This is a genomic window from Aquabacterium sp. T101 (assembly GCF_057219775.1).
On the sequence record NZ_JBXVVZ010000001.1, the window covers coordinates 784347 to 1225738 of the forward strand.

Below are 441392 nucleotides of genomic sequence, written 5' to 3' on the forward strand. Positions count from 1 at the left end.
GTCATCCACGTGCTGTTCGCGATCGCGACCCGCCTCGTGGGTCAGGCGCGCATCCGGCGCTTCGGCACCGGTCAGCGCGCACTGTTCTTCGGCGGCGTGCCGCTGATCGGGGTGATGATCGGCTGGCCGCTGGGGTCCTGGCTGGTCGGAGCGCAGGGCTGGTACCCGTTCGACCGCCCCGTGACGGTGATGGCGTCGGTGGCGTTCTCGTTGCTGGTGTGCAGCCTCTTCTACGTGCACTTCGACGCCAAGGCGCGCCAGATCGACGCCGAGAAGCGCGCCACCGAGGCTCAGCTGCGCCTGCTGCAGGGCCAGATGGAGCCGCACTTCATGTTCAACACCCTGGGCACCGTGCTGAGCCTGATCGACGTCGACACCGCCCGGGCGCGGCAGATGCTGGAGGCGTTCATCGACTACCTGCGCAATTCGCTGGGCAAGCTGCGCACGTCCGACAGCACGCTCGGCGACGAACTGGATCTCGCGCAGGCCTACCTGTCGCTCATGCAGCACCGCATGGGCGACCGTCTGACCTTCTCCATCGACGTGTCGGACGCGGCGCTGCGCCAGACGACCTTGCCGCCGTTGCTGATCCAGCCCCTGGTCGAGAACGCCATCCAGCACGGGCTCGAGTGCAAGGTCGAGGGCGGCACGGTGCGGATCGCCGCGCGCCGCGAGGGCGGCTCGCTGGTGGTGGACGTGACCGACGACGGCCTCGGCCAGTGCACGGCCCCCGTGCGTCGCGCCGGCCCGCCGGGCAACGGCGTGGCGCTGAAGAACCTGCGCGAGCGCCTTGCCGCCCGCTACGGTGAAACGGCCGCGCTGGACCTGGACATCCGCCCCGACGCCGGTGCCCGCGTCACACTGCGGATCCCGATCGACGCCCTGCCCTGACGCGGCCCCGGGCCGCTTCCGACACGTTGCACATGAACTCCACCCCGACCCCCGTGCCCGCCACCGCCGTCATCGCCGACGACGAAGCCCCCCTGGCCCAGGCCCTGCAGCGGCAACTGGCCCGGTTGTGGCCCGAACTGCAGGTCGTCGCCGTGGCCCGCAACGGGATCGAGGCTGCCGACGCGATCCGGCAGCATGCGCCGGACGTGGCCTTCCTGGACATCCAGATGCCCGGGCTGACCGGCCTGGAGGTCGCGCAGGGCATCGAGAACGCGGCCACCAAGGTGGTGTTCGTCACCGCCTTCGACGCCTATGCGATCGAGGCCTTCGACCGGAGCGCGCTCGACTACCTGCTCAAGCCGGCCAAGGACGATCGGGTCGCCCGCACGCTGGACAAGATCAGGGCGTCGATCGCGCAGCGCGAGCCCGCGCCCGACAGCGCCGCCCTCGCCGACGCCCTGCAGCGCCTGCTCGCCTCGGGCAGACCGGCGGCTGCGGCCCCGTTGCGCTGGATCCGGGCCAGCGTGGGCGACCTGGTGCACCAGGTCGACGTGCGCGACGTGCTGTTCTTCGAATCGGACGAGAAGTACACGGTGGTGCACGCCGCCGGTGGCGTCGAGCACCTGATCCGCACGCCGATCGTCGAGCTGGCGTCGCAGCTCGACCCGGCGCAGTTCTGGCAGGTGCACCGCTCCACCCTCGTCAACGTGGAGCACCTCGCCGGCACGCGGCGCGACGAAGCGAGCCGCCTGTTCGTGCGCCTCAAGGGCGTGGACCGCGAACTGCCCGTCAGCCGCGCCTACGTCCACCTGTTCAAGGCGATGTAGCCGGTTCAGGCGGCGGGCACGTCCACCCAGCGCCCTTCGCGCCGGGACGTGAGGCAGGCCTCGATGAAGGCCATGGTATGGGCGCCGTCCTCGATGCGCGGATACGGACGCGACGTCACCGGCAGGCCGAGCAGGCGCTCGATGCGCTCCTGGGCCAGCTCGGCATACAGGTTGGCGAACGCCTCGCGCAGGCCCTCGGGATGCCCGCGCGGCGTGCGTCCCGCGGCCGCCACCTCGGCGGACAGGCCGGCATCGCCGCGCCCGACGATGCGCTGGGGCTCGCCCTGCAGGTTCAGCCGCAGATAGCCCGCCTCGCGGTGCCACCACTCCAGCAGGCCCTTCTCGCCGTAGACGCGCAGCCGGATGTCGTTCTCGCCACCCGCCGCGGCTTGGGTCGCGGTGAAGGTGCCGCGCGCGCCGTCGCCGAACTCGAGCAGGGCCGACACGTGGTCGATGACGCGGCGGCCCGGCACCAGCGCGCCGCAGTCGGCCGCGACGCGCGCCACCGGTTGCGCGGCGACGAAGCACGCGAGGTGCTGCGCATGGCAGCCGATGGCGCTCATCACCAGGGCCTGGCCGCTGCGCGCGGGGTCGAGCACCCAGCGCAGGCGCGGCGTCAGCGGGCCGTCCTCCAGGCGCGTGGCCATGCCGCTCTGGATGTACTCCACCTGCACGAGGCGCAGCGCGCCCAGCGCGCCCGACGCCACCAGCTCACGCGCGTGACGCACCATGGGGTAGGCCGAGTAGCCGTGCGCGATCGCCAGCAGCCGGCCGCCGTCGCGCACGCGCCGGGCCAGGTCGAGGGCCTGCGCATGGGTCTCGGTGACCGGCTTGTCGCACATCACGTCCAGCCCCGCGTCGAGCGCCGCGGCGGCGCAGGCGTAGTGGCTGTCGTTGGGCGTCATGATCGCCAGGGCCTCGATGCCGTCGTCGCGCGCGGCCTCGGCCGCGAGCAGCTCCTGCAGGCTGCCGTAGCTGCGGCCGGCGTCGACCCCGAGCAGCGGTCCGGCCGCGCGCGACCGTGCCGCGTCGGACGAGAACACGCCGGCCACGACGCGCCACCAGCCGTCGAACTCGGCAGCGCCGCGATGCATGCGGCCGATCCACGAGTCGGGGCCGCCGCCGACGACGCCGAGCCGCAGGGGACGACCGAAACGCTGGCGCAGGGAACTCATGGGCGGGCCTTCCAGAAGGGGCGTGGCGATGGTGGTGACGGCGGCATCCTCAGGTCCGAAAACGGCTACTGCGGCGGCCACCGGCACCTATCATGCCTTCATGCTGCTGCACGATCCGGCACTCGACGAGGACGGCGCCTACCGCGCGCTGGTGGCTCACGACGCGCGCTTCGACGGCCGGCTGTTCGTCGGCGTCACGTCCACCGGCGTGTACTGCCGACCGGTGTGCCGGGTGCGCACGCCGATGCGTCGCAACTGCCGCTTCTTCGCCAACGCGGCCAGCGCGGAATCGGCGGGCTTCCGTCCCTGCCTGCGCTGTCGCCCCGAGCAGGCGCCCGGCCTGGCCCTGGTGGACTCGCCCGACGTGCTGGCGCAGCACGCTGCGCGCATGCTCGATGCCGCCGCACGCGACGGGCTGGCCGTGTCGGTGCCCGACGTGGCCGGCCGCCTCGGCGTCACCGACCGCCACTTGCGCCGCATCTTCGTCGCCGCGCACGGCGTGGCGCCCTTGGACTACCTGACCACGCAGCGGCTGCTGCTGGCCAAGCAACTGCTGACCGACACGCGGCTGCCGGTGGCCGACGTGGCCCTGGCCTCGGGCTTCGGCAGCCAGCGCCGCTTCCACGCCGCCTTCCGGCAACGCTACCGGCTCGCACCCGGCGACCTGCGCCGGCAAAGGGACGACACGGCCGTGCCGGACCCGCAACGCGCGGGCCTCGGGCCGACCTTGCGGCTGGCCTACCGCCCGCCCTACGACAAGGCCGGCGTGGTGCGCTTCTTCGCGGCGCGGCAGGTGGCCGGGGTCGAGGCGGTGGACACGGCGGTGAACGGCCTGCGCCGCACCCTGGCCTGGGAGCATCAGGGGCGCCGCATCACGGGCTGGCTGGCGGGCCGGTTCCTGCCCGACCGCGACGAGGTGGAACTGGTCGTCTCGCCTTCGCTGGTGCCGGCGCTGGGCGCCGTGGTGCAGCGGCTGCGCCAGGGTCTGGATCTCGACGCCGACCCGATGGCGGTCGACGCCGCCCTGGCCTCGCTGCCCGGGCCGCCCGGCGTGCGCGTGCCCAACGGCATGGACGGCTGGGAGATCGCGGTGCGCGTGATCCTCGGCCAGCAGGTCAGCGTGGCCGCGGCGCGCACCCTGACCGCGCGCCTGGTCGACCGCTTCGGGGAACCGCTGGTGACCCCGTTCGCGGACCTGACGCGCCTGTTCCCGTCGCCGCAACGGCTGGCGCGGGCCGGCCTCGACGAGATCGGCGCGCTGGGCATCGTGCGACAGCGCGGCGCGGCGCTGCAGGCCCTGGCGCGCGAAGTCGCCAGCGGCCGCATCGAGCTGCATCGGGGCGCCCCGCTGGCCCGCACGCTGGACGCGCTGCGCGCGCTGCCGGGCATCGGCGAGTGGACGGTGCAGCTGGTGGCGATGCGCGCGCTGGCCTGGCCCGACGCCTTTCCGGCCACCGACATCGGCGTGATGAACGCGCTGGGCACGCGCGATGCGGCGCGCGTCGCCGCGCTGTCCGAGGCCTGGCGGCCCTGGCGCTCCTACGCGGTGATGCGGCTGTGGCAGTCGCTCGAAGCCGCGCCCTGAACCCGGAGGTGACCATGAACCCCACGACGACACGCCCCGCGGGGGCGACGCTCAGTTCCACGCGCACGCTGCAGCAGGCCTTCCAGGGCGTGCCGCTGCAGGCGCAGGCCCGGCTCGACAGCCCCGTCGGGCCGCTGCTCGCGCTGGCCACCGCGCGCGGCGTCGCCGGGCTGTGGTTCGACGACCCCGAGCGCGACGCGGCGCGGCCGGCGCTGCCGCAGCAGCCCGGCCATGCCGCGATCGAGTCGCTACGGCGCTGGCTCGACGCCTACTGGTCCGGCCACCCGCCCGCGCCCGGCGCAGTGCCGCTGGACCTGCACGGCACGCCGTTCCAGCGCGCGGTGTGGCAGGCGCTGCTGCGCATCCCCTTCGGCCGCACGCGCAGCTACGGCGAGGTGGCGGCCGCGGTCGGACCCACCGCCGTGCCGCGCGCCACCGGCACGGCCGTCGGCCGCAACCCGGTGTCCATCCTCGTGCCCTGCCATCGCGTGCTCGGCGCCGACGGGTCGCTCACCGGCTATGCCGGCGGCCTGCCGCGCAAGCAGCGGCTGCTGGTGCACGAAGGCGTGCTGCTCGCCTGACGCCGGGAAACATTGCCATGCGACCGATCGACCTGCTGGAGTTGCTGCTGCTGGCCGCGCTGTGGGGCGCGTCGTTCCTGTTCATGCGCCTGGGCGCGGCCGAGTTCGGCCCCATCGCGCTGACGCTGCTGCGGGTGGCCGGCGCGGCGCTGTGCCTGCTGCCGCTGCTGGCCTGGCAGCGGCAGCTGGACACGCTGCGCACGCACTGGCGCGGCATCGCGCTGGTGGGCGTCGTCAACTCGGCCCTGCCCTTCCTGCTGTACAGCGTGGCCGCGCTGGCCATCGAGTCGGGCTTGTCGGCGGTGCTCAATGCCACCGCGCCGCTGTGGGGCGCGCTGATCGCCGCGGCCTGGCTCGGCGAGCGCCTGACGGCGTCGCGAGTGGCGGGCCTTGCGCTGGGCTTCGCCGGGGTCGTGCTGCTGGCCTGGGACCAGGCCAGCCTGCGCCCGGGCGAGCACGGCGTCAGCGCCGGCGTGGCGATCGCGGCCTGCCTCGGAGCGACCCTGTGCTACGGCTTCGGCGCCAACTACGCGCGGGCGAGGCTGCGCGGCGTCGCGCCGATGGCCCTCGCGGCAGGCAGCCAACTCGCCGCCGCCGTGGTGCTGGCCCTGCCTGCCGCCTGGGCCTGGCCGGCGCAGATGCCCGGGCCGCGCAGCTGGGCTGCGGTGGCGGCGCTGGCGGCGCTGTGCACGGGCCTGGCCTACCTGCTGTACTTCCGCCTGATCGCGCGGCTGGGCGCGTCGCGCGCCATCAGCGTCACCTACCTGATCCCCGTGTTCGGCGTGGCCTGGGGCGCGCTGTTCCTCGGGGAGCGCATCACGCCGGCCATGCTCGCCGGCGGGGCGGTGGTGCTGGCCGGCACCGCGCTGGCCACCGGCCTCGTGGCGTGGCCCCGCGCCGGCGGCACGCCGCGCTGACCGCGCCCCGGGCAAACCCCGATCGCATCGGCCCCTGCCGCCCGCCGGGGGCAGGCAGAATCGGCGTTGTATACAGAAACGCCGACATGTCGACCTTCCCGCTCAACGCCTGGTACGCCGCCGCCTACGACACCGAGTGCGGCCGGCAACTGCTCGGGCGCACCGTCTGCGGCCACGCGATGGTCCTCTACCGCAGGGAAGACGGCCAGGCCGTGGCACTCGAGGACGCCTGCTGGCACCGCCTGCTGCCGCTGTCGCAGGGGCGCCTCGAAGGGGATCAGGTCGTCTGCGGCTACCACGGCCTTGTATACAACTCTGAAGGCCTGTGCACCCACATGCCGTCGCAGGAGACGATCAACCCGTCGGCCTGCGTGCGCGCCTATCCGGTGGTGGAACGGCACCGTTTCGTCTGGGTCTGGCCCGGCGATCCCGCGCTGGCCGACCCGGCCCGCGTGCCCGACCTGCACTGGAACCACGATCCGGCGTGGGCGGCCGACGGCCGACTGATCCACGTGAAGTGCGACTACCGCCTCGTGCTCGACAACCTGATGGACCTGACGCACGAGACCTTCGTGCACGGCGGGTCGATCGGCGACCGGGCCGTGGCCGAGGCCCCGTTCGTGGCCACGCACGGCGACCGCAGCGCCACCGTGACGCGCTGGATGGAGAACATCGCCTCGCCGCCGTTCTGGGCCGCGCAGATCCGCCAGGCGCGCGGCTGGACCGGCCGCGTCGACCGCTGGCAGATCATCCGCTTCGAGGCCCCCTGCACCATCGCGATCGACGTCGGCGTGGCCGAGGCCGGCAGCGGCGCCCGCGGCGGCGACCGCAGCCGCGGCGTCAACGGCATGGTGATCAACACCGTGACGCCCGAGACCGCGACCACCTGCCACTACTTCTGGGCCTTCGCGCGCAACTACATGACGCACGAGCAGCGGCTGACGCACGAGCTGCGCGAGGGCGTCGCGCGCATCTTTCGCGAGGACGAGCTGGTGCTGGAAGCCCAGCAGCGCGCCATCGACGCGCGGCCCGGCCGCGACTTCAACAACCTGAACATCGACGCCGGCTCGCTGTGGGCCCGGCGCCTGATCGACGGCCTGATCGCCGCCGAAGGCGGCACCCCCGGCCGCCCCGTGATCCCGCTGCGGCCCGCGGCCTGACCCGCCCGATGACCGCGCCCTGCCCGCACGGCCACCATGCCCGCCGCTGAATCCCTGGCGCCCACCGCGCCGAAGGCTCCGCGCGCCCGCACCGCAACGCCGCGGGGCGGTGACGACGGCGCCTCGCAGACCGCGCGTGCGCTGCTGCGCCTGCGCGAGCTGATCGTCGGCGGCGCGCTGCCGGCGGGCGAACGCATCGCCGAACTGGCCATGGTCGAGCGGCTGGCGGTGTCGCGCACGCCGATCCGTGCGGCACTGGCCCGTCTGCAGGAGGAAGGGCTGCTGGAGCCGCTGCCCAATGGCGGCTACGTGGTGCGCCACTTCACCGCGTCCGACATCCACGACGCGATCGAGCTGCGCGGCACCCTGGAAGGCATGGCCGCGCGGCTGGCGGCCGAGCGCGGCGTGGCGCCCGAGCTGCTGGCGCAGGCGCGGGACTGCATCGCCCGCATCGACGAGCTGCTGGCCGCGCCGCGCCTGACTCCGGCCAGCTTTGCCGCCTACGGCGAACACAACGCCCGCTTCCATGCGCTGCTGGCCGGGATGGCCGGCAGCCCGCTGGTGCGGCGTCAGGTCGAGCGCGTGGCCGCGCTGCCGTTCGCGTCGCCCAACGGCTTCGTGATGGCCGACTCGCAGGGCCCGCGGGCACGCGACCGGCTGCTGCTGGCGCACGACCAGCACCGCGCGCTGATCGACGCGATCGAGCGCGGCGAAGGCGCGCGCGCCGAGGCGCTGGCGCGCGAGCATGCGCGCAACGCGCAGCGCAACCTCGCCGACGCCCTGGAAAACCGGCGCGCCCTGCAGCGCGTGCCGGGGGCCAGCCTGATCCGGCCCGGGAAATGAGCCACGACGCCACGGTCTGCCAGCCGCCGGGGTTCGAGACCCGCGTGCTCGCGGTGCGCGACCTGTCGCCCACCGTGCGCGAGATCGCGATCGAGCCCGCCGGCCCCCAACGGTCATGGACCGTGGGCAGCCACCTGCGCGTGCAGGTGGTGCTGCAAGGCGGGCGCCGAGCCGAACGCCGCTATTCGCTCCTCGGCCTGCCCTCGCCCGACGCACCCTGGCGCATCGCGGTCAAGCGCGTGCCCGCCAGTCGCGGCGGCTCGGCGTTCATGTGGACGCTGGCCGCGGGCGACACGGTGCGGCTGCAGTCGCCCGCCAACCACTTCGAGCTGCCCGCCGCCACGCGCCCGACGCTGCTGGTGGCCGGCGGCATCGGCATCACGCCGCTGCTGGGCATGGCGCAGGTGCTGGCCGCGCGCGGCGCGGACGTGCGCATGGCCTATGCAGCGCATGCGGCGGCCGACCTCGTCTATGCCGACGCGCTGCGTACCGCACTCGGCGACCGGCTGCAGCTGCATGCCGGCGAACGCGGCGAGCGGATGGACCTGCCGGCACTCATCGCCGCGCTGCCTGCCGACGGCCAGTTGCTGGCCTGCGGCCCGGTACGCCTGCTGCATGCGCTGCAGGCGGCCTGGGCCGGGGCGCGCCGCCCCCCGCAGCGGCTGCGCTTCGAGACCTTCGGCACCAGCGGCGAGCGGCCCGCCGAGCCGTTCTGGGTCGAGGCGCCGCGCCATGGACTGCGCTTCACGGTGGGCGCCGACGAGAGCCTTCTGGAAGCCCTGGAGCGCCACGGCGTCGCCTGCCTGGCGGACTGCCTGCGGGGCGAGTGCGGCCTGTGCTGCGTCGACGTGCTCGACGTGCAGGGCCGCATCGACCACCGCGACGTGTTCATGACCCGCGACGAGCAGGCCGCCGACCGGCGCCTGTGCGCCTGCGTGTCGCGCGTGACCGGCGGCGGCATCGTCATCGACTCCGCCTGGCGGCCGGACGCGCCCCCCGATCCCCCCCGAGACAAGGAGACCGCTCGATGAGCCTGAACCCACCTTTTCGCGCCGACCATGTCGGCAGCTTCCTGCGCCCGCGGTACCTGCTCGAAGCCCGCGAGGCCCTGGCGCGCGGGCAGATCACCGCCCAACAACTGCGCGAGGTGGAGGACCGGGCGATCACCGAGATCGTCGCCTTCCAGCGCGACTGCGGGCTGCAGAGCATCACCGACGGCGAGTTCCGCCGCACCTACTTCCACATCGACTTCCTGGAACAGATCGGGGGCGTCAAGACCGACGTTCCAGTGACGATCAGGCGCCCCGACGGCACCGAGGAGCTGGCGCCCCCGGTGATGCGCGTGGTCGACAAGGTGCGCCACGTGAAGGACATCCAGCGCGCCGACTTCGAATACCTGAAGTCGCAGGTGGACCAGCTGGCCCCCGGCTGCACGCCCAAGGTCACGATCCCGTCGCCGACGATGCTGCACTTCCGCGGCGGCCGCGCCGGCATCAGCCGCGACGCCTACCCCGAGCTCGACCCGGTGTTCTACGACGACGTGGCCCGCGCCTACGGCGACGAGTTGAAGTCGCTGTACGACGCGGGCTGCCGCTACGTGCAGATGGACGACACCAACATGGCCTACCTGTGCGACGAGAAGATGCGCGAGGCGGCGCGCCAGCGCGGCGACGACCCCAACGAGCTGCCGCACCGCTACGCCCAGTTCATCAACAAGGTGGTGGCGCTCAAGCCGGCCGGCATGACCCTGGCCATGCACCTGTGCCGCGGCAACTTCAAGAGCACCCATGCCGCCAGCGGCAACTACGAGCCGGTGGCCGAGGCACTGCTGTCCGAGATGAACCTCGACGCCTACTTCATGGAGTACGACGACGACCGCTCGGGCGACTTCCGGCCGCTGCGCTTCCTGAAGCCGGGCAAGATCGTCGTGCTGGGGCTCGTGACCACCAAGTTCGGCGAAATGGAGACGAAGGACTCGCTCAAGCGCCGCATCGCCGAGGCGGCGCAGTACGCCCCGCTCGACCAGCTCTGCCTCAGCCCGCAGTGCGGGTTTTCCAGTACGGTCCACGGCAATAACATCGCCGTTGAAGCACAACGCAACAAGCTCCGGCTCGTGGTGGAAACCGCGGCCGAAGTCTGGGGCTGAATCCATCCCACCGGAGACCTCACATGACGATCAAGCGCTTCGCCCTTTCCCTCGTGGCCGCGGCCTTTGCCCTGCCCGCCGCAGCCCAGGAGATCACCCTCAAGTTCCACCACATCTGGAACCCGCAGGCCATGGCCTCGGTAAACGTCATCGCACCGTGGTGCGACAAGATCGCCAAGGAATCGAACAACCGCCTGAAGTGCCAGGTGCTGCCATCGATGAGCGGCGGCGGCACGCCGCCCCAGCTGGTGGACCGCGTCAAGGACGGCGTGGACGACATCGTCATCACGCTGCCGGGCTACACCGCCGGCCGCTTCCCGACGATGGAGGTCTTCGAGCTGCCCTTCATGACGAACTCGGCCGAGGTCGGCGCCCGCGCGGCCTGGGACTACCTGCAGAAGAACGCGCTGAAGGAGTTCCCCGGCACCAAGATCCTCGCCACCTGGGTCCATGACGAAGGCTATGTCCACACGCGCGAGAAGCCGGTGCGCACGATGGCCGACTTCAAGGGCCTGAAGATGCGCGCGCCGACCCGGCAGACCAACAAGCTGCTGGCCGCGCTGGGCGCCAGCCCGGTGGGCATGCCGCTGCCGGCGATCCCCGACGCGGTGAGCAAGGGCACGATCGACGGCTTCCTGCTGCCGTGGGAGGTGATGCCCTCGCTGAAGCTGCAGGAGCTGGTCAAGTTCACCAGCGAGACCGACCCGAGCCGCCCGGCCCTCTACAGCGCCGGCTTTATCTTCGCGATGAACCAGGCCAAGTACGACAGCCTGCCGGCCGACCTGAAGAAGGTGATCGACAACAACTCGGGCGCCGAGCTGTCGCGCCAGATCGGCAGGATCTGGGACAACAGCGCCGCCCCCGGCCGCAAGGCGGCGCAGGACCGTGGCAACACGCTGTACATGATCCCGGCCAGCGAACTGGACAACTGGATCAAGGCCACGGCGCCGCTGTACGACGAGTGGGTGGCCGACATGGACAAGCGCGGCGCCAACGGCAAGGCGCTGCTGTCCGAGGCGCGCGAGCTGCTCGTCAAGTACAAGAAGTAGCCCGCTAGAGGGCAAGGCTGCGGCCGCCGGCCGCAGCCCTGGAGGAGGTTCGATGCTGTCCTTGCTTCGGCGCGTGGCCGCCGCGTTCGCCCTGCTGGGCTCGGCCGTCGCGCTCGGGGCGGGCCTGATGGTGGTCACCAGCATCGTGCTGCGCACGGCCACGTCGCGGCCGATCCAGGGCGACGTGGAGCTGACCCAGTTCGCGGTCGCCCTCGCGATTTCGCTGGCGCTGCCGTGGTGCCAGCTGCGCGGCGGCAACATCATCGTGGACTTCTTCACCCAGCGCCTGCCGGCGCGGGCCAACCTGACGCTCGACGCGCTGGGCAGTCTGCTGGTGGCGGCGATGTGCGCGCTGCTCGCCTGGCGCACGACGGTCGGCGCGGTCGCGGTGCGCGAGGCGTCGGAAACATCGATGATCCTGAGCCTGCCGATGTGGTGGGTGTATGCGTCGCTCGCGCCCGGCCTGGCGCTGGCGGCGCTGGTGGCGCTGGTGCAGGCGTCGCTGCAGCTGCGCGGCCGCTCGCCCGACGAACTGATCGGCGCCGGCTCATGACCGCCACCACCATCGGCCTGTCGATGTTCGGCGGCATGCTGCTGCTGATGGCGCTGCGCATCCCGATCGCGGCGGCGATGTTCATCCCCGGAGCGCTCGGCTACTGGGTCATGACCAACGACATGGCCCTGCTGAACCAACTCAAGGGCTCGTCGGTGGCCCGGCTGACGGTGTACGACCTGAGCGTGATCCCGCTGTTCCTGCTGATGGGGCAGTTCGCCACCCAGGGTGGCCTGTCGCGAGCGCTGTTCCAGGCAGCGGCGGCGTTCGTGGGCCACATCCGCGGCGGCCTGGCGATGGCCTCGGTGCTGGCCGCCGGTGCGTTCGGCGCGGTGTGCGGATCGTCGGTGGCCACGTCGGCCACGATCACGCAGGTGGCCTATCCCGAGATGAAGGCCCATGGCTACCACGGGCGGCTGTCCACCGCCACGCTGGCGGCCGGTGGCACGCTGGGCATCCTGATCCCGCCGTCGGTGCCGCTGGTGGTGTACGCCATCCTCACCGAGCAGAACATCGCCAAGCTGTTCGCCGCGGCGATGGTGCCGGGCCTCCTCGCAATGCTGGGCTACATCGTGGTGGTGGGCCTGATCGCCCGCCGCAACCCCGACCTGGCGCCGCCGTCCGAACCGCTGCCGTGGGCCGCGCGCTGGAAGGCGCTGCTGGCGATCTGGCCGATCGTGGCGATCTTCCTCATCGTCTTCGGCGGCATCTACGGCGGCGTGTTCTCGCCCACCGAAGGCGCGGCCGTCGGCGCGGTGTCGACCTTCGTGGCCGGGCTGGCACAGCGCGAACTGGGCTGGGCCGGCATCCGCACCAGCTTCATCGGCACCGCCGAGACCAGCGCGATGGTGTTCATGATCTTCCTTGGGGCGGACATGATCAACGCGTCGCTGGCACTGACGCAGATGCCCACGGCGGTGGCCAACTGGGTCGGGCACCTGCCGGTATCGCCGCTGCTGATCGTCGGCGCGGTGCTGTTGCTGTACGTGCTGCTGGGCGCGGTGATGGACGAGCTGTCGATGATGCTGCTCACCATCCCGGTCATCTTCCCGGCCGTGATGCAGCTGCCGCTGATGGGCCTGGACCCGGAGTCCAAGGCGATCTGGTTCGGCATCCTGGTGCTGATGACGGTGAGCTTCGGCCTGATCGCGCCGCCGGTGGGCCTGAACGTCTACGTCGTCAACGGCGTGGCCAAGGACGTGCCGATGAACGAGACCTACAAGGGCGTGATGCCCTTCCTGGCCTGGGACGCGCTGCGCACCGTGCTGCTGCTCATGTTCCCGGTGATCAGCCTGGGCCTGGTGCAGTTGCTGTTCTCGCGCTGAGGCCCCGCACCGGGCCTATCATCGCCGCACCATGGCAGTCAGCGTCTTCGACCTGTTCAAGATCGGCATCGGGCCCAGCAGCTCGCATACCGTGGGGCCGATGCGCGCGGCGCGCATGTTCGCGCTGCGCCTGGCGGCCGACGGCCTGCTGCCCCGCACGGCGCGCGTGCAGGCACGGCTGTACGGGTCGCTCGGCGCCACCGGCAAGGGCCACGGCAGCGACAAGGCCGTACTGCTGGGCCTGGCCGGCCACGAACCCGACTCGGTGGACGTGGACGCAATCCCGACCCTGCTCGACGCCATCCGGGCCGACCGCCGCATCGTGCTGGCCGGCGGCGCGGACGTGGCCTTCGACGAGAAGGCCGACCTCGTCTTTCACCGCCGCGAGTCGCTGCCCTTCCATGCCAACGGCATGCGCTTCCTGGCCTTCGACGCCGCCGGGGCCGAGCTGTGCCAGCGCACCTACTACTCCGTGGGCGGCGGCTTCGTCGTCAGCGACGAGGTGGCCGCCGACGGCAGCCGGCAGAAGGCCATCGCCCCCGACACGACGGTGCTGCGGCATCCGTTCCGCAGCGGCGAGGAGCTGCTGCAGGCCACCGCGCGCGAGGGCCTGACGATCGCGCAGCTGATGCGGGCCAACGAGCGCCATTGGCGCACCGACGCCGAGATCGACGCCGGGCTCATGCGCATCTGGGGCGTGATGCAGGCCTGCGTGGCCCGCGGCTGCCGCACCGACGGCGTGCTGCCCGGGGGCTTCAAGGTCAAGCGGCGCGCGCCCGACCTGCTGCGCAGCCTGACCGCCAACCCGGAAGCCGCGCTGCGCGACCCGCTGCAGGTGCTGGACTGGGTGAACCTGTATGCGCTGGCGGTGAACGAGGAGAACGCCGCCGGCGGCCGCGTCGTCACCGCCCCCACCAACGGCGCGGCGGGCATCGTGCCGGCCGTGCTGCACTACTACCACCGCTTCGTGCCCGGCGCGAACGACGCCGGCGTGGTGGACTTCCTGCTCACTGCCGCCGCCATCGGCATCCTCTACAAGGAAAACGCCAGCATCAGCGGCGCCGAGGTCGGCTGCCAGGGCGAAGTGGGCGTGGCGTGCAGCATGGCCGCCGGCGCGCTGTGCGCCGTGCTGGGCGGCACCCCGGCGCAGGTGGAGAACGCGGCCGAGATCGGCATGGAGCACCACCTCGGCCTGACCTGCGACCCGGTGGGCGGGCTGGTCCAGATCCCCTGCATCGAGCGCAATGCGATCGCGAGCGTGAAGGCCATCAACGCGGCCCGCATGGCACTGCGCGGCGACGGCACCCACTTCGTCAGCCTGGACAAGGTGATCAAGACCATGCGCGAGACCGGCGCGGACATGATGACCAAGTACAAGGAAACGGCGCGCGGCGGCCTCGCGGTGAACATCGTCGAGTGCTGAACGACGCAGTGCCTCCGGATCCCGGCGCTGCGGCGCCCGCGCCGCTGTGGCGGCCTTCGCAGGACCGCGTGCGCCGCGCCCGCATCGCCGACTACCAGGCCTGGCTGTCGCGGTCGTACCGCCTGCGGCTGACCGGCTACGACGACCTGTGGGCCTGGTCGGTGCGCGAGCCCGACGCGTTCTGGCGCTCGATCTGGGCCTACTTCGACGTGCGCGGCCACGCTGGCGACGGCCCGGCCCTGGTCGAGCGGCGCATGCCCGGTGCCGTGTGGTTTCCGCAGGCGCGCCTGAACTACGTCGACCAGGTGTTCCGCCATGCCACCGACGTGCGGCCCGCCGTCCTGGCCGGCGACGAGCACGGCGCGCTGCAGGAGACGTCCTGGGCCGAGCTGGCACGCCAGGTGGGCGCCCTGGCGCGCACCCTGCGCGACGCCGGCGTCGAACGGGGCGACCGCGTGGTGGCCTGCCTGCCCAATCGCCTGGAGGCCGTCGTCGCCTTCCTGGCGACGGCCAGCCTGGGCGCGGTGTGGTCGCTGTGCTCGCCCGACATGGGCGTGGCCAGCGTGGTGGACCGCTTCCGGCAGATCGAGCCCAAGGTGCTGATCGCGTCCGACGGCTATCGCTTCGCGGGCAAGGTGCACGACAGGCGCGAGGTGGTCGCCGCGCTGCGCGCGGCGCTGCCGAGCGTGCGCACGTTCATCGCCGTGCCCTACCCGGAGGTGACGGCGTCGGCCCATGCCGATGCCATGGACTGGGTCGATGCCATCGCGGGCGACGCGCCGCTGCAGGTGGACTCGGTGCCGTTCGACCATCCGCTGTGGGTCGTCTATTCGTCCGGCACCACCGGTGCGCCCAAGGCCATCGTGCACGGGCACGGCGGCGTGGTGCTGGAGCATCTCAAGCTCGGCGCGCTGCACAACGACGTGGGCGCGCAGGACCGATTCCACTGGTACTCCAGCACCGGATGGATCATGTGGAACTGCCAGGTCGGCGCCCTGCTGGCCGGCGCCACGGTGTGCATCCTCGACGGCAGCCCCGGCTGGCCCGGGCCCGACGCGCTGTGGAACTTCGCCCACGCCGCGGGCGCCACCTTCGTCGGCGCCGGCGCGGCCTACCACGTGGCCTGCATGAAGGCGGGCGTGTCGCCGCGCGCGGGCGGTCGCCTGCCGCTGCTGCGCACGATCGGCTCCACGGGATCGCCACTGCCGACCCAGGCCTACGAGTGGCTGCAGCGCGCATGCGGCCCCGACATCTGGATCGCGCCCATTTCCGGCGGCACCGACATCGCCAGTGCCTTCGTGGCCGGCAACTGCACGCTGCCGGTGTACGCGGGGGAGATGCAGTGCCGCTGCCTCGGCGCCAGCGTCCACGCCTGGGACGAACATGGCGAGGCGGTCGCCACGGGCCGCGTGGGCGAGCTGGTCTGCACCGAGCCGATGCCGTCCATGCCGCTGCGCTTCTGGAACGACGCCGGCGACCGCCGCCTGCGCGAGAGCTACTTCGACATGTACCCCGGCGTCTGGCGCCATGGCGACTGGATCGAGTTCACGCCGCGCGGCGGCGCCATCATCTACGGCCGCTCGGACGCCACGATCAACCGCCACGGCATCCGCATGGGCACCGGCGAGCTCTACGGCGCCGTGGAGGCCCTGCCGGAGGTGGCCGACAGCCTGGTGGTCGACCTGGAGTACCTCGGCCGCGAGTCCTGGATGGCGCTGTTCGTGGTGCTTCGGCCGGGGGCGGAACTCGACGAGGCGCTGGTGGCGCGCCTGCGCGCCGCGATCCGCGTCGCGCTGTCGCCCAAGCACGTGCCCGACACGGTGGTCGCGATCCCCGAGGTGCCGCGCACGCTGACGGGCAAGAAGCTCGAGGTGCCGATCAAGCGGCTGCTGCTGGGCGAGCCCGTGCACCGCGTGGTGCAGCGCGACGCGATGGCCAACCCCGGCAGCCTGGCCTGGTTCGAGCGCTTCGCCGCGTCGCGCCAGGGCTGACCCGCCCGGCCCGCAACATCCCGACAGCCCAGGAAAAACGGGCTGGTTCTTGCGAACCAGCCCGTGCGGGGTATTTGGCGGAGCGGACGGGGCTCGAACCCGCGACCCCCGGCGTGACAGGCCGGTATTCTAACCAACTGAACTACCGCTCCGCGCGGTGGTCGCTTTCCGCATTGCTGCGCAAGCGCGACCGAACTTGGCGTCCCCTAGGGGATTCGAACCCCTGTTACAACCGTGAAAGGGTCGTGTCCTAGGCCTCTAGACGAAGGGGACTGATCCTTCATCGCCCTCGAACGACGCGCCTGCTTTCGTTGGTGGAGGTAAGCGGGATCGAACCGCTGACCTCTTGCATGCCATGCAAGCGCTCTCCCAGCTGAGCTATACCCCCAGTCGATTCGACCCGGAAGCGGCTACGCCGTTCAAGCGAGACCGCGATTATAGCCAGGGTTTTCAGACCCGTGACAGCCGCTCCAATACCCGGTCGCGTGGAAAGAGCGACAGCACCGCGTCGATCGACGGCGTCTGGGCCCGGCCGCACACCAGCACGCGCAGCGCAGGGGCCAATTGCGGCATCTTCAGGCCGTGAGCGGACAGCGCGCCCTTCATCGCCGCCGCGATCGACTCCTTGGTCCAGTCGAGCGTGGTGAACTGGTCGCGCAACGCGCGGATCGCCGGCACCGCGGCGGGCGACACGTGGGTCGCGACGTCGGCCTCGCTCGGATGCACCGGCACGAAGTACATCTGCAGCCAGTCGGCCAGCTCGATGATGGTGCTGCAGCGGTCCTTGAACAGCGCGCAGGCCCGCGCCAGGTGATCGAGATCGTCGGCCTGCACGCCGCGCGCCGCGAGCTGCCGCTGCACCAGCTTGGCCAGGCGCGCGTCGTCGGCCAGCTTGAGGTGATGCGCATTGACCCACGCCAGCTTGGCCGGGTCCCACTGCGCCGGGCTCTTCGCGAGGTGGCTGCCGTCGAACCACGACACCATCTGCTCGCGTGTGAAGAGCTCGTCGTCGCCATGGCTCCAGCCCAGCCGCGCCAGGTAGTTGAGCATCGCCTCGGGCAGGTAGCCCGCTTCCTCGTAGGCGGTGACGCTGACGGCGCCGCGGCGCTTGGACAGCTTCAGGCCGTCGTCGCCGAGGATGATCGGGTGGTGCCCGAAGCGCGGCAGCGGCGCACCCAGCGCGCGGAAGATGTTGATCTGCCAAGGCGTGTTGTTGATGTGCTCGTCGCCGCGGAAGACGTGGCTGATGCGCATGTCCCAGTCGTCGACCACGACGGCGAAGTTGTAGGTCGGCACGCCGGGTGATCCGGCGGGCGCATCGGCTGCCGGCGGGCGCACGATGATCAGGTCGTCGATCTCGGTGTTGGAGATCGTGATCGGCCCCTTGACCAGGTCGTCCCAGCTGACGTCGCCGCTGGACGGGTTGCGGAAGCGGATCACCGGCGGCACGCCGGCGGGCACCGGCGGCAGCGCCTTGCCCGGCTCGGGCCGCCAGCGGCCGTCGTAGCGCGTCTTCTCGCCGCGCGCGCGCTGCGCCTCGCGCATCGCGTCGAGCTCGTCGGGCGTGCAGTAGCAGCGATAGGCATGGCCCTGGGCGATCAGTTGCTCGGCCACCTGCGCGTAGCGGTCCAGGCGTTGCATCTGGTAGATCGGGCCCTCGTCGTAGTCAAGGCCGAGCCAGGTCATCGACGCGAGGATCTGCTCGACCGAGTCCTGCGTCGAGCGGGCCACGTCGGTGTCCTCGATGCGCAGGATGAACTGCCCGCCGTGGTGGCGGGCATAGGCCCAGGAGTAGAGCGCGGTGCGTGCGGTGCCGAGGTGGAGGAAGCCGGTCGGCGACGGCGCGATGCGGGTACGGACGGTCATGCGGTCAAAGTGGCGAGGCCGCGCAACAGGTCGGCCTTCAGGTCCTCGAGGTCGTCCAGCCCCACGCCGACGCGGATCATGCCCTGCACGATGCCCGCCGACTGGCGCTGCGCCTCGGTGAGGCGGCCGTGGGACGTGCTGGCCGGGTGCGTGATGGTGGTCTTGGTGTCGCCGAGATTGGCGGTGATGGAGCAGATGCGCGTCGAGTCGATGACGTGGAACGCCCCTTCCCGGCCACCCCGGGCCACGAAGGACACCACGGCGCCGCCCAGGCCCGACTGCTGCGCCATCGCCAGCCGGTGCTGCGGATGCGACGGCAGGCTCGGGTGATAGACGCGCTCCACCTGGGGCTGCTGCTCGAGCCACTGCGCCAGCGCGAAGGCGCGTTCGCTCTGCGCGCGCACGCGCAGCGACAGCGTCTCCATGCCCTTGAGCACCACCCACGCGTTGAACGGCGACAGGCTCATGCCCGCGCTGCGCATCACGGGCACCAGCTTCTCGTTGACCAGCGCCTCGGTGCCGCACAGCGCGCCGGCGACGACGCGCCCCTGGCCGTCGAGGAACTTGGTGCCCGAGTGCATCACCACGTCGGCGCCGAGCCGGATCGGCTGCTGCAGCGCCGGCGAGCAGAAGCAGTTGTCCACGCACAGCAGCGCGCCGGCCTTGTGCGCGATGTCGGCCAGCGCCGCGATGTCGCACACCTCGGTCAGCGGATTGCTCGGCGTCTCGGCGAACAGCAGCCGGGTGTTCGGTCGCACCGCGGCGCGCCAGGCGTCGACATCGGTCTGCGACACGAAGCTGGTCTCGATGCCGTACTTGCCGAAGTCCTGCAGCAGCCGGATCGTCGAGCCGAACACCGACTGCGAGCACACCACGTGGTCGCCGCCCTTGAGCGTGCCCATCACCAGCAGCAGGATCGCGGCCATGCCGCTGGACGTGCCGATGGCCGCCTGCGCGCCTTCCAGCGCGGCCAGGCGCCGCTCCATCATCGTGACGGTGGGGTTGGAGAAGCGGCTGTAGACGAAGGCCTCCTCCTCGTTGGCGAAGCGGGCGGCCGCGGTGGCGGCGTCCGGGTGCACGAAGGAGCTGGTCAGGAACAACGCCTCGGAGTTCTCGCCCCAGGGCGACGGCGGCAGGCCCTCGCGCACCGCCAGCGTGTCCAGGCGCGCGTCGGGCGGCAGGTCCACCCGCGGCAGCTTGCGGTCGACGCTCACGCTCCCTCCTCGGCGCCCTGCAGCGCCAGCCGGCTGCGCCCGCTGCCGTCGTCCTCGTCGAACTGCAGGCGGCGCTGCGCTTCCATCGCGGCGAAGTCGGTGTCGCTGACGTCGCCGGTGATGTACTGCCCGTCGAAGCAGCTCGCCTCGAAGCCGACGATGGCCGGGTTGAGCGCGCCGACCACGCGCTTCATCGCGTCCACGTCCTGGTAGATCAGCGCGTCGGCACCGATGAACTCGCGGATCTCCTCCACGCTGCGATCGGCCGCGATCAGCTCCTCGCGCGTGGGCATGTCGATGCCATACACGTTGGGGAAGCGCACCGGCGGCGCGGCGGAGGCCATGTACACCTTGAGCGCGCCGGCCTCGCGGGCCATCTGCACGATCTCCTTGCTGGTGTTGCCGCGCACGATGGAGTCGTCCACCAGCAGCACGTTGCGGCCGCGGAACTCCTGCACCATGGCGTTGAGCTTCTGGCGCACGCTCTTCTTGCGCACGGCCTGCCCCGGCATGATGAAGGTGCGGCCGACGTAGCGGTTCTTGACGAAGCCCTCGCGATAGGGCTTGCCCAGCTTCTGCGCCAGCTGCATCGCGCTGGGACGGCTCGACTCGGGGATCGGAATCACGACGTCGATCGCCGTCGGCGGCATGGTCGAGATGACGCGCTGCGCCAGCGTCTCGCCCATGTTCAGGCGCGCCTGGTAGACCGAGATGCCGTCCATCACGGAGTCCGGCCGCGCCAGGTACACGTACTCGAACATGCACGGATGCAGGGTCGGGTTCTGCGCGCACTGGCGCGTGTGCATGCGGCCCTGCAGGTCGATGAACAGGGCCTCGCCCGGCGCCACGTCGCGCACGAGCTGGTGCCCCGTGCCCTCGAGCGCGACGCTCTCGCTGGCCACCATCACCTCGCCGTCGGGCGAGGTGCCGTACACGAGCGGCCGGATGCCGAACGGGTCGCGGAAGGCCAGCAGCCCGTGGCCCGCGATCAGCGCCACCACCGCATAGGAGCCCTTCAGGCGCCGGTGCACGGCCGCCACCGCCTTGAACACCTCGTCGGGCGTGAGCGGCAGGTCGCGCGCGGCCATCTCCAGCTCGTGCGCCACGATGTTGATAAGCACCTCGGTGTCGCTCTCGGTGTTGATGTGGCGGCGGTCGATGTCGAACAGCTCGCTCTTGAGCGTGTGCGCGTTGGTGAGGTTGCCGTTGTGCACCAGCACGATGCCGAACGGCGCGTTCACGTAGAAGGGCTGCGCCTCCTCCTCGTTGTAGGCATTGCCGGCCGTCGGGTAGCGCACCTGCCCCAGGCCCACATTGCCCGGCAGGCCGCGCATGTTGCGCGTGCGGAACACGTCGCGCACCATGCCGCGCGCCTTGTGCATGAAGCACTTGGTGCCCTGCATCGTGACGATGCCCGCCGCGTCCTGGCCGCGGTGCTGCAGCAGCAGCAGCGCGTCGTAGATGAGCTGGTTGACGGGCGACTTCGAGATGACGCCGACGATGCCGCACACGGTGAAGGTCCTTTCAGGCCGGCAGGTGCTGCGCGATCGCGTCGGGCAGTACCGGCTTCAATCCATACAACAGGGTCGTGAGCCACGCAGCGCCTTGCGAGCGCTGCCAGGCGGGATCGGTCTGCGCCGGCGTCATCGACACGATGGTGGCCACGGCCAGCAGCAGCACGGCGCCGCGCAGCAAGCCGAAGCCGCCGCCCAGCACCCGGTCGGCCCATTGCAGCGGCGTGGCGTGGATCAGGAACCGCAGCAGCCGCGACGCCAGCGCCCAGATCAGCAGCGCCCCGATGAAGGTCAGCGCGAAGGCCGCGGCCTGGTTCAGCGCCCCGCCCGCGGTGCCCACCGGCACGAACGGCGCCACCGCAGGCGAGAACATCTGCGCCGCGATGTAGGCTGCCAGCCAGCCGACGAGCGACAGCACCTCGAAGACGAGGCCGCGCCACAGACCCACCGCCACCGACAGCCCCATCACCGCGAGCAGCACCCAGTCGACCCAGCCCAGACCCGATGCCGCCGCGTTCATCGCCGGCGCCCCTGCACGCCGCGGCCCGGGCCGACCGGAGGCCAGCGCTTGGGCGGGCTCATAGCGCCAGCACCGTGCCGGCGAGTCCCGCCGCCTTGGCCTTGGCGGCTGCCTTGTCGGCGTCCTCGCGCGTGGCAAAGGGCCCCAGGCGCACGCGGGTGCGCGATCCGCTGCTGGTCTCGACCACCTGCGTGTAGCTCGGCAGGCCCAGCTTCTCGAGCTTGCTGCGCGCCTCGCGAACCGCAGACGCCTCGGCAAACGCACCCACCTGCACGACGAAGCGCCCCGGCGCTTCGGCGCCGGCCCTGGGCGCCGGCTCCGGCACCTTGGGCGCGGGGGTGGCGGCCTTCGGCGGCGTGGCCTGCGCCTTGGGGGCTGCGGGCGCCTCCACCGGCGCCGGCGGCGTGGTACGGGTCGGCTCGACCCGGGGCTCGGCGGACGCCGCCGGCAGCGACGCCGGCGGCGTCGCCTTCGTCGCAGGCGCTGCGGGTACGGGGGCCGGCGTCGGCGTGGCCACGCCGGCAGATGCCGGTGCGGACGGCGGCGTGGCCGCCGGCGTGGCGGGCGCAGAGGGCTTGGCGGCCGGCATCGGCAGCGGCGCTGCACCGTCGCGGGCGGGAATCTGGATCGGGATGTCCACCGGGATCGGGCGCGGCTGCGTCTCGAACAGCAGCGGGAACGCGATCACGCCGATGCCCAGCAGCACCACGGCGCCGATCAGACGACGCCGGGCCCGCGCGCGCGCCACCTCGACCGGCTCGCCGGTGGCTGCCGCGGGGGCGGATTCCGCAGCGCCCTGGCGCCTGAAGAGGTCGAGCAGTCCCATGCGTGGAGAGTCTCTGGGGTGCGGCAAGCGCGGGCGCCCGTGGAAAGCGACAACCTACGCCGTGTGCGGTGCACCCAGCCTGGGCAGGCCCTCCTTGAGCACGCCACCCACCGTGAGGAACGAGCCGAAGACCAAAATTCTATCAGTGGGGTCTGCGGCGCCGATGGCCGCGGCCAGGGCCGCGGACGGGCTCGCATGGGCCGACACCGGGCGAGCCGCCCCCACGATGCCGCGCACCTGCTGCGCCAGTGCCTCGGCCTCGGCCGCACGCGGCAGCGGCAGGTCGGTGCAGTACCAGGCGTCGACGATCGGTGCCAGCCGCGCGATCACCGCGGCCAGGTCCTTGTCGCGCATCGCACCGAACACGGCGTGCGTGCGCGGATAGAACCCCATCGCGTCGAGATTGACCGCCAGGGCCGCCACCGAATGCGGGTTGTGGGCGACGTCGAGCACCAGCGTGGGCTGCCCCGGCACGATCTGGAAGCGCCCGGTCAGCTCGACCGTGGCCAGGCCCTGCCGCACGGCCTGCGCCGGTACCGGCAGCCGCTCGTGCAGCGCCTGCAGGGCCGCCAGCACGCCCGCGGCGTTGACGATCTGGTTGGCGCCCCTCAGGGCCGGGTAGGCCAGTCCGTGCAGCCGCTTGCCGCGCCCCGCCCAGCTCCACTGCTGGCGGTCGCCGCCGTGGTTGAAGTCGCGCCCGGCCAGCCACAGGTCCGCGCCGATGGCTCGCGCATGGGCCTCGACGGACGCCGGTGGCATCGGGTCGCTAACGATGGCCGGACGGCCCGGGCGCATCACGTGCGCCTTCTCGCGCCCGATGCTCTCGCGGTCGGGGCCGAGGTACTCGGTGTGGTCGAGATCGATGCTGGTGATCACCGCGCAGTCGGTGTCGATCGCGTTGACGGCGTCGAGCCGCCCGCCCAGGCCCACCTCAAGGATCACCACGTCCAGGCCGGCCATGGACAGGCAGCGCAGGATCGCCAGCGTGGTGAACTCGAAGTAGGTCAGCGTGATGTCGCCGCGCGCCGCCTCGACGGCCTCGAAGTGCGGCAGCAGCGCCGCCGCCTCCACGCTGGCGCCGCCGATGCGGCAGCGCTCCTCGAAGTGCACGAGGTGCGGCTTGATGTAGAGCCCGACGCGATAGCCGGCAGCCAGCAGCACCGACTCGAGCATCGCGCAGGTGGATCCCTTGCCGTTGGTGCCGGCCACGGTGAACACCGGGCAGGCGAAGGCCAGCCCGAGCCGGTCGCGCACGGCCAGCGTGCGCTCCAGCGTCATGTCGATCGTGCGTGGGTGCAGGCGCTCGCAGTGCGCGAGCCAGTCGTCGAGGGTGTGCGGCATGGAGCGCCGCATGATAGTCAGCGCGGCCAGGCCACCGGGCCGCGGGGGCGTGCGCCCCTCGCTGGCTCAGTCGCGGCGAGCGCGGCGGCGGGCCATGAAGCCCACGCCGGCCAGGCCGGCCAGCATCAGGGCGTAGGTGCTCGGCTCCGGCACCGGCGCGGCGAACACCACGTCCTGGTGCGTGCCGCTGGACAGCACGCTGACCGACATCGTGTGACGGTAGTCCGCCAGGCCGTTCAGGTAGGTCTGGGCCAGCGAGCGGGCATCGTCACCGGCGTCCGAGAAGCGCGCCGAACCGGTCATGGTGTTGAACGCGTTGCCCGGCGCCTCGTAGCGGATCTCCCACAGCGCGAGCTGGAACGCCGCCTGCTCGACCGCGGTGTCCACCTGGGCGAAGCGGCCGCTGAACAGGCGCTCCACTGCTTCCAGCCGCGAGCCGAAATAGCTGCTGGCATTGACCATCGTGTAGCTGTTGTTCACGCTGCCGAAGGACGGCAGCCACTGGTAGAAGTCGACGCAATAGCTGACGAAGGACGCACCCAGGTACTGGGTGTCGAAGCCACCGGCGCTGACCGTCAGGTCGCGCGTGACATTGGGGCTGCTCAGCACGCCGCGCACGACCTGCGAGCCGTCGGCAAAGCTGGTGAACGTGACCGACTGCGCCAGCGCCGCGGGGGCGGCGGCGGCAAGGGCCAGGGACAGGGCGGCGGTCTTCAGGGCGTTCATCGGTTCCTCTCGCCCTGCCGCCACCAGCCGGTCGGCCGTGCGGGAGTGGGCATGAGAATCTTCCGACAGCGCCCCCCGGCCGCACAGCCCCCACCCGGGGGGGTCGGCCGTGATAAAGCCTCAGGCGACGGCGTCGGCGCTCTGGCGCTGCAGCATGGCCAGCAGGCGGGCCACCGTGCCCCGGAGCTGGCGCCGGTCGACGATCATGTCGATGGCGCCCTTGCTCTGCAGGAACTCGCTGCGCTGGAAGCCTTCGGGCAGCTTCTCGCGCACGGTGTTCTCGATCACCCGCGGGCCGGCGAATCCGACCAGCGCCTTGGGCTCGCCGATCACCACGTCGCCCATGAAGGCGAAGCCTGCCGACACGCCGCCCATGGTGGGGTCGGTCAGCACGCTGATGTAGGGCAGGCGCGCCTTGGCCAGCCGGGTCAGCGCCGCGTTGGTCTTGGCCATCTGCATCAGGCTGAGCAGGCCCTCCTGCATGCGCGCGCCGCCGGTGGCGGTGAAGCACACGAAAGGCACCTTCTGCTCGATGGCCGTGTGCACGCCGCGCACGAAGCGCTCGCCGACCACCGAGCCCATCGAACCGCCCATGAAGTCGAACTCGAAGCAGGCCGTCACCAGCGGGATCGTGTGCACCGCGCCACCGACGACGACGAGGGCGTCGGTCTCGCCGGTGGCTTCCATCGCGTCGCGCAGGCGCTCTGGGTACTTCTTGCTGTCCTTGAACTTCAGCGCATCGACCGGCGTGACCTCCTGGCCAATCTCGTAGCGGCCTTCCGGGTCGAGGAAGGCGTCGAGCCGGGCCCGCGCGCCGATGCGGTGGTGATGGCCGCACTTGGGGCAGACGTTGACGTTCTGGTCGAGATCGGTCTTGTAGAGCACCGTCTCGCACGACGGGCACTTGATCCACAGGCCCTCGGGCACCGTGCGGCGCTCGCTCGGGTCCGTCGGCTGGATCTTCGGCGGAAGCAGCTTCTCGAGCCAACTCATGACGCTAACTCCTCGTTCAGGCCGCGTCGAGCGCGGCGCGGATCTCGGCGATGAACCCCGCGGCTGCGGGGGCGAGAGTATCGCGCGTTTGCCGCTCCAGCAGTTGCACCAGGCTGGAGCCGATGACCACCGCGTCGGCCACGCGCGCCACCGCCCGCGCCGAGGCGGCGTCGCGGATGCCGAAGCCCACGCCCACCGGCACGCTGACGTGCGCACGGATGCGCGGCAGCATCGCGGCCACCGCTTCGGTGTCCAGGTGCCCGGCCCCGGTCACGCCCTTGAGCGACACGTAGTAGACGTAGCCGCTGGCGATGCGCCCTACCTCGGCCATGCGCTCGTCGGTGGAGGTGGGCGCGAGCAGGAAGATCGGGTCGAGCGAGGCCGCACGCAGCTGCGCCGCGAAGGCCTGCGCCTCCTCGGGCGGGTAGTCCACCACGAGCACGCCGTCCACGCCCGCCGCCCTGGCGTCGGCAATGAAGCGCTCGACGCCGTAGCGCTCGATCGGGTTGGCGTAACCCATCAGCACCACCGGCGTGGCGCCGTTGCGCTGGCGGAAGTCGCGCACGTAGCCGAGCACCTGGGTCAGGCCGATGCCCTTGGCCAGCGCCCGCTCGGACGCCTTCTGGATCACCGGGCCGTCGGCCATCGGGTCGGAGAACGGCACGCCCAGCTCGATCACGTCGGCGCCGGCGTCGGCCATCGCGTGCATCACCTCGGGGGTGGCCTCGGGCACCGGGTCGCCGGCGCAGATGTAGGGGATCAGCGCCTTGCGCCTGTCGCGCCGCAGCGCGTCGAAGGTGGCGTGGATACGGCTCATCGCTTGACCCCCTGCCCCTTGCAGGACGGCCGGCAGTAGAACTCGGCGCCGGACAGGTCGGCCACGGTGCCGATGTCCTTGTCGCCGCGGCCCGACAGGTTGACCAGCAGGTGCTGGTCGGGACGCATCGTCGCGGCCAGCTTGATGGCGTAGGCCACGGCGTGGCTCGACTCCAGTGCCGGGATGATGCCCTCGGTGCGGCACAGGCGGTGGAAGGTGGCCAGCGCCTCGTCGTCGGTGATGCCGACGTACTCGGCGCGGCCGATGTCCTTCAGGTAAGCGTGCTCGGGGCCCACGCCGGGGTAGTCCAGGCCGGCCGAGATCGAGTGCGTCTCGGTGATCTGGCCGTTGGCGTCCTGCAGCAGGTAGGTGCGGTTGCCGTGCAGCACGCCGGGCGATCCGGCCGACAGCGACGCCGCGTGCCGGCCGGTGTCCAGCCCCTGCCCCGCGGCCTCCACGCCGATCAGGCGCACCGACTCGTGCGGGATGTAGGGGTAGAACATACCCATCGCGTTGCTGCCGCCGCCCACGCAGGCGATCACCGCGTCGGGCTGGCAGCCGATCATCTCGGGCATCTGCTCCAGGCACTCGTCGCCGATCACGCGCTGGAAGTCGCGCACCATCATCGGGTAAGGGTGCGGGCCGGCCACCGTGCCGATGATGTAGAACGTGTTCTCGACGTTGGTGACCCAGTCGCGCAGCGCCTCGTTGAGCGCGTCCTTGAGCGTGCGGCTGCCGGATTCCACCGGCACCACCTTGGCGCCCAGCAGGTGCATGCGGTAGACGTTGGGCGACTGGCGCTTGACGTCCTCGCTGCCCATGTAGACCACGCATTCCATGCCGTAGCGCGCGGCCACGGTGGCGCTGGCCACGCCGTGCTGGCCCGCGCCCGTCTCGGCGATCACGCGCGGCTTGCCCATGCGGCGCGCCAGCAGGGCCTGGCCGATGGTGTTGTTCACCTTGTGCGCGCCGGTGTGGTTGAGGTCCTCGCGCTTGAGGTGGATCTGCGCGCCGCCGACCTCGCGCGACAGCCGCGCCGCGTGGTAGACGGGGCTCGGCCGGCCGACGAAGTGCCTCAGTTCGCGCTTGAACTCGGCGACGAACTCGGGGTCCTTGCGGTAATGCTCGTAGGCGCCCTTCAGTTCGTCGAGCGCATGGATCAGGGTCTCGGCGACGAAGGTGCCGCCGTAAGGCCCGAAATGCCCGCGGGCGTCGGGCTGCTGGTAGTTCAACATGATGGTCCTAGGTGGCGAGGTCGGCGAGCCGGGCATCGGCTTCGCGGACCGCTTCACAGAACCGGCGCATCAGCGCGGCATCCTTGATGCCCTTGCTCGCCTCGACGCCGGAGCTCACGTCAACGGCATACGGCCGGACGGCGAGCACCCCATCGATCACGCTTGCAGGACTCAACCCACCAGACAAAACGAGCGGAGAGCGAACGCCGGGAGGAATGAGCGACCAATCGAACCTCTTGCCACCCCCGCCGTAGCCGTCGACATGGGCGTCGAGCAGCAGGGCGCAGGCTTCGGGAAAGCGACGCTCCCAGTCTAGCAAATCGGTCTGCGGCGCCATGCGCACGGCGCGCAGGTAGGGCCGACCGCCCGCCGCGCAGTCCGCGGGCGTCTCGTCGCCGTGGAACTGCAGCAGCGCCTGCGGCAGGGCCGCCGCCGCCGCCGTCACGTCGTGCGCCGCCGCGTTTACGAACAGCAGCACCGGCGTCACGAAAGGCGGCAGCCCCTGCGCCAGGGCCACGGCGCGCTCCAGGCTCACGTGGCGCGGGCTCTTCGGGTAGAGCACGAAGCCGACTGCGTCGGCGCCCGCGGACACCGCGGCAGCCACGTCCGCCTCGCGCGTCAGGCCGCAGATCTTGATCCGCGTGCGGGCGCTCATCGGCGGCGCTCAGGGCAGCCAGTCGGCTGCAGGCGTGGTGTCGGGCAGGGCATGGCCGGCATCGTAGTACGGCCCCAGGAAGTACAGACCGTCCGGGGCGAAGGTCGGTGCCGCCGCGTCGCGGCTGCGCGCCTGCAGCACGTCGGCCATCCAGCCCGGCGGGTGCTGCCCCTGCCCCACGGCCACGAGGCAGCCCATCAGGTTGCGCACCATGTGGTGCAGGAAGGCATTGCCGTCGAAGTCGAAGCGCCAGTAGGCCCCGCGACGCTCGATCGCCACGCGGTTCAGGCGCTTCACCGGCGACGGGGCCTGGCACTCGGCGCTGCGAAACGACGAGAAGTCGTGCTCGCCGATCAGGCACGCCGCCGCCCTGCGCATCGCATCGCCGTCCAGCGGGCGGAACACCCAGCCCGCGAGACCGGTCTCGAGCGACGGGCGCACCGGCGACTCCAGCAGCACATAGGCGTAGCGCCGTCCCCGCGCACTGTTGCGCGCGTGGAAGCCGGCGTCGACCGGCCGGCACCACTGCACCGCGATGTCGGCGGGCAGGTAGCGGTTGGTGCCGCGCACCCACGAGAACGGGTCGCGCTCGACCGGAGCGTCGAGGTGCACCACCTGGTTGACGGCATGCACGCCGGCATCGGTGCGCCCGGCGCACAGGCAGGCCACGCGCTGGTCGGCGAAGGCCGACAGCGCGGCCTCCACATGGTCCTGCACCGTGCGCCCGCCGGGCTGGCTCTGCCAGCCCTGATAGGCGCCGCCGCGATAGGCGATGCCGAGTGCCAGCCGGCCCCCGGCAGGCGCCGAGGTCACGCCAGGGCGTCGAGCAGGCTCTGGGCGCGCGACTTCAGCGGGCCGCTGGCCTTGGCCACGACCTCCTCGAGCAGGTCACGCGCACCTTCCATGTCGCCGATCTGGCGGAACTCCTCGGCCAGCTCGAGCTTGCGCGCGAGCGGGTCCGACGCGTCGATGGCGCCGCCCTCGTCGGGCGCGGCCTGGCCGAAGTCCAGCGACGGCTCGTTGCCCTTGTCGGCCGCCCCGGGCAGGTCGAGCGACAGGTCGCCGAGGTTGAAGTCCATCGCGCCACCGGCCGTGGCCGGTGCCGGCGCAGCCGCCACCTCGGGCAGGTCGGGCAGCGAGAAGTCGTCGGCCGGGGCCGGTGCCGCGGCGGCAGCAGCCTCGCCCTGCAGCGGCTGGGTCGAGTCGAGCGCGGGCGGCGCGGCCGGCGTGTCGAAGGCGATGTCCAGGTCCAGGTCGACCGGGCCGCCGGGCGGCGGCGGCGCGATGTCGGACGCGGCGAAGGCCGAAGTCTGCGGCGGCATCACCGACTGCGGCATCGTGCTCGCGCCGAGCTGCTCGATGGTCGCGGCAGCGCCAGCGGCCATCGACGGGCTGGGACGGCCACCCGGCTTGTACAGCGGGTTGTCCGAGTCGATCGACAGGCCCAGCTCCTGGGCCTTGTGCCATTCGTCGCCCTCGCCGCCGGTCAGGCCGAACAGCTGGGTGGCCAGCAGTTCGAAGCCCTTGGTGTCGCGCCGCTTGGCGTACACCTCGAGCAGCTTGGAGCGGATCGCGAGGCGCTCGGGGTTGCTGCGCATCGCCTCCTTGAGGATCTCCTCGGCCTGCAGGTCGCGACCATAGGCCAGGTACACGTCGGCCTCGGCCACCGGGTCCACGTCGCCGATGGCGTCGAGCTGCGACAGCGAATAGCTCATCGACGAGGACGCGCCGGACGCATCGCGCGTGTCGATGCGCTGTCCGCCGCTGGCGCCGAAGAACGAGTCCGGCTGCAGGCGGCTTTCCAGGAACGAGGTCTCGCCGCTTTCGTTGCGCGACCGGCTGCGCCAGCGGTACCAGCCCAGGCCGGCCAGCAGGGCCACCACGAGGCCGGCACCCGGCAGCATGTACGGGTTGTCCAGCAGGCCGGTGAGGAAGTCGGGCTCCTCGGCCGGCACGGCCGGCGGCTTGGCGGCCACGGCCGGCCGCGGCGCGGACGCCGGGGCCGCAGGCGCGGGGGCACTGGCCACCACGGCCGGCGCAGGCGCGGCAGCGGGCGCCGGGACAGACGCGGCCACCGGCGCCGCCGGGGCGGCGACCACGGGCGCCGGTGCAGGCGCGGCCGGCGCCGGGGCGGGAGCGGGTGTGGGCGCCGGAGCGGGCGCGGGGGCCGGCGCCGGCGTCGGCGTCGGCGCGGGGGCTGGCGCGGCTGCCGGCTTGGCGGCGGGGGCCGCCGGGGCGGCCGGCGGCGCGGCGGCCACCGTCACGCCGGGCGCGCCCGGCTTGGCGGCGGTGGCAGCGCCCGGTGCAGCGGCACCTTCCTTCAGCTTCTTGAGTTCGTCGACGGTGCGGGTGAGCTCCGCCTTGCGCTGGTCCTGGGCCTGCTTCTCGGTGTCGCGCGACAGCTTGGCCTCGGGCGCAGCGGCGCCGGCCTTCAGGCCGCCCTGCGACAGCGTCAGCCGGTCCGGCGAGGCGTTGGCCGGCGCCTTCTTGTCGTCGACCTGGGCCGTGACCTTGCCGGTGGCCTGGCGCGCGGGCTCGTTGGCGCGCACCGCCGGCACGCCGCTGGCGAGGCGCTGGCGGTAGGTGCCGAAGTCGGCGCTCTGGGCCTGGATCACCTGGCGCGCGTCGGCGGGCGAGGTCTGCCTGGCCTCGTCGGCCGACGGCACCTTGAGCTTGGAACCCGACTTCAGCAGGTTCATGTTCTCGTCGATGAACGCCTGCGGATTGGCGCGGAACAGCGCCACCAGCATCTGGTCGAGCGAGACGCCGTCGCGCAGCGTGCGCTGGGCCACGCGCGACAGCGTGTCGCCCTGCCGCACGGTGTAGTCGTCGACGGTGCCGCTGGCCCGCGGCGTGGCGGCCGAGGGCGCCGGGGCCGGCGCGGGCGCTGCCGCACGGGGGGCGGCCGGGGCGGCCGGGGCGGCCGCAGTGGCCGGTGCCGCCGCACGCGGCGCAGGCGCCGGGGCCGGCGCGGCCGGTGCCGGAGAGATGGCGGGCGCCACCGGCGCCGGGGCCGGGGCGGCGGCGGTGCGCGTGCTGCTCGGCGGGTCGAGCAGCAGGGTGTACTCGCGCACCAGGCGGCCACTGGACCACGTGATCTCCAGGATCACGTCGACGAAGGGCTCCTGCACCACGCGGTCGCTGGTCAGGCGCAGGTACGAACGGCCGTCGGCGCGACGCGCCACGGCCACCTGCGTGCTCTGCAGCACCGCGTTGTAGTCCACGCCCGCCGAGCGGTAGGCGTCGGCCGGGGCCACGCGCACGCGCAGCGACGACGCCTCTTCCGGCGTCAGGCTGGTGATCTCGATCTCGGCGCGCAGGTTCTCGCCGAGGGCGGACTGCACGGCCAGACGCCCGAGGCCCAACGCCCAGCTGCTCGACGCTGCCAGCGCGAGGGTGGCCGCCGCGACTGCCGACAGAGCGTGTCGCATGCGACGGGGAGTTTTGGGGTTGGTGTTCAAGGCGTCTCCCAATGACAAACGGCGGACTTCAGGGTCGTCCGCCGCAGACCGGTTCATCCACGCACCGCGCCGAAGGGGGTTCGCAACCACTCACAACACGCTGCATCAGCTGGAAACCACAATAGCATCAAGCATATAGGCAGACAAGCTCATGCAAAGTCTGACCAGTCTCGGCGTGGTGTTACGAATCGACGCGGCGCGTGAAGTTGTTGTCACTCGGCAACGTGGCGTTTTCGGCCTCAGTGCTGCAGCAGGATGCGCAGCATCCGGCGCAGCGGTTCCGCCGCCCCCCACAGCAGCTGGTCGCCGATGGTGAAGGCACCCAGGTACTCCGGGCCCATCGCCATCTTGCGCAGGCGGCCCACGGGGATGGACAGCGTGCCGGTCACCGCCACCGGGGTCAGGCCCGACATTGTGGCCTCGCGGGTGTTGGGCACCACCTTCACCCACTCGTTGTCGGCGGCGATCATCGCCTCGACGTCGGCCAGCGGCACGTCCTTCTTCAGCTTGAAGGTCAGCGCCTGGCTGTGGCAGCGCATCGCGCCGATGCGCACGCAGAAACCGTCCACCGGGATCGCCTTGGCGTGGCCGAGGATCTTGTTGGTCTCGGCGCCGCCCTTCCACTCCTCGCGGCTGACGCCGTTGCCGAGGTCCTTGTCGATCCAGGGGATCAGCGAGCCGCCCAGCGGCACGCCGAAGTTGGCCTTCTCGGCGTCGTCGAGCGCGCGCTGCTTGTCGATGACGCGGCGGTCGATGTCGAGGATGGCGCTCATCGGGTCGGCCAGCAGGTCGCGCACCTCGTGGTTGAGCGTGCCGAACTGCGTGAGCAGCTCGCGCATGTGCTGCGCACCGCCGCCGGAGGCCGCCTGGTAGGTCATGGTGCTCATCCACTCGACCAGGCCGGCCTTGTAGAGCGCGCCCACGCCCATCAGCATGCAGCTCACGGTGCAGTTGCCGCCGATCCAGTTGCGGCCGCCGCGGGCCAGCGCGTCCTGGATCACCGGCAGGTTCACCGGGTCGAGCACGATGACCGCGTCGTCCTTCATCCGCAGCGTGGACGCGGCGTCGATCCAGTGGCCCTTCCAGCCGGCGGCGCGCAGCTTCGGGAACACCTCGGTGGTGTAGTCGCCGCCCTGGCAGGTGATGATGATGTCGCAGCGGCGCAGCGCGTCGATGTCGCCGGCGTCCTGCAGCTTGGTCTCGTTCTTCGCCATCGCGGGGGCGGCGCCGCCCGCATTGGAGGTGGAGAAGAACACCGGCTCGATGAGCGCGAAGTCGCCCTCGGCGCGCATGCGGTCCATCAGCACGGAACCCACCATGCCGCGCCAGCCGACCAGTCCTACGAGTGCCATTTGAGTCGTCCTTTGTCCCGTACCCCTTGTGGTTCCCGGCTCGCGTCGCCGGGGTCCAGGAGGAAGGGGCGAGACGATCCGAGAGCCGCTAGCTCTTGGTAATGGTTTTGCCGGTGATCGCGGCGACGACGGCGTCGCCCATCGCCGTGGTGCCCACCTTGCGCGTGCCTTCGCTCCAGATGTCCGCGGTGCGCAGCCCTGCGGACAGCACGGACTGCACCGCCGACTCGATGCGGTCGGCGGCGGCGGGCTGGTCGAGGGAGAAGCGAAGCATCATGGCAGCGGACAGGATTGTAGCCAGCGGGTTTGCAAGATCCTTACCGGCGATGTCCGGCGCGCTGCCGTGGCTGGGCTCGTACAGGCCCTTGTTGTTGGCGTCCAACGACGCCGACGGCAGCATGCCGATCGAGCCGGTGAGCATGGCCGCCTCGTCCGACAGGATGTCGCCGAACATGTTGCCGGTGACGACCACGTCGAACTTCTTCGGCGCGCGCACCAGCTGCATGGCCGCGTTGTCCACGTACATGTGCTCCAGTTCCACGTCGGGGTACTGGGCATGCACCTCGGTCACCACGTCCTTCCAGAACTGGAAGGTCTCCAGCACGTTGGCCTTGTCCACGCTGGTCACCTTGCGCTGGCGCCGGCGCGCCGCCTGGAAGGCCACGTGGGCGATGCGCTCGATCTCGGGGCGCGAATAGCGCATCGTGTCGAACGCCTCCTCGGCGCCGGGGAAGTGCCCGTCCACCGCCTTGCGGCGGCCGCGCGGCTGGCCGAAGTAGATGTCGCCGGTCAGCTCGCGGATGATCAGGATGTCCAGCCCCGCCACCAGTTCGGGCTTGAGGCTCGACGCATGGGTGAGCTGCTCGTAGCACAGCGCCGGGCGGAAGTTGGCGAACAGCCCGAGGTTCTTGCGCAGGCCGAGGATGGCCTGCTCCGGGCGCAGCGCGCGCTCGAGCTTGTCGTACTTCCAGTCGCCCACGGCGCCAAACAGCACCGCGTCGGCGGCCTGGGCCAGCGCCAGCGTGGACTCCGGCAGCGGATGGCCGTGCGCCTCGTAGGCGGCGCCGCCCACCAGGGCGGTCTCCATCTCGAACTTCAGGTCCAGCGCGTGCAGCACGCGCACGGCCTGCGCAACGATTTCGGTGCCGATGCCGTCGCCCGGCAGGACTGCGATCTTCATGGGGAGTCTTTCAGAGGGGAACGCGCGCCAGCCACGGGCGACGCGCCAGGCGCTCGGCCTCGAAGGCGCGGATCTTGTCGGCGTGGCGCAGCGTCAGGCCGATGTCGTCCCAGCCGTTGACGAGGCACTGCTTGCGGAAGGGCTGCACGTCGAAGGGGATCTCGGTACCGTCGGGCTTGACGATCACCTGCCGCGGCAGGTCGACGATGAGCGAATACCCGGCAAAGGCCGCCACCTCGTCGAACAGCCGGTCCACCAGCGGCGCAGGCAGCACGATCGGCAGCAGGCCGTTCTTGAAGCAGTTGTTGAAGAAGATGTCGGCGTAGCTCGGAGCGATCAGTGCGCGGAAGCCGTACTGCTCGATGGCCCACGGCGCGTGCTCGCGGCTGGAGCCGCAGCCGAAGTTCTCGCGCGCCAGCAGCACCGACGCGCCCTGGTAGCGCGGCTGGTTGAGCACGAAGTCCGGGTTGGGCTTGCGCGAGGCTGGGTCCTTCCCGGGCTCGCCCGGGTCCAGGTAGCGCCACTCGTCGAACAGGTTGGGGCCGAAGCCCGAGCGCTGGATCGACTTCAGGAACTGCTTCGGGATGATCGCGTCGGTGTCGACGTTGGCGCGATCCATCGGGGCCACGAGCCCCTTGTGAACGGTGAACGGCTTCAAGGTCCCTACCCTACTTCTTCTTGGCGGCTTCTTCGATCTTGTCGCCGGCCTTGGAAATGTCCTTGCCCATGCCCTCGATCGTGTTGCAGCCAGTGGCGAACAGGGCCACGAGCACGATGGCAAACAGCTTCTTCATCGCTTCCACTCCTTGACTAGGCAATGCGGCGCACGTCGACGAAATGCCCCTCGATGGCGGCGGCGGCCGCCATGGCCGGGCTCACCAGGTGGGTGCGGCCGCCGGCGCCCTGGCGGCCTTCGAAATTGCGGTTGCTGGTGGAGGCGCAGCGTTCGCCGGGCTCCAGCCGGTCGGCGTTCATCGCCAGGCACATCGAGCAGCCGGGCTCGCGCCACTGGAAGCCCGCCGCCTTGAACACCTCGTGCAGGCCCTCGCGCTCGGCCTGGGCCTTCACCAGGCCCGAGCCCGGCACCACCATCGCCACGCGCACGTTGGACGCGACGCGGCGGCCCAGGCGGCGCACCACGGCCGCGGCCTCGCGAAGGTCCTCGATGCGGCTGTTGGTGCACGAGCCGATGAACACCTTGTCGAGGCGGATGTCCTCGATGGCGCGGTTGGGTTCCAGGCCCATGTAGGTTAGCGCGCGCTCGATGGCGCCGCGGCGGCCCGGGTCCTTCTCCTTTTCGGGGTCGGGCACGCGGTCGGCCACCGACACCACCATCTCGGGCGACGTGCCCCAGGTGACCTGCGGCGCGAGCTGCGACGCGTCGATCTCCACCACGCGATCAAAGGTGGCGCCGTCGTCGGAGCGCAGCGTGCGCCAGTAGGCCGCCGCCAGATCGAACTCGGGGCCGCTGGGGGCGAAGGGCCGGCCGCGCACGTACTCGATGGTCTTGTCGTCCACCGCCACCAGGCCGGCGCGCGCCCCGGCCTCGATGGCCATGTTGCACACCGTCATGCGGCCTTCCATCGACAGCGCGCGGATCGCCGCGCCGCCGAACTCGATGGTGTAGCCGGTGCCGCCGGCGGTGCCGATGCGGCCGATGATCGCCAGCACGATGTCCTTGGCGGTGCAGCCGCGCGGCAGTGCGCCTTCCACGCGCACCAGCATGTTCTTCGCCTTCTTGGCCAGCAGCGTCTGGGTGGCCAGCACGTGCTCGACCTCGCTGGTGCCGATGCCGTGCGCCAGCGCGCCGAAGGCGCCGTGGGTGCTGGTGTGGCTGTCGCCGCACACGACCGTCATGCCCGGCAGCGTGGCGCCCTGCTCCGGGCCGATCACGTGCACGATGCCCTGGCGCTTGTCCAGGAACGGGAAGTACGCCGCCGCGCCGAAGGCCTTGATGTTGGCGTCCAGCGTGACGATCTGCTGCTTGCTCACCGGGTCGGTGATGCCGTCGTAGCCCTGCTCCCAGTGCTCGGTGGGCGTGTTGTGGTCGGCCGTGGCGACGATGGAGCTGGTGCGCCAGGGCTTGCGGTCGGCCAGGCGCAGGCCCTCGAAGGCCTGCGGGCTGGTCACCTCGTGCACCAGGTGCCGGTCGATGTAGAGGACGGTCGTGCCGTCGTCCTCGGTGTGGACGGCGTGCTCGTCCCAGAGCTTGTCGTAGAGGGTGCGTGCGGGATTCATGTCGGGGTCGATTGTCCTGCAAACCGGCGGCCGGGCCGACCGGCCGCGTGTCCTACTGCAACTCGATGCCGGCCTTCTTCACCAGCTTGGCGTACTTGTCCTTCTCGCTGCGGAAATACTGCTGGGCGAACTCCGTCGTGCTGACCGAGATGGTGTTGCCCTGCCGGGCCATCGTCTCCTTGACGGCCGGGTCGGCAAAGGCCGCCACCACCGCGTCGTGCACCCGCTTCACGTCGGCGGCGCTCATGCCCTTGGGACCGAGCACGCCGAACCAGGCCTCGACCACGTAGCTGGGCAGGCCCTGCTCCGCGATGGTCGGGATCTCCGGGGCGGCGGGCGAGCGCTGCGCACCGCCCATGCCGATGGCACGCAGCGCGCCGGTCTTGATGTGCTGCTGCACGCTCGGCAGCGCCAGCGTCGCGAAGTCGATCTGGCCGCCGATCAGGTCGGTGACCATCGGGCCCACGCCCTTGTACGGGATGTGCCGCGCCTTGGCACCGATCTCGTCCACGTACTGCTCGCCGGTCAGGTGCAGGATGGTGCCGTTGCCGCCGGAGCCGAAGTTGAACTGGTCCGGCCGGCTCTTGAGCAGCGCGGCGAACTCCTTGTGGTCCTTGGCCGCCACCTTGTTCGGATTGACCACCAGCACGATCGGCGTGGCGCCCACCACCGCGATCGGCGTGAAGTCGCCCGGCATGTCGAACGGGATCGTCTTGTAGACGCTCGGGAAGATGACCACGTTGTTCGACACCACCGACAGCGTCATGCCGTCCGGCGCCGCCTTGGCCAGCGCCTGCAGGCCGACGATGCCGCCGGCGCCGGGCTGGTTGTCCACCACCACCGGGAAGCCCAGCGCCTTGGCCAGCGCCGGCTGCGCGGCGCGGGTGATCGCGTCCACGCCCGAGCCGGTGGCGTTGGGCAGGATGAAGCGCACGGACTTGTCGCCCACCTGCGCCAGAGCGGGCAGCGCGAGCAGTGCGGCGGCCCCGGCGACGAGCAGGCGGCGGGCAGGGTGCAGGGCAAGGGTCATGGCAGGTCTCCTGGGTTGACGGGGGTGGTCCTACGCCACCGCCCTGGATTCGATCAGCGCGTCCACCTCGGCGTCCGTGAGGCCCACGCCGCGCAGCACTTCGCGCGTGTGCTCGCCGGCGCGCGGCGGGTTGTGGCGCACGCCCGGGCGCTGCCCGTCGAGCGTGAACGGGAACAGCGTGGTCTTCACCGTCTGGCCCGCGCGCGCGCCGTCGGTCAGGCGGATGTCGGCCAGGCCACCGGTGGCCAGCAGGTGCGGGTCGTCGAGCAGCTGCTCGGGCTTCATGATCGGCGCGAAGGGCAGGCCCGCGTCCTCGAACCTCCGCGCCAGCTCGTCGGCGGTGTGGGCCTGCAGCCGGCGCGTGATCTCCGGCAGCAGCGTCGGCCGCGCGCGCACGCGGTCGTTGTTCAGGCGCAGCGCCGGGTCCGCCTTCAAGTCGGCAAAGCCCAGCGTGTCGCAGAACACCAGCCACTGCGCGTCGCTCACCGCGGCCAGGAAGATCTGCCCGCCGTCCTTCACGGTGAACACGTCGTAGATGGCCCAGGGGCTGATGCGCGCGGGCATCGGCGCGGCCGGCTGGCCGGTGATCGCGTACTGCAGCATGTGCTGCCCGACGAGGAAAATGTTGTTCTCGTACAGCGCCGACTGCACCTCCATGCCGCGCCCGGTGATGCCGCGCTGGATCAGCGCCCCCAGGATCGCGATGGCGCCGAACATGCCGCCCATGATGTCGTTGACCGACGAGCCGGCGCGCAGCGGGTCGCCCGGGCGGCCGGTCATGTAGGCCAGCCCGCCCATCATCTGCACCACCTCGTCGAGCGCGGTGCGGTGGTCGTAGGGCCCGGGCAGGAAGCCCTTCAGGCTGGCGTAGATCAGGCGCGGGTTGGCGGCCGACAGCGACGCATGGTCCAGCCCGTACTTCACCATCGTGCCGGGCTTGAAGTTCTCCGCCACCACGTCGGCCGCGCCACACAGGCGCCGCGCCGCCGCCGCGCCGTCCGGGTGGTGCAGGTCGATCCGGATGCTCTTCTTGTTGCGGTTGAACATCGGGAAGAAGCCGGCGCCGGCACCGAGCAGCGTGCGCGTGCGGTCGCCTTCGATCGGCTCCACCTTCACCACGTCAGCGCCCAGGTCGGCCAGCACCATGCCGCAGGTGGGGCCCATCACCATGTGGGTGAACTCCACCACCTTCAGGCCGGCCAGGGGTTGCGGCAGTGGCCGCGCGGTCGTGTCGGGAGCGTTCATGCGGCGATTGTCTTCGGCAGGCCGGCACGCCAGATGGCGCCGTGCAGCGGCTCGCCGTCGAGCCACTGCGCCACCTGCGCGCGCAGCGCCATCAGGCGCGCGAAGTCCAGGCCGGTGGGCACGCCCATGCTGGCGAAGAGATACGCCACGTCCTCGGTGGCCACGTTGCCGCTGGCGCCCGGCGCGTGCGGGCAGCCGCCGAGGCCGCCGGTGCAGGCGTCGAAGCGCCGCACGCCGGCCTGCCAGGCGGCGAACACGTTGGCGCAGCCCAGGCCGCGCGTGTCGTGGAAGTGGCCGCACGACAGGCGCTCGCCCGCGACGTCGAGGCATTGCTCGAACAGCGTCTTCACCTGCAGCGGGTCGGCGTAGCCCACGGTGTCGGCCAGGCCGATGCGGTCCACGCCGGCGTCCAGCGCGGCACGCACCAGGCGCAGCACCTCGGCCGGCTCCACCCGGCCCTGGATCGTGCAGCCGAAGGCGGTGGACAGGCCCACCTCCACCAGGCACCCGGAGCCGCGCGCATCGCGCAGGTCGACGATGCGGTGCAGGTCGGCCACCACGTCGTCGGGCGTGCGCTTCAGGTTGGCCAGGCTGTGCGCATGGCTGGCCGACAGCGGCAGCAGCATCGCGTGCGCGCCCGCGTCCAGCGCGCGCTCGGCGCCCTTCAGGTTGGGCACCAGCACCGACGGCCGGCAGCCCGGCAGCGTGTTGGCAAACGCCACCAGCTCGGCCGTGTCGGCCAGCTGCGGCATGAGGCGCGCCGGCACGAACGAGCCCACCTCGATCTCGCGCAGGCCGGCGTCGTGCGCGGCGCGCAGCCATGCCAGCTTGTGCGCCGTCGGCACCACGCGGGCCAGGATCTGCAGGCCGTCGCGCAGGCCCACCTCGCGCACGGTGACGGGCGGGTGCGGTCGGGGCGTCGGGGCAGTCATCGCCGCACTGTAGCCATGCCTTGCGGCATCATCCACGGTATTTCGGAACCACCACCGTTCCCGTTTGGCATGGCAGAACACAAGACCTTCGACCCCGTGACGCTGCGCCTGTTCATCGCCGTCTGCGAGGAACGCAACATCGCACGCGCCGCCGAGCGCGAGGCCATCGTGGCGTCGGCCGTGAGCAAGCGCATCGCCGCCATCGAGGCCGCGGTCGGCGCGCCGCTGCTGGTGCGCGGTCGGCGCGGCATCGAGCCCACGGCGGCCGGGCAGGCGTTGCTGCGCCAGGCGCGCGACGTGCTTTCCACCATGGCGCGCATGCACGCCGAGCTGTCCGACTTTGCCGCCGGCAAGCAGGGCAGCGTGCGCGTGCTGGCCGCGCCGTCGATCCTGGCCGAGGACCTGGCCGACGACATCGGCGCCTTTCTCCAGCGCCACCCGCAGGTGAGCGTGAGCCTGGACGAGCGCGTCAGCCCGGACATCGTGAAGGGCGTGCGCGAGGGCGCCGCCGACCTGGGCGTGCTGTGGGACCTGTCGGACCTGGGTGGACTGGCGAGCCTGCCGTACCGCAGCGACCGGCTGTGCCTGGCCGCGCCGCTGGGCCACCCGCTGGCGCGACGCAGGCGCGTGTCGTTCGCCGACGCGCTGGACCACGTGGTGGTGGCCGTGGCGCCGGGCGGCATGATGGACCGGCTGCTGCAGCGCGAGGCCGCCCGCATGGGGCGCCAGCTCGTCAACCGCATCCAGGTGTCCAGCATGGACGCCGCCGCGCGCATCGTGGCTGCGGGCCTGGGCCCGGCGATCCTGCCGCGCGAGGCGGTGCAGATGCACTCGGCGTCCGAGTCGCTGGCGATGGTGCCGCTGACCGACGCCTGGGCCGAGCGCCGCTTCGTGGTGTGCCTGCGCGGCGACGGCAGCGCGCCCGCCGCGGTGCGCCTGCTGGCCGACGCCCTGCGCGACGCGGCCGCCGGAGCCAGCGGCAGGGGTTGACGGCATTGTCCAATATGCTGGACACTTTCTCCAGCATGAGAGAACAACCGCCACCGCCCGAGACGGCTGCCTCCGACGTCAACGACCGCATCGCCCGGCGCGTGCGCGACCTGCGGGCCGGGCGGGGCCTGTCGCTGGACGCGCTGGCCCGCCAGTGCGGCGTGAGCCGATCGATGATCTCGCTCATCGAGCGCGGCGAGGCCAGCCCCACGGCGGTGGTGCTGGAGCGCCTGGCCACCGGCCTGGGCGTGCCGCTGGCGTCGCTTTTCGACGCACCCGGCGCCGCCGCCAGCCCGGTGGCACGCGCGGCCGACCAGCCGGTGTGGCGCGACCCGCACTCGGGCTACGTGCGGCGCAACGTGTCCCCCGCCGGCGACTCGCCGCTGCGCATCGTGGAGGTGTCGTTCCCGCCGCGTGCGCGCGTGGCCTATGACACCGCCGCGCGCGAGCCGGCGATGCACCAGCAGGTGTGGGTGCAGGCCGGCACGATCGAGGTGACCGTGGGGGACGACACGCACCGCCTCGCCGCCGGCGACTGCCTGGCCCACCGGCTGGACCGGCCCACCAGCTTCCACAACCCCGGCCGCACGACGGCGCGGTACGTGGTGGTGATCGCCACCACGCCGTCGGCAGCCCCACGGTGATCAACGCTGCCATGCACCTGCCTCCATCCGCCGCCCACCCCGCCGCCGCCCGACTCGTGACGCAGGTGGACGACACGCTCGCCCAGGCCCTGGCCACGCTGCTGATCGACTGCGTGGAAGGCGGCGCGTCGGTCAGCTTCATGCACCCGCTGCCCCCAGCGCGTGCGCTCGCGTTCTGGCGCGGCGTGGGCGACGGCGTGGCGCGCGGCGAGCGGCTGCTGCTGACGGTGGACGACGAGCACGGGCTGGCCGGCACGGTGCAGGTGGTGCTGGACCAGCCGGAGAACCAGCCGCACCGCGCCGACGTGTCCAAGATGCTGGTGCACCGCCGCGCCCGCCGCCGCGGCCTGGGCGCGCTGCTGATGCGCGCTGCGGAGGCCGCGGCGCAGCGCCACGGCCGCACCCTGCTGGTGCTGGACACCGCCAGCGACGACGCGCGCCGGCTGTACGAGCGCCTGGGATGGCAGCGCTGCGGCGACATCCCCGGCTACGCACTGCTGCCCGACGGGCAGCCGTGCAGCACCACCTACTACTACCGCGAGCTCCCGCGCTGACGCGCGGCGACCGCCCGATCAGCCGGCGCTGCGCGCCTTGGCCTCCAGGTCGGCCTTCAGCTCGGCCGGCAGTCGGAGCTGGCGCGCCAGCTCGTCCAGGTAGGCGCGCTCCATCGTGGTGGTGTCGTCCACCACCAGCACGCTGGCGAGGTACATCTCGGCGGCCATCTGCGGGCTGGTGCTGGCCGCGGCCACGTCGGCCGGCTCCACCGGGCGGCGCAGTTCGGCGTCGACCCAGCCGCGCACGGCGGGGTCGGCCTCCAGGCGCTGCAGCTCGCCTTCGAGCGCGGCGCGCTCGCGATCGTCCAGGTGCCCGTCGGACTTGGCCGCGGCGATCATCGCCTTGAGCATGGCGCGGGAATGGTCCTCCAGCTGCGGCGCGGGCAGCGCGGCGAAGCCCGGCACCGTGCCGGCGCCCTGCCCCTGCGGCGCGCCGGCCGCGGGCTGCGGCGCGGCGGCCTGCTGGCGCGCCTGCCAGTCGCTGTAGGCCTTCCAGGCCAGCGTGCCGAGCGCGGCCACGGTGCCGATCTTGAGCGCCTTGCCGCCGAGGCTGCGCCCGCGCTTGCTGCCCAGCAGCAGCGCCAGCGCCCCGCCCGCGGCCGCGCCGGTGGCGTACTTGCCCAGGTCGCCCGACTGGCGGGCGGTGTCGTAGCGCTCCATGCCGGACTTGAGCAACTGGTCCAGAAGGGTCTGCATGCTCATGCGAAGGCTCCGCGAAGGGATGGTGGCAACGCGCGCACTCTAGCGGCGCCGCCATACCCGCAAGGCGCGCAGGCGCATACTCGGCCACGAGCGTGGCCCTTTGCCCCCTGCGAGGCGCTCGCTCCGATGACCGGCTATCACACCCACCGCACCCGCATCGCCATCGACGGCGTGCCCGACCTGCTGATCCGCGCGCTGGCCGACCGCCAGCAGTTCCACGACCCGCACGACCACGCCGCCCGGCTGGGCATCTCGTCGGCCGCGTGGCCGCTGTTCGGCCTGGCCTGGCCCAGCGGCCTGGCCCTGGCCGAGCGCCTGGCGCAGCGGCCGGTGAGTGCCACCGAGCGCATCCTGGAGATCGGCTGCGGCCTCGCGCTGCCCAGCCTGGTGGCGCACCGCCGCGGCGCCCACATGACCGCCAGCGACTGCCACCCGCTGGCCGCGGGCTTCCTGCGCGCCAACCTGCGCCTCAATGGCCTGACGCCGATGAGCTACCGCCACGGCCAGTGGAACGTACCGGCGCGCGAGCCGGCACGCCAGGGCCGGCGCAGCGGCAGCATCGTGCGCGGCCGCTTCGACCTGATCGTGGGCAGCGACCTGCTGTACGAGCGCGACAGCCGCGGCGGCCTCGCCGCCTTCATCGCCCACCACGCCCTGCCCGACGCCACCGTGTGGATCGTGGACCCCGACCGCGGCAACCGCAGCGCGTTCCACCGCGAGATGGCGAGCGCCGGTTTCACGCGCGAGGAGGAGCGGCTGGACCGGGACGAGAGGCCCGGCAGGGCCGGGTATCGGGGGCGGCTGCTGACGTATCGGCGGGGCCAAGGACACGGGCCTGCCTGAGTACCCAGCAGAGTTCCTGAGTGAATCAGCGTTAGCCACATCGTCAAGCTTGACGAGTTGACCCTACGGCAAGCTGCCCATAGCCTGCTCTGGCCCAAAAGGAGGAGAGGACAGTGGAGCAGACTGAAACCGGTCGTCGACTGCTTAGCCTGGCAAAACGCGCTATGGCTACTTGGCTCAGTGTGACACTCGCGGTGTCACCGCTTGGCTTCTGGTCTCCTGCGGCGATTGCTCAGGATTGCTCCGTCCCTTCGACCCCAGTGGCGGCATGGTCATCGGATCCTGCCTCGTTCAACCAGGAGTACGGCGACGAATCAGACGACCTCAGCCCGGACGAAACCGCCTTCTATGAGCAGCACATGCCGGCGTCGTCCGACAGTGAACTCGTACAGAGCGTGCGCACGGGTGACGCCGGCGACCCTTCGAGCAACTGGTTTCGACAGGTCGACCCCTGGGGCCCGCGCAACACCGAGTGGGGACCCGTACGCCCGGCGCTGGGCGCCCAGCTCACCGAGTGGTTCGCGGTCCATCCCACGCAGGAGTACACCGTGGTCGCCGCCATGGACCTCGACTGGCTCAACAAGCGTGTCATCGAACTGGACTACGAGCATGCGGCCGTGGCGGCCCTGCGATGGGGGCGCACCTACAACAGCAACACCGCGACCTTGAATGCCCAAGTCACCATCCCGATGGGTGCAGGCTGGCGCAGCAACTGGGACAAGAGCGTGGAGATGCTGAATGCCGGCAACGTCTTCCTGCATCGTGCCAACGGCACCAAGCTGTCCTTCTGGTGGAACGGCACCAGCCAGGTGTGGTCCGACGCCAGCTATCCACCCGCAGGTGCGTTGACTCGCCTGCCGAGTGGGCAGTGGCAGTACGTCAACACGCAGGATCAGGTCGAGATCTACAGCGCCGCGGGTCGCCTGCTGAGCCAGAGCGATGGTGGTGTGGTCGTCACGCTGCAGTACGACGCGGCATCGCGGCTGGCTTCCGTGACAGACCCGTTCGGCCGCAGCCTGGTCGTCGGCTACGACGGTGCCTCGCGCGTCAGTACGGTGTCACTGCCGGGTGGTACCAACCTCGTCTACACCTACGACGCGGGCCACCGTCTGACTTCTGCCCGGATGCCCGATCTCAGCCAGCGCAGCTTCCTCTACGAGGACGCAGGCCTGCCGTTCCATCTGACCGGCGTGATCGATGAGTCCGGCAGACGCGTACTGCAGGTCGGCTACGACTCCGGGGGGCGGCCGGTTGCATCGAACAAGGGTAGCGGGGTCGACCCGGTGACGGTGTCGTACGCCGGAAACCAGGCCACCACGACCGATGTTCGAGGCAAGCAGGTCGTCCGCACATTTGCAACCGTCGGCGGCAGCAAGCGGGTAACAAACCTGGCGGTGCCCGCGACGCCGGACAGCCCGGCGTTGCAGACCTCGGTGTCGCTCGATGGCAGCGGCAACCCGGTATCGACCACGCTGCCCACAGGGGAAGTCTCCACCGCCGCCTACGACACCCGGGGGCTCCCGGTGTCGGTGACTCGCGCGCAAGGCACATCACAGCAGACCACGGCCACGATGTCGTGGCATCCCGTGTGGCGCAAGCGCACGCAGATCGTGGCGAACGGCGTGACGACGAACACGACCCTCGATGCGATGGGGCGGGTGACGCAGGTCAGCCAGACAGCCAACGGAGCGACACGCGTTCTCGCGCAGCGCGTCTACAACGCACAGAACCTGCTGCACTCGAAAACCGACGCTCGCGGGTCCACCTGGACGTACGGCTACGACGGGGCCGGACGCAGAACCACCGTGACCGACCCACAGGGGCGCATCAGCACCGCGTCCAACTTCAACGCGATGGGCCTGCCGCAACGCATCACGAGACCCAACGGACTGGTCGTGGACCTGACCTACGACACCCGAGGCAGACCGACCGCGCGCACGGTGGCCGGCCGCGTGACGGCGATCCAGTACGACGCTGCCGGCCGGGTGACGCGCCAGACACGCCCTGACGGCAGCTGGTCCAACAGGTCCTACACGACGGCCGGCTTGCTTGCGGCCATTGGCAACCATCGCTCCGAGACCACCATGATCTCGCGCGACGGAGCCGGCGCGGTGGTGGGTGAGCACACCTACAGTGCCGGCGGGGCGCTCGTGAGGGCGTCCACGCGCCAACTCGACACGCTCGGTCGTGTCAAGGCGGTGGTCGACTCGCGAAACCACGCGACGCAGATGCTCTATGGCGCCGATGGCCGCCCACGCGGCATCACGAACCCGGCGGGTCAGAGCTTCACGCGAACGCCCGATCTGCTGGGCCGCGTCATCGCGCGCACCCAACCCAACACCACCGCCATGCGCAACCTGGGCGGGCCCGCGACGACCACGTCCACGAGTGCCTTCGACGGGTTGAACCGCCACACCAGCACCACCGACCACAACGGCGTGGCCACCGGCTACGGACACGACCACTTCAACCGGGTCGTGTCGGAAGTCGGCAACGATCCCGGTGCGCAGACGGTGGCCCGCAACAACGCCGACGACATCACGTCGCACACGAACGCCGTGGGGGGCCTCAACGCACGGGCGCACGATGCCATGGGTCGACTCACCTCCATCGGCGCGGGCACGTGGCTGGCCCAGACCTACACCTACGTTCCGCATCGCGCTGAGCCGCTGCTGTCGCAGGTCACGGACTCCACCGGCAGCACGAGCTGGACCTACGACAGCGCCGGCCGCATGCTGACCAAGACACAGGTGACCAACGGGGTGTCACGCACATTGACGGTGACGCGCGACTCGCTGGGTCGGCCGTCGCGCATGACCTATCCCTCGGGCATGTACGTCGACATTGCCTACAGCAACGGAGCCGTCGCCTCGCTGGCCATCAACGGCTCCACGCTGTTGAACACCATCGCGTACCGTCCATTCACCCAGACGGCAAGCAGTTGGCGCTGGAGCAACAACAGCACCTACACCCGCGGCTTCGACAACGACGGCCGCGTGACGAGCGTCACCCTGGGACCCGTAACGCGCACCTACAGCTACGATGCCGTCGGGCGCGTGGCCAGCCACGCAGAGGGCGCAGTCACCTCCACTTATGGCTACGACGAGCTGGGCCAGGTCACAAGCTACACCGGACCGGCCGGGAACCGCAGCTGGACCTGGGATGGCAACGGGAACCGCCGAACCGAGAACGTGAGCGGATCGACACGAACCTACGCTTACGCGCCCAACAGCAACAGGCTGACCAGCGTGACCGGCCAACGCAGCTACACGTATGACGCCGGCGGCAGCCCGACAAACGAGGCCGTCAGCGGCTATGCCAGCTGGTACGACAACCACCGCCGGCTGATCCGCATGCAGCAGCTGGGCGCCATGATGAACCGCTCGCTGAGCTTTAGCTACAACGCCCTCGGCCAGCGGGTGAACAAGGTCGTGCGCTACTACATTCCTGAGTGGGGCGGCGGTGCGCTTCGGGCTTCGGGCAGCAATGTCAGGGCCGCGCCAAAGACGGTATCACCGCAGAGCCTGGCGGCCCAGTCGGTCAGCGCCACGTCGTCCACATGGGTCGACGACAGCACCTGGACGGTGGAGAGCAACCGGCTGTTCTTCCACGACGAGCAGGGCCGGCTGCTGGGCGAGTACGACAGCGTGTGGCCCGGCGACAACCAGGAGCATGTGTGGTTCAACGGCCAGCCGGTGGCGGTGGTGCGCGGCGGCATCGTCTACCACGTGCACGCCGACCACCTGGGCACGCCGCGCAGCATCACGCGCGGCAGCACTGGCGCGCAGGTGTGGCGCTGGGACAGCGAGCCCTTTGGCAGCACCTACCCCACGACCTTCACCGGCGGCTTCGACTACCACCTGCGGTTTGCGGGTCAATACTTCGACCTGTGGACCGGCCTGCACTACAACTGGCATCGGTACTACGATCCGGTGACGGGGCGGTATACGCAGTCTGATCCAATTGGGTTGGCGGGGGGACTGGCGCGGTATACGTACGTCGACGGCAGCCCGCTCAACGCGACGGATCCGGCTGGCCTTGCGCCGAACTACGACGAGAGGCTGATTGGGGGAGGTGCGGGCGGCGCGAGAGCACCTCTCCCTGCGAGATTCACCGCCCCGGCCGGGGCGCAGTGGGGAGGTGGCGGCCCGCAGACAGTGCCGTTCGGCACCGTCGGAGCAAGGGCCAGTTCTGGTGGTTCTATCAATGCAGACGGCATCGGCAACCCCGTAACTAGATTTGCACAGATTACGGACCCAGGGTCAATGAAGTCATTCACTACACCAGGCGGTGCACAAGGTATATCCGGGAACCTGGTTGGCGGTGGGCGAAGCAACATCCGATTCAATGCGGACGGGTCTGTCAGAGTTGATGCCCATCCATCCGGCGGATCAATGATCACAGAGCACTGGCTAAAGGCAGGGATGTGCGCACCATGAAGATTCTGATCTCTCCTCAGGCTGAAGAGTTGAGTGCACTTCGGAAGCTTCTAACAAGGGCGATCGACGTTGTAAAGGTCTGGCCATGTCAACTTGGAGAGCTGTCCGCTGAGTACGGGCGCCCCACCTCCTTGGTGCGAGTGCAATGCAGGGACGGATACTTCGTGGACCTGTTTATCGACGAGGCGAGGATGCTGCGGCTGCAGGACTTGCCTTGCATTGCAGCATCTACGGCCGACAAGTCGGGCGTCATGACAGAGGAACCCGCAGAGACGCCTTTTGCCGGGGTGCCTCAAGGCATCGCCTTGCTTTGGATGATCGAGCCTTACGCTGGAGATGAGGGCATGTACCAGGAAGGAGACGTGGTCGAGTACGTTGCCGGTCTCATGATCGTCAGTGAAGCGGGGACCATCGTGGTTGGCCGATCCAAGGCGGCAACGTGTCTCGACTTCTCCTTCTTTGGCTTTGGTACTTTGCCCAAGGTTCGAGAGTATGCGAAGGTGAACTATCTGCGGTGAACCCGGCAGGCCTCGGGCAGCAAGGCCAGGCCGGCGCTCAAGACGGTGTCGGCACAGCGCCTGGCGCGCCTAGTCGGTCAGCGCCACGTCGTCCACATGGGTCGACGACAGCACCTGGACGGTGGAAAGCAACCGGCAGTTCTTCCACGACGAGCAGGGCCGGCTGCTGGGCGAGTACGACAGCGTGTGGCCCGGCGACAACCAGGAGCATGTGTGGTTCAACGGCCAGCAGGTAGCGAGGCGACGTTGGGAAGGTCAGTAGTTCACGCGGAGACGGGTGCAGTTGGCCTTGGCAACCTTGGGGGCGCGATCGGCCGGTGGCTACGCGACAAGATCAATCCCTCCTCGAACATCGGCGGTCTGGTGTGCCCCATGTGACCATGACGACTCTCCGACGATTCCGACGCGCGTTCTGGTTGGTGGCACTCGTCCTGTTTGGTCTGGGCATGGCGACACTGTACGTTTGGCCTTGGCTCGGCGTTGCCATGCTTGTCGGCGTGGCCATTGGTGGGCAGTACCTGTCGTCGTTCGCCTGCCCGAAGTGCGGTGTGTCTTTGGCGTATGGTCGAGTCTCCAAGGATCTCAAGGGCCTGTTGCCCAGTGTCCCGTCTCTACCTCGACGATGTGCCAACTGCGACTGGGACCTTGATCAGGATCCCTAGCAAGCGATCGATCAACCTGCCCTCAATCTGGCGCACCCGCTGAAGGTTCGCAGATTCGAAGCTAGCGCCCCAACGCCTGCACAACCTCCGGCGGCGCCTGCACCAGCTCGATCAGCACGCCCTCGCCACCCAACGGGAACTCGTCGTTGCCCTTCGGGTGGATGAAGCAGATGTCGTGACCGGCCGCGCCGGGGCGGATGCCGCCGGGGGCGAAGCGCACGCCGTGCGCGCTCATCCATTCCACGGCCTTGCGCAGGTCGTCCACCCACAGGCCCACGTGGTTCAGCGGCGTGGCGTGCACGGCGGGCTTTTTGTCGGGGTCCAGCGGCTGCATCAGGTCCACCTCCACCGCGTGGGAGCCGTGGCCGAGGGCGCAGATGTCCTCGTCCACGTTCTCGCGTTCGCTCACGAACGTGGACTTCACCTGCAGCCCCAGCATGTCCACCCAAAGCGCCCTCAGGCGCTGCTTGTCGGGCCCGCCGATGGCCACCTGCTGGATGCCGAGGATGCGAAAGGGCTTCGCGTCTTGCGTCATGGCGTTGTGCTCCCGGGGTCGATGCGGTTCACTCGAAGCTGACGATGGCCTGGTCCACCGCCAGGCTCTCGCCCTTCTTCGCCAGCACCTCCTTCACCGTGCCGTCCTGCGCGGCGGTGAGGATGTTCTCCATCTTCATGGCCTCGATGACGGCCAGCTTCTCGCCGGCCGTGACCTTCTGGCCCGGCTGCACCGACACGTCCACCAGCAGGCCCGGCATCGGCGACAGCAAAAACCGCGAAAGGTCCGGCGGCGCCTTGTGCGGCATCAGGCGCAGCAGCTCGGCCGCCCGCGGCAACAGCGCCAGCGTGTCGACGGTGGTACCGTGATGCGACACGCGGATGGCCAGCGGGTTCTTCGCGCCGCCGCGCTCCACCTGCGCGGTGAAGGGCTTGCCGTTGCAGGTGCCGGTCATCAGCACTTCGCCCAGCTTGCTGTCGCTCTGGATCGCGAAGTGCCGGTCGCCCAGCACCACGTCGGCGCGGCCGGCCGTGGCGTCGAACTGGTCGATGTGCGCCGGATGGTGCTCGTGCGCGCCGTCGGGCCGCAGCACCACCACCACCAGGTCCGGCAGGTTGGTGGCGCCGTGGCCGGCCACCTGGCCGTTGATCTTCATCGCCCGCTCGCGCGCCTTGCGCCGCACGAAGGCGGCCAGCGCCACCAGGAACAGCGGGTCGTCGTGCACCACGTCGGCCGACGAGAAGCCCTTGGGGTAGTGCTCGGCGATGAAGCCGGTGTTGAAGCGCCCGGCCGCGAAGTCCGGGTGCGCCAGCAGCGCCGCCTGGAAGGGCACGTTGCTCGCGATGCCGCGGATCACGAACGCGTTGAGCGCGTCGCGCATGCGCGCGATGGCGTCGGCGCGGTCGTGGCCGTGCACGATCAGCTTGGCGATCATCGAGTCGTAGTGCATCGGGATCTCGCCGCCCTCGTACACGCCGGTGTCCACGCGCACGCCGCCGCCACCGGGCATGGGCTGCGCCGCGTGCAGCGTGGCGTCCGGGGTGCGATAGGCCACCAGCCGGCCAGTGGACGGCAGGAAGCCGCGGAACGGGTCCTCCGCGTTGATGCGGCATTCGATCGCCCAGCCCTTGCGCGGCACCTGCTCCTGCGTGAAGGGCAGCTTCTCGCCGGCGGCCACGCGGATCATCAGTTCCACCAGGTCCAGCCCGGTGATGCACTCGGTGACCGGGTGCTCCACCTGCAGCCGGGTGTTCATCTCCAGGAAGTAGAAGCTCTGGTCGGCGCCGACCACGAACTCCACCGTGCCGGCGCTCTGGTACTTCACCGCCCTGGCCAGCGCCACCGCCTGCTCGCCCATCGCCTTGCGCGTGGCCTCGCTGATGAAGGGCGACGGCGCCTCCTCGATCACCTTCTGGTGACGGCGCTGGATGCTGCACTCGCGCTCGTGCAGGTACACCGTGTTGCCGTGCGCGTCGCCCAGCACCTGGATCTCGATGTGCCGCGGCTGCTCGACGAACTTCTCGATGAAGACACGGTCGTCGCCGAAGCTGTTGCGCGCCTCGTTGCGGCACGACGCGAAGCCGTCGGACGCTTCCTTGTCGTTGAACGCCACGCGCAGGCCCTTGCCGCCCCCGCCGGCACTGGCCTTGATCATCACCGGGTAGCCGATGTCGCGCGCGATCTTCACCGCCTGCTCGGGCGTGTCGATGGCGTCGTTCCAGCCCGGGATGGTGTTGACGCGCGCTTCCTTGGCCAGCTTCTTGGACGCGATCTTGTCGCCCATGGCCGCGATGCTGTAGTGCTTGGGGCCGATGAAAACGAGGCCCTCTTCTTCCACCCGGCGCGCGAAGGCCTCGTTCTCGGACAGGAAGCCGTAGCCGGGGTGGATGGCCTGGGCACCGGTCTTCTTCGCGGCCTCGATGATGCGGTCGGCCACGAGGTAGCTCTCGCGGCTGGGCGCGGGGCCGATCGGCACCGCCTCGTCGGCCAGCGACACGTGCAGCGCGTCGCGGTCGGCGTCGGAGTACACCGCCACGGTGGCGATGCCCATGCGGCGCGCGGTCTTGATGACGCGGCAGGCGATCTCGCCGCGGTTGGCAATCAGGATCTTGGTGAACATGTGTGTCGTCCCCTTGTGGTGTGCGCTCAGAGCGGGATGTTTCCGTGCTTGCGCCAGGGGTTTTCGATCTTCTTGTCCTTCAGCATCGCCAGCGAGCGGCAGATGCGCTTGCGCGTCTCGTGCGGCTGGATCACGTCGTCGATGTAGCCTCGGGCGCCGGCCACGAAGGGGTTGGCGAAGCGGGCCTTGTACTCGGCCTCGCGCGCGGCCAGCTTGGCCGGGTCGCCCTTGTCCTCGCGGAAGATGATCTCCACCGCCCCCTTGGCGCCCATCACCGCCACCTCGGCGTTGGGCCAGGCGAAGTTGACGTCGCCGCGCAGGTGCTTGGAGCTCATCACCACGTAGGCGCCGCCGTAGGCCTTGCGCGTGATCACGGTCACCTTGGGCACGGTGCACTCGGCATAGGCGTACAGCAGCTTGGCGCCGTGCTTGATGATGCCGGCGTACTCCTGCGTGGTGCCGGGCAGGAAGCCGGGCACGTCCACGAAGGTGATCAGCGGGATGCTGAACGCGTCGCAGAAGCGCACGAAGCGCGCCGCCTTGATGCTGGACTTGATGTCCAGGCATCCCGCCAGCACCAGCGGGTTGTTGGCCACGATGCCCACGGTACGGCCTTCCATGCGCGCCAGGCCGATCACGATGTTCTTGGCGTAGTCGGGCTGCAGCTCGAAGAAGTCGCCGTCGTCCACCACCTTGAGGATCAGCTCCTTCATGTCGTAAGGCTTGTTCGGGTTGTCCGGCACCAGGGTGTCGAGCGACAGGTCGACGCGGTCGGCGCGGTCGGCGCTCGGGCGCACCGGCGGGCCGCTGCGGTTGTTCGACGGCAGGTAGTTGAAGAAGCGGCGCAGCATCAGCAGCGCCTCCACGTCGTTCTCGAACGCGCGGTCGGCCACGCCGCTGCGGCCGGTGTGCGTGCCGGCGCCGCCCAGCTCCTCGGCACTCACCTCCTCGTGGGTCACGGTCTTCACCACCTCGGGGCCGGTGACGAACATGTAGGAGCTGTCCTTCACCATGAAGATGAAGTCGGTCATGGCCGGCGAATACACCGCACCACCCGCGCACGGGCCCATGATCATGCTGATCTGCGGCACCACGCCGGAAGCCATCACATTGCGCTGGAACACCTCGGCATAGCCGCCAAGCGAAGCCACGCCTTCCTGGATGCGCGCGCCGCCGGAATCGTTCAGGCCGATCACCGGCGCGCCCACCTTCATGGCCTGGTCCATGATCTTGCAGATCTTCTCGGCATGCGACTCGGAGAGCGCGCCGCCGAAGACCGTGAAGTCCTGGCTGAACACGAACACCAGGCGGCCGTTGATCATGCCGTAGCCGGTGACCACGCCGTCGCCGGGCACCTTGTTGTCGTCCATGCCGAAGTCGACGCAGCGATGCTCGACGAACATGTCCCATTCCTCGAAGCTGCCCTCGTCGAGCAGCAGCTCGATGCGCTCGCGCGCGGTGAGCTTGCCGCGCGCGTGCTGCGCCGCGATGCGCTTGTCGCCGCCGCCCAGCCGCGCCGCGGCGCGCTTCTTCTCCAGCTGCTCGATGATGTCGTGCATGGTGTGTGTGTCCTCGGTCTCGGGTCGTTGTCGGGGGTGTCGGTAAAGGGTTCAGCCGCGCTCGAACAGGTCCAGCAGGCGGCGCGCGGCCACGGTGGGCGCGCTGAGCGACGCGGCCACGTCGGCCAGCGTCTGCGGCAGCGCGGCGCGCACCGCGGCATGGCGCCGGAAGTCGTCGGCCAGGCGGGCGTGGACGATGTCCCACAGCCAGGCCTCGCGCTGCGCGGCGCGGCGTGCGTCGAAGGCGCCGCTGGCGCGGCGCCGCTGCAGTTCGTCCTGCACCGCCTGCCACACGGCGTCGATGCCCAGGCCCTGCGTGGCGCTGGCCTTGAGCACCGGCGCGGCATGGTGCTCGCCGCGGCCGTGAAAGCCGAACACGCGCAGCGCGCTGGTGATCTGCGCCTGCGCGCGCGTGGCGGCGGCCTCGTCGATGTCGGCCTTGTTGATGACGATCAGGTCGGCCAGCTCCATCACGCCGCGCTTGATGGCCTGCAGGTCGTCGCCGGCGTTGGGCAGCTGCAGCAGCAGGAACAGGTCGGTCATGCCGGCCACGGTGGTCTCGCTCTGGCCCACGCCCACGGTCTCGACGATCACCACGTCGAAGCCCGCGGCCTCGCACAGCAGCAGCGCCTCGCGCGTGTGTTCGGCCACGCCGCCCAGCGCGCCGGACGTGGGGCTGGGCCGGATGAACGCCGCCGGCTGCACCGACAGCCGTTCCATGCGGGTCTTGTCGCCGAGGATCGAGCCGCCGGACACCGACGACGACGGGTCCACCGCGAGCACGGCCACGCGGTGGCCGCGGCCGAGCAGCGCCAGGCCGAGCGTCTCGATGAAGGTGCTCTTGCCCACGCCCGGCACGCCGGAGATGCCCAGCCGCACCGCGCCGCCGGTGCGCGGCATCAGCGCGTCGAGCAGCGCGTCGGCCTGCGCGCGGTGGTCGGCGCGGGTGCTTTCGACGAGCGTGATGGCCTTGGCCAGCGCGCGGCGGTCGCCGCGCGCCAGCGCCTCGGCCATCGGCGCCGGATTCACGCGCCGACCGCCTTGCGGATCTGCTCCAGCACGTCCTTGGCGCTGGCGGGGATCGGGGTGCCCGGGCCGTAGATGCCCTTGACGCCGGCGTCGTAGAGGAAGTCGTAGTCCTGGCGCGGAATGACGCCGCCGACGAAGACGATGATGTCGTCGGCGCCCTGCTTCTTCAGCTCCGCGATGATGGCCGGCACCAGGGTCTTGTGGCCGGCGGCCAGCGTGGACACGCCCACCGCGTGCACGTCGTTCTCGATCGCCTGGCGGGCGCACTCCTCGGGGGTCTGGAACAGCGGGCCGATGTCGACGTCGAAGCCGAGGTCGGCGAAGGCGGTGGCCACCACCTTGGCGCCGCGGTCGTGGCCGTCCTGGCCCAGCTTTGCGATCATCACGCGCGGGCGCCGGCCCTGCGCGTCGGCGAAGGCGGCGATCTCGCCCTTGAGCTTGTCCCAGCCCTCGGCACTGTCGTATGCGGCTGCGTACACCCCGGTCACCTTCTGCGTGTCGGCGCGGTGGCGCCCCCAGACCTTCTCCAGCGCGTCGCTCACCTCGCCCACCGTGGCGCGCACGCGCACCGCCTGGATGGCAAGGTCGAGCAGGTTGCCCTGCCCAGTTTCGGCGCAACGCGTCAGCGCGTCCAGCGCGGCCTGCACGCGGGCGCCGTCGCGCGCCTGGCGCAGCGCGGCCAGGCGGGCCACCTGGTTGTCGCGCACCATGTGGTTGTCCACCTCGAGGATCTCGATCGGGTCCTCCTTGGCGAGGCGGTACTTGTTGACGCCCACGATCACGTCGGCGCCGGAGTCGATGCGCGCCTGCTTGGCCGCGGCGCTGGCCTCGATCTTGAGCTTGGCCCAGCCCGAGTCCACCGCGCGGGTCATGCCGCCCTGCGCGTCCACCTCCTCGATGATCGCCCAGGCCTGGTCGGCCATCTCCTGCGTCAGCCGCTCCATCATGTAGCTACCGGCCCAGGGGTCGACCACGCTGGTGATGTGGGTTTCCTCCTGGATGATGAGCTGCGTGTTGCGCGCGATGCGGGCGCTGAACTCGGTGGGCAGCGCGATCGCCTCGTCGAAGCTGTTGGTGTGCAGGCTCTGCGTGCCGCCGAACACCGCGGCCATGGCCTCGATCGTGGTGCGCACGACGTTGTTGTACGGGTCCTGCTCGGTGAGGCTCCAGCCCGAGGTCTGGCAGTGGGTGCGCAGCATCAGGCTCTTCGGGTTCTTCGCGCCGAAGCCCTGCATGATCCGGCACCACAGCAGGCGCGCGGCGCGCATCTTGGCGATCTCGAGATAGAAGTTCATCCCGATCGCCCAGAAGAACGACAGGCGACCGGCGAACTCGTCGACGTCCAGGCCCTTGGCGATGGCGGTCCGCACGTACTCCTTGCCGTCGGCCAGCGTGAAGGCCAGTTCCAGCGCCTGGTTCGCGCCGGCTTCCTGCATGTGGTAGCCGGAGATGCTGATCGAGTTGAACTTCGGCATCTTCCGCGCCGTGTACTCGATGATGTCCGCCACCACCCGCATGCTCGGCTCCGGCGGGTAGATGTAGGTGTTGCGGACCATGAACTCCTTGAGGATGTCGTTCTGGATCGTCCCCGAGAGCTGGTCCTGCGCGACGCCCTGCTCCTCCGCGGCCACCACGTAGCCGGCCAGCACCGGCAGCACGGCGCCATTCATGGTCATGCTCACGCTCACCTTGTCGAGCGGGATGCCGTCGAACAGGATCTTCATGTCCTCGACGCTGTCGATGGCCACGCCGGCCTTGCCGACGTCGCCGGTGACGCGCGGATGGTCGCTGTCGTAGCCGCGGTGCGTGGCCAGGTCGAACGCCACGCTCACGCCCTGCGCGCCGGCGGCCAGCGCCTTGCGGTAGAAGTCGTTCGACGCCTCGGCGGTGGAGAAGCCCGCGTACTGGCGGATCGTCCACGGCCGCACCGCGTACATCGTGGCCTGAGGGCCGCGCACGAAGGGCGCGAAGCCCGGCAGCGTGTCGGCATGCGGCAGGCCCTGCAGGTCGGCCGCGGTGTAGAGCGGCTTGACCACCAGCCCCTCGGGCGTCGTCCAGTTCAGCGCGTCCACGTCGCCGCCGGGGGCGGACTTGCGGGCGGCCTTCTGCCAGTCGGCCAGGGTCGGGGCGGGATCGGTCATCGGTGTCTCCTCGGTCGGCCAGCACCACGGGGGCGCGGTCCGGGCTGGCGGCCGGACGGGGCCGCGGTGCTTGCATTATCCATAATTATGAATTCAAATCCAACACGTGCCTGACACCGCCGCCGCCCCAGCCGCCGCGCCTTCGCTCGCGCGCCGCGCCCTCTACGAGGACGTGGCCGACCGGCTGCGCGCGCAGATCTTCGCGCGCCAGCTCGAGCCCGGCGCATGGATCGACGAGCTGCGCCTGGCCACCGACTACGGCATCAGCCGCACCCCGCTGCGCGAGGCGCTGAAGGTGCTGGCCGCCGAGGGCCTGGTGACGATGAAGCCGCGCCGCGGCGCCTACGTGGCCGAGATGAGCCGCGACGACGTGGCCCAGGTCTACCACCTGCTGGGGCTGCTGGAAGCCGACGCCGCAGGCCAGGTGGCCGCGCAGGCGCACGCCGACCAGATCGCCGCGCTGCGGGCCCTGCACGAGCGCCTGGAGCGCAGCGTGCGCCAGCGCGACGCCTTCTTCGCGGTCAACGAGCAGTTCCACATGGCGCTGCTCGACGCGGCGGGCAACCGCTGGCTCGCCCACATCGTGGCCGACCTGCGCAAGGTGATGAAGCTCAACCGCCACCACTCGCTGTTCAAGCAGGGGCGGCTGGCCGAGTCGCTGGCCGAGCATCGCGCGCTGATGGCCGCCATCGAGTCGCGCAACCCCGAGCAGGCCACGCGGCTGATGCGGGAACATTTCGCGAACGGGCTGGAGGCCACTGCCTGACCCGCACGACCCGGGGGCGCCGCGGCCGGCAAGCCGGCGCGCAAGGCGGTAAGCTGCCTGCCATGCCGTCCGCGGCGACCCCATGAACTCAAAGGACCGCCATGCCCGGCCTGCTCCCCGACGTTGACCCCGACGGCCTGCTCGAATACTCGGTCGTCTATACCGACCGCGCGCTCAACCACATGGCGCGCCGCTTCCACGGCGTGATGCAGGACATCTCCGCCGTGCTGAAGGAGGTGTATGGCGCGCGCTCCGCGATCGTGGTGCCCGGCAGCGGCAGCTACGGCATGGAAGCCGTGGCGCGCCAGTTCGGCGGCGGCAAACGCGCGCTGATCGTGCGCAACGGCTGGTTCAGCTACCGCTGGACCCAGATCTTCGAGATGTCCGGCGTGGCCGCCGGCATCGAGGTGCTGAAGGCGCGCCGCACCGGCGACGGCCCGAAGGCGCCTTTCGCCCCCGCCCCGGTGGACGAGGTGGTGGCCGCGATCCGCGCGTCGCGCCCGGACGTGGTGTTCGCGCCGCACGTGGAAACCTCGGCCGGCATGATCCTGCCCGACGACTACCTCAAGGCCGTGACCGACGCGGTGCATGCGCACGGCGGCCTGTTCGTGCTGGACTGCGTGGCCTCGGGCGCGATGTGGGTCGACATGGCCGCCACCGGCGTGGACGTGCTGATCAGCGCGCCCCAGAAGGGCTGGAGCAGCACGCCCTGCGCCGGCCTGGTGATGCTGTCCGAGCGCGCGCGCGAGCGCATCGAAAGCACCACCAGCAGCAGCTTCTCGCTCGACCTGCGCAAGTGGCTGTCGATCATGGAAGCGCACGAGGCGGGCACGGTGGCCTATCACGCCACGCTGCCCACCGACGGCCTGGCCAAGCTGCGCGACGCCATGCTGGAGACGCGCGCCTTCGGCTTCGCCCGCGCCAAGCAGGTGCAGACCGAGATCGGCCAGCGCGTGCGCCGGCTGCTCGAGTCCAAGGGCGTGACCAGCGTGGCCGCGCCCGGCTTCCAGGCGCCCTGCGTGGTGGTGAGCTACACCGACCATGCCGACTGGCACAACACCAAGGCGTTCGCCGCCCAGGGCCTGCAGACGGCCGCGGGCGTGCCGCTGGCCTGCGACGAGGGCGCGGACTTCCGCACCTTCCGCGTCGGCCTGTTCGGTCTGGACAAGCTCGGCAACCCCGACCGCACGGTCGCCACGTTCGAGCGCGCGCTCGCCGCGCTGACCTGACGATCCCGGGCCGTACTTCACGGCCCTGTCATCGAACTCCTCAATAGTCGGTCGCGATGCGGCCCGGCTCGGGGCCGCGTGTTCGCCAACCACGGCCCGCCACCAGGAGTTCCAGATGAAGGGTTCATCCCATCCCGCCAACGACCTTGCCGTCAACCCGTCGACCCACGAGTCGATCCGCGACGTCATCGACCGCGTCGAGCCCGGCCGACGCCGCTTCCTGCAAAGCAGCCTCGGCGCCGCCACGCTCAGCGCCGCCGGCGGCCTGACGCTGGCCGGGCTGTCCGGCACCGTCGAGGCCGTGACGCCCTCCCAGGGCGCCGGCCTGCCCGGCATCGGCTTCGCGCCGGTGCCGGCGAGCCTGGCGCCGGTGGCCGACCGCGTCACCGTGCCCGCCGGCTACACCGCCGAACTGTTCGTGGCCTGGGGCGACCCGATCATGAAGGGCGCCCTGCCCTTCAACGGCACCGCCTCCGAGACGGCCGCCGATCAGGCGCGCCAGTTCGGCGCCCACAACGACGGCATGCACTTCTTCCCGTTCGCCAAGGGACATGACGAGGACGACGATGTGCGCGACGGCAAGCGCTGGCAGCGCGACCCCTGGCAGGCGCTGTCGAGCCGCCGCGGCCTGCTCGTGACCAACCACGAGTACACGCACGAGGAGATCCTCTACCCCGACGGCCAGGTCGGTGCCAGCGGCTACACGATCGCCAAGACCCGCAAGTCGCAGGCGGCGCACGGCATCGCGGTGCTGGAAGCCGTTCGCCAGAAGGGCCGCTGGACGGTGAACCGCCAGTCGCGCCATGCGCGCCGCATCACCGCCAACACGCCGATGCGGCTGTCGGGTCCGGCCGCAGGCCACCCGCTGCTGCAGGTCAACGCCTACGACGTGACCGACACCGGCAGCTTCGCCACCGGCAAGAAGACCGACGGCCGCACCGCGCTGGGCACCCTGAACAACTGCGGCCACGGCGTGACGCCCTGGGGCACCTACCTGTCCGGCGAGGAGAACTGGAACGGCTACTTCGGCAGCACCACCGGCACGGTCGACACCTCCGTCGCCACCGAATCAGGCAAGCTCAATCGCCGCTACGGGCTGTCGGCCACGGGCTTCGGCTATCGCTGGCACACCACGGACCCGCGCTTCGACCTGGCGGCCAACCCGAACGAGCCCAACCTGTTCGGCTGGGTCGTGGAAGTGGACCCCTACGACCCCCACAGCGTGCCGGTCAAGCGCACCGCGATGGGCCGCTTCAAGCACGAGGGCGCCTGGTCGGCGGTGGACGACGACAACCACGTCGCCTTCTACCAGGGCGACGACGAGCGCAACGAGTACATCTACAAGTTCGTCTGCGCCGGCAGGTTCAATCCGCACAAGCGCAGCGCCAACTTCGACCTGCTCGACCAGGGCACGCTGTACGTCGCGCGCTTCAACGCGGACCTCACCGGCACCTGGATCCCGCTGCTGCCGGGCACGCTGGGCACGGACGGCGTGGCGCTGCGCGACAACCCGAACTTCGCAGGCGCCAACGACGCCGAGGTGCTGGCAAAGATCCTGATCAAGACGCGCATGGCCGGCGACGCCGTCGGCGCGACGATGATGGACCGGCCGGAATGGACCGGCGTGCGTCCGCGCGTGGGCGGCTTCAAGGAGATCGAGGCCTACTGCACGCTGACCAACAACAACCGTCGCGGCGGCACGCCGGTGTCGGCCAACCTGGCCGACGGCTCCACCGCGGCCGGCAGCGCCCGGCCCGCGGTGGACGCGGCCAACCCGCGCCCCAACAACGTGTACGGCGGCGTGATCCGCTGGCGCGAGAACGGCCGCTCGGTGCGCGCCACGTCGTTCACCTGGGACCTGTTCATCCAGAACGGCGACACGCGCACCACCCGGGCCGCGGTGCCCGGCAACGACTTCCGCGGCAGCATCGTCGACACGCCGGACGGCAGCGCCGACTACGGCGCGCCCGACGGCATCTGGTTCGACCGCTATGGCCGGCTGTGGGTGCAGACCGACCAGCAGGGCGACGCCCAGGGCGACTGGGTCAACATCGGTGCCAACAGCATGGTGTGCGTGGACGCGAACACCGGGGCCACCCGCCGCTTCATGACCTCGCCGCCCAACTGCGAGGTGACCGGCGTGGTGCTCACGCCGGACGGCCGCACGATGTTCGTCGGCATCCAGCACCCGGGCGAGGACTCGACCGCGGCCAACCCGACGCAGTTCTCCAGCTGGCCCCAGGCGCAGTGGAGCGTGGCGTCGGACGGCGTGACTGCGCTGCCGCCGGGCCGCCCGCGCTCGGGCGTGGTCGTCATCCGCAAGGACGACGGCGGCATCATCGGCACCTGAGCGCCGACTGGCGGGGCCCTTCGGGGCCCCGCCCCCGCCTCGTCAGAGGCGCTCGAACACCGCGGCGATGCCCTGCCCGCCGCCGATGCACATCGTGACCAGCGCGTAGCGGCCGCCGCTGCGGTGCAGCTCGTACACCGCCTTGGTGGCCAGGAAGGCGCCGGAGCAGCCGATCGGGTGGCCCAGCGCGATCGCGCCGCCGTTCGGGTTGGTCTTGGCCATGTCGAGCTCCAGGCCGCGCGCCACGGCGATGGCCTGGGCCGCGAAGGCCTCGTTGCTCTCGATCACGTCGATCTGGTCCAGGCGCAGGCCGGCCTTCTTGAGCGCCAGCTTCGACGCCGGGATCGGGCCCTCGCCCATGATCTCGTTGGGCACGCCGGCCACCGCATAGCTCACCAGGCGCGCCAGCGGCTTGTGGCCGTCGGCGGCGGCGCGGGTGGCGTCGGCCAGCACGAAGAACGCGGCGCCGTCGTTGATGCCCGAGGCGTTGCCCGCGGTGACGCTGCCGTCCTTCTTGAACGCCGGCTTCATCTTGGCCAGCGTCTCCATCGTGGTGCCGGGCTTGACGTGCTCGTCGGTGTCGAACACGACCTCGCCCTTCTTCGTCTGCTTGACGATGGGCACGATCTGGCTCTGGAAGCGGCCCTCGGCGATGGCGGCGGCGGCACGGCGGTGCGATTCCACCGCCAGCGCGTCCTGCTGCTCGCGCGTGATGCCCCACTTGGCCACCAGGTTCTCGGCCGTGATGCCCATGTGGCCGACGCCGAACGGGTCGGTCAGCGTGGCCACCATGGCGTCGATCATCTTCACGTCGCCCATGCGGGCGCCCGAGCGCAGCTGCGGCGACAGGTAGGCGCCGCGGCTCATCACCTCGACACCGCCGCCGATGCCGTACTCGCAGTCGCCGAGCAGGATGTTCTGCGCCGTGGTGACGATGCCCTGCAGGCCCGACGAGCACAGCCGGTTCACCGCCATGGCCACGCTGTCCATCGGCAGCCCGGCCTGGATGCTGGCCACGCGCGCCACGTAGGCAAAGCGGCTTTCGGTGGGGATCACGTTGCCCACGGTCACGTAGTTGATCGCCTTCGGGTCGACGCCGGAGCGCTCGACCGCGGCCTTCATCACGGTGCCCGCCAGCTCGGCCGGCTCCATGTCGGCCAGGGCGCCGTTGAACGTGCCGATCGCCGACCGTGCGGCCCCCAGAACCACCACATCGCGCTTGCTCATCGTCTGCTCCTCGTCGGTGAATGCCTGCCGCCCCATGGCGGCGCCTGCCACGGATTGCACACCCGGGCGCTGGCAGCGAGCTTACGCCGGATCAAGCCGGAGGGCGGACGTCGACGAGCGCGGCGGTCAGGCGCCTGACCAGCGGCAGCACCACCAGCACGGCGGGAAAGGCGACCAGCCAGGACCACATCCAGGAGGCGAACCAGACGCCCAGGAAGGTCGGGCCCCAGCCCAGCACCCGCAGCGTGCTGATGCCCGACACGACGCAGGTCATGAACAGGCTGAGGAAAAGCGGCATCACCCACTGGGCGTGCCGCGCGGCGAGCTTGGTCATCGGGACGGATGTAGCGCGGCAGGCCGGCCCGCCGGGCCGGCCGCGCGGCTCAGCGCTGCTCGATCGGCTTGACGTCGCGGCGCGTGGAGCCCACGAACAGCTGGCGCGGACGGCCGATCTTGTACTCGGGGTCGCCGATCATCTCGTTGAGCTGGGCGATCCAGCCCACCGTGCGGGCCAGCGCGAAGATCGCGGTGAACAGGCTCACCGGGATGCCGAGCGCGCGCTGCACGATGCCGGAATAGAAGTCGACGTTCGGGTAGAGCTTGCGCGCGACGAAGTACTCGTCCTCGAGCGCGATCTTCTCCAGCGTCATCGCCAGCTTGAACAGCGGGTCGTTGCCCAGGCCGAGCGCGCCCAGCACTTCGTGGCAGGTCTCGCGCATCAGCTTGGCGCGCGGGTCGTAGTTCTTGTAGACGCGATGGCCGAAGCCCATCAGCTTGGTGCCGGAGTTCTTGTCCTTCACCTGCTTGATGAACTCGCCGATCTTGTCGACGCCGCCGTTGCGCTGGATGTCCTCCAGCATGGTCAGCGCGGCCTCGTTGGCGCCGCCGTGGGCCGGGCCCCACAGGCAGGCCACGCCGGCGGCGATGGCCGCAAACGGGTTGGTGCCCGAGCTGCCGCACAGGCGCACGGTGGAGGTGGAGGCGTTCTGCTCGTGGTCGGCGTGCAGGATGAAGATGCGGTCGATCGCGCGCACCAGCACGTCGTTGGGCTCGTAGTCCTCGCACGGCGTGGCGAACATCATGCGCATGAAGTTCCCGCTGTAGGACAGCGAGTTCTTCGGGTAGATGTAGGGCTGGCCGATGCCGTACTTGTAGGCCATCGCCACCAGCGTGGGCATCTTGGCGATCAGGCGGATCGCCGCGATGTCGCGGTGCGTCGGGTTGTTGATGTCGGTGCTGTCGTGATAGAAGGCCGACAGCGCGCCCACCAGGCCGGTCATCACCGCCATCGGGTGCGCGTCGCGGCGGAAGCCCCGCAGGAAGAACTGCATCTGCTCGTTGACCATCGTGTGGTTGGTCACGAGCTTCTTGAAGTCGCCCTGCTGCTGCACGTTCGGCAGCTCGCCGTAGAGCAGCAGGTAGCAGGTGTCGAGGAAGTCGCACTGGGTGGCGAGCTGCTCGATCGGGTAGCCGCGGTACAGCAGCTCGCCCTTGTCGCCGTCGATGTAGGTGATCGTGGAGTTGCAGCTCGCGGTCGACAGGAAGCCCGGGTCGTAGGTGAACTTGCCGGTCTGGCCGTAGAGCTTGCGGATGTCGATCACGTCGGGCCCGATCGAACCCTTGTAGATCGGCAGGTCCATGGCCGGCGAACCGTCGGAAAACGACAGGGTGGCCTTCACGTCGGAGGGGGTCATCATGGTCAATGCCTTTCGGAGGATGTCGGAGCCGCCCTGAGCATCGCCAGCACCTGGCGAACCTGCGGGCGGTCGAGATCGCCCTCGGGTTCGCGACGTGCAAGCAGCAGGTCCAGCAGGTCGTTGTCGGCCAGCGCCATCAGAAGGTTGAGCCCTTCCGCGTCGCCGTTCGTGAGCGTCTCCTCATGGCGCCTGAAGAAGCGCTCTATGAACAGGTCGTTTTCCAGCAGCCCGCGCCGGCAGCGCCACTTGAGCTTGTTCAGGACGGCCGGCTCGAGCATGGCGGTCAAACGGCGCGGCGCACCATCAGTTCCTTGATCTTGCCGATCGCCTTGGTGGGGTTCAGGCCCTTCGGGCAGACGTCCACGCAGTTCATGATCGTGTGGCAGCGGAACAGGCGATACGGGTCTTCGAGGTTGTCCAGGCGCTCGCCGGTGGCCTGGTCGCGGCTGTCGGCGATGAAGCGGTAGGCCTGCAGCAGGCCGGCCGGGCCGACGAACTTGTCCGGGTTCCACCAGAAGCTCGGGCACGACGTGGAGCACGACGCGCACAGGATGCACTCGTACAGGCCGTTGAGCTCGTCGCGCTCCTCCGGCGACTGCAGGCGCTCCTTCTCGGGCGGCGTGTCGTCGTTGACGAGATAGGGCTTGATCGAGTTGTACTGCTTGAAGAACTGGGTCATGTCCACGATCAGGTCGCGGATGACCGGCAGCCCGGGCAGCGGCTTGAGCACCACGGTGCCCGGCAGCGTGCGCATGTTGGTCAGGCAGGCCAGGCCGTTCTTGCCGTTGATGTTCATCGCGTCCGAGCCGCACACGCCCTCGCGGCAGCTGCGGCGGAAGGACAGCGACGGATCGATCGCCTTGAGCTTCATCAGCGCGTCGAGCAGCATGCGCTCGGAGCCGTCGAGCTCGACCTCGAGGGTCTGCATGCGCGGCTTGGCGTCGGTGTCGGGGTCGAACCGGTAGATCTGGAAGGTTCTCTTGGTCATGGCGTGCGTCAGAACGAGCGGACCTTGGGCGGGATCGACTCGGCGGTCAGCGGCTTGAGGTTCACCGGCTTGTAGTCGAGCCGGTTGCCCTCGCTGTACCACAGCGTGTGCTTCATCCACTCGGCGTCGTTGCGGCCGTTGGGATACTGCGGCGAGTCGGCGTAGTCGTTGACGGTGTGCGCGCCGCGGCTCTCGCGGCGGGCGGCGGCCGACACGATGGTGGCGCTCGCGCACTCGATCAGGTTCTCCACCTCGAGCGCCTCGATGCGCGCGGTGTTGAACACCTGGCTCTTGTCCTTGAGCTGGATCGCCTTCACGCGCTCGGCGATCTCGGCGATCTTGACCACGCCCTCGTTCAGGCTGGCCTGGGTGCGGAACACGCCGGCATGCTGCTGCATCGACTTGCGGATGTCGTTGGCGACGTCCTGCGCGTACTCGCCCGACACCGAGTTGTCCAGCCGCGACAGGCGCGCCAGCGAGCGGTCGGCGGCGTCCTTGGGCAGCGGCTTGTGCGCCTTGGGCGACGACTTGACCGCGTCGACGATGTGCAGCCCCGCGGCACGGCCGAACACCAGCAGGTCGAGCAGCGAGTTGGTGCCCAGGCGGTTGGCGCCGTGCACGCTGACGCAGGCGCATTCGCCCACGGCGTAGAAGCCGTTGACGATGCTGTTCGGGTTGCCGCCCTTGGGCGCCACCACCTGGCCGTGGATGTTGGTCGGGATGCCGCCCATCTGGTAGTGGATCGTGGGCACCACCGGGATCGGTTCCTTGGTGATGTCGACGTTGGCGAAGTTGTGGCCGATCTCGTAGACGCTGGGCAGGCGCTTCATGATCGTCTCGCTGCCCAGGTGGGTCATGTCGAGGACCACGTAGTCCTTGTTCGGGCCGCAGCCGCGCCCTTCCTTGATCTCCTGGTCCATGCAGCGCGAGACGAAGTCGCGCGGCGCCAGGTCCTTCAGGGTCGGCGCGTAGCGCTCCATGAAGCGCTCGCCGTCGCTGTTGCGCAGGATAGCGCCCTCGCCGCGGCAACCCTCGGTGAGCAGCACGCCCGCGCCGGCCACGCCGGTGGGGTGGAACTGCCAGAACTCCATGTCCTCGAGCGGCAAGCCGGCGCGCGCGGCCATGCCCAGGCCGTCGCCGGTGTTGATGAAGGCGTTGGTGGATGCAGCGTAGATGCGCCCGGCCCCGCCGGTGGCGAACAGCGTGACCTTGGCCTCGAGGATGTGGACCTCGCCGGTCTCCATCTCGAGCGCCGTGACGCCGAGCACGTCGCCGTCGGCGTCGCGGATCAGGTCCAGCGCCATCCACTCGACGAAGAAGGTGGTGCGGGCCTTCACGTTCTGCTGGTACAGCGTGTGCAGCATCGCGTGGCCGGTGCGGTCGGCCGCGGCGCAGGCGCGCTGCACCGGCTTCTCGCCGTAGTTGGCGGTGTGGCCGCCGAAGGGGCGCTGGTAGATGGTGCCGTCCGGATTGCGGTCGAACGGCATGCCCATGTGCTCGAGCTCGTACACCACCTTGGGCGCCTCGCGGCACATGAACTCGATCGCGTCCTGGTCGCCGAGCCAGTCGGAGCCCTTGACGGTGTCGAAGAAGTGGTAGTGCCAGTTGTCCTCGGACATGTTGCCCAGGCTGGCACCGATGCCGCCCTGCGCGGCCACCGTGTGCGACCGGGTCGGGAACACCTTGGACAGGCAGGCCACGTTCAGGCCGGCCTGGGACAGGCGCAGCGACGCCTGCATGCCGGAGCCGCCGGCCCCGACGATCACCACATCGAACTTGCGTTTGGCCAGCGCCACCATCAGAGTCTCCAGAGCACTTGCACCGCCCAGCCGCAGCAGCCCACCAGCCAGGCGATCGTCGCCACCTGCAGCACCAGGCGGACGCCCACCGGCTTGACGTAATCCATCCAGACGTCGCGCATGCCGACCCAGGCGTGCCAGGCCAGCGACACGATGGTCACGAAGGTGAGCACCTTCATCCACTGCGACGAAAAGATCTGCGACCAGCCCTCGTAGCCGAGCTTGGCGCCGAACACCACCTGCACCAGCAGCAGCAGCGTGAACACGGCCATCAGCGCGCCCGTGACGCGCTGGATCAGCCAGTCGCGCAGCCCGTAGTGGGCGCCGACGACCAGGCGCTTGGAACCGAAAGTCTTGTTGGAGTCTTGCATCGGCGCCTCAGAAGAACAGCTTGAAGCCCAGCACCAGGGTCAGCAGACCGCTGGCACCCAGGGTGACCAGTGCCGACTTGTGGCCGAACTCCTTGCTCACCGAGTGGGTGGCGTCCATCCACAGGTGGCGCAGGCCGGCGATGAAGTGGTGCAGGTAGGCCCAGATCAGGCCCAGCGTGACCAGTTTCACGAACCAGGCCGGCAGGAAGCCGGCGCCCGCCATGTAGACGGCGCTGAAGCGTTCGTAGCTCACCTCGGAGGTGAGGGTCACGTCGAACAGCCACACCACGAAGGGCAGCAGCAGGAACATCAACACGCCGCTGATGCGGTGGCCGATCGACACCATGCCGGCGGGCGGCAGGCGGTAGCTGACGATCTGGCTGACGTGGATGTTGCGATGGACGGGACGCGGTTTCTTTGTCGCGGTGTTGTCTGCCATGGTGTTTTTCCGGACCGTGATCGCAGGTAAGCCGGACGATTCTAGGGCAGCGCGGCACACACGAGGCTTACGCGTCCTTGCGTACTGCCGGCGGGGTGGAGCGGGCCCTCCAGGCCCCGTACAGGGCCAGCAGCCCGGGCACCAGGATCAGCGCCCAGATGATCTTGCTGAGGTTGTCCTGCACCCAGGGCAGGTTGCCGAACAGGTAGCCCGCCAGGGTCAGGCTGATCACCCAGATCAGCGCGCCCACCACGTTGTAGAGGGTGAACTTGACCCGGTCCATCTCCGCCACGCCGGCCACGAAGGGGGCGAAGGTGCGGATGAACGGCATGAAGCGCGCCAGGATGATGGTGATGCCGCCGTACTTCTCGTAGAAGGCGTGCGCCTGGTCGAAGGCCCGCCGGTTGAAGAAGCGGCTCTGCTCCCACTGGAACACCTTGGGGCCGAAGTAGCGGCCGATGGTGTAGTTGACCTGGTCGCCCAGGATCGCCGCGGTCACCAGCAGCACCATCGACAGCGGCAGGTTCATCAGCCCCGCACCGCACATCGCGCCGACGATGAACAGCAGCGAGTCGCCCGGCAGGAAGGGCATCACGACGACGCCCGTCTCGGTGAAGACGATCAGGAACAGCAGCGCGTAGACCCACACGCCATAGGTCTGCACGAACTGCTGCAGATGCACGTCGACGTGCAGGATGAAGTCGATCAGGAACAGCAGCGCGTCGGGCATGGGCGCGGATTATCGCGGCCGCGCGCGGGCCGCCGGCCCGGCCCCGGGGAAGACCGTTCAGGCCACGGGCTGAAGCTCGGGCGTGTTGGCCACTTCGCGCAGTTCGTCGAGCAGCGGCAGCGCCTCCAGCACGGCGTCGGCGTCGACCCCGAAGTCGATCAGGCAGGCCACCTCGTCGACCTCGATGGCCTTGAGCCGGTCGGTCACCTCGAGGCAGTGGTCGAAGGTGCCCATCAGCGAGCTGGTGGCGTAGTAGCGCTCGAACGAGAACTCCAGCGCGTCGGCCACGTCGTCCTTCGTCAGCTCGCCCGACGACACCGGGCAGCGCTGCTGGAAAAACGGCACCGACGCCGTGTAGCCGCCCACGAGGTTGGCCGAGCTGCCCAGGTAGTGCAGCATCGGCGCCTTGACGGTGCGGCGCACGGCGGCGTCGTCCTCGCCGACGAAGGTGTGCAGCATCAGGCTGACGGTGCCGCGGCCGGGGTGGCCGGCCTCGGCCCAGGCCTGGCGGTAGGCCGCGATCTTGTCGGCCAGCGCCTCCAGCGACTGCCCCAGCAGGTGGGTCAGGATGTTCAGGCCCTGGGCCCCGGCGCGGCGGAAGGTCTGCGGGTTGCCCGCGGCGGTGATCCACACCGGCAGCTCGCGCTGCACCGGCCGCGGCATCGTGCGCAGGCTGACCTTGTCGCCCAGCGGGTTGGTGCCCTCGAAGGGCTCGCCGGCCCACAGCCGGCGCAGCTCGGCGGCGCGCTCGAACACCAGGTCGCCGCGCTGCTCGTAGGCGCCCGGTGGCGCCAGCACGAAGTCATTCGGGAACCAGCCCGAGGCCAGGCCGAGGTCGACCCGGCCGCCGGACAGGAAGTCCACCACCGACCACTCCTCCACCACGCGCACCGGATGGTGCAGGGGCACGACCACGCTGCCCGAGCGGATGCGCACGTTCTTCGTCAGCGCCGCCAGCGCCCCGGCCATCACCGACGGATTGGGCGACAGGCCGCCGAAGGCGTGGAAGTGGCGTTCCGGCGCCCACACGGCGGAAAAGCCGTGCCGGTCGGCGAAGCGCGCGCTCTCGAACAGCAGCCGGCGCTGGGCGTCGGCCCGCGGGCCGCCCTCGTCGCTGGCGAAGTAGTACAGGCTGAAGGCCAGCGGCCGGTCGGCGTGGGCGTCGGTGGGGATCTGCATGGCCCATTGCAGCCCCCTGGGCGGGGCCGAACCTTGAACCAGATCAAACCCCTGCCCGTGGCGCGGTGACCCTCCCCTCGTTCGGGTGGAAAGGGTCACGCCGCCGGGCCGGCCGCCGCGCCCCCTTGATCCGGAGCAAGGCCGGCCCGGGGGGGCTTCCTACGATGCCCCGACACATCGATAGGGAGCCCCGCATGGAAACCGCCTCGCAACTGGCCACGCGCCTGTCGCGCGCATCGTGCAAGAAGTTCTACGACGTCTACAACGCCTTCGAGTGGCCGGACAAGCTCCAGGAAGGCGCCTGGTGCATGCCGCCCGAGCTGATCTCGATCCACGGCACCCCGGTCTGGGACGCGATGGACGAGGCACAGCGCAAGCGCCTGAGCCTGCACGAGATCTGCAACCTGTTCAGCCTGGTGCTGCAGGGCGAGCGGCTGCTGGTGCAGGGCCTGGCCCACCGGCTCTACCAGTCCAGCAACGACAAGCACATCACCGAGTACCTGCACCACTTCCTCGACGAGGAGAACAAGCACATGGTGATGTTCGGCGAGTTCTGCCACCGCTACATCGGCAAGGTGTACCCGGAGAAGAAGATCGCCCTGCCGCGCGAATTTGCCAAGGGCGAGGAGGAGGTGGTGTTCTTCTGCCTGGCCATGGTGGTGGAGGAGCTGGGCGACTACTACAACGTCGTGATCGAGAAGGACGAGCGCTGCGACCCGCTGGTGCGCGAGATCAACAAGGTGCACCACATCGACGAGGCGCGCCACCTCGCCTTCGGCCGCGTCTACGCCGCCGAGCTGTTCGACCGCTACAGCCCGCAGTGGTCGCCCGAGACGCTGGCCGGCTTCCGCCAGTGGCTGGCCGGCTACCTGAAGTCGTCCTGGGCCGACTACTACAACCCCACCGTCTACCGCGACGCGGGCCTGGCCGACGGCTACGAGATCCGTCAGGCGGCGCTGGCCCACCCGGCCTGCATCGCCCACCGCCAGCGGGCCGCCGCCAAGGTCGTGGACTACTTCCTTCGCACCGGGCTGCTGGCCGAGGCCCCCGCGCTCTGACGCCCACGCCACCCTGACCCCGGGCGCCTCGACGCGGTCCCGGGGCGCAAGGGCCCGCGCCGCGCTCGGCGCGGACGCGCTGCCACAATCCGCGGCGTGAACGCCGCCCTGCCCGCTTCCGACGCCGCCGCACTGCGCGCGGCGCCGCCGCGCCGGCCGATCCGCGAGCTGCCCGACGAGCTGGTGAGCCAGATCGCCGCCGGCGAGGTGGTGGAGCGGCCGGCCTCGGTGGTGCGCGAGCTGGTCGACAACGCGCTGGACGCCGGCGCCTCCCAGATCACGGTGCGCCTGGCCGGCGGCGGCGTGCGCTCGATCGTGGTCGAGGACGACGGCGCCGGCATCGAGCGCGACGAGCTGGCGCTGGCGCTGCGGCGCCACGCCACCAGCAAGATCGCCTCGCTCGACGACCTGGAGCACGTGGCCACGATGGGCTTCCGCGGCGAGGCGCTGGCCGCCATCGCGTCGGTGGCCGAGCTGTCGATCGCCAGCCGCACCGCGCGGGCGCCGCAGGCCACGCGGCTGGACGCCCGCAGCGGCGAGACCGGCCCCGTGGCACGCTCCACCGGCACCACCGTCGACGTTCGCGAGCTGTTCTTCGCCACCCCGGTGCGGCGCAAGTTCCTCAAGAGCGACGCCACCGAGCTGGCGCACTGCGTGGAAGCGGTGCGCCGCCACGCGCTGGCGCGGCCCGACGTGGGCTTCGCGGTCTGGCACGAGGGCCGGCTGGTGGCGCAGTGGCGCGCCGCCGCCGATGTGCAGGCCCGCGTGGCCGACGTGCTGGGAGCCGAGTTCTTCGCCGCCAGCCTGCCGCTGGCCGGCGGCGCCGGGCCGCTGGCGCTGGCCGGCCGCGTCGGCACGCCCGATGCGGCGCGCGCCCGCGCCGACTGGCAGTACGTGTACGTCAATGGCCGCTACGTGCGCGACCGCGGCATCGCCCACGGCGTGCGCAGCGCCTTCGACGACGTGCTGCACGGCGCACGCCAGCCGGCCTACGTGCTGTTCGTCGACATCGACCCCGAGCGGGTGGACGTCAACGTGCACCCGACCAAGATCGAGGTGCGCTTCCGCGACGCGCGCGAGGTGCACGAGGCGGTGCGGCGCGCGGTCGAGGCCGCGCTGGCCGCGCCGCGCGCCGCGTCGGCGGCCCTGGCGGCAGCGACCGCCGCGGCGGCCCTGGACACGGCGGCGGCGACCGGCACGGCCTCGATGGGCACGGCGGCGTCGACGCCGGCGCCCCGCGGCTTCGCGACCTTCGGGTCGGCCGCCGCGCCGGCCCCGCTGGCGACGCAGGGCTCGCTCGGCCTGGCGCCGCGCAGCGGCGGCGCGCCATCGTGGGCGGCCTGGGACGCCGCGGGCGTCGGCCCCGGCGCCGGCCGCGTCGTGCAGGAAGCGTCCGCACCGCCCTTCGGCGTCGCCGCGGTGGCCGCAGCGTCGGCCGCGGTGGCGGGCGACTGGCCGCTCGGCCGTGCGCTGGCGCAGCTCGGCGGCGTGTACATCCTGGCCGAGAACCCGCAGGGACTGGTCATCGTCGACATGCACGCCGCGCACGAGCGCATCGTCTACGAGCGCCTGAAGCGCCAGCTCGGCGCCGCCAGCCTGGAAGCGCAGGCGCTGCTGATCCCGGCCACGTTCGCCGCCACGCCGACCGAGCACGCCGCCGCCCAGGAGCACGCGGCCACGCTGGCCGCGCTGGGCCTGGACGTGGCGCCGCTGTCGGCGCACACGCTGGCCGTACGCTCGCGCCCGATGGCCCTGGCCGACGCCGACCCGGTGGCGCTGGCGCGGTCGGTGCTGGCCGACCTGGCCCAGCACGACGCCAGCCGCGTGGTCGAGCGCACGCGCGACGAGCTGCTGTCCACCATGGCCTGCCATGCCGCGGTGCGCGCGAACCGGCGCCTGACGCTGGAGGAGATGAACGCATTGCTGCGCGACATGGAAGCCACCGAGCGCAGCGACCAGTGCAACCACGGCCGTCCCACCTGGCGCCAGGTCACGCTGGCCGAGCTGGACAGCCTGTTCCTGCGCGGCCGGTGAGGTGCAGCCGATGAGGTGCCGTCGATGAAACGCCTGATCGCGGTCCTGGTGGCGACGCTGGCCCTGCTGGGCGGCTGCGCCACGCTCGACGAGCAGCAGCGCAAGTGGATCTTCCAGCCCACCGACCGCAGCTGGTGGGGCGGCGCGCAGGCCGCCGAGGGCATGCAGGACGTGTGGATCGAGTTCGACGCGCCCTCGTCGGGTCAGCGCGTGCGGCTGCACGGCCTGTGGCTCGACCAGCCGCGCGCCAACGCGCCGCTGCTGCTGTACCTGCACGGCGCGCGCTGGGACGTGCGCTCCTCGGCGCACCGCATGCGCCGCATGCACGACCTGGGCTTCGCCGTGCTGGGCATCGACTACCGCGGCTTCGGCAGGAGCACGGCCGAGCTGCCGTCGGAGGACATGGCGCACGAGGACGCGCTGGCCGCCTGGCGCTGGCTCGCCGCGCAGCACCCCGGCCGCCCGCGCTACCTGTTCGGCCACTCGCTCGGCGGCGCCATCGCGGTGCGCCTGGCCAGCGAGGTGGACGACACCGCCGGCCTGATGGTCGAGGGCAGCTTCACCTCCATCCCCGACGTGGTGTCGACGATGAAGTGGGGCTGGCTGCCGGTGCGCCCCCTGATCACGCAGCGCTTCGACGCCGCGTCGCGGGTGGACAAGGTGCGCGCGCCGGTGCTGGTGGTGCACGGCAGCGAGGACCGGCTGATCCAGCCCGACCTGGGCCGTGCGCTCTACGAGCGCGCCCGCGGCCCCAAGCGCTGGGTGCTCGTCGAGGGCGGCACGCACCACAACACCAATGCCGTCGGCCAGGACGACTACCGCCGCGCGGTGGCCGACCTGTTCGGCCTGCGCAGCGCCGCGCGATGAACGACCGCGACGACGCCGGCCCCGGCGGCGAGCGCCTGTCCAAGCGCATGGCCGCGCTCGGCCTGGCGTCGCGGCGCGAGGCCGACGAATGGATCGCCGCGGGCTGGGTGCGGGTGGACGGCAAGCCGGCCGTGCTGGGCCTGCGCGTCGGCCCCGACGCCCGCATCGAGATCGACCCGCGCGCGCGGCGCGAGCAGGCGCAGCGCATGACCGTGCTGCTGCACAAGCCGGTGGGCTACGTCAGCGGCCAGGCCGAGGACGGCTACGAGCCCGCGGTCGCGCTGATCCGGCGCGAGAACCGCTGGCCCGAGGACCGTCTGCATGTCAACGTGGCCACGCTGCGCGGCCTGGCGCCGGCCGGTCGGCTCGACATCGACTCCACCGGCCTGCTGGTGCTGACGCAGGACGGCCGCATCGCGCGCTGGCTGATCGGCGAGGACTCCAGCGTCGAGAAGGAGTACCTCGTGCGCGTGCGTCGCGCGCGGCCCGGCCCGGGCCCGATGCTGGCGCCCGAGGACCTCGCTCGCCTGCAGCACGGCCTGGAACTCGACGGCCGCGCGCTCAAGCCGGCCAAGGTGAGCTGGGCCAACGAGGACCAGCTGCGCTTCGTGCTGCGCGAAGGCCGCAAGCGCCAGATCCGCCGCATGTGCGAGCTGGTCGGCCTGGAGGTCACGGGCCTCAAGCGCGTGCGCATCGGCAGCGTGGTGCTGGGCAAGCTGCCGCTGGGGCAGTGGCGGTTCCTGCGGCCCGAAGAGAGGTTCTGATCCCCCCCCGTTGCCGCTTCGCGGCTCCCCCCCAGGGGGGCGGCGCTGGCGCGCCGGCGGAGCCGGACGCGCAGCGCCTGCTGGGGTGGCGCTGGCTTCGCGGCGCCTTGCAGTCTGCCGATGTGGCTTGCTTCTTCCCGCCGATCGGCGAGTTGGAGGAGCCGCGTGACGCGGCATTGAGCATGGACTACTTCAACTGCTCGACCAGCTTCCTGGCGGCGTCGCGCCATTGGGGGTCGGCGGACTCGGCGCGGGCCAGGGCGCGGCGGGCGGACTCGCGGGCGTCATTGCGGCGGCCGAGTTGCCATTGGGCCAGGGCGAGGTTGTGCCAGGCGGCAGCGCTGTCGTGGCGCTGGGCGGCGCGTTCGAAGGCCTGGGCGGCGCCGGGCCAGTCGCCCTGGGAAGCACGGGCGGTGCCCAGGCCGGTCAGGGCCACGAGGTTGTCGGGCCAGCGCGCCAGCACGCCCGCATGGGCACGCTCGCGCAGGGCCGGCGCGGGCTGGGCGCGCTCGAAGCCTGCCGCCGCGTCGGCGGCGTCGGCCTCGCGCGCGGTGACGGGCAGGCGGCCCGGCAGCACGGCCGCGAAGGCCCAGTGGCCGGCGCGGGACCAGGTGTGCTCGAAGGTCGACAGCGTCATCGCTTCGCGGCGCGTGGTGCCGCTGCGCAGCAGCACCTCGCGCTGCGGCAGGTCGTATCCCACCAGCACCGCGTAGTGCCAGCGCGGCACGAAGGACAGGCCGAGGTTGAGCAGCACCACCACCGGCAGGCCGGCGTGCACCTCGGTCAGCAGCGCGCCGAGTTCGCCGGGAAGGCGCACCGGCAATGCACCCGCGCGCCGCGTCGCGGCCAGCATCTCGACCTGCAGGCTGCCTTCGCGGCCGGGCAGGAACACCCGGTCGGCCAGCGCGTCCGGCGTGACCGCGAGCCCGGCGTCGACCAGCACGGTGGCCAGGGCCGCCGGGCCGCAGTGGTAGGGCGTCTGCGGAAAGAACGGCACGCGCTCCAGCTCGTGCCGCGCAGGCAGCCCCGCGGGGCGCGACGCCAGCAGCGCGGCGGTCTGCGCCGGAGGGCCCCAGACGGCACAGCCGCCCAGGGCCGGCGCGGCCGCCGCGCCGATGAGCAGGCCGCGGCGGCGCGGGTCGACGGTGCCGATCGGCAGGGCCTTACCGGATCGAGCGCGTGAACGGGAAGATCTTCGTGAAACCGAGGATGTCGGTCAGCAGCAGCAGCACGAAGATGAACACGATGGTGCCCAGCACGTCGCCGGCCCCGGCGGGTGCGGCGTCGATCTGCGCGGCCACGTGCGCGGCCTCGGCGTCGGTGAGCGAGGCCACGCGCTCGCGGGCGGCCTGCACGCTGACGCCGCGCGCTTCCAGGGCCGCGGCCACGTCGGCACGCTGCAGGGTGCGTTCCAGCAGGGCACGGCCGGCCGCGGCGTCGGCCACCTGCTCGGCGCCGATCAGCTGGGCCGCCGGGGCGATGCCGGCCGGTGCGGCGTGCACGAGGCCGGCGTAGTTCAGACTCACGGCCACGGAGATGGCCACCAGACGACGGATGCGAGAGCTCATGTCGGGTCTCCTCTGTTGGGAGCGTCGATCCTAACGCCGAAGAATCCCCCCACGGTGTCAGCGCGCAACGTGCTGGTACCCTTGCCGCGATGACCCTGGCCGACCTGACCGCGCCCGCCGCGAAGCGCCCGGCGCCCGGCATCGCGCAGGCCGCCGTGCTGCTCGCCTTGCTGCTCGGCCTGCAGCCGGTGCTGACCGACCTGTACCTGCCCTCGCTGCCGGCGATCGCGCAGCAGTTCGACGCACCGCTGTCGGCCACGCAGCTGACGATGTCGGCGCTGATCCTCGCCTTCGGCCCGATGCAGCTCGTGTGGGGCCCGGCGTCCGACCGCTGGGGACGCCGGCCGGTGCTGCTGCTGAGCCTGGCGCTGATGTCGGCCGCCAGCGTCGGGGCCGCGCTCGCGCCGACCATCGGCGCGCTGGTCGCGTGGCGCGCCGCCCAGGGCGCGGCACTGGCCGCGGTGGTGATGTGCGCGCGGGCCATCGTGCGCGACCTGTACCAGCCGCACGAGGGCGCACGCGTGATGTCGCTGGCGCTGTCGGGCCTGGGCGTGCTGGCGGTGGCCGCGCCGCTGGGCGGCGGCCTGGTGGCGGCGGCCTTCGGCTGGCGCGCCGCGCTCGGCACGGTGGCCGCCATCACCACGCTCGTGCTCGGCGTGATCGCGTGGCGCCTGCCCGAGACGCTGGCCACGCCCAACCCGCGCGCGCTGCACGTGGGCGAGCTGTCGCGCAACGCGCGCCGCGTGCTCGGCCATCCCACCTTCCTGGCCTGGGCGCTGCTGGTGGCGTTCACCTACGCCGGGCTGTTCATCCTGCTGTCGGGCACGTCCTACGCCTACACCCAGGTGCTCGGCCTGGGCACCGCCGCCTACGGCCTGACGATGGCGGGCGGCTCGCTCGTCTACATCGCCGGCACCTTCCTGTGCCGGCGCTGGCTGCGCCACCACGGCATGACCGGCACGGTGCGGCGCGGTGCGGTCTTCACGCTGGCCGGCGGGCTCGGCCTGGGCGCCTGCGCCCTGCTCGTGGCGGTGCCGCCGGTGCCGGCGGTGCTGCTGGCGCATGGCCTGTACCTTTTCGGCCATGGCCTGCTGCAGCCCTGCGGCCAGGCCGGCGCGGTGGGGCCGTTCCCGCGCATGGCCGGCCTGGCCTCGGCGCTTGCCGGCTGCCTGCTCGCGCTGGTGGCCTTCGCCACCGGCTCCTGGCTCGGTGCCGCGATGGACGGCACGCTGCGCCCGCTCGGCGTCGGCCTCGCGGTGGCGGCCGCCGCCACCGCGCTGGTGGCCTGGACCCTGGTGCAGCGCCACGGCGAACCGCAGCCGGACGAACGCTCCGGGGAGCCGCTGCAGTGAACGGGCCGCGGGCGTGGCCGGCGCTCGGGCTGGCCGGCCCCACCGCCAGCGGCAAGAGCACGCTGGCGCTGGAGATCGCGCGCCGCTGGCCGGTGGAAGTCGTCAGCGTGGACTCGGCGCTGGTCTACCGCGGCATGGACATCGGCAGCGCCAAGCCCGACGCCGCGGCGCGCGCGGCGGTGCCGCACCACCTGATCGACCTGCGCGAACCGGCACAGCCCTACTCGGCGGCGGCCTTCGTCGCCGACGCCACGCAGGCCATCGCGGACATCGCCGGCCGCGGCCGCGCGCCGCTGCTGGTGGGCGGCACGATGCTGTACTTCAAGGCGCTCGCCGAAGGCCTGGACGAGATTCCCGCGACGCCGCCCGAACTGCGCGCGCGCCTTCAGGCCCGGGCGCAGGCCGAGGGCTGGCCGGCGCTGCACGCGGAGCTGGCGCGGGTGGACCCGGCCACCGCCGCCCGCCTCGCCCCGCACGATGCGCAGCGCATCGGCCGCGCGCTGGAGGTATGGCAGGCCAGCGGCCGGCCGCTGTCGAGCTTTCATGCGCAGGCCCGGCCGCAGGCGGCGCCACTGCCCTTGCTGAGCCTGGAGCCCGCCTCGCGCGCGTGGCTGCACCGGCGCATCGCCGAGCGCTTCGACGCCATGCTCGAAGCCGGCTTCGTCGACGAGGTGCGGCGGCTGCGCGCGAAGCCGGGGCTGCATGCCGACCTGCCGGCGATGCGCGCGGTAGGCTACCGGCAGGCCTGGGAGGCGCTCGACGCCGGGCTTGCCGGCGACGCGCTCGTGGCGCAGTTGCGCGAGCGCGGCATCGCGGCCACGCGCCAGCTCGCCAAGCGCCAGCTCACCTGGCTGCGCTCGATGCCCGGCCGGCAGGTGCTGCCCTGCGACAGCCCCGACGTGCTGGCGCGCTGCATCGACGCCGTGGCGCAGCACTGGGGGCCGCCGACGTGACCACGGCCGCCACCCCCACCGCCGCGGCCCCGCCGCTGCTCGTCGTCGACAGCCTCGGCAAGCGCTACGGCGACAGCGCCATCTTCGACGGCGTGTCGTTCTCGCTCGCACGCGGCGAACTGGTGGCGGTGCTGGGCGAGTCGGGCGTGGGCAAGTCGACGCTGCTCAACGTGATCGCCGGGCTCGACCGGCCCGACCACGGCAGCGTGCGGCTCGACGGCGCCGCCCTGCCCTGGCACGACGAGACGGCGCTGGCGCTGTGGCGCCGCTCGCACCTGGGCTTCGTGTTCCAGGCCTTCCATGTGCTGCCGCACCTGTCGGTGGCGCAGAACGTCGCCCTGCCGCTGCTGCTGCTGCAGCGGCCCGACGCCGCACGCGTGGACGCCCTGCTGCACGCGGTGGGCCTGGCCGGGCTGGGTGCACGCGCGCCACGCACGCTGTCGGGCGGCCAGCTGCAGCGCGTGGCGATCGCGCGCGCGCTGGTGCACTCGCCGCCGCTGGTGCTGGCCGACGAGCCCACCGGCAACCTCGACCCGTCCACCGCCGAGAAGGTGATGGACCTGCTGGCGGCCCAGGTGCGCGACGCTGGCGCGGCCTGCCTGCTGGCCACCCACTCGGCCGCGGCCGCGGCCCGCGCCGACCGCGTGCTGCGCCTGACGGCGCGCGGCGTGGAGCCGGCCTGATGTGCCGCCGCTGCAGCGGCGGGCTGCGGCCCGCGCCGGCCGCCACGCCATGAGGCTGCCGCGCGCCGACCTGCTGCGCGCGCTGGTGCTGCCCGAGTGGCGGGCGCATCCGTGGCGCCAGGTGCTCGCGGTGCTGGCGGTGGCGCTCGGCGTGGCGCTGGCGTGGTCGGTGCACCTCATCAACCAGTCGGCACTGGCCGAGTTCGCCGGCGCGGTGCGATCGATCCAGGGCGAGCCCGACGCGTCGCTCGCGTGCGCGCAGCGCGACGGCTGCGACGACGCGCTGGCCGACACGCTGGCGGCCCGCCCCGGCGTGCAGCAGGTGGTGCCGGTGGTGGACGTGGAGACCTATGCCCTGTCGGCCGCGGGGCGCCGCGTGGCGCTGCGCGTGGTGGGCACCGACACCTTGTCCGCGGCGGTGCTGGCCCCGTCGCTGCGCCCGCTGCCGGCCGAGGGCGAGGCCCGCACCGCGACGCTCGACCCGGACGCGCTGTTCCTCAATCCGACGGCGCTGGAGCGGCTCGGCGTGGCAGCGGGCGACACGCTGCGGGTGCAGCACGGCAGCGCGACGGTGGGCCTGCGCGTGGCCGGCCGCGTGGCCGCCGGCGGCCCGCCGCTGGCGGTGCTGGACGTGGCTGGCGCACAGCACCACTTCGGCCTGACCGGCCGCCTGTCGCGGATCGACCTGCGGCTGGCCCCCGGCGTCGACGCCGCGTCCCTGCAGGCGCCCGCGGGCTGGCGCCTCGCCAGCGCGGACGACGCGAGCCGGCGCGTGTCCAACGTGTCGCGCGCCTATCGCGTCAACCTCACGGTGCTGGCGCTGGTGGCGCTGTTCGTCGGTGCCTTCCTGGTGTTCGCGGTGATGGCGCTGTCGGTGGCGCAGCGCGTGCCGTCGCTGGCGCTGCTGGGCGTGCTCGGCCTCGCGGCGCGCGAACGCGGCGCGCTGATCCGCAGCGAGTGCCTGCTGCTCGGCGCGGCCGGCAGCGTGCTGGGCCTCGGCGCGGGCACGGCGCTGGCCCAGGCGGCACTGGCCTGGCTGGCCGGCGATCTGGGCGGCGGCTACTTCCCCGGCGTCGCGCCGGTGCTGCGCTTCGACGCGCTGCAGGCCGTGCTGTTCGGCTTGCTGGGCATGGCCGCGGCCGCGGTCGGCGGCTGGTTGCCGGCGCGCCAGGCGCAGGCCCTGGCCCCTGCGCAGGCGCTCAAGGGCCTGGGCGGCCTGCCGCGCGGCGCCGCGCGGCGTCGCTGGATCGGGCCGCTGCTGCTGGCCGCCGGCGCGCTGCTGGCGCTGGCCCCGCCGGTGGCGGGCCTGCCGGTGGCCGCCTATGCGTCGGTGGCAGTGCTGCTGGTGGGCGGCATCGCCTGCGTGCCGTTGCTGGTGGACGCGCTGCTGGCGCGTCTGCCGCCGACCGACGCGGCCCTGCCGCTGCTGGCGCTGCGCCGCGCGCACCACGAGCGCGACGCCGCCGCGGTGGCCGTGGCCGGCGTGGTGGCGAGCCTGGCGCTGTCGGTCGCGCTCACGGTGATGGTGGCCAGCTTCCGCGACGGCGTCGCGCGCTGGCTCGACCAAGTGCTGCCCGCCGACCTGTACCTGCGCAGCGCCACCTCGGGCGCGGCCGCCGACCAGGCCTTCCTGCCACCGGACCTGCCCGCGCGCGCCGCCGCCCTGCCCGGCGTGACGCGCGTGGAGGCCGCGCGCGTGCGCGCGCTGGCGCTCGCGCCGGACCGGCCCTCGGTGACGCTGTTCGCGCGCCCCCTGGCCGACCCGGCGCGGTCGCTGCCGCTGCTGGGGGACCTGCTGCCGGCCGACCCGCAGCGGCCTGCGGTGTACGTGAGCGAGGCGATGGTCAGCCTGTACGGCGCCGTGCCCGGCAGCACGCTGCGCCTGCCGCTGGGCGCCACGGCGCTGGAGGTGCAGGTGCGCGGCGTGTGGCGCGACTACGCGCGGCAGTTCGGGTCGATCGTCATCGACGAGGCCGACTACCGGCGTGCCACCGGCGACCGGCGCGAGAACGACCTCGCGCTGTGGCTCGCGCCGGGCGCGTCGGCCGACGCGGTGCAGCGCGACCTGCGCGCGCTGCTCGGCGCCGACGCGGCGCTGTACGACATGGCCTCGGCGGCGCAGCTGCGCACGCTGTCGCTGGCGATCTTCGACCGCAGCTTCGCGGTCACGCGCTACCTGCAGGCGGTGGCGGTGGCGATCGGCCTGGCCGGCATCGCGGCCAGCTTCTCGGCCCAGGTGTGGGCGCGCCGGCGCGAGTTCGGGCTGCTCGCGCACCTGGGCTTCACTCGCGCGCAGGTGATCGGCCTGGTGGCCGGCGAAGGCGCCGCGTGGACCGCCGCCGGCGCGATCGCCGGGCTCGGCCTCGGCCTCGCGGTGGCCGTGGTGCTGGTGCACGTGGTGAACCCGCAGAGCTTCCACTGGACGATGGACCTGCTGCTGCCCTGGGGCCGGCTGGCGGTGCTGGCCGCCGGCGTGCTGGTGGCCGGCACGCTGACCGCGGCGCTGTCGGCGCGCGCCGTGGCGGGACGCCGCCTGGGCGACATGGTCGCCGCGGTGAAGGAGGACTGGTGAACGCGCGGCGCCGGGCCTGGCTGGCCGCCCTGGCCGCGCTGGCGGGCGGGCCGGGCACCGCCGCACCGGCGCGCGCGCAGGGCCCTGGGGCCGCGCCGGCAGCGTCGGACCAGGTGCGCCCGCGCGCGCTCGACTTCCCGCGCGACCACGGCGCGCACCCGTCCTTCGGCATCGAGTGGTGGTACGCCACCGGCTGGCTGGCCGGGGCGGACACGGCGCCGGCGGCGAGCCCGGCCTGGGGCTTCCAGATCACGTTCTTCCGCCACCGCACCGGGCTGGCCGAAGGCATCGACAGCCGCTTCGCGCCGCGCCAGCTGCTGTTCGCCCATGCCGCGCTGACCGACCTGCGCGGGCGCCGGCTGCGGCATGCGGAGCGCATCGTGCGCTGGAACGGCGACGAGGCGGCGCCGAGCGGCGCCGCCTCGCTGCGCGACACGCGGGTGCACATCGGCAACTGGCGCTTCGACCGCGCCGGCGACGGCCGCTACCGCTGCACGCTGCGCGACGAGGCCGCCGGCTTCGACTGGCGCCTCGATCTCGCGCCGACGCAGCCGCTGCTGCTGCAGGGCGACGCCGGCACCAGCCGCAAGGGCCCGCACCCCGACAACGCCAGCCACTACTACAGCCAGCCGCAGCTGGCCGTCGAGGGCGAGCTCGGCCGCGGACGCGACCGCAGTGGCGTGCGCGGCCGGGCCTGGCTCGACCACGAGTGGAGCGGCTCGCTGATGCCCGACCGCGCCGTGGGCTGGGACTGGATCGGCATCAACCTCGACGACGGCGGTGCGCTGATGGCGTTCCGCCTGCGCGACGCGCAGGGCCTGCCGGTGTGGGCCGGCGGCACGCTGCGCTCGCGCGACGGCACGCGGCGGACCTTCGGCCCGGACGAGGTGCGCTTCGAACCGCTGCATTGGTGGGATAGCGCCGCCACGCGCGCGCGCTACCCGGTGCGCTGGCGAATCGCCTGCCCGGCCGGCACCTTCGAGCTGGCCGCGCTGCTCGACGCCCAGGAACTCGACGGCCGCGCCACCACCGGCACGGTGTACTGGGAAGGCCTGTCCGAACTGCGCGACGCATCGGGCCAGCGCGTCGGGCTGGGCTACCTGGAGATGACGGGGTACGCCGGCAGGCTTCGTCTGTAGAAGCGCCCCGCGAAGAGGCATCCGGAGACGCGAGCGCAGCGAGCCAGGAGCTTTCAGCTCGCTCGCGTATCCCAGGGCCCGCCGGCTTCGCCGTCCTCGCGTGCGGAGGCTTCGGCGCCGCGGCGGCGGCGGTGCGGATGCGGCGTGGGCGGCGTGCGCACGCAGTTGCGGCCGGCTTCCTTGGCGGTGCACAGCGCCAGGTCGGCGTCTGCGATCAGCGCGCCGAGCGTCTCGTGCTCGGCGTCCAGCGGCACCACGCCCACGCTCACGGTCGTGCGCACCGGCTCGCCGGGCAGGTCCAGCGTGAGGCGCGCCACCGTGTCGCGGATGCGCTCGGCGGCGTCCAACGCGCCCAGGGTATCCGCATGCGGCAGGAAGGCGATGAACTCCTCGCCGCCGAAGCGCCCGAGAAGGTCGGCCTGGCGCAGCGTGCCGGCGATGGCCTGGGCCACCTCGTGCAGCATCTGGTCGCCGATGCCATGGCCATGCAGGTCGTTGACGCGCTTGAAGTGGTCGATGTCGATCATCAGCACCGCCGCCGGCATGTCGTAGCGACGGCAACGCGCCCATTCGCGGTCGGCCTGCACGAGGAAGTGGCGACGGTTGCTGACCCCGGTGAGTTCGTCGCGCGTGGACAGCACGTCCAGCCGCGCCCGCGCGGACTCGGCCTCGAGCCACAGGCGCACCGGCACCCAGGCCACCCATGGCGCCACCGCCAGCGTGACCAGCAGCACCAGCAGGGCCGAGCCGACGCCCGGTCCCGCCCCGGCCAGCAGCAGCGCCAGCTGGCTCAGTCCCAGGGCGGCCAGCGCCGCCAGCGCCGACAGCAGCATCGTGGCGCGCAGGGCACCGAGTTCGAGCAGTGCGCGCCGCAGGCGCGGCCAGTGGCGGGCAGTGGGGATCGTGGGATGCATGTCGGGAGAAGGCGTCGCGCCGCGACGACACAGCGCCCTCGCATTCGACCACAAGCGCGTGCGGCCGCCGTCGCGGCGAACCCGCAAGCCGACGCGCGAACCGGGGGGTTCCCACCCCGGCCGGGGGCCGGGGCACCCCCTTGACAGCCCGCCCGGCGGGCTACTAAAGTGATATCAATTTGCAAGCCCGGCACTCCGCCGGCGCCGGCAAGACCCATCGAGGAGGATCCGACATGCGCCACAACACCACCGAACGCGAGCTGCGTTCCATCGACGGCTACATCGCCGCGGCCCTGGGCATCCTGCTGATCGCCGGGCCGGTGATCAGCTTCGTGCTGGCACCGGTGCACGGGCCGGGGGCCGCGATCCTGCGCGTGCTGCCGATCCTGGCCGGCGTGTTCATCCTCGTCGGGCTGTACATGCTGCAGCCCAACGAGGCGGCGATCCTGACGCTGTTCGGCCGCTACGCCGGCACCGACCGCGCCGAGGGCCTGCGCTGGGCCAACCCGCTGTACATGAAGCGCAAGATCTCGCTGCGCGCGCGCAACCTGAACGCGCCCACGCTGAAGGTCAACGACAAGCGCGGCAACCCGGTGGAGATCAGCGCCGTGGTGGTCTGGCGCGTGGACGACACCGCGCAGGCCGTGTTCAACGTCGACGACTACGACAACTACGTGCGCGTGCAGGCCGAGGCCGCGCTTCGCCACCTGGCCACCCAGTTCGCCTACGACGAGGGCGAGGACCTGGCCCCGGGCGAGACCACGCTGCGCTCGGGCCAGGCGGCGGTGCTGGCGCTCAAGACCGAGCTGCAGGAGCGCTTCGACGATGCCGGCGTCGTGGTCGAGGACGCCAAGCTGTCGCACCTGGCCTACGCGCCGGAGATCGCCCAGGTGATGCTGCGCCGCCAGCAGGCCGAGGCGATCATCAGCGCGCGCCAGAAGATCGTGCACGGCGCGGTGAGCATGGTGGAGGCCGCGCTCAAGGGCCTGTCCGAGCGCGAGATCGTCACGCTCGACGACGAACGCAAGGCGGCCATGGTGAGCAACCTGCTGGTCGTGCTGTGCTCGGACAAGGACACCCAGCCCATCGTCAACACCGGCACGCTCTACGCCTGAGCGCGCACCCTGCCGATGGCCAGCCCGGGCAAGAAGAGCTTCCTGCTGCGCGTCGACCCGGCCCTGTGGGCCGAGGTCGAGCGGCTGGCCGCGCAGGAACTGCGCAGCGCCAACGCGCAGGTGGAGTACCTTCTGCGCGAGGCGCTGGCGCGGCGGGGCCGTCGCGTCGCCGAACCCGCCGACGAGCGGGCCCGCCCCGCCACCGAACGCAAGACCAAGGACGACTGATGCCCATGATCCGACGCCGCTTCATCGCCGCCACGATGGCGGGCCCGACGGCCCTGTCGGCGCTGCCCGCTGCCGCCCAGGCCGGCGCTCCCGCACCCGACGACACCCTGGCACGGCTGCTGCGCGGCCGCCTCGAGCACGAAGGCACCGGCCTCGTGGCGGCACGGGTCCAGGGCGAGTCCGTCGCCTGGGCCGGCGCCGGGCGCCGCGCCGCGGGCGAGGCGTCGGCACCCGACAAGGACACGCCGTTCGAACTGGGCTCGCTGACCAAGACCTTCACCGCGCTGATCCTGGCGGACATGGTCGTGCGCCGCGAGCTGGCGCTCGACGACCCGGTGCAGTCGGTGCTGCCGGGCGGGCTGGCGCTGCGCGACAGCCGGGGCGACCCGATCACCTTCGCCGACCTTGCCACGCACCGCTCGGGTCTGCCGCGGCTGCCGTCGAACATGCGCCGGCCCGACGGCGACGACCCCTACGACTACTCGCGCGACGACCTGTTCGCCTTCGTCGCCGGCTGGAAGCCGACCCGGGCGCGGCAGCAGCAATGGGAGTACTCGAACCTGGGCTACGGCCTGCTCGGCGAGGCCCTGGCCCTGCGCGCGGGCACGCGCTACGCCACGCTGCTGAGCGACCGCGTGCTGGTGCCGCTGCGGCTGACGGGCCTGCGCCTGGCGCTGCGCGACACCACCGTGCCGGGCCTGCGCCCGGGCCACGACGCGCAGGGCCGGCCCGTGCCGCTGTGGCGCTTCGATGCGATGGCCGCGGCGGGCGCGCTGACGGGCACCGTGCTGGACGTGGCCCGCTACGCCCAGGCCGCGCTCGGCGTGTTCGAGCATCCGCTGAAGGAGGCCTTCGCGCTGGCCCTCACGCCGCGAGGCGACGGCCCGTCGGCGATGAACCCGACCGCGCTGGGCTGGCTCGCAGGCCCGCTGTTCGAGCGCCGCGTGTTCGCCCACGACGGCGGCACGGCGGGCTACTCGAGTTCGGTGTTCCTCGACCCGGCGTCGCGGCGCGCCGCCGTGGTGCTGGCCAACGCCAGCGTGGTCGTCAACGACATCGCGCTGCACCTGATGGACCCACGTGCCCCGCTGCGCGACCTGGCCGCCGAGAAGCGCCAGACGCAGCGGCCCGCGGTCACGGTGGCGGCCGAGACGATGGCCGAACTGGCCGGCACCTACGCGCTGGCACCGACCTTCAAGATCACGGTGCGCGTGCGCGACGGCCGCCTGTTCGCGCAGGCCACGGGCCAGGGCGAATTCGAACTCTTCGCCAGCGAGGCGCGCCGCTGGTTCGCCCGCGTCACGCCGCTGGAAGTGCAGTTCGAGGGCGAACGCGGCGCGCCGCCGGCCTTCGTGCTGGCGCAGGGCGGGCAGCGGATGCGGTTCGTGCGGGAGTAGCCCCGGCCCTGGCCGATAGACTGCGGGCGTGCCTACCCCTGCCTCCGACGCGCGCGCCGCCGCCGCCACCCCCCGCTCCCTGTCCGGCCTGACCCCCTTCCTGCGCCCGTACCGGGTGCAGATCGGGCTGGCCATCGCGTTCCTGGTGCTGGCCGCGGCCAGCACGCTGGTGCTGCCGGTGGCGCTGAAGTCGCTGATCGACGCCGGCCTCGTCGCGGCCGACCCCGGCCAGCGCGTGATGGCGCTGCGCGACCACTTCGCGGCGCTGTTCGGCGTGGGCGCGGCGCTGGGCCTGTTCTCGGCCGCGCGCTTCTACATGGTGAGCTGGCTCGGCGAGCGCGTCACCGCCGACCTGCGCAACGCGGTCTATGCGCACGTGGTGCGGCAGAGTCCCGAGTTCTTCGAGACCACGCAGACCGGAGAGGTGCTGTCGCGCCTGACCACCGACACCACGCTGGTGCAGACGGTGGTGGGCTCGAGCCTCAGCATGGGCCTGCGCAACACCGTGATGGGCCTGGGCGCGCTTGGCATGCTGGTGGTGACCAACCCCTACGTGATGGGCCAGGTGCTCGGCATCCTGGTGCTGGTGGTGCTGCCCAGCCTGTACTTCGGCCGGCGCGTGCGCAAGCTCAGCCGCGCCAGCCAGGACCGCGTGGCCGACACCAGCGCGATCGCCGCCGAGGTGCTCAACGCCATCCCCGTGGTGCAGAGCTACAACCAGCAGGGCCGCGAGGCCGGGCGCTTCGCCACGGCCACCGAACAGGCCTTCGACACCGCGCGCAAGCGCACGCGGGTGCGCGCGATGCTGGTGGCCTTCATCATCACCGCCACCTTCGGCGCGCTGCTGTGGGGCCTGTACCAGGGCACACAGGCCGTGCTGCGCGGCGACATCACGGCCGGGCACCTGGGTCAGACCGTGGTCTACGTGCTGATCCTGGTGTCGTCGGTGGCGGTGCTGTCCGAGGTGTACGGCGACCTGCTGCGCGCCGCCGGCGCCACCGAGCGCCTGATGGAGCTGCTGTCCACGCGCTCGCCGGTGGCCGACCCGGCCACGCCGCGCGCGCTGCCCGCCGCGCAGGGCGGCTCGTCGGTCGCGCTTGACGGCGTCACCTTCTGCTACCCGTCGCGGCCGCAGCAGCCGTCGCTGCGCGACGTGACGCTGCACGTGAGGCCCGGCGAGACGGTGGCCCTGGTGGGCCCCAGCGGCGCGGGCAAGAGCACGGTGCTGCAGCTGCTGCTGCGCTACTACGACACGCAGCAGGGCACGGTGGCGCTGGACGGCGTGCCGGTGCGCGAGCTGGCGCTGGACGACCTGCGCTCGCGCGTGGGCATCGTGCCGCAGGACAGCGTGGTGTTCTCGGCCGACGCGATGGACAACATCCGCTACGGCCGCCCCGGCGCCACCGACGACGAGGTGGTCGCCGCGGCGAAGGCCGCGTTCGCGCACGACTTCATCGAGGCGCTGCCCGAGGGCTACCGCACCTTCCTGGGCGAGCGCGGCGTGCGCCTGTCGGGCGGCCAGCGCCAGCGCATCGCCATCGCGCGCGCGATGCTGAAGAACCCGCCGCTGCTGCTGCTGGACGAGGCCACCAGCGCGCTCGATGCCGAGAGCGAGCGCATGGTGCAGGCCGCGCTCGACGCCGCCATGCGCGGCCGCACCACGGTGGTGGTGGCGCACCGGCTGGCCACCGTGCTGCGCGCCGACCGCATCGTGGTGCTGGAGCGGGGCCGCGTCGTCGAGGTCGGCACCCATGCCGAGCTGGTGGCGCACGGCGGGCTGTACGCGCGCCTGGCGGCGATGCAGTTCGACGTGGAGCCGGCGGCGCGCCCGGCCGAGCCGTCGGCCGGCGCCGCCGGATAATCCGCGCCATGCAGCCGAGCCGACCGATCCGACACCAGTACGAGGACTTCATGCGCCATGTCGCCACGCACGGCGTGGCCAAGGGCGACCGCACCGGCACCGGCACGAAGAGCGTGTTCGGCCACCAGATGCGCTTCGACCTGCGCGAGGGCTTCCCGCTGGTGACGACGAAGAAGGTGCACCTCAAGTCGATCATCTACGAACTGCTGTGGTTCCTGCGCGGCGACGGCAATGCGAAGTGGCTGCAGGAGCGCGGCGTCAGCATCTGGGACGAGTGGGCCGCGCCCGACGGCGACCTCGGCCCGGTGTACGGCGTGCAGTGGCGGTCCTGGCCCACGCCGGACGGCGGCCACGTCGATCAGATCGCCGACGTGGTGAAGCAGCTGCGCGCCAACCCCGACTCGCGCCGCATCATCGTCAGCGCCTGGAACGTCGCCGACCTGCCGAAGATGGCGCTGATGCCCTGCCACGCCTTCTTCCAGTTCTACGTCGCCGAAGGCCGGCTGTCGTGCCAGCTCTACCAGCGCAGCGCCGACATCTTCCTGGGCGTGCCGTTCAACATCGCCAGCTACGCGCTGCTGACCCACATGCTGGCGCAGCAGTGCGACCTGGAGGTGGGCGACTTCATCTGGACCGGCGGCGACTGCCATATCTACAGCAACCACGCCGAGCAGGTGGCGCTGCAGCTGTCGCGCGAGCCGCGGCCCTACCCCACGCTGGTGATCCGGCGTCGGCCGGCGTCGATCTTCGACTACGAGTTCGAGGACTTCGCGGTCGAGGGCTACGACCCGCATCCCGCGATCAAGGCCCCGGTGGCGGTGTAGCCGCGCGCACCTGGGGATGGACGCTGCGCGCGGGCGCGGCTACCTTGGGGCCATTGCACCGACCACGGGCCTCGCCCGCCTGCCCATGTTCACCACGCCCTGGCTCTGGTTCTTCGCGCCGCAGCTGCACTTTCCCTGGAGCGGCAGCGTCGCCCAGCACATCGCGCCCGACACGCACTGGTTCTTCGGTGGCATCGCACCCGATTCGGGCGACGCCCGGGTCGAGGAGCAGGCCTTCGGCGTGGCCAGCTACGGGCGCCAGCTCGGGCTGATCACCGAAGCGCTGCTCGACCTGTCGGCGCAGTCGCCACCGTCCACCGCCGAGGGACGCCGGGCCGTGGAGCGCCTGCGCGAGATCCGCGACCGGATCGAGCGCATCAAGGGCGCCGAGCAGGAGCGCGGCGCGGCCGAGGTGGCCGCGCAGGTGCAGCGGGTGCTGGCCCGCGGCGGTCCGCAGGCGCGCGCGCTGCAGGCCCGACTGCGGCCGCTGCTGGAGCAGGCCCCCTAGGCGCACACGCTTCGCCGCGGGACGCATGGCCCGCGTCTTGCAGCCGCCGGGGGCATGACGGCTGCGCCGCCTCCCTCCCCCACCGCACCCCGGCGCCTGTCGGTGCTGATCGTCACCGACCCGCTGGACACCGAGCGCGAGCGCTCCGACGACGCGCATGCCATCGCGCAGGCCCTGGCCGACGCCGGCTCGCTGGTGCTGGGCGTGCGGGCCGGCGACGCCACGCTGCCCGAGGCGGTGGAGCAGTTGCGTCCCGACGTCGTGGTGGTGCGCAGCGACTCCGGCGTGCGCGACGTGCTGGAGCACATCGCCGTGGCCACGCAGCATGCGCGACGGCCGATCGCGCTGTTCACCGACAGCGAGGACCGCCCGACGATGCGCGAGGCCCTCGGCGCCGGCGTGTCGGCCTATGTGGTGCGCGGCCTGGCGCGCGAGCGCGTGCAATCGGTGATCGACGTGGCCGTGGAGCGTTTCGCCGCCGAGGAAGCACTGCGCACCGAACTGGCCAGCACGCGCAACGAGCTGGAGGACCGCAAGCTGATCGACCGTGCCAAACGGCTGCTGATGCGCAACCGCAAGCTCGACGAGCCGGCCGCCCATCGCGTGCTGCAGGACCTGGCGATGAAGAAGGGCATCCGCCTGCGCGACGCCGCCGAGCGCGTGATCGACCTGGAGTCGCTGCTGGGCTGATCGGGCCAGATTGGTGCGCTGCCGCACCCAATGCGGGACGCTGGCCGCGCCGGACCGGCGCCAACGCCGCACCGGAGGGGCCGAATGGCTGGCACGTCGATTGCATGCCGGGGTGGCGAGTGGCACGGCAATGGCGTCGTGGCACCAGGAGTCTAGAGCTGTCAGGGCAATGGGGCCCGTCGCACCACCGGTGCGACGGGCCCATTTTTTTTCAGGAGCCGATCATGACGAAGGGACCGAACATGACACGCCGCCGTGCGATCCGCAGCGCCGCCATCGCAGGCGCCGGGCTGGTGATCGACCCCGCGCTGCGCGCCGTGGCCTATGCCGCCGGCAGCGACAAGCCCGAGAAGGAAGAGGTGCGCATCGGCTTCATCCCGCTGACCGACTGCGCCAGCGTCGTGATGGCCAGCGTGCTCGGCTTCGACAAGAAGTACGGCGTGAAGATCGTGCCCACGAAGGAAGCTTCGTGGGCCGGTGTGCGCGACAAACTCGTCAACGGCGAGCTCGACATGGCGCATGTGCTGTGGGGCCTGGTGTACGGCGTGCACCAGGGCGTGGGCGGCCCCAAGAAGGACATGGCGGTGCTGATGAACCTGAACCACAACGGGCAGGCCATCACGCTGAGCAAGAAGCTGGCGGACAAGGGCGCCGTCGACGGGGCGTCGCTGGCCCGGCTGATGGCCGCCGAGAAGCGCGAGTACACCTTCGCGCAGACCTTCCCCACCGGCACCCATGCGATGTGGCTGTACTACTGGCTGGCCACCTTCGGCGTCAACCCGATGAAGGACGCCAAGGTCATCACCGTGCCGCCGCCGCAGATGGTGGCCAACATGCGCGTGGGCAACATGGACGGCTACTGCGTCGGCGAACCCTGGAACCACCGCGCCATCATCGACGGCATCGGCATCACGGCGGCCACCACCCAGGACATCTGGAAGGACCACCCCGAGAAGGCGCTGGGCACGACGTCGGAGTTCGTCAAGAAGCACCCGAACACCTGCCGCGCGGTGATCATGGCGATCCTGGAGGCGGGCCGCTGGATCGACGCCAGCCTGTCGAACAAGAACAAGATGGCGGAGACGGTGGCCGACAAGGCCTACGTCAACACCTCGGTGGACGCGATCAACCAGCGCATCCTGGGCCGCTACCAGAACGGCCTGGGCAAGACCTGGGACGACCCGAACCACATGAAGTTCTTCAACGACGGGCTGGTGAACTATCCCTACCTGTCCGACGGCATGTGGTTCCTGACCCAGCACAAGCGCTGGGGCCTGACCAAGGAGCACCCGAACTACCTGGCCGTGGCGCAGCAGGTCAACCAGACGGCGCTCTACAAGGAGGCGGCCGCCGCGCTCAAGGTGAGCCTGCCCAAGAGCGACCTGCGCAGCAGCAAGATGATCGACGGCGTCACCTGGGACGGCAAGGACCCGGCACGCTACGCCGACGGCTTCAAGGTGCGCGCGAGCGCGGCCTGAGGAGGACACGCCATGGTCAGCGCCGTGTTCCATTCGCCGCTGGACGCCGCCGCGCAGGCGCGCGCCGAGCGTGACGCCGCCGCCCCGCGCGGCATCGTCCCGGCGGCGCCCGCGCCAGCCGCCCCGCCACTGCCCCGGCCCGGCATCGACTGGCGCGAGTGGTGGCTGCGCGTGCTGCCGCCGGTGATCGGCTTCGGCCTGCTCGTGGGCGTGTGGGCGCTGCTCACCCAGGGCGGCAAGGGCTTTCCCACGCCCTGGGCCACCTTCGAGGCCGCCGCGAAGCTGTTCGCCGATCCGTTCTACCGCAACGGCCCCAACGACCAGGGCATCGGCTGGAACGTGCTGTTCTCGCTCGAGCGCGTGGGCCTGGGCTTCGGCCTCGCGGCGCTGGTGGGCATCCCACTGGGCTTCGTGATCGGGCGCTTCGCGTTCTTCAACCGCATGGTGCAGCCGCTGATCAGCCTGCTGCGGCCGGTCTCGCCGCTGGCCTGGCTGCCGATCGGCCTGCTGGTGTTCAAGAGCGCCAACCCGGCCGCGATCTGGACCATCTTCATCTGCTCGATCTGGCCGATGGTGATCAACACCGCGGTGGGCGTGCAGCGCGTGCCCGCCGACTACCTGAACGTGGCGCGCGTGCTGGCGCTGTCGGAGTGGAAGGTCATCACGCGCATCCTGCTGCCCGCGGTGCTGCCCTACATGCTCACCGGCGTGCGCCTGTCGGTGGGCACGGCCTGGCTGGTGATCGTGGCCGCCGAGATGCTGACCGGCGGCGTGGGCATCGGCTTCTGGGTCTGGGACGAGTGGAACAACCTGAACGTGAAGCACATCCTGGTGGCGATCTTCGTCATCGGCATCGTCGGCCTGCTGCTGGAGCAGGCGCTGATCGCGGTGGCCCGGAGGTTCAGCCATGAAGACTGAGTTCATCAAGGTCGAGTCCGCCGAGATGGTGTTCGACACCCGCAAGGGCCGCTTCCATGCGCTGCGCCAGATCGACCTCACGGTGGCCGAGGGCGAGTTCGTCGCGCTGATCGGCCATTCGGGCTGCGGCAAGAGCACGCTGCTGAACCTGGTGGCCGGCCTGCTGCGGCCCAGCGCCGGCGTGCTGCTGTGCGACGGCCGCGAGATCGCCGCGCCCGGGCCCGAGCGCGCGGTGGTGTTCCAGAACCACTCGCTGCTGCCCTGGCTCACCTGCTTCGACAACGTGCACCTCGCGGTGGAGCGCGTCTTCGGCGCCACCGAGGGCAAGGCGCAGTTGCGCCAGCGCACGCAGGCCGCGCTCGATCTGGTGGGCATGGGCCATGCCGCGAGCAAGCGGCCGCACGAGATCTCGGGCGGCATGAAGCAGCGCGTGGGCATCGCGCGCGCGCTGGCGATGGAGCCCAAGGTGCTGCTGATGGACGAACCCTTCGGCGCGCTCGACGCGCTGACGCGCGCCAATCTGCAGGACGAGCTGCTGAAGATCGTGGCGCGCACCGGCAGCACCGTGCTGATGGTCACGCACGACGTCGACGAGGCGGTGCTGCTGTCCGACCGCATCGTGATGATGACCAACGGCCCCGCGGCCACCATCGGCGAGATCGTCACCGTGCCGCTGGCGCGGCCGCGCGACCGCGTCGCGCTGGCCGGGGACCCGGCCTATGTCCAATGCCGCAAGCAGGTGCTGGAGTTCCTCTACACCCGCCACGGCCACCCCGACCGGGCCGCCGCATGAAGCGCGACGACAGGGCCGCCACGCGGCAGAAGCTGGTGGTGGTGGGCAACGGCATGGCCGGCATCCGCGCGGTGGAGGAGCTGCTGGCCATCGCGCCGGACCTCTACGACATCATCGTCTTCGGCGCCGAGCCGCACCCCAACTACAACCGCATCCTGCTCAGCCCCGTGCTGGCGGGCGAGCAGACGATCGACGAGATCGTGCTCAACCCGCTGTCCTGGTACGCCGAGCACGGCATCGTGCTGCACGCCGGCCGCCGCGTGGTCGGCGTGGACCGTGTGCGCCGTATGGTGGTGGCCGACGACGGCACCGAGGCGCCGTACGACCGGCTGCTGCTGGCCACCGGCTCGGACCCGTTCATCCTGCCGGTGCCGGGGCGCGACCTGGCCGGCGTGGTGGGCTACCGCGACATCGCCGACACGCAGGCCATGATCGACGCGGCGCAGGCCTACCGAAAGGCGGTGGTCATCGGCGGCGGCCTGCTCGGCCTGGAGGCCGCCAACGGGCTGATGCGACGCGGCATGGAGGTGACGGTCGTCCACATCATGCCGTGGCTGATGGAGCGCCAGCTCGACGAGACCGCGGCGCGCCTGCTGCAGCGCTCGCTGGAGGAGCGCGGCATCCGCTTCGAGATCGGCGCCCACACCGAGGCCCTGATCCCCGACCGCGACGGCCGCGTGATGGCGGTGCGCTTCAAGGACGGCCGCGAGATCCCGGCCGACCTGGTGGTGATGGCCGCCGGCATCCGGCCCAGCACGGCGCTGGCCGAGCGCATCGGGCTGCTGTGCCAGCGCGGCGTGGTCGTCACCGACACGCTGCAGACCGTGACCGACCCGCGCATCTACGCCGTGGGCGAGTGCGCCGCGCACCGCGGCGTGGCCTACGGCCTGGTGGCGCCGCTGTTCGAGCAGGCGAAGGTCTGCGCCACGCATCTGGCGCAGTTCGGCATCGGCCGCTACACCGGCAGCACCACCAGCACCAAGCTCAAGGTCACCGGCATCGACCTGTTCTCGGCCGGCAACTTCGCCGGCGGCCCGGGCACCGAGGAGATCGTGCTCAACGACCCCTGGGGCGGCGTCTACAAGAAGCTGGTGATCCAGGGGGACCGCCTCGTCGGCGCCTGCCTCTACGGCGACACCGCCGACGGCAGCTGGTACTTCAAGCTGATGCGCGAGGGCCGGCCGGTGGCCGACATCCGCGACCGGCTGATGTTCGGCGAGAACAACATCGGCGACACCGGCCACGAAGGACACGCGCGCGCCGCCGCCATGGCCGACAGCGACGAGGTCTGCGGCTGCAACGGCGTCACCAAGGGCGCCATCTGCAAGGCGATCAAGGACAAGGGCCTGTTCACGCTGGACGACATGCGCAAGCACACCAAGGCCAGCGCGTCCTGCGGCTCGTGCACCGGCCTGGTCGAGCAGCTGCTGATGGCCACCGCCGGCGGCGACTACTCCAAGCCGCCGACGAAGAAGGCGATGTGCGGCTGCACCGACGCCAGCCACGCCGAGGTCCGGCAGGCGATCCGCGACCAGCACTGGCTGACCATCGACGCGGTGCAGCGCGGCATGGGCTGGCGCACCCCCAATGGCTGCGCCTCGTGCCGCCCGGCGCTGAACTATTACCTGCTGTCGACCTGGCCCAAGGAGGCGGTCGACGACCCGCAGAGCCGCTACATCAACGAGCGCAGCCACGCCAACATCCAGAAGGACGGCACCTACTCGGTGATCCCGCGCATGTGGGGCGGCGAGACCACGGCCGACGAGCTGCGTCGCATCGCCGACGCGGTGGACATGTACCGCATCCCCACCGTCAAGGTCACCGGCGGACAGCGCCTGGACCTGCTGGGCGTGAAGAAGGAGGACCTGCCCGCGGTGTGGAAGGACATCGGCATGCCCAGCGGCCACGCCTACGCCAAGGCGCTGCGCACGGTGAAGACCTGCGTCGGCAGCCAGTGGTGCCGCTTCGGCACGCAGGACAGCACGCAGATGGGCAAGAACCTGGAGCGCGCGCTGTGGCGCATGTACGCGCCGCACAAGGTGAAGCTGGCGGTGTCGGGCTGCCCGCGCAACTGCGCCGAGGCCGGCATCAAGGACGTGGGCGTGATCGGCGTCGACTCGGGCTGGGAGATCTACGTCGCCGGCAACGGCGGCATCAAGACGGAGGTGGCGCAGTTCCTGTGCAAGCTGAAGACGGCCGACGAGGTGCTGGAGTACGCCGGGGCCTTCCTGCAGCTCTACCGCGAGGAGGGCTGGTACCTGGAACGCACGGTGCACTACGTGTCGCGTGTCGGCCTGGACCACGTGAAGAAGCGCGTGCTCGACGACGCCGAGGGCCGCCGCGCGCTGTGGGACCGGCTGCAGTTCAGCCTCGACGGCGAGCCCGACCCGTGGTTCGAGTTCGAGAAGGCCCGCGTCGACCTGCGCCAGTTCGAGCCCGTGCGGGCGGAAGGAGCCGTGTCATGAGCCAGTGGACCGTGGTCTGCCGCGTCGAGGACATCCCGGTGCTCGGCGCGCGCCGCGTGGCGCGCGACGGCGCAGTGCCGGTGGCGGTGTTCCGCACCGCGGACGACCGGGTGTTCGCCCTGCTCGACCGCTGCCCGCACAAGGGCGGGCCGCTGTCGCAGGGCATCGTGTTCGGCGACAGCGTGGCCTGCCCGCTGCACAACTGGACCATCGGCCTGGCCGACGGCTGCGCCCGCGCGCCCGACGAAGGCTGCACCACGCCCTTCGCCTGCAAGGTCGACGACGGCCGGGTGCTGCTCGACGCAGACGAGTTGCGCACACGGGCCGTCGATCCCCAGGCCGCCTGACGCCGACGCCGACCCAGCCCGCCGCGATGGCCGAGACCCGCTCCACCTGCCCCTACTGCGGCGTCGGCTGCGGCGTGATCATCGACAGCGACGGCGATCGCATCACCGGCGTGCGCGGCGACCCGCAGCACCCGGCCAACCACGGCCGCCTGTGCACCAAGGGCCAGACCCTGCACCTGACGGCCACGGTGGAGGTGACGCGCCAGGCGCGGCTGCTGCAGCCGATGCGCCGCGCCGCGCGCGGCCAGCCGCCGCAGCCGGTGTCGTGGGACAGCGCGCTCGACGAGGTGGCCGAGCGGCTGGACGCCGTGGTGAACGAGCACGGCGCCGACGCCATCGGCTTCTACGTGTCGGGCCAGCTGCTCACCGAGGACTACTACGTCTTCAACAAGCTGGCCAAGGGGCTGCTGGGCAGCAACCACATCGACACCAACTCGCGGCTGTGCATGTCCAGTGCCGTGGCCGGCTACAAGGCCACGCTCGGCGCCGACGCGCCGCCGTGCAGCTACGAGGACCTGGACCACGCAGCCACCGTGTTCATCGCCGGCAGCAACCTGGCGTGGGCGCATCCGGTGCTGATGCGGCGCCTGGAGGACGCACGCCGCGCGCGGCCGGACCAGAAGTGGATCGTCGTCGACCCGCGCCGCACCGAGACGGCCGAGGCTGCCGACCTGCACCTGCAGATCCTGCCCGGCACCGACGTGGCGCTGTTCAACGGCCTGGCGCACCTGCTGCTGTGGGAGGGCTTTGCCGACCGCCGCTTCGTCGACGCCCACACCACCGGCTTCGACGCGCTGCGCGACGCGGTGCGCAACTGCACGCCGGCGCTGACGGCGCAGCTGTGCGGCATCCGCGAGGACGCGCTGGTGCAGGCCGCGCGCTGGTTCGGCGGCCACACGCCGACGCTGTCGCTGTACTGCCAGGGCCTGAACCAGAGTTCCAGCGGCACCGACAAGAACGCCGCGCTGATCAACCTGCACCTGCTCACCGGCCAGATCGGTCGCCCGGGCGCGGGGCCGTTCTCGCTGACCGGCCAGCCCAATGCCATGGGCGGGCGCGAAGTGGGCGGCCTGGCCAACCTGCTGTCCGCGCACCGCGACCTCGCCAACCCCGCTCACCGCGCCGAGGTGGCCGCGCTGTGGGGGCTGGACCCGGCGGACATCCCGGCGCAGCCCGGCCGCACCGCGGTGGAGATGTTTCAGGCCGCGGCCGACGGCGCGGTGAAGGCGCTGTGGATCGTCTGCACCAACCCCGCGCAGTCGCTGCCCGACCAGGCCATGGTGCGGCGTGCGCTCGAGCGCTGCCCCTTCGTCGTCGTGCAGGAAGCGTTTGCCACCACCGCCACCGCGCGTCATGCGGACCTGCTGCTGCCGGCCGCCACCTGGGGCGAGAAGGAGGGCACGGTCACCAACAGCGAGCGCCGCATCAGCCGCGTGCGCGCGGCCGTGCCGCCGCCGGGACAGGCGCGCGCCGACTGGCAGATCGCGGTGCAGGTGGCGCGCCGCCTCGAGGCGCTGCGGCCGGCGCGGCGTGCCGACGGCCGCACGCTGTTCCCCTACGACAGCGCCGAGTCGGTGTGGAACGAGCACCGCGCCACCACGCGCGGGCGCGACCTCGACATCACCGGCCTGTCGTGGCCGATGCTCGAACGCGACGGGCCTCAGCAGTGGCCCTGCCCGGAAGGCGCTGCCACCGGCCGCGCCCGGCTCTACGAGGACGGCCGCTTCGCCACGCCCGACGGTCGAGCGCGCTTTTCCGCGGTGCAGGCGCGACCCACGGCCGAGAAGCGCGACGCGCACTACCCGTTCGCGCTCACCACCGGCCGGCTGCGCGACCAGTGGCATGGCGCCAGCCGCACCGGCACGCTGGGCCGGCTGTTCGGCCATGTCGCCGAGCCGGGCGTCGAGCTGCATCCGAGCGACCTGGCCCGCCTGCGCCTGGCCCCTGGCGACCTGGTGACGTTGAAGTCGCGCCGCGGCAGCCTCGTGCTGCCGGTGATCGCCACCGACACCGTGGCGCCGGCGCAGGCCTTCGTCGCGATGCACTGGGGCGACGAGTTCCTGGCCGGGGCCGGCGGCGTCAACGCGCTGACCTCGCCTGCCCTGTGCCCGCACAGCCGCCAGCCCGAGCTCAAGCACGCCGCCGTGCGCCTGACCCGGGCCGAGCTGCCGTGGCAGGTGGTGGCCCGCACCTGGCTGCCGGCCGGCGTGGCGCTGGCCCGCCGCGCCGAGCTGATGTCGCTGCTGGCGCCGCTGCCGTTCGCGGCCTGCGTGCCCTTCGGCCGCGAGCCCGACGCCGAGGTTGGGCTGTGGCTGCGCGCGGCCAGCGCAGGCGCCCTGCCCGACGCGCTGCTGGCCCGCCTAGCCGCACTGCTGGCACTCGACGGTCCGGACGTGCTGCGCTACGACGACCCGTCGCTGGGCCAGTCGCGCCGCATCCGCGCCGTGCGCGGCGCGACGGGCACGCGCGTGGGTGCGTTCCTGCTCGCCGGCGACACCCGCGCCGCCGGCTGGATCGGCGAGCTGCTGGTGGAGCGGCTGCCCGCCGACGCCTTCGGCCGCGCGCTGCTGGCCGGCAGCGCCCAGCCGCCCGCGGCCGTGCCGGCGCGCGGCACCCAGGTCTGCAGTTGCTTCGACGTGACCGAGCCGCAGATCGACGCCGCGCTGGCGCATTGCAGCGGCACCCCCGACGCCCAGCTCGCGCAATTGCAGCAGCGGCTGCGCTGCGGCACGAACTGCGGCTCCTGCCTGCCGCGGCTGCGCACGCTGGTGCGGCGGCAGCTGGCAGCCGCATGACGGCGATGGACCGTCCGCACGACGCACCGCGCCCCGGCCGCGTGACGCTGGTCGGCGCCGGCCCGGGGGACCCCGAACTGCTGACGATCCAGGCCGTGCGCGCCCTGCGCGCCGCCACCGTGCTGCTGGTGGACGACCTCGTCGGCGACGGCGTGCTGCGCTACGCGCGCCGCAGCGCACGCGTGGTCCACGTGGGCAAGCGCGGCGGCTGCGCGAGCACGCCGCAGGCCTTCATCCACCGCCTGATGGTGGCGCAGGCACAGCGCGGCGAGCGCGTGGTGCGGCTCAAGGGCGGCGATCCCTTTGTGTTCGGTCGCGGCGGCGAGGAGGCCGAGCACCTGCGCGCCGCCGGCATCGAGGTGCAGGTGGTCAACGGCATCACCTCGGGCCTGGCCGCGGCCACCGCGCTGGGCGTGCCGTGGACCCACCGCGACCATGCACGCGGCGTGATGCTGGTGACCGGCCATGCCCGCGACGGCGGCAGCGCGCCGCACTGGCCCACGCTGGGTGCGGCCGCGGCCCAGGGCCTGACGCTGGTGGTGTACATGGGCGTGAGCCAGCTGCCGTCGATCTGCACCGGGCTGTGCGGCGCCCTGCCCGCCGACACGCCGGCCGCGCTGGTGCAGGGCGCCACCACGGCGACCGAGCGACGGCTCGTGTCCACGCTGGCCGCGCTGGCCGACGACGCCCGCCGCGCCGGCATCGGCAGCCCGGCGGTGCTGATCGTCGGCGACGTGCTGCGCGGCGTCGCCGCGCTGGCGGCCGCCGGCCCGGACGCCGTCGCCGCCACGCCGCGCCGCTGACCGGCCCGAGCGCGCTGCTCCCCCCCAGATCGAAGCCCGGCGCCCTGTTGCGGCTTCCGGCGACCCCGGCGCAACATCGTTGCTGCGGTTCTTTCGGGAGCAGGGCATGAAGCTCAACGGGTGGGGATGGGTCGCGCTCGGCGTGGCCACGGTCGCGGCGGCACAAACCGCGCCGCTGACGCTGCGCGACATCGCGGACAAGAAGCCGCGCAAGCTGTCCAAGGAGGAGGTCACGGCGCTGATCCCCGGCGCCAAGATGTCGCGCATCAGCCAGCGCGGCAACCAGCACTTCTGGACCAACGGGGCCGGCGGCCGCTTCATCGCGTCGTCGGACAACCAGGGGGCGGGCATGGACGCGCGGGTGGCCGGCCGGCCCACCACGGCGCCGGGCAAGTGGCACATCTCGGACGACGGCCGCTACTGCATCCTGATCGAGTGGCGCGGCGTGCCCACCGAGGAGTGGTGCCGCTTCGTGTTCGAAGCCAGCGACGGCTACTACGTGGCCCGCTCCGACAGCGTGGCCACCGAGCGGGTCGAGAAGTTCGAGATCAGGAAGTAGCCGCCGGGCTCAGTGCTGCAGGATCTTCGACAGGAAGTCCTTGGCCCGCGGCGAGCGTGCGTCGGGATTGCCGAAGAAGTCGTCCTTGGTGCAGTCCTCGACGATGCGGCCGGCGTCCATGAAGATGACGCGATGGCTGACCTTGCGCGCAAAGCCCATCTCGTGGGTGACGCACATCATGGTCATGCCTTCCTGGGCCAGCTGCACCATCACGTCGAGCACTTCGCCCACCATCTCGGGGTCGAGCGCGGAGGTCGGCTCGTCGAACAGCATCACGATCGGGTCCATGCTCAGCGCGCGGGCGATCGCCACGCGCTGCTGCTGGCCGCCGGAGAGCTGACCCGGGAACTTGTCCTTGTGCGCGCTCAGGCCCACGCGGTCGAGCATCTTCAGGCCGCGCGCCTTGGCGTCGTCGGGCGTGCGCCCCAGCACCTTGATCTGCGCGATGGTGAGGTTCTCGGTGACCGACAGGTGCGGGAACAGCTCGAAGTGCTGGAACACCATGCCCACGCGGCTGCGCAGCTTGGGCAGGTCGGTCTTGGGGTCGGAGATGCTGATGCCGTCGACGACGATGTCGCCCTTCTGGATCGGCTCCAGCGCATTGACGGTCTTGATCAGCGTGGACTTGCCGCTGCCCGACGGGCCGCACACCACGACCACCTCGCCCTTCTTGATGGTGGTGGTGCAGTCGGTCAGCACCTGGAAGCTGCCGTACCACTTGCTGACGTTCTTGATGTCGATCATGGGCCCCCACGCTCCCTTCGGTCGCTGCCCCCCGGGGGGGCGCAGGCGACGGACCGGCGGAGCCGGGTCCGTGCCTGGGCTTGGTTGAACACAGTCATCGGATGATGGCGATCCTGCTCTGCAGCCTGCGCACCAGGTACGACAGCGAGAAGCAGATGGCGAAATACAGCGCCGCGGCGACGAGGTAGGTCTCGACCGGGCGATTGAAGTTGCGGCCCACGGTCTCGAAGCCCTTGAGCAGGTCGTAGGCGCCGATGGCATACACCAGCGACGTGTCCTGGAACAGGATGATCGTCTGCGTCAGCAGCACCGGCAGCATGTTTCGGAACGCCTGCGGCAGCACGATCAGCTGGGTGGTCTGCGAATAGGTCATGCCCATCGCATAGCCGGCGTACACCTGCCCCTTGGGCACGCTCTGGATGCCCGCGCGCATGATCTCGGAGTAGTACGCCGCCTCGAACAGCGTGAACGTGATCATGGCCGACACCTCGGCGCCGATCGGCTTGCCGATCAGGAACGGGATCAGCAGGAAGAACCACATGATCACCATGACCAGCGGGATCGAGCGCAGCGTGTCCACGTACAGCGTGGCGGGCACCTCGAGCCACTTCCTGCCCGACAGGCGCATCAGCGCCAGCACCGTGCCCAGCGCGATGCCGCCGAACATGGCCACCAGCGTGAGCTGGATCGAGAACACGAAGCCGCTGGCGACGTAGCTGCGGATGACCTCCCAGCTCAGGAAGGAGAAGTCGAGATTCATCGCGTCGCCTTCACTTGCCGCCGATCATGCCCGGCACGCGGACACGGGCCTCGACCCACTTCATCAGCCGGTTCACGGCGAAGGCCGACACGAAGTACAGCAGCGTCACCGCCAGGAACATCAGCACCGGCTGCGAGGTCTCCTCGCCGGCCTGGCGCGCGAACATCGTCAGCTCGGACACGCTCACCGCGAAGGCGACCGACGAGTTCTTGATGATGTTCATGCTCTCGCTGGTCAGCGGCGGGATCACGATGCGGAAGGCCATCGGCAGCAGCACGTAGCGGTAGGTCTGCGGCAGCGTCAGGCCCATGGCCAGCCCGGCGTAGCGCTGGCCGCGCGGCAGCGCGAGGATGCCGGCCTTGATCTGCTCGGAGATGCGCGCCGACGTGAACAGGCCCAGGCCGATGAAGGCCAGCACGAAGCCCGGCAGCGCCTTGAGCGGCGGCACCAGCTCCGGCATCACGAAGTACCAGAGGAACAGCTGCACGATCAGCGGCACGTTGCGGAACAGCTCGGTCCACACGTCGCCCAGCAGCACCAGCACCTTGCTCGGCGTGGTGCGCAGGATGCCCATCAGCACGCCGAAGGCCATGGCCACCACCAGCGCCAGCAACGCCAGCGCCACCGCGGTGCCCCAGCCCTGCAGCAGCCAGTGCAGGTAGGTGGTGTCGCCTTCTGCCGACTTCAGGCAGTTAGCGACCAGTTCCTTGTCGATGGTGTCTCGACAAAAGGTGTCGATGCCGAATAGCGCCACGCAACCCTCCTCCCGGAAGAACCGGGCCCGCGATTCGCGGGCCCGGGATTCTTGTTCGCTCTTACTTCTTCAGGTAGTCCTCGAGCGGCTTGTCGTTCGGGTTCGCCCAGGCGTTCTTGGTCGCCTCGGACAGCGCCAGGCCGACCCGGGTGTTGGTCGGCGGGATCGGCTGCATGAACCACTTGTCGTACAGCTTCGCGATGTCGCCGGACTTCATCATCGCCTTGATGCTGTCGTCCACCGCCTTCTTGAAGGCCGGGTCGTCCTTGCGCATCATGATCGCGATCGGCTCCACCGACAGCACTTCGCCGACGATCCGGAAGTCGGCCGGGTTCTTGGCCTTGGCGATGTTGCCGGCCAGGATCTGGCCGTCCATCACGAAGGCGTCGGCGCGGCCGGTCTCGAGCAGCAGGAAGCTGTCGGCGTGGTCCTTGCCGAACACCTCGTCGAAGTTCACGCCGGCGCCGCGCTCATGCTTGCGCAGGTGCTGCACCGAGGTGGTGCCGGTGGTGGTGGCGACCTTCTTGCCGTTGAGCTGGGCGATCGAGGTGATGCCGGAATTGGCCTTGACGGCGATGCGCACTTCCTCGACGTAGGTGGTGACGGCGAAGGCGACGTCCTTCTGGCGCGTGGCGTTGTTGGTGGTCGAGCCGCACTCGATGTCCACGGTGCCGTTCTGCACCAGCGGGATGCGGTTCTGCGACGTGACGGGCTGGAACTTGATGTCGAGCTTGGCCAGGCCGAGCTGCTTCTGCACGTCGGCCAGCACCTTCTGGCAGACCTCGATGTGGAAGCCGGCGAACTTGCCGTCGCCCAGCGTGTAGGACAGCGCGCCGGAGGACTCGCGCACGCCCATCGTGGCGGTGCCGGTGTCCTTGATCTTCTTGAGCGTGTCGGTGGTTTGGGCCTGCGCCGCGAACGCGGCGAGCGTGGCCAGGACGAAAAGCGACTTCTTCATGGACAGGACACTCCTGAGGTGCTTGGGACGAATGGAACGCGGATTGTAGGAAGGGGGCCGTCAGCGGTTCCCCGTACTCACCCGCAAGAAACGCACCCGGTGGCCGAGGGGCCGGGCCGGATCTGCCGTCCGCCAGGACCGGCATGGGCGCGCAATGTACCCATGCACGGCGCCCGTGTGCCAATGCCTTTTGCCGGAAGGGCCATGCATGCGCCGCATGACCGCCACGGGTTAACCCGCAATCAGCGTCGCGGCGCGACCTGGCGCTCGAGGTGCTCCCACAGCGCCGCCGCACCGGGCTTGACCAGGCGCCCCGAGCCGGGGCGCTCGCGCACGATGCGCACGTCCATCACCAGTTCCCAGGCGCCGGCGTCGCCGGCCGGCGCCAGGCGCCGGGCGCGCAGGTCCTTGCGCACCGAACTGGCCGGCAGGAACGCCAGGCCGTGGCCTTCCAGCGCCATCGCCTTCAGGCTCTCGGCCATGTCGGTCTCGTAGACCAGGTTCAGGTAGGCCGGCTGCGGCGCCGACTTGACGATGTGCTCCACCAGCCGCGCCATGTAGGCGCCCGAGGCGTAGCTCAGGAACGGCAGGCGCGACGAGGCCGCGCCCGGCAGGCGCCAGATCGGCCGGCCCTCGCTGTCGGCGCGGGCAAAGGGCGCCAGCGTCTCCTGGCCCAGCGTGAGCATCTCGTAGCGGTCGGGCGACAGCTGCAGCGGCTGCGACGGATGGTCGTAGGCCAGCAGCAGGTCGCAGTGGCCCTCGGTCAGGCGCAGCACCGCGTCGTGAACGTTGAGCGCGATCAGCCGCGTCTTGAGCTGGGGGAAGGTCTGGCGCAGCTCCAGCAGCCATTGCGGGAAGAAGGCGAAGGCCAGGGTGTGCGGCAGCGCGAAGTCGATCATGTCGCTGCCGCTGGCCTGGTGGCTGCGCATCAGGTTGCGCGTGGCCTGCAGGCTGGCGAGCATCTCGTGCGCCTGCGCGAGGAAGGTCTCGCCCGCGGGCGTGAGCCGGGTCGGATAGATGGAGCGGTCGACGAGGTCCACCCCGGCCCAGGCCTCCAGCGCCTGGATGCGGCGCGAGAAGGCCGGCTGCGTCACGTGGCGCAGCTGGGCCGAGCGGGAGAAGCTGCGGGTCTGCGCGAGGCTGACGAAGTCCTCGAGCCACTTGGTGTCCATGGGTCGCTCTGCGTCTAGGTGTCGTCGCTGCCGGACTGCTGCAGCTGCCACATGCGAGCGTAGCGCCCGCCCCGCGCCAGCAGCACCGGGTGCGACCCTCGCTCCACCACGCGACCCTGGTCCAGCACCACGATCTCGTGCGCGTCCACCACGGTGGACAGCCGGTGCGCGATCACCAGCGCCGTCTTGCCCTGGGCGGCGCTGCGCAGCTCGGCCTGGATGGCGCGCTCGTTGGCCGAGTCCAGCGCCGAGGTGGCCTCGTCGAAGATCAGGATCGGTGGGTTCTTCAGCAGCGTGCGCGCGATGGCCACGCGCTGCTTCTCGCCGCCCGACAGCTTGAGGCCGCGCTCGCCCACCATGGTGTCGTAGCCGGCCGGCGTGGACACGATGAAGTCGTGGATGTGCGCCGCCTTCGCCGCCGCCTCCACCTCGGCCCGGCCGGCGCCGGGGCGGCCGTAGGCGATGTTGTACTCCACCGTGTCGTTGAACAGCACCGTGTCCTGCGGCACGATGCCGATGGCCGCGCGCAGCGTGCCCTGCGTCACCGAGCGCAGGTCCTGGCCGTCGATGCTGATCGATCCGCCCTGCACGTCGTAGAAGCGGTAGAGCAGGCGCGCCAGCGTGCTCTTGCCGGCGCCGGACGCGCCGACCACGGCCACCGTCGCGCCGGCCGGCACCTCGAAGCTCACGTCCTGCAGGATCGGCCGTGCCGGGTCGTAGGCGAAGCTCACGCGGTCGAAGCGCACGGCGCCATGGGTCACCTGCAGCGGTGCCGCGTCGGGCGCGTCGGCGATCTCGCGGTTCTGGCCGAGCAGCGCGAACATCTTCTCCATGTCCACCGTGGACTGCTTGATCTCGCGATAGATCACGCCGAGGAAGTTCAGCGGCACGTAGAGCTGGATCATCAGCGCATTGACCAGCACCAGGTCGCCCAGCGTCAGACGGCCGTCCACCACGCCCAGCGTGGCGCGCCACACCAGCAGCGTCACGGCCACCGAGATGATCAGGCTCTGCCCGAGGTTGAGCACCGACAGCGAGGTCTGGCTCTTGACCGAGGCCTTCTCCAGGCGCTGCAGGTTCTCGTCGTAGCGCGTTTCCTCGAAGCGCTCGTTGTTGAAGTACTTGACCGTCTCGTAGTTGATCAGCGCGTCGACCGCGCGCGTGTTGGCACGGCTGTCCTGCTCGTTCATCGCGCGCCGGAAGTGCGTGCGCCACTCGGTCACGGTCACCGTGTAGCCGATGTAGGCCACCAGCGCACCCAGCGTGATGCCGGCGAACCAGCCGTCGAAGGTGGCGGCCAGCAGCACGATCACCATGCCGATCTCCACCAGCGTGGGCAGGATGTTGTAGATGAAGTAGTTCAGCAGCGAGTGGATCGCGCGCGAGCCGCGCTCGATGTCGCGCGACACGCCGCCGGTCTGGCGCTCGAGGTGGAAACGCAGCGACAGCGCCAGCAGGTGCTCGAAGGTCTGCAGCGCCACGCGTCGCGCCACCCGCGCGGCCACCGGATAGAACAGGTATTCGCGCAGCTCGGTGAACAGGGTCACCGACACGCGCAGCGCGCCGTAGGCCAGCAGCAGCGCCACCGGCACCACCAGCAGCGCGCGCGGGTCGCCCGGCTTGAGGTCGAGGGCGTCCACCAGCGCCTTGAGCACCAGCGGCACGCCCACGTTGGCGAGCTTGGCCGCCACCAGGCAGGCCAACGCGAACAGCACCCGCCACTTCCACTGCCAGACATAGGGCAGCAGCCTGCGCACCGGGGCGAAGCCCACGGCCGGGGGCGTGGGCGCGGCGGACGCGGGCAGGGGGATCGCGGGACTGGGCATCGACGTTCGGCGCATGCCTCAAGTGTCGTGGAAGAATCGGGGCCACGCCCGACGCCCCGCCATGACCGCCGCCCCCTCCACCCTGCTCGCCCCGCCCGTGCTGCCCGACGGGGCCGAACTCGTGATGCGCGTGATGCCGCTGCCGGCCGACACCAACAGCAACGGCGACATCTTCGGCGGCTGGCTGATGGCCCAGGTCGACCTGGCCGGCGCCGTGCTGCCGGCCCGCGTGGCCCGGGGCCGCCTGGCCACCGTGGCGGTGAACCAGTTCCTGTTCAAGCAGCCGGTGTCGGTGGGCGACCTGCTGTCCTTCTACGCCCGCATCGAGCGCGTGGGCAACACCTCGATCACGGTCCACGTGGAAGTGCTGGCCGAGCGCAACCCGGCCCACCCGGAGGTGGTGAAGGTGACCGAGGCCAATCTCACCTACGTCGCCATCGACAGCCAGGGCCGGCCCAGGCCCGTGCCGAAGGACTGAGCGTCTCGCCGGGTGATACCCGTCGCCGCGCGGTTGACGCGGCCGGGCCGCGTGGAATCATCGGCCCGCGTCGAAAGAACGGGAGGCCCCGATGTTCAAGTTCCTGCGTGTGCCCGAGAAGCTGTTCGCCCTGGTCATGTGGCTGGTGTCGCTGGCCTTCGCCACGTTCCTGATCGGCCTGGGCGGCCGCGTCGTGGCCGACCTGCCGCGGCTCGAGCAGCCGCTGTCGGTGGACGACTTCGTCCAGCCGCGCGGCGCCGTCGCCGCCCTGGAGGGCGAGCTGGAGGCCCTGGAGCCGCGCGTGCGCGAGGCGGCCGCGCAGTCCCAGCAGGCCGCGCTGGCGCTGGAGTCGGCGCGCAACGCCTACAACGCCGCCCGCGCCACGCACCAGAACTGGCTGGCCACCCGCACCGCGACCACCGACCCGCAGCAGGACCCGGAGCTGCTGCGCCGCACGCGCGAACTCGACACGCTCAAGACCGCCGAGCGCGACGCGCAGAAGGCCACCGAGGCGCTGCGCCAGACGCAGCTCGACCTGGCGCAGCGCGCCGACGCGCTTCGCGAACGCCAGGCCGGCCTGCGCGAACAGGCCCAGAGCGCCTGGCAGCGCGCCCTGTTCACGCAGGAGCTGCGCGTGTTCGGCTGGCGCCTGGCGCTGACGCTGCCGCTGCTGGGCGTGGCCGGCTGGCTGTGGCTGCGGCAGCGCGGCAGCGACTACTGGCCGCTGTTCCGGGGCTTCGTGTTGTTCGCCGGCTTCGCCTTCTTCGTCGAGCTGGTGCCCTACCTGCCGAGCTGGGGCGGCTACGTGCGCCATGCGGTGGGCGTGGTGCTGACCGCCGTGGTGGGCCACTACGTCATCAAGGCGATGCGGCGCTACCTCGCGCGGCGCCAGGCCGTGGCGCAGCAGTCCGAGGCCGAGCGGCGCCAGGGGCTCGCCGCCGACGACGCGGTGAAGAAGCTCGCGGCCAACGTGTGCCCGGCCTGCGAGCGCCCGGTGCTGACCACCGGCAGCGCACCGGCCAACTTCTGCGTGCATTGCGGGCTGAAGCTGTTCGACCCCTGCGGCACCTGCCAGACACGCAAGAACGCGTTCTTCCACTACTGCCCGAGCTGCGGCAGCGGTGCCGAGGCCGCCGCCGGCGCCTGACGCACGCTGTGGTGCCCGCGCCGACTCAGCCGCGCAGGCGCGGCCAGACCGAGTCGGCGATGTGCTCGGCCAGCGCCGTGCCGCAGACGCGGTAGACCACCTCGCCGGGGTGGAAGCCGTCGGGCGCCATCAGGGCCGGGTTCAGCGGCAGCTCGATCGGCACATGGCTCACGTCGTCGCGCGTGGCCGCCCACTGCGCCACGGCGTCGTCGTGGCGCCGCGCGTCGCGGCCGGCCACCCAGCGCAGCGGCTGCGGCAGGCCCGGGAAGCGATGCACCGGCGGCAGCGGCGCGAACACCACGTGCGCCACGGCGTGGGCGTTGCGCAGACGGTTGGCGATGGACTCGCGCGCCGCCACCGCCTGGTGCGACGGCTTCTGCTCGACGACGTCGTTGACGCCGAGCACGGCCACCGCGACGTCGGCCTCGAACGGCGGCTCGGCGGCCAGCATCTCGAGGCACTGCTCGCTCGTGGCACCGGACCGCGCCACCAGGCGCCACTGCACCCGCACCCCGGCGCGCTCGGCCAGCGCCGCCGGCAGCACGCCGGCCAGGGCCTGTTGTTGGTCGGCCACGCCCACGCCCGCGGCGGACGAGTCGCCCAGCATCAGCAGCCGCAGCCGCGGTCCGCGGCCGACCGTGCCCTCGCGGGCGCCGGACGCTTCCGGCAGCCTGGGCAGGCGGGCCCGCGTGGCCAGGGCCTGGGCCACCAGCAGCGGGGACAGCACGAGCTTGGCGGTCAGGCTCATGGCTCGCCTCAGAACTTCGAGAAGTCGGGCCGGCGCTTCTCGAAGAAGGCCTGGAAGGCCTCGCGCGCCTCCGGGCTGGTCAGGCGCCGGCCGAAGGTCTCGCCTTCGGTACGGATCTGCGCCAGCACCGCGTCGCGCGACGGCGCGCGCAGCAGTCGCTTGGACTCGCGCACCGCGCCCGGCGGCAGCGCGTTGAAGCGCTCGGCCACGCGGCGAGCATGCGCCATCACCTCGCCGGCGGGCAGCACCGCGCTGGCGATGCCGCAGTCCACCGCCGCCTCGGCCGTGAACGGGTCGCCCAGCAGCAGCTTCTCGGCGGCGCGGCGATGGCCCATCAGCTGCGGCACGAGCAGGCTGGACGCGAACTCCGGCACGAGGCCGAGGCCGACGAAGGGCATCGCCAGGCGGGCGTCGTCGGCCACGTAGACGAAGTCGCAGTGCAGCAGCATCGTGGTGCCGATGCCGATGGCCGCGCCGGTGACCGCGGCCACGACGGGCTTGTCGCAGTCCACCAGCGCGCGCATGAACTGGAACACCGGGGAGTCCTCGCCGCCGCGCGGACGGCGCATGAAGTCCTCGAGGTCGTTGCCGCTGGTGAAGATCCCCGGCTGGCCGGTGATCAGCAGCGCGCGCACGGCCGCGTCGTCGGTGGCGGCGTGGATCGCGTCGGCCATGGCCTGGTACATCTCGACCGTCAGCGCGTTCTTCTTCTCGGGCCGCGCGATCTCGATGGTGGCCACGCCGTCGACGGTGCCGGTGCGGATGCTCATGCAGGGGCTCCCTGGGAGAAACGTTGGAACAGGCCGGTCACCCGGGCCCACAGCGTGGCCTCGAACTGGGGCCGGAAGAAGCCGAAGTGGCCGATGCGCCGCGCCCCGCCGTCCTGCGGCGCGATGCGGTGCAGCTCGCGGGGCGCATTCTCGTAGCAGTCGATCAGCACCCGCGTGCTGCGCTCGGTCATCAGCTCGTCGTCGGTCATCGACAGCGCCACCACGGGGAAGCGCGCCTGGGCGAACTGGTGCCGCAGGGCCTCGCCCTCGGCGCCGACGTGGTAGCGCGGATGCATGCACCAGCGGCGCCACTGCAGGATCACGCCGCGCGGCACGTCGCCCACCTTGCGCAGCCGGGCGCCGGGGAAGTAGCCGCAGACCCAGGTTGCCAGCGGCACCAGCACATGCCAGAAGTACAGCACGACGCGGCGCGTGGGCCACGCGTTGTGGCGCCAGTAGCCGCTGCCGGCGGCCACCGACACCAGACCGGCGATGCGGTCGCGGTGGCGCAGCATGCCCGCCAGCTGCGCGCCCAGGCTGTGCCCCACCACGTACAGCGGCACGCCGGGCGCACGCGCCGTCAGCGCGTCGATCGCGGCGTCGGTGTCGGCCGCCCAGTCGAACAGGTCGGCGTCGACCTCGCGCAGCGAGCGCAGGCCGGACGGGCGCGACCGGCCGACGCCGCGGTAGTCGAAGGTGAGCGCCGCGAACCCCTGGCCGGCGAGCCATTGCGCGAAGCCGGCATAGAACTCCTGCTTCACGCCCATGGCCGGCGCGATCAGCACCGCGGCGCGGGGCGCGCCGCCGGGCGCGAAGTGCGTGCCGGCCAGGCGCAGGCCCGGCGCGGCATCGATCTCGATCGTCTGCATGGGGGCTCGGCTCCTAGGTGCGGACCTTCTCGGTCCAGTGGTTGGCCAGGTGCATCAGGTGGGCGCGCGTGTACTGCGCCTTGTCCAGTTCGCCATAGGCGAAGTGCGGCGCCAGCACCCCGGCATGGGCCTCGAAGCGCAGCAGCGCGGACGCCAGCCGCTGCCGGGCACTGTCCAGCGCCTGCGCCGGGTCGAGCGCTGGCGCACCGGGGATCGGCTCGGACAGCGAATGGCCCATCGCGCCGCGCGACTCGAACACCGCGAACGCCACCCGGCCCACCGCGGCACGGAACAGGGCCGACTTCAGCTCGGGGTAGCCATCCATCGAGTACTCGACGCTCTGCGCCAGGTGCACCAGCACCTGCGGCAGCGACCACGCGCCATCGGTGCGGTCGCGGCTGTCCAGCGCCGCCAGCGCAGCCTGCGCCGACGCCAGCGTCGGGAAGGTCTGCACCGGCGCCGTGCCGCAGCCGGCCAGCGGCACCAGGGCGCCGGCAGCGGCCGCGAGGGCGAGACGACGGCGTCGCATGGCGCGCCCGGGGGCCTGGGTCAGACGCGCTCGAAGATGCCGGCCGCGCCCTGCCCCATGCCGACGCACATGGTGACCATGCCGTACTTCAGGTTGCGCCGCTGCAGCGCGTGCACCACGGTGGCGGCGCGGATGGCACCGGTGGCGCCCAGCGGATGGCCGAGCGCGATCGCGCCGCCCATCGGGTTGACGCGCGCCGGGTCCAGGCCGCAGGTCTCGATCACCGCCAGCGCCTGCGCGGCGAAGGCCTCGTTCAGCTCGAACCAGCCGATGTCGTCGAGCTTGAGCCCGCCGGCCTTGAGCGCGGCGGGAATGGCCTCGATCGGGCCGATGCCCATGATCTCCGGCGGCACGCCGCGCACCGCGAACGACACGAAGCGCGCCAGCGGCTTGAGATCGAACTGCTTGACCGCGCGCTCGCTGGCCAGGATCAGCGCGCCGGCGCCGTCGCTGGTCTGCGAACTGTTGCCCGCGGTGACACTGCCCTTGGCGGCGAACACCGGGCGCAGCTTGCCCAGCGCTTCCAGCGTGGTGTCGGCGCGCGGGCCCTCGTCCAGCGCCACGGTGCGCGTGCGGGTGGACACCTCACCGGTGGCCAGGTTCGGGAAGCGGTCGACGATGTCCACCGGCGTCATCTCGGCGCCGAACTCGCCGGCGGCGATGGCGGCCAGCGCCTTCTGGTGCGACGCCAGCGCGAAGGCGTCCTGCTTCTCGCGGCTGACCTTCCACTGCGCGGCCACCTTCTCGGCGGTCAGGCCCATGCCGTAGGCGATGCCCACGTTCTCGTCGCGCGTGAAGACCTCGGGGTTGAAGCTCGGCTTGTTGCCGCCCATCGGCACCATGCTCATGCTCTCGGCGCCGCCGGCGATCATCACGTCGGCCTCGCCGACGCGGATGCGGTCGGCCGCCATCTGGATCGCGGTGATGCCGCTGGCGCAGAAGCGGTTGACGGTGACCCCGCCCACCGAGTGCGGCAGGCCGGCGATCACCATCGCCGCACGCGCCATGTTGATGCCCTGCTCCGCCTCCGGGAACGAGCAGCCGACGATGGCGTCCTCGATCGCCTTCGGGTCCAGCCCCGGCACCTGGGCCAGCGCGTTGCGCACCGCCGCCACCAGCAGGTCGTCCGGCCGCGTGTTGCGGAACATGCCCCGCGGGGCCTTGCCGATCGGCGTGCGCGTCGCCGCGACGATGTACGCGTCCTGAACTTGCTTGCTCATCGCTATCTCCAAAAAGAGTCACCAGCCACCCACCAGCAGGCGCCACGGGTCCGGCTCCGCCGGCCCGTCGGCGCCGCCCCCCCGGGGGGGAGCGCCAACGGCGCAACGGGGGGGATCAATTCCTCACCGGCTTGCCCGTCTGCAGCATGCCCATGATGCGTTCCTGCGTCTTCGGGTGCTCCAGCAGCGCGCAGAAACGGTCGCGCTCCAGGGCCATCAGGTACTCCTCGCTGACCAGCGAGCCGGCGTCCACGTCGCCGCCGCACACCACCTCGGCGATCAGCGTGGCGATGTGGAAGTCGTGCGCGCTGGCGAAGCCGCCGTCGCGCAGGTTGGCCAGCTGGCCCTTGATGGTGGCGATGGCGTTGCGGCCGGCCACCGGGAACAGCGCCTTGTGCGGCGGCCGGTAGCCCGACTCGGCCATCGAGCGCACCTGGGCGCAGGCCACGTGCAGCAGCTCGTCCTTGTGCGCCACGATCACGTCGCCGTCGATCAGGAAGCCGAGCTTTCGGCTTTCCAGCGCACTGGTGCCCACGCGTGCGGTGGCGGCCGACGTGAACGGCTCCTTCAGGAACGCGAACAGGTCGGCGCTGGCGCCCGCGGCCGAGGCCATTTCGGCGGCACGCCGCGCGATGTAGGCCAGGCCGCCGGCACCGGGGATCAGGCCCACGCCCACTTCCACCAGGCCGACGTAGCTTTCCATGTGGGCCACGCGGCGGGCGCTGTGCACCGCCAGCTCGCAGCCGCCGCCCAGCGCCAGGCCGCGGATCGCGCTGACCACCGGCACCTGCGCGTAGCGGATGCACAGCATCGCGTCCTGCAGCTTCTTCTCCTCGGGCTTGATCCCCTTGGCGCCGAGCTTCATGAACACCGGCAGCAGCGACTCGAGGTTGGCGCCGGCCGAGAACACGTCGTCGGGCGACCAGATCACCAGGCCCTGGTACTTCGCCTCGGCGATCTCCACTGCCTTGAGCAGGCCTTCGGTCACCGTGGGCGAGATCAGGTGCAGCTTGGCGGTGATCGAGGCGATCAGCACCTGGCCGTCGGCCGACCAGACGCGCACCTCGTCGTTGCGGAACTCCTCGGTGCCGGTGGACAGCGGCGCCGGGGCGCCGGCACCGAGCACATCCTCGCGGAAGGCCTGGCGGGCGTAGACCGGCAGGTCGCGCAGCGGCACGAAGCGGCCGAGCGACGGGCTCCACGAGCCGCCGGCGGTGTGCACGCCGCCGGCCGCGGCCACCGGGCCCTCGGTCACCCAGGCCGGCAGCGGCGCGGCGCACAGCGCCTTGCCGGCGGCGATGTCCTCGGCGATCCACTGCGCCACCTGGGTCCAGCCCGCGGCCTGCCACAGCTCGAAGGGGCCCTGCTGGCTGCCGAAGCCCCAGCGCATCGCGAAGTCCACGTCGCGCGCGGTCTCGGCGATGTCGGCCAGGTGCACCGCGCAGTAGTGGAACGAGTCGCGCAGGATCGCCCACACGAACTGCGCCTGCGGGTTCGTCGACTCGCGCAGCAGCTTCAGCCGCTCGGCCGGCGCCTTCTTCAGCATGCGCTCGACCAGCGGCTCGGCCTTGCCGCCGGCGGGCACGTAGTCGCGCTTGGCCGGGTCCAGGCGCAGGATGTCCTTGCCGACCTTCTTGTAGAAGCCCGCGCCCGTCTTCTGGCCCAGCGCGCCCTGGGCGATCAGGCCCGACAGCACCTCGGGCGTGCGGTAGGTGTCGTAGAACGGGTCGCCCCGCAGGTTGTCCTGCATGGTCTTGACCACGTGCGCCATCGTGTCCAGGCCCACCACGTCGGCGGTGCGGAAGGTGCCGCTGGAGGCGCGGCCCATCTTCTTGCCGGTGAGGTCGTCGACGACGTCGAAGCCCAGGCCGAACTTGCCGGCCTCGATCATCGTGGCCATCATCCCCGCGATGCCGACGCGGTTGGCGACGAAGTTGGGCGTGTCCTTGGCGCGCACGACGCTCTTGCCGAGCGCGGTGGTCACGAAGGTCTCCAGCTGATCGAGGATGTCGGCGCGCGTGGCCGGCGTCGAGATCAGCTCCACCAGCGCCATGTAGCGCGGCGGGTTGAAGAAGTGGATGCCGCAGAAGCGCGGGCCCATCTCGGCGGGCAGCGCCTCGGACAGCTTCGTGATCGACAGGCCCGAGGTGTTGGACGCCAGGATCGCGTGCGGCGCCACATGCGGCGCGATCTTCCGGTAGAGGTCGAGCTTCCAGTCCATGCGCTCGGCGATCGCCTCGATCACCAGGTCGCAGTCCTTCAGCAGGTCGAGGTGCTCCTCGTAGTTGGCCGCCTGGATCAGCGCGGCCTCGTCGGCCAAGCCCAGGGGCGATGGCTTGAGCTTCTTCAGGCCGTCGATGGCACGCGTGACGATGCCGTTCTTCGGCCCCTCCTTGGCGGGCAGGTCGAACAGCACCACCGGCACGCGCACGTTGGCCAGGTGCGCGGCGATCTGCGCACCCATGACGCCGGCGCCGAGGACGGCGACCTTGCGGACGAGGAATCGGTTCATGGGGTTGTCTCCGGGGGAATCAGAACAGGGCTTCGTCCATCGCCATCAGCGGGGCGACGCCGGCGCGCGCGCTGCGGATCAGGCCGGCGGTCTCGGGCAGCAGCTTGGCGAAGTAGAAGCGGGCCGTGGCCAGCTTGGCGGTGTAGAACGGGTCGCCCGAGTCCTTCTTGTCCAGCGCGATGCGCGCCATGCGGGCGAAGAAGTAGGCGAAGCACAGGTGGCCGACGAGGCGCAGGTAGTCCACCGCCGCGGCACCGACCTCGTCGGCATTACCGAAGGCCTTCATGCCCAGCTCGGTGGTCAGCTTGGTGACCTTGTCGCCCAGGTCGGCCAGCGGGTTGACGAACTCCTGCATCGCCTCGTCGGTGCCCTCGGCCTCGACGAACTCGGCGATGCGCCGGCCGAAGGCCTTGAGCTTCTTGCCGTTGTCCTGCAGCACCTTGCGGCCGAGCAGGTCGAGCGACTGGATGGTGTTGGTGCCTTCGTAGATCATGTTGATGCGCGAGTCGCGCACGAACTGCTCCATGCCCCACTCGGCGATGTAGCCGTGGCCGCCGTAGACCTGCATGCAGTGCGACGTGGCGATCCAGCCGTTGTCGGTGAAGAAGGCCTTCAGGATCGGCGTCAGCAGCGCCACCTCGTCGGCGCAGGCGCGACGCTCGTCCTCGTCGTCGCTCTTGAGCTCCAGGTCGAGCAGCAGCACGGTGTGCAGCGCTAGCGCGCGGGCGCCCTCGGCATAGGCGCGCGCGGTGAGCAGCATCTTGCGCACGTCGGGATGCACGATGATCGGGTCGGCCGGCTTGTCCGGCGCCTTGGGGCCGGACAGGCTGCGCATCTGGATGCGGTCCTTGGCATAGGCCACCGCGTTCTGGTAGGCCACCTCGGTCAGGCCGAGCGACTGGTTGGCCACGCCGATGCGCGCGGCGTTCATCATCACGAACATCGCCGGCAGGCCCTTGTGCGGCTCGCCCACGAGCCAGCCGATGGCGCCGTCGAGGTTCATCTGGCAGGTGGCGTTGCCGTGGATGCCCATCTTGTGCTCCAGCGCGCCGCAGGCGATGCCGTTGCGCGCGCCGGGCGTGCCGTCGGCAGTGGGCAGGAACTTGGGCACCACGAACAGCGAGATGCCCTTGCTGCCGGCCGGGGCGTCGGGCAGGCGCGCGAGCACCAGGTGCACGATGTTCTCGGCCATGTCGTGCTCGCCCGACGAGATGAAGATCTTCTGGCCGCTGATGCGGTAGCTGCCGTCGGCCTGCGGCTCGGCCTTGCTGCGCAGCAGGCCCAGGTCGGTGCCGCAGTGCGGCTCGGTCAGGCACATGGTGCCGGTCCACACGCCGCTGGCCAGGCGCGGCAGGTACAGCTGCTTCTGCTCCGGCGTGCCGTGCTCGTGCAGGCACTCGTAGGCGCCGTGCGACAGGCCGGGGTACATGGTCCAGGCCTGGTTGGCCGAGTTGAGCATCTCGTAGAAGCACTGGTTCACGAGGTGCGGCAGGCCCTGGCCGCCGTAGGCCGGGTCGCACGACAGCGCGGGCCAGCCGCCCTCGACGTACTTGGCGTAGGCCTCCTTGAAGCCCTTGGGCGTGCGCACCTCGTGGGTGGCCTTGTCGAGCGTGCAGCCCTCCTGGTCGCCGCTGATGTTCAGCGGTTGCAGCACCTCGGCGGCGAACTTGCCGCCCTCCTCCAGCACCGCGTCGACGGTGTCGGCGTCGAGGTCGGCATAGGCGGGGATGCGCCGCAGCGTGGGCACGGCGTCGAGCAGCTCGTGCAGCACGAACTTCAGGTCGCGCAGCGGGGGCGTGTACTGGGCCATGGGGTTTCCTTCGCGGGGGTTCGGATCGGGTTCAGCGACGCTTCGGCCGGGCGGCCGCGGCATCGACGGGGGGCAGGTAGTGCGCCAGCACGTTGTCGAACGCGCGGTGCGCGCGGTCGAGCGCGCCGGGCTGGCGCAGGAAGCGGGCGTCGTGGTGCAGCGCCAGGATCAGGCCGTGCACCTCGAACAGCATCTGCATCACGTCGGTGTCGGGCTGCAGGTGGCCCTCGGCCACCGCCAGGCGGATCGCGCGCTCGAGCGCGGCGTGCCACGCCCGCACCATCGACACCAGCGCGTCGCGCACCGGGCCCGGCCGGTCGTCGAACTCGACCGCGCCGCTGATGTAGATGCAGCCCGAGTCGATCTCGACCGACACGCGCTTGACCCAGTGCTCGAACAGCGCGCGCAGGCGCGGCAGGCCGCGCGGCTCGCGCAGCGCCGGATAGAACACCTCTTCCTCGAAGCGCGCGTGGTACTCGCGCACCACCGAGATCTGCAGTTCCTCGCGCGAGCCGAAGTGGGCGAAGACGCCCGACTTGCTCATCTGCGTCACCTCGGCCAGCGCACCGATCGACAGGCCCTCCAGCCCCATGTGCGACGCCAGGCCGAGCGCGGCGTCCAGGATCGCGGCGCGGGTCTGCTGCCCCTTCAGGGCGGGGCGGGCGTGGCGGGTGGCGGTGTCGGTGGCCAAGGTCATGCAAATCGAACGTTCGTTCTATTTTGCAGACTTCCCCTCGGCCGAAGCGTCGAAAAGGGGCGCTTTTCTAGACCGGTGCGCCTACGTCGAATAAGGGTTAACCCGCAGTCTCGGGCGCCCTAGCATCGCGGGGCATCACCCCAGGGAGCCTGCCCATGAAGATCTGCATCGCCGGCCTCGGCGCCATCGGCGGCCTGCTGGCCGCGCGGCTCGCCCTGGCCGGGGAAGACGTCCGCGGCCTGGCCCGCGGCGCGACGCTGGACGCCGTGCACCGCCACGGGCTCGCCCTGGTGGAATCCGACGGCTCGCGGCGCACCGTGCCACTGCCGGTGTCCGACCGGGCGCAGGACCTGGGGCCGGCCGACCTGCTGGTGATCGCCTTCAAGGGCCAGGCCCTGGCCGCCGATGCCGCCACGCTGGCTCCGCTGCTCGGGCCGCACACCCTGGTGCTGCCGATGATGAACGGCGTGCCCTGGTGGTTCCTCGCCGCCACGGACCCGCAGGCCGCGCCGCTGCGCAGCGTGGACCCCGACGGCACGATCGGCCGCACGCTGCCGCTGGACCGCACGCTCGGCGCGGTGGTGCACCTGACCTGCCGCGGCAGCGCGCCGGGCGAGGTGACGCACGGCTTCGGCGACCGGCTGATCGTGGGCGAGCCGCGCGGCGGCGGCAGCGAGCGGGTGCAGGCCGTGGCCGGCGTCCTGGAGCGCGGCGGCTTTCGCGTCGAGCGCAGCGACGACGTGCGGCGCGACATCTGGTTCAAGCTCTGGGGCAACATGACCATGAACCCGGTGTCGGCGCTGACCGGCGCCACCTGCGACGCGATCATGGACGACGAACTCGTGGCCGCCTTCATGGCGCGCGGCATGCGCGAGGCGGCCGCCATCGGCGAGCGCATCGGCTGCCCGATCGGCCAGACGCCCGAGGCGCGCATGGCGGTCACCCGCCAGCTCGGCGCGTTCAAGACCTCGATGCTGGTCGATGCCGAGGCCGGGCGCGCGCTCGAGCTGGACGCGCTGGTCGGCGCGGTGCGCGAGATCGGTGCGCGGGTCGGCGTGGACACGCCGAACGTGGACGCGCTGCACGGCCTGGCCCGGCTGATGGACCGCACGCGTCGGCACGCCGCGACAGCGGCCTGAGCCCTGTCATTGAGGCGCCACGGAGGAATCGTTTACTCTCCGCTCCGTGGACGTCCTCCAACTCGATGTCTCCGGCAGGCCGCAGGCCTGGATCACGCCCAAGGAAGCGGCGGTGATCTACGCCAGCGACGGCGTGGCGTGGACGCTGGGCGATGCTTGCCACGTGCTGCGCGGCGGATGGCACCGTGCCACCGGACGGCAGTCGCGCATCGAGGTGCACCCGATCATCGCGGTGCGCGGCGCGATCCCGAGTCGCGCCTGGCGCGCCGTGCCCACCATCACCAACAGCAAGCTGTTCGTGCGCGACCGGCAGGTCTGCGCCTACTGCGGTGGCCGCTTCGGCTTCGAGGACCTGACGCGCGAGCACATCGTGCCGGTGTCGCGCGGCGGCGAGGACGCCTGGATGAACTGCATCACGGCCTGCCGGGCGTGCAACGGGCGCAAGGGCAACCGCCTGCCCGAGGAAGCCCGCATGACCCTGCTGTACCTGCCCTATGTGCCGAGCCTGCACGAGGACATGATCCTGCGTGGCCGCCGCATCCTGGCCGACCAGATGGAGTTTTTGCTCGCAAGCGTGCCGCGCAGCTCGCGCCTGCATGGCTGAACGCGGCTGACACCGACCTCCGCAGGCGCGCGCGGCGCAGGCGGAAACGCTTCTTTACGTTCGCACACGCACGCGGGGCACGCGAAGGCGTCAACCTCCGGCCTGCGGCGGCCGTTGGGCAGCCGATGACCCCGATGGAGCCTCGTTCATGCTGAAGACCCTCACCGCCGCGGCGGCCCTGGCCCTGCTGGCCGCCTGCACCACCACCAGCCCAGACGTCGTCCAGCGCGGCGACGCGCAGCGCCTGTCCTCGGTGCAGGACGCCACCGTGCTGTCGGTGCGCGAAGTCACCGTCGACGGCTCGCAGTCCGGCACCGGCGCGGCCACCGGCGCCGTGCTCGGCGGCGTGGCCGGTTCCACCCGCTCGTCCGGGCGCGAGCAGGCCGCCATCGCGGTGGTGGGTGCGGTGGCCGGCGCCGTGATCGGCAACGCCATCGAGCGCAGCGCCACGCGCGAGGACGCGGTGGAGATCCTGCTGCAGATGAAGAGCGGCGAGCGCCGCGCGATCGTGCAGGCCAAGGCCGGCGAGAGCTTCCAGCCCGGCGACGCCGTGATCCTGGTGACCACCGGCGGCAAGACGCGCGTCACGCGCGCCCCGGCCGGCACGCCGGCGGCCAAGCCGCTGCCCGCGCCGGTGCAGTCGCCGCCGCGCGGCTGAGCGCGCGGCCGGCGCCCGGGGCTCAGCCCCCGAGCAGGCCCTTCTTCAGGTCGGCGTCGGCCGGCTTGTCGCCGAGCCAGATGCGCAGCACCGCGGTGTAGAAGTCCTCGCCCGGAATCGCCGGGCCCTTGGGCTGCCCGTTCACCGTGATGCGGGTGCCGGTCTCGGGGGTGAACTCGAGGTTCACCGCGTCGCCCTTCTTCACCTCGTCCACCGCCTTGAGCGCCGCGTTCAGCGCGTCGATCTGGGCCTTGAAGCCGGCCAGCTGGGCCTCGGTGTGGTTGTTGCGCAGGCCGTCGTTGAGGGCGCCCGCGAACGAGTCCGCATCGAGGTTGCGCAGCATCGTCAGCGCCATGCGCCGCGGACCCTTCTGCGCCAGCAGCGCCGCGGCATTGGTGGACTTCTGCGGCACGTACAGGCCGGCCACGTACACCTTGAAGATCGCCCGCGTGCGCACGCCCACGCCGTTGAGCTGCAGCGCCGCGCCGCCCAGCGACGCGGTGGCCTCGAGCTTGACGCCCTCGCGCTCGACCGGCTGCGCCTGCGCCGCGCCGGCCAGCGCCACCGCCGAAATCAGCGCAGCCGCCAGCGGCCGCGCCCAGTTGCGCCCGATACCCATCATCGTCTCCTCGTTGTTCGCTGCGGCGCCGACGTGGCGCGCAAGCCAGTGTGCCAGCGGCAACGGCGCGGCGACACCGGGGGTTGACCCGCGTCGGCCGGCGCCACCCCCCGGGGGCTACTTGACGAGCCGGTTCAGCCGCTCGGCGTCGAACTGCTCGAGCTTCTGGGCGTCCTGCGGCACGCAGTCGTCGCCGGGGAGCTCGCGCGCGCGCTGCGACAGCTTCTCGATCGCCTGCCACAGCAGCGCGATCTGGTGCTCGTGCCCGGCGGCGTTGTCGATCAGGCCCTTCATGGCCTGCGCCACCGGGTCGTCGCCCTGCGTCACGCCGTAGGCCGAGAAGCCCATGCGGGCCGCCACGGCTTCGCGCTGCGCGTCGACGTCGGCCGCGATGATGCGCGCCGGGTTGCCCACCGCGGTGGCGCCCGGCGGCACCGGCTTGACCACCACCGCGCCGGAGCCGATGCGCGCACCGTCGCCGACGGTGAAGCCGCCCAGCACCTGCGAGTTGGCACCGACGATCACGCCGCGCCCGAGCGTGGGGTGCCGCTTGGCGCCCTTGGTCAGCGAGGTGCCGCCCAGCGTGACGCCCTGGTAGATGGTGCACTCGTCGCCCACCTCGGCGGTCTCGCCGATGACCACGCCCATGCCATGGTCGATGAAGACGCGGCGGCCGATGCGGGCGCCGGGGTGGATCTCGATGCCCGTGAGGAAGCGCGAGACGTGGGAGATGAAGCGGCCCAGCCAGCGGAAGCCCGCCAGCCAGCACGCATGCGCCCAGCCGTGGAAGAACAGCGCATGCAGCCCCGGGTAACAGGTGAGCACCTCCCACGTCGAGCGCGCCGCAGGGTCGCGCTCGCGGATGCAGGCGATGTCTTCACGCAGTCGGTCGAACATCTCGGTCAGTGTCCGTTCGGGGCCTGCCAGTGTAGGCGGGCAGGCTACTTTCTGCTGGCGCCGGCCAGCGCACGGGCGATGCCGCGCAGGATGTGCACCTCCTCCTCGGTGGGCTGGGCGCGGTTGAGCAGCTGGTTCAGCCGCGGCAGCAGCTTCTTCGGCGCCGCCGGATCGAGGTAGCCCACCGCCACCAGCGCCTCGCGCCAGTGGTCGAGCAGGCCCTGCACCGCCTGCGCGTCGGCCACCGCCGGGGCGGCCGTCCGCGGCACGACCGGGAAGCCCCCCAGCGCCATGCGCCAGTCGTAGGCCACCAGCTGCACCGCCTGGGCGAGGTTGAGCGAGCCGTAGCCAGGGTCGGTGGGGACCGACAGGCAGACGTGGCAGCGGTAGACGTCGTCGTTGGACAGGCCGAAGCGCTCGCTGCCGAACACGAAGGCCACCGACGGCGGCTGCGCCGCCAGAACCTCGAAGTGCGCCCGGGGCGCGCGCGTGGGCGGTCCGAAGTCGCGCGGCGTCATCGCGGTGGCGCACACATGCGCCATGCCGTCGAGCGCCTCGGCCAGCGTGTCCACCACCCGGGCCCGCTGCAGCACGTCGAGCGCGCCGCTGGCCATTGCCACGGTCTCCTCGCGCTGCAGCACGTCGGGCCAGCGCGGCGCCACCAGCACCAGATCGTCGAAGCCCATCACGCGCAGCGCGCGCGCGGCCGCACCCACGTTGCCGGCATGGCTGGTGTTGACGAGGACGAATCGGGTCGGGGCAGTCAAGGCAGGCCGCTAAAATCGCGCCCTTCACGCGGACGACGCATTGTCGCCGCGCGCTCTTTGCCACCGCCGATCGATCCACCCCGCGCCCGAAGGCCCCGCCACGCCATGTCCCAGCAGCAGACCCTCCACCCGATGCTCAACATCGCCGTCAAGGCGGCGCGCGCAGCCGGATCGATCATCAACCGCGCGGCGATCGACGTGGAGCGGCTGGCCATCACCACCAAGGGCGTCAACGACTTCGTGACCGAGGTCGACCAGGCCGCCGAGCAGGCGATCATCGAGACGCTGCTCACCGCCTACCCGGGCCATGCGATCCTGGCCGAGGAGTCCGGCCGCACCCATGGCGCCAAGCACAGCGAGTACCTGTGGATCATCGATCCGCTGGACGGCACCACCAACTTCATCCACGGCCTGCCGGTGTATGCGGTGTCGATCGCGCTCGCGTTCCGCGGCAAGGTGGAGCAGGCCGTGGTGTACGACCCGTCGCGCAACGACCTGTTCCTGGCCAGCAAGGGGCGCGGGGCGTTCCTCAACGACCGGCGCCTGCGCGTGTCCAAGCGCACGCGGCTGGCCGACTCGCTGATCGGCACCGGCTTCCCGTTCCGCAAGGGCGACAACTTCAAGCGCTACGTGGAGATGTTCGAGCAGGTGATGCAGCACTGCGCCGGCGTGCGCCGCCCGGGGGCCGCCGCGCTGGACCTGTGCTACGTGGCCGCCGGCTGGTACGACGGCTTCTTCGAGACCGGCCTGAACCCCTGGGACGTGGCCGCGGGCTCGCTGATCATCACCGAGGCCGGCGGCCTGATCGGCAACTTCACCGGCGAGGCCGACTTCCTCTACCAGCGCGAGGTGGTGGCCGGCACGCCCAAGGTGTACGGTCAGCTGGTCCAGATGCTCGCGCCCTATTCGCGCGCGATCAAGGCCGACGAGTCGCCGGCACCCGGTGCGGCCACCGCCGCGCCCACGCCCGAGGACGTGCTGGCTGCCGCGCTCGGCGAAGCCACGCCGGCCAAGCCCAAGAAGACGCTCACCGCCCGGCCCCGCGCCGCACGTGCCGAGCCGCCCGCGGCCGACCGCGCGCCGCCGCGCGCGCCCGCACGCGTGCGCAAGGGCTCCTGAGTCGGCACGGCGGCCGGCGCGGCCGCGCCCCGGGCTGCGTCAGCGGCCGTGGTACTGCACCACCGTCTTGATGGTGCAGAACTCCTGCAGCGCGACGAAGCCCTTCTCGCGGCCGTGGCCGCTTTTCTTGACGCCGCCGAAGGGCAGCTCCACGCCGCCGCCGGCGCCGTAGCAGTTGACGTACACCTGCCCGCACTGCATGCGCTTGGCCACGCGCGTCTGGCGCCCGCCGTCGCGCGTCCACACCGCGGCGATCAGGCCGTAGTCGGTGGCATTGGCCAGCGCCACCGCGTCGTCCTCGTCGTCGAACGGGATCGCCGCCAGCACCGGGCCGAAGACCTCCTCGCAGGCCAGCCGGTGGTCGCGCGGCACCGGCCCGAACATCGTCGGTGGCACGTAGTAGCCGCCCGGCGCCACGCCCTCGGCCACGCGCCCCTGCGCGATCATCGGGATGCCCGAGTCGACCGCCTGGCGGATGAAGCCTTCGACGCGCGCCTTCTGCGCTGCGTTGATCAGCGGGCCGCAGTCGCGGTCCATCTCGGGCGTGCCGGCCACGGCCTGCTGGAAGCGCTGCGCCACCTGAGCCACGAAGCGATCGAAGATGCTGCGCTGCACGAGCAGGCGGCTGCCCGCCGAGCAGGTCTGCCCGGCGTTCTGCGTGATCGCCTTCAGGATGAAGGTCGACGCACGTTCGAGGTCGGCGTCGTCGAACACGATGTGCGGCGACTTGCCGCCCAGTTCCAGCACGCACTTGACGACACGGCGCCCGGTGGCCTGCTGCACCAGTGCGCCCACCTCGGGCGAGCCGGTGAAGGTGACCAGGCGCACGTCGGGGTGGTCGCACAGCGCCGCCCCCGCCTCCTCGCCCAGGCCGGTGACCACGTTGAGCGCACCGGCGGGCAGACCGGCCTCGGCGGCGATGTCGCAGAACGCCAGCGGCGTCAGGCAGGCGTCCTCCGACGGCTTGAGCACCGACGCGTTGCCGGTGGCCAGCGCCGGCGCGATCGAGCGGCCGAACATCTGCGCCGGGTAGTTCCACGGCAGGATGTGCCCGGTGACGCCGTAGGGCTCGTGCAGCACGACGACGTGGAAGTCCTCCAGGTAGGGCACGACCTCGCCGTGCAGCTTGTCGGCCGCGCTGCCGTAGTACTCCAGGTAGCGCGCGGCCACCTGGATGTCGTTGCGCGCCTGCGCCATCGGCTTGCCGGTGTCGCGCGCTTCCAGCCGCGCCAGGGTCTCGGCACGCTCGAGCGTCAGCGCGGACATGCGCATCAGGATGCGGCCGCGCTCGGTGGCGCTCATGCGGCCCCAGGGCCCGGCCAGCGCGTCGCGCGCGGCGGCCACGGCGCGGTCCACGTCGCGCGCATCGCCGCGCGCCAGCGTGTCGAAGGCCTCGCCGGTGCTGGGGTCGAGCACCGGCAGCGTCTGCCCCGACGCGCTGTCGACCCAGCGCCCGCCAATGAAGTGTCTCTGCATGTCGGTCTCTCCGTCAGTAGCTGCGCGGCAGGCCGAGCACATGCTCGGCCACGTAGGCATAGATGAGGTTGGTGGAGATCGGCGCCACCTGGTACAGCCGTGTCTCGCGGAACTTGCGCTCCACGTCGTATTCGCGCGCGAAGCCGAAGCCGCCGTGCGTCTGCAGGCACACGTTGGCGGCCTCCCACGAGGCCTTGGCGGCAAGGTACTTCGCCATGTTGGCCTCGGCGCCGCAGGGCTGGCCGGCGTCGAACAGCTCGCAGGCCTTCCAGCGCATCAGGTTGGCGGCCTCGGTCTCGATGTAGGCGTCGGCGATCGGGAAGGCCACGCCCTGGTTCTGGCCGATCGGCCGGTCGAACACCACGCGCTCGCCGGCGTAGCGCCGCGCCCTGTCGACGAACCAGTAGGCGTCGCCCAGCACCTCGGCGGCGATCAGCGTGCGCTCGTCGTTCAGACCGTCGAGGATGTACCGGAACCCCTTGCCCTCCTCGCCGATCAGGTTCTCGGCCGGGATCTCCAGGTTGTCGAAGAAGACCTCGTGGGTCTCGTGATTGACCATGTTCGGAATCGGCCGCACCGTCATGCCGTGGCCGAGGGCCTCGCGCAGGTCGACGATGAAGACGCTCATGCCCTCGCTCTTTTTTGTCACCTCGGCCAGGGGCGTGGTGCGGGCCAGCAGGATCATCAGGTCGGAGTGCTGGATGCGCGAGATCCAGACCTTCTGCCCGTTGACCACGTAGCGGTCGCCCCGGCGCACGGCGGTGGTCTTGAGCTGGGTGGTGTCGGTGCCGGTGGTCGGCTCGGTCACGGCCATCGACTGCAGGCGCAGCGCGCCGCTGGCGATGCGGGGCAGGTACAGGTCCTTCTGCGCCTCCGACCCATGCCGCAGCAGCGTGCCCATGTTGTACATCTGGCCATGCACCGCGCCGGAGTTGCCGCCGGAATAGTTCACCTCCTCCATCACCACCGTCGCTTCGGCCAGGCCGAGGCCGGAGCCGCCGTACTCGGCCGGGATCATCGCGGCCAGCCAGCCGGCCCGGGTGAGCGCGTCGACGAAGGCCTCGGGGTAGCCGCGATCGGCGTCGACCTTCTGCCAGTACGCGGAGTCGTAGCGCCGGCAGAGCTCGCGCAAGGCGTCGCGCATCTCCTGGAACCGGTCGGGGGCGGGGATCGGGTGGTGCATGGTGGCAGGCCGGGTTCGCGCGCTGGCAGGTGGCGTGGGCCGGAGTATCCGGTTCGCCCGTCGCCGCGTCGACGGGTGCGGCCCGTGGCTGCGACATGGCCGGCGCGCGGCGACCGGCCGGCCACGACCGTCGGCGACAATGACGCCGCCCCCATGACCGCCCCGCCGTCGCCGCTTCGCACGCCCGGTCCCGCCCGCAGCAGCCTGCCGGCGGACCTGTCGGCCCACACGCCGATGATGCAGCAGTACCTGCGCATCAAGGCCGGGCATCCGGACACGCTCGTGTTCTACCGCATGGGCGACTTCTACGAGCTGTTCTTCGACGACGCGCGCAAGGCCAACCGGCTGCTCGACATCACGCTGACCACGCGCGGCCAGAGTGCCGGCGAGCCTGTGGTGATGGCCGGCGTGCCGGTGCACTCGGTGGAAAGCTACCTCGCGCGGCTGATCCGCCTCGGCGAGGCGGTGGCGATCGCCGAGCAGGTGGGCGACGTGGCCACGGCCAAGGGCCCGGTCGACCGCAAGGTGGTGCGCGTGGTCACGCCCGGCACCGTCACCGACGGCGAGCTGCTCGCCGAGCGCCAGGACGCGCTGCTGGTGGCGCTGGTGCGCGACCGCGGCGCCTGGGGCCTGGCCTGGCTCGGCCTGGCCGGCGGGCGCCTGGGCCTGACCGAGTGCGGCGAGCGCGACCTGCCGGGCTGGATGGCGCGGCTCGACCCGGCCGAGCTGCTGTGCGTGCGCCGCGACGCGCTGCCGCCCGCGGTGGCCGCCTGCGGCGCCGCCCTCACCGAGCGGCCGGCCTGGCAGTTCGACGCCGCGCTGGGCACGCGCAAGCTGTGCGAGCAGCTCGGCGTGGCGCACCTGGCCGGGCTCAACGCGCAGGACCTGCCGCTGGCGCAGGCCGCCGCCGCGGCGCTGCTGGCCTACGCCGAGCACACCCAGGCCCAGGCGCTGGCCCATGTGCGCACGCTGGAAGTGCCTCGGCAGGGCGAGCTGATCGACCTGCCGCCGGCCACGCACCGCAACCTCGAGCTGACGCAGACGCTGCGCGGCGAGACCGCACCCACCCTGCTGTCGCTTCTGGACACCTGCCGCACCGGCATGGGCAGCCGGGCGCTGCGCCACTGGGTGACGCACCCGCGTCGCGATCGCGCCGAGGCGCAGGCACGCCACGACGCGGTGCAGCAGCTGCTCGACGCGGGCACGGCGCCGCTGCGCGACGCGCTGCGCGGCATCAGCGACGTGGAGCGCATCGTCGCCCGCGTGGCGCTGCGCCAGGTGCGCCCGCGCGAACTGGCCGGCCTGCGCCAGTCGCTGGCCGCCCTGCCCGCACTGGCGGCGCTGCTGCCGCGCGGCACGCCGCTGCTGGACGCGCTGCACGCCGACCTGCAGCCCGACCCGGCCATCGCCGCGCTGCTGGTGGCCGCCATCGCCGAGGAGCCGGCGGTGCTGCTGCGCGAGGGCGGCGTAATCGCACCCGGCCACGATGCCGACCTGGACGAGCTGCGCGCCATCGGCGCCAACTGCGACGCCTTCCTGCTCGACCTGGAGGCGCGCGAACGCGCGCGCAGCGGCATCCCGAACCTGCGCGTTCAGTTCAACAAGGTGCATGGCTTCTACATCGAGGTGACCTCGTCGCACGTGGGCAAGGTGCCGGCCGACTACCAGCGCCGGCAGACGATGAAGAACGCCGAGCGCTACATCACGCCCGAGCTGAAGGCCTTCGAGGACAAGGCCCTGGCCGCCGAGGAGCGTGCGCTCGCGCGCGAGAAGCTGCTGTACGAGCAGCTGCTCGACGCACTGCAGCCGCACCTGGGCGCGCTGGGCGCCGTGGCGCGCGCGCTGGCCGCGGCCGACGTGCTGGCCACGCTGGCCGAGCGCGCCGCCACGCTGGGCTGGACCCGGCCGCAGTTCGTGGCCCACCCCTGCCTGGAGATCGAGTCCGGCCGCCATCCGGTGGTCGAGGCGCGGCTGGCGGAGACCGGCGGCGGCCCCTTCATCGCCAACCATTGCCGGCTCGACGCGAAGACCCGCATGGTGGTGCTGACCGGTCCCAACATGGGCGGCAAGAGCACGTGGATGCGGCAGGTGGCGCTGACGGTGCTGCTGGCGTCGATCGGCTCGTTCGTGCCCGCCACTGCCTGCCGGCTGGGGCCGATCGACGCGATCCACACCCGCATCGGTGCGGCCGACGACCTGGCCAACGCGCAGTCCACCTTCATGGTGGAGATGACCGAGGCGGCCGCGATCCTGCACGCGGCCACCGAGCACTCGCTGGTGCTGATGGACGAGATCGGCCGCGGCACGTCCACCTTCGACGGACTGGCCCTGGCCGGCGCCATCGCCACCCACCTGCACGAGAAGAACCGATCGTTCACGCTGTTCGCCACGCACTACTTCGAGCTGACCGCGTTCCCCGGCACGCACCCGGGCGCGGTGAACTTCCACGTGTCGGCCGCCGAAGGCGCCGGCCACGACATCGTGTTCCTGCACGAGGTGCAGCCGGGGCCGGCCAGCCGCAGCTACGGCGTGCAGGTGGCGCGGCTGGCCGGCATGCCGGCCGGCGTGGTGCGCCAGGCGCGCCAGGCACTCGAGTCGCTGGAAGCGCAGCAGCGCGCCACCGACGCCCAGGTGGACCTGTTCGCCGCCGCGCCGCCGGCGCCCGCCCCGCCTCCGTCGCCGCTGTCCGACGCGCTGGCCGACCTCGACCCTGATAGTCTGTCGCCGCGCGAGGCGCTCGACGCGCTGTACCGCCTGAAGAAGCTCCAGCAAGGAAACCCGTCATGACCTACTGCGTGGGCATCCGCCTCGACGCCGGCCTCGTGTTCCTGTCCGATTCGCGCACCAACGCCGGCCTGGACCACATCGCGAGCTTTCGCAAGATGATGATCTACGAGAAGCCCGGCGAGCGCTTCATGGTGCTGCTGTCGGCCGGCAACCTGTCGATCTCGCAATCGGTGCGCGAGCTGCTGCAGGTGGAGAAGATCGAGGGCGGCCCCGACGGCGAGGGCCTGACCATCTGGAACAGCCAGAGCATGTTCGACGTGGCCCGCGTGCTGGGCAGCACGGTGCGCCGCGTCTATGCCCAGGACGGCGCGTCCCTGAAGACGGCCGGCATCGACTTCAACGCCAGCTTCGTCATCGGCGGGCAGATCCGCGGCGAGGCGATGCGCATGTTCCTCGTCTATTCGCCCGGCAACTTCATCGAGGCCACGCGCGAGACGCCCTACTTCCAGATCGGCGAGAGCAAGTACGGCAAGCCGATCCTCGACCGCGTGATCACGCCGGCCACCCCGCTGGACGAGGCCGCCAAGTGCGCCCTGGTGTCGATGGACTCCACGCTCAAGTCCAACCTGTCGGTGGGGCTGCCGCTGGACCTGCTGGTCTACCGCGCCGACCGCTTCGCCAGCGACGACTACGTCTGCATCGACGAGCACAACCCGTACTTCCAGATGATCCGCAGCAGCTGGGGCCAGAAGCTGCGCGACGTGTTCGAGAGCATCGACGACCCGCGCTGGGACGGCGGCGACACCCGGCACCCGCTGCTGTCGCCGTCGCGGCGCTTCACGCCGATGAAGAAGATCGGGCATCCGGGCGAGAAGATCGTCTGACGCGCAAACCGGTCGGCCTCCCTAAGCAGGCGCCGGATCGCGGCCGACAATGGCCGCCGTGACACGACGCTCCCCCGACCCGGCACCGGCCGACGGCCCGCTGCCCATCGTCTTCTCCCACGGCAACAGCTTCCCCGCCGGCACCTACCGCGTGCTGTTCGAAGCCTGGCGCGCCGCTGGCCACGAGGTCCACGCGGTCGACCAGTACGGGCACGACCCGCGCTTCCCGGTCAGCAGCAACTGGCCGCACCTGCGCGATCAGCTGATCCAGTTCATCGGCGACCGCGTCGGCGGCCCGGCGCTGCTGGTCGGGCACTCGCTCGGCGGCATGCTCAGCGTGATGGCCGCGTCGCGCCGGCCCGACCTGGCCGCGGGCGTGGTGCTGCTCGACTCCCCGGTGATCGCAGGCTGGCGCGCCCACACCCTGCGCGTGGCCAAGGCCACCGGGCTGATCCGGCGCATCACGCCCGGCCGCATCGCCCGCCTGCGCCGCCAGCACTGGCCCAGCCGGGACGCGGCGCTGGAGCATTTCGGCCGCAAGTCGGTGTTCGCGCGCTGGGACCCGCGCGTGCTGGCCGACTACGTGGACAGCGTCGTCCGCAAGGACGGGCGCCAGTGGACGCTGGGTTTCGACCGCGAGGTCGAGGCGCGCATCTACGAGACGATCCCGCACCACCTGGCCACGGTGCTGGCGCGACATCCGCTGCGCTGCCCGCTGGCCTTCGTCGGCGGGCGCCAGTCGGTCGAGGTGCGCCGCGCCGGCGTGGCCGCCACGCGGCGCCTGGCCGGCGAGCGCTTCGAGTGGACCGACGGGACGCACCTGTTCCCGATGGAACACCCGGACCGCGCGGCGGCGCTGGTGCTGTCGATGATCTCCCGCCTGCACGCCTGAGGGCCGGCCTTCCCGTCCCGGACGCCCCGGGGGCGCCGACCCCGCCGCTATACTCCCGCTTTACCACCACGGCCCGCGCGTGGACCACGTCGGAGGGCCGCACGAAATGACCAAGTTCGTCTTCGTCACAGGCGGTGTGGTGTCCTCGCTCGGCAAGGGCATCGCGTCAGCATCTCTCGCCGCGATCCTCGAATCGCGGGGCCTCAAGGTCACCCTCATCAAGCTGGACCCGTACCTCAACGTGGACCCGGGCACGATGAGCCCGTTCCAGCACGGGGAGGTGTACGTCACCGACGACGGCGCCGAGACCGACCTCGACCTCGGCCACTACGAGCGCTTCATCACCACCCGGATGAAGCGCAGCAACAATTTCACCACCGGCCAGATCTACAAGAGCGTGCTCGAGAAGGAGCGCCGGGGCGACTACCTGGGCAAGACGGTGCAGGTGATCCCGCACGTCACCAACGAGATCCAGGAATTCGTGATGCGCGGCGCCAAGGCCGACAAGGTGGACGTGGCCATCGTCGAGATCGGCGGCACGGTCGGCGACATCGAGAGCCTGCCCTTCCTGGAGGCGGTGCGCCAGATGAGCCTGAAGCTCGGCGCCACCAACTTCGCCTTCGTGCACCTGACCTACGTGCCCTACATCGGCGCGGCCGGCGAGCTGAAGACCAAGCCGACGCAGCACACGGTGCAGAAGCTGCGCGAGATCGGCATCCAGCCCGACGCGCTGCTGTGCCGGGCCGACCGCTACATCCCCGACGACGAGCGCGAGAAGATCAGCCTGTTCACCAACGTGCCGCTGCACGGCGTGATCTCCATGCCCGACGTGGACGTGATCTACAAGGTGCCGCGCGTGCTGCACGAGCAGGGCCTGGACGAGCAGGTGTGCATGAAGCTGCAACTGCTCACGCGCCCGGCCGACCTGCGCCGCTGGGACACCCTGGTGCAGGAGGTGCTGCATCCGCAGCGCGAGGTCACGATCGCCATGTGCGGCAAGTACACCGACCTGTCGGACTCGTACAAGTCGCTCAACGAGGCGCTGCGCCATGCCGGCATCCACAACCACGCCCGCGTGCGCATCGAGTACGTCGACTCCGAGACCCTGACCCCCGAGAACGTGAGCCAGCTGGCGCGCTTCGACGCGGTGCTGGTGCCCGGCGGCTTCGGCAAGCGCGGCGTCGAGGGCAAGATCCTCGCCGCCCGCTACGCGCGCGAGAACCGCATCCCCTACCTGGGCATCTGCCTGGGCATGCAGGTCGCCACGATCGAGGTGGCGCGCCACCTGGCGGGCCTGGCCGGCGCCAACAGCACCGAGTTCGACCCGGCCACGCCGCACCCGGTCATCGCACTGATCGACGAGTGGCAGGACCGCGACGGCACGATCCAGAAGCGCGACGCGCAGTCCGACCTCGGCGGCACCATGCGCCTGGGCGCGCAGAGCTCCGACGTGGCGCCGGGCACGCTGGCGCACCGGATCTACGGCGACGTGGTCACCGAGCGCCACCGCCACCGCTACGAGGCCAACGTGCGCTACCTGGACCGCCTGCAGCAGGCCGGCCTGGTGATCAGCGCCATCACCCAGCGCGAGAAGCTCACCGAGATCGTCGAGCTGCCGCAGGACGCGCACCCCTGGTTCGTCGGCGTGCAGTTCCACCCCGAGTTCAAGAGCACGCCCTGGGACGGCCATCCGCTGTTCAACCACTACGTCAAGGCGGCGCTGGACCACCAGTCGGCACGCACCAACGCCCCCGTGAAGGTCGTCGCATGAAGCTGTGCGGTTTCGACGTCGGCCTGGACCGGCCGTTCTTCCTGATTTCCGGCCCCTGCGTCGTCGAGAGCGAACAGCTCCAGATGGACGTGGCCGGCCGCCTGAAGGAGATCACCGGCGCGCTCGGCATCCCCTTCATCTTCAAGAGCAGCTACGACAAGGCCAACCGCTCGAGCGGCACGTCCTTCCGCGGCCCCGGCATGGAGCGCGGCCTGGAGATCCTGGCCAAGGTGCGGCGCGAACTCAATGTGCCCATCCTGACCGACGTGCACACCGAGGCCGACGTGCCCGCGGTGGCCGCCGTGGTGGACGTGCTGCAGACCCCGGCCTTCCTGTCGCGCCAGACCGACTTCATCCGTGCCGTGGCCCAGAGCGGCAAGCCGGTGAACATCAAGAAGGGCCAGTTCATGGCCCCGGCAGACATGAAGAACGTGATCGACAAGGCCCGCGCCGCCGCGCGCGAGAAGGGCCTGCCCGAGGACAGCTTCCTGGCCTGCGAGCGCGGCGCGTCCTTCGGCTACAACAACCTCGTGTCGGACATGCGCTCGCTGGCGATCATGCGCGAGACCGGCGCGCCGGTGGTGTTCGACGCCACGCACAGCGTGCAGCTGCCCGGCGGCCAGGGCACCAGTTCGGGCGGCCAGCGCGAGTTCGTGCCGGTGCTGTCGCGCGCGGCGGTGGCCGTGGGCGTGGCGGGCCTGTTCATGGAAACCCATCCGGACCCGGCGAACGCGCTGTCCGACGGGCCCAACGCCGTGCCACTGAAGCACATGAAGGCGCTGCTCGAGCAGCTCGTCGCGCTGGACCGCGTGGTCAAGCAGCAGCCGCTGCTCGAGAACGACTTTTCCTGCTGAGGCCGAAACCATGAGTGCTCCCGCCTACCTGATCGTCGAGATGCACATCACCGACATGGAGCAGTACAAGCAGTACATGGCCGAGGCGCCGGCTGCGGTCAAGGCCTTCGGCGGCGAGTACCTGGTGCGCGGTGGCCGCCACGAATCGCTCGAGGGCGACTGGCAGCCGCACCGCGTGGCGATGCTGCGCTTCCCGAGCTATGAGCAGGCCAAGGCCTTCTACGACGACGCGCACTACCGCCAGGTGCGCCAGCGCCGCGCCGGCGCCACCGAATACTTCAACATGGTCCTGGTCGAGGGCGTCGCCGCCCCCGTCTGAGCCGAGAACACGCAACCGAGAGGAACCGAATGAGCGCCATCGTCGACATCGTCGGCCGGGAGATCCTGGACAGCCGCGGCAACCCCACCGTCGAGTGCGACGTGCTGCTGGAGTCCGGCACGATGGGCCGCGCAGCCGTGCCGTCCGGCGCGTCCACCGGCAGCCGCGAGGCCATCGAGCTGCGCGACGGCGACAAGGCGCGCTACCTCGGCAAGGGCGTGCTCAAGGCCGTGGAGCACATCAACACCGAGATCAGCGAGGCCGTGCTGGGCCTGGACGCGTCGGAGCAGGCCTTCCTGGACAAGACCCTGATCGACCTCGACGGCAGCGACAACAAGGGCCGCCTGGGCGCCAACGCCACGCTGGCGGTGAGCATGGCCGTGGCCCGCGCCGCGGCCGAGGAATCGGGCCTGCCGCTGTACCGCTACTTCGGCGGCATGGGCGCGCACCAGCTGCCGGTGCCGATGATGAACGTCATCAACGGCGGCGCGCACGCCAACAACAACCTGGACCTGCAGGAGCTGATGATCATCCCCGTGGGCGCGCCGACCTTCCGCGAGGCGGTGCGCTACGGCGCCGAGGTGTTCCACGCGCTGAAGAAGATCATCGACGCCAAGGGCATGACCACCGCGGTGGGCGACGAGGGCGGCTTCGCGCCCAACGTGGCCAGCCACGAGGCGGCGCTGCAGATGATCCTGGAGGCCATCGACAAGGCCGGCTACAAGCCGGGCGAGCAGATCGCCATCGGCCTGGACTGCGCGGCCAGCGAGTTCCACAAAGACGGCAAGTACCACCTCGACGGCGAGGGCCTGGTGCTGTCGGCCGCCGAGTGGACCGACATCCTCGCCACCTGGTGCGACAAGTACCCCATCGTGTCCATCGAGGACGGCATGGGCGAGAGCGACTGGGACGGCTGGAAGCACCTGACCGACAAGCTCGGCGGCCGCGTGCAGCTGGTGGGCGACGACCTGTTCGTCACCAACACGAAGATCCTGAAGGAAGGCATCGACAAGCGCATCGCCAACTCGATCCTCATCAAGATCAACCAGATCGGCACGCTCACCGAGACCTTCGCCGCCATCGAGATGGCCAAGCGCGCCAACTACACGGCCGTCATCAGCCACCGCTCCGGCGAGACCGAGGACGCCACCATCGCCGACATCGCGGTGGGCACCAACGCCGGCCAGATCAAGACCGGTTCGATGAGCCGCAGCGACCGCATCGCCAAGTACAACCAGCTGCTGCGCATCGAGGAAGACCTGGGCGACATCGCCGTCTACCCCGGCCGCTCCGCCTTCTACAACCTGCGCTGACCCCGATGCCACTGGCCACGCTGCGCCGACTGCCCTGGTCCACGCTCGCGCTGCTGGCACTGGTGGCGCTGGTGCAGGGCCAGCTCTGGCTGGGTGACACGGGCAAGCCGCATGTCATCGGCCTGCAGCTGCAGCTCGACCGCCAGCTCGCGGCCAACGCGTCGGCGCGCGAGCGCAATGCCCAGCTCGTGGCCGAGGTGCGCGACCTGCGCGAGGGCCTGGAAATGGTCGAGGAACGCGCCCGCTGGGAACTGGGCATGGTGCGACCCGACGAGGTGCTGGTGCAGGTGACCGCCTCGCCCGCGCCGGCCCGCGGCACGACCCGGCCTTGATCGACGCGCTGCTCGACGCGGCACGCCCCGCGCTGGCCGCGGCCTTCACCCTCTTCGGCAGCCCCGTCACCTGGCTGGAGGTGGCCGCGTTCTGGATCGCCCTGGCCATGGTGCTGGCGAACTTCCGAGTGCATCCGGTGGCCTGGCCTCTGGCGATCGTCAGCTCGCTGCTCTACGGCCTGCTGTTCCTCGACAGCCGCCTGTATGGCGAAGCCGCGCTGCAGCTCGTGTTCGTGGCGGTAGCCCTGTGGGGCTGGTGGCAGTGGCTGCGCGGCACCACGGGCGACGGCACGCCCCTGCGCGTGCGCCGCATGGCGCCGCGCGAACGCGCGCTGGTGGCCACGGTCACCCTGGCGGCGTGGCCCGTGCTGGGCTGGCTGCTGGACCGCCACACCGACAGCGACGTGCCCTACCTCGACGCGCTGCCCACCGTGGGCAGCCTCGCCGGCCAGCTGCTGCTGGGCCGCAAGCTGATCGAGAACTGGGCCGTCTGGGTGGCGGTCAACGTCGTCAGCGTCGCGCTGTTCGCCGCCAAGGGCCTGTGGCTCACGGTGCTGCTGTATGCGCTGTTCGCGGTGCTGTCCGTGGTGGGATGGCGCGCCTGGCGCCGCCTGGAAGCCGCGCGGTGACCGCACTCGTGATCGCCGTGGTGGGCGCCGAGAGCACCGGCAAGACCACCCTGGCCGCCGCGCTGGCGACGCGCGTCGCGCAGGACACCGGGCTGGCCTGCACCGCGGTGGACGAGCACCTTCGACAGTGGTGCGAACGCGAGCAGCGCACGCCTCGCCGCGACGAGCAGCAGGCGATCGCGCAGGCGCAGCAGGCGCGCATGGCGCAGGCCGCCGCCACGCATGACGTGGTGGTGGCCGACACCACCGCGCTGATGACCGCCGTGTACAGCCGCCTCGTCTTCGGCGACGACTCGCTCGACGCCTGGGCGGCGCAGGCGCACCGCGCCAGCGTGCAGCTCACGCTGCTGACCGCGCTGGACCTGCCCTGGGTGCCCGACGGCCTGCAGCGCGACGGCCCGCAGGTGCGCGGCCCGGTGGACAGCGCCTTGCGTGACCTGATGGCGCGCCACGCCATCGGCTGGTCGCTGGTGTCAGGCCACGGCCCGGCCCGGCTGGACCGAGCGCTGGACGCCGCGGCGCCGCTCCTGCGCGAGCGCGCCCGACCCGACAGCGGCCTGTTCACGCGCCTGGCCGAACGCGACGCGGCGCAGGCGGGCTGGCAGTGGGTGTGCGAGAAGTGCGACGCGCCGGAGTGCGAGCACCGGCTGCTGCGCGCCGGGAGGCCTCGGACGTAGGGGGCCAGGAGCTGACGTTCGCGTCTGGTGGCGGTCGCGAGCGCTTGGGGGGCCCTGGGCTCGCGTCGTACCTTGCACGCGAACGACCGCAACGGGTCGGGATCTGTCAGTCGACGCCCCCAGGGCCCGGCCGCTATTGGTCTTCAGCGCCGGCCAAGCCATCGTCCCGAGCTGTCCCGGCAGCCCCCCCCTGTACCGACTAGCCGAACCCCGCGATCGCGATCACCGCCAGGCCGAAGGCCAGGTTGATGCCGACCCAGGCGCGCAGCTGCGCCAGGGCGGCGGCAGCCGCCGGCAGGTCCCGGGCGTCGAAGGCCTGCACGAAGCGCGGGAACATCACGAAGCGCACGGCGGCGTAGATGCCCGCCATCACCAGGCCCAGCGCGCCCATCAGCACCCAGGCCATCGGCATCGCCGACGCACCGCCGGGCCCGAGCGACAGCGCCACCAGGCCCAGGCCGGTGCCCAGGGCCACGAACACGGCCCAGCCCGCCGCGGGCAGGAAGCGGCCCAGCACCTGCCGCATCAGCGCCAGCCGCTGCGGCGGCTCCAGCACCTGCACCGCGGGACGCAGGAAGAAGTGCGCGAAGGCCATGCCGCCGACCCACAGCACCACGGCCAGCACGTGCATCGCCTTCAGGGTGAGCCAGACCATGCGTGCGCCTCAGTTCACGCTCGGCGAGCCGGGGGCCCGGTGCGCGGGCGGCGTGAACAGGTCGCCCACGTCCACCGCGTCGAAGTGGTACTGCGCACCGCAGAAGTCGCAGCCGATCTCCACGTCGCCGCGCTCGGCGACGATGCCTTCGACCTCGTCGCGGCCCAGGCCGAGCAGCATCGAGCGCACGCGCTCGCGCGAGCAGGTGCAGGCAAAGCGCGGCGCCAGCGGCTCGAAGCGGCGCACGTCCTCCTCCCAGAACAGGCGGCGCAGCACGGTGTCGGCGTCCAGCGTCAGCAGCTCCTCCCGCGTCAGCGTGGCCGCCAGATGCGCGATGCGGTTGAAGGCCTCGTTCAGGCCGATCTCGTCCTCGCGGTGCTGGCGCTCGAGGTTGCCCTCGCCCTCCACCGGCAGGCGCTGGATCAGCAACCCGGCCGCCACCTCGTCGTTTGCGGCCAGCAGCAGCCGCGTGTCGAGCTGCTCGGACTGCAGCATGTAGTGCTCCAGCACCTCGGCCAGGGCCTGCAGCGGCTCGCCGCGGTCGCCGTGCAGCGCCACCACGCCCTGGTAGGGCTGCGCACCGCCGGATCGGTCCTTCGGGTCGAGCGTGATCGCGCAGCGGCCCTTGCCGCGCACGTTGAGCATCGCGGCCAGGCGGTCGGCCTCGCCCACCTCGCCCACCACCTTGGCCGTGGCGCGAAAGCTCAGGTCGGGCTGCGCCTCGGCCACGGCCAGCTTCACCGGGCCGTCGCCGAACACCTGCAGGATCAGCGCGCCGTCGAACTTGATGTTGGCCTGCATCAGCGTGGCCGCGGCGGCCATCTCGCCCAGCAGCGATCGCACCGGGCCCGGATAGGCGCCCTGCTGCGCATGGCGCGCCTGCACCTCGCGCCAGGACGCGCCCAGGCGCACCAGCATGCCGCGCACCGGCAGGCCCTCGAACAGGAACTTGTGCAGTTCGTCGCCGGGAGCCGTCATCCGACCCTCACCAGCGTGTCGCGGTAGCGCTGGGCGCGCGCGGCGTAGTTGACGGCGATGCGCTGCAGGCCGGCGATCTGCTCGGGCGTCAGCGGGCGCTTGACGGCGGCCGGCGAGCCGACGATGAGCTGCTCGGGCTCGAAGCGCTTGTTCTCAGTGACCAGCGCGCCCGCCCCCAGCAGGCAGCGCGCGCCGATGACGGCCCCGTTGAGCACCACCGACTGGATGCCGATCAGCGCACCGTCCTCGACGGTGCAGCCGTGCAGCATGGCCTGGTGACCCACCGACACGCCCTCGCCCAGCGTCAGCGGGTAGCCGGGGTCGGTATGCATCACGGTGGCCTCCTGCACGTTGCTGCCGGCGCCGATGACGATGGGCTCGTTGTCGGCGCGCAGGATGGAGCCGAACCAGATGCTGGCGCCGGCACCGACGACGACGCGGCCCACCAGGATGGCGTCGTCGGCGACCCAGGCGGTGGGATGGACTTGCGGCTGATGCTCGCCGAGGCGGTAGAGGGGCATGGCCTTGATGTCGGAAGGGCGATGGCCCGGCGCACAATTGTAGGAATGGATGAGCTTCGACGCGCCGCGCTCGACCTGCTGCGCCTGAACGAGCCGTCCGCGCAGGCCGAGGCCGTGCGCGCGCTGCGCTCGCGCGAGGCGAAGTTGTGGATTGACCTGGACACGGTGCTCGACGAGCCGCCCGGCGTGCCGGGCCGGCCGGAGCGGCCGCGCCTGGTGCCGCCGTCGGCCCTGCCCGCGCGGTCGGCCCACACGCGGCCCGGGCGCGCCGCGCTGCTGCACGCGGTGGCGCACATCGAGGCCAATGCGATCCGCCTCGCGCTCGACGCGGTGTGGCGCTTCGCCGGCATGCCCGCCGACTACTACCGTGACTGGCTGCGCGTGGCCGCCGAGGAGGCGCACCACTTCGAGCTGCTGGCGGCCCACCTGCGCACGCTGGGCAGCGCCTACGGCGCCTTCGACGCCCACGACGGGCTGTGGGAGATGGTCGAGCGCACCCGCGACGACGTGGTGGCGCGCATGGCCCTGGTGCCACGCACGCTCGAGGCGCGCGGCCTGGACGCCACGCCGCCGATGCAGGCGCGGCTGGCGCGTGCCGGCGACGACGCGGCCGTGCGCATCCTCGACGTGATCCTGCGCGACGAGGTGGGCCATGTGGCGGTGGGCAACCGCTGGTACCGCTGGCTGTGCGAGCGCGACGGGCTCGACCCGGTGGCGCACTACGACGTGCTGGTCGAGCGCCACCGGGCGCCGCGCCTGAGGCCGCCGTTCAACCTCGATGCGCGCCGCCGCGCCGGCTTCAGCGACGACGAGATGCTTCGCCTGGTGCGCGCCGCGCCCGCACCGGCACCCGATCCCGGCTGATTAAACTGCCGCCCTCTCCTCCTCGACCCCGGACCCCCACGCCATGACGCTGACCACCCGCCGCTTCCTGCAATCCGCCGCCCTGCTCGCCACCGGCGTGCTGCTCGCCGCCTGCGGCAAGAAGGAGGCGCCGCCTGCGCCGGCCGCCGCACCGGTGGCGTCCGCCCCGGCGCCGGCCAAGGTGTACGTGGTGGGCACCGACGCCGCCTACGCGCCGTTCGAGAGCCAGAACGAGAAGGGCGAGATCGTCGGCTTCGACATCGACGTGCTCAAGGCCGTGGCGGCCAAGGCCGGCATCGAGGTCAAGTTCGTCAACACGCCGTGGGAAGGCATCTTCAACGCGCTGGCGCAGGGCGACCGCGACATCGTCGTGTCGGCGGTGACGATCACCGACGAGCGCAAGGGCACGATGGACTTCACCCAGCCCTACTTCGACGCGCAGCAGCTCATCGCGGTGCGCCAGGACAGCAAGGTGACGAAGTTCGCCGACCTGAAGAAGCTCAAGGTCGGCGTGCAGACGGGCACCACCGGCGACGAGGCCGTGACCAAGCTGATGGGCAAGACCAGCACCGCCATCAAGCGCTTCGAGAGCACGCCGCTCGCACTGAAGGAGCTGGAGGCCGGCGGCGTCGACGCCGTGGTGGCCGACAACGGCGTGGTGATCCATTACGTGGCCAACAACCCGGGCGGCAAGTTCAGGACCGTGTCCGACAAGGACTTCGTGCCCGAGCAGTACGGCATCGCGGTCAAGAAGGGCAACGCCGAACTGCTGGCCAAGCTGGACAAGGGCCTGGCCGACATCAAGGCCGACGGCAGCTACGCGCAGATCTACGGCAAGTACTTCGGCGCTGCACCCGCTGCACCCGCGGCGGCCTCCGCGGCCGCGCCGGCCCCCGCCGCGTCGAAGTAGTCGAGCGGCGGCCCGGCCGTGGATCTGCGCTGGGAGATCCTGGCCGGCTACGGGCCGCTCTTCCTGAGCGGCCTGTGGATGACGCTGAAGCTCACGCTGGTGGCGCTGGCCGCCGGGCTGGCGCTCGGCGTGCTGCTGGGGCTGGTGGCCACGTCGCGCGACGCGCCGCCGCCGGCGTCGCCGGTGCTGGCCTGGGCGTTGAGGGCCGCGCGCGCGCTGACGCTGGCCTATGTGACGTTCTTCCGCGGCACGCCGCTGTTCGTGCAGATCCTGCTCGTTCACTTCGCGCTGATGCCGGCGCTGGTGCATCCCGACACCGGCCTGCTGCTGGCCGGCGAGGCGGCACGCGCGTTCCGCCAGGAGCACGGCGCGTTCTTCTCCGGCAGCCTGGCGCTCACGCTCAACGCCGGCGCCTACATCAGCGAGATCTTCCGCGCCGGCATCCAGAGCATCGCGCGCGGGCAGACGCAGGCGGGCTACAGCCTGGGACTGACGCATGCACAGACCATGCGCGCCATCGTGCTGCCGCAGGCTTTCCGGCGCATGGTGCCGGCGCTGGTCAACGAGGGCATCACGCTGATCAAGGACTCGTCGCTGGTGTCGGCGATCGGCCTGGCCGAGCTGGCGCTGGCCGCGCGCACCGTGGCCGGTGCCTACTCGCGCTACTGGGAGCCCTACCTCGCGATCTCCGCCGTGTATCTGGTGCTGTCGCTCGGGCTGGCGCTGGTGGCGCGCCGCTTCGAGGTCCCGGCCGACCAGCGCGGCCGTTGAACCCGGCGCGCTAGCCGAACGCCGTGGGCGTGGGCGCGCCGCGCCCGCTCACGGCCCAGGCCGCGGCCAGCTCCGTCGCGTCGGGCTCCAGCCCGAACACGTCGCGCAGCGCGCGCTGCAGCTCGGCCTCGGAATCGATCGTGCGCTGGTCGGCGCGGCCGTCGGGATGGCGCCGCGTCAGCGTGCGGTTGAACAGCACGTGGCGGCCGTCGGGCGCGGGGCGCGCCACCACCAGGTTGTGGGCGAACAGCGCGCCCGGCCGGGTGGCGGTGTGCCAGTTCTGCTGCACGTAGTCCACGGGCCATTGCCGCACCAGGTCGAACCGGTACAGCGGCTGCCACGCCGGGCCCACCAGCGCCTGCAGCTCGAAGGTGTCGTCGGCCCGCGGCAGGGTGCGCACCGGCTCGTGCGGCGTGCGCTGGGGGCCGTCCACGTCCAGCCGCACGGGCGCGGTCAGCGTGAGGCTGCCGAAGCCGGCGTCCACCAGCAGCGGCCGCCCCTGCAGGCGCACCAGCAGCACCATGTGGCTGCGCGGCGTGTCCACCTCCGGCGGCACGCCGTGGCGCACGCGCGCCGACAGGCCGAGCACGTCGAACCCCAGCGCCTGCAATGCGGCCTGCAGCAGCGCGTTGTGCTCGTAGCAGTAGCCGCCGCGGCGCCGCGCCACCAGCTTGTGCTGCAGTGCCGGCAGCGCCAGGTCCGGCGCGCCCGTGGCCAGCACCGCGAGGTTCTCGAACGGGATCGCCTGCGCATGGGCGCGCGCCAGCGCCGCCAGCGTGTCGAAGGTGGTGCTGCGCGCGCCGGTGAAGCCGATGCGTTCGAGGTAGGCGTCCAGGTCGGCAGGGCTCATGGCCGCGGATTCTGCCGTGCGGCGTCCCCTGAAGTGCCTGCTCAGCCCTGCGACCGGCGCGCCAGCACCTCGGCCGCGGCGGCCGTGTCGGCCTCGCCCAGCCCCATGTCCAGCGCCTCGGCGTAGACCGGCGCGCAGGCGTCGAGCAGCGGCGTGGGGCAGCGCACCGCGCGTGCCATCGCGCCGATGACCTGCATGTCCTTCTGCCACAGCGCCAGCTTCATCGTCGCCGGCTCGTAGCGACCTTCGATCATCATCGGCACGCGCAGCCGCATCGCGCCGGTGCCCAGGTACGGGCTGTGTCCCAGGTGCGCCAGCGCCACTGCCGGGTCCAGCCCCATGCGGCGGCACAGCGTCACCATCTCGGCATAGGCCACGTTGTAGATCGCCACCAGGTGGTTGGCCGCGAACTTCATCTTCGTGCCCAGGCCCAGCGCGCCCACGCGCGGCGCGTCGAGGGTGAAGGCCCGTGCCGGCCCGGCCACCGCGCGGCAGTCGGCCTGGGTGCCGCTCAGGTACATGATCCAGGTCTTCTGCGGCGTCGGCGTCGCGGTGCCGCTGATCGGCGCGTCGACCATCGCACGGCCCTGGCGGCGCAGCGCCTTCGCGGCAGCCAGCTTGTCGGCCAGCGGCAGCGTGCTGGTCTCCACCAGGATCTGGCGCGCGCACGGCGGCTCGGCCTGCTGCAGCTCGGCCACCACCGCATGCAGCGCGGCGCTGCTGGGCAGCGACGTGAACAGCAGGTCCGCCTCGCGGGCCACCTCGGCATTGGACGACAGCGGGCGGCCGCCGCTCTTGCGCAGGCGGGCCCGGCAGGCGGCCACCGGGTCGTGGCCCACCACCTCGTGGCCCGCGGCCACCAGGGCCCGCCCGATCAGGCCGCCCATCGTGCCCAGGCCGATCAGGCCCACGCGCGGCAGCGCGGACGCGGCCGCGCCGGGTCGGCGCGCGGCCCTCATGGCGCAGCTCCTGCCACGCCGGCCGCGTGGGCGCACACGGCACCCGGTGTCGTCAGCCACACGCCACCGCCCCGCGCCGCGGCATCGATGTGCCGCAGCGCGCGTCGCAGGTGGCGCAGCCGGTAGGGCTGCCCGACGAGGTAGGGATGCAGCGCGATGCCCATCACCAGCGGCTGGCGCGCCGACTGTTCGAGCATCTCGTCGAAGTGGTCGATGATCATCTGCGCGAAGTCCTTCGCGTCCATCTGGCGCGCCACGATCATCGGGATGTCGTTCAGCTCCTGCGGGTACGGCACCGACCACAGCGTGGTGCCGCCGCGGGTGCGCATCGGCACCGGCTGGTCGTCGTGGCACCAGTTCAGCGTGTAGCGGTAGCCGGTCTCGGCGAGCAGGTCGGGCGTGAGCCGGCTCTCGCTGATCCACGGCGACAGCCAGCCCTCCGGGGCCCGGCCACTGTGCCGGGCGATGCGCTCGCGGCACAGCGACAGCAGCTCGCGCTCGCCGGCCTCGTCGAGCGCGCCCTGTCGCTCGGCATTGGTGTGGCCGTGACCCACCAGCTCGTCGCCGCGCGCCATGCAGGCGGCCACCAGCTCCGGGCAGTGGTCGTACAGCGCGGTGTTGACCAGCGCCGCGGCGGGCCAGCGCAGGTCGTCCAGCAGCTCGAGGCAGCGCCACGCGCCGACGCGGTTGCCGTACTCGCGCCAGCTGTAGTTCAGCACGTCGGGCTGCGGCGACGCCGGCCCGATGGCCGCCCCGAGGCCCTCGCCGAAGGCGAATTGCTCGTGGTTCAGCGCCACATAGACGGCCAGCCCCGCGCCGCCGGGCCAGCGGTACGGCGGCCGCGCCGGCAGGGCGCTGTACGCGAATCGCCCGTGGTCGGGCAGCGCCCCCAGGTAGGTGGCTGGCATGGCGGTGGTCTCCTTCGGTGCCTTGCGGGCCGCGATGGTGCGCCCGGACCGGGGCGTCACACGGTCCTGGTGCGCCGGCAGCGGCCGCGGTGCACGGTCGGTGCAAGTCGCGTTCCATCGCGGCGCGCTCGCACGGTGCCGTGCTCATGGCACGGTTTCTGCACTTGAACGAACCGTGCGGTCCGGGGTCAGGCGATCCCGCCAGCCGGACCCCGCCCCAAGAAACCGACCTCATCAATTCAGGAGTCTGCATGAAGCGTCGTCTCGTCCTTGCCGCTGGTGCCGCGGCCTTGTCCACGCCGACGTGGGTCAGTGCCCAGTCCGCGTGGCCCACCCGTGGCCCGGTACGCCTGATCGCGCAGTTCCCGCCCGGCGGCCTGGTGGACACGGTGGCCCGCCTCGTGGCGCCCCACCTGTCTCAGGCGATCGGCCAGACGGTGGTGGTCGAGAACCGCCCCGGCGCAGGCGGCCTGATCGGCACCGAGTACGTGTCCAAGCAGCCGGCCGACGGCTACAGCCTGCTGGTCAGCCATGCGTCGGTGCACATCTACGCCGCGGCCACGCGCAACGTGATGCCCTTCGACCCCGTGGCCGACTTCACCCACATGGCGATGCTGGTGGAAGCGCCGATGGTGCTGCTGGTGCGCGCGCAGTCGCCCTACCAGAGCCTGGCCCAGTACGTGACCACCGCCAAGACCAAGCCGGTGAAGTACGGCACGTCCGGCGTCGGCTCGGCCAACCACCTGTACGGCGAGCTGCTCAAGATCGAAGGTCAGGCGCCCGAGCACGACCACGTGCCCTACCAGGGCAGCGCACCGGCGATGCAGGACCTGCTCGGCGGCCAGATCGACGGCCTGTTCGACCCGGTGACCACCAACGTGGCGCAGCTCAAGGCCGGCTCGCTGCGCGCGCTGGCCGTGTCCACGCCGGCACGCCTGCCGGCGCTGCCGAACATTCCCACCTTCGCCGAACTCGGCTACCCGTCGATGACCGGCTCGCAGTGGCTCGGCCTGTCGGCACCGAAGGGCCTGCCGGCGCCGATCGCGCAGCGCCTGACCGCGCTGATGCCCGAGATCCTCGCCAAGCCCGACGTGATGGCGCGGCTCGACGAGCTGCAGACCCTGCCGCGCAAGACGCCCGTGCTGGGCGACGACTTCGTCAAGCTGATCCGCTCGCAGATCGAGACCTGGACCAAGGTCGCCAAGCGCGCCAAGGTCGAAGTGATCGTCTGATCCGGACTTCGCGTAACCTGTGCGCCGTCCCTCTCCCGCGCCGGGAGAGGGACGCCTCTTTCCCTGCGCGCGCCGCGAGGCGGACCCCTTGACCGAAGTCGACTTCGAGAGCATCACCGCCTACCAGCGCTACAAGCTGATGGCCAGCCTGATCGTGCCGCGGCCGATCGCGCTGGTGACCACGCTCGGCCCCACCGGCGTGGTCAATGCCGCGCCGTTCTCGATGTTCAACATGGTCGGCGAGGACCCGCCGATCGTGATGATCAGCATCAACCGCCTGAAGGACGGGCGACTGAAGGACACTGCCGCCAACATCCTGCGCAGCGGCGAGTTCGTGGTGCACATGTCCGACGAGCCGATGGCGCAGAAGATGCACGACTGCGGCGAGGCCTTCCCCTCCGACGTCAGCGAGCTGGCCGCCGTGGGCCTGACGCCGGTGCCGTCGCAGCGCGTCGCGCCGCCGCGCATCCTGGAGGCGCCGGTGGCCTTCGAGTGCATGCTGCACGAGAAGCTCGAAACCGAGAGCCGCTACGTCTTCATCGGCCGCATCGTGCGCCTGGCCGCACGCGACGGCCTGATCGACACCGAGGCCTGGCGCGTGAACCTGCGCGACTACCACCCGGTGGCGCGCTTCGGCGCCAGCTTCTACACGCGCACCAACGAGCGCTTCTCGTTGTCGGACGCGCCGGGCGAACGCGCGCCCACCTCGACCCGCATCGACGAGCTCTGAGGCTGCGCTCCCCCCCAAAGGGGTGCGCGCCGGGCCCGATCGTTCGATCTGGCCCGCATTTCGGGCTCAAGTCGGGCCAACGATGCACCGAAAAGGGGAGAACATTTCGCCATCGGCCTGCGGTAGGGGCCGGGCATTTCAAACCTCTGTCTCCTCCACTACCCCAAGAACCCGACATGTCGCTACTGTCCTCCCTGAGCATCTCCCAGCGCCTCTACGGCGTGGTGGCCCTGCTGGGCCTGGCCTTCGGCGCCGCCGCCGTCGTCACGTCCCAACGCCTGAACGCCGTCGTGGCCAAGGCCGACTCGACTGAGAACCAGCGCGTTCCGCAGCTGGTGCTGATGGCCGAACTGGAACTGAACGTCACCCGGGTGTCGCTGCAGCTGCGACACGCCATGCTGTCTCGCACGCCGGAAGAACAGGCGGCCACGCTGGCCGACGTGGGCGCCAAGCGCAAGCGCATCGAGGAACTGCTGACGAAGTACGAACAGGGCCTGTTCACCCAGACTGGCAAGGACCGCTTCGCCTCGCTGCCGCCGGTGGTGGCGAACTTCTGGCGCGTCGGCGAGGACAACCTCAAGCTGATCCAGGCCGGCAAGCGCGAAGAGGCCTTCGCCTTCCTCGTCGACAAGACGATTCCCGCCCGCAACCAGCTGCTGGAGCAGCTGGCGGCGACGGTGGCCTACCAGAACGAGGCGCTCGACAAGGATCTCGAGTCGATCGAGGCCGACGCCGCGCAGGCCAAGTTCCTGGTGCTGGGCGTGCTGGTCGCGGCCGTGGTGCTGCTGGCCCTGTTCAGCTGGCACGTCGCCACCCTGCTGCAACGGCGCATCGGTCAGGCACGCAAGGTGGCCGAGCAGGTGCGCGACGGCGACCTTGCCTCGCGCATCACCGACTCGGCGCGCGACGAGATCAGCCCCCTGATGGCGGCACTGGCCGAAATGCAGCACAGCCTGTCGCGCGTGGTCGGCAGCGTGCGCGGCACGGCCGAGAGCGTGGCCACCGCCAGCGCGCAGATCGCGCAGGGCAACCAGGACCTGTCGGGCCGCACCGAGCAGCAGGCCGGCGCCCTGCAGCAGACCGCCGCCACGATGGAGGAACTGGGCACCACCGTGCGCAGCAACGCCGACAGCGCCCAGCAGGCCAACCAGCTGGCGCAGGGCGCCTCCAACGTCGCCGCCCAGGGTGGCGACGTGGTCGGCCGCGTGGTCACGACCATGCAGGCCATCAGCGACAGCAGCCGCAAGATCGGCGACATCATCGGCACCATCGACGGCATTGCCTTCCAGACCAACATCCTGGCCCTGAACGCCGCGGTCGAGGCTGCACGGGCCGGCGAGCAGGGCCGTGGCTTCGCGGTGGTGGCCTCCGAGGTACGCAGCCTGGCGCAGCGCAGCGCCGAGGCCGCGCGCGAGATCAAGGACCTGATCGGCCGCAGCGTCGAGCAGGTGGAGCAAGGCACGCGGCTGGTCGACGAGGCCGGCAAGACCATGGGCGAGATCGTCGGGTCGATCCAGCGCGTGAGCGACATCGTGGCCGAGATCAGCGCCGCCAGCGTGGAGCAGAGCTCCGGCGTGCAGCAGGTGGGCCAGGCCGTCACGCAGATGGACCAGGCCACGCAGCAGAACGCCGCGCTGGTCGAACAGAGCGCGGCCGCCGCGGAAAGCCTCAAGGGCCAGGCCCAGCAACTGGTGCAGTCCGTGGCCGTGTTCAAGCTCGCCTAGACCGCGGGACCGAGACGCCCGGGGGGCGCGGGCGGCGCCACTAGACTGTGGGCCCCGACCCCACTGCGCGGCCCTGGCCGCCGCGCTCCGCGCCATGCAACGCCGTCCCGCCCTCGCCGCGCTCGCCGCCGCGTCCCTGCTGTACCCCTGGTCCGCGCTCGCGCAGAGCGCTGCGGCGCGCCCCGTGCGCCTGATCGTGCCCTACCCGCCCGGCGGCCCGCTGGACATCGCGGCACGGGCGCTGGCCGACCGGCTGAAGGACTCGCTCGGCACCGTGGTGGTGGAAAACCGCCCGGGCGCGGGCGGCAACCTCGGCGCCGACCTGGCGGCCAAGGCCGCGCCCGACGGCACCACGCTCGTGATGGGCGCGGTGGCCACGCATGCCATCAACCCGTGGCTGTACGCGAAGATGCCCTACAACGCGCTGGCGGACTTCACGCCGATCACGATGGTGGCGCAGGTGCCCAACGTGCTGGTGATGAACGCCGAGGTGGCGCAGCGACTGGGTATCGCCACGGTGCGCGACCTCGTGGCCTACATGAAGGCCAACCCGGCAAAGCTGAACTACGGCTCGGGCGGCAACGGCAGCGCGGGCCATCTGGCCGGCGAGATGTTCAAGACGCAGGCCGGCGTGTTCATGGTGCACATCCCCTACGCGGGCGGTGCCGGCGCGCAGTTCGGCCTGCTGTCGGACCAGGTGCAGCTGAACTTCGACAACCTCGCGGCCGCGTCGGCCAACATCCGCAGCGGCAAGCTGCGGGCGATCGCGGTCACGACCGCAAAGCGTTCCAGCGCGATGCCCGACGTGCCCACCATCGCCGAGAGCGGGCGCGATGTCGGCCTGGGCAGCTTCGACATCCACACCTGGTTCGGCATCTTCGGTCCGGCGCGCCTGCCGGCCGACATGACCGCGCGGCTGAACAAGGCCTTCGTCGACGCGCTGGCTTCGCCCGAAGTGAAGTCGCGCCTGGCCACGCTGATGGCCGAACCGGCGCCCACCACGCCCGAGGCGTTCGCGCAGTTCGTGCGCGCCGAGCACGCCAAGTACGGCCCGGTGGTCAAGGCCACCGGCGCGAAGGCAGACTGACGCTACAGCCCCCAGCTCGCTGCGCTCGCGTCCCCCGAGGGGAGCCCAGGCCGCTTGGGGCGGCCCGGCGCGGCCTGGGGCGACGTGGCTACAGCGCGCAGGAGCGGAAGCCGGCGAAGCCCTCGTCGCGCTCGGGCGCCGCGAAGCGGCGCGCCTTCGGGTGCGCCAGCCGGCGCGGCTCGAACCAGGCCACGCCGCGCTGCACGCGCTGACCCGCCGCGGCCAGCGCCGGCCCGCCGGGCCAGGCGCGTGCGCGGCCGGCGGTCCACTCGGGCACGTCGCCCCAGGTCACGCCGCGCGACGCCCCCTGGCTGGCGGCCAGCTCCCATTCCAGCTCGGTGGGCAGGCGCCGCCCGGCCCAGCGGCACCACGCGTCGGCCTCGTGCCACGACAGCATCGACGCCGCCTCGCCCGTCGGCGCACGCACGGCGTGGCCGAAGCGCTGCAGCACGACGCCATGGCGCAGTTGCTCCACATCGCGCGGGCCACGACGCTGGTCGGCCATCAGCCACTGCCAGCCGTCGGCGCTCCAGTGGGCGGGCTCGTCGTAGCCGCCGTCGGCCACGAACTCGGCGACCTGCGCCCAGGTCACGGCCTGGGCATCGATCTCGAACTCGGGCACCGGCTCCTCGTGTACCCAGCGCTCGGGCGCGGGCACGAAGCCGCCGGGCGGCGAACCGAGCGCGAAGCGCTGCGACGCGAACCACACCGGCGGCCGCACCGGGCGCAGCAGCCGCTCGGGCAGCAGCGCCCGCGCCGCGGCCACGCGCTGCGCCTGTGCCAGCGAGGCCAGCCCCAGCACGGCCGAGTCCTCCTCCCACAGCGCGGCACGGAACCAGTGCAGCGTGTCGTCGCCGTCGTCGGGGGACGCGGCCAGCAGGTCCAGCGTCAGCTCGAGCGTGTGGGCGAGGTACTGGCGCACGTCGTCCGGCGTCGGCGGCACATCGGCACCCCGCGACGCCGGCGGCTGCGCCCACCAGGCATCGGCCCGCGGCTCGATCGACGCGAGCGGCGCCTGGGAGGGACTGGCCGCCGCTCCGCGCGCGCGCTGCACGTTGCGGGCGACCCAGCGCTCCTGCCACCAGCCGGCGCGGCCGGCGAGCCACCACGCCGGCGCCAGCGCGCCCGCGTCGCGCGCGGCATGCGGCTCCAGCACGCCCAGCCACGCCAGCGTGCGGTTGCGCGCGTGCATCAGCGCCAGCGACAGCAGCTCGCGGTCGGCGCGGCGCATGCCCTGCGCGTCGTTGAGCACCGCGCTCATCGCCGCCACTCGCGCGACGGCCGCCCGGCCAGGGCGAAGGCAGCCCAGGCCACCGCCGCCAACGCTGCAGCCACCAGCACCATCTCGCGATAGCCCGGTACGAGCAGCAGCACCCCCGCGGCCAGCAGCGGCGCCGCCGCGCGGGCGAACTGCGCCACGCCCGACATGCTGCCGCCGATGCGGCCCAGCGCGGCGCGGCCGAAGTAGTCCGGCAGCAGGCCGCCGCGCACGAGCGTGGACACGCCGTTGGCCATGCCGAACAGCAGCGCGAACAGCAGCAGCGCGGCCAGGCTGCGGCCGAGCGCGAACAGCACCAGCCCGAGCGGCATGCCCACCAGCGTCACGAGGCCGAGGCGGCGCAGCGCGACGCGACGGCCCAGCAGCACGAACACCAGCCGCCCGACCACCTGGGCCGGGCCGACGCACACCAGCACCATCAGCGCGTCGGCATCGCTCAGGCCCTTGTCGGCCAGCGCCGGCGCCATGTGCGCCCACATCGCGCTGGCCACGAAGCTGTAGCCGGCAAAGGTGGTGGTCAGGGCCCAGAAGGCGCGGCTGCGGAAGGCCTCGCCGAGCGTGGCGTCGGGCGCCAGCGGCGCGGCCGAGGCCGGCGCCGCCGCGATCGACGCGCCGCGCAGCACGCGGGCGTGCATCAGGGCCGCCAGCAGCAGCGACGCGGCCAGCACCAGCAGCGACTGGCGCCAGGGCAGCGTCGCCTGCAGCAACGCCACCACCGGAAAGCACAGCGTGCTGGCAAAGCCGCCCACCAGCGTGATCGCGGTCACCGCCTCCTTGAAGCGCAGCGGGTACAGCCGCGTGACCACGGTGAACGCGGGCTCGTACAGCGTCATCGCCATCGCCACGCCGATCACGACCCAGGCCGCGTACAGCCCGGGCACGGTATGGGCCGCGGCCCACATCACCAGACCTGCCGCGCCCACCAGCGGGCCGAGGGCCAGCATGGCGCGGCCGTGGCCGCGGTCGATCGCCGAGCCCACGGTGAAGCTGCAGGCCGCGCAGACCGCAAGCCCGGTGGTGTAGGCGCCCATCAGCGTCTGCGCGTTCCAGCCCAGGTCGCGCTGCATCGGCAGCACGAAGGCGGTGAAGGCGTAGTACAGCACCGCCCAGCACAGGATCTGCCCCGCCGACAGGGCGGCCACCGTGGTGCGGTAGCCGGTGGGCGGGGCGGCGGGCGTCATGCCCGCCAATCTAACCGCAGGGGCCGGGCCTCAGGCTGCAGCGTGACCGCGCACCCGGAACGAGGCCACCGCCTGCTCGAGGCGGCGTGCCTGGTCCTTCAGGCTTGCCGACGCGGCGGCGGACTGCTCCACCAGCGCGGCGTTGCGCTGGGTCATCTCGTCCAGCGTCGTGACGGCCTGGTTCACCGAGCCCAGGCCCAGGCTCTGCTCGGCCGTGGCATGGGTGATCTCGTCGACGATGGTGCGCACCTGGTGCGACGCCTCGACGATGCGGCTCATCGTGCTGCCGGCCTCGCCCACCAGGCGGGCCCCACCCTCGACTCGGTCGACGCTGGCGCCGATCAGGGTGCGGATCTCCTTGGCAGCCTCGGCGCTGCGCTGCGCCAGGGCCCGCACCTCGCCGGCGACGACGGCGAAGCCGCGGCCCTGCTCGCCGGCGCGCGCGGCTTCCACCGCGGCATTGAGCGCCAGGATGTTGGTCTGGAAGGCGATGCCGTCGATCGTGCCGATGATGTCGGCGATGCGCTTGGAGCTCTGGTTGATCTCCTCCATCACCTGCACCACCTGCGCCACGACGGCGCCGCCCTGCTCGGCCACCGACGCCGCCAGCGCCGAACGCTCATTGGCGGAGCGAGCCGACTGTGCGCTCTGCGACACCGCGCTGGTGAGCTGCTCCACCGCGCTGGCGGTCTGCTGCAGGTTGCTGGCCGTCTGCTCGGTGCGGTTGGACAGGTCCTGGCTGCCGGCCGCGATCTCGTCCGAGGCGGTGGCGATGTTCTGGCTGGAGGCCTTCACCGACGCGATCGCGGTCTCGATGCGCCCCAGCGACTCGACCAGCTTGCGCACCACGGGCTCGCGCGAGTCCAGCGCAGCGGCACCGAGGTCGATGGTGCCGTCGCTGCCGGTCAGGCGGTCGGCGATGCGGTTGAGCTGCTCGCCGGCGGCGAACTCGGCGCGCGCCCTCTGGGCCAGCAACACGAGGATGCCCGCCTCGGCCACCACGTAGGCGGCATGCTCGAGCACGCGGCCCAGGCCGGGCTCCGTGAAGCACACCGGCCCCCAGCCCCATTGCTGGAAGTAGTTGAAGCTCAGGTGGTGGACCGCGATCGCGCCGGCGGCGGCCACGATCGGAAGCCAGTGTCGATAGACCATGGTGACGGCCAGGAAGGCGAACACCGCGAAGTGCGCCTCGGCGCGCCCGCGCGCCACGTGGATCAGCAGCGCCACCATGGCCATGCCCAGCATCGCGATGGCGCTGCGCGCCCACGGGCCGGGGCCCGTAGCCGCCACGGCCGCCGCAACGCCAAGGATCAGTGCCCCGACGCCGAAGGCCAGCCCCAGGCCCTGGTAGGCGACCGCGTAGCCCAGGCTGCCGGCCCACACCAGGCCGATGGCCCCGAGCACGGAAAGATCGTCGCGATGGATGCTCATGCACAAGCCCCTTGAAGTCCGCCATGGAGTCGACGTGCCGGATCGGCACGGTCTGACCCGATGCTTGGCATCTTCGGCGCGCGCGTGTCGCCCGAAGCCCGGAGAAGCGCCGCCAACGGCAGCCAGTTCGCACGTGCTACAAAGTGCGCACCGACCGGGAGCCGCGATGGACCTGAACTTCACCGCCGAGGAGACGGCGTTCCGCCACGAGGTGCGCGACTGGGTGCGCACGCACCTGCCTGCCGACATCAGCCACAAGGTGCACCACGCGCTGCACCTGACGCGCGAGGACCACCAGCGCTGGGCGCGCATCCTCGGTGCGCGCGGCTGGCTCGGCTGGGGCTGGCCGAAGGAGCACGGCGGCCCGGGCTGGAACGCGGTGCAGCGCCACCTGTTCGAGGAGGAGTGCGCGTTGGCCGGTGCGCCGCGCGTGATGCCGTTCGGCCCGGTGATGGTGGCGCCGGTGATCATGGCCTTCGGCACACCCGAGCAGCAGCGCCGCTTCCTGCCCGGCATCGCCAGCGGCGAGGTCTGGTGGAGCCAGGGCTACAGCGAGCCGGGCTCGGGCTCGGACCTGGCGTCGCTGAAGTGCCGCGCCGAGCGTCGCGGCGACTACTACGTGGTCAACGGCCAGAAGACCTGGACCACGATGGGCCAGTACGGCGACTGGATCTTCTGCCTCGTGCGCACCAGCAACGAGGGCAAGCCGCAGACCGGCATCAGCTTCCTGCTGATCGACATGAAGAGCGCGGGCGTGAGCGTGCGGCCGATCATCATGCTCGACGGCGGCCACGAGGTGAACGAGGTCTGGTTCGACGACGTCGAGGTGCCGGCCGACCAGCTGATCGGCGAGGAGAACAAGGGCTGGACCTACGCCAAGCACCTGCTCAGCCACGAGCGCACCAACATCGCCGACGTGAACCGCGCCAAGCGCGAGCTGGAGCGCGTCAAGCGCATCGCGCGGGCCGAGGGCCTGTGGGACGACACGCGCTTCCGGGACCAGATCGCGCTGCTGGAAGTGGACATCGTCGCGCTCGAGATGATGGTGCTGCGCGTGCTGTCGGCCGAGACCAGCGGCAAGCAGAGCCTGGACGTGGCCGGCCTGCTGAAGATCCGCGGCAGCGAGATCCAGCAGCGCTACTCCGAGCTGATGATGCTGGCCGCCGGACCCTTCGCCCTGCCCTTCGTGCGCGAGGCGATGGAAGCCGGCTGGCAGGGCGACCACATCGGCGCCGCGCACTGCGCGCCGCTGGCCGCCACCTACTTCAACTACCGCAAGACCACCATCTACGGCGGCTCCAACGAAGTGCAGCGCAACATCGTCGCCCAGACGGTGCTGGGCGCCTGAACCTGCCGGAGGCGACGACACCATGGACTTCGACTTCACCGACGACCAGCACGCGCTGCGCGACGCCGTGGCGCGCTGGGTGGACAAGAGCTTTCCCTTCGAGCGCCGCCACGCGCTGGCCAAGGCCGGCGGCCGCACGCGCGACGTCTACGCCGAACTCGCGGCCCTGGGCCTGACCGGCCTGGCCGTGCCGCCGGACCACGGTGGCATGGGCTTCGGCGCCGTCGAGGCGATGGTGGTGATGGAGGAACTCGGCCGCGGCCTGGTCAACGCTCCGTTCGCGGCGGCGGCGCTGGTGTCGCCGGCCCTGCTGTCGCCGGCACCGCAGGCGCTGCAGGCGCAGTGGCTGCCGCGCATCGCCGACGGTTCGGCGCTGGTGGTGCCGGCGTGGCAGGAGTCCGGCGCGCGCTACCACCTCGACGCCGTGGCCACGACCGCGGTGCAGCAGGCCGGCGGCTGGGCGCTCACCGGGCGCAAGAGCCTGGCCGCGGCGGGCGACGAGGCCGACGCCTTCCTGGTGCCCGCGCGCCTGGGGCCGCACGCCGTCAGCCCGCTCGGGCTGTTCCTGGTGGAACGTGGTCGCTGCGAGGTGCGGGGCTATCCCACCGCCGACGGGGCGCGCGCGGCCGACGTGCTGCTGGCGTCGGCCCCGGCCGAGCTGGTTGCCACCGACGCACTGCCGCTGCTGGAACTGGGGCAGGACGTCGCCCTGGCCGCCGCCTGCGCCGAGGGCGTGGGCGCGATGGACGCGCTGGTGGCGATGACGGTCGCCTACATGAACACGCGGCGCCAGTTCGGCGCCACGCTGGCCAGCTTCCAGGCGCTGCGCCACCGCATCGCGGACGTGAAGATGCAGCTGGAACTGGCGCGGTCGATGAGCTACTTCGCCAGCCTGAAGCTCGGCGAGGCCCCGGCCGCGCGCCGGCGCGCGCTGTCGCAGGCCAAGGTGCAGCTCGGCCAGAGCATGCGCTTCGTCGGCCAGCAGTGCATCCAGCTGCACGGCGGCATCGGCGTCACCGACGAATGCAGCGCCAGCCACTACTTCAAGCGCCTGACGATGCTCGAGTTCGTGGCGGGCGACACGCTGCACCACCTGGGCGAGGTCAGCGCGCGCATGACCGACACCGCCGGGGTGTTCGCTTGACCGGCCTGCGCGACGCGATCACCGACGTGGCCGGCCTGTCGGTCGGCCACTTCACGCACCCGGGCAGGCCCACCGGCTGCAGCGTGGTGCTGTGCCCGCAGGGCGCGGTGGCCGGCGTGGCGGTGCGCGGCGGCGCGCCGGGCACGCGCGAGACCGACCTGCTGCGGCCCGAGAACATCGTCGGCCAGGTGCATGCGGTGCTGCTCACCGGTGGCAGCGCGTTCGGCCTCGACGCCGCCGGCGGCGTGATGCGCTGGCTCGACGAACAGGGCATCGGCTTCGCGGTTGGCGCGGCACGCGTGCCGATCGTGCCGGCGGCGGTGATCTTCGACCTGTGGCGCGGCGACGCGCGCGTGCGGCCCGACGCCGCGGCCGGCCATGCGGCCTGCGCCGCGGCCGGCACCGAACCGCCGGCCCAGGGCAGCGTCGGCGCCGGGGCCGGCGCCACGCTGGGCAAGCTGTTCGGCATCGAGCGCGCGATGGCCGGCGGCATCGGCACGGCGTCGGTGCGCGCGGGCGGCGTGACCGTGGGCGCGCTGGTCGTCGTCAATGCCACCGGCGACGTGATCGACCCCGCCGACGGCCAGGTGCTGGCCGGCGCGCGGCGCAGCGCCTCCAGCCTGCAGCTCCTGCGCAGCCACGAGGCACTGCTGCGCGGCGAACTGCCCGAGCGCCTGCAACCGGGCACGGCCACGACCATCGGCGTCGTGGCCACCGACGCCGTGCTCGACAAGGCGCAGTGCACGGCGCTGGCGTCGATGGCCCACGACGGGCTGGCGCGCACCATCCTGCCGGCGCACACGCCGTTTGACGGCGACACGCTGTTCGCGCTGGCCACCGGCACCTCGGGCATGCCGGCGCACCCGGCGCTGCTCGGCGCGCTGGCGGTGGAGGCCACGGCGCGCGCCGTGCTCGCCGCGGTACGGCATGCGATGGGCGCCTCGGGGTTGCCGGCTGCCCGGGACCTGGCGGGACACCTTTAGCCCCGCGCGTCGGGCCGATGACGCGGCCGTGACGGCCGTCACGAACCGCAACGCCTCCGGCCCCGGCGTGAACTGCGCCGCGTGAAGTTCGCACCGACCGGTCCTTACACCCGGTTGCAGTCGTCACATCGCTCCTAGCATCCGCTCCGCGATACGGGAAGGCCGGGAGGGAGGGAGACGCCGCGTGCGGAGCCCCCCGGCAGACCTCGGAGCGTGAACGCCCTACCGCCGGAGCCGATGATGAAGAACAACACCACCCGCTACACGGTACTGATCGAGCGACGCAGTGCGCCCCGGTGGCTGCTGGCGCTGGCGCTGCTGACGCTGGCTTTCCTGCTGATGGGCAGCCCGCGCGTGTCCGCGGCGCCCGGCGACGGCCTGGGGCCGAGCCAGAAGCACCGCAAGATGGCGCGCGACCTCGACGGCGTGGAGGACGCGACGCGCCACCGCGGCAAGCGCTGGATGCGCGAGCGCGGCGGACGCCGCCTGGTGCAGGTGGTGATCGTGTCGGCCGATACCGACCGCAACATGACCGCCCTGAAGGCCGAGGTGGCCCGAGTCGGCGGCACCGTCGACGCCGCGATGCCGGGCCTGTCGATGCTGACCGCGTCGCTGCCGCCGCGCCAGGTGGCCCGCTTCGGCGACCGCGCCGACGTGCGCTATATCGCCCCCAACCGCGAGACCAAGCGCACCGCAAGCACGCTCGAAGCCATCACCGGCGCGACGACGAGCGCCGTGCGTGCCAACTCCACCAAGTTCAGCTACACGGGCCTGGACGGCACCGGCGTCGGCATCGCGGTGGTGGACTCCGGCGTGATGCGCACGCACGAGGCGTTCAACAACGCCGCCGGCGTGTCGCGCGTGGTGCGCAACGTGCAGTTCATGACCACGTCGCTCGCCGACTGGACCAATGGCTACGACGCCAACACCTCACTGCAACCCGGCAGTGCTGCGCTGGCCGCCTACGAGGCCGCGATCAACAACAGCGCCAGCCTGATGCAGGACGGCTACGGCCACGGCACGCATGTGGCCTCGGTGGCCGCGGGCCGCCCGGTGACCTATGGCGTGGCCCCGGACCTGACCGGTCTGGCGCCCAACGCGAACATCTACGACGTCAAGGTGCTCAACGACCAGGGCGTGGGCACGCTGAGCGACACGCTCGAAGGCATCCAGTGGGTGATCTACCACGCGAAGGAATACAACATCCGCGTGATGAACCTGAGCCTGGCGATGGCCTCCACCGACAGCTGGCAGGACGACCCGCTGTGCGTGGCCGCGCGCAGCGCGGTGTCGGTGGGCATCACCGTGGTGGTGGCCGCCGGCAACTTCGGCAAGAACGCGCAGGGCCGCGAGGTCTACGGCTCGATCTCGTCGCCGGGCAACGACCCGAGCGTGATCACGGTGGGCTCGAGCAACAGCAAGGGCTCCATCGGCCGCGGCGACGACCAGGTGAACATGTTCAGCTCGCGCGGCCCGACCCGCGGCGGGCGGATGGGCAGCAACGGCGTGCGCGTGCCCGACAACGTGCTCAAGCCCGATCTCGTGGCGCCGGGCAACCAGATCACCGGCGCCGCCGCGACGCGGGCCGACGCCGCCAACCCAGCCTGGAACGCCATCGCCGCAGGCAATTACGCCCAGCTCGTCACCGCCACCGGCATCGCGCAGACCTACCGCGAGACGCAGATGTACCTGTCGGGCACGTCGGTGGCCGCCCCGGTAGTGGCCGGTACCGCGGCCCTGCTGCTGCAGGCCAACCCCGGCCTCACGCCGCCGATGGTCAAGGCGATCCTGCAGTACACGGCCCAGCCGATCCCGGGCGCGAACCTGCTGCAGCAGGGCGCAGGCCTGGTCAACGTGCATGGCGCGGTGACGCTGGCCCGGGCGCTGCGCACCGACATCGCCACCGCGCTGGCCAACGGCACGCTGGCCCCGGGGGCGTCGATCATGACGGGCGCCTTCCCGGCGCGGTCGTCGACGGTGGGCGGCAGCACCTTCAACTGGTCGCGCATCGTCTTCGCCGGCGGCAACCGCGTGCTGTCGGGCGACGCCCTGTTCACGCGCTTCCAGCCCTTCTACAACCCGCGCCTGACCTGGTCGCGCAACGTGGTGCTGGAACGCTGGGCCGACTACTGGGACGCTTCGCGCACCTTCGTCTACTGGTTCTGGGAGAGCCCCGCAGGCAACCAGCCGCTGGTGACCGCCGGCGTGCTCGACGGCTCCTCGCTGCTGGGCGTCAGCTCGCTCACGGGACGCACCGGCCTGTTCACGCTGACGCCGACGCTCAGTTCGTGGTTCACGGCCGGCAGCGGCGTCGTGCTGGCCGAGGGCGTGGTGCTGGCCGAGGGTGTCGTGCTGGCCGAGGGCGTGGTGCTGGCCGAGGGTGTCGTGCTGGCCGAGGGCGTCGTCCTCGCCGAGGGCGTGGTCCTCGCCGAAGGTGTGGTGCTGGCCGAGGGTGTGGTCCTCGCCGAGAGCGTGCTGCTCGGCGAGCCCTGACGCAGGCGACCCTGCCGTGACACAGTACGCGGCCATCCGGTACTTGAGGCGCGCCACCCTGGCGAATCCTCAGCGGCAACGCCTAGCATCGGACGACGCCCGCCGCGTCGCAAGCCGTACCGCCCTTCGATGACCACGCCCACGCAGGCTCCCAGCCTGGACGACACGCAGCCCGCCGCACCCACCACGGTCTGGCGGCGCCTGCATGCCGCGCTGATGCCGGACTACAACCCGCGTGCCACGACCTATTGGTGGACGATGGTGCTGCTGGGCTCGGCCGCGCTCGCCATGGCGGTGTGGGACCTGCAGAACCTGCCGCTGGTGGCCGTGAGCCAGGTCTTCGTGGGCACCGTCTTCGCCATCGTGGCGGGCTTCTTCCCGGTGCGCATCCCCGGCTCCAAGAACTCCTTCGTCGCCGGCGAGGTGTTCATCTTCCTGCTGCTGCTGATGCACGGCACGTCGGCAGCCTGCATCGCGTCGGCCGGCGAGGCCTTCGTCGGCGCCTGCCGCTCGTCCAAGCGATGGACCAGCCGCATCGCCAGCCCGACGATGGCGGCGCTGTCGATGGCCGTGGCCGGCAACCTGATGGACGCCGTCTTCGGGCTGCTGCACCTGGACCGCGGCACCAACCCCGGCATGCTGCTGCTGGTGGCCTGCGTGGTCGCGGTCGGCTACTTCGCGTTGAACACGATCATGGTGTCCACCGTGATCACGCTCAAGAACAACCGGCGCTTCCACCTCGGCGAGTTCGTCGACAGCTTCGGCTCGATCGGCATCGCCTACGGCGGCAGCGCGCTGATCGCCGCGCTGCTGCACCTGACGGTGCAGCACTCGGGCCTCGGCGTGCTGCTGGGGGCGCTTCCCGTGGTCGCCATGCTGCTGGCCACGGTGCACTACTTCCTGCGTCAGCAGGAGGCCAACCAGGCGATGCAGCGCAGCCGGGCCGAGGCCGCCGAGCGCGAGGCCGAGCAGTCGGCACGCCACGTCGCCGCGCTCAGCGAGAGCGAGCGGCGCTTCCACAGCGCCTTCACCCATGCCTCGATCGGCATGGCGCTGGTGTCGATCGACGGCCGGGTGCTGCAGGCCAACACCGCGCTGGCCTCGATCCTGGGCGTCGAGAACGGCAAGGCCCTGGCCGAGCGCGACTTCGCGACCCTGGTGGTCGACAACGACCGCGCCGCGCTGCGCGACAACCTCGCCGGCATCGGCTCGCGCCGCATCGATTCGTTCAACGCCGAGATGCGCTGCCGCCACGCCACCGGCAGCGAGCTGTGGGCAGCGCTGCACGGCGCCTTCTTCACCGACAGCGACTCCGAGGCGCCCTGCCTGATCGTGCAGGTGCAGGACATCTCTGCGCGCCGGCATGCCGAGGCACAGCTGCACCACATCGCGTTCCACGACAGCCTGACAGGCCTGCCCAACCGCAGCCGCTTCCATGGCCTGCTGGCCCAGGCGCTGGCGGCGCTGGACGGCAGCCCCGAGCGGCACTTCGCGGTCATGTTCATGGACTTCGACCGCTTCAAGCTGATCAACGACAGCATGGGCCACTCCGCCGGCGACGAGTTCCTGATCCAGGTGTCGCGCCGCATCCAGGATCAGGTGCGTCCGGGTGACGTGGTCGCACGGCTGGGTGGCGACGAGTTCGCGCTGCTGGTGCACGACGTGAAGGACGAGGCCGCCGCCACCGGGCTCGCTCAGCGGCTGCTGGACGTGCTGAAGAAGCCGCTGGCCGTGGCGGGCGTCAACCTGACTGCCAGCGCCAGCATCGGCATCACCTTCAGCCGGCTCGGCTATCACGCCCCGGACGAGATGCTGCGCGACGCCGACACCGCGATGTACCGCGCCAAGGCCGCGGGCAAGGCGCGCTATGCCCTGTTCGATGCCGCCCTGCACACCGAGGTGGCGCAGCGCGTGCGCATGGAAGCCGAGCTGCGCCAGGCCATCGCCAGCGGCAGCATCGAGGTCGCCTACCAGCCGATGTTCCACATCGGCAGCGGCAAGCTGCGCGGCTTCGAGGCGCTGGCGCGCTGGAACCACCCGACGCTGGGCGCGGTCAGCCCCAGCACCTTCATTCCGCTGGCGGAGGAAGCCGGCGTGATCGTCGAGCTGACCGACCTCGTCCTGTCCCGCGCCTGCGCGCAGGTGCGGGCCTGGCAGGCGCTCGACCCGGTGCTCGACGAACTGAAGCTGCAGGTCAACCTGTCCGGCGCCGACCTGACCCATGCCGCGCTGTACGACCGCGTGGAGCGGGTACTGCGCCACAACGCGTTCCCGCCGCAGCAGCTCACGCTCGAGCTCACCGAAAACATCCTGATGGAGCGCCTGGAAGGCGCGCTGAGCACGCTGGAGTCGCTGCGCCGGCTCGGCGTGGCGCTGGCCATCGACGACTTCGGCACCGGCTACTCGTCGCTGTCGTACCTGTCCACGCTGCCCATCGACAGCCTGAAGATCGACCGCTCGTTCGTGCACGGCATGCGCCTGGGCAGCAAGGACGCCGAGATCGTGCGCGCCATCGTGTCGCTGGGCGGCACGCTGGGCAAGACCGTGGTGGCCGAGGGCATCGAGACCGAGTCCCAGCTGATGCAGCTGCATGCCCTGGGCTGCGAACACGGCCAGGGCTTCCACCTGTCGCGGCCCCTCTCGGTGCCGGACGTGCAGGCCATGCTCGAGTTCATGCTCGCCGAGCGGCGCGACAGCCGAATGCTGGCCTACGACACCGGCGTGGCGGCGCTGCTGCGGCACTGAGGCCCGACCGGCCCCGATAATCGCGCGCCATGCGCGTCTTCCGCGGTTTCCAGCATCCCGGCCTCGCCAGCGCCTGCGCGCTCACGATCGGCAGCTTCGACGGCGTTCACCGCGGCCACCAGGCCATGCTGGCGCTGCTGGCCAACGAGGCCCGGCATCGAGGCGTGGCCTCCTGCGTGCTGACCTTCGAGCCGCACCCGCGCGACTTCTTCGCCGCCCGCGCCGGCAAGCCCGAGAACGCTCCGGCCCGCATCGGCACGCTGCGCGACAAGCTGACCGAGCTGGAGCGCTGCGGCATCGACCAGGTGGTGGTGCTGCGCTTCGACGAGCGCCTGGCCGCGCTGGCGCCCGAGGCGTTCATCGCCCAGGTGCTGGTGCGCGGTCTGCGCGCGCGCTACGTGCTGGTGGGCGACGACTTCCGCTTCGGCGCCCGCCGCGCCGGCGACTACGCGATGCTCGACGCCGCCGGCGCTGCGCGAGGCTTCGACGTGGCGCGCATGCAGAGCTACGAGGTGTACGGCCTGCGCGTGTCCAGTTCCGCGGTGCGCGCGGCGCTGGCCGACGGCGACATGGCGCGCGCCGCTGCCCTGCTGGGACGCCCCTATGCGGTCAGCGGCCACGTGCTGCACGGCGCGCGGCTCGGGCGCGACCTGGGCTTTCGCACGCTGAACCTGCGCTTCGCGCACGGCTGCCCGGCCGCGTCGGGCATCTTCGTGGCGCGGGTCCACGGGCTGCCGGGCGGCCCGCTGCCCGGGGTGGCCAGCTTCGGCCGCCGCCCGACGGTGGAAGACGACGGCCGCGTGCTGCTGGAAGTTCACTGCCTGCAGTGGCCCGCCGCGCTCGGCGCCGACGGGGGCTATGGCCGCCTGCTGCGCGTGGAACTGCTGCACTGGCTGCATGCCGAGCGCAAGTACGCGTCGCTGGAGGCGCTGCGCGGCGGCATTGAACGCGACGTGGCCGACGCGCGCGCATGGCTGGCCGCGCAACCCTGAACCCGCACCGCCCGGTGGCCGGTCACGGGGCCGCGGGTCAGAAGCGGCGCGCCAGCCCGACCGACACGCCGTAGCCGCTGCGGTCGCGGACCAGCGGGCTGTCGGCCGCCGGGCCGAGCAGGCGCGACACGTTGGCGCTGGCGAACCCGGCCCACTGCGGCGTGATGTCGTCGCGCCAGGTGACCGAAGCCGACATGTCGCGCAGGCCTTCCCCGGCCGAATACGCGCGATAGCCCGACGCCGCCGCCTGCGCCGGCGTGACGCCGTACCAGGTCTGCATGTAGCGGTCGCCAGCACCCGTGACCGACGCGCCAAGGATCAGCCGCTGCTGCCCGCCCAGCGGCACGGTGCGCGACACGTTGCCCGTGACCACGTAGCCCCCGACCCGGTTCAATGCGTCGATGCTGCTGCCCAGGTTGGCCGACCAGTACGGCGCCGGCTCCCAGCGCAGGTTCAGGCGTGCGCGCACCGTGGCCGGGATGTCGCCCAGGCCCTGGAGCTGGTCGCTTTCGGACTCGCGCCGGCCGGCATCGAAGCGCAGCGCGAGGTTCACCCGCAGGTGTTCGCGCTTGATCAGCAGCGCGTCGAGGCCACGCTCGACGTCGTCCTGCGTCCGGGTGGTGAAGCCGCCGGCCCCGGACAGCGTGTAGCGGCCCCAGCGCACGAAGCCGGCCAGCTCGGGCTCGACCTTTCGGTCCGACGACCCGCTGAAGGCGGGCCTGTAGGCCAGGATCAGGCCGACGGCGCCTTCGACGTTGCGTCGTGCGGGCGGCGGGGTGTCGCGACCGACCGCCGGATCGGGTTCCGGTGCGGCCGTCGAGGGGCCGGTGCCCGCCTGCGCCAGGGCCGGTGCCGCGGCCAGCACCAGGAGGGTCAGGGCCACGAGGGCCGGAACGCGAATGCCGAAGATGAGGGTCATGAGTTGCCGATCGTGAGGCCCCGGTGCACCCGAGTCCATCCGGACGCGGCCGCCGCTTGCGCCGGATCATTGGCGCCGGCGGGCCTGAAGGCACTCTGAAGGCCCTGGCGCGGCCCGTTCCGGCGCCGGGGGAGGCAGCTTCTACAATGCGGCCATGGTCCGCCCCCTGCCCCGCCGCCTGCGTGTGCCCCACGCGGCGCAGCAACGCCAAACCACCCGCGACCGAATTCCGCGCGCGGCCTGACGGCTGCGGCCTGCCGCCGCGCCGACGACCGCCGCCCGGCGACCGGCCCCGCCCGGCCCCGAGCCCGCCCGACACCTTCCGAGGCCTTCGTGCGAAGGCCCTAGCGACATGACCGCCACCCCCGACTACCGCGCCACGCTGAACCTGCCCGACACGCCGTTCCCGATGCGCGGCGACCTGCCCAAGCGAGAGCCGGGCTGGGTCGCGAAGTGGAACGACGAAGGCCTCTACAAGCAGCTGCGCGCGGCACGCCATGGCGCGCCGCTGTTCGTGCTGCACGACGGCCCGCCCTATGCCAACGGCACGCTGCACATCGGCCATGCGGTGAACAACATCCTGAAGGACATGGTCGTCAAGTCCAAGCAGCTGGCCGGCTTCGACGCGCGCTTCGTGCCGGGCTGGGACTGCCACGGCCTGCCGATCGAGAACGCGATCGAGAAGGTGCACGGCCGCAAGATCGGCCGCGACGAGATGCAAAGCCGCAGCCGCGCCTACGCCACCGAGCAGATCGCGCAGCAGAAGGCCGACCGCCAGCGCCTGGGCGTGCTGGGCCTGTGGGAGCGGCCCTACCGCACGATGGACTTCGCCAACGAGGCCGGCGAGCTGCGCGCGCTCAAGCGCGTGATGGAGCGAGGCTTCGTCTATCGCGGCCTGAAGCCGGTGTACTGGTGCTTCGACTGCGGCTCGTCGCTGGCCGAGTTCGAGATCGAGTACGCCGACAAGAAGAGCCAGACGCTCGACGTCGGCTTCCTGTGCGCCGAGCCGGACAAGCTGGCTGCCGCCTTCGGCCTGCCGGAGATCGTCGGCGAGAGCTTCGCCGTGATCTGGACCACCACCGCCTGGACCATCCCGGCCAACCAGGCGCTGAACCTGAACCCGGCACTCGACTACGCGCTGGTGCACACCGAGCGCGGACAGCTCGTGCTGGCCGCGTCGCTGGTGGACAAGTGCCTCGAGCGCTACGGCCTGCAGGGCCGCGTGATCGCCACCACGAAGGGCGAGAAGCTCGGCGGCATCGCCTTCCGCCACCCGCTGGCGCACGTGGACGCCGGCTACGACCGGCTCGCGCCGGTGTACCTGGCCGACTACGCCACCGCCGACGACGGCACCGGCCTCGTGCATTCGTCGCCGGCCTACGGCCTGGACGACTTCGTGTCGTGCACCTCGCACGGCATGAAGGTGGAGGACATCCTCAACCCGGTGCAGGGCCACGGCAGCTACGCGCCGGACTTCCCGCTCTTCGGCGGCCAGAACATCTGGAAGGCCGTGCCCGTGATCATCGATGCCCTGCGCGACGCCGGCCGGCTGTTCGCCACGGCCACCATCACCCACAGCTATCCGCACTGCTGGCGCCACAAGACGCCGGTGATCTACCGCGCCGCGGCGCAGTGGTTCGTGCGCATGGACGAGGGCGAGGGCGTGTTCACGAAGGACAAGGCGCCGAAGACGCTGCGCCAGATGGCGCTCGAGGCGATCGACGCGACGAGCTTCTTCCCCGAGAACGGCCGCGCCCGGCTGCGCGACATGATCGCCAACCGGCCCGACTGGTGCATCAGCCGCCAGCGCAGCTGGGGCGTGCCCCTGCCCTTCTTCCTGCACCGGGACACGGGCGAACTGCATCCGCGAACGATGGAGATCCTGGACCAGGCCGCGCAGATCGTCGAAGGCGGCGGCGTCGAGGCCTGGAGCCGCGTCACGGCCGAGGAGATCCTCGGCGCGGCCGATGCGGCGCACTACACCAAGAGCACCGACATCCTCGAGGTGTGGTTCGACTCGGGCTCCACCTTCTTCCACGTGCTGCGCGGGTCGCACCGCGGCCCGGACGCCGACCCCGGCTTCCACACCGCGGGGCCGGAGGCCGACCTCTACCTGGAAGGCCACGACCAGCACCGCGGCTGGTTCCACAGCTCGCTGCTGCTGGGCTGCGCGCTGGAGGGCCGCGCGCCGTACCGCGGCCTGCTGACGCACGGCTTCACGGTGGACGGCCAGGGCCGCAAGATGAGCAAGTCGCTCGGCAACGTGATCGAGCTGGGTGCGCTGTGCAAGGACATGGGCGCCGAGATCGCGCGCCTGTGGTGCGCGTCGACCGACTACTCGGGCGACCTGGGCATCGACAAGAACATCCTGGCCCGCGTGGTGGACGCCTACCGCCGCATCCGCAACACGCTGCGCTTCCTGCTCGCCAACGTGAGCGACTTCGACCCCGCGAAGGACGCGGTGGCGCCGGCCGACCTGCTGGAGATCGACCGCTGGGCGCTGGCCCGCGCGGCCGAGCTGCAGACCGAGCTGCTGGCGCACTACGAGCGCTTCGAGTTCCACCCGGTGGTGGCCAGGCTGCAGCTGTTCTGCAGCGAGGACCTCGGCGCGTTCTACCTCGACGTGCTGAAGGACCGGCTCTACACCACCGCGCCGAACTCGCTGGCCCGCCGCTCGGCGCAGACCGCGCTGTGGCAGGTGACGCACGCGATGCTGCGCTGGATGGCGCCCTTCCTCAGCTTCACCGCCGAGGAGGCGTGGCCGGTGCTCGCGCCGGGCAAGTCGGCGTCGATCTTCACCGAGACCTTCTGGGCCTTCGACGCGCCGGACGCGGCTTTGCTGGCCAAGTGGGCCCGCGTGCGCGCGATCCGCGACGAGGTGAACAAGGCGATCGAGGCCGTGCGCACCGAAGGCGGCGTCGGCTCGTCGCTGCAGGCCACGGTGACGCTGGCCGCCGGCGCCGAGGACCGCGCGCTGCTGGCCACGCTGGGCGACGACCTGAAGTTCGTGCTGATCACGTCGGCGGCAGCCGTGGTGCCGGGCGATGCGCTGGCCGTGACGGTGACGCCGTCGCAGGCCACCAAGTGCGAGCGCTGCTGGCACTGGCGCGACGACACCGGCCACGACCCGGCGCACCCGGGCCTGTGCGGCCGCTGCACCAGCAACCTGTACGGCGCGGGCGAGACGCGCAAGGTGGCCTGAGCATGGCGCGCGGTTCCTCGGGCGCGCCGGGCCTGGCGCTGTGGCTGGGCCTGGCGCTGCTGGTGGTCGTGGCCGACCAGCTGACCAAGACGCTGATCCTGGGCCAGTTCCAGCTCGGCGACGTGCGGCCGGTGACGTCGTGGTTCAACCTCGTGCGGGTGCACAACACCGGCGCGGCGTTCTCGTTCCTGGCCGGTGCGTCGGGCTGGCAGCGCTGGTTCTTCATCGGCCTGGGCGTGGCGGCCACCGTGTTCATCATCTGGATGCTCAAGCGCCATCCGTCGCAGAAGCTGTTCTGCTTCGCGGTGACGATGATCATGGGCGGCGCCATTGGCAACGTGGTCGACCGCGCGCTGCACGGCTACGTGGTGGACTTCCTCCAGTTCCGCTTCTCGGTGCTGGAGCCGGTGTTCCGCGGCGGCTACTTCCCGAGCTTCAACGTCGCCGACAGCGCCATCACGCTGGGCGCGGTGCTGTTGATCGTCGACGAGATCCGGCGCGTGCGCCGCGGCGGCTGAGACACGCACCGTGCCGCGCCTGGCCGTCGTGCTGCCCGCGCTGGACGAGGCGGGCTGCATCGAGGCCACGCTGCAGCGGCTGCAGCCCCTGCGCGAGCGGGGCGCCCTGGTGGTGGTGGCCGACGGCGGCAGTCGCGACGCCACCGCGGCCCTGGCCACACCGATGGCCGATCACGTGCTGGCAGCCCCCCGCGGCCGCGCGCGGCAGATGAACGCGGGCGCCGCGGCCTGCGGCGACGCCGACCTGCTGCTGTTCCTGCACGCTGACACCCGGCTTCCCGATGGCGCCGACACGCTGGTGCGCGCCGCGCTGCATCAAGGGGCGTCCTGGGGTCGGTTCGACGTGCGCATCGAAGGCCGGTCGCCCTGGCTGCCCATGGTGGCCGCGGCGATGAACCTGCGCTCGCGCCTGACCGGCATCGCCACCGGCGACCAGGCGCTGTTCATGACCCGCGCGGCCTTCGACGCCGTGGGCGGATTCCCCGACCAGCCGCTGATGGAAGACGTGGAGATCAGTCGCCGGCTCAAGCGACGCGCCGGGGCGCCGGCCTGTCTGCGCGAACGCGTGCGCACCTCCGGTCGGCGCTGGGACCGCGACGGCGCCTGGCGCACCATTGTGCTGATGTGGCGGCTGCGCTGGGCCTACTGGCGTGGCGCCTCCCCCGACGCTCTGGCCCGCCGCTACCGATGACGACCTCCGCGACCCCGCCGCACCGGGTGGAGGTGGCGGTGATGGCCAAGCAGCCGCTGCCGGGGCGGGTGAAGACCCGGCTCGCACCCGCGATCGGGGCCGACGGCGCGGCGCGACTCGCCGCGCGCCTTCTGGAGCATGCGTTGGCACAGGCGGCTCGCGCGGCGGTCGGCCCGGTCACGCTCTACCTCGACCCCGGCGTCGGGCACGCGCCGACCCAGGCGGTGGCCCGTGCGCTCGGCGTCGACGTGCAGCCGCAGGGCGATGGCGACCTGGGCGAACGCATGGAGCGCCTGCTTCGATCCGGCCTGGAGCGCGAGCGCGCCGCGATCGTGATGGGTACCGACGCGCCGGGTCTGGACTCCGCGATGCTGCAGGCGGCCGCGGCCGGGCTGGTGCGGCACGACGCCGTGATCGTGCCGGCGCACGACGGTGGTTTCGTACTGATGGGGCTGACCCGGTGCCCGCCGGGCCTGCTGCACGGCCTGACCTGGAGCCATGCCGACGTGCTGCGCGACACCCGGGCGCGCCTGGCCGCCGCGGGACTGGACTGCCTCGAACTGCCGGCCGTGGCCGACATCGACACCCCGGACGATCTGCGGCATCTGCCGTCAGGATGGGACGCCTGGCGCGACTGACGACGATGAGCCTTGCCGATCCCGTGACCGATCCTCAACTCGACCGCCTGGCCCGAGCCGTGGCCGATGCCCTGCATCGCGAGGGACTGTGCGCCGCGCAGGCCCGTCTCGAAGCCCTGGCGGACACCGGGCTGGCCCACTGGCACCTGCGCATTCCGGGCACCGGCTGGCTGGCGCGCGTGCCCAAGCAGAGCCAGGTCGGCCTGCCACCGGACGCCCACCTGGGCTACGAAGCGGCGTGCTTCGCGCGCGCCCAGGCGGGCGGCCGGTCGCCACGCCTGCACGGGACGCTGGCGCCGTCACTAGCCCTGCCCCACGGCGCCCTGCTGGTGGACGAGATCGTTGGCCGCCCGGCGCGGCTGCCCGCGGACCTGCCTGCGTTGGTGGACGCGCTGGCCGCGATCCATCGGCTGCCCCTGCCGGCGATGCAGGCGCGCGCGCCGCTGCCAAGCCCCATCGACCCGCTGCGGGCCCTGCGCGACGAGATCGAGGCCCAGGCCGTGCACCTGGACCGTGCCGGCCTGGCGCCCGCCGCACGCGCACGCATCGACGCCGAGCGCGACGGGCTGGCGCGTCGCTGCGCCGCCGAGGGTCGGCCGCGGACGTCGCTGATCGCCTTCGACGGTCATCCCGGCAACTTCGTCGTGGACGCGCAGGGCCGTGCCTGGCTGGTGGACCTGGAAAAGGCCCGCTACGGCCACCCGGCCGTGGACCTCGCCCACGCGACGCTGTACACGTCGACGACCTGGGATGTCGCCAGCCACGCCGTGCTGTCGACGGCCGAAGTCGCGTCGGCCTGCGACCAGTGGTGCGAAAGCGTGGGCGCCGACGCCGCCGAGCGGGCCTGGATCGTGCCGCTGCGCCGCGCGATGTGGCTGTGGTCGGTGACCTGGTGCGCCAAGTGGCGCGCCTTGTCCGACCGCCCTCCCGCCACGCCGCAGCAAGGCGGCGAGGATTGGTCAGCCGCCCTGTCGGAAGCGGCGCTGGTCGCGCACGTGCGCGACCGGGTCGACCACTACCTGTCGCGCGACGGGATCGACCGGGTGTGCGACGAGGCCGATGCGCTCGACCGGGACATGGCATCGAAGGCGTCGAACATCGCGGCGAACACCGCGTCGCGTCGCACCGCGTAGCCCTCGCGCATCCAGGCGCGCGTGGCGTCGCCGGGCTGCCAGCGAAGATCGCGGCCCAGGCGCGGCGTGCGGGCCCAGAACGTGGGCACCAGCGACGGTTCCAGCAGCCAGGCCAGACAGATCGCGTCCCAGATCACCCACGAGTGGGCGCGGAAGCTGTCGATGCCGTGCAGCTCCCACAGCGGGTTGTGGGTGAACAGATGGTGCAGGTAGTCGCCGATGGCGCCGCGCCCGCGCACCCACTGCTCCACCTCGGGCAGCGACAGCCGCAACTGCGCACCGACCTGGAAGCCCGGCAGGTAGACCAGCGGCACGCCACAGTCCATCAGATGCCGTGTGGCGGGCAGGTCCTGCTCCAGGTTGAACGACTGGTTTCCATGCGGCGCATGCGACGGGTAGCCGCTGGTCCACACCACGACGATGCGACCGGCGATGGCGGGGTCCAGCAGCAGGGCGGCGGCCACGTTCGTGGGGCATCCCAGTGCCAGCACGTACAGGCGCTCTCCCTCGGGCGTGGCACGCGCCCGCGCCACGAGGTCGCGCGCCGCGTCGCTGTCCAGCGGCTGCCCGGGGCCGGGCAGGTAGCCGGCCGAACCGGCGAACACGCGCCCTTGCGCCGGCGTGCCGCAGTGACCGAACACGCGCAGGATCTCCTCGAAGCTGCGTTGCATGCCCTCGGCCGGGGGCGCAAAGGGGCGCAGGTCGGAGAACGCGCGATGCGGCTGCGCGGCGCGCCGGTGCGCGAAGCTGAACGGCGCCGCATACACCGCCTGCAGGTCGATCCGCTCGGGCACGCCCAGTGCCCAGGCGAGCACGAACTGGTCGTCGATCTCGTTGGCTGCGTCGGTGTCGATCACCACCCGCGGGCGCGCCGGCGGGTCGGCCAGCGCGAGCCGGGTCAGGGCGTCGATGGACTGGAGGTCGGGTTCGGACATCCCATGATCATGCCTTCGCGGCGGGACGCCCGGCCTCGTACCAGCCGCGGCTGCGGTTGACCCACCGCACCACCAGCAGCATCACCGGCACCTCGATCAGCACGCCCACCACGGTGGCCAGTGCGGCACCCGACTCGAAGCCGAACAGGCTGATCGCCGCGGCCACCGCCAGCTCGAAGAAGTTGCTGGCGCCGATGAGCGCCGACGGGCAGGCCACGGCGTGCGACTCGCCGGCGCGGCGGTTGAGCCAGTACGCCAGCGCCGAGTTGAAGAAAACCTGGATCAGGATCGGCACCGCCAGCAGCGCGATCACCAGCGGCTGCGCGAGGATCGCCTCGCCCTGGAAGGCGAACAGCAGCACCAGCGTGGCCAGCAGCGCCGCGATCGACCACGGCCCGATGCGCGCAAGCGCCGCTTCCAGCGCGCCGGGGCCGCGGGCCAGCAGCCCGCGGCGCCAGGCCTGCGCCACGAGCACCGGGATCACGATGTACAGCACCACCGACGTCAGCAGCGTGGCCCAGGGCACCACGATCGACGACAGCCCGAGCAGCAGCGCGACGATGGGCGCGAAGGCGAACACCATGATGGTGTCGTTGAGCGCGACCTGGCTGAGCGTGAACAGCGGATCGCCCTGCGTCAGCCGGCTCCAGACGAAGACCATCGCGGTGCAGGGCGCGGCCGCCAGCAGGATCAGCCCGGCGACGTAACTGTCGATCTGGTCGGCGGGCAGCCAGGGCGCGAACACCTGGCGCACGAACACCCAGGCCAGCAGCGCCATCGAGAACGGCTTGACGGCCCAGTTGACGAACAGCGTGATGCCGATGCCACGCCAATGGCGCCGCACCTGGTGCAGCGCGCCGAAGTCCACCTTCAGCAGCATCGGGATGACCATCACCCAGATGAGCAGGCCCACCGGCAGGTTGACCTGCGCGAACTCCATGGCGCCGATGGCGCGCACCGGTCCGGGCAGCCATTGACCCAGCGCGATGCCGACGACGATGCACAGGAACACCCAGACCGTGAGGTAGCGCTCGAAGGCGTTCATCGGTGCCGGCGTCGCGGCCGGCGCATCGGTGGGGCGTGCCTGCATCGGCCTACCGCTGGCCGATGTCGCGGATCTCGCGCTGCAGGGCCATCCGGTCCAGGGACGCCATCGGCAGCGCCAGCATGAGTTCGATGCGGCGCTTGAGGATCACCGCCGTGTCCCAGAACATCTGGGCCTTCTGCGCGTCGGTCCCCTCGAAGGCGGCCGGGTCGGCGACGCCCCAGTGCGCGGTCATGGGCTGGCCCGGCCAGACCGGGCAGGTTTCGCCGGCCGCCTTGTCGCAGACGGTGAAGACGAAGTCGAGTTGAGGAGCCTGCGGCTGAGCGAACTCGTTCCAGTCCTTGCTGCGAAAACCCTCGTTGGGGATGTGCATCTCGGCCAGCGTCCTCAACGCCAGGGGGTTGACGATCGAACCCGGATGACTGCCGGCCGAGTACGCGCGAAAACGTCCCCGGCCGAGACTGTTGAGGAGGCCCTCGGCCATGATCGATCTGGCCGAGTTGTGGGTGCAAACGAAGAGTGCGTTGTAGACCTTGTCGCTCATGCGGGCTCCGATGCGGGATTGGGAGTGGTTGGGCACGTGGTGCAGTCAGCGCCGGCTGTGGACGCCGTCGACTCGCAGCGGACGGCGTGGCAGCAATGCGCAGACAGGTAGGCAAGCAAGTCGTTCATCGCAACGATGTTCGGGCGGTAGATCAGGAAGCGGCCGTCGCGCTCCTGCGTCAGCAAGCCGGCGTGCAGGAGTTCCTTCACGTGGAACGACACGGTCGACGGTGACAGCGACAGGTCCTGGGCGATCGAGCCGGGCGTCGTGCCCGCCGGCCCGACCCCGACCGCGACACGAAAGATGCGCAGGCGAACTTCATGGGCCAGGGCGCCCAGCGAACGGACGGCGGCCTTCTCTTGCATCGGGCTCATGCCGCCAGCCTGCGCTCGGTCCGGGCGGGCGCCGCGATCCCTGCAGCCGGCAGCGCCAGGGTGACGAGCCAGCACGCGACAAGCATGACGGACGACCCGATCAGCGCATACAGCAGCCCGCCCCACTGGTACAGCAGGCCCGACAACAGCGTGCCGATGAATCGCCCCAGGGCATTGGCTGCGTAGTAGAAGCCCACGTCCTCGGCGGCCTTCTCCGAACCGGCATAGGCCAGCACCAGATACGAGTGCACCGACGAGTTCACGGCGAAGGCGACGCCGAACAGGCCGAGTCCGGCGACGACGACCCATTCGAGGTGGGACACCTTCATGGCGACGAGCACGGCCAGTCCGAAAGGTATGACCGCCAGCAGCGCCGACCAAAGCCGCGCCGCCGGCACCTCGGCGCTGAGTCCGTCATCGCTGCGGCGCACGATGGCCGGCGCGGCCGCCTGCACCACGCCATAGCCGATCGTCCACAGCGCGACGAAGCCGCTGACCATGGTGAAGGTCCAGCCCGAGGCATACAGGAACACCGGCACGCCGACGACGAACCACACGTCGCGAGCACCGAACAGCGCCACCCGGGCGGCAGCCAGCAGGTTGATGCCGCGGTTCTTCGCGAACAGTTCCTTCGCCGACTTCGAGGCCTTGCTGCGCCCCATCAGCGGCGGAACGAAGGCGATCACGCCGACGAGCACGATCGCCAGCGCCCCCGCCATCATCCACAGCGCCGCCTGGAAGCCCACGGCCTGCAGCAGCAGCCCGCCGAGGAAGAAGCCGATGCCCTTCATCGCGTTCTTGCTGCCGGTGAAGAAGGCGACCCACTTGAACAGCCGGCCCGAAGCCTCGCCCGCCGTGGCCTTGATGGCCGACTTGCTGGCGGTCTTGGTCAGGTCCTTGGCCACGCCGCAGACACCCTGTGCAGCCACCACCCAGGCCACTGCCAGCGCGGCCGACCAGGTCGGCGACAGCGCCGACATGAGCAGGAACCCGGCGATCTCGGTGAACAGGCCGACGGCCAGCATGCGCTTGATGCCATAGCGCGTGGCCAGCCAGCCGCCGATCAGGTTGGCCACGATGCCCATGGCCTCGTACAGGAGGAACAGGAAGGCCAGCGTGAACGGCGAGTAGCCGAGGCGGTAGAAGTGCAGCAGCACCAGCATGCGCAGCGCGCCGTCGCTGAGGGTGAAGCCCCAGTACGCCGCCGTCACGATGGCGTAGTGGCGCGCCCCCTGCCCCAAGACCGGCCCTGGCAACTGGCTGGCGCTCATGAGCGGCTCAGATCCCCTGGCGCTGCAGGTGCGCGGCCAGGTCGACCATCCGGCACGCGTAGCCCATCTCGTTGTCGTACCAGGCGTAGACCTTCAGCAGGGTGCCGTCGGTGACCATGGTCGACAGGGCATCGACGATCGAACTGCGCGTGTCGCGCGCATAGTCGGCGCTGACCAGGGGCCGATCCTCGTAGCCGAGGATGCCGGCCAGCGACCCGCGCGCAGCCTGGGCGAACAGCGCATTGACTTCTTCGGCCGAGGTCTCGCGCCTGAGTTCGAAGACGCAGTCGGTGAGCGACGCGTTGAGCACCGGGGCACGCACCGCATGTCCGTTGAGCTTGCCCTTGAGCTCCGGATAGATCAGCGCGATCGCGGTGGCGCTTCCAGTCGTCGTCGGCGCCAGACTGAGCATCGCGCTGCGGGCCCGCCGAAGGTCCTTGTGCGGTGCATCCACCATCAGGTTCGTGTTGGTCGGATCGTGGATGGTGGTGATCTGGCCATGGCGGATGCCCAGCGACTCATGCACGACCTTGACCACCGGCGCGAGGCAGTTGGTGGTGCACGAAGCGGCTGTCACGATGCGGTGCCGGGCAGGCTCGTAGAGATGCTCGTTGACGCCGACCACGATGTTCAACACGTCGCCGACCTTCACCGGGGCAGCCACGATGACGCGTCGGGCACCACGGTCCAGATGGCCCTGCAGCGTTTCAGGGGTCAGGAACTTGCCGGTGCACTCGAGCACGAGGTCCACGCCGAGATCGCCCCAGGGAATCTGTGCCGCCGTCCCATGGGACGTGAAGCCCAGTCGCCGGTCGTCGATCCGGATCACGCTGTCGCCTTCGGCCGCGATGCGGCTGCGCCAGCGGCCCTGCACGCTGTCGAACTCCAGCAGGTGTGCGGTCGCGGCGGCCCCGCCCTTCAGTTCGTTCAGGTGCACCACGTCGAGCCGGTTCGCGCCTCGGGGATCGTCGGCCGGACGCTCCGCCGCCCCCAGCGCCGCCCGCAGGGCCAGTCGGCCGATGCGCCCCATGCCATTGATGCCGACCCTCACGACGAGTACTCCCTGGAAGACAAAACGATCATTCCATCAGTGTAGAAATGATGGATGGCAGAACCGTGACAGACGCCGACACGGCCGCCCGGGCCGTGCTCGAACGTCAGCAGCAGGCGGAAGAAGCCTTGACCGGCACGCCGATCGGCTTGCCGCGTGCGGTGGGGGCGCAGCAGCCCGCGGGCTCGGCCGCAGCCTCCGACAACGTGGCCGACGGCGCACAGCAGGCCGCCGATGCGTCGGCCTTCCGGCCTTCGCTGAACACCGGGATGTCGCCCAGCGTGTGGAAGTGCTCCCAGGCGATGCCCTGCGGGTCCGTCACCCAGTGCTTGTCGCTGCGGGCATAGCAGCAGGTGGTGGCGCCTTCGTCCTCCAGCGCCATGTCCGCCGCCTGGGCCCTCGCCTTCATCGCGGCGAGTTCGGCCGGCTCGTCGGTCTGGAAACCCAGGTGATCGATGCCGGGGGCCGCGCCGCGCGTGGAGATCGCGAAGTTCAGCGCCGGGTCGTCGAGCATCCACTTGGCGTAGTCGGCCTCGACGCGGGCCGGCTGGGCCGCGAACAGCTGCGAATAGAACGCGACGCTGCGGGCGAGGTCGTCGACGTGCAGGTGGACATGGAATCGCTTCATGAAGCCTCCGGTTCAGCAGGTGGTGGAACGCCGCGCAGCGCCGGTCGAGCAGGACTGGCCCTGGCAGCAGTGGTCGGTGAGAAAGCCCAGCAGCTCGTTCATGCGGTCGAGCGCCGGGCGGTAATGCAGGTTGCGGCTTTCGCGCTCGACGCTCACCAGGCCGGCATGCACCAGCTCCTTCAGGTGGAAGGACAGCGTCGAGGCGGGCACGTCGAGCATCGCGCTCAGTGCACCGGGCGTCAGGCCCGAGGGCCCGGCGCCCACCAGGGCGCGGAACACGCGCAGGCGCGCCGGCTGGGCGAGCGCGGCGAGCGCGGTGACGGCACCGGTTTCGTTCATGGTTCTAGTTTTATGGAATTATGGAAGCCTGTCAAGCCCTGCTTCGCGCCCCACGGGCGCGTCAGGTCGGGGTGCCGGCCACCAGCCGGGCGGCGGCCAGGTCTTCGAGGGCGGTGCCGACGGACTTGAACAGGGTCACGTCGTCGTCGTGCAGGCGCCCGGGCCGGTCGCCCCGCAGCAGTTCGGCCAGGTCGGCGACCACGTGGCCGCGACCCACGACGCCGGCCTCGATCGGCTGCACCAGGTCGCCGGCCTCGGCCAGCGCACCGGCGTAGGTGTCCACCACCACGCGCGCCCGCGCCACCGCGGCGTCGTCCACCTCGCGCATGTCGCGCCGGAAGCCGCCCACGAGGTCCAGGTGCGTGCGCGGCGCGAGCCACGCGCCGCGCACCAGCGGCTCGTGCGAGGTGGTGGCGCAGCTCACCACCTGGGCCGCCGCCACGGCACGCGGCAGGTCCTCGGCCAGCGTGGCGTCGATGCCTTCGGTGCGCAGGGCCTGCACCATGGCCTGCGCCCGCGCGCCGTCGCGCCCCCACACGGCCACCTCCGTGAGCGACGGGTTCAGGGCCAGGTGCGCCCGTGCCATCCAGGGCGCCAGCCGGCCGGTGCCCACCACCAGCAGGCGGCGGGCCCGCGGCGGCGCCAGATGGCGTGCGGCCAGCGCCGATGCCGCCGCGGTGCGACGCAGCGTCAGCGCCTCGCCGTCCAGCAGCGCCCGCGGCACGCCGGTGGCGCGGTCCAGCAGCAGGTACGACGCCTGCACCGTGCCGGCCCCAAGCGCCGCCGCGCCCGGCATCACCGTCACCAGCTTGACGCCCAGGGCGTCGGCACCCCAGGCCGGCATCAGCAGCAGCGTGTCCGCGGCACCCAGCGCGTGGGCATGGCGCAGCGGCACCTCGGTGTCGCCGCGCACGAAGGCGGCTTCGAGCGCGTCGGCCAGCGCCGCCCACGGCAGCGCGGCATGCACCTCGGCGGCTGAATAGACTCGCAGTTCCATGAGCCAGGGCAGTGTAGTGATCGTCGGCGGCGGGGTGATGGGCGCATCGGCGGCCCGCTTCCTGGCGCGCGACCACGGCGTCGCGGTCACGGTGCTGGAGCGCGACCCGACCTATGCCGTGGCTTCGAGCGCGCTGTCGGCCAGCTCGATCCGGGTGCAGTTCTCCACGCCGGTGAACATCGCGCTGTCGCAGGCGAGCCTGGCGCTGATGCGGCCCTGGGCCGACGAGCTGGGCTTCGTCGAGGCGGGCTATCTGTACCTCGTCGGTGCCGAAGGCGCAGCCACGCTCACCGGGCTGCAGGCGATGCAGCGCGACGCCGGCGCCGACGTGCGCCTGCTCGACCCGGACGAGCTGCGCGCGCGCTGGCCGTGGCTGTCTCTCGACGGCATCGCGCTGGGTTCATGGGGCGCCCGCGGCGAGGGCTGGTTCGACGGCCCGGCCCTGCACCAGACGCTGCGGCGCGAGGCGCAGGCGCACGGTGCGCGCTTCGTGCATGCCGAAGCCGTGGCCTTCGACACGCAGGGCGACCGCGTGCTCGGCGTGCGCGACACGGCGGGCCGGATGCACCGTGCCGACCGGGTGCTGCTGGCCGCCGGGGCCTGGGTGTCGCCGCTGGCCGCCGCCCTGGGCGTGGCGCTGCCGGTGCATGCGCGCAAGCGCGATGTCTTCGTGCTCGACTCGCCGGCCACCCTGCCCGGCTGCCCGCTGGTGATCGACCCGTCGGGCGCCTGGCTGCGGCCCGAGGGCCGCGGCTTCATCGCCGGCGGCCCGCCGCGCGGCGACGACACTGACGATCTGCCGCTGCACGCGATCGACCACGGCCTGTTCGACGACTGGCTCTGGCCGGTGCTGGCCGCGCGCGTCCCGGCGTTCGAGGCCCTGCGCGTGCGCTCGGCCTGGGCCGGCTACTACGAGATGAACACCTTCGACCACAACGGCCTCGTTGGCGCGCTGCCGGGCTGGGACAACGCCTTCGTGGCGGCGGGCTTCTCGGGCCACGGCATGCAGCATGCGCTGGGCGTGGGCTGCGGCATCGCGTCGCTGATCGCCGACGGCCGCTGGGGCGCGCTCGACCTGACGCCGCTGGCGCCGGACCGCCTGGCACGCCACGCGCCCTTGCGCGAGGTCAACGTCATCTGAGGTTTCCCCGCGCCGGGCGGGCTGCGCACGGCGCCATACTCGACGCATGCTGATCCAGGCCCTCGGCACGGCGCGCGACCTCGGACGCATGCAGGAGATTGCCGGCGTGCTGGTGCGCCATGGCCTGGGCGACACCGTGCGCCGCCTGGGCCTGGCCGACGCGCTCGAGCGCGCGGGGCATGCGCTGCACCAGGAGCATGCCGCCGAGCTGGCGCGCCTGGAGCCGCCGGTGCAGGTGCGCATGGCCCTGGAGGAGCTGGGCCCGGCCTTCGTCAAGTTCGGCCAGCTGATGGCCGGCCGCAGCGACCTGCTCGGGCCGGAATGGATCACCGAGCTGTCGCGACTGCACAGCCAGGTGCCGGCGGTGCCGTTCGAAGCCTTGCGCGCGCAGTTGCGCGAGGACCTCGGCGGCGAGCCCGAACAGGTGTTCGCCCGTTTCGACACCACGCCGCTGGCCGGCGCGTCGATCGCGCAGGTGCACCGTGCGCAGCTGCACGACGGCACCGAGGTGGTGGTGAAGATCCGCCGCCCCGGCATCGAGGCCAAGGTGGAGGCCGACCTGCGCCTGCTGGCGCGGCTGGCCGCACTGGCCGAGAGCGAACTGCCCGCGCTCAAGCCCTATGGGCCGCAGCGCCTGGTGCGCGAGTTCGCGCGATCGCTGCGCCGCGAGCTCGACCTCGCCGCCGAGTGCCGCAGCGCCGAGCGCGTGGCGACCAACCTGGCGCCCCTGGGCTTCGTGAGGATCCCGCGCGTGCACTGGGACCACACGCACAGCCGCGTCAACGTGCAGGACTTGGTGGACGGCATCCCGGGCGAGGACCTCTCCCGGGTGGACGCCGCCGGCCTGGACCGCGCGCTGCTGGCTCGGCGCGGCGCGCAGGCGGTGCTGAAGATGATCGTGCAGGACGGCTTCTTCCATGCCGACCCGCACCCCGGCAACGTGTTCTATCTGCCGGGCAACCAGCTCGCCTTCATCGACTTCGGCATGGTCGGGCGCCTGTCGCCGCAGCGCCGCGACGAACTGCTGCAGCTGCTGCTGGGCCTGGTGCAGCACGAGCCGCAGGCGGTGGCCGACGTGCTGCTGGACTGGACCGGCGACGACCCGGGTGCGGACCTGAACCGGCTCGAGACCGAGATCGAGGCCTTCGTCGAGCAGTACCAGGGCACGCCGCTGGCCGATCTGAGCCTGGGCCAGATGCTCACCGACGCCACCGCGATCCTGCGCGAGCACCGCCTCGCGCTGCCGTCGGACCTGGCGCTGCTGATCAAGTGCTTCGTCTCGCTGGAGAGCATGGGCCGCGGCCTCGACCCCGGCTTCCACATGGCCAGCGAGGCGCTGCCGCTGCTGCGCCAGGCCGTGCGATCACGCTGGCAGCCGCGCGCCCTGGCGCTGCGCGCCTGGGGCTCGCTGCGGCGCGGCATGGCGCTGGCCGGTTCGCTGCCGGGCGACCTGACGCGGCTGCTGCGCGCGGCGCGCCGCGGCCGCGTCCACGTGGGCCTGGAGGTGGCGCACCTCAAGCGCGTGGGCGACCAGATCGACCGCGCGGCCAGCCGCCTGTCGCTGGCGCTGGTGACGTCCGCGCTGATCGTCGGGTCGTCGATCGTGATGACGGTGGACTCGGGCCCGATGCTGTTCGGGCTGCCGGCCTTCGGCGTGCTCGGCTTCGTCGCCGCCCTGGTGGGCGCGTTCGGCCTCGTGCGCTCGGTGCGGCGCAGCCGGCGCCAGGACGCCGACGACGACAGGGGATGACACGCCGGGAGCGCGCACACGATGACCGAGACGCCTTCGCAAGAGCAGCCTGCCGAGCGCGCGAGCGCGCCGCAACTCGCCACCCTGCGCTGGGGCGATCCGCCGCGCTGGCTCGCCGCGGGCCTGCGCGACTTCCTGCGCGCACCGGCGATCGGCCTGTTCTACGGCGCCGCCTTCATGGTGATGGGCTGGGCGCTGGTGCGCGTGTACGAGCGCGCGCCGGCCTACGTGATGGCGCTGGCGGCGGGCTTCCTGCTGATGGGCCCGTTCCTGTGCCTCGGCCTGTACCACGTGAGCCGCTCGCTCGAACGCGGCGAGAAGCCGGACTTCGGCGCCTCGCTGCTGGCCTTCGAGTCGCGCCTCGGGCCGCTGGCGATCTTCGGCTTCGTGCTGCTGGTGCTGGAGATGCTCTGGGGCCGCGCCACGCTGGTGGTGTTCGCGGTCAGCTTCGACGGCATGCCCGACCTGAAGGGCTCGCTGACGGCCCTGCTGGACCCGGAGAACCTCGGCTTCATCGTCGCCTGGCTCGCGGTGGGCGCGGTGTTCGCGGGCCTGATCTTCTCGGTCAGCGTGGTGTCGATCCCGATGCTGCTGGACCGACCGGTGGACGCGATCACCGCCGGCCTGACCAGCCTGCGGCTGGTGCTGACGCAGACTGGGGTGATGCTGTGGTGGGGCGCGCTGATCACCGTGCTGGTGGTGGCCGCCATGCTGCCCTGGTTCGCCGGGCTGCTGGTGGTGGGGCCGGTGATCGGCCACGCCACCTGGCATGCCTACCGCAGCGCGGTGAAGGCCTGACCCGGCTAGGGCATCAGCACGCTGGAGCCGGTGGTCTTGCGCGCCTCGAGGTCGCGGTGGGCCTGGGCCACGTCGGCCAGGTCGTAGCGCTGGTCGATGCGGATCTTCACCTGGCCGCTGCCCACCACCGCGAACAGGTCGTCGGCCATCTTCTGCGTCGCCTCGCGTGTGGCGATGTGCGTGAACAGCGTGGCGCGCGTCATGTAGAGCGAGCCCTTGGGGCCGAGCAGGCCGGGCGCGAACGGCGGCACCGGGCCGCTGGCGTTGCCGAAGCTCGCCAGCAGGCCGAAGGGCCGCAGGCAGTCCAGCGAACCCTCGAAGGTGTCCTTGCCGACGGAGTCGTACACCACCTTCACGCCCTTGCCACCGGTGATCGCCTTGACGCGCTCGACGAAGTTCTCCTTGCGGTAGTCGATCGCGTGCGCGGCGCCATGCTCGAGCGCGAGGCGGCACTTCTCGGGGCTGCCCGCGGTGGCGATGAGCTGCAGGCCCAGCACGCGGGCCCACTGGCAGGCGATCAGGCCCACGCCGCCGGCGGCGGCATGCCACAGCACGAAGTCGCCGCGCTCGAGGCCTTCCACGGGCAGTGTCTTCTTCAGCAGGTACTGCGCGGTCAGGCCCTTGAGCATCATGCCCGCGGCGGTGTCGAAGCCGATGCCCTCGGGCAGGCGGCACACGGTCTTGGCCGGCATCACGCGCACCTCGCTATACGAGCCCGGCGGGTTGCTGGCGTAGGCGGCACGGTCGCCGGGCCGCAGGTGGGTGACGCCCTCGCCCACCGCCTCGACGATGCCCGCGCCTTCCATGCCCAGGCCGTGCGGCAGCGTCAGCGGGTACAGCCCGGTGCGGTGATAGACGTCGATGAAGTTCAGGCCGCAGGCCTGATGCCGGATGCGGATCTCGCCGGGACCGGGGTCGCCCACGGTCACGTCGACGAGTTGCATCACTTCGGGGCCGCCGGTGGCGGCGAACTGGATGGCACGGGGCATGGCGGGGCGCTCCTGTCGAGGGCCCGAAGGTTACGCGAAGCGGCCGCCGCGTGCAGCGTGGCACCATCGGGGCCCCGACGCCCGACCCGATGAAGCGCTTGACCCAGGCTCCCAACATCGCGCTGGCCACGCTGTGGGCAGACCTGCTGTCGCAGGCTGGCATCGACGCCAGCGTGCAGCGCTACTTCGCCAGCGGCATCGCCGGCGACATTCCGCCCGACCAGTCGCTGCCGGAAGTGTGGGTGCACGACGACGCGCGCCTCGAGGAAGGCCGCTCCCTGCTGCGCGACCTGCAGCGGCCGGCCTGGCGGCACTGGGTGTGCCGGGGCTGCGCCGAGCGCATCGACGGCCCCTTCGAGCAGTGCTGGAACTGCGGCGCGGAGATGCCGGCGTGACGGGCGCGGTCCGGCGTGCCGCGCCATGAAGGCGCTGACTCCGCGCATCGCGCTGCTGATGACGCTGCCCCCGCTGATGTGGGCCGGCAATGCCATCGTCGGCCGGCTGATGGTGGGCGTGGTGCCGCCGCTGGCGCTGAACGCGCTGCGCTGGGCCCTGGTGGCCTTGATGCTGTTGCCTGCAGCGCTGCCGCTGCTGCGCAGCGCCGACGACCGCCGGGCGGTGCGGCAGGCATGGCCCTACTTGCTGGCGATCGGCTCGCTGGGCATCGGGCTGTTCAATGCGATGCAGTACCTGGCGCTGCGCAGTTCGACGCCGCTGAACGTGACGCTGATCAACGCGTCGATGCCGCTGTGGATGCTGGGCGTGGGCGCGCTCGTGTTCGCGCAGCGTCCCCAGGGGCGGCAGCTCGCCGGTGCGCTGCTGTCGCTGGCCGGCGTGGCCACCGTGATCGCGCGCGGCCACTGGGCCGACCTGGCGCAGGTGCAGTTCGTCGTGGGCGACCTGTTCATGGTGGTCGCCGTGATCGGCTGGGCGCTCTACAGCTGGCTGCTGGTGCGTGCACCGGCGTGGCTGCGTCCGCCGCCGCGCGAGACGATCGCGCGCTGGGGCTGGGCCGGGTTCCTGTGGGTGCAGTGCCTGTTCGGCCTCGTGGCCGGCGGCATCGCCGCGGGCCTGGAGCAGGCGCTGGCGAGCCCCCCGCCGATCGACTGGAGCCGGCCCGGCGTGTGGGCCGCGCTGCTGTTCGTGGCGGTGGCGCCGTCGCTGATCGCCTACCGCTGCTGGGGCCTGGGCGTGGCGCATGCCGGGCCGGCCGTGGCGGCCTTCTTCGTCAACCTGTCGCCGCTGTTCGCCGCGCTGATGTCGGGCTGGCTGCTGGGCGAATGGCCCCAGGCCTTTCACGGCACGGCGTTCGCGCTGATCGTCGCCGGCATCGCGCTGTCCACCTGGCAGCCGCGACGGCCACCGGGAGCGGGCGCATGAGCGTGACCCGACGCCAGTGGCTGCTGCTGGCAGCCATCACGCTGATGTGGGGCTGCAACTGGCCGATGATGAAGTTCTCGCTGCGCGAGATTCCGCCGCTCACGTTCCGCGCCGTCACGATGACCGGCGGCGTGCTGATGCTGGCGCTGTGGTTCCGCCTGCGCGGCGTGTCGATCGCGCTGCCGCGCGCGGACGCGGGCCGGGTGGTGCAGCTGGCGCTGCCCAACATCGTGGGCTGGCACTTCGCGTCGATCATCGGCCTGACCCTGCTGCCCGCGGGACGCGCGAGCATCCTGGCCTTCACGATGCCGGTGTGGACCGTGCTGCTGGGCGCGCTGCTGTTCGGCCATGGCCTGACGCGGCGCGCCGGCGTGGCGTCGGCCTGCGCGCTGGCGGCGGTGGCGCTGCTGGCGGCCAACGAGTTCACGTCGCTGGCCGGCCGGCCGCTGGGCGTGCTGTGGCTGCAGGTGGCCGCCGTGAGCTGGGCCTTCGGCACGCTGCTGATGCGCCGGGTGCAGGTGTCGCTGTCGAGCGAGGTGCTGACGATGTGGATGATGGCCGTCGGCGCCGTGGTGTTCTGGGCCGCCGCGCTGGCGGTCGAGCCGCCGCCGGCGTGGTCGGCCTGGAGCCTCGCCACGTGGCTGTCCCTCGTGTGGGGCATGGTGATCAACTTCGGCGTGTCGCAGGTGCTGTGGTTCAGCCTGACGCGCGTGCTGCCGGCGCAGGTGGCGGCGTTCTCGCTGATGGCCGTGCCGCTGGTGGGTGTGCTCTCGTCGGCGCTGGTGGTGCGCGAGATGCCCACGGTCACCGACTGGATGGCCGTGCTCTTCATCGCTGCCGCGATCGCCGCGGCCACCGGGGCGGCTGCCGGCGCGTCGGGCCGGCGCGGCGACAATCCCCGACCATGACGCCCGCCTTCCGACCCGGCCTCGTGCTCGTCGCCGCGCTTGACCGCCAGCGTGCCATCGGCCGCGGCGGCGACCTGCTGTGGAACGAACGCGAGGACCAGGTGCACTTCCGTCGCGTCACGATGGGCTGCCCGGTGATCATGGGGCGCCGCACCTGGGACTCGCTGCCCGAACGCTTCCGCCCGCTGCCGGGCCGGCGCAACGTGGTCGTGACGCGCAACGCGCACTGGCAGGCCGCCGGCGCCGAGCGCGCCGCGTCGCTCGACGCCGCACTGGCGATGGTGGCCGATGCGCCGCGCGTGTGCGTGATCGGCGGCGGGGAGCTGTATGCGCTGGCGCTGCCACGCGCACAGGAGCTGGTGCTCACCGAGATCGATCACGAGTTCGATGGCGCCGACACGCACTTCCCGACCTTCGACCGGCGCGCGTTCCGGGAAGTGGCGCGCGAGGATCGCGTGGGAGGCGACGGGATGCGCTTCGCCTTCGTGACCTATCGCCGCGACGCCTGAGGCGGCAGGCGACAACCGCTACGATCCGCGCTCCCGAGCTGCCGGATGCCCGCCTTGAAGATCGCCACCTGGAACGTCAACTCGCTGGGCGTTCGCCTGCCCCAGCTGCTGGACTGGCTCGCGGCGCAGCAGCCCGACGTGGTGGTGCTGCAGGAGACCAAGCTCACCGACGACAAGTTTCCCGCCGCCGAGATCGAGTCCGCGGGCTGGCGTGTGCAGTGGTTCGGCCAGAAGACCTACAACGGCGTGGCGCTGCTGTCGCGCACCGAGGCCGCCGACGTGGTGCGCAACATCCCCGGCTTCGTCGACGACAGCGCACGCGTGATCACCGCCACGGTGGACGGCGTGCGCATCGTCGGGGCGTACTTCCCCAACGGCCAGGCGCCGGGCAGCGAGAAGTTCGAATACAAGATGCAGTGGCTGCGCGCGCTGCGCGACTGGCTGCGCGAGGAGCTGGCCGCACATCCGAAGCTGGTGCTGCTGGGCGACTTCAACATCGCCCCCGAGGACCGCGACGTGCACGACCCGGTGGCCTGGGCCGGGCAGATCCACTGCACGGACGAGGAACGCGGCCACTTCCGCCATCTGCTGGGGCTCGGCCTCGTCGACGCCTTCCGGCTCTTCGAGCAGCCGCCGAAGTCGTGGTCGTGGTGGGACTACCGCAACCTCGCGTTCCGCAAGAACCAGGGTCTGCGCATCGACATCATCCTCGTCAGCGAGGCACTGCGCGCGCAGGTGCGCGAGTGCGCGGTGGACAAGGCCCCGCGCAAGAACGAGCGGCCGAGCGACCACGCCCCGGTGTGGGTGCGGCTCGACGCGGCCTGAGACCGCCGGGTTCGCCGCCGGCGCAGCGGCCCGCGGGCAAGGCCTCAGTCGTCGAGGCCCAGTTCCTGGATCTTGCGCGTGATGGTGTTGCGGCCGATGCCCAGCTTCTGGGCCGCCTCGATGCGGCGGCCCCGCGTGGTGCCCAGCGCGGTGACGATCAGGCGCGCCTCGAACTGGCGCGTCAGCGTGTCCCACACCTCGGGCGAGCCGGCGTCGAGCAGCGCACGCGCCTCGCGCTCCAGGTCCGCCAGCCAGCCGCCCGCCAGTGCAGCGGCCGGGGCGACGGCCTCGGCGCCCGCTCGTGCCGGCACGGCCGCGGCCGCGGCCGGAGGGGCCGCCTCGGCCTCGGCCGCGACGTTGATTGACTCGTTGAGCTCGGGCGGCAGGTCCTTCGGCTCGACCACCTGGGTCGGCGCCATCACCGTGAGCCAGTGGCACAGGTTCTCGAGCTGGCGCACGTTGCCCGGGAAGTCGAACGCCGACAGGCGCGCCAGGGCGGCGTCGGACAGGCGCTTGGCCTCGACGCCGAGTTCCTTGGCGCTCTTCTGCAGGAACTGCCGCGCCAGCAGCGGGATGTCCTCGCGCCGCTCGCGCAGCGGCGGCAGGCGCAGCCGGATCACGTTGAGGCGGTGGAACAGGTCCTCGCGGAAGGCGCCGTCGCGCACGCGCTTCTCGAGGTTCTGGTGCGTCGCAGCGATCACGCGCACGTTGGCCTTGAGCGGCTGGTGACCGCCAACGCGGTAGAACTGCCCGTCCGACAGCACGCGCAGCAGACGCGTCTGCAGGTCGAAGGGCATGTCGCCGATCTCGTCGAGGAACAGCGTGCCGCCCTCGGCCTGCTCGAAGCGGCCGCGGCGCATGGTCTGTGCGCCGGTGAAGGCGCCGCGCTCGTGGCCGAACAGCTCGCTTTCCAGCAGGTCCTTCGGGATCGCGGCCGTGTTGATCGCGACGAACGGGCCGCCGCCGCGCGGGCTGTGCTTGTGCAGCGCGCGGGCCACCAGTTCCTTGCCGCTGCCGCTCTCGCCGGTGACCAGCACCGTGACCTGGCTCTGGCTGAGGCGGCCGATGGCGCGGAACACATCCTGCATGGCGGGCGCCTGGCCGAGGATCTCCGGCGCCTCGACCGGGCGCTCGGCGGCCACGGCCTCGCGCAGGCTCTCCTCCACCGCGCGGCGGATCAGTTCCACCGCCTTGGGCACGTCGAAGGGCTTGGCGAGGTACTCGAAGGCCCCGCCCTGGAAGGCCGACACGGCACTGTCCAGGTCGGAGAACGCCGTCATCACGATGACCGGCAGCCCGGGCAGGCGCTCCTTGACCTTGGCCAGCAGGTCCAGGCCGGAGCCCCCGGGCATGCGGATGTCGCTGACCAGGACCTGCGGTTCGTCCTCGGCCAGCGCGCCGATGACGTCGCGCGCGTTGGCGAAGCTGCGCACGGCGAACTGCTCGCGTGCCAGGGCCTTCTCCAGCACGAAGCGGATCGATTGATCGTCGTCGACGACCCAGATGTCTTTCATGCGAGCGCCAGCGCTTTCGTCAAGGCAAGGGGATGAACACCGTGAACACCGTGCGGCCCGGCACACTGGCGCATTCGATCGTGCCCTGGTGTTGCTGCACGAAGGTCTGCGCCAGGGTGAGCCCGAGGCCTGATCCGCCATCGCGTCCCGACACCAGCGGGTAGAAGATGCGGTCGCGGATCGCCTCGGGCACGCCCGGCCCGTTGTCCTCGATATGCAATTCGAGTGCCAGTCGCCAGCGTTGCTTGCCAATCGTCACCTGTCGGGCGATCCGCGTGCGCAGGATCAGCTCGGCGTCGCCGGCCGCGATGCGGTCGGCCAGCGCCTGACAGGCGTTGCGGGCGATGTTGAGCACGGCCTGGATCAGCTGCTCGCGGTCGCCGCGGAACTCGGGGATGGAGATGTCGTAGTCGCGCCGCAGCGCGATGCCGCGCGGGAACTCGGCCGCCAGCAGCGACCGCACCCGCTCGCACACCTCGTGGATGTTGACGTCGGCCACCATGTGCGCGCGCCGGTGCGGCGCCAGCAGGCGGTCCACCAGCGCCTGCAGGCGGTCGGCCTCGTTGATGACCACCTGGGTGTATTCGGTCAGCTCGCGGCGCGGCGGCGTCAGGCCCTCGAGCTCCATTTCCAGCAGCTGCGCCGCGCCCCGGATGCCGCCCAGGGGGTTCTTGATCTCGTGCGCGAGGTTGCGCACCAGCTCCTTGTTCGCCTCGGCCTGGGTAGCGGCGCGCTCCTCGCGGTCCTGGCGCGTCTGCTGCTCGATCTCGATCAGCTCCACCAGCACCCGCGACGGGGTGTCGGACTGGTTGACGATCACGTGCACCGGCAGCAGCTCGGCCTGGGTGCCGGCCGGCCGCTTGAGCACGCCCTCGAAGCGGCCGGTGGAGATGCGGTTGTCGGCGACGGCGGCCAGGGTCTCGCGCAGCGGCGCCGGGTCGGCCAGCCAGTCGGTCAGCGGAGTGGCCAGCAGCGTGCGCCGGGGCACGCCCAGCAGGTTCTCGAAGGTGGCGTTGGCATGCAGCACGCGGCCGTCGGGCTGCACCACGGCCACCAGCGTGGCCAGCAGGTCGTAGGCCGCGAAGGGGCCGGCCGGGGCGGATTCCATCGTGGAACCCCGCGGACGCCCTAATCGGCCTTGGGCGCGGGCAACTTGGCGAGCTCGCGCCGGATGGCGGCGATATCGGCCTGCTTGCGCGCGATGGCGTTGCGCAGCTCCTCGACGCGCTCCTGGTAGCGGGCGAAGTTGCGCTCGCCACCCTGCCGCTCGGGCTCGCCGTTGTTGAATTCCTTCTGCAGCGCGGCGAGCGCCTCCTCCTCGCGCTTGAGCTCGGCCTCGAGGATCTTGCGGGCGTCGCTGTCGCGGGCGCGCTGGTCCTTGGCGTCGACCCGGGACGATTCGCCGTCGCGTGCAGCGGCCGCCGGGCGCGGGGCCGGCTTGGTCGGCGCCACCACCGTGATCGGCGCACCCTCGATCGTGCGGCAGCCGCGCTCCCTGGCTTCCTTCTCGGTGATCTGGTCCGTGTAGAGCACCGGCGGCCCCGGACAGCGGTAGACCGGGGCGCCCTGGGCCAGGGCCACCGTCCCCGGAGAGAGCAGAAGGATGACGGCAAGCGTTCGCATGGTCATGGAACGCATTGTCCTCCAGACGCGACGACACCAGAAAAAAGGGCGGCCCGAGGCCGCCCCTTTCGCGTGACCGCCTGCGCGGTCGGGCCGTGCATCACAGCGAGTAGTACATGTCGAACTCGAGCGGGTGCGTGGTCATGCGGAAGCGGGTCACTTCCTGCATCTTCAGCTCGATGTAGGCGTCGATGTAGCTGTCGGTGAACACGCCGCCCTTGGTCAGGAACGCCCGGTCCTTGTCCAGGTACTCGAGCGCCTGGTCGAGGCTGTGGCAGACGGTCGGGATCTTCGCGTCTTCTTCCGGCGGCAGGTGGTACAGGTCCTTCGTGGCAGCCTCGCCCGGGTGGATCTTGTTCTCCACGCCGTCCAGACCGGCCATCAGCATGGCCGAGAAGCCCAGGTACGGGTTGCACAGCGGGTCCGGGAAGCGGCACTCGATGCGGCGGCCCTTCGGGTTGGCCACGTACGGGATGCGGATCGACGCCGAGCGGTTGCGCGACGAGTAGGCCAGCTTGACCGGCGCCTCGAAGCCGGGCACCAGGCGCTTGTAGCTGTTGGTGCCGGGGTTCGTGATGGCGTTGAGCGCACGGGCGTGCTTGATGATGCCGCCGATGTAGTACAGCGCGAACTCGCTCAGGCCGGCATAGCCGTCGCCGGCGAACAGGTTCTTGCCGTCCTTCCAGACCGACTGGTGCACGTGCATGCCGCTGCCGTTGTCGCCGACGATCGGCTTGGGCATGAAGGTGGCGGTCTTGCCGTAGGCGTGCGCCACGTTGTGGATCACGTACTTCTGCAGCTGCAGCCAGTCGGCACGCTGCACGAGCGTGGAGAACTTGGTGCCCAGCTCGTTCTGGCCCGGGGCCGCCACCTCGTGGTGATGCACCTCGACCGGGATGCCGAGCTGCTCGAGCAGCAGGCACATCTCGGAGCGCATGTCCTGGAAGCTGTCGACCGGCGGCACCGGGAAGTAGCCGCCCTTGACGGCCGGACGGTGGGCGCGGTTGCCGCCTTCGATCTTCTCGCCGGTGGACCAGGGGGCCTCCTCGGAGTCGACCTTGACGAAGCAGCCGGACATGTCGACGTTCCAGCGCACCTGGTCGAAGATGAAGAACTCGGGTTCCGGACCGAAGTAGGCCGCGTCGCCGATGCCGCTGCTCTTGAGGTAGGCCTCGGCGCGCTTGGCCAGCGAGCGCGGATCGCGCTCGTAGGGCTTGCCGTCGCCCGGCTCGAGCACGTCGCAGCTGAGGATCAGCGTCGGCTCCTCGAAGAACGGGTCGATGTTGGCGGTGTTCGGGTCGGGCATCAGCAGCATGTCCGACGCCTCGATGCCCTTCCAGCCGGCGATCGACGAGCCGTCGAAGGCATGGCCGGAGCTGAACTTGTCCTCATCGAAGTGCGACACCGGCACCGATACGTGTTGCTCCTTGCCGCGGGTGTCGGTGAAGCGGAAATCGACGAACTTGACGTCGTTCTCCTTCACCATCTTCATCACGTCGGCGACGGTCTTGCTGGCCATCAGGCGCTCTCCTGGCTTGGTCTGGGTTGTGGATGGAAGACTCGAAAAGTCGGGGGAAATCTAGCAGAAAGCATGCCCGCAGCCGGTGCGCTCGCCGGCACCAGCCGGCCGCACCGCCCCCAGGGCGCGCCCCGGCTTGGGGCGATGCAATGCACCGATATGGTGATTTCCAGGGCGCACTATCGCACCAACTCGGGGCCCAATGCCGCCCCAAATCGAACCAGCCCGGCATGCAGGTCGGCGTAGGCCGCCTCGGCGGCGGCAGCCGCGCCCTTGACGCCCAGTTCGATGTGGCGTCCGTGCTGCGGATGGTCGACGCTGGGCAGGCTGAACACGCGCACGCCGGCATGGTCGCGCTCGATCGCTTCCATCAGCGGCGTGAGCGACGCTTCCATGGCGCCGTAGACGATCACCGAGCGCTCGACCTGGCGCTGGGAGCCATGCAGGGCGCGGTAGCGCGTGTCCAGCAGCGTCTCGATCATCGGGTGCGCCATCACCGGGAAGCCCGGCACGAAGTGCACGTCGCCGACCGAGAAGCCGGGAATCTTGTTGTACGGGTTGGGGATGATCCCGGCGCCCGCCGGGAACACGCCCATGTTGAGGCGGTGCACGTTGTCCTCGCGATCGGGATCGTAGGGCTCGCCGCGCTCGCGCGCCACGTCGGCCATGCGCTCCAGGATCAGCGCGCGCGCCTGCGGGTGCAGCACCAGTTCACGGCCCAGGGCCGCCGCGGCGCACTGGCGCGTGTGGTCGTCGGGCGTGGCGCCGATGCCGCCGCAGCTGAACACCACGTCGCCGCTGGCGAAGGCATGGCGCAGCGCGTCGGTGATCAGCGCGCGGTCGTCGCCCACGTAGCGCGCCCACGCCAGCGCCAGGCCGCGGGCGGCCAGCAGTTCGATCACCTTGGGCAGGTGCGCGTCGCGCCGCTTGCCCGAGAGGATCTCGTCGCCGACGATGATGAGTCCGAACCGCATGCGGGCAAGGATAAGCGACGCCTAGGCGCGGCCGGCGAGGCGCTTCAGTCCCAGCCACTGCTGGGCCCAGAAGCCGCGCCCGTAGTCGCGCCCGTCGAGCTGGTCGCGGATGCCGGTGGCCTGCAGGTCGTCGTCGAAGCGCGCCGTGCCGAACAGCAGGTCCCACAGCGGGAACAGCACCGCGAAGTTGTGACCGCCGAGCGACCCGGGGCCCTGGCTCTCGTGGCCGATGCCGATGGCATGGTGCAGGCGGTGGAAGCGCGGGCCGACGAGCAGGCGGCTGCCGATGCGCCCGAAGTCGATCCGCACGTTGGCATGCGCGAGGCTTTCCACCAACTGGGTCAGGGCCACGATGGCGACGAACTGGCCCGGCGGCACGCCGATGGCCAGCGCCACGGCCACGAACACGCCGTCGCGGATCACGTCGTCGAGAAGGTGGTTGCGGTTGTCGGACCACAGCGTCATCTGGCGCTGGCTGTGGTGCAGCGCATGCAGCTGCCACCACCAGTGCCAGCGGTGCTGGGCCCGGTGCACGAGGTATTCCACGAAGTCGAACACCACGAGGTAGATCACGAAGCTGACCAGCGCGAGGTCGGAGACGCCGGGCCAGACCTGGTCGAGCTGGAAAGTCGGCAGGCCGGCCAACCGCAGCGCGCCGATGGCGGCGTCCCACAGCGGATCGATGGTGAAGAACAGCGCCACGCGCACCAGGCCCAGGCGATGGATCAGCGTGTAGGCGATGTCCGTGCGCACCGACGCGCGGTCAGTCACCCGCTCCACCGGTCGCCAACGCTCCAGGGTGCGCAGCACGAGCAGCATCACCGCGATCTGGAGCAGGCCGACGAGCAGCCAGCCCGTGGCCCGGTAGCCCTCGGCCAGCAGATGCCCGAGGCCGGCCTGGAACATCAGCGGCTGCACCAGCGACTCGAACAGCCACTGCTGCGCGTCGCCGAAGGTGTCGGTGAAGGCCTGCACCGGGTCGGTCATCGCGGGACGGCCTCGCCTAAGGACGCCCGCGCCCGTGCACGGGATGCTCGCGCAGCGTGGCAAAGCACAGGCCGCGCTGCTTCAGCCCCTGCACCAGCGGCTCCAGCACCGCCGGCGCCCACGGGTCCTGGCGCGACCAGATGCCCAGGTGGGCCACGAGGATGTCGCCGGCGCGGATGTCGCGCAGCGCCTGGGCCAGCAGCTGCGCGTTGGGGAAGCGGTCGCTCGGCAGTTCGTCGCCGAGGAACCCGGCGCGCGACCAGCCCACATGGCCGAAGCCGCAGGCCCGGGCCGCAGCCTCGAGCTGCGGCGAGGTGCGTCCGGCCGGGGCCCGGAACAGGGGCAGCACACCGTCGGTGATGCCCATGTCCTTCAGGCGCTGCACCGGGCGGCGCAGTTCGGCGCAATAGGCGGCGGCGTCGAGGGTGCGGACGCGACCGGCGTCCGGGCCGGCGGTGGCCCGCATCTCGAAGGCCGGGCCGCGGTCGGCACGCCAGACGACATGGTTCCAGGTGTGGCTGGCGAAGGCATGGCCTTCCGCGGCCCGCGCGCGCCACCACGGCGCCCAGTCGTCGTCGAGGCTGCCCCCGCCGGTCAGGGTGCGCTCGTTGGCCACGAAGAAGGTGGCCTTGACCTGATGGCGCGCCAGCACCTCGGCCACCAAGGGCGCCACGCCCATGTGGCCCGTGTCGAAGGTCAGGTAGACCGGCCGCTCGCACGACGCGGCCCAGGCGCCCTGCCCCGCACCGAGCGCCGCCAGCGCCAAGCCGACGCCGCGGACCCAGCGGCGCAAGCTAGCGACGGGGCGCATGGTCGAGCGTCCACACGCCGTGCGGCGAGCGGCCCACGCCGACCTGCCGCGTCACCTGCCGCGTCTCGATGTCGATGAAGGTGAGCTTGCGCGCCCAGCGGCTGGTCACCAGCAGCGTGCGCCCGTCGGCCAGCATGTCCATGCAGTCCGGGCCGCCCGGGGCCGGCAGCTCGGAGACGACGGCCAGCTTGTCGATGTCGATCTGGCTGATGGTATTGGCCACCCGGTTGCTGACGAACAGGTGGCGGCCGTCGCCGCGGGCCCGGAACGCGTGCGCCCCTTCGCCGGTGGCGATGCGCGTCAGCAGCCGCGCGGGCGACTGCGTCACGTCGTACACCTCGACCACACGGTCGCCGGTGAGCGCGACGAAAAGTCGCCGGTCGTCGGGCGACAGGTAGATGTCCGCCGGCATCTTGCCCACGGGGATCTTCCAGCGCTCGGCCTGCGTGGCCAGGTCCACCGCGAGCAGCTGGTCGCTGTCCTGCAGCGACACGTAGACCACGCTGCTGCGCGAGTCGATCGCCAGGTGGCTCGGCGTGCGCGGCGCGGACAGCCGCTTGACCAGCTTCAGTGGCTGGTCGGCCACCTCCGGCTGCCAGCGATAGAGGTCGACATGGTTGAGCCGGTTGGCCGCCGTCACGAACCACTTCATGTCCGGCGAGAAACGCAGGTGGTACGGGTCGAGGATATCGGTGACCGTGCGCTGCACCACGCCCGAGACCGGGTCGACGAAGGTCAGCGAGTTGCCCAGCGCGTTGGCGACGATCAGGCTCTTCTCGTCCGGCGTCAGGTAGAGGTGGTGCGGCTCCTTGCCGGTGGGAATGCGGCGCACCTCCGACGAGCTGACGGGGTCGATCATGCTGATGGTCGCGTCCAGCGAGTTCAGCACGAAGATCGGCCGCGGCACCTTGGCGGGTTGCGCCAGGGCCGGCAGCATCAGGGCCGCCGCCAGGCCCGGCATCAGGGCCCGGCACAGGCGGCGCAGACCGGCGCGCAGCCCGCGGGTCACTCGTCGTCGCCGCCGAGGATGCCGCCGAGCAGTCCGCCGCCGACCACGCCGCCGAGCACCGAGCCCTCTTCGCGCGAACCGCCGCGCTGGGGCGCCGCGGCGAACACACGCGATGCGAGGCGCGAGAACGGCAGGCTCTGAAGCCACACCGTGCCGGGCCCGGTGACCTTGGCGAAGAACAGGCCCTCGCCGCCGAACAGCGCGGTCTTGATCTTGCCGACGTACTGGATCTCGAAGTTGACGTTGGGCGTCATCGCGACCACGCAGCCGGTGTCGATGAAGAGGGTCTGGCCGGGCTGCAGCTCGCGCTTCTGCACCGTGCCGCCGGCGTGGACGAAGGCCATGCCGTCGCCTTCGAGCTTCTGCATGATGAAGCCCTCGCCGCCGAAGAAGCCCACGCCGAGCTTCTGCTGCAGGTAGATGCCCAGCGACACACCGCGCGCCGCGCACAGGAAGGCGTCCTTCTGGCAGATCAGCATGCCGCCGAGCTGCCGCAGGTCCATCGGCATGATCTTGCCGGGGTACGGCGCCGCGAACGCGACGCGCTGCTTCTGCGGCGCGTTGTTGGTGTAGACGGTCGTGAACAGGGACTCGCCCGTGACCAGGCGCTTGCCTGCGCCCAGCAGCTTGCCGAAGAAGCCGCCCTGGTTGGCCGAGCCGTCGCCGAAGACGGTGTCCATGCCGATGCCGGCGTCCATGAACATCATGCTGCCGGCTTCGCCGATGGCCGCCTCGCCGGGGTCGAGCTCGACCTCGACGAACTGCATCTCGGAGCCCTTGATCTCGTAGTCGACGACATCCATCGCCATGGCGCGCATCACCTCTTCAGGACAGGAAGGAATTGGTGGAGCCGGGGGGAATCGAACCCCCGTCCGCAAGCCATCACCGGACAGTTCTACATGCGTAGTGCTCTGGTTTGAGTCTCGCTCCGCCGCCGCGCAGGCACACGCTGCGGACGAAGCCAGTCACCTAGATCTCGCGCTGAACCAAGTGACCCGGTTCAGCGCCAGCCGATGTGAATGACCTCTCAGCCTAGGATCTTGCGATCTTCGGCCCGGCCCATCGGCCTGCCGTTGAGAGGCTCACCGGTTTTAAGCGGCGAGGGCGAAACGTTCGTCGTTCGCAGTTACTTTGTTCCAGTGGATTTACGAGCGGACTGGTGCTCGGCATGCCCTGCGTCGGATCCGCACCCACGTCGAAACCGGGTCGGCCCCAAGGAAGCAGGTAGTTTAGGCCACCCGCAGCCATTGCAAGAGGGCCGCCGGCTCGTCCAGCACGGCGTCGGCACCCCACGCATGGGCGGGCTCCCCGAGGCCGAGGTAGCCCCAGGCAGCGGCCAGCGTCGCCATGCCGGCGGCCCGTCCGGCCTGCACGTCGCGGGCGTCGTCGCCCACGTAGGCGCAGTCGCCAGGGGCCACGCGCAGCCGCCGCGCCGCCTCGAACAGCGGCTCGGGATGCGGCTTGGCATGGGGCGTCGTGTCGCCGCAGATCACCACCGCCGCGCGCTCGTGCAGGCCGAGGCCCGCGACGATGGGATGGGTGAAGCGCTCGGCCTTGTTGGTGACGATGCCCCATCGACGGCCGGCGGCGTCGAGTCGCGCCAGCACCGGGACCATCGCGTCAAACACCGTCGTGTGCACCAGCATCGCCCGGGCGTAGCGGTCGAGGAACTCGGTGCGCAGCGCCTCGTAGTCCGCATGATCGGGCCCCACGCCCAGGGCCAGGCCGACCATGCCGCGCGCACCGGCACCCACCATGGGCCGCAGGGCCGCCAGGGGCATGGGGTCCAGACCGCGCGCCAGGCGCATGGCGTTGGCCGCGCCGGCCAGGTCCGGCGCACTGTCGATCAGGGTGCCGTCCAGGTCGAACAGCACCAGCGGCTCGTGCGGCATCAGGACGCGTCCCGCTCGCAGGCGAACAGGTAGTTGACGCTGGTGTCGTCGGACAGCCAGTAGCGCTCGGTCAGCGGGTTGTATTCCATGCCCCGCGTCTGTCTCACCGCCAGGCCGGCCTGGCGGCAGGCCTGGGCCAGCTCGCTCGGCCGCACGAACTTGGCGTATTCGTGAGTGCCCTTGGGCAGCAGCTTGAGCACGTGCTCAGCCCCCACGATGGCGAACAGGAACGCCTTGGCGTTGCGGTTGATCGTCGAGAAGAAGACCTGCCCCCCGGGGCGCACCAGGCGCGCGCAGGCGGCGACGACCGAGGCCGGGTCGGGCACGTGCTCCAGCATTTCCATGCAGGTGACCACATCGAAGCCGCCAGGGCACTCGTCGGCCAGGGCCTCGGCCGCCACCTCGCGGTACTCGACGTTGTCGACGCCGGACTCCAGCGCATGCAGCTCGGCCACCCGCAGCGGCTTGACGGCCAGGTCGATGCCCAGCACGGACGCAGCGCCGCGGCGCGCCATGGACTCGGCCAGGATGCCGCCGCCACAACCGACGTCCAGCACCCGCTTTCCCGCCATGCCGCCGACCACGCGCTCGATCCAGTCGAGTCGAAGCGGATTGATGCGGTGCAGCGGCTTGAACTCGCTGTTCGGGTCCCACCAGCGGTGGGCCAGCTCGCTGAACTTGGCGAGTTCCTGGGGGTCGGCGTTCGTCATCTTCGAATGTTAAGCACTGGAAACGACAAACCCCGCCGAAGCGGGGTTTGTCCATCACGCGAAGGTTGCGATCAGCGGCGGGTACGCGTGCCGACGACCTCGATCTCGACACGGCGGTTCTTCGCCTTGCCTTCCTTGGTCTTGTTGTCGGCCACGGGCTGCTTCTCGCCCTTGCCTTCGGTGTACACGCGGTTCTTCTCGACACCCTTGCTCGTCAGATAGTTCTTGACGGCTTCGGAGCGAGCCACGGACAGCTTCTGGTTGTAGGCGTCGGAGCCGTCGCTGTCGGTATGGCCGACGGCGATGATCACCTCGAGGTTGATGCCCTTGGTCTTGCTGATCAGGTCATCGAGCTTCGCGGTGGCTTCGGGCTTGAGCACCGACTTGCCGCTGTCGAAGAACGCGTCGGCCGCGAAGGTCACCTTTTCGGCGACCGGCGGGGGCGGCGGGGGCGGCGGGGGAGCCGGACGCGGAGCCGGGGCCGGGGGCGGCGGGGGCGCCACACGCGGAGCCGGAGCCGGCGCAGGCGGCGGCGGCGGGGGCGGCGGCTTCAGGGCGCCGTCGCAGTTGGCGTTGGCGGTTGCCGGGGTCCAGGAAGCATCGCGCCAGCACAGTTCGTTGGTGCCGTTCTTCCAGATCAGGCTGCCATCACCGTTCTTCCAGTTGTCCTGGTTCGAGGGGCCGCCCATCGCGTGCGCAGCAGCCGAAGCCGCCATCGGGGCAGCCAGCGCTGCGGCAGCGAAGAGCATCGCCACCTTGTTCAGTTTCTTCATTGAATCTCCTCTCAAGGGAATGCCGCAGAGACTGCGAAACGTCCAAATCGGAAGCGAGAAAACCTGGCAAACACCCGGTTTGACGAGCGCCCACCGCCGATCAATTCATTGTGCCAGAGCTTCTCCGGACCACTGCATTTTGATCCGCGGTCGCTGAACTGACCCGTCCAATGTTGCGCGAGAGCGACAAGCCGCGACGAATAGAATCCGCCTCTCTTGCGCCGAACTTGACGCCGAGCCCGCAAGGCGCTCGGCATTCCGGCGCGCCCTCGTCCGCCCTCCTGCCCCGCCTCGAATGACCTCCTTTGCCAAGGAAACCATCGCCGTCAGCCTCGAAGAGGAGATGCGGCGGTCGTACCTCGACTACGCGATGAGCGTGATCGTCGGGCGCGCCCTGCCCGACGCGCGCGACGGCCTGAAGCCCGTGCACCGGCGCGTGCTGTTCGCGATGCACGAGCTGAACAACGACTGGAACCGGCCCTACAAGAAGAGTGCGCGCATCGTCGGCGACGTCATCGGCAAATACCACCCTCACGGCGACAGCGCGGTCTACGACACCATCGTCCGCATGGCGCAGGACTTCTCGCTGCGCCACATGCTGGTCGACGGCCAGGGCAACTTCGGCTCGGTCGACGGCGACAACGCCGCGGCGATGCGGTACACGGAAATCCGCCTGGCCAAGATCGCCCACGAGATGCTGGCCGACATCGACAAGGAAACCGTCGACTTCGGCCCCAACTACGACGGCAGCGAGAAGGAGCCGCTGGTCCTGCCGACCCGCCTGCCCAACCTGCTGGTCAACGGCAGCGCCGGCATCGCGGTGGGCATGGCCACCAACATCCCGCCGCACAACCTCAACGAGGTGGTCGACGCCTGCCTGCACCTGCTGAAGTCGCCGCAGGCCTCGATCGAGGAGCTGATGGAGATCATCCCGGCGCCCGACTTCCCCACGGCCGGCATCATCTACGGCATCGAGGGCGTGCGCGAGGGCTACCGCACCGGCCGCGGCAAGGTGGTGATGCGCGCCAAGTGCCATTTCGAGGACATCGACAAGGGCTCGCGTCAGGCCATCATTGTCGACGAGATCCCGTATCAGGTGAACAAGAAGACGCTGCTCGAGCGCATCGCCGAGCTCGTCAACGACAAGAAGATCGAGGGCATCAGCCACATCCAGGACGAGTCCGACAAGTCGGGCATGCGGGTGGTGATCGAGCTCAAGCGCGGCGAAGTGCCCGAGGTGGTGCTGAACAACCTGTACAAGCAGACGCAGCTGCAGGACACGTTCGGCATCAACATGGTGGCGCTGATCGACGGCCAGCCCCGTCTGTGCAACCTGAAGCAGCTGGTCGAGATCTTCCTCGACCACCGTCGCGAGGTGGTCACGCGGCGCACGGTGTTCGAGCTGCGCAAGGCGCGCGAACGCGGCCACGTGCTGGAGGGCCTGGCCGTCGCGCTGGCCAACATCGACGAGTTCATCGAGACCATCAAGACCTCGCCCACCCCGCCGGTGGCCAAGGCGGCGCTGATGAGCAAGAGCTGGGACTCGTCGCTGGTGCGCGAGATGCTCCAGCGCGCCGAGGCGGACACGCCGGGCGGCCGCGCGGCCTACCGGCCGGAGGGCCTGCCCGCGCAGTACGGCATGCAGCCCGACGGGCTGTACCGCCTGTCCGACGACCAGGCGCAGGAGATCCTGCAGATGCGCCTGCAGCGCCTGACCGGGCTGGAGCAGGACAAGATCGTCGGCGAGTACAAGGACGTGATGGCCGAGATCGCGGACCTGCTCGACATCCTGGCGACGCCGTCGCGCGTGGCGACGATCATCGCCGACGAGTTGACGGCCCTGAAGGCCGAGTTCGGCGCGGGCAAGCTGGCGGCGCGGCGCAGCCACATCGAGCGCAATGCGCAGGACCTCGGCACCGAGGACCTGATCACGCCCACCGACATGGTGGTCACGCTCAGCCACACCGGCTACGTCAAGAGCCAGCCGCTGGCCGAGTACCGGGCCCAGCGCCGCGGCGGCCGCGGCAAGCAGGCGGCCCAGACCAAGGAAGACGACTGGATCGACCAGCTCTTCATCGCCAACACGCACGACTGGATCCTGTGCTTCAGCGACCGCGGTCGCGTGTACTGGATCAAGGTCTGGGAGGTACCGCAGGGCGGGCGCGCGAGCCGCGGCAAGCCCATCGTCAACATGTTCCCGCTGCAGCCGGGCGAGAAGATCACCGTCGTGCTGCCGCTGACCGGCGAGTTCCGCAGCTTCCCGGCCGACCACTACATCTTCATGGCCACCGCCCAGGGCACGGTCAAGAAGACGGCGCTCGACGAGTTCAGCAACCCGCGCAAGGCCGGCATCATTGCGGTCGACCTGGACGAGGGCGACCACCTGATCGGCGCCGCGCTCACCGACGGCAAGCACGACGTGATGCTGTTCTCCGACGGCGGCAAGGCGGTGCGCTTCGACGAGGACGATGTGCGCGCCATGGGCCGCAATGCGCGCGGGGTGCGCGGCATGGCGCTCGAGCCCGGCCAGAGCGTGATCGCCATGCTGGTGGCCGAGGACGAGACGCAGAGCGTGCTCACCGCCACCGAGAACGGCTACGGCAAGCGCACCTCGATCGTCGAGTACACGCGCCACGGCCGTGGCACCAAGGGGATGATCGCGATCCAGCAGAGCGAGCGCAACGGCCGCGTCGTGGCCGCCACGCTGGTGCGCCCGGAAGACGAGATCATGCTGATCACCGACAAGGGCGTGCTCGTGCGCACCCGGGTGTCCGAGATCCGCGAGCTGGGCCGCGCCACGCAGGGCGTGACGCTGATCGCCCTCGACGACGGCTCCAAGCTGTCGGGCCTGCAGCGCATCGTCGAGAGCGACGCCGACGAGGGCGGCACCGCGGCGCCCCAGGGAGACGCCGAGTGAAGGCCGCTGTCGCGCTGCTGGCTCTGCTGCTGGCGGCCGGTGCCGCGTCGGCGCAGACCAAGAAGGAGCTGGTCGCCAAGCTGATCCAGCTGCAGCAGCCGGGGGTCGAGAGCATCGGCCGCTCGCTGGCCGGCCAGGTGTCGCAGCGCGCGCTGCAGGCGGCGGCGCAGGCGATGCCGCGGGTGGCCGCCGACAAGCGCGAAGCCGTCGGCCGCGACATCCAGGCCGACGTCCGAAAGTTCCACGGGGAGTTGGAACCCCTGCTGCGCGAGCGTGCCTTGCGCCTGTCCGCGCCCACCCTGGCGCCGCTGTACGAGGAGCGGTTCACCGAGGACGAGCTCAAGCAGGTGATCGCCTGGCTGGAGTCCCCGGTGTCGCGCAAGTTCGCCCAGGTCGACGGCGAGTTCGGCAACGTGCTGGCCGAGAAGGTGGTGGCCGACTCGAAGGCGACGGTCGAGGCCAAGCTCAAGACGCTCGAGACCACGATCTCCAAGCGCCTGGGGATGCCCGCGGCCCCGCCGGCCGGCGCGGCCAGCGCTGCGGCACCGAAGAAGTAGCACAGGAGCACCGACGATGGCCGAGCCCGACGCGTCCGCTGCCGCCCTGGCCGCCCTGCGCGTTCGCATCGACGCGGTCGACCGCGAGCTGCTCGCGCTGCTCAACCGCCGCGCCGCGCTGGCGCTCGAGGTGGGCGAGGTCAAGAAGCGCGACGGCTCCCCGGTGTTCCGGCCCGAGCGGGAAGCCCAGGTCATCGACGGCCTGAAGGCGGCGAACCCGGGTCCGCTGGCCACCGACAGCATCGCGCCGATCTGGCGCGAGGTGATGTCGGCCTGCCGCTCGCTGGAGACGCCGCTGCGCATCGCCTACCTGGGTCCGGCAGGCACCTTCAGCGAGCTGGCCGCGCTGGGCTATTTCGGCGCGTCGATCGTGCGCGTGCCGTGCGCCAGCATCGACGAGGTGTTCCGGGCCACCAGCGGCGGCGCCGCCGACTTCGGCGTCGTGCCGGTGGAAAACTCCACCGAGGGCGTCGTGGCGCGCTCGCTCGACCTGTTCCTCAACACGCCGCTGTCCATCGTCGGCGAGACCAGCCTCTACGTGCGCCACAACCTGCTGCGCAAGGTGGAGGGGTTCGACGGCCTGATGGCGGTGTGCGCCCATCCGCAGGCGCTGGCGCAGTGCCACACCTGGCTCAATGACCACCTGCCCCAGGTGGAGCGCCGCCCGGTGGCCAGCAACGCCGAGGGCGCCCGGCTCGCCTCGCTGGACCCGGCCCTGGCCGGCATTGCCAGCGAGCGTGCCGCCGGCGAGTACGGCCTGCACACGCTCGCACCGGCGATCCAGGACGACCCGCACAACCGCACCCGGTTCGCCGTGGTCGCGCTGCCGGAGAGCCATCCGCAGCCGCGTGCCACCGGCCACGACTGCACCAGCCTGGTGGTGTCGGTGCCCAACCGCCCGGGCGCCGTGCACGACATGCTGGTGCCGCTGAAGCATCATGGTGTGTCGATGACCCGGTTCGAGTCGCGCCCGGCGCGCTCGGGCCAGTGGGAGTACTTCTTCTACATCGACATCGACGGCCACCCGGACCAGCCGCACGTGGCCCAGGCCTTGCAGGAACTGCGCGGCGTCTGCGCGTTCTACAAGCTGCTCGGCACCTACCCCCTGGACACCCACTGAGGAACCCTGCCCCCGCCATGTTCAACCAGCTCGGCGTCATCGGATGCGGCCTGATGGGCGGGTCCTTCGCGCTCGCCCTCAAGCGCGGCGGGCTCGTCAAGCGGGTCATCGGCTACTCGAAGTCGCCGTCGACCACCGAGCGCGCCAAGAAGATGGGCGTGATCGACGATGCCGCGGAGTCCGCGCTGCTGGCGGTGTCGGGGTCGGACATCGTGCTGATCGCCGTGCCCGTGGCCGCCACCGAGACCACCTTCAAGGCGATCCGCCATCTGGTGGACCCGGGCGTGCTGTTCATGGACGTGGGCTCGACCAAGCGCGACGTGGTGGACGCGGCGCGCCGCGTGCTCAAGGAGCGTGTCTCGCGCTTCGTGCCCGCGCACCCCATCGCCGGCAAGGAGTCGGGCGGCGTGCAGCATGCCGACGCGGCGCTGTACCAGGGCCGACAGGTGATCCTGACCCCGCTGGCCAACACCGATCCGGCCCTGGTGCAGAAGGCCACCGACGTCTGGAGCGCCATCGGCTGCCAGGTCATGAAGATGACGCCGGACAACCACGACGCCGCCTTCGCCGCCGTCAGCCACCTGCCGCACCTGCTGGCCTTCGCCTACTTCAGCGCGGTGGCGCGGCAGCCCGCCGGCAACGACTACCTGTCGCTGGCCGGCCCGGGCTTTCGCGACTTCACCCGCATCGCCGCCAGCGATCCGGCCGTCTGGCGCGACATCCTGGTGTCCAACCGGGAAGAGGTGCTGAAGCAGTCGCTGCGCTTTCGCCACACGCTGGACGCGATCGAGCACGTGATCCGGTCGGGCAATGGCGAGGCCCTCGAGGACCTGATCCGCCAGGCCGCCGATGCCCGGGCCAACTGGCAGATGAGCACCGTCGTCAAGACCCCCGGCTCGCGCTGACGCGCCCGGGCCCGCGCGCGGCGTCCCGGTGGCGCCGGCGCAGCGGCGGCCGCGGCCCCCCCCCAACGATGTACACCCTGCCCCATCTCGATCTCCCCCCCCTGGCCGGCGCCGCCGGCACGGTGCGGCTGCCCGGCTCAAAGAGCATCTCCAACCGGCTGCTGCTGCTGGCGGGCCTGGCCGAGGGCACCACCGAGCTGCTCGATCTGCTCGATTCCGACGACACGCGCGTGATGCTGGACGCACTGCGCGAACTCGGCTGCGCCATCGAGCGCCAGGGCAGCACCACGCGCGTGCAGGGGCTGGGCGGCCGGCTGCAACGCGACCGGGCCCGCCTCTTCCTGGGCAATGCCGGCACGGCGATGCGGCCGCTGACCGCCGCGCTGGCGGTGCTGACGGCGCTGCAGGGCGGGCGCATCGAGCTGTCCGGCGTGCCGCGCATGCACGAGCGGCCGATCGGCGACCTGGTCGACGCGCTGCGCGGCTTCGGCTGCAACGTCGAGGACCTGGGCCAGCCCGGCTACCCGCCGCTGGCGGTGTCGGGCCCGGCGCCGATCGACCTGTCGCGCCCGATCCGCGTGCGCGGCGACGTGTCCAGCCAGTTCCTCACGGCCCTGCTGCTGGCGCTGCCGCTGGCCAGCGACGCGGGGGCGGTGACGATCGACGTCGAAGGCGAGCTGATCTCCAAGCCCTACGTGGAGATCACGCTGGCCCTGCTGGCGCGCTTCGGCATCGTGGTGCAGCGCGAGGGCTGGTCGCGCTTCGTGATCCCGCAGGCCAGCGCCTACCGCTCGCCGGGACGGCTGCACGTCGAGGGCGACGCGTCGTCGGCGTCGTACTTCATCGCCCTGGGTGCGATCGCCGCCGACGCCGGCGTGGTGCGCATCGAGGGCGTGGGTGACGCGTCGATCCAGGGCGACATCCGCTTCGTGGACGCGGCGCGGGCGATGGGCGCGGACATCCGCACCGAGGCCAATGCCATCGAGGTCCGGCGCGGCGCCTGGCCGCTGCGCGCCATCACGCTCGACTGCAACCACATCCCGGACGCCGCGATGACGCTGGCGGCGATGGCGCTCTATGCCGACGGCCCCTGCACCCTGACCCACATCGCGAGCTGGCGCGTGAAGGAGACCGACCGCCTCAGCGCCATGGCCACCGAGCTGCGCAAGTTCGGCGCCCGGGTCGACGAGGGGCCCGACTGGATCCGCGTGGCGCCGCCCTCCGCCTGGCAGGCCGCCGCCGTGCACACCTACGACGACCACCGGATGGCCATGTGCGCGTCGCTGGCGGCGTTCGGCGGCGTGCCGGTGCGCATCGAGGACCCGAAATGTGTCGGCAAGACCTTCCCCGACTACTTTGAGGCCCTGTTCGGCCTGGTCCGCGCCCGTCGCGAGGCCGTGCCGGTGATCGCCATCGACGGCCCTACGGCGTCCGGCAAGGGCACGCTGGCGGCCGCCGTGGCCGAACGCCTGGGCTTCGGGCTGCTGGATTCGGGCTCGCTGTACCGGGTGGCGGCACTGGCCGCCCTGCGCGCCGGCCTGCTGCCGTCCGGGGCCCTCGACGAGCCCGCGGTGGCCACCCGGGCCGCCGGGCTGAACCTGAGCTTCGAGCCGGGCCGCATCCTGCTCGACGGCGAGGACGTCACCGAGGCGCTGCGCGACGAGGCCGTCGGCCTGGCGGCGTCGCGCGTGTCGGCCCTGCCCGCGGTACGCCGGGCCCTGCACGAGCTGCAGCTGTCCTTCCGCCGCCCGCCGGGCCTGGTGGCCGACGGGCGCGACATGGGCACCGTGGTGTTCCCGGACGCCCGGCTCAAGGTGTTTCTCACCGCGAGCGCCGCCCAGCGGGCCGAGCGTCGGCATAAGCAATTGATTTCAAAGGGAATTCCGGCTAACATCCATGCCCTTCGCGCCGACCTCGAGGCGCGCGACGCGCGGGACATGTCCCGCCCCGTCGCGCCCCTGAAGCCGGCCGGGGATGCGGTGCTGCTCGACAACTCCGAGCTCTCGATCGACGAATGCGTCGAACGCGTGCTGGGCTGGTGGGACGAGCGGCAGCGCTTCTAGGCCACCGCGGCGCCCTGCCGCGGTGATCGTTCAACCCAACCGCCACTTGCGTGGCAAGTCTGCCGGCACCACCCCCTCCTTCACCGCCGGCTCAGGAAACAACCCACATGTCCCAGACCCAGACCGCCACCACCGGCGGCGAATCGTTTGCCGCCCTGTTCGAAGAAAGCCTGAAGCGCAGCGAGATGCGCGCGGGCGAGGTCATCACCGCCGAGGTGGTGCGCATCGACTACAACTTCGTGGTGGTGAACGCGGGCCTCAAGAGCGAGGCCTATGTCCCCATCGAGGAATTCAAGACCGACCAGGGCGAAGTCGAAGTCCAGGTCGGCGACTTCGTCTCGGTGGCCATCGACGCCATCGAGAACGGCTACGGCGACACCATCCTCAGCCGTGACAAGGCCAAGCGCCTGGCGTCGTGGCTCAGCCTCGAGACGGCCCTGGAATCGGGCGACTTCGTCTCCGGCACCGTCAACGGCAAGGTCAAGGGCGGCCTCACGGTGCTGGTCAACGGCATCCGCGCCTTCCTGCCCGGCTCGCTGATCGACACGCGTCCGGTCAAGGACCTGACGCCGTACGAAGGCAAGACGATGGAGTTCAAGGTCATCAAGCTCGACCGCAAGCGCAACAACGTGGTGCTGTCGCGCCGCGCGGTGGTCGAGGCCTCGATGGGCGAAGAGCGCGCCAAGCTGATGGAGACGCTGCACGAAGGCGCGATCGTCAACGGCGTGGTCAAGAACATCACCGAGTACGGTGCGTTCGTGGACCTGGGCGGCATCGACGGCCTGCTGCACATCACCGACATGGCCTGGCGCCGCGTGCGTCACCCGAGCGAGGTGGTGCAGGTGGGCCAGGAACTGCAGGCCAAGGTGCTCAAGTTCGACGCCGAGAAGAACCGCGTCTCGCTGGGCATCAAGCAGCTTGGCGACGACCCGTGGCTCGGCGTGTCGCGCCGCTACCCCACCGGCACGCGCCTGTTCGGCAAGGTCACCAACATCGCCGACTACGGCGCGTTCGTCGAGATCGAGCCGGGCATCGAAGGCCTGGTGCACGTCTCCGAGATGGACTGGACCAACAAGAACGTGTCGCCCTCCAAGGTGGTCTCGCTCGGCGACGAGGTCGAGGTCATGGTGCTGGAGATCGACGAGGACAAGCGCCGCATCAGCCTGGGCATGAAGCAGTGCAAGGCCAACCCGTGGGAGGAGTTCTCCGCCACGGTCAAGCGCGGCGACAAGGTCAAGGGCCCGGTCAAGTCGATCACCGACTTCGGCGTCTTCGTCGGCCTGTCGGCCGGCATCGACGGCCTGGTGCACCTGTCCGACCTGTCCTGGAACGAGCCGGGCGAGAGCGCGGTGCGCAACTACAAGAAGGGCCAGGAAGTCGAGGCCATCGTGCTGGCGGTGGACGTCGAGCGCGAGCGCATCAGCCTGGGCATCAAGCAGCTCGACGGCGACCCGTTTGCCACCTACACCACGCTGAACGACCGCGGTGCGGTCGTCACCGGCAAGGTCAAGACGGTGGACCCGCGCGGCGCCGAGGTGGCCCTGACGGACGACGTCATCGGCTACCTGCGTGCCAGCGAGATCAGCCGCGACCGCGTCGAGGACGCGCGCAACGTGCTGAAGGAAGGCGACGAGGTCAGCGTGATGATCGTCAACATCGACCGCAAGACCCGCAACATCCAGCTGTCGATCAAGGCCAAGGACAGCGCCGACCAGCAGGAAGCCATGCAGCGCCTGTCGGCCAGCAACGAGCGCGAGAGCGCCGGCACCACGAGCCTGGGTGCCCTGCTGCGCGCCAAGATGGACAACAAGGACAACGCCTAAGGTCCGTCCGGCTTCATGACGCGTTCAGACCTCGTTGCGGCGCTGGCCGACAAGTTCGGCCAGCTCACCCAGCGCGACACCGAGTTCGCGGTGAAGACCATCCTCGACGCGATGTCCGACGCCCTGGCGCGCGGGCATCGCATCGAGATCCGTGGCTTCGGCAGTTTCTCGATCAACCGTCGCCCGCCGCGGCTGGGCCGCAACCCGCGCAGCGGCGAGCAGGTCACGATCCCCGAGAAGCTGGTGCCGCACTTCAAGCCGGGCAAGGCCCTGCGCGAGGCTGTGGACGCCCGTCTGCCCCTGGACGACGGGCCGCCGGCCTCGGCAGGCTGATTCCCAGCGCGCCCCACGGGGCGCGTTTTTCATTGCACGACGCGCCGGACCCGGCGCGTTTTTCCTTCTAACATTGCCGACCGATGCGAGTCCTCGCCTGGTTCCTGCGCGCCCTGATCTTCCTGGCCCTGTTCGCCTTCGCGCTGAACAACCAGCAGGAGACGGTGGTGCACTGGTTCTTCGGCTTCGAGTGGCGCGCGCCGATGGTCATCGTCGTCCTCGCCGCCTTCGCCGGCGGCCTGGTGATCGGCGTGCTGGCCATGGTGCCGGCCTGGTGGCGCCACCGCCGCGTGGCGCAGCGCAGCGCACCGCCGCCGACGGTGCAGCCCACCGTCGCGCCATCGACGCAGGTGCCGTCGCAGTTCGGCGCCGAGGCGGGCATGCCCCCGCGCGAGGGCCTCTAGCCCGATGTTCGACCTCGACATCCAGTGGCTGCTGATCGGCCTGCCGGTGGCCTTCGCGCTGGGCTGGATCGGTTCGCGCATCGATCTGCGCCAGTGGCGGCGCGAACAGCGGGCCCAGCCCAAGGCCTACTTCAAGGGCCTGAACCTGCTGCTCAACGAGCAGCCCGACAAGGCCATCGACGCCTTCATCGAGGCCGTGCAGCACGACCCCGACACCAGCGAGCTGCACTTCGCGCTGGGCAACCTGTTCCGCCGCCGCGGCGAGTTCGAGCGCGCCATCCGCGTGCACCAGCACCTGCTGCAGCGCGGCGACCTGCCGGCCGCCGACCGCCAGCGCGCCCAGCATGCGCTGGCCCAGGACTTCATGAAGGCCGGCCTGTTCGACCGTGCCGAGCAGGCCTTCGAGGCCCTCGCCGGCTCGCCCTACGACACCGAGGCGCGCCTGGCGCTGCTGCAGCTGCACGAGCGTGCGCGCGACTGGCGCGCCGCCGCCGACGACGCGGCCCAGCTCGAGCGCGCCGGCGCGGGGTCCTTCGCGGCGCGCATCGCGCACCACTGGTGCGAGATCGCGCTGGAGGCGGACGCCCGCGGCGATGCCGCCGCCGCCGAGCAGGCGCTGGAGCGCGCGCGCGAGGCCTCGGGCGGCTCCGCGCGACCCTGGGTGCAGACCGGGCAGCGCCTTGCGCTCGCCGGGCGCCACGCCGAGGCCCTGGCGGCCTGGACCGAGCTGCGGCAGCGTCACCCGGGCGCATTCGGCCTGGTCGCGGCCGACTACGCCACCAGCGCGCAGGCGGCTGAGCAGTCCGCGCAGGCGCTGACCATGCTCGCGGCGCTGCACGCCCAGCAACCATCGTCGGACCTGCTGCGCGCCATCGTGGCGCTGGAAGCCCAGCCCGAGCGCGCCCGCGAGCGCCGCGTCGAGCTGCTCGAGACGCAGCCCTCGCTGTCGGCCGCCGCCGCCGTGCTGCGCGACCGGGCCCAGGACCCCACCTCGCAGACGCTGGCCAAGGTGGTGGAGCAGGCCGCCGCGCCGCTGGCGCGCTACCGCTGCGCGGCCTGCGGCTTCGAAGCCCAACGCTGGTTCTGGCAGTGCCCGGGCTGCCTCGGCTGGGACACCTTCCCGCCCCGGCGCATCGAGGACCTGTGACGCCGCACGCCATGACCGAGACGTCCGCGCGCCGCACGATCCTGTGCATGAAGTGGGGCACCAAGTACGGCCCCGAGTACGTGAACCGGCTGTATGCGATGGTGCGGCGCCACCTGCGCGGCGACTTCGACTTCGTCTGCCTCACCGACCGCAGCGACGGCGTGCGCGCCGAGGTGCGCTGCCTGCCGATCCCGCCGCTGGCGCTGCCCGAGGGCATCCCCGAGCGCGGCTGGACCAAGCTGACCACCTTCGCCGCCGACCTGCACGGCCTGCGCGGTACGGCCCTGTTCCTCGACCTCGACGTCGTCATCGTCGACGACATCACGCCGTTCTTCGAGCAGCCGGGCGACTTCCTCATCATCCACGACTGGAAGCGCCCCTGGCGCATCACCGGCAACTCGTCGGTGTACCGGTTCGAGCTGGGTGCCCACCCCGACGTGCTGGAGCGCTTCCGCGCCGAGCACGAGCAGATTCGCGCCCGGCTGCGCAACGAGCAGGCCTGGCTGTCCGAGGTGATGCACCAGCAGGGTCGGCTGGGCTACTGGCCGTCGGCCTGGTGCGCGAGCTACAAGTACCACTGCATCCCGGCGTGGCCGCTGAACTACGTCCTTGCGCCGCGCATTCCGCCCGGGGCCCGCATCCTGATCTTCCACGGCGTGATCAACCCGCCCGACGCGCTCGAAGGCCGCTCCACGCACCCGTGGCGCCGGCCGCGGCCAGCGCCGTGGATCGCGGACCATTGGCGCGAGTGACCGCGTCCCTCGAGCGTCAGCCGGTCAGCGCCGGCAGGCTGCGGATCGCCTGCACCACACGTTCGCGCGCGTAGTGCGCACCGATGCGGCGGCGGTTCTCGGCCCTCTGTGCCTCGGTGATCGGCACCAGCGGCGCACCCGGAGCCAGGTCGTCGACCGACCTCAGGTGCAGGCCCAGATCGCGGTAGAAGGCGTAAAGCGGGTTCTCCGGCCGCAGGATCACGGTGGCCCCCCGGTAGACGGCGGCGCCCACGTTGCCCACCGCCTGCTGGCGGCGATGGTTCATCAGCACGAAGCCGCAGCCGGCGATGCGACGGTTGTAGTCGTCGATCGACATCCAGTCGAGCAGCGGGTCGAATCGCTCGCCGAACACGCGCCGACCGGCGTCGGCCACCTGCCGCCCATAGGCCGCGTTGCCGTAGGACAGCGGCACGACGATGCGCCCGGTCCCAGCGCGGGTGGTCAGCCACTCGAAGGCCTCGAGGTGGTTGTTCGACGCGGTGGCCGAGTTGCCCACCAGAACGTCAGGCCCCGTCATGTCGGCGCCGCCGCGCCCGAACACGTCCTCGGCCGTGAACAGCGGCAGCTCGTGGTGCACGGCGGTCAGCGCCGGCAGGGCCCTGCGCAGCAGGGCCACTTCGGTGGGCAGCACGCTGAAGCAGTGCAATCGGGATGCCACGCGTTGCAGGGCCTGCGACTTGTCGGCGGCCGGCTCGTCGTCGTCGGCGCCCACCAGCGCCCGCGTGGACGGAAGCAGCGGCGGCCCAAGCAGACCGCCCAGCAGCGGGTAGTAGTCGTAGCCCCAGCCCAGCCAGGCCACCCGCGTGTGTGCCGGCGCGCGCAGGATCGCGTTGGCGAAGATGGTGGTCATGCTGTGCGAGACGATCGCGTCGGCGCCGGCCACGTCGCGGCCGATCAGCGGCGTGCGGAACCACCACTCGGCGCGGTCGGTGACGCCGGGGCCGGGCGCGACGAACTTCAGTGCCGCCCGGCTGCGTCGGGCGATCAGCCAGTGGTTGGCACCGGGGAACGCGCGCTCGAACAGGTCGCGCATCAGCGGAATGAACTTCTCGTCGCGCGCGAGATGGACGATCCTCATCGGCAGCGGTCCCGGCGCGGGCGGCCCCTCAGGCCGCGCCGCACACCTCGGCGCAGACGGCCATGAAGGTGTCGATCACCAGCTCGCGGTCGACGCCGATCCACAGCGGCAGGCGCAGCAGCCGCTCCGACAGCGCGTCGGTGTGGCGCAGCTCGCCATGGGCGCGTGCGAAGCGGCGCCCGGCCGGGGCCGAGTGCAGCGGCACGTAGTGGAACACCGGGCTCACGCCGCGTTCGCGCATGCGGCGGATCACCTCCTGCCGCTGCGCCAGGGTCGGCAGCAGCACGTAGTACATGTGCGCGTTGTGGACGCAGCCCTCTGGCACGATCGGCCGGCGGATCCAGCCGCGCTCCTCCAGCCCGGCCAGCTTCTCGTGGTAGTGGCGCCAGATGCCCAGGCGGCGCCGCGTGATGTCGTCGCCCTGCTGCAGCTGGGCCCACAGGAAGGCGGCGATCAGTTCGCCCGGCAGGTACGACGAACCCACGTCGACCCAGGTGTACTTGTCCACCTGGCCACGGAAGAATGCGCTGCGGTTGGTGCCTTTCTCGCGAATGATCTCGGCACGCTCGGCCAGCGCGTGGTCGTTCGTCAGCAGCGCACCGCCTTCCCCCGAAATCACGTTCTTGGTCTCGTGGAAGCTCAGGCAGCCGAGGTCGCCGATCGACCCCAGCGGCTGGCCTCGGTAGGTGGAACCCACGCCCTGGGCTGCGTCCTCGATGACCATCAGGCGGTGGCGCCGCGCGATGTCCATCAGCGTGTCCATCTCGCAGGCCACACCGGCATAGTGCACCGGCACGATGGCCTTGGTGCGCGGCGTGATCGCCGCCTCGACCAGCGTCTCGTCCAGATTGAGCGTGTCGGGTCGGATGTCGACGAACACCGGCACGCCGCCGCGCAGCACGAAGGCGTTGGCCGTGGACGTGAAGGTGTACGACGGCATGATCACCTCGTCGCCCGGCTCGATGCGCGCCAGCAGCGCGCTCAGCTCGAGCGCCGCGGTGCACGAATGTGTCAGCAGCGCCGTGCGCACGCCAAACTGCTTCTGCAGATGCTCGTGGCAGTGCTTGGTGAAGGGCCCGTCGCCGGCCAGCATGCCGTTGGCATGCGCCTCGGCGATGTAGACGAACTCGCGGCCCGTCATGTAGGGGCGGTTGAACGGCTCCATCGAGTCTCCTTGGGGTCGGGGTCAGTCGCGCCGCGCGCTGCGCGGGCCGGGGTAGACGCCGTCGGCGGCGCAGTCGGTCATGATCACCGCGCCGGCACCGATGACGCAGCGCGGCCCGACGCGCACGCGATCGCGGATGGTGGCGTTGGTGCCGACGAAGCAAGCCTCGCCGATCTCGGCGTCGCCTGCGACCACCGCCGCCGGCGCGAAGAAGCAGTGCGCGCCGACGCGGGTGTGATGGTTGATGCCCACCTGCGGGCACAGGAACACGTCGTCGCCGAGCTGCGCGAACGGCGACACCACGGCCTGCTCCTGGATCAGCGTGTTGGCCCCGATGCGCACGTTCTCGGCCACCCAGGCGCTGGGATGGACGTAGCTCGGCAGCGTGTAGCCGCGCGCGCGCGCCAGCTCGAACTTGCGCTGCCGTGCCTGCGTGGCCAGGAAGCCGATCGCAATGAACAGGTCATGCGTGCCGGGGCCGAAGCGCCGCAGTGCCTCGTCGAATTCGAGCACCGGTCGGCCGCAGAACGTGTCCTCCCTGCGGTACTCGGCGTCCACCGCAAAGGCCTCGACGCGCCGCCCCGCTGCGCCGGTGAAGTAGAAGTGCATCTGCTCGGCCAGCAGCGCGGTGCCCACGATGACGATCGGCTTGTCCATGGCGGATGTGGTGCGGGCGCTATTCGCGCCAGTGCTCCTCGATCCATCGTACCGGCAATACGAAGCGTTGCAGGTGACGGCGGCGGTTGTCGTCGACCCGGGGTCCGTCGCCGAACGTGGCGCGCAGGTGCTGCCAGCGCGACGGAAAGGGCGGCACGCGCTTGTTCCAGCGGCCGACCATCACGTCGTCCGGGTTGGGCCCGCCGGGGAAGGTGACGATGCGCGCACCCGCGGGCAGGCGGGCCGGCACGAAGTAGCGCAGCGGGAACGGCGGCAGGCAGTGCAGCCGGAAGTGCCGGGTCCAGGCCTCGGGCCAGAACTTGACGCCGCCGGTGACCGCATGGGTGACGTAGTGCTGCTCGAACTGGTACTTGTCGGCCACGGCCTGCGCGTCGGCCCGGAAGTCGGCCAGCACGTGGGCATTGCCGCCGACAGGAAAGCGGAACACCGAGGTCTGGCCCAGCCGCTCCAGCGGCCGCGCCCAGTTGCGCGCGACGAACACGTCGTCGGGCTCGCCCACGGTGAAGTAGTCGTCCACCGGGCCGACGATCACCGAGTCGAGGTCGACGAACAGCGCCGGCTCGCCGGTGGTCAGACCCGGCACGGTGGCGCCCCACAGCACCTGCTTGCGCCACTTGCCCATCGTGCGCTGCGGGTGCGGCACACCCAGCTCGGGCAGGTCGAAGCATTCCACCTCGGGCCGGATCCCGTCGCGCGCGTCGGTCAGGCACACCAGGCGCCAGGGCGGGGCGAGGTGGCGCGACAGCATGCCGTAGAGGCGGTTCACGTACTCGGGGCCGTACATCGTGCCCCACTTGACGCACACCACCTGCTTCATGCGGCCTCCGTGCCCTGCCACGCGCGGCGCAGCCAGTCGACGTTGCCGATGTGCCGGTACCACTTGTGGCCGCGGCCGGCCAGCACGTCGGACATCTTCGGCTCGCCGGCGAACACCACCATCTTCGTGCCCGGCGGCACCGCCGGGTCGCGCCAGTAGCTGGCCAGGCCGCGCGGCACGCAGGCGTTCTTGAAGCTCACGCACCAGCCCTGAGGCCAGTAGTGCAGGTCGCCATGGGCGGCCAGCTGCGCGCTCTGGAACTGCTGCGAGATCTCGTAGCGCGACGTGGCGCCGCGCGGATCGGCCAGGTAGGCGTCGAGCACGTAACGGTGCGCGCCGATCTCGAAGCGGAACACCGACGAATTGCCCACGCTGTGCAGGAAGCGATCACGCTCCGGGTTCAGCCGGCGCAGCGGCTTGGCGCGGAACAGGTCGTCGTCGCGCACGATGAAGAAGCGCCCGGGCAGGTCGAAGAACGGCGCCATGTCGTCGACGATGACGAGGTCGAGGTCGAGGAACAGCGTCGGGCCCGACAGGTCGGCCAGCGTCTCGCGGAACACCGCCAGCTTCTGCCACCGCGTGTCGGTGTGCCCCGGCGGCAGGCCGAGGTCGGGCAGCGGCATCGCCTCGATGCCCGGCGTCAGGCCGGTGGCGTCGTCGGTGAAGCACACGAACCGGTGCGGCCGCGCCAGGTGGCGCGCCACACCCTCGCGCAGATGGTTCACGTACTCCGGGCCGTACAGGCGGCCCCACTTCATGCAGATGACGTTGACGATTGCCGCGCTGCCGCCGCCGGCGCCGGTCATTCGTACACCACCGCGGCACGGCCCTCGTGGGCCAGCGTCTTCCAGCGCGCCAGCGCCTCGTCGGTGGGCCAGAAGCGCGCCGCCTCGCCCAGGTCGAGTGCCGCCTCGACGCGCTCGCGCTGCAGCTGCAGGCGGATCGACAGGCCCTGCTGCAGTTCGCCCTGCTCCGTCTCCACCCGCCGCGGCGGCCAGGTGCGGATCACGTCGGCCACCGGCGGCGCCTTGCCGTTGACGGTCACCGCCAGGTAGCGGCCGAAGCGCGCCCGCGCCGAAGGCAAATCCCACACCGAGTTGACCTGCAGGCGCAGGCCGCCGGTGAAGCGGTCGTTCTGCACCTTGCCCTGGATCAGCACCAGCTCGTCCTCCTTCAGGCGCTCGCGGTGGGCGTCGTAGAGCTCCTCCGCAGCCACGGCCTCGATGTACTCGCTGCCGTCGTCGAGCCGGAAGATCGCCGTGCGCCCGCGCGCGCCGTTGACCACGCGCAGGTCGCTCACGATGCCGGCCAGCAGCTGGGGCTCGCGGCTGTCCACCAGGTCGGCGATGCGCTTCTTCGCGAACTGGCGCACCTCGGGGGCGTACTCCTCGAACAGGTGGCCCGACAGGTAGAAGCCCAGCGCGGTCTTCTCGGCCGTCAGGCGCTCCTTGATGCTCCAGGGCTGCGCCTTCACCAGCGACGGCTCCTGTGTGCTGGCGGCATGCGAGTCGTCGAAGTCGAACAGGCCGCCCTGATGCTCGTTGACGTCCTGAGTGTCGGCCCACTCGAAGGCCAGCCCCACGCTGGCCAGGGCCGCGGCCCGGTCCGGGTGCAGCGCATCGAAGGCGCCGGCCTTGATCAGCGCCTCCACCACGCGCTTGTTGACGCGCTGGCGGTCCACGCGCGCGGCGAAGTCGAACAGGCTGCGGAACGGCCCGCCGCCCTCGCCCTCGTGGGCCCCGGTGCCCTCGCGCGCGGCGACGATGGCCTCGATGGCGCCCTGCCCCGTACCCTTGACGGCGCCCAGTCCGTAGCGCACCACGGTGTCGCTGACGGGCTCGAAGCGGTAGACCCCGCGGTTGATGTCCGGCGGCTCGAAGCTCACGCCGAACTGCTTCGCGTCCTCGATCAGCAGCTTGAGCTTGTCGGTGCTGTCGAGTTCGACCGTCATGTTCGCGGCGTAGAACTCGGCCGTGCAGTGCACCTTGAGCCAGGCCGTGTGATAGGCCAGCAGGGCATACGCGGCGGCGTGGCTCTTGTTGAAGCCGTAGCCCGCGAACTTCTCCATCAGGTCGAAGACCTCGTCGGCCTTGGCCTGGTCGATGCCGTTCTTCGCCGCGCCGGCGCGGAAGATCTCGCGCTGCTTGGCCATTTCCTCGGGCTTCTTCTTGCCCATCGCGCGGCGCAGCAGGTCGGCGCCGCCGAGCGAGTAGCCGCCCAGCACCTGGGCCGCCTGCATCACCTGCTCCTGGTAGACGAAGATGCCGTAGGTCTCGGACAGCAGGCCCTCGAGCAGCGGATGCGGGTACTCGATCGGCTCGCGCCCGTGCTTGCGGGCGCAGAACATCGGGATGTTCTCCATCGGGCCCGGGCGGAACATCGCGTTGAGCGCGATCAGGTCCTCCAGCCGCGTGGGCTTGGCGTCGCGCAGCATGCCCTGCATGCCGCGCGATTCGAACTGGAACACGGCCTCGGTGCGACCCTCGGCGAAGATGCGGTAGGTGGCCGCGTCGTCCAGCGGCAGGCGGGCGAAGTCGAAGTCCTCCTGGCCCTTGCGGCGCGCGCGGATGAACTCTTTGGCCTGCTCCAGGATGGTCAGCGTGGCCAGGCCGAGGAAGTCGAACTTCACCAGGCCGATGGCCTCGACGTCGTCCTTGTCGAACTGGCTCACCGCGCTGTCGCTGCCGGGCTGCTGGTACAGCGGGCAGAAGTCGGTGATCTGCCCGGGCGCGATCAGCACGCCGCCGGCATGCATGCCGACGTTGCGCACGATGCCTTCCACCCGCGTGGCCAGCGCCAGCAGCTCGGCCACCTCCTCCTCGGCGGCCTCGCGGCGCTCGATCTCGGGCTCCTCCTTGCGCGCGTAGATGACGCCGTCCTCGGGCTCGTCGGGCACCCGCGCCAGCGTCACCGTCTTGCCCGGCGGCGCCACCACGAGCTTGGCGATCGAGTCGACATGGCCGTAGCCCATGCCGAGCACGCGGCCCACGTCGCGCAGCGCGGCCTTGGCCGCCATCGTGCCGAAGGTGGCGATCTGGCTCACCGCGTCGCGGCCGTACTTGGCCTTCACGTAGTCGATCACGCGCTCGCGGTTGGCCTGGCAGAAATCGATGTCGAAGTCGGGCATCGACACCCGCTCCGGGTTCAGGAAGCGCTCGAACAGCAGGTTGTATTCGAGCGGGTCCAGGTCGGTGATCGACAGCGCGTAGGCCACCAGCGAGCCGGCGCCCGAGCCGCGGCCCGGGCCGACCGGGCAGCCGTTGGCCTTGGCCCACTGGATGAAGTCGGCCACGATCAGGAAGTAGCCCGGGAAGCCCATCTTCACGATGGTGTCGAGCTCGAACGCCAGGCGCTGCTCGTAGCGCGGCCGCTCGCGCTCGCGGCGCGCCGGGTCGGGGTAGAGCTGCGCCAGCCGCAGCTCGAGCCCGGCCTTCGACTCGGCGCGGAAGTGCGCCTCGATCGGGATGCCGCCCGGCGTCGGGAAGTCCGGCAGCCGCGGCTTGCCCAGCACCAGCTGCAGGTTGCAGCGCTGCGCGATCGCCATGCTGTTGGCGAGCGCCACCGGCAGGTCGGCGAACAGCGCGGCCATCTCGGCCTGCGACTTGAAGTACTGGTCGCGCGAGAAGCGCTTGACGCGGCGAGGGTTGGCCAGCGTCTCGCCCTCGGCCACGCACACGCGCGCCTCGTGCGCCTCGAAGTCGTCGGGCTCGAGGAACTGCACCGGGTGCGTGGCCACCACCGGCAGCCCGAGGCGGGCCGCCAGCGGCACCGCAGCGCGCACGTGGCGCTCGTGATGGGGCAGGCCGGCGCGCTGCAGCTCGATGTAGAAGCGCTGCGGGAAGATCGCCGCCAGGCGACCGGCCAGCGCCGTGGCGCGCTCGTCGTCGCCCGCCAGCAGCGCCTGCCCCACCGCGCCGAGGTCGGCGCCCGACAACGCCAGCAGGCCGTCGGCATGCGCCTGCAGCCAGTCCCACTTGACCCAGGCCTGGGCGCGCTGCACGTTGGTGGTCCAGGCCAGCGCGAGCAGGCGGCACAGGTTGAGGTAGCCGCGCGTGTCCTGCACCAGCACCAGCAGGCGGCTGCCCTGCTTGTCGCCGGCAGGCCGGCCCGGCTCGGGCTCGAGCCAGAGGTCGCAGCCCACCACCGGCTTGACGCCGAGCTTGCGCGCCGCGCCGTAGAACTTGACCGCGCCGAACAGGTTGGACAGGTCGGTGATCGCGCAGGCGGGCTGCGCGTCGCGCGCGGCGGCCGCCACCGCGTCGTCGACCCTCAGGGTGCCGTCGACGACCGAGAACTCGGTGTGGGTGCGCAGGTGGACGAAGGTCGCGGGCATCGGGCGGAGGCAACGGCTGGGCCCGCATTATCGGCCGCGGGCCGGCGCACCCGGCCGGGCCCCCCGGCGCTCAGCCGTCGGCGTCGTCGAGGCCGCCCCAGTGGGTGGGCGACGGGTCCCGGTCCGCCAGCGCGATGGCATCGCTCGGCCAGCCGAAGAAGGCCAGCACGTCGTCGCGGCGCGCCATCGTGTCGGCCATGCCCAGCGCGATCAGTTCGCGCGTGAACCCCTGCTCGAAGAGCAGGTAGCTGGCCAGCGCGGCGCCGCCTCGACCGCCGCCGGCGCCCGTGCCCACGCCCATGCCGCGCAGCAACGCGCGCACCGGCGCGGGCAGCGACTCCACGTGGCGCGAGGCGATGTCGTCCAGGCGCTGGCTGGGCGCGATCACGAGGATCTCCACCGGCCGCAGCGCGGACTTGTCGCGGTGCGCCGGGTCGAGCAGTTCGAGCGTGCGGTTGATGCGCTGGGCGCGCTCGATGTCCACCGCCAGCGCATCCAGGAAGATGTTCGACAGCGCATGCCCGGCCACCTGCGCCAGGCTCGGGTAGTCGCCGTCGCCGCGGCGCTGGCCCGGTGGCTCGTGCAGACGGCCGGCGCCGATGACGAACACGCGCTGGGCCCCCAGGTGCACCGCGGGCGACAGCGGCGCGGACTGCCGCATCGAGCCGTCGCCGCACCATTCGCGCTGGTCGCCCACCGCCAGCGGCACGGCCGGAAAGATGAACGGGATCGCCGCCGACGCCAGCAGGTGCGGCGTGTCGATCTCGCTGGGCACGGCGATGCGCTGCGAGCGCAGCCACGGCTCGAACGGCCGCGCGGTCTGGCAGAAGGTGACGTGGTTGCCGCTGGTGTAGCTCGACGCGGTGACCGCCAGCGCCTGCAGGTGGCCGGCGTCGAGCAGCGCGGGCAGCCGGTCCACCGCCACCACCTTGCGCAGCAGCTCGGCCAGCGGGCTGTTGTCGAGCAGCGAGCGCGGGCTGGCGCGGCGCCAGCGCGCCAGGGCCCAGCCCATCGTCAGCATCGTCAGCCAGCGCGCGCCGGTGCGCACCACGCCGAAGGCGTCGGCCCGGTACACCTGGTCGGCGCGGAAGTGGCGCCACACGTCCACCAGGGCCGCCACGGCATGGTCGAAGCGGTCGGCCTGGCAGGCCAGGGCGGCGGCGTTGATGGCACCGGCCGACGTGCCCGTGATGATGCCGAACGGGTTGCGCGCAGGCGCCCCGACCTCGCGCCGGATGCGCCCCAGCGCCCGCAGCACGCCCACCTGGTAGGCCGCGCGCGCTCCGCCGCCGGTCAGCACCAGGCCGGTGGTCGCGCTGCGCGCATCCGCGGGGGTCATGGCGGCAGATTGTGTCCGGGCGCCCGTCGGGCAGTTCGTAGAATTTCGACGTGCCCGGCCCCTTCTTGAACCTCAGCGCCTACCGCTTCGTGACGCTCGACGCACTCGACGCCCTGCGCCAGCGCATCGAGGACCGCGCCGCCGCGGCCGGCCTGCGCGGCACCGTGCTGCTGGCCGAGGAAGGCATCAACCTCTTCGTGGCCGGCGAGCCCTCGGCAGCGCGCGGGTGGCTGGCCGGCCTGGGGGACGATCCCCGCCTGGCCGGGCTCGCGGCCCGCGAGAGCTTCAGCGACACCCTGCCCTTCCGGCGCCTGCGCGTGAAGGTCAAGCGCGAGATCATCCGCATGAACCAGCCGCAGGTGTGCCCGGTGCAGGGCCGCGCACCGGCACTGGATGCCGGCACGCTGGCGCGCTGGCTCGACGCCGGGCGCGACGACACCGGCCGCGAGGTGGTGCTGCTGGACACGCGCAATGCCTGGGAGGTCGACGCCGGCGCGTTCGACGGCGCGATCGACTGGCGCCTGGCGAAGTTCTCCGACTTCCCCGCGGCCGCCGCCTCGCACCGCGACGCGCTGGAGGGCCGCACGGTCGTCACCTACTGCACCGGCGGCATCCGCTGCGAGAAGGCCGCGCTGGCGCTGCAGGCGGCCGGCGTCGATGCGGTGTGGCAGCTCGACGGCGGCATCCTCGGCTACCTGGAGCGGCTGGGCGCACGCCACTGGCATGGCCGCTGCGTCGTGTTCGACGAGCGCGGCGCGGTGGACGAGCGCCTCGCGCCGGCGGCCGCATGAGCTGGCTGCTGCGCCTCGTCGGCCTGCTGCTGATGCTCACGGCGCTGGCCGTGTCGCTGTCGCGGGCGCCCGACCGGCCGGTGCAGTCGCTGGTGGCGCGCTGGGCGCCGCCGCCGTCGGACTTCATCGAGTTCAAGGGCCAGATCGTGCACCTGCGCGACGTCGGGCCGCGCGGCGATCCGGCGCCGCTGCTGCTGCTGCACGGCACCGGCGCCAGCCTGCACACCTGGGAGGGATGGGTGCCGGTTCTGGCGCGGTCCCGGCGCGTCATCAGCGTGGACCTGCCCGGCTTCGGCCTCACCGGCCCGTTCTCCGGTGCGCCCGGCGGCTATGCGGCCGACGACTACCGCGGCGACACCTACGCCCGCTTCGTGCTCGACCTGATGGACGCGCTGCGGGTGCAGCGCGCGGTGCTCGTCGGCAACTCGCTCGGCGGCGAGATCGCCTGGCGCACCGCCGCGATGGCGCCGGCGCGGGTGGACCGGCTGGTGCTGCTGGACGCCACCGGCTACGACTTCTCGCCGGGCAACGTACCGCTGGGCTTTCGCGTCGCGGCGCTGCCGGTGCTGGGCTGGATCGGCCAGCACCTGCTGCCGCGCGCGCTGGTGGCGCAGAGCGTGCAGAGCGTCTACGGCGACCCGTCGCGCCTGACGGAGCCGGTGGTCGACCGCTACTTCGAGCTCACCCTGCGCGACGGCAACCGCCGCGCGCTGGGCCTGCGCATGCGGCAGCTGGAGATGGGCGCGCATGCCGACCGCCTGAAGTCGCTGACGCAGCCCACGCTGGTGCTGTGGGGCGGCCGCGACCGCCTCGTGCCGCCGGACACCGCGAAGCGCTTCGCCGCCGACATCCGCGGCGCCCAGGTCGTGGTCTTCGACGACCTCGGCCATGTGCCCCACGAGGAGGACCCGGCGCGCACCGTGCGCCCGGTGCTGGAGTTCCTGGGCCTGCCGCCCGCCTAGGCGCGCGCAGGGACGCGGACGCGGCGCGCGCTCAGGCCGACGGCGCGGCGATGCGCCCGGCCTCGATGCGGATCTGCTGCTGGCAGCGCGCGGCGATGTCGCGGTCGTGCGTGACCAGCAGCAGCGTGGTGCCTGCCTCGCGGTTCATCTCGAACATCAGCTCCATCACGCGCTCGCCGGTGGCGAAGTCGAGGCTGCCCGTGGGCTCGTCGGCCAGCAGCACGGCGGGCTTGACGACGAAGGCACGCGCCAGCGCCACGCGCTGCTGCTCGCCGCCGGACATCAGCCGCGGGTAGTGGGTCAACCGCTCCCCCAGGCCCACGCGTTCGAGCATCTCCGCCGCCACGGCGCGCGCGTCGCGCCGGCCCAGCAGTTCCAGCGGCAGCATCACGTTCTCGAGGGCCGTCAGGTGGGACAGCAACTGGAAGCTCTGGAACACGAAGCCCATGCGCTTGGCACGCACCGCGGCGCGCGCGTCCTCGTCGAGCGCGAACAGGTCCTTGCCGGCCAGCTTGACCGTGCCCGAGGTGGGCACGTCCAGGCCGGCGATGATCGACAGCAGCGTGCTCTTGCCCGAGCCGGAGGCGCCCACGATGGCCACCGACTCGCGTGGCGCGAGCGCGAAGTGGATGTCGTGGAGAATCGTCAGCACGCCGGTGGAGTCGCCGACCTGCTTGGTCACGTGCTCGACCTCGATCAGAAAGGGTGACGCAGGCATGAAGCTCGGTTTCGGGAAGTCGGCAACGGCAACGCGCCGCACCTGGCTCGCTCACTGTAGCCGCATTGCCCTGCTCGTCGCGGCGGGCTCTGCAATGCCCCCGAAAGGCGCGGCGGCGCAGGCCCCGGCGGCTGCCGCGTCGCCCCGGTCGTCCGTGGTGCTGGTGGTGGGCGACAGCCTGTCGGCCGAATACGGCCTGGCCCGCGGCACCGGCTGGGTGGCCCTGATGGAACAGCAGATCGCGCGCGACAAGCTGGCCGTGCGCGTGGTCAACGCCAGCATCAGCGGCGACACCACGTCGGGTGGCCGCTCGCGCCTGCCGGCCCTGCTGGCGCAGCACCGCCCCACCCATGTGGTGATCGAACTCGGCGGCAACGACGCCCTGCGCGGGCTGCCGCTGGCGATGACGCAGGACAACCTGACCACGATGGTGCGCGCGGTGCGTGCCGCCGGCGCGCGCGCCGTGCTGGTGGGCATGCAGGTGCCGCCGAACTACGGGCGCCAGTACGGCGACGCGTTCTTCGGCCTGTTCGCCAAGGTGGCGCAGGCCGAGGGCGCGGCCCTGGTGCCGTTCCTGCTGCGCGGCGTGGCCGACGCGCCCGACGCCGAGGCGATGTTCCAGCCCGACCGGATCCACCCGCGCGAGGCGGCGCATCCGCGCATGCTGGCCAACGTGTGGCCGGTGCTGCGGCCGCTGCTGGCCGGCGCCCGCTAGCGGCTGCGGCCGGGCGCACCCCGGCGCACGGGCGGCCGCGCCTCAGCGGTTCTGCTGCTCGCGCGACACGTCGCCGCCACGGCGATCGTCGCGCCGGTCGTCCCGGCGATCTTCCCGGCGGTCCTCGCGCCGGTCCTCGCGACGCGACGGCCCCGGCTGCACCGGTTGAACGGGTTGCACCGGCTGCACGGGCTGGGCGCGCGGCACGGCTGGCACCACCGGGGACACCGGGGCCACGGGAGCCACCGGCCGCACCGGCTGCACACTGCGGCGGTCCACGTCGGGCTCGGCGCGCTGGCGGGCGCGGTCGTCGTCGCGGCCGCGCTGCCGGTCGTCGTCACGGCCCCGTTCGCGCCGGCCGCTGTCGTCGATGCGGACGTCGTCGCGGCGCTCCTGCACATCGCGCTGCGGCGAGCCGGCCGGCGTGATCACGCGCTGGCGCTCCGGCAGCGTGCGCACCTCGCGGTCCGGCGCGCCGCGGGCCGTGTCGCCACCGTCACCGCGCGCCGCGCCGATGCGCCCCGGCGGCGTCCAGGGCGCCACGCGCACGGCGCCCGGTGCCTGCGGCACCGCAGCCTGGGGCGCGATGCCACGCGCCGCGGGCGGCGGCACCGGCACCGAGGCCACCACGCGGTCGGGCGCGCCGCCGCGGTCGCCGGGCTGCCAGCGGGCGATGGTGGGCGCGTCCACCGGCAGCACGGCACCCGACACGGGCTGCCGGTTGCGGATCACGCCCTGCGGCACCACGGTCACGCCGCCGGCCACGCCCTGGTTGGTATAGCTGATGGGCCCGGTGGGCACGGTGCGCTCGTAGCGCGGGTTCGGGCCATGCCAGTGGCGGTGCGTCACGTTGACGTTGCGCACGTAGATGTTGGTGACCTGGTAGGTCGGGTGGTAGATCTCGCGCGGGCCCAGCGGCACCCAGCCGACCGACGGGCCGCCGATGCTGACGCCCACGCTGACGTTCGGGCCGCCGAACCAGGCCACCAGGGCCGGCGCGAACACCGGACGCGCGACGTACTGGCCCGGCGCCCAGGCCCAGCGGCCGTTCCAGTGCACCCAGCGGCCGTAGTGGAACGGCGCGAAGCCCCAGGGCGCGTCGTCGACCCAGGTCCAGCCCCAGGGGCGCACATGCGCCCAGTGGCCATAGCGGTAGGGGGCCCAGCCCGCCACCACCACGGTCGGGAACCAGATCGCGCCGTAGTCGGGATGGCGGTCCCAGCGGCCGTAACGGTCCAGGTCCTCGGCGCCGGTCATCTCGGGCGAGACGTAGCGCTGGCGCTCGCGGTCGCGGTCGTCCTCGCGGTCCTGGCGCGCCACCCAGTCGCCGAAGCGGTCGTCGGGCATCGAGGCCCAGGCGTAATGGGTCTGGCCGCGCTCGACCCAGAACTCGGCCCGCTGGCCGGCGGCCAGGTCGAGCACGCTGTCGCGGGCCTCGAAGCGCAGCGCGCCGGACAGTGCCGCGCCGAAGCTGCCGTCGCTGCGCACGTCGACGCGGTAGCGCCCTCCGCGCAGCGGCTCGTAGCGGCCTTCGGCGGCCAGCAGCGCGAACTCGCGGGCGCTGTCGCCGCGCACGCGCAGCGCCACCGTGCCGCCCAGCACCCGCACGCGCACGCGGTCGTCGTCCAGTTGCACGAACTCGATGTCGGTGCCGCCGTCCAGCCGCAGCGTGGCCGAGCCGACCTGCACCTCGGCGCGGGCGCCGCGCTCGGTGGACAGGCGGTCGCCCTCGGTGAGCGGCCGGTTGCGGCGCGGCTGGATCCAGTCGCCGTCCTCGTCGTCGTAGAACCACACCGTGCCGTCGGTGTCGGCGATGCGGCCGACGCGCCCGGGCGGGTCGGCCCAGGCGGCGCCGCTGGCCACCAGGGCGGCCAGGGCGAGGGCCATGCCGGCCAGGGCGCGCATCGGCACCAGGGGCCGCGGCAGGGGGCGGGGGGCTAGGGACATGGCATCTCCTCTGGGGCGCCCCGGCGTGGGGGGGCCTGGTCGGCTCAACGCCGCATCGCGGGGCGACGCTGACGCAGCAATATTGCTTTACGTAAGCCCGGCGGCGCCTCGGGCCGGTGCCGGGCTGCCCCCAGCGGCCCGGGCTCCCCTCGGGGGGCGCGAGCGCAGCGGGCCGGTGTCGGTCATGTCAATCGTCCCCGGCCGGGTCCAGATCGGGAAACAGCACGCTGGTGTAGCCCAGGCGAGTCAGGTCGGTCATCCGCGTGGGGTACAGGCGGCCGATCAGGTGGTCGCATTCGTGCTGCACCACGCGGGCGTGGAAGCCGTCGGCCTCGCGCTCGATCGGGTCGCCATAGGGGTCGAAGCCGCGGTAGCGGATGCGCTGCCAGCGCGGCACCACGCCGCGCAGCCCGGGCACCGACAGGCAGCCCTCCCAACCGTCCTCCATGGCGTCGGACAGCAGCTCGATCACCGGGTTGCACAGCACGGTGCGCGGCACCGGCGGCGCGTCGGGGTAGCGCTCGCTGCGCGCGAAGCCGAAGATCACCAGTTGCAGGTCGACGCCGATCTGCGGCGCGGCCAGGCCCGCGCCCTGCGCCGCGGCCATGGTTTCGAACATGTCGGCCACCAGCAAATGCAGCTCGGGCGTGTCGAACGCGGTGACCGGCGGCGCCACGCGCAGCAGGCGCGGGTCGCCCATCTTCAGGATCTCGCGGACAGCCATGTCGGTTGCAGCTTCGGGTCGGGTGGAGGGGCCGATGCTAGCGCCACAGCCAGGCTGCACCGCGCACGCCGGAGGAATCTCCGTGCACCGCGCGCCGCACCGGCGTGACGACCGCGTCGCTGAACACATGCGGGCCCCAGCGCCGCGGCAGCGCGTCGTACAGCGCGTCCACGTTGCTCATGCCGCCGCCCAGCACGACCACGTCGGGGTCGATCACGTTGACCACCCGCGCCAGCGCCCGGGCCAGGCGCTCCGCGTAGCGGTCGAGCGATTCGGCGCAGGCAGCGTCGCCCGCGGCCGCGGCCTGCACGATCTGTGGCGCGCTCAGCGCACCGCCGTGGCGCCGCGCATGGTCGGCGGCGAAGGACGGGCCGGACAGCAGCGCCTCGTTGCAGGCCCCGCGCCCGCACCAGCACGGCCGCGGCGCGGGCTCGTCGTCGAACAGCGGCGCCGGGTTGTGGCCCCACTCGCCGGCGATGCCGTTGGCGCCGGCCCAGACCGTGCCGTCGATCGCGATGCCCGCGCCGACCCCGGTGCCCAGGATCGCGGCGAACACCACCCGGGCCCCGGCGCCCGCGCCGTCGACGGCCTCGCTGACAGCCAGGCAGTTGGCGTCGTTGGCCAGCCGCACCGGCCGGCCGGTGACACGCTCCAGGTCGTCCTGCAACGCCCGCCCGATCAGCACGGTGGAGTTGGCGCCCTTGACCCGGCCGGTGGCGGGCGACACGCAGCCGGGAATGCCCACGCCCACCGGCAGCGCGCCGCTGCCGATCGCGGCCTCGGCGCGCCGCACCAGGCCGGCGATGGCGGCCAGCGTGCCGTCGTAGTCGCCCACCGGCGTGGGCACGCGCTCGCGCAGCAGCACGCGCCCGTCGTCGCGCGCCAGCGCGGCCACCTCGATCTTGGTGCCGCCGAGGTCGATGCCGATCAGGGCCGCGTTCATGCCGCCTCCAGCAGGGCGCGCAGGCCCGCCTCGTCGAGCACCTCGATGCCCAGCTCGCGCGCGCGGTCGAGCTTGCTGCCCGCCTCCTCGCCCGCCACCACGTAGTGCGTCTTCTTCGACACCGAGCCCGCCACCTTGCCGCCCGCGGCCTCGATCAGGGCCTTGGCCTCGTCGCGCGACAGCGTCGGCAGCGTGCCGGTGAGCACGAAGGTGCGGCCGGCCAGCGCACCCGCCGGCGCGCTGGCCGCGCCCTCGTGCTCGTCCCAGGTGACGCCGGCGGCGCGCAGCTGCTCCACGACCTCGCGGTTGTGCGGCTGGTCGAAGAAGGTGCGCACGCTCTGCGCCACCGTCGGGCCCACGTCGGGCACCTCCAGCAGCTGCTCGAGGCTCGCGTCCATCAGCCGGTCGAGCGCGCCGAAGTGGCGCGCCAGGTCGCGCGCGGTGGTCTCGCCCACGTGGCGGATGCCCAGGCCGAACAGGAAGCGCTGCAGCGTGGTGCGCTTGGACGCCTCCAGCGCGGCCACGACGTTGGCCGCGCTGCGGTCGGCCATGCGCTCGAGCTGCGCCAGCGAGGCCACGCCCAGGCGGTACAGGTCGGGCAGCGCGCGGATCACGCCGCCGTCGACGAGCTGGTCCACCAGCTTGTCGCCCAGGCCCTCGATGTCGAGCGCGCGGCGCTGCGCGAAGTGCAGGATCGCCTGCTTGCGCTGCGCCGGGCACGAGATGCCGCCAGAGCAGCGCCAGTCGACCTCGCCCTCCTCGCGCACGATCGCGCTGCCGCACACCGGGCAGCGGCCGCCCAGGCGCCGGTACAGGTCGAAGGGCTCGCCGGCGTCGGCCGGGCGGCGCTCAGCCACCACGCCCACCACCTCGGGGATCACGTCGCCGGCACGGCGCACGATCACCGTGTCGCCGATGCGCACGTCCTTGCGCCGGGCCTCGTCCTCGTTGTGCAGCGTGGCGTTGCTGACCGTGGTGCCGCCGACGAACACCGGCTCCAGCTTGGCCACCGGCGTGAGCTTGCCGGTGCGGCCGACCTGGATGTCGATGTCGCGCAGCAGCGTCATCTGCTCCTGCGCCGGGTACTTGTGCGCCACGGCCCAGCGCGGCTCGCGCGTCTTGAAGCCCAGCTGCTGCTGCAGCGCCCGGTCGTTGACCTTGTAGACCACGCCGTCGATGTCGAACGGCAGCGCGTCGCGCCGCGCGCCGATCGCGGCGTGGAAGGCCACCAGGCCGTCGGCGCCGTCCGCCACCACGCGGTCGGCGCACACCGGCAGGCCCATCGCCGCCAGCGCGTCGAGCAGGCCCGAATGCGTGGGCGGCACGTCCCAGCCCTGCACCTCGCCCAGGCCGTAGGCGAAGAACGACAGCGGCCGCGACGCCGTGACGGCCGGGTCGAGCTGGCGCAGCGCGCCCGCGGCCGTGTTGCGCGGGTTGACGAAGGTCTTCTCGCCGGCGGCGCGCTGCGCGGCGTTGAGCGCCTCGAAGCGGTCGCGCCGCATGTAGACCTCGCCGCGCACCTCGATCACCGGCGCGCTCGCGCCGGCCAGCCGCAGCGGCACCTGGCCGATGGTGCGCACGTTCTGAGTGACGTCTTCGCCGGTCTCGCCGTCGCCGCGCGTGGCGCCCAGCACCAGCACGCCGTGCTCGTAGCGCAGGTTGATCGCCAGCCCGTCGAACTTGAGCTCGGCCGCGTAGGCCACCGGCGGCGCGTCGGGCGCGAGCCCGAGCGCATTGCGCACCCGCTCGTCGAAGCGGCGCGCGCCGTCGGGCGAGGTGTCCGTCTCGGTCTCGATGGACAGCATCGGCACCGCATGGCGCACCGGCCGCAGCCCCGGCAGCACCTGGCCGATGACGCGCTGCGTCGGCGAGTCGGCGGTGCGCAGTTCGGGATGTGCCGCCTCGATCGCCTGCAGCTCGCGGAACAGCCGGTCGTACTCGGCGTCCGGGATCTCGGGCGCGTCGAGCACGTAGTACAGGTGCGCGTGGCGCTGGAGCTGGGCGCGCAGTTCGGCGGCGCGCGGGGCGGCGTCTTGCATGGCCGGCAGTGTAGGCAAGGCTCAGCCCGCGACGCCGGGCGTGGCCATGCGGTAGCGCTCGAACAGGACGCCCTGGTAGGGCTCGGTCACCGCGCCGCGCAGCGTGAAGCCGGCGCGCTCGAAGACCGGCCGGGAAAAGGGCGTGGCCCAGGCTTCGAACGCCCTTGCACCCCGGGCCCGCGCATCGCCCAGCGCGTGGGCCAGCAGGGCCGTGCCCAGGCCGCGGCGCGTGGCGTCGGCCCTGACGTACAGCGAATGCACCTCGCCCACCATGCCGTGCACGGCGACGCCGCAGAAGCCGAGCGGCACGCCCGACGCGTCGTCGGCGATCCAGGTGCGGGCATCGAGCACATAGGCGGCGAAGCGCTGCGCGTCGTCGGTGGAGCGGGCCCAGGCCTGGACCTGCTCGGCCGAATACACCTGCGGCCCGAGCGCCAGCGCGGTGGCGCGGTACAGCGCGGACAGCGCCGCCACGTCGGCCGGGCCGGCCTGCCGGTACGCCGGTTTCACTGGAACAGCCGGCGCGCGGCCGGCGAGCCGGCAGCCATGTCGCGCGAGGCCAGCGCCAGGTACAGGCGGCTCAGCTCGGCGGCGATGGTGGTGTAGTGCTGCAGCGTGATCGGCCGGCCGTCGTCGTCGACCGCCTGCGCGTCCATCTCGTCGGCCAGGGCGCGGATGGCCTGCTGCCAGGCGGCGAAGGGCTCGGCCGACTCCGGCGACTGGCCCACGTCGAGCGACAGCGTGACCCGCCGCACGGCCGACTGCTGCGGTTCGTCCGACAGCGCCGCCTGTGCGTCGAACGACAGCACCAGCACCGGCGGCGCGCCCTCCTCCGGTGACGGCAGCACCATCCGGCCGGGCAGGTTGCCGGGCACGAAGCCATGGCGCTCGGCGCACTGGCGCACGTAGCCGACGCTCCAGGCCACCGAATCGGCCTGCAGGTGCACCAGCAGGTTGGCGTCGTGGTCGCTGGCGAACGCGTCGAGCTCGCGTGCGCGGGCCACCACGTCGAGCATGTCGGGGAAGTCCGGCACCGCGCCGATGGCGTCGGCGAAGGTCTGGATCTTCTGCACGAACTCCGAGTACTCGATCTCGTTGAGCGCGCCGCTGCGATTGGCCAGCTGCACGCCGGCCTGCAACTCGCCATAGCGGGCACCGGCACGCGGCGCCTCCCACTGGCCGGTCTCGGTGTCGAGCCCTTCCACGTGCAGCGGCTTGCCGCCGGCACGGCGCGACGGCGGCAGGTGCGCCAGCACGGTGTCGCCGGTGACCGGCGACTCCAGCGCCAGCGTGGCCAGGGCGTCGATCAGCGGGTCCAGCCGCGCGGTCGCGCGGCGCGGCGCGGGTGTGGCGAGCACCGGTTCGGCACCGGTGGCCGGCAGGTCGCCCAGCGTGGGCTCGACGCGCTCGCGCTGCGGGCCGGGCTCCGGCTGCACCGGGCCGGCCGCCCGGCGCGGTGCCGCCCGGCGCGCGCTCCACCAGCCATGCAGCGCCAACGCACCCAGCACGGCCAGGGCAGCCAGCACGAGGGCGGTGGTGAGGTTCATCGGGCGTCAGTCGAGCAGCAGGCTCATCTGGAGGCCATCGTAGTACACGCCGTCGAAGCGCATGCCGCGCGGCATCACGGCCTCCTGCGCGAAGCCGACGCGCCGGTACAGCGCGATGGCGCGCGCGTTGTCGGCGCGCACGTGCAGCTCGATGCGCGTCAGGCCCTTGGCACGCGCCTTGTCGAGGCAGGCGCGCAGCAGCCGCTCGCCGACGCCCCGGCCGCGCGCCTCGGGCAGCAGGCCCATGCCGACGCGGCCGATGTGGCGCACCGCGTCGGCCCAGTCGGGAAAGATGTCGCACCAGCCCACCACGCGGTCACCGTCGAGCGCCACGAACTGGATCGCGTCGCCGGCCACGCTGTCGCGCACGAAGCCCTCGACGCGCGCCAGCGGCAGCGCCTGGGTCTGCGCGAGGTAGCGCTTCTCGCGCGCCACCACGTCGAGGCAGGCATGGAAGCCGGCCGCGTGCTCCAGGGCGATCGGCCGGACCTCGATCGCCACGGCGCGTCAGGCCGCCTGGGCCATGGTGACCGCGGCGTCCATGTCCACCGCCACGATGCGCGAGACGCCCTGCTCCTGCATGGTCACGCCGATGAGCTGCTGCGCCATCTCCATCGCGATCTTGTTGTGGCTGATGAACAGGAACTGCGTGGCCTGGCTCATCTCGGTAACCAGCTTGGCGTAGCGCTCGGTGTTGGCGTCGTCCAGCGGCGCGTCCACCTCGTCGAGCAGGCAGAACGGCGCCGGGTTGAGCTGGAAGATCGCGAACACCAGCGCGATCGCGGTCAGCGCCTTCTCGCCGCCGGACAGCAGGTGGATCGTGCTGTTCTTCTTGCCGGGCGGCTGGGCCATCACCTGCACGCCGGCGTCGAGGATCTCGTCGCCGGTCATCACCAGCTTCGCGGTGCCGCCGCCGAACAGCGTGGGGAACATGCGGCCGAACTGCTCGTTGACCTGGTTGAAGGTCTGCGCCAGCAGGTCGCGCGTCTCGCCGTCGATGGTCTTGATGGCGGCTTCCAGCGTGGCCATCGCCTCGCGCAGGTCGGCGTCCTGCGCGTCGAGGAACTGCTTGCGCTCGCGCGATGTGGTCAGCTCCTCCAGCGCGGCCAGGTTCACCGCGCCCAGCGCCTCCACCTCGCGGTGGAGGCGGTCGATCTCGCCCTGCAGGCCGGCCAGGCGCACGCCGCCGGACTCGATGCCCTGCGCCAGCACGGCCAGGTCCACCGCCGCGGCGACGAGCTGTTCCATGTACTGGGCCCCGCCCAGCGACGCCGCCTGCTCCTCGAGCTGCAGCTTGGTGATCTTTTCGCGCAGCGGATCGAGGCCGCGCTCCAGGCCCATGCGCTGCTCGTCGAAGGCGCGCAGCCGCGCCGACAGGTCGTCGTACAGGCTGCGCTGGGCGGCCAGGGCCTGCTCGCGCTCGAGCTTGAGCGCCAGCGCCGTCTGCAGGCCGGCCTGCGCCGCCGCATCGTCCAGCGACGCCAGCTCCGTGCGCGCCTGTTCCGCCGCCTGCACGTTGGCGGCGACCTGCTGCGTCGCGGTCTCGATGGCGCGCTGCAGCTCGCCGCGGCGCGCCGCCAGCGTGCGCGACTGGAACTGCGCCTCCTGGGCGCGCCGCTCCAGCGCACGGCCCTGCTCGCGCGCGTCGGCGAGCTTGCGCTCGGCGGCGATCACGGCCTCGTCGAGCTCGGCATGGCGCTCCTGCGTCGTGGCCAGCTGCATGTCCAGCTCCTCGAAGCGCGCCTCGCCGGTGGCGCGCCGCTCGGCGAGGGCCTCGAGCTGGGCATCGATCTCGGCCAGTTCCTCGTCGAGCTGGCTGCTGCGCGCGCTGGCGGCTTCCGCCTGCTGCGACAGGCGCAGCAGTTCCACATGCAGGCCGTGGGCGCGGGTCTGCGCCTCGGCAGCCTCGCGGCGCAGGCTGGCCAGCTTGAGCGACGCCTCGGTGTAGGCCGCCTCGCAGCGCACCAGCGCCGAGCGCGCCTCCTCGCTGATCAGGGCCTGGGCGCGCTGCTGGCGCTCGAGGTTCTCGATCTCCTGCGCGCGCGCCAGCAGGCCGGCGCGCTCGTCGTCGGGCGCGTAGAAGGCCACGGCGTACTGCGACACCGCATGGCCCTCGCGGGTCATGATCACCTCGCCGTGGGTGAGCTTGCCGCGGTGCGCCAGGGCCTCGTCGAAGCTGGCCGCGGTGTACACGCCCTCGAGCCAGTCGCCCAGCAGGGCCTTCAGGCCGGCGTCGCCCAGGCGCAGCAGGTCGGCCAGGCGCGGCAGGGTCTGGTGCGTGCTGGCGCTGCCGGCCGGCGGCCGCGTGTAGAAGGCCAGCTTGGCCGGCGGCGCGTCGTCGGCGAAGGCGCGCACGGTCTCGACGCGGCCGACTTCCAGCGCATTGAGGCGTTCGCGCAGCGCCGATTCCAGTGCGGTCTCCCAGCCGGCCTCGATGTGCACCTGGGTCCACAGGCCCTGCAGCGAGTCCAGCCCGTGGCGCACCAGCCAGGGCTTGAGCTTGCCTTCGGTCTGCACCTTGGCCTGCAGCGCACGCAGCGCTTCCAGTCGGGCACTCAGGTCGGACTGCCGTGCCGACTCGCGGTTGGCGGCCTCCTGCAGGCCGCGCCGCTGCTCGTCGAGCGCGGGCACCTCCTCGGTCAGCTGCGCAAGACGCGCCTCGGCCTCGTCCTTGGCGGCGTCGGCGGCGGCGGTGCGAGTCTTCAGCTCGGCCAGGCGCGCCGTGTCGGGGGCGGACAGGCCCTGGCGCTCGGCGGCCAGGCGCTCGCGGCGCGACTTCAGGCTGCGCGACTGCTCGTCGACGTTGCGGCTGTCGGCGGCCAGCAGCTGGATCTGCTGCTGCACCTCGGCCACCTTGACGCGCTGCTCGTTGCTGCGCGACTGCGCGCCGCGCAGCGCGTCCTCGAACGCGGGCAGCTGGCCGGCGTGGTCCTCGGCCTGGGCCGCCAGCGTGGCGGCGTCCTCGTCGGCGGCGGCGATCTGGCCGGCGATGGCCTCCACCTCGGCGGCGGCCTCGGCGCTGCGCTGCTGCCACATCGCGTCCTGCGCCGCCAGCTCGGCGATGCGCTGCTCCACGCGCTGGCGGCTGTCCACCACGTAGCGGATGCGCTCTTCGAGCCGGCTGGCTTCCATGGCCGCCTCGGCGAGCGATCCCTGCGCCGCGTGCAGCGCGTCGCCGGCCTCGTAGTGGGTCTGGCGCACGGTCTCCAGGTCGGACTCGACGTGGCGCAGCTGGGCGATGCGCTCTTCCAGCGCCACCTGCGCGTCGGCCACCGCCTTCTTGACCCGCTCCTCTTCCTTGGCCGCGTCGCGGTGCTTCAGGAACCACAGCTGGTGCAGCTTGAGCGTGCCCTCGTCCTGCAGCGCGCGGTACTGCTGCGCCACCACGGCCTGCTGCTCGAGCTTGTCGAGGTTGGTGCCCAGCTCGCGCAGGATGTCCTCCACGCGGGTCAGGTTCTCGCGCGTGTCCTTGAGCCGGTTCTCGGTCTCGCGGCGGCGCTCCTTGTACTTGGACACGCCCGCGGCTTCCTCGAGGAACATGCGCAGTTCCTCGGGCTTGCTCTCGATGATGCGGCTGATCGTGCCCTGGCCGATGATCGCGTAGGCTCGCGGCCCGAGGCCGGTGCCCAGGAACACGTCCTGCACGTCGCGCCGGCGCACCGGCTGGTTGTTGATGTAGTAGCTGCTGGTGCCGTCGCGCGTGAGCACGCGCTTGACGGCGATCTCGCTGAACTGGTTCCACTGGCCGCCGGCGCGCGCCGCGGTGTTGTCGAACACCAGTTCGACGCTGGCGCGTCCGGCCGGCTTGCGCTGGCCCGAGCCGTTGAAGATCACGTCCTGCATCGACTCGCCGCGCAGCTCGCTGGCCTTGCTCTCGCCAAGCACCCAGCGCACCGCATCGATGATGTTGGACTTGCCGCAGCCGTTGGGGCCCACCACACCGACGAGCTGACCCGGCAGCTGGAACGTCGTGGGCTCGGCGAAGGACTTGAAGCCCGAAAGCTTGATCGAGGTGAGGCGCATCGCAAAACGGCCGTCGGCGGGCTCTGAAACGCGCAACGCCGACGGAGCGCGTCGGCGTTGCCAAGTGTTTGATTTGTATGGAAAAACCCGCCAGTTTCGAGGCTGCCGGGTCGAAACCATGATAGCACCGGCCCCCCGGGCGTCGTCCGCCCCCACGCCGCCGCCCCGGCCGTGCAATACGCCCGCGTCCGGCGCAGGGGCCCAGCCCACAATTTGGCCAACTTCAGACCGGTTCCATGCCCGTCATCGCGATCGTCAACCCCAAGGGTGGCAGCGGCAAGAGCACGCTGGCCACGCACCTGGCCGGCCATGCGGCCAGCCTCGGGCTGCCCGTGATGCTGGGCGACGTGGACCGGCAGAAGTCCACCCTCATCTGGCTCAAGCGCCGCGCGATGGAGCCGCTGGCGCGCGACCGGCCGATCGTGAGCTGGGTGGTGGACCCGCAGCGCACGCTGCGGCCGCCGGCCGGCGTCACCCATGTCGTGCTGGACACCCCGGGCGGCCTGCACGGACACGAGCTGGCGCGGGTGGTGATGAGCGCCGACGCGATCCTGATGCCGGTGTGCGAGTCCGCCTTCGACCGCGACGCCGCCGCCCAGTGCTGGGCCGAACTGGCCGCGCACCCGCGCGTGGCCAGCGGCCGCTGCCGCGTGGCGGTGGTGGGCATGCGCATCGACGCCCGCACCCGCGGCGAGACCACGCTGCGCGCCTGGGCCGACGTGATCGGCGCGCCCTTCCTGGGCGTGCTGCGCGACACCCAGAACTACGTGCGCTGCGTTGAGCGCGGTCTGACCATCTTCGACGTGCCCGCCTCCAAGGTGCAGGCCGACCGCGACCAGTGGCAGCCCCTGCTGGACTGGCTCGACCCGCTGTGGGCCAGCCAGGAACTGGGCACGCCGTCGCAGGCCGGCGCGCTGGAGCAGCCCGAGCCGCCGCCCGCGGCCGAGGTGCGGCGCGTGGTGCGGTCGCCCGGACCGGCGCGTCCGGTGCTCGAGGACCTGGCCGCCGCGCTGCGGCCCGCGGCGGCGCGCCCGCGCACCGAGCCGCGGCGCTGGTTCGGCGCCGCCTGGTGGCCCTGGGCCCGGGCCTGACCCGCCCGCGGGCGGCACAATCCGCCCCATGGCCAAGATCAAAGTCGGCACGCGGGCCCGCCCCGCGACGCCCCCCTCCGCCCCCAGCCGCACGCTCGACGTGTTCCCCAACCCGGCGCCCGAGCGCGACTACGTCATCCGCTTCGAGGTGCCCGAGTTCACCTGCCTGTGCCCGCTGACGGGCCAGCCGGACTTCGCCCACTTCACCATCGAATACATCGCCGACGCGCACTGCGTCGAGACGAAGAGCCTGAAGCAGTACTTCTGGAGCTTCCGCAACGAGGGCGCCTTCCACGAGAAGGTCACCAACGCGATCCTGTCCGACCTGGTGGCCGCGATGAAGCCGCGCTTCGCCCGCATCCATGCCGACTGGTTCGTGCGCGGCGGCATCCGCACCTACGTCACCGCCGAGCATCGCGCCAAGGGCTGGAAGCCCGCGCCGCGGGTCGACCTGCCGCGCGCCGAGTGAGCCGGTTCGAGATCCCGGAGATCACCACCGGGCGCCTGCTGCTGCGGGCATTCCGCGAGGACGACCTCGATGCCTTCGCGGCGATGAGCGCCGACCCCGAGGTGATGCGCTACATCGGCAGCGGCGACACGGTGGACCGCAACACCGCGTGGCGCACGATGGCCGGCTTCAACGGCCACTGGGCGCTGCGCGGTATCGGCATGTGGGCGGTGCAGCGGCAGGAGGACGGCAGCTTCATCGGCCGCGTCGGCCTGCATCACCCGCCATACTGGCCCGCGCTGGAATGCGGCTGGGTGCTGGCACGCGCGGCCTGGGGCCGCGGCTATGCGCGCGAGGCGGCCGCGGCGGCCCTGGCCCACGCGCGCAGGCAGCGCCCGGGCGAACGCCTGACGAGCTTCATCCAGCACGGCAACGAGCGCTCGGTGCGCGTGGCGCTGGCGCTCGGCGCGACGCGCAGCGCCGACGCCGACCTGCTGGGCACACCGGTCGAGGTCTACGAGCATGACAACCCCGCCCGCGGTTGAACGACGGCCGTACCAGAAGTACGCCGTCGACGTGCGCCCGAGCGCGATCGACGGGCACGGCGTGTTCGCGGCCGAGCCGATACCCGCGCTGGTCAAGATCGGCGAGATCCGCGGCGAGGCGATCAGCGTGGAGGACGCGCGCATCCGCGCCACGCGGCACGAGCGGATCATGATCGTGGAGCTGTCGCGCCGCCGCGCGATCGACTTCTCGCGCTCGACCGACCCGATGCGCTTCACGAACCACAGCTGCCGGCCGAACGCGCGGCTGTCGATCGAGAACGGCCGGGTCGAGTTCTTCTCGCTGCGCGTGGTGGCGCCCGGCGAGGAACTGACGGTGGACTACGGCCAGACCCACCACGACGGCAAGCTGGCCTGCCGCTGCGGCGCCGAGGGCTGCCGCGGCGCGCTCTGACGGCGCCGCCCGCACGGCCCCCTCGCCTATCATCGTCCGCATGAATCCGCTGCTGGGGCGATTGCACCCCTACCCCTTCGAGCGCCTGCGCCAGCTCACGGCCGGCGTCGTGCCGTCGCCGGCCCACCGGCCGATTTCGCTGGGCATCGGCGAGCCCAAGCACCCCACGCCGCCACTGATCGAGGACGCGCTCCTGGCCTCGCTCAAGGGCCTGTCGGTCTACCCCGCCACGGCGGGCGAGCCGGCGCTGCGCGAGGCCTGTGCCGCCTGGGTGCAGCGCCGCTACGGCGTCGCGCTGGACCCGGCCACCCAGGTGCTGCCGGTGAACGGCTCGCGCGAGGCGCTGTTCGCGCTGGCGCAGACGGTGGTGGACGCCACGCGCCCCGGCGCCACCGTGCTGAGCCCCAATCCGTTCTATCAGATCTACGAAGGCGCGGCCCTGCTCGCGGGCGCCACCACGGCGTTCGCCAACAGCGACCCGGCACGCAACTTCGCGCCCGACTGGTCGGCCATCGACGAGGCCACCTGGGCCCGCACCCAGCTGGTGTACGTGTGCTCGCCGGGCAACCCGACCGGCGCGGTGATGCCGCTGGAGGAGTGGCGCACGCTGTTCGAACTGTCCGACCGCCACGGCTTCGTGATCGCCAGCGACGAGTGCTACTCGGAGATCTGGTTCCGCGACGCGGCGCCGCTGGGCGGGCTGCAGGCCGCGCGGGCGCTCGGTCGCGACGACTACCGGCGCCTCGTGGTGCTGACCAGCCTGTCCAAGCGCAGCAACGTGCCGGGCATGCGCTCGGGCTTCGTCGCCGGCGACGCGGCGATCCTCAGGAGCTTCCTGCTCTACCGCACCTACCACGGCAGCGCGATGAGCCCGGTGGTGCAGGCCGCCAGCATCGCGGCGTGGAACGACGAGGCGCACGTGGTGGCCAACCGCGAGCTGTACCGGCGCAAGTTCGAGCGCGTCACGCCGATGCTGGCCGGCGTGCTGGACGTGGCCCTGCCCGACGCCGGCTTCTACCTCTGGGCCGGCGTGCCGCGGCAGGTGCTCGGTGGCGACGACGTCGAGTACGCGCGGCAGCTGCTCGCTCAATACAATGTCGCGGTCCTGCCCGGCAGCCTGCTCGCCCGCGAGGCCCACGGTATCAACCCAGGCGCCGGTCGCATCCGCATGGCGCTGGTGGCCGGCGTCGACGAGTGCGTCGAAGCCGCCGAGCGCATCGTCGCCTTCACCCGGAACCTCAGCCAATGAACTACACCGACCTGCAAGCCACCATCGACGTCGCGTGGGAACACCGCGCCAAGCTCGACCCGACGAATGCCCCCGAGCTCAAGGCCGCGGTCGAGGAGACCATCGGCGAGCTCAACGCCGGCCGCCTGCGCGTGGCCGAGCGCCAGGGCGTGGGCCAGTGGACGGTGAACCAGTGGGTCAAGAAGGCCGTGCTGCTGTCGTTCCGGCTCACCGACAACCAGCCGATGCGCGCCGGCGACCTGGGCTTCTACGACAAGGTGCCGACCAAGTTCGCGCACCTCGACGAGGCCCAGCTGCGCGAGGCCGGCGTGCGCGTGGTGCCGCCGGCGGTGGCGCGGCGCGGCAGCTTCATCGCGCGCGGCGCGGTGCTGATGCCCAGCTACGTCAACATCGGCGCCTACGTCGGCGAGAACTCGATGGTCGACACCTGGGCCACCGTCGGCTCGTGCGCCCAGATCGGCAAGAACGTGCACCTGTCCGGCGGCGTGGGCATCGGCGGCGTGCTCGAGCCCCTGCAGGCCAACCCGACCGTCATCGAGGACAACTGCTTCATCGGCGCGCGCTCCGAGATCGTCGAGGGCGTGATCGTCGAGGAGAACTCGGTCATCTCGATGGGCGTGTTCATCGGCCAGAGCACCAAGATCTACGACCGTGCCACGGGCGAAGTGATCTATGGCCGCGTGCCCGCCGGGTCGGTCGTGGTTTCCGGTAATTTGCCCGCCGCCGACGGCAGCCACTCGTTGTACTGTGCCGTGATCGTCAAGAAGGTCGACGCGGGCACGCGCGCCAAGACGAGCATCAACGAACTTCTGAGGGCCTGAGGATGAGCAACGGCGGCGGGAACATGGAGCGCGTGCTCCGCCTGATGGCGGAGAAGAACGCGTCGGACGTGTACCTGTCGGCCAACACGCCCATCCTCATCAAGATCAACGGCCAGATCCTGCAGCTGTCGGACCAGCCGCTGTCGCACACCCAGCCGCGCCAGCTGCTGGCCGAGCTGCTGACGCCGCAGCAGCTCGAGGAGCTGGACGACACCGGCGAGCTCAACGTCGGAGTGGGCATCGCCAAGATCGGCAGCTTCCGGCTGTCGGCCTTCCGCCAGCGCGGCTCGATCGCAGCCGTGTTCCGCTGCATCCCGTTCGTGATCCCGTCGCTGGACACGCTGGGCGTGCCCAAGATCCTGGGCGACCTGGTGCTGGAGAAGCGCGGCCTGATCCTGATGGTGGGCGCCACCGGCACCGGCAAGAGCACCACGCTGGCGGCGATGCTGGAGCACCGCAACCAGCTGATGACGGGCCACATCCTCACCATCGAGGACCCGATCGAGTTCCTGTTCACCAACAAGAAGTCGGTGGTCAACCAGCGCGAGGTCGGGCGCGACACGAACAGCCTGCAGATCGCGCTGAAGAACGCGCTGCGCCAGGCGCCGGACTGCATCCTGATCGGCGAGATCCGAGACCGCGAGACGATGACCTCGGCGATCTCGTATTCGCTGTCGGGCCACCTGGTGCTGGCCACGATGCACGCCAACAACAGCTACCACGCGCTGGGCCGGATCCTGTCGTTCTACACGCCGGAATCGCGCCCCGCCCTGCTGTCGGACCTGGCCTCGGGCCTGCGCGCCATCGTGTCGCAGCGCCTGGTGCGCTCGGCCAGCGGCGGGCGCCGGCCGGCGGCCGAGGTGCTGCTCAACACCAAGCTGGTGGCCGAGCTGATCGAGCAGAGCGACCTGTCGGGCGTGAAGGAGGCGATGGAGAAGTCGCTGGCCGAAGGCTCGCAGACCTTCGAGGAGGACCTCGCCCGCCTGATCACCGAAGGCTCGATCACGCGCGAGGAGGGCCTGGCCTTCGCCGATTCGCCGACCAACCTGCTGTGGCGCCTGCAGAACGAGACCTCCCCGGTCTCGCGCCAGCCGCCCAAACCCGAGGAGCCGGACCCGGCGAGCTTCTCCGAGATCATCCTCGACGTGCGGCCCGAGGAAACCAAGCTCCAGACCAACTTCGGTCGCCTGGTGTGACGGTGCGATGAGTGACGGCAAGGCGCTGCGCCTGGCCGAGGCGCTGATCGCCCGGCGCTCGGTCACGCCCGACGACGACGGCTGCCAGGCCCTGCTGTCCGGGCGCCTCGCCGCTGCGGGTTTCGCCTGCGAGACCGTCGTCTGCGGGCCGGAGCACTTCCGCGTCACCAACCTGTGGGCGCTGCGGCGCGGCACGCGACCCGGCCCGACGCTGGCCTTCGCCGGCCACACCGACGTGGTGCCGCCGGGGCCGCTGGCCCAGTGGACGAGCGACCCCTTCGTGCCGACGCACCGCGACGGCCGGCTCTACGGCCGCGGCGCGGCCGACATGAAGAGCTCGCTGGCCGCGATGGTGGTGGCCGTGGAGGACTTCGTCGCCGCCCGCCCCGACCATGCCGGCGCGATCGGCTTCCTGCTGACCAGCGACGAGGAAGGCCCGTCGGTGGACGGCACGGTGCGCCTGGTGGAGATGCTCAAGGCGCGCGGCGAGCGGCTGGACATGTGCATCGTCGGCGAACCCACCTCGGTGGACGCGCTGGGCGACATGGTCAAGAACGGGCGCCGCGGCACCCTGTCCGCGCGCCTGACGGTGCGCGGCATCCAGGGCCACGTGGCCTACCCGCAGCTCGCGCGCAACCCGATCCACCAGGTGGCCCCGGCGCTGGCCGAGCTGGCCGCCACGGTGTGGGACGCGGGCAATGCGCACTTCCCGCCCACGACGTTCCAGGTCTCCAACTTCAATGCCGGCACCGGCGCGGGCAACGTGATTCCCGGCGAGGCGGTAATCGACTTCAACTTCCGCTTCTCCACCGAGAGCACCGCCGACGGCCTGAAGCAGCGCGTGCACGCGCTGCTGGACCGCCATGGCCTCGAGTACACGCTGGCCTGGACGCTGGGCGGCCAGCCCTTCCTCACCACGCCCGGCTCGCTGACGGCGGCCGTGGCGGCGGCGATCGAGGCCGAGTGCGGTGTGAAGACCGTGCTGTCCACCACCGGCGGCACGTCCGATGGCCGCTTCATCGCCACGATCTGCCCGCAGGTCGTCGAGCTGGGGCCGCGCAACGCCAGCATCCACAAGATCGACGAGCACGTGCAGGCGGCCGACGTGGACCGGCTGGCCGGCGTCTACCGCCGGGTGATGGAACAATTGCTGCCGTGAAGCTCCTGGACTGCATCGAACAGCAGAGCGCCCGCCTCACCCAGGCGGGCGTTTCGTTTGGGCATGGCACCACCAATGCCTTCGACGAGGCGGCGTGGCTGGTGCTGTGGCGCCTGGGCCTGCCGCTGGACGAGCTGGATTCCGTGGCCGGGCGCGAGCTGACCGCCACGGAGCAGGCGCATGTCGCTGCCCTGGTGGACGAGCGCATCGCCACGCGCCGGCCGGCGGCCTATCTCACCGGCGAGGCCTGGCTGCAGGGCGTGCCCTTCACGGTGGACGAGCGCGTCATCGTGCCGCGTTCGCTGATCGCCGAGCTGATCGCCGACGGCACGCTCGACGCGTGGCTGTCCGACCGCACGCGCAGCGTGCTCGACCTGTGCACCGGCAACGGCAGCCTGGCCGTGCTGGCGGCCCTGGCCTGGCCCGAGGTGCACGTGGACGCCGCCGACCTGTCGGCCGACGCGCTGGCCGTGGCGCGGCTCAACGTCCAGCGGCACGGGCTGGACGAGCGCATCGCGCTGCGGCAGGGCGACGGCCTCGCGGCCGTGGCCGGCCGCCGCTACGACCTGATCCTGTGCAACCCGCCCTACGTCAACAGCGAGTCGATGGCCGCGCTGCCGCCCGAGTACCGCGCCGAGCCGACGCTGGCGCTGGCCGGTGGCGCCGACGGCATGGACTTCATCCGCCCGCTCTTGGCGGCAGCCGCCGGACATCTGGCCGCGGACGGCGTGCTGGTGCTGGAGATCGGCCACGAGGCGGCGCACTTCGAGGCCGAGTTCCCCGCGCTGGAGTTCGCGTGGCTGCCCACCAGCGGCAGCGACGATCAGGTGGTGCTCGTGACGCGCGACGCGCTGGAGGCCGCCCGATGATCACCGTGCGCGACGTGGTGCTGCGGCGCGGCGCCAAGGTGGTGCTCGACGGCGCGAGCTTCACGCTCAATCCCGGCGAGAAGGCCGGTCTTGTGGGACGCAACGGCGCCGGCAAGTCCAGCCTGTTCGCGCTGCTCACGGGCCGGCTGCACAGCGACGCCGGCGACGTGGACCTGCCGCCGCGCTGGCGCGTGGGCGAAGTGGCCCAGCACATGCCCGAGACCGACCAGGGCGCGACCGACTTCGTGCTCGACGGCGACCTGCCGCTGGTGGCTGCGCGCGAGCAGCTCGCGGCGGCCGAAGCGGCCCACGACGGCGACGCGATGGCGCACGCCCACGTGGCCCTGGAAGAGGCCGGCGCCTTTGACGCCCGCTCGCGCGCGCAGGCGCTGCTGCTGGGCCTGGGGTTCCGCACGGCCCAGCTGGACGCGCCGGTGAACAGCTTTTCCGGCGGCTGGCGCATGCGCCTGCAGCTCGCCCGCGCGCTGATGTGCCCGGCCGACCTGCTGCTGCTGGACGAGCCGACCAACCACCTCGACCTCGACGCGCTGGTCTGGCTCGAAGCCTGGCTGCAGCGCTTCGCCGGCACCCTGGTCGTGATCAGCCACGACCGCGAGTTCCTCGACGCCGTCACGCGCGTGACGCTGCACGTGGAGCGCCAGACGGTCACCCGCTACGGCGCCAACTACTCCGGCTTCGAGGACATGCGCGCCGAGCGGCTGGGCCAGCAGCAGGCCGCGTTCGCCAAGCAGCAGGAGCGCATCGCCCACCTGCAGCGCTTCATCGACCGCTTCAAGGCCAAGGCCTCGAAGGCCAAGCAGGCCCAGAGCCGCGTCAAGGCCCTGTCGCGCATGGAGCGCCTGGCGCCGGTGCTGGCCGAGAGCGAGTTCGACTTCGAGTTCCGCGAGCCGGCCAACCTGCCCAACCCGATGCTGGCGCTCAAGGGCGTGAGCTGCGGCTACGGCCACACGCCGATCGTGCAGCACATCGATCGCACCGTGCTGGCGGGCCAGCGCATCGGCATCCTCGGCGCCAACGGCCAGGGCAAGTCCACGCTGGTCAAGACCATCGCCCACGCCCTGCCCGCGCTCGGCGGCACGGTCACCGAGGGCAAGGGCCTGGCCATCGGCTACTTCGCGCAGCAGGAGATGGACCTGCTGGCCGCCGACGACACGCCCCTGCAGCGCATGGTACGGCTGGCGCGCGAGGTGTCGCCGCAGGCGCGCGAGCAGGAGCTGCGCAACTTCCTCGGCCAGTTCCGCTTCGAGGGCGACATGGTCCACCAGACCGTGGGCACGCTGTCGGGCGGCGAGCGGGCGCGGCTGGTGCTGGCCACCATCGTGTGGCAGCGGCCGAACCTGCTGCTGCTGGACGAGCCCACCAACCACCTCGACCTCGCCACGCGCGAGGCGCTGTCGATCGCGCTCAACGAGTTCGAGGGCACGGTGATGCTGGTCAGCCACGACCGCGCGCTGCTGCGCGAGGTGTGCGACGAGTTCTGGCTCGTCGCGCAGGGCATCGTGCAGCCCTTCGACGGCGACCTCGACGACTACCAGCGCTGGCTGCTCGAGGTGTCGCGCGCGGCCCAGCGCGGCCTGCCGCCCCCGCCGCTGCCGTCGCTGCTGCCGGCGGCGGCGGAACCGTCACGCGCATCGGCCCCGTCGGGGCCGCCGGCGCCCCGGCCCGCCGCCGCCCCGCCGCGCGACGATCGCAAGGCCAAGGCCCAGGCGCGCACGCGGCTGGCCGACGCGACGCGGCCGATGCGCAACGAGATCGCGCAGATCGACAAGCGGCTGGAATCGCTGACGGCGGAGAAGCTGGCCACCGAGACCGCGCTGGCCACGCCGGGCATGGCGCCGGCGGAGATCGCGGACCACGGCCGACGGCTCAACCATGTGGCCGCCGAGCTGGCCATGCTGGAGGAACGCTGGCTCGAGCTGCATCAGCAGATCGAGTCGCTGCAGGCGGCGGCGTCCTGAGACGCGCGCCGCCCGCAGGGCCCGCTCAGCGCGGGTCGTGCGTGCGCGGGATGCCCGGGCGCGGATCGTGGCGGTTCGGGATGCCGTCGAAGTCGCGATCGCGATAGCCGCGCACCGGCGCGTCGTAGCGGCGGTCGTGGCGGTCGTAGCGGTTCGGCACACCGTCGCCGTCGCGGTCCCAGCGCGGGTTGTAGACCCGGTCGTGGCGGTTCGGGATGCCATCGCCGTCCACGTCCCAGCGCGGGTTGTAGATGCGGTCGTGGCGGTTCGGGATGCCGTCGCCGTCGTGGTCCCAGTGGGTGGGCTCGCGGTACACCACGCGCACCGGGGCGGGGTAGATCACGCGCACCGGTGCCGGATGCACCACCACGGGCGGCGGCGCGTACACCGGGGCCCGGGACGAACTGCCGATCGTCACCGACCACTGCACGTCGGCGTGGTCCCGGGCCTGGGCCAGGCCCGCCTGGGCGGCACCGGCGGCGGCCAGCAGGGCGACGAGGGTGGGCTTGAGGATTCGCATGGCGTGAACTCCTAGGTTGGCCTTCGCGGGCGTCGACGATCGACGCCTCGCACACCGCCAACGGCCCAGCCCCCCGCGCGGACCACGCGGCGGCGCGGCGTGCAGGTAAAGCTTTGTGAAGCCGCGCGCCGACCCCGGGCGCATCCACCCCCGCGGGCGCCACGGATTTAGATTGCACACAATTCAATTGTTCGCTATAGTTCAAGCATGGCAACGCGTTCCGCTCCCCCGTCCGCCGACGAGCGCTGGCTGAAGCTGGACCATCAGCTCTGCTTCGCCCTCTATGCGTCGTCGCTGGCGATGACCAGGCTGTACAAGCCGCTGCTCGACCCGCTGGGGCTGACCTACCCGCAGTACCTGGTGATGCTGGTGCTGTGGGAAGTCGACGGCCTGGCCGTATCGCAGATCGGCGAGCGCCTGCAGCTCGACTCCGGCACCCTGACGCCGCTGCTCAAGCGGCTGGAAGCGTCGGGCCTGGTGCAGCGGCTGCGCGACAGCAGCGACGAGCGGCGCGTGCTGCTGCAGCTCACGCGCGAGGGCCGCGCCCTCAAGCGCCGTGCGCTGGCGGTGCCCGCGGCGGTGGCCTGCGCGTCGGGCTGCTCGCTCGACGAGCTGCAGAGCCTGACCGCCCGCCTCAAGACCCTGCGCGACCAGCTCGCCACGTCCGTTTCCACCGCGTCGCAGTCGGCCTGACCGCCACGCCCCTTCCCGCCCCCCATCAACAGGAGCCCTTCATGGCCATCGAGAAAGCCCTCTACACCGCCCAGGCCACGTCCACCGGCGGCCGCGCCGGCACGACCAAGTCGTCCGACGGCCGCATCAGCCTGAACCTGTCCACGCCCAAGGAACTCGGCGGCGACAGCGGCCCCGGCACCAACCCCGAGCAGCTCTTCGCGGCCGGCTACTCGGCCTGCTTCATCGGCGCGATGAAGGCCGTGTCGGCGCGCCAGAAGGTCGCGCTGCCGGCCGAGGTGTCGATCACCGCCGACGTGTCGATCGGCCCGATGGCCGGCAAGGCCGGCGCGTTCTCGATCGCCGTGGCGATGAAGCTGTCGGTGCCCGGCATGGACCGCGCCGCCCTCGAAACGCTGGTGAAGACGGCGCACGAGGTGTGCCCGTACTCGAACGCGACGCGCGGCAACATCGACGTGACGTTCACGATCGCCTGATCCACGCCCGGGCGGGCCGGTGCGCCGGCCTGCCGTCACAGGACGGTCATGCAAGGTGTCTACGGTCGCGGGTTTGACCCACCGACCGGAGACACCCCTTGAACCGTATCCCCGCCCCGCTGCGCTTCCTTGCAGCCGCCGTCCTCGCCCTGACCGGTACCTCCGCCGCGCTGGCCGCACCGCAGTTCGTCAACGGGCTCGCGATCGACGCCACGACGCTCGACGCTTCGGGTGGCACGCTGGTCAACGACGGCCGGATGGGTTTCTTCTCCGACATCTATTACGACCCGCAGAGCAACGAGTGGTGGGCGCTGTCGGACCGCGGCCCGGGTGGCGGCACGCTGAAGTACGAGACGCGGATCCACCGCTTCAAGCTCGACATCGACCCGCATTCGGGCGCGATCTCGAACTTCCAGATCCTCAAGACCTTCATCTTCCGTCGCGGCGGCGCATCGCTCGACGGATTCGCGCCGACCGAGGGCGGCGAGCTCGGGCTGTCGTTCGACCCCGAGGGCATCGTCGTGAACCCGCGCAACGGCCATCTGCTGGTGTCCGACGAATATGGTCCCTCCCTCTACGAGTTCACCACCTGGGGCCGTCTGGTCCGGCGATTCGAGACGCCCGCCAACCTGCTGCCGCGCAATGCCGCCACCGGGCAGACCAACTTCGCCGGTGACACCGGCAACACCGCCGGCAAGCGCACCAACCGCGGCTTCGAGGGCCTGGCCATCAGCCCGGACGGCCGCACCGCCTTCGCCATGCTGCAGAGCGCGATGCTGGACGAAGGCGGCAGCAGCGGAACGCTGAACCGCATCGTCGCGTTCGACACCCGCACCGGCCGCGCCAAGGCCCAGTACGCCTACCGCATGGAAGGCAGCTCGCAGGGTCGCGGCATCTCCGCACTGGTGGCGCTCAACGACACCGAGTTCCTGGTGCTCGAGCGCAACAACCGCGGCCTGGGCGTCGACTCCGAAGGCACGCCCGCCAACAAGAAGGTGTTCCGGATCAGCCTGGCCGGAGCCACCGACGTGAGCGCGATCGACCTGGACGCGCCGGGTGCCGTGTTCACCACTGTCACCAAGGACGCCACCGTGCCCTGGCTGGACCTGGCCGCGCCCGCCACGCTGGCGCATCCGTCGCTCGCGTCGCTGGGCGGCGTGTCGCCCGAAAAGTGGGAAGGTCTGACCATCGGACCGCGCCTGAACGACGGCAGCTACCTCGTGCTGGCCGGCACCGACAACGACTACTCCGTGACGCAGGACAGCGGTACCAGCGTGCAGCGCGACGTGTACTACCGCCCCACCGGTGCCGGCACGTTCGAGCGCATCCGCTGCGACATCGGCACGCTGGCCAACTGCGTGCTGGTCGGCGCCAACGGCGCGCCGGGCGCCGCGGTGCCGGCGGGCTACGACTTCAGCGGCTACCGGCTGATCCCCGGCGTGCTGCATGCCTACAAGGCGTCGGCGGAGGACCTGGCGCGCTACGTGACGCCGGGCAGCAAGCCAGCCCGCAAGTAGGCCGCGACGAATCGGCGGGCGACGAGGCGGTCGTTCCCGCGCGGGCGCCTCAAGCAGTGCGCGCCAGCAGGCGCAGCAGCAGTTCCACCCGGGCCTGCGCGGGCGATAGGGACACTGCTGCCGGCTGCGCGGCACCGCCCTGCACCGGCCCCGCTGCGCAGCGCGAGCAGCGCAGCACCTCGACGCCGGCGGCCATCGCGCGCTCGACCGCGGCCTCCAGGTCGCGGTGCATCGTGCCGTTGCCGGTGCCGGCGACGACGAGGCCGTCCATGCCGCGCGCCTGTAGCGCGTCCACCACCGCGCCGTCGGCGCCGGCGTGGCTGTGCACGATCGCCACGCGCGGCCAGCGCGCCGCATCCGGTGCCACGCGCGCCAGGCCCAGCGGCTCGCCCTGCGGCGCGCCACGCCACCACTGGATGCGTCCGTCCAGCAGGTCGGCCAGCGCCCCGGCGTCGCCGGCGTCGAAGGCGTCGGTGCGCCAGGTGTGTGTCTTGCGGACCTCGGCCCCGGCCCACGCGCGGCCGGCCAGCGCCACCAGCACGCCGCCGGCACGCGGGTCCTGCGCCAGCGTCACCGCGTCGAGCAGGTTTCTCGGCCCATCGGCGCCCAGCGCCGTGGCCGGCCGCATGGCCGCCGTCAGCACCAGCGGCTTGGCCGGCCCGAGCACGCGGTGCAGCAGGTAGGCCGTCTCCTCCAGCGTGTCGGTGCCGTGGGTGACCACCACGCCGGCCACGTCGGTGCGCGCCAGGTGATGCGCGGCGCGCTGCGCCAGCCGCTGCCAGGTGGCGTGGTCCATGTCCTTGGAGTCGAGCTGGGCCACCTGCTCGCATTCGAGGTCCAAGCCCGCCAGCGCCGGCACGGCCGCCACCAGTTGCGCCACGCCAATCTGCGCGGCGGTGTAGCCCACCGTGTCGGTGGCACTCGTGGCCGTGCCGGCGATGGTGCCGCCCGTGCCCAGGATCACCACCTTGCTGCTTGCCATCATGTCGTCATCTGGATAAAAATACAGCCACTGGACAAACCACCAGGGCCCTGCCCCGCTGCGCCATCATGGAAGAACGCCCCAAGCTTACCGACCGCCAGCAGCAGATCCTCGACCTGGTGCAAAGCGCCATCGCCCGCACCGGCGCGCCGCCCACCCGGGCCGAGATCGCCGCCGAGCTGGGCTTCCGCTCGCCCAATGCCGCCGAGGAGCACCTGCAGGCCCTGGCGCGCAAGGGCGTGATCGAGCTGGTGGGCGGCACGTCGCGCGGCATCCGCCTGCAGCCCGAGGCCCTGAAGAAGCTCAACCAGGCGCGCGGCAAGCAGTTCAGCCTGCCGCTGCCCAGCCTGTCGCAGCTGACGCTGCCGCTGGTGGGCCGCGTGGCCGCGGGCAGCCCGATCCTGGCGCAGGAGCACATCGACCAGACCTACGTGGTCGAGGCCAGCATGTTCGCGCGCAAGCCCGACTACCTGCTGCGCGTGCGCGGCATGAGCATGCGAGACGCCGGCATCATGGACGGTGACCTGCTTGCGGTGCAGAAGGCCAGCGACGCCAAGAACGGCCAGATCGTCGTCGCCCGCCTGGGCGACGAGGTCACGGTCAAGCGCTTCCGGCGCGCGCGCGGCCACATCGAGCTGCTGCCCGAGAACCCCGAGTTCGAGCCCATCATCGTCACGCCATCGGAGGACGAACCCTTCGCCATCGAGGGCCTGGCCGTCGGGCTGATCCGCAACACGATGCTGATGTAGACGCGCCATGGCGACCGCCGCGCCCTACGTGCTCTACGGCAGCCGCAACTCGGGCTCGGCCATGGTGGAAGCCGCGCTGGAGCTGGCGCGCGCGCCCTACCGCATCGTCACCGCGTCCACCTGGGAGCCGAAGTCGGCGCGCGCCGAGCTGCGCCGCGTGAACCCGCTGGGCCAGATCCCCACGCTCGTCACGCCCGACGGCACGGTGCTCACCGAAAGCGCGGCGATCCTCATTCACCTGGGCCTGGCCCATCCGCGCTCGGGCCTGCTGCCGCGCGACCCGGCGCAGCGGGCCGTGGCGCTGCGGGCGATCGCCTTCGTGTCGGCCAACTGCTATGCAGCCATCGGCGTCATCGACTACCCCGAGCGCTGGCTCGGCAAGGGCGACCCTCAGGCCAACGAGCGCCTGCGCGCCGGGGCGCGGCGACGGCTGCACCGCTTGTGGAGCCTCTTCGCGGACACCTTCTACCCCGAGGACACCGGCGCCTTCCTGGGCGGCTCGCAGCCCGGGGCGGCCGACCTGATGGCCACCGTCGTGTCGCGCTGGTCCGGCGCCCGCAAGCACCTCGCGCGGCAGCGGCCGGCGATGTCGCGCTGGCTGGAGCGTGTCGAGGCTCACCCGAGGGTGGCCCCGGTGATCGCCCGCCATTGGGGCGAGGGCCCCGTGGAAGCGGGAGGCTGAGCCCCATGAACGCCGTGCGCATCAAGGCGCCGAAGGCGCGCGACCCGCAGCAGTGCGTGACGCTGGAGCAGTTGCCCAACATCGGCCCGTCGCTGGCCGCGGACCTGCGCCTGATCGGCATCCAGACCCCGCGCGAGCTGAAGGGCCGCGACGCGTTCGTGCTCTACCAGAAGCTCGCCGCGGCCACCGGCACGCGGCAGGACCCTTGCGTGCTCGACACCTTCATGGCCGCGGTGGACTTCATGAACGGTGCCGACGCGGCCCCCTGGTGGGCCTACACCGCCCAGCGCAAGGCGCTTTACGGGCCGCTCTGAGTCGCCCTGAATCGCTGAATCGCCCTGAGTCGCTCTGAACCCTGCCGCGGCCGCCGCCCCTCCGGGCCGCGGCCGCGCTCCATCGCATTGCCTCAGACCGGCTGCGCCCCGCGCAGATAGTCGGCCTTGCCCACGTCCACGCCGGCATGCCGCAGCAGCGCGTAGGTCATCGTGACGTGGAAGTAGAAGTTCGGCATCGCGTAGTGCTTCAGGAACGTCTCGCCGTCGAACTGCAGCGGCTCGGCATTGCGGCGCGGCACGCTGATCGGGCGTGACTCGCTGCCGTCGATCTGGGCCGCGCTGAACGACGACACGTAGTCGATGGTGCGCCGCACGCGCGCCCGCAGGTCGGCAAGGCTGGCCTCGTTGTCCTCCCACGACGGGATCTCATGGCCCGCCAGCCGGGCCATGCAGCCCTTGGCCGCGTCGGAGGCGATCTGGATCTGGCGCGTGAACGCCAGCATGTCGGGGGCCAACCGCAGGCCCAGGTAGTTGGTCGGGTCGAACTTGCGGGCCGCCGCATGCGCCTCGGCCTTGTCGAGCCAGGTCAGCAGGTTGGCCAGCATGCGGGAGAAGACCGGCGCGCTGGCCGAATGCATCGAAATTGTCATCGTGTGTCTCCTGAGGGGGCCGGTGATGCTAGCGCGCAGGGCAAAATCGCGTCGGCCCGTGCCATGAACATCATCATCCTCGACGACTACCAGGACGCCGTGCGCAAGCTGCGCTGTGCGTCCAAGCTGGAACACCTCCATGCCAAGGTGTTCACCAACACGGTCAAGGGCATCGGTCAGCTGTCGGTGCGCCTGCGCGACGCCGAGGTGCTGGTGCTGATCCGCGAGCGCACGGCCTTCCCGCGCCAGTTGCTGGAGAAGCTGCCCAAGCTGCGCCTGATCTCGCAGACCGGCCGGGTGGGGCCGCACATCGACGTCGACGCCTGCACCCGGCTGGGCATCGCGGTGGCCGAGGGCGTGGGCGACCCCACGGCGCCGGCCGAGCTGACCTGGGCCCTGATCATGGCCGCCATGCGGCGGCTGCCCCAGTACATCGGCAACCTCAAGCATGGCGCGTGGCAGCAGTCGGGGCTGAAGGCCGCGGCGATGCCCCCCAACTTCGGCATCGGCATGAAGCTCGCCGGCCGCACGCTGGGGGTCTGGGGCTACGGCCGCATCGGCCAGCGGGTGGCCGGCTACGGGCGCGCGTTCGGCATGCGGGTGCTGGTCTGGGCACGCGACGAGGCACAGGCCCGCGCGCTGGCCGATGGCCACGAGGTCGCGGCCAGCCGCGAGGAACTGTTCGACACGGCCGACGTGCTGTCGGTGCACCTGCGCCTGGTGCCGGAAACGCGCGGCATCGTCACGATGGACGATCTCGTGCGCATGAAGCCCACTGCGCTGTTCGTGAACACGTCGCGGGCCGAGCTGGTGGCCGAGGGCGCGCTGGTGTCGGCGCTGAACCGCAGCCGGCCCGGCATGGCCGCGGTGGACGTGTTCGAGAGCGAGCCCATCCTGCAAGGCCATCCGCTGCTGCGCCTGGAGAACGCGGTGTGCACGCCGCACATCGGCTATGTCGAGCAGGACAGCTACGAGCTGTACTTCGGCGCGGCCTTCGACAACGTGGTGGCCTTCGTCAACGGCCGGCCCACGGGCATCGTCAATCCGGAAGCGCTCAAGGTGGTGCGTTGAGCGACGCGCCCGCGCCGCGCTCGCCCGGCGAGCTGTTCACCGCATTCACGCGCCTGGCCCTGCAGGGCTTCGGCGGCGTGCTGCCGGTGGCGCAACGCGAGCTGGTCGAGCAGCGCCGCTGGCTCAGCCGCGAGCAGTTCCTGGAGGTGCTGTCGGTCGGCCAGGTGCTGCCCGGCCCCAACATCGTCAACGTGGCGCTGGTCATCGGCGACCGCTTCTTCGGCTGGCGCGGGGCAGTGGCGGCGCTGGCCGGCCTGCTGGCCGCGCCGCTGGTGATCGTGATGTCGCTCGCGGTGCTGTACACGCGCTTCACGCACGAGCCGCGCGTGGCGGGTGCGATGCACGGCATGGGGGCGGTGGCCGCGGGCCTGATCCTGGCGATGGGTCTCAAGCTGGCCCCCACGCTGCGGCGCAACCCGCTGCCGCTGGCGCTGTGCGTCGCGGCGGCCGTCGGCACCTGGGTCGCCGTCGGCCTGCTGCGCCTGCCGATGGCCTGGATCGTGCTCGGCCTGGGCGGCGCGATGATGGCGTTCGGCTGGCACTGGCTGGGCCGGGCGCGCCCATGACGAACGTGCTGACCACCGCGGACTGGTGGGCCCTGTTTCTGCACTTCGCCGCGGTGTCGATGCTGGCGGTCGGCGGCGCCATCGCGGTGGCGCCGGAGATCCACCGCTTCCTCGTCGACGAGCGCGGCTGGATCGACGACGCCCAGTTCACCTCGTCGGTGGCCCTGGCCCAGGCCGCCCCCGGGCCCAACCTGATGTTCGTGCCGGTGCTGGGCTATGCCGTCGCCGGCCTGCCCGGCGCGCTGGTCGCGCTGATGGGCATCCTGCTGCCGAGCACGGCGTTCGCACTGGTGGTCACGCGCTGGGGCCAGAAGCGGCGCGACACGATCGGCGTGCGGGCCTTCGTGGCCGGCATGGCGCCGGTGACGATCGGCTTGCTGCTGGCCGCCGGCACGGTGCTGGCGGTGCCGCTGGCACGCACGCCGTCGGCCTGGGTGCTGGTGGCGGCCACCGTGGCGCTGTCGGTGGGCACGAAGATCAATCCGGTGTGGCTGATCGCGGCCGGCGCCGCGCTGGGCGCGCTCGGGCTCGTGTAGCGCCCGCCGTGGGTGCACCGCTCAAGCGGCACGCCGGCGGGCGGTGACCTCGATCTCGATCTTCATGCGCTCATCGAGCAGGCCGGCGCTGATCATCATCGCCGCCGGGCGCACCTCGCCGAAGGCCCGGCGCAGGGCCGGCCAGCAGGCCGGGAAGTCCTTGGCGTCGGGCAGCACGTAGACCACGCGCACCACGTCGGCGAAGGACGCGCCGGCCTCGGCCAGCGCCGCGCCGATGTTGCGCAGGCACTGCTCGGCCTGCCCGGCAGCGTCATCCACGATGGTCATCGTGGCGTAGTCGAAGCCGGTGGTGCCCGACACGAAGATCCACTCGCCGTCGACGACGGCACGCGAGTAGCCGATCTCGGCCTCGAACGGGGAACCGGAGCTGATCAGGCGACGCGACATGGCTGGAACCTCGGGTGGGGACGCGCTGCGATTCTGCCCGCCGGGGACCGCGGCGGCGCGGCTCAGCTGCGCAGCGGCAGCGCCACGCCGATCGCCGCGAACACGCCGCCGCAGACCTGGTTGAAGCGGCGCCCCACGCGCGCCAGCCAGGGGCTGACGCGATGCGCCATGCCGGCGATCAGCACCTCGGTGACGATCTCCACCACGGCAAAGGTGCCGGCCATCACCGCGAACTGGACCACGAGGCCGCGCGCCGGGTCGATGAACTGCGGCAGGAACGCGGCGAAGAACAGCAGCCCCTTCGGATTGGTCAGCGCTGACAGCGCCCCCTGGCGGAACATCGAGCCCCCGCTGCGCGGCCCGGTGTCGATGCCCGGCGCCAGGCCGATCGGCGGCGCGCGCCAGACCTGCACCCCGAGCCACACGAGATAGGCGCCGCCCACCCATTTCAGCACCGTGAGCCAGCCCGCCGACGCCTGCAGCAGGGCGCCGATGCCGAACATCGACAGCGCGATCAGCACGACGAAGCCCACCGCCCCGCCGGCCACGGTGAACAGCGTGCGGCGCCAGCCATACAGCGCGCCATGCGTGAGCGCCAGCAGGCCATTGGGCCCGGGCGACAGCGACAGACCGGTGGCGGCGGCCAGGTAGACGAGCCAGGCCTCCAGGCTCATGGGGCGGCCCCCTGCGCCACGTCGGCGTCGCCCGGCACGCGCGCGAACAGCAGGTAGTCGCGCGGCTCGCCGCGCACGATGCGGAAGTTGCGCAACGTGCCTTCGAGACGGAACCCGCACTTGGCCAGCACGCGCTGCGACGCGGCATGGTCGGGCAGCGTGGTGGCCTGCACCCTGACCCAGCCCCGGGCCGCAAAGCCCCACGCCACCGCCGCGCGGCAGGCCAGGGTGGCGAGCCCGCGACCGGCTCGGGCGGGGTGCACCGTGTACGTCACCTCGGCGCTGAGGTTGAGCGCGGACACGCTGTGGAACCCGACGGTCGCCACCAGGCTTCCCGACGCGTCTCGAACGGCGAACAGCACGGGGGCGCCCGGGTCACCGGTCAGGGTGCGTTCGATCATCGGCACGATGTCGGCCACCGTGCGCACCGCGCTGCTCGTGAATCGCTGCTCTTCGGGCAGGGTCGCATAGGCGGCCCAGTCCGCGGCATCCTCGACGCGCATCGGCGCCACGAGGTGACCGGCGATCTCAGGCTGCATGGCGTCCGAGCACGGCCGGCACCAGGGCGGCCAGCACCAGCACCAACACCGGGACCATGCTGACCATGTAGCCCAGGCCCCGGCTCGCGGGTGCATTGACATAGGCGCGCCAGTACACGAGCCGCCCGACCAGGTACACGGCGCCGAGCGCGGCCACGTAGGTCGGCGGCCAGTAGCGCGCAGCGACGTACATCGCCGGCAGCAAGGCCACCAGCAGCTCGAGCGTGTTGAGGTGCACCCGGTTCATGCGCTCGAAGGGCTCCGGCCCGGTGGTGGCCGGCGCCTTCACGCCCTGCCGGCCTCGCTCGCGGCCGACCAGGCCACCGAAGAACAGGTACTGCAGCACGGCCAGCATGGCCACGGCGTCGACGAGATTCAAGGCCGGCATGGCAGGCGCTCCTGGAGGATGGGGGACATCACGCCGCCCCCGCGGCCGCCAGCCGTGCCGGCAGCTCGCGCATCGACGCGAACGTGGCCTGCGCGCCGGCTTCGGCCAGGCGCGCCGCGGGCGTCATGCCGGCGTAGCCCCAGGCCGTCATGCCGGCGGCGCGGGCCGCGGCGATGCCGGTCGGGCTGTCCTCGACCACGATGCAGGCGGCGGGGTCGGCCCGCATGCGCGCGGCCGCGTGCAGGAACAGGTCGGGCGCGGGTTTCGGCCGCGCGACGTCGTCGGCGCTGAACAGTCCGTGCTCGAAACGGGCCAGCAGCCCGGTGCGGCGCAGGGTCAGCCGCATCTTCTCGCGCGGGCCGTTCGACGCCACGCAGAACGGCAGCGGCAGGCCGGCCAGCACCTCGCCGATGCCGTCGATCGGCTGCAGATCGGCCTCGAACGCGGCGAAGGTGCGGGCCCGGAACGCGGGCAGGAACTGCGAAGGCGGCGCACCGCACAGCTGCTCGACGATCTCCAGGCAGCGCTGCATCGACGAGCCCATGAAGCGGTCCACGGCTTCGTCGAAGCCCATCGTCACGCCACGCTCGGCCAGCATCGCGATCAGCACCTCGTGGCTGATGCGCTCGCTGTCGACGAGCACGCCGTCGCAGTCGAAGATGACGAGCGCCGGGCTCACGCGGCGCCGGCCGCCGCTGTGCGCTGGCGCACCACCTCGTACAGGCATACGCCGGCCGCCACGCTGACGTTGAGGCTCTCCACCGCGCCGGCCATCGGGATGCGCACCAGCACGTCGCAGGTGTTGCGGGTGAGCTGGCGCAGGCCCTTGCCTTCGGCGCCGAGCACCAGGGCCACCGGGCCGCGCAGATCCAGGTCGTACAGCGTGCGTTCGGCGTCGTCGCTGGTGCCCACCACCGTGACGGCGCGTTCCTTCAGCTCGCCCAGGGCGCGCGCGAGGTTGGTCACCATCAGGTAGGGCACGGTCTCGGCCGCACCGCTGGCCACCTTGGCCACGGTGGCGTTCAGGCCCACGGCGTGATCCTTCGGCGCCAGCACCGCGTGCACGCCGGCGCCGTCGGCCACGCGCAGGCAGGCGCCCAGGTTGTGCGGGTCGGTCACGCCGTCGAGCGCCAGCACCAGCGGCGGCACGCCGGCGGCCACATCGTCCAGGATGTCGTCGAGCGAGTGACGTTGCGGCAGCGGCTTGACCAGCGCCACCACGCCCTGGTGGCGGTCGTTGCCGGCGAGCTTGCCGAGCCGGGCGTCGTCGCTGTCCACCACCTTGGCGCCCGCCGCGGCGGCGCGTTCGGCGAAGCCGCGCATGCGCGCGTCGCGGCGCTGGGTGTCGAGGTGCACCTCCACCACGGTGTCCGGAGCGGTCTTCAGGCGCACCGTCACGGCATGGAAGCCGTAGAGCACGTGGCGGGTCATCGCGCGGGCCTTCCGGCCGCCGCGCATCGGGGGGTGTCGGTCATGGCGCGACTTTACGCGCCTGCGAACGGCCGCCGGGTCAGGCCCGGACGTCGACCACCGAGCCGGCCTTGACGGCCGTCGCGCCCACCGGCGCCACGGCCCCCGCGAGCTGCTTGGCCAGGTCGGCCAGCGCCTTGCGCTCGTCGCCGGCCTGCAGGTCGCTCTGCTGACCCAGCGCCCGGTGCATGGCGACGAAGGCCTCGAGCAGGCGCGAGCTGGGCACCTTCATGATGTGCACCGCCGCCGTGGTGGTCGTCAGCGGGTTGGGCTGGTCGGGGATGTCCGGAGCGGCAGGCGCCGCGTCGGCGGGCCGGGCGGCCGCCGTGGCCAGGGCCGACAGGCGCTGCGACAGGTCGCCCCACGCCGGCGCACGGTCGGACGCGCCGCCCGACAGGGCCTTCAGGTCGCCCATCAGCGCATGGGCGAATCGCAGCACCGGCTGCGAGGCGGCATCGCTGCCGTCGGCGGACGGCCGCAGGGCCTCGTTCATCGCGTCGAGCAGGTCGCTGCGCACGGGCAGCTCGCGCGTGACGCGCGGCGTGGCCCGCACGCGCTCAGGGGCTTCGACCGTGGCGGACGTGTCGCTTCGGCGCACACCGACGGCGACGGCAGAGGAAACAGCGGCGATGGGCATGATCGGCCTCCAGGGCACAGGGCCGGACCCGCAGGGCATGCGGTTCCGGTCCGATGCGCACTAGATCGGCGCCGGTCGGCCGGACTTGAGGCCTGGAACGTGAAAAAAGTCCCGCTGCGGGGCCGCGATCAGGACGCCAGCGCGCGCCAGGCGAGGATCGCGCCGATCAGCACCGGCTGGTGCAGCATGTAGAAGGTGAGCGACCAGCGGCCCAGCGCGGCCAGTGGCGCCAGCGGGCGTGGCAGCGCCCCGGCCAGCGCGGCGCGCCGATGCCGCAGCAGCCATTGCCCGGCGGCCAGGCCCCACAGCATGACCCCGAGCCACGGCAGCACCGGCGCCCAGTCCTCGGTGATCGGCTTGCGCGTGGTGAGGCCGACCCAGTTCGTCCAGCGCGTGTCGAACCATGGATGCTGCACCAGCTGCGGCAGCAGCAGGCACGCCAGCCCCAGCAGCCACAGCCCGCCGCGCAACGGCGCCGCCAGCCGCGCCAGCACCAGCATCACGGCAAAGCCATGCAGCACGCCGAAGCTGATCCAGCTGCGCGGGAACATCAGCGCCGACCCGGCCGACACCAGCACCGCGCAGCCGGCGATCTGCGCCCAGCGGCGCCAGAAACGCGGCCAGGGCTGGCCGGCGTCCAGCGCCGCCGCCAGCGACAGGCCGGCGGTGGCCATGAACAGCGACACGATCACGGTCCGCTGCACGGTCCAGAACGGGTCGCGGTAGAAGTTCTGGCGCGGGTCGAGCAGGCCGAAGTGGTTGAGGTCGAAGCCGAAGTGGAACACCGCCATCCAGACGATGGCCGCGCCGCGCAGGGCGTCGAGGCGGTCGAAGCGGGCGCCGGCCGGTGCCGGCGGATGCGGGGCGCTGGAGGTCACGGTGGCAGTCGGTGGGGCCCCGGCACTCTAGACCATCGCCGGGCCGCCGGCCGGCTCCACTACGATGCGCCCATGAGCACGTCGCCGCCCACGACCCGCCGCAGCGCCCAGGAGCAGGCCCGCCTGGAGGCCGACCTGACCGAGCTGTACGAGCACAGGATCTCGTTCAACCAGACCCTGGGCCTGAAGATCGAGTCGTTCGCCCTGCCCGCGCCGCGCATCCGCTTCGTCATGCGGCCGGAACTCGTCGGCCACTACCTCTACGGGCGCCTGCACGGCGGCGTGATCGCCTCGGCGCTGGACGTGATGGGCAGCCTGGCCCTGATGGTGGCGCTGGCCGAGAAGCATCCCGACGAGACGGCGGCCCAGGTGATGCACCGGTTCGGCCGGCTCGGGACGATTGACCTGCGGGTCGACTACCTCAGCCCCGGCCTGGGCGCATGGTTCGAGGCCAGCGCCGAGGTGTCGCGGCTGGGCGGGCGCATCGGCTCGACGCAGATGCGCCTGGTCAGCGACCAGGGCGGCCTGGTGGCCACCGCGTCGGCGGCCTACGTCGTCAGTTAGGCGCGGGCGCCGCGAACGCGGTGCCGAACCATTCGTCGAGCATGCGGCGCTCGTAGGGCAGGTCGATGCGCTGGCGCAGGCCCGCGCCGCGCTGCAGGTACGTCATGTCCTGCACCACCGCACGGCCGCTGCGCGGCGCCTGGCCCGGTGCTTCCAGCACGTAGCGCAGCTCGATGCGGGGCCAGTCGGCACCGCCGCGCAGCACGCGCACCGGCCCGGCCGGCGCGCCGTGGCGGAGTTCACCCGCCAGGTCGACGTCGGTCACCTCCACGCGCAGGGTCTGACCGTCCGCCACGTGCGCCGCCGCAGCGGCCTCGATGTGGCGCTGCAGCGCGGCGAGGTTGTCCTGCGACCGCAGCTGCGCGTCGCGCACGTCGCGAAACGCTGCAGGCTCGACGAAGCTCACGGTCACCGTGCCCGCCGCGTGCGCGGCGGACCCGGCGATCAAGGCGCCCAATGCGACGCCGACAGCACGGAATTGACGCATGGCAACTCCCGACGAAAGCGAGGAAGGCTCCATGCTAGCGCCCGGCCGGTGCCTGTGGCACCGGCTTCGCAAACCTTTACCGAACGCGCTAGTTGGTCTCGGACAGTTGCTCCAGGATCGCCGGGTTCTCCAGCGTGGAGGTGTCCTGGGTGATCGCCTCGCCCTTGGCGATGGAGCGCAGCAGGCGGCGCATGATCTTGCCGCTGCGGGTCTTGGGCAGGTTCTCGCCGAAGCGGATGTCCTTCGGCTTGGCGATCGGGCCGATCTCCTTGGCCACCCAGTTGCGCAGTTCGGTGGCGATCTTCTTGGCTTCATCGCCGGTCGGCCGTGGCCGCTTGAGCACGACGAAGGCGCAGATCGCCTCGCCGGTGGTGTCGTCCGGGCGGCCCACCACGGCGGCCTCGGCCACCAGCTCGGTATGCGCCACCAGCGCCGACTCGATCTCCATCGTGCCCATGCGGTGGCCGGACACGTTGAGCACGTCGTCGATGCGGCCGGTGATGGTGAAGTAGCCGGTCTTGGCGTCGCGGATCGCGCCGTCGCCCGCCAGGTAGTAGCCCTTCAGCTCGGGCGGGTAGTAGCTCTTCTTGAAGCGCTCCGGGTCACCGTAGATCGTGCGGATCATGCTGGGCCAGGGCTTCTTGACGACGAGGATGCCGCCCTGCCCGTTGGGCACGTCGTTGCCCGTCTCGTCGACGATGGCCGCCTGGATGCCCGGGAACGGCAGCGTGCACGAGCCCGGCACCAGCGTGGTGACGCCCGGCAGCGGCGTGATCATGTGGCCGCCGGTCTCGGTCTGCCAGAAGGTGTCCACGATGGGGCAGCGGCCGCCGCCCACGTGCTGGTGGTACCACTCCCAGGCCGCCGGGTTGATCGGCTCGCCCACCGAGCCGAGGATGCGCAGGCTCGACAGGTTGCTGTGCTTCGGGTGCACGGCATCGTTGGTCTCGGCCGCCTTGATCAGCGAGCGGATCGCGGTGGGCGCGGTGTAGAAGATGCTGACCTTGTGCTTCTCGATCGTCTTCCAGAAGCGGTCGGCGGCCGGGAACGTGGGCACGCCCTCGAACACGATCTCGGTGCCGCCCAGGGCCAGCGGGCCGTAGGTGATGTAGGTGTGGCCGGTGACCCAGCCGATGTCGGCGGTGCACCAGAAGACGTCGTTGTCCTTCAGGTCGAAGGTCCACTTGGTGGTCAGCGCCGCGTGCAGCAGGTAGCCGCCGGTGCTGTGCTGCACGCCCTTGGGCTTGCCGGTGGAGCCCGACGTGTACAGCAGGAACAGCGGGTGCTCGGCCTCGACCCATTCCGGCTCGCAGGTGGTGGGCTTGCCGGCCAGTTCCTCGTGCAGCCAGCGGTCGCGCGACGGGTGCCACGCGATGTTGCCGCCGGTGCGCTTGAACACGATCACGTCGCGGATGCTCTCGCAGCCACCCAGGCCGATGGCCTCGTCGACGATGGACTTCAGCGGCAGCGACTTGCCGCCGCGCTTCTGCTCGTCGGCGGTGATCACCATCACCGCGCCGGCGTCGTTGATGCGGTCGCGCAGGCTCTGCGCAGAGAAGCCGCCGAACACCACCGAGTGCGTGGCACCGATGCGCGCGCAGGCCTGCATCGCGGCAACGCCTTCCACGCCCATCGACATGTAGATGACGACGCGATCGCCCTTCTTGACGCCGCGCGCCTTGAGCACGTTGGCGAACTGGCACACGCGCTCGAGCAGCTCCTGGTAGGTGACCTTGGTCACCGCGCCGTCGTCGGCCTCGAAGATGATGGCCGTCTTGCCGCCCAGGCCGCGCTCGACGTTGCGGTCCAGGCAGTTGTAGGACACGTTGAGCGTGCCGTCCTCGAACCACTTGAAGAACGGCGCGTTGCTGCTGTTCAGGCCCTTGGTCGGCACCTTCTTCCAGGTGACGAACTCGCGCGCCAGGCGCGACCAGTAGCCCTCGTAGTCGCGCTCGGCCTCGGCGACGAGCTGGTCGTAGGCGGCGGGGCCGGCCACGTGGGCGGCCTGGGAAAGGGCCGCGGGGGGCGGGTACAGGTGCGATTCGGTGCTCATGGTCTGTCTCCTGCGTTCAGTGTCCGGACTGGCCGCGACAGTAGGGGGAGGCTCTTACCGATGCCTTACTTTGCATCAATATCAGGCGACCCCGGTGCCGTCCCTACAATGCCGCGCACTCGAGGAATACCCTAATCCGATGGACAAGCAGCCGCAAGCCGGCGTGGACGCCGCCGCCATGGGCGCCCTGCCCCGAATCATCTTCATGAGCCGCTGGCTCCAGCTGCCGCTGTACCTGGGGCTGATCGCGGCCCAGGGCGTGTACGTCTGGCACTTCCTGCTCGAGCTTTGGCACCTGATCGAGGCCGCATTCGGCAGCCAGACCGCCATCGCGGCGCTGGTCAAGAGCATCGGCTACAGCGGCCCGGACACGGTCACGCTGAACGAGACCATCATCATGCTGGTGGTGCTGGCGCTGATCGACGTGGTGATGATCAGCAACCTGCTGATCATGGTGATCGTCGGCGGCTACGAGACCTTCGTCTCGCGCATGAACCTGCAGGGCCACCCGGACCAGCCGGAATGGTTGAGCCATGTCAATGCGTCGGTGCTCAAGGTGAAGCTGGCCACGGCCATCATCGGCATCAGCTCGATCCACCTGCTCAAGACCTTCATCAACGCCGCCAACTACAGCGACAAGGTGCTGATCGCGCAGACGGCGATCCACATCACCTTCCTGCTGTCGGCGATGGCGATCGCCTACACCGACCGGCTGATGTCGGCCCCCTCGGCCAGGCACTGAGCCCCAAGGCGCCCGCGGGCGCTACAGGGTGCGCGCGTCGAAGGTGTTGCACTGGGCGACGCTGCCGGTCTGCAGGCCGCGCCGGAACCAGGTCTGGCGCTGGGCGCTCGTGCCGTGGGTGAAGCTCTCGGGCACCACCGTGCCCTGGGACCGGCGCTGCAGCGTGTCGTCGCCGATCTGGGCCGCGGCATTGAGCGCCTCGTCGATGTCGGAACGGTCGAGCCAGCCCTTGCCCTTCTGCGAGTGATGGGCCCAGACGCCGGCGAAGCAGTCGGCCTGCAGTTCCACCCGCACCGACAGCGCGTTCATCTGGGCCTGGCTGACGCGGCCGCGCATCGAGTCGACCTTGCCGGTGATGCCGAGCTGGTTCTGCACGTGGTGCCCCACCTCGTGCGCGATGACGTAGGCCTGGGCGAAGTCGCCCGGCGCGCCCATGCGGCTGCGCAAGGTGTCGAAGAACGCCAGGTCGATGTAGACCTTGCTGTCGCCCGGGCAGTAGAACGGCCCCATGGCCGACTGGCCCGTGCCGCAGGCCGTGGGCGTGGCACCGCGGAACAGCACCAGCCGGGGCTGCGCGTAGGTGGCGCCGCCGGCCTGCATCAGCGCGCCCCATACGTCCTCGGTGTCGGCCAGCACGGTGGACACGAAGGCCGCCACCTCGTCGTTGGCCGGTGGGCGCTGCGCCGGCGACTGGGCCGACGGCGGCTCCATCGGCCCGGCCCCGCCCAGCACGCCGAGCACGGTGAGCGGGTTGATGCCGAAGATCCAGCCCGCGACCAGGGCGATGACGATCGTGCCCAGGCCGATGCCGCGCCCGCCACCCAGGCGCACGCCGCCGCCACCCCCCTGACCACGCCGGTCCTCGACGTTGTCGCTCTGGCGGTGGCCTTCCCACTTCATGGTCAGGCCTTGGGCAGGGTGACGCCGCGCTGGCCCTGGTACTTGCCGCCGCGGTCCTTGTAGGAGGTCTCGCAGACCTCGTCGCTCTCGAAGAACAGCACCTGAGCGCAGCCCTCGCCGGCGTAGATCTTGGCCGGCAGCGGCGTGGTGTTGCTGAACTCCAGCGTCACGTAGCCTTCCCACTCGGGCTCGAAGGGCGTCACGTTGACGATGATCCCGCAGCGCGCGTAGGTGCTCTTGCCCAGGCAGATCGTCAGCACGTTGCGCGGGATGCGGAAGTACTCCACTGTGCGCGCCAGCGCGAAGCTGTTGGGCGGGATGATGCAGACGTCGGCCTCGATGTCGACGAAGCTCTTCTCGTCGAAGTTCTTCGGATCGACCACCGTGCTGTGGATGTTGGTGAAGACCTTGAACTCCGGCGCGCAGCGGATGTCGTAGCCGTAGCTGCTGGTGCCATAGCTCACGATGCGGTGGCCGTCGGGTGCGACGCGCACCTGCCCCGGCTCGAAGGGCTCGATCATCCGATGCTCGGCCGCCATGCGGCGGATCCACTTGTCGCTCTTGATGCTCATGGCCTGGGGGTGGGTGGGCGGGGGAGGCCGGACGATTGTAGGCAAGGCGTCACGCGGCGCCGCCCGCGGCGGCGAGGGCCTGTGCGGCCGCTGGCAACGGCGCTACCATGGGGCCGAGCCCGCTGCGACCGGCCCGAGGAGCAGACGCCATGTCCGCCGCCACCGACCTGATGACCAAGTATGCCGCGTACCACCGTGACCGGCGCAACATCGCCACCCACTTCGTCGGCATCCCGCTGATCGTGTTCGCCGTCGGCGGCCTGCTGGCGCGGCCGGTGTTCGCGATCGGCCCGCTGGAGGCCACGCCGGCCCTGGTGCTGTGGGCGCTGACCACGCTGTGGTACCTGAGCCGGGGCCACGTGGCCCTGGGCGCGCTAACCAGCGTCGCCAACCTGCTGCTGATCCTGGCCGCCGCGCCGCTGGGCCGGCTGCCCACGGCCGCCTGGCTGGCCTGGAGCCTGGGCGCCTTCGTCGTCGGCTGGGTCATCCAGTTCGTCGGCCACTACTACGAGGGCCGCAAGCCGGCCTTCGTGGACGACCTGCGCGGCCTGCTGGTGGGCCCGATGTTCGTCGTGGCCGAGGCGCTGTTCGGCCTGGGCTGGGGCAAGGCGCTCGCTGCCGAGATCGAGTCGCGCGTGGGCCCGACCCGGCTGCGCGACCTGCACGCGCCGTCCGCGCGCTGACGCCGCGCACCGAGGCCGCGCCGCGCGCGGGCGACCCTCAGGTGACGATGCGCACCGGCGGCCGCTCGGGCTCCGGCTCGGCGTCGAAGCGGTCGAAGCCGCAGTAGCAGACGAAGTGGCGCTGGCTGGCGCGCCCGAACAGCGTCATGCCCAGCTTGCCGGCCAGTTCGTAGCCCATCTGGGTGACGCCGTTGCGCGAGATGACGATCGGCACGCCGAGCTGCGCCGCCTTGGTGACCATCTCGCTGGTCAGGCGGCCCGTGGTGTAGAACACCTTGTCGCCGCCCTGGCCCAGTGGCGCATCGCCGTGCATCCACATCCAGCCGGCGATGGTGTCGATCGCGTTGTGGCGGCCCACGTCTTCCACGAAGGTGAGCATCTCGGTGCCGCGGAACAGCGCGCAGCCATGCACCGAGCCGGCGCGGCGATGGATGCTGTCCACCTTGCGCATCGCCTCGTTGAGCGCCTGCAGCGTGCTCTGGCGGATGCGCGCCTGCGACGGCGGCGGCAGCTTCACCCGGTCGATCTGCTCCATCAGGTTGCCGAACATGGTGCCCTGCCCGCAGCCGGTGGTGACGATGCGGCGCGCGGTGCGCGCCTCGAAGTCGGCGCCGCCGTTGCGGGTGCGCACGGCCGCGGCGCCGACGTCCCAGTCCACCGTGACCGACTCGATCTCGGCCAGCGACTCCACCAGCTGCTGGTTGCGCAGGTAGCCCAGCGTCAGCAGTTCGGGCGCGGCGCCGAGGGTCATCAGCGTGACGACCTCGCGCTTGTCGACATACAGCGTGAGCGGCCGCTCGGCCGGGATGTGGATCACGCGCCGCTGGCCGAATTCGTCCAGCACCTCGACGTCGCGCGTGAGCGACGCCTGCGCCCGCGTCAGGTGCGGGCGCGGCTGGTCGTCGCGAGGGTCGGGCAGCGGCAGCATGCGCAGGAGTCTACGCGGCGGCGCCGGCCGCGTCGGTGCTCAGGTCTTCTTGGCCGGCGCGGCGGCCGGGGCAGGTGCCGGGGCCGCAGCCGCCGCGGGCGCAGCCGGCGGCGGGTACACGAAGGGGCCCGGATCAGCGCAGGGCGCAGCCCCGGCCGACGGCTTGATGTCCTTGCCGGCCTTCTTGGCCTCGGCCTGGTAGCGCGCGGCCACCTTGTCCATCGACAGGCACAGCTTGTAGTTGTCCACCTTGCCGTTGTGCGCGGTCTTGGCGGCGGCCTCGGCCGCCTTGGCCTTGGCCTCGTCGGACAGCGGCGGCAGCTTGGCAGCGGCCACGCCGGCCACAGTGGCAAGGACGGACAGGATCAGCAGTCGCTTCATGTCGGCTCCGGAAAACGTGGTCGGGTCAGGCCTGGCGGGCCACCACCGGCGCGGCGGGCGTGCCCGCCGAACGCTGGGCCGGGATCCGGCCGGCCTGGATGTCGTTGGCCCACAGCTCGTGGTGCTCCTTGGCCCAGGCTTCGTCGACGTAACCCGTGCGCATCGCGTCGTAGGCGCCCTTCATGCCGAGGGTGCCCATGTAGATGTGACCGAGGAAGGCGCACATCATCAGCACGGCCGCACTGGCGTGGATCATGTGGGCGATCTGCATCTCGCCGCGGGTGTAGACGAAGCCCGGCACCAGCTTGTCGAGGAACAGGCCGGAGCCCACCACCACCAGGCCGAGGACGAACACGCCGGCCCAGAACAGCAGCTTCTCGCCCGCGTTGAAGCGGTGCGACGGCACCTCGTGGTCGCCGAACAGACCGCCCGCGCGGGCAAGCCAGGTCACGTCCTCGGAGCGCGGCAGGTTGTCGCGCACGAAGGTCACGATCACCACCACCAGCGACACCGCGAACAGCGGGCCGGCGAAGTTGTGCGCGGTCTTGAGCGCATAGCTCAGCCAGCCGAACAGCGTGGCCCCGATCACCGGCAGCAGGATGAACTTGCCGAAGGCCATCACGATGCCGGACACGGCCAGCACGACGAACGCGATGGCGTTGGTCCAGTGGGCGGCGCGCTCGAACGGCGTGAAGCGCTCGATGCGGCGGCCGGTGTCGGGCAGGTGGCCGCCCAGCGTGCCGCGGCGCCAGTAGAAGATGGCGATGGCCAGCACCACGATGGCCATCAGCGCGCCACCGTAGGGAATGATCACCTGGTTGCGCACCTGGCGCCAGGCCTCGCCGGCCGTGGTGAAGGTGGAGCCGGGATAGTCGACGAAGGGCTGGATCAGCATGCCCTTCTCGGCGCCGGGCAGGCTGGTGTAGCCCTGCTGGTCCTTCACGGCGCGCCAGAACGGCGCGTTGTTGCCCGGCTGGCTGCGGGCCCGCTCGGCATTGCTCTCGTCGGGCTTGGGCTCGGCCGGCGCGACGAAGCCGGCGGGCGGGCCGCCGGCGGGCGCGGAGGCGGGGGCCTGCGCCGACGCGGCCATCGGCCACGCGATCGCCAGCCCGGCCAGGGCGGCGAGGAACCTGTGCATCCAGCGCGGCATGGCGTCCCTTTCGACGGTGCTCACTGCGACTTGGTCTCGGCAGGCGCGGCAGCGCTGCGCGAATACTCGTTCTGGCCGCGCTCCGCCCGCGCCTTCATCTGGGCTTCCCAGCTGGCCTTGTCGCCGGTCTTCCAGCCGCCGGCGCTGTAGGCGGCGTTGCCGCCGCCCTCCCAGGCCTTGGCGTCCGCCTTCTTGACGCCGGCATCGGCGGTCTGGGCCTTGTCGCCGCAGCCGGCCACGCCCACGGCCACGCTGGCGGCCATCAGCAGGCCGAGGGTCGAGCGGGCGCTCACGACTTGGCTCCGGTGGGCTTGCCGTAGGCGGTGCCCCAGCCCCAGACCTCGCTGCCCTTGCCGCGCTGCAGCACCCGGGTGCGGAAGATGTCCGACACCACATCGCCGTCGCCGCCCAGCAGGGCCTTGGTCGAGCACATCTCGGCGCAGGCCGGCAGCTTGCCCTCGGCCAGGCGATTGCGGCCGTACTTCTCGTTCTCGGCGTCCGAGCCGTTGGCTTCCGGGCCGCCGGCGCAGAAGGTGCACTTGTCCATCTTGCCGCGCAGGCCGAAGGTGCCGTTGGTCGGGAACTGCGGCGCGCCGAACGGGCAGGCGTACGAGCAGTAGCCGCAGCCGATGCAGACGTCCTTGTCGTGCAGCACCACGCCCTCTTCAGTGCGGTAGAAGCAGTCCACGGGGCACACCGCCATGCACGGCGCGTCCGAGCAGTGCATGCAGGCCACCGAGATGCTGCGCTCGCCCGGCACACCGTCGTTGAGGGTGACGACCCGGCGGCGGTTCACGCCCCAGGGCACGTCGTGCTCGGCCTTGCAGGCCGTGACGCAGCCGTTGCACTCGATGCAGCGCTCGGCGTCGCAGAGAAATTTCATCCGTGCCATTGAATGCTCTCCTGTTTAGGCCGCACGCTCGATCTGGCAGACCGTCGTCTTGGTTTCCTGCATCATCGTGACGCTGTCGTAGCCGTAGGTCGTGGCAGTGTTCACCGCCTCGCCGCGCACCACCGGGGCCGCGCCTTGCGGGTAGTACGGCAGCATGTCCATGCCGCCCCAGCGTCCGCTGAAGTGGAAGGGCAGGAACACCGTGTCCTCGCCCACCCGCTCGGTGACCATCGCCTTGACGCGGATGCCCTTGAATTCGGGCACGGCCTGCATCGGCGGCGTCTTCACCCACACGTACTCGCCGTTGCGGATGCCGCGGTCGTTGGCGGCCTTCGGGTTGATCTCGACGAACATGTCCTGCTGCAGTTCGGCCAGCCAGGGGTTGGAGCGCGTCTCCTCGCCGCCGCCTTCGAACTCCACCAGGCGGCCGGAGGTCATCACCAGCGGGTAGCCCTTGCCGATGTCCTTGTTCTTCTCCTGCACCGACTTGAACAGCGTCGGCATGCGCCAGAACGCCTTGCGGTCGTCGTGCGTCGGGTACTTGGCCACCAGGTCCGGGCGGTTGCTGTACAGCGGTTCGCGGTGCTGGGGCACCGGGTCCGGGAAGTTCCAGACCACGGCCCGCGCCTTGGCATTGCCGAACGGATGGCAGCCGTGGTTCTTCATCGCCACGCGGATGATCGCGCCGGTGGGATCGGTCTTCCAGTTCTTGCCCTCGGCCTTCTTCTTCTCGTCCTCGGACAGCTCGTCCCACCAGCCCAGCTTCTTGAGCAGCAGGTGGTCGAACTCGGGATAGCCGGTGGTCAGGTCGGCGCCCTTGCTGTGCGAGCCGTCGCCGGCCAGCAGCGACTGTCCGTCACGCTCGACGCCGAAGTTGGCGCGGAAGTTGCCGCCGCCGTCCATCACGTGCTTGGACGTGTCGTACAGGTTCGGGCTGCCCGGGTGCTTGAGCTCGGGGGTGCCGTAGCACGGCCACGGCAGGCCGAAGTAGTCGCCGTCGAGCTTGTAGCCGGTTTCCTTGTCGATGCCGCCCTTGGCGCGCAGCGTCTTCACGTCGAAGACGTTCATGTTGCGCATGTGGGCCTTCAGGCGCTCCGGGCTCTGGCCCGTGTAGCCGATGGTCCAGACCGACTTGTTGATCTCGCGCAGGATGTCCTCGGGCACGGGCTCGTCCATGCCCCGCACCTTCTGCAGCTTGAAGTTCTTGACCAGCTCGGTGCCGAAGCCCAGCTTCTGCGCCAGCTGGTACATGATCATGTGGTCGGTGCGGCTGTCCCACAGCGGCTCCATGACCTTCTCGCGCCACTGGATCGAGCGGTTGCTCGCGGTGCACGAGCCGCTGGTCTCGAACTGCGTGGTCGCGGGCAGCAGGTAGACGGCGCGGTTGGGGTTGGCGTCGTCGGCCTTGCCCGGCATGGCCGCCATCGCGGCGGTGGCGCTGGGGAACGGGTCGATCACGACCAGCAGGTCCAGCTTGTCCATCGCCCGCTTCATCTCGAGACCGCGGGTCTGGGAGTTCGGCGCATGGCCCCAGAAGAACATGCCGCGCAGGTTGCTGTCCTGGTCGATCAGCTCGTTCTTCTCGAGCACGCCGTCGACCCAGCGCGACACCGTGATGCCCGGCTTGGTCATCATGCCCGGCGCGTACTGCTTCTTGATCCACTCGAAGTCCACGCCCCAGGTGCTGGCGAAGTGCTTGAAGGAACCTTCGGCCACGCCGTAGTAGCCCGGCAGCGAGTCGGGGTTGGGGCCGACGTCGGTGGCGCCCTGCACGTTGTCGTGGCCGCGGAAGATGTTCGCGCCGCCGCCGCTCTTGCCGATGTTGCCCAGCGCCAGCTGCAGGATGCACGACGCGCGCACCATCGCGTTGCCGATCGTGTGCTGGGTCTGGCCCATGCACCAGACGATCGTGCTGGGCCGGTTCTCGGCCATCAGCTTGGCCACCTTCAGGCAGGTGGCCTCGTCGACGCCGCAGGCCTCCTGGACCTTGTCCGGCGTCCACTTGGCGAGCACCTCCTCGCGCACCTTCTCCATGCCGAAGACGCGGTCCTCGATGTACTTCTTGTCTTCCCAGCCGTTCTTGAACACGTGGTACAGCACGCCGAACAGGAACGGGATGTCGGTGCCCGAGCGCAGCCGCACGTACTCGTCGGCCTTGGCCGCCGTGCGCGTGAAGCGCGGGTCGACCACGATCATCTTGCAGCCGTTCTCCTTGGCATGCAGCATGTGCAGCAGCGACACCGGGTGCGCCTCGGCCGCGTTGGAGCCGATGTACAACGCGCACTTGCTGTTCTGCATGTCGTTGTACGAATTGGTCATCGCGCCGTAGCCCCACGTGTTGGCCACGCCGGCCACGGTGGTGCTGTGGCAGATGCGCGCCTGGTGGTCGCAGTTGTTGCTGCCCCAGAGCGTCATCCACTTGCGCAGCAGGTACGCCTGCTCGTTGTTGTGCTTGGACGAGCCGACCACGAAGATCGAGTCCGGCCCGCTGGCCTTGCGCAACTCCAGCATCTTGGCACTGATCTCGTCCAGCGCCTGGTCCCAGCTGATCTTCTGGTACTTGCCGTTGACCAGCTTCATCGGGCTCTTGAGGCGGAACTCGCCATGCCCGTTCTCGCGCACCGCCGCGCCCTTGGCGCAGTGCGCGCCGAGGTTGATCGGCGAGTCGAACACCGGCTCCTGGCGCACCCAGACGCCGTTCTCGACCACGGCGTCGACCGCACAGCCGACCGAGCAGTGGCCGCACACGGTGCGCTTGACCTCGACCTTCTTCTCGCCGCCGGCCTTGGCGCCTTCGGCGGCCTGGGCCTTCTTGACGAGCGTGAGCTGCGACGCGGCCAGGCCGGCGCCCACGCCGAGGCCCGAGCGGCGCAGGAAGGCACGGCGGTCCATCGTGGGGATCGCGCGCGTGACGCCACGGGCCAGGCTGGCCACGAGGGCGGACGAGGACGCGCCACCGGCGGAAACGGTCTTGCGGGTCAGCAACATGGGAACTCCTCGAAACAGGGTCCGGAGGTCATCGGGATGGTAGGCAGCGACGGGCTAGATGCGCGTCGTGTCGTAGTACTGCTGGACGTGGGCGGTGAGCTGGTAGCCGCCGCCCTTCTCGGGCGCGGGCTTGGCGGCCTCGGCCGCGGGTGCCTGGGCGGTGCGCGACAGCGGCAGCACGGCCGCCGCGGCGGCCAGGGCCCCGACGGTGCCTCCGGCCGCGAACAGGCGGCGGCGGCCAAGCACGGACTTGTCTTTCGGGTCGCTCATCGAAGTCACCTCCAGGATGTAACAGGGGGTCGGCGACGCCCGCCAGGGCGCCACCCATGCACGCGCATGCATAGGACGTCCGTGATTACCCTTCAGCCACCGAGGGTCAACAATCAGGGGCAGTACCAGTCGGGTAACGACAAACTGTCGCAACCCGGGGCTGGCGGCCGCGGCGCCAGAATGCGCGCCATGACGAACTCCGCCGCCGCATGAACACGCCCCCGGCCCGACCGACCCCGGCCCCCGGCCCGTCCCCGGTGCCCGGCCCAGCAGCGGCCGCCGACGGCGAGCGCTGGCCGCTGGCTGCCGTGCTGATCGTGGACGACGAGCCGGGCATGCGCCACTTCCTGGAGCGCACCTTCGAGCCCCGCGTCGGCCACGTGGCCAGCGCCGACAGCGCCGAGGCCGCCGAGGCGCTGGTGCACCGCCACCGCTTCGACCTCGTGGTGCTGGACATCGCCCTGCCCGGCAAGAGCGGCCTGCAGTGGCTGCGCGAACTGCGCGAGGCCGGCGTCGGCAGCGAGGTGGTGCTGATCACCGCCTTTGCCGACCTCGACACCGCCATCGAGGCGCTGCGCGCCGGCGCCAGCGACTTCATCCTCAAGCCGTTCCGCGTCACCCAGGTGCTCAACGCGATGAAGCACGCGCTGGAGCGGGCGCGACTGAAGCGCGAGAACTGGGTGCTGCGGCGCGCGCTCTGGCAGCGCACCCCGCCCGCCGACGGCCTGGTCGGGCGCTCGCAGGCGATCCGCGAGCTGCGCGAGACGCTGCAGCGCGTGGCCGGCGTGGGCAGCAACGCGCTGCTGACCGGCGAGTCGGGCACCGGCAAGGAACTGGCGGCGCTGGCGCTGCACCGGCTCAGCGGCCGCGCCGGCCCGTTCGTGCCGGTCAACTGCGCCACGGCTTCCGGCGGGGCCATCGAGGCCGAGCTGTTCGGCACGCCGCCGGCACGCGGCGAGCGCGGCCGCGACGGCCTGTTCGTCTACGCCCAGGGCGGCACGGTGTTCCTCGACGAGGTGACCGAGCTGCCTGCGCCGGTGCAGGCCGCCCTGGTGCGGCTGCTGGACGACCGCCGCGTGCGCCCGGTCGGCGGCGAGCAGCAGATCCCGGTGGACGTGCGCGTGGTGGCCGCGAGCAGCCGCCACCTGCCCGACGCGGTGGCCGAGGGGCGGCTGCGGGCCGACCTGTACTACCGGCTGCAGGTGGTGGAGATCGCGCTGCCGCCGCTGCGATCGCACAAGGAGGACATCGCCGACCTGGTGGAGCACTTCATCGCCACGCTGGCGCCGCAGCTCGGCGTCGAGCCGATCGACGTCACGGTGGACGAGCTGGCCTACCTGACCCAGTACGACTGGCCCGGCAACGTGCGCGAACTGCGCAACCTGATCGAGCGCTCGCTGATCCTGGGCGCGCTCAACGTGTCGGCGCTGTACCAGGGCTATGCCCCCAAGGCCGCGCCCGACGCGGCGCGCACCGCGCTGCCCACCGACCTGCACACGCTGGAGAAGCTTCACATCACCGCGGTGCTCGACTCCGTGGGCGGCGACAAGACCAAGGCCGCCCGGCTGCTGGGCATCTCGCGCCGCACGCTCGAGCGGCGCGTGGCCGACTGGGCCGGCCGATGAACTGGTTCTCGCGGCTGCCCATCCGGGGCAAGCTGCTCGCGTTGGTGCTGCTGCCGCTGGCGGTGGCGCTGCCGCTGCTCAGCATCGGCCTGCTGGTCTGGCTCAATGCCGCCTTCGAAGGCCTGCTGATCGCCAAGATCCGGGCCGACCTGGCGGTGGCCAACGGCTACTTCGACCGCGTGCTGGGCGAGGTCGGCGGCAGCACCTTGGCCGCCGCCGAGTCGGCCGACATGGCGCGCCTGCGCGACGACCGCGGCCGACTCGCGGAATACCTGATCCGCCACAAGCGGCGCGAGCGGCTGGACTTCCTGGAACTGCGCGGCGTGGACGGCCGGGTAATCGCCAGCAGCGAAGGCTCGGCCGACGGCCCGATGCCGGCGCCGGCGGGTGCGATAGCGGACGCCGCGCGCACCAGCATCGAGCTGCTCGACCCGGCCGAGCTGGCCCGCCTGGCGCCGGCCCTCGCGGCCCGGGTGACGGTGCCGTTGGTGCCCACGCGCAACGCCGCGCCGACCGACCGCACGCAGGAGGACCGCGCCATGGTGGTGCTGTCCAGCGCCCCGCTGCGCGACGACGCCGGCCGCGTGCTCGGCGTGGTCAGCGGCGGGGTGCTGCTCAACCGCAACCTGGCGTTCATCGACCACATCAACGAGATCGTCTACCCGGCCGGCTCGCTGCCCTTCGGCAGCCGCGGCACGGCCACGCTGTTCCTCGACGACGTGCGCATCTCCACCAACGTGCGCCTGTTCGCCGGCGGCGACGGTGCCGACGGCAACCGGGCCATCGGCACGCGGGTCTCGCGCAGCGTGCGCGAGCAGGTGCTCGGCGCCGGCACCACCTGGCTCGGGCGCGCCTTCGTCGTCAACGACTGGTACGTGTCGGGCTACCAGCCGCTGGCCGACGGCGCCGGGCGGCGCGTGGGCATGCTCTACGTCGGCTACCTGGAGCAGCCGTTCACCTGGGTCAAGTACGGCATCCTGGGCGGCATCGGCGTGCTGCTGCTGGCCGTGATGGCCGGCGGCGCGGCCTGGTCGCTGCGGCTGGCGCGCAGCATCTTCGGCCCGCTCGAGCGCATCGCCGACACGATGCGCCGCGTCGAGGGCGGCGACATCGACGCGCGCTCGGGGCTGGCGGTGCCGCCGGGGAGCGCCGACGAGGTGGGCCGGCTGGCGGCGCACCTGGACCACCTGCTCGACACCATCGCGGCGCACACGCGCGAGCTCGACGCCAAGGTGGCCGAGCGCACGCGCGAGCTGGCCGACGCGCAGCAGCAGCTCGTGCGCTCGGAGAAGCTCGCGGCCATCGGCCAGCTCACCGCCAGCATCGCGCACGAGGTGAACAACCCGATCGCGGTGATCCAGGGCAATCTCGACCTGCTGCGCGAGCTGCTCGGCGCCGACGCCGGCAGGGTGCAGGCCGAGCTGCGGCTGCTCGACCAGCAGGTCGAGCGCATGCGGCTGATCGTGACCCAGCTGCTGCAGTTCGCCCGCCCCACCGAGTACGCCGGCTACGCCGAGCCGGTGGACACGGCGCGCGTGCTGGAGGACTGCCTCGTGCTGGTGGGGCACCTGCTGGCCAAGACGCGCATCGCGCTCGACCGGCGCCTGGCCGCGACCTGCCGGCCGGTGCTCAACCGGCAGGAGCTGCAGCAGGTGCTGGTGAACCTGCTCGTCAACGCCATCCACGCCATGCCCGACGGCGGCCGCCTGACGCTGGTCTCGCGCGACATCGGCGGGGGCGCGATGGAGATCGAGATCGTCGACACCGGCCCCGGGCTCGGCCCGGAACTGCTGCGCGAGCTGTTCAAGCCCTTCGTCACGCGCAAGAAGGACGGCACCGGCCTGGGCCTGTGGATCAGCCGCAGCATCGTCGAGCGCTACGGCGGCGAGCTGATCGCCGCCGACCGCGACGACGGCGAGCGCGGTGCGCGCTTCACGCTGCGGCTGCGCGCCTGAGCCGGCGCCGGCCGCCGGCGCGGCGTCACTCGAGCATGTCGAAGCCCTGCGTCTCCACCTCGATGAAGGCGCTCGTGAACGCCGCCACCTCGCGCCACAGCACGGCCCGCGGCTGTGCCTGCACCGCGTCGGCCAGGCGCTCGACCCAGGGCTGCAGGTGGGTGCGGAAGAAGCGCCGCTGCTGCTCCAGGTTGCACACCGTCACGTCGTCGCCGGCGATCAGGTAGCGCATCACCTCGAACAGGTAGGCGATGTGGTCCTCGGTCTCGCCGCGCGTCTCGTCGCGCGCCAGCCCCAGCGCGGACAGGTCGGTGCGCAGGTCGGCCAGAGGCTTCTCGTTGAGGAAGCCGGTGAGGTAGAACGACCCATACAGCAGCACCTCGGGCTTGCCGACGCCGCCGAACAGCGCGTCGTACTCGTCGGCGGCCGACTCGGCGCTGGCCGCGCGCATCGCCGCCACCAGCGACTGCCACGGCGCCTCGAGGAAGCCACCCGGCTGCGGCGCCTGCGTCACCGCGACGCGGAACTGCGTCAGCAGCTCGGCGTCGGGCGGCGCGATCCACAGCCGCGCCAGCAGGCCGTACAGCTCGGCACGGGCGATCTCCTCGCTGTCGCCGGCGGTGGCGAAGGACAGGGCGCGGACTTCGGCGGGCTTCATAGGTCCGTGATCTTCACTTCGTTGGGGTTGCTGAAGATGTCCACCACGCGGCAGTCGCCGCACATGCGCAGGCGCTGGGCGGCGTCGCCGGCGAAGGCGGCATGGCTGCCCACCTTGGCGATCATCGATTCGATCGCGCGCAGCGTGCCGAAGGGCTTGCCGCACTTGATGCAGTGGAAGGGTTCGCTCTCGTGCAGCACGCGCAGCGCCTTGCGCGCCTTGCCGCCGTCGGCCAGCCACAGGCGCGGCTCGAGCCGGATCGCGTCCTCGGGGCAGGTCTTCGCGCACAGGCCGCACTGGACGCAGTTCTTCTCGACGAAGCGCAGCTGCGGCTTGTCCGGGTTGTCGGCCAGCGCGGCCTCCGGGCAGGCGCCCACGCAGGACAGGCACAGCGTGCAGCGCTGCGCGTCCACCACCAGCGTGCCCAGCGGCGAGCCCGCGGCCGGCAGCGCGATGGCCTCGGGCAGTGCCGACGGGGCCTGCGCGGCGAGGTACTCCAGCGCCAGGTCGAGCGTGGCCCGCTTGTCGGCCTGCGGCGACAGGCTCGCCGCCTTGCCCACGCCCTGCGCCGGCGGCGCCTGCAGCGCGGCGTCGAGCGTGGCGAGGTCGCGTGCGTCGCGTGCCTGCAGCAGGCGCAGGTGCTCGCCCGCGTAGCCCATGCCGGTCAGCAGGGCCTGGCCGACGGCCATCTGCTCGGTCAGCGCCTGCAGGTACTGCGGCGCCTCCTCGTCGGTGGCCAGCACCCACACCTGGCTGGCGCCGAGCGCGATCGCGGCCAGCCAGAGGTCCAGGCCGACGCTGGCGGTGTGCCACAGCGGCACCGGGATCACGCGCGCCGGCACGCCGTGGACCGAGGTGTCGGTGCGCGCGGCGCGGCCGAGTTCGTCGACCAGCCGGGCGCCGGCGCCTTCGCTGTGCAGCAGCAGCACCGCGTCGCGGCCACCGGCCTGGCGGTAGGCCGCCAGCAGCGTGCGCAGGCGGCGGCCCTGGTCCACGGTGTTCGGCGTGGCGTAGGCCAGCGCACCGCTCGGGCACACCGTGGTGCAGGCGCCGCAGCCCACGCACAGGTGCGGCTCGACGACGATGCCGCCGCCCAGGCCGCCCGGCACCGGCACCGCGGGCGTGGCGCCGCGCACGCGCGAGCCGGCCTTGCCCTTGAGCGATGCGTCGCTGCGCACCGCGCCGGCGGAGCAGACGTCGATGCAGGCGGTGCAGCCGATCTTCTCGTTGCGGCTGTGCGCGCACAGCTTGGGCTTGTAGTGGAAGAACTTCGGCTTCTCGAACTCGCCCACCAGGTCGCGCAGCCTGAGCACCGCGTCCACCAGCTGGCGCTCGTCGCGCGCATGGAAGTAGCCCTGCGGCGGCGCGTGCTGCGTGAAGGCGGGCGCGGGGCGCAGGTCGAGCACCAGGTCGAAGCGCTCGCCCACCGTCTGCTCGGCGCGCGAGAAGTCGATCGCGCCGGCGGCGTCGCAGGCGGCCACGCAGTCGCGGTGGCTGCGGCAGCGAGACAGGTCGACGCGGTAGGAGAAGTCGATCGCGCCCTCGGGGCAGGCGGCGATGCAGGCATTGCAGCGCGTGCACAGGTCGAGGTCGATCGGGTTGCGCGCGGCCCAGGTGGCCTCGAACGCACCGAGCCAGCCGGTCAACCCGGTGAGCGAGCCGGTGTAGGTGGCCCGGTCGTGCCGCTGCGACAGCGCGCCGCCGCCGTCGACCAGCAGCGTGACGTCCAGGCCGGCGCCGAGCATGACGGCGGCCCGCTCGGCCGCGTCGGCCGGCCCCACCACGAGGCAGCGTCCCTGGCTGCGGTAGGTGACCGTGGACACCGGGTCCGGCGGGGGAAGCTGCGCCGCCGCGATCAGCGCGGCGAGCTTGGGCGTCGCGCCGCGGGCGTCGCGCGACCAGCCGCCGGTCTCGCGCACGTTGACGAAGCGGATCGGCCGCTCCTGCAGCTTGGGCGCGCCGACGGTCTCGTCGTTGAGTTCGAGGAACAGGCGGCTTTCCTGCGTGCAGCACACCAGCAGGTCGTCGCCGTCCTTGGCGGCGCGCTGGAACGCGCCCGCCTCGCGGCGACACAGCAGCGTGTAGGGCTGCTCGACGCCGTCAGCGCTGGCGCCCGGCGTCGCCGTCAGCGCCTTCGCCAGGGCCGGACGGTCCAGCGGCATCGTCCGGTTGCAGTCGCACAGCAGGGTCTGGGTCATTCGGAAGGGTCCCGGGGCTCGGTTCGTCGGCCGATGGTGCCGCCGCGGCGGCCGCCGCACCATCGGGATCGGCCCGCTCGCCGGCTGCGTCAGGCTGTCGCGGCCCGGTGCCGGCGCCGGCCGCGTCCTGGTCCTTCTCGTCGTCGAACAGGCCCAGGGCGTGCGACTGCACCATCTTGCGCAGCATCGACGCGGGGATCGGGTCGGGCTTGCCGTAGTCGTCGATATAAACGTCCAGGCCGTCCATCACGTTGTAGTGCGGGTCGGCGAACAGCTTCTTCAGCGCAGCGTTTCGCACCTGCGGGTCGACGTCGGGCGCGACGAAGCGGGTGACCTCGGCGCCGGGCTCGAGCCGGGCGGCGTCCTCCAGCGTGGGCGGCGCGGGCCGGGCCGGCGCCGCGTCGGGGCCGGCCGTCGGCGCCGTCGCAGTGGCCGGCGCGGCCGCGGCGGTCGTGGACAGGCCGGCGGCCGCGGGCACGGTCGGCACCGGTGCCGGGGCCGGCGGCGGCTCGGGCTGCACCTCGCGCCCTTCGCGCACCAGCGCCTTGCGGCGCGACCAGCGCGACAGGAAGGTCTCGCCGTCGCGCTCGCTCATCCGCGCTCTCCGGGCGGACGGAACGACGCCGGCCGCTTGCGCTGCTTGGGCTCGGGCCGGTAGTGCTCGTCGGTGTAGGCCTGCAGCCAGGCGCGCACGTCGGCCTGCACCGGCAGGTTGTCCACGCGCTCCTGCGCATCGAGCAGCCGGCCGGCCTCGTTGTAGGACAGCGTGACCAGCTCGGGCCAGGCGCGCGACGGGTCCTCGTCGGCGATGCGCCACATCACGAACCACACCGTCTGCGGCGACGTGAGGTTGAGCCAGTAGCCCTCGCCCTCGTCCGGGTAGAGGCCGACTTCCAGGCCCGGGTGCAGCGTGCGCGCCACCGTGCCGTCGTCGCGCAGCGTGCGCGGCGCGTCGCCGAAGCCGCCGTCGTCGGGCAGCACCTCGACGATCGAATGGCGCCAGTCCTCCCAGCGGCTGGGCGCCCGCACGCGTTCCATCACCACCGCCACGCGGACCGCGGCGCGCGCGGGGGAGCGGCCGGTCGCGCTCATTGGCATGCCCTTCGCCCTTCGGGCTGCGGGATGAGCGCTTGGGAGCGGCCCGTCGCGGTCATTGGCATACCCTTCGCCCTTCGGGCTGCGGGATGAGCGCTTGGGAGCGGCCCGTCGCGCTCATGGCATTAGGTGTTCTTCGAGATCGAGATGGTCGGGAACTTCGAGCTGAAGTCCTTGGCCTTGGCGGCGATCTTCACCGCGACCTGGCGCGCCACGGTGCGGTAGATGCCGGCGATCTCGCCGTCGGCGTCGCTGACCACCGTGGGGCGACCGGCGTCGGCCTGCTCGCGGATCGACAGGTTCAGCGGCAGCGCCCCGAGGTAGTCCACGCCGTACTCCTCGGCCATGCGCTTGCCGCCGTCGGCGCCGAAGATGTGCTCGGCATGGCCGCAGTTCGGGCACACGTGCACGGCCATGTTCTCGACGATGCCGAGGATGGGCACGCCGACCTTCTCGAACATCTTCAGGCCCTTGCGCGCGTCCAGCAGCGCGATGTCCTGCGGCGTGGTCACGATCACCGCGCCGGTCAGCGGCACGCGCTGGCTGAGCGTGAGCTGGATGTCGCCGGTGCCCGGCGGCATGTCCACGATCAGGTAGTCGAGGTCGGCCCAGTTGGTCTGGCGCAGCAGCTGCTCCAGCGCCTGAGTGGCCATCGGGCCGCGCCAGATCATCGGGTTGTCGGTGTCGACCAGGAAGCCGATCGACATCACCTGCACGCCGTAGTTCTCCAGCGGCTCCATCGTCTTGCCGTCGCTGCTCTCGGGGCGGCCCTCGATGCCCATCATCATCGGCTGGCTCGGGCCGTAGATGTCGGCGTCGAGGATGCCCACGCGCGCGCCCTCGGCGGCCAGCGCCAGCGCCAGGTTCACGGCCGTGGTGCTCTTGCCCACGCCGCCCTTGCCCGAGGCCACCGCCACCACGTTCTTGATCGTCGGCAGCAGCTGCACGCCGCGCTGCACCGCGTGGGCGATGATCTTCGACGACAGGTTGGCGCTGACGTTCTCGACGCCGGGCAGCGCGCGCACCGCGGCAATGAGCGCCTTGCGCAGCGTCGGGATCTGGCTCTTGGCCGGATAGCCCAGTTCCACGTCGAAGGCGACGTCGCCGCCCTCGACCCGCAGGTTGCGCAGCTGCTTCGTGGACACGAAGTCCTTGCCGGTGTTGGGATCGACCACGGCCCGGAGGGCGTCGGTCACGGCGGTGTCGGTCAGGCTCATGGAGTCTTTGGCGGTCGGGCGATGCAGCCGGGCAGTCTATCCGCCGCGCGCCCGGCCCGGCCGGAGCGGGCCGCTCATGGCCCTACGAACCAGGTCGCGTGCGTGAACGAGCGCGGCGTCCTCGAGTCGGCCAGGAAGGCATGGCGCAGGCGTTGCGCCAGGGCGTCGTCGAGCCAGGCCCGGTCGCGCACTTCGAGCGAGGTGGCATTGCCGAAGCCGCGGTGGACACGCAGCACGAGTTCACCCCCGTCGGGCAGCACCTGCCGGGTCTCGTCGCGCCGCTGGGTGCCCCACAGGGCCCAGGCGTCGTAGGTGCCCGGCGCCACGGCGAGGGACATCACCGAGAAGCGCGGCGCGGCCAGCGTGGCCGTGGCCGGCGCTTCGCCCACGCGCGTCAGCACGAGCGGGCGCGAGTCGCCTTCCACCGGATAGCGCGGCGAGTGGTAGTCGCCGACAACGACGATGCGGGCACTGCCCGCCGGCACCGGCCGCGCCAGGGCGTCCGGCATTTCCCAGCGTCCGCCCAGCGACCCTTCGGGCTGGCGCTCGGCGCCACGCCGCAGCAGCGCGGACGGCAGCCGCTGGCCGAGGTAGGCGGTGACCAGTCCGCCCGCGGCGTTGGCCAAAGCGGGGTCGGGCGCCCGCTCGTCGGCGATGGCGTCCATGCGGCGCGACGCATGCCAGAGCCAGCGGCCGTCGCGGGTGTCGACCACCACCTCCTCGAGATGCCAGGTCAGCATCGACTCGGCGAGCTGGGCATGCCAGCGCAGCAGCGCGACGTAGCGGGTCGTCGCGCCCGCGCCCTGCACCTGCGTCACCGCGGCCGCCACCGACCTGTCGGCGAACCGGGCCGGCAGCAGCACCCGCACCGGCCCGCCGGCCGCCGGCTCGGCCGCGAGGCGGGCACACAGGGCCCGCGACGCGCGCTGGTGGGGCTGCAGCGGCGCGTTGCCGACCAGCGGCAGGCGCGGCCCCTGCGGCCGGCACTGCTCGTCCGAGGCCTCGACCACGACACTCAGGTCGGTGGCCGCCAGGGTGTCCGGCAGCTCGTCGCGCAGCACCTCCAGCGGCCGGAACGGCGCCGCGGGCGGCAGGGGCACCGCCTGGGCCAGCGCCAGCGTCGGAGCCAGCACCATCGTCCACAGCAGCCCGCGGGCCCCGTTGCGGCTCATGTCCACTCCCTCCCAGGAAAAAGGCGGCGGATGGTACGGGGGCCGGCGCGGACGGGGCGCGGGGCCGCGGTGAGGCCCCGGCCGGCGCGGGGGCATGCGGTCGACCCGACGCCGCCCCAGCGCGCCGGGAGGCGTCCTCAGTCGCCCAAAGGCCCTGGTGCCAGTTCGACCCGGTCCTTGCCGGCCGCCTTGGCGGCGTACATCGCCGCGTCGGCGCGGGCGAACAGCTCCTCGAAGCGCTCGTCCGGGCCCGACCAGGGCGCCACGCCGATCGACGCCGTGCAGCCCACCTGCACGCCCGCGCCCGCAGCCACCCGCTGCGCCCGCAGCGCCGCCTGCAGCCGGTGCATCACGTCGGTGGCGGGCTGTGCCGTGGTATCGGGCAGCAGCAGCGCGAACTCCTCGCCACCCCAGCGGCCGGCGAGGTCCGACCCGCGCAGACTGGACCGCACGCACGTGGCCAGGGCGCGCAGCACGGCATCGCCGACCCCGTGGCCATGGGCGTCGTTGATGCGCTTGAAGTCGTCCAGGTCGATCAGCACCGCGCAGGGCCTGCGGCCGCTTCGGTGGCCGATGTCGAGCTCGCGCCGCGCCAGCTCGGCGAAGCGGCGCCGGCTCAGCAGCCCGGTCAGCTCGTCGTTCCAGGCCAGCGTCTGCGCACTGCGGCGCGCCGCCTCGGCCTCGTGCACGAGGCGCACGATGATCCAGCTGACCGGCGTGGCCACCAGCAGCGGGCAGGCCACCGCGATGCCGACGTAGATCGGGAAGTCGCCGTTGAACCCCAGCCCCGCCGCCAGCGTGATGGCGAACAGCGCCGCCACCGACAGGCCGACGCTGCAGGCCACGATGAAGGCGATCGACAGGCCGGGCGGGCTGCGCAGCACGAATCGTCGGAAAGCGGCCTCCATGGGCGGATTGTCGGGGCGGCCACCGGCCGGCCGCCATCCGGGTCGGCTCCTAGAATCCGCGCATGACCCGCAAGCTCTTCGTCACCACGGCCCTGCCCTACGCCAATGCCCCGTTCCACATCGGGCACATGATGGAGTACATCCAGGCCGACATCTGGGTGCGCTTCCAGCGCATGCAGGGTCACGAGGTGCACTTCGTCTGCGCCGACGACGCGCATGGCGCGCCGATCATGATCGCCGCCGAGAAGGCGGGCAAGACGCCGCAGGCCTTCGTGGCGGAGATCGCCGCCGGCCGGCGCCAGTACCTCGACGGCTTCCACATCGCGTTCGACAACTGGCACTCCACCGACGGGCCGGAGAACCACGAGCTCGCGCAGGACATCTACCGCGCGCTGCGGCGCGAGGGCCTGATCGCCGAGCGCACGATCGAGCAGTTCTTCGACCCGGTGAAGTCGATGTTCCTGCCCGACCGCTACATCAAGGGCGAGTGCCCGAAGTGCGGCGCGAAGGACCAGTACGGCGATTCCTGCGAGGTGTGCGGCGCGGTGTACTCGCCCACCGAGCTGAAGAACCCGTACTCGGCCCTGTCGGGCGCGACGCCGGTGCTGCGCACCAGCACGCACCACTTCTTCCAGCTCAGTGCGCAGCGCTGCATCGACTTCCTGCAGCAGTGGACCACGTCGCCCGGCCGCCTGCAACCCGAGGTGCTGAACAAGATCCGCGAGTGGTTCGCCGAGGACGACCAGGGCCATGTGTCGCTGGCCGACTGGGACATCAGCCGCGACGCGCCCTACTTCGGCATCCGCATCCCCGACACCGAGGACAAGTACTTCTACGTCTGGCTCGACGCGCCGGTGGGCTACCTCGCGTCGCTGAAGAACTGGTTCGGCAAGACCGGGCGCGACTACGACGCCTTCATGGCCGACCCGGCGGTGGAGCAGATCCACTTCATCGGCAAGGACATCACCTACTTCCACACCCTGTTCTGGCCCGCGATGCTGCACTTCTCGGGCCGGCGCACGCCGGACAAGGTGTACGTGCACGGCTTCATCACGCTGGGCGGCGACAAGATGAGCAAGAGCCGCGGCACGGGCCTGTCGCCGCTGCGCTACCTGGAGGTGGGACTGGACGCCGAGTGGCTGCGCTACTACATCGCCGCCAAGCTCAACGCCCGCGTCGAGGACATCGACTTCAACCCCGACGACTTCATCGCCCGCGTCAACAGCGACCTCGTCGGCAAGTACGTCAACATCGCCAGCCGCGCCGCGGGCTTCCTGGCCAAGCGCTTCGGCGGCACCCTGTCGGCCGACACCGGCGTCGAGGGCCGCGCCCTGCTCGACGGCCTGCGCGCCCATGCCGCGGCGGTGCGCGAGCTGTACGAGGAGCGCGAGTTCGGCAAGGCGCTGCGCGAAGTGATGCTGCTGGCCGATCGCGTCAACGAGTACGTGGACCGGCACAAGCCCTGGGAACTGGCGCGCCAGGACGGCATGGACGCCGCGCTGCACGACGTGTGCAGCGTGTGCATTGAGGCCTTCCGCGTCATCACGGTCTACCTCAAGCCGGTGCTGCCCGCCGTGGCCGCCAGGGTGGAGGCCTTCCTGAAGGTAGCCCCGCTGCAGTGGGCCGACGCCCAGCGCGCGCTGGGCGCGCACACCATCGGCGCCTACCAGCACCTGATGCAGCGGGTGGACGCCAAGCAGGTGGACGCGCTGCTGGAGGCGCCGGCCAAGGCCGACACGCCGCCGGCACCGGGCGGCGAGCCGCTGGCCGCGCAGATCGGCATCGACGACTTCGCCAAGGTGGACCTGCGCCTGGCGCGCATCGTCGACGCCGCGCTCGTCGAAGGCAGCGACAAGCTGCTGCGGCTGACGCTCGACGCCGGCGAGGGCCGGCTGCGCAACGTGTTCTCGGGCATCCGCAGCGCCTACGCGCCCGCCGACCTGGTGGGCAAGATGACCGTGCTGGTGGCCAACCTGGCGCCGCGCAAGATGAAGTTCGGCGTCAGCGAGGGCATGGTGCTGGCGGCCAGCCATGCCGACGAGAAGGCCCACCCGGGGCTGTACGTGCTGGAACCCTGGCCGGGCGCCACGCCGGGCCTGCGCGTGCGCTGATCCGGCGCCTGCCCCACCCTGACGGCACCCCGGGCCGGGCGCCGTCAGGGTCGCGAGAGGTCCCCGCAGTAGACTCGGCGCGTGCCTTCGCCCTGCTGCAACCGCGCCTGGCCGCTCTCCCGGCGGCGGCGCTTCATGGCGCGCCTGCACCACTGCGGACCCCCGTTGACGAGGACCGACCTCGATCCGTCCTCGTCACTCCGGAGCCCGCATGCTGCCCAGCCGATTCCATCCGTTCCGCCCTCGCGCCGTTGAGGCGCTGCGCGGCTACGACCGCCGCCAGTTCGCGGCCGACATGGGCGCCGGTCTCACGGTGGGCGTGGTCGCGCTGCCGCTGGCCATGGCCTTCGCGATCGCCAGTGGCCTCAAGCCCGAGCAGGGCCTGGTCACGGCCATCGTCGCCGGCTTCCTGATCTCGGCGCTGGGCGGGTCCAACGTACAGATCGGCGGCCCGGCCGGCGCCTTCATCGTCATCGTCTACGGCATCGTCGAGCGCTACGGGCTGACCAACCTGTTGATCGCCACCGCGAGCGCGGGCGTGCTGCTGTTCCTGCTGGGGCTGTTCAAGCTCGGGGCCTGGGTGCGCTACATCCCGGTGACCATCATCATCGGCTTCACCAACGGCATCGCGGTGCTGATCGCGCTGTCGCAGGTGAAGGACCTGCTGGGCCTGTCGATCGACCGGATGCCGGCCGACTTCTTCTCGCAGATCGGCGCCCTCTGGTCGCACCGGGCGAGCTTCAACCCCTACGCGCTGGGCCTGGGCCTGGCCTGCTTCGCGGGGCTGTTCCTGTGGCCGCGGCTGTTCGCGTCCAAGGCGTTCGCGCAGCGCCTGGAGGACGGCCCGTCGATCCGCGCCATCTCGCGCGTCCCCGGCCCGGTGGTCGCGCTGGTGTCGACGACCCTGGTCTGCTGGTACTTCGCGCTGCCGGTGGAAACCATCGGCACCCGCTTCGGCGGCATCCCGCGATCGCTGCCGGAGCTGTCGCTGCCGCCCTTCTCGTGGGACAGCGCCAAGCAGCTGCTGATCCCCACGCTGACCATCGCGCTGCTGGGCGCGATCGAGTCGCTGCTGTGCGCCCGGGTCGCCGACAACCTGACCGACGACTTGCCGCGCCACGACCCGAACCAGGAACTGATGGCCCAGGGCGTGGCCAACATGGTCAGCCCGCTCTTCGGCGGCATGCCCGCCACCGGCACCATCGCCCGCACCGTGACCAACGTGCGCTCGGGCGCCCGCACGCCGGTGGCCGGCATCGTGCATGCGGCCACGCTGCTGGCCGTGGTGTTGCTGGCCGCGCCGCTGGCGGTGCACATCCCGCTGCCGGCGCTGGCCGGGATCCTGCTGTTCGTGGCCTGGAACATGGGCGAGTGGCACGAGTTCGGCCGCCTGCGCCAGTTCAGCGTGCCCTACCGCACCATTCTGGTGGGCACCTTCCTGCTCACGGTGATCTTCGACCTGACGGTGGCGGTGGAGGTGGGCCTGGTGCTGGCCTGCTTCTTCTTCATCTACCGCATGGGCACGCTGTTCCGTGTGCAGCCCTGCCGCGACACGCCGCTGCCCGAGGGCGTGGCGGCCTTCGAGCTGTTCGGCTCCCTGTTCTTCGGCGCGGTGGCGCGCATCGAGGCGCTGGAGCAGCAGGTGCCGCCCGGCACCCGCGCCGTGGTGCTGGAGATGCACCGCCTGATCTCGATGGACACGTCCGGCCTGGACGCTCTGGATCACCTGCACCGCAAGCTGAAGAAGCGGGGCATCCCCCTGGTGCTGGCCGACGTGAACGAGCAGCCCCTGTCGCTGATGCGGCGGTCCGGCTTCGCGGCGGCGCTGGGCGAGGACGCGATCGTCGCCCGGCTGCCCGAGGCTCTGGCCCGGGTGACCGGGGGCGACGAGGCCACCCCCCGGTAGAATCGGCGCCCGCCCCCCGGCCGTGTCGGCCGCACCCTGACCCCGCCATGTCGATCTTCGCCCGCAAGCCCTACAAGTCCGAAGCCACCGCCTTCATCGAGGAGTTGAAGACGCGCCGCCCGACGCTCGAGGCCGAACAGCGCGCGGGCCGGGCCCGGCTGTGGGACAAGGCCCAGGATCGCGACGCGCTCGCGCAGTGGTCCGAGGCGCGGGTGCCGCAGAAGCCCTACGTCTACCAGACCAAGTAGGGTCGCGGGCAGGCGCCCCATGATCGATTCGCCCGAACTGCCGCCGCCGGCGGACCCGGCCGCCGTGGCCGCGCTGCCGCCCGGCCCGATCGACAGCGTCGCCGTGGCACGCCTGTACGGCGAGCCGCTGTTCGCGATGCCGCAGGACCTGTACATCCCGCCGGACGCGCTCGAGGTGTTCCTCGAAGCCTTCGAAGGCCCGCTGGACCTGCTGCTCTACCTGATCCGCAAGCAGAACTTCAACATCCTCGACATCCCGCTGGCCGAGGTGACGCGCCAGTACCTGCGCTACGTGGACGAGATCCGCGTGCGCAACCTGGAGCTGGCCGCCGAGTACCTGCTGATGGCGGCCATGCTCATCGAGATCAAGAGCCGCATGCTGCTGCCCGCGCGCAAGACCGACGACGGCAGCGAGCCCGAGGACCCGCGCGCGGAGCTGGTGCGGCGCCTGCTCGAGTACGAGCAGATCAAGCTCGCCGCCGCGCGCCTGGACGCCCTTCCCGTGCTCGGGCGCGATTTCCTGCGCGCCCAGGTGACGATCGAGCAGTCGCTCGAGCCGCGCCTGCCCGACGTGTCGGCGGCCGACCTGCGCGAGGCCTGGCGCGACATCCTGGCGCGCGCGCGCCTCGTGCAGCATCACCACATCAGCCGCGAGCAGCTGTCGGTGCGCGAGCACATGAGCCTGGTGCTGCGACGGCTCCAGGGCCGTCGCTTCGCGCTCTTCGAGGACCTGTTCGAGACCCAGCGCGGCGTGCCGGTGGTGGTGGTGACCTTCATCGCCCTGCTCGAGCTGTCGCGCGAGAGCCTGGTCGAGGTGACGCAGGCCGAGGCGTTCGCCCCGATCTACGTCCGGCTGGCGTTCCAGCCGACCTGAGCCGGCGCCGGGGTGCCGGTGCGCTCGCGCAGGAAGGCCTCGAACTGCGATGCCGCCAGCGGCCGGGACAGCAGGTAGCCCTGCATCGCGTGGCAGCCGCGCTCGCGCAGGAAGTCGAGCTGCTCCTGGGTCTCCACTCCCTCGGCGACCGTGCGCATGCCCAGGCTGGAGGCCATGCTGATGATGGCGTGGACGATGGCCCGGTCGCCGGCATCGGTCATCACGTCGCGCACGAAGCTGCGGTCGATCTTGAGCTTGGCGATCGGGAAGCGCTTCAGGTAGGCCAGCGACGAGTAGCCGGTGCCGAAGTCGTCCATCGACAGCTCGGTGCCCTGCTCGTACAGCGCGTTCATCACCGCGGTGGCGCCCTGCGGGTCGCGCATCGCGGCGCCCTCGGTCAGCTCGACCTCCAGTCGGTCCAGGGCCACGCCGCATCGTTCCAGCGCCCGGCGCACCTGCTGCGGCAGGTCGGCCTGGCGCAACTGCACCGACGACACGTTCACCGCCAGCGTGATGCGGGGCAGACCGGCGCAATCCCAGGCCGCGATCTGACGCGCCGCCTGGTCGAGTACCCATTCGCCGATGGGCAGGATCAGCCCGTTGGACTCGGCGATCGGGATGAACTCCGCCGGCGACACCCAGCCCAGGTCGGGATGCTGCCAGCGCAGCAGCGCCTCGGCACCGACGATGCGACCGCTGTCCAGGTCCATCTGCGGCTGGAAGGCCAGCGAGAACTGGTCGCGCTCGAGGGCCCGCCGCAGCGCGTTGGACACCAGCAGTGCCCGGTCGGAATTGGCCTGCAGCTCGGCGGTAAAAAAGCGCCAGGTGTTGCGGCCGTCCTCCTTGGCGCGGTACATCGCGACATCGGCCGCGCGCGCCAGCGCATCGAGGTCGGCGCCGTCGGCCGGGTACAGCGCGATGCCCACCGACGGCGTCACGGTGAGTTCGTGCCCAAAGGCCTGGAAAGGCTCTTGCGCGGCGGCCACGATCTTCTGCGCCACGCAGGCCGCACCGTCGGCGTCGGTCTCGGGCAGCAGCAGCACGAACTCGTCGCCGCCCAGGCGCGCCACGGTGTCCTGCGCACGCACCTCCTTGCGCAGGCGCTGGGCCAGCGACACCAGCACCGCGTCGCCGACGCGGTGGCCGAGCGAGTCGTTCACCGTCTTGAAGTGGTCCAGGTCGATGAACATGACGGCCAGCGAATGGCCGTGGCGCTGGGCGGAATGGATCAGCAGGCGGCAGCGGTCCTCCAGCAGCGACCGGTTGGGCAGGCCCGTCAGCGGGTCGTAGTGCGCCAGGCGCTGGATGCGGGCCTCGGCCGCCTCCTGCTCGCGCACTTTCTGCTCCAGGGCCTGGACCGTCAGGCGCAGCTGCTCGGTGCGCTCGCGCACCTCGCGCTCGAGATCGGCCCGCGCCTGCAGCAGCGCGTCCTCCGCGCGCTTGCGCGCGGTGATGTCCATCGTGATCCAGATCGAGCCCAGCTCCAACCGCAGCGGGTCGATCGCCTTGCTGCGCACCTCGCACACGATCGGATGGCCGTCGCGGTGGCGCAGCACCATCTCGCCGACGAAGACCTCGCCGCGCTTGAAGGGCTCGTAGCAGCGGCGCCCGCCCTCTTCCCACTCCTCGTCGGAGAGGTACCACTCGCGCGACAGGCGGCCGTCGAGTTCGCCCGCTCCCCAGCCGAACAGCTGCTCGAAGGCGCGGTTGCAGTGGGTGACGCGGCGCTCGCGCAGGAACACGATGCCCACCATCGCGTTGTCCAGGATGATCTGATGCTGCTCGCGCACCTCGGCCAGCGCGGCACGGGCGCGGCGCTGCTCGTCGATGTCCTCCACGATCCACACCGACCCGCGCTGGGTGTCGGCCGGGTCGATCAGCGTGCCCGTCAGGTGGGCCCAGAAGGGCACGCCGCCGCGCCGCACCATCAGGTGCTCGGCACGGTAGGGCTGGCCGCTGGCCATCACCGGGTGGGCGGCGACGCCGAGGTCGTGATAGTCCGCGTCGTCGAGGTAGAGCGTCAGCGTGCTGGCGCCGACCATCGCCGCCGCATCGGCGTGGCCATAGATCTCGGCGAAGCGCTGGTTGCAGCTGACGATGCGGCGCTGGCGCACCAGCGCGATGCCCACGCCGGCATGGTCGAGCGCCATGCGCTGCTCCACCAGCGCCTGCTCCACGTCGTGGGGCAAGGCGGCCGGGCCAGGCTTGGAAGCGCGAGTTGTCCGGGCGATGGCCATGAGGGAAGGGTTTCGCAGCCTCCTATCTTCGGCGTTCGCAGCCGGCTCACGAGGTGCCGCCACGGCCCGGCGCGGTAATTGTTGGCGCCGCCTAGCGCATGCCGAGCTTGAAGGCGATCATCGCGCGCAGCTTGTTGGGCAGCACCGGCTTGATCAGCAGGTGGAAGTCGTGCCGGCCGGCCTCGTCCTCGTGCCCGCCCAAGCTGCTGCCGGTGACCACGATGGCCGGCAGCGCCACACCCGGCCAGTGCGCACGCATCGCCGCCAGCGCCTCGACGCCGGTGCGGCCCTCGGGCAGCCGGTAGTCCACGATCAGCAGGTCCGGCGGCGGCCGTTGCGAGTCGGCCAGCCAGGCGTGCAGCGTCGCGAGATCGGGCAAGGCCTGCACGGTGGCACCCCAGGCCTCCAGCAGCACGATCAGGCCTTCGCGCACGGCCGGCTCGTCCTCGACCACCAGGATCTGCCGCCCGGTGAGTGCGAGACCCAACCCGCCACTGGAAGACGCCGAGGGCGGCGCGATGCTGCGCGGTTCGCGCCCCACCGGCAGCTCGAGCGTGAACACGGTGCCGCGGCCCGGCATCGAGCGCACTGTCAGCGGCGCCTGCAGTAGGTCGGCCAGCCGCTTGACGATGGCCAGACCCAGGCCGAGGCCCTTCTTCTGGTGTGCGGCCAACGGCGGCCCGCCCTGCACCTGGAAGAACTCGTCGAAGATGCGCGGCAGGCTCGCCTCGGCGATGCCCACGCCGCTGTCCCAGACCTGCAGCAGCAGCTTGCCCGGGTCGCCCGGCTTCGGCCGCGCCCCCACCAGCACGCCGCCGTCCTCGGTGTAGCGGATGGCGTTGCTGATCAGGTTGCGCAGGATGCGCTCCACCAGCAGCGGGTCGCTGTGCGCGATGCGGTGGCCGCCCCGGAACGACAGCGCCAGCCCCTTCTCGAACGCCACCGGCTCGAAGTGCAGCCGGGCGCGTGCGAACAGGTCCTTCAGCCGCACCGGACCGGGCTGCACGTCCACGCCGCCGGTGTCGATGCGGGTCAGGTCGAGCAGTTCGCCGAACAGGCCCTCCAGCGCGTCGACGCTCTGGTTGATGCTGTTCACCAGCGAGGCCACCTCGACGTCGCCCGACTTCTGGCCGCGCTGGCGCAGCGCCTCCGCGAACAGGCCCATCGCGTGCAGCGGCTGGCGCAGATCGTGGCTGGCGGCGGCGAAGAACTGCGTCTTGGCACGGCTGGCGGCCTCGGCCACGCGGCGCGCCTCGTCGGCCGCCGCCTTCTCGCGCCGCAGCTGCTCGGCCAGGTGCTCGCTGTGCTGCTTCAGGCCGATGGCCTGCGACAGCGCGTCGCGGTAGGTGCGGCCCATCAGCAGCGTGATGCCGAACAGCAGCGCCAGCACCAGCGCGAGCTGCCAGTGCCAGGGCTGGTGGGAGTCGCTGGCCACGCGCACCACGATCGGCAGCAGCACCACCGAGGCGAAGGCCACGAACAGCGCCTGCTGCGACGCCAGCAGCTGCACCGAACCCAGCGCATAGCTCACGGCGATGAGGATCAGCGCGACGGTGTGGAAGGTGGAGCCCATGCCCCAGAACAGCCACACCGCCAGCGGCCACATCGAGCCCTGCAGCAGCACCAGCGCGCGCCAGCTGTCGCGCCAGCCCAGCAGCGTGGCGTCGTCGGCGTCGCGGCGGGCGCGGTAGCGCAGGTAGTGCGCGAGCCGCGCCGACCACAGCAGCACGGCGGCGAGCAGCCAGCCTCCCACGCGCGGCAGCGGCGCCAGGCTCCAGAAGGCCAGCGCCACCAGGACCACGCCGATCGCATTGCCCGCCAGCACCGCCGGCGTCTGCTCGAACAGTGCGCGCACATGGTCGGCCCCGCTGCGCGCCGGGCCGCGGAGCGCGGCGTTCACCGCGACGGCTTCCAGCCGGGCATGGCGGACCCGCCGCGACGCGTCATCTGGCTCACCGCCAGCACCGCCTGCGTGCGCGACGACACCTTGAGCGCGCGCAGCACGGCCGCGACGTGGTCCTTCACGGTTTCCACCGACAGCCCCATTTCGCGCGCGATCAGCTTGTTGGGCATGCCCTTGAGCAGGTAGGCCAGCACGTCGGCCTGGCGCTTGGACAGGCCGAGCGACTCGAACGACAGCGGCACCTCCTGGTGCGGCTCGGCCGCCGCCGCCCGGGCGATGTCGCCGAGGTCGTCATCGAAGGGCACCGGCCGCATCACGTCGGGCACGGTGTCGCCCTCGACCGACAGGTCGCGCCGCGGCGTCGGGGGCGGCGCCGAGCCGAGGCCGAGCGACATCGGCGGCACATAGATGCCGCCCGACATGACCAGCCGCAGCGCGTCGAACAGGGTGTCGTTGCTGGCGCGCTTGGGCACGAAGCCCATGGCGCCGGCGTCGATGGCGCGGATCACGTCGCTGGCACGGTCCGACGCCGACACCACCACCACGGGCAGCGCCGGGTAGGTCTGGCGCAGTTCGGCCAGCAGGTCGAAGCCGTCGGTGTCGCCGAGCTGCAGGTCCAGCAGCACCAGGTCGAAGTCGGCCTCGCGCGCCAGTGCCTCGCGCGCCTCGCGGTCGGTGCCCACGCCGGCCACGGTGACGTCGTCGCCCAGGCCGCGGATCACGCTCTGCAGCGCGGCCAGGATCAGCGGATGGTCGTCGACGAGCAGGACCTTCATGACCGCAGCCGCCTCAGGTGTACTGCCGCACGACCTGCTCCACCACGCACACCGGCTTGGCGTGGCCGTCGCGCAGGAAGGTGGCCTCGATCACGAGCTGGGCGCCACCGTCGATCGGCTCGAACGACAGCAGCCGGAAGCGGGCGTGCACGCGGCTGCCCGACGGCACCGGCGACGGGAAGCGCACCCGGTTGACGCCGTAGTTGATGCCCATGCGCACGTCCCCGATCACCATCGACCGCTCCATCAGGTGCGGCAGCATCGACAGGGTGAGGAAGCCGTGGGCGATGGTGGAACCGAAGGGCCCCTGGGCGGCGCGGGCGTGGTCGACGTGGATCCACTGCCGGTCCTCGGTGTGAGCGGCGAAGCCGTCGATGCGGTCCTGGTCGATCAGCACGCTGTCGCTGACCGCCAGGTCCTGACCCACCAGCGCGGCCAGATCGGCCAGGCGCGCGAAGCGTGTCGGGGTGCGGCCCTCGGCAGCGGTCATCGGGCCCACTGCAGGATCGGCTGCCACTGCTCCAGGTCGCGCTCGGCACGGCTGGGGGCCACGTCCCACAGCGTCGCGCCGCGCGCGGCGAGCTGCACGTAGAGCTGCGTGTCGCGCAGCATCGTCAGCACCGGCACGCCCAGCGTGTCGAGGAAGGCGCGCAGCTGGTCGGCCGCGATGGTGCCTTCGCGCACCCGGTTGCCCACCACGGCCAGCCGGGCGCCGCGGCGGTGCTCGCGCAGCGACTGCACGAAGGCGTGGCTGGCCTGGATGTCGAACAGGCTCGGCTGCAACGGCACCAGCACGCGGTCGGCGATCTTCAGCACCGCATCCAGCTTGCCGCCGTGCAGGCCGGCCGGCGTGTCCAGCACGACATGCGTGACACCCTTGGGCGGCCGCACCACGTCGTCGCGGGCGATGTCCCAGCCCTGGATCGTCGGCAGCGCCGCGGGCCTCAGCCCGAGCCACTGGCGCGCGGACTGCTGGCGGTCCACGTCGCCCAGCATCACCGCATGCCCGGCCCTCGCCAGCGCACCGGCGAGGTTGGTCGCGACGGTACTCTTGCCCACGCCCCCCTTGGGGTTCGCAACGACGATCACCGGCATCGGGAGTCCCTCTTTTGCAGGTATGGTAGCGGCGCCTGTGCGCACCGATCCTAGCGCCAACCCCCAAGAACGGAACCCGCCTTGCCGTCGATCCTCGTCCTGGCTGCGCATCCGCACCTGGAGCATTCGCGGGTCACGCGCGAGCTGATGCGTGCGGCCGCCGGCTCGGCGCTCGCCGGGCGCGTGCAGGTGCGCGACCTGTACGCGCTGTACCCCGACTACCTCGTCGACGTGGCCGCCGAGCAGCGCGAGCTGGCCGCGGCGCAGCTGGTAGTGTGGCTGCATCCGCTGCACTGGTACGGCATGACGCCGCTGCTCAAGCTCTGGCTCGACGCGGTGTTCGGCTTCGGCTGGGCCTATGGTCCAGGGGGCCGGGCGCTGACCGGCAAGGACCTGTGGCTGGCCACGTCCACCGGCGGCACCGAGGACGCCTACCGGCCCGACGGCACCAACCGCCACTTCTTCGACGCCTTCCTGCCCCCCTACGAGCAGACGGCGGCGCTGGCCGGCATGCGCTTCCTGCCGCCGCTGGTGCTGCATGGCGCGCACCGCGCCAGCGACGCCGAGATCGCGGCGCATGCGGCGGTGTTCGCCGACCGGCTCGCCACCTATCCCGACTGGCCCGAGATGGCCGACGTGCCCGCGTGCGAGGTGCTGCCGGTGGCGGCCACGGACCGCCCGGCCGACGCCGGATGACGCGAGGGCGCTGAAGCGATGGACCACGCCAGCTGGCTGACCACGAGCCTCGTCTACCTCGCCGCCGCCGTCGTCGCGGTGCCGCTGGCGCGCGCGCTCGGCCTGGGTTCGATCATCGGCTACCTGGGGGCCGGCATCGCGATCGGGCCCTGGGGCCTGAAGCTGGTGACCGACGCGCAGACCATCCTGTCGGTGGCCGAGTTCGGCGTCGTGCTGATGCTGTTCCTGGTCGGGCTCGAACTGGAGCCGAGGCGCCTGTGGTCGATGCGGCGGCCGATCTTCGGCTGGGGCTCGTTGCAGGTGGCCGCCAGCGCGGCGGTGATGACCGGCATCGCCGTGGCCTTCGGCGTGCCCTGGCCGCTGGCGCTGGCTGCCGCGCTCGGGCTGGCGATGTCGTCCACCGCGATCGGCCTGGCGGTGCTGGGCGAGCGCAACGCGATGCCCAGCAATGCCGGCCAGGGCGTGCTGGCGATCTCGCTGTTCCAGGACGTCGCCGCGATCCCGATCCTGGCGCTGCTGCCGCTGCTGGCGCCGCAGGCCGCCGCCGCCGGCGGCGGCTGGCTCGGCGCGGCCAAGGCCGCCGCCGTGGTGGCCGCACTGCTGCTGGGCGGGCGGCTGCTGCTGCGCCCCGCGCTGCGCTGGATCGCCGGCAGCCGCACGCCGGAGATCTTCACCGCCGCGTCGCTGCTGCTGGTGGTGGCCACCGCGGCGCTGATGCACGCGGTGGGCCTGTCGATGGCGCTGGGGGCCTTTCTCGCCGGCGTGCTGCTGGCCGAGAGCGAGTACCGGCGCGAACTGGAGACCGACCTCGAGCCCTTCAAGGGCCTGCTGCTCGGGCTGTTCTTCATCGCCGTGGGCATGAGCATCGACTTCGCGGTGGTGTTCGCGCAGCCGCTGCTGGTGGCGCTGATCGTCGTCGGCTTCCTGGTCGTCAAGACCGCGGTGATGGTGGCCATCGGCCGCGCCATGCCGATCCCGCTGGCCGAGCGGCCGGTGTTCGTGATCCTGCTGGCGCAGGGCGGCGAGTTCGGCTTCGTGGTGTTCCAGGCCGCGCAGCAGGCCGGCGTGATCGACGCGCCGACCTCGTCGCTGCTGGTGGCTGCGGTGGCGGTGTCGATGCTGCTCACGCCGCTGGCCCTGGTGGCCGCCGACCGCTGGCTGCTGCCGCGCCTGTCGCGCCGTGCGGCGCCCGCGATGGCCGAGATCGACGAGCCGCAGAGCGGCGCCGTGATCATCGCCGGCTTCGGCCGCTACGGACAGATCGTGGGCCGCCTGCTGATGGCCAACGGCATCCAGCCCACGGTGCTGGAGCACGACAGCGACCAGGTCGAGGCGGTGCGCCGCTTCGGCTGGCGCGCGTTCTACGGCGACGCCACGCGTCTGGACCTGTTGCGCATGGCCGGCGCGGCACAGGCACGGGTGCTGGTGGTGGCCATCGACGACGTCGAGCGCAGCCTGGCGCTGGTGGACCTGGCGCGCGAGCACTTCCCGGCCCTGCAGATCGTGGCGCGGGCGCGCAACGTGCAGCACTGGTACCAGCTGCGCGAGCGCGGCGTGCCGCACATCGAGCGCGAGACCTTCGACTCGTCGCTGATGAGTGCGCGCAGCGTGCTCGAGACCCTGGGCTTCGAGCGCCACCAGGCCCGCAACCTGGCGCTGCGCTTCCGGCGCCACAACCTCGAGCAGCTGGCCGAGGCCGCGCCGCACTTCAAGGACGAGACGAAGCTGATCGCGATGGCCAAGATCGGCCGCGCGCAGATGGAGCAGTTCATGGCCGAGGAGCGCCGGCGCAAGGCCGGCGACGACGCACCGGCCGAGAACCAGCCCTGATCGCGCGAGCCGGCCGTCGTGTCAGGCCGGGACCGCCAGGAACACCGCGGTGGCGATCGAAGCGACGATCGCCAGCATCAGCAGGTCGTAGGCCCAGTGGTTGCGGGCTTTGGGCATGGTTCAGTGCCGCCGGTCCATGGCCGGTCGAGGGTGCGGTGCCAGGGGCGTCGCCGGCGTCCGATCGTCCGCGCCGAGAGCAATCAGCACCCAGCGCCGATGCAGGCGTGCGATCACCTGCTGGAGCGGATGAGCGATGTCCGGGTGATCCCGCAACTGGTTGAGGTTGCAGGCCAGCTTGCGGGCAAACAGCGTGCGAAGACGTGCCGCCTCGCACCGGTCGCCCGGTTCGGGCTCGGCCCAGGCCGTCATCAGTGCCAGCGTGGCCGCCATCAGGCCGGCCGCACAGGGCAGATCCGCTTCCATGGCGCCGTCCTCGGCCTGCTGCGAGGCCCAAGTTGCAGGGGAGAAAGGCTTCGTCATGCCTTGATCTTAATGCGAATGGTTCGCATTTGCAATGCAGCGACGGGAGCAGGGTCGGGGTCAGGCGCCTGCCGGCGCTGCCGGGTTCAGCGCAGCCCGTCCCAGAGCAGCTTGGTGCCGGTGAAGGCCATGCCGGTGTAGGCGATGCGGTAGAACCATGTGGCGTCGATGCGGCGCGTGGCCCAGATGCCGGCCCACACGCCCAGCGGCGCCAGCGGCGCGAGTGCCAGCGACGTGGCGAGGTTGCGGCTGTCGAACAGGCCCAGCCAGGCGTAGGGGATCCACTTGGACAGGTTGATGGCGGCCATCAGCACGGCCAGCGTGGCCGTCAGGCGCACGGGGTCCATGCGCAGCGGCAGCACGTAGGCATGGATCGGCGGCCCGCCGGCATGGGCCACGAAGCTGGTGAAGCCGCCCATCGTCGTGAGCACGAAGCCGGCCGCGCGGCCCGGAGGGCGGGCGTCGCGGCGCGGCGGGAACAGCAGGCGCTGGGCCAGGAACAGCAGCGTGATCGCGCCCACCACCCCCGCCACCGCCTTGGCCGACAGCAGACCGAACAACACGGTGCCGATCGCCGTGCCCAGCAGCCCGGCCGGCAGCATCAGGCGCAGCAGGTCGCGGTCGCGCTCCTTCCAGAGCTGGCGCAAGCCGGTGATGTCCATCACCAGCAGCAGCGGCAGCATCAGCGCCGCGGCCTGCGGCACCGGCACGGCCAGCGCCAGCAGCGGCGTGGCCAGCGAACCGAAGCCCATCAGGAAACCGCTCTTGCCCAGCCCCATCAGCAGCACGGCGGGCACGGCCACCGCATAGAACCAGGGGTCGGTGATCAGTGGCATGACCATAGGCTAACCGACCCCCGGACGCATGCCCCTACACTGCCGGCCGCCGCGCGACGCAAGGCCGCCGCAGCGCACGACAAAACCACAACAGAAGCCGGGAGGACCCGACATGCCGACATCGCCCGATCCCACGCGGCCCCGACTGGGCGCGCTGTTCGCCGCGGCCGCAGCGCTGGCCGCCTGCGGCGGCGGAGGCGGCGACCCCGGCAACCCGGCCCCACCCCCGCCACCGCCGCCGCCCTTCACATTGGCCGACTGCGAGGCCAAGGTCGCGGGCGTGCAGAACACCTACCTGAACAGCCAGCGCCCGCTGCGCGACTGGACAACGACCCAGTTCGAAGGCGAGGCCGTGCTGGCTCGACGCGAGTTCGACGCCGCCGGCCGCCTGGCGCAGGTGCGCTACTTCCGCGAGGACGCCGCAGCCCGCACGAGCACCCTCGTCGCGCGCGACTGGTACGCCCCCAACGGTGCGCTCGAGCGGCGCCTGCGCTTTGCCGGCCACACCGTGTCGCTGGCGCTCACGGCCGGGCAGTCGCAGGTGGTGAACTACTCGTGGCAGGTGGTGGTGCCGGCCGGCGACCCGGGCGGCAGCGAGACGCTCACCTGGCGCTACGACGGCATCGAGACGATCACCCTGCCGTCGGGCCGCCTGCAGGCCTGCCGGACCCAACTGGCCATCGCCGATGCTGTCGGGCGGCCCTACGCCGATGAGACCGCGTATTCGGCCCCGGCCGCCGGCTTCGTCAAGAGCTACTACCGGCCCCTGGCGACGGCAGCCACCGACCGCGGCCAGACCTACCTGACCGAACTCGCAACCACCAGTGCCACCGTCGGCTTCGCGGCGGCCAGCGCCAACTCGACGCCCACGCTGACCGCCTGCAGCACGCTGCCGGCGGGACTGGACCTGACGCTGACCGCGTCCAGCGCCACCGAGGCGCTGTCGGCACGCCGCGTGTCGCGCGCCGCGACGGTGCAGGGGCTGCTGTCGACGGGCGTGGAGCGCCGTCACGTGACGACCGGTGCGCTGCAGGGCACGTCGCACTTCGATCCGGCCGTGGGTTTCCTGCGCCAGATCGCCACCGAACTGCCCGACGGCAGCGGCTCGCTGCGCAGCGGCCGCCCCGACCTGCGTCCCACCGCCGTCGGCGCCTTCGTGGACTACCTCGAGGCGATCACCGACTTTCCCTCGGGACAGGTCAGTCTGTCGGCGGACCGTTTCACCCACCTCGGGCACGAGCGCGTCACCACGCCGGCGGGCAGTTTCGACACCTGCAAGGTGCGCTTCGAGCTCGGCACCGGCGTCACCGAGGTGTACTGGCTGGTGCCGGGCCAGTTCTTCGCACGACTGGAGACCACGCTGCCGAGTGGCACGCGCAGCGTGCGCGAGCGCCTCGCGCCCTGAGGCGCGCCGTCGCCGGGGTCAGACCAGGCGGCAGGCCTCCTCGAAGGCCAGCCGCGGGTTGCGCGGATGGACCCGGGCAGGATCGCCCTCGCCCAGCGTGCAGATGAAGTTGGTCCGCACCGCGGTGCCCGACCAGAACGCCTCGTCGAGCCGGGCCGCGTCGAAGCCGCTCATCGGCCCGCAGTCGAGCCCGAGCGCGCGCGCCGCGAGGATGAGGTAGCCCCCCTGCAGCGACGAGTTGCGAAACGCCGTCTCGGCGATCTTGGCGTCGTTGCCGGCGAACCAGCTGCGCGCGTCGGTGTGCGGGAACAGCCGGGGCAGTGTGTCGGGGAAGGCGAGGTCCATGCCGACGATCACCGTCACCGGCGCCTCGCGCACCTTCTGCGCGTTGCCCGGGTTGACGCAGGCCAGCAGCCGGGCCTTGCCCTCGTCGCTGCGCACGAACTGGAAGCGCGCCGGCGTGCAGTTGGCCGAGGTCGGGCCCCACTTGAGCAGGTCGTACAGCGCGCGCAGCGTGGCGTCGGGCACCGGCGTGGGCCGGTAGCCGTTCTGGGTGCGGGCTTCGGTGAAGAGGCGTTCGGTGCTGGTCTGCATCGCGGCGGTGTCCGGGCCGGAAAGCAGACAATTGTGGCGCCATGTTCGCCCCCTCCCAGTTCGATGTGCGCCGCTTCTTCTGCGACACGCTGCGCAAGCACCGCGACGGTGTGCCGCTGTCGCCGATGGAAACGCTGGCCGCGCAGTGGATCGCCGAGCATCCGGAGTACCACGCCGACCTCGCCGATGCCGACGCGGCCGTGGCCGCGGCCTACGCGGTGGAGGACGGCCGCACCAACCCGTTCCTGCACCTGTCGATGCACCTCACCATCAGCGAGCAGTGCTCGATCGACCAGCCGCGCGGCGTGCGCCAGGCGGTGGAGCTGCTGGCCGCACGCCGCGGTTCGCTGCACGACGCGCACCACGAGGTGATGGAGTGCCTGGGCCAGATGGTGTGGGCGTCGCAGCGCTCGGGCCTGCCGCCCGACGGCCTCGCCTATCTCGACTGCGTGCGTGCCCGCGCCACGCGCTGAGCCCGCCGCACCGCCCTACTCGCCGACCAGGCCGTTGCGGATGGCGTAGACCGTGAGCTCGGAGTTGTTGGCCAGGCCGAGCTTTTCCAGCACGCGGGCCCGGTACACCGACACCGTCTTGGGAGACAACATCAGCTCGGTGGCGATGTCGGACAGGCGCTTGCCCGACGCGATCATCACCAGGGTCTGCAGCTCGCGGTCGGACAGCTTCTGGTGCGGCTGCTCGGGCGCCGGGGCGGTGAGACTTTCCACCAGCATCTGGGCGATCTCGGGCGTGACGTACTTGCGCCCCTGGGCCACCGTGCGCACGGCCTGCACCAGCAGCTGCGGGTCGCCCCCCTTGTTGACATAGCCGTAGGCGCCGCCGCGCAGGGCGCGGATCGCGTACTGGTCCTCGGGGTACATGCTGACCACCAGCACCTTGACCGGGCTGCACTCGTCCTTCAACGCATGCAGCACGTCCAGGCCGCTGCGCCCGGGCATGTTGATGTCCAGCACCAGCACGTCGCAGTGCGTGCCGCGCATCAGGCTGCGCAGCTCGCCGTAGTCGCCGGCCTCGCCGACGACGCGGATGTCCACCGCGTCGGACAGCGTGTCGCGGATGCCACGCCGGATCAGCGCGTGGTCGTCGCACAGAATCACCTCGATCACAGGTCCCCCCAGGCCGACGGATTGTGTCGTTCGCCGCCCAGGTCGTCGAGGCTGCCCTCGTCGAACTGGCTGTCGCGGCCCAGACGCTGGTTCGACGACACCGGCACCGACAGGATCACCGTGGTGCCGGCCATGCTGCTGGACACGTCGACCCAGCCGCCGACGGTCTCGGCGCGCTCGCGCAGCCCGCGCAGGCCGAAGCTGCGCGCCTTGGCCAGCGCGTCGGGCGCCAGGCCGCGGCCGTTGTCGCTGATCTCCACCGACAGTACGCCGCGCGCCAGCGACAGGTCGATCGCGACCCTCGTGGCCTGGGCATGCTTGCTGACATTGGTCAGCGCTTCCTGGGTGGCGCGGTAGGCCACCAGGGGCACGCCGGGCGGCAGGTTCAGGTGCTCGTGGCTGGTGCGGAAGCTGCACTCGATGCCGGTGCGCTTCTCGAAGCGCTGTGCCATCCACTGCAAGGCCGCCACCAAGCCCTGCTCCAGGATCGCCGGGCGCAGGTTGTGCATGATGCGCTGGCTGGCCTCGACGGCATGACCGGCCATCTCCAGCGCCGACTGCACGCGCTGCTGCAGCGCCGGGTCGGCCGCATGGCGCCCGAGCCAGGCCAGGTCGAACTTCAGGGCCGTCAGCGCGCCGCCGACGTCGTCGTGGATCTCTCGAGCGATGGCCGCACGCTCGGCCTCGATGCTGGTCTGCAGGTGCTGGGCCAGCTCGGACAACTGCTGGCGCGACGCCGCCAGTTCGCGGTCGGCGGCGAGCCGGGCGCGCCGGGTCTCGTTGGCCTCGATGGCGCGGTCCAGCGCCGGGGCCAGGCGGGTCATGTTGCTCTTGAGCAGGTAGTCGCTGGCGCCCTCGCGCATGGCCTGCACCGCCACGTCCTCGCCGATCTCGCCGGACAGGATGACGAAGGGCAGCAGCCGGCCGCTGGCCTTGAGGATCTCCAGCGCCGCCAGGCCGGAGAAGTCCGGCAGGTTGTAGTCGGACAGGACCGCGTCCCAGTCCTCCTCCAGCGCGGCCCGGAAACCGGCCTCGCTGTCCACCCGCAGGGTCTGGACGCTGCGGCCGTCGCGCGCCAGCCAGGCCACCGCCAGCTCGTGGTCGACTTCCGAATCCTCCAGGTGGAGCAGCTTCAGGGTGCGCCGGCGCGGGTGGGCGGGCATGGCGGCAGGGGGGGTAGGCGGCATGTGGGGAGGAATTGGGCCGACTTTATCCCGGTGATCAGGCTAATGTTTTCCGGGGCGCTACCGAGAATCCTTGCAACGACTTCACGCGTCGCGGCGGCCCCAGGGCCATCGCGACCGTCCACTGCCACCCGAAGGACGCTCCGCCCCCATGATCGCGACGCCCGACCCAGCCGCCGGCGAGTCCCAGCCGCTCGGCCTGCTGCTGGCCGCGGAGGTGCAGGACCACCTGCTCACCGCGAGCAACGATCTCGACCGCCTCCAGACGCTGCTGTCCGACGCCTGCGACACGCTGGCCTCGAGCTTCTTCAGTGCCAGCGAGAAGGTGCAGGCGCTGCAGGACGCCGGCACTGCCGACGCGGCCCAGGAGCTGTCTGCGCAGTTGACCCGGGCGATCACCGCGCTGCAGTTCCAGGACATGGCCTCGCAGCTGATCGCCCACACCCACAAGCGGCTGCGCAACTGCGCCGACCGCCTCGCAGCCGACGCCTTCGATGCCGAGGACGGTGAGTCCGCCGTCATCGAGGCACCCCCTTTGCGACCCAACCCGGTGACCCAGGACGAGATGGACGCCGGCTCGATCGAACTTTTCTAGACGACCCCCGAACCCGGAGCGACGAACATGCATTCCATTCTTGCCGTGGACGACTCGGCCTCGATGCGCCAGATGGTGTCCTTCACGCTGAAGAACGCCGGATTCAACGTGGTCGAGGCGGTCGACGGCGTCGACGCCTACGAGAAGGCCCAGTCACGCGACTTCAGTCTGGTGCTGACCGACCAGAACATGCCGCGCCTGGACGGCATCGGCCTGACCAAGAAGCTGCGCGAGAACCCGAAGTTCAAGGCCACGCCGATCCTGATCCTGACCACCGAGTCCAGCGACCAGATGAAGCAGGCCGGGCGCGCCGCCGGCGCCACCGGCTGGCTGGTCAAGCCCTTCGACCCGGCCAAGCTGATCGAAGTCATCGGCAAGGTCGTCCGCTAGGCCCCGGCCTCCACAAGAACCACAAGGAGCAGCCAGCCATGGGCGCGATCGAGGGCAGCAACGCAGGGGCCGGCATCGACCTGTCGCAGTTCTATCAGGTCTTCTTCGAGGAAGCCGGCGAGAACCTGGAGAGCATGGAGCAGATGCTGTTGTCGATCGACCTCGAGTCGGCCGACGACGAGACGCTCAACGCCATCTTCCGCTGCGCACACTCCGTCAAGGGGGGCGCAGCCACCTTCGGCTTCAAGGACGTCGCCGAGCTGACGCACCAGATGGAGACGCTGCTGGACAAGCTGCGCCGCCACGAACTGGCCCCCAGCGCCGGCATGGTCGACGTGCTGCTCGCCTCGGGCGACGCGCTCAAGGCGCAGCTGGCCCGCCACCAGTCCGGCGGCGGCGCAGAGATCGACACCGCCGCACTGCTGGCCGACATCAAGGCCTATGCCGACGGCGGCGCGCCGCAGCCGGTGGCCCGTCCCGCGGCGCCCGCAGCGGCCGAGGCGGCCGTGCCCGCCGCGCCGGCCGCCGGCGCCAAGGGCGCCCTGCGCCAGCTCGAGATCACTGTCGGCCCGCTCGACGACCCGGAACACGCCAACAACCTGCTGGAGCTGTTCAGCGAGATCACCGACCTGGGCAGCATCGAGCCGCTGGACGCCGGCCGCGACGCGGACGGCATGCGCCGCTTCAAGGTGCTGACCGCCAGCACCGACGACGAACTGCTGGACCTGTTCACCTTCCACGTGTCGCGTGAACAGGTGCGGCTGGGACCGCTCGGCCCCGGCTACGGTTTCCATGCCGACGCGCCCGGCGCCCCGCCGGAGGCGGCCCCGGCGCCGGCCGAGGCCGGCTACGGCTTCTTCGACGACGCGCCCGGTTCGCCCGGCGCCACCGTGGCGGCCGCCGACAAGGCCGCCGCCGCACCAGTGGCCCAGGCTGCTCCGCGCCCGGAAGCGCCGCGCCCCGGTGCCCGCCCCGAGCCGAAGGCCGCGCCCACGGTCGACAGCACGCTGCGCGTGTCGGTCGAGAAGGTGGACCAGCTGATCAACCTGGTGGGCGAACTGGTCATCACGCAGGCGATGCTGGCGCAGAACGGCAAGACACTCGACGCGGCACTGAGCCAGCAGATGAGCGCCGGCCTGGCCGACCTGGAACGCAACACGCGCGACCTGCAGGAAGCGGTGATGTCGATCCGCATGATTCCGATGTCCCTGGTGTTCAACCGCTTCCCGCGCATGCTGCGCGACCTGGCCGGCAAGCTCGGCAAGAAGGTCGAGCTGGTGCAGGTGGGCGAAGCCACCGAACTGGACAAGGGCCTGGTCGAGAAGATCACCGACCCGCTGACCCACCTCGTGCGCAACAGCTGCGACCACGGCATCGAACTGCCGGCCGAGCGCCTGGCCAAGGGCAAGCCCGAGCACGGCACCATCACGCTGGCCGCGTCGCACCAGGGCGGCAGCATCGTCATCGAGGTGCGCGACGATGGCAAGGGCCTGAACCGCGACAAGCTGCTGGCCAAGGCGCGCGAGAAGGGCATCGACGCTCCGGACACGCTGACCGACGCCGAGGTGTGGGCGCTGATCTTCGCGCCCGGCTTCTCCACCGCCGAGATCGTGACCGACGTGTCCGGCCGCGGCGTGGGCATGGACGTCGTCAAGAAGAACATCACCGCGCTGGGCGGCACGGTGGAGATCGACTCCGCCGAGGGCTACGGCATGAGCGTCAAGGTGCGCCTGCCGCTGACGCTGGCGATCATGGACGGCATGTCCATCGGTGTCGGCGACGAGGGCTACATCCTGCCGCTGGCCTCGGTGGTGGAATCGTTCCAGGTCAAGCCCGGCATGATCCGCACCATCGGCAACAGCGCCCGCGTGGTGCAGGTGCGCGAAGAGTACCTGCCGGTGATCGAGCTCGAGCGCGTGTTCGACGTGCCGCGCTTCGACTTCGAGCACGTGGCCGACATCATGGTGGTGGTCGAGGCCGAGGGCATGCGCGTGGCGCTGCTCGTGGACGCCCTGCTCGGACAGCAGCAGGTGGTGGTGAAGAACCTCGAGGCCAACTACCGCAAGGTCGACCATGTGTCGGGCGCCACCATCCTGGGCGACGGTCGCGTCGCCCTCATCCTGGACATGGGCTCGCTGGTGCGTGCCGCACGTCAGTAGTCGGAAGGAACGGACATGAATCGGCTCGTCCTGTTGTTGCGCGGGTTCACGATCCGTATGCGCATGATCGGCGCCATCGCGATGGTGCTGCTGCTGCTGGCGGCTGTCGGCGCCACGGCGCTGTGGGCGAGGCAGCGCCTGGTGGATGCCAACCACGAGCTGGCCAACCACGTGGTGGCCGAGCTGGCCACGCTGGGCGAGTTGCGCTCGGCCATCGGCGACCTGCGCCGCTACGAGAAGGACATGCTGCTGTCCTACGACGACACCGAGGGTGCCAAGCGCTACCACGGCATGTGGGCGGAACGCCAGGCTGCCGTCAACAAGCTCATCGACTCCATGCTCCAGGGCGAGGAGGACGAGGACAACGCCGTGCTGCGCGAGCTGCGAACCAACCTGGACAACTACGCCAAGGGGGCCGAGCCGGTGTTCAAGCAGGTGCTGGCCAGCGGCTACGACAACGCGTCCGCCGCGCGCAAGCTGCTGGAAGCCAAGGCCCTGTTCCATGCGGTGGACGCCGAGACCCAGGTGGGGCGGCTGAGCGAGCTGATCAGCGCCGAGGCCGCCGAGGTCAAGGCCGACAGCGACGCCGCCAGCGCGACGGCGCGCAACGCGCTGATCCTGTCGCTGGTCGTCGCGCTGGTGCTCGTGGTGCCGCTGACGCTGATCAACATGGAGTCGATCTGCCGCCCGATCGGTCAGGCCAAGCGCCTGGCCGGCGCCATCGCCGAAGGCGACCTGGCCCAGCGCGTGGACGTGACCGGCCGCGACGAGGCCGCCGACCTGATGCGCGCCCTGGCGGCAATGCAGGACAAGCTGCACGGCCTGGTGGGCCAGGTGCGCAGCGCCGCGGACACCATCCGCACGGCCAGCATCGAGGTGGCCACCGGCAACATCGACCTGTCGCAGCGCACCGAGCAGACCGCGTCCAGCCTGCAGCAGACCGCCAGCTCGATGGAGCAGCTCACCGGCACCGTGCGCAACAGCTCGGACAGCGCCAACACCGCCAACCAGCTGGCCGAGTCCGCCGCCAGCGTGGCGCGCCGCGGCGGCGAGGTGGTGACCCAGGTGGTCAGCACGATGGACGAGATCCAGGGCAGCTCGCGCAAGATCGCCGACATCATCGGCACGATCGACGGCATCGCCTTCCAGACCAACATCCTGGCGCTCAATGCCGCGGTGGAAGCCGCGCGCGCCGGTGAGCAGGGCCGCGGTTTCGCGGTCGTCGCCGGCGAGGTGCGCAGCCTGGCGCAGCGCAGCGCCGCCGCCGCGCGCGAGATCAAGGGCCTGATCGGCGCGTCGGTCGAGCGGGTGGAGTCCGGCTCCAAGCTCGTCAAGGACGCCGGCAGCACGATGCAGGACATCGTCGCGTCGGTGCAGCGTGTCACCGACATCATCAGCGAGATCAAGGCCGCCGCCGGCGAGCAGAGCCAGGGCATCGGTCAGGTCAACACCGCGGTGAACCAGCTCGACAAGATGACGCAGCAGAACGCCGCGCTGGTGGAGCAGTCCGCCGCGGCCGCGGAAAGCCTGAAGGAACAGGCGTCGCGGCTGGCCGGTGTCGTGGCCACCTTCCGCCTGCAGCACGCCTGACCGCCCTCCCCATTTCGAACACGTCATGAAGCTCAATCGAATCAAGACCGGCCCGCGCCTGACCCTCGGCTTCGGCCTGGTGCTCGCGCTGATGGCCCTGATGACGGCCATCGGCTACTCGCGCCTGGTGTCCGGCGAGAAGGCCCTGGAGCGCCTGGTGGAACTGGAGCGCCGGGCCGGCCTGGCCAACGAATGGCGGGCGCTGACCGAGCTGAACGCGGCGCGCACGTTCGCGATCGCCAAGTCCGGCAACAACACGGCCGTGGTCGAGTACTTCGACCCGATGATCAAGGGCACGTCGGCCGAGATCACCCGCCGCCAGGAAGACCTGACCAAGGCCATCGACAGCGAGCAGGGCAAGGCGCTGCTGGCCAAGGTGGCGTCGGAGCGTACCGCCTATGTCGGCACGCGCGACGAGGTGTTCCAGCTGCTCAAGACCGGCGACCCCGCCGGGGCTTCCAGGGTGCTGAACGAGCGCATGGCGCCTGCCGCGCAGGCCTATGTCGGGTCGATCGCAGCCCTGGCGAAGTACCAGGTCGAGCGGGTCGAGCACGACAGCGCAGAGGTCACGAAGGAACTGCAGGCCGCCGAGATGCAGCTGCTGGTCCTGCTGGGCCTGGGCCTGGTGGTGGCCGCGGCGGCCGGCTGGCTGATCACCCGGTCGGTGACCAAGCCGCTCGAGCAGGCCGTCGCCGAGATGGAGACCTTTGCCGGCGGCGACCTCGCCGTGCGCTTCAGCGTCGAAGGGCGCGACGAGATCGCGCAGCTCAAGCAGGCCATCGTGCGCATGCAGAACCAGCTGCAGGACCTGGTGCGCGGCATCCGCCAGTCGGCCGAGAGCATCCAGGTGGCCAGCACCGAGGTGGCCGTGGGCAACGCCGACCTGTCCGGGCGCACCGAGCAGGCGGCCAGCAGCCTGCAGCAGACCGCCAGCTCGGTCGAGCAGCTCACCGGCACCGTCAAGCACACCGCCGACTCGGCGCGCACCGCCAACCAGCTCGCCGGCTCGGCCGCCGAGGTGGCCCGGCGCGGTGGCGAGGTCGTGTCGCAGGTCGTCTCCACGATGGAGGAGATCAACCAGGCCAGCCGCAAGATCGCCGACATCATCGGCACGATCGACGGCATCGCCTTCCAGACCAACATCCTGGCGCTCAATGCCGCGGTGGAAGCCGCGCGCGCCGGCGAGCAGGGCCGCGGCTTCGCGGTCGTCGCCGGCGAGGTGCGCAGCCTGGCACAGCGCAGCGCCGAGGCCGCCAAGGAGATCAAGTCGCTGATCGGCAGCAGCGTCGACAAGGTCGACGCCGGTACCCGGCTGGTGGGCGACGCCGGCACCACGATGGGCGAGATCATGGCCAGCGTCCAGCGCGTGTCCGACACCATCGGCGAGATCTCGGCCGCCGCCTCCGAGCAGAGCGAGGGCATCGGCCAGGTCAACACCGCGGTGACGCAGCTCGACCAGATGACCCAGCAGAACGCCGCGCTGGTGGAGCAGTCCGCCGCGGCGGCGGAAAGCCTGAAGAGTCAGGCCAGCCGCCTGAACGGCCTGGTGGCCGCGTTCAAGGTGGACGGCGCGCCGCGCCCGGCGTCCCCGGCTCCGGCCGCGGCGCCCGCCGTCACGGCGTCAGCCCGCCCGGCCCCCGCCGTCCGGCCTGCCGCCGCGCCGGGCGCACCTGTGGCCGGCGCGCCCGCTGCCAGCACGCCCGCTGCCGCCCGGCCGCAGCCCCCCAAGGCCGCCGCCAAGGCGCCGACGCTGACGCAGGCCATGACGCCCGCTGCCGCCGCCCCCGCCAGTGCCCCCAAGGCCGGCGCGGACGGCGACTGGGAAACCTTCTGAGCCCGCGCCCTTCAGCCCGGCCCCACCGCGCCGATAACCGTTACAGCCACAGCAGCCCCCTTTCCCGCGAGGAGTTCCCATGGACATGATCAACGACGCCGCCAAGGTCGCCCAGCACGAGGTCAACCGCGCCGTCCAGGCAGCCCATCAGAGCCCGTCCGCCGTCGGCGGCGAGTTCCTCACCTTCCGGCTCGGCGCCGAGGAATACGGCATCGACATCCTGCGCGTGCAGGAGATCCGCAGCTACGAGCAGCCCACGCGCATCGCCAATGCGCCGGTGTTCATCAAGGGCGTGGTCAACCTGCGCGGCACGATCGTGCCGATCGTCGACCTGCGCGTGAAGCTCGGCTGCGAGAAGACCGACATCGACTCCTTCACCGTGGTCATCGTGCTGAACGTGCGCGGCCGCGTGGTCGGCGCGGTGGTCGACTCGGTCTCCGACGTGATGCAGCTCGGCGGCGACCAGGTCAAGCCGGCGCCCGAGATGGCCTCGTCCAGCGTCGACACGACCTACATCACCGGCATCGGCAGCATCGCCGGCGAGGGCCAGAAGGACCGCATGCTGATCCTGGTCGACATCGAGGCGCTGATGTCCAGCCCGGAGATGGGCCTGATGGACCAGGCCATCGCGGCCTGACCCGCCCCGCCGTCGCGGGACGGCGCTCCGGAAACGAAACAAGCCCGGCCATGGCCGGGCTTGTCGCTTTGGGGAAGGCGCGGATCAGGTGCGGGCCGGGGCGCTGGCGGCCTGCTGGGCGAGCAGCGCGTCGGGCGCGATCTCGCGGCCGGCCAGGCCGTCGATGCTGCCCAGGATCGTCAGCGTGACGACGGCGGACAGGGCCAGGGCGATGCTGCGCTGGATCAGGGTGTCGATGCGGTTCGTCATGTCGGTGCTCCTTGGTGCGTGTTCGTCGATGCGATGGACGCACTGTAGGCAGCGCCGCGGCACGGCGCGACGGGCTTGAGACGAACGGCAGGCAGGGGCGGACGAACTGCAGCCGACGCGGACGGACGCGGGGCCGCGCACCCCGGCCGCGGCGGCCTACTCGGTGGTGGCGCGGCGCAGCGTCTCCACCACGGGGCGGCGCAGCACCTCGCGCAGCCCCCACCAGCCTGCCGCCAGCGCCAGCAGGGCGCCGGCCAGCGTGCCGCCCAGCGGCACCCAGGCCGAGGCGGTCCACTGGAAGTCGAAGGCGTAGCGCGCCAGCGCCCAGCCCACGGCGATGGCCGCGCACGACGCCAGCAGCCCGGCCAGCGCGCCCACGCCGGCCAGTTCGGCGCGCTGCACGCTGCCCAGCAGGCCGCGCCCGGCGCCCAGCGCGCGCATCACCGCGAACTCGCGCGCGCGCGCCTCGCGCGTGGCGCTGACGGCGGCGAACAGCACCACCAGCCCGGCTGCCAGCGTGAAGGCGAACAGGAACTCCACCGCGCGGATCACCTGGCCCAGCACCCGCTGCACCTGGTCGATCTGCGCCGACACGTCCACCAGCGTGATGTTGGGGAAGTCGTGGGCCAGGGCGTTGTCGAAGCCAGCCACGCCCTCGGGCGCGCGGAACGCCGTGATCACGGTCGACGGCACCTCGGGCATCGCCGCCAGCGGGAACATCACGAAGAAGTTGACCCGCATCGAGCCCCAGTCCACCTTGCGCAGGCTGGTGACGCGGCCCTCGCGCACCACGCCGGCGATGTCGAAGCCCAGGCGGTCGCCCAGCTTGAGGCCCAGCGTCTGGGCCAGGCCGTCCTCGACGCTGAGGCCGTCGGCCTCGCCCGGCGTCCAGCGCCCGCCGGACACGGCGTTGTGGCCGGGCAGCGTGTCAGAGTGGCTGAGGTTGAACTCGCGCTCCACGAGGCGCTGCGCGCGGTCGCCCTCGAAGGCCATCGTACTGACGGGCTGGCCGTTCACGCTGACCAGGCGGCCGCGGATCATCGGGTACCAGTCGTAGCGCTTGACGCCGGCACCCTCGAGCGCGGCGCGGAAGGGCGCCGCCTGCTCGGGCTGGATGTTGATCACGAAGCGGTTCGGCGCGTCGGGCGGCGTGGCGGCGCGCCAGCTGGAGATCAGGTCGGTGCGCAGCAGCACCAGCAGCACCAGCGCCAGCAGCCCCACCGCCAGCGCCGACACCTGCAGCACCGCGAACGCCGGCCGCGCGGCCACCTGGCGCGTGGCCAGCACCAGCCAGCGCGGCGCGCGCGCCTCGGGCACGCTGCGCTTGAGCAGCGTCACCGCGCCCCAGGCCAGCAGCGCGAACAGCGCGATCGCCGCGGCAAAGCCGCCGACGGCGATGAGGCCGAGCTTCGGGTCCGACGCCACGCCCAGCAGCAAGGCCGCGAAGGCCACGGCCCCCGTGGCCAGCACCGCCAGCGAGGTCGCCTTCAGCGCGCCCACGTCGCGCCGCAGCACACGCAGCGCCGGCACCCGGGCCAGCTGCAGCACCGGCGGCAGGCCGAAGCCCAGCAGCAGCGTCATGCCCACGCCGACGCCGAACAGCGCCGGCCACAGGCCGGGCGGCGGCAGGTCCACCTGCATCAGGCCGGCCAGCAGCCAGATGAACACGTTGTGCACCGCCAGACCCACCAGCACGCCGGCCAGGCTGGCCGCGGCACCGAGCGCGGCGAACTCGATCGTGTAGGCCCAGGCGATGGACCGCTGCGGCAGCCCGAGCACGCGCAGCATGGCGCAGTCGTCGAGGTGGCGCTCGGCGAAGTCGCGCGAGGCGATCGCCACCGCCACCGCCGCGAGCAGCGCAGCCAGCAGCGCCACCAGGTTGAGGAACTTGCCGGCCCGGTCGAGCGTCTGGCGCATCTCGGGCCGGCCGGACTCCATCGACTCGATGCGCACGCCGCGCAACTGGTCCTTGGCGATGCGGTCCTCGACCCAGCGCACGAAGTCCGACACCTCCGCGTCGCGGCCCGCGGGCGAGGCCACTGCAAGGCGCCAGTTGACGCGGCTGGCCGGCTGCACCAGCCCCGTGGCGGCGAGGTCGGCATGGCCGATCATCACGCGCGGCGCGAAGCTCATGAAGCCGGCGCCGCGGTCGGGCTCGACCGCGACGATGCGGGTGATCTTCAGCGCGACGTCGCCCAGCAGCAGCGAGTCGCCCAGGCGCAGCTGCAGCGCGTCGAGCAGGGCCGCGTCGACCCACACGCTGCCCGGCTCGGGCGCGCCGGCCGCGTCGAGCGCCGTGCCCCCCGGCTCGCGCCGCAGCTTGAGGCGGCCGCGCAGCGGGTAGGCGTCGCTCACGGCCTTGACCGCCACCAGGCGCGAGGCGCCGCCGCGGTCGTCCGGCGCGCGGCCCATGCTCGGGAAGCTCGTGGTCGTGGCCACCGCGAGGCCGCGCCGGGTGGCCTCGTCCAGGAAGGCCTGCGGCGTGGGCTTGTCGCTCGACACGAGGGCGTCGCCGCCGAGGAGCTGGCGCGCGTCGCGGCCCAGGCCGCGCTCGAGCCGGTCGGCGAAGAAGCCCACCGCCGTCAGCGCCGCCACCGCCAGCGTCACGGCCACCAGCAGCAGCCTCAGCTCGCCGGCACGGAAGTCGCGCAGCATCTGGCGCGCCGCCAGCACGAAGGGGCCGGGCGGGCGCAGGGTGTCGTCGGCGGTGTCGTCGGTGTCGGTTCGGCTCATCGCGCCCGCACGATAGCGCTTTCCCGAACTGGCCGTGGTTGGCCGGGCAATCCTGGCGATCGGCGGCCGGCCCCGCGCGCGATCATCCGCACCATGTCCGTCACCGAACATCGAGACACCATGCAACGCTCACACACCCATCGTCCCGCCATGGCGGCGGCCCTCGCCGTCACGGCCGCCCTCGCCAGCCTGCCGGCCCAGGCCGGCCGCCCCCTGCAGACCGAGGACGCCGGCGTGCTCGAACGCGGCGCCTGCGAGGTCGAGGGCGTGGGCTCCCGGCTGTCGCTGGCCGGCGTGCATGCGACCGGCCAGAGCCTCCAGCTGGGCTGCGGCATCGGCTACGCCAGCCAGCTCGCGCTGGCCGCCACCCGCGCCCGCGCCCTGGGCGAGACCGCCACCGGCTGGGTGCTGGGCGGCAAGACCGAGCTCTGGCGCGGCGACGGCAAGGAGCCGGCCGCGCTGACGCTGGCCTACGGCCTGGCCTGGGAGCGCGGCGGCGGCCAGGGCCTGCGCCACGCCGCCAGCGGCGTGCGTGCCGTCTACAGCCGGCCGATGGGCCCCGGCGTGTTCCACGCCAACCTGGGCTACGACCGCGACGAGATCGCCCGCGACAGCGCGACCGGCTGGAACCTGGCCTGGGAACACGAGGGCTTCGACGTCGGCGGCCTGCGCCTCGCGCCGATGGCCGAGGTGTTCGGCGCCGAGGGCGAGTCGGCCTGGTGGAACCTGGCGCTGCGCGCCACGGTGGTGCCGGACAAGTTCTTCATCGACGGCTCCTACGGCCGCCAGAGCGGCGACGGCCGCCCGAAGCTGTTCACGCTGGGCTTCAAGTTCGCGTTCTAGACCCTCGCGGGGGCCGTCGCATCCCGGCCCGCCCGGGCGCGCCGCTGAACGCGGCTGAACGCGGCGTTCGATTCCGCCGAGCGCCTCCCGGCGCGGGCCGCGCCACACTGCAGGCATGGATGCCCCTGCCCGCCTGCCTGCCCTGTTCGTGTCCCATGGCTCGCCGATGATCGCCCTCGAACCGGGCGCCGCCGGGGCCTTCCTGTCGCGCCTGGGCCCGGCCATCGACGCCTCCTTCGGCCGCCCGCGCGCCGTGCTGGCGCTGTCGGCCCACACGCTGACGCGCGAACCGGCCGCGCTGGCCGCGCCGCGCCACGAGGCGGTGTACGACTTCGGCGGCTTCGACGAGCGCCTGTACCGGATGCGCTACGACGCTCCCGGCGCGCCGGCGCTGGCCGAGCGCGTCGCGACGCTGCTGCAGGCTGCCGGCCTGCCGCTGCACCGGCTCGACCGCGGCGGGCTGGACCATGGCATCTGGACCCCGCTGCGCTACGCCTGGCCCGACGCCGACGTGCCGGTGCTGCCGCTGGGCTGGTCGCCCTACGCCAGCCCGGCCGCGCTGTTCGCGCTGGGGCAGGCGCTCGCGCCGCTGGCCGACGAGGGCGTGCTGATCCTCGGCTCGGGCAGCATCACGCACAACCTGCGCCGCGTGGCGATGGCCGGCATGCACCGGCAGTCCGCGCCGCCGGAGATCCCCGAAAGCGCGGCCTTCCGCACCTGGTTCGCCGAGCGCGGCACGCACCGCGACTGGGACGCGCTGTTCGCCTACCGCGCGCAGGCACCCCACGCGGTGGACATGCATCCGACCGACGAGCACCTGCTGCCGTGGTTCATCGCCGCCGGCGCCGGCGGGCCGGACGGCCCGGTGGTGCGGCTGCACGAGAGCTCGACGCACGGCGTGCTCGGCATGGACACGTATGCCTTCGGCCCGTCCGCGACGCGGCTGGCGCAGGCGCTGGCCGCTACAGTGCCGGCGTGAACCGCGCCACCGCGACCGACGCACCGCCCGCCGAGCTGCTCACGCCCCGGCTGCGCCTGCGGTCGGCGAGCCCGGAGCTGGCCGCCGCCGCGGCCGCCTTCTTCGTGCGCAACCGCGACACCCACGCGCGCTGGAACCCGCCGCCCGAGGCCGCGCTGTTCACCGCCGACGGGCAGCGCGGGCTGCTGGAGGCTGCGGCGCAGGCCGTCGCCGGCGGCGCGCTGGCGAGCTGGTGGCTGTTCGACCGGGACGCGCCCGCGGCGGACCCCGCGGCCGTCGCGCTGGGCCGGGTGCAGCTGACGCAGATCTCGCGCGGCCCGTTCTGCAGCGCCATGCTCGGCTACGCGATCGACGCCGCCCATGAAGGCCGCGGCCTGATGCACGAAGCGCTGCGGTCGGTGCTGGACGACGCCTTTGGCCGGCTCGGCCTGCACCGCGTGCAGGCCAACGTGCGCCCCGAGAACGCGCGCAGCCTGGCCCTGCTGGCACGGCTGGGCTTCGAGCACGAGGGCCTGGCCCGCGAGTACCTCTTCATCGACGGCGCCTGGCGCGACCACGCGATGACGGCCCTGCGCCACCCCGGCTGGCCGGCCGACCGGCCGCCCCCGCGGACGCCGTCGCCGGGCGAGGCGCGCCCGGGCTGAGCGCCCTCAGCGCATCGTCACCCAGCGCAGCTCGAGCACGTCGTTGGGCCACTGCACCGCGTCGATCGTGGGACGCATGACCCAGTTCAGCTGGCGCCGGTACAGCGGCACCAGCGGCAGGTCGGCCTGCACGATGCGCAGCGCATCGGCCGTGAGCTGGCGCCGGCGCTGCAGGCTCGGCTCGACGCGGATCGCGTCGATCAGCGCGTCGAGCTTCGGGTTGCTGTAGCGCCCGGCGTTGAACGCGCCGGCGGCCAGGCCGTCGTTGGTGCGCACCAACGACTGCAGCGTGGTCCACGGATCGGGCGTCGCGCTCCAGCCGAACTCGACCAGGAAGCCGGTGCCCTGGCTGAGCTTGGGGAAGAACACCGAGCTGGGCGACGTGGCCAGGCTGGCGCGGATGCCGACCTTTTCCAGCATCGACGCGGCCGCCTGGCACACCGCGGCGCGCCAGGCCACGTTGACGCAGTCCATCTGCACCGAGAAGCCGTTCTCGTAGCCGGCCTCCTTGAGCAGGGCGCGCGCGGCCGCGGCGTCGGCCTTGGGCCGCTTGTCGAACTCGGGCGGGTGGCCGTCCACCAGCGGCGACACGAAGGCCCCGGTGACGGTGCCCTCGCCGCGCAGCACCTGCCGCACGATCAGGTCGGTGTCGATGGCCAGCTGCACCGCGCGGCGCACGCGCACGTCCTTGAACGGATTGCGGCCCTTCACGTCGCTGCCGCCCAGCTCGACGCTGTGCTGGTTGAGCGCGAAGTACTGGGTGCCGATGTCGTCGGTCTCGCTCACCTTGAGCGACTTGTCCGCCTTCAGGCGAGTCAGGTCCTGGAACGGAGGATCGAGCACGAAGTCCACCTGCCCCGACTGCAGCGCGGCCAGCCGCGTGGCGTCGGCCTGGATCACCTGGAACACCGCCTCGTCGACGTTGCCGCCGCCCAGCGGCGTGCCGCGACCCCACCACCCCGGGTAGGCCCGCAGCACCGTGCGCACGTCGGCGTCGTAGCGCACCAGCATGAACGGCCCGGTGCCGTTGGCGTTGCGCACCGCGTAGGTCTCCTGGCGCGCGTTGTAGTCCTGCGGGCGCACCACCCCGTGCTTGTCGGCCCAGGCCTTGCTCATCATGCCCACGAGCCACAGCTTGTCGGGCAGCACGGCGTCGGGCTGGCTGGTCAGCACCTCGATCGTGGCGGCGTCCACCTTGCGCGCCCCGGTGATGCCCAGCATCTGGTTCTTGCGCTGCGAGGCCTTGTCCAGCGCGCGCTCGATCGAGAACACCGCGTCGTCCGCGGTGAACGGCGCGCCGTCGTGGAACTTCACCCCCTGGCGCAGCCGGAAGCGCCAGGTGGTCGGGTTGACCATCTCCCACGACGTGGCCAGCGACGGCTCGAGCTTGTAGTCCTTGCCGCGGTTGACGAGACTCTCGTAGATCTGCGTCACGACCCGCGTCTGGTACAGCAGCGCCAGCGCGTGCGGGTCCATCGTCTGCGGGTCGAAGGCGCTGGCCACGCGCAGCGTCTTGCCCTGGCCCAGGGCGGACAGCGGCAGCAGCAGCGCCAGCGCGGCGGCGGCGAGGGTCTTGCAGGAGATGAGCTTCATCGGGGTGTCACTTCCGGGGCAGCGTGCCTTCGACACCCTGCACGAACCAGTCCATTTGCGCAATCGCGGTGTCGTCGAGTGTGCCCCGGTTCTGCCGCACGGTGCCGGCCTGGTCCACCAGGCGGCCCGTGAAGGGCCCACCGCGTCCGCTGGCCAGCAGCTTCTCTCGCGCGGCCAGCTCGCGGCGCCAGTCGGCCGGCACGTCCGCGGCCAGCGCCTGCACGCGCACCATGCCGTCGCGCAGGCCGCCCCACACCGGCCTGGTCGCCCAGGTGCCGGCGGCCACCGCGCGCGCCGTGGCGACGTAGTGGCCGCTCCAGTCGGCCGTCACCGCCGCCAGCTGCGCCGTCGGCGCGAAGCGCGACATGTCGCTCTGGTAGGCCACCAGCCGCACGCCCTTTTCCTGCGCGGCCTGCGGCACGGCGGGCGAGCCGCTGTGGTTGGTCAGCACGTCGGCCCCGCCGGCCACCAGGGTGAGCGCCGCCTCGCGCTCGCGCGGCGGGTCGAACCAGGTGTTGAGCCACAGCACCCGCACCACGGCCTTGGGGTTGGCCGCGCGCATGCCCAGCGCGAACGCGTTGATGCCCTGCACCACCTCGGGTACCGGGAAGCCCGCCACGTAGCCGGCCACGCCGCTGCGACTGGCCTTGCCGGCCAGCCAGCCTGCCAGCCAGCGGCCCTCGTAGAAGCGCGCGTTGTAAGTGCTGAGGTTGGGCGCCGTGCGCCACCCGCCGGCATGCTCGAAGCGCACGGCCGGGAAGTCCGCCGCCACGCGCAGCGCCGGCTCCAGGTAGCCGAAGCTGGTGGCGAACACCAGCCGGTGCCCCTGCGCCGCCAGGTCGCGCATCACCCGCTCGGCGTCGGCCCCTTCGGGCACCGCCTCCACGAAGGTGGTGCGCACCTGCTCGCCGAGCGCGCGCTCCAGCGCCTGGCGGGCCTGGTCATGCTGGTAGGTCCAGCCGGCCTGCCCGACCGGGCTCACGTAGACGAAGCCGACCTTCAGCGGCTCGGCCGCCGGCAGCGCGGCGGGAAGGAAGACCGACGCGCACGCGAGCGCGCGGATGAGGTTTTTGAACATGGTTGTCCTCGACATGGCCACCGGGAGGCGGTGCGCGGCCGGTGGCAGGCCCTGCGCGCCGAAAGGGCGGGATTGTAAGGAGGGCACTCCGGGCAACCTGCGTGATCCAATGCGTCATGCTGATCGCCATCTGGACCCTCACCTTCATCGGTCTGGCACTGTGGTCGGTGGCGGCCTGGGGGCTGCACACCCTGCTGGCGATGAACCCGACCTGGGTCGAGGACGTCACCGCGCTGGTGCGCGCCATGCCCTATGCCGAGGTGATCGACCGCTGGTTCCCGGGCTGGCGCGAGCTGCTCGGCGTGCTGATGGACGTCACCAGCCTGGTGCTGGGCTGGGTGGGCACCAACGCCCCGCTGGTGGCCTGGATCGTCTGGGCCGTCGGCGCACTGGCGCTGCTGGGCGGCGGCAGCCTGCTGACGCTGATCGTCTGCCTGCTGCGCGACAAGCCCCAGGCCGCAGCCGCCTGAGGCCCGGGCCGGGCGCGGCTCAGGCCGCCGCGGCGCGGAAGTGGGCGTCCAGTTCCGAGATCCAGCGCGCCTTGTCGGCGTCCGGCGCGAAGCTCGCCTCGAAGCTGTTGCGCGCCAGCTGCCAGGCCTCGCGTGCGCCCAGCACCGGCAGCGCCGCGAAGGTCTCGACGAAGTTCTGGTTCAGGTAGCCGCCGAAGTAGGCGGGGTCGTCGCTGTTGATCGTGGCCGCGAGGCCCGCATCGAGCAGCGCCGGCAGGTTGTGCCCGGCCATCGAGCCGAACACCCGCAGCTTCACGTTCGACAGCGGACACACCGTCAGCGGCACGCGCTCGCGCGCGAGACGCTGTACCAGGGCCGGCGACTCCACGCTGCGCACGCCGTGGTCGATGCGCTCGGCGCCGAGCACGTCCAGCGCGCTCTCGATGTAGGCCGGCGGCCCCTCCTCGCCGGCGTGCGCCACGACATGCAGGCCGAGCGCGCGGGCGCGGGCGAAGACCCGGGCGAATTTCTCCGGCGGATGGCCGCGCTCGCTGCTGTCCAGCCCCACGCCGATGAAGTGCTCCCGCCACGGCAGCGCGGCGTCGAGCGTGGCCTGCGCCTCGTCCTCGCTCAGGTGGCGCAGGAAACACAGGATCAGCCGCGCATGCAGGCCCCATTCCGCGTGGGCGCGACGACACGCATGTTCCAGCCCCAGGATCACGCGTTCGATCGGCACGCCGCGCGCCGTGTGCGTCTGCGGGTCGAAGAAGATCTCGGCGCAGCGCACGTTTTCGGCCGCCGCCTTCTCCAGGTAGGCGAAGCCGAGGTCGAAGAAGTCCTGCTCGTGCAGCAGCACCGACGCCCCGGCGTAGTAGATGTCCAGGAAGCTCTGCAGGTCGGTGAACGCATACGCCGCCCGCAGCGCCTGCACGTCCGGGTACGGCAGCGCCACCCCGTTGCGCCGCGCCAGCGCGAAGATCATCTCCGGCTCCAGCGAGCCCTCGATGTGGATGTGCAGTTCCGCCTTGGGCATGGTGCGCAGCACCCCCGGCAACCGCTCCCGCCCGATCCGCGAAAAGTCGATCGAATTCATTACAGACCTCCAAAGAAAATGGCCGCGAAGCAAGCCCCGCGGCCATTGACACTGTTCGCCCGAGGCGCGGCGTCAGCCCGCGCCCCACCCGCAGGCGCCGCGGGTCCGGCTCCGCCGGCCCGCCGGCGCTGCCCCCCTGGGGGGGAGCGCCGAAGGCGCAACGGGGGGGATCACTTCTTATCCGAAGGCACCTTCCCGTCCACGCCCTTGACGTAGAAGTTGATGCCCAGCATGAACTTGTCGTCGGGCACCTTGTCCTTCTCGACCACGGTCTTGCCGGCCTGGTCGACGACCGGGCCCTTCCACGGGTGGAAGCTGCCGTCCTTCATGCCGGCCTTGGCCTTCTCGACCTTTTCCTTCACGTCGGCGGGCACCTTGTCGCTGATGGCAACCAGATCGATCGCGCCTTCCTTGATGCCCCACCATTCCTGCGAGGTCTTCCAGGTGCCTTCCAGCGCGTCCTTGACGGCCTTCTTGTAGTACGGGCCCCAGTTGATGACGGCCGAGCCCAGGTGCGCTTCCTTGGCGAAGCTGGACATGTCGCTGTCCCAGCCGAAGGCGAGCTTCTTGTTCTTCTCGGCCGTCTGCAGCACCGCGGTGGAGTCGGTGTTCTGGAACAGCACGTCGGCGCCCTGGTTGATCAGGCTCTGCGCGGCCTCGCCTTCCTTCGGCGGATCGAACCACTTGCCGATCCAGACCACCTTGGTCTTTACCTTCGGGTTCACGCTCTGCGCGCCGAGGGTGAAGGTGTTGATGTTGCGGATCACCTCGGGGATGGGGATCGAGCCGACGACGCCGAGCGTATTGCTCTTGGTCGAGGCGCCGGCGATGATGCCCGCGAGGTAGGCGCCCTCGTAGGTGCGGCTGTCGTAGGTGCGCATGTTCTCGGCGGTCTTGAAGCCGGTGCCATGCTCGAACTTGACGTCCTTGTGATCGGCCGCCACCTTCATCATCGGGTCCATGTAGCCGAAGGTGGTGCCGAAGATCAGCTTGTTGCCCTCGCTGACCATCTGGCGGATCACGCGCTCGGCGTCGGCCGCCTCGGGCACGTTCTCGACGTAGCTGGTCTTGACCTTGTCGCCGAACTCGGCCTCGACCGCCTTGCGGCCCAGGTCGTGGGCGAAGGTCCAGCCGGCGTCGCCCACCGGGCCGACATAGGCGAACGCGATCTTCAGCGGCTCGGGCTTGGGCGCGGGCGCCGAGGCCGGGGCTGCCGCCGCCGGAGCGGGCGCGGGTGCTTCCTTCTTGCCGCAGCCCACCAGGGCGGCGGAGGCGGCCACGGCCGACAAGCCGGCCAGGCGGAGGAGGGAGCGCTTCTTGGTGTCGATCATGGAAGAACCTCGCTGGGTTGGATCGGGTGGGAGGACCGGATTATGGTCGGGGCGCAGCGCGCGATGCTGGCACAGGTCCGGGCTGGCGGCATGCAGCAAGTTTGATACCCGGCATGCCTGCAGGCGTATGCGCCCGGGCCCGGCCCACCCGCAGGCGCACCCCCGTCAGTCGCGCATCAGATGCAGCGCCTCGGAGTGGAACTCGCGCATGTACAGCACCCACACCACGCCGGCGCTGGCCAGCGCGCAGGCCACCGGCGACAGCAGCCACGCGGCGGCGGCGAAGGCGAAGTAGTAGGCCCGCAGGCCGTCGTTGAAGGCCTCGGCAGCCAGCCCGACCACGCCGCCCGCCCGGTCGGCGAAATGCTCCCGGGCGGCGTCGCCCTGGCGTGCGAACTCGTCGCGGTCGGGTGCGCTGGCCACCAGCAGCGCACCGAAGCTGTACTGGCGCAGGCTCCAGGTGAAGCGGAAGAAGGCGTAGACGAAGATGCCGGTCAGCAGCACCAGCTTCAGGTCCAGCACCAGGGCCGACGTGCGGGCGGCGAACGGCAGTTCCGCCACGATCGCCTGGGCGTGCTCGCTGGTGCCCAGCAGCGCCAGCAGGCCGCCGACGATCAGGATCGTGGTCGACGCGAAGAAGCTCGGGCTGGTGGACAGGTTCTGCACCACCACGCCGTCGAAGACCCGGTTCTCGCGCCGCGTCGCCTCCAGCATCCATTGACGCCGCACCCGGTTGCTGGCCGCCAGCAGCGACGGCTGGATCGCCGAGCGGCGCTGCGCGAACCGGGCATAGCCGATCCAGGCGATGAACAACGCCGCCACGGCACCCCAGTCCCAGGGCGTCAGGGCGGACAGCAGTTGGCGCAGGGATTCCACGGCCCGCGACTGTAGCGCCGCGGGCCGGAGCGGGCGTCAGGCCTGCGCGCCGCGCTTCGCGTCCAGGCTCAGCGAGCCGGCGCCGAAAGCCACCACGAACAGCAGGCCGCCGGTGACCGCGAGGTTCTTCAGGAACATCAGCTGCTGCATGAAGGCCTTGTCGGCTGGCATGGCCCAGAAGTTGTGGAACAGCACGCTGGCCACCACGGTGAACAGGGCGAGGGCCAATGCGGCGCCACGCGTCTGCCAGCCGACGACGAGCATCACGCCCGCGGCCAGTTCGAGCACGCCGGCCGCCACCGCCAGCACCATCGGTGCGGGCAGGCCGACGCTGGCGATGTAGCCGGCGGTGCCTTCGAGGCCGGTCAGCTTGGACACGCCGGCCAGCACGAACATCAGGGCCAGCAGGATGCGGGCGACGAGGAGGGGAAAGCCTTGCAGGTTCATGGTGAGGATGGAATCGATGGGGTGTGGAAGGGCAGCGGGCGGGCCACAGGCCCGTCCGCGGGGGGGGTTCTGCCGACCGGAGCGGCTACTTGAACAGCGCCAGGGCCTCGACGATGCGCTGGCCGAAGGCGCGCGCCGTGGCCAGGTCGCCGGCGACCATCTCGTCGACCGAGGCGTCCGACGGCGTGGCGGTGATCAGGCCGGAGTAGCCGCCGAGATTGTTCAGGTCGTTGCGGGTGCTGGCCTTGGCGTTGCTCGGGTGCATGCCCGTGCCGGCCCACAGCATGCCGTGCTGCTGCGACAGCGTGTGCAGGTACTGCAGCGTCGACAGCTTGTCGCCGTTGAGCGTGGCCGAGTTGGTGAAGCCGGCGGCCAGCTTGTTGCGCCAGGCCTTCACGAACCAGGGCTTGCTCGACGCGTCGGCGAACTTCTTGAACTGCCACGACGGCCCGCCCATGTAGGTCGGCGCGCCGAACACGATCGCGTCGGCCGCGGCCAGCTGCTCCCAGCCGCCGGAGGGCAGGTTGCCTTCGGCGTCGATGGCCAGCAGCGCACCGGCGCTGCCCTCGGCCACCGCCTCGGCGACCTTCTTCGTGTGGCCGTAGCCGCTGTGAAAGACGATGACGATCTTCTTGCTCATGGTGGGTGACTCCTAGCGGGAGAGGTCGAACACGATGACCTCGGCCCCCTGGCCTTGGTCGACTTGGATCCGGGACTCGCCGTCGAGCATCAGCGCATCGCCGGCGTCGAGGTCATGACCGTTGACACGCACGCGCCCGCGGGCCACATGCACGTAGCCCAGCCGCCGCGGGTCGAGCGCCAGTTCGGCGCGCTCGTCGCCGTCGAACAGGCCGGAATACATCACGGCGTCGGCATGGATCGTCACCGTGCCCGGCCGGTGCCGCGGCCCGTCGGGCGACGCCACCGGCAGCAGGCGGCCGCGCTTGTCCGCGGCGGCGAAGGCCTGCTGCTCGTAGCCGGGCGCGATGCCCTGGCGGTCGGGCAGGATCCAGATCTGCAGGAAGTGGGTGGTGCGGTCGGCGGCGTGGTTGAACTCGCTGTGGCGCACGCCGGTGCCCGCGCTCATGCGCTGCACCTCGCCCGGCACGATCGACGCACCGTTGCCCAGGCTGTCCTTGTGCGCCAGCGCGCCGTCGAGCACGTAGCTGACGATCTCCATGTCGCGGTGGCCATGGGTGCCGAAGCCGGTGCCCGGCGCGATGCGGTCCTCGTTGATCACCCGCAGGTTGCCGAAGCCCATGTGCGCCGGGTCGTGGTACTCGGCGAACGAGAAGCTGTGGAAGCTCTTGAGCCAGCCGTGGTCGGCGTGGCCGCGGTCGGTGGATTTGCGAAGCGTCATCATGGTGAACGGGACTGTAGGAAGGCGTCCCGCTGCCGGGGCACTGCGCCCTTGAAGCAGCCATTCAAATAAGATGAACGGCCAAGCGCCCATGCCCGACCGCCGCAACGCCCTCACCCCCGACGCGCTGGCGATGATGGATGTCATCGCCCGCGCGGGCAGCTTCGCCGCGGCCGCGCGCGAGCTGGGCAAGGTGCCCTCGGCCCTGACCTACAGCGTGCGCCAGCTCGAGGACGCGCTGGACGTGCTGCTGTTCGACCGCCGCTCCGGCCAGGCGGTGCTCACCGCCGCCGGCGAAGAGCTGCTGCGCGAGGGCCGGCGCCTGCTGGCCGAGATGGACGCCGTGGCCAACCGGGTGCGGCGGGTGTCCTGCGGCTGGGAAAGCCAGCTCACGGTGGCCGCCGACGGCGTGATCTCTCGCGTGACCCTGCTCGAACTGTGCGAGGCGTTCTTCGCGCTGCGCCCGACCGAGGGCAGCGACGAGGGCACCGGCACGCGGCTGCGCCTGCGCACCGAGGTGCTGTCGGGCACCTGGGAGGCGCTGCTGGCCGGCGAGGCGGACCTCGCCATCGGCGTCGGCTCGGCGGGCAGCAACGCGCCGCCGGGCATCGAGATGCGGCTGCTCGGCGAAATGGGCTTCGTCTTCGCCGTGGCGCCGCACCACCCGCTGGCCCGCCACGAAGGGCCGATCCCGGACCACGAGCTGTTGCGCCATCGCGCCGTCGCCGTGGCCGACACGGCGCGCCGACACGAGCCGCTGACCTTCAACCTGCTGCCCGGGCAGGACGTGTTCACCGTGGCCACGGTGCAGGCCAAGGTCGAGGCGCAGGTGCGCTGCCTGGGCTGCGGCTTCCTGGCCGAGCCGATCGCGCGCGAGCACATCCGCGCCGGTCGCCTGGTGGTGCGGCAGGTGCAGCGCGACAACCCCGTGGCGCGCCTTCACTACGCCTGGCGCAGCGCCGCCGCGCCGGACCCGAAGAAGCCGCCGCAGGGCCTGGCACTGGGCTGGTGGCTGCAGCAGCTCGACAGCGAGGCCACCCGCCGCGCCCTGATCGAACGCCACGCCGGGCTGCCCACCGGCGTGGACTGAGCACTGCGCAGACCCGGCATGGCGACCTACGTCGGGCGCTTCGCGCCCTCGCCCAGCGGGCCGCTGCACGCCGGATCGGTGGTGGCCGCGCTGGCGAGCTGGCTCGACGCCCGCGCGCAGCGCGGCCGCTGGCTGATGCGCATCGAGGACGTCGACGGCCCGCGCACCGAGCCGGGCGCGGTCGAGACCATCCTGCACCAGCTGCAGGCGCTGGGCCTGGCGCCGGACGAGGCGCCGGTGTTCCAGTCGCACCGTGCGGCGCGCTACCAGGCCGCGCTGGACCGCCTCGTGGCGGCCGGCCAGGCCTACCCCTGCGGCTGCACGCGGCGCGAGATCGAGGCCGAACTCGCGGCGCTGAGCCAGCCCGCCGTGCCCGGCGCCGAGCGTGTCTACCCCGGCACCTGCCGCGCCGGCCTGCACGGCCGCCCGGCGCGCGCTTGGCGGCTGCGCTGCGGGGACGCCGCGGCGCCGGTGCAGGTGGCCTGGCTCGACCGCCGCCTCGGCCCGCAGGCCCAGGACGTGACGGCCAGCGTCGGCGACTTCGTGCTGCGGCGCGCCGACGGTCCCTGGGCCTACCAGCTCGCGGTGGTGGTCGACGATGCCGACCAGGGCGTCACCGACGTGGTCCGGGGCGAGGACCTGGCCGACAACACCGCGCGGCAGATCCACCTGCAGCGCCTGCTCGGGTTGCCCACGCCGCGCTACCTCCACACCCCGCTCGTGCGCGACGCGCAGGGGCACAAGCTGTCGAAAAGCCGCGGCGCGCCCGCGCTCGACGTGACGCAGCCCCTGGCCGTGCTGCGCGCCGCCGGCCACGCACTCGGCCTGCCCGCCCTGACCGCCACGGACGCCGCCGGCTGGAGGACGCAGGCCGTGCCGGCGTGGCGGTCACAATGGCCGCTGCCCGCTCCGGGCCCCCGATGAACCCACGACAGGAATCTCCCGCCATGCCCACCACCACCGCCAGCGGCCTGCAGTACGACGACACCCAGGTCGGCGCCGGCGCCACCGCCCAGGCCGGCACCCAGGTCACCGTGCACTACACCGGCTGGCTGCACGACGCCAACGCCCCCGGCCAGCGCGGCCGCAAGTTCGACTCCAGCAAGGACCGCGGCGACCCGTTCCGCTTCGACCTCGGCGCCGGCATGGTGATCGCCGGCTGGGACGAGGGCGTGCAGGGCATGAAGGTCGGCGGCACCCGCGTGCTGGTGATCCCGCCGCAGCTCGGCTATGGCGCGCGCGGCGCGGGCGGCGTGATCCCGCCCAACGCCACGCTCGTGTTCGAGGTGGAACTGCTGCGCGCCTGAGCGCGACGCCGGCGGCGCGCCGGGCTCAGTCCCGGTTCTCGAACAGCATCAGGCCGGCGGCCGTGTTCGAGATCGGGATGTGGTAGTTGCGGTGCAGCTCGTGCACCTGCCCGGTCAGTGCCCCGCGCGCGGCCACCCAGTTCAGCAGCTCGATGCCCTGCGTGCCGGCCTCGCGCACCAGCTCGTTGATCGAGTAGCGGGTGGCCCAGGCCGGGTCCTTCGCGAGGCTGTCCATGAAGGCGATGTCGAAGGGCTTGTTGATGTGACCGGCCCGCTCGCCTTCGAGCTGGTGCGACAGGCCGCCCGTGCCCAGCACCACCACGCGCGCGTCGTTCTGCCACGACTTCACGGCACGGCCGACGGCCTGTCCCAGCGCCAGGCAGCGCGCGGCCGACGGCAGCGGGAACAGCACGGTGTTGATGCACACCGGCACCACCTGCACCGGCCACTTCTGGTCCGGCCACAGCAGCGCGAACGGCAGCGTGAAGGCGTGGTCGACCTTCATCTCCTGGCAGGTGGTGAGGTCGAAGTCCTGCGCGACCAGCTGCTCGATCAGGTGCCACGACAGCTCGGTGGCGCCCGCGAAGGGCGGCACCTGCGGGATGCCCCAGCCCTCGTCGGCGTTGCGGTACTCGGCCGCCGCGCCGACGGCGAAGGTGGGCATCTTGTCGAGGAAGAAGTTCAGGCCGTGGTCGTTGTAGAACACCACGGCCACGTCGGGCTTCACCTCGCCCAGCCATTGCCGCACCGGCGCAAAGCCCGAGAAGAAGGGCTTCCAGTACGGATCGTCCTGCAGCCCCTTGGCGATCGCGCCGCCGATGGCGGGCACGTGGGAGGTGGTGATGCCACCGATGATGCGGGCCATGCGTGTGCTCCTCAGGTGCGGCCGGCGGCGACGAGCCGGGCCTTGAACTGTTCCTTGGTCAGGCCGGTCTGCTGCGCGCCGATGTCCTGCATGTCCAGGCCGAAGATGCCGGCGAACTTGGCCAGGTAGTAGGCGTTGCCGCCCGCGGCGATCAGCTGCAGCACGTTGCGCTGGCGGACCGCCTCGCGCTGCGCGGCGTCCAGGCCGTACCTGGCGCAGTAGGCGTCCTCGTCGGCCTTGAAGGCGGCGCGGTTGGCCGCGTCGTTGAACGAATAGCACATCTTGTTCAGCGCGTAGCCGCGGCTGGCGGAGCGGCCGTCGAACAGCGGCGTGCCGAAGATGTCGTCCTTCACCTGTCGCTGCGGGGTGCTGTCGGGCATGGTGTCGTCCTCGTGCGTTTGATCTGGATCAACGTGGCGCGCCCCGCGCCGGGCGCGGGGGCGTGACGCCAGTGTCTGGATCAAGCGCGGGGCGATCAACGCCGCCACACTCATCCGTCACATGAGCCGCATCGATCCCCTGGACATCGACGGGCGCCTGCTCGCGCTGCTGGTGGCGGTGGTGGAAGCACGCTCGGTCACGCGCGCCGCCGAGCGGCTGGGCGTCACCCAGTCGGCGGTCAGCCACGGGCTGGAGCGGCTGCGTGCGCTGGCCGGCGAGCCGGTCGTCGTGCGGTCGGGCCGCGGCGTGGTGCCGACGGCGCGCGCGCTGCTGCTGGCCGACCGGGCTCGTGCCCTGCTCGAAGGCCTGGCCACGCTGGCCGAGGACGGCCGCTTCGATCCCGCCGCGTTCGAGGGCTGCCTGCAGATCGCCGCCAACCCGCTGCAGCGCGACCTGCTGCTGCCGCGCCTGCTGGCCCGGCTGCGCGAACAGGCACCCCGGGTGAGCCTGCGCGTGACGCCGTCGGACGTGCCCACCGCCGAGATGCTGCGCGACGCGCACTGCCAGCTCGCCATCTCGCCGCGCCTGCCCGACGCCGGCGACATCGTGCACAAGCGCCTGTTCGAGGACCGCTACGCGGTGTTCTTCGACCCGGCCTGCCGCGATGCGCCAGCCGACCGCGGGCAGTGGAGCCAGGCCGACCATGTGACCGTGATGCACGGCCCGCAGCGGCCGCTGGCGGTGGACGCGTGGCTGGCAGCGCACGGCTTCACCCGGCGCGTGGCGGTGGAGGTGACCGACTTCAGCGGCGTGCGCGCCTTCGTGCAGGGCACGACCCGCCTGGCCACCCTGCCGTCGCTGCTGCGCGTGGGGGCGCTGTCCGGGCTGGCCCATGCCGCCCTGCCCTTCGACACGGACCCGATGCCGATCTATGCGCTGTGGCACCAGCGGCACCAGGCCGACCCGATGCACCGATGGCTGCGGGGCGAGCTCGACGCCGTGGTGGCCGAGGTGGCCGCGCACTGAAGCGTCGGTGCGGGACTACTCCGGCTCGATCTTGGCGGCGCGGATCACGTCGCCCCAGCGCTTGATCTCGCCGGCCAGCAGCGCGTCCTGCTCGGCCGGGGAACTCGCGGCCAGGCGCATGCCGAGCTTGCCGAGCTTGTCCTGCACGCTGGGCGAGGCCACGGCCTCGCGCGCGGCACGGTTGAGCGTCGCGATCACGTCGGCCGGCGTGCCCGCCGGCGCCGCCAGTGCGTTCCACGAGGCGACGCTGTAGCCGGCCACGCCGGCCTGCTGCACCGTGGGCACCTCCGGCAGCGCCGGGTTGCGCTTGTCCGACGACACGGCCAGCACCTTCACCGCGCCGGCCTGCACCTGCGGGATCATCGGCCCGAGGATCTCGAAGGCAAGGTCGATCTCGCCCGCGCGCAGGGCGGTCAGCACGGCCGGGCTGCCCTTGTAGGGCACGACCAGCGCATCGACACCGGCCACCGTCTCGAACAGCTTGGCCGCCAGGTGCTGCGTGCTGCCCACCGCGATGGTGCCGACGTTGAGCTTGCCGGGGTTGGCCTTGGCGAACGCCACCACGTCGCGCAGGCTCGCGAAGCGCGAGCCCGACGGCACGAATAGGCCGACGTCGAAGTAGCCCAGCGTGCTGATCGCCGCGAAGGCCTTCTGCGTGTCGTAAGGCAGCCTCTTGAACAGGCCGACGCTGACCGCGTTGCCGTTGCTCATCAGCAGCAGCGTGTGGCCGTCAGGCCTGGCGCTGGCCACGGCCTGGCTGGCGACGATGCTGCCGGCGCTGGGCTTGTTCTCGACGACGATCGGCTGGCCCAGGCGCTGGCTCATCACCTCGGCCACGGCACGCGCCGTGAGGTCGGCGATGCCGCCGGGCCCGAAGGGCACCAGCAGCTGGATCGGGCGGGACGGGAAACGCTCCTGCGCGAGCGCGAAGCCCGGCAGGGCCGTCGCGCCGAGCCAGCCCAGCGCGGCGCGACGACGGAGGGAGAGCGGTCGTGGCATGTTCATGGACGGCAGTATGCCCACGCGGGTCAGAAGCGGTGGCGCAGGCCGACGCTGTACGCCGTCTGGCTGCCGAGCGTGCCGAGGAACGCGGGCCGCGCATAGCCGCCTTCGACCTGGTTGCGGTCGACCACGGCGTACACGTCGGTGCGGCGCGAGAAGCGGTAGTTCACCGTCGCCCAGGCCACCTTGCGCGAGCCTTCGAGCGTGGCGCTGCCCGATTGCGAGTCGTCGAAGTAGGCCACGCTCAGGGTGCTGGCCGGCGACAGCTCGACGTTGGTGCCCAGCGTCCAGACCTTGTTCTTCTGGGCGCTGACCTCGGCCGAGCGCTGCATGTACCCGCCGAACAGCGCGACGGTCGGGTTGAGCCGGTAGTTGCCGCCCAGGCCGACGATCTTGCGCTTCTCGGTGCCGGCGCGGTTGTTCATCTGCTGCGCGTAGGCCGCCAGCGAGACGCTGCCCTTGGTGTAGCCCAGGCCGACGGCGGTGGCGCTGTTGGCGCTGGTCGAGGCCTGGCCGCCCACCGTGTAGGAGGCCAGCACTTCCACGTCGCCCAGCTTGTGGTCGTAGCGCACCACGTTGTCCTGGCGCGCGATGTGGTGGCTGCTGAACACCGACAGCGCGGCATTGTTGGCATTGCCCAGCGGCTGGAAGCGCGCGGCCAGCGCATGGGCCACCGTGTACTGGCGGCCCAGCAGCACGCCACCCCAGGGGCCGCGCATGCCGACCCAGGCCTCGCGGCCCCACAGGCGGTTGGACGAGGCCTCCTGGCCGTAGTCGGCCGTGGCCGTGCCCTGCAGCGTCTGGCCGGTGCCCGGATGGAAGCCGGCTTCGACGTTGAACACCGCCCGCAGGCCGCCGCCGAGGTCCTCGGTGCCGCGCAGGCCCCAGCGCGTGCCGGTGAAGATGCCGTCCTCGGTCGTGATGTTGGCGTCGCGCGCGGCATTGGCGTTGGTGGCGCGGCGCACGGCCAGGTCGTACAGGCCATAGATCGTCACGTTGCCGCTCGGCGCGGCCTGGGCCGATGCGGCCGGCGGTGCCAGCAGCGCGGACGCGGCCGCGATGCCGAGCGCCATCATCTTCTTCGTCATGGGTTTCTCCTCGGTTGTTGTGTGGGGTCCGGATCGGTGCGGTCTAGAACGACAGCGGCTGGCCGGGCGTGGCGACGAGCACGCGCACCGGGCTCGATCCCATGGCCTCGACGAACTGCGCCGCGGTGCCGCGCGCCAGCGGGTTGGCGCCATAGTGCATCGGGATCACGGCCTTGGGCCGGATCAGTTCCTTCACGGCCCAGGCCGCCTCGGCCGGGTCCATCGTGAAGTTGCCGCCGATGGGCACCAGTGCGAGGTCGGGCTTGAAGCGCTCGCCGATCAGGCGCATGTCGCCGAAGGCCGCGGTGTCGCCCGCGTGGTAGATGCGAAAGCCGTTCTCCAGCTCGACGATCCAGCCGAGCGGCTCGCCGCCGGGATGGGTCTCGTCCTTGCCGGTGGCCGGGTTGCGCCAGACGTAGATCGACGAGTGCTCGGCACGCACCGCGGTGACCTTGATGCCGGCCGCGGGCTCGACCGTGCCGCCCTTGTTCATGCGCAGCAGCAGGTGGGCCGGCAGCACGCCGAGCGTGGTCAGCGTCTGGTTCAGGTCGCCGGGCGCCCGGACCGGCACGTTGTACTGCAGGGCCAGCGCCGGGGCGTCGGCGATGTGGTCGAAGTGACCGTGGCTGACCAGCAGCACGTCGAGGCGCCCGAAGGCCTCGAGCTGCTTGAACGCCGGCGGCGTGAGCGGATTGGTGCGCAGCCAGGGGTCGGTCACGATCACCTTGCCGCCCGGCGAGACGATCCTGAACGCCGCCTGGCCGAGCCAGGTGACCTCCGCTTTCGGTGCCGCCGCCGGCGGGGCCGCGGGCGTCGCGCAGCCGGCGACCAGAGCCGCCACAGCGGCCATCACGAGTCCTCGGAGCATCGTCATGCGCATGGTGTCAGTCCGGTTTCACGTTGCCCGCCTTGACGACCTCCGCCCAGCGCGGGATCTCGCGCCGGATCAGGTCGCCGAAGGCCTGCGGCGTGGTCGGCACCGGCACGGCGCCTTCGACCGCGAGCTGCTGCGCCACGTCGGGCAGCGCGAGGGCCTTGTTCACTTCGGCGTTGAGCCGGCTGACCTGCGCGGCCGGCAGGCCGGCCGGGGCGACGAGGCCGTACCACTGGTCGGCCTCGAAGCCCGCGATGCCGCTCTCGGCCACCGTCGGCACGTCGGGCAGCACCGGCAGGCGCTGGGCGCTGGACACCGCGAGCGCGCGCAGGCGCCCGCTCTTGACGTGCGGCAGCACGGCAGGCGACCCGGTGAAGGTGCAGTCCACGGTGCCGGCCAGCACGTCGGTGACCGACGGCGCGGTGCCCCGGTAGGGGATGTGCAGCATGAAAACGCCCGCCTTGAGCTTGAGGTACTCGAAGGTGATGTGCGCCGCGCTGCCGTTGCCGCCGGACGAGTAGGTCAGGCGGCCCGGATTCGCGCGCGCCGCCGCGATCAGCTCCTTCAGCGACCGGATCGGCGAGGCCGCGCCGACCACCAGCACGTTGGGCACGCGGGCGACGTAGGCCACGGGCACGAAGCTCTTCAGCGGGTCGTAGGGCAGCCGCGGGTACATCGACGGATTAACGCCGAGCGTGCCGATGTGACCCATCAGCAGCGTGCTGCCATCGGGCTCGGACTTGGCGACCTCGCCCGCGCCGACCGAGCCGCCCGCGCCGGGCTTGTTGTCGACGATGACGTTCACGCCCAGGGCCAGCGACAGCTTGGGCGCCAGCGCGCGGGCGAGGATGTCGGTGCTGCCCCCCGGCGTGAAGGGCACGACGATGCGCAGCGGCCGCGCCCCCTGCGCATGCACGGCCCAGGGCGCGCACAGCGCCGCCGCCATCAGGGCGCGCCGCGCGGAATCGGGTTGGTCGCTCATCGGATCTCCGGAGTCGGGTCGGGGGCAGGCGCCATCGCGGCGCTCTGCCGACAACCCCGGAGCATCGCCGCACGAACCGCGGCGGACCATTGCGGCGTGCCGCCCGGGCCTTGCGTTTCGGTTATGAGGCCAGGTCGGCCAGCGCGTCGGCGGTGACCTGCCGCAGCGCCGCCAGCGCCCCTTGGCAGGCCGCGGACGCGAGCGCATCGCGGCGCTGCGTGATGCCGATCGCGCGCTCCGAGCCGGCCAGCGGGCCGGTGACGCAGACCAGCAGGCCCGAGCGCACCTCGGCCTGCACCTGCAGCGGCGACAGCAGCGCGACGTGGTCGCCGGCCAGCAGCACCGAGCGCACGACGGCCGTGCTGTGGGCCCGCAGCGCGACGGTCGGCGCCTGGACGCCGGCCTGGACGAACAGCCGCTCGAACACCGCGTGCGCGGGCGTTCCCGGCAGCGGGCCGATCCAAGGAAAGGGGGCAAGCCTTCGCAGCGACGCGGCGCGCCCGCGGCCCGCCAGCGGATGCCCGCGGCGCACGACGGCCACGAAGCGGTCGACGTAGAGCGTCTCCTCCACGAAGTCGCCCGCCAGCTCGGCCCCGCGCAGCGGGCCGACGATGAAGTCGATGTCCGCGCCGCGCAGCAGCTGCGACAGCGACTCGTAGGTGCCATCCTTGACCGTGATGCGCAGCGCCGGCGGCCGGCCCAGCAGGCGGGCCACCAGCTGGGGCACCAGCACGTCGCTGGCCATCGGCAGCGACCCGATGGCCAGCTGCGACGCCACCTGCCCGCACCAGGGCGCGAGCTCCTCGTGCCCGATGCGGATCTCGGCCAGCGCCACCTTGGCCTGCTGCAGCAGCCACTCGCCCGCCTCGTTGAGCCGCGAGCCGCCGCGCGTGCGCTCGAACAGCCGCACCCGGGCCGCGTGCTCGAGCCGGCGCAGCGCCTGGTGCAGCGCCGGCTGCGACAACCCCAGCGACTGCGCCGACGCGGCCTCCGTCGCATGCGTCGCCCGAGCGACCAGGGCCTGCAGCATCGCGTCGCTGGCCAGGCGCGGAAGCGAGTCCACCGAGGCCGGCGCGCCGCGCTGGCGCAGGCCCTGGGCCGCCACCTGCAGGGCCTGCAGGGCCCGTCCGACGCGCAGCGCCAGCGTCTGGCCGGCCGCGGTGGCCACCATGCCGCGCGCGCCGCGCTCGAACAGCCGCACGCCCAGGCGCTGCTCGGCGGCCTGCACTGCGCGCGTGATCGCCGACGGTGACTGGTGCAGCGCCAGGGCCGCCTGCGACACGCCGCCCGCGGTGCTGACCGCGGCCACCGCGCGCAGCGCGCGAAGCGGGATCGTGCTCAAGGGCGGGTCAGAAGCCGAGCCATCGGTTCGGCGTGTCCCAGAACAGGCGCCGGCGGTCCGCCGCGTCGGGCACCAGACGCTCGGCCAGGCGCAGCAGCGGTCCCACGTCCAGCCGCTCGGGCGCACGCAGGAAGGGCCAGTCGCTGGCCCACAGGCAGGCGTCGAGCGAGAAGGCCTGCACCAGCGCGTCGAAGAACGGCCGCGTGTCGGACCAGGGCGCGCGCTCGCGCGAGAACTTCTGCCATCCCGACAGCTTCACCGCGGTGCGCCCGTTGGCGGCCATCGCCAGCAGCGCCTGGAAGCCCGGCTGCGACACGCCGCGCGCCGGGTCCGGCCGGCCGCCATGGTCCACCAGCACGCGGATGCCGCTGTCCTCGAGCATCGGCCGCAGCGCCACCAGCTGGTCGTGCTCGACCTGCAGCGACAGCAGCAGGCCGAGGTCGTGGGCGCGGCGCAGCAGCGGGCCGGCGGCAAGGCAATGGTCCACGCCGAGCACGGTGGCATTGAGCGCCAGCCCGATCACGCCGGCGGCCTGCAGCTGCCGCAGTGCGTCGTCGTCGGTGTCCAGGCCGACGAAGGCGATGCCGCGCAGCGCCTGCGGCGCCCGCGCCAGGGCGTCGAGCAGGCAGCGGTTGTCGGTGCCGTAGCCGGAGTTCGGGCCGACGAGCAGCGCCCGGCGGATGCCGTAGGCCTGCATCACCTGCAGGTAGGCGTCGATGCCGCCCTGCTCCTGGCCCGCGGGCCGGTAGGCGACGTCCGGCGCGTAGGCGAAGCGCGCCGGGTCGAGCACGTGGCAGTGGCAGTCGACCTTCGGTTCGTCGAAGACGTTCACCGCCGCCGCCTGCCGCGCCGGGTCACCTGGCGCCGAGCGCGGGCAGGATCTCCTTGACGATCTGCTTGCCGTCGCGCGCCTCGACGAGGAAGCTCTCGCGGTCGAGGTCGCCGTTGGCGTCGAAGCTCACGTCCATCAGGATGCCGGGGTGCTGGGCCGCCTTCAGCGACAGGCCCTTCATCGTCTGCGCGACGAGCTGACGGTCAAACTTGCCGGCCTTCTCGATCGCGGCCTTGAGCACGTACACGCCGGTGTAGCCCTTGATGCCGTTGTGGTCCGGCGTGAACTTCCAGTCGCGCTCGAACTTGGCGCGGAAGTCCTTCAGCGCCGGAATCGGCGCGTCCACCGTCAGGCCCACGTGGGCCACGGCGCCGTTGGCGGCCTCGCCGGCCAGCTCGATGACCTTCTGGCTGGTGAGCACCGTCTCGCCGACGATCGGCTTGGTGACGCCCTGCTTGCGCAGCTCGCGCAGCAGGCGGGCCGACTCCTCCTCGTTCGTGTAACAGAAGATCACGTCGGCGTTGGACTGCTTGGCCTTGAGCACCGCGGCCGAGAAGTCGACCTGGTTCTGGTCGGTCGAGATGTCGGTCAGCACCTTGGTGCCGAGCGCCTCGAGCGCCTTGGTCACGGCGTCGCGCCCGCCCTTGCCGAAGTCGTTGTTGACGTAGATCACCGCCACCGTCTTGGCCTTGAGGTTGTTGGCCATGTAGCGCGCCACCTTGGGCATCGCGGTGTCCTGCGTGAAGCTGGTGCGGAAGATGTACGGGTTGCCCTGCTTGGTGATCGCCGCCGCCTCGCCGCCGGTGAAGTTGGGGATCTCGGCCCTGCGCGTCTCGGCCATGCTGACCAGGATCGAGCCGGAGAACACCGGGCCGAACACCGCGAACACGCCGTCGTCCACCGCCTTCTGCGCCAGGCCCTTGGCCACGCCGGGGTTGCTCTGCGTGTCGGCGGTGGTCATCTCGATGCGCCGGCCGAGGATGCCGCCCGCGGCATTGATCTCCTTGACCGCCAGCTCGATGCCATTGCGGAAGTTGGTGCCGGACGTGGCGCCGGCGCCGGACAGCTCGACGATGTTGGCGATCTTGACGGTGTTCTGGGCGCTGGCGCCGTGCGCGGCCAGGCCGAGGGCCGCCGCGGCGGCGAGCAGGCGAAGGGTGCGTTGCATGGGGGTCTCCTGTCTTGTCTTGGGGTCGGAAGGAAGGTGGCGCGATCGTCAGCGCGGTGCCAGCAGGGCCCGCACGCCGGACAGGTCCGCCTGCAGCGTGCGCGACAACTCGTCGTAGCCGAAGAAGCGCAGGTACTCGGGAATCTGCTGCACCAGCATCTCGAAGCCGGCCTCGGCCTGCAGGCCGCGGGCGCTGCACTCGCGCAGCAGCGGCGTGGGCTGCTTGCTCATGATGATGTCCACCACGGCAGCGCCGGCATCGACGCGCTGCGGCTCGAAGGGCAGCGGGTCGTCGGGCTTCAGGCCCTGCGAGGTGCAGTTGACGACGAGGTCGAAGCCGGCCGGGTCGGCGCTGTCGGCCACCGACGCCGCCGCGCCGGCGATCGGCACCAGCCGCTGCACCAGCGACGCCGCGCGCTCGCGCGTGCGGTTGAACACCGCCAGGGCCGCCGGGCCGCGCTGCGCGATCGCCGCGGCCACCGCGTGGCCGCCGCCGCCCGCGCCCACTACCAGCACGCGCCGGCCGCGCACGTCGATGCCGAAGTGGTCCAGGCCCTTGACGAAGCCGATGCCGTCGAACAGCGCCGCCTCCAGGTGGCCGTCGGGCAGGCGCCGCACCGCGTTGACCGCGTGCGCGATGCGCGCCACCGGGTCGGCGGGGTCGAGCAGGTCGGCCAGCTGCGCCTTGTGCGGAATGGTCGCCCAGCAGCCGCCGACGTTGTCCGCCGCCAGGCCGTGCTTCAGGAAGCCCGGCAGCGCCGCGGCCGGCAGCTTCAGCGGCACCAGCACCGCGTCGATGCCGTGGCTGGCGAACAGGTGGTTGTAGACCTCGGGCGCGCGCACCTGGGCGACCGGGTCGCCGAGGATGAAGTAGACGCGGGTGGTTCCGGTGATCGGCATGGAAGACGGCGAATGCGGCGGCGCGGGGGCCGGTGGCGGCTGAGTCTAGGGTGGCCGCCCCGGCCGTCCGGCACGGTGTCGCCCCGCGCGATAACCGATCGTTATCATGGTTTCCATGAGGCTGGCGGCATTGAAGGCCCTGGTGGCCGCAATCGAGGAAGGCAGTCTGCGCGGCGCCGCGCGACGCCTGGGCGTGTCGCAGCCGGCGCTGACCAAGGCCCTGCGCGAACTCGAGCTCGAGCTGGCCGCGCCGCTGGTGCTGCGCTCGAGCACCGGCGTGGTCGCCACGGCCCAGGGCAAGGTGCTGTACGAGCGCGCGCGCGCGGCCGACCGCGAACTCACGGCCGCGGTGGACGAGATCCGCCAGCTCGGCGGCGCGATGGTGGGCGAGCTGCGGGTGGGCGCGGTGCCGCTGGCGCTGATGATGCTGATCCCCGAGACGCTGCGCACCTTCAGTCGCGAGTACCCGGACATCCGCCTGCACGTCCAGGAGGAGCTGTACGTCGAGCAGCTCAGCCGCCTGCGCCGCGGCGAGGTGGACGTGGCGATCGGCCCGCAGCCCGCCGGCCTGCCGCCGGGCGAGCTGGTGGTCGAGCCGCTGATGCCCATCACGATGGTGGTGGTGGTGCGCAAGGGCAGCCCGTGGGCCCGCGCGCGCTCGCTGTCGGAGCTGGCCGAGGCACGCTGGGTGTTCACCGGCAACACCGACGGGGCGGGTTACGCACGGCACCTGTTCGAGCAGCACGGCCTCGCCCCGCCGCGGGCGTCGGCGCTGGTGAACTCGACCCTGGGCCTGCTGTCGCTGATCTGCGGTGGCGACTATGTCGGCCTGATGCCGCAGCCGATCGCCAGCCACCCGCTGGCGGCGTCCTACATGGTGACGCTGAAGCTGCGCGAGGCGCCGTTCCAGTCGACGCTGGCGGCGATGTCGCGGCCGCAGACCTCGCTGTCGCCGGCGGTGCGCCACTTCGTGGCCCACCTCGGCCGGGCCGCGCACCAGATGCGGCTGCTGCTCTGAGGCGCGTTCACCCCGGCGCCGCCTGGCGCCGGAACTGGGCCGGCGACAGGCCGACCTGGCGCTTGAAGAAGCGCGAGAAGTAGGCCGCGTCCTCGAAGCCCAGCTCCCAGGCCAGGCGCGACACCGGGGCGGCGATGTACAGCAGCCGGCGCTGCGCCTCGCGCGCCAGCCGCTCGTGCACCAGCTGCAGCGCGGTGCGCCCGGTCTGCGCGCGCAGCATGCGGTTCAGCCGCTCCTCCGACAGGCCGAGCGTGGCGGCATAGCGCGCCACCGGCCAGTGGTCAAGGTGGTGTGCTTCCACCAGGGCCATGAAGCGCGCCGCCTGGGCGCGGTGCGGCGGAGCGTCGGCGCCGGCCTCGCCGCGCAGCCGCGCCTCGTGCGCCAGGCGCCACAGCACCGACCGCGCCAGCCACACCGGCAAGGGCCCGCCCGCGGCGTCCGGCGCATTGAACTCGGCCAGCATGGCCTCGAACAGCGCCCCCAGCCGCTCGGCCTGCGCGCTGCCGGCGTCGAACGCCAGCACGCGCGAGTGCGCGAACAGCCCGGCCAGCGCGCGCGCCACGTCGCCGCCCTCGCCCTCGACCATCGCCCCGGGGCTGGCCGTCAGCACGAAGCCCTCGGTGTGGCGCGCGAAGCGGAAGGCATGCACCACGCCCGGCGCGATGACGACGGCCGCCGGCCCTTCGCAGCGGCTGCGGATTTCGTCCAAGCGCACCTCGGCCGTGCCGTGGCCCACCCAGACCACCTGGTGCAGGCCATGGTGGACATGGGCGTCGATCTCCCACTGGTAGCGGCGGCTGCGCGACTGCACCGACTCGACGTGGAGCAGTTCGTCGCGGCTGACGGGCGCCCCCTCGGACTCGCCGTAGAGCGCGAAGGCGGGCACCCGCGGGCGGACTCGGCGACGGGGGCGGGTGGGATCCGGCATGCGGCAAAAGTACAAGCCTTCGGGGCCCTTCGTCCAGCCGGGGCAACCCGCGCCTGCCTAGAGTGCGCTCCACGGCAGATCGCCGGGGAGACACGCCATGGCATTCCACTTCGACCCGTACTCGCCGGCGATCGACGCCGACCCGTTCCCGTCCTACCGCACGCTGCGCGACGAGCACCCCTGCTTCTGGAGCGCCGAGGCGCAGATGTGGGTGCTGTCGCGCTATGCCGACATCGTCAGCGCCGGCCAGGACTGGCAGACCTACTCGTCGGCCAAGGGCAACCTGATGACCGAGCTGCCCGGGCGCGCCGGAGCCACGCTCGGCACCACCGACCCGCCGCGCCACGACCGCCTGCGCGGGCTGGTCCAGCATGCCTTCATGAAGCGCAACCTGGAGGCGCTGGCCGGGCCGATCCGCGACATCGCCCGCGACGCCGCCACCGCCCTGGAGGGCGAGCGGCAGTTCGACTTCATCACCGGCTTTTCCAGCAAGTTCACCGTGCGCGTGCTGTTCGCCGCGCTCGGGCTGCCGCTGGGCGACGAGATGACGGTGCGCGAGAAGGCGGTGCTGATGGTGCAGAGCGACCCGCACACCCGCGCCAAGGGTCCGGAGCACATCGCCGCCTACCAGTGGATGACCGACTACGCGGCGCGCGTGATCGCCGAGCGCCGCGCGCGGCCCGTGAACGACCTGATCTCGCACTTCAGCACCGCCGAGATCGACGGCGACCGGCTCGACGAGCGCGAGGTGCTGCTGACCACCACCACGCTGATCATGGCGGGCATCGAGTCCCTGGGCGGATTCATGGCGATGTTCGCGCTGAACCTCGCCGACCACCCCGAGGCGCGTCGGGCCGTGGTGGCCGATCCCGCGCTGCTGCCCGACGCCGTGGAGGAGTCGCTGCGCTTCAACACGTCGGCCCAGCGCTTCCGCCGCTGCCTGCAGAAGGACGTGACCCTGCACGGCCAGACGATGCGCGCGGGCGACTTCGTCTGCCTGGCCTACGGCTCGGGCAACCGCGACGAGCGCCAGTTCCCCGACCCCGACACCTACGACATCCGGCGCAAGCCGCGCGGTCATCTGGGCTTCGGCGGCGGCGTCCACGCCTGTCTGGGCACCGCGATCGCGCGCCTGGCGGTGAAGATCGCCTTCGACGAGTTCCACAAGGTGGTGCCCGACTACCGCCGCGTGCAGGAGCACCTGCCCTGGATGCCGTCGTCCACCTTCCGCAGCCCGACGCGGCTCGAACTCGCGTTGCAGTAACCCCCCAACGAGGCCCGACATGGCACACATCACCTTCATCGAACCGTCCGGCAACGCCGTCACCGTGGACGTCACCGACGGCTGGAGCCTGATGCAGGGCGCCACCGCCGGCGGCGTGGACGGCATCGTAGCCGAGTGCGGCGGCTCCTGCGCCTGCGCCACCTGCCACTGCTACGTGGACGAGGCGCGCGCCGCCGACCTGCCGCCGCCGTCCCAGGGCGAGCTCGACATGCTCGCCAACGTGGCCGCCGAGCGTCGGCCCCACAGCCGCCTGTCGTGCCAGATCAAGGCGTCGCCCGCGCTGGAAGGCCTGGTGGTGACCTTGCCCGATACTCAGGAGTGATGTCCACCGAACCCGCTCCCTTCATCGTCGTCGGTGCCGGCCAGGCCGGCGTGCAGGCCGCCGAGGCGCTGCGCGCGCTCGACGCCGACGCACCCATCGTGCTGCTCGGTGCCGAGCCGCACGGTCCCTACCACCGCCCGCCGCTGTCCAAGGCCTGGCTGGCCGGCGAGATGGACGCCGCGCAGCTGGCGATGCGCACGCCCGAAATGCTGGCGAGAAAGCGCATCGAGCTGCGCACCGGCGTGCGCGTGGCCGCCATCGACCGCGCGACGCGGACGCTCCGCCTCGCCGACGGCAGCGCCCTGCCCTACCGCGGCCTGGTGCTGGCCACCGGCTCGGTGCCGCGCCGCCTGACGCTGCCCGGGGCCGACGCGCCCAATGTGCACGTGCTGCGCTCGCGCGACGACGCCAGCGCCCTGGCCGCGTCGATGGCCCGGGCCGCGGCGCAGGCGCTGCCGCTGGTGGTGATCGGTGGAGGATTCATCGGCCTGGAGGCGGCAGCCACCGCGCGCAAGAAGGGCCTGACCGTGACCGTGCTGGAAGCACAGCCGCGGCTGCTGGCGCGCGCGCTGGTGCCGGCGCTGTCCGACTGGTTCGCCGCGCTGCACCGCGCGCGCGGCGTGGACATCGTGTTCGACGCCCGGGTGGAAGCGCTCGAGCGCGATGCAGGCGGCAGCGTCACCGCGGTGCGACTGGCGGACGGCACGCGGCTGCCCGCCGGCGTGGTGCTGGTCGGCGTGGGCGTGAACGCCGACGACGCCCTCGCGCGCGAGGCGGGCCTGGCTTGCGACCGCGGCATCGTCGTGGACGACTGCGCCCGCACCGCCGATCCGCTCATCGCCGCGGCCGGCGACTGCACCGCCCGCCGCACCGCCGACGGCACGCTGCTGCGGCTGGAGTCGGTGAACAACGCCACCGAGCAGGGCAAGTCGGCCGCGGCGGCGCTGCTCGGCCAACCCCGGCCGTTTGCCGGCACGCCGTGGTTCTGGTCCGACCAGTACGACCGCAAGCTGCAGATGGCGGGGCTGTCGGCGGGCGCCGACGCGTCGGTGCTGCGCGGATCGATGGACGACGGCGCGTTCACGCTGTTCCACCTGCGCGACGGGCGCCTGGTGGCAGCCGACTCGGTCAATGCCGCGAAGGACCACCTCGCGGTGCGCAAGCTGCTCGACGCGGGCGTGTCACCCACGCCCGCGCAGCTGGCGGACCCGGCCACCGACCTCGCCGCCCTGGCCGCGGCGCCGCGCTGACGCGCGCCGGTGCGCCCGGCCGGATCAGCACCGGCGGATCAGGCGGGGAACTCCTCGGTGTCGATCTCGCGCTGCGTTGCCGCGGTGTAGCGGGCGCCGGCCACCGTGCGCTGGTTGATCAGCGCGTCCAGCCGGGCCACGAGATCGGGCGCCAGCGACACGTCGGCGGCGCCGAGGTTCTCGGCCAGATGCGCCGGATGGGTGGTGCCGGGAATCGGGATCACGTGCGGGCCGCGCTGCAGCAGCCACGCGAGGGCCAGCTGCGCCATCGTGCAGCCGGCCTCGCGGGCCAGGCCGGCCAGGCCGTCCAGCAAGCCCAGGTTGTGCGCGTAGGCGGCCGGCTCGAAGCGCGGCATCTGGCGCCGGATGTCCTTGGAGTCCAGCGTGGACACGTCACGCAGCGCGCCGGTGAGGAAGGCGCGCGCCACCGGCGAGAAGGCGACGAAGGCCACCCCCAGCTCGCGGCAGGCCGCCAGCGTGCCCAGCTCGGCGTTGCGCGTCCACAGCGAGTACTCGTTCTGCAGCGCCGCCACCGGATGCACGGCGTGGGCGCGGCGCAGCGTGGCCGCCGACACCTCGGACAGGCCGATCTCGCGCACCTTGCCCTGGCGCACCAGGTCGGCCATCGCGCCCACGGAGTCCTCCACCGGCACGCCGTTGGCGATGTCCAGCCGGTGCAGGTAGTAGACGTCGATCACGTCGGTGCCCAGGCGGCGCAGGCTGTCCTCGCAGTTGCGGCGCAGCGTCTCGGGGCGGCCATCGATCACGCGCCGCGTCACGCCGTCGGCGCCCGCCACGCCGGCCATGCCGCCCTTGCTGCACAGCACGATGCGGCCGCGATGGGGCCGCAGCACGCGGCCCACCAGCTGTTCATTGGCGCCGAAGCCGTACAGCGCCGCGGTGTCGAACAGCGTGACGCCACGCTCCAGCGCGTCGAGCAGCAGCCGCTCGGCCGCCTCGGCCGGCGGCGGCGCGCCGTAGGCGTGGCTGAGGTTCATGCAGCCCAGGCCGATCTCGGCCATCTCGAAGGGGCCAATGCGCCGGGTCCTCATGCGAGCTGCTGCTCCAGCTGGTGCAGCACCTCGTAGCAGGGCAGCACCTGCGCCACGCTGGCATTGGGCTCGCGCCCGTCGCGGATGGCGGCGAAGAACTCGCGGTCCTGCAGCTCGATGCCGTTCATCGACACGTCCACCTTCGACACGTCGATCTTCTCGTCCTTGCCGTTGAACAGGTCGTCGTAGCGCGCGATGTAGGTGCCGGTGTCGCCGATGTAGCGGAAGAAGGTGCCCAGCGGGCCATCGTTGTTGAACGACAGGCTCAGCGTGCAGATGGCGCCGCTGGCCGCCTTGAGCTGGATGCTCATGTCCATCGCGATGCCCAGCACCGGGTGGATCGGGCCCTGGATCGCGTTGGCCTTCACGATCGGGCTGCGCGCCTGGTAGGCGAACAGGTCCACGGTGTGCGCGGCGTGGTGCCACAGCAGGTGGTCGGTCCAGCTGCGCGGCTGACCCAGCGCGTTCATGTTCGTGCGCCGGAAGAAGTAGGTCTGCACGTCCATCTGCTGGATGTTGAACTCGCCGGCGGTGATGCGCTGGCGCACCCACTGGTGGCTCGGGTTGAAGCGCCGCGTGTGGCCGCACATCGCCACCTTGCCGCTGGCCCGGGCGGCGGCCACCACGGCCTGGCCGTCCCTGAGCACGTCGCACAGCGGAATCTCCACCTGCACGTGCTTGTCCGCCGCCAGGCAGGCCAGCGTCTGCGACGCGTGCATCTGCGTGGGCGTGCACAGGATGACCGCGTCCACGTCCTTGATGCGCAGGCTGTCCGCCAGGTCGGTGGTCACGTGGGCGATGCCGTACTTGTCGGCCACCTCCTGCGTCTTGGCCAGCTCGCGGCTGACCAGCGAGACGACCTTGACGTCCGGGATCAGCTTGATCGCGTCGAGGTGCTTGATGCCGAAGGCGCCGGCCCCGGCGAGGGCGACGTGGATGGTCATGCGTTCTCCAGGATGAGATGGCCGACGGCCGTGTTCGATGCGGGCACGTGATAGAAGCGGTGCGCCACCTTCGGCGGGGCGTCGCTCATCGCGCCGCGCGCGATCAGCCACATCACCAGCTCGATGCCCTCGCTGCCGGCCTCGCGCACGTACTCGATGTGCGGCACCTGCGACAGCGACTCGGGCTCGGCGATCAGGCGGTCGAGGAAGCGGTTGTCCCAGGGCTGGTTGATCAGGCCGGCGCGCGGGCCCTGTAGCTGGTGGCTCATGCCGCCGGTGCCCCAGATGTGCACGTTCAGCGGCTCGTCGTAGCTTTCCACCGCCTTGCGGATGGCGCGGCCGAGGTTGAAGCAGCGCCGGCCCGAGGGCACCGGGTACTGCACCACGTTCACCGCGAACGGGATCACCGGGCACGGCCAGGCCTGCGGCTGGCCGCACATCAGCGACAGCGGCACCGTCAGGCCGTGGTCGACGTCCATCCGGTTGACGATGGTGAGGTCGAAGTCGTCCTGGATCACGCTCTGCGCGATGTGCGAGGCGAGGTCCGGATGCCCCTGCACCACCGGCACCGGGCGCGGGCCCCAGCCCTCGTCGGCGGGCTTGAATTCCGCCGCGCAGCCGATGGCGAAGGTGGGGATCAGCTCGAGACTGAACGCCGACGCATGGTCGTTGTAGACGAGGAAGATGACGTCCGGCCGGTGGTCCTTCATCCACTGCTTGGAGAATTCGTAGCCCTTGAACAGCGGCTGCCAGTACGGCTCGGCGGTCTTGCCCAGGTCGATGGCCGCGCCGATGGCCGGCACGTGGCTGGTGTAGACGGAAGCGGTGATGCGGGCCATGTCAGCGGCTCCAGCCCGGCTTGCCGCTGCCCTGCGGCTGGCGGTGCGCCTGCGCAGTGCCGTCCTCGCCGACCACGCGGTTGCCCTCGGGCGAACGCCCGCCCTTGATCATCATGTCGCGGTACTCCTCTTCGCTCAGGCCGGTCATGCTGCCGGCCATCTGCTGGAAGCTCTTGCCGTCGGTGGCGCCGATCTTGGCCAGGAAGTAGATGTTGCCGCCGGCGGCGATGGCCTTGTTCAGGTCGCGTTCGAGCACGGCCTGCTTCTGCGCCTCGGTCATCGGCCACTCGTCGAGGTAGGCACGCTCGTCGGCCTTGAAGCGGGCCCGGTTCTCGGCCTTCATCAGGCTCATGCAGAACTGGTTGAGCCAGTAGCCCCTGCGCGACTGCTCGGCGTCGAAAATCGTGGTGCCCGGAATGTCCAGGTAGGGTTTGTGCAATGCCATGGTTGCTCCAGGGGCGCCCGCGCTCAGCGCTCCTCGGGCCAGTAAAGACGCATCGGGTTGTCCACCAGCAGCTTGCGCTGCAGTTCGGCGGTGGGCGCGATGTGCGGAATGAAGTCCACCAGCAGGCCGTCGTCGGGCATGTGGTTCTTGAGGTTCGGGTGCGGCCAGTCGGTGCCCCAGAGCACGCGGTCGGGGAACTGCTCGACCACGGTGCGCGCGAAGGGCACCACGTCGCGGTAGGCGTTGCGCTCGCCGTTCAGCGCCGGCGGGCCGGCCACCGACAGGCGCTCGGGGCAGCTCACCTTGCTCCACACGTTGTCGTGCTCGCGCATGAAGCGCAGGAACAGCGCGAACTCCGGGCCGTCGATCGGCTTGGCCACGTCCGGACGGCCCATGTGATCGACCACCACCGTGGTGGGCAGCGCGGTGAAGAAGTCCCATAGCTCGGGCAGGTCCACCGCCTCGAAGTAGATGACGACGTGCCAGCCGAGCGTTTTGATGCGCCCGGCGATCTCCATCAGCTCGTCCTTGGGCGTGAAGTCCACCAGGCGCTTGACGAAGTTGAAGCGCACGCCGCGCACGCCGGCCTCGTGAAGCGACTCCAGTTCGGCGTCGCTGACGCTGCGCCGCACGGTGGCCACGCCGCGCGCCCTGCCGCCGCTGGCGCGGCAGGCGTCGGTCATGGCGCGGTTGTCGGCGCCGTGGCAGGTGGCCTGCACGATGACGTTGCGCGCGAAGCCCAGATGGTCGCGCAGCGCGAACAGCTGCTGCTTGCTCGCGTCGCAGGGCGTGTACTTGCGCTCGGGCGCGTAGGGGAACTCGGCGCCGGGGCCGAACACGTGGCAATGCGCGTCCACCGCGCCCGCGGGCAGCCGGAACTGCGGCCGGCTCGGGCCGGCATACCAGTCCAGCCAGCCGGGAGTCTTCTCGAAGGCGCTCATGTCTTGTCGTCCAGGTGTCGGAGGATGCGGTCGGCTTCCACGCGCCAGTCGCTGCTGCGGGCGAATTCCTTCGTGCCCTTGGTGCCGAACAGGCCGGCGTCGGCGAGGTCGGCCACCCAGGCCTGGCGCTCGGCGGTGCCGGCGGCGCTCCAGGGCGCAAGGCCGGCCTCCTGCACGGTGACGGCCACCTCGCGCACCTCCTCGCTGCGGCGGCGGCCATGTTCGATCACGCGCTGGAAGAAGTAGGCCGCCTGCTTCTCCCAGTCCACGCCGGGGAAGGTCTCCTGCAGCGACGCGATCACGGCGTCTTCCACGCCGTAGTGGCGCGCGGTGGTGAAGCTCTCGATCACCATCGCCTCCAGGCCCTTGATCATCACGCTGCGGCACATCTTGGTGGCGCTGGCCACGCCGAGCTCGGCACTGGCCACGCGCGCGGCAAAGCCCAGCCCGTCGAGCACCGGCGCCAGCGCCGCGGCCTGCGGCCCGCCCAGCAGCAGCGGCACCTTGATCCGGTACGGCGGCACCGAGGTCATCACCGCGCCCTCGACGTAGCGCCCGCCGACGGCGCCGACGAGGTCGGCCGCGCGGCACTTGGCGCCCGGCGAGGCGGAGTTGAAGTCGAGGAAGAACGCCCCCGCGGCCAGCCCCGGTGCTGCCGCCTCGGCCACGGCCACGGCCTGGCTGGCCGTGACGGCGCTGACCACCAGGGCGGCGCCGAGCACTGCGTCGGCCGACGAAGCGGCCAGCGCGACGCCGGTGCGCGCCGCATGCTCGCGCAGAGCGTTGCCCGCTTCGCCCGCGAGCTTCACGTCGTAGGCGCGCAGTTCGTGGCCGGCCGGCGCGAGGTCCTCCGCGAGGATGCGGCCGACCTCGCCGTAGCCGATGAGCGCGATCTTCATGCGATGCACCTCCGGGGGCCGGGCCTCAGTCGATGTACTTCAGGCCGAGCGCGGCCAGCGGCTCGCGCATCTTGTACATGTCCAGGCCGAGCACGCCGGTGGCGAGCTTGTCGCGCTTGTCGCCCTCGTTGGCCTCGCGCTTGGCGGCGGCGTCGAGCGCGGCAGCGGCCATGGCGCGCGGCACGCACACCACGCCGTCGTCGTCGGCCACGATCACGTCGCCCGGGTGCACCAGCGCGCCCGCGCACACCACGGGAATGTTCACCGAGCCGAGCGTGGCCTTGACGGTGCCCTTGCTGCTGATGGCGCGGCTCCACACCGGAAACTGCATCTCGGTGAGCGTCTTCACGTCGCGGCAGCCGGCGTCGATGATCAGCGCGCGCGCGCCGCGGGCCTTGAAGCTGGTGGCCAGCAGGTCGCCGAAGTGGCCGTCGGTGTTGTCGGTGGTGCAGGCCGCCACGACGATGTCGCCGGGACGGATCTGCTCGGCCGCCACGTGCAGCATCCAGTTGTCGCCGGGCTGCAGCAGCACCGTGACCGCCGTGCCCGACACCTGCGCGCCGGCGTAGATCGGCCGCATGCAGGTCTTCATCAGGCCGACGCGGCCCATGGCCTCGTGCACCGTGGCGCTGCCGAAGGCGGCCAGCCGGTCGGCCACCGACGCATCGGTGCGCTGGATGTTGCGATAGACGACGCCGAGTTCGTACATGGTGGGGCTCCTGCGTGGGGACGGGCCGCTCAGCGGCCCTGCTTCCTGAGGGTGGCGTCCAGGCGCGGATAGACGCGCCGGGCATTGCCTTCGTAGATCTGCTGCTTCTGCGCCGGCGTCAGCTGCGTGGACGCCTCGATGTAGCGCTTGGTGTCGTCGTAGTAGTGCCCGGTCTCGGGGTCGATGCCGCGCACCGCGCCGATCATCTCGCTGGCGAACAGGATGTTGTCCACCGGCACCACCTTGGTCAGCACGTCGATGCCGGGCTGGTGGTAGACGCAGGTGTCGAAGAACACGTTCTTCAGCAGATGGTCTTTCAGCAGCGGCTTCTTCATCTCCTGTGCCAGGCCGCGGTAGCGGCCCCAGTGGTAGGGCGCGGCGCCGCCGCCGTGCGGGATGATGAACTTCAGGGTCGGGAAGTCCTTGAACAGGTCGCCCTGGATCAGCTGCATGAAGGCCGTGGTGTCGGCATTGATGTAGTGCGCGCCCGTGGTGTGGAAGCAGGCGTTGCAGCTGGTGCTCACATGGATCATCGCCGGGATGTCGTACTCGACCATCTTCTCGTAGATGGGGTACCAGTGGCGGTCGGTCAGCGGCGGGCTGGTCCAGTGGCCGCCCGACGGGTCGGGGTTCAGGTTGATCGCCACGTTGCCGTACTGCTCCACGCACTTCACCAGCTCGGGGATGCAGGTCTCGGGCGCCACGCCGGGGCTCTGCGGCAGCATGGCCGCGGGCACGAAGTGCTGCGGAAACAGCTGGCTGACGCGGAAGCACAGCTCGTTGCAGATGGCGGCCCAGGTGGACGACACCTCGAAGTCGCCGATGTGGTGCGCCATGAAGCTGGCGCGCGGGCTGAAGATCGTGACGTCGGAGCCGCGCTGGGTCATCAGCTTGAGCTGGTTGGCCTCGATCGTCTCGCGGATGTCGTCGTCGGAGATCTTCAGGTCGGCCACGCGCGGCTTCACCGACGCGTCCTGGATGCCGGCGATCTGCTGGTTGCGCCACGCCTCCAGCGCCTTGGGGGCCGTGGTGTAGTGGCCGTGGATGTCGATGATCATTCGGGAGCTCCTCGGAACGGTAGGTCAGGCGGGCGCCATGCCCTGGCGGCGCTTGGCCTCGGCGGCGGCGGGCGACGCCATGAACTGCAGCAGCGCCCGGGCCGCGTCGGGCCGGGCCGACTGCGCGCCCACGGCGCCGGAGAACGTGGTGACGATCTGCACCGCGGCGGGCAAGGGCCCGACGACGTCGATGCCCTCCAGGTGGATCAGCTCGGACAGCTGCTGGAAGCCCAGCGCCACCTCGCCGCGCGCCACCAGCGCGCCCACCGGCACGCCGGGCGGCGCGGTGACGAGGCGGTCGCGGATCGCGTCGGCGATGCCCCAGCGCTCGAACAGGCGCGCCAGCTGCACGCCGCTGGGCCCGGTGGAATAGCCCAGGGTCGGCGCTGCCAGCACCGCGGCACGCAGCGCGCCCTCGCTGCCGATGTCGGGGTGCGGCGCGCCGGCCTTCACCGCCACGTAGACGCCGGACGTGACCAGGTCCACCCGGCTGCCGGCCGCGAGGCTGCCGGCGGCCAGCAGCTTGTCGATCGCGTCCGAGGCCAGCACCACCACGTCGAAGGCCTCGCCGGCCTGCACGCGCTTCGCGGCGTCGACGCCGCCCACCGACTCGATGGCCACCGGCGTGCCGTGCGCCTGCGTGTAGGCCGCCGCCAGCTCGGCCAGCAGGGCCTTGGTCGCCATCGAGGAAATGCCGGTGATCGCGTGGGCCATGGAAGCGCATTGTGGCCAGCGCGACAACACAAATCCAGCATGGCTGACCACTAGCAGCTATTCGCTTCCGGCATGGCAGGCCAATGCAGCGCGGCCGGAGAGACCTCAGGCGCGGCGGCCGGCGCGGCGCGCGGGCCCGGGCAGCGACGCCACCAGCTGCTCCAGCAGCGCGCGCGCCTGTCGCGTCAGCGGCGTGGGCGGCTTGGTGGCCGACTGCGCCAGGCACAGCACCGTGGGCAGCTCGGGCTCGACGATGCGGCGCACCACCAGCTCGGCCGAGCGGCCGGAAGCCGCCACGGCACTGGCGTTGAGCACCGCGTTGCCCATGCCGGCGCACACCAGGTCGATGATCGCCGGGATGCTCGACACCTCGCAGTGGATGTCCAGCGCCACGCCGGCCAGCGTGGCCTGCGACTCGAGCAGGCGGCGCAGCGACTGGTGGCGCTCGGGCAGGATCAGCGGGTAACGCCCCAGCTCGCCCAGCGCGACGGTGGGCAGTGGCGCCTTGCGGCCGCGCCGCAGCGGCTGCACCAGCGCCAGCGGCTCGCGCAGCAGCGGCGTGATCTCCAGCGCCGCCGACGGCTCGGGGTTGTAGACGAGGCCGAGGTCGGCGCGGCCGCTGCCGATCCACTCGGCGATGTGCGCGCTCAGCCCGTCGACGATGGTCACGCGCGCCCGCGGCAGCCGCTCGCGGAAGGCCTCCAGCAGCGGCTGGGTCAGGCGCCGGCCGATCGACGGCGGCAGCCCGATCGTCACCTGCCCCACGGGCGCGTCACGCTCGGCGCCCAGGTCGGCGCGCGCCTGCGCCACCTGCTGCAGGATCAGCACGCCATGGTCGAACAGGCGCCGCCCCGCCGGCGTGAGGCTGACGCCGCGCCCGTTGCGCAGCAGCAGCGTCTCGCGCAGGTCGGTCTCCAGCAGCCGCACCTGGCGCGACAGCGCCGGCTGCGCGATGTCCAGCACGCGCGCGGCCTTGCTGAAGCTGCCCAGCTCGGCCACGCGCACGAAGCTCTCGAGCTGGCGCAGGTTCATCGGCACGTCCCGGCGGCCGCCGGGCCGCCATGCCGGAACATTCTAGGTCGGCAAGCCCGCTATGCCGCCTTCAGCAGGGGCCGCAGGTTGTCGAGCATCGCGTCGACCATCGCGTCGAGGTCGTAGCGCGGCGCCCAGCCCCAGTGCGCGCGGGCGGGCGTGTCGTCGATCGACCGCGGCCAGCTGGCGGCGATGGCCTGGCGGAAGTCCGGCACGCAGTCCATCTCGAAGCCGGGGATCCGGCGCCGGATCGCGGCGGCGATCTGCAGCGGCGTGAAGCTGATGCCGGCCAGGTTGTACGAGTGGCGGTCGAGCACCCGTTCGGCCGGCGCGTCCATCAGCTCCAGCGTGGCGCGGATCGCGTCGTCCATGTACATCATCGGCAGCGCCTGCTGCGACTCGAGGAAGCAGGTGTAGCGGCCCTGCTTCAGCGCGGCATGGAAGATCTCGACCGCATAGTCGGTGGTGCCGCCGCCCGGCGGCGTCTTCCAGCTGATCAGGCCCGGGTAGCGCAGGCTGCGCACGTCCACGCCGTGGTTGCGGTGGTACCAGGCGCACCAGCCCTCGCCCGCCAGCTTGCTGATGCCGTACACGGTGGTGGGGTCCATCACCGTCTGCTGCGGCGTCGCGTCCTGCGGCGTGCCGGGGCCGAAGGCGGCGATCGAACTGGGCCAGAACACGCGCTGCAGCCGGTGCGACCGCGCCACCTCCAGCACGTTGAGCAGGCCCTTCATGTTCAGGTCCCAGGCCCACATCGGGTGCTTCTCTCCGCGCGCCGACAAGGCCGCGGCGAGGTGGTAGACCTGCGTGATGCCGTGGCGCTCGACCACCTGGGTCAGCGCGCCGATGTCGGTGCAGTCCAGCGCCTCGTGCGCCAGCCCGGGCACGCGCCCCTGCGGCGCGAGGTCGCTGGTGACCACCGCGCCGCTGCCGTGCCGGTCGGCCAGCGCCGCCGCCAGCTCGGTGCCGATCTGGCCATTGGCGCCGATGATGAGGATCTTCGGCGTCATGCCAGCCTCCCGCCGATGATGAGGATCTTCGGCGTCATGGCTTCACCAGCCCCAGCTCGCGTCCGGCCTGGGCAAACGCCGCCACCGCGGCTTCCAGGTGATGGCGGTCGTGCACCGCGCTCATCTGCACGCGGATGCGCGCCTGCCCCTTGGGCACCACCGGGAAGAAGAAGCCCACCACATACACGCCGAGCTCCAGCAGGCGCGCGGCGAGCTGCTGCGCCTTCACGGCGTCGTACACCATGATCGGCACGATCGGGTGCTCGCCCGGCTTGACGTCGAAGCCGGCGTCGACGATCGCGCGCCGGAACCAGCGCGTGTTGTCCTCGAGCTTGTCGCGCAGGGCCGTGCTGCCTTCGAGCAGGTCGAGCACCGCGATCGAGGCGCCCGCGATGGCCGGCATCAGCGTGTTGGAGAACAGGTACGGCCGCGAGCGCTGGCGCAGCAGTTCCACGACCTCGCGCCGCGCCGCGGTGAAGCCGCCGGACGCGCCGCCCAGCGCCTTGCCGAAGGTGCCGGTGACGATGTCGATCTTGCCGAACACGCCGCGGTGCTCGTGCGTGCCGCGCCCGGTGCGGCCCATGAAGCCGCTGGCATGGCACTCGTCGATCGCCAGCAGCGCGTCGTGGCGGTCGCACAGCGCGCGCATCGCGTCGAGCTGGGCGATGGTGCCGTCCATCGAGAACACGCCGTCGGTGAAGACCATGACGAAACGGGCGCCCTTGGCGCGCGCCTCGCCCAGGCAGCGCTCCAGGTCGGCCATGTCGTTGTGGCGGTAGCGCCAGCGCTGCGCCTTGCACAGGCGGATGCCGTCGATGATCGACGCGTGGTTGAGCTCGTCGCTGATGATGGCGTCCTGCTCGCCCAGCAACGGCTCGAACAGGCCGCCGTTGGCGTCGAACGCGGCGGCGTAGAGGATCGCGTCCTCGCAGCCGACGAAGCGCGCGATGCGCTGCTCCAGCGTCTTGTGCAGGTCCTGCGTGCCGCAGATGAAGCGCACGCTGCTCATGCCGTAGCCGTGGGTGCGCAGCGCCTCGTGCGCGGCCTCCACCACGGCGGGATGCGAGCTGAGACCCAGGTAGTTGTTGGCGCACAGGTTGATCACGTCGCGCCCGTCCGCGGTGCGCACCGTGGCGCCCTGCGGCGTGGTGATTACCCGCTCCGCCTTGAACAGGCCCGACGCGCGCAGGGTGTCGAGTTCGGACTGCAGGTGATCGAGGAAGGCACGGCTCATGCGAGGGCTCCGGGGCTGTACACTGGTTTGGCCTTCGTGCAGTATATCGAACAAAGGTTCACTATCTTGCCACGCACCCCCGCCCCACCGCAAGAACCCCCGCGCGTCGGTGCCATGCTCGCCGCGCTGCGGCAGCAGCGCGGCCTGTCGCTGGACGAGCTGTCGCGCCTGGCCGGGGTGTCCAAGTCGATGCTGTCGCAGATCGAGCGCAACCAGGCCAACCCGACGGTGGCGGTGGTGTGGCGCCTGTCCACCGCGCTGGGCGTCGCGCTCGGCGAGCTGCTCGGCGAATCGCGCCCGTCCGAGCCGCTGCTGACCACGGTGCCGGCACACGCCACGCCGCTGATGACCAGCCCCGACGGCCGCTGCGAGCTGCGCATCCTCGGGCCGATCGAGCTGGCCGGCCGCTTCGAGTGGTACCAGCTCACGGTGCAGCCCGGCGGCATGCTGGACTCGCAGCCGCACGAGCCCGGCTCGCGCGAGCACCTCACGGTCCACAGCGGCACGCTCGAGGTGAGCGCCGGCGCCGAATCGGCGCGCGTGCGCCATGGCGAGACCGCGCGCTATACGGTCGACGTGCCCCATCGCATCCACAACCCCGGGAAAACCATCGCCCAGGCGCTGCTGGTGGTGCTGCATCCGGTGTGACGGGCTGCACATCGGCGCCAGTCTCCCTCTTGAGGGTGAATGACAGGCGGCGCCGGGGATGACACGATGCCTGCAAGGCCCGGCATCGATGAAGCTCGACGACACCCCCACCCGCGCGCTCTCGGCCGACCCGGCCGAGCGGCTGGTCGACGCGGTCGATCTGCCGATCGGCCGCTGGGCGATGTCGGGCGACGAGGCGCGGCTGCTGTTCTGCAACGTGCCCTACACGCGCTGGGCGGGACGCAGCAGCGCCGACCTCGTCGGCCGCACCCTGGCCGAGCTGTACGGCGCCGGCGCCTGGGCCGCGGCGCGCGACGCGTTCGCGGCCGCGTTCGCCGGGCGCGCCGTCTACTACGAGCGACGCATCACGCACCAGGGCGCCGCCGCGCGCTGGGTGCGGGTGCAGGTGTTCCCAGACCGCAATGCGCAGGGCGAGGTGGAAGCGGTCTACACCATCGGCTGGGACATCCACAACGACGTGCTTGAGCGGGAGCGGCTGCTCGACGCGCGCCAGCGCCTGGACCGCTTCACCGAGCACATCCCGTATCCGCTGACCTACGTCGATCGCGAGTACCGGCTGCGCTTCGTCAACCTCGCCTACCAGCAGGCGGTGCGCCTGACCGCGGCCGAGCTGCTGGGCCGGCCCATCGGCGACGTGCGCGGCCCCGCACGCTGGGACGAGCACAAGCCGTACTTCGACCGCGCGCTGGCCGGCGAGACGATGCAGTACACGCGCCTCGTGCCTGACCTGCCGCAGGGGCCGCGCTGGATGCGCACGAGCTATGTGCCCGACCTCGACGACGAGGGCCGGGTGCAGGGTGTCTACACCGTCACGATCGACGTGCACGAGCTGACCGAGGCGCAGCAGCGGCTGGCTCTGCGCGCCGAGCGCGACGCGCTGACCGACGCCCTGAGCCGGCGCACGATGATGGAGCGGCTGGACGCCGCCGCCGCCGGTTGCGCCACGCAGCCGGTGGCGCTGTTCTTCATCGACCTCGACGGCTTCAAGGCGCTCAACGACGCGCACGGCCATGCTGCCGGCGACGCTCTTCTGGTGGCGCTGGCCCGGGCGTTGCAGGGCGCGGTGCGCACCGGCGACGCGGTCGGGCGCTTCGGCGGCGACGAGTTCCTGGTGCTGGCGGGCGTGCGCGACGAGGACGGCGCGCAGACCATGGCCGAGCACCTGCTCGACGCGGTGCGCAGCTGCGCGTCGCAATGCGCGGGCGCGGCCGGCGTGTCGGCCAGCATCGGCTATGCGCTCGCGCCGCACGACGCGACCCAGCCGCTGCGCCTGCTGCAGCTGGCCGACAGCGCGATGTACGCCGCCAAGCACGCCGGCAAGAACCGGGTGATGCGCCACGCCTGAGCGGGACGCTGGCCTGCGGGCCGGCGGCTAGATCAGGTCGGCCAGCAGCAGGCGGTCGGCACCGAGCCGCTCGCGCGTCTGCCGCGCCAGGGGCGACGGCCCGATCAGCAGCGCATCGATCAGCGGGCGCGCGGGCGTGGTCGCCGGGTCGGCCAGCAGCACGAGGCGCTGGCCGCCCTCCTCGTCCAGACGGGCCACCCAGTCCATCGCCACCAGCGTGTCCACCAGGGGCTCCACCTGCAGCGGGTCCACCGACACGGCGGCGGCCACCTCGTGCATCGGCAGGCCGCGCGCGGCGCCCTGCCGGGCTCGGGCCAGCGCGCCCAGCACGGCCAGCGCCAAGGTGAAGCGCTGCCCCGGTGCGGTGGGCAGGCGCACCACGCGCATCGACAGGCTGGGCGCATAGGCTGCGATCACCGCGCCCCAGAGCACGATGACCCAGGTGAGGTAGATCCACAGCAGGAAGATCGGCACTGCGGCGAAGGCGCCGTACACCGCCGAGTAGGTGGGGATCGAACCCACGTACCAGGCCAGCGCGCGCTTGGCGACTTCCAGGCCCGCGGCGACGAACACGCCGCCGGCCAGCGCATGGCGCCAGCGCACATGCGTGTTGGGCACGTAGTGGAAGAGCCCGGCCATGCCGCCGGCCAGCAGCACGAACTCCACCGTGTTGAGCAGCAGGCTCACGCCGCCGGGCAGCGCCGACACCACGCCGCGGCTGGCCGTCAGCACCCACGAGGTGAGCGACAGGCTCACGCCCAGCAGCAGCGGCCCGAGCGTGAGCGCGGCCCAGTAGATCAGCACGCGCTGGGCCAGCGGCCGGGGCCGCCGGACGCGCCAGATCGCATTCAGCGCCCGGTCGATGGTGAGCATCAGCGCCAGCGCCGTCAGCACCAGCACGCCCAGACCCGCCGTGCCCAGGCGCGCCGCCTTGGACGCGAACTGCGTCAGTGCCCCCAGCACCGGCTTGGCGATGCCGTCGGGCACGAGGCTTTGCAGGAAGTACTTCTCCAGCGCCACCTGGAAGCTCGAGAACATCGGAAAGGCACTGAACACCGCCAGCATCACGGTGACCAGCGGCACCAGCGCGATCAGGGTGGTGAAGGTGAGGCTGCTGGCGGTCAGGCCGAGGCGGTCCTCGCGGAACCGCTCGCGCAGCGTGCGCGCCGTGTCCAGCCAGGGCCAGCGCTGCAGCGTCTCGGCGAGCTCGGCGAGGCGGCTGCGCCACTGGCTCAGGGCGAGGGAAAAGGTCATCACCCTATGATGCCAGCCATGCCGAGCACCGAGACCCCCCCGACCGACAGCCGGGCACCCGACGCCACCTTGCTGCGTGTGCGCGCCGTCGCGGCGGCCTGCCTGCTGGCCCTGGTGGCGCTCGGGCTGGCCTGGGAGCTGTGGCTGGCGCCCACCGGGGCCAAGACCTGGGCCCTGAAGGTGCTGCCGCTGGCGCTGGCGTTGCCCGGCGTGCTCAAGTTCCGCATGTTCACGCACCGCTGGCTCGCGCTGCTGGTATGGCTGTACGTGGCCGAGGGCGCCGTGCGCGCCACCACCGAGAGCGGCCCTGCGATGCCGCTGGCCCTGGCGCAGACCGTGCTGGCGATCGGCCTGTTCGCCGCCTGCTCGATGCACGTGCGCTGGCGGCTGCGCAAGGGATGAGCATGGCCTCGCTGCTCGACACGCTGCGCGCCACGGTCGGCACCGACCAGGTGCTGGTCGACGGTGACCTGGCCGCCTACACGCAGGACTGGCGCGGCCGCTGGAAGGGCCGGCCGCTGGCCGTGGTGCGGCCCGGCAGCACCGACGAGGTGGCCGCCGTGGTGCGCGCCTGTGCGGCGCATGGCGTGTCGATCGTGCCCCAGGGCGGCAACACCGGCCTCGTCGGCGGCGGCGTGCCCGACACCAGCGGCAAGCAGGTGCTGCTGTCGCTGGTACGGATGAACCGCGTCCGCGGCATCGACCGCGCCAACCTCACGCTGGTGGCCGAGGCCGGCTGCGTGCTGCAGGCGGTGCAGCAGGCGGCCGACGAGGCCGGCCTGCTGTTCCCGCTGTCGCTGGCCGCCGAGGGCAGCTGCACCATCGGCGGCAACCTCGCCACCAATGCCGGCGGCACGCAGGTGCTGCGCTACGGCAATGCACGCGCGCTGTGCCTGGGCCTCGAGGTGGTCACCGCCACGGGCGACGTGTGGCACGGCCTGTCGGCGCTGCGCAAGGACAACACCGGCTACGACCTGCGCGACCTGTTCATCGGCAGCGAAGGCACGCTGGGCATCATCACGGCGGCCTCGCTGGCGCTGCATCCCCGCCCCGCGGCACGGATGACCGCGCTGGCCACGCTGGACTCGCTGGAGCATTGCGTGGCCCTTCTGGCGCTGGCGCAGCAGCGCCTCGGCCCGGGGCTCACCGGCTTCGAGGTGATGAACGGCTTCTCGCTGGCGCTGGTGGCACGGCACATGCCGCAGCTGCGCCAGCCGCTGGCCGCCGCCCCCTGGACCGCGCTACTGGAGCTGTCCGACAGCGAGGGCGAGGCGCATGCGCGCGAGCGTTTCGAGGGCCTGCTGGCCGACGCGCTGGAGCAGGGCTGCGCAGGCGACGCCGCGGTGGCGGCCTCGGTGGCGCAGTCGCGCGCGATGTGGCACCTGCGCGAGTCGATCCCGCTGGCGCAGGCCGAGGAAGGCCTGAACATCAAGCACGACATCTCGCTGCCGGTGTCGCGCATCCCGGCGTTCTGCGAAGCCACCGGTGCCGCGCTCGAGCGCGCCGTGCCGGGCGTGCGCCTGGTGAACTTCGGCCACCTCGGCGACGGCAACCTGCACTACAACGTGCAGGCGCCGGAAGGCGGCGATGCGGCGGCCTTCCTGCGCGAGCGGGAGCACGACATCAACCGCATCGTCTACGACTCGGTGCTGGCGCACGGCGGCTCGATCTCGGCCGAGCATGGCGTGGGCCAGCTCAAGCGCGACGAGCTACCGCGCTACAAGGACGCCACCGCGCTGGCCCTGATGCGCAGCGTGAAGCAGGCGCTGGACCCGCGCGGCCTGATGAACCCGGGCCGCGTCGTCGGCCCCGGCTAGGCGTCGGCCGCCGGGGCGGCGGCTCCTTCGGCGCCGAGCTACTGCAGCGGCTCCTTCAGCGCGTAGCTACTGAAGCGGCTCCTTCAGCGCGAAACTACTGAAGCGGCTCCTTCAGCGCCGCGGGAATCGGCAGCGGCACGACCTCGATGCCCTCGTCCTGCAGCGCCTCGCGCTGCTCGGGCGTGGCCTGGCCGCGGATGCCGCGCTGCGGCACCTCGCCGTAGTGGATGCGGCGCGCCTCGTCGGCGAAGCGCGGGCCCACGTCCTCGGTGTTGTCGAGCACATGGCGCACCATCTGCATCCAGCGCGCCTGCATCTCGGTGGTGGGGTCGGCGGCCGGCGGTGCCGCCACGGCGGCCGGCTCGCGGGCGCCGGACAGGTTCAGGCGCGGCGCGCTGGGCAGGCGCACCACCACCTTGTCGGCGCACACCGGGCATTCGAGCAGCCCGCGGCCGTTCTGGTCGAGGAAGTCGTCGTCGCTCGCGAACCAGCCCTCGAAGCGATGGCCGCTCTGACAGCGCAGGTCGATGACCTTCATGATGGGCCGATGCTAGCCGTGCGGCGCGTCCGGTGCCGGCTGCCAGGCCAAAGGCCACGCGCCGCTGCGCGACTTCTGCAGCCACAGCAGGCCGATCAGCGTCTTGGCATCGGTGATGCCGCCGCTGCGGCACAGGGCGTCGATCTCGGCCTCGGTGTGCTCGACGATCTCGAGGAACTCCTCGGCGTCGAGATGGGCCGCGCCGCGCTGCAGGCCGCGTGCGAACCAGATCTCGATGCCTTCGTCCGAGTAGGCGATCGCGTTGTGCAGCACGCCGGCACGGGCCCACTCGCGCGCCCGGTAGCCGGTCTCCTCGGCCAGTTCCCGCACGGCGCAGGTGAAGGGCGGCTCGCCCGGGTCGATCTTGCCGGCCGGGAACTCCAGCATCACGCGCTGCATCGGGTAGCGGAACTGCCGCTCCATCACGAGACGGCCGTCGTCGAGGATCGGCACCACCATCACCGCACCCGGATGCACGATGTACTCGCGCGTGGCCCGCGTGCCGCTGGGCAGTGCCACCGTGGCGCGGCGGATGTCGAGGAAGGTGCCGCGCCAGACCGGCTCGTCGACGACCGTGGCTTCGCGCAGGTGCGCGTCGTCGCCGCGGTCAGCCACCGCGCCGCCTCAGGTAGCGCCAGACGAAGCCGGGGAAGGCCAGCGTGATGAACATGGCCAGGGCCGCGGCATAGAACTCCCAGCCCTGCGCGTGGCGCTGGCCGATGCGCATCTCGAGCAGCAGGCCCACGCCGAGCGTGACGCCGAACAGCAGCAGCAGTTCGAGCAGGCGCCAGCCCAGGGCCTTGGCGGGCGCCAGGCGGGGCCCGACGATCAGGAGGCGCTCGTTAGCGAACGGCAGGTTGGCCGCCACCAGCGCCAGGAGCAGGACCAGCCAGACTTCGGCTGCGTGGTTCACGTCGCGAGCGCGCGCAGGATGGCCATGCTGCACAGCGCCATCAGGCCGCCGGGCAGCAGGCCCAGCACCAGCACCGCGGCGCCGTTGACGGCCAGCAGCGCGTGCACGCCACCGCCGTCCTCGGCCGGGGCGGCCGCATCGGCGGTGGGCTCGTCGAAGTACATCACCTTGACGATGCGCAGGTAGTAGAACGCACCGACCAGGGACACCAGCACGGCGAACACCGCCAGCCACAGGTGGTGCGGCAGGTTCGTCGTCACCAGGGCCTGCAGCACCGACAGCTTGGCGTAGAAGCCCGCGGTGGGCGGGATGCCGGCCAGCGAGAACATGAACACGGCCATCACGCCGGCCATCCAGGGGCTGCGCTGGTTCAGGCCGGCGAGGTCGGAGATCTCCTCGCACTCGAAGCCGCGCCGGGCCAGCAGCAGCAGCAGGCCGAACGAGCCCAGCGTGGTGAGCATGTAGACCACCATGTAGAACAGCGCCGACGAGTAGGCGTTGCCGGCCGACAGCGTGTTGCCGCTGACCACGCCCGCGGTGAGCGCCAGCAGCATGAAGCCGATCTGCGCGATGGCCGAATAGGCCAGCATGCGCTTGAGGTTGGTCTGCGCGATAGCGGCCAGGTTGCCCACCAGCAGCGACATCACCGCCAGCACCGTGAGCATCTGCTGCCAGTCCGTGGCCAGGCCGAGCATGCCCTCCACCAACAGGCGCATCGTGATGCCGAACGCGGCCAGCTTGGGCGCGCCGGCGATCAGCAGCGTGGCCGCCGTGGGAGCGCCGTGGTAGACGTCGGGCACCCACATGTGGAAGGGCGCGGCGCCGAACTTGAAGGCCAGGCCGGCGACGACGAAGACCAGGCCGAAGGTCAGCACCGCCGGGTTGGCGTTGCCCTTGCCGATGACCTCGAAGACGCGCGGGATGTCCAGGCTGCCGGTGGCGCCGTACATCATCGACAGGCCGTAGAGCAGGAAGCCCGAGGCCAGCGCGCCGAGGACGAAGTACTTCATCGCCGCCTCGGTGGCGTTGGCATGGTCGCGGCGCAGCGCGGTCAGCGCATACAGCGACAGGCTCATCAGTTCCAGGCCGAGGTAGACGACCAGGAAGTTGTTCGCCGCCACCATCACCGACACGCCCAGCAGGACGAACATCGACAGGGTGTAGAACTCGCCCTTCTGCATGTCGCGCGAGCCGATGTAGGGCTGCGCGTAGGCCACGGTGATCATCACCGCCAGCGTGGCGAACAGCGCCAGCAGGTGGCCGAGCGGATCGGACACGAACATCGCCTGCATGCCGTAGGACGACTGCCCGGCGTCGAGCGCCTGCAGGTGCAGCAGCGCCACGGCCAGCAGGCTGGCCTGCGTGAGCCAGAAGGTGACGCGGCGGCGGGGGTCGGTGACGAAGAGGTCCACCAGCGCGACCACGCAGGCCATCGTCAGCAGCACGACCTCGGGGGCGATCACGGACCAGTTCATGGCGGTGTTCATCGGGCGGTCCGTCCGGTCAGTTCAGCTTGCTCTGACCCACGTGCTGGATCAGCTGGGTGACGCTGGTGTGCATCACGTCGGTGAAGGGCTTCGGGTACACGCCCATCCACAGCACGGCCGCGGCCAGCACGGACAGCATCGTGAACTCGCGCCGGTTGATGTCGGTGAGCGCGCGGACGTCGTCGTTGGCCACGTCGCCGAAGTAGACGCGCTTGACCATCCACAGCGTGTAGGCCGCGCCGAACACGAGCGTGGTGGCGGCCAGCAGGCCGAGCCAGAAGTTGTACTTCACCGTGCCCAGGATCACCATCCACTCGCCGACGAAGCCGCTGGTGCCGGGCAGACCGCAGTTGGCCATGGCGAAGAACACGGCCAGCGCGGTGAACTTCGGCATCGTGTTGACGACGCCGCCGTAGGAGGCGATCTCGCGCGAGTGCACGCGGTCGTAGAGCACGCCGATGCACAGGAACATGGCGCCGGAGATGAAGCCGTGGCTGATCATCTGGACGATGGCGCCAGAGATGCCGAGTTCGCTGAAGATGAAGAAGCCCAGCGTGACGAAGCCCATGTGCGCGATCGACGAGTAGGCCACCAGCTTCTTCATGTCGGTCTGCACCAGGGCCACGAGGCCGATGTACAGCACCGCGATCAGCGACAGCGCGATGATCAGCCAGTCCCAGTGGCGACTGGCGTCCGGCGCGATCGGCAGCGAGAAGCGCAGGAAGCCGTAGGCGCCGAGCTTGAGCATGATCGCCGCCAGCACCACCGAGCCGCCGGTGGGCGCTTCCACGTGCGCGTCGGGCAGCCAGGTATGCACCGGCCACATCGGTACCTTGACCGAGAACGCGGCGAAGAAGGCGAAGAAGAGCAGGCTCTGCGCGGTGAGCGGCAGCGGCAGCTTGTGCCAGTCCAGGATGGAGAAGCTGCCGCCGGACTTGTAGTACAGGTACAGCAGCGCGATCAGCATCAGCAGCGAGCCGAGCAGCGTGTACAGGAAGAACTTGAACGCCGCGTAGACGCGCCGCGGGCCGCCCCAGATGCCGATGATGATGTACATCGGGATCAGCGTGGCCTCGAAGAACACGTAGAACAGCAGGCCGTCGAGCGCGGAGAACACGCCCACCATCAGGCCCGACAGGATCAGGAACGCGCCCATGTACTGGTGCACGCGCTCGGTGATCACCTCCCAGGCGGCGATGACGACGATGATGGTGATGAAGGCCGTGAGCAGCACGAACCACACCGAGATGCCGTCCACGCCGAGGTGGTAGTTCACCTTGAAGCGCTCGATCCAGGCGAGCTTCTCCTCGAACTGCATCGCCGCGCTGGACACGTCGAACCCGCTGATCAGCGGCAGCGTGACCAGGAAGCTGGCGATCGCGGCCACGAGCGCCAGCCAGCGCACGGCGTGGGCGTTCTCGTCGCGGCCGATCGCGAGCAGCACGGTGCCCGCCAGGATCGGCAGCCAGATCGAAACGCTCAGCAGTCCCATTGCTTTCCTCTTGTTCTTGTCGGGTGCGCGGGCCTCAGAACCCGAACAGGCCGCGCACCTGCGGCCAGAGCTGCCAGGTCATCAGCGCGAAGACGCCCAGCAGCATCACCAGGGCATAGAAGTACAGGTAGCCGGTCTGGAACAGGCGCGTGAGCTGCGCCAGGCCGCCCACCGCGCGCGCGGACCCGTTGATGACCAGGCCGTCGATCAGGGTCTGGTCGCCGCCCTTCCACAGGCCGGTGCCGAGCAGCCGGGCGCCCGCGGCCAGCACGCGCTCGTTGAACGCGTCCATGTAGTACTTGTTCTCGAGCAGCGTGTAGGCCCACTGGAAGCGCGCCTTGATCGCCGCCGGGATGGAGGGCTGCTTCAGGTAGAACCACCAGGCCATCGCGACGCCGGCCACGGCCAGCCAGAACGGCGCCGTCACCAGGCCGTGACCGGCCATCGCCAGCGCGCCATGGAACTGGCGACCGAGCTCGGCCATCGCCGGATGGCGCGCGGCGTCGACGAAGATCGCGTCCTTGAGGAAGTCGCCATGCAGCATCGGGCCGATGGTCCAGTAGCCGACGATCACCGACGGCACGGCCAGCAGGATGAGCGGCGCGGTGACGACCCAGGGCGACTCGTGCGGCTTCTGGCCGGGTGCCAGGCCCTGGTGCTCGTCGCCATGGTCGTCGTGGTGGTCGTCGTGATGCGCCTTGCCGAAGCGCTCCTCGCCGTGGAAGACGAGGAAGTACATGCGGAACGAGTAGAAGGCCGTGACGAAGACGCCTGCCATCACCGCGAACTTGGCGAACCACGCGCCCGGCAGGTTCGACGCGAAGGTGGCGAGGATGATGCTGTCCTTGCTGTAGAAGCCGGCGAACAGCGGCGTGCCGATCAGCGCCAGCGAGCCCAGCAGCGAGGTCAGCCACGTGATCGGCATGTACTTGCGCAGGCCGCCCATGTTGCGGATGTCCTGGTCGTGGTGCATGCCGATGATCACGCTGCCCGCAGCCAGGAACAGCAGCGCCTTGAAGAAGGCGTGGGTCATCAGGTGGAACACGCCCACCGAGTAGGCCGACACGCCGAGCGCCACCGTCATGTAGCCGAGCTGGGACAGCGTGGAATAGGCCACCACGCGCTTGATGTCGTTCTGGATGATGCCCAGGAAGCCCATGAACAGCGCGGTGATCGAGCCGATGACCAGCACGAAGGACAGCGCCGTGTCCGACAGCTCGAACAGCGGGCTCATGCGCGCGACCATGAAGATGCCGGCCGTCACCATGGTGGCGGCGTGGATCAGCGCCGAGATCGGCGTGGGGCCTTCCATCGAGTCGGGCAGCCACACGTGCAGCGGGAACTGCGCGCTCTTGCCCATCGCGCCGATGAACAGGCAGATGCAGGCCACCGTGAGCAGCATCCAGTCGGTGCCGGGGAAGCTGAGCTTGGCCAGTTCGCCGCTCTTGGCGAACACCTCGGTGTAGTTGAGCGAGCCGGCGTAGGCCACCAGCAGGCCGATGCCCAGGATGAAGCCGAAGTCGCCGACCCGGTTCACCAGGAAGGCCTTCATGTTGGCGAAGATCGCGGTCGGCTTCTTCCACCAGAAGCCGATCAGCAGGTAGCTGACCAGGCCCACGGCCTCCCAGCCGAAGAACAGCTGCAGGAAGTTGTTGCTCATGACCAGCATGAGCATCGAGAACGTGAACAGCGAGATGTAGGAGAAGAAGCGCTGGTAGCCCGGGTCCTCCTCCATGTAGCCGATGGTGTAGACGTGCACCATCAGGCTGACGAAGGTGACGACGACCATCATCATCGCGGTGAGGCCGTCGACCAGGAAACCGATCTCCATCTTCAGCGTGCCCAGCACCATCCACTCGTAGACGGTGGCGTTGAAGCGCGCGCCGCCGACCACCTGCCACAGCGTGGCCACCGACGCGATCAGCGCCACCAGCACGCCCAGGATGGTGACGGTGTGGGCACCGCGCCGGCCGATGGCCTTGCCGAAGAAGCCGGCGACGACGGCGCCGACCAGCGGCGACAGCGCGGCGGTGAGCAACAGGTTTTGAGAGATCGCCATGCTCAGCCCATCAGCCCTTCAGCGTATCCAGTTCCTGCACGTTGATCGACGCGCGGTTGCGGAACAGCACCACCAGGATGGCCAGGCCGATCGCCGATTCCGCGGCCGCCACCGTGAGGATGAAGAAGACGAACACCTGCCCGGCCATGTCGCCGAGGAAGTGCGAGAAGGCGATGAAGTTCATGTTGACGGCCAGCAGCATCAGCTCGATGGCCATCAGCAGCACGATCAGGTTGCGCCGGTTCAGGAAGATGCCGATCACCGACAGCGCGAACAGGATCGCGCCCAGCGACAGGAAGTGGGACAGGGTCAGCGCGCCGCTCATCGGGCACCTCCGTCGGGGGGGGTTGCCGCGGCGTCGGGCCCGGGGCTGGGCAGGTCGACCTCCGGGTCCATCTTGACGATGCGCACGCGGTCAGCGCGCTTGACGCGCACCTGGCGCGACGGGTCGAGATGGCGCGAGTCCTTGCGCTCGCGCAGCGTCAGCGCGATCGCGGCGATGATGGCCACCAGCAGCAGCACGGCAGCGAGCTGCAGCGGGTACAGGTAGTCGGTGTAGATCTCGACGCCCAGCGCCTTGGTGTTGGGCAGCTTCGCCACCTCGGGCGGCATCGCGCGGGCCACGCCGACATCGAAGCCGCCGCGCAGGATCAGCGTCATCTCCAGCGCGATCAGCGCGCCGACGAAGCCGGCCAGCGGGAAGTGGCGCCAGAAGTTCTTGCGGAAGCTGTCGGTGTTGATGTCCAGCATCATCACGACGAACAGGAACAGCACCATCACCGCGCCGACGTAGACCAGCACCAGCGTGATGGCCAGGAACTCGGCCTTGAGCAGCATCCACACGCATGAGGCGCTGAAGAAGGCCAGCACGAGATACAGCGCCGCATGGACCGTGCTGCGGGCGGTGATGACGCCGAAGCTCGCGCCGAGCAGCACGGCGGAGAAGACGTAGAACAGGGCCGTCGTGGAATTCATCGCATCTTCTTCTTATCGGTACTTCGCGTCCGCGGCACGCGCGGCGGCGATGTCCTTCTCGTAGCGGTCGCCCACCGCGAGCAGCATGTCCTTGGTGAAGTACAGGTCGCCGCGCTTCTCGCCGTGGTACTCCAGCACGTGGGTCTCGACGATGGAATCGACCGGGCAGCTCTCCTCGCAGAAGCCGCAGAAGATGCACTTGGTGAGGTCGATGTCGTAGCGCGTGGTGCGGCGGGTGCCGTCGTCGCGCACGTCCGACTCGATCGATATCGCCATCGCGGGGCACACCGCCTCGCACAGCTTGCAGGCGATGCAGCGCTCCTCGCCGTTGTCGTAGCGGCGCAGCGCGTGCAGGCCGCGGAAGCGCGGCGACAGCGGCGTCTTCTCCTCGGGGAACTGGATCGTGATCTTGCGTGCGAAGAAGTACTTGCCGGTGACGGCCATGCCCTTGACCAGCTCGGTCAGCATGAAGCTGTTGGCGAAATCCTTGATGGCGGCGATGGCAGACATGGTCGCCCTCCTACTTCCAGATGGACCAGGGCGACTGCATCCACAGCCCCACCACCACCAGCCACACCAGCGTGACCGGAATGAAGATCTTCCAGCCCAGGCGCATGATCTGGTCGTAGCGGAAGCGCGGGAACGTGGCGCGCACCCAGAGGAACATCGTCACCACGACGAAGACCTTGATCGCGAGCCAGATCCAGCCCGGGATCGCATTGAAGAGCGCCGAGTCGATCGGGCTCAGCCAGCCGCCCAGGAACATGATCACGCACAGCGTGCTGACCAGGATCATGTTGGCGTACTCGGCCAGGAAGAACATCGCGAACGACATGCCCGAGTACTCGATCATGTGCCCGGCGACGATCTCGCTCTCGCCCTCGACCACGTCGAACGGGTGGCGGTTCGTCTCGGCCAGGCCGGCGATGAAGTAGACGATGAACACCGGCAGCAGCGGCAGCCAGTTCCAGGACAGGAAGTTCAGGCCCATGTCCGCGAACGTGCCCTTGTCCTGGGCCATGACGATGTCGGTCATGTTCATGCTGGCCGACACCATCAGCACGACCACCAGCGCGAAACCCATCGCGATCTCGTAGCTGACCATCTGCGCCGAAGCCCGCAGCGCGCCGAGGAAGGCGTACTTCGAGTTGCTGGCCCAGCCCGCGATGATCACGCCGTACACCTCCAGCGAGGTGATCGCCATCAGGAACAGCAGGCCGGCATTGACGTTGGCCAGCGCGACGTCGGGGCCGAAGGGCACCACGGCCCAGGCCGCCAGCGCCGGCATGATGGTCATCACCGGGCCGAGGAAGAACAGGCCCTTGTTGGCCGCGGTCGGGCGGATGATCTCCTTGAAGATCAGCTTCACCGCGTCGGCGATCGGCTGCAGCAGGCCCCAGGGGCCGACGCGGTTCGGGCCGATGCGGATCTGCGTGAAGCCGATGCCCTTGCGCTCCCACAGCGTGAGGTAGGCCACGCAGATCATCAGGGGCAGCACCACCGCGACGATCTTGACCAGGCTCCAGACCACGAGCCACAGCGTGGGCCCGAGCAGCTGGCTGCCGAAGGTGTTGATCTGCTCGATCATGCGGCACTCCCTTCGACGCGCTCGAGCGAGACGGCGCCGAACATGGCCCCCAGCGCGGCCGTGTGCGGATGGCCCGCCGCGATGCGCACGGCGCCGGCGGCCAGGCTCGCGTCCTCGCGCGCCGGCAGCGTGGCGCTGGCCGCGCCCTGGTGCACCCGCACGCGCGGGCCGAACTGGGCGAACAGGGCCGGCGGCAGGCCGACGACCGGCGCCGCGGCATCGGCCGTGGCCTGCAGCGACGCGGCACGGCGCACCAGCGGGTCGGTGGCGTAGATCGGCACGTCGGCCACGCGCTCCAGGCCCGCGGCCGCAGGCTGCGGCGCGTGCACGGCCGCGGCAGGCGTGTTGTCCAGGCGCGAGGCGACGTCGTGGCCCAGGGCCTGCGTGCGCACTTCTTCGACGGTCTCCTGGTCGAAGCCGGCCAGGCCGAGCAGGTTGCCCAGCACGCGCAGCACCTTCCACGCCGGGCGCGTGTCGCCCAGCGGCTTGACCACGCCGTGGAAGGCCTGCACCCGGCCCTCGGCGTTGACGAAGGCGCCACCGGTTTCGGTGAACGGCGCCACGGGCAGCAGCACGTCGGCGAACTCGGCGTTGGCGTCCTTGAAGGGCGACAGCGACACGACGAGGCCCGACCCCTGCAGCGCGGCGCGCGCCGCGGCGGCGTCGGCTGCGTCGAGCACAGGCTCGACGCCGAGCAGCAACAGGGCCTTCATCGGCTGCGACAGCATCTGGCCGGCGTTCAGGCCGCCCGGCCCGGGCAGCGCGCCCACCAGTTGGGCGCCGACGCTGTTGCCGGACTCGCCCAGGTAGCCGACCGTGGCGCCGGTCTGGGCGCCGATCCAGTGCGCCAGCGCGAGCAGTTGCGCGGCCTGCGGATGCTGGGCCGCGGCATTGCCGAGCAGGATGGCCTTGCGCTCGCCCGACAGCAGCGAGGTCGCCACGGCGCGGGCGGCGGCGCCCGCATCGGCCGGGGCCGGCGCGGGCACGCCCTTGGCGGCGGCCACCGCGGCGGCCACCTGGGCCAGCGCGTCGGCCCAGCCCGACGGCGTGGCCGTGAGGCGGTGCGCCACCGGCAACGCCCAGTCGTCATGCACGGCGTTCAGGCTGGAGATCTCGGCGCCCTGGCGCTGCGCGTGGCGCAGGCGCAGCGCCATCAGCGGATGGTCCTTGCGCAGGAACGAGCCCACGACGAAGGCCTGCTGCAGGCCCGACAGCGACGCGATCGAGGTGCCGAGCCAGCGCGCATGGCCTGCCGGCGCCGCATTGGAGAAGTCGGCATGGCGGGTGCGCACGTCCACGCTCTGGCTGCCCAGGCCGCGCACCAGCCTGGCCAGCAGGTGCAGTTCCTCGACCGTGGCGTGCGGCGCGCCGAGGGCGCCGACACCCGCGGTGCCGAACTCGGCGATCACGCGCTTGAGCCCGTCGGCGACGTAGCCCAGCGCGGTGTTCCAGTCCACCGCCTGCCACTGGCCGCCCTGCTTGATCATCGGCTGGGTCAGGCGCGAAGGACCGTTGAGCGCTTCGTAGGAGAAGCGGTCGCGGTCGGCGATCCAGCACTCGTTGACATCGTCGTTCTCGAGGGGCAGCACGCGCATGACCTGCCCGCCCTTGACCTGCACCACGAGGTTCGCGCCGGTGCTGTCGTGCGGGCTGACGCTCTTGCGGCGCGACAGCTCCCAGGTGCGGGCGCTGTAGCGGAACGGCTTGCTGGTCAGCGCGCCGACCGGGCACAGGTCGATCATGTTGCCGGACAGCTCGCTGTCCACGGTGCCGCCGGTGACGGTGGTGATCTCGCTGTGCTCGCCGCGATGCACCATGCCGAGTTCCATCACGCCGGCCACTTCCTGGCCGAAGCGCACGCAGCGGGTGCAGTGGATGCAGCGCGTCATCTCCTCCATGGAGATCAGCGGGCCGACGTCCTTGCGCAGCACGACGCGCTTTTCCTCGTGGTAGCGCGAGGCGCTGCCGCCGTAGCCCACCGCAAGGTCCTGCAGCTGGCATTCGCCGCCCTGGTCGCAGATCGGGCAGTCCAGCGGATGGTTGATGAGCAGGAACTCCATCACCGACTGCTGCGCCTTCACCGCCTTGTCGCTCTTGGTGCGCACCACCATGCCGTTGGTGACGGGCGTGGCGCAGGCGGGCATGGGCTTGGGCATCTTCTCGATGTCCACCAGGCACATGCGGCAGTTGGCCGCGATCGACAGCTTCTTGTGATAGCAGAAGTGCGGGATGTAGACGCCCGCCGCGTCGGCCGCATGCATGACCATGCTGCCGTCGGCCACGGTGACCTGCTTGCCGTCGAGGGTGATCTCAGCCATGGCGTTCAGACGTACGCGGGGACCATGCAGGTCTTGTGGTCGATGTGGTGCACGAACTCGTCGCGGAAGTGCTTGAGCATGCCCTGCACGGGCATGGCGGCCGCATCGCCGAGCGCGCAGATGGTGCGGCCCTTGATGTTGTCGGCCACCGAATCGAGCAGCGCCAGGTCCTCGGCACGGCCTTCGCCGTGCTCGATGCGGTTGACCATGCGCCACAGCCAGCCCGTGCCCTCGCGGCACGGCGTGCACTGGCCGCAGCTTTCGTGCTGGTAGAAGTAGGACAGGCGCAGCAGGCTCTTGACCATGCAGCGCCGCTCGTCCATCACGATCACTGCGCCGGAGCCGAGCATCGAGCCGGCCTTGGCGATGGCGTCGTAGTCCATCGTGATGTCCATCATCACGCCGGCCGGCAGCACCGGGGCGGAGGACCCACCGGGGATCACCGCCTTGAGCTTGCGCCCGCCGCTGACGCCGCCCGCCAGCTCGAGCAGCTTGGCGAAAGGCGTGCCGAGCGGGATCTCGTAGTTGCCGGGACGCTCCACGTCGCCGACGACCGAGAAGATCTTGGTGCCACCGTTGTTGGGCTTGCCCACCTCGAGGTAGGCCTGGCCACCGTTGACGATGATCCAGGGCACCGCGGCGAAGGTCTCGGTGTTGTTGATCGTGGTCGGCTTGCCGTACAGGCCGAAGCTGGCCGGGAACGGCGGCTTGAAGCGCGGCTGGCCCTTCTTTCCCTCGAGCGACTCGAGGAGCGCCGTCTCCTCGCCGCAGATGTAGGCGCCGAAGCCGTGGTGGGCGTGCAGCTGGAAGCTGAAGTCGCTGCCCAGGATGCGGTCGCCCAGCAGGCCGGCCGCACGGGCCTCTTCCAGCGCCTGCTCGAAGCGCTGGTAGACCTCGAAGATCTCGCCGTGGATGTAGTTGTAGCCGGTGCGCACGCCCATCGAGTAGGCGGCGATGGCCATGCCCTCGATGACGGCATGCGGGTTGAAGGCCAGCAGGTCGCGGTCCTTGCAAGTGCCGGGCTCGCCCTCGTCCGAGTTGCACACCAGGTACTTGGCGCCGGGGAAAGCGCGCGGCATGAAGCTCCACTTCAGGCCGGTCGGGAAGCCCGCGCCGCCACGGCCGCGCAGCGCGCTCGCCTTGAGTTCGGCCACGACCTGGTCGGGCGTCATGCCCTCGCCGCCGTCCTTGCCGAGGATCTTGCGCAGCGCGCGGTAGCCGCCGCGCGCCTCGTAGTCCTTGAGGTGCCAGTTGCTGCCGTCCAGGCCGGCGTAGATCTGCGCGCCGATGTGCCGGCCGTGGAAGCAGGTCTCGCGGCCGGTGGCCTTGAAGCGGGAGAGATCCGGCGTCGTCGTCACTTGGAATGCGCCTTCAGGGTGTCCACCAGATCGTCGAGACGCTCCTCGTTCATGAAGCTGAGCATCTCGCGGTCGTTGACCAGCATCACCGGCGCGTCAGCGCAGGCGCCGAGGCACTCGCTCGGTTGCACCGTGAACACGCCATCGGCCGTGGTGCCGTAGGGCTCGACGCCGAGCTTGCGGCACAGGTGCTTGAGCGCGCCTTCGCCGTTGCGCAGCGCGCACGGCAGGTTGGTGCAGACGTTGAGCTTGTACTGCCCCGTCGGCTGCTGGTTGTACATGTTGTAGAAGGTGGTCACCTCGTGCACCGCGATCGGCGGCATGCCGAGATGCGCCGCGACGGCGGCTTCCGCCTCCTGCGACACCCAGCCTTCCTCGTGCTGCACGATGGCCAGGCAGGCCATCACGGCGGACTGCTTCTGGTCGGGCGGGTACTTGGCCACCTCGCGGTCGAAGCGCTCGCGGGTGCTGTCCTTCAGGGTGTAGCTCATCGGTCGACCTCGCCGAACACGATGTCCATCGTGCCGATGATCGCCACGGCGTCGGCGATCATGTGGCCGCGGCTCATCTCGTCGAGCGCCGCCAGGTGGGCGAAGCCAGGCGCGCGGATCTTCAGCCGGTAGGGCTTGTTGGCGCCGTCGCTGACCAGGTAGATGCCGAACTCGCCCTTGGGGTGCTCGACCGCGGCGTAGGCCTCGCCCTCGGGCACGTGGAAGCCCTCGGTGAACAGCTTGAAGTGGTGGATCAGCTCTTCCATGCTGGACTTCATCTCCAGCCGGGACGGCGGCGCCACCTTGTGGTTGTCGGTGATCACCGGGCCGGGGTTGGCACGCAGCCAGTCCACGCACTGACGGACGATCCGGTTGGCCTGGCGCATCTCCTCGATGCGCACGAGGTAGCGGTCGTAGGTGTCGCCGTTGACGCCCACCGGGACGTCGAAGTCCATCCGGTCGTACACGTCGTAGGGCTGCTTCTTGCGCAGGTCCCAGGCGATGCCCGAGCCGCGCAGCATGGCGCCGGTGAAGCCGAGGTTGAGCGCCCGCTCGGGCGTCACCACGCCGATGCCCACGGTGCGCTGCTTCCAGATGCGGTTGTCGGTGAGCAGGGTCTCGTACTCGTCGACGTAGGCCGGGAAGCGCTTGCAGAAGTCGTCGATGAAGTCCAGCAGCGAGCCCTGGCGGTTCTCGTTGAGCGCCTTCACCGCCTTGTCGTTGCGGATGCGGCTGGCGCGGTACTGCGGCATGGTATCGGGGAGGTCGCGGTAGACGCCGCCCGGGCGGAAATAGGCCGCGTGCATGCGCGCACCCGACACCGCCTCGTACATGTCGAAGATGTCCTCGCGCTCGCGGAAGCAGTAGATGAAGATGTTCATCGCACCGCAGTCCAGGCCGTGGCAGCCGAGCCAGAGCGTGTGGTTCAGGATCCGAGTCAGCTCGGCGAACATCACGCGGATGTACTGCGCGCGCTCGGGCACCTGGATGCCCAGCAGGCGCTCGATCGCCAGGCAGTAGGCGTGCTCGTTGGACATCATCGACACGTAGTCGAGACGGTCCATGTAGGGCAGGCTCTGGATGTAGGTCTTGCTCTCGGCCAGCTTCTCGGTGGCACGGTGCAGCAGGCCGATGTGCGGGTCGGCGCGCTGGATCACCTCGCCGTCGAGCTCGAGCACCAGGCGCAGCACGCCGTGCGCGGCGGGGTGCTGCGGACCGAAGTTCAGCGTGTAGTTCTTGATCTCGGCCATGGTTCAGTGACGACCGCCGTAGTTGTCCTCGCGCACGATGCGCGGCGTGATCTCGCGCGGCTCGATCGTCACCGGCTGGTAGATCACGCGCTTCTGCTCGGCGTCGTAGCGCATCTCCACGTGGCCCGTGGTCGGGAAGTCCTTGCGCATCGGGTGGCCGATGAAGCCGTAGTCGGTGAGGATGCGCCGCAGGTCGGCATGCCCCTCGAACAGGATGCCGTACAGGTCGAAGGCTTCGCGCTCGAACCAGTTGGCACTGCTCCAGATGTCGGTCACGGTGGCCACCAGCGGCAGGTCGTCGTCGGGGCAGGTTACCTTCAGACGCAGCCGCCAGTTCTTGACCACGCTCAAGAGGTGCGAGACCACCACGTAGCGCGGGCCGTCGTGACCGTCGTTGCGCCAGGCGCTGAGGTCCATGCCGCACAGGTCGATCAGCTGCTCGAAGGCGAGCGTCGGGTCGTCGCGCAGCTGCAGCGCCACCGCGTGGTAGTCGGCGGCGGCGACGTGCACCGTCACCTCGCCGCGATCGCGCACGAGCTGGAGGATCTTCGGGCCGAGCGCCGCCTGCAGCGCCGCGCAAAGCGAGTCGAGTTTGGCGCTCATCGGGCGATGGTGTTTTCGCGGCGGATCTTGGACTGGAGCTGCAGCACGCCGTAGAGCAGCGCCTCTGCCGTGGGGGGGCAGCCGGGCACGTAGACGTCCACCGGCACGATGCGGTCGCAACCGCGCACGACCGAGTAGCTGTAGTGGTAGTAGCCGCCGCCGTTGGCGCACGAGCCCATGCTGATCACCCAGCGCGGTTCGGCCATCTGGTCGTACACCTTGCGCAGCGCCGGGGCCATCTTGTTGCACAGCGTGCCGGCGACGATCATCAGGTCGCTCTGGCGCGGGCTGGGCCGGAACAGCATGCCGAAGCGGTCGATGTCGTAGCGCGCGGCGCCCGCGTGCATCATCTCGACCGCGCAGCAGGCCAGGCCGAAGGTCATCGGCCACAGCGACCCGGTCTTGGACCAGTTCATCACGGCGTCGACCGAGGTCGTGACGACGCCTTCCTTCAGGATGCCTTCAATGCCCATCGCGTTGCGCCTTCACTCCCAGTCGAGAGCGCCCTTCTTCCACTCGTAGACGAAACCGACCACGAGGATGCCCAGGAAGACCATCATGGCCCAGAAACCTGACGCGCCGATGTCATGCAGCGCCACGGCCCAGGGGAAAAGGAAAGCGATCTCGAGGTCGAACAGGATGAACAGGATGGCCACGAGGTAGTAGCGCACGTCGAACTTCATGCGCGCGTCCTCGAAGGCCTCGAAGCCGCACTCGTAGGGGCTGTTCTTCTCGGCGTCGGGGCGGTTGGGGCCCATCACGAAGCCGATCACCTGGGGCGCGACGCCGACCGCGATGCCGACGAGGATGAACAGGATGACAGGCAGGTACTGTTGCAGGTCCATGTCGTCTCGTTCGCAGCGCGTTCGGCAAATGGGGCCCGGGCGGCCCCGTGAGGGGAATGTCTGGTGCCGACGGCGAGACTCGAACTCGCACAGCTTTCGCCACTACCCCCTCAAGATAGCGTGTCTACCAATTTCACCACGTCGGCGGCCTGCTACTGCAGTGTCCGGATGGCGTGAGGATGGCTCTCCGGACAGCCAGAGATTCTAAGCCTATTCCTCAGGGTTTCTGAGGTGATGCCGGTGCGGCGGCCGATGCCGCAGCCGGTGCCGCAGGTGCCACGGGCGCCGTGGGGATCTGGGCCACCGGCGCAGCCGCGCTCGCACCCGACGCAGCCGGCGCCGCAGCGCCCGCGCGCTCGAACACGCTCGTGCCTTCGGGACGCTTGGCCAGGTTGGCGGTGCCGAAGTAGGCCAGCACCAGCGTGCACGCGAAGAACACGGTGGCGCAGACGGCCGTGGAGCGCGACAGGAAGTTGGCACTGCCGGTGGCGCCGAACAGGCTGCCGGACGCGCCGCTGCCGAACGAGGCGCCCATGTCGGCGCCCTTGCCGTGCTGGACCAGCACGAGGCCGATCATCGCGATCGCACTGATGAGCTGGGCGCCCAGCACGAGGTTCATCCAGATCTGCATGGGAGTGTGAGGTGTCGAAGGGTTCAGGAACCGGCGCGGCAGATGGCGACGAAGTCGGCTGCCTTCAGCGAGGCGCCACCGACCAGGCCGCCGTCGATGTCGGGCTGGGCAAAGAGGATCGATGCGTTGTCGGGCTTGACGCTGCCGCCATACAGCAGGGTCATCGCGTCGGCACGCGGCGTGGCCGCGCGCAGCTGGGCGCGCAGCAGGTGATGCACGGCCTGGGCCTGCTCAGGGGACGCGGTGCGACCGGTGCCGATCGCCCACACGGGCTCGTAGGCAACGACCATCTCGCCCGCGCAGTGCGCCAGGGCATGGATCACCACGGAGAGCTGCCGCTTGACCACGGTCTCGGTCTCGCCGGCCTCGCGCTGCGCCAGCGTCTCGCCGACGCAGACGATCGGCGTGACGCCGCGGGCCAGCGCCGCCTTGGCCTTGTCGGCCACCAGCGCGTCGGTCTCGCCGTGGTACTGACGCCGCTCGCTGTGGCCCACCAGCACGTAGCGGCAGCCGAACTCGTGCAGCATGCCGGCCGACACCTCGCCGGTGTAGGCGCCCTGCTCATGCGCCGAGCAGTCCTGCGCGCCCCAGCGGATGTCGGAGGCTGCCAGCGCGACCGCCGTCTCGGACAGATAAGGGAACGGCACGCACACGGCCACGTCGGCCGCATACGGACGCGCCGCGACGATGCCCGCCAGCAACTCGGCATTGGCCGAATGGCTGCCGTGCATCTTCCAGTTGCCGACGATCAGTTTCTTGCGCATGGCTGGGGTCTCACCAGGTGAGGACGATCTTGCCCACGTGCGTGCTGGACTCCATCAGCGCGTGGGCCTGCGCTGCCTGGTCGGCCGGAAAGACCTGGTGCACCACCGGCCTGACCCGGCCCGATTCGATCAGCGGCCAGACCTGCAGGAGCAGGGCCCGGGCCAGCTCGCCCTTGTAGGCGACGCTGCGCGCGCGCAGCGTGGACCCCGTGATCGCGAGCCGCTTGCGCAGCACCGCACCGGTGTCGAGCTCGCTGCGCGTGCCGCCCTGCACCGCGATGATGGCCAGGCGCCCGTCGTCGGCGAGGCACTTCACCTCGCGGGCCACGTACTCGCCCGCCACCATGTCCAGGATCACGTCGACGCCGCGCTTGTCGGTCAGGCGCGCCACCTCGGCCACGAAGTCCTGGGTACGGTAGTTGATGGCATGGTCGGCGCCCAGCGCCAGGCAGGCCGCGCACTTGTCGTCGCTGCCGGCCGTGACCACCACCGTCGCGCCCATCGCCTTGGCGAGCTGGATCGCGGTGACGCCGATGCCGCTGGAGCCGCCTTGCACCAGCAGCCATTCGCCGGCCGACAGGTGCGCGATCTCGAACACGTTCTGCCAGACGGTGAACATCGTCTCCGGCAGGCTGGCCGCCTCGACGTCGCTCAGTCCGCGGGGCGACGGCAGCGTCTGTGCAATCGGCGCCACGCACAGCTGTGCGTAGCCGCCACCGGCCACCAGGGCGCACACGCGGTCGCCCAGCCTCAGGCCGGCCTGCTGCAGCTCGGCGGCGTCGCCGCCGGCCACCGTGCCGGCCACTTCCAGGCCCGGCAGGTCGGACGCCCCCGGCGGCGGGGCATAGAAGCCCTTGCGCTGGACCACGTCCGGCCGGTTCACGCCCGACGCGGCGACGCGGATCAGCAGCTCGCCCGGCCCGGGCACGGGGTCCGGCCGGGTCGTTTCGTGCAGCACCTCGGGGCCGCCGAAGCTGCTGATCTCGATCGCCTTCATGCGACGGGCCTGCCCTCGATCAGGAGTCCTGGCGGTCGCCCGACGGTGCGTCGGACGGCGCGTCGCCGCCCTCGGCACGAGGCTCGCCACCCCGATCGCCACGGTCACCGCGGTCGCCGCGGTCACCCCGGTCGCCGCGGTCGCGGCGCGGGCCACGGTCACGGCGGTCGTCTCGGTCGCGGCGCGGACGCTCCTCCTCGACATAGCCCTCGGGCTTGTCGAGTAGCGCCTTGAGCGACAGCTTGATGCGGCCCTTCTCGTCGGTCTCGAGCACCTTCACCTTGACGACCTGGCCTTCCTTGAGGAAGTCCTCGACCTTCTCGACGCGCTGGTGCGCGATCTGGCTGATGTGCAGCAGGCCGTCCTTGCCGGGCAGGATCTGCACCAGGGCGCCGAAGTCCAGGATCTTGGTGATCGGGCCTTCGTAGATCTCGCCCGGGATCGCCTCGGCGGTGATGTCCTCGATGCGCTTGCGGGCGAATGCGGCCTTGTCGGAATCGGTCGACGCGATGGTGATCGTGCCGTCCTCGCCGATGTCGATCGTGCAGCCGGTCTCCTCGGTCAGCGCGCGGATCACGGCGCCGCCCTTGCCGATCACGTCGCGGATCTTCTCCGGGTTGATCTTCATGGTGTACAGGCGCGGCGCGAACTGGCTCACCTCCTGCTTGGCGCCGCCGACGGCTTCCTGCATCTTGCCCAGGATGTGCATGCGCGCTTCCTTGGCCTGGTCCAGGGCGACCTTCATGATCTCCTTGGTGATGCCCTGGATCTTGATGTCCATCTGCAGGGCCGTCACGCCACCGACCGTGCCGGCGACCTTGAAGTCCATGTCGCCCAGGTGGTCCTCGTCGCCGAGGATGTCGGTCAGCACGGCGAAGCGGTTGCCGTCCTTGATCAGGCCCATCGCGATGCCGGCCACGTGGGCCTTCATCGGCACGCCGGCGTCCATCAGCGCGAGGCAGCCGCCGCACACCGAGGCCATCGACGACGAGCCGTTGCTCTCGGTGATCTCCGAGACCACGCGGATCGAGTACGGGAAGTCTTCCTTGCTCGGCAGCATCGCGACGAGCGCGCGCTTGGCCAGGCGGCCGTGGCCGATCTCGCGGCGCTTGGGCGAGCCCACGCGGCCGGTCTCGCCGGTGGCGAACGGGGGCATGTTGTAGTGGAGCATGAAGCGCTCCTCGAACTCGCCGGCCAGCGCGTCGATGCGCTGCGCGTCGCGGTCGGTGCCCAGCGTGGCCACCACGACCGCCTGCGTCTCGCCGCGCGTGAACAGCGCCGAGCCGTGGGTGCGCGGCAGCACGCCGGTGCGGATCTCGATCGGGCGCACGGTGCGGGTGTCGCGACCGTCGATGCGCGGCTCGCCGGCCAGGATCTGGCCACGCACGATCTTGGCTTCCATGTCGAACAGCAGGCCCTCGACCTTGACGCTGTCGAACTCGACGCCCTCGGCCTTCAGGGCCGCCATCGTCTCGGCGTAGGCGGCGCGGCAGGCCTGGGTGCGGGCCTGCTTGCTGCGGATCTGGTAGGCGGCCTGCAGCTTGGCTTCGGCCAGCGCGGTCACCTTGGCGATGAAGGCCTCGTCGCGCGCGGGCGCGGCCCACTGCCACTCGGGCTTGCCGGCGTCGCGCACCAGCTCGTTGATGGCGGCGATCGCCACCTTGCCCTGGTCATGGCCGTAGACCACCGCGCCGAGCATCACTTCCTCGGTCAGCTGGTTGGCCTCGGACTCGACCATCAGCACGGCGGCCTCGGTGCCGGCCACGACGAGGTCGAGCTGGCTGTCGGCCAGCTGCGTCTTGCCCGGGTTCAGCACGTACTCGCCGTTGACGTAGCCCACGCGCGCGGCGCCGATCGGGCCGTTGAACGGGATGCCGGAGATCGACAGCGCGGCGGACGTGCCGATCAGCGCGGCGATGTCGGCCTGCACCTCGGGGTTCAGGCTCAGCACGTGCACGACGACCTGCACTTCATTGAAGAAGCCGTCCGGGAAGAGCGGGCGGATCGGGCGGTCGATCAGGCGGCTGGTCAGCGTCTCGAGCTCGCTCGGGCGGCCTTCGCGCTTGAAGAAGCTGCCGGGGATCTTGCCGGCGGCGTAGGTCTTCTCGATGTAGTCGACGGTGAGCGGGAAGAAGTCCTGGCCCGACTTGGCCTCGGTGCGCGCCACGACGGTGGCCAGCACGACCGTGCCCTCGATGTCGACGACGACGGCACCGGTGGACTGGCGGGCGATCTCGCCCGTCTCCATCGTCACCTTGTGGGGGCCCCACTGGAAGGTCTTGGTGACCTTGTTGAACATGCTCATGGTGTCTCCTTCGGAGGAATGGAGGAGAGACAGCGAGCCGTCGGCGGGATGCCATTCCAGAGCGGCTCGGGGCGGGAGCGGCGTTGGAATGACATGAGCAGCGCGTCGGGCAGCCGGTTCTCCAGGAACAGGGCGGGGGCGTCGAGCGCCCCCGCGTCCTGCTTACTTGCGCAGACCCAGCTTCTGGATCAGCGCGGTGTAGCGGTCGGCGTCCTTGTCCTTCAGGTAGGACAGCAGGCGCTTGCGCTGGTTGACCAGCTTCAGCAGGCCACGCCGACCATGGTGGTCCTTGGCGTGCGTCTTGAAGTGGGGGGTGAGTTCGTTGATGCGGGCGGTCAGCAGGGCGACCTGGACTTCCGGGCTGCCGGTGTCGGCGGCGCCGCGGGCATTGGCCTTGACGATCTCGGCCTTCTGGGTGGTGTTGAGCGACATGAACGCGAGTTTCCTGTGTGCGTGGAAACCGCGCGGGGACCCGCCTTGCACGGGGCGACGCCGCATCGGTTTCCGGTTCTACTTGCGGTCACGGGTGAAACCGACCCGTGCCGTGCCATGACGCCCCTGGGTGGAGCGAAGCGCGGATTATATGCGCAGTGCCCCGGCCAGCCGGGCCAGCCCGTCGTCGAGCCGCTGCGGGTCGCGTGACGCAAAGCACCAACGCAGCCAGCCCTCGGCAGCCGCCCCGAAGGCCGCGCCCGGCGCCAGGCCGAGCCCGTGCTGCGCCACCAGGCGCTTGGCGCAGGCCAGGGAGTCGTCGCTCAGTCCGGGCACGCGGAAGAAGGCGTACATGCCGCCCATCGGCCGGGCCAGTTCCACGCCCGGCAGGCGCTGCAGCCCGTCGACGAGGCGGTCGCGGCAGGCCTGCATGCGGCGGGTCAGGTCGGGCACGGTGCGATCGGCCTGCGCCAGCGCGGCCAAGCCGGCCCGCTGCACGAACACCGGCGCGCAGGAGCTGTTGAACTCGATCAGCTTGCCGATCGCGTCGAGCGCAGTCGCCGGCAGCACCAGCCAGCCCAGGCGCCAGCCGGTCATCAGGAAGGACTTGGAGAAGCTGTGCACCACGATGACCCGGTCCTCGGGATCGGCCAGGTCCAGGAACGACGGCGCAGCCGGCCCGTCGCCGAACCACAGGCGCTCGTAGACCTCGTCGGCGACGATCCAGGTGCCGGTGCGGCGGCAGTGCTCGAGCAGCGCGCGCTGCTCGTCACGGCCGAGCGTCCAGCCCGTCGGATTGTTGGGCGCGTTGACCAGCAGCATCCGAGTGGCGGGCGTGACGGCGGCCAGCAGCCGGTCCAGGTCCAGCGTCCAGGCGCCCTGCTTCGGCACCAGGGGCACCTCGGCGACCCGTGCGCCCAGGATCGCCGGCTGGGCCGTGAGGTTCGGCCACACCGGCACCACGGCCACCACCTCGTCGCCCGGGTCCAGCAGCAGCTGCGACGCCAGCATCAGCGCCGACACGCCGGACGACGTGATCGCCACGCGGCCCGCAGACACGGGGCCGTGCAGGCGGCTGGTGTAGGCCGCGACGGCGTCACGCAGTTCGGCCAGGCCCAGGTTGTGGGCGTAGAACGTCTCGCCGCGCGCCAGCGACTCGGCGGCGGCCTGCCGCACCGGCTCGGGCGTCACCTCGTCGCTCTCCCCGAACCAGAACGGCAGGACGTCGCTGCGGCCGATGCCGGCGTTGGCCACCTCGCGGATGCGCGAGGCGGCGAGGGTCTCGATGGCGTGGCGCATGGCGTTCAGGACCCCCTCTGCATGCGGCAGCTGGTGGCCTGCTCGACCTCGGCGGCCGAGAAGCGCCGCACGGTCCTGAAGCCGTAGCCCGAGCCTTCGACATCGTGCTTCACGCCCGGGGCGCCGGCCCGGTCCATCACGCTGACCAGCAGCGGCTGCTGCAGCTGATGATCGGCAGCGCGCATCGTGGCCGAATGCACGCCGCCCAGATGGCGGGCGTCGAAGCGCGCGCCCGACAGGGCACGGGCCACCGCCGCCGGCTCGGCGCTGCCGGCGCGCTCGACGGCCTCAGCCAGCATCTCGATCATGGCCTGCATGCGGAAGTGGACGTAGTCGTCGCGCGGGTCGGGAAAGCGCTCGCGGAACGCGGCATACAGCGCGTCCGACCCGGCGCCGCCGGCGTTCGGGTGCCACTCCGCGACGGCGTAGACGGTGCCGACGCCGGCCTCGCCGATGGCCGCCGGCGCGCCCAGCGCGTTGCCGTAGAACGTGTAGAACCGCACCGCGGCGCCGACCTCGCGCACCGCCTTGACCAGCAGCATCAGGTCGTTGCCCCAGTTGCCGGTGACCACGGCCTGCGCGCCGCTGGCCTGGATCTTGGCGGCGTAGGGCAGGAAGTCCTTCACCCGGCCCATCGGATGCAGTTCGTCGCCGACGATGTCGATGTCCGGGCGGCGCTGCGCGATCAGGCTGCGCGCCTGGCGCTGCACATGCTGGCCGAAGCTGTAGTCCTGGCCGATCAGGTAGACCTTGCGCAGGGCCCGGTCGCCCCGCATCACCTCCACCAGCGCCGCCAGCCGCATGTCCGCATGCGCGTCGAAGCGAAAGTGCCAGGGGCTGCAGCGCTCGTTGGTGAGGATCGGATCGACCGCCGAGTAATTGAGCAGCACGACGCGCCGCTGCGGATCGCGCTCGTTGTGGCGCTCGATCGCCTCGATCAGCGCCGCCGCCGTGGCCGAGCTGTTGCCCTGGGCGACGAAGCCGATGCCCTGGTCGACGGCCGCGCGCAGCAGCGCGATGGCCTTCTCCGACTGGCCTTCGCTGTCGAACCGCACCAGCTCCAGCAGGCGCTGGCGGCCGCCTTCGCGCACGCCACCGCGGCGGTTGACGCGCTCCACCGCCCACAGCAGGTTGCGGAAGACCGCCTCGCCCGCGTTGGCGAACGGCCCCGACAGGCCCTCGATCAGCGCCAGCTTCAAGGGGGCCGCACGCTCGGCTTGCGCCGGTCCCGTCGCGGCAGCGGCCGCAGCGGCCAGCACCAGGGCGCGGCGGCTGAAGGTGGGAGATTGATCCATGTCAGAAGCCTGGCTTGAAAAGAAAAATGCCGCTCCTAGATTCAGCGGCATGAGGGCCGGTTTCCATCGGCAAGGCAGTGCCGGCACTCGCAACCCATTCTAGGAGGTCGCACATGTTCCTCGTCCCCGTCTCCCGCTCCCCGTCCGAATTGGCGCGCTCCTTCGATCGCCTGTTCGACGACAACTTCGACCGCTTCTTCGGCAACGGCAACACGGCCCTGCGCTCGCCGTCGCTCGACGTCACCGAGACCGAGGCCGGCTACAAGGTCGCGCTCGACCTGCCCGGCGTGGCCAAGGAGGACGTGAAGATCACCATCGAGGGCCGCCAGGTCAGCGTCAGCGCCACCACCCAGCGCGAGGACGTGCGCAAGGAAGGCGAGCGCGTGCTGTACCGCGAGCGTTCCACGTCGAGCTTCGCGCGCAGCTTCACGCTGCCGCAGGAGGTGGACCAGGAAACGTCGCAGGCGCGGCTGGACAACGGCGTGCTCACGCTGACACTGGCCCGCAAGCGCGTGGCCGCCGGCAAGCAGCTGACCGTCAGCTGAGCGTCGCGCCGGTCTGCTGCAGGGCCCAGCGCGGCTTCACGTCGAACGTGAGGTCGCGCGCGGGTTCGGCGCGGCCGGCGTCGCAGCGCATCGCGGCAGCCAGCGCGATCATCGCGCCGTTGTCGCTGCACAGGTGCAGCTCGGGATAGTGCACGCGCGCCCGGGCCTTGCGGCAGGCCGCGTCGAGTTCGGCGCGCAGCCGCCGGTTGGCCCCCACGCCACCGGCAACGACCAGGCGCGACAGGCCGGTCTCGCGCAGGGCCCGCATCGACTTGCGCACCAGCACGTCGACGATCGCCTCCTGCGTGGCCGCGGCGAGGTCGGCGCGCCACGGGCCGTCGCTGCCGTGCGCGGCTTCCTGTCGCCGCACCTGGGTCAGCACCGCCGTCTTCAGCCCGGCGAAGGAAAAGTCCAGGTCGCCGCTGGCCAGCATCGGGCGCGGCAGCGCGAAGGCCTTGGCGTCGCCCTGCAACGCCAGCTGCGCCAGGGCCGGGCCGCCGGGGTAGCCCAGGCCGAGCAGCTTGGCGCTCTTGTCGAAAGCCTCGCCGGCCGCGTCGTCGATGGTCTCGCCGAGCAGTTCGTAGTCGCCCACGCCGGCCACGCGCATGAGCTGCGTATGGCCCCCCGACACCAGCAGCGCCACGAAGGGGAACGCCGGCGGGTCCTGCGACAGGAAGGGCGACAGCAGATGCCCTTCGAGGTGGTGCACGCCCAGCGCCGGGCGGTCCAGCGCCGCGGCCAGGGCCACGCCCAGGCCGGCACCGACCAGCAGCGCACCGGCCAGCCCCGGGCCGCGGGTGTAGGCCACGAGGTCGACGTCCGTGAGGCGACGGCCGGCGTCGTCGAGCACGGCACGCGCGAGCGGCACGACACGGCGGATGTGGTCGCGCGAGGCCAGCTCCGGCACCACGCCGCCGAAAGCCTCGTGCATGTCGGCCTGGCTGTGCAGCGCGTGCGCCAGCAGCCGCGGCACGCCGCCGGCCACGGACTCGACCAGCGCCAGGCCGGTCTCGTCGCAGGAGGACTCGATGCCCAGGACGATCATCGGTCCAGTGTATCCAGCGTGAACTGCAGCACGCCGCACACAAAGCGACACACTTGAGCCCGGCCATGCGGCCGGGTTCGTGCAGGAGCGCATGGCCGGCGTCGACACACGGGGTTACTCTCCGCGCAAATCAATAGCCAGGGAGCGCCCGGTCACGGGCCCGCGCGTTGGGACATGAAGGAATTCAAGCTTGCTGCTTGGCCCGAACTGCCCGCACCGTTTCACCGCACGGTGTACCGCCGCATGCTGAGCGACATGTCGCACCGCTACATGTCGGTGTCGGCCCTGGTGCTGTCCAGCGGAGCGTCCAAGATGGACGTGCGCCTGTTCCTGCAGATGCTCGACGAGAAGGGCCTGCTGCTCGAGCGCGAGGGCGAGCCCGACTCGTTCCTCGACTCGCTGCGTCCCGTCGGCGAGTGGTTCCGCCGCACCATCTTCGGCTCGGACTTCCCCAAGCACTGAACCGCGGCGAACGCGGCGCGGGGCGTGGCGCCTCAGTGCTTTTCCTTGGCGTGGTTGATCGAGTACTTCGGGATCTCGATCGTGACGTCGCGGTTGGAGACGATCGCCTGGCACGACAGGCGTGAGGTCGGCGTGAGGCCCCAGGCCCGGTCGAGCAGGTCCTCCTCGCTCTCGTCCATGTCGCCCAGCGACTCGAAACCTTCGCGCACGACCACATGGCAGGTGGTGCAGGCGCAGCTCATCTCGCAGGCGTGCTCGATCTCGACGCCATGCTCGAGCATGGCCTCGCACAGCGACGTGCCGGGCGACGCCTCGAAGGTGGCGCCCTCGGGGGCGTACTCGGCGTGGGGAAGGATGCGGATCACCGGCATGGAGTTCTTTCAGACGTCGGCGATGTGGCGGCCGGCCAGTGCGGTGCGGATGCCGCGGTTCATGCGACGCGCGGCGAAGGCCTCGGTGCCGCCGGCCAGCGCCTTCACGGCGTCGTCGATGGCATGGTGGTCCTCGCCCCGGGCGATGCGCTCGGTGCCGGCGAGCAGGGACTCGATGGCCTCGCGCTCGGCGGGCTCGAGCAGGTCGCCGTCGACGGACAGGGCCGAGCGCGTGGCCAGCACCATCCGCTCGGCCTCGACCCGGGCCTCGCGCAGCGCCCTTGCGGCCGCGTCCGATTCGGCGGCGCCGAAGCCCTCGCGCAGCATGCGGGCGATGTCCTCGTCGGCCAGGCCGTAGCTGGGCTTGACGCTGACGGCCGCCTGCACGCCCGAGCCCAGCTCGCGCGCGGACACGGACAAGAGGCCGTCGGCGTCGACCTCGAACGAGACGCGGATCCGCGCCGCGCCGGCCACCATCGGCGGGATGCCGCGCAGCTCGAATCGGGCCAGCGAGCGGCAGTCGGCCACCAGCTCGCGCTCGCCCTGCACCACGTGCAGCGCCATCGCGGTCTGGCCGTCCTTGAAGGTGGTGAAGTCCTGCGCCTTGGCCGTGGGGATGGTGGCGTTGCGCTCGATGATCCGCTCGACCAGCCCGCCCATCACTTCCAGCCCGAGCGACAGCGGGATCACGTCGAGCAGCAGGATGTCGCCGTCCGCGGCGTTGCCGGCCAGGGCGTTGGCCTGGATCGCCGCGCCCAGCGCGACCACCTCGTCGGGGTTCACATTGGTCAGTGGCTCGCGACCGAACAGTTCGCCCACCGCGGTGCGCACCGCGGGCATGCGGGTGGAGCCGCCGACCATGACCACGCCCTGCACGTCGCCGCGCGGCAGGCCCGCGTCGCGCAGCACGCGCCGCACCGCCGCCAGCGTGCGCTCGACCAGCGGCCGGGTCAGCGCCTCGAAGCGGGCGCGCGACACGGCCACCTCCAGCGGGCCGGCCGCCAACGAACAGATCATCTCCACCTCGGTGGCGTCGGTCAGCGCCTCCTTGGCGGCGCGCGCGGCCACCAGCACCGCACGACGATCGTGCGGCGAATCGGCGGCAAGGCCGGCTTCGGCCAGCGCCCAGTCGGCCAGCATCGCGTCGAAGTCGTCGCCGCCCAGGGCCGCGTCGCCGCCGGTGGCGACCACCTCGAACACGCCCCGCGTCATGCGCAGCAGCGAGATGTCGAAGGTGCCGCCGCCGAGGTCGTAGACGGCGTACAGGCCCTCCGAGCCGTTGTCCAGGCCATAGGCCACTGCGGCGGCCGTGGGCTCGTTGATCAGGCGCAGCACGTTCAGGCCGGCCAGCCGCGCCGCGTCCTTCGTGGCCTGGCGCTGGGCATCGTCGAAGTACGCCGGCACCGTGATCACAGCGCCATAGAGCTCGTCGGTGTCGAAGCTGTCCTCGGCGCGCTGCCGCAGCGCCGCCAGGATCTCCGCCGACACCTCGACCGGCGTCTTCACGCCGTCGCGGGTGTCGATGGCGACCATGCCGGGACGGTCGGCGAAGCGGTAGGGCAGCCGCGCGGCGCCCTGCACGTCGGCCAGGGCACGGCCCATCAGGCGCTTGACCGAGACGATCGTGTCCTGCGCGTCGTCGGCCTGCGCGGCCAGCGCGTCGTGGCCGATCTGGCGCCGGCCGCCGGGCAGATAGCGCACCGCGGAAGGCAGCAGCACGCGGCCCTGCGCGTCGGGCAGGCACTCGGCCACGCCATGGCGCACCGCGGCCACCAGCGAGTGGGTGGTGCCCAGGTCGATGCCCACCGCCACGCGACGCTGGTGCGGATCGGGCGACTGGCCCGGCTCGGAGATCTGCAACAGGGCCATGTCAGCGCCAGACTGCGGTCAAGGGGTGCCGGCTGGGCCCGGGGATCATCGGGGCCGGTCGAAGCGGTCGCATGGTCATCCTAGTGCTCGATGGCCTGCAGCCGGCGGTCCAGTTCGGAGCGGATGCGCGCGACGAACATCATCGCCCGCACGGTGCGCGCGGCCGCGGCGGGGTTCCGGGTGTCGTCCAGTTCGGCGCCGGCCCGGGCCAGCAGCTGCGACTCCGCGGTCCGCACTTCGTCGCCCAGCGCCGACAGGGCCGCTTCGCCGTCCGCGTCGTCCAGGGCCTCGCGCCAGGCCATCTGCTGGCGCAGGAACTCCTCCGGCATCGCGGTGTTGCGCTCGGCATCGATCGGCACGCCATGCAGCTCGCACAGGTAGGCCGCACGCGAGATCGGATCGCGCAGCCGGCGATACGCCTCGTTGATGCGCACCGACCATTGCATCGCCACGCGCTGGGCCGCTGCCCCCTGCGATGCGTGGCGGTCAGGGTGGGCGCTGGCCTGCAGCCGCCGCCAGCGCGAGTCGAGGTCGGCCCGGTCGAGCGCGAACCGGCGCGGCAGCTCGAACAGCGCGAAGTCGTCGTCGTCGAGCTTCACGCGAGGTCCTTGCGCATGAACACGGACAGGCCGTTGTCCGGGTAGCCGCCGAAGGCCCCGCACCGCCGGTAGCCGCAGCGTTCGTACAGGCGCACGGCGGCGGTCTGGGCCTCGCCGGTTTCCAGCAGGGCCTGGGTCAGGCCACGGCCGAGGGCCGCCGACTCGAGCTGCTGCAGCAGACGCTCGCCGATGCGCTGTCCGCGCAGGCCCGGGTCGACGTACATGCGCTTGATCTCGGCATAGGCCCGCCCGCCGGTGTCGTCGTGCGGCGGCATCTCGCGCACGGCACCGGTGCCCACCACCCTGCCCTGGCTCCAGGCGGCCAGGAAGCTCACCTCGGGCGCGAGCAGTTCGCTCACCGACAGGATGTGGTTGGCCTCGGGCTCGTAGAGCTCGCCCAGGTAGCGGTCGAGCGCGTCCAGCAACGCCACGACCTGGGGATGATCGGGGCGCTCGGGTCGGATCTCGAGTTCGGGGCTCACACCCGGAACGACTCGCCGCAGCCGCAGCGGTCTTTCTCGCGCGGGTTGTGGAACTTGAAGCCCTCGTTCAGCCCCTCGCGGACGAAGTCGAGTTCGGTCCCGTCGATGTAGGGCAGGCTCTTCGGATCGACCAGCACCTTGACCCCATGGTCCTCGAAGACCAGGTCCTCGGGCGCCACGTCGTCGGCGTACTCGAGCTTGTAGGCCAGGCCGGAGCAGCCGGTGGTCTTGACCCCCAGACGCACGCCGACGCCCTTGCCGCGGCGAGCGAGGTAGCGCGTGACGTGGCGGGCGGCGGCCTCAGTGAGCGTGACTGGCATCGGAAGGGGCGCCGTGCTTGTTCTTGTAGTCCTCGACCGCGGCCTTGATCGCGTCCTCGGCCAGGATCGAGCAGTGGATCTTCACCGGCGGCAGGGCGAGTTCCTGGGCGATGTGGGTGTTGCGGATCTCCATCGCCTCGTCGAGCGACTTGCCCTTGACCCACTCGGTGACCAGCGACGACGACGCGATGGCCGAGCCGCAGCCGTAGGTCTTGAAGCGCGCGTCCTCGATCAGGCCGGTGGCGGGGTTGACCTTGATCTGCAGCTTCATCACGTCGCCGCAGGCGGGCGCGCCCACCATGCCGGTGCCCACCGAATCGTCGCCCTTGTCGAACGATCCGACGTTGCGCGGGTTCTCGTAGTGGTCGATGACCTTGTCGCTGTAAGACATTGAATGCTCCTGGGTTGGCTCAGTGCGCCGTCCACTGGATGGTGGAAATGTCGACGCCGTCCTTGTACATCTCCCACAGGGGGGACAGTTCGCGCAGCTTGGCCACGCGATCGCGGATCAGGGATGCCGCGTGATCGATCTCCTCGGCCGTCGTGAAACGGCCGATGGTCATGCGCAGGCTGGAGTGCGCAAGTTCGTCGCTGCGTCCCAGAGCGCGCAGCACATAGCTGGGCTCCAGGCTGGCCGACGTGCAGGCCGAGCCCGACGACACCGCGATGCCCTTGATGCCCATGATCAGCGACTCGCCCTCGACGAAGTTGAAGCTCATGTTTAGGTTGTGCGGCACGCGCTTGTCGAGGTGGCCGTTGACGAACACCTGCTCCACGTCCGCCAGCGCGCGCAGCAGGCGCTGCTGCAGGCCGCGGATGCGTTCGCCCTCGGTGGCCATCTCCTCGCGGGCGATGCGGAAGGCCTCGCCCATGCCGACGATCTGGTGCGTGGGCAGGGTGCCGCTGCGCATGCCGCGCTCGTGGCCGCCGCCGTGCATCTGGGCCTCGATGCGCACGCGGGGCTTGCGCCGCACGTACAGCGCGCCGATGCCCTTGGGCCCGTAGGTCTTGTGCGAGGCCAGGCTCATCAGGTCCACCGGCAACGAGGCCAGGTCGATCTGCACCTTGCCGGTGGCCTGCGCGGCATCCACGTGGAGGATGATCCCCTTGTCGCGGCACAGGGCGCCGATGGCGGGGATGTCCTGGATGACGCCGATCTCGTTGTTGACCAGCATCACCGACGCGAGGATCGTGTCGGGCCGGATCGCGTCACGGAAGCGTTGCAGGTCGAGCAGGCCGTCCTCCTGCACGTCGAGGTAGGTCACCTCGAAGCCCTGGCGCTCGAGCTCGCGCATCGTGTCGAGCACCGCCTTGTGCTCGGTCTTCACCGTGATCAGGTGCTTGCCGCGCGACTGGTAGAAGTGGGCCGCACCCTTGAGCGCAAGGTTGTTGCTTTCGGTGGCGCCGGAGGTCCAGACGATCTCGCGCGGGTCGGCGCCCACCAGTTCGGCCACCTGCACGCGGGCCTTCTCGACGGCCTCCTCGGCCTCCCAGCCCCAGGCGTGGCTGCGCGACGCCGGGTTGCCGAAGTGCTCGCGCAGCCAGGGCACCATCGCGTCGACGACGCGCGGGTCCACCGGCGTGGTGGCGCCATAGTCCATGTAAATCGGGAAATGCGGCGTCATGTCCATGGCAGTTCGGAGCAGGCGGTCCTTGGCAGTCGTTTACTTGGCGAGGGCTTCGCCCAGGGCGAACACCGAGTTCGGGCCGGTGACGCGGATCGGCTTGACGACCGGCGCCGACGAGATGGCGCGCTTCATCGGGGCCTGCTCGGCCACCGACACGCCCCGGGCGATCTGGTCGTCCACCAGCTTCTTCAGCGTGACCGAACTCAGGAACTCGATCATCCGGGCGTTGAGCTCGGACCACAGGTCGTGCGTCATGCACTTGCCGCTGTCCTCGCCCATGCAGTTCTCGCGGCCGCCGCAGCCGGTGGCGTCCAGCGGCTCGTCCACCGCCAGGATGATGTCGGCCACGGTGATCTTGGCCGCCTCGCGGCCCAGGGAGTAACCGCCGCCGGGGCCGCGCGTGCTCTCCACCAGTTCGTGGCGGCGCAGCTTGCCGAACAGCTGCTCCAGGTACGACAGCGAGATCTGCTGCCGCTGGCTGATCGCCGCGAGCGCGACCGGGCCGTTGGTGGAACGCAGACCGAGGTCGATCATCGCGGTGACGGCAAAACGGCCTTTGGTGGTGAGTCGCATGAAGGGCTCCTGTGGTGGGAAGTGCGGGTAAACCCGCCTCGATCCCGAGCGGATCGGTCAAGTTTACCGGAAGTCGACCAGTTTGGTCGGATACCGGTCAGGAAGTTCCCATGCGATCAGCGAGGTCACGCACCCAGGCCCGACTGGCGGCCTCCACCAGGTCGAGCACCTGCTCGAAGCCTTGCGGGCCGCCGGTATACGGGTCGGGCACCGGGCCGTCGGCGAACAGCCCCAGCTCGGCGCGGGCGCCGTCGGGGCGCAGCCGGTGCAGGTCGGCCAGGTTGTCCTCGTCCATGGCGAGGATGAGGTCGAATCGGTGGAAGTCGTCGTCGCGCACCCGGCGCGCCCTCAGCGCCGACAGGTCGTAGCCGCGCCGCAGCGCATGCCGCTGCGACCGTGCGTCCGGCGGGTCGCCGGCGTGCCAGCCGCCGGTGCCGGCGGAGTCCACCTGCACCCGGCCGTCCAGGCCGGCCGCGGCCAGATGGTGGCGCAGCACCGCCTCGGCCGTCGGCGAGCGGCAGATGTTGCCCAGGCAGACCACGAGGACGCGCAGCCCGGCCGGGGCGCCCGGCGCGCTCACGGCCGCCCGCCCCCGGTCAGCGGCACCACGGTAGCGTCGTGCGAGCCGCCGGCGCCGAAGGCCTGCTCGCGCAGCAGCGCCAGCTGGTCGCGCACGCGCGCCGCCTTCTCGAACTCCAGGTTCTTCGCATGCTCGAGCATCTGGCGCTCCAGCAGCTTGATGCGCTTGCCCAGGTCCTTCTCGGACATCGCCTCCACCTCGACGGCCGCCTCGGCGCGCTTGAGGTCCTCGCGGGCCGTCTTGTCCGAGACGACCCCGTCGATCATCTCCTTGATCTCCTTGACCACGGAGCGCGGCGTGATGCCGTGCTCGGTGTTGAAGGCCACCTGTCGCGCGCGCCGCCGCTCGGTCTCGTCGATGGCCTTGCGCATCGACTCGGTGATCTGGTCGGCATACAGGATCGCCTTGCCGTCCAGGTGGCGCGCGGCGCGGCCGATGGTCTGGATCAGGCTGCGCTCGGCGCGCAGGAAGCCTTCCTTGTCGGCGTCGAGGATCGCCACCAGACTCACCTCCGGGATGTCCAGGCCCTCGCGCAGCAGGTTGATGCCCACCAGCACGTCGAAGTGCCCCAGGCGCAGGTCGCGGATGATCTCCACGCGTTCGACCGTGTCGACGTCGCTGTGCAGGTAGCGCACCTTGACCCCGTTGTCGGACAGGTAGTCGGTGAGCTGCTCTGCCATGCGCTTGGTCAGCGTGGTGATCAGCACCCGCTGGTGCCGCTCGACGCGGTCGCGGATCTCCTGCAGCACGTCGTCCACCTGGTGCGTGGCCGGGCGCACCTCGACCACCGGGTCGATCAGGCCCGTGGGGCGCACGAGCTGCTCCACCACCTGGCCGGCGTGGCGGTTCTCGTAGTCGGCCGGCGTCGCCGACACGAAGATCGCCTGGCGCAACTTCTTCTCGAACTCGTCGAACCGCAGCGGCCGGTTGTCCAGCGCCGACGGCAGCCGGAACCCGAACTCCACCAGCGTGGTCTTGCGTGCGCGGTCGCCGTTGTACATGCCGCCCAGCTGGCCGACCAGCACGTGGCTCTCGTCCAGGAACATCAGCGCGTCCTTGGGCAGGTAGTCCACCATCGTCGGCGGCGGCTCGCCGGGCGCCGCGCCGGACAGGTGCCGGGTGTAGTTCTCGATGCCCTTGCAGTGGCCCACCTCGTTCATCATCTCGAGGTCGAAGCGGGTGCGCTGCTCCAGGCGTTGCGCCTCCACCAGCTTGCCGGCCTTGACCAGCTCGTCCAGGCGCTCGCGCAGCTCGGCCTTGATCGTCTCCACCGCACGCAGCACGCGGTCGCGTGGCGTCACGTAGTGACTCGACGGGTAGATCACGAAGCGCGGCACCTTCTGCCGGATGCGGCCGGTCAGCGGGTCCAGCAGCGACAGCGACTCGATCTCGTCGTCGAAGAGCTCGAGCCGGATCGCCAGTTCCGAGTGCTCCGCCGGAAACACGTCGATCACGTCGCCGCGCACGCGGAACGTGCCGCGCGAGAAGTCGGTCTCGTTGCGCGTGTACTGCATCCGGATCAGCTGCGCGATCACGTCGCGCTGGCCGATCTTGTCGCCCACGCGCACGATGAAGCGCATCTCGGAGTAGTCCTCCGGCTTGCCGATGCCGTAGATCGCGCTCACCGACGCCACCACCACCACGTCGCGCCGCTCCAGCACGCTCTTGGTGGCCGACAACCGCATCTGCTCGATGTGCTCGTTGATCGAGCTGTCCTTCTCGATGAACAGGTCGCGCTGCGGGACGTAGGCCTCGGGCTGGTAGTAGTCGTAGTAGCTGACGAAGTACTCGACCGCGTTCTTCGGGAAGAACTCCCTGAACTCGCTGTACAGCTGGGCGGCCAGGGTCTTGTTGGGCGCGAACACAATCGCCGGGCGCCCCAGGCGCGCGATCACGTTGGCCATCGTGAAGGTCTTGCCCGAGCCGGTCACCCCCAGCAGGGTCTGGAAGGTCAGCCCGTCGTTCACCCCTTCGACCAGCTGGTCGATCGCGCGCGGCTGGTCGCCCGCCGGCGGATAGGGCTGGTAGAGCTGGAACGGCGAGCCCGGGAAGGACACGAACCGGCCCTCGGGCTGCGCCGGCGGCATCGCTTCAGGTCCAGTCGGCATCGGCATCACCTAGGGTTCACCCGTAAAATCCTGCGAACCCGTCAGCGTAGCGCATTGCGCGCCATGCCTTCCGGCCTTGCGGCCCCTCCTCCTGCCAACGCCCTGTCATGAGCCTCTTCTCGTCCGTCGAAATGGCCCCGCGCGACCCGATCCTGGGCCTGAACGAACAGTTCGCGGCGGACCCGAACCCGAACAAGGTCAACCTCGGCGTCGGCGTCTATTACGACGAGAACGGCAAGCTGCCGCTGCTCAAGTGCGTGGCCGCGGCCGAGCAGCAGCTCGTGGAATCGGCCAAGCCGCGCGGCTACCTGCCCATCGACGGCATCGCCGCCTACGACCAGGCGGTGCAGGGCCTGGTGTTCGGCGCCGACAGCGCGGTGGTGCGTGACAAGCGCGTGGCCACCGTGCAGGCGCTGGGCGGCACCGGCGGCCTGAAGGTCGGCGCCGACTTCCTGCGCCAGCTGCGCCCTCAGGCGCGCGTGCTGATCAGCGCGCCGAGCTGGGAGAACCACCGCGCGCTGTTCGGCCGCGCCGGCTTCGAGGTCGGCGAGTACCCGTACTACTCGGCGGCGCTGCGCAATGAAGGCGGCATCGACTTCCCCGGCATGAAGGCCGCGCTGCAGGCGGCCGAGCCGGGCACGATCGTGGTGCTGCATGCCTGCTGCCACAACCCCACCGGCTACGACCTCACGCCCGCGCAGTGGGACGAGGTGGTGGCACTGGTGCGCGCCCGCGGCCTGGTGCCCTTCCTGGACATGGCCTACCAGGGCTTCGGCGCCGGCCTCGCCGAGGACGGCGCCGCGGTGGCGAAGTTCATCGCCTCGGGCATGGACTTCTTCGTCTCCACCTCGTTCTCGAAGAGCTTCTCGCTCTACGGCGAGCGCGTCGGCGCCCTGTCGGTGGTGTGCGGCAGCGCCGAGGAGGCCGCGCGCGTGCTGTCGCAGCTCAAGATCGCGATCCGCACCAACTACTCCAACCCGCCGATCCACGGCGCGCAGATCGTCGCCACGGTGCTGTCGACCCCGGCGCTGCGGGCGCAGTGGGAGCAGGAACTGGCCGGCATGCGCGCCCGCATCAAGACCATGCGCACCGAACTGGTGGCCCGCCTTGCGGCCGCCGGCGTGCGGCAGGACATGAGCTTCATCGCCCGCCAGCAGGGCATGTTCAGCTATTCGGGCCTCACGGCCGCCCAGATGCAGCGCCTGCGCTCGGAGTTCGGCGTCTACGGCGTGGATTCCGGCCGCATCTGCGTGGCGGCGCTGAACATGAAGAACATCGACGCCGTCGTGGCGGCGATTGCCAAGGTTCTGTAAGCCGGACCTGTCAGGCTCGGCCCATGGCCCGGAAATAGGTCCGGTCCGTACGTGTTTTCTCGCTGTGCCCGGCGCCGGGCTGCGGGCACGATTGCTGCATTGCACCAAAAAGGGTCAAGTCACATGCTGTACCAGCTTTACGAAACCCAGCGCGCGATGCTCGCCCCCTTCGCCGAGTTCGCCAGCGCCTCGTCGAAGCTGTACAACCACCCGCTGTCCCCGTTCGCGCATGCCCCGATGTCGCAACGGGTGTCCGCCGGCTTCGACCTGCTGCACCGCCTCGCCAAGGAGTACGAGAAGCCGCCCTTCGGCATCACCGCGGTGGACGTGGGCGGCGTGCAGGTGGCGGTGCAGGAACAGGTGGCGGTGAACAAGCCGTTCTGCCGCCTGCTGCGCTTCAAGCGCTTCACCGACGACCCGGCGGCGCTGGGCGTCATGAAGTCGCAGCCGCCGGTGCTGCTGGTGGCGCCGCTGTCGGGCCACCACTCCACCCTGCTGCGTGACACCGTGCGCAGCCTGCTGTCGCACCACAAGGTGTTCGTCACCGACTGGACCGACGCCCGCATGGTGCCTGCCGACCAGGGGCCCTTCCACCTGGACGACTACGTCCACTACGTGGAGGAGTTCATCCGTCACGTCGGGCCCGAGGTCAATGTGATCTCGGTGTGCCAGCCCACCGTGCCGGTCCTGGCGGCGGTGTCGCTGATGGCCAGCCGCGGCGAGTTCACGCCGCGCACGCTGACGATGATGGGCGGGCCGATCGACGCCCGCAAGTCGCCCACCGCGGTGAACAACCTCGCGATGAACAAGAGCCACGAGTGGTTCGAGGCCAACGTGATCTACCGCGTGCCGCCGAACTATCCGGGCGCCGGGCGCCGCGTCTACCCGGGCTTCCTTCAGCACACCGGCTTCGTCGCGATGAACCCGGACCGGCACCTCAGCTCGCACTACGACTACTTCCTCGACCTGATCCGCGGCGACGAGGACAGCGCCGAGGGCCACCGCCAGTTCTACGACGAGTACAACGCGGTGCTGGACATGCCGGCCGAGTACTACCTCGACACGATCAAGACCGTGTTCCAGGACTTCGCGCTCGTGAACGGCACCTGGCGCGTGGACGGCGAGCTGGTTCGCCCGCAGGACATCCGCGGCAGCGCGCTGCTGACGATCGAGGGCGAGCTGGACGACATCTCGGGCGCGGGCCAGACGCGCGCCGCGCACGGGCTGTGCACCGGCATCCCGAAGTCGCGCCAGTTCCACTACGACGCGGTCGGCGCCGGCCACTACGGCATCTTCTCCGGCCGGCGCTGGCGCGAGCAGGTGTACCCGCGGCTGCGCGAGTTCATCGCCGACCACGGCACCGGCCCCCTGCCCCGCGCCGCGGCGAAGGCCGCGCCCGTGAAGGCGGCGGCCAAGGCGAAGCGCCCGGCCGCACGCCCGACCAAGGCCGCGGGAGCCCGGCGCCGATAATCGGCGCGTGTCCGCTGCCGCCCCGTCGCCCCGCCCCACCGTCGACGCCGCCCTGATCGACGCGGCACTGCCGCAGACGCAGTGCACGCGCTGCGGCTACGTCGACTGCGCGGCCTACGCGCAGGCCATCGCCACCGGCCAGGCCGACATCAACCGCTGCCCGCCGGGTGGTGCCGAAGGCGTGGCGCGGCTGGCGCGCCTGACCGGCCGCGAGCCGCTGCCGCTCGACCCGTCGTGCGGCAGCGAGGGCCCGCGCAAGGTGATGTTCATCGACGAGGACTGGTGCATCGGCTGCACGCTGTGCGTCAAGGCCTGCCCGGTGGACTGCATCGTCGGGGCGCCCCGGCAGATGCACACCGTGATCGAGCCGCTGTGCACCGGCTGCGAGCTGTGCCTGCCGGCCTGCCCGGTGGACTGCATCCACGTCGAGGACGCCCAGCCGGGCAGCCCGCCGCCCACCGGCTGGCAGGCCTGGAGCGCCGCACAGGCGCAGCAGGCCCGCGACCGCTATGCCGCGCGCGGCGCGCGGCGCGTGCAGGCACAACGGGACCACGACGCCCGCCTCCTGGCCAAGGCCGAGTCCAAGCTGGCCGACCTGGCCGCGGCCAGCCGGCTCACCGACCCCAAGGCGCTGGAGCTCAAGCGCGCCATCATCGAAGCCGCCGTGCAGCGGGCACGCGCCCGCGCCGCGAAGACGCCATGAACGACGCCCAGGTCGAAGCCTTCTTCGCCACGCTGCGCGCGGCCAACCCGCAGCCGGCGTCGGAGCTGGTCTACACCAGCGTCTTCGAGCTGCTGGCAGCCGTGCTGCTGTCGGCGCAGGCCACCGACGTCAGCGTCAACAAGGCCACCGCGGCGCTGTTCGCGCGCGCGCCGTCGCCGCAGGCGATGCTGGCGCTGGGCGTGGAAGGCATCGAGCAGCACATCCGCACCATCGGCCTGTTCCGCACCAAGGCGCGCAACCTGCACGAGACCTGCCGCCTGCTGATCGAGCTCCATGGCGGGCAGGTGCCGCGCGACCGCGCCGCGCTGGAGGCGCTGCCCGGCGTCGGGCGCAAGACGGCCAACGTGGTGCTCAACGTGGCCTTCGGCGAGCCGACGATCGCGGTGGACACGCACATCTTCCGCGTCGGCAACCGAACCGGCCTGGCACCGGGCCGCACCCCGCTGGACGTGGAGCACGCGCTGCTGCGCCGCGTGCCTGCGGCGTACCGCGTCGACGCGCACCACTGGCTGATCCTGCACGGCCGCTACGTCTGCCAGGCCCGCAAGCCGCTGTGCGCGCAGTGCCAGGTGGCCGCGTGCTGCGACTTCGAACCCAAGACGCCGTGATGCGCCGGCTGCTGGCGCTGTGCCTGTGCATCGTGGCCGGCGTGGCCGTTGCGGGGCCGACGGTCGTGGACGACAACGGCCACACGGTCACGCTCGGCGCACCGGCACGCCGCGTGGTCAGCCTCGGGCCGCACCTGACGGAGATCGTGTTCGCCGTCGGCGGCGGCGACACCCTTGGGGGCGTGATCCGCTTCAGCGACCAGCCGCCGGCAGCACGCGACCTGCCCGTGGTCGGCGATGCCTTCGCGCTCGACTTCGAAGCCATCGTCAAGCTCAAGCCCGACCTGGTGCTGGTGTGGGACAGCGGCCTGAACCAGCGCCACAAGGCGCGGCTGCGCTCGCTCGGTCTCACCGTCTACGAAAGCGAGATCCGCCAGGCCCAGGGCATTGCCGACACCCTGCGGCGGGTCGGCACGCTGCTGGGCCGCGACGCCCAGGGCGACGCGGCCGCGGCGGCCTTCGAGTCGCGCTGGCGCGAACTGCAGCGCACGCATGCCGGCCGCCGTCCCGTGCGCGTGTTCTGGCAGCTCTGGCACGAACCGCTGATGACCATCAACCGCCAGCACCTGATCAGCCAGGCCATCGACGCCTGCGGCGGCGTCAACGTGTTCGCCGGGCTGCCGCTGCTGACGCCCACCGTCGGCTGGGAGGCGGCCGCGGCGGCTGACCCGCAGCTGGTGGCGAGTTCCGGCCGCGCACAGGACGCCCCGCGCGACTTTGCCGGCTGGAAGCGCTTCGCCGCGGTGGACGCCGTGCGCCGAGGCCGGTTCGCGCTGATCGACGGCGACCTGATCGGCCGCATGGGGCCGCGCTTCGTGGACGGCGCCCAGGCGCTGTGCGAGGCGATCGACCGGGCGCGCTGAGCGCACGGCCTGCCCGCGACCCGGCGACGGCTAGTCGGCCACCCAGAGCCCGCCCAGGTCGCGCCAGCGGCAGCCGTAGACCGCTTCCAGCAGGTCGGCGCGCAGCATCGACGCCACCTCGCCGCGCTCGCTGCCGCCGCCCGGCAGCAGGGCCAGCACATGGGTCGCGGTGCGGGCGATCCAGTTCACGTCGTGGGCGGTGACGACCAGGCCCGCCGGGGCCGGCAGGCCGGCCAGCCAGCGTGCCACGAGGCCCTGGTGCGCCGGGTCCTGGAACGCCACGGGTTCGTCGAGCAGCAGCAGCGGCGCGCCCTGCACCGCGCACTGCGCCAGCGCCACGCGCTGGCGCTCGCCGCCGGACAGCGCCAGCACGCTGCGGCTGGCCAGCGCCTGCAGGTCGAGCGCGCGCAGCACCTGCGACGGATCGGCCCGCGGCAGCACCACGCCCAGCTCGAGCAGGCGCGACACCGGCATCGGGAAGCGGTCCACCGCCTGCTGCGGCATGAAGGCCCGCCATGCCGCGGCGTCGGCGGCGGACCAGCGCCTTGCGCTGCGGTCTTGCCACAGCACGTCGCCGCTCACGTCGATGCCCGGCTCGGCCAGCCCGGCCAGGGCCCGCAACAGGGTGCTCTTCCCTGCGGCATTGCGGCCGACGATGCACCAGCGCTGCCCGGCCTCGACGCGCCAGTCCAGCGCCCGCAGCAGCGTGCGTCCGCCCGCCGCGATCGACAGGCCGCGGGTCTCGAGCAGGGCGGCGGCGCTCACTTCGCGTCCCGCGTCAGGAAGTAGACGAACACCGGCGCGCCCAGCAGGGCCATCACCGCACCGGTGGGCAGCTCCAGCGGCGCCACCACGCTGCGCGCGATCAGGTCGGCGCCGACGACCAGGGCCGCGCCGCCGAGCGGGGCCAGCCAGGCCAGGTCGCGCGTGCGCTGCACGCCGGCCAGCCGCAGCGCGTGCGGCACGACCAGCCCGACGAAGCCGATCGCGCCGGCACTGGCCACGGCCAGCGCGGCCGCGAGCGAGGCGCCCACCAGCAGCTCGACACGCAGCCGGCGCACCGGCTCGCCGAGCAGGTGCGCGGCCACGCTGCCCAGCAGCAACCGGTCGATCGAGCGCTCGCGCCACAGCAGCCAGGCCATGAACAACGCCGCCGCGGCCAGAGTGAAGCCGCCGTCGTCGGCGCCCGACAGGTCGCCCACCAGCCAGAAGATCGCGCCCCGCAGGCGCTGGTCGGGGGTCATCGCCAGCAGCAGCGAGGCGGCTGCGCCGAACAGGGCGGCCAGCATCGCGCCGGCCAGGATCAGGCGCGGCGAGGCATCGTCGGCGGTGGACAGCGCGCGGCGTGCCAGCAGCAGCAGCACCGCCCCGGCGACCAGCGCACCGCCGGCCGCACCGAGCGACATCGCCACGCCCGCCATCAGCGCCAGCAGTGCGCCGACCGCCGCACCGCCGGACGTGCCCAGCACGTAGGGGTCGGCCAGCGGATTGCGCAGCAGCGACTGCATCGCCAGGCCCGACAGCGCCAGCAGCGCGCCCACGCCCGCGGCCGCGGCCACGCGCGGCCCGCGCAGCGTGCGGATCATCTCGGCGTCGAGACCGGCGCTGCCGATGGCCAGGGCGGCCGCGACGATCGCCACGGTCGCGGCCACCAGGGCCGCGACGAGGGCGAACAGGCGGGCGCCAGCCAGCGGCATGCTTGCCTCAGCGCCAACGCGCCTGCAGCGACACCATCACGCTGCGCGGCGGCGCGGTGTAGCCCAGCACCTCGGGCGTGTCGGTGCCGGTGGCGTTGTCGAGCTTCACACCGAGGCGCCAGCCTGGGACCAGTTCGCGCGACAGGCTCAGGTCGACCGTCGTGCGGGCGGGGTTGTCGGCGTCGCCGAAGGTGGCCGGGTCCGTGTCCAGCCGCTTGCCGGTGTGGCGCACCGCCGCACCCACCTGCCAGCCGGCCACGCGCGTCGCGTAGTTCAGCGCCGCCGACGCACGCGCGCGACGCTTCAGTCTCAGCCCGGTGTCGCGGTCGCGCGGGTCCTGCACAGTGACGTCCGAGGTGAGCACGCCGTCGATGTCGAACGGCACCGGCGTCTGCAGCATCAGCTCGAGGCCGCGGTTGCTGGCCCGCGCGATGTTGCCGGCCTCGAAGGTGACCGGGTCGAACGCCACGCGGTCGCGCTGGCGCTGCACGAAGGCCGCAGCGCGCAGCAGCCGGCCGCGCTCGGCCCACTGCAGCGCCACTTCGCCGTGACGCGACCGCTCGGGACGCAGCTGCACCCCGGGCGCGGCGAACTGCTGGTCGAGGAACGACGGCGCGGAGAACCCCGTGGCCCACTGCGCGCTCAGCTTCAGCGACGGCTGCCACTGCCACGCCAGCGCCAGCAGGCCGGTCGTGGCCCGCCCGAAGTCGCTGCTGTCGTCGCTGCGCACGGCCAGCTGGGTCTGCCACTGGCTGGCGAACCGGCCCAGCCACGCCAGGCGCAGGCTGTCGGTGCTGCGCTGCTGCGCCGGCGAGCCGCTGCCGGCGAAGCGTTCGCGGCGCGTCTCGGCCCCGAATTGCACGGTCTGCCCCTCGGCCGCGGCCCAGCCGAGCTGCAGGCCGCCGACGCGGACCCGGTTGCTGCCGGACACGACAAAGCCGGTCGGGTCGTCGAAGCGTTCGGTCGTCTGCCCCAGTTCGGCCACCAGCTGCCAGGCCGGCGCCAGCGCGTGCCGGCTCTTCAGGCCCGCCGCCTGCACGCGGGTGGTGAGCACGTCGTCCAGTCCGGGCGCGAAGCCGTCGTAGGCGCTGCGGGTGCGCGTGGACAGCAGGCCGAGTTCGGTGCGATGCCCGGCCGCCCAGGTCTGGTCGACACGGGCGCTGCCGCCGGACTGGCGCGCGCCGTCGCGGTCCGGGTTGGCCGACGGGTCGGCCACCGGGTCGCGCGCCGAGAAGCCGTCGGTGCGGCGCCACGCCAGCGACGCCGACAGGCGCGTGGGCGTCGCCGTGTCGCCCAGCCGAGCGCCGCCGGCGAACGACGCCTGCTGCGTGCCGCGGCTGCCGAACGCCACATCGACCTGCGGCGCGGCGGCACTGCGGGTCACGATGTGCACCACGCCGCCGACCGCCTGGGCGCCATGCACCGCGGACAGGTTGCCGCGGACGATCTCGATGCGCTCGATCTGCTCGGGCAGCAGGTGCTGCCACGACGCGGTGCCGAAGTCGGCGCGCTGCAGCGGCACGCCGTCGACCAGCACCAGGGTCTGGCGACTGTCGGCGCCGCGCAGGAACAGAGACGCCTGCGAGCCCATCGGCCCGGTCTGGCCGACGTCGATGGAAGTCAGCATGCGCAGCAGCGCCGGCAGGTCGGCGGCCTGCGCCGACTCGATCTCCTGGCGCGTGATGACGCGGGTGGACGGCAGGGCATCGGCCAGCGTCTGTTCGACGCGCGCCGCGGTGATGGTGACGCGGTCGGCCGGCGTATCGGCCTGGATTGGGGTTGGGGTTGGGGTTGGGGTTGGGGTTGGGGTTGGGGTTGGGGTCTGGGCCTGCACGGATGCGCATGCGGCAGCCAGGCTCGCCAGCGCGGCCAGGGCACGAGGCCCGGAAGAGGGAGCAAACATGATGAGGAACGGTCCGGTCGTTGCGCGCGCCTGCTTCCCCGCAGGCCCGCACGTCATGGCAGCCGCGCTTGCGCGATGGCTGCCGCCGTGTTGGCCGGTATCCGGGCTGGCGCAGACAACCCGTGTGGCCTTCCCAGAGCAGACTGCAGGCTCCAGTGGCCGGTGGACACAGGCGGGTCGCATCGCCCGGACAGGGCGGCACGGCCGTGCGCTTACCGTTGCGGGGGCAGCTCGGGTTGGCTTCGCCGCGGCGCGGCTTGGCTTCCCGATTCCCGTTTACCCCATGCCGATCGAGAACGACGACACGGGCACCAACGTTGCGGATGCTAGCAGGCACCGCATAATCCGCCAGCCCCCTCTCGCGCACCCTCCATGGCCACGCTGCACGACCTTGCCCAGCGCATCGACCGGCTCCTCGTCCGCCACGAGGAACTGGAGCGAACCAACAAGCTGCTGCTTGCGCAGGTGGCCCAACTCAGCGGCGAGCGCGACAGCCTCAAGTCGCGGCTGTCGGCAGCGCGATCGCGCATCGACGCGCTGCTCGAGCGCCTGCCCGCCGACAGTGCCGACGAAGGACCCACCCCATGAAGCAGATGGAAGTCACCATCCTCGGCCAGAGCTACATCCTGGGCTGCCCGGACGGCGGCGAGGCCTCGCTGCTGGCCGCGGTGGCGCAGGTGGACAACGAGATGAGCGGCATCCGCGACGCGGGCAAGGTCAAGGCGCGCGAGAAGATCGCCGTGCTGGCCGCGCTGAATCTCGCCTATCAGCTGGCCGAGCGCCCCGTGGCGAGCGCGCCGCGCGCGGCGCCGTCGCCGGCCGGCGACGCCGGCCCTGCGGGCGTGCAGATCGACACGCTGATCGCGCGCATCGACGCCGCGATGGGCACCGACGGCCAGCTGCTCTAGCCGTAGAATCGTTTCGTCCGCCGCGTTCGCGCGGGTTTTATATTTCCTTGAACCGATGCTCTCTGAGCAAGGGCTTGGAACATCGCTCGGCTGGTGTGATCGTCTCGCGTCAGATGAACCCGAAGCCTTGCTGACCTCGCCCACCTGAACTTCACCTGGGTTCAGGAATGCGGCCCGTGGGATGCGGCGGACACCTTATCTCTCCCTCTTCGACGCGCCCCCGACCATGGCCTACTGGCTGATGAAGTCCGAGCCCTCCGAGTGCTCGATCGACGACCTGGTCCGCGCGGGCCGCGTGCCCTGGACCGGCGTGCGCAACTACCAGGCGCGCAACTTCATGCGCGACGACATGCGCGTCGGCGACGGCGTGCTGTTCTATCACTCGTCATGCCCCGAGCCGGGCGTGGCCGGCCTGGCCGAGGTGGCCTGCGCGGCCTACCCCGACGAGACGCAGTTCGATGCGTCCAGCAAGTACTTCGACCCCAAGTCCACGCGCGACAACCCGCGCTGGGTGCACGTGGACGTGAAGCTGGTGCGCCGGACGGCGCTGCTCTCGCTGGCCGAGATGCGCACCATGCAGGCGCTGCAGGGCATGCGCCTGCTCCAGCGCGGCAACCGGCTGTCGATCACGCCGGTCAGCGCGGCCGAGTGGCGCGCGGTGTCGAAGCGGCTCGAGTCGAAGGCCTGACGGTCGTCTTGCCGCGCCGGCCTTTGGGCGCGGGCGTCGGCGCGTTCACCGGCACGAAGCGGTCGACCAGCGCCGATCCCTCGGCCAGCAGGAACTCGCGGAACGCCTGCGCCACCGGCGGCAGCCGCTTGCTGCGCCGCTGAACGAGGTACCAGTTCAGGCGCACCGGGAAGCCCTGCACGTCCAGCGCCACCAGGCTGCCGTCGCGCAGCTCGCGGCTGACCGTGTGGCCGGAGATGAAGGCCACGCCCATGCCGGCGATCACCGCCTGCTTGATGGTCTCGGTGCTCTTCACCTCGAGGGCCACGTTCAGGTGCGCATAGTGGCGGCCGAAGGCGTCGCCCATCGCATGGCGGGTGTCCGAGCCGGGCTCGCGCACGATGAAGCGCTCTCGCACCAGACGCGACAGCGGGATCGCTGACTCCCCGTGCAGCGGGTGGGAGCGTGGCGCCACCACCAGGTACGGGTGCGGCGCGAACGGCTCGGCCAGGGTGAGGTCATCCTCGGGGGGGCGCACCATCACCGCCAGGTCGGTGAGGTTATCGACGATCTGGTTGAGCAGGTCGACCCGGTTGTGCACCGACAGGTTGAGCTCCACGCCCTCGTGGCGCCGCGCGAACTCGACCAGCAGGCTGGGCAGGAAGTAGTCGCCCGCGCTGATCACCGCCACGTTCAGGCGCCCGCCCGCCACGCCCTTGAAGTGGGTCATCGCGGCCTCGGCCTCCTCGAACTGGCGAATGATCAGGTGGCTGTGGTGGAGCAGCTCGGTGCCCGCGGCCGTGAGGTAGATGCGTTTGCCCAGCTGCTCGAACAGCGGCAGGCCGGCATGGCCCTCGAGCTTGCGGATCTGGGTCGACACCGCGGGCTGCGTCAGGTGCAGCTCGTCGGCGGCGCGCGAGTAGCTGGACAGCCGGGCCACGGCCTCGAACACCTTGAGCTGACGCAGGGTCGCGTGCTTCATGCTGCCTCGTTACATCACCTATGAGTAATGTATTCGATCATTTACTTTGATTGTTATTTATCCAACGCAGCACCTAGCATGAACCCATCCTGCAACCCGAACCCGACGCCGAGGACCCCGAATGCTCTCCCCCCGCAAGATCGACTGCCCGACCGACGCCGAGATCGAACTCAGCGCCTACAACGCAGCGTTCTACGAGATCGGCCTGCCCTGGCACTGGGACGACGGCACCTACGAGCGCCTGGCCCTGCTGCCCTGCGAACGGTCGCGCTTGCGCCAGTACATGGAGAACATGCACCCGCACCTGCTGCGCGCCTACGACGCCGACGCGCTGGCCGACGCGATCCTGCAGGCCAAGCAGCGCGTGCAGCGCTCGCTGTCGCAGTGCGCGCCCGGCACCGTGCCGCGCTTCAACTGGGCCGATGCACGCTGGGGCCAGGTGGGCATCTGAAACAGCGCCCGCTGCGGCGGGCACAACCGGGAGGTCGGGATGACGAACGCCATCGCCTGGGTGCGGTATGACCTGGGGGGCCTGGAAGGCTTCGGCCGGCTCGACGGTGACCGCATCCACGTTCACGATGGCGACCTGTTCGGCTCGCCTCGGCCGACCGGCCAGCAACTGCCGGTGTCCGCCGTGCGCCTGCTGACGCCCACGCGCCCGACCAAGGTCATCGCGCTGTGGAACAACTTCGGTCAGCTGGCGGCCAAGCTGGGGCTGTCCCGGCCCGAGGAACCGCTCTACCTGATCAAGAGCCCGAACTCCTATCTGGACCCCGGCCAGCCGATCCGCCGCCCGCCCGGCGACGGCAAGATGGTCTTCGAGGGCGAGCTGGCCATCGTGATCGGCCGGCGCGCCTCGCGGGTGGACGTCGACGCAGCCACGGACCATGTGTTCGGCTTCACCTGCGCCAACGACGTCACGATGGCCGACATCCTGAACCGCGACCCCTCATTCGCGCAGTGGGTGCGGGCCAAGGGATTCGATACCTTCTGTCCTTTCGGGCCCGCCGTCGTCACGGGGCTGGACCCGGCTTCCCTCACCGTGCGCACCGTGCTCGACGGCCAGGTGCGCCAGGACTACCCGATCAGCGACATGCGCTTCTCGGTGGCCGAACTCGTCAGCCGGATCTCGCACGACATGACGCTGCTGCCCGGGGACCTGATCCTGTGCGGCACCTCGGTGGGCGTGGGCTCGATGAAGCCCGGCAGCTGGGTCAGTGTCGAGATCGACGGCATCGGCGCGCTGACCAACCCGGTCGAGTGACGCGCCCGCACGGCATCGGAATTGCTTTTCAACCATCGAGAGGACCATCCCCATGAAGATCGCGATCATCGGAGCGGGCGCCATAGGCGGCTACGTCGGCGCCAGGTTCGCCCTGGCAGGCGAGGACGTCACCTTCATGGTGCGTGGCGCCAACCTGCAGGCGATCCGCCAGAGCGGCATCCGCCTGGTGCAGGCCGACGGGCTCGAGCTGGTGGCCCGCAACGTGAAGGCCACCAACGACTACGCGTCGGCCGGCGTGCAGGACCTCGTCATCCTGGCCATGAAGGCGCACCAGGTCGAGGCGGTGCTGCCGGACCTGCACCACCTGATCGGCCCGGACACGGTGATCGTGCCGATGCAGAACGGCATCCCGTTCTGGTACTTCCATGACCATGGCGGTGCGCTCGCGGGCACGCCGGTGCGCAGCGTGGACCCCAACGGCGCGCTGCTGGCGACCATCCCGGTGGCCCAGGTGCTGGGCTGCGTGGTGTACCCGGCGTCGGAGCTCACCGCGCCCGGCGTGGTCAAGCACGTGGAAGGCGACCGCTTTCCGCTCGGCGAACTCGACGGCAGCCAGAGCGAGCGCGCGCAGCGCGTCTCGGCGTGCTTCGCCCGCGCCGGCTTCAAGGCGCCGGTGCTCGAGGACATCCGCGCCGAGATCTGGCTCAAGCTGTGGGGCAACCTCACCTTCAACCCCATCAGTGCGCTGTCGCACGCCACGCTGGTGGACATCTGCCAGTTCCCGGCCACGCGCGAGCTGGCCACGCAGATGATGACCGAGGCCCAGGCCGTGGCCGGCAAGCTCGGCATCCAGTTCCGCGTGCCGCTGGAAAAGCGCATCGCCGGCGCCGAGAAGGTCGGCAAGCACAAGACCTCGATGCTGCAGGACGTGGAAGCCGGGCGCGCGCCCGAGATCGACGCGCTGGTCGGCTCGGTGGTGGAACTGGGCCGACTGACCGGCACGCCCACACCGCACATCGACACCGTGCATGCGCTGATGCTGCTGCTGGCGCGCACGATGGAAGAGCACAAGGGGCGCCTTCAGGTGGAGCCCGTGATGACGACGGCGTCCGGCCCGCTGAACTTGTCCCGCGCGCCCCAGCAGGCCGCCGCCTGAGGCGGTTTCCGGCGCGAGGTGGCCTGCCAGGCCACCTCGCTTAGACTGCGCGCCGTGGTCGCAACACCAGGCTCCGAAGGGGACGAGTTCGTCCCCTACATCCCCCACGACGAGTTCGTCGCCGGGCTGCCGCACGGCCACTTCCGCATGGTCGTGAACCCGACGCTCGCCCGCCCCTACGTGGTGCGGCGCACGCGGGTGATCGTGCTGTCGGTGACGGTCATCGCGGTCGGCGCCGCCCTGGCGCTGGCCGGTCAGGTGGTCGCGGGCGGCGTGCTGGTGGCCCTGGGCATCGTCGCCAACCGGATCGTGCGTCACCAGGCGGGCAAGATCGTGCTGCACCTGGCAGCACGGGACCCGCAGGTCTACGACGAGGTCACCTCCACCGGCGTGATGGAAGTGCGCCGCGCGGCCTGAGCGGCCGGCGGCGCACCCCGCCGATCACCTGACCAGCATCACGGGCACCTTCGCCTGCCCGACCGTGGCCTGCGCCACGGACCCGAGCAGCGAAGCGCCCATGCCCACCCCGTGGGTGCCCATGATGATCAGGTCGCTGCCCTGGTCGGTGGCTTCCTGGGCGATCAAGTCGCCCGGCGTCCCGACCCGCGCGCCTTCCTTGAACGGGACACCCGCCTGCTGCAGGATCGCCCGCGCAGGTGCCAGCGCCTGGTCGCACTGCTCCTTGTAGTACTCGTCCAGGGTCTTGCTGGCGAGGAAGGACGACACGTCGCCGGACACCGGACGCTGCACATGCACCAGCGCCACTTCGGTCGCGGCCGGGTCCGCCAGGCTGGCGCGCAGAGCCAGCGCCTGGCGCACGGCGCGCGCCGAGGTGTCCGAGCCGTCCACCGCCAGCAACAGGCGGCGCAGCGTGCCGGGCGCACCCGACGCTTCCGCAGGCGCCGCGGGCGCGGCCGGTTCGGCCGCCGTGCGGCGCGACGTGATGAACTTGCCGATGGCCAGCACCAGCAGGGCACCCACGACACCGGCGCCGTACCGGATGACGGCGGACTCCTCGATCTTCGGCATGTACGGCATCACGCTCGGGTTGATCAGCGCGGGATCCGTGACGGTCATCGTTCCGGCAATCCAGCCCAGCAGCATGCCGCCGAGCGTGATGATGATCGGGAAGCGCTCCATCAGCTTGATGACCAGCTGGCTGCCCCACACGATGATGGGAATGCTGACCAGCACGCCGAAGATCACGAGGGCCATGCTGTGGCCTGTGCCGGAGGCTTCCGCCGCGCCGGCGATCGCGATCACGTTGTCCACGCTCATCACGAAGTCGGCAATGATCACCGTCTTGACGGCGCCCCAGAGCTTGTCGCTGCCCTCGATGTTCGAGTGACCTTCGTCGTGCTCGGGCACCAGCAGCTTGACGCCGATCCAGACCAGCAGGATCGCGCCCACGATCTTGAGGAACGGGATCGCCAGCAGCGTCAGCGCGAAGAAGATCAGGATGATCCGCAGACCGATCGCGCCGGCAGTGCCCCAGAGGATGCCCTGCGTGCGCTGCTTGGGCGGCAGCTTGCGACAGGCCAGGGCGATCACCACGGCGTTGTCTCCCCCCAGAAGAATGTCGATCAGGATGATCTGGCCGACCGCGACCCAGAATTCAGGCGTGGATAGGAATTCCATCTTGATTGCTCTTGCGCTTGTGCGCTGTTGGTTCTGATTCGAATTGGACCGCGCGAAGGCCGCGGCGGGCCTACGTACTAGCCGAAGCGGCCGTTCATGCCTTCCCGTGCTGGACAGCCGCCAGCAGCTGGCCTCCGCCATAGCTGCTCTGGTGCGGCGGCTCTCCCCCCTTGTGCACCCGCACGGCACAGTACTTGAACTCCGGGATCTTGGCGAACGGGTCGAGCGCCGCATGGGTCAGGCGATTGATCGCCGCCTCGTAATAGGCAAAGGCGACGAACACCGCCCCCCGAGGCGTGCCCTCGTCGGCCCGGGCGTACAGGGTGACCTTGCCGCGCCTCGACTCGATGGTCAGCACGTCGCCGGGCTGGGCCCCCATCGCGGCCAGGTCCAGCGGGTGCACCAGGGCCGTGGGGTCCGGCTCGATCGCGTCGAGCACGCTGGCGCGGCGCGTCATGCTCCCGGTGTGCCAGTGCTCGAGCTGGCGCCCGGTGATCAGCACCAGGGGGTACTCGGCGTCGGGCCGCTCGGCGGCAGGGATGATGTCGGCCGGCACGAAGCGGGCCTTGCCACCCTCGCGCGGGAAGTCCTCGGTGAACACCACCGGCTGCCCCGGGTCGCCCTCCTGCGTGCACGGGTAGGTGACCGCGTGCTCGCGCTCCAGCCGGTCCCAGGTGATGCCGCCGATGCTGGGCATGGTGTGCCGCATCTCGTCGAACACCTCGCTGACGTGTCCGTAGTTCCAGGGCAGGCCGAGGCGCTTGCCGATCTCCTGGATGATCCACAGGTCCTGCCGCGCGTCGCCCGGCGGGTCGATCGCCTGCCGGCCCATCTGCACCAGCCGGTCGGTGTTGGTGAAGGTGCCGGTCTTCTCGGGGAACGCACCGGCGGGCAGGATCACGTCGGCCAGGTAGGCCGTCTCGGTGAGGAAGATGTCCTGCACCACCAGGTGATCCAGCGCGGCCAGCGCCTCGCGGGCGTGGTTGGCGTCGGGGTCGGACATCGCCGGGTTCTCGCCCTGCACGTACATGCCGCGGATGTCACCGTGCTTGATGGCGTGCATCACCTCCACCACCGTGAGGCCGACCTTGTCGTCGAGCGTGCCGGGGGCCAGCTTCCAGGCCTTCTCGAAGCGCTCGCGCACTTCCGGCTTGGAGACGTGCTGGTAGTCGGGCAGCATCATCGGGATCAGGCCGGCGTCGGACGCACCCTGCACGTTGTTCTGACCGCGCAGCGGATGCAGGCCCGTGCCGGGGCGGCCGATCTGCCCGGTCATCAGGGCCAGCGCGATCAGGCAACGCGCGTTGTCGGTGCCGTGCACGTGCTGGCTCACGCCCATGCCCCACAGGATCATCGAGGCCTTGGAGCGGGCATACAGCCGCGCCACGTCGCGCAGCGTCTCGGCGTCGATGCCGCAGATCGGCGCCATCGCCTCCGGCGAGTAGGCCGCCACGTTGGCACGCAGTTCCTCGTAGCCGATGGTGCGGCTGGCGATGAAGGCCTCGTCCACCAGGCCCTCGGTGACGATGACGTTCATCATCGCGTTGAGCATCGCCACGTCGGTGTCGGGCTTGAACTGCAGGAAGCGGTGCGCCACGCGGGCCAGGTCGGAGCGGCGCGGGTCCATCACGATCAGCTTGGTGCCTTCGCGCGCCGCGTTCTTGATCCAGGTGGCCGCCACCGGATGGTTCACGGTGGGGTTGGCGCCGATGACGATCACCACCTCGGCCTGGGTCACGTCCATCACTGGGTTGCTGACGGCGCCGGAGCCGATGCCTTCGAGCAGCGCCACCACCGACGAGGCGTGGCACAGCCGCGTGCAGTGGTCGACGTTGTTGCTGCCGAAGCCGGTGCGCACCAGCTTCTGGAACAGGTAGGCCTCCTCGTTGCTGCCCTTGGCCGAGCCGAAACCGGCCAGCGCCTTGCGGCCGTGGCGGTCGCGGATCGCCTTCAGGCCGCCGCCGGCGAAGTCCAGTGCCTCTTCCCAGGTCGCCTCGCGGAACACGTCCATGATGCGGTCCGGGTCCATCGTGAAGTCGCCGGACTTGGGCGGCGCGTCCTTGCGCCGGATCAGCGGCCGGGTCAGGCGCTGCGGATGGTGCGCGTAGTCGAAGCCGTAGCGGCCCTTGACGCACAGGCGCCCGTGGTTGGCCGGACCATCGCGCCCCTCGACGAAGAGGATCTTGTTGTCCTTGATGTTGTAGGTGAGCTGGCAGCCTACGCCGCAGTAGGGGCACACGGACGGCACCTGCTTGTCGGGCACGGTCAGCGCGGCGTCGCGGGCGGGCATCAGCGCGCCGGTCGGGCAGGCCTGCACGCATTCGCCGCAGGCCACACAGGTGGACGCACCCATCGGGTCGTCCATGTCGAACACGATCTTGGCGTGGTCGCCGCGGAAGGCCAGGCCGATCACGTCGTTGACCTGTTCGTCGCGGCAGGCGCGCAGGCAGCGCGTGCACTGGATGCAGGCGTCCAGGTTGACGGCGATGGCCGGGTGCGACACGTCCTGCGCCGGCTGGGCGCGCGACGCGAAGCGCGGCTTGCCCAGCCCCAGCTTGGCGGACCACTGGTCCACCTCGTTGTGGCGCGTGTAGTCGGCCTCGGGCATGTCCGACTGCAGCAGCTCGAGCACCAGCTTCTGCGACTTGAGCGCGCGCTCGCTGTCGGTGCTGACCTTCATGCCGGGCGTGGCCGCGCGGCAGCACGACGGCGCCAGCGTGCGTTCGCCGGCGATCTCCACCACGCACGCGCGGCAGTTGCCCACCGCGTCCAGGCCCGGCTTGTAGCAGAGGTGCGGGATCTCGATGCCCTCGCGGCGGGCCACCTCGATGATCGGCTCGCCCTTCAGGCCGGTGACGTCGCGGCCGTTCAGGCTGAAGGTGATCGTTTCGCGGGCGGTCATTTCAGCTCCTCGGGGAAGTACTTCACGACGCAGTCCACCGGGTTCGGTGCGGCCTGGCCCAGGCCGCAGATCGATGCGTCGCGCATCACCTGCGACAGGTCGGCCAGCAGTTCAAGGTCCCACTTCGGCTGCTCGATCAGCGCCGAGGCCTTGGCCGTGCCGTTGCGGCACGGCGTGCACTGGCCGCAGGACTCGTGCTGGAAGAAGCGCATCAGGTTGCGCGCGGCACCGACGGCGCTGTCCTGGTCGGACAGCACCACCACCGCGGCCGACCCGATGAAGCAGCCGTAGGGCTGCAGGGTGTCGAAGTCCAGCGGGATGTCGCCCATCGACGCCGGCAGGATGCCGCCCGACGCGCCGCCGGGCAGGTAGCCGTAGAAGGCGTTGCCGTCGGCCATGCCGCCGCAGTACTCGTCGATCAGCTCGCGGATCGTGATGCCCGCGGGCGCCAGCTTGACGCCGGGCGACTTGACGCGACCCGACACCGAGAACGAGCGCAGGCCCTTGCGTCCGTTGCGGCCGTGGGACGCGAACCAGCTGCCGCCCTTCTCGAGGATCTCGCGCACCCAGTACAGCGTCTCGAAGTTGTGCTCCAGCGTGGGCCGTCCGAACAGGCCGACCTGCGCCACGTAGGGCGGACGCAGGCGCGGCATGCCGCGCTTGCCCTCGATGGACTCGATCATCGCGGACTCTTCGCCGCAGATGTAGGCACCGGCACCGCGCCGCAGCACGATCTCCGGCATGCCAGGGAAGGGCGGGCAGGCGCGCAGCTTGTCGAGCTCCGACTCGAGCATCGCGCGGCAGCCGTGGTACTCGTCGCGCAGGTAGACGTAGATGCGCGCGATGCCCACCGCCCAGGCCGCGATCAGCATGCCTTCGAGGAACCGGTGCGGGTCGCGCTCGAGGTAGACCCGGTCCTTGAAGGTGCCGGGCTCGCCCTCGTCGATGTTGACGGCCATCAGCCGCGGCGCGGGCTCGTTGCGCACGATGCGCCACTTGCGGCCGGCCGGAAAGCCTGCGCCGCCCAGGCCGCGCAGGCCGGAGTCCTCGAGCGCCTTGATGACGTCCTCGACCTCCAGTTCGCCGGCGATGCAGGTCTTGAGCAGCGCGTAGCCGCCCTCGTCCTTGTAGGCCTGCAGGTCGATGAAGCCCGACGGGTCGTGCTTGGTGCGGCCCGCCTTGACGGCACTCTCCACCGACTGCGTCGTCGCGCAGGCCAGCGGATGCTGGCCCACGGCCACCGCCGGCGCCTGCTCGCAGCGGCCGATGCACGGCGCGGCGATGACGCGCACGTCCTTGCCGAGAATGGCCGGCAGGCGGGCCAGCAGGTCGCGTGCGCCGGCCATCTCGCAGGACAGCCCGTCGCACACCCGCACGGTCAGCGCCTGCGGCGCGGCATCGCCCTCCTTGACCACGTCGAAGTGGTGATAGAAGGTCGCCACCTCGTAGACCTCGGTCTGGGCCAGGCCCATCTCGCGCGCCAGCGCCGCGAGGTGCCGCGCACTCAGGTGGCCGAAGTGGTCCTGCAGCTTGTGCAGGTGCTCGATCAGCATGTCGCGGGCACGCGACTCGGTGCCGAGCAGACGCTGCACATCGGCCAGCGCGGCCGGATCGACCACCCGGCCCTTGGGGGCCTGGCGCTTGCGCTGCCGGGCATCGGGCGCGGCGACGATGGGTATGGTTCGGGCGTTCATCGGTTCCTTTGCGGTGCGGCTCGCAGCGCTCCTCAGACGGCGCCTTCGGCGCGCAGGGCGGCCACCGCGGCGGCATCGAAGCCGAGCTGGGCCAGGACTTCGTCGGTGTGCTCGCCCAGCAGCGGCGAGCGCTTCACCTCGGTGGGGCTGTCCGACAGCTTGATCGGGTTGCCCACCGTGAGGTACTTGCCGCGCGCCGGATGGTCGACCTCGACCACGGTGCCGGTGGCGCGCAGCGACGGTTCGTAGGCGATCTCCTTCATCGACAGGATCGGGCCGCAGGGGATGTCCAGCTTGTTGAGGATGTCCATCGCCTCGAACTTGTCCTTGGTCATCGTCCACTGCTCGATGCGGCGGAAGATCGGCTTGAGGTGCAGCAGCCGGGCCTGCGGCGTGGCGAAGGCCTCGTCGGTGATCCAGTCCTCCTGACCGATCACCTTGCAGATGGCCGGCCACACCGCCGCCTGGGTGATGAAGTAGATGTAGGCGTTGGAATCGGTCTCCCAGCCCTTGCAGCGAAGCACCGCACCGGGCTGGCCGCCGCCGGACGCATTGCCGGCGCGCGGCACGGCGTCGCCGAACTGGCCGTCGGGGTACTGCGGGTACTCGTGCAGGGTGTGCGTGCGCTCCAGCCGCTGCTGGTCGCGCAGCTTCACGCGGCACAGGTTCAGCACCGCGTCCTGCATCGGCGCCAGCACCTTCTGGCCGCGGCCGCTGTGGGTGCGCTGGAACAGCGCCGCGACGATGCCCAGCGCCAGGTGCAGGCCGGTGCCGCTGTCGCCGATCTGCGCGCCGGTGACCATCGGCATGCCGTCGACCTCGCCGGTGGTTGACGCGGCGCCGCCGGCACACTGGGCCACGTTCTCGTAGACCTTGCAGTCCTCGTAGGGGCCGGGGCCGAAGCCCTTGACCGACGCGACGATCATCTTCGGGTTGAGCTTCTGGATGTGCTCCCAGGTGATGCCCATGCGGTCCAGCGCGCCGGGCGCGAAGTTCTCCACCAGCACGTCGCAGCTCTGGATCAGGCGGTCGAGCACCGCCATCCCGCCCTTCTTCTTGGTGTTGATCGTGACCGAGCGCTTGTTGTGGTTCAGCATCGTGAAATAGAGGCTGTCCACGCCGGGGATGTCGCGCAGCTGCTGCCGCGTCGCGTCGCCCTCCCCCGGCCGCTCGACCTTGATCACGTCCGCGCCCAGCCATGCCAGCAGCTGGGTGCAGGTGGGTCCCGACTGCACGTGGGTGAAATCGAGGATCCGTACTCCTTCTAGCGCCTTGCCCATGTCGTCAACTCCGGTAGTCCATGTCTGAAGTATGCGTGCGCGGAGCCGGCTGGCGCCCTTGGGGCCCGCTCATGCCGGACCGCCGCCCGGGCGGGCGGCAAGCTGCGCCTCCAGCTCGGTCAGGCGCTTGCGCAGGGCACGCTCCTCGGCGAAGCGGTCCGTCTCGTCGCGGATCACCGAGGCCACGGCGCTGACCCTGCCCTGGTCGTCGTGGAGCATGGCCACGGTGAAGGCGATCGACAGCGCGCGGCCGGCCTTGTCCACCGCCGGCACGCGCAGCACGTCGTGCCCGTAGCGGGTGGTGCCGGTGGCCATGGACTTGTCGAAGCCGTCCCAGTGCCGCTTGCGCAGGCGCTCCGGAATGATCATGTCCATGCGCTGCCCGAGCGCTTCCGCCTCGGTGAAGCCGAACAGGCGCTCGGCGGCCGGGTTCCAGACGATCACCCGCCCCTGGTCGTCGCTCACGACGACGGCGTCGCCGATGGCGTTGACGAGGGCGTGGAGGTCGATGCGGGCTTGCATGGATTTCGCGTGGATAGGCGGGCCGAAGCGAAAACGGCGCCCGCCGGGCGCCGTTTTTCAGGGCCGGGCCCCCGCTGATGCGGGCAGGATCAGACGGCCTTGGCCTCGTGGATCTGGGCGATCTGCTCCTTGGTGTAGCCCAGCTCGGCGAGCACCTCGTCGGTGTGCTCGCCCAGCAGCGGCGACGCCGTGACGGTGGGCTTCATGTCGGAGAACTTGATCGGGCTGCCGACCGTGAAGTAGCTGCCGCGCACCTTGTGCGGCACTTCGACGATGGAGCCGCTCTTGCGCAGCGACTCGTCGTGCAGCAGTTCCTTCATCGACAGGACCGGCGCGCAGGGGATGTCGAACTTGCGGAAGATGTCGACGGCCTCGTACTTGGTCTTGTCCTTGATGAAGTCCTCGATCGTGGCGAAGATCTCCTCGATGTGCGGCTGGCGCGCGCGGGCCGTGGTGTAGGCCGGGTCGGTCTTCCATTCCGGCTTGCCCAGCGCGTCGCAGATCGGCTCCCAGGCATGGCCCTGGATCGTGAAGTAGATGTAGGCGTTGGGGTCGGTCTCCCAGCCCTTGCACTTCAGGATCCAGCCCGGCTGGCCGCCGCCGCCGGCGTTGGCGCCGCGCGGCACGACGCCGTCCTTGAAGGCTTCCATCTCGTGCGGGTACTGGGGGTACTCCTCGAGGTAGCCGACCTTGTCCAGGCGCAGCTGGTCGCGCATCTTCACGCGGCACAGGTTCAGCACGGCGTCCTGCATCGACACGGCGACCTTCTGGCCCTTGCCGGTCTTCTGCTTGCCGATGTAGGCGGTGAGGATGCCGATGGCCAGGTGCATGCCGGTGTTGGAGTCGCCCAGCGCGGCGGCCGAGATCGTCGGGCCGGCGTTCTCGCCCTTCCAGTAGCCGGTGGTCGACGCGGCGCCGCCGGCGCACTGCGCCACGTTCTCGTAGACCTTCAGGTCCTCGTAGTGGTGGCCTTCGCTGAAGCCCTTGACCGACGCCAGGATCATGCCGGGGTTGAGCTTCTGGATGTACTCCCACGTGAAGCCCATGCGGTCCAGCGCGCCGGGGCCGAAGTTCTCGACCATGACGTCGCTCTCGCGAATCAGCTTCTCGAGCACCGCCTTGCCTTCGGGCTTCTTGGTGTCCAGCGTCAGCGAGCGCTTGTTGCTGTTGAGCATCGTGAAGTACAGCGCGTCGGCATCGGGGATGTCGCGCAGCTGGCTGCGGGTGACGTCACCGGAGCCGGGACGCTCCACCTTGATGACGTCGGCGCCGAACCAGGCCAGCAGCTGGGTACAGGCCGGGCCCGCCTGAACGTGCGTGAAATCGATGATCTTGAGGCCCTGGAGGGGGAGTTGCCCAGACATGTGCGTTCGCTCCTTGCGTTGCTTCTGACGGAAAAAGAACTTACTTCTTCAAGGCCGCAGCCGGGTTCAGGCTGGTGATGCGGCCGCTCTCGGTGCCGGCGGTCTCGTCGATGATCGCGTTGATCAGCGTCGGCCGGCGCGACTTGATGGCTTCCTCCATCCCGCGGCGCAGCTCGGCCGGGGTGGTGGCGTACACGCCGACGCCACCGAAGGCTTCCATCAGCTTCTCGTAGCGGGCGTCCTTGACGAACACCGTGGGGGCCACGTCAGGGCCGCCCTTCGGATTGACGTCGGTGCCGCGGTAGACGCCGTTGTTGTTGAAGATCACCACGCACACCGGCAGGTTGTAGCGGCAGATCGTCTCGACCTCCATGCCGCTGAAGCCGAAGGCGCTGTCGCCCTCGATGGCGATCACCGGCTGGCCGGACTCGACCGCGGCGGCCACGGCGAAGCCCATGCCGATGCCCATCACGCCCCAGGTGCCGACGTCCAGGCGCTTGCGCGGCTTGTACATGTCGACGATGCTGCGCGTGAAGTCCAGCGCGTTGGCACCCTCGTTGACCAGCATCGCGTCGGGGTTGGCCTTGACGATGTCGCGCACCACGTTGAGCGCGCTGTGGAAGTTCATCGGCTTCGGATCCTTGGCCAGCGTCTCGGCCATCTTGGCGATGTTCTTCGTGCGGCGCTCGGCCACGGCGCTGGTCCACTCGGCCGGCGGCTTGGGCCACTGGGTGCCGATGCCGGCCAGCAGGGCCGACACGCAGGAGCCGATGTCGCCGACCACGGGCGCGTCGATGCGCACGTTGCTGTCCATCTCGGTGGGCGAGATGTCGATCTGGATGAACTTCTGGCCGCCCCAGGCCTTGTGGTCCTTGCCACCCCAGGTCTTGCCCTTGCCGTGCGACAGCAGCCAGTTCAGGCGCGCGCCGATCAGCAGCACCACGTCGGCCTCGGGCAGCACGTAGCTGCGCGCCGCGGCGGCGGACTGCTCGTGCGTGTCCGGGAGGATGCCCTTGGCCATCGACATCGGCAGGTAGGGGATGCCGGTGCGCTCCACCAGGGTGCGGATGTCGTCCTCGGCACGCGCGTAGGCGGCGCCCTTGCCGAGCAGGATCAGCGGCTTCTTCGCCGACTTGAGCAGGTCCAGGGCGCGGGCGATCGCGTCCGGCGCGGGGATCTGGCGCGGGGCCGGGTCCACCACCTTGATCAGCGACGCGGCGCCGGCGGCGGCGTCCATCGTCTGCGCGAACAGCCGGGCCGGCAGGTCGAGGTAGACACCGCCGGGTCGGCCCGACACCGCGGCGCGGATGGCGCGCGCGATGCCCACACCGATGTCCTCGGCGTGCAGCACGCGGAAGGCCGCCTTGCACAGCGGCTTGGCGATGGCCAGCTGATCCATCTCCTCGTAGTCGCCCTGCTGCAGGTCGACGATCTCGCGCTCGCTCGAGCCGCTGATCAGGATCATCGGGAAGCAATTGGTCGTGGCATTGGCCAGCGCCGTGAGGCCGTTCAGGAAGCCGGGCGCCGACACCGTCAGGCACACGCCGGGGCGGCCGTTGATGAAGCCGGCGATGGCTGCGGCATTGCCCGCGTTCTGCTCGTGGCGGAACGAGATCACGCGCAGGCCCTCGGCCTGCGCCATGCGCGTCAGGTCGGTGATGGGAATGCCGGGCAGGCCGTAGATCGTGGTGATGCCGTTGAGCTTGAGGGCATCGAGGACGAGGTGGAAGCCGTCGGTCAGACGGGCTTCGGCGGCGGGGGTGCTCACGGTCGAGAGGACTGCCGACATGGCAAGGCTCCTGGGGTCGGAATAAGACTGGCGGCTATGGTAGAAACTCGCCCTTTCCTTCACCGTTGACCGCGGTCAACTTTCGGAAACTGGCGGCCCCCGATGCTGCGGTTTTCGCGCCCTCTGCACCCATGACCCTCCTGGTCGGACACCCCGAACGCAACATCATCCACGTCCAGCTGCGGCAGAACGTCGTCCTCAAGACGATGACCGACGCCGAGCGGGCGGAACTGGAGCAGAGGCTGGTCGTCGTGGACTGCGCCAAGGAGGAGTACCTGCTTCACCAGGGCGTGCACGAGATGGAGCAGTACTTCGTGCTGGACGGCATCCTCAAGCGCGTGGTGGCCAATGCCGACGCCAAGGAGATGATCCTGCGCTTCGCCGACGAGCGTGACATCGAGACCAGCTACGCCGCCTGGCGCCTGAACACGCCCACGCCCTATGCCATCGTCAGCGTCACCAAGGCGCGCGTGGCCAAGCTGCCGATGCCGCAGTGGGTGGAATTCATGGACCGGCACCCGCGCTTCAAGGCCGAGTTCGAGGTGCAGGTGATGCAGATCATGAGCGAGATCCTGGCGCACACGATCACGCTGCACCTGCTCGACGCGCCGGGTCGGGTGCACCGCTTCATGCGCAAGCATGCCGACCTGGCCGAGCGGATCCCGAAGAAGCAGCTGGCGGCCTACCTCAACCTGTCGGCCGAGACGCTGAGCCGCCTGAAGCAGCGCGGCAAGATCTGAGCGGCGCGCCGGGCCGCGCCCGGCTCAGTTCTTCGACGACGTGAAGAGCTTGCTCGCGGCCATCACGCGCAGCTGGCTGTCCACGCCGGACACGCCGGGCACGCCCGCAGCCACCTTCTCGGCGGCGTCGCGTTCGGCCGTGTTGACCACGATGCCGCGCAGCACGACGACGCTGCCCGAGCCCTCGATGCTGACGTCCACCTCGCGCGTGGCCTCATGGGCCCGCAACGCGGCGCGCACGTGCGCATGCAGCGACATCGACTGCAGCAGCGCGCGTGACGCGTCGGTCTCGGCGAACTCCGGGCGCGCCAGCAGCGCCTTGATCTGCTGCACGCAGGTGTCGACCGAGAGCCGGTCGGTGTTGAGCACCATGTCGAACAGCGACGGATCGCCCCATTCCACGCCGAACTGCTCGTGCATGCGCGCGGCATTGGCCTGGTCGCTGCGCCGGATCTCGGCCTCGGCCAGGTCCACGTCGTCGGTGTCGAGCTCGGCCATCAGCCACTGCACGCGCTTGGCGAACGGCCGCATGATGCGGATGCAGGGCACGTGCGGCACCGTGCGCAGCAGGCAGGTGGCACCCCAGCCCCGCAGCACCACGTTGCCGCGCGCGGCGGCGTCGAGCACTTCCTCGGCCGTGTAGACCGCGATGCTCTCCTTGTCCGCCGTCAGGCGCTCGATGGGCCCGGCCTTGCCCGCGCGCAGGCGGTTGATCAGGCTCTTGGACACGTGCATCTTGTCGGCGACGCGCTCGGCCACCTCGTGCTGCAGCGTGGCGATGCCAAGCTCGGCGGCCAGCTGCTCGGCGATGTCCTGGGCCAGCGAGCCCATTCCCTGGGTGAGAGCGATGACAGGCATGGTGAGCCTCCCGGGTCGGGGTCAGTCGATCGGACGCTGGGCGGCCAGCGGGTCCTGCTTCGGCGCGCGGATGAGCGCCAGCACCTTGGAGATCAGCGGCCACAGCAGCATGATCAGCGCCAGCGTGGTGATCGAACCCACCAGCGGGTTGGACCACATGATGCTCACCTCGCCCTGCGACACCAGCATGGCCTGGCGGAACGAGTCCTCCGCCTTGTCGCCCAGCACCAGGGCCAGGACCAGCGGCGCCAGCGGGTAGTCGAGCTTCTTGAACACGTAGCCGATGATGCCGAACACCAGCATCAGCCAGATGTCGAGCATCGCGTTGTGCACCGTGTAGGCGCCGATCGCGCAGATCACGATGATCACCGGCGCGATGATCGAGAACGGGATGCGCAGGATCGACGCGAACAGCGGCACCGTCGACAGCACCACGATCAGGCCGACCAGGTTGCCCAGGTACATGCTGGCGATCAGGCCCCAGACGAACTCCTTCTGCTCGACGAACAGCAGCGGACCGGGTTGCAGGCCCCAGATCAGCAGGCCGCCCAGCAGCACGGCCGCGGTCGGCGAGCCGGGAATGCCCAGCGCCAGCATCGGCAGCAGCGCGCTGGTGCCCGCCGCGTGCGCGGCGGTTTCCGGCGCCACCACGCCCTCGACCTCGCCGGTGCCGAACTTGGGCCCGGTCTTCGAGAACTTCTTGGCCAGGCCGTAGCTCATGAAGGAGGCCGGCGTGGCACCCCCCGGGGTGATGCCCATCCAGATGCCCACCAGCGAGCTGCGCACCGACGTGGCCCAGTAGCGCGGCAGTTCCTTCCAGGTCTGCCACACCACCCTGGCGTTGATGCGGGCCGACTTGCCCGAGAAGCTCAGGCCCTCCTCCATCGACAGCAGGATCTCGCCGATGCCGAACAGGCCGATCACCGCGATCAGGAAGTCGAAGCCGCGCATCAGCTCGGTGATGCCGAAGGTCATCCGGAGCTGGCCGGTCACCGTGTCCATGCCCACGGCGGCGAGCGCGAAGCCGAGCGTCATGGCCACCAGGATCTTGAACGGGTTGCCCTTGCCCATGCCGACGAACGAGCAGAACGTGAGCAGGTAGACGGCGAAGAACTCCGGCGCGCCGAACTTCAGGGCGAACTTGGCCACCAGCGGCGCCGTGAACGTGATCATCAGCACCGCGACAAAGGCGCCGATGAACGACGACGTGAAGGCCGCGGCCAGCGCCTCGCCGGCGCGGCCCTTCTGCGCCAGCGGGTAGCCGTCGAAGGTGGTGGCCACCGACCACGGCTCGCCCGGGATGTTGAACAGGATCGAGGTGATGGCACCGCCGAACAGGGCACCCCAGTAGATGCACGACAGCATCACGATCGCCGACGTGGGCGACATCGTGAAGGTCAGCGGCAGCAGGATGGCCACGCCGTTGGCGCCGCCCAGGCCCGGCAGCACGCCGATCAGCACGCCGAGGATGATGCCGACGAACATCAGGGCGATGTTGGTGGGCGTGAGCACGACGGCGAAGCCGTGCATCAGTGCGCTTAGTTCTTCCATGAATCCAGACTCCAGTTGGTCCGTCGACGGCTCGCGGTGCCGTGTGCGTCAGTAGCCGAGGAAGCCGAGGGGGTCGAGCGCGCCCTTGAAGAGCGGCACCTTGAACCAGACCTCGAACATCACGAAGAAGAGTGCGTTCACCACCACCCCGACGACCACGCTCTTGAACGGGGAGTACTTGCCCAGGATGATCATGAACAGCGCGATGAAGATCGCCGAGGCCACGTACAGGCCCAGCACCATGATCACGCCGACATAGATGCAGGACGGGATCAGCACCGACAGCACCCGCTTGAGCTGCACGGAGTCGACGAAGGTCTCGTCCTCGCCGGAAGAGACGGCGCTGGCGCGGGCCCGCACCGACTGCACGAAGATGGCGGCGCCGCACACGGCCAGGATCAGGCCGATGTAGAAGGGAAAGTAGCCTGCGCCGGGGCCGTCGGTGGTCCACTCCGCCCCCAGCCGGCGGGCCTCGTAGATCACCACGCCGCCGACGAGCATCAGGCAGGCTGCGACGACCGCGTCGACGGTCGAGTTGCGGACGACCGGGGTGCCCTCGGGAGCTTCGCCGGACGGTTCGTGTGCCATGGTTTCCTCCTGCGTCGGGGCAGAGTCGCCCCCTCCGCCTGTCTCACGACGGGCGGAACTGTCCTCAAAGTCGATCGGCGCCGGCGGCGAGCGCCGGCGTCAGGGGGCTTACTTCGCGATGAAGCCGGCTTCGGTCATCAGCGTGCGGTGCAGCGCTTCGGCGCCGGTGAGCCACTTGGCATAGTCGGCACCGGTCATGGCCGTGGTGTTGAACGCGCCCTTCTCCATGAACTCCTTCCAGTCCGGCGTCTCGCGCACCTTCTTCATCAGGTCCACGTAGTAGCCGATCTGGGCCGGCGTCACGCCGGGCGCCATGAAGATGCCGCGCAGCATCACGTAGTCGGTGGGCACGCCGGACTCCTTGCAGGTCGGGATGTCGGCCCACGACTGCGTGGCGGTCACCTTCTCCTTGTAGGGCATGCGGGTGTCGTCGAACACGCACAGCGGACGCAGCGAGCCCGCGCGCCACTGGGCCACGGCCTCGATCGGGTTGTTCACCGACGAGTCGATGTGCTTGCCCACCAGCTGCACGGCCACTTCGCCGCCGCCCTTGAACGGCACGTAGATGAACTTGGTGCCGGTGGCCTTCTCGAGGCCGACGGTGATGATCTGGTCTTCCTGCTTGGAGCCGGTGCCACCCATCTTCATCTTGTTCGGGCCGGCGGCCTTGACCGCGGCGATGTACTCGTTGGCGGTCTTGTAGGGCGACTCGGCGTTGACCCACAGCACGAACTGGTCGAGCGCCATCATCGACACGGGCGTCATGTCCTTCCAGTTGAACGGCACGCCGGTGGCCAGCGGGGTCGTGAACAGGTTGGACAGCGTGATGATGATCTTGTGCGGGTCGCCCTTGGCTTCCTTCACGGCGAGGAAGCCCTCGGCCCCCGCGCCGCCGGACTTGTTGACGACGACCATCGACTCCTTCATCAGCTTGTGCTTGACGATGATGCCCTGGATCAGGCGCGCCATCTGGTCGGCACCGCCGCCGGTGCCGGCGGGCACCACGAACTCGACCGGCTTGGTCGGCTCCCAGGCCCAGGCGGCCGGAGCTGCGATCGCGAGAGCTGCGCATGCCGCGGTGGACAGGCGCTTGAAGGTGCGGCCGAGGGCCGTACGACGGGGGGCTTGGGTAGCGCGCATGGACATGTCTCCAGTCGGTGAGTCGATCTGCGTGGAAGCCTTGCCGAACCTCTTGCGAGGGCATCCACTCGGTTCGGCGCGATGGTGTTTGGGACCGGCGGAAATTCAATTGACCGCAGTCAAGATCAAGGGACAACCCGGTCCGAGGGCACTCTACAGGAACGGCGTGTCGGGAAGCACCGTTGACCATGATGTCCGAAGTCATCGCGGCACGCTGCATCGAGTGTGTTTCTCTCTGCAGCCAACGCTGTGGCCACGCGCGCGGGGCGTGCGTCGAACCATGCGCTTGCCACAAGCCAAGGGCGTCGGCAACGAGCATCGGTACAAACACCAAGCATGGTTTCCCCTAGCGCCGTGGGCCCCACACCCCCGAGTGCCGGTTCGAGGGCCGCGGCCTCCGTGCATCATTGCCACCGTCGATCAAACCCGCATTGCCGATGAGCACCTGGATCTACTCCCACGCCGCCTGCCTCGACCATCGTCCCGGCCCGCATCACCCCGAATCGCCCGACCGCCTGGTGGCGGTGCTGCGAGCGCTGGAAGCGCCCGAGTTCGCCGCCGCTGCGCGTCACGACGCACCGCTGGGCACGCGCGAGCAGATCCTGCGCATCCACGACGCCGACTACGTGGACGCCGTGGAGTCCGCCGTGCCGCGCCAGGGCTACCGCGCGCTCGACGCCGGCGACACCATCATGTCCCCGGGCACCTGGGAGGCCGTGCTGCGCTGCGTCGGCGCGGCCTGCGCGGCGGTCGACGCCGTGGTGGCCGGGCAGGCGCGCAATGCGTTCTGCGCCACGCGCCCCTGCGGCCACCACGCCGAGGCGGACCGCGCCATGGGCTTCTGCGTCTTCAACCAGGCCGCCATCGCCGCACTGCATGCGCGCGAGGTGCACGGCATCCGCCGCGTCGCGGTGGTGGACTTCGACGTGCACCATGGCAATGGCACGCAGAACAGCTTCTACGACGACCCCGACCTGTTCTACGGCTCGAGCCACCAGTCGCCGTTCTATCCGGGCACCGGCGCGCGCGGCGAGTCGGGCTCCGCAGGCAACGTGGTCAACATCCCGCTGTCGCGCGGCGCGGACTCGGCGACGTTTCGGCATCACATGCGCAACGAACTGCTGCCCGCCCTGGCGCGGTTCGAGCCGGGCCTGGTGATCATCTCCGCCGGCTTCGACGCGCATCACCTCGACCCGCTCGGCGGCCTGGCCCTCACCGACGACGACTTCCACTGGATCACGCGCGAGCTGATGGCGGTGGCCGACCGGTCGGCCGGCGGCAAGGTGGTGTCCACGCTCGAAGGCGGCTACAGCCTCGACGGCCTGGCCAGCGGCACCGCCGCTCATGTGCGTGCCCTGATGCAGCCTTGACTCGGCGCCGATGCCGCGCTGACCCGGTGGCCGCAAAGGCCTCGCCCCTCAGCCAGCCTCGAAGCGGATGCTGGCCAAGGTGACCCGGTTGCCGCCACGCTGGCGTGCGTCGGCCAGGGCGGCCTCGCAGGCGGCACGCAGGTCGTCCTGCGTGGCAGCGGTGTGGGGGAAGCTGGCCACGCCCATCGACACGGTGAAGCCGATCTCGCGCCCTTCGTGCGCCACGATCTGGGTCGCGCACTGGCGGCGCAGGCCTTCCATGCGCGAGTGCGCCGTCGCCAGACCCACGCCCGACAGCAGCACCGCGAATCGGTCCTCGTCGTCGCGGCAGGACGCGTCCATCGCCCGCGTGTTGTTGCGCAGCAGCAGGCCCAGCGCCTCCTGCACCCGGCGCCGCACCCCGGCTCCCAGCGCCTGAATCTCCGGCAGCAGCGGGTCGAGTGCGATCGACACCAGCGCGAACTCGCGGTGCTCGCGGGTGGACAGGTCCACCTCGCGTCGGATCTGGTCGTCGAAGTGGGCGCGGTTGTACAGGCCGGTGGCACGGTCGCGGGGGGACTGGCCCTGCAATTCGCGCCGCAGCTGCTCGTTGGCCAGCTGCTGCTGTTCCAGTTGCTCCAGGGCCTGGCGCAACTGGGCCTCGCGACGCCGGGCCGGCGCCAGGTCGCGCCACACCAGGGCCAGCAGGGGCTGCCCGTCGGGGCCGCTCAGTCGCATCCTGAGCACCTGGAACTCGCGCCGCACACCGGCCATTTCGCAGCGGTACTCGCTGACATGCCAGCCGGGCTGGTCCAGCGCCGCCTGGTCGGCGGCCTTCAAGGCGGCCGGGTCCCCCAGCACGTCGGCGTCGCGCACCCCGGCAAGCGACCCCGGCGGACGCCCCAGCCATTCCACCATACGGGATCCTGCATGCATCCAGGTGCCGGACGCGTCCTTCAGCACCAGGGCGTCCTGGTCACGCAGGACCAGCGCCAGGGCCAGCGGCGAAAGGCACGCTGCCAGCGGAGCATCCAGGCCGGGGGCTGCAGGGTCGGAGGACATCGGGAAGGGACCGTGACCGGCGGATGGTAGCCACACGGGCTCCCCATGCCATGCTCCCAAACCGGCAGTCGCCAGGCCTGCGGACCGCCGCTATAATGCTCGGCTTTGCTGGCAGGCACCCTGGCTTGCCCGGCGCAGAACCTAGGACCTTCCCCTTCATGACCACCATTCGCGTCAAAGAGAACGAGCCCTTCGACGTGGCGCTGCGCCGCTTCAAGCGCACCATCGAAAAGCTGGGCCTGCTGACCGAACTGCGCGCCCGCGAGTTCTACGAGAAGCCCACGGCCGAGCGCAAGCGCAAGAAGGCTGCCGCGGTGAAGCGCCACTACAAGCGCGTTCGCTCGATGCAGCTGCCCAAGAAGCTGTACTGATTCCGGCCCCAGGCCAGCGACGAGCCCGCGCGGGACACCGCAGCGGGCTCGTTGCGCTTCTGAAGGACACCCGATGACCCTCAAGGACCGCATCACCGACGACATGAAGGCCGCCATGCGCGCCAAGGACGCCGCGCGGCTGTCGACGATCCGCCTGCTGCTGGCGGCGATCAAGCAGCGCGAGGTGGACGAGCGCATCACGCTGGACGACGCCCAGGTGGTGGGCGTGTTGGACAAGCTGGCCAAGCAGCGCAAGGACTCGATCGCCGCGTTCGCGCAGGCCGGGCGCACCGACCTGGTGGACAAGGAAACCGCCGAACTGGCCGTGCTGGAGGGCTACCTGCCCCAGCGCCTGTCGGCCGATGAGGTGGCCGCCGAGGTGGCCCGCATCGTGGCCGAGGTCGGCGCCGCCGGCCCGGGCGACATGGGCAAGGTGATGGGCGCGGCCAAGGGCCGCCTGGCCGGCAAGGCCGACATGGGCATGGTGTCGGCGGCGGTCAAGGCCGCGCTGACCCGGTAGGCTTGCGCACCATGACGACACCCTCCCTGCCGATCCGCCCGGTGGCACCCGATGTGTGCGTGGCCCCGCAGCTCACGCCGGACGCGATGGCCGAGGCCGCCCGTGCCGGCTTTCGCAGCGTGGTGAACAACCGCCCCGACTTCGAGCACGGGCCCGACCAGCCCACCAGTGCGCAGATCGAGGCCGCGGCGCGCGCCGCGGGGCTCGAGTACCGCCACCTGCCGGTGGCAGGCGGCTTCCAGACGCCCGAGCAGATCGCCGAGATGGCCGCGCTGCTGGCGCAGCTGCCGCGGCCGCTGCTGATGTTCTGCCGCAGCGGCGCCCGCTCGACCAACCTGTACATGCAGGCCCAGGCTGCGGGTTAGACCCTCCGGAGCGGCGTGCGAACGCTGCCAGAATCCGCGCATCGCGAATTCCGGAGGGGAGCGCCCGTGGGTGCACTGCTCAAACTGTCCCGGCTGATCGACACCGTCAACGAGTGGATCGGCAAGCTGACCATGTGGCTGGTGCTGGCCGCGGTGCTGATCAGCGCCGGCAACGCGACGCTGCGCAAGGCGTTCAACATCGGCTCGAACGCGTGGCTGGAGATCCAGTGGTACCTGTTCGCCGCCGTGTTCATGCTCGGCGTGGGCTACGTGATGCTGAAGAACGCCCATGTGCGGATCGACTTCATCTCCAGCAAGCTGTCCCGGCGCACCAACGCGATCATCGACGCGATCGGCATCGTGGTCTTCACGATCCCGCTGTCGATCATCATGATCAACCTCGGCTGGCCGGTGTTCGTGCGCGCCTTCGAGACCGGCGAAATGAGCCAGAACGCCGGCGGCCTGATCCGCTGGCCGATGTGGGCGCTGCTGCCGCTGGGCTTTTCCATCCTGCTCACGCAGGCGGCGTCGGAGCTGATCAAGCGCATCGCCTTCATCACCGGGCACACGTCGGAACCGTTCAGCGTGGAAGAGGGCAAGTCGGACGAGGAGAAGCTCGCCGAGGAGCTGGCCGCCGAGGCGGCCCGGCACGAACAGCAACTCGCGAACGCCAAGAAGAGCTGACACCATGGCCCAGTTCATCGCCCAGAACTTCGTCCCGCTGCTGTTCTGCGGGCTGCTCTTCTTCCTGCTGACGGGCATCCCCGTCGCGTTCGGCCTCGCGGCCACCGGGCTGCTGTTCGGCTACATCGGCATGGAAGTGGGGCTGTTCTCGACCACCCTTTTCCAGGCGCTGCCGCTGCGGGTGTTCAGCATCATGAGCAACGAGACGCTGCTCGCGATCCCGTTCTTCACCTTCATGGGCATCATCCTCGAACGGTCCGGCATGGCCGAGGACCTGCTCGAGACGGTGGGCCAGGTGTTCGGCCCGTTGCGCGGCGGCCTGGCCATCGCGGTGATCCTGGTCGGCGCGCTGCTGGCCGCCACCACCGGCGTGGTCGCCGCGGCGGTGATCTCGATGGGCCTGATCTCGCTGCCCATCATGCTGCGCTACGGCTACAACCGCACCATCGCCACCGGCACCATCACCGCGTCGGGCACGCTGGCCCAGGCCATTCCGCCGTCGCTGGTGCTCATCGTGCTGGCTGACCAGATGGGCCGCTCGGTGGGCGACATGTACGCCGGCGCGCTGATTCCGGGCCTGATGCTGGTGGGCCTGTACATCCTGTTCATCGTGTTCGTGGCCTTCGGCCGCCCGAGCTGGGTGCCGGCGCTGCCGCCCGAGGCCCGCATCTACCGCGAGCCCGACGGCAGCGGCGGCTACCGGTCGCTGCTGGTGCTGTTCCTGGTCTGCGGCGCCGCCGGCTATGCCTGGTCGCGCGTGCACAGCCAGCTGATGGGCGCCTGGCTCGAGCGCGAGGGCGCGGCGCCCGGCGACGAGGTCTTCATCATGTCGATGACGATCGCCTCGCTGCTGGGGCTGGGGCTGGCGCTGCTGAACAGCGTGACGCGAATGGGGCTGCTGTCGCGACTGGCCGAGCGCGTGACCTTCGTGCTGATCCCGCCGCTGGTGCTGATCTTCCTCGTGCTGGGGACCATCTTCCTCGGCGTGGCCACGCCCACAGAAGGTGGCGCGATGGGCGCCCTGGGCGCGCTGATCATGGCCGTGGGCCGCCGTCGCCTGAACCTCAAGCTGATGATGCAGGCGCTGGACAGCACGGCCAAGCTGGCCACCTTCGTGCTGTTCATCCTGATCGGCTCGACGGTGTTCTCGTTCACGTTCAACGCCGCCGACGGCCACGTCTGGGTCGAGCACCTGTTCGACAAGCTGCCCGGCGGCGCGCTCGGCTTCCTGATCGTCGTGAACGTGCTGGTGTTCATCCTCGGCTGCTTCATCGACTTCTTCGAGATCGCCTTCATCGTGATCCCGATCCTGCTGCCGGTGGCCGAGAAGATCCTGCCGTCGATGTTCCCGCCGGGCACGCCGATCGATCCGATCATGATCTGGTTCGGCGTCATCATCGCGATGAACCTGCAGACGTCGTTCCTGACGCCGCCGTTCGGCTTCGCGCTGTTCTACCTGCGCAGCGTGGCCGCCAAGACCGACTACAAGGACCGCGTCACCGGGGCCAACATCCCGGCCGTGACCACGGGGCAGATCTACAAGGGCTCGATCGCTTTCATCGTGCTGCAGGTGATCATGGTCGGCATGATCATCGCGTTCCCCGGCCTGGTCACGGACGGCATCGAGCAGGGCGTCAAGATCGACGCCGAGCAGGCCCTGCAGTCCATGGGCGTGCCCGAGGCGGCCGCGGACCCGAATGCCGCGGCTTCCGAGCCCGAGTCCGCCGCCTCCGAGCCGGAGGAAGGTGCGTCCGAACCCGGCGCCGGCAAGGAGGAGGACCCGATGAAGGCCCTGCAGGACGCGATCAAGCAGGACGCCGCCAAGAAGTAGCCCCGGCCGGGCCGGCGCAGCCCGGCCCGCTGCGCGCCTGCCGCATCGATTCCGGCGCCCAAGAAAAAGCCCCGCCGAGGCGGGGCTTTTCGTTGCCGTCGCGGGCTCTGCGCGTCAGAGCTTGGCCGACTGCATGTAGTTGTCGAAGCGCGCCTCGGTGAAGCGGAACCACAGGTTGGCTTCCTTGCGGAACGCCGAGTAGTCGTCGTACACCTTCTTCCAGCGCGGGTTGCGGGCGCCGATCTCGCTGTACAGCGCCATCGCCTCCTTGAAGGCCGCGTCCATCAGGTCCTTCGGGAACGGGAACAGCTTGGCGCCACCGGCCACCAGCGCCTTCAGCGCGGCGGCGTTCTTGCCGTCGTACTTGGCCTGCATGTCCACGTGGGCATAGGCCGAGGCGGCCTCGACGATGGCCTTGTTCTCGGCCGACAGCGCTTCCCAGGCCTTCAGGTTGATGTGCAGGTCCAGCTGCGGGCCGCCTTCCCACCAGCCCGGGTAGGCGTAGTTCTTGGCGACCTTCTGGAAGCCGAGCTTCTGGTCGTCGTACGGGCCCACCCACTCGGCGGCGTCGATCGTGCCCTTTTCCAGCGCCTGGTAGATCTCGCCACCCGGGATGTTCTGCGGCACGCCGCCGATGCGCTCGACCACCTTGCCGGCGAAGCCGCCGCAGCGGAACTTGATGCCCTTGAAGTCCTTCAGGGACTTGATCTCCTTGCGGAACCAGCCCCCCATCTGCGCCCCGGTGTTGCCCATCGGGAAGTTGATGATGTTGTAGCCGGCGTAGAACTCGCGCATCAGCTTCAGGCCGTTGCCCTCGAACATCCAGGCGGTCATCTGGCGGCTGTTCAGGCCAAACGGGATGGCGCAGCCCAGGGCGAAGGTCTCGTCCTTGCCGAAGTAGTAGTACGGCGCGGTGTTGGCCGCCTCGACGGTGCCGTTCTGCAGCGCGTCGACCGTGCCGAAGGCCGGCACCAGTTCGCCCGGCGCGTGCGTCGTGATCTCGAACTTTCCGCCGCTCATCTCCTTGACCTTCTTCGCGAAGACGTCGTTCACGCCGAACAGCGTGTCGAGCGCCTTGGGGAAGCTGGAGGTCAGGCGCCAGCGGATCGCGGCTTGCGCGTGCACGGCCGGCGCGACGCCGGCAGCCAGGACACCGGCGATGCCGGCGCTGCGAACAAAGGAACGACGTTCCATGGAGTCTCTCCTGAAGAGGATGGAGGGAAGTGCGCGGCGATTCTAGGCAGCGCCCCCGCCCCGCCCGGCCGGGGTTTCCCCGTGCGTAGGTTTGCGATGCGCCGGGCCGGTCAGGCGCCGGCCACCTTCATCCGCTGCACCAGGATGGAGCCCGTGGTCCGGCTGCCCGAGGTGTAGGCGTCGGCGCCCACGGCGACGATGTCGCGCAGCATGTCGCGCAGGTTGCCGGCGATGGTGACCTCGTGCACCGGATGGGCAATGCGTCCGCCCTCGACCCAGAAGCCGGCCGCGCCGCGCGAATAGTCGCCGGTGACGCCGTTGACGCCCTGCCCCATCAGCTCGATGACGAACAGGCCGCGCCCGAGCTTGCGCAGCATGGCCTCCAGGTCGTCGCCGGGGCGGGTCAGGCGGCTGCGCAGCACCAGGTTGTGGGCGCCGCCGGCATGGCCGGTGGTGCGCAGGCCCAGCTTGCGGGCCGAGTAGCTCGACAGGAAGTAGCCCTGCACGACGCCCGCGTCGACGACGCGCCGGGCCCGGGTGCGCACGCCTTCGTCGTCGAACGGCGAGCTGCCCTTTCCCTTGGCCACCAGCGGGTCCTCGTCCAGGTCGAGGTGGGGCGCCAGCACCGGCTGGCCCAGGCACCCTTCCAGGAACGTGGCCTTGCGGTAGAGCGCGCCGCCGGACGTGGCCTGCACGAACGCGCCCACCAGACCCGACGCCAGCGTGGACTCGAACAGCACCGGCACCTCGCAGGTGGCGATCTTGCGCGACTTCAGCCGCGACAGCGCCCGCTCGGCGGCGTAGCGGCCCACGGCCTCCGGCGAAGCCAGGTCGGCCGGGTCACGCATCGACGTGTACCAGTAGTCGCGCTGCATGCCGTTGCCGCGGCCGGCGATCGGCGACACCGACAGGCCGTGGCGCGAGCTGGCGTAGCCCCCGCGGAAGCCGCGCGAGTTGCCCATGAAGAAGTGCGACTGCTGCGCCGACACGCCGGCGCCTTCGGAATTGGTGATGCGGCGGTCGGTGGCGAAGGCCGCGGCCTCGCAGCGCAGCGCCAGCTCGCCGGCGCGGGCGGCGTCGATCGCCCAGGGGTGGATCAGGTCGAGGTCGGTGGCGGCCTGCTGCGGGCTGGCGAGGTCGGCCTCGTCGGGCAGGCCGGCGGCCGGGTCCTCGGCGGTGAAGCGCGCGATGTCGTAGGCCGCCTTGACGGTCTGCTCCAGCGCGGCGCGGGAGAAGTCCGACGTGCTGGCATTGCCGCGCCGCTGCCCCAGGTACACGGTGACGCCGACCGACTTGTCGCGGTTGCGTTCCACGTTCTCGAGCCGGCCCTTGCGCACCGACACCGACAGCCCGGCGCCCTCGGACACTTCCACCGCCGCGTCGCTGGCGCCGGCTGCGCGGGCGATGCGCAGCGCGTCGTCGACGATCTGCTGGAACTGGGCGCGGGTGTAGGCGAATCCTTGGTGTCCGGTCATGCGAACTATCATAGCCAGCAACCCATGAAAGCCTCCGACGACCTGCCCGACGACGCCACGGCGTCGCGCCCGAGCAAGAGCGAACTCAAGCGCCAGGCGCACGACCAGCAGGACATCGGGCAGGCCCTCGCGGCGCTGCCGGACGCGGCCCTGGCCGCCACGCCGATGCCCGAGGCCCTGCGCGACGCGGTGCTGGAACTGCGCCGCACCCGGTCGCACGAGGGCCGGCGGCGCCAGCTGCAATACGTGGGCAAGCTGATGCGCCAGGCCGACATCGAGCCCTTGCGGGCCGCCGTGGCCGCGGCCCAGCTCGGCCGCGCGCACGACGCGCTCGCGCTGCACAAGGCGGAGCACTGGCGCGCCGAGCTGATGGCCGACGACGATGCCCTCACGCGCTGGATGGCCGAGCATCCGGACACCGACCTGCAGCGCCTGCGCACGCTGATCCGCAACGCGCGCAAGGACGCCGCCCTGCCCCCCGAGCAGCGCCACGGCCGCGCCTGGCGCGAACTGTTCCAGTTCATCAAGCCGCAGCTGGCCTCGACGCCGGCCGCGGGCCCCACCCCATGAGCGACTTCGACCCCGTCCGCATCGGCCTGCTGTCGATCAGCGACCGTGCCTCCGCCGGCATCTACGAGGACAAGGGCCTGCCGGCCCTGCAGCAGTGGCTGCAGCGCGCCCTGCGCAACCCGATCACCTGGGACGCCCGCGTGATCCCCGACGAGCAGCAGGGCATCTCCCGGGCGCTGGTGGAGCTGGTGGACGAGCGCGCCTGCCACCTGGTGCTGACCACCGGCGGCACCGGCCCGGCACCGCGCGACGTGACGCCCGAGGCCACGCTGGCCGTGGCCGACAAGGTGATGCCCGGCTTCGGCGAGCAGATGCGCCAGATCAGCTTGAACTTCGTGCCCACGGCGATCCTGTCGCGCCAGGTGGCGGTGATCCGCAAGTCCACGCTGATCATCAACCTGCCGGGCCAGCCGAAGTCGATCGCCGAGACCCTGGAAGGCCTGCCCGCGGCCACGCCCCCGGTGCCCGGCATCTTCGCGGCGGTGCCCTACTGCATCGACCTGATCGGCGGCCCGTACTTCGAGACCGACGAGACGGTGTGCAAGGCCTTCCGGCCGAAGTCGGCAATCCGGGTGCGCTGAGCGCTACACCACCACCGGCTCGGGCTCGAGGCGGATGCCGAAGCGGCCGTAGACCGACTCCTGGATCGCGCGCGCCAGCGTCACCACCTCGGCGCCGGTGGCGCCGCCCCGGTTCACCAGCACCAGCGCCTGCTTCTCGTAGACGCCGGCATGGCCGATGGTCTTGCCCTTCCAGCCGCAGGCGTCGATCAGCCAGCCGGCGGCCAGCTTCACGCTGCCGTCGGGCATCGGGTAGTGCACGATCTCGGGGTCGCGGCCGATGATGTCGCGGCACTGCTCGGCGCTGACCACCGGGTTCTTGAAGAAGCTGCCGACGTTGCCGATCACCGCGGGGTCCGGCAGCTTGGCGCGGCGAATGGCGCAGACCCAGTCGAACACGGTCTGGGCATCGGGCGTGGCATTGCCCGTCTCCTGCACCTTGCGCTCGAGCTCCAGGTAGCCCAGCACCGGCTGCCACGGGCGCGGCAACCGCATGCGCACGCGGGTGATCACGCTCTTGCCGGCCAGCGCCTGCTTGAAGATGCTATCGCGGTAGCCGAATCGGCAGGCGTCCGGCCCCAGCGTGGCGCTGCGTCCCGTGACCAGGTCCACCACGTCGAGCGACTCGAAGCGGTCTTTCAGCTCCACGCCGTAGGCACCGATGTTCTGCACCGGCGCCGCGCCCACGGTGCCGGGGATCAGCGCGAGGTTCTCCAGGCCCGGCCAGCCCTGCGCCAGGGTCCAGGCCACGGTGTCGTGCCAGGGCTCGCCGGCGCCGACCTCGACGATCCAGGCGTCGTCGCGCTGCTCGAGCAGGCGCCGGCCGGCCACCTCCACCTTCACGACGACGGCCTGCGGGTCGCGCGTGAACACCACGTTGCTGCCGCCGCCGAGGATGAACTTCGCCGCGCGCCCGAGTTCGGGGTGGTCGACCAGGCGCCGCACCTCGGCGTCGCTGCGCACGCGCACCAGCGTGTGCGCCACGGCCGGCAAGCCGAACGCGTTGAGCGTGCGCAGGTTCACGCCCTTGTCGATCGGCAGGTCGGGTGCGGCAACGCCTTGCATGGGACAATTCTCGCCCATGCCCGGGACCCTCTAGCAACAGGCCATGCCCAGCTTCGACGTCATGCTCGAGCCGAACTTCGTCGAACTGCGCAACGCGGTCGACCAGGTCAACAAGGAGATCGGCACCCGCTTCGATTTCAAGGGCAGCAGCGCCAAGGTCGAGCTCACCGAGAAGGGCACGGCGCGCGACCTGATGCTGTACGCGGACAGCGACTTCCAGATCAGCCAGGTCAAGGACATCCTGCTGGCCAAGCTCGCCAAGCGCGGCGTGGACGTGCGCTTTCTCGACGACAGCGCCAAGATCGAGCGCATCGGCGGCGACAAGGTGCGCCAGCCGGTCAAGGTCAAGGTGGGCGTCGACGCTGAGCTCGGCCGGCGCATCCAGCAACTGGTCAAGCAGAGCAAGATCAAGGTGCAGGCCGCGATCCAGGGCGACATCGTGCGGGTGTCCGGCGCCAAGCGCGACGACCTGCAGCTCACGATCGCGCTGCTGCGCCGCGAGGTCGCGGACACCCCGATCCGCTTCGACAACCCGCGGGACTGAGCCGATGCGAGCCGATGCCCTGCTCTTCGTGCTGGCCGCGGCCGCCGCCGGCACGGCCCAGGCGCAGACAGTCACCCTGAACGGCGCGCTCGGCACACAGCAGGCGCTGCTGGTCATCGACGGCCAGCCCCAAGCGGTGCCGGTGGGCGCCACGGTCCGGGGCGTGAAGCTGCTGTCGCTGTCGGCCACCCAGGCCGAGGTGGAAGCCGCGGGCGTGCGCCGCACGCTCACGCTGGGCGCCGGCCCGGTCCGCGTGTCGGGGGGCGGTGGCGGCAACAGCGGCGCCCGCGAAATCGTGTTGACGGCGGGCCCGGGCGGCCACTTCCTCACCACCGGCCAGATCAACGGCCGTGCGGCGCAGTTCATGGTGGACACCGGTGCCACCGTGGTGGCGCTGGGCCAGGCCGACGCCGACCGCATGGGCATCGACTACCGCAGCAGTTCGCGCCGCGGCTTTGCCGAGACCGCCAACGGGCGCGTGCCCACCTACGCCGTCACGCTCACCTCGGTGCGCGTGGGCGACGTGGAGGTGGCCAACGTGGAAGCCATGATCCTGCCGGCGTCGATGCCGCACGTGCTGCTGGGCAACAGCTTCCTCACGCGCTTCCAGATGAAGCGCGAAAACGACGTGCTGCGGCTGGAGAAGCGCCCGAACTGACTCGTCGCGCTCCCTCCGGCGCCGTCACGCCGGCTGCAGCAGGCCCTTCTTGTCGAGCATCGGCTCCAGGCGCGGTGCGCGGCCCCGGAACGCGGCATACGTGGCGCCGGGCTCCACGCTGTCGCCGGCGGCGTACACATGCCGCAGCAGGCGCCCCGCCACGTCGGCGTCGAACGGGCTGCCGGCCTCGACGAAGGCATCGAACGCGTCGGCGTCCAGCACCTCGGCCCACAGGTACACGTAGTAGCCCGCGGCGTATCCCGAGCCGTAGAACAGGTGCTGGAAGTGCGTGAAGCGGTGGTTCAGGCCCACGCCGTCGGGCAGGCCCCGGTCGCGCAGCACCCGGGCCTCGAACGCCACCGGGTCGGACGGCACCTGACCGCTCGGCAGCGCATGCACGGCCATGTCGGTCAGCGCGCTGGCGACGTAGCGCACGGTCTCGTAGCCCTGGCCGAAGCGGCGCGCGCGCCGCAGGCGCTCGATCAGGTCCTCGGGGATCGGCTGGCCGGTGTGCACGTGGCGGGCATGCCGGCGCAGCACCTCGGGCTCGCTCATCCAGTGTTCGAACAGCTGCGACGGCAGTTCGACGAAGTCGCGCAGCACATTGGTGCCCGACAGGCGCTCGTAGCCCACGTCCGACAGCAGGCCGTGCAGGCCATGCCCGAACTCGTGGAACAGCGTGCGCACATCGTCGAACGACAGCAGCGTCGGCTGCCCCGGCGCGGCCTTGGCGAAGTTGTTGTTGTTGACGACGATCGGCGCCACGGCGCCGCCGTTGCGGGTCTGCTGGCGGAACAGGCTCATCCAGGCGCCGCTTCGCTTGGTGGGCCGCGCGAAGTTGTCGTGCAGGAACACGCCGATCAGGCGGTCGTCGCGCCCGCGCACTTCGTAGGCCTTGACGTCGGGGTGGTAGACCGGCAGGTCGGCCCGCTCGACGAGGCGGATGCCGAACAGGCGCTGCGCGCAGTCGAAGGCGGCGGCGACCATGCGGTCGAGCGCGAAGTACGGCTTGACCTCGGCGTCGTCGATCGCGTAGTGGCGCTGACGCACCAGTTCGGCCCAGTAGCGCCAGTCCCAGGGCTCGATGGCATGGTCGACGCCCCGCTCGCGCATCAGGGCCAGCAGTTCGCCGCGCTCGCGTTCCACCGCCGGCACGGCACGCGCCCAGACGTCGTCCAGCAGCTTCATCACCGCCGCCTGCGTGCCGGCCATGGTGTTGTCCAGCGCGTAGTCGGCATAGCTGGCATAGCCCAGCAGGCCCGCCTGTTCCGCACGCAGCTCGAGGATGTCGCGCACGATGGCCCGGTTGTCGGTCTCGCCTGGGTGCTCGCCCCGGCGGGTCCAGGCCCGCCAGGCGGCCTCGCGCAGGTCGCGCCGCTCGCTGAAGGTCAGGAAGGGCACGATCAGCGACCGCGACAGCGTGATCACGGCACCGTCCAGGCCGCGATCGCTGGCGGCCTGCCGCGCAGCGTCGCGCACGAAGTCGGGCAGCCCGGCCATGTCGGCCTCGTGCGCCAGCGTCAGGCGGAAGGCGCTCTCGTCGGCGAGCACGTTCTGGCCGAAGCGCGTCATCAGCGACGCCAGTTTCTCGTTCGTGGCGGCGTAGCGCTCGCGCTGCTCGCCCCGCAGCCGGGCACCGGCGCGCACGAAGTCGCTGTGCAGCCGCTCGAGCAGCCGCCGGTCCTGGGCCGACAGGCCCAGCTCGCCGCGCCGGGCATGCAGGGTGTCCAGGCGCTCGAAGAGCCGAGCGTTCAGGTAGATGGCGTTGCTGTGGGCCGCCAGCGGCTGCGCCATCTCGCGCTGCACCGTCTGCAGGGCCGGCGAGGTCTCCGACGCGCACAGGTTGTGGAACACGGCCTCGATGCGATTGAACAGGCGGCCGCTGGCGTCCAGACGGGCCACCGTGTTGGCGAAGGTCGGCGGCTCGGCCTGCTGCGCGATGGCGTCGATCTCGTCGCGGTGCGCGCGCATCGCCACGTCGAAACCCTGCGCGAAATGACCCGGCTCGATGTCCGCGAACGGCGGCAGTTCGTGCGGCGTGCGCCAGGGCTGGAGCAGCGGGTTGCGCCCGGTGTCGGTGGAATCCTTCATCGCCAGCAACCTACTTGCCGGCCTTGATGGCCATCTCGTCCTCTTCCCGGTACGGGCGGTTGGCGCACTCGGTCAGCCAGTCGGTGCGCTCTTCCTCGGCCTTGGTGCCGGCATCGTTGAGAACCTTGTTGCGCGCGTTCCAGTCGACCACGACCGCGTCGCGGGCCTTGGCGCGCTCGTTGTAGCTGCGCACGCTGGCCTCGTAGGCCGGCACCAGGCTCGCCTCGTCGCTGGCCAGGCTGTTGCGGGTGCGGCTGAGGCCTTCGCGGTCGGCCTCGAGCGCCTTGGTCATCGCCTCGCGATCGGCCTTGGGAGCCTCGTCGATCGCCCGGGCGCGCTGGTTGAACGCCTCGATCTCGGCGGCGTGGGCGCGCATGCGCCCCTCCCAGGCCCGCACGGCCGCCAGCTTCGCATCGACGTCGGCCCGGGCCAGCTTCAGCGCGTCGCCGCTCTTGACCAGCTCGTCCTTCTCGGCGTCGAGCGCGGTGCGGCGCTGGACCAGGTCCTTGCCGGAGGCAGTGATGTCGTCCAGGCGCTTGAGGCAGGCGCGAAGCTCCTCGCGCGAAAGCAGCTTGCCCGAGGGCGCGCCCTTGCCGCCGAGCGTCTTGGCCGGCGCGGCTTTCGGGGCCGGCGACGCAGGAAGCACGATCGATGGCGGCTTGGCCTTCGACGGCGCAGGCGCCTGCGCCTGCTGGGCCAGCGCCGGCGCGGCAAGCCCGGCAAAGGTGCAGGAAACGGCCGCGGCAAGTCGGAAAAGTCGCAACATGAATGTCTCTGGAACGGCCTCGTGGGCCTGGGTTGGACCGGAGCGCGGCCATCGCGTGGGCGGCCGCTGGCGCAAGGGCGAGATCATGCCATCTTGCCCCGCCTTCGATTGGGGTTCAGACTCGATCCCCCAAGGGCTGCGGGAGAAGCCGATGCTTCGGATCCTGAAGTGGGTGGTCGGTGCGGTGCTGGCGCTGGCCCTCTTGCTGGTGGCCGGCGGCTACGCGCTGTCGCCGGAGTTCCGTGCCGTGCGCAGCATCACGGTCAACGCGCCGGCCGACCGGGTGTATGCCCTCGTGGCCGACCCCCGCGAGTGGAAGCGCTGGACGGTGTGGAACCAGCGCGACCCGTCGATGGCGATCACCTACAGCGGCGCCGCGTCGGGCGTCGGCGCAGGCTGGGCCTGGCAGAGCAAGACCGAAGGCGACGGCAAGATGACCTTCACCGCCGCCGACCCCGGGCGGCGCCTGGCCTACGACCTGTACTTTCCGGACTTCGGCACCACGTCGACCGGCGACCTGACGCTGGCCGCCGACGGCGCCGGCACCCGCGTCACCTGGAGCATGACCGGCAACATGGGGTCCAACCCGCTGTTCCGGTGGATCGCGCTGTTCGGCGACCGCATGGTCGGCCCGGACTTCGAGGCCGGACTGGCCAACCTGAAGCAGCTGGCCGAGAAGCCCTGAGGCGGCGCGCCGGGCGCGCGCGGCTCACTCGCCCAGGTAGGCGGCGCGCACGCGCGGGTCGGCCAGCAGCATCTTGGCGTCGCCGTCCATCGACACCTCGCCGGACTCCATCACGTAGCCGCGATCGGCCAGCGACAGCGCGCGGCTGGCGTTCTGCTCGACCAGCAGGATCGTGGTGCCCTGCTTGTGGATGTCGGCCACGACCTCGAAGATCTTGTCGACCATGATCGGCGACAGGCCCATCGAGGGCTCGTCGAGCAGCAGCACCTTGGGGCGCGCCATCAGCGCGCGGCCCATCGCCAGCATCTGCTGCTCGCCGCCGCTCATCGTGCCGGCGAGCTGCTGCGCCCGCTCCTTCAGGCGCGGGAAGATCGTGAACACCTTGTCGATGTCGGCGTCGATCTCGCCGTCGTTGCGCACGAAGGCGCCCATCTGCAGGTTCTCGACGATGGTCATGCGGGTGAAGGTGCCGCGCCCCTCGGGCACCATCACCAGGCCCTGCTTGACGAGGTCCCAGGCGCCCTGGCCGCGGATCGACCGGCCCATGAACTCGATGTCGCCGGCAGCCACCGGCTGCGTGCCCGTGATGGCCTTCAGCGTGGTGGTCTTGCCCGCGCCGTTGGCGCCGATCAGGCTGACCAGCTCGCCCTGGCGCACCTCGAAGCTGACGCCCTTGACGGCCTGGATGCCGCCGTAGGCGACCTTCAGGCCGCTCACCTTCAACAGTGTCGTTGCCATCTCAATGCGTCCCGTGCCCGGCGCCGAGGTAGGCCTCGATCACCTTCTCGTTCTTCTGCACCTCGGCCGGCGTGCCCTCGGCGATCTGCTTGCCGTAGTCGAGCACGGTCACCCGGTCGCACAGCCCCATCACCAGCTTCACGTCGTGCTCGATCAGCAGGATGGTGCGGTTGTCGTTGCGGATGCGGTCGATCAGCTCGCGCAGCACCACCTTCTCGGTGGCATTCATGCCCGCGGCCGGCTCGTCGAGCGCGATCAGCTTCGGGTCGGTGGCCAGTGCGCGCGCGATCTCCAGGCGGCGCTGGTCGCCGTAGGACAGCGTGCGCGCCTTGTAGTCGGCATAGCGGCCGATACCCACGTAGTCGAGCAGCTCCTGCGCCCGCTGCGCGATCGCCTGCTCCTCGGCCTTGAACGACGCGGTGCGGAACACCGCGCCCATCAGGCCCGACTGGGTGCGCACATGCCGGCCGACCATCACGTTCTCGAGTGCGGTCATCTCGGCGAACAGGCGGATGTTCTGGAACGTGCGCGCAATGCCGGCCTTGGCCACCTGGTGCACGGCCTCGGGCTTGTAGGGCGCGCCGCCGAGCTCGAAGGTGCCGGAGTCCGGCGTGTACAGCCCGGTGATCACGTTGAAGAACGTGGTCTTGCCCGCGCCGTTGGGGCCGATCAGGCCGTAGACCTGCCCCTCGGTGATCGTGATGCCCACTTCGGACAGCGCCTGCAGCCCGCCGAAGCGCTTGGAGACGTTGCCGACCTTGAGGACGACCTTGCCGTTGCTCATCGTGCCGCCCCCTTACTTCGTCACCGGCGACGGCGCCGACTTGCCGTGCTCGGGCGACGGCCACAGGCCGCGCGGCCGCAGCAGCATCACCACCACCATCGCCAGCGCGATCAGCAGCTGGCGCAGGATGGACGCGTCGATGCGTCCGCCGGTCAGGTTCTGGATGTCGCCCGCCACGTAACGCAGCGCCTCGGGCAGGATCGCCAGCAGCAGGGCGCCGACGATCACGCCCGGCAGGTGGCCGATGCCGCCCACGACGACCATCGCCACGATCATCACCGACTCCATCAGGCTGAAGGATTCCGGCGAGACGAAGCCCTGGAAGGCAGCGAACATCGAGCCCGACACGCCGCCGAAGGTGGCGCCCATGCCGAAGGCCAGCAGCTTCATGTTGCGCGTGTTGATGCCCATGGCCTTGGCCGCGATCTCGTCCTCGCGGATGGCCATCCAGGCGCGGCCGATGCGCGAGGTTTCCAGGCGATAGCACACCAGCAGGCTGCCGATCACCAGCGACAGGAACAGCCAGTAGTACAGCGTCACCGACGGGATCGAGAAATCGCCGATCTGCAGCGACTTGCCGAACGAGAACCCGAAGATGTTCATCGAGTCGATGCGGTCCAGCCCGCGCGGCCCGTTGGTGATGTTGACCGGGTGCTCCAGGTTGTTCATGAACACCCGGATGATCTCGCCGAAGCCGAGCGTGACGATGGCCAGGTAGTCGCCGCGCAGCTTGAGCACTGGCGCGCCGAGCAGCACGCCGGCAATCGCCGCCAACCCCGCGGCCAGTGGTATCACCACCCAGATCGGCGTGTGCAAGCCGTCCGGGAACATGGCCTTGAAGCCCTCGAAGTTCTCGGCCAGGTGCGGACTCGCCAGCAGCGCGTACATGTAGGCGCCGACGGCGTAGAACGCGACGAAGCCCAGGTCCAGCAGGCCGGCGTAGCCCACGACGATGTTCAGGCCCAGCGCCAGCAGCACGTACAGCATCGCCAGCGCCATGATGCGCACCGGCCCCTGCCCGAGCTGCTGCGCCAGCAGCGGCAGCAGGAACAGGCCGAGCGCGACGAGCACGAAGACGATGACCTGGTTCTTCTTGTCCATCATGTCAGGCTCCCCTCAGGCGCGGTCGGCCACGCGTTCGCCCAGCAGGCCGGACGGTCGCAGCGTGAGCACCAGGATCAGCGCGACAAAGGCGAAGATGTCGGCGTAGTGGCTGCCCAGCACGCCCCCGGTGATCTCGCCCAGGTAGCCGGCGCCGATGGCTTCCACGAGCCCGAGCAGCAGACCGCCGACCACCGCGCCCGCGAGATTGCCGATGCCGCCCAGCACGGCCGCGGTGAACGCCTTCAGACCGGGCAGGAAGCCCATCGAGTGCTGCACGGTGCCGTAGTTGGCGGCCCACATGATCCCTGCCACGGCGGCGAGCGCGGCGCCGATGATGAACGTGGCGGAGATGACCATGTCGGGCTTGACGCCCATCAGCGCGGCCACGCGCGGGTTCTCGGCCGTGGCGCGCATCGCACGCCCGAGCTTGGTGCGGTTCACGAGGTACATCAGCCCGGCCAGGATCACCGCGGTGAGCCCGAGGATGATGCACTGCACGATGCTGATGACGGGACCGCCGAGGTCGATCGGCTCGCTGGGCAGCAGGATCGGGAACGGCTTGGGGTTGGGCTTCCAGATGATCATCGCCACCGTCTGCAGCAGCAGGCTCATGCCCATGGCGGTGATCAGCGGCGCCAGTCGCGGCGCATTGCGCAGGGGCCGGTAGGCCACCTTCTCGATCGAGAAGTTCAGCGTGGCGCACACCGCGATGGACACGGGCACCGACAACAGCAGCACCAGCCAGCCCGGCATGCCGCTGCCTTCCAGCGCGTTGACGACGGTCCAGCTGGTGAGCGCACCGAACATCAGCACCTCGCCGTGGGCGAAGTTGATGAGGTTGATGATGCCGTACACCATGGTGTAGCCCAGCGCCACCAGCGCGTACATGCTGCCGAGCACCAGCCCGTTGATGATCTGTTGGAAAAAGATGTCCAAGCGGCCACTCCAGGTTCACACCGTCCCGCCAACGGCGGGCCCGATTCTAGGCAGGCAAGGTCCGTGCCCCGCGCAAGGATTACCCTTGCGGAAAGCGCCCCTGCAAGGGGCGTCAGGCAAGCAGCGTGGCGATGTCTCGCAGGGGCTTGCCGAGCCCCGCGGCGACGCTGGCGTGGGTGATCGCGCCGTCGTGCACCGTCAGGCCCGCGGCCAGGTGGCGGTCGTCGGCGCAGGCGCGGCGCCAGCCCTTGCCGGCAAGCGCCAGGATGAACGGCAGCGTGGCGTGGCCCAGTGCATGGGTCGACGTGCGCGGCACGGCGCCGGGCATGTTGGCCACGCAGTAGTGCACGATGCCGTCGACCTCGTAGGTGGGTTCGGCATGCGTGGTGGCGCGTGAGGTCTCGAAGCAGCCACCCTGGTCGATGGCCACGTCCACGATCACCGCGCCGGGCGTCATGCGCGACAACTGGGCACGCGTGATCAGCTTCGGTGCGGTCGCACCGGGCACCAGCACGGCGCCCACCACCAGATCGGCCCGCAGCACCGCCTGCTCGGTGGCGTCGAGCGTGGCGTACTGTGTGCGGATGCGGCCGCCGAAGGCCTCGTCGATCTGGCGCAGCCGCGGCAGCGAGCGGTCGAGGATCGTCACGTCGGCGCCAAGGCCGATCGCCATGCGGGCGGCATGGGTGCCGACCACGCCGCCGCCGATCACCGTCACCTGCGCCGGCGCCACGCCCGGCACGCCGCCGAGCAGCACGCCCAGGCCGCCATTGGCCTTCTGCAGCGCCACGGCGCCGACCTGGATCGCCATGCGGCCGGCCACCTCGCTCATCGGCGCCAGCAGCGGCAGCCCGCCGCGGTCGTCGGTGATGGTCTCGTAGGCGATCGCCGTGCAGCCGCTGGCCAGCAGGCCCTGCGCCTGCACCGGGTCCGGCGCGAGGTGCAGGTAGGTGAACAGGGTCTGGCCGCGGCGCAGCATCGCGCACTCGGCCGGCTGCGGCTCCTTGACCTTGACCACCAGTTCGGCCGACTCGAACACCGCCACAGCGTCGGGCACGACCTGCGCGCCGGCCTGCACGTAGGCCGCGTCGTCGCAGCCGATGCCGCGGCCGGCCCCGGCCTGCACCAGGACCGAGTGCCCATGGTGGACCGCCTCCCGGACGGCCGCAGGCGTCATGCCGACGCGGTACTCGTGGTTCTTCACTTCCTTGGGAACGCCGATGCGCATGGGAAACCTCCGTGGGGATCGGCAGATCGTGGTCCCGGACGCCTCGAATGGGGTTGCGCTTTGGCCCCTGGAAAACCCCAGATTCAAGCAACGATGTTGCAAGCATTCCCCTTCAGAGACAATCAGTGCTGTCCACAAAGCAGGAAACGTCGATGAACATTGACAAGATCGACCGCGAGATCCTGCGCCTGCTGCAGTCCGACGGCCGCCTGCCCAATGCCGAACTCGCGCAGAAGGTCGGCCTGTCGGCGTCGGCGTGCTTCCGCCGGCTGCAGCGGCTGGAACAGGAGCGGGTGATCTCCGGCTACAGCGCCGTGCTCGACGGCGACGCGATCGGCAAGCCCACCACGGTGTTCATCGAGGTCACCCTGTCCAGCCAGGGCAGCGCGGTGCTCGACGCGTTCGAACGTGCGGTGGCGGCCTGCGACGACGTGCTCGAGTGCTACCTGATGTCCGGCGACTTCGACTACCTGCTGCGCGTGGCGGTGGCCGACATGCGCGACTACGAGCGCGTGCACCGCCAGCGGGTGGCCGCGTTCCCGCACGTGGCGCGCATCCGCACCGCCTTCGCGATGCGCGCCGTGGTGCCGCGCCGGGGCTTCGCGCTCTAGGCCCCGCCGCGCTGGCGCTCGTTGGCCTGCCGCAGGCGTGCCAGCTTGTCGGCGATCTGCTGCTCGAGCCCGCGGTCGGTGGGGCGATAGAAGTTCGGCGCGGGCTCCAGGCCGTCCGGGAAGTACGACTCGCCGGCGGCGAAGCCGTCCGCCTCGTCGTGGGCATAGCGGTAGTCCCTGCCGTAGTCGAGCTGCTTCATCAGCTTCGTGGGCGCGTTGCGCAGCCGCAGCGGCACCGGGCGCGTGCCGTCCTGGCGCACGAAGGCGCGCGCCTCGTTGTAGGCCACGTAGGCCGCGTTGCTCTTGGGCGCCGCGGCGAGGAACAGCACCACCTGTGCCAGTGCCAGCTCGCCCTCGGGCGAGCCCAGTCGCTCGTAGACCTCGGCCGCGTCGAGCGCCATGCGCAGACCGCGCGGGTCGGCCAGGCCGATGTCCTCGCTGGCCATGCGGATCACGCGTCGTGCGACGTAGCGCGGGTCCACGCCGCCGTCGAGCATGCGCACCAGCCAGTACAGCGCGGCGTCCGGGTCGCTGCCGCGCACCGCCTTGTGCAGCGCCGAGATCGTGTCGTAGAACTGCTCGCCGCCCTTGTCGTAACGGCGCAGCTGATCACCGAGCGCACGCTCCAGCAGAGCCTCGTCGATCTGCCGCGCGTCGCCCGCCACCGCGGCCACGTTCTCCACGACGTTGAGCAGGCGCCGGGCGTCGCCGTCGGCATAGCCGATCAGGCGGTCGCGTGCCGCGTCGGCGAACGGCGCCAGCCCCATCGAGGCCTGCGCGCGCGACAGCAGCTCGGCCAGGTCGTCCGGCGTCAGCGGCTGCAGCACGTGCACGGTGGCCCGCGACAGCAGCGCCGAGTTGACCTCGAACGACGGGTTCTCGGTGGTGGCGCCAATGAAGGTGAACAGTCCCGACTCCACGTGCGGCAGGAACGCGTCCTGCTGCGCCTTGTTGAAGCGGTGCACCTCGTCGACGAACACGATGCTCGAGCGGCCGGCCCGGCGTGCCGCCTGGGCCCGGTCCACCGCGTCGCGAATGTCCTTCACGCCGCCGAGCACGGCCGAGATCTGGATGAACTCGGCGTCGAACGCGTTCGCGACCAGGCGCGCCAGCGTCGTCTTGCCGACGCCGGGCGGCCCCCACAGGATCATCGAATGCAGACGGCCGGCGTCGAAGGCGGCCCGCAGCGGCTTGCCGGGGCCGAGCAGATGACGCTGCCCGATCACCTCGTCCAGCGTGCGGGGGCGCAGTCGCTCGGCCAGCGGCGCGTTGCCGGCCGCCGCCGGCTCCACCGTCGGCGGCACGGGGTCGTCGTCGAAGAGCGAGCCGGGCATGGGGCGTCATTGTGTCAGTCGGTGCGATGATCGGCGCATGAACCGCCACCTCGTGCTGCTGTCGCTCTGCCAGGGCGCGTTCCTCACCAACAACGTCCTGTTCATCGCGATCAACGGCCTGGTGGGCCTGGCGCTGGCCCCGGTGGGCTGGATGGCCACGCTGCCGGTCACCGGCTACGTGGTCGGCAGTGCGTTGGCCACCGGCCTGGTGGCACGCACGCAGGCGCGCTGGGGCCGCAAGCGGTCGTTCCAGCTCGGCCTGGTCGTGGCGATCCTGTCGGCCGCGCTGTGCGCCTGGGCCGTGGCCAGCCGCGACTTCTGGCTGCTGGTGGCCGCCACGATGATTGCCGGCTACTACAACGCCAACGCCGCGCTGTACCGCTTTGCCGGGCCGGAGCTGGTGCGCCCGGACTACAAGGAGCGCGCGATCTCCCTGGTGCTGGCGGGCGGCATCATCGGCGCGTTCACCGGCCCCAACCTCGCCAGTGCCACGCGCGACCTGCTGCCGGTGCCCTTCGCGGCAGCCTACCTGTCGCTGGTGGGCGTGGCGCTGCTGTCGCTGGCGATGCTGTCGTTCATCGAGTTCCCGCCCCACGTGGTGGCCCCGAAGGGTGCCCCGCAGGGCCGGCCGCTCGGGCAGATCATGCGGCAGCCGGTGTTCATCGTGGCCGCGTCCTGCGGCGCGCTGGGTTACGGCGTGATGAACCTGCTGATGGCCGCCACGCCGATCGCGATGCAGCGCTGCGGCCTGCCGTTCGAGGACGCGGCGCTGGTGCTGGAGTGGCATGTGCTGGGCATGTTCGTTCCCAGCTTCTTCACCGGCCACCTGATCCGCCGCGTCGGCGTCGTGCCGGTGATGCTGGTGGGCGCCGTGCTCAACCTGCTGTGCATCGGCATTGCGCTGGCGGGTGTGGAGCTGGCCAACTTCCTGTGGGCGCTGTTCGTGCTGGGCGTGGGCTGGAACTTCCTGTTCACCGGCGGCACCACGCTGCTGACCGAGGCCTATCGCCCGGAGGAGAAGACCCGGGCCCAGGCGGCGATGGACTTCTGCGTCTTCACGACGATGGCCGCCAGTTCGTTCGCGTCGGGCGCGCTGGTCACGACGCAGGGCTGGACCTGGCTCAACGTGGGCTCGCTGGTGCCCGTGGGCCTGTCGATCGCGGCGCTGGGCTGGCTGCTGGCCCGGCGGCTTCGCGCCAAGGCGGCCGACGGCGCTACGGCCTGAGCACTTCCACGCCCGGCGGCGGCACGAAGCGGAACGCGTCGGGCGCGGGGGCGACGTTCAGCACGAGGTCCGTGAACGCGATCTGCGAGCGCTGACCGAAGCTGTCGACGAGGTCGAGCGCGGCCAGCTGGCGGCCCCGGAAGCCGACCTTCAGGGCCTGGAATCCGATCGACTCCTGCCGCACGCGCGGCTCGGCCTGCACCCAGTCCAGGCCGTCGGCGGCAGGCAGGGCGCGCAGGACGAAGTCGCGCTCGAGGCCGGTGCCGGCCAGCAGGGCGGCGGGCGTGGCGCCGAGCGCCTGGTCCATCGCCCGCACGGTGACCTGCTGCAGGTCCACGTCGTGCAGCCAGACCTTTTCGCCGTCGCCGACGATCACCTGCGCGTAGGGCTTCGCATAGACGAAGCGGAAGCGGTTCGGCCGCGCGAATTCGAAGCTGCCGCTGGAGGTGCGCCGGCGCGCCCCGTCGGGCGACGTCACGACCTGCGTGAAGGCCGCGCGGCCGCTGCGAGCGTCGCGCGTGAACTCGCGCAGCGCATCGACGGCGTCGGCCCGGCTGGCGCCGGCCGCCAGCCCGAGCGCCCCGAAAAGCCAGGCGCGGCGCCGCATCGGCTACTCCTCCCGCCGCGGCACGAGCAGGTCGCGATTGCCGTTGGTGGCCATCGCCGACACCAGGCCCGACTTCTCCATCTGCTCGAGCAGCCGCGCGGCGCGGTTGTAGCCGATGCGCAGGTGGCGCTGCACCAGCGAGATCGAGGCCCGCTTGTGCTGGAGGACGATGGCCACGGCCTGGTCGTACATGGGGTCGGCTTCTCCGTCGCCGGCACCGGCTTCGCCGGGGGCGGCATCACCGTCGCCGTCCAGCGTGCCGCCCTCGAGGATGCCCTCGATGTAGTTCGGCTCGCCCTGCGACTTCAGGTACTCCACAACGCGGTGCACCTCGTCGTCGCTGACATAGGCGCCATGCACGCGCATCGGCGTGTTGACACCCGCGGGCGCGGACAGATAGAGCATGTCGCCCATGCCGAGCAGCGACTCGGCGCCCATCTGGTCGAGGATGGTGCGGCTGTCGATTTTGCTCGAGACCTGGAAGCCGATGCGCGTGGGGATGTTCGCCTTGATCAGGCCGGTGATCACGTCGACGCTGGGACGCTGCGTGGCCAGGATCAGGTGGATGCCCGAGGCACGGGCCTTCTGCGCCAGCCGCGCGATCAGTTCCTCGATCTTCTTGCCCACCACCATCATCAGGTCGGCCAGCTCGTCGATCACGACCACGATCTGCGGCAGGCGCTCCAGCGGCTCGGGCTGCTCCGGCGTGAGCGAGAACGGGTTGCCGATCTTCTCGCCGCGCGCGGCGGCCTCGTCGATCTTCTTGTTGTAGCCGGAGAGCTGGCGCACGCCGAGCTTGCTCATGAGCTTGTAGCGGCGCTCCATCTCGCCGACGCACCAGTTCAGCG

At 71.3% G+C, this 441392-nt stretch carries 430 protein-coding genes, 4 tRNA genes, 1 other RNA gene, 1 pseudogene and 1 riboswitch (2 of these 437 cut by a window edge); of the genes and pseudogenes, 184 read left to right on the plus strand and 252 right to left on the minus strand.

Annotated features, from left to right (window positions below; all coding sequences use genetic code 11):
* Positions 1–891 carry the 3' portion of a sensor histidine kinase gene (locus tag AC2EAQ_RS03605; RefSeq protein WP_484640387.1) on the plus strand. It extends 243 nt beyond the left edge of the window, so the window shows 891 of its 1134 coding nt (coding positions 244–1134); its start codon lies off the left edge, out of view; it ends in the stop codon at positions 889–891.
* 32 nt (positions 892–923) lie between these two features.
* Positions 924–1718: a LytR/AlgR family response regulator transcription factor gene (locus AC2EAQ_RS03610; protein WP_484640388.1), complete on the plus strand. Its 795-nt coding sequence runs from the start codon at positions 924–926 to the stop codon at positions 1716–1718.
* A gap of 5 nt (positions 1719–1723) precedes the next feature.
* On the opposite strand, the gene AC2EAQ_RS03615 is transcribed toward AC2EAQ_RS03610, so the two are convergent.
* Entirely contained in the window at positions 1724–2893 is a 1170-nt protein-coding gene (locus tag AC2EAQ_RS03615; protein ID WP_484640389.1) for a Gfo/Idh/MocA family protein, read from the minus strand.
* 100 nt (positions 2894–2993) lie between these two features.
* On the opposite strand from AC2EAQ_RS03615, the gene AC2EAQ_RS03620 reads away from it, so the two are divergent.
* The 12 genes from AC2EAQ_RS03620 to AC2EAQ_RS03675 all read left to right on the plus strand — a co-directional run bounded on the left by AC2EAQ_RS03620 (position 2994) and on the right by AC2EAQ_RS03675 (position 16466).
* The gene (locus tag AC2EAQ_RS03620; protein ID WP_484640390.1) at positions 2994–4478 is read left to right on the plus strand and encodes a DNA-3-methyladenine glycosylase 2 family protein; all 1485 of its coding nucleotides are present in this window, start codon (positions 2994–2996) and stop codon (positions 4476–4478) included.
* Positions 4479–4492: 14 nt separating this feature from the next.
* Entirely contained in the window at positions 4493–5059 is a 567-nt protein-coding gene (locus AC2EAQ_RS03625) for a methylated-DNA--[protein]-cysteine S-methyltransferase (protein ID WP_484640391.1), read from the plus strand.
* A 17-nt stretch (positions 5060–5076) separates the two neighbouring features.
* Positions 5077–5976 carry a DMT family transporter gene (locus tag AC2EAQ_RS03630; protein ID WP_484640392.1) on the plus strand — a complete coding sequence of 300 codons (900 nt, stop codon included), beginning with the start codon at positions 5077–5079 and terminating at the stop codon, positions 5974–5976.
* Positions 5977–6062: 86 nt separating this feature from the next.
* Positions 6063–7136 (plus strand): aromatic ring-hydroxylating dioxygenase subunit alpha, encoded by a 1074-nt coding sequence (locus tag AC2EAQ_RS03635; RefSeq protein ID WP_484640393.1) that lies wholly within the window; start codon positions 6063–6065, stop codon positions 7134–7136.
* Positions 7137–7172: 36 nt separating this feature from the next.
* On the plus strand, positions 7173–7979 hold the full coding sequence (locus AC2EAQ_RS03640) for a GntR family transcriptional regulator (protein WP_484640394.1): 807 nt from the start codon (positions 7173–7175) through the stop codon (positions 7977–7979).
* Positions 7976–9010: a PDR/VanB family oxidoreductase gene (locus AC2EAQ_RS03645; RefSeq protein ID WP_484640395.1), complete on the plus strand. Its 1035-nt coding sequence runs from the start codon at positions 7976–7978 to the stop codon at positions 9008–9010. Before AC2EAQ_RS03640 ends, AC2EAQ_RS03645 begins: the two co-directional genes overlap by 4 nt.
* Entirely contained in the window at positions 9007–10125 is a 1119-nt protein-coding gene (locus AC2EAQ_RS03650) for a 5-methyltetrahydropteroyltriglutamate--homocysteine S-methyltransferase (RefSeq protein WP_484640396.1), read from the plus strand. Before AC2EAQ_RS03645 ends, AC2EAQ_RS03650 begins: the two co-directional genes overlap by 4 nt.
* Positions 10126–10148: 23 nt before the next feature.
* The gene (locus AC2EAQ_RS03655) at positions 10149–11174 is read left to right on the plus strand and encodes a TRAP transporter substrate-binding protein (RefSeq protein WP_484640397.1); all 1026 of its coding nucleotides are present in this window, start codon (positions 10149–10151) and stop codon (positions 11172–11174) included.
* A 52-nt stretch (positions 11175–11226) separates the two neighbouring features.
* Positions 11227–11727, plus strand: coding sequence for a TRAP transporter small permease (locus AC2EAQ_RS03660; RefSeq protein WP_484640398.1), 501 nt, complete (start codon positions 11227–11229; stop codon positions 11725–11727).
* Complete coding sequence (locus AC2EAQ_RS03665) at positions 11724–13052, plus strand: TRAP transporter large permease (RefSeq protein WP_484640399.1); 1329 nt, start codon at positions 11724–11726, stop codon at positions 13050–13052. The genes AC2EAQ_RS03660 and AC2EAQ_RS03665 overlap by 4 nt, the downstream gene beginning before the upstream one ends.
* A gap of 31 nt (positions 13053–13083) precedes the next feature.
* On the plus strand, positions 13084–14475 hold the full coding sequence (locus tag AC2EAQ_RS03670) for an L-serine ammonia-lyase (RefSeq protein ID WP_484640400.1): 1392 nt from the start codon (positions 13084–13086) through the stop codon (positions 14473–14475).
* Positions 14469–16466, plus strand: a complete 1998-nt coding sequence (locus AC2EAQ_RS03675) for an acetoacetate--CoA ligase (RefSeq protein ID WP_484640401.1) — start codon at positions 14469–14471, stop codon at positions 16464–16466. The genes AC2EAQ_RS03670 and AC2EAQ_RS03675 overlap by 7 nt, the downstream gene beginning before the upstream one ends.
* 75 nt (positions 16467–16541) lie before the next feature.
* On the opposite strand, the gene AC2EAQ_RS03680 is transcribed toward AC2EAQ_RS03675, so the two are convergent.
* The 24 genes from AC2EAQ_RS03680 to AC2EAQ_RS03795 all read right to left on the minus strand — a co-directional run bounded on the left by AC2EAQ_RS03680 (position 16542) and on the right by AC2EAQ_RS03795 (position 39611).
* Positions 16542–16618 (minus strand) — tRNA-Asp (locus tag AC2EAQ_RS03680).
* 45 nt (positions 16619–16663) lie between these two features.
* Positions 16664–16739: transfer RNA gene (locus AC2EAQ_RS03685), tRNA-Glu, on the minus strand.
* 39 nt (positions 16740–16778) lie between these two features.
* Positions 16779–16854: transfer RNA gene (locus AC2EAQ_RS03690), tRNA-Ala, on the minus strand.
* Positions 16855–16916: 62 nt separating this feature from the next.
* Positions 16917–18332, minus strand: coding sequence for a glutamate--tRNA ligase (gltX, locus tag AC2EAQ_RS03695; RefSeq protein ID WP_484640402.1), 1416 nt, complete (start codon positions 18330–18332; stop codon positions 16917–16919).
* Positions 18329–19546, minus strand: coding sequence for an O-succinylhomoserine sulfhydrylase (locus AC2EAQ_RS03700; protein ID WP_484640403.1), 1218 nt, complete (start codon positions 19544–19546; stop codon positions 18329–18331). The genes gltX and AC2EAQ_RS03700 overlap by 4 nt, the downstream gene beginning before the upstream one ends.
* Entirely contained in the window at positions 19543–21057 is a 1515-nt protein-coding gene (gene purF / locus AC2EAQ_RS03705) for an amidophosphoribosyltransferase (RefSeq protein ID WP_484640404.1), read from the minus strand. Before purF ends, AC2EAQ_RS03700 begins: the two co-directional genes overlap by 4 nt.
* Positions 21058–21070: 13 nt before the next feature.
* On the minus strand, positions 21071–21580 hold the full coding sequence (locus tag AC2EAQ_RS03710; RefSeq protein WP_484640405.1) for a CvpA family protein: 510 nt from the start codon (positions 21578–21580) through the stop codon (positions 21071–21073).
* A 58-nt stretch (positions 21581–21638) separates the two neighbouring features.
* Positions 21639–22406: an SPOR domain-containing protein gene (locus AC2EAQ_RS03715; RefSeq protein WP_484640406.1), complete on the minus strand. Its 768-nt coding sequence runs from the start codon at positions 22404–22406 to the stop codon at positions 21639–21641.
* A gap of 54 nt (positions 22407–22460) precedes the next feature.
* On the minus strand, positions 22461–23747 hold the full coding sequence (folC, locus tag AC2EAQ_RS03720) for a bifunctional tetrahydrofolate synthase/dihydrofolate synthase (RefSeq protein WP_484640407.1): 1287 nt from the start codon (positions 23745–23747) through the stop codon (positions 22461–22463).
* Positions 23748–23813: 66 nt separating this feature from the next.
* On the minus strand, positions 23814–24473 hold the full coding sequence (locus AC2EAQ_RS03725) for a PEP-CTERM sorting domain-containing protein (RefSeq protein ID WP_484640408.1): 660 nt from the start codon (positions 24471–24473) through the stop codon (positions 23814–23816).
* 120 nt (positions 24474–24593) lie between these two features.
* Positions 24594–25466 (minus strand): acetyl-CoA carboxylase, carboxyltransferase subunit beta, encoded by an 873-nt coding sequence (gene accD, locus AC2EAQ_RS03730; protein WP_484640409.1) that lies wholly within the window; start codon positions 25464–25466, stop codon positions 24594–24596.
* A 16-nt stretch (positions 25467–25482) separates the two neighbouring features.
* Positions 25483–26283: a tryptophan synthase subunit alpha gene (gene trpA, locus AC2EAQ_RS03735; RefSeq protein ID WP_484640410.1), complete on the minus strand. Its 801-nt coding sequence runs from the start codon at positions 26281–26283 to the stop codon at positions 25483–25485.
* Positions 26280–27518 (minus strand): tryptophan synthase subunit beta, encoded by a 1239-nt coding sequence (gene trpB, locus AC2EAQ_RS03740; RefSeq protein WP_484640411.1) that lies wholly within the window; start codon positions 27516–27518, stop codon positions 26280–26282. Before trpB ends, trpA begins: the two co-directional genes overlap by 4 nt.
* Positions 27519–27525: 7 nt before the next feature.
* Complete coding sequence (locus AC2EAQ_RS03745) at positions 27526–28173, minus strand: phosphoribosylanthranilate isomerase (protein WP_484640412.1); 648 nt, start codon at positions 28171–28173, stop codon at positions 27526–27528.
* 9 nt (positions 28174–28182) lie between these two features.
* On the minus strand, positions 28183–28986 hold the full coding sequence (gene truA, locus AC2EAQ_RS03750) for a tRNA pseudouridine(38-40) synthase TruA (protein WP_484640413.1): 804 nt from the start codon (positions 28984–28986) through the stop codon (positions 28183–28185).
* Positions 28983–31604, minus strand: coding sequence for a motility hub landmark protein FimV (locus tag AC2EAQ_RS03755; RefSeq protein WP_484640414.1), 2622 nt, complete (start codon positions 31602–31604; stop codon positions 28983–28985). The genes truA and AC2EAQ_RS03755 overlap by 4 nt, the downstream gene beginning before the upstream one ends.
* Positions 31605–31873: 269 nt before the next feature.
* Positions 31874–32986, minus strand: a complete 1113-nt coding sequence (asd, locus tag AC2EAQ_RS03760; RefSeq protein ID WP_484640415.1) for an aspartate-semialdehyde dehydrogenase — start codon at positions 32984–32986, stop codon at positions 31874–31876.
* An 88-nt stretch (positions 32987–33074) separates the two neighbouring features.
* Positions 33075–34166 (minus strand): 3-isopropylmalate dehydrogenase, encoded by a 1092-nt coding sequence (leuB, locus tag AC2EAQ_RS03765; protein WP_484640416.1) that lies wholly within the window; start codon positions 34164–34166, stop codon positions 33075–33077.
* Between the two features lie 10 nt (positions 34167–34176).
* Positions 34177–34824 (minus strand): 3-isopropylmalate dehydratase small subunit, encoded by a 648-nt coding sequence (leuD, locus tag AC2EAQ_RS03770; RefSeq protein WP_484640418.1) that lies wholly within the window; start codon positions 34822–34824, stop codon positions 34177–34179.
* A 10-nt stretch (positions 34825–34834) separates the two neighbouring features.
* Positions 34835–34960 (minus strand): entericidin A/B family lipoprotein, encoded by a 126-nt coding sequence (locus tag AC2EAQ_RS03775; RefSeq protein ID WP_484640419.1) that lies wholly within the window; start codon positions 34958–34960, stop codon positions 34835–34837.
* Positions 34961–34976: 16 nt separating this feature from the next.
* Complete coding sequence (leuC, locus tag AC2EAQ_RS03780) at positions 34977–36404, minus strand: 3-isopropylmalate dehydratase large subunit (protein WP_484640420.1); 1428 nt, start codon at positions 36402–36404, stop codon at positions 34977–34979.
* Positions 36405–36456: 52 nt separating this feature from the next.
* Entirely contained in the window at positions 36457–37434 is a 978-nt protein-coding gene (locus AC2EAQ_RS03785; RefSeq protein WP_484640422.1) for a Bug family tripartite tricarboxylate transporter substrate binding protein, read from the minus strand.
* Between the two features lie 30 nt (positions 37435–37464).
* A complete protein-coding gene (locus AC2EAQ_RS03790; protein WP_484640423.1) occupies positions 37465–38679 on the minus strand; it encodes a CaiB/BaiF CoA transferase family protein in 1215 nt (404 codons plus the stop codon).
* Entirely contained in the window at positions 38676–39611 is a 936-nt protein-coding gene (locus AC2EAQ_RS03795; protein WP_484640424.1) for a hydroxymethylglutaryl-CoA lyase, read from the minus strand. The genes AC2EAQ_RS03790 and AC2EAQ_RS03795 overlap by 4 nt, the downstream gene beginning before the upstream one ends.
* A gap of 69 nt (positions 39612–39680) precedes the next feature.
* Here AC2EAQ_RS03795 and AC2EAQ_RS03800 point away from each other — a divergent pair, with 69 nt between their 5' ends.
* From AC2EAQ_RS03800 to AC2EAQ_RS03810, 3 genes are read left to right on the plus strand one after another with little or no spacing between them, the layout of a single operon-like run.
* Positions 39681–40601, plus strand: coding sequence for a LysR family transcriptional regulator (locus AC2EAQ_RS03800; RefSeq protein WP_484640425.1), 921 nt, complete (start codon positions 39681–39683; stop codon positions 40599–40601).
* 35 nt (positions 40602–40636) lie between these two features.
* Entirely contained in the window at positions 40637–41245 is a 609-nt protein-coding gene (locus AC2EAQ_RS03805; protein WP_484640426.1) for a helix-turn-helix domain-containing protein, read from the plus strand.
* Positions 41246–41256: 11 nt separating this feature from the next.
* Positions 41257–41799, plus strand: coding sequence for a GNAT family N-acetyltransferase (locus AC2EAQ_RS03810; RefSeq protein WP_484640427.1), 543 nt, complete (start codon positions 41257–41259; stop codon positions 41797–41799).
* Between the two features lie 18 nt (positions 41800–41817).
* Here AC2EAQ_RS03810 and AC2EAQ_RS03815 read toward each other — a convergent pair whose 3' ends face one another.
* A complete protein-coding gene (locus AC2EAQ_RS03815) occupies positions 41818–42501 on the minus strand; it encodes a tellurite resistance TerB family protein (protein WP_484640428.1) in 684 nt (227 codons plus the stop codon).
* A gap of 126 nt (positions 42502–42627) precedes the next feature.
* Here AC2EAQ_RS03815 and AC2EAQ_RS03820 point away from each other — a divergent pair, with 126 nt between their 5' ends.
* The 3 genes from AC2EAQ_RS03820 (at position 42628) to AC2EAQ_RS03830 (ending at position 48301) form a co-directional block, all read left to right on the plus strand.
* On the plus strand, positions 42628–43344 hold the full coding sequence (locus AC2EAQ_RS03820; protein WP_484640429.1) for a class I SAM-dependent methyltransferase: 717 nt from the start codon (positions 42628–42630) through the stop codon (positions 43342–43344).
* A 182-nt stretch (positions 43345–43526) separates the two neighbouring features.
* Positions 43527–47783, plus strand: coding sequence for an RHS repeat-associated core domain-containing protein (locus tag AC2EAQ_RS03825; RefSeq protein WP_484640430.1), 4257 nt, complete (start codon positions 43527–43529; stop codon positions 47781–47783).
* Positions 47780–48301, plus strand: a complete 522-nt coding sequence (locus tag AC2EAQ_RS03830) for a hypothetical protein (protein ID WP_484640431.1) — start codon at positions 47780–47782, stop codon at positions 48299–48301. Before AC2EAQ_RS03825 ends, AC2EAQ_RS03830 begins: the two co-directional genes overlap by 4 nt.
* Before the next feature lie 69 nt (positions 48302–48370).
* Here AC2EAQ_RS03830 and AC2EAQ_RS03835 read toward each other — a convergent pair whose 3' ends face one another.
* The 6 genes from AC2EAQ_RS03835 to scpA all read right to left on the minus strand — a co-directional run bounded on the left by AC2EAQ_RS03835 (position 48371) and on the right by scpA (position 56307).
* Positions 48371–48502, minus strand: a complete 132-nt coding sequence (locus AC2EAQ_RS03835; protein ID WP_484640432.1) for a hypothetical protein — start codon at positions 48500–48502, stop codon at positions 48371–48373.
* A 522-nt stretch (positions 48503–49024) separates the two neighbouring features.
* The gene (locus AC2EAQ_RS03840) at positions 49025–49498 is read right to left on the minus strand and encodes a VOC family protein (protein ID WP_484640433.1); all 474 of its coding nucleotides are present in this window, start codon (positions 49496–49498) and stop codon (positions 49025–49027) included.
* A gap of 28 nt (positions 49499–49526) precedes the next feature.
* On the minus strand, positions 49527–51578 hold the full coding sequence (locus AC2EAQ_RS03845) for an acetyl-CoA carboxylase biotin carboxylase subunit (protein WP_484640434.1): 2052 nt from the start codon (positions 51576–51578) through the stop codon (positions 49527–49529).
* Positions 51579–51604: 26 nt separating this feature from the next.
* A complete protein-coding gene (locus tag AC2EAQ_RS03850) occupies positions 51605–53137 on the minus strand; it encodes an acyl-CoA carboxylase subunit beta (protein ID WP_484640436.1) in 1533 nt (510 codons plus the stop codon).
* A 51-nt stretch (positions 53138–53188) separates the two neighbouring features.
* Positions 53189–54151, minus strand: a complete 963-nt coding sequence (gene meaB / locus AC2EAQ_RS03855; RefSeq protein WP_484641147.1) for a methylmalonyl Co-A mutase-associated GTPase MeaB — start codon at positions 54149–54151, stop codon at positions 53189–53191.
* An 11-nt stretch (positions 54152–54162) separates the two neighbouring features.
* Positions 54163–56307 carry a methylmalonyl-CoA mutase gene (gene scpA, locus AC2EAQ_RS03860; protein WP_484640438.1) on the minus strand — a complete coding sequence of 715 codons (2145 nt, stop codon included), beginning with the start codon at positions 56305–56307 and terminating at the stop codon, positions 54163–54165.
* A gap of 106 nt (positions 56308–56413) precedes the next feature.
* Between scpA and AC2EAQ_RS03865 the strand changes: the two genes are divergently transcribed.
* The 3 genes from AC2EAQ_RS03865 to AC2EAQ_RS03875 all read left to right on the plus strand — a co-directional run bounded on the left by AC2EAQ_RS03865 (position 56414) and on the right by AC2EAQ_RS03875 (position 60652).
* Positions 56414–57073, plus strand: a complete 660-nt coding sequence (locus tag AC2EAQ_RS03865; RefSeq protein WP_484640439.1) for a GntR family transcriptional regulator — start codon at positions 56414–56416, stop codon at positions 57071–57073.
* A gap of 101 nt (positions 57074–57174) precedes the next feature.
* A complete protein-coding gene (locus AC2EAQ_RS03870) occupies positions 57175–58302 on the plus strand; it encodes an aminotransferase class V-fold PLP-dependent enzyme (protein WP_484640440.1) in 1128 nt (375 codons plus the stop codon).
* A 115-nt stretch (positions 58303–58417) separates the two neighbouring features.
* The gene (locus tag AC2EAQ_RS03875; protein ID WP_484640441.1) at positions 58418–60652 is read left to right on the plus strand and encodes a PhoX family protein; all 2235 of its coding nucleotides are present in this window, start codon (positions 58418–58420) and stop codon (positions 60650–60652) included.
* A 42-nt stretch (positions 60653–60694) separates the two neighbouring features.
* On the opposite strand, the gene AC2EAQ_RS03880 is transcribed toward AC2EAQ_RS03875, so the two are convergent.
* The 10 genes from AC2EAQ_RS03880 to AC2EAQ_RS03925 all read right to left on the minus strand — a co-directional run bounded on the left by AC2EAQ_RS03880 (position 60695) and on the right by AC2EAQ_RS03925 (position 69082).
* On the minus strand, positions 60695–61879 hold the full coding sequence (locus tag AC2EAQ_RS03880) for an acetyl-CoA C-acyltransferase family protein (protein WP_484640443.1): 1185 nt from the start codon (positions 61877–61879) through the stop codon (positions 60695–60697).
* Between the two features lie 91 nt (positions 61880–61970).
* The gene (locus AC2EAQ_RS03885) at positions 61971–62213 is read right to left on the minus strand and encodes a DUF2798 domain-containing protein (protein WP_484640444.1); all 243 of its coding nucleotides are present in this window, start codon (positions 62211–62213) and stop codon (positions 61971–61973) included.
* 49 nt (positions 62214–62262) lie between these two features.
* Positions 62263–63573: a citrate synthase gene (locus tag AC2EAQ_RS03890; RefSeq protein ID WP_484641148.1), complete on the minus strand. Its 1311-nt coding sequence runs from the start codon at positions 63571–63573 to the stop codon at positions 62263–62265.
* 5 nt (positions 63574–63578) lie between these two features.
* A complete protein-coding gene (locus AC2EAQ_RS03895) occupies positions 63579–63854 on the minus strand; it encodes an FAD assembly factor SdhE (protein ID WP_484640445.1) in 276 nt (91 codons plus the stop codon).
* Positions 63855–63859: 5 nt separating this feature from the next.
* Entirely contained in the window at positions 63860–64564 is a 705-nt protein-coding gene (locus AC2EAQ_RS03900; protein ID WP_484640446.1) for a succinate dehydrogenase iron-sulfur subunit, read from the minus strand.
* 8 nt (positions 64565–64572) lie between these two features.
* Positions 64573–66363, minus strand: coding sequence for a succinate dehydrogenase flavoprotein subunit (sdhA, locus tag AC2EAQ_RS03905; RefSeq protein WP_484640449.1), 1791 nt, complete (start codon positions 66361–66363; stop codon positions 64573–64575).
* A complete protein-coding gene (gene sdhD, locus AC2EAQ_RS03910) occupies positions 66363–66734 on the minus strand; it encodes a succinate dehydrogenase, hydrophobic membrane anchor protein (RefSeq protein WP_484640451.1) in 372 nt (123 codons plus the stop codon). Before sdhD ends, sdhA begins: the two co-directional genes overlap by 1 nt.
* 7 nt (positions 66735–66741) lie before the next feature.
* Entirely contained in the window at positions 66742–67173 is a 432-nt protein-coding gene (gene sdhC, locus AC2EAQ_RS03915; protein WP_484640452.1) for a succinate dehydrogenase, cytochrome b556 subunit, read from the minus strand.
* Between the two features lie 67 nt (positions 67174–67240).
* Entirely contained in the window at positions 67241–67903 is a 663-nt protein-coding gene (locus AC2EAQ_RS03920) for a DedA family protein (protein ID WP_484640453.1), read from the minus strand.
* Positions 67904–67960: 57 nt separating this feature from the next.
* Positions 67961–69082, minus strand: a complete 1122-nt coding sequence (locus AC2EAQ_RS03925) for an LLM class flavin-dependent oxidoreductase (RefSeq protein WP_484640455.1) — start codon at positions 69080–69082, stop codon at positions 67961–67963.
* 194 nt (positions 69083–69276) lie between these two features.
* Here AC2EAQ_RS03925 and AC2EAQ_RS03930 point away from each other — a divergent pair, with 194 nt between their 5' ends.
* From AC2EAQ_RS03930 to AC2EAQ_RS03945, 4 genes are all read left to right on the plus strand, one after another.
* A complete protein-coding gene (locus AC2EAQ_RS03930) occupies positions 69277–70140 on the plus strand; it encodes a diiron oxygenase (protein ID WP_484640456.1) in 864 nt (287 codons plus the stop codon).
* Between the two features lie 96 nt (positions 70141–70236).
* Positions 70237–72174 (plus strand): DNA mismatch repair endonuclease MutL, encoded by a 1938-nt coding sequence (gene mutL / locus AC2EAQ_RS03935; RefSeq protein WP_484640457.1) that lies wholly within the window; start codon positions 70237–70239, stop codon positions 72172–72174.
* Positions 72175–72198: 24 nt separating this feature from the next.
* Positions 72199–73041, plus strand: a complete 843-nt coding sequence (locus tag AC2EAQ_RS03940) for an alpha/beta hydrolase (RefSeq protein WP_484640458.1) — start codon at positions 72199–72201, stop codon at positions 73039–73041.
* Positions 73038–73805, plus strand: coding sequence for a pseudouridine synthase (locus AC2EAQ_RS03945; RefSeq protein WP_484640459.1), 768 nt, complete (start codon positions 73038–73040; stop codon positions 73803–73805). Before AC2EAQ_RS03940 ends, AC2EAQ_RS03945 begins: the two co-directional genes overlap by 4 nt.
* Before the next feature lie 187 nt (positions 73806–73992).
* Here AC2EAQ_RS03945 and AC2EAQ_RS03950 read toward each other — a convergent pair whose 3' ends face one another.
* Together AC2EAQ_RS03950 and AC2EAQ_RS03955 are read right to left on the minus strand one after the other, a co-directional pair.
* Positions 73993–74802 carry a PA2778 family cysteine peptidase gene (locus AC2EAQ_RS03950; RefSeq protein ID WP_484640461.1) on the minus strand — a complete coding sequence of 270 codons (810 nt, stop codon included), beginning with the start codon at positions 74800–74802 and terminating at the stop codon, positions 73993–73995.
* 166 nt (positions 74803–74968) lie between these two features.
* A complete protein-coding gene (locus tag AC2EAQ_RS03955; RefSeq protein WP_484640462.1) occupies positions 74969–75373 on the minus strand; it encodes a PA2779 family protein in 405 nt (134 codons plus the stop codon).
* A gap of 89 nt (positions 75374–75462) precedes the next feature.
* Here AC2EAQ_RS03955 and AC2EAQ_RS03960 point away from each other — a divergent pair, with 89 nt between their 5' ends.
* The 5 genes from AC2EAQ_RS03960 to AC2EAQ_RS03980 are packed head-to-tail and all read left to right on the plus strand — an operon-like array spanning position 75463 to position 82072.
* Positions 75463–76725, plus strand: a complete 1263-nt coding sequence (locus AC2EAQ_RS03960; RefSeq protein ID WP_484640463.1) for a Bcr/CflA family efflux MFS transporter — start codon at positions 75463–75465, stop codon at positions 76723–76725.
* Positions 76722–77678, plus strand: a complete 957-nt coding sequence (gene miaA / locus AC2EAQ_RS03965; protein ID WP_484640464.1) for a tRNA (adenosine(37)-N6)-dimethylallyltransferase MiaA — start codon at positions 76722–76724, stop codon at positions 77676–77678. The genes AC2EAQ_RS03960 and miaA overlap by 4 nt, the downstream gene beginning before the upstream one ends.
* A 35-nt stretch (positions 77679–77713) precedes the next feature.
* Positions 77714–78361, plus strand: a complete 648-nt coding sequence (locus AC2EAQ_RS03970; protein WP_484641149.1) for an ABC transporter ATP-binding protein — start codon at positions 77714–77716, stop codon at positions 78359–78361.
* Between the two features lie 49 nt (positions 78362–78410).
* Positions 78411–80933 carry an FtsX-like permease family protein gene (locus AC2EAQ_RS03975; protein ID WP_484640465.1) on the plus strand — a complete coding sequence of 841 codons (2523 nt, stop codon included), beginning with the start codon at positions 78411–78413 and terminating at the stop codon, positions 80931–80933.
* Positions 80930–82072, plus strand: coding sequence for a lipocalin-like domain-containing protein (locus AC2EAQ_RS03980; protein WP_484640466.1), 1143 nt, complete (start codon positions 80930–80932; stop codon positions 82070–82072). Before AC2EAQ_RS03975 ends, AC2EAQ_RS03980 begins: the two co-directional genes overlap by 4 nt.
* A gap of 53 nt (positions 82073–82125) precedes the next feature.
* Here the strand turns inward: AC2EAQ_RS03980 and AC2EAQ_RS03985 are convergent, their stop codons facing one another.
* A complete protein-coding gene (locus tag AC2EAQ_RS03985) occupies positions 82126–82986 on the minus strand; it encodes a GGDEF domain-containing protein (protein WP_484640467.1) in 861 nt (286 codons plus the stop codon).
* 233 nt (positions 82987–83219) lie between these two features.
* Between AC2EAQ_RS03985 and AC2EAQ_RS03990 the strand changes: the two genes are divergently transcribed.
* The 15 genes from AC2EAQ_RS03990 (at position 83220) to AC2EAQ_RS04060 (ending at position 99767) form a co-directional block, all read left to right on the plus strand.
* Positions 83220–84101 (plus strand): SPFH domain-containing protein, encoded by an 882-nt coding sequence (locus tag AC2EAQ_RS03990; RefSeq protein ID WP_484640470.1) that lies wholly within the window; start codon positions 83220–83222, stop codon positions 84099–84101.
* Positions 84102–84116: 15 nt separating this feature from the next.
* Positions 84117–84329: a type II toxin-antitoxin system antitoxin gene (locus AC2EAQ_RS03995; protein WP_484640471.1), complete on the plus strand. Its 213-nt coding sequence runs from the start codon at positions 84117–84119 to the stop codon at positions 84327–84329.
* Complete coding sequence (locus AC2EAQ_RS04000) at positions 84329–85726, plus strand: serine hydrolase (RefSeq protein ID WP_484640472.1); 1398 nt, start codon at positions 84329–84331, stop codon at positions 85724–85726. The genes AC2EAQ_RS03995 and AC2EAQ_RS04000 overlap by 1 nt, the downstream gene beginning before the upstream one ends.
* A 28-nt stretch (positions 85727–85754) precedes the next feature.
* Positions 85755–87587, plus strand: coding sequence for an ABC transporter transmembrane domain-containing protein (locus AC2EAQ_RS04005; RefSeq protein ID WP_484640473.1), 1833 nt, complete (start codon positions 85755–85757; stop codon positions 87585–87587).
* An 8-nt stretch (positions 87588–87595) separates the two neighbouring features.
* Positions 87596–88411 carry a thymidylate synthase gene (locus tag AC2EAQ_RS04010; protein WP_484640474.1) on the plus strand — a complete coding sequence of 272 codons (816 nt, stop codon included), beginning with the start codon at positions 87596–87598 and terminating at the stop codon, positions 88409–88411.
* Between the two features lie 85 nt (positions 88412–88496).
* Complete coding sequence (locus AC2EAQ_RS04015; RefSeq protein ID WP_484640475.1) at positions 88497–88919, plus strand: hypothetical protein; 423 nt, start codon at positions 88497–88499, stop codon at positions 88917–88919.
* 54 nt (positions 88920–88973) lie between these two features.
* Positions 88974–89609 carry an ANTAR domain-containing response regulator gene (locus AC2EAQ_RS04020; RefSeq protein ID WP_484640476.1) on the plus strand — a complete coding sequence of 212 codons (636 nt, stop codon included), beginning with the start codon at positions 88974–88976 and terminating at the stop codon, positions 89607–89609.
* A 242-nt stretch (positions 89610–89851) separates the two neighbouring features.
* Positions 89852–91087 carry a CmpA/NrtA family ABC transporter substrate-binding protein gene (locus AC2EAQ_RS04025; RefSeq protein WP_484641151.1) on the plus strand — a complete coding sequence of 412 codons (1236 nt, stop codon included), beginning with the start codon at positions 89852–89854 and terminating at the stop codon, positions 91085–91087.
* A gap of 12 nt (positions 91088–91099) precedes the next feature.
* A complete protein-coding gene (gene ntrB, locus AC2EAQ_RS04030) occupies positions 91100–92005 on the plus strand; it encodes a nitrate ABC transporter permease (RefSeq protein ID WP_484640477.1) in 906 nt (301 codons plus the stop codon).
* Positions 91995–92798: an ABC transporter ATP-binding protein gene (locus AC2EAQ_RS04035; protein WP_484640478.1), complete on the plus strand. Its 804-nt coding sequence runs from the start codon at positions 91995–91997 to the stop codon at positions 92796–92798. The genes ntrB and AC2EAQ_RS04035 overlap by 11 nt, the downstream gene beginning before the upstream one ends.
* Positions 92795–95263, plus strand: coding sequence for a nitrite reductase large subunit NirB (gene nirB, locus AC2EAQ_RS04040; protein ID WP_484640479.1), 2469 nt, complete (start codon positions 92795–92797; stop codon positions 95261–95263). Before AC2EAQ_RS04035 ends, nirB begins: the two co-directional genes overlap by 4 nt.
* A complete protein-coding gene (nirD, locus tag AC2EAQ_RS04045; protein ID WP_484640480.1) occupies positions 95260–95610 on the plus strand; it encodes a nitrite reductase small subunit NirD in 351 nt (116 codons plus the stop codon). Before nirB ends, nirD begins: the two co-directional genes overlap by 4 nt.
* A gap of 26 nt (positions 95611–95636) precedes the next feature.
* The gene (locus AC2EAQ_RS04050) at positions 95637–98405 is read left to right on the plus strand and encodes a nitrate reductase (protein WP_484640482.1); all 2769 of its coding nucleotides are present in this window, start codon (positions 95637–95639) and stop codon (positions 98403–98405) included.
* 5 nt (positions 98406–98410) lie between these two features.
* Positions 98411–99208 (plus strand): uroporphyrinogen-III C-methyltransferase, encoded by a 798-nt coding sequence (gene cobA / locus AC2EAQ_RS04055; protein WP_484640483.1) that lies wholly within the window; start codon positions 98411–98413, stop codon positions 99206–99208.
* A gap of 106 nt (positions 99209–99314) precedes the next feature.
* Positions 99315–99767 carry a DUF995 domain-containing protein gene (locus AC2EAQ_RS04060; RefSeq protein WP_484640484.1) on the plus strand — a complete coding sequence of 151 codons (453 nt, stop codon included), beginning with the start codon at positions 99315–99317 and terminating at the stop codon, positions 99765–99767.
* 9 nt (positions 99768–99776) lie between these two features.
* On the opposite strand, the gene AC2EAQ_RS04065 is transcribed toward AC2EAQ_RS04060, so the two are convergent.
* The 6 genes from AC2EAQ_RS04065 to AC2EAQ_RS04090 form a co-directional block, all read right to left on the minus strand.
* On the minus strand, positions 99777–100511 hold the full coding sequence (locus tag AC2EAQ_RS04065) for an amino acid ABC transporter ATP-binding protein (protein WP_484640485.1): 735 nt from the start codon (positions 100509–100511) through the stop codon (positions 99777–99779).
* Positions 100512–100605: 94 nt separating this feature from the next.
* A complete protein-coding gene (locus AC2EAQ_RS04070; RefSeq protein ID WP_484640486.1) occupies positions 100606–101271 on the minus strand; it encodes an amino acid ABC transporter permease in 666 nt (221 codons plus the stop codon).
* A gap of 10 nt (positions 101272–101281) precedes the next feature.
* Positions 101282–102025, minus strand: a complete 744-nt coding sequence (locus tag AC2EAQ_RS04075; protein WP_484640487.1) for an amino acid ABC transporter permease — start codon at positions 102023–102025, stop codon at positions 101282–101284.
* 61 nt (positions 102026–102086) lie between these two features.
* Positions 102087–102983 carry an amino acid ABC transporter substrate-binding protein gene (locus AC2EAQ_RS04080; RefSeq protein WP_484640488.1) on the minus strand — a complete coding sequence of 299 codons (897 nt, stop codon included), beginning with the start codon at positions 102981–102983 and terminating at the stop codon, positions 102087–102089.
* 242 nt (positions 102984–103225) lie between these two features.
* Entirely contained in the window at positions 103226–104155 is a 930-nt protein-coding gene (locus tag AC2EAQ_RS04085) for a LysR substrate-binding domain-containing protein (protein WP_484640489.1), read from the minus strand.
* Positions 104156–104169: 14 nt separating this feature from the next.
* Positions 104170–105996, minus strand: coding sequence for an ABCB family ABC transporter ATP-binding protein/permease (locus AC2EAQ_RS04090; protein WP_484640490.1), 1827 nt, complete (start codon positions 105994–105996; stop codon positions 104170–104172).
* 46 nt (positions 105997–106042) lie between these two features.
* Here AC2EAQ_RS04090 and AC2EAQ_RS04095 point away from each other — a divergent pair, with 46 nt between their 5' ends.
* On the plus strand, positions 106043–106459 hold the full coding sequence (locus AC2EAQ_RS04095; RefSeq protein ID WP_484640491.1) for an acyl-CoA thioesterase: 417 nt from the start codon (positions 106043–106045) through the stop codon (positions 106457–106459).
* A gap of 91 nt (positions 106460–106550) precedes the next feature.
* The gene (locus tag AC2EAQ_RS04100) at positions 106551–107606 is read left to right on the plus strand and encodes a serine endopeptidase (RefSeq protein WP_484640492.1); all 1056 of its coding nucleotides are present in this window, start codon (positions 106551–106553) and stop codon (positions 107604–107606) included.
* Positions 107607–107631: 25 nt separating this feature from the next.
* On the opposite strand, the gene AC2EAQ_RS04105 is transcribed toward AC2EAQ_RS04100, so the two are convergent.
* From AC2EAQ_RS04105 to AC2EAQ_RS04140, 8 genes are all read right to left on the minus strand, one after another.
* Positions 107632–108354, minus strand: coding sequence for an SGNH/GDSL hydrolase family protein (locus AC2EAQ_RS04105; RefSeq protein ID WP_484640493.1), 723 nt, complete (start codon positions 108352–108354; stop codon positions 107632–107634).
* Positions 108355–108362: 8 nt separating this feature from the next.
* Entirely contained in the window at positions 108363–109124 is a 762-nt protein-coding gene (locus tag AC2EAQ_RS04110; protein WP_484640494.1) for an enoyl-CoA hydratase, read from the minus strand.
* Positions 109121–109993 (minus strand): alpha/beta hydrolase family protein, encoded by an 873-nt coding sequence (locus AC2EAQ_RS04115; RefSeq protein WP_484640495.1) that lies wholly within the window; start codon positions 109991–109993, stop codon positions 109121–109123. The genes AC2EAQ_RS04110 and AC2EAQ_RS04115 overlap by 4 nt, the downstream gene beginning before the upstream one ends.
* 13 nt (positions 109994–110006) lie before the next feature.
* Positions 110007–110522 carry a DUF1569 domain-containing protein gene (locus AC2EAQ_RS04120; protein WP_484640496.1) on the minus strand — a complete coding sequence of 172 codons (516 nt, stop codon included), beginning with the start codon at positions 110520–110522 and terminating at the stop codon, positions 110007–110009.
* Positions 110523–110542: 20 nt separating this feature from the next.
* The gene (locus tag AC2EAQ_RS04125; protein ID WP_484640497.1) at positions 110543–111742 is read right to left on the minus strand and encodes an acetyl-CoA C-acyltransferase; all 1200 of its coding nucleotides are present in this window, start codon (positions 111740–111742) and stop codon (positions 110543–110545) included.
* A gap of 115 nt (positions 111743–111857) precedes the next feature.
* Positions 111858–114254, minus strand: coding sequence for a 3-hydroxyacyl-CoA dehydrogenase NAD-binding domain-containing protein (locus AC2EAQ_RS04130; RefSeq protein ID WP_484640498.1), 2397 nt, complete (start codon positions 114252–114254; stop codon positions 111858–111860).
* Positions 114255–114273: 19 nt separating this feature from the next.
* The gene (locus AC2EAQ_RS04135; protein WP_484640499.1) at positions 114274–116064 is read right to left on the minus strand and encodes an acyl-CoA dehydrogenase C-terminal domain-containing protein; all 1791 of its coding nucleotides are present in this window, start codon (positions 116062–116064) and stop codon (positions 114274–114276) included.
* A 31-nt stretch (positions 116065–116095) separates the two neighbouring features.
* Positions 116096–116761, minus strand: coding sequence for a TetR/AcrR family transcriptional regulator (locus AC2EAQ_RS04140; protein ID WP_484640500.1), 666 nt, complete (start codon positions 116759–116761; stop codon positions 116096–116098).
* Between the two features lie 155 nt (positions 116762–116916).
* On the opposite strand from AC2EAQ_RS04140, the gene AC2EAQ_RS04145 reads away from it, so the two are divergent.
* The 3 genes from AC2EAQ_RS04145 (at position 116917) to AC2EAQ_RS04155 (ending at position 119162) form a co-directional block, all read left to right on the plus strand.
* A complete protein-coding gene (locus tag AC2EAQ_RS04145) occupies positions 116917–117900 on the plus strand; it encodes a 2-dehydropantoate 2-reductase (RefSeq protein ID WP_484640501.1) in 984 nt (327 codons plus the stop codon).
* Positions 117901–117946: 46 nt separating this feature from the next.
* Entirely contained in the window at positions 117947–118504 is a 558-nt protein-coding gene (locus AC2EAQ_RS04150; RefSeq protein WP_484640502.1) for an HNH endonuclease, read from the plus strand.
* Between the two features lie 148 nt (positions 118505–118652).
* Positions 118653–119162: an outer membrane lipoprotein gene (locus AC2EAQ_RS04155; protein ID WP_484640503.1), complete on the plus strand. Its 510-nt coding sequence runs from the start codon at positions 118653–118655 to the stop codon at positions 119160–119162.
* 22 nt (positions 119163–119184) lie between these two features.
* On the opposite strand, the gene AC2EAQ_RS04160 is transcribed toward AC2EAQ_RS04155, so the two are convergent.
* From AC2EAQ_RS04160 to AC2EAQ_RS04170, 3 genes are read right to left on the minus strand one after another with little or no spacing between them, the layout of a single operon-like run.
* On the minus strand, positions 119185–119844 hold the full coding sequence (locus AC2EAQ_RS04160) for a chalcone isomerase family protein (protein ID WP_484640504.1): 660 nt from the start codon (positions 119842–119844) through the stop codon (positions 119185–119187).
* Between the two features lie 54 nt (positions 119845–119898).
* Positions 119899–120678 carry a serine O-acetyltransferase gene (gene cysE / locus AC2EAQ_RS04165; RefSeq protein WP_484640505.1) on the minus strand — a complete coding sequence of 260 codons (780 nt, stop codon included), beginning with the start codon at positions 120676–120678 and terminating at the stop codon, positions 119899–119901.
* Between the two features lie 44 nt (positions 120679–120722).
* Complete coding sequence (locus AC2EAQ_RS04170) at positions 120723–121445, minus strand: RNA methyltransferase (protein WP_484640506.1); 723 nt, start codon at positions 121443–121445, stop codon at positions 120723–120725.
* A 105-nt stretch (positions 121446–121550) separates the two neighbouring features.
* On the opposite strand from AC2EAQ_RS04170, the gene AC2EAQ_RS04175 reads away from it, so the two are divergent.
* The gene (locus AC2EAQ_RS04175; RefSeq protein ID WP_484640507.1) at positions 121551–122564 is read left to right on the plus strand and encodes an inositol monophosphatase family protein; all 1014 of its coding nucleotides are present in this window, start codon (positions 121551–121553) and stop codon (positions 122562–122564) included.
* A gap of 39 nt (positions 122565–122603) precedes the next feature.
* Here AC2EAQ_RS04175 and AC2EAQ_RS04180 read toward each other — a convergent pair whose 3' ends face one another.
* Complete coding sequence (locus AC2EAQ_RS04180) at positions 122604–124040, minus strand: aldehyde dehydrogenase family protein (RefSeq protein ID WP_484640508.1); 1437 nt, start codon at positions 124038–124040, stop codon at positions 122604–122606.
* Positions 124041–124053: 13 nt separating this feature from the next.
* The gene (locus AC2EAQ_RS04185) at positions 124054–125223 is read right to left on the minus strand and encodes an acyl-CoA dehydrogenase family protein (RefSeq protein ID WP_484640509.1); all 1170 of its coding nucleotides are present in this window, start codon (positions 125221–125223) and stop codon (positions 124054–124056) included.
* A 153-nt stretch (positions 125224–125376) separates the two neighbouring features.
* On the opposite strand from AC2EAQ_RS04185, the gene mutS reads away from it, so the two are divergent.
* From mutS to AC2EAQ_RS04235, 10 genes are all read left to right on the plus strand, one after another.
* Positions 125377–128010 (plus strand): DNA mismatch repair protein MutS, encoded by a 2634-nt coding sequence (mutS, locus tag AC2EAQ_RS04190; RefSeq protein ID WP_484640510.1) that lies wholly within the window; start codon positions 125377–125379, stop codon positions 128008–128010.
* Positions 128007–128834, plus strand: coding sequence for a proteasome-type protease (locus AC2EAQ_RS04195; RefSeq protein WP_484640512.1), 828 nt, complete (start codon positions 128007–128009; stop codon positions 128832–128834). Before mutS ends, AC2EAQ_RS04195 begins: the two co-directional genes overlap by 4 nt.
* 58 nt (positions 128835–128892) lie before the next feature.
* Positions 128893–129726 (plus strand): alpha/beta fold hydrolase, encoded by an 834-nt coding sequence (locus AC2EAQ_RS04200; protein ID WP_484640513.1) that lies wholly within the window; start codon positions 128893–128895, stop codon positions 129724–129726.
* A 106-nt stretch (positions 129727–129832) separates the two neighbouring features.
* A complete protein-coding gene (pyrG, locus tag AC2EAQ_RS04205; RefSeq protein ID WP_484640514.1) occupies positions 129833–131497 on the plus strand; it encodes a CTP synthase in 1665 nt (554 codons plus the stop codon).
* Positions 131494–132351, plus strand: coding sequence for a 3-deoxy-8-phosphooctulonate synthase (gene kdsA, locus AC2EAQ_RS04210; protein WP_484640515.1), 858 nt, complete (start codon positions 131494–131496; stop codon positions 132349–132351). Before pyrG ends, kdsA begins: the two co-directional genes overlap by 4 nt.
* A gap of 10 nt (positions 132352–132361) precedes the next feature.
* Positions 132362–132670 (plus strand): DUF1330 domain-containing protein, encoded by a 309-nt coding sequence (locus tag AC2EAQ_RS04215; RefSeq protein WP_484640517.1) that lies wholly within the window; start codon positions 132362–132364, stop codon positions 132668–132670.
* A gap of 29 nt (positions 132671–132699) precedes the next feature.
* Entirely contained in the window at positions 132700–133983 is a 1284-nt protein-coding gene (gene eno / locus AC2EAQ_RS04220) for a phosphopyruvate hydratase (protein ID WP_484640519.1), read from the plus strand.
* 5 nt (positions 133984–133988) lie between these two features.
* Positions 133989–134315 (plus strand): FtsB family cell division protein, encoded by a 327-nt coding sequence (locus AC2EAQ_RS04225; RefSeq protein WP_484640520.1) that lies wholly within the window; start codon positions 133989–133991, stop codon positions 134313–134315.
* Complete coding sequence (gene pnuC / locus AC2EAQ_RS04230; protein WP_484640521.1) at positions 134312–134944, plus strand: nicotinamide riboside transporter PnuC; 633 nt, start codon at positions 134312–134314, stop codon at positions 134942–134944. The genes AC2EAQ_RS04225 and pnuC overlap by 4 nt, the downstream gene beginning before the upstream one ends.
* Positions 134941–135621, plus strand: coding sequence for an AAA family ATPase (locus tag AC2EAQ_RS04235; protein WP_484640522.1), 681 nt, complete (start codon positions 134941–134943; stop codon positions 135619–135621). The genes pnuC and AC2EAQ_RS04235 overlap by 4 nt, the downstream gene beginning before the upstream one ends.
* A gap of 199 nt (positions 135622–135820) precedes the next feature.
* Here AC2EAQ_RS04235 and AC2EAQ_RS04240 read toward each other — a convergent pair whose 3' ends face one another.
* Genes AC2EAQ_RS04240 through AC2EAQ_RS04250 form a run of 3 tightly spaced genes read right to left on the minus strand, consistent with a single transcriptional unit; the run spans position 135821 to position 137775 of the window.
* The gene (locus AC2EAQ_RS04240) at positions 135821–136276 is read right to left on the minus strand and encodes a CopD family protein (protein ID WP_484640523.1); all 456 of its coding nucleotides are present in this window, start codon (positions 136274–136276) and stop codon (positions 135821–135823) included.
* 9 nt (positions 136277–136285) lie between these two features.
* Positions 136286–137254 (minus strand): Hsp33 family molecular chaperone HslO, encoded by a 969-nt coding sequence (gene hslO, locus AC2EAQ_RS04245; RefSeq protein WP_484640524.1) that lies wholly within the window; start codon positions 137252–137254, stop codon positions 136286–136288.
* Complete coding sequence (locus AC2EAQ_RS04250; protein ID WP_484640525.1) at positions 137251–137775, minus strand: gamma carbonic anhydrase family protein; 525 nt, start codon at positions 137773–137775, stop codon at positions 137251–137253. The genes hslO and AC2EAQ_RS04250 overlap by 4 nt, the downstream gene beginning before the upstream one ends.
* 45 nt (positions 137776–137820) lie before the next feature.
* Here AC2EAQ_RS04250 and AC2EAQ_RS04255 point away from each other — a divergent pair, with 45 nt between their 5' ends.
* Genes AC2EAQ_RS04255 through AC2EAQ_RS04265 form a run of 3 tightly spaced genes read left to right on the plus strand, consistent with a single transcriptional unit; the run spans position 137821 to position 140320 of the window.
* Positions 137821–138639 carry a ferritin-like domain-containing protein gene (locus AC2EAQ_RS04255; protein ID WP_484640526.1) on the plus strand — a complete coding sequence of 273 codons (819 nt, stop codon included), beginning with the start codon at positions 137821–137823 and terminating at the stop codon, positions 138637–138639.
* Positions 138640–138682: 43 nt separating this feature from the next.
* Positions 138683–139549: a basic amino acid ABC transporter substrate-binding protein gene (locus tag AC2EAQ_RS04260; protein ID WP_484640527.1), complete on the plus strand. Its 867-nt coding sequence runs from the start codon at positions 138683–138685 to the stop codon at positions 139547–139549.
* An 18-nt stretch (positions 139550–139567) separates the two neighbouring features.
* Positions 139568–140320, plus strand: coding sequence for an amino acid ABC transporter permease (locus AC2EAQ_RS04265; protein ID WP_484640528.1), 753 nt, complete (start codon positions 139568–139570; stop codon positions 140318–140320).
* 10 nt (positions 140321–140330) lie between these two features.
* On the opposite strand, the gene AC2EAQ_RS04270 is transcribed toward AC2EAQ_RS04265, so the two are convergent.
* From AC2EAQ_RS04270 to AC2EAQ_RS04280, 3 genes are read right to left on the minus strand one after another with little or no spacing between them, the layout of a single operon-like run.
* Complete coding sequence (locus AC2EAQ_RS04270) at positions 140331–141170, minus strand: arylamine N-acetyltransferase family protein (protein WP_484640529.1); 840 nt, start codon at positions 141168–141170, stop codon at positions 140331–140333.
* A 41-nt stretch (positions 141171–141211) separates the two neighbouring features.
* The gene (locus AC2EAQ_RS04275) at positions 141212–142129 is read right to left on the minus strand and encodes an NAD(P)-dependent oxidoreductase (RefSeq protein WP_484640530.1); all 918 of its coding nucleotides are present in this window, start codon (positions 142127–142129) and stop codon (positions 141212–141214) included.
* Complete coding sequence (locus AC2EAQ_RS04280; protein WP_484640531.1) at positions 142126–143037, minus strand: polysaccharide deacetylase family protein; 912 nt, start codon at positions 143035–143037, stop codon at positions 142126–142128. The genes AC2EAQ_RS04275 and AC2EAQ_RS04280 overlap by 4 nt, the downstream gene beginning before the upstream one ends.
* Before the next feature lie 251 nt (positions 143038–143288).
* Between AC2EAQ_RS04280 and AC2EAQ_RS04285 the strand changes: the two genes are divergently transcribed.
* The 4 genes from AC2EAQ_RS04285 (at position 143289) to AC2EAQ_RS04300 (ending at position 147810) form a co-directional block, all read left to right on the plus strand.
* Positions 143289–144269 (plus strand): Bug family tripartite tricarboxylate transporter substrate binding protein, encoded by a 981-nt coding sequence (locus tag AC2EAQ_RS04285; RefSeq protein WP_484640532.1) that lies wholly within the window; start codon positions 143289–143291, stop codon positions 144267–144269.
* 88 nt (positions 144270–144357) lie between these two features.
* Positions 144358–144999: a flavin reductase family protein gene (locus AC2EAQ_RS04290; protein ID WP_484640533.1), complete on the plus strand. Its 642-nt coding sequence runs from the start codon at positions 144358–144360 to the stop codon at positions 144997–144999.
* A 176-nt stretch (positions 145000–145175) separates the two neighbouring features.
* On the plus strand, positions 145176–146723 hold the full coding sequence (locus tag AC2EAQ_RS04295; RefSeq protein ID WP_484640534.1) for a methyl-accepting chemotaxis protein: 1548 nt from the start codon (positions 145176–145178) through the stop codon (positions 146721–146723).
* 94 nt (positions 146724–146817) lie between these two features.
* Positions 146818–147810, plus strand: a complete 993-nt coding sequence (locus tag AC2EAQ_RS04300) for a Bug family tripartite tricarboxylate transporter substrate binding protein (RefSeq protein ID WP_484640536.1) — start codon at positions 146818–146820, stop codon at positions 147808–147810.
* Between the two features lie 88 nt (positions 147811–147898).
* On the opposite strand, the gene AC2EAQ_RS04305 is transcribed toward AC2EAQ_RS04300, so the two are convergent.
* The 3 genes from AC2EAQ_RS04305 to AC2EAQ_RS04315 are packed head-to-tail and all read right to left on the minus strand — an operon-like array spanning position 147899 to position 151701.
* On the minus strand, positions 147899–149071 hold the full coding sequence (locus tag AC2EAQ_RS04305) for an SUMF1/EgtB/PvdO family nonheme iron enzyme (RefSeq protein WP_484640537.1): 1173 nt from the start codon (positions 149069–149071) through the stop codon (positions 147899–147901).
* Entirely contained in the window at positions 149068–150270 is a 1203-nt protein-coding gene (locus tag AC2EAQ_RS04310) for an MFS transporter (RefSeq protein ID WP_484640538.1), read from the minus strand. The genes AC2EAQ_RS04305 and AC2EAQ_RS04310 overlap by 4 nt, the downstream gene beginning before the upstream one ends.
* Positions 150271–150300: 30 nt before the next feature.
* Positions 150301–151701: a methyl-accepting chemotaxis protein gene (locus tag AC2EAQ_RS04315; RefSeq protein ID WP_484640539.1), complete on the minus strand. Its 1401-nt coding sequence runs from the start codon at positions 151699–151701 to the stop codon at positions 150301–150303.
* A 166-nt stretch (positions 151702–151867) separates the two neighbouring features.
* Here AC2EAQ_RS04315 and AC2EAQ_RS04320 point away from each other — a divergent pair, with 166 nt between their 5' ends.
* The 6 genes from AC2EAQ_RS04320 to AC2EAQ_RS04345 all read left to right on the plus strand — a co-directional run bounded on the left by AC2EAQ_RS04320 (position 151868) and on the right by AC2EAQ_RS04345 (position 161406).
* Positions 151868–153049 (plus strand): acyl-CoA dehydrogenase family protein, encoded by a 1182-nt coding sequence (locus AC2EAQ_RS04320; protein ID WP_484640540.1) that lies wholly within the window; start codon positions 151868–151870, stop codon positions 153047–153049.
* Positions 153050–153071: 22 nt separating this feature from the next.
* Positions 153072–154193, plus strand: coding sequence for an acyl-CoA dehydrogenase family protein (locus AC2EAQ_RS04325; protein ID WP_484640541.1), 1122 nt, complete (start codon positions 153072–153074; stop codon positions 154191–154193).
* The gene (locus tag AC2EAQ_RS04330) at positions 154190–155176 is read left to right on the plus strand and encodes a P1 family peptidase (RefSeq protein ID WP_484640542.1); all 987 of its coding nucleotides are present in this window, start codon (positions 154190–154192) and stop codon (positions 155174–155176) included. Before AC2EAQ_RS04325 ends, AC2EAQ_RS04330 begins: the two co-directional genes overlap by 4 nt.
* Positions 155177–155389: 213 nt before the next feature.
* A complete protein-coding gene (locus tag AC2EAQ_RS04335) occupies positions 155390–157669 on the plus strand; it encodes a S8 family serine peptidase (protein ID WP_484640544.1) in 2280 nt (759 codons plus the stop codon).
* Between the two features lie 129 nt (positions 157670–157798).
* Positions 157799–160414, plus strand: a complete 2616-nt coding sequence (locus AC2EAQ_RS04340) for a putative bifunctional diguanylate cyclase/phosphodiesterase (protein WP_484640545.1) — start codon at positions 157799–157801, stop codon at positions 160412–160414.
* A gap of 29 nt (positions 160415–160443) precedes the next feature.
* The gene (locus AC2EAQ_RS04345) at positions 160444–161406 is read left to right on the plus strand and encodes a bifunctional riboflavin kinase/FAD synthetase (RefSeq protein ID WP_484640547.1); all 963 of its coding nucleotides are present in this window, start codon (positions 160444–160446) and stop codon (positions 161404–161406) included.
* Positions 161407–161443: 37 nt separating this feature from the next.
* On the opposite strand, the gene AC2EAQ_RS04350 is transcribed toward AC2EAQ_RS04345, so the two are convergent.
* Entirely contained in the window at positions 161444–162325 is an 882-nt protein-coding gene (locus tag AC2EAQ_RS04350; RefSeq protein WP_484640549.1) for a MipA/OmpV family protein, read from the minus strand.
* Positions 162326–162677: 352 nt separating this feature from the next.
* Here AC2EAQ_RS04350 and ileS point away from each other — a divergent pair, with 352 nt between their 5' ends.
* From ileS to AC2EAQ_RS04375, 5 genes are read left to right on the plus strand one after another with little or no spacing between them, the layout of a single operon-like run.
* Entirely contained in the window at positions 162678–165527 is a 2850-nt protein-coding gene (gene ileS, locus AC2EAQ_RS04355) for an isoleucine--tRNA ligase (protein WP_484640550.1), read from the plus strand.
* Between the two features lie 2 nt (positions 165528–165529).
* A complete protein-coding gene (gene lspA, locus AC2EAQ_RS04360; protein ID WP_484640551.1) occupies positions 165530–166045 on the plus strand; it encodes a signal peptidase II in 516 nt (171 codons plus the stop codon).
* Positions 166046–166055: 10 nt separating this feature from the next.
* Complete coding sequence (locus AC2EAQ_RS04365; protein WP_484640552.1) at positions 166056–166736, plus strand: TIGR04283 family arsenosugar biosynthesis glycosyltransferase; 681 nt, start codon at positions 166056–166058, stop codon at positions 166734–166736.
* The gene (locus AC2EAQ_RS04370; RefSeq protein WP_484640553.1) at positions 166733–167374 is read left to right on the plus strand and encodes a TIGR04282 family arsenosugar biosynthesis glycosyltransferase; all 642 of its coding nucleotides are present in this window, start codon (positions 166733–166735) and stop codon (positions 167372–167374) included. The genes AC2EAQ_RS04365 and AC2EAQ_RS04370 overlap by 4 nt, the downstream gene beginning before the upstream one ends.
* Positions 167375–167379: 5 nt before the next feature.
* On the plus strand, positions 167380–168507 hold the full coding sequence (locus AC2EAQ_RS04375; RefSeq protein ID WP_484640554.1) for a phosphotransferase family protein: 1128 nt from the start codon (positions 167380–167382) through the stop codon (positions 168505–168507).
* On the opposite strand, the gene AC2EAQ_RS04380 is transcribed toward AC2EAQ_RS04375, so the two are convergent.
* From AC2EAQ_RS04380 to lhpI, 9 genes are all read right to left on the minus strand, one after another.
* Positions 168390–169442, minus strand: a complete 1053-nt coding sequence (locus AC2EAQ_RS04380) for a nucleoside hydrolase (RefSeq protein WP_484640555.1) — start codon at positions 169440–169442, stop codon at positions 168390–168392. The genes AC2EAQ_RS04375 and AC2EAQ_RS04380 overlap by 118 nt on opposite strands.
* Positions 169443–169449: 7 nt before the next feature.
* The gene (gene arsB / locus AC2EAQ_RS04385; RefSeq protein WP_484640557.1) at positions 169450–170532 is read right to left on the minus strand and encodes an ACR3 family arsenite efflux transporter; all 1083 of its coding nucleotides are present in this window, start codon (positions 170530–170532) and stop codon (positions 169450–169452) included.
* Between the two features lie 4 nt (positions 170533–170536).
* On the minus strand, positions 170537–171031 hold the full coding sequence (locus tag AC2EAQ_RS04390; RefSeq protein WP_484640558.1) for an arsenate reductase ArsC: 495 nt from the start codon (positions 171029–171031) through the stop codon (positions 170537–170539).
* A complete protein-coding gene (locus AC2EAQ_RS04395; protein WP_484640559.1) occupies positions 171028–171405 on the minus strand; it encodes an ArsR/SmtB family transcription factor in 378 nt (125 codons plus the stop codon). Before AC2EAQ_RS04395 ends, AC2EAQ_RS04390 begins: the two co-directional genes overlap by 4 nt.
* Positions 171402–172676: an organoarsenical effux MFS transporter ArsJ gene (arsJ, locus tag AC2EAQ_RS04400; protein WP_484640560.1), complete on the minus strand. Its 1275-nt coding sequence runs from the start codon at positions 172674–172676 to the stop codon at positions 171402–171404. Before arsJ ends, AC2EAQ_RS04395 begins: the two co-directional genes overlap by 4 nt.
* 7 nt (positions 172677–172683) lie before the next feature.
* Complete coding sequence (locus AC2EAQ_RS04405) at positions 172684–173727, minus strand: ArsJ-associated glyceraldehyde-3-phosphate dehydrogenase (RefSeq protein WP_484640561.1); 1044 nt, start codon at positions 173725–173727, stop codon at positions 172684–172686.
* Between the two features lie 106 nt (positions 173728–173833).
* Positions 173834–174355, minus strand: coding sequence for an ArsI/CadI family heavy metal resistance metalloenzyme (locus AC2EAQ_RS04410; protein ID WP_484640562.1), 522 nt, complete (start codon positions 174353–174355; stop codon positions 173834–173836).
* Between the two features lie 12 nt (positions 174356–174367).
* On the minus strand, positions 174368–174694 hold the full coding sequence (locus tag AC2EAQ_RS04415) for an ArsR/SmtB family transcription factor (protein WP_484640563.1): 327 nt from the start codon (positions 174692–174694) through the stop codon (positions 174368–174370).
* Positions 174695–174755: 61 nt separating this feature from the next.
* A complete protein-coding gene (gene lhpI, locus AC2EAQ_RS04420) occupies positions 174756–175691 on the minus strand; it encodes a bifunctional Delta(1)-pyrroline-2-carboxylate/Delta(1)-piperideine-2-carboxylate reductase (protein ID WP_484640564.1) in 936 nt (311 codons plus the stop codon).
* Here lhpI and AC2EAQ_RS04425 point away from each other — a divergent pair.
* Genes AC2EAQ_RS04425 through AC2EAQ_RS04435 form a run of 3 tightly spaced genes read left to right on the plus strand, consistent with a single transcriptional unit; the run spans position 175690 to position 179380 of the window.
* Positions 175690–176832 (plus strand): NAD(P)/FAD-dependent oxidoreductase, encoded by a 1143-nt coding sequence (locus AC2EAQ_RS04425; RefSeq protein WP_484640565.1) that lies wholly within the window; start codon positions 175690–175692, stop codon positions 176830–176832. The two genes, lhpI and AC2EAQ_RS04425, sit on opposite strands and share 2 nt — an antisense overlap.
* A 46-nt stretch (positions 176833–176878) precedes the next feature.
* Entirely contained in the window at positions 176879–178582 is a 1704-nt protein-coding gene (locus AC2EAQ_RS04430) for an ABC1 kinase family protein (protein ID WP_484640566.1), read from the plus strand.
* Between the two features lie 21 nt (positions 178583–178603).
* Complete coding sequence (locus AC2EAQ_RS04435; RefSeq protein WP_484640567.1) at positions 178604–179380, plus strand: DUF2189 domain-containing protein; 777 nt, start codon at positions 178604–178606, stop codon at positions 179378–179380.
* 5 nt (positions 179381–179385) lie between these two features.
* Here AC2EAQ_RS04435 and AC2EAQ_RS04440 read toward each other — a convergent pair whose 3' ends face one another.
* The gene (locus tag AC2EAQ_RS04440; protein ID WP_484640569.1) at positions 179386–180369 is read right to left on the minus strand and encodes a quinone oxidoreductase family protein; all 984 of its coding nucleotides are present in this window, start codon (positions 180367–180369) and stop codon (positions 179386–179388) included.
* Between the two features lie 89 nt (positions 180370–180458).
* Here AC2EAQ_RS04440 and AC2EAQ_RS04445 point away from each other — a divergent pair, with 89 nt between their 5' ends.
* From AC2EAQ_RS04445 to xth, 5 genes are read left to right on the plus strand one after another with little or no spacing between them, the layout of a single operon-like run.
* Positions 180459–180764 (plus strand): putative signal transducing protein, encoded by a 306-nt coding sequence (locus AC2EAQ_RS04445; RefSeq protein WP_484640570.1) that lies wholly within the window; start codon positions 180459–180461, stop codon positions 180762–180764.
* A 25-nt stretch (positions 180765–180789) separates the two neighbouring features.
* The gene (locus tag AC2EAQ_RS04450; RefSeq protein ID WP_484640571.1) at positions 180790–181749 is read left to right on the plus strand and encodes a DMT family transporter; all 960 of its coding nucleotides are present in this window, start codon (positions 180790–180792) and stop codon (positions 181747–181749) included.
* The gene (locus AC2EAQ_RS04455; protein WP_484640573.1) at positions 181746–182657 is read left to right on the plus strand and encodes a DMT family transporter; all 912 of its coding nucleotides are present in this window, start codon (positions 181746–181748) and stop codon (positions 182655–182657) included. The genes AC2EAQ_RS04450 and AC2EAQ_RS04455 overlap by 4 nt, the downstream gene beginning before the upstream one ends.
* Entirely contained in the window at positions 182654–183166 is a 513-nt protein-coding gene (locus AC2EAQ_RS04460; protein WP_484640574.1) for a dihydrofolate reductase, read from the plus strand. Before AC2EAQ_RS04455 ends, AC2EAQ_RS04460 begins: the two co-directional genes overlap by 4 nt.
* A 54-nt stretch (positions 183167–183220) precedes the next feature.
* A complete protein-coding gene (gene xth / locus AC2EAQ_RS04465; protein ID WP_484640575.1) occupies positions 183221–183991 on the plus strand; it encodes an exodeoxyribonuclease III in 771 nt (256 codons plus the stop codon).
* Positions 183992–184035: 44 nt separating this feature from the next.
* On the opposite strand, the gene ntrC is transcribed toward xth, so the two are convergent.
* The 13 genes from ntrC to ompA all read right to left on the minus strand — a co-directional run bounded on the left by ntrC (position 184036) and on the right by ompA (position 195803).
* Entirely contained in the window at positions 184036–185505 is a 1470-nt protein-coding gene (gene ntrC, locus AC2EAQ_RS04470) for a nitrogen regulation protein NR(I) (RefSeq protein ID WP_484640576.1), read from the minus strand.
* Between the two features lie 19 nt (positions 185506–185524).
* On the minus strand, positions 185525–186613 hold the full coding sequence (gene glnL, locus AC2EAQ_RS04475; protein WP_484640579.1) for a nitrogen regulation protein NR(II): 1089 nt from the start codon (positions 186611–186613) through the stop codon (positions 185525–185527).
* Between the two features lie 20 nt (positions 186614–186633).
* A complete protein-coding gene (locus AC2EAQ_RS04480; protein ID WP_484640580.1) occupies positions 186634–187134 on the minus strand; it encodes a hypothetical protein in 501 nt (166 codons plus the stop codon).
* A 94-nt stretch (positions 187135–187228) separates the two neighbouring features.
* Positions 187229–188647, minus strand: coding sequence for a type I glutamate--ammonia ligase (gene glnA / locus AC2EAQ_RS04485; protein ID WP_484640581.1), 1419 nt, complete (start codon positions 188645–188647; stop codon positions 187229–187231).
* Between the two features lie 179 nt (positions 188648–188826).
* Positions 188827–189621 (minus strand): competence/damage-inducible protein A, encoded by a 795-nt coding sequence (locus AC2EAQ_RS04490; RefSeq protein WP_484640582.1) that lies wholly within the window; start codon positions 189619–189621, stop codon positions 188827–188829.
* A gap of 21 nt (positions 189622–189642) precedes the next feature.
* Positions 189643–190596 (minus strand): sterol desaturase family protein, encoded by a 954-nt coding sequence (locus tag AC2EAQ_RS04495; protein WP_484641155.1) that lies wholly within the window; start codon positions 190594–190596, stop codon positions 189643–189645.
* A gap of 28 nt (positions 190597–190624) precedes the next feature.
* Positions 190625–191419 (minus strand): polysaccharide deacetylase family protein, encoded by a 795-nt coding sequence (locus AC2EAQ_RS04500; RefSeq protein ID WP_484640583.1) that lies wholly within the window; start codon positions 191417–191419, stop codon positions 190625–190627.
* Positions 191403–192380, minus strand: coding sequence for a YncE family protein (locus AC2EAQ_RS04505; RefSeq protein WP_484641158.1), 978 nt, complete (start codon positions 192378–192380; stop codon positions 191403–191405). The genes AC2EAQ_RS04500 and AC2EAQ_RS04505 overlap by 17 nt, the downstream gene beginning before the upstream one ends.
* 44 nt (positions 192381–192424) lie before the next feature.
* The gene (locus AC2EAQ_RS04510) at positions 192425–193237 is read right to left on the minus strand and encodes a TIGR00266 family protein (protein ID WP_484640584.1); all 813 of its coding nucleotides are present in this window, start codon (positions 193235–193237) and stop codon (positions 192425–192427) included.
* Positions 193238–193270: 33 nt separating this feature from the next.
* Positions 193271–193642: a transfer-messenger RNA gene (gene ssrA, locus AC2EAQ_RS04515) on the minus strand.
* Between the two features lie 15 nt (positions 193643–193657).
* On the minus strand, positions 193658–194320 hold the full coding sequence (gph, locus tag AC2EAQ_RS04520) for a phosphoglycolate phosphatase (RefSeq protein ID WP_484640585.1): 663 nt from the start codon (positions 194318–194320) through the stop codon (positions 193658–193660).
* Positions 194320–195030, minus strand: a complete 711-nt coding sequence (gene ubiG, locus AC2EAQ_RS04525; RefSeq protein WP_484640586.1) for a bifunctional 2-polyprenyl-6-hydroxyphenol methylase/3-demethylubiquinol 3-O-methyltransferase UbiG — start codon at positions 195028–195030, stop codon at positions 194320–194322. The genes gph and ubiG overlap by 1 nt, the downstream gene beginning before the upstream one ends.
* A 71-nt stretch (positions 195031–195101) precedes the next feature.
* On the minus strand, positions 195102–195803 hold the full coding sequence (gene ompA, locus AC2EAQ_RS04530; RefSeq protein WP_484640587.1) for an outer membrane protein OmpA: 702 nt from the start codon (positions 195801–195803) through the stop codon (positions 195102–195104).
* A 295-nt stretch (positions 195804–196098) separates the two neighbouring features.
* Between ompA and gyrA the strand changes: the two genes are divergently transcribed.
* The 10 genes from gyrA (at position 196099) to AC2EAQ_RS04580 (ending at position 207824) form a co-directional block, all read left to right on the plus strand.
* Complete coding sequence (gyrA, locus tag AC2EAQ_RS04535) at positions 196099–198720, plus strand: DNA gyrase subunit A (RefSeq protein ID WP_484640588.1); 2622 nt, start codon at positions 196099–196101, stop codon at positions 198718–198720.
* A complete protein-coding gene (locus AC2EAQ_RS04540; RefSeq protein ID WP_484640589.1) occupies positions 198717–199277 on the plus strand; it encodes a DUF2059 domain-containing protein in 561 nt (186 codons plus the stop codon). The genes gyrA and AC2EAQ_RS04540 overlap by 4 nt, the downstream gene beginning before the upstream one ends.
* Before the next feature lie 16 nt (positions 199278–199293).
* Positions 199294–200397, plus strand: coding sequence for a prephenate dehydratase (gene pheA, locus AC2EAQ_RS04545; RefSeq protein ID WP_484640590.1), 1104 nt, complete (start codon positions 199294–199296; stop codon positions 200395–200397).
* 17 nt (positions 200398–200414) lie between these two features.
* On the plus strand, positions 200415–201302 hold the full coding sequence (locus tag AC2EAQ_RS04550) for a prephenate dehydrogenase (protein ID WP_484640591.1): 888 nt from the start codon (positions 200415–200417) through the stop codon (positions 201300–201302).
* Positions 201303–201370: 68 nt separating this feature from the next.
* On the plus strand, positions 201371–203365 hold the full coding sequence (locus tag AC2EAQ_RS04555) for a bifunctional 3-phosphoshikimate 1-carboxyvinyltransferase/cytidylate kinase (protein WP_484640592.1): 1995 nt from the start codon (positions 201371–201373) through the stop codon (positions 203363–203365).
* A gap of 107 nt (positions 203366–203472) precedes the next feature.
* Positions 203473–205188 (plus strand): 30S ribosomal protein S1, encoded by a 1716-nt coding sequence (gene rpsA / locus AC2EAQ_RS04560; protein WP_484640593.1) that lies wholly within the window; start codon positions 203473–203475, stop codon positions 205186–205188.
* A 15-nt stretch (positions 205189–205203) separates the two neighbouring features.
* A complete protein-coding gene (locus tag AC2EAQ_RS04565) occupies positions 205204–205521 on the plus strand; it encodes an integration host factor subunit beta (RefSeq protein WP_484640594.1) in 318 nt (105 codons plus the stop codon).
* An 83-nt stretch (positions 205522–205604) separates the two neighbouring features.
* Positions 205605–205925: a LapA family protein gene (locus AC2EAQ_RS04570; protein ID WP_484640595.1), complete on the plus strand. Its 321-nt coding sequence runs from the start codon at positions 205605–205607 to the stop codon at positions 205923–205925.
* Positions 205926–205929: 4 nt separating this feature from the next.
* Positions 205930–207072 carry a lipopolysaccharide assembly protein LapB gene (lapB, locus tag AC2EAQ_RS04575; protein WP_484640596.1) on the plus strand — a complete coding sequence of 381 codons (1143 nt, stop codon included), beginning with the start codon at positions 205930–205932 and terminating at the stop codon, positions 207070–207072.
* An 11-nt stretch (positions 207073–207083) separates the two neighbouring features.
* Positions 207084–207824, plus strand: coding sequence for a glycosyltransferase (locus tag AC2EAQ_RS04580; protein ID WP_484640597.1), 741 nt, complete (start codon positions 207084–207086; stop codon positions 207822–207824).
* A 16-nt stretch (positions 207825–207840) separates the two neighbouring features.
* Here AC2EAQ_RS04580 and AC2EAQ_RS04585 read toward each other — a convergent pair whose 3' ends face one another.
* From AC2EAQ_RS04585 to AC2EAQ_RS04615, 7 genes are all read right to left on the minus strand, one after another.
* The gene (locus AC2EAQ_RS04585) at positions 207841–208923 is read right to left on the minus strand and encodes a TDP-N-acetylfucosamine:lipid II N-acetylfucosaminyltransferase family protein (RefSeq protein WP_484640598.1); all 1083 of its coding nucleotides are present in this window, start codon (positions 208921–208923) and stop codon (positions 207841–207843) included.
* A 28-nt stretch (positions 208924–208951) separates the two neighbouring features.
* Positions 208952–210088, minus strand: a complete 1137-nt coding sequence (rffA, locus tag AC2EAQ_RS04590; protein ID WP_484640599.1) for a dTDP-4-amino-4,6-dideoxygalactose transaminase — start codon at positions 210086–210088, stop codon at positions 208952–208954.
* 21 nt (positions 210089–210109) lie between these two features.
* The gene (locus AC2EAQ_RS04595) at positions 210110–210745 is read right to left on the minus strand and encodes an acetyltransferase (RefSeq protein WP_484640600.1); all 636 of its coding nucleotides are present in this window, start codon (positions 210743–210745) and stop codon (positions 210110–210112) included.
* A gap of 19 nt (positions 210746–210764) precedes the next feature.
* On the minus strand, positions 210765–211583 hold the full coding sequence (locus tag AC2EAQ_RS04600) for a glycosyl transferase (RefSeq protein WP_484640601.1): 819 nt from the start codon (positions 211581–211583) through the stop codon (positions 210765–210767).
* On the minus strand, positions 211580–212389 hold the full coding sequence (locus tag AC2EAQ_RS04605) for a glycosyltransferase (protein ID WP_484640602.1): 810 nt from the start codon (positions 212387–212389) through the stop codon (positions 211580–211582). The genes AC2EAQ_RS04600 and AC2EAQ_RS04605 overlap by 4 nt, the downstream gene beginning before the upstream one ends.
* On the minus strand, positions 212386–215916 hold the full coding sequence (dnaE, locus tag AC2EAQ_RS04610; RefSeq protein WP_484640603.1) for a DNA polymerase III subunit alpha: 3531 nt from the start codon (positions 215914–215916) through the stop codon (positions 212386–212388). Before dnaE ends, AC2EAQ_RS04605 begins: the two co-directional genes overlap by 4 nt.
* Positions 215917–215986: 70 nt before the next feature.
* Positions 215987–217255: a patatin-like phospholipase family protein gene (locus AC2EAQ_RS04615; protein WP_484640604.1), complete on the minus strand. Its 1269-nt coding sequence runs from the start codon at positions 217253–217255 to the stop codon at positions 215987–215989.
* A 50-nt stretch (positions 217256–217305) separates the two neighbouring features.
* Between AC2EAQ_RS04615 and AC2EAQ_RS04620 the strand changes: the two genes are divergently transcribed.
* Both AC2EAQ_RS04620 and AC2EAQ_RS04625 read left to right on the plus strand, forming a co-directional pair.
* The gene (locus tag AC2EAQ_RS04620) at positions 217306–218046 is read left to right on the plus strand and encodes a sulfurtransferase (protein WP_484640605.1); all 741 of its coding nucleotides are present in this window, start codon (positions 217306–217308) and stop codon (positions 218044–218046) included.
* Positions 218043–219008 (plus strand): alpha/beta fold hydrolase, encoded by a 966-nt coding sequence (locus tag AC2EAQ_RS04625; protein WP_484640606.1) that lies wholly within the window; start codon positions 218043–218045, stop codon positions 219006–219008. Before AC2EAQ_RS04620 ends, AC2EAQ_RS04625 begins: the two co-directional genes overlap by 4 nt.
* A gap of 31 nt (positions 219009–219039) precedes the next feature.
* On the opposite strand, the gene AC2EAQ_RS04630 is transcribed toward AC2EAQ_RS04625, so the two are convergent.
* Entirely contained in the window at positions 219040–219726 is a 687-nt protein-coding gene (locus tag AC2EAQ_RS04630; protein WP_484640607.1) for an ABC transporter ATP-binding protein, read from the minus strand.
* Positions 219727–219820: 94 nt separating this feature from the next.
* Between AC2EAQ_RS04630 and AC2EAQ_RS04635 the strand changes: the two genes are divergently transcribed.
* Entirely contained in the window at positions 219821–220441 is a 621-nt protein-coding gene (locus AC2EAQ_RS04635) for an arylesterase (protein ID WP_484640608.1), read from the plus strand.
* Positions 220442–220483: 42 nt separating this feature from the next.
* Here the strand turns inward: AC2EAQ_RS04635 and AC2EAQ_RS04640 are convergent, their stop codons facing one another.
* The 8 genes from AC2EAQ_RS04640 to smc form a co-directional block, all read right to left on the minus strand.
* Positions 220484–222388 carry a DUF6600 domain-containing protein gene (locus AC2EAQ_RS04640; RefSeq protein WP_484640609.1) on the minus strand — a complete coding sequence of 635 codons (1905 nt, stop codon included), beginning with the start codon at positions 222386–222388 and terminating at the stop codon, positions 220484–220486.
* Between the two features lie 187 nt (positions 222389–222575).
* Complete coding sequence (gene def, locus AC2EAQ_RS04645) at positions 222576–223112, minus strand: peptide deformylase (RefSeq protein WP_484640610.1); 537 nt, start codon at positions 223110–223112, stop codon at positions 222576–222578.
* 37 nt (positions 223113–223149) lie between these two features.
* Positions 223150–224055, minus strand: a complete 906-nt coding sequence (locus AC2EAQ_RS04650) for an ROK family protein (RefSeq protein ID WP_484640611.1) — start codon at positions 224053–224055, stop codon at positions 223150–223152.
* A complete protein-coding gene (gene ligA, locus AC2EAQ_RS04655) occupies positions 224052–226094 on the minus strand; it encodes an NAD-dependent DNA ligase LigA (RefSeq protein WP_484640613.1) in 2043 nt (680 codons plus the stop codon). The genes AC2EAQ_RS04650 and ligA (AC2EAQ_RS04655) overlap by 4 nt, the downstream gene beginning before the upstream one ends.
* 21 nt (positions 226095–226115) lie before the next feature.
* Positions 226116–226604, minus strand: coding sequence for a GNAT family N-acetyltransferase (locus tag AC2EAQ_RS04660; protein ID WP_484640614.1), 489 nt, complete (start codon positions 226602–226604; stop codon positions 226116–226118).
* Complete coding sequence (locus tag AC2EAQ_RS04665; protein WP_484640615.1) at positions 226601–227641, minus strand: cell division protein FtsZ; 1041 nt, start codon at positions 227639–227641, stop codon at positions 226601–226603. The genes AC2EAQ_RS04660 and AC2EAQ_RS04665 overlap by 4 nt, the downstream gene beginning before the upstream one ends.
* A 6-nt stretch (positions 227642–227647) precedes the next feature.
* Complete coding sequence (locus AC2EAQ_RS04670; RefSeq protein WP_484640617.1) at positions 227648–228142, minus strand: GNAT family N-acetyltransferase; 495 nt, start codon at positions 228140–228142, stop codon at positions 227648–227650.
* Positions 228143–228148: 6 nt separating this feature from the next.
* Positions 228149–231664 carry a chromosome segregation protein SMC gene (smc, locus tag AC2EAQ_RS04675; protein WP_484640619.1) on the minus strand — a complete coding sequence of 1172 codons (3516 nt, stop codon included), beginning with the start codon at positions 231662–231664 and terminating at the stop codon, positions 228149–228151.
* A 236-nt stretch (positions 231665–231900) separates the two neighbouring features.
* Between smc and AC2EAQ_RS04680 the strand changes: the two genes are divergently transcribed.
* Genes AC2EAQ_RS04680 through AC2EAQ_RS04725 form a run of 10 tightly spaced genes read left to right on the plus strand, consistent with a single transcriptional unit; the run spans position 231901 to position 241433 of the window.
* Complete coding sequence (locus AC2EAQ_RS04680; protein ID WP_484640620.1) at positions 231901–232755, plus strand: nucleotide-binding protein; 855 nt, start codon at positions 231901–231903, stop codon at positions 232753–232755.
* A gap of 28 nt (positions 232756–232783) precedes the next feature.
* A complete protein-coding gene (gene queF, locus AC2EAQ_RS04685; RefSeq protein WP_484640621.1) occupies positions 232784–233224 on the plus strand; it encodes a preQ(1) synthase in 441 nt (146 codons plus the stop codon).
* Positions 233221–233748, plus strand: coding sequence for a GNAT family N-acetyltransferase (locus AC2EAQ_RS04690; RefSeq protein WP_484640622.1), 528 nt, complete (start codon positions 233221–233223; stop codon positions 233746–233748). The genes queF and AC2EAQ_RS04690 overlap by 4 nt, the downstream gene beginning before the upstream one ends.
* Positions 233726–234160: an SET domain-containing protein gene (locus AC2EAQ_RS04695; RefSeq protein ID WP_484640623.1), complete on the plus strand. Its 435-nt coding sequence runs from the start codon at positions 233726–233728 to the stop codon at positions 234158–234160. The genes AC2EAQ_RS04690 and AC2EAQ_RS04695 overlap by 23 nt, the downstream gene beginning before the upstream one ends.
* A gap of 40 nt (positions 234161–234200) precedes the next feature.
* Positions 234201–235409, plus strand: coding sequence for a succinyldiaminopimelate transaminase (gene dapC / locus AC2EAQ_RS04700; protein WP_484640624.1), 1209 nt, complete (start codon positions 234201–234203; stop codon positions 235407–235409).
* A complete protein-coding gene (gene dapD / locus AC2EAQ_RS04705) occupies positions 235406–236230 on the plus strand; it encodes a 2,3,4,5-tetrahydropyridine-2,6-dicarboxylate N-succinyltransferase (protein ID WP_484640625.1) in 825 nt (274 codons plus the stop codon). Before dapC ends, dapD begins: the two co-directional genes overlap by 4 nt.
* Positions 236231–236253: 23 nt before the next feature.
* On the plus strand, positions 236254–237426 hold the full coding sequence (locus AC2EAQ_RS04710; protein ID WP_484640626.1) for a PilT/PilU family type 4a pilus ATPase: 1173 nt from the start codon (positions 236254–236256) through the stop codon (positions 237424–237426).
* A 7-nt stretch (positions 237427–237433) separates the two neighbouring features.
* Positions 237434–238585, plus strand: a complete 1152-nt coding sequence (gene dapE / locus AC2EAQ_RS04715) for a succinyl-diaminopimelate desuccinylase (RefSeq protein WP_484640627.1) — start codon at positions 237434–237436, stop codon at positions 238583–238585.
* Positions 238582–239454: a 50S ribosomal protein L3 N(5)-glutamine methyltransferase gene (prmB, locus tag AC2EAQ_RS04720; RefSeq protein ID WP_484640628.1), complete on the plus strand. Its 873-nt coding sequence runs from the start codon at positions 238582–238584 to the stop codon at positions 239452–239454. Before dapE ends, prmB begins: the two co-directional genes overlap by 4 nt.
* Positions 239451–241433, plus strand: coding sequence for an ABC-F family ATP-binding cassette domain-containing protein (locus AC2EAQ_RS04725; RefSeq protein ID WP_484640629.1), 1983 nt, complete (start codon positions 239451–239453; stop codon positions 241431–241433). Before prmB ends, AC2EAQ_RS04725 begins: the two co-directional genes overlap by 4 nt.
* Positions 241434–241458: 25 nt before the next feature.
* Here the strand turns inward: AC2EAQ_RS04725 and AC2EAQ_RS04730 are convergent, their stop codons facing one another.
* Entirely contained in the window at positions 241459–241953 is a 495-nt protein-coding gene (locus AC2EAQ_RS04730) for a hypothetical protein (RefSeq protein ID WP_484640630.1), read from the minus strand.
* A 207-nt stretch (positions 241954–242160) separates the two neighbouring features.
* Between AC2EAQ_RS04730 and AC2EAQ_RS04735 the strand changes: the two genes are divergently transcribed.
* The 3 genes from AC2EAQ_RS04735 (at position 242161) to AC2EAQ_RS04745 (ending at position 244639) form a co-directional block, all read left to right on the plus strand.
* Positions 242161–242646 carry a MarR family winged helix-turn-helix transcriptional regulator gene (locus tag AC2EAQ_RS04735; RefSeq protein WP_484640631.1) on the plus strand — a complete coding sequence of 162 codons (486 nt, stop codon included), beginning with the start codon at positions 242161–242163 and terminating at the stop codon, positions 242644–242646.
* Between the two features lie 41 nt (positions 242647–242687).
* Entirely contained in the window at positions 242688–243122 is a 435-nt protein-coding gene (locus tag AC2EAQ_RS04740) for an organic hydroperoxide resistance protein (RefSeq protein WP_484640632.1), read from the plus strand.
* Between the two features lie 98 nt (positions 243123–243220).
* A complete protein-coding gene (locus AC2EAQ_RS04745; RefSeq protein ID WP_484640633.1) occupies positions 243221–244639 on the plus strand; it encodes an esterase-like activity of phytase family protein in 1419 nt (472 codons plus the stop codon).
* A gap of 49 nt (positions 244640–244688) precedes the next feature.
* Here the strand turns inward: AC2EAQ_RS04745 and AC2EAQ_RS04750 are convergent, their stop codons facing one another.
* On the minus strand, positions 244689–245624 hold the full coding sequence (locus AC2EAQ_RS04750) for an asparaginase (protein WP_484640634.1): 936 nt from the start codon (positions 245622–245624) through the stop codon (positions 244689–244691).
* A gap of 65 nt (positions 245625–245689) precedes the next feature.
* On the opposite strand from AC2EAQ_RS04750, the gene lexA reads away from it, so the two are divergent.
* From lexA to AC2EAQ_RS04765, 3 genes are read left to right on the plus strand one after another with little or no spacing between them, the layout of a single operon-like run.
* Positions 245690–246370, plus strand: a complete 681-nt coding sequence (lexA, locus tag AC2EAQ_RS04755) for a transcriptional repressor LexA (RefSeq protein WP_484640635.1) — start codon at positions 245690–245692, stop codon at positions 246368–246370.
* Positions 246371–246377: 7 nt separating this feature from the next.
* A complete protein-coding gene (locus AC2EAQ_RS04760; RefSeq protein ID WP_484640636.1) occupies positions 246378–247052 on the plus strand; it encodes a glutathione S-transferase family protein in 675 nt (224 codons plus the stop codon).
* A gap of 5 nt (positions 247053–247057) precedes the next feature.
* Complete coding sequence (locus AC2EAQ_RS04765; RefSeq protein ID WP_484640637.1) at positions 247058–247366, plus strand: helix-hairpin-helix domain-containing protein; 309 nt, start codon at positions 247058–247060, stop codon at positions 247364–247366.
* Positions 247367–247458: 92 nt separating this feature from the next.
* Here AC2EAQ_RS04765 and AC2EAQ_RS04770 read toward each other — a convergent pair whose 3' ends face one another.
* A complete protein-coding gene (locus AC2EAQ_RS04770) occupies positions 247459–247977 on the minus strand; it encodes a DUF1993 domain-containing protein (protein WP_484640638.1) in 519 nt (172 codons plus the stop codon).
* A 63-nt stretch (positions 247978–248040) separates the two neighbouring features.
* Between AC2EAQ_RS04770 and AC2EAQ_RS04775 the strand changes: the two genes are divergently transcribed.
* From AC2EAQ_RS04775 to AC2EAQ_RS04785, 3 genes are read left to right on the plus strand one after another with little or no spacing between them, the layout of a single operon-like run.
* The gene (locus AC2EAQ_RS04775) at positions 248041–249048 is read left to right on the plus strand and encodes a D-2-hydroxyacid dehydrogenase family protein (protein WP_484640639.1); all 1008 of its coding nucleotides are present in this window, start codon (positions 248041–248043) and stop codon (positions 249046–249048) included.
* Positions 249045–249614, plus strand: a complete 570-nt coding sequence (locus AC2EAQ_RS04780; RefSeq protein ID WP_484640640.1) for a chromate transporter — start codon at positions 249045–249047, stop codon at positions 249612–249614. The genes AC2EAQ_RS04775 and AC2EAQ_RS04780 overlap by 4 nt, the downstream gene beginning before the upstream one ends.
* Positions 249611–250150 carry a chromate transporter gene (locus tag AC2EAQ_RS04785; protein WP_484640641.1) on the plus strand — a complete coding sequence of 180 codons (540 nt, stop codon included), beginning with the start codon at positions 249611–249613 and terminating at the stop codon, positions 250148–250150. Before AC2EAQ_RS04780 ends, AC2EAQ_RS04785 begins: the two co-directional genes overlap by 4 nt.
* 21 nt (positions 250151–250171) lie before the next feature.
* Here the strand turns inward: AC2EAQ_RS04785 and AC2EAQ_RS04790 are convergent, their stop codons facing one another.
* From AC2EAQ_RS04790 to AC2EAQ_RS04825, 8 genes are all read right to left on the minus strand, one after another.
* Positions 250172–250558 (minus strand): RidA family protein, encoded by a 387-nt coding sequence (locus AC2EAQ_RS04790; protein ID WP_484640642.1) that lies wholly within the window; start codon positions 250556–250558, stop codon positions 250172–250174.
* A 62-nt stretch (positions 250559–250620) separates the two neighbouring features.
* Positions 250621–251232, minus strand: coding sequence for a LysE family translocator (locus AC2EAQ_RS04795; RefSeq protein WP_484640643.1), 612 nt, complete (start codon positions 251230–251232; stop codon positions 250621–250623).
* Entirely contained in the window at positions 251229–251771 is a 543-nt protein-coding gene (locus AC2EAQ_RS04800; protein WP_484640644.1) for a GNAT family N-acetyltransferase, read from the minus strand. Before AC2EAQ_RS04800 ends, AC2EAQ_RS04795 begins: the two co-directional genes overlap by 4 nt.
* A complete protein-coding gene (locus tag AC2EAQ_RS04805; protein WP_484640645.1) occupies positions 251761–252159 on the minus strand; it encodes an MAPEG family protein in 399 nt (132 codons plus the stop codon). Before AC2EAQ_RS04805 ends, AC2EAQ_RS04800 begins: the two co-directional genes overlap by 11 nt.
* Positions 252160–252187: 28 nt before the next feature.
* Positions 252188–252838, minus strand: a complete 651-nt coding sequence (locus AC2EAQ_RS04810; protein WP_484640646.1) for an HAD family hydrolase — start codon at positions 252836–252838, stop codon at positions 252188–252190.
* Positions 252835–253590 (minus strand): 23S rRNA (guanosine(2251)-2'-O)-methyltransferase RlmB, encoded by a 756-nt coding sequence (gene rlmB / locus AC2EAQ_RS04815; RefSeq protein WP_484640647.1) that lies wholly within the window; start codon positions 253588–253590, stop codon positions 252835–252837. Before rlmB ends, AC2EAQ_RS04810 begins: the two co-directional genes overlap by 4 nt.
* A 79-nt stretch (positions 253591–253669) precedes the next feature.
* Positions 253670–254266 (minus strand): hypothetical protein, encoded by a 597-nt coding sequence (locus tag AC2EAQ_RS04820; RefSeq protein WP_484640648.1) that lies wholly within the window; start codon positions 254264–254266, stop codon positions 253670–253672.
* A 128-nt stretch (positions 254267–254394) separates the two neighbouring features.
* A complete protein-coding gene (locus AC2EAQ_RS04825; RefSeq protein ID WP_484640649.1) occupies positions 254395–255144 on the minus strand; it encodes a heparan-alpha-glucosaminide N-acetyltransferase in 750 nt (249 codons plus the stop codon).
* Between the two features lie 72 nt (positions 255145–255216).
* Between AC2EAQ_RS04825 and AC2EAQ_RS04830 the strand changes: the two genes are divergently transcribed.
* Positions 255217–255708: a thioesterase family protein gene (locus tag AC2EAQ_RS04830; RefSeq protein ID WP_484640650.1), complete on the plus strand. Its 492-nt coding sequence runs from the start codon at positions 255217–255219 to the stop codon at positions 255706–255708.
* Here AC2EAQ_RS04830 and AC2EAQ_RS04835 read toward each other — a convergent pair.
* A complete protein-coding gene (locus tag AC2EAQ_RS04835; protein WP_484640651.1) occupies positions 255701–256156 on the minus strand; it encodes a DUF3016 domain-containing protein in 456 nt (151 codons plus the stop codon). The genes AC2EAQ_RS04830 and AC2EAQ_RS04835 overlap by 8 nt on opposite strands.
* Positions 256157–256283: 127 nt before the next feature.
* Positions 256284–258248: an acetate--CoA ligase gene (gene acs, locus AC2EAQ_RS04840; protein WP_484640652.1), complete on the minus strand. Its 1965-nt coding sequence runs from the start codon at positions 258246–258248 to the stop codon at positions 256284–256286.
* A gap of 139 nt (positions 258249–258387) precedes the next feature.
* Between acs and AC2EAQ_RS04845 the strand changes: the two genes are divergently transcribed.
* Positions 258388–258990, plus strand: a complete 603-nt coding sequence (locus AC2EAQ_RS04845; protein ID WP_484640653.1) for a YqhA family protein — start codon at positions 258388–258390, stop codon at positions 258988–258990.
* 21 nt (positions 258991–259011) lie between these two features.
* Here the strand turns inward: AC2EAQ_RS04845 and ypfJ are convergent, their stop codons facing one another.
* Positions 259012–259890: a KPN_02809 family neutral zinc metallopeptidase gene (gene ypfJ, locus AC2EAQ_RS04850; protein WP_484640655.1), complete on the minus strand. Its 879-nt coding sequence runs from the start codon at positions 259888–259890 to the stop codon at positions 259012–259014.
* Between the two features lie 2 nt (positions 259891–259892).
* A complete protein-coding gene (dcd, locus tag AC2EAQ_RS04855) occupies positions 259893–260462 on the minus strand; it encodes a dCTP deaminase (protein WP_484640656.1) in 570 nt (189 codons plus the stop codon).
* Positions 260463–260611: 149 nt separating this feature from the next.
* Here dcd and AC2EAQ_RS04860 point away from each other — a divergent pair, with 149 nt between their 5' ends.
* Complete coding sequence (locus AC2EAQ_RS04860; protein WP_484640658.1) at positions 260612–261145, plus strand: Mpo1 family 2-hydroxy fatty acid dioxygenase; 534 nt, start codon at positions 260612–260614, stop codon at positions 261143–261145.
* Between the two features lie 37 nt (positions 261146–261182).
* Here AC2EAQ_RS04860 and AC2EAQ_RS04865 read toward each other — a convergent pair whose 3' ends face one another.
* From AC2EAQ_RS04865 to AC2EAQ_RS04895, 7 genes are read right to left on the minus strand one after another with little or no spacing between them, the layout of a single operon-like run.
* Positions 261183–262073: a formate dehydrogenase accessory sulfurtransferase FdhD gene (locus AC2EAQ_RS04865; protein ID WP_484640660.1), complete on the minus strand. Its 891-nt coding sequence runs from the start codon at positions 262071–262073 to the stop codon at positions 261183–261185.
* Positions 262074–262112: 39 nt separating this feature from the next.
* Positions 262113–262454, minus strand: coding sequence for a hypothetical protein (locus AC2EAQ_RS04870; protein WP_484640662.1), 342 nt, complete (start codon positions 262452–262454; stop codon positions 262113–262115).
* 25 nt (positions 262455–262479) lie between these two features.
* A complete protein-coding gene (locus tag AC2EAQ_RS04875; RefSeq protein ID WP_484641163.1) occupies positions 262480–263604 on the minus strand; it encodes a formate dehydrogenase subunit gamma in 1125 nt (374 codons plus the stop codon).
* 20 nt (positions 263605–263624) lie between these two features.
* Positions 263625–263897 carry a hypothetical protein gene (locus tag AC2EAQ_RS04880; protein WP_484640663.1) on the minus strand — a complete coding sequence of 91 codons (273 nt, stop codon included), beginning with the start codon at positions 263895–263897 and terminating at the stop codon, positions 263625–263627.
* Positions 263894–264496, minus strand: coding sequence for a formate dehydrogenase FDH3 subunit beta (gene fdh3B, locus AC2EAQ_RS04885; RefSeq protein WP_484640664.1), 603 nt, complete (start codon positions 264494–264496; stop codon positions 263894–263896). Before fdh3B ends, AC2EAQ_RS04880 begins: the two co-directional genes overlap by 4 nt.
* Positions 264497–264511: 15 nt before the next feature.
* Complete coding sequence (locus AC2EAQ_RS04890) at positions 264512–267484, minus strand: formate dehydrogenase subunit alpha (RefSeq protein ID WP_484640666.1); 2973 nt, start codon at positions 267482–267484, stop codon at positions 264512–264514.
* A gap of 54 nt (positions 267485–267538) precedes the next feature.
* Entirely contained in the window at positions 267539–267754 is a 216-nt protein-coding gene (locus AC2EAQ_RS04895; protein WP_484640667.1) for a formate dehydrogenase, read from the minus strand.
* 209 nt (positions 267755–267963) lie between these two features.
* Here AC2EAQ_RS04895 and AC2EAQ_RS04900 point away from each other — a divergent pair, with 209 nt between their 5' ends.
* Both AC2EAQ_RS04900 and AC2EAQ_RS04905 read left to right on the plus strand, forming a co-directional pair.
* Positions 267964–269379, plus strand: coding sequence for a sigma-54-dependent transcriptional regulator (locus tag AC2EAQ_RS04900; RefSeq protein WP_484640669.1), 1416 nt, complete (start codon positions 267964–267966; stop codon positions 269377–269379).
* Positions 269376–271334 carry a sensor histidine kinase gene (locus AC2EAQ_RS04905; protein WP_484640670.1) on the plus strand — a complete coding sequence of 653 codons (1959 nt, stop codon included), beginning with the start codon at positions 269376–269378 and terminating at the stop codon, positions 271332–271334. The genes AC2EAQ_RS04900 and AC2EAQ_RS04905 overlap by 4 nt, the downstream gene beginning before the upstream one ends.
* A 25-nt stretch (positions 271335–271359) precedes the next feature.
* Here AC2EAQ_RS04905 and AC2EAQ_RS04910 read toward each other — a convergent pair whose 3' ends face one another.
* The 7 genes from AC2EAQ_RS04910 to AC2EAQ_RS04940 all read right to left on the minus strand — a co-directional run bounded on the left by AC2EAQ_RS04910 (position 271360) and on the right by AC2EAQ_RS04940 (position 278582).
* On the minus strand, positions 271360–271992 hold the full coding sequence (locus tag AC2EAQ_RS04910; protein WP_484640671.1) for a TorD/DmsD family molecular chaperone: 633 nt from the start codon (positions 271990–271992) through the stop codon (positions 271360–271362).
* On the minus strand, positions 271989–274190 hold the full coding sequence (locus tag AC2EAQ_RS04915; RefSeq protein ID WP_484640673.1) for a 4Fe-4S dicluster domain-containing protein: 2202 nt from the start codon (positions 274188–274190) through the stop codon (positions 271989–271991). Before AC2EAQ_RS04915 ends, AC2EAQ_RS04910 begins: the two co-directional genes overlap by 4 nt.
* The gene (locus AC2EAQ_RS04920; RefSeq protein WP_484640674.1) at positions 274093–274785 is read right to left on the minus strand and encodes a DUF3306 domain-containing protein; all 693 of its coding nucleotides are present in this window, start codon (positions 274783–274785) and stop codon (positions 274093–274095) included. The genes AC2EAQ_RS04915 and AC2EAQ_RS04920 overlap by 98 nt, the downstream gene beginning before the upstream one ends.
* Positions 274782–275288, minus strand: coding sequence for a DUF3305 domain-containing protein (locus AC2EAQ_RS04925; RefSeq protein WP_484640675.1), 507 nt, complete (start codon positions 275286–275288; stop codon positions 274782–274784). Before AC2EAQ_RS04925 ends, AC2EAQ_RS04920 begins: the two co-directional genes overlap by 4 nt.
* Before the next feature lie 122 nt (positions 275289–275410).
* Entirely contained in the window at positions 275411–276502 is a 1092-nt protein-coding gene (gene apbC / locus AC2EAQ_RS04930; RefSeq protein ID WP_484640676.1) for an iron-sulfur cluster carrier protein ApbC, read from the minus strand.
* Positions 276503–276576: 74 nt separating this feature from the next.
* A complete protein-coding gene (locus AC2EAQ_RS04935; RefSeq protein WP_484640677.1) occupies positions 276577–277674 on the minus strand; it encodes a hypothetical protein in 1098 nt (365 codons plus the stop codon).
* A gap of 137 nt (positions 277675–277811) precedes the next feature.
* Entirely contained in the window at positions 277812–278582 is a 771-nt protein-coding gene (locus AC2EAQ_RS04940; protein WP_484640678.1) for a GGDEF domain-containing protein, read from the minus strand.
* 62 nt (positions 278583–278644) lie between these two features.
* Between AC2EAQ_RS04940 and metG the strand changes: the two genes are divergently transcribed.
* From metG to AC2EAQ_RS04960, 4 genes are all read left to right on the plus strand, one after another.
* The gene (gene metG / locus AC2EAQ_RS04945; RefSeq protein ID WP_484640680.1) at positions 278645–280693 is read left to right on the plus strand and encodes a methionine--tRNA ligase; all 2049 of its coding nucleotides are present in this window, start codon (positions 278645–278647) and stop codon (positions 280691–280693) included.
* 211 nt (positions 280694–280904) lie between these two features.
* Positions 280905–282599: a SulP family inorganic anion transporter gene (locus tag AC2EAQ_RS04950; protein WP_484640681.1), complete on the plus strand. Its 1695-nt coding sequence runs from the start codon at positions 280905–280907 to the stop codon at positions 282597–282599.
* Between the two features lie 47 nt (positions 282600–282646).
* Positions 282647–282847, plus strand: coding sequence for a DUF3460 family protein (locus AC2EAQ_RS04955; protein WP_484640682.1), 201 nt, complete (start codon positions 282647–282649; stop codon positions 282845–282847).
* 19 nt (positions 282848–282866) lie between these two features.
* Positions 282867–283721, plus strand: coding sequence for a segregation and condensation protein A (locus tag AC2EAQ_RS04960; protein ID WP_484640683.1), 855 nt, complete (start codon positions 282867–282869; stop codon positions 283719–283721).
* Here AC2EAQ_RS04960 and AC2EAQ_RS04965 read toward each other — a convergent pair.
* The 5 genes from AC2EAQ_RS04965 to AC2EAQ_RS04985 form a co-directional block, all read right to left on the minus strand.
* A complete protein-coding gene (locus tag AC2EAQ_RS04965; protein WP_484640684.1) occupies positions 283691–285910 on the minus strand; it encodes a putative bifunctional diguanylate cyclase/phosphodiesterase in 2220 nt (739 codons plus the stop codon). The genes AC2EAQ_RS04960 and AC2EAQ_RS04965 overlap by 31 nt on opposite strands.
* A 139-nt stretch (positions 285911–286049) precedes the next feature.
* Complete coding sequence (locus AC2EAQ_RS04970) at positions 286050–287858, minus strand: ATP-binding protein (RefSeq protein WP_484640685.1); 1809 nt, start codon at positions 287856–287858, stop codon at positions 286050–286052.
* Positions 287855–288637: a response regulator gene (locus AC2EAQ_RS04975; RefSeq protein ID WP_484640686.1), complete on the minus strand. Its 783-nt coding sequence runs from the start codon at positions 288635–288637 to the stop codon at positions 287855–287857. The genes AC2EAQ_RS04970 and AC2EAQ_RS04975 overlap by 4 nt, the downstream gene beginning before the upstream one ends.
* Positions 288638–288650: 13 nt before the next feature.
* Positions 288651–289127 carry a MaoC family dehydratase gene (locus AC2EAQ_RS04980; RefSeq protein WP_484640687.1) on the minus strand — a complete coding sequence of 159 codons (477 nt, stop codon included), beginning with the start codon at positions 289125–289127 and terminating at the stop codon, positions 288651–288653.
* Positions 289124–289732, minus strand: a complete 609-nt coding sequence (locus tag AC2EAQ_RS04985; RefSeq protein WP_484640688.1) for a nucleotide-binding protein — start codon at positions 289730–289732, stop codon at positions 289124–289126. The genes AC2EAQ_RS04980 and AC2EAQ_RS04985 overlap by 4 nt, the downstream gene beginning before the upstream one ends.
* Positions 289733–289813: 81 nt before the next feature.
* On the opposite strand from AC2EAQ_RS04985, the gene kefF reads away from it, so the two are divergent.
* Together kefF and kefC are read left to right on the plus strand one after the other, a co-directional pair.
* The gene (gene kefF, locus AC2EAQ_RS04990) at positions 289814–290428 is read left to right on the plus strand and encodes a glutathione-regulated potassium-efflux system oxidoreductase KefF (protein ID WP_484640690.1); all 615 of its coding nucleotides are present in this window, start codon (positions 289814–289816) and stop codon (positions 290426–290428) included.
* 18 nt (positions 290429–290446) lie between these two features.
* Positions 290447–292258: a glutathione-regulated potassium-efflux system protein KefC gene (kefC, locus tag AC2EAQ_RS04995; RefSeq protein ID WP_484640691.1), complete on the plus strand. Its 1812-nt coding sequence runs from the start codon at positions 290447–290449 to the stop codon at positions 292256–292258.
* Positions 292259–292378: 120 nt separating this feature from the next.
* On the opposite strand, the gene AC2EAQ_RS05000 is transcribed toward kefC, so the two are convergent.
* Positions 292379–292738, minus strand: coding sequence for a hypothetical protein (locus AC2EAQ_RS05000; protein WP_484640692.1), 360 nt, complete (start codon positions 292736–292738; stop codon positions 292379–292381).
* An 86-nt stretch (positions 292739–292824) separates the two neighbouring features.
* On the minus strand, positions 292825–293580 hold the full coding sequence (locus AC2EAQ_RS05005; RefSeq protein ID WP_484640693.1) for a sulfite exporter TauE/SafE family protein: 756 nt from the start codon (positions 293578–293580) through the stop codon (positions 292825–292827).
* A gap of 106 nt (positions 293581–293686) precedes the next feature.
* On the opposite strand from AC2EAQ_RS05005, the gene AC2EAQ_RS05010 reads away from it, so the two are divergent.
* Positions 293687–294979, plus strand: a complete 1293-nt coding sequence (locus AC2EAQ_RS05010; protein WP_484640694.1) for a hypothetical protein — start codon at positions 293687–293689, stop codon at positions 294977–294979.
* An 18-nt stretch (positions 294980–294997) separates the two neighbouring features.
* On the opposite strand, the gene AC2EAQ_RS05015 is transcribed toward AC2EAQ_RS05010, so the two are convergent.
* Complete coding sequence (locus AC2EAQ_RS05015) at positions 294998–295573, minus strand: malonic semialdehyde reductase (protein ID WP_484640695.1); 576 nt, start codon at positions 295571–295573, stop codon at positions 294998–295000.
* A 41-nt stretch (positions 295574–295614) separates the two neighbouring features.
* Between AC2EAQ_RS05015 and AC2EAQ_RS05020 the strand changes: the two genes are divergently transcribed.
* The gene (locus tag AC2EAQ_RS05020; protein ID WP_484640696.1) at positions 295615–296046 is read left to right on the plus strand and encodes a DUF1841 family protein; all 432 of its coding nucleotides are present in this window, start codon (positions 295615–295617) and stop codon (positions 296044–296046) included.
* A gap of 15 nt (positions 296047–296061) precedes the next feature.
* Here AC2EAQ_RS05020 and AC2EAQ_RS05025 read toward each other — a convergent pair whose 3' ends face one another.
* Positions 296062–296697, minus strand: a complete 636-nt coding sequence (locus tag AC2EAQ_RS05025) for a response regulator (RefSeq protein ID WP_484640697.1) — start codon at positions 296695–296697, stop codon at positions 296062–296064.
* Entirely contained in the window at positions 296694–297860 is a 1167-nt protein-coding gene (locus AC2EAQ_RS05030; RefSeq protein ID WP_484640698.1) for a hybrid sensor histidine kinase/response regulator, read from the minus strand. Before AC2EAQ_RS05030 ends, AC2EAQ_RS05025 begins: the two co-directional genes overlap by 4 nt.
* A gap of 172 nt (positions 297861–298032) precedes the next feature.
* Here AC2EAQ_RS05030 and AC2EAQ_RS05035 point away from each other — a divergent pair, with 172 nt between their 5' ends.
* The 6 genes from AC2EAQ_RS05035 (at position 298033) to AC2EAQ_RS05060 (ending at position 305086) form a co-directional block, all read left to right on the plus strand.
* Positions 298033–298476, plus strand: a complete 444-nt coding sequence (locus AC2EAQ_RS05035; RefSeq protein ID WP_484640699.1) for a hypothetical protein — start codon at positions 298033–298035, stop codon at positions 298474–298476.
* Positions 298477–298503: 27 nt separating this feature from the next.
* Positions 298504–298866 carry a response regulator gene (locus AC2EAQ_RS05040; RefSeq protein WP_484640700.1) on the plus strand — a complete coding sequence of 121 codons (363 nt, stop codon included), beginning with the start codon at positions 298504–298506 and terminating at the stop codon, positions 298864–298866.
* A 38-nt stretch (positions 298867–298904) separates the two neighbouring features.
* Positions 298905–301025 carry a chemotaxis protein CheA gene (locus tag AC2EAQ_RS05045; protein WP_484640701.1) on the plus strand — a complete coding sequence of 707 codons (2121 nt, stop codon included), beginning with the start codon at positions 298905–298907 and terminating at the stop codon, positions 301023–301025.
* Positions 301026–301040: 15 nt separating this feature from the next.
* Positions 301041–302615 (plus strand): methyl-accepting chemotaxis protein, encoded by a 1575-nt coding sequence (locus tag AC2EAQ_RS05050; protein WP_484640702.1) that lies wholly within the window; start codon positions 301041–301043, stop codon positions 302613–302615.
* A 25-nt stretch (positions 302616–302640) separates the two neighbouring features.
* Positions 302641–304449, plus strand: a complete 1809-nt coding sequence (locus tag AC2EAQ_RS05055) for a methyl-accepting chemotaxis protein (RefSeq protein ID WP_484640703.1) — start codon at positions 302641–302643, stop codon at positions 304447–304449.
* Between the two features lie 79 nt (positions 304450–304528).
* Positions 304529–305086: a chemotaxis protein CheW gene (locus tag AC2EAQ_RS05060; protein WP_484640704.1), complete on the plus strand. Its 558-nt coding sequence runs from the start codon at positions 304529–304531 to the stop codon at positions 305084–305086.
* An 84-nt stretch (positions 305087–305170) separates the two neighbouring features.
* Here AC2EAQ_RS05060 and AC2EAQ_RS05065 read toward each other — a convergent pair whose 3' ends face one another.
* Entirely contained in the window at positions 305171–305335 is a 165-nt protein-coding gene (locus tag AC2EAQ_RS05065; RefSeq protein WP_484640705.1) for a hypothetical protein, read from the minus strand.
* 156 nt (positions 305336–305491) lie between these two features.
* On the minus strand, positions 305492–308068 hold the full coding sequence (locus AC2EAQ_RS05070; RefSeq protein WP_484640706.1) for an ABC transporter permease: 2577 nt from the start codon (positions 308066–308068) through the stop codon (positions 305492–305494).
* Positions 308069–308218: 150 nt separating this feature from the next.
* Here AC2EAQ_RS05070 and AC2EAQ_RS05075 point away from each other — a divergent pair, with 150 nt between their 5' ends.
* The 3 genes from AC2EAQ_RS05075 (at position 308219) to AC2EAQ_RS05085 (ending at position 310534) form a co-directional block, all read left to right on the plus strand.
* Positions 308219–308911, plus strand: a complete 693-nt coding sequence (locus AC2EAQ_RS05075) for a hypothetical protein (RefSeq protein WP_484640707.1) — start codon at positions 308219–308221, stop codon at positions 308909–308911.
* Positions 308912–309026: 115 nt separating this feature from the next.
* A complete protein-coding gene (locus AC2EAQ_RS05080) occupies positions 309027–309890 on the plus strand; it encodes a dioxygenase family protein (protein WP_484640708.1) in 864 nt (287 codons plus the stop codon).
* Positions 309887–310534 carry a GNAT family N-acetyltransferase gene (locus AC2EAQ_RS05085; protein WP_484640710.1) on the plus strand — a complete coding sequence of 216 codons (648 nt, stop codon included), beginning with the start codon at positions 309887–309889 and terminating at the stop codon, positions 310532–310534. The genes AC2EAQ_RS05080 and AC2EAQ_RS05085 overlap by 4 nt, the downstream gene beginning before the upstream one ends.
* A 6-nt stretch (positions 310535–310540) precedes the next feature.
* Here AC2EAQ_RS05085 and AC2EAQ_RS05090 read toward each other — a convergent pair whose 3' ends face one another.
* Both AC2EAQ_RS05090 and AC2EAQ_RS05095 read right to left on the minus strand, forming a co-directional pair.
* Positions 310541–312127 (minus strand): ABC transporter substrate-binding protein, encoded by a 1587-nt coding sequence (locus AC2EAQ_RS05090; protein WP_484640711.1) that lies wholly within the window; start codon positions 312125–312127, stop codon positions 310541–310543.
* Between the two features lie 7 nt (positions 312128–312134).
* Positions 312135–313205: a BMP family ABC transporter substrate-binding protein gene (locus tag AC2EAQ_RS05095; RefSeq protein ID WP_484640712.1), complete on the minus strand. Its 1071-nt coding sequence runs from the start codon at positions 313203–313205 to the stop codon at positions 312135–312137.
* A gap of 116 nt (positions 313206–313321) precedes the next feature.
* On the opposite strand from AC2EAQ_RS05095, the gene AC2EAQ_RS05100 reads away from it, so the two are divergent.
* Entirely contained in the window at positions 313322–313675 is a 354-nt protein-coding gene (locus tag AC2EAQ_RS05100) for a hypothetical protein (protein ID WP_484640713.1), read from the plus strand.
* Between the two features lie 19 nt (positions 313676–313694).
* Here AC2EAQ_RS05100 and AC2EAQ_RS05105 read toward each other — a convergent pair whose 3' ends face one another.
* The 6 genes from AC2EAQ_RS05105 to AC2EAQ_RS05130 all read right to left on the minus strand — a co-directional run bounded on the left by AC2EAQ_RS05105 (position 313695) and on the right by AC2EAQ_RS05130 (position 318764).
* Positions 313695–314747, minus strand: coding sequence for an adenosine deaminase (locus AC2EAQ_RS05105; RefSeq protein ID WP_484640714.1), 1053 nt, complete (start codon positions 314745–314747; stop codon positions 313695–313697).
* 170 nt (positions 314748–314917) lie between these two features.
* Positions 314918–316078, minus strand: coding sequence for a BMP family ABC transporter substrate-binding protein (locus AC2EAQ_RS05110; RefSeq protein ID WP_484640715.1), 1161 nt, complete (start codon positions 316076–316078; stop codon positions 314918–314920).
* Positions 316079–316243: 165 nt separating this feature from the next.
* On the minus strand, positions 316244–316954 hold the full coding sequence (locus AC2EAQ_RS05115; RefSeq protein ID WP_484640716.1) for a DUF599 domain-containing protein: 711 nt from the start codon (positions 316952–316954) through the stop codon (positions 316244–316246).
* Between the two features lie 36 nt (positions 316955–316990).
* Positions 316991–317401, minus strand: a complete 411-nt coding sequence (locus tag AC2EAQ_RS05120; RefSeq protein ID WP_484640717.1) for a DoxX family protein — start codon at positions 317399–317401, stop codon at positions 316991–316993.
* Positions 317402–317486: 85 nt separating this feature from the next.
* Positions 317487–318041 (minus strand): flavodoxin family protein, encoded by a 555-nt coding sequence (locus AC2EAQ_RS05125; protein WP_484640718.1) that lies wholly within the window; start codon positions 318039–318041, stop codon positions 317487–317489.
* 12 nt (positions 318042–318053) lie between these two features.
* Positions 318054–318764, minus strand: coding sequence for a pirin family protein (locus tag AC2EAQ_RS05130; protein WP_484640719.1), 711 nt, complete (start codon positions 318762–318764; stop codon positions 318054–318056).
* Between the two features lie 88 nt (positions 318765–318852).
* Here AC2EAQ_RS05130 and AC2EAQ_RS05135 point away from each other — a divergent pair, with 88 nt between their 5' ends.
* The 3 genes from AC2EAQ_RS05135 to AC2EAQ_RS05145 are packed head-to-tail and all read left to right on the plus strand — an operon-like array spanning position 318853 to position 321158.
* Complete coding sequence (locus tag AC2EAQ_RS05135; RefSeq protein WP_484641167.1) at positions 318853–319851, plus strand: LysR family transcriptional regulator; 999 nt, start codon at positions 318853–318855, stop codon at positions 319849–319851.
* Positions 319852–319869: 18 nt separating this feature from the next.
* Positions 319870–320775 (plus strand): tRNA glutamyl-Q(34) synthetase GluQRS, encoded by a 906-nt coding sequence (gene gluQRS / locus AC2EAQ_RS05140; RefSeq protein WP_484640720.1) that lies wholly within the window; start codon positions 319870–319872, stop codon positions 320773–320775.
* A 23-nt stretch (positions 320776–320798) separates the two neighbouring features.
* Entirely contained in the window at positions 320799–321158 is a 360-nt protein-coding gene (locus AC2EAQ_RS05145) for an FKBP-type peptidyl-prolyl cis-trans isomerase (RefSeq protein ID WP_484640721.1), read from the plus strand.
* A 25-nt stretch (positions 321159–321183) separates the two neighbouring features.
* Here AC2EAQ_RS05145 and AC2EAQ_RS05150 read toward each other — a convergent pair whose 3' ends face one another.
* Both AC2EAQ_RS05150 and AC2EAQ_RS05155 read right to left on the minus strand, forming a co-directional pair.
* The gene (locus AC2EAQ_RS05150) at positions 321184–322023 is read right to left on the minus strand and encodes a class III extradiol dioxygenase family protein (RefSeq protein ID WP_484640722.1); all 840 of its coding nucleotides are present in this window, start codon (positions 322021–322023) and stop codon (positions 321184–321186) included.
* An 11-nt stretch (positions 322024–322034) separates the two neighbouring features.
* Positions 322035–322403 carry a protocatechuate 4,5-dioxygenase subunit alpha gene (locus AC2EAQ_RS05155; RefSeq protein WP_484640723.1) on the minus strand — a complete coding sequence of 123 codons (369 nt, stop codon included), beginning with the start codon at positions 322401–322403 and terminating at the stop codon, positions 322035–322037.
* A 121-nt stretch (positions 322404–322524) separates the two neighbouring features.
* Here AC2EAQ_RS05155 and AC2EAQ_RS05160 point away from each other — a divergent pair, with 121 nt between their 5' ends.
* Positions 322525–323430 (plus strand): LysR family transcriptional regulator, encoded by a 906-nt coding sequence (locus AC2EAQ_RS05160; protein WP_484640724.1) that lies wholly within the window; start codon positions 322525–322527, stop codon positions 323428–323430.
* A 15-nt stretch (positions 323431–323445) separates the two neighbouring features.
* On the opposite strand, the gene AC2EAQ_RS05165 is transcribed toward AC2EAQ_RS05160, so the two are convergent.
* The 8 genes from AC2EAQ_RS05165 to AC2EAQ_RS05200 form a co-directional block, all read right to left on the minus strand.
* Positions 323446–324429: a Bug family tripartite tricarboxylate transporter substrate binding protein gene (locus AC2EAQ_RS05165; RefSeq protein WP_484640726.1), complete on the minus strand. Its 984-nt coding sequence runs from the start codon at positions 324427–324429 to the stop codon at positions 323446–323448.
* A gap of 29 nt (positions 324430–324458) precedes the next feature.
* On the minus strand, positions 324459–325520 hold the full coding sequence (locus AC2EAQ_RS05170) for a porin (protein WP_484640727.1): 1062 nt from the start codon (positions 325518–325520) through the stop codon (positions 324459–324461).
* Positions 325521–325563: 43 nt separating this feature from the next.
* The gene (locus AC2EAQ_RS05175) at positions 325564–326394 is read right to left on the minus strand and encodes a metal-dependent hydrolase (protein ID WP_484640728.1); all 831 of its coding nucleotides are present in this window, start codon (positions 326392–326394) and stop codon (positions 325564–325566) included.
* 10 nt (positions 326395–326404) lie between these two features.
* Positions 326405–327376: a Bug family tripartite tricarboxylate transporter substrate binding protein gene (locus AC2EAQ_RS05180; RefSeq protein WP_484640729.1), complete on the minus strand. Its 972-nt coding sequence runs from the start codon at positions 327374–327376 to the stop codon at positions 326405–326407.
* 121 nt (positions 327377–327497) lie between these two features.
* The gene (locus AC2EAQ_RS05185) at positions 327498–328718 is read right to left on the minus strand and encodes a LysR family transcriptional regulator (protein WP_484640730.1); all 1221 of its coding nucleotides are present in this window, start codon (positions 328716–328718) and stop codon (positions 327498–327500) included.
* A gap of 7 nt (positions 328719–328725) precedes the next feature.
* The gene (locus tag AC2EAQ_RS05190) at positions 328726–329550 is read right to left on the minus strand and encodes an amidohydrolase family protein (RefSeq protein WP_484640732.1); all 825 of its coding nucleotides are present in this window, start codon (positions 329548–329550) and stop codon (positions 328726–328728) included.
* 22 nt (positions 329551–329572) lie between these two features.
* A complete protein-coding gene (locus AC2EAQ_RS05195; protein ID WP_484640733.1) occupies positions 329573–330718 on the minus strand; it encodes an ABC transporter substrate-binding protein in 1146 nt (381 codons plus the stop codon).
* A 48-nt stretch (positions 330719–330766) separates the two neighbouring features.
* On the minus strand, positions 330767–331618 hold the full coding sequence (locus AC2EAQ_RS05200; protein WP_484640734.1) for a shikimate dehydrogenase family protein: 852 nt from the start codon (positions 331616–331618) through the stop codon (positions 330767–330769).
* A gap of 106 nt (positions 331619–331724) precedes the next feature.
* Between AC2EAQ_RS05200 and AC2EAQ_RS05205 the strand changes: the two genes are divergently transcribed.
* Positions 331725–332636, plus strand: coding sequence for a LysR family transcriptional regulator (locus AC2EAQ_RS05205; protein WP_484640735.1), 912 nt, complete (start codon positions 331725–331727; stop codon positions 332634–332636).
* Between the two features lie 7 nt (positions 332637–332643).
* On the opposite strand, the gene AC2EAQ_RS05210 is transcribed toward AC2EAQ_RS05205, so the two are convergent.
* Positions 332644–333522, minus strand: coding sequence for a helix-turn-helix domain-containing protein (locus AC2EAQ_RS05210; protein ID WP_484640736.1), 879 nt, complete (start codon positions 333520–333522; stop codon positions 332644–332646).
* A gap of 139 nt (positions 333523–333661) precedes the next feature.
* Between AC2EAQ_RS05210 and AC2EAQ_RS05215 the strand changes: the two genes are divergently transcribed.
* From AC2EAQ_RS05215 to AC2EAQ_RS05225, 3 genes are read left to right on the plus strand one after another with little or no spacing between them, the layout of a single operon-like run.
* Entirely contained in the window at positions 333662–334828 is a 1167-nt protein-coding gene (locus AC2EAQ_RS05215) for a cytochrome P450 (RefSeq protein ID WP_484640737.1), read from the plus strand.
* Positions 334829–334847: 19 nt separating this feature from the next.
* Positions 334848–335171 carry a 2Fe-2S iron-sulfur cluster-binding protein gene (locus AC2EAQ_RS05220; RefSeq protein WP_484640738.1) on the plus strand — a complete coding sequence of 108 codons (324 nt, stop codon included), beginning with the start codon at positions 334848–334850 and terminating at the stop codon, positions 335169–335171.
* Positions 335171–336421: an NAD(P)/FAD-dependent oxidoreductase gene (locus AC2EAQ_RS05225; RefSeq protein WP_484640739.1), complete on the plus strand. Its 1251-nt coding sequence runs from the start codon at positions 335171–335173 to the stop codon at positions 336419–336421. Before AC2EAQ_RS05220 ends, AC2EAQ_RS05225 begins: the two co-directional genes overlap by 1 nt.
* Before the next feature lie 38 nt (positions 336422–336459).
* On the opposite strand, the gene AC2EAQ_RS05230 is transcribed toward AC2EAQ_RS05225, so the two are convergent.
* The 12 genes from AC2EAQ_RS05230 to kbl all read right to left on the minus strand — a co-directional run bounded on the left by AC2EAQ_RS05230 (position 336460) and on the right by kbl (position 347298).
* Positions 336460–337473 (minus strand): aldo/keto reductase, encoded by a 1014-nt coding sequence (locus tag AC2EAQ_RS05230; protein WP_484640740.1) that lies wholly within the window; start codon positions 337471–337473, stop codon positions 336460–336462.
* Complete coding sequence (locus AC2EAQ_RS05235) at positions 337470–338417, minus strand: Gfo/Idh/MocA family oxidoreductase (protein ID WP_484640741.1); 948 nt, start codon at positions 338415–338417, stop codon at positions 337470–337472. Before AC2EAQ_RS05235 ends, AC2EAQ_RS05230 begins: the two co-directional genes overlap by 4 nt.
* The gene (locus AC2EAQ_RS05240) at positions 338414–339256 is read right to left on the minus strand and encodes a class III extradiol dioxygenase subunit beta (protein WP_484640742.1); all 843 of its coding nucleotides are present in this window, start codon (positions 339254–339256) and stop codon (positions 338414–338416) included. The genes AC2EAQ_RS05235 and AC2EAQ_RS05240 overlap by 4 nt, the downstream gene beginning before the upstream one ends.
* 1 nt (position 339257) lies before the next feature.
* On the minus strand, positions 339258–339701 hold the full coding sequence (gene ligA / locus AC2EAQ_RS05245; protein WP_484640743.1) for a protocatechuate 4,5-dioxygenase subunit alpha: 444 nt from the start codon (positions 339699–339701) through the stop codon (positions 339258–339260).
* 23 nt (positions 339702–339724) lie between these two features.
* Positions 339725–340642, minus strand: coding sequence for an amidohydrolase family protein (locus AC2EAQ_RS05250; RefSeq protein WP_484640744.1), 918 nt, complete (start codon positions 340640–340642; stop codon positions 339725–339727).
* Positions 340639–341541, minus strand: coding sequence for an NAD(P)-dependent oxidoreductase (locus AC2EAQ_RS05255; RefSeq protein WP_484640745.1), 903 nt, complete (start codon positions 341539–341541; stop codon positions 340639–340641). The genes AC2EAQ_RS05250 and AC2EAQ_RS05255 overlap by 4 nt, the downstream gene beginning before the upstream one ends.
* A 25-nt stretch (positions 341542–341566) precedes the next feature.
* Positions 341567–342250 (minus strand): 4-carboxy-4-hydroxy-2-oxoadipate aldolase/oxaloacetate decarboxylase, encoded by a 684-nt coding sequence (gene ligK, locus AC2EAQ_RS05260; protein ID WP_484640746.1) that lies wholly within the window; start codon positions 342248–342250, stop codon positions 341567–341569.
* A gap of 29 nt (positions 342251–342279) precedes the next feature.
* On the minus strand, positions 342280–343308 hold the full coding sequence (locus AC2EAQ_RS05265; RefSeq protein WP_484640747.1) for an amidohydrolase family protein: 1029 nt from the start codon (positions 343306–343308) through the stop codon (positions 342280–342282).
* Positions 343309–343332: 24 nt separating this feature from the next.
* Positions 343333–344022 (minus strand): substrate-binding domain-containing protein, encoded by a 690-nt coding sequence (locus AC2EAQ_RS05270; RefSeq protein WP_484640748.1) that lies wholly within the window; start codon positions 344020–344022, stop codon positions 343333–343335.
* 105 nt (positions 344023–344127) lie between these two features.
* A complete protein-coding gene (locus AC2EAQ_RS05275; protein ID WP_484640749.1) occupies positions 344128–345054 on the minus strand; it encodes a LysR substrate-binding domain-containing protein in 927 nt (308 codons plus the stop codon).
* A 59-nt stretch (positions 345055–345113) separates the two neighbouring features.
* The gene (locus AC2EAQ_RS05280) at positions 345114–346064 is read right to left on the minus strand and encodes an NAD-dependent epimerase/dehydratase family protein (RefSeq protein ID WP_484640750.1); all 951 of its coding nucleotides are present in this window, start codon (positions 346062–346064) and stop codon (positions 345114–345116) included.
* A 34-nt stretch (positions 346065–346098) separates the two neighbouring features.
* Positions 346099–347298 carry a glycine C-acetyltransferase gene (kbl, locus tag AC2EAQ_RS05285; protein ID WP_484640751.1) on the minus strand — a complete coding sequence of 400 codons (1200 nt, stop codon included), beginning with the start codon at positions 347296–347298 and terminating at the stop codon, positions 346099–346101.
* Between the two features lie 114 nt (positions 347299–347412).
* On the opposite strand from kbl, the gene AC2EAQ_RS05290 reads away from it, so the two are divergent.
* The gene (locus AC2EAQ_RS05290; protein WP_484640752.1) at positions 347413–347946 is read left to right on the plus strand and encodes a helix-turn-helix domain-containing protein; all 534 of its coding nucleotides are present in this window, start codon (positions 347413–347415) and stop codon (positions 347944–347946) included.
* Between the two features lie 88 nt (positions 347947–348034).
* Positions 348035–349312 carry a diguanylate cyclase gene (locus AC2EAQ_RS05295; protein WP_484640754.1) on the plus strand — a complete coding sequence of 426 codons (1278 nt, stop codon included), beginning with the start codon at positions 348035–348037 and terminating at the stop codon, positions 349310–349312.
* Positions 349313–349339: 27 nt separating this feature from the next.
* Here the strand turns inward: AC2EAQ_RS05295 and AC2EAQ_RS05300 are convergent, their stop codons facing one another.
* The gene (locus AC2EAQ_RS05300; protein ID WP_484640755.1) at positions 349340–350566 is read right to left on the minus strand and encodes a YihY family inner membrane protein; all 1227 of its coding nucleotides are present in this window, start codon (positions 350564–350566) and stop codon (positions 349340–349342) included.
* A gap of 18 nt (positions 350567–350584) precedes the next feature.
* Here AC2EAQ_RS05300 and AC2EAQ_RS05305 point away from each other — a divergent pair, with 18 nt between their 5' ends.
* Entirely contained in the window at positions 350585–350968 is a 384-nt protein-coding gene (locus AC2EAQ_RS05305; protein WP_484640756.1) for a DUF2069 domain-containing protein, read from the plus strand.
* Positions 350969–350970: 2 nt separating this feature from the next.
* On the plus strand, positions 350971–352383 hold the full coding sequence (locus tag AC2EAQ_RS05310) for an FAD-binding oxidoreductase (RefSeq protein WP_484640757.1): 1413 nt from the start codon (positions 350971–350973) through the stop codon (positions 352381–352383).
* 94 nt (positions 352384–352477) lie between these two features.
* Here AC2EAQ_RS05310 and AC2EAQ_RS05315 read toward each other — a convergent pair whose 3' ends face one another.
* The 25 genes from AC2EAQ_RS05315 to AC2EAQ_RS05435 form a co-directional block, all read right to left on the minus strand.
* Positions 352478–352921 (minus strand): DUF1178 family protein, encoded by a 444-nt coding sequence (locus AC2EAQ_RS05315; RefSeq protein WP_484640758.1) that lies wholly within the window; start codon positions 352919–352921, stop codon positions 352478–352480.
* Between the two features lie 12 nt (positions 352922–352933).
* On the minus strand, positions 352934–353536 hold the full coding sequence (locus AC2EAQ_RS05320; protein ID WP_484640759.1) for an NUDIX domain-containing protein: 603 nt from the start codon (positions 353534–353536) through the stop codon (positions 352934–352936).
* Positions 353529–353834 carry a DUF2818 family protein gene (locus AC2EAQ_RS05325; protein ID WP_484640761.1) on the minus strand — a complete coding sequence of 102 codons (306 nt, stop codon included), beginning with the start codon at positions 353832–353834 and terminating at the stop codon, positions 353529–353531. The genes AC2EAQ_RS05320 and AC2EAQ_RS05325 overlap by 8 nt, the downstream gene beginning before the upstream one ends.
* Entirely contained in the window at positions 353831–355321 is a 1491-nt protein-coding gene (nuoN, locus tag AC2EAQ_RS05330; RefSeq protein ID WP_484640763.1) for an NADH-quinone oxidoreductase subunit NuoN, read from the minus strand. The genes AC2EAQ_RS05325 and nuoN overlap by 4 nt, the downstream gene beginning before the upstream one ends.
* 16 nt (positions 355322–355337) lie before the next feature.
* Positions 355338–356813: an NADH-quinone oxidoreductase subunit M gene (locus AC2EAQ_RS05335; RefSeq protein ID WP_484640764.1), complete on the minus strand. Its 1476-nt coding sequence runs from the start codon at positions 356811–356813 to the stop codon at positions 355338–355340.
* 34 nt (positions 356814–356847) lie between these two features.
* The gene (nuoL, locus tag AC2EAQ_RS05340; protein ID WP_484640765.1) at positions 356848–358872 is read right to left on the minus strand and encodes an NADH-quinone oxidoreductase subunit L; all 2025 of its coding nucleotides are present in this window, start codon (positions 358870–358872) and stop codon (positions 356848–356850) included.
* 10 nt (positions 358873–358882) lie between these two features.
* Positions 358883–359197 carry an NADH-quinone oxidoreductase subunit NuoK gene (gene nuoK, locus AC2EAQ_RS05345; protein ID WP_484640766.1) on the minus strand — a complete coding sequence of 105 codons (315 nt, stop codon included), beginning with the start codon at positions 359195–359197 and terminating at the stop codon, positions 358883–358885.
* Positions 359194–359847: an NADH-quinone oxidoreductase subunit J gene (locus AC2EAQ_RS05350; protein ID WP_484640767.1), complete on the minus strand. Its 654-nt coding sequence runs from the start codon at positions 359845–359847 to the stop codon at positions 359194–359196. The genes nuoK and AC2EAQ_RS05350 overlap by 4 nt, the downstream gene beginning before the upstream one ends.
* Before the next feature lie 12 nt (positions 359848–359859).
* Positions 359860–360357: an NADH-quinone oxidoreductase subunit NuoI gene (nuoI, locus tag AC2EAQ_RS05355; protein ID WP_484640768.1), complete on the minus strand. Its 498-nt coding sequence runs from the start codon at positions 360355–360357 to the stop codon at positions 359860–359862.
* A gap of 10 nt (positions 360358–360367) precedes the next feature.
* Positions 360368–361435 carry an NADH-quinone oxidoreductase subunit NuoH gene (gene nuoH / locus AC2EAQ_RS05360; protein ID WP_484640769.1) on the minus strand — a complete coding sequence of 356 codons (1068 nt, stop codon included), beginning with the start codon at positions 361433–361435 and terminating at the stop codon, positions 360368–360370.
* On the minus strand, positions 361432–363753 hold the full coding sequence (gene nuoG, locus AC2EAQ_RS05365; RefSeq protein ID WP_484640770.1) for an NADH-quinone oxidoreductase subunit NuoG: 2322 nt from the start codon (positions 363751–363753) through the stop codon (positions 361432–361434). The genes nuoH and nuoG overlap by 4 nt, the downstream gene beginning before the upstream one ends.
* Positions 363754–363758: 5 nt before the next feature.
* Positions 363759–365111 (minus strand): NADH-quinone oxidoreductase subunit NuoF, encoded by a 1353-nt coding sequence (gene nuoF / locus AC2EAQ_RS05370; protein ID WP_484640771.1) that lies wholly within the window; start codon positions 365109–365111, stop codon positions 363759–363761.
* A complete protein-coding gene (locus tag AC2EAQ_RS05375; RefSeq protein ID WP_484640772.1) occupies positions 365108–365602 on the minus strand; it encodes an NADH-quinone oxidoreductase subunit NuoE family protein in 495 nt (164 codons plus the stop codon). The genes nuoF and AC2EAQ_RS05375 overlap by 4 nt, the downstream gene beginning before the upstream one ends.
* Complete coding sequence (locus AC2EAQ_RS05380) at positions 365599–366852, minus strand: NADH-quinone oxidoreductase subunit D (RefSeq protein WP_484640773.1); 1254 nt, start codon at positions 366850–366852, stop codon at positions 365599–365601. The genes AC2EAQ_RS05375 and AC2EAQ_RS05380 overlap by 4 nt, the downstream gene beginning before the upstream one ends.
* 3 nt (positions 366853–366855) lie before the next feature.
* Positions 366856–367455, minus strand: coding sequence for an NADH-quinone oxidoreductase subunit C (locus AC2EAQ_RS05385; RefSeq protein WP_484640774.1), 600 nt, complete (start codon positions 367453–367455; stop codon positions 366856–366858).
* Positions 367452–367928, minus strand: a complete 477-nt coding sequence (locus tag AC2EAQ_RS05390; protein ID WP_484640775.1) for a NuoB/complex I 20 kDa subunit family protein — start codon at positions 367926–367928, stop codon at positions 367452–367454. The genes AC2EAQ_RS05385 and AC2EAQ_RS05390 overlap by 4 nt, the downstream gene beginning before the upstream one ends.
* Before the next feature lie 12 nt (positions 367929–367940).
* Positions 367941–368300, minus strand: a complete 360-nt coding sequence (locus tag AC2EAQ_RS05395; RefSeq protein ID WP_484640776.1) for an NADH-quinone oxidoreductase subunit A — start codon at positions 368298–368300, stop codon at positions 367941–367943.
* A gap of 61 nt (positions 368301–368361) precedes the next feature.
* Positions 368362–368446 (minus strand) — tRNA-Leu (locus tag AC2EAQ_RS05400).
* A gap of 71 nt (positions 368447–368517) precedes the next feature.
* Positions 368518–368931, minus strand: coding sequence for a preprotein translocase subunit SecG (secG, locus tag AC2EAQ_RS05405; protein WP_484640777.1), 414 nt, complete (start codon positions 368929–368931; stop codon positions 368518–368520).
* A gap of 23 nt (positions 368932–368954) precedes the next feature.
* Complete coding sequence (gene tpiA, locus AC2EAQ_RS05410; RefSeq protein WP_484640778.1) at positions 368955–369695, minus strand: triose-phosphate isomerase; 741 nt, start codon at positions 369693–369695, stop codon at positions 368955–368957.
* Positions 369696–369705: 10 nt separating this feature from the next.
* Complete coding sequence (locus AC2EAQ_RS05415) at positions 369706–370692, minus strand: NAD(P)H-quinone oxidoreductase (RefSeq protein ID WP_484640779.1); 987 nt, start codon at positions 370690–370692, stop codon at positions 369706–369708.
* 19 nt (positions 370693–370711) lie between these two features.
* Positions 370712–372997 carry a polyribonucleotide nucleotidyltransferase gene (gene pnp / locus AC2EAQ_RS05420; RefSeq protein ID WP_484640780.1) on the minus strand — a complete coding sequence of 762 codons (2286 nt, stop codon included), beginning with the start codon at positions 372995–372997 and terminating at the stop codon, positions 370712–370714.
* 162 nt (positions 372998–373159) lie between these two features.
* Positions 373160–373429 (minus strand): 30S ribosomal protein S15, encoded by a 270-nt coding sequence (rpsO, locus tag AC2EAQ_RS05425; RefSeq protein ID WP_484640781.1) that lies wholly within the window; start codon positions 373427–373429, stop codon positions 373160–373162.
* A 147-nt stretch (positions 373430–373576) separates the two neighbouring features.
* On the minus strand, positions 373577–374728 hold the full coding sequence (locus AC2EAQ_RS05430; RefSeq protein WP_484640782.1) for a pyridoxal phosphate-dependent aminotransferase: 1152 nt from the start codon (positions 374726–374728) through the stop codon (positions 373577–373579).
* A 5-nt stretch (positions 374729–374733) separates the two neighbouring features.
* Positions 374734–376023 (minus strand): branched-chain amino acid ABC transporter substrate-binding protein, encoded by a 1290-nt coding sequence (locus tag AC2EAQ_RS05435; RefSeq protein WP_484640783.1) that lies wholly within the window; start codon positions 376021–376023, stop codon positions 374734–374736.
* 113 nt (positions 376024–376136) lie between these two features.
* Here AC2EAQ_RS05435 and AC2EAQ_RS05440 point away from each other — a divergent pair, with 113 nt between their 5' ends.
* Positions 376137–376568, plus strand: coding sequence for an Hsp20/alpha crystallin family protein (locus AC2EAQ_RS05440; RefSeq protein WP_484640784.1), 432 nt, complete (start codon positions 376137–376139; stop codon positions 376566–376568).
* Here the strand turns inward: AC2EAQ_RS05440 and tsaD are convergent.
* Positions 376561–377613: a tRNA (adenosine(37)-N6)-threonylcarbamoyltransferase complex transferase subunit TsaD gene (gene tsaD, locus AC2EAQ_RS05445; RefSeq protein WP_484640785.1), complete on the minus strand. Its 1053-nt coding sequence runs from the start codon at positions 377611–377613 to the stop codon at positions 376561–376563. The genes AC2EAQ_RS05440 and tsaD overlap by 8 nt on opposite strands.
* A 174-nt stretch (positions 377614–377787) precedes the next feature.
* On the opposite strand from tsaD, the gene AC2EAQ_RS05450 reads away from it, so the two are divergent.
* Entirely contained in the window at positions 377788–378075 is a 288-nt protein-coding gene (locus tag AC2EAQ_RS05450; protein WP_484640786.1) for a hypothetical protein, read from the plus strand.
* Between the two features lie 32 nt (positions 378076–378107).
* Here AC2EAQ_RS05450 and fdx read toward each other — a convergent pair whose 3' ends face one another.
* The 10 genes from fdx to uvrB all read right to left on the minus strand — a co-directional run bounded on the left by fdx (position 378108) and on the right by uvrB (position 386605).
* On the minus strand, positions 378108–378446 hold the full coding sequence (gene fdx / locus AC2EAQ_RS05455) for an ISC system 2Fe-2S type ferredoxin (RefSeq protein ID WP_484640787.1): 339 nt from the start codon (positions 378444–378446) through the stop codon (positions 378108–378110).
* Positions 378447–378455: 9 nt separating this feature from the next.
* Complete coding sequence (gene hscA, locus AC2EAQ_RS05460; RefSeq protein WP_484640788.1) at positions 378456–380315, minus strand: Fe-S protein assembly chaperone HscA; 1860 nt, start codon at positions 380313–380315, stop codon at positions 378456–378458.
* Between the two features lie 80 nt (positions 380316–380395).
* Positions 380396–380914, minus strand: coding sequence for a Fe-S protein assembly co-chaperone HscB (gene hscB, locus AC2EAQ_RS05465; RefSeq protein ID WP_484640789.1), 519 nt, complete (start codon positions 380912–380914; stop codon positions 380396–380398).
* The gene (locus AC2EAQ_RS05470) at positions 380911–381396 is read right to left on the minus strand and encodes a GNAT family N-acetyltransferase (RefSeq protein WP_484640790.1); all 486 of its coding nucleotides are present in this window, start codon (positions 381394–381396) and stop codon (positions 380911–380913) included. Before AC2EAQ_RS05470 ends, hscB begins: the two co-directional genes overlap by 4 nt.
* On the minus strand, positions 381393–381716 hold the full coding sequence (gene iscA / locus AC2EAQ_RS05475; RefSeq protein WP_484640791.1) for an iron-sulfur cluster assembly protein IscA: 324 nt from the start codon (positions 381714–381716) through the stop codon (positions 381393–381395). Before iscA ends, AC2EAQ_RS05470 begins: the two co-directional genes overlap by 4 nt.
* Positions 381697–382107 (minus strand): Fe-S cluster assembly scaffold IscU, encoded by a 411-nt coding sequence (gene iscU, locus AC2EAQ_RS05480; protein ID WP_484640793.1) that lies wholly within the window; start codon positions 382105–382107, stop codon positions 381697–381699. The genes iscA and iscU overlap by 20 nt, the downstream gene beginning before the upstream one ends.
* A gap of 19 nt (positions 382108–382126) precedes the next feature.
* Positions 382127–383347: an IscS subfamily cysteine desulfurase gene (locus AC2EAQ_RS05485; protein ID WP_484640794.1), complete on the minus strand. Its 1221-nt coding sequence runs from the start codon at positions 383345–383347 to the stop codon at positions 382127–382129.
* 33 nt (positions 383348–383380) lie between these two features.
* Positions 383381–383917 carry a Fe-S cluster assembly transcription factor gene (locus AC2EAQ_RS05490; RefSeq protein WP_484640796.1) on the minus strand — a complete coding sequence of 179 codons (537 nt, stop codon included), beginning with the start codon at positions 383915–383917 and terminating at the stop codon, positions 383381–383383.
* A gap of 97 nt (positions 383918–384014) precedes the next feature.
* On the minus strand, positions 384015–384497 hold the full coding sequence (locus tag AC2EAQ_RS05495) for a low molecular weight protein-tyrosine-phosphatase (RefSeq protein ID WP_484640797.1): 483 nt from the start codon (positions 384495–384497) through the stop codon (positions 384015–384017).
* On the minus strand, positions 384494–386605 hold the full coding sequence (gene uvrB / locus AC2EAQ_RS05500; RefSeq protein ID WP_484640798.1) for an excinuclease ABC subunit UvrB: 2112 nt from the start codon (positions 386603–386605) through the stop codon (positions 384494–384496). The genes AC2EAQ_RS05495 and uvrB overlap by 4 nt, the downstream gene beginning before the upstream one ends.
* 107 nt (positions 386606–386712) lie before the next feature.
* On the opposite strand from uvrB, the gene AC2EAQ_RS05505 reads away from it, so the two are divergent.
* From AC2EAQ_RS05505 to AC2EAQ_RS05525, 5 genes are all read left to right on the plus strand, one after another.
* Positions 386713–387918, plus strand: coding sequence for an amino acid aminotransferase (locus AC2EAQ_RS05505; protein WP_484640799.1), 1206 nt, complete (start codon positions 386713–386715; stop codon positions 387916–387918).
* A 123-nt stretch (positions 387919–388041) separates the two neighbouring features.
* Positions 388042–389388 carry a polyhydroxyalkanoate depolymerase gene (locus AC2EAQ_RS05510; RefSeq protein WP_484640801.1) on the plus strand — a complete coding sequence of 449 codons (1347 nt, stop codon included), beginning with the start codon at positions 388042–388044 and terminating at the stop codon, positions 389386–389388.
* A gap of 7 nt (positions 389389–389395) precedes the next feature.
* A complete protein-coding gene (gene rsxB, locus AC2EAQ_RS05515; RefSeq protein ID WP_484640803.1) occupies positions 389396–390091 on the plus strand; it encodes an electron transport complex subunit RsxB in 696 nt (231 codons plus the stop codon).
* Positions 390088–390720 (plus strand): endonuclease III, encoded by a 633-nt coding sequence (nth, locus tag AC2EAQ_RS05520; RefSeq protein ID WP_484640805.1) that lies wholly within the window; start codon positions 390088–390090, stop codon positions 390718–390720. The genes rsxB and nth overlap by 4 nt, the downstream gene beginning before the upstream one ends.
* Positions 390690–391583 (plus strand): cobalamin-binding protein, encoded by an 894-nt coding sequence (locus tag AC2EAQ_RS05525; protein WP_484640806.1) that lies wholly within the window; start codon positions 390690–390692, stop codon positions 391581–391583. The genes nth and AC2EAQ_RS05525 overlap by 31 nt, the downstream gene beginning before the upstream one ends.
* Before the next feature lie 30 nt (positions 391584–391613).
* Here the strand turns inward: AC2EAQ_RS05525 and AC2EAQ_RS05530 are convergent, their stop codons facing one another.
* From AC2EAQ_RS05530 to AC2EAQ_RS05540, 3 genes are read right to left on the minus strand one after another with little or no spacing between them, the layout of a single operon-like run.
* Positions 391614–392348 (minus strand): ABC transporter ATP-binding protein, encoded by a 735-nt coding sequence (locus AC2EAQ_RS05530; protein WP_484640807.1) that lies wholly within the window; start codon positions 392346–392348, stop codon positions 391614–391616.
* Positions 392345–393280 carry a FecCD family ABC transporter permease gene (locus AC2EAQ_RS05535; protein ID WP_484640808.1) on the minus strand — a complete coding sequence of 312 codons (936 nt, stop codon included), beginning with the start codon at positions 393278–393280 and terminating at the stop codon, positions 392345–392347. The genes AC2EAQ_RS05530 and AC2EAQ_RS05535 overlap by 4 nt, the downstream gene beginning before the upstream one ends.
* 7 nt (positions 393281–393287) lie before the next feature.
* Positions 393288–395114, minus strand: a complete 1827-nt coding sequence (locus AC2EAQ_RS05540) for a TonB-dependent receptor plug domain-containing protein (RefSeq protein WP_484640809.1) — start codon at positions 395112–395114, stop codon at positions 393288–393290.
* A 144-nt stretch (positions 395115–395258) separates the two neighbouring features.
* Positions 395259–395514: riboswitch (cobalamin riboswitch) on the minus strand.
* 41 nt (positions 395515–395555) lie between these two features.
* Here AC2EAQ_RS05540 and AC2EAQ_RS05545 point away from each other — a divergent pair.
* From AC2EAQ_RS05545 to AC2EAQ_RS05555, 3 genes are all read left to right on the plus strand, one after another.
* Positions 395556–395771, plus strand: coding sequence for a DUF904 domain-containing protein (locus AC2EAQ_RS05545; RefSeq protein WP_484640810.1), 216 nt, complete (start codon positions 395556–395558; stop codon positions 395769–395771).
* Positions 395768–396091 (plus strand): cell division protein ZapA, encoded by a 324-nt coding sequence (locus tag AC2EAQ_RS05550; RefSeq protein ID WP_484640811.1) that lies wholly within the window; start codon positions 395768–395770, stop codon positions 396089–396091. The genes AC2EAQ_RS05545 and AC2EAQ_RS05550 overlap by 4 nt, the downstream gene beginning before the upstream one ends.
* 226 nt (positions 396092–396317) lie before the next feature.
* On the plus strand, positions 396318–396779 hold the full coding sequence (locus AC2EAQ_RS05555; protein ID WP_484640812.1) for an EVE domain-containing protein: 462 nt from the start codon (positions 396318–396320) through the stop codon (positions 396777–396779).
* Here AC2EAQ_RS05555 and AC2EAQ_RS05560 read toward each other — a convergent pair.
* On the minus strand, positions 396727–397740 hold the full coding sequence (locus AC2EAQ_RS05560) for a LysR family transcriptional regulator (RefSeq protein ID WP_484640813.1): 1014 nt from the start codon (positions 397738–397740) through the stop codon (positions 396727–396729). The genes AC2EAQ_RS05555 and AC2EAQ_RS05560 overlap by 53 nt on opposite strands.
* Positions 397741–397861: 121 nt before the next feature.
* Here AC2EAQ_RS05560 and AC2EAQ_RS05565 point away from each other — a divergent pair, with 121 nt between their 5' ends.
* From AC2EAQ_RS05565 to AC2EAQ_RS05580, 4 genes are read left to right on the plus strand one after another with little or no spacing between them, the layout of a single operon-like run.
* Positions 397862–398191 (plus strand): HAD family hydrolase, encoded by a 330-nt coding sequence (locus tag AC2EAQ_RS05565; protein ID WP_484640814.1) that lies wholly within the window; start codon positions 397862–397864, stop codon positions 398189–398191.
* A 39-nt stretch (positions 398192–398230) separates the two neighbouring features.
* Entirely contained in the window at positions 398231–399004 is a 774-nt protein-coding gene (locus AC2EAQ_RS05570; RefSeq protein WP_484640815.1) for a fumarylacetoacetate hydrolase family protein, read from the plus strand.
* Between the two features lie 52 nt (positions 399005–399056).
* Positions 399057–400121, plus strand: coding sequence for a 2-dehydropantoate 2-reductase (locus AC2EAQ_RS05575; RefSeq protein ID WP_484640817.1), 1065 nt, complete (start codon positions 399057–399059; stop codon positions 400119–400121).
* Between the two features lie 54 nt (positions 400122–400175).
* Positions 400176–400538 carry a hypothetical protein gene (locus AC2EAQ_RS05580; protein ID WP_484640819.1) on the plus strand — a complete coding sequence of 121 codons (363 nt, stop codon included), beginning with the start codon at positions 400176–400178 and terminating at the stop codon, positions 400536–400538.
* A gap of 24 nt (positions 400539–400562) precedes the next feature.
* Here AC2EAQ_RS05580 and AC2EAQ_RS05585 read toward each other — a convergent pair whose 3' ends face one another.
* The 8 genes and pseudogenes from AC2EAQ_RS05585 to oxc form a co-directional block, all read right to left on the minus strand.
* Positions 400563–400979 carry a universal stress protein gene (locus AC2EAQ_RS05585; RefSeq protein WP_484641170.1) on the minus strand — a complete coding sequence of 139 codons (417 nt, stop codon included), beginning with the start codon at positions 400977–400979 and terminating at the stop codon, positions 400563–400565.
* A gap of 54 nt (positions 400980–401033) precedes the next feature.
* A pseudogene (locus AC2EAQ_RS05590) lies at positions 401034–401759 on the minus strand (TerC family protein); the annotation flags it as partial.
* A 94-nt stretch (positions 401760–401853) separates the two neighbouring features.
* Entirely contained in the window at positions 401854–404661 is a 2808-nt protein-coding gene (gene fdhF, locus AC2EAQ_RS05595; RefSeq protein WP_484640820.1) for a formate dehydrogenase subunit alpha, read from the minus strand.
* Positions 404658–406355: an NADH-ubiquinone oxidoreductase-F iron-sulfur binding region domain-containing protein gene (locus AC2EAQ_RS05600; RefSeq protein ID WP_484640821.1), complete on the minus strand. Its 1698-nt coding sequence runs from the start codon at positions 406353–406355 to the stop codon at positions 404658–404660. The genes fdhF and AC2EAQ_RS05600 overlap by 4 nt, the downstream gene beginning before the upstream one ends.
* A 32-nt stretch (positions 406356–406387) precedes the next feature.
* On the minus strand, positions 406388–407635 hold the full coding sequence (gene frc, locus AC2EAQ_RS05605) for a formyl-CoA transferase (RefSeq protein ID WP_484640822.1): 1248 nt from the start codon (positions 407633–407635) through the stop codon (positions 406388–406390).
* A gap of 69 nt (positions 407636–407704) precedes the next feature.
* Positions 407705–408157: a PAS domain-containing protein gene (locus AC2EAQ_RS05610; protein ID WP_484640823.1), complete on the minus strand. Its 453-nt coding sequence runs from the start codon at positions 408155–408157 to the stop codon at positions 407705–407707.
* Between the two features lie 89 nt (positions 408158–408246).
* The gene (frc, locus tag AC2EAQ_RS05615) at positions 408247–409521 is read right to left on the minus strand and encodes a formyl-CoA transferase (protein WP_484640824.1); all 1275 of its coding nucleotides are present in this window, start codon (positions 409519–409521) and stop codon (positions 408247–408249) included.
* Positions 409522–409561: 40 nt separating this feature from the next.
* Positions 409562–411310, minus strand: a complete 1749-nt coding sequence (oxc, locus tag AC2EAQ_RS05620; protein ID WP_484640825.1) for an oxalyl-CoA decarboxylase — start codon at positions 411308–411310, stop codon at positions 409562–409564.
* Between the two features lie 131 nt (positions 411311–411441).
* Here oxc and AC2EAQ_RS05625 point away from each other — a divergent pair, with 131 nt between their 5' ends.
* A complete protein-coding gene (locus tag AC2EAQ_RS05625) occupies positions 411442–412050 on the plus strand; it encodes a Crp/Fnr family transcriptional regulator (protein WP_484640827.1) in 609 nt (202 codons plus the stop codon).
* Positions 412051–412074: 24 nt separating this feature from the next.
* Here AC2EAQ_RS05625 and AC2EAQ_RS05630 read toward each other — a convergent pair whose 3' ends face one another.
* The 4 genes from AC2EAQ_RS05630 to AC2EAQ_RS05645 all read right to left on the minus strand — a co-directional run bounded on the left by AC2EAQ_RS05630 (position 412075) and on the right by AC2EAQ_RS05645 (position 416187).
* Positions 412075–412908, minus strand: coding sequence for a cytidylate kinase family protein (locus AC2EAQ_RS05630; protein ID WP_484640828.1), 834 nt, complete (start codon positions 412906–412908; stop codon positions 412075–412077).
* Positions 412909–412929: 21 nt separating this feature from the next.
* Positions 412930–414459: a tripartite tricarboxylate transporter permease gene (locus AC2EAQ_RS05635; RefSeq protein WP_484640830.1), complete on the minus strand. Its 1530-nt coding sequence runs from the start codon at positions 414457–414459 to the stop codon at positions 412930–412932.
* A 48-nt stretch (positions 414460–414507) separates the two neighbouring features.
* On the minus strand, positions 414508–415047 hold the full coding sequence (locus AC2EAQ_RS05640; protein ID WP_484640831.1) for a tripartite tricarboxylate transporter TctB family protein: 540 nt from the start codon (positions 415045–415047) through the stop codon (positions 414508–414510).
* A 108-nt stretch (positions 415048–415155) separates the two neighbouring features.
* The gene (locus AC2EAQ_RS05645) at positions 415156–416187 is read right to left on the minus strand and encodes a Bug family tripartite tricarboxylate transporter substrate binding protein (RefSeq protein ID WP_484640832.1); all 1032 of its coding nucleotides are present in this window, start codon (positions 416185–416187) and stop codon (positions 415156–415158) included.
* Positions 416188–416624: 437 nt separating this feature from the next.
* Between AC2EAQ_RS05645 and AC2EAQ_RS05650 the strand changes: the two genes are divergently transcribed.
* Positions 416625–417557: a histone deacetylase family protein gene (locus AC2EAQ_RS05650; protein ID WP_484640834.1), complete on the plus strand. Its 933-nt coding sequence runs from the start codon at positions 416625–416627 to the stop codon at positions 417555–417557.
* 48 nt (positions 417558–417605) lie between these two features.
* Here the strand turns inward: AC2EAQ_RS05650 and AC2EAQ_RS05655 are convergent, their stop codons facing one another.
* Positions 417606–418598 carry a GGDEF domain-containing protein gene (locus tag AC2EAQ_RS05655; RefSeq protein WP_484640835.1) on the minus strand — a complete coding sequence of 331 codons (993 nt, stop codon included), beginning with the start codon at positions 418596–418598 and terminating at the stop codon, positions 417606–417608.
* A 158-nt stretch (positions 418599–418756) separates the two neighbouring features.
* On the opposite strand from AC2EAQ_RS05655, the gene rpsU reads away from it, so the two are divergent.
* The 5 genes from rpsU to AC2EAQ_RS05680 all read left to right on the plus strand — a co-directional run bounded on the left by rpsU (position 418757) and on the right by AC2EAQ_RS05680 (position 422369).
* Entirely contained in the window at positions 418757–418969 is a 213-nt protein-coding gene (gene rpsU / locus AC2EAQ_RS05660; RefSeq protein ID WP_012346814.1) for a 30S ribosomal protein S21, read from the plus strand.
* Between the two features lie 73 nt (positions 418970–419042).
* A complete protein-coding gene (locus AC2EAQ_RS05665) occupies positions 419043–419489 on the plus strand; it encodes a GatB/YqeY domain-containing protein (RefSeq protein ID WP_484640837.1) in 447 nt (148 codons plus the stop codon).
* Between the two features lie 11 nt (positions 419490–419500).
* Positions 419501–419854 (plus strand): protein tyrosine phosphatase family protein, encoded by a 354-nt coding sequence (locus AC2EAQ_RS05670; protein ID WP_484640838.1) that lies wholly within the window; start codon positions 419501–419503, stop codon positions 419852–419854.
* Positions 419855–419920: 66 nt separating this feature from the next.
* Entirely contained in the window at positions 419921–420538 is a 618-nt protein-coding gene (locus tag AC2EAQ_RS05675) for a TRAP transporter small permease subunit (protein WP_484640839.1), read from the plus strand.
* A gap of 4 nt (positions 420539–420542) precedes the next feature.
* Entirely contained in the window at positions 420543–422369 is a 1827-nt protein-coding gene (locus AC2EAQ_RS05680) for a TRAP transporter large permease (protein WP_484640840.1), read from the plus strand.
* 114 nt (positions 422370–422483) lie between these two features.
* Here the strand turns inward: AC2EAQ_RS05680 and AC2EAQ_RS05685 are convergent, their stop codons facing one another.
* Together AC2EAQ_RS05685 and pmbA are read right to left on the minus strand one after the other, a co-directional pair.
* Positions 422484–423563, minus strand: coding sequence for a TRAP transporter substrate-binding protein (locus tag AC2EAQ_RS05685; protein ID WP_484640842.1), 1080 nt, complete (start codon positions 423561–423563; stop codon positions 422484–422486).
* A gap of 110 nt (positions 423564–423673) precedes the next feature.
* Complete coding sequence (gene pmbA, locus AC2EAQ_RS05690) at positions 423674–425038, minus strand: metalloprotease PmbA (protein ID WP_484640843.1); 1365 nt, start codon at positions 425036–425038, stop codon at positions 423674–423676.
* Between the two features lie 24 nt (positions 425039–425062).
* Here pmbA and yjgA point away from each other — a divergent pair, with 24 nt between their 5' ends.
* Both yjgA and mog read left to right on the plus strand, forming a co-directional pair.
* Positions 425063–425608 (plus strand): ribosome biogenesis factor YjgA, encoded by a 546-nt coding sequence (gene yjgA / locus AC2EAQ_RS05695; RefSeq protein ID WP_484640844.1) that lies wholly within the window; start codon positions 425063–425065, stop codon positions 425606–425608.
* Positions 425605–426189, plus strand: coding sequence for a molybdopterin adenylyltransferase (gene mog, locus AC2EAQ_RS05700; protein ID WP_484640845.1), 585 nt, complete (start codon positions 425605–425607; stop codon positions 426187–426189). Before yjgA ends, mog begins: the two co-directional genes overlap by 4 nt.
* Before the next feature lie 3 nt (positions 426190–426192).
* Here the strand turns inward: mog and murB are convergent, their stop codons facing one another.
* Positions 426193–427209, minus strand: a complete 1017-nt coding sequence (gene murB / locus AC2EAQ_RS05705) for a UDP-N-acetylmuramate dehydrogenase (RefSeq protein ID WP_484641173.1) — start codon at positions 427207–427209, stop codon at positions 426193–426195.
* A gap of 67 nt (positions 427210–427276) precedes the next feature.
* On the opposite strand from murB, the gene AC2EAQ_RS05710 reads away from it, so the two are divergent.
* A complete protein-coding gene (locus tag AC2EAQ_RS05710; protein ID WP_484640846.1) occupies positions 427277–427777 on the plus strand; it encodes a YajQ family cyclic di-GMP-binding protein in 501 nt (166 codons plus the stop codon).
* 4 nt (positions 427778–427781) lie between these two features.
* A complete protein-coding gene (locus tag AC2EAQ_RS05715) occupies positions 427782–428435 on the plus strand; it encodes a retropepsin-like aspartic protease family protein (protein ID WP_484640847.1) in 654 nt (217 codons plus the stop codon).
* Between the two features lie 24 nt (positions 428436–428459).
* On the opposite strand, the gene AC2EAQ_RS05720 is transcribed toward AC2EAQ_RS05715, so the two are convergent.
* A complete protein-coding gene (locus tag AC2EAQ_RS05720; RefSeq protein ID WP_484640848.1) occupies positions 428460–430526 on the minus strand; it encodes a M3 family metallopeptidase in 2067 nt (688 codons plus the stop codon).
* Between the two features lie 10 nt (positions 430527–430536).
* Positions 430537–431292 carry a hypothetical protein gene (locus AC2EAQ_RS05725; protein ID WP_484640850.1) on the minus strand — a complete coding sequence of 252 codons (756 nt, stop codon included), beginning with the start codon at positions 431290–431292 and terminating at the stop codon, positions 430537–430539.
* A 151-nt stretch (positions 431293–431443) separates the two neighbouring features.
* Between AC2EAQ_RS05725 and AC2EAQ_RS05730 the strand changes: the two genes are divergently transcribed.
* On the plus strand, positions 431444–431977 hold the full coding sequence (locus tag AC2EAQ_RS05730; protein ID WP_484640851.1) for an SRPBCC family protein: 534 nt from the start codon (positions 431444–431446) through the stop codon (positions 431975–431977).
* 24 nt (positions 431978–432001) lie between these two features.
* Here the strand turns inward: AC2EAQ_RS05730 and AC2EAQ_RS05735 are convergent, their stop codons facing one another.
* The 5 genes from AC2EAQ_RS05735 to ald all read right to left on the minus strand — a co-directional run bounded on the left by AC2EAQ_RS05735 (position 432002) and on the right by ald (position 436767).
* Positions 432002–432715 carry an ABC transporter ATP-binding protein gene (locus tag AC2EAQ_RS05735; RefSeq protein WP_484640852.1) on the minus strand — a complete coding sequence of 238 codons (714 nt, stop codon included), beginning with the start codon at positions 432713–432715 and terminating at the stop codon, positions 432002–432004.
* 1 nt (position 432716) lies between these two features.
* Positions 432717–433499, minus strand: a complete 783-nt coding sequence (locus AC2EAQ_RS05740) for an ABC transporter ATP-binding protein (protein ID WP_484640853.1) — start codon at positions 433497–433499, stop codon at positions 432717–432719.
* A gap of 12 nt (positions 433500–433511) precedes the next feature.
* On the minus strand, positions 433512–434600 hold the full coding sequence (locus AC2EAQ_RS05745; RefSeq protein ID WP_484641176.1) for a branched-chain amino acid ABC transporter permease: 1089 nt from the start codon (positions 434598–434600) through the stop codon (positions 433512–433514).
* 15 nt (positions 434601–434615) lie between these two features.
* Positions 434616–435539: a branched-chain amino acid ABC transporter permease gene (locus AC2EAQ_RS05750; protein WP_484640854.1), complete on the minus strand. Its 924-nt coding sequence runs from the start codon at positions 435537–435539 to the stop codon at positions 434616–434618.
* A gap of 112 nt (positions 435540–435651) precedes the next feature.
* Positions 435652–436767: an alanine dehydrogenase gene (gene ald, locus AC2EAQ_RS05755; protein ID WP_484640855.1), complete on the minus strand. Its 1116-nt coding sequence runs from the start codon at positions 436765–436767 to the stop codon at positions 435652–435654.
* Positions 436768–436919: 152 nt separating this feature from the next.
* On the opposite strand from ald, the gene AC2EAQ_RS05760 reads away from it, so the two are divergent.
* A complete protein-coding gene (locus AC2EAQ_RS05760; RefSeq protein WP_484640857.1) occupies positions 436920–437378 on the plus strand; it encodes an Lrp/AsnC family transcriptional regulator in 459 nt (152 codons plus the stop codon).
* On the opposite strand, the gene AC2EAQ_RS05765 is transcribed toward AC2EAQ_RS05760, so the two are convergent.
* A complete protein-coding gene (locus AC2EAQ_RS05765; RefSeq protein WP_484640858.1) occupies positions 437375–438712 on the minus strand; it encodes a replication-associated recombination protein A in 1338 nt (445 codons plus the stop codon). The two genes, AC2EAQ_RS05760 and AC2EAQ_RS05765, sit on opposite strands and share 4 nt — an antisense overlap.
* A 37-nt stretch (positions 438713–438749) precedes the next feature.
* On the opposite strand from AC2EAQ_RS05765, the gene AC2EAQ_RS05770 reads away from it, so the two are divergent.
* A complete protein-coding gene (locus tag AC2EAQ_RS05770; RefSeq protein ID WP_484640859.1) occupies positions 438750–439937 on the plus strand; it encodes an MFS transporter in 1188 nt (395 codons plus the stop codon).
* Here the strand turns inward: AC2EAQ_RS05770 and lolA are convergent.
* Together lolA and AC2EAQ_RS05780 are read right to left on the minus strand one after the other, a co-directional pair.
* Positions 439927–440544, minus strand: a complete 618-nt coding sequence (gene lolA, locus AC2EAQ_RS05775) for an outer membrane lipoprotein periplasmic chaperone LolA (RefSeq protein ID WP_484640860.1) — start codon at positions 440542–440544, stop codon at positions 439927–439929. The genes AC2EAQ_RS05770 and lolA overlap by 11 nt on opposite strands.
* A 3-nt stretch (positions 440545–440547) precedes the next feature.
* Positions 440548–441392 carry the 3' end of a DNA translocase FtsK gene (locus tag AC2EAQ_RS05780; RefSeq protein WP_484640861.1) on the minus strand. It continues 1471 nt past the right edge of the window, so only the last 845 of its 2316 coding nucleotides appear in the window; its start codon lies off the right edge, out of view; the stop codon is at positions 440548–440550.

Bases quoted from the DNA above. Each gene is read 5' to 3' on its own strand.
- AC2EAQ_RS04820 (WP_484640648.1), bottom strand. From the start codon at position 254,266: ATGCCCATCGCCGCTGTTTCCTCTGCCGTCGCCGTCGGTGTGCGCCGA.
- AC2EAQ_RS04095 (WP_484640491.1), top strand. From the start codon at position 106,043: ATGACCGCCGCCCCCTCCACCCTGCTCGCCCCGCCCGTGCTGCCCGAC.
- AC2EAQ_RS05415 (WP_484640779.1), bottom strand. From the start codon at position 370,692: ATGAAGGCGATCGAGATCAGCAGCTTCGGCGGCCCCGAGGTGCTGCAC.
- AC2EAQ_RS05100 (WP_484640713.1), top strand. From the start codon at position 313,322: ATGCTGATCGCCATCTGGACCCTCACCTTCATCGGTCTGGCACTGTGG.
- AC2EAQ_RS03955 (WP_484640462.1), bottom strand. From the start codon at position 75,373: ATGAGCTCTCGCATCCGTCGTCTGGTGGCCATCTCCGTGGCCGTGAGT.
- AC2EAQ_RS04490 (WP_484640582.1), bottom strand. From the start codon at position 189,621: ATGCGGTTCGGACTCATCATCGTCGGCGACGAGATCCTCTCGGGCAAG.
- AC2EAQ_RS05575 (WP_484640817.1), top strand. From the start codon at position 399,057: ATGAAGATCGCGATCATCGGAGCGGGCGCCATAGGCGGCTACGTCGGC.
- AC2EAQ_RS04275 (WP_484640530.1), bottom strand. From the start codon at position 142,129: ATGAGGGCCGCGCGCCGACCCGGCGCGGCCGCGTCCGCGCTGCCGCGC.
- AC2EAQ_RS03630 (WP_484640392.1), top strand. From the start codon at position 5,077: ATGCGACCGATCGACCTGCTGGAGTTGCTGCTGCTGGCCGCGCTGTGG.
- AC2EAQ_RS05315 (WP_484640758.1), bottom strand. From the start codon at position 352,921: ATGAAGGTCATCGACCTGCGCTGTCAGAGCGGCCATCGCTTCGAGGGC.
- AC2EAQ_RS04775 (WP_484640639.1), top strand. From the start codon at position 248,041: ATGAACATCATCATCCTCGACGACTACCAGGACGCCGTGCGCAAGCTG.
- AC2EAQ_RS04115 (WP_484640495.1), bottom strand. From the start codon at position 109,993: ATGCAGACGATCGAGATCGATGCCGCGCCGGGCCTGCGCCTGGCCGGC.
- AC2EAQ_RS05535 (WP_484640808.1), bottom strand. From the start codon at position 393,280: ATGCCGCTGGCTGGCGCCCGCCTGTTCGCCCTCGTCGCGGCCCTGGTG.
- AC2EAQ_RS04370 (WP_484640553.1), top strand. From the start codon at position 166,733: ATGACGACCTCCGCGACCCCGCCGCACCGGGTGGAGGTGGCGGTGATG.
- AC2EAQ_RS04650 (WP_484640611.1), bottom strand. From the start codon at position 224,055: ATGAACGCGGCCCTGATCGGCATCGACCTCGGCGGCACCAAGATCGAG.
- AC2EAQ_RS04500 (WP_484640583.1), bottom strand. From the start codon at position 191,419: ATGCGCCCCGTCGCTAGCTTGCGCCGCTGGGTCCGCGGCGTCGGCTTG.
- gph (WP_484640585.1), bottom strand. From the start codon at position 194,320: ATGCCGCACGAGCCGCTGGTGCTGTTCGACCTGGACGGCACCCTGATC.
- AC2EAQ_RS05050 (WP_484640702.1), top strand. From the start codon at position 301,041: ATGAATCGGCTCGTCCTGTTGTTGCGCGGGTTCACGATCCGTATGCGC.
- AC2EAQ_RS03640 (WP_484640394.1), top strand. From the start codon at position 7,173: ATGCCCGCCGCTGAATCCCTGGCGCCCACCGCGCCGAAGGCTCCGCGC.
- AC2EAQ_RS04455 (WP_484640573.1), top strand. From the start codon at position 181,746: ATGAGCGTGACCCGACGCCAGTGGCTGCTGCTGGCAGCCATCACGCTG.
- pheA (WP_484640590.1), top strand. From the start codon at position 199,294: ATGGCCGAGCCCGACGCGTCCGCTGCCGCCCTGGCCGCCCTGCGCGTT.
- dapD (WP_484640625.1), top strand. From the start codon at position 235,406: ATGAACTACACCGACCTGCAAGCCACCATCGACGTCGCGTGGGAACAC.
- dapE (WP_484640627.1), top strand. From the start codon at position 237,434: ATGAGTGACGGCAAGGCGCTGCGCCTGGCCGAGGCGCTGATCGCCCGG.
- iscU (WP_484640793.1), bottom strand. From the start codon at position 382,107: ATGTCTTACAGCGACAAGGTCATCGACCACTACGAGAACCCGCGCAAC.
- AC2EAQ_RS04950 (WP_484640681.1), top strand. From the start codon at position 280,905: ATGCTGCCCAGCCGATTCCATCCGTTCCGCCCTCGCGCCGTTGAGGCG.
- AC2EAQ_RS04790 (WP_484640642.1), bottom strand. From the start codon at position 250,558: ATGTCGCGTCGCCTGATCAGCTCCGGTTCCCCGTTCGAGGCCGAGATC.
- AC2EAQ_RS05105 (WP_484640714.1), bottom strand. From the start codon at position 314,747: ATGAATTCGATCGACTTTTCGCGGATCGGGCGGGAGCGGTTGCCGGGG.
- AC2EAQ_RS04665 (WP_484640615.1), bottom strand. From the start codon at position 227,641: ATGAACCTCACCACCGCCCTCGTGCTGGCTGCCCTGGCCGTGCTGGGT.
- AC2EAQ_RS05175 (WP_484640728.1), bottom strand. From the start codon at position 326,394: ATGACGATGCTCCGAGGACTCGTGATGGCCGCTGTGGCGGCTCTGGTC.
- AC2EAQ_RS03715 (WP_484640406.1), bottom strand. From the start codon at position 22,406: ATGGGACTGCTCGACCTCTTCAGGCGCCAGGGCGCTGCGGAATCCGCC.
- ligK (WP_484640746.1), bottom strand. From the start codon at position 342,250: ATGTACGAACTCGGCGTCGTCTATCGCAACATCCAGCGCACCGATGCG.
- AC2EAQ_RS04325 (WP_484640541.1), top strand. From the start codon at position 153,072: ATGGACTTCGACTTCACCGACGACCAGCACGCGCTGCGCGACGCCGTG.
- AC2EAQ_RS03875 (WP_484640441.1), top strand. From the start codon at position 58,418: ATGAAGGGTTCATCCCATCCCGCCAACGACCTTGCCGTCAACCCGTCG.
- AC2EAQ_RS05150 (WP_484640722.1), bottom strand. From the start codon at position 322,023: ATGGCCCGCATCATCGGTGGCATCACCACCTCCCACGTGCCCGCCATC.
- AC2EAQ_RS04750 (WP_484640634.1), bottom strand. From the start codon at position 245,624: ATGATGGCAAGCAGCAAGGTGGTGATCCTGGGCACGGGCGGCACCATC.
- AC2EAQ_RS03995 (WP_484640471.1), top strand. From the start codon at position 84,117: ATGGCCAGCCCGGGCAAGAAGAGCTTCCTGCTGCGCGTCGACCCGGCC.
- AC2EAQ_RS05240 (WP_484640742.1), bottom strand. From the start codon at position 339,256: ATGGCCCGCATCACCGCTTCCGTCTACACCAGCCACGTGCCGGCCATC.
- AC2EAQ_RS04980 (WP_484640687.1), bottom strand. From the start codon at position 289,127: ATGACCGCTGCCGAGGGCCGCACCCCGACACGCTTCGCGCGCCTGGCC.
- AC2EAQ_RS04185 (WP_484640509.1), bottom strand. From the start codon at position 125,223: ATGCACCACCCGATCCCCGCCCCCGACCGGTTCCAGGAGATGCGCGAC.
- AC2EAQ_RS05135 (WP_484641167.1), top strand. From the start codon at position 318,853: ATGCCCGACCGCCGCAACGCCCTCACCCCCGACGCGCTGGCGATGATG.
- AC2EAQ_RS04730 (WP_484640630.1), bottom strand. From the start codon at position 241,953: ATGCGAATCCTCAAGCCCACCCTCGTCGCCCTGCTGGCCGCCGCCGGT.
- AC2EAQ_RS05145 (WP_484640721.1), top strand. From the start codon at position 320,799: ATGCCCACCACCACCGCCAGCGGCCTGCAGTACGACGACACCCAGGTC.
- AC2EAQ_RS05510 (WP_484640801.1), top strand. From the start codon at position 388,042: ATGCTGTACCAGCTTTACGAAACCCAGCGCGCGATGCTCGCCCCCTTC.
- AC2EAQ_RS04570 (WP_484640595.1), top strand. From the start codon at position 205,605: ATGCGAGTCCTCGCCTGGTTCCTGCGCGCCCTGATCTTCCTGGCCCTG.
- AC2EAQ_RS04710 (WP_484640626.1), top strand. From the start codon at position 236,254: ATGGAGCGCGTGCTCCGCCTGATGGCGGAGAAGAACGCGTCGGACGTG.
- AC2EAQ_RS04805 (WP_484640645.1), bottom strand. From the start codon at position 252,159: ATGCCGGCCTTGAATCTCGTCGACGCCGTGGCCATGCTGGCCGTGCTG.
- AC2EAQ_RS05450 (WP_484640786.1), top strand. From the start codon at position 377,788: ATGAAGGAATTCAAGCTTGCTGCTTGGCCCGAACTGCCCGCACCGTTT.
- AC2EAQ_RS05485 (WP_484640794.1), bottom strand. From the start codon at position 383,347: ATGGACATGACGCCGCATTTCCCGATTTACATGGACTATGGCGCCACC.
- AC2EAQ_RS05545 (WP_484640810.1), top strand. From the start codon at position 395,556: ATGGCCACGCTGCACGACCTTGCCCAGCGCATCGACCGGCTCCTCGTC.
- AC2EAQ_RS05710 (WP_484640846.1), top strand. From the start codon at position 427,277: ATGCCCAGCTTCGACGTCATGCTCGAGCCGAACTTCGTCGAACTGCGC.
- AC2EAQ_RS05375 (WP_484640772.1), bottom strand. From the start codon at position 365,602: ATGAGCTACACCCTGAAGGACAGCACCCGCGAGCGCTTCGACCGCGAG.
- fdx (WP_484640787.1), bottom strand. From the start codon at position 378,446: ATGCCGGTGATCCGCATCCTTCCCCACGCCGAGTACGCCCCCGAGGGC.
- AC2EAQ_RS03815 (WP_484640428.1), bottom strand. From the start codon at position 42,501: ATGAGCATGCAGACCCTTCTGGACCAGTTGCTCAAGTCCGGCATGGAG.
- AC2EAQ_RS04595 (WP_484640600.1), bottom strand. From the start codon at position 210,745: ATGGACAAGCCGATCGTCATCGTGGGCACCGCGCTGCTGGCCGAGCAG.
- AC2EAQ_RS04680 (WP_484640620.1), top strand. From the start codon at position 231,901: ATGCCCGTCATCGCGATCGTCAACCCCAAGGGTGGCAGCGGCAAGAGC.
- rpsU (WP_012346814.1), top strand. From the start codon at position 418,757: ATGACCACCATTCGCGTCAAAGAGAACGAGCCCTTCGACGTGGCGCTG.
- trpA (WP_484640410.1), bottom strand. From the start codon at position 26,283: ATGAGCCGTATCCACGCCACCTTCGACGCGCTGCGGCGCGACAGGCGC.
- lspA (WP_484640551.1), top strand. From the start codon at position 165,530: ATGGCGCGCGGTTCCTCGGGCGCGCCGGGCCTGGCGCTGTGGCTGGGC.
- AC2EAQ_RS05220 (WP_484640738.1), top strand. From the start codon at position 334,848: ATGGCACACATCACCTTCATCGAACCGTCCGGCAACGCCGTCACCGTG.
- AC2EAQ_RS04125 (WP_484640497.1), bottom strand. From the start codon at position 111,742: ATGAGCAAGCAAGTTCAGGACGCGTACATCGTCGCGGCGACGCGCACG.
- AC2EAQ_RS05685 (WP_484640842.1), bottom strand. From the start codon at position 423,563: ATGGAACGTCGTTCCTTTGTTCGCAGCGCCGGCATCGCCGGTGTCCTG.
- AC2EAQ_RS03940 (WP_484640458.1), top strand. From the start codon at position 72,199: ATGAAACGCCTGATCGCGGTCCTGGTGGCGACGCTGGCCCTGCTGGGC.
- apbC (WP_484640676.1), bottom strand. From the start codon at position 276,502: ATGAGCCTGACCGACACCGCCGTGACCGACGCCCTCCGGGCCGTGGTC.
- AC2EAQ_RS04640 (WP_484640609.1), bottom strand. From the start codon at position 222,388: ATGTCCCTAGCCCCCCGCCCCCTGCCGCGGCCCCTGGTGCCGATGCGC.
- AC2EAQ_RS04735 (WP_484640631.1), top strand. From the start codon at position 242,161: ATGGCAACGCGTTCCGCTCCCCCGTCCGCCGACGAGCGCTGGCTGAAG.
- AC2EAQ_RS03885 (WP_484640444.1), bottom strand. From the start codon at position 62,213: ATGACCAAGCTCGCCGCGCGGCACGCCCAGTGGGTGATGCCGCTTTTC.
- smc (WP_484640619.1), bottom strand. From the start codon at position 231,664: ATGCGCCTCACCTCGATCAAGCTTTCGGGCTTCAAGTCCTTCGCCGAG.
- AC2EAQ_RS03745 (WP_484640412.1), bottom strand. From the start codon at position 28,173: ATGAGCGCCCGCACGCGGATCAAGATCTGCGGCCTGACGCGCGAGGCG.
- AC2EAQ_RS04910 (WP_484640671.1), bottom strand. From the start codon at position 271,992: ATGAAGCCCGCCGAAGTCCGCGCCCTGTCCTTCGCCACCGCCGGCGAC.
- scpA (WP_484640438.1), bottom strand. From the start codon at position 56,307: ATGACCGATCCCGCCCCGACCCTGGCCGACTGGCAGAAGGCCGCCCGC.
- AC2EAQ_RS04225 (WP_484640520.1), top strand. From the start codon at position 133,989: ATGCCACTGGCCACGCTGCGCCGACTGCCCTGGTCCACGCTCGCGCTG.
- AC2EAQ_RS04135 (WP_484640499.1), bottom strand. From the start codon at position 116,064: ATGGCCCAGTACACGCCCCCGCTGCGCGACCTGAAGTTCGTGCTGCAC.
- AC2EAQ_RS05235 (WP_484640741.1), bottom strand. From the start codon at position 338,417: ATGACCATCCACGTCGCCCTCGCCGGGGCCGGCGCCTTCGGCATCAAG.
- AC2EAQ_RS05570 (WP_484640815.1), top strand. From the start codon at position 398,231: ATGACGAACGCCATCGCCTGGGTGCGGTATGACCTGGGGGGCCTGGAA.
- AC2EAQ_RS05155 (WP_484640723.1), bottom strand. From the start codon at position 322,403: ATGCCCGACAGCACCCCGCAGCGACAGGTGAAGGACGACATCTTCGGC.
- AC2EAQ_RS05715 (WP_484640847.1), top strand. From the start codon at position 427,782: ATGCGAGCCGATGCCCTGCTCTTCGTGCTGGCCGCGGCCGCCGCCGGC.
- AC2EAQ_RS04800 (WP_484640644.1), bottom strand. From the start codon at position 251,771: ATGCAGCCTGAGATCGCCGGTCACCTCGTGGCGCCGATGCGCGTCGAG.
- tsaD (WP_484640785.1), bottom strand. From the start codon at position 377,613: ATGATCGTCCTGGGCATCGAGTCCTCCTGCGACGAGACCGGCCTGGCG.
- AC2EAQ_RS03830 (WP_484640431.1), top strand. From the start codon at position 47,780: ATGAAGATTCTGATCTCTCCTCAGGCTGAAGAGTTGAGTGCACTTCGG.
- AC2EAQ_RS05430 (WP_484640782.1), bottom strand. From the start codon at position 374,728: ATGCGCCACGCCATCGAGACCCTCGCCGCCTCGCGCATCCGCGAGGTG.
- AC2EAQ_RS05020 (WP_484640696.1), top strand. From the start codon at position 295,615: ATGTTCGCCCCCTCCCAGTTCGATGTGCGCCGCTTCTTCTGCGACACG.
- asd (WP_484640415.1), bottom strand. From the start codon at position 32,986: ATGGCACTCGTAGGACTGGTCGGCTGGCGCGGCATGGTGGGTTCCGTG.
- AC2EAQ_RS04875 (WP_484641163.1), bottom strand. From the start codon at position 263,604: ATGCCGCGCTGGATGCACAGGTTCCTCGCCGCCCTGGCCGGGCTGGCG.
- fdhF (WP_484640820.1), bottom strand. From the start codon at position 404,661: ATGACCGCCCGCGAAACGATCACCTTCAGCCTGAACGGCCGCGACGTC.
- rffA (WP_484640599.1), bottom strand. From the start codon at position 210,088: ATGGAGCCGTTCAACCGCCCCTACATGACGGGCCGCGAGTTCGTCTAC.
- rpsO (WP_484640781.1), bottom strand. From the start codon at position 373,429: ATGTCGCTCAACACCACCCAGAAGGCCGAGATCGTCAAGGCCAATGCC.
- AC2EAQ_RS05760 (WP_484640857.1), top strand. From the start codon at position 436,920: ATGAACATTGACAAGATCGACCGCGAGATCCTGCGCCTGCTGCAGTCC.
- gluQRS (WP_484640720.1), top strand. From the start codon at position 319,870: ATGGCGACCTACGTCGGGCGCTTCGCGCCCTCGCCCAGCGGGCCGCTG.
- nuoI (WP_484640768.1), bottom strand. From the start codon at position 360,357: ATGTCTGCCATCGCCGCCATCAAGGATTTCGCCAACAGCTTCATGCTG.
- AC2EAQ_RS05680 (WP_484640840.1), top strand. From the start codon at position 420,543: ATGGCCCAGTTCATCGCCCAGAACTTCGTCCCGCTGCTGTTCTGCGGG.
- AC2EAQ_RS04110 (WP_484640494.1), bottom strand. From the start codon at position 109,124: ATGAGCATCCGCACCGGCACCGTCGACGGCGTGGCCACCATCGAGATC.
- AC2EAQ_RS04050 (WP_484640482.1), top strand. From the start codon at position 95,637: ATGGCCGAGACCCGCTCCACCTGCCCCTACTGCGGCGTCGGCTGCGGC.
- AC2EAQ_RS05000 (WP_484640692.1), bottom strand. From the start codon at position 292,738: ATGACGAAGCCTTTCTCCCCTGCAACTTGGGCCTCGCAGCAGGCCGAG.
- AC2EAQ_RS03755 (WP_484640414.1), bottom strand. From the start codon at position 31,604: ATGCGACACGCTCTGTCGGCAGTCGCGGCGGCCACCCTCGCGCTGGCA.
- AC2EAQ_RS05160 (WP_484640724.1), top strand. From the start codon at position 322,525: ATGAGCCGCATCGATCCCCTGGACATCGACGGGCGCCTGCTCGCGCTG.
- AC2EAQ_RS04770 (WP_484640638.1), bottom strand. From the start codon at position 247,977: ATGACAATTTCGATGCATTCGGCCAGCGCGCCGGTCTTCTCCCGCATG.
- accD (WP_484640409.1), bottom strand. From the start codon at position 25,466: ATGAGTTGGCTCGAGAAGCTGCTTCCGCCGAAGATCCAGCCGACGGAC.
- AC2EAQ_RS03775 (WP_484640419.1), bottom strand. From the start codon at position 34,960: ATGAAGAAGCTGTTTGCCATCGTGCTCGTGGCCCTGTTCGCCACTGGC.
- queF (WP_484640621.1), top strand. From the start codon at position 232,784: ATGGCCAAGATCAAAGTCGGCACGCGGGCCCGCCCCGCGACGCCCCCC.
- fdh3B (WP_484640664.1), bottom strand. From the start codon at position 264,496: ATGGCACGGATGAAATTTCTCTGCGACGCCGAGCGCTGCATCGAGTGC.
- AC2EAQ_RS04145 (WP_484640501.1), top strand. From the start codon at position 116,917: ATGAAGATCTGCATCGCCGGCCTCGGCGCCATCGGCGGCCTGCTGGCC.
- AC2EAQ_RS05600 (WP_484640821.1), bottom strand. From the start codon at position 406,355: ATGAACGCCCGAACCATACCCATCGTCGCCGCGCCCGATGCCCGGCAG.
- AC2EAQ_RS04410 (WP_484640562.1), bottom strand. From the start codon at position 174,355: ATGAAGCGATTCCATGTCCACCTGCACGTCGACGACCTCGCCCGCAGC.
- AC2EAQ_RS04090 (WP_484640490.1), bottom strand. From the start codon at position 105,996: ATGCGCCGAACGTCGATGCCCAGTCCCGCGATCCCCCTGCCCGCGTCC.
- nuoG (WP_484640770.1), bottom strand. From the start codon at position 363,753: ATGGCTGAGATCACCCTCGACGGCAAGCAGGTCACCGTGGCCGACGGC.
- glnA (WP_484640581.1), bottom strand. From the start codon at position 188,647: ATGGCCAGCAAGACCGTCGCCGACGTGATGAAGATGGTGAAGGAGAAC.
- AC2EAQ_RS04020 (WP_484640476.1), top strand. From the start codon at position 88,974: ATGACGGCTGCGCCGCCTCCCTCCCCCACCGCACCCCGGCGCCTGTCG.
- AC2EAQ_RS05060 (WP_484640704.1), top strand. From the start codon at position 304,529: ATGGACATGATCAACGACGCCGCCAAGGTCGCCCAGCACGAGGTCAAC.
- AC2EAQ_RS04215 (WP_484640517.1), top strand. From the start codon at position 132,362: ATGAGTGCTCCCGCCTACCTGATCGTCGAGATGCACATCACCGACATG.
- AC2EAQ_RS04905 (WP_484640670.1), top strand. From the start codon at position 269,376: ATGAACTGGTTCTCGCGGCTGCCCATCCGGGGCAAGCTGCTCGCGTTG.
- hscA (WP_484640788.1), bottom strand. From the start codon at position 380,315: ATGGCCCTGTTGCAGATCTCCGAGCCGGGCCAGTCGCCCGATCCGCAC.
- AC2EAQ_RS04625 (WP_484640606.1), top strand. From the start codon at position 218,043: ATGAGCTGGCTGCTGCGCCTCGTCGGCCTGCTGCTGATGCTCACGGCG.
- kefC (WP_484640691.1), top strand. From the start codon at position 290,447: ATGGACCACGCCAGCTGGCTGACCACGAGCCTCGTCTACCTCGCCGCC.
- AC2EAQ_RS04120 (WP_484640496.1), bottom strand. From the start codon at position 110,522: ATGCGACGCCGTCGTCTCGCCCTCGCGGCCGCTGCCGGCGCCCTGGTG.
- AC2EAQ_RS03920 (WP_484640453.1), bottom strand. From the start codon at position 67,903: ATGCCCGACGCGCTGCTGTTCCTGATCGACTTCATCCTGCACGTCGAC.
- AC2EAQ_RS05005 (WP_484640693.1), bottom strand. From the start codon at position 293,580: ATGGTCATGCCACTGATCACCGACCCCTGGTTCTATGCGGTGGCCGTG.
- AC2EAQ_RS05385 (WP_484640774.1), bottom strand. From the start codon at position 367,455: ATGAGCGCCAAACTCGACTCGCTTTGCGCGGCGCTGCAGGCGGCGCTC.
- AC2EAQ_RS03795 (WP_484640424.1), bottom strand. From the start codon at position 39,611: ATGACTGCCCCGACGCCCCGACCGCACCCGCCCGTCACCGTGCGCGAG.
- nuoH (WP_484640769.1), bottom strand. From the start codon at position 361,435: ATGATCGAGCAGATCAACACCTTCGGCAGCCAGCTGCTCGGGCCCACG.
- AC2EAQ_RS05045 (WP_484640701.1), top strand. From the start codon at position 298,905: ATGGGCGCGATCGAGGGCAGCAACGCAGGGGCCGGCATCGACCTGTCG.
- AC2EAQ_RS04865 (WP_484640660.1), bottom strand. From the start codon at position 262,073: ATGCTGCCGCTGCCCGACCCTCGCGACGACCAGCCGCGCCCGCACCTG.
- AC2EAQ_RS05295 (WP_484640754.1), top strand. From the start codon at position 348,035: ATGAAGCTCGACGACACCCCCACCCGCGCGCTCTCGGCCGACCCGGCC.
- AC2EAQ_RS04240 (WP_484640523.1), bottom strand. From the start codon at position 136,276: ATGGTCTGGCTCACCCTGAAGGCGATGCACGTGCTGGCCGTGGTGCTG.
- sdhC (WP_484640452.1), bottom strand. From the start codon at position 67,173: ATGGCAGACAACACCGCGACAAAGAAACCGCGTCCCGTCCATCGCAAC.
- AC2EAQ_RS05120 (WP_484640717.1), bottom strand. From the start codon at position 317,401: ATGAACCTGCAAGGCTTTCCCCTCCTCGTCGCCCGCATCCTGCTGGCC.
- AC2EAQ_RS03820 (WP_484640429.1), top strand. From the start codon at position 42,628: ATGACCGGCTATCACACCCACCGCACCCGCATCGCCATCGACGGCGTG.
- AC2EAQ_RS05205 (WP_484640735.1), top strand. From the start codon at position 331,725: ATGGTTTCCATGAGGCTGGCGGCATTGAAGGCCCTGGTGGCCGCAATC.
- ypfJ (WP_484640655.1), bottom strand. From the start codon at position 259,890: ATGAAGTGGGAAGGCCACCGCCAGAGCGACAACGTCGAGGACCGGCGT.
- AC2EAQ_RS04315 (WP_484640539.1), bottom strand. From the start codon at position 151,701: ATGAGCATCCATCGCGACGATCTTTCCGTGCTCGGGGCCATCGGCCTG.
- arsJ (WP_484640560.1), bottom strand. From the start codon at position 172,676: ATGAGCGCCAGCCAGTTGCCAGGGCCGGTCTTGGGGCAGGGGGCGCGC.
- AC2EAQ_RS05655 (WP_484640835.1), bottom strand. From the start codon at position 418,598: ATGTCCTCCGACCCTGCAGCCCCCGGCCTGGATGCTCCGCTGGCAGCG.
- AC2EAQ_RS03850 (WP_484640436.1), bottom strand. From the start codon at position 53,137: ATGCACGACATCATCGAGCAGCTGGAGAAGAAGCGCGCCGCGGCGCGG.
- tpiA (WP_484640778.1), bottom strand. From the start codon at position 369,695: ATGCGCAAGAAACTGATCGTCGGCAACTGGAAGATGCACGGCAGCCAT.
- AC2EAQ_RS05395 (WP_484640776.1), bottom strand. From the start codon at position 368,300: ATGGACCTGCAACAGTACCTGCCTGTCATCCTGTTCATCCTCGTCGGC.
- ubiG (WP_484640586.1), bottom strand. From the start codon at position 195,030: ATGACGAACGCCGACCCCCAGGAACTCGCCAAGTTCAGCGAGCTGGCC.
- AC2EAQ_RS04340 (WP_484640545.1), top strand. From the start codon at position 157,799: ATGACCACGCCCACGCAGGCTCCCAGCCTGGACGACACGCAGCCCGCC.
- AC2EAQ_RS04180 (WP_484640508.1), bottom strand. From the start codon at position 124,040: ATGCAGAGACACTTCATTGGCGGGCGCTGGGTCGACAGCGCGTCGGGG.
- yjgA (WP_484640844.1), top strand. From the start codon at position 425,063: ATGAAAGCCTCCGACGACCTGCCCGACGACGCCACGGCGTCGCGCCCG.
- AC2EAQ_RS04065 (WP_484640485.1), bottom strand. From the start codon at position 100,511: ATGATCGACATCAAGAACGTCAGCAAGTGGTACGGCAGCTTCCAGGTG.
- AC2EAQ_RS04480 (WP_484640580.1), bottom strand. From the start codon at position 187,134: ATGACCATGCGAACGCTTGCCGTCATCCTTCTGCTCTCTCCGGGGACG.
- AC2EAQ_RS05095 (WP_484640712.1), bottom strand. From the start codon at position 313,205: ATGTTCAAAAACCTCATCCGCGCGCTCGCGTGCGCGTCGGTCTTCCTT.
- AC2EAQ_RS03635 (WP_484640393.1), top strand. From the start codon at position 6,063: ATGTCGACCTTCCCGCTCAACGCCTGGTACGCCGCCGCCTACGACACC.
- AC2EAQ_RS03725 (WP_484640408.1), bottom strand. From the start codon at position 24,473: ATGAACGCCCTGAAGACCGCCGCCCTGTCCCTGGCCCTTGCCGCCGCC.
- AC2EAQ_RS04015 (WP_484640475.1), top strand. From the start codon at position 88,497: ATGTTCACCACGCCCTGGCTCTGGTTCTTCGCGCCGCAGCTGCACTTT.
- leuC (WP_484640420.1), bottom strand. From the start codon at position 36,404: ATGAATCCCGCACGCACCCTCTACGACAAGCTCTGGGACGAGCACGCC.
- hslO (WP_484640524.1), bottom strand. From the start codon at position 137,254: ATGACGGCTCCCGGCGACGAACTGCACAAGTTCCTGTTCGAGGGCCTG.
- AC2EAQ_RS03655 (WP_484640397.1), top strand. From the start codon at position 10,149: ATGACGATCAAGCGCTTCGCCCTTTCCCTCGTGGCCGCGGCCTTTGCC.
- AC2EAQ_RS05740 (WP_484640853.1), bottom strand. From the start codon at position 433,499: ATGAGCAACGGCAAGGTCGTCCTCAAGGTCGGCAACGTCTCCAAGCGC.
- AC2EAQ_RS04380 (WP_484640555.1), bottom strand. From the start codon at position 169,442: ATGTCCGAACCCGACCTCCAGTCCATCGACGCCCTGACCCGGCTCGCG.
- AC2EAQ_RS04260 (WP_484640527.1), top strand. From the start codon at position 138,683: ATGACGCTGACCACCCGCCGCTTCCTGCAATCCGCCGCCCTGCTCGCC.
- AC2EAQ_RS05015 (WP_484640695.1), bottom strand. From the start codon at position 295,573: ATGCAGACCAGCACCGAACGCCTCTTCACCGAAGCCCGCACCCAGAAC.
- AC2EAQ_RS05610 (WP_484640823.1), bottom strand. From the start codon at position 408,157: ATGCAAGCCCGCATCGACCTCCACGCCCTCGTCAACGCCATCGGCGAC.
- secG (WP_484640777.1), bottom strand. From the start codon at position 368,931: ATGCAGATCTGGATGAACCTCGTGCTGGGCGCCCAGCTCATCAGTGCG.
- AC2EAQ_RS05665 (WP_484640837.1), top strand. From the start codon at position 419,043: ATGACCCTCAAGGACCGCATCACCGACGACATGAAGGCCGCCATGCGC.
- AC2EAQ_RS03665 (WP_484640399.1), top strand. From the start codon at position 11,724: ATGACCGCCACCACCATCGGCCTGTCGATGTTCGGCGGCATGCTGCTG.
- pnp (WP_484640780.1), bottom strand. From the start codon at position 372,997: ATGAGCATGTTCAACAAGGTCACCAAGACCTTCCAGTGGGGCCCCCAC.
- AC2EAQ_RS04415 (WP_484640563.1), bottom strand. From the start codon at position 174,694: ATGAACGAAACCGGTGCCGTCACCGCGCTCGCCGCGCTCGCCCAGCCG.
- AC2EAQ_RS04920 (WP_484640674.1), bottom strand. From the start codon at position 274,785: ATGAGCGAGCGCGACGGCGAGACCTTCCTGTCGCGCTGGTCGCGCCGC.
- AC2EAQ_RS04130 (WP_484640498.1), bottom strand. From the start codon at position 114,254: ATGAACCGATTCCTCGTCCGCAAGGTCGCCGTCCTCGGCGCCGGCGTC.
- dcd (WP_484640656.1), bottom strand. From the start codon at position 260,462: ATGAGCATCAAGAGCGACAAGTGGATCCGCCGCATGGCGGCCGAGCAT.
- AC2EAQ_RS05170 (WP_484640727.1), bottom strand. From the start codon at position 325,520: ATGACGAAGAAGATGATGGCGCTCGGCATCGCGGCCGCGTCCGCGCTG.
- AC2EAQ_RS05010 (WP_484640694.1), top strand. From the start codon at position 293,687: ATGCCGACATCGCCCGATCCCACGCGGCCCCGACTGGGCGCGCTGTTC.
- AC2EAQ_RS03840 (WP_484640433.1), bottom strand. From the start codon at position 49,498: ATGACGCAAGACGCGAAGCCCTTTCGCATCCTCGGCATCCAGCAGGTG.
- AC2EAQ_RS04300 (WP_484640536.1), top strand. From the start codon at position 146,818: ATGCAACGCCGTCCCGCCCTCGCCGCGCTCGCCGCCGCGTCCCTGCTG.
- AC2EAQ_RS05745 (WP_484641176.1), bottom strand. From the start codon at position 434,600: ATGGACAAGAAGAACCAGGTCATCGTCTTCGTGCTCGTCGCGCTCGGC.
- nirB (WP_484640479.1), top strand. From the start codon at position 92,795: ATGAAGCGCGACGACAGGGCCGCCACGCGGCAGAAGCTGGTGGTGGTG.
- gltX (WP_484640402.1), bottom strand. From the start codon at position 18,332: ATGACCGTCCGTACCCGCATCGCGCCGTCGCCGACCGGCTTCCTCCAC.
- AC2EAQ_RS05335 (WP_484640764.1), bottom strand. From the start codon at position 356,813: ATGGGACTGCTGAGCGTTTCGATCTGGCTGCCGATCCTGGCGGGCACC.
- AC2EAQ_RS03645 (WP_484640395.1), top strand. From the start codon at position 7,976: ATGAGCCACGACGCCACGGTCTGCCAGCCGCCGGGGTTCGAGACCCGC.
- AC2EAQ_RS04975 (WP_484640686.1), bottom strand. From the start codon at position 288,637: ATGAAGGTCCTGCTCGTCGACGACCATCCGCTGATCCTGGCCGCGCTG.
- iscA (WP_484640791.1), bottom strand. From the start codon at position 381,716: ATGCCAGTCACGCTCACTGAGGCCGCCGCCCGCCACGTCACGCGCTAC.
- uvrB (WP_484640798.1), bottom strand. From the start codon at position 386,605: ATGCCGACTGGACCTGAAGCGATGCCGCCGGCGCAGCCCGAGGGCCGG.
- pyrG (WP_484640514.1), top strand. From the start codon at position 129,833: ATGACCAAGTTCGTCTTCGTCACAGGCGGTGTGGTGTCCTCGCTCGGC.
- AC2EAQ_RS04395 (WP_484640559.1), bottom strand. From the start codon at position 171,405: ATGAGCCCGATGCAAGAGAAGGCCGCCGTCCGTTCGCTGGGCGCCCTG.
- AC2EAQ_RS04940 (WP_484640678.1), bottom strand. From the start codon at position 278,582: ATGGAGGCCGCTTTCCGACGATTCGTGCTGCGCAGCCCGCCCGGCCTG.
- sdhD (WP_484640451.1), bottom strand. From the start codon at position 66,734: ATGCAAGACTCCAACAAGACTTTCGGTTCCAAGCGCCTGGTCGTCGGC.
- AC2EAQ_RS05650 (WP_484640834.1), top strand. From the start codon at position 416,625: ATGAGCACCTGGATCTACTCCCACGCCGCCTGCCTCGACCATCGTCCC.
- AC2EAQ_RS04615 (WP_484640604.1), bottom strand. From the start codon at position 217,255: ATGACCCCCGCGGATGCGCGCAGCGCGACCACCGGCCTGGTGCTGACC.
- AC2EAQ_RS04630 (WP_484640607.1), bottom strand. From the start codon at position 219,726: ATGCCTGCGTCACCCTTTCTGATCGAGGTCGAGCACGTGACCAAGCAG.
- AC2EAQ_RS05040 (WP_484640700.1), top strand. From the start codon at position 298,504: ATGCATTCCATTCTTGCCGTGGACGACTCGGCCTCGATGCGCCAGATG.
- AC2EAQ_RS04890 (WP_484640666.1), bottom strand. From the start codon at position 267,484: ATGTTGCTGACCCGCAAGACCGTTTCCGCCGGTGGCGCGTCCTCGTCC.
- AC2EAQ_RS03930 (WP_484640456.1), top strand. From the start codon at position 69,277: ATGGAAACCGCCTCGCAACTGGCCACGCGCCTGTCGCGCGCATCGTGC.
- AC2EAQ_RS04105 (WP_484640493.1), bottom strand. From the start codon at position 108,354: ATGAGCCTGACCGCCAAGCTCGTGCTGTCCCCGCTGCTGGTGGCCCAG.
- AC2EAQ_RS03810 (WP_484640427.1), top strand. From the start codon at position 41,257: ATGCACCTGCCTCCATCCGCCGCCCACCCCGCCGCCGCCCGACTCGTG.
- AC2EAQ_RS04425 (WP_484640565.1), top strand. From the start codon at position 175,690: ATGAGCCAGGGCAGTGTAGTGATCGTCGGCGGCGGGGTGATGGGCGCA.
- AC2EAQ_RS04195 (WP_484640512.1), top strand. From the start codon at position 128,007: ATGACCTACTGCGTGGGCATCCGCCTCGACGCCGGCCTCGTGTTCCTG.
- meaB (WP_484641147.1), bottom strand. From the start codon at position 54,151: ATGGCCGAGGCGCTGGCGCGCGGCGACCGCCGCGCGCTGGCCAAGGCC.
- lapB (WP_484640596.1), top strand. From the start codon at position 205,930: ATGTTCGACCTCGACATCCAGTGGCTGCTGATCGGCCTGCCGGTGGCC.
- gyrA (WP_484640588.1), top strand. From the start codon at position 196,099: ATGACCTCCTTTGCCAAGGAAACCATCGCCGTCAGCCTCGAAGAGGAG.
- AC2EAQ_RS05770 (WP_484640859.1), top strand. From the start codon at position 438,750: ATGAACCGCCACCTCGTGCTGCTGTCGCTCTGCCAGGGCGCGTTCCTC.
- AC2EAQ_RS03620 (WP_484640390.1), top strand. From the start codon at position 2,994: ATGCTGCTGCACGATCCGGCACTCGACGAGGACGGCGCCTACCGCGCG.
- AC2EAQ_RS04070 (WP_484640486.1), bottom strand. From the start codon at position 101,271: ATGAATCTCGACTTCTCCTTCCTGAGCTGGGAGGTCATCCGCAGCTAC.
- AC2EAQ_RS03945 (WP_484640459.1), top strand. From the start codon at position 73,038: ATGAACGACCGCGACGACGCCGGCCCCGGCGGCGAGCGCCTGTCCAAG.
- AC2EAQ_RS05200 (WP_484640734.1), bottom strand. From the start codon at position 331,618: ATGCCGATCACCGGAACCACCCGCGTCTACTTCATCCTCGGCGACCCG.
- AC2EAQ_RS05725 (WP_484640850.1), bottom strand. From the start codon at position 431,292: ATGTTGCGACTTTTCCGACTTGCCGCGGCCGTTTCCTGCACCTTTGCC.
- AC2EAQ_RS04725 (WP_484640629.1), top strand. From the start codon at position 239,451: ATGATCACCGTGCGCGACGTGGTGCTGCGGCGCGGCGCCAAGGTGGTG.
- acs (WP_484640652.1), bottom strand. From the start codon at position 258,248: ATGAGCACCGAATCGCACCTGTACCCGCCCCCCGCGGCCCTTTCCCAG.
- AC2EAQ_RS04375 (WP_484640554.1), top strand. From the start codon at position 167,380: ATGAGCCTTGCCGATCCCGTGACCGATCCTCAACTCGACCGCCTGGCC.
- AC2EAQ_RS03890 (WP_484641148.1), bottom strand. From the start codon at position 63,573: ATGACCCCCTCCGACGTGAAGGCCACCCTGTCGTTTTCCGACGGTTCG.
- AC2EAQ_RS04985 (WP_484640688.1), bottom strand. From the start codon at position 289,732: ATGCCGGTGATCGTCGTTGCGAACCCCAAGGGGGGCGTGGGCAAGAGT.
- AC2EAQ_RS04695 (WP_484640623.1), top strand. From the start codon at position 233,726: ATGACAACCCCGCCCGCGGTTGAACGACGGCCGTACCAGAAGTACGCC.
- AC2EAQ_RS04760 (WP_484640636.1), top strand. From the start codon at position 246,378: ATGGCGACCGCCGCGCCCTACGTGCTCTACGGCAGCCGCAACTCGGGC.
- AC2EAQ_RS04795 (WP_484640643.1), bottom strand. From the start codon at position 251,232: ATGAGCCTGGAGGCCTGGCTCGTCTACCTGGCCGCCGCCACCGGTCTG.
- AC2EAQ_RS04785 (WP_484640641.1), top strand. From the start codon at position 249,611: ATGACGAACGTGCTGACCACCGCGGACTGGTGGGCCCTGTTTCTGCAC.
- AC2EAQ_RS04310 (WP_484640538.1), bottom strand. From the start codon at position 150,270: ATGACGCCCGCCGCCCCGCCCACCGGCTACCGCACCACGGTGGCCGCC.
- AC2EAQ_RS05290 (WP_484640752.1), top strand. From the start codon at position 347,413: ATGCTCGCCGCGCTGCGGCAGCAGCGCGGCCTGTCGCTGGACGAGCTG.
- cobA (WP_484640483.1), top strand. From the start codon at position 98,411: ATGGACCGTCCGCACGACGCACCGCGCCCCGGCCGCGTGACGCTGGTC.
- ntrC (WP_484640576.1), bottom strand. From the start codon at position 185,505: ATGAAAGACATCTGGGTCGTCGACGACGATCAATCGATCCGCTTCGTG.
- trpB (WP_484640411.1), bottom strand. From the start codon at position 27,518: ATGTTGAACTACCAGCAGCCCGACGCCCGCGGGCATTTCGGGCCTTAC.
- AC2EAQ_RS05490 (WP_484640796.1), bottom strand. From the start codon at position 383,917: ATGCGACTCACCACCAAAGGCCGTTTTGCCGTCACCGCGATGATCGAC.
- nuoK (WP_484640766.1), bottom strand. From the start codon at position 359,197: ATGAGCGGCGCGCTGACCCTGTCCCACTTCCTGTCGCTGGGCGCGATC.
- ligA (WP_484640613.1), bottom strand. From the start codon at position 226,094: ATGCAAGACGCCGCCCCGCGCGCCGCCGAACTGCGCGCCCAGCTCCAG.
- AC2EAQ_RS04555 (WP_484640592.1), top strand. From the start codon at position 201,371: ATGTACACCCTGCCCCATCTCGATCTCCCCCCCCTGGCCGGCGCCGCC.
- kbl (WP_484640751.1), bottom strand. From the start codon at position 347,298: ATGAGCCGTGCCTTCCTCGATCACCTGCAGTCCGAACTCGACACCCTG.
- AC2EAQ_RS04440 (WP_484640569.1), bottom strand. From the start codon at position 180,369: ATGCCCCGTGCCATCCAGTTCGCCGCCACCGGCGGCCCCGAAGTGATG.
- AC2EAQ_RS05310 (WP_484640757.1), top strand. From the start codon at position 350,971: ATGGCCTCGCTGCTCGACACGCTGCGCGCCACGGTCGGCACCGACCAG.
- AC2EAQ_RS05640 (WP_484640831.1), bottom strand. From the start codon at position 415,047: ATGGCACACGAACCGTCCGGCGAAGCTCCCGAGGGCACCCCGGTCGTC.
- AC2EAQ_RS05035 (WP_484640699.1), top strand. From the start codon at position 298,033: ATGATCGCGACGCCCGACCCAGCCGCCGGCGAGTCCCAGCCGCTCGGC.
- AC2EAQ_RS05090 (WP_484640711.1), bottom strand. From the start codon at position 312,127: ATGAAGCTCATCTCCTGCAAGACCCTCGCCGCCGCCGCGCTGGCGCTG.
- dnaE (WP_484640603.1), bottom strand. From the start codon at position 215,916: ATGCCCGCGACCTTCGTCCACCTGCGCACCCACACCGAGTTCTCGGTC.
- AC2EAQ_RS05075 (WP_484640707.1), top strand. From the start codon at position 308,219: ATGGCGGCGGCCCTCGCCGTCACGGCCGCCCTCGCCAGCCTGCCGGCC.
- AC2EAQ_RS04580 (WP_484640597.1), top strand. From the start codon at position 207,084: ATGACCGAGACGTCCGCGCGCCGCACGATCCTGTGCATGAAGTGGGGC.
- AC2EAQ_RS05670 (WP_484640838.1), top strand. From the start codon at position 419,501: ATGACGACACCCTCCCTGCCGATCCGCCCGGTGGCACCCGATGTGTGC.
- AC2EAQ_RS05440 (WP_484640784.1), top strand. From the start codon at position 376,137: ATGTTCCTCGTCCCCGTCTCCCGCTCCCCGTCCGAATTGGCGCGCTCC.
- AC2EAQ_RS04085 (WP_484640489.1), bottom strand. From the start codon at position 104,155: ATGGACACCAAGTGGCTCGAGGACTTCGTCAGCCTCGCGCAGACCCGC.
- AC2EAQ_RS04895 (WP_484640667.1), bottom strand. From the start codon at position 267,754: ATGAGCGACCCGAAAGACAAGTCCGTGCTTGGCCGCCGCCGCCTGTTC.
- rpsA (WP_484640593.1), top strand. From the start codon at position 203,473: ATGTCCCAGACCCAGACCGCCACCACCGGCGGCGAATCGTTTGCCGCC.
- ompA (WP_484640587.1), bottom strand. From the start codon at position 195,803: ATGAAGAAACTGAACAAGGTGGCGATGCTCTTCGCTGCCGCAGCGCTG.
- AC2EAQ_RS03625 (WP_484640391.1), top strand. From the start codon at position 4,493: ATGAACCCCACGACGACACGCCCCGCGGGGGCGACGCTCAGTTCCACG.
- AC2EAQ_RS03710 (WP_484640405.1), bottom strand. From the start codon at position 21,580: ATGAACGCGGCGGCATCGGGTCTGGGCTGGGTCGACTGGGTGCTGCTC.
- ligA (WP_484640743.1), bottom strand. From the start codon at position 339,701: ATGGCATTGCACAAACCCTACCTGGACATTCCGGGCACCACGATTTTC.
- pmbA (WP_484640843.1), bottom strand. From the start codon at position 425,038: ATGACCGGACACCAAGGATTCGCCTACACCCGCGCCCAGTTCCAGCAG.
- AC2EAQ_RS04845 (WP_484640653.1), top strand. From the start codon at position 258,388: ATGGACAAGCAGCCGCAAGCCGGCGTGGACGCCGCCGCCATGGGCGCC.
- AC2EAQ_RS04915 (WP_484640673.1), bottom strand. From the start codon at position 274,190: ATGACCCAGACCCTGCTGTGCGACTGCAACCGGACGATGCCGCTGGAC.
- AC2EAQ_RS05055 (WP_484640703.1), top strand. From the start codon at position 302,641: ATGAAGCTCAATCGAATCAAGACCGGCCCGCGCCTGACCCTCGGCTTC.
- AC2EAQ_RS03900 (WP_484640446.1), bottom strand. From the start codon at position 64,564: ATGACCAAGAGAACCTTCCAGATCTACCGGTTCGACCCCGACACCGAC.
- AC2EAQ_RS04450 (WP_484640571.1), top strand. From the start codon at position 180,790: ATGAAGGCGCTGACTCCGCGCATCGCGCTGCTGATGACGCTGCCCCCG.
- AC2EAQ_RS05435 (WP_484640783.1), bottom strand. From the start codon at position 376,023: ATGGATCAATCTCCCACCTTCAGCCGCCGCGCCCTGGTGCTGGCCGCT.
- AC2EAQ_RS05130 (WP_484640719.1), bottom strand. From the start codon at position 318,764: ATGATGACGCTTCGCAAATCCACCGACCGCGGCCACGCCGACCACGGC.
- AC2EAQ_RS05765 (WP_484640858.1), bottom strand. From the start codon at position 438,712: ATGCCCGGCTCGCTCTTCGACGACGACCCCGTGCCGCCGACGGTGGAG.
- AC2EAQ_RS04255 (WP_484640526.1), top strand. From the start codon at position 137,821: ATGGATGAGCTTCGACGCGCCGCGCTCGACCTGCTGCGCCTGAACGAG.
- AC2EAQ_RS03960 (WP_484640463.1), top strand. From the start codon at position 75,463: ATGACCCTGGCCGACCTGACCGCGCCCGCCGCGAAGCGCCCGGCGCCC.
- AC2EAQ_RS04445 (WP_484640570.1), top strand. From the start codon at position 180,459: ATGAAGCGCTTGACCCAGGCTCCCAACATCGCGCTGGCCACGCTGTGG.
- AC2EAQ_RS04000 (WP_484640472.1), top strand. From the start codon at position 84,329: ATGCCCATGATCCGACGCCGCTTCATCGCCGCCACGATGGCGGGCCCG.
- AC2EAQ_RS05390 (WP_484640775.1), bottom strand. From the start codon at position 367,928: ATGGGCATTGAAGGCATCCTGAAGGAAGGCGTCGTCACGACCTCGGTC.
- AC2EAQ_RS04140 (WP_484640500.1), bottom strand. From the start codon at position 116,761: ATGACCTTGGCCACCGACACCGCCACCCGCCACGCCCGCCCCGCCCTG.
- AC2EAQ_RS04285 (WP_484640532.1), top strand. From the start codon at position 143,289: ATGAAGCGTCGTCTCGTCCTTGCCGCTGGTGCCGCGGCCTTGTCCACG.
- AC2EAQ_RS04155 (WP_484640503.1), top strand. From the start codon at position 118,653: ATGCTGAAGACCCTCACCGCCGCGGCGGCCCTGGCCCTGCTGGCCGCC.
- dapC (WP_484640624.1), top strand. From the start codon at position 234,201: ATGAATCCGCTGCTGGGGCGATTGCACCCCTACCCCTTCGAGCGCCTG.
- AC2EAQ_RS04550 (WP_484640591.1), top strand. From the start codon at position 200,415: ATGTTCAACCAGCTCGGCGTCATCGGATGCGGCCTGATGGGCGGGTCC.
- AC2EAQ_RS04025 (WP_484641151.1), top strand. From the start codon at position 89,852: ATGACACGCCGCCGTGCGATCCGCAGCGCCGCCATCGCAGGCGCCGGG.
- AC2EAQ_RS05625 (WP_484640827.1), top strand. From the start codon at position 411,442: ATGACCCTCCTGGTCGGACACCCCGAACGCAACATCATCCACGTCCAG.
- AC2EAQ_RS05505 (WP_484640799.1), top strand. From the start codon at position 386,713: ATGAGCCTCTTCTCGTCCGTCGAAATGGCCCCGCGCGACCCGATCCTG.
- AC2EAQ_RS05165 (WP_484640726.1), bottom strand. From the start codon at position 324,429: ATGCCACGACCGCTCTCCCTCCGTCGTCGCGCCGCGCTGGGCTGGCTC.
- AC2EAQ_RS03880 (WP_484640443.1), bottom strand. From the start codon at position 61,879: ATGAGCAAGCGCGATGTGGTGGTTCTGGGGGCCGCACGGTCGGCGATC.
- AC2EAQ_RS05080 (WP_484640708.1), top strand. From the start codon at position 309,027: ATGGATGCCCCTGCCCGCCTGCCTGCCCTGTTCGTGTCCCATGGCTCG.
- AC2EAQ_RS03895 (WP_484640445.1), bottom strand. From the start codon at position 63,854: ATGCTCGAGCCGGCCGTCCTGAACAAGCTCAAGTGGCGCTGCCGGCGC.
- AC2EAQ_RS05380 (WP_484640773.1), bottom strand. From the start codon at position 366,852: ATGGCCGAGATCAAGAACTACACGCTGAACTTCGGTCCGCAGCACCCC.
- def (WP_484640610.1), bottom strand. From the start codon at position 223,112: ATGGCTGTCCGCGAGATCCTGAAGATGGGCGACCCGCGCCTGCTGCGC.
- AC2EAQ_RS04960 (WP_484640683.1), top strand. From the start codon at position 282,867: ATGATCGATTCGCCCGAACTGCCGCCGCCGGCGGACCCGGCCGCCGTG.
- AC2EAQ_RS04860 (WP_484640658.1), top strand. From the start codon at position 260,612: ATGTCCGCCGCCACCGACCTGATGACCAAGTATGCCGCGTACCACCGT.
- ald (WP_484640855.1), bottom strand. From the start codon at position 436,767: ATGCGCATCGGCGTTCCCAAGGAAGTGAAGAACCACGAGTACCGCGTC.
- AC2EAQ_RS04830 (WP_484640650.1), top strand. From the start codon at position 255,217: ATGAGCACGTCGCCGCCCACGACCCGCCGCAGCGCCCAGGAGCAGGCC.
- AC2EAQ_RS05125 (WP_484640718.1), bottom strand. From the start codon at position 318,041: ATGAGCAAGAAGATCGTCATCGTCTTTCACAGCGGCTACGGCCACACG.
- mog (WP_484640845.1), top strand. From the start codon at position 425,605: ATGAGCGACTTCGACCCCGTCCGCATCGGCCTGCTGTCGATCAGCGAC.
- frc (WP_484640822.1), bottom strand. From the start codon at position 407,635: ATGGGCAAGGCGCTAGAAGGAGTACGGATCCTCGATTTCACCCACGTG.
- AC2EAQ_RS03805 (WP_484640426.1), top strand. From the start codon at position 40,637: ATGAGAGAACAACCGCCACCGCCCGAGACGGCTGCCTCCGACGTCAAC.
- metG (WP_484640680.1), top strand. From the start codon at position 278,645: ATGACCCGCAAGCTCTTCGTCACCACGGCCCTGCCCTACGCCAATGCC.
- AC2EAQ_RS03650 (WP_484640396.1), top strand. From the start codon at position 9,007: ATGAGCCTGAACCCACCTTTTCGCGCCGACCATGTCGGCAGCTTCCTG.
- AC2EAQ_RS04955 (WP_484640682.1), top strand. From the start codon at position 282,647: ATGTCGATCTTCGCCCGCAAGCCCTACAAGTCCGAAGCCACCGCCTTC.
- AC2EAQ_RS03990 (WP_484640470.1), top strand. From the start codon at position 83,220: ATGCGCCACAACACCACCGAACGCGAGCTGCGTTCCATCGACGGCTAC.
- eno (WP_484640519.1), top strand. From the start codon at position 132,700: ATGAGCGCCATCGTCGACATCGTCGGCCGGGAGATCCTGGACAGCCGC.
- AC2EAQ_RS04510 (WP_484640584.1), bottom strand. From the start codon at position 193,237: ATGGCGATGGATGTCGTCGACTACGAGATCAAGGGCTCCGAGATGCAG.
- AC2EAQ_RS05730 (WP_484640851.1), top strand. From the start codon at position 431,444: ATGCTTCGGATCCTGAAGTGGGTGGTCGGTGCGGTGCTGGCGCTGGCC.
- AC2EAQ_RS05215 (WP_484640737.1), top strand. From the start codon at position 333,662: ATGGCATTCCACTTCGACCCGTACTCGCCGGCGATCGACGCCGACCCG.
- AC2EAQ_RS05255 (WP_484640745.1), bottom strand. From the start codon at position 341,541: ATGAAGATCGCGCTCATCGGCTACGGCGAGGTCGGCCGCATCCTCGCG.
- lolA (WP_484640860.1), bottom strand. From the start codon at position 440,544: ATGCGGCGCCGCGCCTGGCTTTTCGGGGCGCTCGGGCTGGCGGCCGGC.
- AC2EAQ_RS05300 (WP_484640755.1), bottom strand. From the start codon at position 350,566: ATGACCTTTTCCCTCGCCCTGAGCCAGTGGCGCAGCCGCCTCGCCGAG.
- nirD (WP_484640480.1), top strand. From the start codon at position 95,260: ATGAGCCAGTGGACCGTGGTCTGCCGCGTCGAGGACATCCCGGTGCTC.
- AC2EAQ_RS04635 (WP_484640608.1), top strand. From the start codon at position 219,821: ATGCCCCCGAAAGGCGCGGCGGCGCAGGCCCCGGCGGCTGCCGCGTCG.
- AC2EAQ_RS04900 (WP_484640669.1), top strand. From the start codon at position 267,964: ATGAACACGCCCCCGGCCCGACCGACCCCGGCCCCCGGCCCGTCCCCG.
- mutS (WP_484640510.1), top strand. From the start codon at position 125,377: ATGACCGCCCCGCCGTCGCCGCTTCGCACGCCCGGTCCCGCCCGCAGC.
- AC2EAQ_RS03670 (WP_484640400.1), top strand. From the start codon at position 13,084: ATGGCAGTCAGCGTCTTCGACCTGTTCAAGATCGGCATCGGGCCCAGC.
- AC2EAQ_RS03615 (WP_484640389.1), bottom strand. From the start codon at position 2,893: ATGAGTTCCCTGCGCCAGCGTTTCGGTCGTCCCCTGCGGCTCGGCGTC.
- AC2EAQ_RS05720 (WP_484640848.1), bottom strand. From the start codon at position 430,526: ATGAAGGATTCCACCGACACCGGGCGCAACCCGCTGCTCCAGCCCTGG.
- ntrB (WP_484640477.1), top strand. From the start codon at position 91,100: ATGGTCAGCGCCGTGTTCCATTCGCCGCTGGACGCCGCCGCGCAGGCG.
- AC2EAQ_RS05230 (WP_484640740.1), bottom strand. From the start codon at position 337,473: ATGAGGACCCGGCGCATTGGCCCCTTCGAGATGGCCGAGATCGGCCTG.
- AC2EAQ_RS04175 (WP_484640507.1), top strand. From the start codon at position 121,551: ATGTCCCAGCAGCAGACCCTCCACCCGATGCTCAACATCGCCGTCAAG.
- AC2EAQ_RS03800 (WP_484640425.1), top strand. From the start codon at position 39,681: ATGGCAGAACACAAGACCTTCGACCCCGTGACGCTGCGCCTGTTCATC.
- lexA (WP_484640635.1), top strand. From the start codon at position 245,690: ATGGAAGAACGCCCCAAGCTTACCGACCGCCAGCAGCAGATCCTCGAC.
- AC2EAQ_RS04935 (WP_484640677.1), bottom strand. From the start codon at position 277,674: ATGAGCCGCAACGGGGCCCGCGGGCTGCTGTGGACGATGGTGCTGGCT.
- AC2EAQ_RS04925 (WP_484640675.1), bottom strand. From the start codon at position 275,288: ATGCCAATGAGCGCGACCGGCCGCTCCCCCGCGCGCGCCGCGGTCCGC.
- AC2EAQ_RS05195 (WP_484640733.1), bottom strand. From the start codon at position 330,718: ATGCAACGCACCCTTCGCCTGCTCGCCGCCGCGGCGGCCCTCGGCCTG.
- AC2EAQ_RS05065 (WP_484640705.1), bottom strand. From the start codon at position 305,335: ATGACGAACCGCATCGACACCCTGATCCAGCGCAGCATCGCCCTGGCC.
- AC2EAQ_RS04505 (WP_484641158.1), bottom strand. From the start codon at position 192,380: ATGCCGGGCCTGGCGGCGGCCCTGATGCTGCCGGCCCTGGCGCAACCC.
- AC2EAQ_RS03785 (WP_484640422.1), bottom strand. From the start codon at position 37,434: ATGACCCTTGCCCTGCACCCTGCCCGCCGCCTGCTCGTCGCCGGGGCC.
- AC2EAQ_RS04270 (WP_484640529.1), bottom strand. From the start codon at position 141,170: ATGAGCCCTGCCGACCTGGACGCCTACCTCGAACGCATCGGCTTCACC.
- AC2EAQ_RS04010 (WP_484640474.1), top strand. From the start codon at position 87,596: ATGCAGCCGAGCCGACCGATCCGACACCAGTACGAGGACTTCATGCGC.
- AC2EAQ_RS05180 (WP_484640729.1), bottom strand. From the start codon at position 327,376: ATGAGCGACCAACCCGATTCCGCGCGGCGCGCCCTGATGGCGGCGGCG.
- rlmB (WP_484640647.1), bottom strand. From the start codon at position 253,590: ATGACCCGCCACGTGCTCTACGGCTTCCATGCCGTGACGGTGCGCCTG.
- oxc (WP_484640825.1), bottom strand. From the start codon at position 411,310: ATGTCGGCAGTCCTCTCGACCGTGAGCACCCCCGCCGCCGAAGCCCGT.
- lhpI (WP_484640564.1), bottom strand. From the start codon at position 175,691: ATGGAACTGCGAGTCTATTCAGCCGCCGAGGTGCATGCCGCGCTGCCG.
- AC2EAQ_RS03610 (WP_484640388.1), top strand. From the start codon at position 924: ATGAACTCCACCCCGACCCCCGTGCCCGCCACCGCCGTCATCGCCGAC.
- AC2EAQ_RS05110 (WP_484640715.1), bottom strand. From the start codon at position 316,078: ATGATCGACACCAAGAAGCGCTCCCTCCTCCGCCTGGCCGGCTTGTCG.
- AC2EAQ_RS04430 (WP_484640566.1), top strand. From the start codon at position 176,879: ATGCTGATCCAGGCCCTCGGCACGGCGCGCGACCTCGGACGCATGCAG.
- AC2EAQ_RS04345 (WP_484640547.1), top strand. From the start codon at position 160,444: ATGCGCGTCTTCCGCGGTTTCCAGCATCCCGGCCTCGCCAGCGCCTGC.
- AC2EAQ_RS03790 (WP_484640423.1), bottom strand. From the start codon at position 38,679: ATGAACGCTCCCGACACGACCGCGCGGCCACTGCCGCAACCCCTGGCC.
- nuoN (WP_484640763.1), bottom strand. From the start codon at position 355,321: ATGAACACCGCCATGAACTGGTCCGTGATCGCCCCCGAGGTCGTGCTG.
- kdsA (WP_484640515.1), top strand. From the start codon at position 131,494: ATGAAGCTGTGCGGTTTCGACGTCGGCCTGGACCGGCCGTTCTTCCTG.
- folC (WP_484640407.1), bottom strand. From the start codon at position 23,747: ATGCCGCACACCCTCGACGACTGGCTCGCGCACTGCGAGCGCCTGCAC.
- AC2EAQ_RS04320 (WP_484640540.1), top strand. From the start codon at position 151,868: ATGGACCTGAACTTCACCGCCGAGGAGACGGCGTTCCGCCACGAGGTG.
- AC2EAQ_RS05275 (WP_484640749.1), bottom strand. From the start codon at position 345,054: ATGAACCTGCGCCAGCTCGAGAGCTTCGTGCGCGTGGCCGAGCTGGGC.
- AC2EAQ_RS03870 (WP_484640440.1), top strand. From the start codon at position 57,175: ATGCCCGGCCTGCTCCCCGACGTTGACCCCGACGGCCTGCTCGAATAC.
- nth (WP_484640805.1), top strand. From the start codon at position 390,088: ATGAACGACGCCCAGGTCGAAGCCTTCTTCGCCACGCTGCGCGCGGCC.
- AC2EAQ_RS03925 (WP_484640455.1), bottom strand. From the start codon at position 69,082: ATGCAGATCCCCACCGACGCCCACGCCGACCGGCCGCTGGCCTTCAGC.
- AC2EAQ_RS04870 (WP_484640662.1), bottom strand. From the start codon at position 262,454: ATGAAGCGACTGCTGATCCTGTCCGTCCTTGCCACTGTGGCCGGCGTG.
- AC2EAQ_RS03660 (WP_484640398.1), top strand. From the start codon at position 11,227: ATGCTGTCCTTGCTTCGGCGCGTGGCCGCCGCGTTCGCCCTGCTGGGC.
- sdhA (WP_484640449.1), bottom strand. From the start codon at position 66,363: ATGGTGGCGCTGGCCAAACGCAAGTTCGATGTGGTGATCGTCGGGGCC.
- AC2EAQ_RS04740 (WP_484640632.1), top strand. From the start codon at position 242,688: ATGGCCATCGAGAAAGCCCTCTACACCGCCCAGGCCACGTCCACCGGC.
- AC2EAQ_RS05635 (WP_484640830.1), bottom strand. From the start codon at position 414,459: ATGGAAGAACTAAGCGCACTGATGCACGGCTTCGCCGTCGTGCTCACG.
- frc (WP_484640824.1), bottom strand. From the start codon at position 409,521: ATGTCTGGGCAACTCCCCCTCCAGGGCCTCAAGATCATCGATTTCACG.
- AC2EAQ_RS04305 (WP_484640537.1), bottom strand. From the start codon at position 149,071: ATGAGCGCGGTGCTCAACGACGCGCAGGGCATGCGCCGCGCCGACCGC.
- AC2EAQ_RS05735 (WP_484640852.1), bottom strand. From the start codon at position 432,715: ATGGCAACGACACTGTTGAAGGTGAGCGGCCTGAAGGTCGCCTACGGC.
- AC2EAQ_RS05280 (WP_484640750.1), bottom strand. From the start codon at position 346,064: ATGACGCCGAAGATCCTCATCATCGGCGCCAATGGCCAGATCGGCACC.
- AC2EAQ_RS04390 (WP_484640558.1), bottom strand. From the start codon at position 171,031: ATGAGCGACAAGGTCTACAACGCACTCTTCGTTTGCACCCACAACTCG.
- AC2EAQ_RS05265 (WP_484640747.1), bottom strand. From the start codon at position 343,308: ATGATCATCGACATCCACGGCCACTACACCACGGCCCCCAAGGCGCTG.
- AC2EAQ_RS04765 (WP_484640637.1), top strand. From the start codon at position 247,058: ATGAACGCCGTGCGCATCAAGGCGCCGAAGGCGCGCGACCCGCAGCAG.
- AC2EAQ_RS04100 (WP_484640492.1), top strand. From the start codon at position 106,551: ATGTTCAAGTTCCTGCGTGTGCCCGAGAAGCTGTTCGCCCTGGTCATG.
- AC2EAQ_RS05555 (WP_484640812.1), top strand. From the start codon at position 396,318: ATGGCCTACTGGCTGATGAAGTCCGAGCCCTCCGAGTGCTCGATCGAC.
- AC2EAQ_RS04060 (WP_484640484.1), top strand. From the start codon at position 99,315: ATGAAGCTCAACGGGTGGGGATGGGTCGCGCTCGGCGTGGCCACGGTC.
- AC2EAQ_RS05250 (WP_484640744.1), bottom strand. From the start codon at position 340,642: ATGAGCGCCTTCGAGAAGACTCCCGGCTGGCTGGACTGGTATGCCGGC.
- AC2EAQ_RS04350 (WP_484640549.1), bottom strand. From the start codon at position 162,325: ATGACCCTCATCTTCGGCATTCGCGTTCCGGCCCTCGTGGCCCTGACC.
- AC2EAQ_RS04080 (WP_484640488.1), bottom strand. From the start codon at position 102,983: ATGAAGAAGTCGCTTTTCGTCCTGGCCACGCTCGCCGCGTTCGCGGCG.
- AC2EAQ_RS04250 (WP_484640525.1), bottom strand. From the start codon at position 137,775: ATGCCCCTCTACCGCCTCGGCGAGCATCAGCCGCAAGTCCATCCCACC.
- AC2EAQ_RS03845 (WP_484640434.1), bottom strand. From the start codon at position 51,578: ATGTTCACCAAGATCCTGATTGCCAACCGCGGCGAGATCGCCTGCCGC.
- AC2EAQ_RS05560 (WP_484640813.1), bottom strand. From the start codon at position 397,740: ATGAAGCACGCGACCCTGCGTCAGCTCAAGGTGTTCGAGGCCGTGGCC.
- leuB (WP_484640416.1), bottom strand. From the start codon at position 34,166: ATGAAGATCGCAGTCCTGCCGGGCGACGGCATCGGCACCGAAATCGTT.
- AC2EAQ_RS05030 (WP_484640698.1), bottom strand. From the start codon at position 297,860: ATGCCCGCCCACCCGCGCCGGCGCACCCTGAAGCTGCTCCACCTGGAG.
- AC2EAQ_RS05305 (WP_484640756.1), top strand. From the start codon at position 350,585: ATGCCGAGCACCGAGACCCCCCCGACCGACAGCCGGGCACCCGACGCC.
- AC2EAQ_RS04460 (WP_484640574.1), top strand. From the start codon at position 182,654: ATGACGCCCGCCTTCCGACCCGGCCTCGTGCTCGTCGCCGCGCTTGAC.
- AC2EAQ_RS04435 (WP_484640567.1), top strand. From the start codon at position 178,604: ATGACCGAGACGCCTTCGCAAGAGCAGCCTGCCGAGCGCGCGAGCGCG.
- nuoL (WP_484640765.1), bottom strand. From the start codon at position 358,872: ATGGCGATCTCTCAAAACCTGTTGCTCACCGCCGCGCTGTCGCCGCTG.
- AC2EAQ_RS04035 (WP_484640478.1), top strand. From the start codon at position 91,995: ATGAAGACTGAGTTCATCAAGGTCGAGTCCGCCGAGATGGTGTTCGAC.
- AC2EAQ_RS05070 (WP_484640706.1), bottom strand. From the start codon at position 308,068: ATGAGCCGAACCGACACCGACGACACCGCCGACGACACCCTGCGCCCG.
- AC2EAQ_RS05270 (WP_484640748.1), bottom strand. From the start codon at position 344,022: ATGGCCCACGCGATCACCGGCATTTCCTCGATGGCGACCAAGGCCCTG.
- AC2EAQ_RS04605 (WP_484640602.1), bottom strand. From the start codon at position 212,389: ATGACCGGCGCCGGCGGCGGCAGCGCGGCAATCGTCAACGTCATCTGC.
- AC2EAQ_RS04565 (WP_484640594.1), top strand. From the start codon at position 205,204: ATGACGCGTTCAGACCTCGTTGCGGCGCTGGCCGACAAGTTCGGCCAG.
- AC2EAQ_RS03975 (WP_484640465.1), top strand. From the start codon at position 78,411: ATGAGGCTGCCGCGCGCCGACCTGCTGCGCGCGCTGGTGCTGCCCGAG.
- ileS (WP_484640550.1), top strand. From the start codon at position 162,678: ATGACCGCCACCCCCGACTACCGCGCCACGCTGAACCTGCCCGACACG.
- AC2EAQ_RS05225 (WP_484640739.1), top strand. From the start codon at position 335,171: ATGTCCACCGAACCCGCTCCCTTCATCGTCGTCGGTGCCGGCCAGGCC.
- AC2EAQ_RS04280 (WP_484640531.1), bottom strand. From the start codon at position 143,037: ATGCCAGCCACCTACCTGGGGGCGCTGCCCGACCACGGGCGATTCGCG.
- AC2EAQ_RS04295 (WP_484640534.1), top strand. From the start codon at position 145,176: ATGTCGCTACTGTCCTCCCTGAGCATCTCCCAGCGCCTCTACGGCGTG.
- cysE (WP_484640505.1), bottom strand. From the start codon at position 120,678: ATGTTCGACCGACTGCGTGAAGACATCGCCTGCATCCGCGAGCGCGAC.
- AC2EAQ_RS05350 (WP_484640767.1), bottom strand. From the start codon at position 359,847: ATGAATTCCACGACGGCCCTGTTCTACGTCTTCTCCGCCGTGCTGCTC.
- AC2EAQ_RS05550 (WP_484640811.1), top strand. From the start codon at position 395,768: ATGAAGCAGATGGAAGTCACCATCCTCGGCCAGAGCTACATCCTGGGC.
- AC2EAQ_RS04585 (WP_484640598.1), bottom strand. From the start codon at position 208,923: ATGAGGATCGTCCATCTCGCGCGCGACGAGAAGTTCATTCCGCTGATG.
- AC2EAQ_RS03985 (WP_484640467.1), bottom strand. From the start codon at position 82,986: ATGCATCCCACGATCCCCACTGCCCGCCACTGGCCGCGCCTGCGGCGC.
- AC2EAQ_RS05645 (WP_484640832.1), bottom strand. From the start codon at position 416,187: ATGCGCGCTACCCAAGCCCCCCGTCGTACGGCCCTCGGCCGCACCTTC.
- AC2EAQ_RS05565 (WP_484640814.1), top strand. From the start codon at position 397,862: ATGCTCTCCCCCCGCAAGATCGACTGCCCGACCGACGCCGAGATCGAA.
- arsB (WP_484640557.1), bottom strand. From the start codon at position 170,532: ATGCAGGCACGCCCCACCGATGCGCCGGCCGCGACGCCGGCACCGATG.
- glnL (WP_484640579.1), bottom strand. From the start codon at position 186,613: ATGGAATCCGCCCCGGCCGGCCCCTTCGCGGCCTACGACCTGCTGGCC.
- AC2EAQ_RS05630 (WP_484640828.1), bottom strand. From the start codon at position 412,908: ATGCCTGTCATCGCTCTCACCCAGGGAATGGGCTCGCTGGCCCAGGAC.
- AC2EAQ_RS04600 (WP_484640601.1), bottom strand. From the start codon at position 211,583: ATGAAGCAGGTGGTGTGCGTCAAGTGGGGCACGATGTACGGCCCCGAG.